This window comes from Mesorhizobium sp. B2-8-5 (assembly GCF_006440675.2).
Lineage (GTDB): Bacteria > Pseudomonadota > Alphaproteobacteria > Rhizobiales > Rhizobiaceae > Mesorhizobium.
The window spans coordinates 5,290,778-5,745,458 of record NZ_CP083951.1 but is presented as its reverse complement, the minus strand read 5'-3'; the positions used below and the strand labels follow the sequence as shown (position 1 = coordinate 5,745,458).

Sequence of the window (454,681 nt, the reverse complement as noted above, 5' to 3'; positions counted from 1 at the left end):
ACGCCTTCTCGGCGGCCCTCAAGCTCGCCAATGACGGCAAGAACGACGAGGCGATCGCTGCGCTCGACCAGTTGGAGAAGGACGGCTACGGCGCCTATCCGCTGCTCGCCCGCATGCGCGCCGCGACCGTCAAGGCCGACAAGGGCGACGTCGACGGCGCGGTCAAGGATTTCGACGAGGTCGCCGCCGACAACGCCATTCCGGCCGGCATTCGCGACATCGCGCGGCTGAGGGCGGCGCTGCTGCTCGTCGACCATGGTTCCTACGCCGACGTCTCCAGCCGCATCGAGGCGCTCACCGCCGACACCAATCCGCTGCGCCACTCGGCGCGCGAGGCGCTTGGCCTTGCCGCCTGGAAGGACGGCAAGTCGGCGGACGCACTCAAACTGTTCGACCAGATCTCTTCGGATGAAGCCGCCCCGCGCAATGTGCGCCAGCGGGCGCAGCTGATGTCCGAGCTGATCCGCGGGTCGGGCAACGCGTCGTGATCCTGGATGGGCTTCAAAGTCGCCATCATCGGCCGGCCTAACGTCGGCAAATCGACTCTTTTCAATCGGCTGGTCGGAAAGAAGCTGGCGCTTGTCGACGACACGCCGGGCGTCACGCGCGACCGCCGCGTCCACGCCGCCAAGCTCTACGACCTTCACTTCGACGTCATCGATACCGCCGGCTTCGAGGATGCCGCCGCATCGACGCTGCCCGGCCGCATGCGCCAGCAGACCGAAATCGCCATCCGCGAAGCCGACCTCATCTTCTTCACCATCGATGCCAAGTCCGGCCTGCTGCCCGACGACCGCACCTTCGCCGACGTCGTGCGCAAATCCGGCAAGCCGGTCGTGCTCGTCGCCAACAAGGCCGAGGCGCGCGGCGCTCAAGGAGGCATGCTGGAGGCCTGGGAACTCGGCCTCGGCGAGCCGATCCCGGTTTCGGCCGAGCACGGCCAGGGCATGCCCGACCTGCGCGACGCGGTGATTGCGGCGCTTGGCGAGGAGCGCGCCTTCGGCGACGATGAGGAAGACGGCAGCGACGAGATCGCCGCGAGCGAAGTGCTGATCGGCGAGGACATCGCCGACCCGGACGCTGAAGCATCCTATGACGATACCAAGCCGCTGCGCATCGCCGTCGTCGGCCGCCCGAACGCCGGCAAGTCGACGCTGATCAACGCGCTGATCGGCGAGGAGCGGCTGTTGACCGGTCCGGAAGCCGGCATCACGCGGGATTCGATCTCGGTCGACTGGGACTGGCGCGGCCGCCGCATAAAGCTGTTCGACACCGCCGGCATGCGCCGCAAGTCCAGGATCCATGAAAAGCTGGAAGTGCTCTCGGTGCAGGACGGCCTGCGCGCCATCCGTTTTGCCGAGATCGTCATCATCGTCCTCGACGCCACGATTCCCTTCGAGAAGCAGGACCTGCAGATCGCGGACCTGATCACCCGCGAGGGCAGGGCGCCGGTGATCGCCTTCAACAAATGGGACCTGATCGACAATCCGCAGGAATTGCTAGCAGAACTGCGCGAGAAGACCGAGCGGCTCTTGCCGCAGGTGCGCGGCATCCAGGCGGTGACGGTCTCGGCCGAGACCGGGCGCGGCCTCGACAAGCTGATGGAAAGCGTCATCAAGACGCACAAGGTGTGGAACAGCCGCGTCTCGACCGGCAAGCTCAACCGCTGGCTGGAAGGCATCCTCGCGCATCACCCGCCGCCCGCCGTCGCCGGCCGCCGCCTGAAGATCAAGTATGTCACCCAGGCCAAGACCCGCCCGCCGGGCTTCGTCGTCTCCTGCTCGCGGCCGGACGCGATGCCGCAATCCTACGTCCGCTACCTGACCAACAGCCTGCGCGAGGCCTTCGACATGCCGGGCGTGCCGATCCGCATGGCGCTGCGCACGTCGGACAATCCGTTTGCGGGGCGCGCGAAGAAGCGGTGAGGTCTATTCTCCGTCGCGGGTAAAATCCTCACAATGCTGGCGGGACAGCACCCCCCTCTGCCCTGCCGGGCATCTCCCCCGCAAGGGGGGAGATTGGCAGCTTCGGCGCGCCGCCGATCCTGCAACGTGGGAGAGTAGCGAAAGTCTGCGTGACGTCTGATCTCCCCCCTTGCGGGGAGATGTCCGGCAGGACAGAGGGGGGTGTGACGGAACGCGACGCCGGATACTTCGATCCGCAGCACTACCTGTCCGAAAAAGCTAAGCGACCTCTCGCAACCCATCGCGGGTTCGCGCCCCCTCAGGCAACGTCTCCATCGCCGCCTGCAGCAATATCTCGGCCAGCCGCGCCGCCACCGGATCGAGCTCGGCGTCCTTCTGGTGCAGATGCAGCGCCATCGTCGGCAGGGCGGGAAGTCCCAGAATCCCTGGTGCGATCGCCCTGACATTGGCGGGCAGGCCGATATCGGTGCGGATCGTCAGGCCGAGACCCGCCGCCACCGCCGCCCAGATGCCGCCGAGACTAGGGCTGGAAAAGGCCATGCGCCAGGGCATGCCGGCGCGGTCGAGCGTTTCGGTCGCCACGGTTCTGAGCAGGCACGGCGCCTCGAACACCACCAGCGGCAGCGGCTCGCCCTTGCGCGGACCGGCCTCGATCGGCATTGCCGGACCGATCCAGCGCGCCTGCACGTCGGCGACATGGCGGCTGTAGGGCAGCGTCATGCCGTCATGCCAGGCGAGCGCGATGTCGAGATTGCCTGACAGGACGCGCTCGGCCAGGTCGTGGCTGCGCCCGATCCGCGCTTCGATGCGGACCTTGGGATGGGCGCGGGCGAAGCGGCCGAGCACGTCCGGCAGCACGGCCTCGCCGAAATCCTCCTGCAGGCCGAGTCGCACCCAGCCTTCCAGTTCGATGTCTCGGATGGCGGAGGCCGCCTCGTCGTTGAGCTCGATCAGCCGCCGCGCATAGCCAAGCATCGTCTCGCCGGCTTCGGTCAGCGCCAGGCCGCGCCCCGCCTTGCGGAAGACCGGCGTGTCCGCCTGTTCTTCGAGCTTTTTCAATTGCGCGCTGACCGCGGACGTCGAGCGTCCCAGCCGCTCGGCCGCCTTGGCGAAGCTGCCCAGCTCCATGCCGGTGACGAAGGTCCTGAGGACGTCGAGGTCGAAAGTGACGCGGCGCATGACATTGTCCTGATTTTCAGGATTGTTGATCAAAAACTTCCTGATTTTACGGATAAAGCTATGGCGCTACATCCCGTCCGTCAAGCCGTCAGCCGGCCGTCTCGGGAATGGAACCATGTCCGCCATCGCCACACGAAACGACTGCCAGCCGCCCGCGGGAGAAAGTGCCGGCAACCCTGCTCGCCGCGCCTTCGGTCCCAATCATCGCTGGAAGGTGCTGGGCATCGGCGTCGCCGCCAATGCCGGCTTCTCCGCCACCTTCTCCGGCATCCCGGCGACCGCGGTGGCGATGCGCCAGGGCTATCACCTCGACAATGCCGCGCTGGGTTTGGCGCTTGGGCTGCTCGGCCTCGGCGTGGCGCTCAGCGAGTTGCCCTGGGGCGTGCTCACCGATCGCTGGGGCGACCGCCGCGTGCTCCTGACCGGACTTGGCGCGACAGCCGCGTGGCTTCTCATCATGGCCATGCTTGTCGTGCCGACAAAAACGGCCATTCCAGGCGTCGCGCTGCTGTCGGCAAGCCTGCTCGTCGCCGGCCTGCTCGGCGGCAGCGTCAACGGCTCCAGCGGCCGCGCCATCATGGGCTGGTTCGGCGAGGGCGAGCGCGGCTTCGCCATGAGCATCCGGCAGACGGCGGTGCCGCTTGGCGGCGGGCTGGGCGCGCTCGTCCTGCCGTCCCTGGCGCTGGCCTTGGGCTTCACCGCGGTCTTCGGCCTGCTTGCGGCCGTCTCCGCTCTGTCGGCCTGGTTTGCCTGGCGCTGGCTGCACGAGCCGCCGGTGGCAAGCGGCGGCCGCGCCGCCGCCGCGACAAGCGGCCCGGCACCCTTGCGCAACATCGAGGTATGGCGCATCTCGACCGCCATCGGCCTGCTCTGCTTCCCGCAGGTCGCGGTGCTGACCTTCGCCTCGGTCTTCCTGCACGACTTCGCCGGCATGGGCACCTTTGTGACCAGCGCCAGCCTCGCCGCCGTGCAGACCGGCGCAATGGTGATGCGTATCTGGAGCGGGCGCTTCACCGACCGGCACGGCAACCGCCGGCCGTTCCTGAAACTCTGCAGCGCGTTGAGCACGCTGGCATTCCTGGTGCTTTGGCTGTTGGTGATCGGCGCCGCCGGAGCACCGTCGCTGGTGCCGCTGCTCCCGCTGATGGTCATCGTTGCCGGCATATCCGTCTCCGCCTGGCATGGCGTCGCCTATACCGAACTTGCCACGCTTGCCGGTGCCTGCCATGTCGGCACCGCGCTCAGCCTGGCCAACAGCTTTGTGTTCGTCGGTTTCTGCGTGGTGCCGATCGCCATTCCGTGGCTGTTGGTGTTCTTCGCATGGCCGGGCGTGTGGCTCGCGGCCGCGATCTGCGCGGCGGCCGCCTGGCCGATCTTCCTGCGTCCGGCCTGATTCACCAGTCTGATTCCTCGCCGGCTTGCCGCGGAAACGGCAAGCCGGCTTCGCTCAAACATGAAAAGAACACGATCGATGTCGTTAACCCCACATCAAGGTTAATGCTTCATTTTGACTCTCCGGGGTCAGTAGCGTTCTGGAGAGTTCAGTGCATCGACGCGTTTCATTGCGGCTTGCCGCCGCCGCCGTTGCGAAAAAACGTTCCTTTCTTCCTCCTTTGGTGCTCGGGCTCGGCATTTGGATCGGCTTTCCGTCGGCCGTCGCCTATCAGGATATGGCAAGCCTGATCTCCGGCCTGGAATCGTCCGACACCCGCTGGAACGCCTATATCGAGAAATCCGCCGCCGGCTCGGTGCATGCCGCCGAAATGCCGTTTGTCGATTCCCTCACCACCGGCTCGCTCTCCGGTTCCGGCGTCGATCTGCCGGGCGTCGGCACGGTGGCCTTTCGCGGCAAGGGCAATGTCGCAGGCGCCACGCCCGACGAAGACCGCGTCATGCGCGCCGACAAGAAGGGCCGTTTGGTCAAGGTGGCACCGGTCGCGCCGCCCAAGAATTTCAGCGCCGGCTCGATCTTCGAGCGCACCTCCTCGCTGCTTCGCCCGAGCATGGACAGCGGGCTGAAGCTCACCTTCGCCAAGCCCGGCATCAAGGGCAAGGAAGTCCAGATCGCCCAGGCCTTCCATCTTCGCGAGGACAAGAAGCCGGATCCGGCGCTGCCGGCGGCACTTGTCGCCCTCGTCAACAACGACAAGCCGGATATCCTCGCCACCGCCTATGCCCAGTCCGCGCCCGACTATGCCAAGGCCTCGCCCTTCGAGGCGCTGCTGCAGGACGATCCGAACGATGGCCGCTTCATCCCGCCGATGGGCAAGGGCGACCATTCGTGGATCCAGAACCCGCTGCCGGCAAGCGTCTTCTCCCAGCCAGAACAGGCGTGCCTCGCCAAGGGCATCTATTTCGAAGCGCGCAGCGAGCCCGTGCGCGGCCAGGCGGCGGTCGCCCAGGTGATCCTCAACCGCGTCCGCAATCCCGCCTATCCCAAGACGATCTGCGGCGTCGTCTACCAGAACGACAACTGGTTCAACCGCTGCCAGTTCTCCTTTGCCTGCGACGGCAGGAAGAAGACCATCACCGACCAGGCTTCCTACAAGACCGCCCAGGAGGTCGCCATGGCAGTGACCGCCGGTAAGATCTTCATTCCCGAGGTCGGCTCGTCGACGCATTACTACGCCAATTACGTCCATCCGGGCTGGGCGCGAGCCATGCACAAGATGACCAGGATCGGCCTGCATATCTTCTACCGCACCTATGGCGGCGGCTGGAGCTGAGCCGGCTGGCGGCTCGATCTGAGCCGCCTTAACCACCGCCCCGGCTATCCTTCCTTCGACGCCCGGCAATGCCTCGGCGGACGCGCCTTGTTGCGCGGATTCGCGCCGAGTCCTCACGCGGCCGTGAAGGGCACGATGTCGCACCTCGATAAATCATTGATTTAACTACAAAAAATACATCGCTTGGAAGTTCGGTCCGTGGCTTGACGGGGGCGGACCCTCTAACTATGTTGCCGGCGACTTTAGAAGCGGACGGACGGCAATCGTCTGCCCGGGCAGGGGGGTTGCGATGGCCGACAAAACCGGGCCAGACGGAACCGGAGAAACCGGCCGCGGCAGGCAGCCAGAAGCCACCATCCGCGACGACGAACTTGAGCGCCGCCGGCGTAGTCTTGAAGCATCGCTTGCGACGAGACGCACGGACCGGTTCGAGGGGAAAGACGAAGCGAGAGCTGCGACCGGTTACGGTCAGGCGCTGAAGCTGTCCAGCGAGTTCATCGCCGGAGTGGTGGTTGGTGTCGGCTTGGGCTGGATCATCGACCGCCTGGCGGGAACAGCGCCCTGGGGTCTGATCGTCGGCCTGTTGCTGGGCTTTGGCGCTGGTATACTCAATGTCCTGCGCTCGGCGGGACTTGCATCCGAATTCGGCCAGGGCGGCAAGCCGCGCGAGCCGAAAGAATGAAGTGGGGCGCCGCAGGGCGCCGAAGTGAACTTAAAAAGCCGGTTGTGGCTTTGACGGGGATTTAAAGTGGCTGCTGCTGACAAGGTCGATCCGATCCACCAGTTCCAGATCCATCCGATCATCCCGCTGCATATCGGCGGCTACGACGTCTCTTTCACCAACTCCTCCCTGTTCATGGTCGTGACGATCGTGCTGGCGTCGGCCTTCCTCTACATGAGCACGGCCAGCCGCGCGCTCATTCCGGGCCGCCTGCAGTCGGTGTCCGAGATGGCTTACGAATTCGTCGGCAACATGCTGCGCGACGCCGCCGGCAAGCAGGGCATGCAGTTCTTCCCGCTGGTGTTCTCGCTGTTCATGTTCGTGCTGGTCGCCAACCTGATCGGTCTGTTTCCTTATTTCTTCACCGTCACCAGCCACATCATCGTCACCTTCACGCTGGCAATCCTGGTCATCGGCACGGTCCTCGTCTACGGCTTCGCCAAGCACGGCTTCGGCTTCCTCAAGCTGTTCGTGCCGCAGGGCGTGCCGGGCTACCTTCTGCCGCTGGTGGTGGCGATCGAAATCATCTCCTTCGTCTCGCGCCCGGTCAGCCTCTCGGTTCGTCTTTTCGCCAACATGCTGGCCGGCCACATCACGCTCAAAGTGTTCTCGGGCTTCGTCGTCAGCCTGAGCGCGTTCGGCGCCGTCGGTATCGCCGGCTCGGTGCTGCCGCTTGCCATGGCCGTTGCACTCTCCGCGCTCGAACTGCTGGTCGCCTTCCTGCAGGCCTATGTGTTCGCGGTGCTGACCTGCATGTATCTGAACGACGCGCTGCATCCGAGCCACTGATTTTCACCGGCGCCCCGGCGCCAGCTTACCCAACGTACCAACTGCAACGAATAGAGAAACCACAGGAGTTTTGAAATGGACGCAACTGCAGCAGCTGCTATCGGCGCTGGTATCGCCTGCATCGGCATGGGCGGCGCGGGCATCGGCCTCGGCAACATATTCGGCAGCTACCTCTCGGGTGCGCTCCGCAACCCGTCGGCTGCCGACGGCCAGTTCGGCCGCCTGATCTTCGGCTTCGCCGTGACCGAAGCTCTGGGCATCTTCTCGCTCCTGATCGCTCTGCTCCTGGTCTTCAAGTAAGAGCCAGAGCTGACGAAAGGGGCCGCATGGTGCGGCCCCGTTCTAGGGACAGGGGAATGAGATGTTCGTGACATCTGCCTATGCGCAAGAAGCAGCGCCGGCCGCGGCCGAGGGCGATACGCATGCAGGCACCGCCGTGCCTGCCGCGGAGCATGAAACGTTCCCGCCGTTCGATGCCAAGACCTTCCCGTCGCAGATCCTGTGGCTGGTCATCACCTTCGGGGTCTTCTACCTGTTCCTGAAGCGGGTTGTGATGCCGCGTCTTGGCGGCATCATCGATGTCCGCAACGACCGCATCACCCAGGATCTCGACCATGCCGCAAGGCTGAAGGGTGAGGCGGACGCCGCGGTTGCCGCCTATGAGCAGGAACTGGCGGAGGCCAAGGCCAATGCCAACAAGATCGGCCAGCAGGCGAACGACGCCGCCAAGGCGCAAGCCGACGGTACGCGCAAGAAGCTCGAGGCCGAGCTCGAGAAGAAGCTTGGCGAGGCCGAGGCGAGCATCGCCTCGATCAAGGCCAAGGCGATGAAGGAAGTCGGCACGATCGCCGAGGACACCACGTCGGCCATCGTCGAGGCGCTTGTCGGCGGCAAGACCGACAAATCCGAGATCGCGGCCGCGGTCAAATCCGCGAGCCGGTGAGGAGCGAGGATCATGGACGCCACATCACTCGCCACGCTTTGGGCAACCATTGCGATGCTCATCTTCTTGGGCGCTGTCGTCTACCTGAGGGTGCCGGGCATGCTCGCCAAGTCGCTCGACGCCCGCGCGGCCAAGATCAGCGGCGAGCTCGAGGAAGCGCGCAAGCTTCGTGAAGAGGCCCAGCAACTGCTCGGCCAGTATCAGCAGAAGCGCAGGGAAGCCGAGAAGGAGGCCGCCGACATCGTCGCCGCCGCCAAGCGCGAGGCTGAGCTGCTTGCTTCCGAAGCGGCCAAGAAGACCGAGGACTATGTCGCCCGGCGTACCGCGCTTGCCGAGCAGAAGATCAGCCAGGCCGAGCGCGAGGCCGTCAGCGAAGTGCGCGCCTCGGCCGTCGACATCGCCGTCGAGGCCGCCCGCGCGCTGCTCGCCGCCAAGGTTGACGTCAAGGCAGGCGCGGACCTGTTCAAGTCGGCGCTGGATGACGTCAAGGCCAAGCTGAACTAAGCTTGCGTCGAAGCTTCGAAATCAAAAGCCGCCTGGCCAACCCGGCGGCTTTTTTGTTGTTTGAAAGGGAGCGTGGCGCCGAAGCTGCCAATCTCCCCCACAAGCGGCTACGGCATGCACACATTTCCGAGCAGCTGGTCTGTGGCGATAGCGTGCATGGCAGCTTGGCGCATGCATTGTTTAATGTAGCGCTGGTCGACCCCCACTCCGTCTCGGCTTCGCCGAGCCACCTCTCCCCCGATCGACGGGGTAGAGGAAGGCGCCAGCTTTTTGCCGTCAACGCCCGTCCAGCAAGGCACCCTTCCTTTCCTTGCGGAGGGGGGAAAGGTGGCGCTGCGAAGCAGCGACGGATTGGGGAACCACGTGGCAATCAAGCCTGCGCCGATCAGTCACGCCAGTGACAGAGGATGTCCGCAAGCCGCAACCACATTGAGGGAGATTAGCCAACTACTCCAGCCCGGCCAAGCTCTCTTCCTCAACCACCTCCGCCCCGCCCAGCCTGAACGGCGCGAACGAGGCCCGGTGCAGCCTTGCCACTGGCCCATGCATCTCGATCGCGGTCCGGTGCCGGACCGTCGCGTAGCCCATATGCACCTCGAAGCCGTAATGTTCGTGGTGTCCGCCGCAGCCGCACATCATGCGGTCGCGCATCACCTTGGCGACGATCGAGGCTGCGGCGATCGATTGCGAGCGCTGGTCGCCCTTGATGAGCGCCCGGCCTTCGCAGGCGAGACCCGGCGGAATGTCGCGGCCGTCGGCCAAAGCGAGCTTCGGCTGCAACGACAGGCCGGCGGCGGCGCGGCGCATCGCTTCGAGGCTGGCTTTCAGGATGTTGCTGTTGTCGATGCCTTCGGCGCTGATCGAGGCCATCGAGACGCTGAGCGCCGACCCCAGAATCTTCAGGAACAGCGCCTCGCGCTGCAAATGGGTGAGGCGTTTGGAATCGTCGAGGCCTTCCGGGATATTGGCGGGGTTGAGCACCACCGCGGCGGCCACCACCGGTCCGGCCAGCGGACCGCGCCCTGCCTCGTCCATGCCGGCGACTGGCCACAGCCCGTCGGCCATCGCCTTCGTCTCGATCGAGAAGTCGGGCTTCTCGACCATTTCAAAGAGAAGCGGAGAATCGGAACGCGCGCGAGCCATGGTGCGGCGAGGTTCGCATCGGCTCCGATTCTCCGCAAGTCCTTCCGGGTCGGATGGGGCGTCGGACCGGGAAGGCACCGTCTCGCGGCCGGGGGACAGTGGCCGGACGGGATTCTTGAAAAGGATGACAATTCCAGACGGAAAATCGCTTTGCCTGGAATTGCTTAGCGCCGGCCCGTCATGGCCGGCGCTGAGGTTAAAGCAGCATCAGCTGTTCGCCGGCGCCCGAACCTGCGACGAATTGGTCGGTGCGAAGCTGCCGCCGCTCGACATTGAGGCCGAGCCGCTTGGCGGCGATCTCGAAACGCCGGCCGATCTGCCAGGCATAGGGACCGGCGCCCTTCATGCGCTTGCCCCATTCGGAATCGTAATCCTTGCCGTCGCGCATCGAGCGGATCAGCGACATCACATGCCGGTAGCGGTCGGGATAGTGGCGCAGCAGCCAATCCTTGAAGATCGGCGCCACTTCGAGCGGCAGGCGCAGGATGACGTATCCCGCCTCCCTTGCACCGGCGGCTCTGGCCGAATCGAGGATGCGTTCCATCTCCGGATCGTTGAGGCCCGGAACGATCGGCGCCACCATCACCGATGCCGGAATGCGGGCATCAGAAAGCTGCCTGATCGCCTCCAGCCGTTTCGTCGGCGTCGACGCGCGGGGTTCCATGGTTCTCGCTAGCATGCGGTCAAGCGTCGTCACCGACAGCGCCACCTTGGCAAGGCCGCGCTCGGCCATGCGCGACAGAATGTCGATGTCGCGCGTCACCAGCGCCGACTTGGTGACGATGCCGACCGGATGGCCGCGCGCCTCCAGCACTTCCAGGATCTCGCGCATGATGCGGTATTGCTTCTCGATCGGCTGGTAGGGATCGGTGTTGGTGCCGATGGCGATCGTGCGCGGCTGGTAGCCGGGCTTGGACAATTCCCTGTCCAGCATGCGCGCGGCATCCGGCTTGGCGAAAAGCTTCGATTCGAAATCGAGCCCCGGCGACAGGCCCATGAAGGCATGCGTCGGCCTGGCGAAGCAGTAGACGCAGCCATGCTCGCAGCCGCGATAGGGATTGATCGAACGGTCGAAGGAGATGTCCGGCGACTCGTTGCGGGTGATGATCGTGCGCGGCTTCTCGACCTGCACTTCCGTCTTGAACGGCGGCAGTTCCTCCAGCGAGTTCCAGCCGTCGTCGAACACATGGCGGCTGACCGGCTCGAACCGGCCGGACGGGTTGATGCCGGCCGAGCGGCCGCGATTGCGGTCGGGCCGCACGCGCATGCCGCTCTGTTCGATCATCGCGTTTGCCATCTCGGCCCTGCCTGCTCCGAAAGCAGCAATGTCGGCGCGGACGATCTGTTCCATTTTCGCCCTCTCCCAGGGACTGTCGGCAGGCTGTCGAATCGCTCTGTTCATGAAACTATTCCTATTTTACCGAAGAGAACAAAGCAAGAACTTTTTCGGCGGAAAGCCGTAACTGGCGCAAGCCGCGGCTTTCCGCTATTCGGCTAAGGATGCTCAGCGTTCTCATCGAAACCCGCAACGACGAAGAGGGTCTTGCCCGTACGCTCGCCTCACTGGTCGGCGGCGCGGTCGAGGGCGTGGTGCGCGACGTGATCGTCTGCGATCAGGGCTCGACCGACCAGACGCATCGGGTGGCCGAACATGCCGGCTGCCATTATGTGGCCGGCGGCATCGGCGCCGGCATCGGCCAGGCCAAGGGCGATTGGCTGCTTTTTCTGGAACCCGGCGCGCGGCTTGCCGACGGATGGATCGACGAGGTGGTGGCGCACGCGGCGAAGCAAACCATGCCGGCGCGGTTTTCACGCGCCCGGGCCGGCCGAGCGCCTTTCCTGGCCCGCGTCTTTTCGGGCAACCGCGCGCTGGCCGAGGGTCTTGTCATCAGCAAGCGTCAGGCCTCGGCCTTGGCAAAGAGCGCGCGAGGCGCCGAGGCCCTGGCGCGCGGCCTTGCCGCCAGAAGGCTGAACGCCGAAATCTGGGTGGCTCCGCCGAAGTGATGCAGGCTCCCCCTTGTGGGAGAAGGAAGAAGCGCTGTCCCTGCCCAGTCAGGTCCCTCTGATTTCGACGGGCATCCAGGCCCTGCGGCGCCTGGCGACACGTTGCTCGCGCGTTTCGGCATCGAACCGAACGGCGACCGGCTGGCGGGAGAACAACTCGTGATCGTCAAGCGCGTTGACAATGACGACCGCCGTGGCGTCGTCACCGTCTCCGGCGATTGCCGCGACATAGACGCCGCACTCGCGGCAGACGAGATAGTCGGCGGTGCGCAGGCCGAAGCGGTAGACCTGCAGCCGTGCCCTGTCTTCGACTGAGATGCTCAGGCGTCCGTTCGGATCGGCGGCCGCGCGCGAGCCATGCCGGGTGCAGAACGAGCACTGGCAGGCGCGAATTTCCAGTCCGGCCGGATCGAGCGCGGTGGAGAAGCTCAGGCGGATGTTGCCGCAATGGCATCCGCCGCTGTGAACGGTCATGGCAGATTGTCCCTTGTTCGCAGCACAAGGTACTTTGCCGGTCGCGGCTTCGGAATGGCTGCTCGTAGGCGAGAGCGCCACTCCACCTGCAAACCGGATGCCGGTCGGGATGCTTTGCCTTTAGTTATGCACCAGTCTTGCCGCCGCGCCTGAGATGCTCGTCCAGCCGCGGCATGATCTCGACGAAGTTGCAGGGCATGTGCCGGTAGTCGAGCTGCGCCTTGATGATGCCGTCCCAGGCGTCCTTGCAGGCGCCGGGCGAGCCCGGCAGCACGAAGACGAAGGTGGCGTTGACGACGCCGCCTGTCGCCCGGCTCTGGATCGTCGAAGTGCCGATCTTGTCATAGGAGATGCGGTGGAAGACTTCCGAAAAGCCGTCCATGCGCTTTTCGAAAATCGGCTCCAGCGCTTCCGGCGTCACGTCGCGGCCGGTGAAGCCGGTGCCGCCGGTGGTGATGACGACATCGATGTTTTCGTCCTTCGACCAGCCGAGAACCTTGTCGCGGATCTTTTCGCGGTCGTCGGTGACGATGTCGCGGGCGGCAAGCGTATGGCCGGCTTCCGTGATGCGGTCGGCCAGCGTCTGGCCGGACTTGTCGTCGGCAAGGCTACGCGTATCGGACACGGTCAGCACGGCGATGCGCACCGGGATGAAGGGCCGGCTCTCGTCAAGCTTCGCCATCGGTCACCTCCATGCTGCGCGTCGCGGCGACGAACCAATCGGGATGGCGCGCGCGGATCTCGATCGCCGCGCGCTTGGCGACATTGCCGGTCTCGAACAGGCCGAAACACGTGGCGCCCGAGCCGGACATGCGCACGAAAGCTGCGTCGGCGCGCTTGAGCGCCTTGAGCGCCTCGCCGATCGCCGGCTGGATCGAGCGGGCGGCAGGTTCGAGGTCGTTGCGCGTCGTCTCGAGCCAGTTGCGGACGGCGTGGAAGTCGAGGCGCTTCGGCAGCGGCGGCAGCGCCTCGTTGTCGCGGCTGGACAGCGCCTTGAACACGTCCGGCGTCAAGACGGCGACGCCCGGATTGACCAGGACCAGGCCAAGCGCCGGAAATGCAAGCAGCGGCGACAGGTCGTCGCCGATGCCGCGCGCGACCAGCGGTTTTGACGTCAGGCACATCGGCAGGTCGGCGCCGAGCGAAAGCCCGATCCGCGCCAGCGAAATGTCGTCGATATCGAGCTTCCAGAGCCGCGCAAGGCCGTTGAGCGCCGCCGCCGCGTCGCTCGAGCCGCCGCCGACGCCGGAAGCGATCGGCAGGTTCTTCTCCAGTCGGATGGCGACGGGTGATCCCTGTTGCATGCCCGCTTCCCGGCGCAAGGCATCGCGCGCTCTGACCACCAGATTGTCGCCGTCGAGCGGCAGGCCGGCGGCATAACGGCCGGATACCGAGAACTCGTCGTGCTCCGCCGGCTCGATCTCGAGCCGGTCGCCGAAGCGGGTGAAGACGGCAAGGCTGTCGATGAGATGGTAGCCGTCGGCGCGCCGTCCGGTGACATGCAGCGCCAGGTTGATCTTGGCCGGCGCAAGCCATGTCCGGACCTCTGCGCCGGGCTCGAGAATGTTGGCTGCTGGCGAGATGGGATCAGTCCTTGGCGAGACGGTATTCGCCGGTCTTGGGATCCTTGACCAGTGTGCCCATCGTGCCGTTCGCCGCCTGTTTCTCGGTCCGCCGGATTTTTGCCGTCACGCGCTCGGCCTCGCGCACGAAAGCGCGGTAACCAAAGTAAGCGGCGGCGCCGACAACGGCGAAGAAAATGATCTGCGGCATCTCTAAAACTCCTCCCGCGTCCTCGCGGCAAGGCCGGTCGAATGGGTCGGTCAAGCCGCCATGCTAGCCGCATTCATGGCTTTTTCAAAGCCCGAAGCGCGCCCATAGCGCGCGCTCTTCCGCCGCATCGAGGACGCCGCTGGCGGCGGCCGCCGCGATATCCGGCGCCGAAACACGCGAGCCAAACAGGCCAAATCGGCCGAAAAGCCCGCGCGGCGCGGTGATCAGCTTGAGCTGCGTCTTGTCGCCGAAACGCGTCCTGAGCACACCGCGCATATCGCCCAGCGCATCGACAAGGCCGAGCTCGAGGCCTCGCTTGGCGGTCCAGAACAGGCCGGTGAACAGGTCCGGGTCGTCCTTCAGCTTGCTGCCGCGCCGCTCCTTGACGAGGTCGATGAAGGTCTCGTGCACGTCGAGCTGCAGTGCCTTCAGCCGCTCGACGTCTTCCTTCTTTTCCGGTTTGAACGGATCGAGCACGGCCTTGTTCTGCCCGGCGGTGTGGACACGCCGCTCGACGCCGATCTTCTTCATCAACTCGGGGAAACCGAACGAGGCCGAGACCACGCCGATCGAGCCGACGATCGACGACGGGTCGGCGAAGATCTCGTCGCCGGCAATCGCGATCATGTAGCCGCCGGAAGCCGCCACGTCCTCGACGAAGACCAGCACCTTCTTGTCCTTTTCCACCGCCAGGTCGCGGATGCGCTTGAAGATCAGCCGCGACTGCACCGGTGAGCCGCCCGGCGAATTGATCGAGATGGCAACCGCCGGCGCATCGAAGCTGAATGCCTTTTCGATGACGCCGGCCGTCGAGGCGAGGGACAGGCTCGGCCGGAATTGGCCGCCGCCCGCCATGATGGCGCCTTGCAGCCGGATGACCGGAATGGTGACGGCTGTCGAGCGCCAGGATTTCGGCAGCAGGCGGTTGAAGAGGCGTTTCACGAAGGAATGTCTCCGGTCGATTTGCAAAGCAGCAAGATGAGATCAGGTCGGTTGGTCTGTTTCACGGGCGTCAGCTTGCTTTGGGCATGTAGGAATTCGCTGGCCAACGGCAATGCCGCATCGCCAGCCAGTGCATGTCGCGCAAAAGTGTGCAGCGGTTTTGCGAAAAAGACATGCATAAAACAAAACCTGAAGCGCGTCGCTAGAATCCATTTCAACGCGACGCGCTTCAAGGATCAATCGCCGAACAGCGATGCCAGGCCGTTATTGATCATTTCCGTCCGCTCCGCCGGCGCGTTGCCCGATGGTCCGTGCAAGGTGAGCGGCGGGCGGATCGACAGTTTTCCACGCGCGCCGAGCACCGCCCTGACGACGATGCGAATCGCCGCCGCGTCCGGCCGCGGATGCACGCACAGCATCTCGGCGTCGCCGAAGCGCCCCTCGATCGCATCGAGGATGGCGACCAATTGCTCGGGCCGGGCGATGACGGCCAGGCCGCCGCGCGGCCTGGCGACGGCGGCGGCGCTCCTGATCCAGCGCTCGAACAGCCCGTCCTCCACAACATGCGCCTCCCTGCGCAGCGCGTTGGGGGTGGCGCGATCCTCGGCGGCGTTGAACGGCGGGTTCATGATAACGAAATCGAACTGGTTGTCGGCAAGGCCGGCTTCAGCACGCGCCCGGCCGGCCAGCGTGACGTCGGCCGCCAGCACCGAAGCGCGGTCGCCGAGATGCGCATTGCCGGGATGCGAAAGCGTGGCGGCGGCGAACCCGGCCATTTCGGCCGAGCGTTCGACAAGCACTGCCTGCGCCGCCGGGCAGCGCGACAGCACGGCAAGGGCCGCCGCGCCGGCGCCCGCGCCGAAATCGGCGAGCCGGCCGGAAAAGCCGGACGGCACGGCCGCCGCCAGCATCATGGCGTCCATGCCGGCGCGATGACCGCCCCGGCTTGGCTGCACCAGCCAGAAGCGCCCGCGGTGGAAGGCATCGACCGTGTGCGCCGGCGTATCCGGGACGGGGGCGGTGTTGGCTGCCATTATTTTTTGCGGATCTCGTTCTCGATGCCGGCATCCTTGAGGATGCGGCGCGCCGCATCGACCTTCTCGGCATCGACCATCACCCGCCGCGGCAGGATGCCGAGCGAGCCGTCGAGCACGCTCATATTCTGGTCGGCGACGAAACAGGCGATGCCGGCGTCGCGCATCAGCGATTCGACAAAGGAGATCACGACGGCATCGTTGGTGCGGACAAGCTCGATCATGGAACGAAAGTCGCAGGTTGCGGCGTTCCTGTAAACGTGCGGATAGACACACCGTCGGCGAAGCCGCGCCAATTCGCCTCTTGCCGTGCCCGGTTGTGCCGCCCTAGAGTCGGAGCGGGATTAAGGGTGCCGTCGTGCGCGTTAACTCGTGCGCGTTGAAGAGACGGGAGTTGTCGTGGTGGGTGTCGTTCTCAACATCGAAGGCAAGCGGGAACCCGCTTCCATCAAGGATTTGATCGATCTGACGGCGGCCGACATGGGGCGGGTCAACGAGCTGATCCTGTCCAAGGCCGGCTCCGACGTCGAGATGATCCCGGAGATCGCCAACCACCTGATCTCGTCCGGCGGCAAGCGGCTGCGGCCCATGCTCACGCTCGCCGCCGCGCAGATGTTCGGCTATTCCGGCGAAGGCCATGTCAAGCTCGCCACGGCGGTCGAGTTCATGCACACCGCGACGCTTCTGCATGACGACGTGGTCGACGAGAGCGCGCTGCGCCGCGGCAAGAAGACGGCGCGCATGATCTGGGGCAACCAGGCGAGCGTGCTCGTCGGCGATTTCCTGCTCGGCCAGGCGTTTCGCATGATGGTCGATGTCGGTTCGCTGGAGGCGCTGGACATCCTGTCGGCCGCGGCCTCCATCATCGCCGAAGGCGAGGTCATGCAGCTCGCCGCCGCGAAAAACCTCGAGACCACCGAGGATGAGCATTTCGCCGTCATCAAGGCCAAGACAGCGGCGCTGTTTTCGGCTGCGGCGGAAGTCGGGCCGGTCATCGCCCAGGCCTCGCGCACCGATCGCGCCGCACTTCGCTCATACGGCATGAATCTCGGCCTGGCCTTCCAGCTCATCGACGACGCGCTGGATTATGGCGGCTCGAGCAAGGATCTCGGCAAGAATGTCGGCGACGATTTCCGCGAGGGCAAGGTGACGCTGCCGGTGATCCTCGCCTACCGGCGCGGCACCAAGGCCGAGCGCACCTTCTGGAAGCGCGCCATCGAGGACAATGTCGCCGACGATGCCGGGCTCGAAAAGGCGATCGGCCTGATGACCCGCCACGGCGCCATCGCCGACACGATCGGCCGCGCCCGCCATTTCGGCGAGATCGCCCGCGACGCGCTGGCGCCGCTGGAAGCGACGCCGCAGAAGTCGGCGCTGATCGACGTCATCGATTTCTGCATCAGCCGCGTCAACTGAGCCGGTCTGTCTTCTCGGGACTTGCCTGGCATCCGCCGGGCAGGGCGCCTGTGAATCGCGCGCCGGCCGTCTCGACAAAGGGCGGTCCGGCAAATTATCTATAAAATATGGCCAGCACAGAAGACACAATCGCCGTCCGCATCAGCAAGGAACTGGCGGACCGCATCATTTCGGGCGCCATCGAGCCCGGCTCGCGGCTGCGCCAGGATCATGTCGCGGAGGAATTCGGCACCAGCCATGTCCCGGTGCGCGAGGCTTTTCGCCGCCTTGAGGCGCAAGGCTTGGCGATCAGCGAGCCGCGCCGCGGCGTGCGCGTCGCTTCTTTCGATCTCGGCGAGGTCAGGGAAGTGGCCGAGATGCGGGCCGCGCTCGAAGTGCTGGCGCTGCGCCATGCCGCGCCGCATCTGACGGCGTCGATCCTCGACCTGGCCGAGGAGGCGACCAAGGCCGGCGACAAGTCCGGCGACGTGCGCTCCTGGGAAGAGGCCAATCGCACCTTCCACCGGCTGATCCTGGCGCCCTGCAACATGCCGCGCCTGCTCTCCACCATCGACGACCTGCATGCGGCGAGCGCGCGCTTCCTGTTCGCGGCCTGGCGCTCGGAATGGGAAATCCGCACCGACCAGGATCACCGCGCGATCCTGAGCGCGCTGAGACAAGGCAACACCGAATCGGCCGCAGCGACCCTCGGGCGGCACGTGCAATGGATCGGCCAAAAGCCGGTCAAGACCGCCTCCGGCAGAACGCGAGACGCCTTCGCCATCGTGGGGTAGGTTCGGTGATTGGCGATGGGCCGAGGCCGCTCAGCTTCGTCATTCCGGGGTCTGCGCGCGTCGCTTCGCTCCCTTGCTCCGCCCTGGAATGACGAGTTCGAGGGCAGGCGCTTGCCATTCGTTTCAAAATATGGATTCAATAATAGATGAAGTTCAAAAATTATCTATAATTTCACACAAGCCAAGGAAGACATCGTGACCAACGCAGCCGTTTCGGCCCAAAAACCCTCCTTCAGCCCACTGCGGCTGCACAGCCGTTCGCTCGCCTGGCAGATCGGCGCCGTCATTCTCGGTTCGCTGTTCCTGGCGCTGTCCTCCTATATCGAGGTGCCGATGGTGCCGGTGCCGGTGACCATGCAGACTTTCGCCGTCACGCTGGTCGGCGCGCTTTATGGCTGGCGCTTCGGTGCGCTCACCATTGCCGCCTGGCTGGTCGAAGGCGCGGCAGGGTTTCCGGTGCTGGCGGGCGGAGCGGCCGGGATACAACATTTCGTCGGCCCGACCGGCGGCTATCTCTTCGCCTTCCCGGTCGTCGGCGCCGTTGTCGGCTGGCTGGCCGAACGCGGCTGGAACGGCAATCGCGTCGTGCTCGCCTTCGCCGCCATGCTCATCGGCAACCTGCTTTGCCTGATTCTCGGCACCGCCTGGCTCGCCGTCATGATCGGCGCAGAGAAGGCCATCACCTTCGGCTTCCTGCCCTTCATCGTCGGCGGCTTGCTCAAGTCGGCGCTGGGCGCGGCGACGCTGAAGCTCTTTTCCACCTATCGGGCGGAACAGCGCGACCGCTCGTCCGGGACGCGATGACCGTCAGGCTGCGCGCCCATCACCTGCTCTGCCTGCTGACCTATGTCGGCAAGGGCTATTCGCCCGCCTTCACCGCCAACTACGACAAGGTGGTGAAGCGGCTAGGCGAGGGCGAGGGGGTGGTGATCGTTTCCGGTCCGGACGACATCTGCTCACCGCTGCTCGGCGAGCCGGAGCCGCATTGCCTGCGCCAAAGCGCCGCTGAGCGGGACGGGCTCGCCGCGCGCGACGTGGGGGCTTTCCTCGGCCGGCCGATCGAAGACGGCGACCGTTTCATGCTGGACGCCTCCAGTCTGGCAGGGATGCGCAAGGCTTTTTCCGCCGGCCTGACGCGCCAGGCGTGCTCCGGCTGCGAATGGTCCGGCCTGTGCGACGCGGTTGCCGCCGGCGGATTCAGCGACACGCGTCTTTAGAGCATGATCCCGAAAAGTGAGCCGCGGTTTTTCGGAAAAGATCATGCTCCAACAAAAGAACTGGATCAGGATGGCGATTCAACGCAACGTCATCCTGATCCAGGCAGCCCGATGCCGGCATATGGTCGTCCCGGGCCTCCGCGCGGGATTTTCGGTGGCGCGGCATCGTTTTTTAAGCCGGATGATTGCATTGTGATTCGCTTGGCGATTGAAGCCCGACCCCAAAAAGGCCATGCTTTGACCCGAAAAGATCGAGTCTGTGGGCGGTCCTCCAAGGGCGGGATCGCATCTGGCTGAAAGGGATACGATGCGGCAAGGACGTGCGCGCTGGCTGACGAGGCTGGCATTTTTGACCGGTGTGGCGCTTTGGGTGCTGCCGGTCCAAGCCAAGCAAGATGCCCAACCGCTCCAGATCACGTCCTTCTCGGGCGCGTATCTCGCGGCTCATATCGCTGAAAGCGACAACGACCTCGATGATGCGATCGCTTATTACAAGCAGGCGCTGGCCTTCGCGCCGGATGACAAGGATCTGCAGCAGAGCCTGATGCTGGCTCTGGTCGCGCAAGGCCGCTTCGAGGAATCGCTGGTCTACGCAGACAAGCTGAAGGAAGTGCCGGATGTCGAGCGCTTCTCGCGCCTCGCGTTGGCCATCGATTCCTTCCACAAGAAGGACTACGCCAAGGCGCAGTACTGGTTGAAGCTCTCGCTCGAATCCGATCTCGACCGGCTGCTTTCCGGCGTGATGGACGGCTGGGCCAAGGAAGGCGCCGGCAACGCGTCCGAGGCCATGGATTCCGTTGACAAGCTCAAGGGCCCGGACTGGTTCGGCCTGTTCAAATCGTTCCACCGCGCGCTGATCGCCGACGCCGCCGGCCTGAACGACAAGGCCGATGAACTCTACGCCGCCACCCTGGCCGACACCACGGCCGGCGGCTCCGCGCCCGAAACCTGGATGCGCAATGCGCAGGCCTATGCCTCCTTCCTCGTCCGCAAGGGCGACAAGTCGAAGGCGCTGGCGGTGTTGAACCAGGCCGAGGCCTTCGCGCCGGGCAAGCTCGAAATCACCACGCTGCGCGACCGCATCGCCAAGGGCGACAAGATCGAGCCGCTGGTGGCCGGCCCGGCCGACGGCGCGTCCGAAATCCTGCTCGACCTTGCCACCGCGCTCAACCGCGGCGGCGGCGAGCCTTTCGTGCGCCTCTATTTGCAATATGCGCTGGCGCTGAAGCCCGACAGCGACGCGGCCCTGGTGCAGCTTGCCGCCGTTGCCGAGCAGCTCAAGGACGGCGAAGGCGCGGTCGCGCTATACCGCCGTATTCCGGCGTCCTCGCCGCTCAAAGAGCTCTCCGACCTGCAGATCGGCCTCAACCTTGCCGATCTCGACAAGCACGACGAAGCGATTTCCCACCTCAAGGCCTATCTCGACAAGCATCCGGAGGACATGCGCGCCTATCTGGCGCTTGGCGGCGTCTATGGCTCGAAGGAAGATTTCCGCTCGGCCGCCAATCTCTACGACAAGGCCGTCGAGCAGCTGAAGACGCCGACCGCCGCCAACTGGAACATCTTCTACCAGCGCGGCATCGCTTATGAGCGGCTGAAGGAATGGCCGAAGGCGGAACCGAACTTCCGCAAGGCGCTGGAACTGCAGCCCGACCAGCCGCAGGTCATGAACTATCTCGGCTATTCCTGGGTCGACATGAACATGAACCTCAAGGATGGCCTGGCGATGATCCAGAAGGCCGTGGATCTGCGGCCCAACGACGGCTACATCGTCGATTCGCTTGGTTGGGCCTATTTCCGCATGGGTCGCTTCGACGACGCCGTGCGCGAGATGGAGCGCGCCGTCTCGCTGAAGCCCGAGGATCCGGTCCTCAACGACCATCTCGGCGACGCCTACTGGCGCGTCGGCCGCAAGCTCGAGGCCACCTATCAGTGGACCCAGGCGCGTGACCTGAAGCCGGATCCGGATGTGCTCGCCACCCTGCAACAGAAGCTGCTCAAGGGCCTGCCGCCGATCGAATCCAACACCGCGCAGGAAACCCCGAAGGTGAAGCCGGAGCCGACGCCCGCGCCGAAAGGCTAGCCCGCTCGCCAGCGTTCAAGAAAACGGGGCCCGTCGAGCCCCGTTTTCGTTTAGCTCGGCGTCTGCCGAGCTTAGGCGTTGGCAGGTGGCATGCTTTGGAGATTGGCCGAAACGGCCACTCTGTCGTCATCCACTGGCGGAGCAAGGAGCGAAGCGACGCGCGCAGACCCGAGGATCCATTCCGTGACTTCTGAGCGCTCCTGCGGTGCAGAATTCTGCTCCGCTGCATGGCGAAACCTTTGTCGTTGAACCAACGGAGCAAACAGTGGCCGCTGCTCGACAGCAATGGGCCAGCCCGCCGCAATGCTTTCCACTTGCGGGACGCGAGCCGCCGCCTTGACGCTTGCCGGCCCGGCAACTAGGGAAGCGTCATCCTGCGCTTTCCGAGGCCGCCGTGACCATCGAGATCCCCGCCCATATGCATCCCAGCCGCTCCTTCCAGGGGCTGATCCTGACCTTGCACAATTACTGGGCGGACTATGGTTGCCTCATCCTGCAGCCCTACGACATGGAAGTCGGCGCCGGCACCTTCCATCCGGCCACCACCTTGCGCGCGCTGGGTCCCTTGCGCTGGAACGCCGCTTACGTGCAACCCTCGCGCCGGCCGAAGGACGGCCGCTATGGCGAAAACCCGAACCGCCTGCAGCATTATTACCAGTATCAGGTGATCCTGAAACCCAATCCACCGAACCTGCAGGAACTCTATCTCGGCTCGCTCGAGGCGATCGGCGTCGATCCGCTGCTGCATGACATCCGCTTCGTCGAGGACGACTGGGAAAGCCCGACGCTGGGCGCCTGGGGGCTCGGCTGGGAATGCTGGTGCGACGGCATGGAAGTCTCGCAGTTCACCTATTTCCAGCAGGTCTGCGGCATCGAATGCGCGCCGGTGGCGGGCGAGTTGACTTACGGCCTGGAGCGGCTCGCCATGTATGTCCAGGGCGTCGACAATGTCTACGACCTGAACTTCAACGGCCGCGAAGGCGCCGAGAAGGTCACTTACGGCGACGTCTTCCTGCAGGCCGAGCAGGAGTATTCGCGCCACAATTTCGAATTCGCCAACACCGCGATGCTGCTGAGACACTTCGAGGACGCCGAGGCCGAGTGCAAGGCGCTGCTCGATGCCGGCACGCCCAAGCCGAGCGACAATCTGGCGATGCACCGCATGGTCTTTCCGGCCTACGACCAATGCATCAAGGCGAGCCACGTCTTCAACCTGCTCGACGCGCGCGGCGTGATCTCGGTCACTGAGCGGCAAAGCTACATCCTGCGCGTGCGCAATCTGGCCAAGGCGTGCGGCGAGGCGTTCCTGAAGACGCGGGCGGGCGGGCTGGCGGCGGCTTAAGCCGACACGGCTTTCACGGTCTCGGCGGCGGCGGCGCTCGGCAATGCGATCTGCGCCGTTGCGCCGTCGATCGTACGCATGGCCTGCCTGACCCCCGGCATCGTGATCGTGCCATGCGCCTGGGCGGCGAAGCAGGCGCTGAGCGCCAGGATCTGCAGGGTTCTCGATGCCGTCTTCATCGTCGTTCAGCCAATAGGTCTCTGCCTGAGCGTTTGTCGCTTCAGCGCAGCGTTCGGTTCATGGGAAGTTCTGCTCCAAGGACGGGTGGGCCGGCGCCAACCCGACAGTGGGTAGCAAAATTCCGCGAAATCGATCGAGGAGGCGGTCTGCTTGCGGGGTGACAGCGGCCGGCCGAGTTGCTATGCGCTCTTACCTCCCCCTTGATGGGGGAGGTCGCCGCGAAGCGGCGGGTGGGGGTGACTGGCGCTTCCCTATGCCAAAACTTGACCGTTTCAAGTTGCAGTCAGCACGAAGGCTCCGCGCCTCGATGACCGACGAAGAACGGCTGCTCTGGCGGCACCTGTGGCGCATCCCGGTCGAAGGGACACACTTCCGCCGACAGGCGTCAGTCGGCGCCTACTATCCAGATTTCATCTCGCATCGGCTGAAGCTGATTGTCGAAGTGGACGGCGCCCACCACAGCGCTGACGATCAGCTGCGCCGTGATGAAGTTCGAACACGATGGTTTGAAAGCCAGGGCTATCGCGTCGTCCGCTTCTGGAACCATGAGATAAAAAACGAACTGGATTCTGTGCTCGATACAATTTATGCGGCGGTGGAAGAACGGAAATCACACCTGCATCTGCGCGATGGTGCCGAAGGTATTGGCGGCTGAGAGGCCGCCACCCCGCCCCGGCGCTACGCGCCGACCCTCCCCATCAAGGGGAGGGTGGGGAGCTTAACTATGCCCGATCTGCTCTTGGAACTTCGCTCCGAGGAAATCCCCGCTCGCATGCAGCGCAAGGCGGCCGGCGACCTCAGGAAGATGCTGGCCGACGGTCTGGTCGAGGCGGGTCTGACCTATGAGGCGGCGCGTGAATATTGGACGCCGCGGCGCCTGACGCTCGACATAAGGGGCCTGACCGCGCGTTCGAAGGACATCCGCGAGGAGATCAAGGGGCCGTCGACCACGGCGCCCGAGCAGGCGGTGCAGGGCTTCCTGCGCAAGGCCGGCCTGTCATCGATTGCCGAGGCGCATGTCCATTCCGACCCGAAGAAGGGCGACTTCTACGTCGCCCATATCGCGAAGCCGGGCAGGGCGGCGGAAGAAATCATCGCCGAGCTGGTGCCGGGCATCATCAGGAACTTCCCCTGGCCCAAATCGATGCGCTGGGGGCCGGCCTCGGCCAAGCCCGGCTCGCTACGCTGGGTGCGCCCGCTGCAGTCGATCGTCTGCACCTTCGGCCCGGAGACCGAGGAGCCGGTGGTGGTCGATTTCGAGATCGACGGCATTCGCGCCGGCAACGTCACCTTTGGCCATCGCTTCCACGCGCCGGGCCCGATCACCGTGCGCCGCTTCGACGACTATGTGGCGAAGTTGGAGGCGGCCAAGGTGGTGCTCGACGCCGACCGGCGCAAGGAGATCATTCTGGCAGACGCCCGCAACATCGCCTTCGCCAACGGCCTCGATCTGGTCGAGGACGAGGGCCTGCTGGAAGAAGTCTCCGGCCTGGTCGAATGGCCGGTCGTGCTGATGGGCGAGTTCGAGCAGGATTTCCTCGCCATTCCGGGCGAAGTCATCCGCCTCACCATCCGCGCCAACCAGAAGTGTTTTGTCACCCGGCCGCAGGGCGCGGCCGACGATCTGTCCAACCGCTTCATTCTTGTCGCCAACATCGAGGCGAAGGATGGCGGCAAGGAGATCGCCTACGGCAACGGCAAGGTGGTGCGCGCGCGTCTGTCCGACGCGCTCTATTTCTGGAAGACCGATCAGGGCGACCTGCCGGACCTCGATCAACTCGGGGAATCGGCGGCGAAATTCGACCTGGATTTGAAGAAGCCGCTCGACCAGCGCATGGCGCGGCTCGATCATCTGAACGTGACCTTCCATGCCAAGCTCGGCACGCAAGGGGAGAGGGTCGCGCGCATCAAGCGGCTGGCTGAGGAGCTTGCCTTGGTCGTCGGCGCCGACAGCGCGCTCGTCGCCCGCGCGTCGGTGCTCGCCAAAGCCGATCTGCAGACCGAAGTGGTCGGCGAGTTTCCCGAACTGCAAGGCGCCATGGGCCGCAAATATGCGCTGCTGCAGGGCGAGCATGCATCCGTGGCCGCGGCCGCCGAGGAGCACTACAAACCGCAGGGCCCGTCCGATCGCGTGCCCACCGATCCGGTCTCGGTTGCGGTGGCGCTCGCCGATAAGCTCGACACGCTGACCGGCTTCTGGGCGATCGATGAAAAGCCCACGGGCTCGAAGGATCCGTTTGCCCTCAGAAGGGCAGCGCTTGGTGTGGTCAGGATCCTCATCGAGAACCGTATCCGGCTGGCGCTGGCGTCTGTTTTCGCCAAGGCCTTTGCAAACTTCAAAGGCGGCGCGGATCAGTCGTCCGACCTCCTCGCCTTCTTCCATGACCGCCTGAAAGTCTACCTCCGAGACCAGGGCGCCAGGCACGACCTCATCGATGCCGTCATCACGCCTGCGTCCGACGATCTGCTCCAGATCGTCCGCCGCGTCGAGGCGCTCGGCTCCTTCCTCGACAGCGAGGACGGCAGAAACCTGCTGGCCGGCACCAAGCGTGCGGCCAACATCCTGGCTGCCGAGGAGAAGAAGAAAACCGTGGTGGCCGAGACTGTTGAGCCGGCGCTGTTTCGCGAGGATGCGGAAAAGAAGTTGTTTGCGGCGGTGAATCAGGCCGAGAAGGAAGCCGGCCAAGCAATTCAAAACGAAGATTTTTCCGCCGCCATGCTGGCGCTTAGCGTGTTGCGCGAACCGGTTGATTCATTCTTTGAGGGCGTTCTCGTGAATGATGAGGACCAGGCCGTGCGCGCCAACCGGCTGGCGCTGCTTGCCCGCATCCGCGCCGCCACCGACCAGGTCGCCGACTTCTCCAAAATCGTCGGCTGACGGTTCGAAAAATCGTAGGCTCGCTACCGGTCGCATCCGCTAGGATGCGGGCAGGCTTGAACAATTCGGCGCTCGAAATTTAATGCGCCGGAGCCGGCTTACAGTCATACGGCGATGACCTCCGCATGGGAGAACTGGTCCATGTCGCCCAGAAGCGCTGAGCGGTTCTGGGGCAACGACATGCATCAACCAAAGACTTAAGGCGCGTTCCCCGAGATCGTTTCCCGCGGCGCGCCGTAAGACGTTCCCAAACACGGAGGCATGCCATGAATTCCGTTGACGATATCGACCTGATTGAAGAGACCCCGGCCGCCGCCGAGGCCATCGAATCCGCTTCCGAAAACCTCCTCGACCACGCCGCTGCCGCGGCGGTCGAATCTGCCGATCCGTCCGAGGACGATGAGGAAGATGACGAAGACGGCGAGGGGGCCACTGCCTCGGCCGACGACGAGTCGGAAGACGAGGATGAAGACGACGACGAAGACGGCGACGACGAAGACGATGACGCCGACGAAGAAGCCAAAGCCTCGGGCGACGATCAGTCCGACGACGAGGATGAAGATGGCGAGGACGATGAAGACGACGCCGACGAGTCCGACGATGACGACAAGGAAGAAGCGGCCTGAGCCGTCTCCTGTCGTGTGAAGCATGAGGGGCGGCGCGTTACGCGTCGCCCTTTTTCGTCAGGCTCGTCAATCTTCCAGGAAGATTGACCCGTCAATCGTCAGAAGCTGACCTAGTCAGTCTTCCACGATGCTGATCCGCACGCTGTCCGGATAGACGTCGACCTCGATCAGCGGCTCGCCATTGACGATCGCGCGCCAGGTCGAGTTGCTCATGGCGCCGCCGCGTCCCAGCATGCGCTGCAGGTCGGCGCGCGAGCCGTCGCTGCGGAACCAGGGATCGCCCTGGTCGTCGCCGTCACGCCGGTGGAACTTGTGCCAGTTGGCGCGGTCCTGCCGCACCATCTGCGCCGCGCTGCCGAGCGGATAGCCGTCGCTGGCGCGGTGATCGCGGTCGGAAATCCGCGCCGTGTAAGAGCCAAGCATATCATCGGCACTCGCCGTGCCCGCGCCCAGCGCGGTTGCCGCCATCAGGCCGGCGACGGCGATTGCTTTCGAAACAGTCATGAAATCCCCCTTTTTGAAACGCCAGCGCCATCGTGCCCGATCCGCATGACGGGGATCGGACAAAGTTCAAGCGCTAGCATATCGAGGTGGTATCCAGTGTGATCTACATCGCCTTGCCGACGCGCGGCAGTGGCTGGGCAGTTTGCGGTTGCGCCTGTGGCTGCGCATCGGCTGTCGCGCCTGGCTGGGCGGCGGTCTTGCCGCTGCCGTTCGAAGCGGACGCGGTGCCGTTCGCGGGCGTTGCCGGCGAAGTGCCGTTTGCCGGCGCGGTGGCGGCGGGTGTGGTTGTGGCTGTTGCGGGCTTGGCCGACGCGGTCGCCGCCGGCGCTGCGAAAGCGCCGCCGACAATACCGCCCCGGATGATCATCGGGGCCTGCTGGTGCCCGGATTTCTCGGGGATTGCCGCGACCTTTTCATCGGTGACGGCGGGCATAGGGTCGCCAAGCGCGATCATCGACGGCGTCGAGGCGGCGGACAGCTTGGTCGGCTCGATCGCATTCAGCCTGACGACGGAAGGTGTCGAGGTCGAGGGTCCGACCACGACGATCGACGAGGCATGTGCCGCGCCGTTCATCGCCAGAAGGCCGATACCGAATGCTCCAAGCAAACGCATCACAAGAACTCCCCAGCCCGCAACCGCATCAAACCCGCACCTTAGGACCGGCACATTGAAGCCGGCTTGCTTGAAAACTTAACATTTTAGGGATTGATAAATCGCCAATGCCCGCACTTGCCCGATGCAAGCGGCCGTATTACGGGACCGGCATGTTCAGGACTGGTGGCGAATTTGGCTGAGATACTGGCGATCGGCGAGGCTCTGGAGCGGGCTTTGGCGCTGCTCGAAGGCGGCGACGTCGTCGCCATTCCGACCGAGACGGTTTACGGCCTGGCCGGCGACGCCACCAATGGCGTTGCCGTGGCGCGCATTTTCGAGGCCAAGGGCCGGCCGCGCTTCAACCCGCTGATCGCCCATGTCGCGGATCGCGCCATGGCGGACCGTATCGCCGGCTTCGATCCTCTGTCGGCAAGATTGGCCGAAGCCTTCTGGCCCGGCCCGCTGACGCTGGTGCTGCCGCACAGGGCTGACAGCGGCATCCATCCGCTGGTCACCGCGGGGCTGGACACGATCGCGCTGCGCATGCCGCGCGGGTTCGGCGGCGGGCTGATCGCGCGGCTCGGCCGGCCGCTCGCGGCCCCCAGCGCCAATTCCTCCGGAAAGATCAGCGGCACGACGGCAGGCGCGGTCGCCGCCGATCTCGGTGACAGGATCAGGCTGGTCGTCGATGGTGGCGCGACGCCTGTCGGACTGGAATCGACTATTCTCAAGGTCGAGGACGGCAGGCTGCGGCTGCTGCGGCCCGGCGGCATCGGCGCCGAGGAGATCGAGGCGGTGGCCGGCGCGAAACTATCGCGCGGCGCGAGCGGCATCGAGGCGCCGGGCATGCTTGCCTCGCATTACGCGCCGGGCGCCGTGATGCGGCTTAATGTCGGGGACGTTGCCGAAGGCGAGGCTTTGCTTGCGTTCGGCCGCAATCGCGCCGAGGGCTGGGAACGGGCCGCTGCGTTGCGCAACCTCTCCGAAACGGGCGACCTGCGCGAGGCAGCCAGCAATCTGTTCGCCTTCATGCAGGCGCTCGATCGTGTCGGCGCCGCGACCATCGCCGTCGAGCCGATCCCGTTGGAGGGCCTGGGCGAGGCGATCAACGACCGGCTTGCCCGCGCCGCCGCGCCGCGTGACAAGCTCGCCTGAGCGCCCTAGGGTTTGTTTCATGAACGACCAGCCCTTCGATCTCGATCCCGCCGTCATCGACCGCTTCACGGCCATCGTCGGCGACAAATATGCCTTGCGCGACCAGGCCGACATCGCGCCTTACATCACCGAGCGGCGTGGCCTTTGGCATGGCCGGACATCGCTGGTGCTGCGCCCCGGCTGCGTCGAGGAAGTGAGCCGCATCATGCGGCTTGCGACCGAGACCGGAACGCCGATCGTGCCGCAGAGCGGCAACACCGGGCTGGTCGGCGCCCAGGTGCCGGACAAATCCGGACACGACATCGTGCTGTCGCTGTCCAGGCTGAACCGCATCCGCGAGATCGATGTCCTGTCGAATACGGTGACCGCCGAGGCCGGCGTCATCCTGCAGACGCTGCAGGAAGCGGCTGACGCCGCTGGCCGGCTGTTTCCGCTGTCGCTCGCCGCCCAAGGGTCCTGCCAGATCGGCGGCAATCTGTCCTCCAATGCCGGCGGCACCGGCGTGCTTGCTTACGGCAATGCGCGCGAGCTCTGCCTCGGCGTCGAGGTCGTGCTGCCGACCGGCGAGGTGTTCGACGATCTGCGCAAATTGAAGAAGGACAACACCGGCTACGATCTGAAGAACTTGTTCGTCGGCGCCGAAGGCACGCTCGGCATCATCACCGCCGCCGTGCTGAAGCTTTTCCCGAAGCCGAAAGGCAGGGAGGTCGCCTTTGCCGGCCTGCCGTCGTCCCCGCACGACGCGCTTTCGCTGTTCACACTGGCGATGGATCGAGCCGGCGCCTCGCTCACCGCTTTCGAGCTGATCGGCAAAAGACCCTACGACTTCACGCTCAAGCACGGGCAAGGCATCACCCGGCCGCTGGCCGACGACTGGCCATGGTATGTGCTGATGCAGGTCTCTTCCGGCCGTTCCGAAGAAGACGGCAGGGCGCTGATCGAAGAGATTCTTTCAGCCGGCCTTGAGCAAGGCATCGTCGGCGACGCGGTGGTCTCGGCAAGCCTTGCCCAGGGCGACGCTTTCTGGAATTTCCGCGAGACGCTCCCCGAGTGCCAGAAGCCCGAGGGCGCCTCGATCAAGCACGACATCTCCGTGCCGATCGCCTCGATCCCCGAGTTCATCGAAAAGGCGGCCGGTGTGGTGGAAGGGGTTTGCCCCGGCGCGCGTGTCGTCTGCTTCGGCCACATGGGCGACGGCAATCTTCACTACAACATCTCGCGTCCGGTGGATTGGGCGGACGAGGCGTTCCTCGAGCTCTACCATCCCATGAACAAGGCGGTGCACGATGTCGTGCGCTCCTTCCATGGCTCGATCTCGGCCGAGCACGGCATCGGCCAACTGAAGCGCGACGAGCTGATCGCCACGGCGCCGCCGATGGCGATCGACCTGATGCGGCGGGTAAAGGCGGCCTTCGATCCGGCCGGCATCATGAATCCCGGTAAGGTTATCTGATCCTTCCCCGATCAGGTGGCCGGTCGCATTCCGATAACCATCGGCTCAGATCAGCAAAATTTAACCGACTTTCTTAAGCGCGCCGGTAAGAAGCGAGCGCTAATGTTTCTTCCCATAACGAGGCCGGAAAAACCGGCCCTGAGAGAACCGGAAAACGGCCCTCAGGAATAACAGGGAAGACACCGATGAACACTGGGCTGAAGCCAGTCTGGGCCGGACGCAACATGCGTCTCGACCCGTTTCGCCTGCCGCAAATGGTGAGCTATGCCACGCGCGACGACTATGGCGATGTTACCTTCACCATCGACCAGCGCGGCGCGGTCATCCGCCGTGTGCTGGAGATGAGCGGCGTGCCGGCGATCATCGCACTGCCCCCCAATGCGTTCCGCGGCGTCGCCGCCCGCGCCATGGAGGATCCGGACGGCAACGTCACGGTGACGCTGGAACTGCTGCACAATGATCCGATGCTGTCGGTGCCGCTTCTGGTCGCCGACGACCTCGACGACGTCGCCGCCGACTGGCGCGCCTGGGCCGATGCCTATCGCCTGCCGATGCTTCTGATCGAGGCCGACGGCATAGCCCGCACGCTGGAAGAGTCGCTCGGCGCCGCCATCAAGGCGCTGCCGCCGCAGGAGCGCCGCAAGGGCCGCGTCTCCAACATGCGCCGCCCGCGCTTCCTTGCCCGCCGCAAGTCCGGCAACCTTGGCCTGAGACTGGTCATCGACGGCCAGGAGATTATCGCAAGGGAGTAGCCTTCTCCCCGTCACTATACGGAGAGAAGTGCCCGGCAGGGCGATGAGGGGCAGCGCCGACCTAGGTGTTTGGCGACCTCAAAACCCGATCACTCGCGACAGCGCCGCCGCATATTTCATTTAACCTCCAAGGTCGGCGCCGCCCCTCATCCGGCTGCCGCCACCTTCTCCCCGTGGAACGGGGAGAAGGAAGACTACACCAGTGGCTTCAGCCATATCCACACCGAACCGCCGATCAGGCCGAGGAACATCAGCCAGCCGACCTGGTTGTTCGACTTGAACAGCTTCAGGCACTGGTCCGGATTGTCGATGTCGAGCCGGATGATCTGGCGCGCCATATGCGCGCCGGCGGCGATCAGCCCGGCCAGCGCCACCACCGGCACTTGCGCCGAGGCGAAGGCGATGGCGAAGCAGACCAGCGCGCCGCCATAGAGCCCGACCAGCCAGGTCTTGGTGTTGTCGCCGAACAGCCGCGCCGTCGAGCGCACGCCGACGATGGCGTCGTCTTCCTTGTCCTGATGCGCATAGATCGTGTCGTAGCCGATCACCCACAGGATCGAGCCGATATAGAGCATGATGGCCGGATCATCGATGTCGCCGAACTCGACCGCCCAGCCCATCAGCGCGCCCCAGGAGAAGGCGAGCCCCAGCACGAATTGCGGCCAGTTGGTGATGCGCTTCATGAAGGGATAGACGGCCACGATCGCCAGCGAGGCGATGCCGAGCGGAATGGCGAAGCTGTTGAACTGCAACAGCACGGCAAGCCCGATAAGCGCCTGGATGATGACGAAAGCCCAGGCCTGGCGGCGCGTGACCTTGCCGGCCGGCAACGGCCGCGAGCGGGTGCGCTCGACCTGGTTGTCGATGTCCACGTCGGCGAGGTCGTTGTAGGCGCAGCCGGCGCCGCGCATGGCCACGGCGCCGACGAAAAACAGGAACAGGTACCAGGGCGCCGGAAGCAGCGTCAGCAGCGGGTCGGTCGGGCGCGGATAGGCGCCCGCGGCAAGTGCCGCCGACCACCAGCACGGCCACAACAAGAGCTGCCAGCCGATAGGCCGGTCCCAGCGCGCTAGCTGCGCGTAGGGCCAGAGCCAGCGCGGCAGCACCCGGTAGACCCAATGGCCGCTCGGCGCGTCGGCGACCCGGCCCTGTGCTGCTTTCGACTGGACGGTTTCCATCACGGTGGAGTGGCAGCAGCAAGAGGCGCCGTCAAGCGGCCGCGTTGTCGCTCAAGCGTTGAAAACTTGTGCGTTGAAGCCCTAGGCGGTGAAAACATCGTGACTGGCAAACCATGCCTTGGCGACGTCGATGAAGGTCACGGCCGCCTTCGACAGGCGCTGGCGCGTGTCATGGGTCAGGATGATGCGCTGCATGGGCAGCGGGTCGGAAAGCGGCTTGCAGACCAGCGGCAGCCCGTCATAGCTGCGGTCGCCATACGGCCTCGTATAGCTGACCGCGACGCCAAACCCGTTGGCCACCATGGAGCGCTGCAATTCGAACGAGCTCGTCGCCGCCCGGGCTATCGGCGACAGGCCGCGGGTAAGGAAAAGGTCCAGCATGTGCTGCCAGCTGTGCGGCTGGTCAGTGGTGATCAGCGGATGCTGCGCCAGTTCCGCCAGGCTGACGGCATGCTTGTCCGCAAGCTCATGGCCGGCCGGCAAAAGCGCGTGCGGCCGCAGCTCATGCAGCAGAATGCGCTTGAAATACCCGGGCAGGCCGAGATCGTAGGTGAGGCCGAGATCGACGGCGCTGTCGGCCAGCCGCCGCCCCAGCGTGTCGAAGGTTTCGTCGCCGATGACGACCGTGACGGCTGGGCAGCGCTCGGCGAAGGCGCGCATCAGCGCCGGCGCGAAATAGGGCGCCAGGTCCTCGAAGCAGCCGAGCACCAATTCGCCGCCGACATCGGCATCGCGCGATCCGAGCGCCGCGAGCTCGTCCGCTTCGCCCAGCACCTGCCTTGCCTTGGCGACGGCCCTGCGGCCGAAGGATGTCAGCGCAACGCCGCTTCCCCGCTGGCGCACGAACAGCTTCTGGCCAAGCGCGTCCTCGACATTGTCGATCGCCACCGAAATCGAAGGCTGCGAAACATTGAGCGCCGAGGCGGCCGCGGTCACGCTGCCATAGCGGGCCACGGCAACGACATAGCGCAACTGGGCGAGGGTCGGTCTCATAGGTAAAAACTATAAACTAGATGACAAGTTATTATTTTACACGATGTCCAGCGCTTGCGATAGTCGCTCGCCTAATCAAGGAGAGCGCCATGGCCAGCCCAAAGATCGATGCTTCGACGATTGCCGACTATCAGCGCGACGGCGCTGTCTGCATCCGCGGTGCCTTCAAGGACTGGGTCGATGTCATCGCCGACGGCATCGAGCGCAACATTGAGAACCGCAGCGCCACGGCTTCCGACATTGCCGGCGGCAAGGGCAGCTTCTTCGACGACTACTGCAACTGGGAGCGCATCCCGGAATTCGTCAGGATCGTCAGGGAATCGCCGGCCGCCGAGCTCGCGGCCGCGGTCATGCAGTCGCGCACCGCCCAGTTCTTCCACGATCACGTCCTGGTCAAGGAACCCGGCACGCAGAAGCCGACGCCGTGGCACCAGGACATTCCTTATTACTTCGTCGACGGCAGCCAGACGGTGAGCTTCTGGATCCCGATCGATCCGGTGAAGGAAGCGACGCTGAGGCTGATCGCCGGCTCGCACAAATGGGAAAAGATGGTGCTGCCGGTGCGTTGGCTGAACGACGACAACTTCTATGCCGGCGAGGGCGACTACCGGCCGGTGCCGGATCCCGACAACGACCCCTCGATGAAGGTGCTGGAATGGGAGATGGAACCTGGCGACGCCATCCTGTTCGACTTCCGCACGGCGCACGGCGCGCGCGGCAACCTGACCTCGGCGCGCCGCCGGGCGCTGTCGCTGCGCTGGGTCGGCGACGACGCGCGTTATGTCGAGCGTCCCGGCCGCACCTCGCCGCCCTATACCGGCCACGACATGAAGCCCGGCCAGAAATTGCGCGAGGACTGGTTCCCGGTCGTTTTCCAGAGCTAGAGTCGTCTTCCGGGCTTGAGTCGTTTTTCCGGCCCGGCCGGCGACGGGACTTGCCTCATTCCCCACGATGCGGGCCATGTTCCCGTGCGCAATTGCCGCCAAAATGCCAAGATGCCTTGACCCATCGCCCGCGGACCAATAGCGGGTTCTCTCGACGAGGACGATCGGCAGCAAGAGGTGGCCATGAATGTTCTTCTTCTCGGCTCGGGTGGCCGCGAACATGCGCTCGCCTGGAAGATGGCCGCCTCGCCGCTGCTGACGAAGCTCTACGCCTCGCCAGGCAATCCGGGCATCGGCCGTGTCGCCGAGCTGGTCAAGCTCGACGTCGCCGACCACTCCGCCGTCGCCTCCTTCTGCCAGGAGAAGAAGATCGACCTGGTCGTGGTCGGTCCGGAAGGTCCGCTGGTGGCCGGCATCGCCGACGACCTGCGCGCCTGGGGCATCCGCGTCTTCGGTCCCTCCAAGGCGGCTGCGCGGCTCGAGGGTTCGAAGGGCTTCACCAAGGATCTTTGCGCGAAGTTCAACATCCCGACCGCCGCCTATGGCCGCTTCAGCGACCTTGCCTCGGCAAAGGCCTATGTCGAGGAGACCGGCGCGCCGATCGTCATCAAGGCCGACGGCCTTGCCGCCGGCAAGGGCGTCACGATCGCCATGACGCTGGAGGAGGCGAACGCCGCGCTCGAAGCCTGTTTCGACGGCGCTTTCGGTGCCGCTGGAGCCGAGGTGGTGGTCGAGGAGTATCTGACCGGCGAGGAGGCGAGCTTCTTCTGCCTGTGCGACGGCGCCACGGCGCTGCCCTTCGGCACCGCGCAGGACCATAAGCGCGTCGGCGACGGCGATACCGGGCCGAACACCGGCGGCATGGGCGCCTATTCGCCGGCGCCGGTGATGACGCCGGAAATGACTGAGCGCACCATGCGCGAGATCATCGAGCCGACCATGCGCGGCATGGCCAATATCGGCGCGCCCTTCGCCGGCATCCTCTTCGCCGGCCTGATGATCACCGACAGCGGGCCGAAGCTTATCGAGTACAACACCCGCTTCGGCGATCCCGAATGCCAGGTGCTGATGATGCGGCTGAAGGACGACCTGCTCGTCCTGCTCAACGCCGCCGTCGACGGCCAGCTCGCGCATATGTCGGTGCGCTGGAGCGACGAGACGGCGTTGACCGTGGTGATGGCGGCAAGGGGCTATCCGGGCATGCCGGAAAAGGGCTCCGTCATCCGCGGTCTCGACAAGGTGGAAGGCGTCCAGGTCTTCCATGCCGGCACTGCCATCAATGGCGGCGCGCTGGTCGCCAATGGCGGGCGTGTGCTCAACGTCACCGCTTTGGGCGCCACCGTCGGCGAGGCGCAGGCAAAGGCCTACGCGGCGATCGATCGCATCGACTGGCCGCAAGGCTTTTATCGCCATGACATCGGCTGGCGCGCCGTCGAGCGCGAGAAGGGCGGCGGCTGATCAGGCGGCCTGGCTCCTGCTGCCGTTGCGTGCCCAGGCCGGCAGCCAGTCGCCGTGAGCGGCAAGCAGCTCGTCGACCAGTGACCAGATCTGGTCGAGGTCGAGCTCGGCCGCGGTATGCGGGTCCATCATCGCCGCATGGTAGATGTGCTCGCGGTTCTCGCTCATCAGCGCCCGCACCGTCAGTTCCTGGACGTTGATGTTGGTGCGGATCAGCGCCGTGAGCTGCGGCGGCAATTCGCCAATGTAAGTGGGCTGGATTCCGGAAGCATCGACCAAGCACGGCACTTCCGCCGCGCAATCGAAAGGCAGCGAGGTGATGCAGCCATTGTTGCGGACATTGCCGTAGATCACCGACGGCTCGCCGGTCCACACCGAATTCATGATCGAGGAGGCATATTCCCTGGACTGCTCGACCTCGATCCGGTCCGCCGAGCGGTAGGCTTCCGCCTGGCCCTTCCAGCGCTCGATCTGCTCGATGCAGCGTTTTGGATATTCGTCGAGCGGGATGCCATATTTCTCGATCAGGTCGGGGCGGCCGTCCTTGATGAAATAGGGCGTGTACTCGGCGAAATGCTCGGAGCTTTCGGTGACGAAATAGCCGAGCCGGGTCAGCATCTCGTAGCGCACCTTGTTCGGGCAGCGCGGGTTCCAGCCGGGCTTCGGCGCGCGGCCCTCGCGATAGGCGCGGAGAAGGTCGGGATAAAGGTCGCGGTAGGAACCGTCCGGTTGGCGATGCTCGAACTTGAGATAAAACGCCATGTGGTTGATGCCGGCCGAGCGGTAGCGGATCTCGTCATAGGGAAGGTCGAGGTCGTGCGCCAGTTCCATCGCCGTGCCCTGCACCGAATGGCAAAGCCCGACCTGTTTGATCGCGGGATATTTCTCCGCGATCGCCCAGGTGTTGATCGCCATCGGGTTGACATATTGCAGCATGATCGCCTCCGGGCAGACGGCGAGCATGTCCTCGCAGATCTTCCATAGATGCGGCACCGTCCTTAAGCCCCGCATGATGCCGCCGACGCCGAGCGTGTCGGCGATCGTCTGGCGGAGGCCGTATTTCTTCGGCACCTCGAAGTCGGTGACGGTGCAGGGCTCGTAGCCGCCGATCTGGAAGGCGACGACGACGAAGTCGGCGCCGGAGAGCGCCTTGCGCTGGTCCGAATAGGTCTCGGCCTTCGCCTTGACGCCGAGCGTCGCGATCAGCTTGTTGACGACAACAGCGCTCTCTTCCAGCCGCTGCGGATTGATGTCCATCAATGCGATGGTGGCGCCCGATAGCGCCGGCCGCTGCAGCACGTCGCCGACGATGTTCTTCATGAACACCGTCGAGCCGGCGCCGATGAACGTGATCCTGGGATTTCTTGCCACTTTAAAGCCTCCGGCACTTCTCTAAGCCACGTCGAAAGCGGCCCTGACGAGCCGTTCGGTGTAGGCGGTCTTGGGATTGGAAAGGACCTCGTCGACGGGCCCCTGCTCGACGATCTTGCCATGCTGCATGACGATGACGCGGTGGCACAGCGCCCGCACCACCTTGAGGTCGTGCGAGATGAACAGATAGCTCAGGCCGCGCTCGTCCTGCAGCTTTCGCAACAGGTCGATGATCTGCGCCTGCACCGAAAGGTCCAGCGCCGAAGTCGGCTCGTCGAGCAGGATGAATTCGGGCTCCAGCGCAATCGCCCGCGCGATCGCGATGCGCTGCCGCTGGCCGCCGGAGAATTCATGCGGGAAGCGCGACAGGATGTTGCCGGGCATGCCGGCGCTGGCCAGCGCCTCGCGCACCCGTTCGTTCCGCTCGCGCCGCGTCGCGCCCAACCGGTTGACGACCAGCCCTTCCTCGATGATCTGGCCGATCGTCATGCGCGGATTGAGCGAGGAGAAAGGATCCTGGAACACGATCTGCATGCGCGAGCGCAACGGCCGCATTCCGGCGCGTGACAGCTTCTCGATCGGCTGTCCGTCGAAGCGGATCTCGCCGCGCTTGGCGTCGATCAGCCTGAGCAGCGCCTGGCCGAATGTGGTCTTGCCGGAACCGGATTCGCCGACCAGTCCCAGCGTCTCGTGACGGCAAAGTTTCAGGTCGAGATCGTCGACGGCGACCAGTTCGCGCCAGTCCGGCTTCATGAAAGAGCCGTGGCGCAGCATGAAACAGACGCGCACGCCATTTGCCTCGAGGATCGTGCGGGACTTGTCGGGCAGCACCTTCGGCCGTCCGCGCGGCTCGGAGGCGAGCAGCCGCTGCGTGTAGGGATGCTGGGGATTGGCGAAGAGCCGCTCGGTGACGTTGTGCTCGCGCATCTCGCCATGCTGCATGACATAGACGTAGTCGGAAAACTTACGCACCACGGTGAGGTCGTGGGTGATCAGGATCACCGCCATCCGCAGTTCCTTCTGCAGGTTGCGGATCAGGTTCAGGATCTGCGCCTGCACGGTGACGTCGAGCGCCGTGGTGGGCTCGTCGGCGATCAGCACGTCGGGGTCGTTGGCCAAGGCCATGGCGATCATGACGCGCTGGCGCTGGCCGCCGGAGAGCTGGTGCGGATATTGCTTGAGCCGCGCCTCCGGCTCGGGGATCTGGACATGCCGCAGGAGTTCGAGCGCGCGCGCCCAGGCTTGCCTGCGGCCCACCTTGCGGTGCACCCGGATCGCTTCGACGATCTGGCCGCCGACCGTGTAGATCGGGTTGAGCGAGCTCATCGGCTCCTGGAAGATCATCGAGATGCGGTTGCCGCGCAGCTTGCGCCGGGCGCTCTCGGGGAACTTCAGGATGTTCTGCCCGAGATAGTCGACGCTCGATCTCGGCGACACCGTCGCGCGGCGCGACAACAGCCCCATGACGGTGCGCGCCGTCACCGACTTGCCGGAACCGGACTCGCCGACGATCGCGATCGTCTCGCCGCGATAGAGCTGGAAGGAGACGTCCTTCACCGCCTCGACGGTGCCGTGCTCGACCTTGAAGGCGACCTCGATGTTGCGGGCGTCGATCACAGGCTGATCACGGCGACCGCCATGATCATGCCGGACGGCCGGTGCGAAATTGTCTGCGAGCGCGATCGTCGTCATCCGGTCACCTCAATAGGGATCGACGGCATCGCGCAGGCCGTCGCCCAGCGCGTTGAAGGCAAAGACGGTGATCAGCACGAAGCCGACCGGCGATAGGATCCATGGATAGGTGCCGATGACCGAATAGGTCGCGGTGTCCTGCAGCATCAGGCCCCAGGAGATCAGCGGCGGCTTGACCGCGAAGCCGAGGAAGCCGAGGAAGGATTCGAGCAGCACCACCGTAGGGATCGCCAGCGTCACGGCGACGATCACATGGCTCATCACATTGGGGAAGATATGCTGCATGATGATGCGCCGGTCGGTGGCGCCGACCGCCATGGCGGCGCGCACATAGTCGATGCGCGCGAGCGCCAGCGTCTTGCCGCGCACCTCGCGCGACATCTGCGCCCAGCCCAGCGCCGACATGACGATGATGACGAAGGCGAGGAAGACATTCGTCGGCGCGGTGACCGGGATCAGCGTCGTCAGGGCCAGATAGAGCGGCAGTTGCGGGAAGGCGAGCACAAGCTCGACGAAGCGCTGCATCCAGACGTCGAACCGGCCGCCGAAATAGCCGGAGATCATGCCGACGCTGGTGCCGATGACCGTGATGATGAAGACCACCGTCAGCGCGATCATCAGCGACACGCGCGAGCCGTGGATGGCGCGCGACAGCACGTCGCGGCCGAACTTGTCGGTGCCGAGGAAATGCACCGGCTGGCCGTCCATCGAGGCGAAGAAATGCCGGTTCGCCGGAATGAGGCCGAGAAGCTTGTAGGGCGCGCCTTCGACGAAAAAGCCGAGCAGCCGCGGATGATCGTAGTCGGGGCCGACGATCGGCTGGAAGGTGACCGGATCGAGATCGGCCGAATCGGCCAGCGCATAGACTCGCGGCCGCGCGACGAAATTGCCGTCCTTGTCGTGGAAAGCGGGCAGTTGCGGCGGCGCGAAGGCGACGTCGGTCGCCTTGGGGTCCATCGGCGCCAGGAATTCGGCGAACACCGCCATGACCAGCAGCAGGACGACCAGCCAAAGCCCGGCCATGCCGGTCCAGGAGCGCTTCAGCCGGCGCCAGACGAGCGCGATGTAGCTCTCATTGCCATGCGCGGCTTCGGCTTTGGTTATGCCTTCGGCCGGCAAGGGCGTAAGGGGCGGGGGTGAGGGATCGCGGGCCAGCATCTAGCGCTCCCCGAATTGGCGGATGCGCGGGTCGAGCAGGACGAGCAGCATGTCGGCGATGATGTTGCCGACGATCAGCGTCGCCGACAGCACCATCATGAAGGTGGCCGTGACATAGACGTCGCCGACCGCCATGGAACCGACGATCGCCGGGCCGACGGTGGGCAGCGCGAAGATGATCGCCGTCTCGATCTCGCCGGTGAGCATATAGGGCAGCACCACGCCCTGATACATCACCAAAGGATGCAGCGCGTTGGGCACGGCATGCCGCATCACCACGGCGCCGCCGGTCAGGCCCTTGGCCTTGGCCGTCTCGACATATTGCGCGTTGAGCGTGTCGAGCAGATTGCCGCGCATGACGCGCATATTGTAGGCGAGGCCGCCGAAGGTCGCGATCGCCACGACCGGCCAGACATGCTTGATGAGGTCGACGAGCTTCGCCCACGACCATGGCGCGCCGCCATATTGCGCCGAGAAGAACGAGCCGATCTCGGAGACGTTGAACTGGAAGACCAGCAGATAGACGATGATCAGCGCCATCAGGAAGCGCGGCACCGTCATGCCGAGGAACGAGATCGCCGAAAGCGTCGAGTCGATCCAGGAATACTGCCGCGTCGCCGCCCATATGCCGAAGGTGATGCCGAGAACCGAGGCGAGCAGATGGCAGACCAGCGCCAGAAGGAGCGTTCGCGGCAGGCGCTCGCCGACCACGTCGGCCACCGGCTTGTTGTAATAGAGGCTGTAGCCGAAATCGCCGCGGGTGACGATGCCGCCGATCCAGTTGAGGTACTGGACGGGCAGCGGCTTATCGAGGCCATGCTCGACGCGGTAGGCCTGGGCCTGCGCTTCAGCCTCGGCGTAGGACGCGCCGCCCTGGTTGATCAGCTGCGAGCGGATGTAATCGGCATAGTCGCCGGGCGGCGCCTGGATGATGGCGAAGGTGACGAGGCTCAAAATGGCGAGGACGGGAAGCGCCGACGCTATGCGCATAAGCAGGAATCGCAGCATGGACGGTCAGCTTCCTTTCTGGCCGGTCGCTCCCTGAGGTGCGTTCGGAGATTCTGTTTGTCCGGCCGCGCCGCGGCGCGGCCGGACGTCTTTTCGTCAGGGGAGGTAAACCTTACATCGGACCCTTGTCACCCGGTTTGCCGGGAAGCTCCTCCGGATACAATTCGTGCTTCGCCTGCTTGTCGGCGGCGACGAAGACACGTTCGCGGACGATCGAATCCTCGGCCCAGTTGAACATGTAGATCGGTGTGCCTTGCGGGATGTTGGAGAAGCGCTTGTTGATGATGAGCGCGCCCGGATACTCGGTCAGCCCGACATTGTAGACATGCTCGGTCGATATCCTCTGGAACTTTCGCATCAGGTCGGCACGCTGGTCGTTGTCCTGCGTCGTCACGAACTTGTTGACGATATCGACGAGGTCCTTCTCGAAGGGCATCAGGTCGACCTCGCCGCTTTCCGGCGCGCGATGATTCCAACTGGTCTTCGGGCCGACGGGAGCAAGTTGTTCGGTGTTTTGAACCACTGAGGTCAGCTCGGTCTCGTTGCGCCGGATCAGCCAGTCGAAACGGCCGGAATATTGGATGGCGTCGCGCTGCGTTCCGTTGACCCCGTTGAGGACGACTCTCAGCCCGAGCTTTTCCATCTGCGCGACCACGCCTTCGGCAAGGCTCTTGTCGGTCGTGTAATCGTTGTTGACCAGCATCACGATCTCGACATTCTTGCCCCCGGCGGTGCCGGCCGGGAAGTTGACTATGCCGTCGCCGTCGGTGTCCTTGAGCCCGGCCTTGGCAAGCTCGGCCTTGGCGCCTTCGAGATCGAACGGATAGTAGACCGTCGACTTGCGGTCGTAGAAGCTGGTGCCCGACGAGAAGCCGCCGGGATAGATGGCGGTGAACGGACCCTTGACAAGCGAGTCGCCCAGCGCCTTGCGGTCGAGCGCCATGGTCACCGCCTTGCGGAAGTCCTCGTTGCGGTTCAACTCGCGCACTGCCTGACTGCGCTCGTCCGGGTTGCCCCAGCCATTGGCGGAAAAATTCATGCGCAGATTGTAGCCGATGAGGCGCGGGCCGAAGGCAAGCCGGGCCGGCGCGTTCGAGTCGGCCGCGCGCTTCAGCGAGGCGACGAAATTTTCCGGCTGCTCGAGGTTCGAGAAGTCGCCGGAGCCCGCCACCGCCTGGACGTCGCGGTCGGCCCAGGTCGACAGCTTGTATTGCAGCTCGTTGAGATAGGGCAGCTGGTTGCCCTTTTCGTCGACCTTCCAATAGTAGGGGTTGCGCCGCATGACGATGATATCGTCCGGCCGGTATTCGACCGGCACCCAGGCGCCCATCACCGGCATGTTCATATAGTCCGGTGGGAAGGCATTCTTGAACTGGTCGTAGGTGTTCTTCGAATATTTCGGATGCTGCGGCTTGAGGATATGCGAAGGGCCGGGACAGAAGGTGCCGTAGGCCATCGCGTAGAGATATTGCCGCGGGAACGCCTCCTTGAACGTCCACTCGACGGTGTAGTCGTCGATCTTCTTCAGCGTCGTGCCGACGCCGAAGGTTTCGGGCGTGGCGCCGTTCAGCGGCGAGACGTTGGGATCGACGACCTCGTCATCCCAGTAGAACATGACGTCGTCGGCGTTGAAGGGCGCGCCGTCGGACCACTTGGCGCCTTCGATCAGATGCATGGTGAGCTTGTGGCCGTCGCTCGACCAGTCCCAGCTCTTGGCGAGGTTCGGCAGCGGCTCGGTGTCCTTGGCCTCGACCTGGAACAGCGGCGCCGTGCGCGTCAGGCATTCGGACAGGCCGATATCGATCCCGCCCCAACCCTGCGTCTGGCCTGCGCCGTAGTTCCAGCCCTCCGGCCTGCCGCCGATGACGTGACGCATCGTGTCGCCGTAGACGCCGATGCCGTCCGGCATGTTGCCCGTCTTGAAGACCAGCGGCTCCTTGGGCAACCGGTCCTTGACCGGCGGCAGTTTGCCGGTCTTGACGTATCTCTCCGTCACCCAGTCCGGCTCGTGATATTCGGGCAGCGCCTTGAACTCCAGGATGGAGTCGCGCGCCACATAGTGGATCTTGCCCTCGGCCGGGAACGTCGCCGGCTCGGGCGGGATCGTCGGCTCGGATGCCAAGGCGTATGCCGGAACGGCAACGTTCATCGCCAGTCCGGCGGCAAAGCCAATTCTGCGTAAGGTCCTCATCGTCTCCTCCCAGTTGTTTGGACGCCTGCTGCTGCCCGCCTCTTGTTTCTGGACGGCTGATCCGCCGGACGCGCCTCCTGCGCGTCCGCCTGCTTGCCGGGATCTCAGCCGGCCTGTTTCAGCGCCGCCTTTTCGGCGCGCAATTCCTCGATCGAGCGGACGCTGCGGCGCGCCGCGCCCGCCCATTCGCGGGTCTTGACCTTGGATTTCGAAAGCCGCTCCTTTGCCGCCGGAACGGCATGCGCATATTGCGGCAGCCATTGGGACTGAGCGACGACCATCTCGTCCACCATCTGCCAGACCTCTTCCGGCGTCGACACGGCTCCAACCAGCGGATCGTGCAGCACGGCGAGCTTGAGCAGGTCGATGTCGCCAGCGATCGCCGCGTGCACCGACATGCGCTGGACGTTGATCGAGGCCATGCAAGTCGCCGCGCAGGCCTCCGGCAGCGTGATGCCGGCGGCCATGTTGATGCCGAAGCGGTCGACGAAGCCGGGCGACTCGATGATGGCGTCCTGTGGCAGGTTGGTGATCACGCCGTCGTTCTTGACGTTGAAATGGCCGCGATAGACGCGATTGGTCTCAAGCGCTTCCAGAATGTGGCTGGCGTGTTCGTTGGAGCGGTTGGCCGGATCGATCGGCTTCGACGCCGCTTCGAGGAATTGCGGATACTCCGTTTCGAACCAGTTGCGGGTCTCGGTAGAGTAGCGCAGATAGCCGCCGGTCTCGCCATGGATCCAGTCGGACATGTCGATCCAGCGCGTGATCTCCTCGGGGCGCTTGCGGTACCAGGGCAGATATTCCGACAGATGCCCGTTGCTTTCGGTCGAGTAGACGCCGAAGCGCTTCAGCACATCGATGCGCAGCTTTTCCTGCTTCGAATAGACCGGATGCGCCTCGAAGGCGTCGACCAGCTCGTCCTTGCTGATCGGCCGGCCGTTCAGCCTGAGCTCGATGAACCAGGTCTGGTGGTTGATGCCGGAGCAGACATAGTCGAGCTCCTTGGGCGATTTCGCGCCGAGCACCTCGGCGATCTGCTCGGCGCCGTGCTGGACGCCGTGGCAGAGCCCGACCGTGTCGACCTTGCCGTACTCGATCGCCGCCCATGTGTTCATGGCCATGGGGTTGGCATAGTTGAGGAACTTGGCGTTGGTATCGGCGACCTCGCGAATATCCCGGCAGAAGTCGAGGATCACCGGAATGTTGCGCTGACCGTAGAGAATGCCGCCGGCGCAGATCGTGTCGCCGACGCATTGGTCGATGCCATATTTGAGCGGGATGCGAATGTCGTCGGCATAGGCTTCGAGCCCGCCGACGCGCACGCAGCTGATGATGTAGCGCGCGCCCTCCAGCGCCTCGCGGCGGTTCGTGGTCGCCGTCACCCTGGTCGGCAATCTGTTCGCCTCGACGATCCGGTCGAGGATCGCCTTGATCATCGCCAGATTGTGCTCGCTGACATCGGTCAGCGCGAATTCGATGTCCTTGAATTCCGGCACGCACAGGATGTCGGTGAACAGCTTCTTGGTGAATCCGACGCTGCCGGCGCCGATAATAGCGATTTTGAAACTCATCACCTTCACCTCGATCCAATCGAATGCTAGGCAAGGAGCAGCAAGGGAGGATATGGCCGCACGCAACAGCGCGCCCGCCACTCAAAGCCGGAAATCCGGCTCTTTTCTCCTCCCGCCCGCTCCTCGACCGCGGGTCTTTCGCGTCTTGAGGGCCGGATTATGCGCTTATTCGTCGGCGCGGCCAGAGAAGGATTATGCTTTCGAGGGTAATTTTGTGCTGCAGGACCTGATCGCCAACGGAAAGCTGATGCGCACGATCTCGCTGCCGCGCGGCCGCCAGCGCCTGCATGCCATGCCGACCAGCACGGGCTACGAGCTGCGCGAGGGCGAGACCTACGACTGGGACGGCAGGAAGCGTGGCCAGACCCCGTTCACGGTCCTCCAGCATACGATCAGCGGCACCGGCCAATTGCGCTACGAGAGCCGCAACTACCGTCTGCAGGCGAACGACACGCTGCTGGTTCTGGTGCCGCACAACCATCGCTACTGGTTGGCCAAGGGCGACCGCTGGGAATATTTCTGGATCTCGATGAATGGCGAGGAGGCGCTGCGCATCCACAAGTCCATCCTCAGCGTCTCAGGCCCGGTGCTCCGGCTGCAGCAGGCGACCATTGATCACCTTGCCGATTGCAGCCTGCGCCTGATCAAGGGTGCGGCTTCGCCCGGCGCCGCCTCGGCGATCGCCTATGAGGCGGCGATGGCGCTCTACGACGATGTCTTCGGCTCGCACGCCTTCGCCGAAAAACAAAGCGCCATGCAGCCGGTCATCGACCACATCAACGCCAATCTCGACAAGCCGCTGCCGGTGGCGGAGCTGGTCGAAATCAGCGGCCTCAGCCGCGCCCATTTCTCGCGCTGCTTCGCCGAGAGCGAAGGACTGCCCCCGGCTGAATTCGTCCTGCAGCAGCGACTGCAGCGGGCGGCGAAACTCCTGACCAAGGCGGATTTCCTGCCGGTCAAGGAAGTCGCGGTGCTGTGCGGCTTCGAGGACGCGAACTACTTCTCCAAGGTCTTTCGCCGCTGTTACGGCATCAATCCGACGCAGTTCCGCACCACCGGCATGTATGCCAGCCTGGGCAACCACCGCTGAAGCATATCAGCGCTTGGCCTCAAGCGTTGTCGAGGCGGTGCTCACCGGGTCGGCCGCCGCGGCAAACGCTGCGGCGATCTGCTCGGGCGTGCGCTGCCCGGACCGTTTCCAGGCAACATATTGCACGATGCCGAAACCCGGCCGCGTCGGCACCGTCTTCACCACCGGCATGCGGAACCCGCCGCGGAATTTCTCCCAGCGCGCGCCGAGCACCGCGACCATCTCCTCGACGGTCGGCGGCGTCGCCACATCGGCATAGGTGATGGTGGCTTTCCCGGCGAGCGCCGCCTGGCGCGACAGCGGCACCGGGATCGAAGCCAGGTAATCGGACGGCACGTCGATCAGGCCGCCGAAGGCCCACTGCTGGCGCAATTCGTCGGCGCTCATCGGCGCGACGTTGACGTCGATGTCGTGGGGCGTGCCCGGCACGCGGTAAGGGCAGGAGAAACGGCCGCAATTGGCCTGCGCCGAGAATTGCCACAGCGCGTAGCCCTGCCAGTTGCCCATCGGGAAATGCACGTCGATGTCGGGCTTGTAGCGCGCGTACCACAGCGGCAGCCGTGACAGGAGCCGATACTGGTAGCGATTTTCGGCGATGTACTGGGCGGTCTTGCCGTTGACATAGAGCACCGGGAAGCGGCCGAGGCGGCGATGCACCTGGCGCACGAATTCCTCGGCGTCCTCCAGCGACATCCATTGCGTGGCATCGATGCCTTCGATGTCGAGGGCCATCAGCTCATCCGGCGCCGGCTCGGCGAAATCGATGAAATTGTTGGCCTGCTCGACCGGGTTGCCGGGGCGGGCGAGGTGATAGGCGCCCCATTTCAGGCCAAGCGCCTTGGCCACCACCTTGCGCGTCTGGAACAATTCGCGCGTCACCGCATAGCGTTTCCATTGCGCCTTGCAGAGTTTGACATCGGCCTCGGCGCCGAAGCAGAAATAGGGCGGCGGCAGCCCGTCGGACGCCTTGTTGATGAAGCCGGCGATGCGCTTGTCGGTGACGAGTTGCTGCCAGTCGATCGAATTGTATTCGTAGGCGTCGATCACCAGCGGGCGGTCGGCATTCTTCCACGGCTCGGAGAAATCCGAGGCCTGTGCCACCGTGCCCAGCGCAACCGCCGCCGCGAGAAGCGCCAGGCGGCGAAGAGGGCGCGCCGGCTTTTTCAATCAGGGTGTCCCCACTGACCAGGGATCGATCCTGAACCGCTATGGTTAAGGAAGTGCTTCGATCGCCTGTGTCGTCGGCGGGCCGAAAAGATCGAGGTCGAAGAGATCGGCCATCGCCTTGTAGCCGGCATCGGACGGGTGCAGGCCGTCACCGCAGTCGAATTCCGGACGAATGCGGGAGCTGTCTTTCGGGTCGGCCAGCGCCCGGTCGAAATCGATGACGGCATCGGCGGGACTGGAGGCTCTTATCCAATCGTTGACGGAGCGGCGCACCCGTTCTTTCTCGGGCGAGTGGAACGTGCGCAGGGCCTCGCCCGCGAACGCGCCGGCACAGGGCGTGAGCGTGCCCTGGATGACTTTGATGCGGCGCATGTGGGCGCGCGCGATCAGTTGCCGGTAGCTGCCGACCAGATCCTCCAGCGAGACGGCCTCGGCCGGCCCTGCCAGCATCGTTCCCGGCCAGCCGATGTCGTTGATGCCTTCCAGTAGCACCATCTGGCCGACATTGGGCAGGCCGAGCACATCGCGGTCGAAACGAGCGAGCGCGCTCGCGCCGCGTGCCCGGCTCGCGGTCACCCGGTTGCCGCCGATGCCATGGTTGAGAACGCCGAGACGGCCAAGCAATCCGGCCGCCGAAAGCCGCTCGGCCAGGCGATCCGGCCATCTGGCGTTCGCATCCACCGTCGATCCGAAGCCGTCGGTTATGGAATCGCCGAAGCAGACGATCGAGCGGCTGTCGGCCTCGCATTCGACAAGAACGGCCGTCAGGAAATAGCGGCTGGTGGAGGTCTGCTGCAAGGGCATGCGCTCGGCGTGAACGAACTCGCCGTAATCGGAAATATAGGCGGTCTGCTGGGCCTCGTAGTGATAGGTCTGGATCGGCGCGAAACCGCTGAAATATAGGCTGACGGCGACGTCACAGAGGTCGCCGGCCGCGAGCTCGACCGGGTCGCTCAAAAGCGGCGCGCCGGGCAAGATCCTGGCTGCGCGCGAGCCGCCGAAGGTCAACCGGCGCAAACTCCCGCCCTCGATGCTGCCGCCGTCGGCGGCCCTGGCGATGGATGCCGCGCCGATGTCGATCGGGTCGCTGCCATGCTCGTTCGAAAGCCGCACACAAAAGCGCGTGCCACCCTTGCTGATGCGCACAACCTGCCTGACCGTCTGGTTGTGGAAGCCGTAAAGAACGGCATCGCCCGGCCAGACATTCATCGGGCTGGCGGCCCACGTTCCCATCCAATGTCCGGTCATCCCGTCGCCTCCTCGTGGATCGAGCAGCGGCAACGCTAGCAACGCGCGGTTGGCTTCACCACCAGAAATCCGATGCCTGCCTGGTACTTTCTTGCTCTCGGCTTGCCTCTGCATCCAGCGCAGGACCGCCGCCATCACGGTCGCGCTCGAAGCACAAGAAAGTATCGGTCACGCGTCAGGGGCGTGGTGGCATCGCCATTTTCGCTTGGTTAGCTTTTCCGTCGTAGCAGCCGGCAGTGGAGGAGCCTTTGCCGGCCAGCGAGCGGTTTCGCGGGCTGGTGCGTGTCGCACCCGCGACCGGTCAATTGCCTTTGGGAAGGGAGGATAACCATGTCGAACATCATGAATTTCAGACTGAGCCGCCGAGCTTTGCTCGCAAGCGCCGCGGCGGGCGCCGCCGCTGGCGTAATGGCCCGAAGCGGTTCCGCCGGCGCGCAGGAGCTCTCGAAAGTGGTGGCCTGGGAAACGCCCTATCTCGGCTTTTTCTTTTTCGTCGTCCTGCAGGAGGCGTTGAAGCGCAAGGCCGAAAGCCTGGGACTGCAATTCGTCGGCAAGGATGCCAACGGCGATTCCAACGCGCAGGTGAACGACTGGAACAGCCTGCTGCTGCAGAAGCCGCGCTACCTCATCTCGGACGCGCTCGATTCCGAACTGCTCATCCCGCTTACGAAGAAGGCCAAGTCGCTTGGCGTTCCGGTCGGCATGGTCGACACGCCGCTCACCGGCGGCACCGTCGCCGCTTCGGTCACCTTCGACAATCGTCAGTCGGGCGTCATGGCGGCCGAAAAGACGGCCGAACTGCTGACCAAGAAATATGGTTCGCCCAAGGGCAGCGTGCTGAACAATTACGGCTCGCTGACGGCGGTCGCCCTGCGCAACCGCAAGGAGGGTTTCGAGGAGACCTTGCAGTCCAAATACAAGGACATCGAGATCATCTCGCGGCCGCAGAACAACCAGCATGAAGAGGCTTTGGCCGTCGTCTCCGCCACACTGCGCGAGCGCCCCGACCTCGACGCCATCCACATGCCCACCGACATCTTCGTCGTCGATGCCCGCAAGGCCATGGAGACGCAGAAGCGGCTCTTCCCGGTCGGTCATGAGAAGCACATCATCCTGACCAGCATCGACGCCTCGCCCAACGCGCTCGAATGGGTCAAGGCCGGCGAGATCGATGCCGACATCGCCCAGGATCCGATCGCCTATGTCGAGATCGTCGTGGATCTGCTGGAGCAGTACACGCTCAAGGGTCAGCGGGTGCCGACCGGACCGTATGAGAACAAGAAGTACTTCTGGGAGAAGGGAACGATCGCCGACAGCCCGTCCGGGCCGCTCCTGACCATACCACCCTACTTCCTGACCAAGGAGAACGCCGACGATCCGCGCCACTGGGCCAACGTCGTCACCAAGGTCTGGAAGATGGAACAGAACGCCGGTTGAGAACCGGCGGGCGAGGGCGCGCGGTATCGGCCGCGCCCTCCTTGACCTGGAATGGGGAGGCGGCCGATGACGCAGTCAGATCGCGAGCCGGCAGACGGCGCACGCGGGACACGCGAAGGGCCGTTTGCTGCGGCGACGCCGTCCGGCCGGCCCGTGCTGGTCGTCGACAATGTCTTCAAGGCATACGGGCCGGTTTCGGCGCTCGACGGCGTGTCGCTGTCTGTACGCAAGGGCGCGATCCACGGCCTGCTCGGCAAGAACGGCGCCGGCAAATCGACGCTGTCCAATGTCATCGCCGGCTTCGTGCGCGCCGACGCGGGCAATATCCTGCTCGACGGCGAGGATGTCTCGTCGCTGTCGCTCACCGCGCGCAACAAGCGTGGGTTGTATCTGCTGTCGCAGCACTCCGAGATTTTCGAGGACCTGTCGATCGGCGAGAACCTGCTTTTGCCGAACCTACCGCGCCGCCGCGGCCTGGTCGACTGGGGCAAACTGCACCGGCAGGCCGCCCTTCTCCTGGAAAGTCACGCCATGCACGTCCCCTCGCGGCGGCGCGCGGGGGATCTCAATGCCAGCGACCGCAGGCGGCTCGCCATCATCAAGGCCGTGGCCGGCGATGCCAGGCTGATCATCCTCGACGAACCGACGGCGGGGCTTGCGGCGCGCGAGCGCCAGCATCTCATGGGATGGGTCGAGGCGCTGACCGCCCAAGGCACGTCCTTCGTCTATATCTCGCATCACAATGACGAAGTCCGCCAGCTTTGCAGCGAATACACCGTGCTGCGCGACGGCAAGGTCGCAGCAGGCGGCGTCGCAGGATCGCTGTCCGCCGACGGCATGGCGCGGCTGATCACCGGAAGCGATGTGAAGGAATTCCGGCGCGACAGGTCGGCGGCACCAAAGCCCCCGGTCGTCAAGATAGACGATCTGTGCTTCCCCGGCGGCGGCCCGGTCGATCTCACCATCGGTCGCGGTGAAATCGTCGGGCTTGTCGGGCTGCTTGGCGAGGGCCCGCAAGAGCTGCTGCGCACGCTCGGCGGGCTCCTCCCGGTCATGTCCGGCCGCGTTCTGGTCGACGGCCGCCCGGTCCGGCTCGGTTCGCCGGCCCACAGCCTTGCCGCCGGCATCGCCTATCTGACGCATGACCGTATCGGCGAAGGGCATGTCGCTTCGATGTCCATCGCGGAAAACCTCAGCCTCGGCAACTGGCCTCGCCAGGCCGGATGGGCGATCAGCCGCTCCGGCATGCTCGGCCGCGTGCGCCGGGCGCGCGCGGCAATGGACGTCGTGATGGACGGGCCGGATCAGGAAATCCGCAAGCTCAGTGGCGGCAACCAACAGAAAATCCTGCTTGGCCGCCTGCTGGAGCGAAATCCGGCGATCCTGCTGCTCGACGAACCGACGATCGGCGTCGACGTGGCGGCGAAGGAACACATCCATCGCCTCATCGATGACGCCACCAAACGCGGCGTCGCGGTCCTGCTGATCGCGCAGGATCCCGACGAGATGCAGCGGCTGGTCGACCGCGTGGTCGTCTTTTCCAAGGGCCGCATCGAACGCTCGCTTTCGGCCGAGGGCCTGACGGTCGGCGCCATCGCCGACGCCAGGTCCCTGAGGGAAAAACCATGACAGGACGCAGGACGACATGAACGGCAGGAAATTCCTTCTCGACAATGTGGTGTGGATACTGATCATCGTCTTCAGCCTCCTTGCCGGCGTCCTCAATCCGTTCTTCCTGTCGGAAGGCAACCTGCAGAACGTGCTGGTGCAGGCCACCACGCTGGGCGTGCTGGTGCTGGCCGTGTCCTTCACGCTGCTGATCGGCGAAATCGATCTGTCGGTCGTCGGCAATCTCGTCTTTTCCGGCATGATCGGCGCCTATGCCATGCAGGAATACGGCGCGCACTGGACCGTCGCCGTCGCGGTGACCGTGCTGACGGGCACGTTTATTGGCGCCGTCAACGGCTATTTCGTCTCCTACATGCGGATGAACTCGCTCATCGCCTCGCTGGCCATGGGGCTGTTCCTGCAGGGCGCGGTGCTCGGCGCCACGCAGGCCCGCACGCTGGTCATAGCCGATGAAGGATACGCCTATATCGGCAGCGCGACGATCGGCACATGGCCGATCATGCCGGTCGCGCTGTTCGTTATCTATCTGGCGGCGCATATCGTGCTTGCCTATTCGGCCTGGGGCCGCAATCTCTACGCCACCGGCGGCAACCGGCGGGCCGCGCATGCGGCCGGCATCAACGTGCGGCGCGCTCGGCTCGGCGCTTTCGCCGCGTCAGGCTTCCTTGCCGGTCTCGCCGGCTTCCTCTACGCGTCCTATCTCGGCGGCGTGAGCGTCACCGTGGGCAGCACGACCCTGCTCTACGCGGTCGCGGCTCCTGTCATCGGCGGCGTATCCCTGCTTGGCGGGCGCGGACGGGTGCTCGGTATTCTCGGCGGCACGCTCCTCATCACGGTCATCCAGACCGGGCTGCAGCTGATCAACGTGTCCGCCTATTACATTCAGATGATTGGCGGCGCGATGATCCTGCTGGCGATTGCCGTCGACGCTTTCCGGGTGCGTGGCGAGGAGCAGGGATCGGTCTGAGTGCGGGGTGTTTCTCGGTGCGCGCCGCACACCGCATCCGTTGCTGTTTATGTTCGTGAGCCGTTCTCCATCTGCTCCGAAACGTCAAAAAAGTATCGGTCGGGTGGACAAGCCGTGGTGGCAGGCGCTTCAATTGCCGCCTAAGCTTTCAATCGCGGCGGCCAGTGGGAATACACGGGTTGCCCAACGAAGCGCAGCAACCGGTCACAAGACCGGACCCGCGCGGGGAGGAAATGAAGATGAATCCGGACCTGGAAGTCGTCCAGATCAGACAGGGAGAGTCGTTCAAGGCCTGGGCCCACGGCTATCCTTTCCGCACCGTGCGCTGGCACTTCCATCCTGAATACGAGCTGCATCTGGTCGTCGCCACCACCGGCCGCTATTTCGTCGGCGACTTCATCGGCGAGTTCGAGCCGGGCAATCTGGTGCTCACCGGGCCCAACCTGCCGCACAACTGGGTCAGCGACGTGCCGCCGGGCGAGACCGTGCCGCTGCGCGGCCGCGTCGTGCAGTTCTCCGAAGAATTCATCGCCGAGGCTTCCGCCGCGCTGCCCGAACTTGCCGCCTGCGCCGGCATCCTCGAAACCAGCCGACGCGGCGCGCTGTTCTCGGCGGCGACGGCTGAGCTCGCGGCGCCCTTGCTGGCGGAGCTTACCGAGGCGCAGGGCGTGCGCCGCCTGTCGCTGTTCATGGCCGTGCTCGATATCTTGAACCGCGCCGGCGACGTCCGCACGCTGGCCAGCGCCGGCTATCTGCCCGACCCGTCCGGCTTCATGTCGGCCGGCATCAACCAGGCGCTCGCCTATATCAACTGCCACCTGACCGAGCCCTTCAGCGAAGGCACTCTGGCCGAGATCGCCGGGCGCAGTCCGAGCGCCTTCTCGCGCAGCTTCCGCCGGCACACCGGAATGGCGCTGGTGCAGTATGTCAACCGGCTGCGCATCAACCTCGCCTGCCAGCTGCTGATGAGCGAGGCGCAGATGTCGATCACCGAAATCTGCTACGCCGCCGGCTACAACAACATCTCGAATTTCAACCGCCAGTTCCTGGCGCAGAAAGGCATGTCGCCTTCGCGCTTCAGGGCCTTGCTGGCTGAGAACATCAACGCGGAGATTGCCGCCTAACAGGGAGGAAGCGGGAGGAGCTTAGAGCAATTACGAAGCGGTTGAACGCGGCGACCTTGCCGTAGCCTCCGTCCGGAATTGCGTCAAACAAAGAGACATTCAGGGAAGGAAGGACGCGGGGTGCAGGTCACCCTGTGCTGGGAATCGCTTGTCCCGAGATCCAGCACGTTCAGGAGGATGTTTGCGCGGCTTATGGGGATCGGATCGATCCTTGGCCGCCGCTGATCATACTCCTTCCAACAGTTCGACATGCAGTTAAGGCCTGACGCGCCAGCCATCGCGCAGGTCCTCGTGAAACCATTGCTTGAAAACGGAGACATTCGAATGACCAGATATGCATGGAAATCGCCGTTTGCCTTGAAATCGACAATCGCGGCCGCGTTCGCGCTCTCGCTGCTCGGCACCACGGCGGCATTCGCCGACACGGTCACCGACGCCACGATTGCCTTCCTGATGCCCGACCAGGCATCGACCCGCTACGAGCAGCACGACTATCCGGGCTTCGTCGCCGAGATGAAGAAGCTCTGCCCGGGCTGCAAGGTGATCTACCAGAACGCTGATGCCGATGCGGCGCGCCAGCAGCAGCAGTTCAATTCTGTGATCTCGCAGGGCGCCAAGGCGATCGTCCTCGATCCCGTGGATTCGACCGCCGCCGCCTCGCTGGTGAAGCTCGCCCAGAGCCAGGGCGTCAAGGTCATCGCCTATGACCGGCCGATCCCGACCGCGCCCGCCGATTTCTACGTGTCCTTCAACAATGAAGGCATCGGCAAGGCCATCGCGGATTCGCTGGTCGAGCACCTCAAGGCTCTGAAGGTCGACCCGGCCGGCGGCGGCCTGCTGCAGATCAACGGCTCGCCGACCGACGCCGCCGCCGGCCTGATCAAGAAGGGCATTCACGAGGGCCTCGACAATAGCGGCTATCCGATCCTGGCCGAGTTCGACACGCCGGAATGGGCGCCGCCGAAGGCACAGCAGTGGGCGAGCGGCCAGATCACGCGCTTTGGCGCCAAGATCCTCGGCGTCGTCGCCGCCAATGACGGCACCGGCGGCGGCGCGATCGCGGCCTTCAAGGCGGCCGGCGTCGATCCGGTTCCGCCGGTGACGGGCAACGACGCGACCATCGCCGCCCTGCAGCTGATCATCGCCGGCGACCAGTACAACACCATCTCCAAGCCGAGCGAGATCGTCGCCGCGGCTGCGGCCAACGTTGCCGTCAAGCTGTTGTCGGGCGAGACGCCGAAGGCCGAGATGACGCTTTACGACACGCCCTCGCAGCTCTTCACGCCGGCGGTGGTGACCCAGGAGAACCTCAAGGCCGAGATCATCGACAAGAAGATCAACACGGCCGCCGAGCTCTGCGTCGACCGCTATGCCGAGGGTTGCAAGAAGCTCGGCATCACCAACTGATCATAGGGCATCCGGCCGCCCGTCGGCGGCCGGATGTCCAGGGAACGATTGTCACGAAAGGCGGCGCATGAGTGAGAGTTCCGAAAGATCGGCTTCCGTCGGCGAGCTGGTGCTCAGCCTGCGCGGCATATCGAAGAATTTCGGCGCCGTCTCGGCGCTGACCGATATCGATTTCGACGTCCATGCCGGCGAGGTCGTCGCGCTGGTCGGCGACAACGGCGCCGGAAAGTCGACGCTGGTCAAGATCCTCGCGGGCGTGCATCAGCCGAGCTCGGGAACGATCAATTTCCGCGGCAGGGCAGTGACGCTGCCCGACCCGCGCGCGGCGCTGACGCTCGGCATCGCCACGGTGTTCCAGGATCTCGCGCTCTGCGAGAACCTCGACGTCGTCGCCAACATTTTCCTTGGCAACGAGCTCAGCCCGCTGCGGCTGGACGAGGTGGCGATGGAGATGCACGCCTGGACGCTGCTCAACGAATTGTCGGCGCGCATTCCGAGCGTGCGCGAGGCGGTCGCCTCGCTGTCCGGCGGCCAGCGCCAGACCGTCGCCATCGCGCGCTCCTTGCTGCTCGAACCGAAACTCATCCTGCTCGACGAGCCGACCGCCGCACTTGGCGTCGCCCAGACGGCGGAGGTGCTCAACCTTATCGACCGCGTCCGCGCGCGCGGCCTCGGCGTCGTGATGATCAGCCACAACATGGAGGATGTCCGCGCCGTCGCCGACCGTATCGTGGTGCTCAGGCTGGGGCGCAACAACGGCGTCTTCGAACCGGATGCCTCGAACCAGGACCTGGTGAGCGCCATCACCGGCGCGTCCAACAACGCGGTGTCGCGGCGCGCCGAGCGCCTGCGCATGGAGCGCGATCACAGCGGCAACGCACAGGCTGGGGAGCAGCGCCCATGACGGCAGAGAAAAGCACCTCCGCCCCGCTGGCGCTCGACCGCGCCGATGCGCGCGTGAAGCATGAGGCAGGCCTCAGTGGGGCGGTCCGCGCCTTCCTCGACCGCGTGCGCAGCGGCGATCTCGGCTCGCTGCCGGTCATCGTCGGCCTCGTCGTCATCTGGACCGTGTTCACCAGTCTCAATCCGGTCTTCGTTTCCAGCAGCAACCTGGTCAATCTGCTGTTCGACTGCTCGACGGTCGGCGTCATCGCGCTCGGCATCGTCTGCGTGCTGATGGTCGGCGAGATCGACCTCTCGGTCGGCTCGATCAGCGGCTTCGCTTCAGCGATGGTCGGCACGCTCTGGGTCAACCAGGGCTGGCCGGTCGCGCTGGCGATCCTAGCGGCGCTGGCCTTCGGCGCCCTGATCGGCTCGCTCTATGCCCTTTTGTTCAACCGGCTCGGCATGCCGAGCTTCGTCTCGACGCTCGCCGGCCTGCTCGCGGTGCTGGGCATGCAGCTCTACATCCTCGGCTCCACCGGCTCGATCAACCTGCCCTATGGCTCCGCTTTGGTGGATTTCGGCCAGCTGATGGTGATGCCGAAATGGGTCTCCCACTTGCTGGCGGCGATCCCGGGCTTGGCGATGTTGGTCAGCGGGCTTCGCACCTTCGCGCGCCGCCGCGCGGCAAACCTGTCGACGCCGTCCGCCGCCGGGCTCATCCTGCGCGTCGCCGTCATAACCATCGGCCTCGAGCTGATCGTCGCCTACCTAAACCAGTCGCGCGGCATCCCATGGATGTTCGGCCTGTTCGTCGGCCTCGTCGTGGCGACGAACTATGCGCTCACCCGGACCAAGTGGGGGCGATCGATGACCGCCGTCGGCGGCAACCGCGAGGCGGCGCGGCGCGCCGGCATCAAGGTGCGCGCCATCTATCTCAGCGCCTTCGCGCTGTGCTCGCTTTTCGCCGCGCTGGGCGGCGTGCTGGCCGCCGCGCGGCTCGCTTCCGCCAGCCAGCAGGCCGGCACCGGCGACGTCAACCTGAACGCCATCGCGGCCGCGGTCATCGGCGGAACCAGCCTGTTCGGCGGCCGCGGCAGCGCCTATTCCGCGCTGCTCGGCATCATCGTCATCCAGTCGATCGCCAGCGGGCTGACGCTGCTCGATCTGTCCTCGTCGCTTCGCTACATGATCACCGGTGCCGTTCTGGCCATCGCCGTGATCGTCGACTCCCTCGCGCGCCGTTCCCGTGCTTCGCACGGCCGCGCCTGAACAGTTCAAACGAGAAGGGTACACATGGCTCAAGATCTTTCGGGAAAAGTCGCCGCGGTCACCGGCGCGGCATCGGGCATCGGCCTCGAATGCGCCAGAGCGATGCTTGCCGCCGGCGCCCGCGTCGTGCTGGTCGACCGGGCGGAGGACAGGATGAAGGAGGTCGTCGGCGAGCTCGGCGCCGGCGCGATCCCGCTGGTGGTCGACCTCACCAGCCCGGCCAGCGTGGCGACCATGATGCCCGGTATCCTCGAAAAGACCGGCCAGCTCGACATTTTCCACGCCAATGCCGGCTCCTATGTCGGCGGCGAGATACTCAACGGCGATCCGGATGCCTGGGACCGCATGCTGAACCTCAACATCAACTCGGTGTTCCGCTCGGTGCACGCGGTGCTGCCGCACATGGTCGGGCGCAAGACCGGCGACATCATCGTCACCAGTTCGATCGCGGGTCTTGTGCCTGTCGTCTGGGAGCCGGTCTACACGGCCTCCAAGCATGCCATACAGGCCTTCGTCCACACGCTGCGCCGGCAGGTGGCCAAGCACGGCCTGCGCGTCGGCGCAGTCGCGCCAGGGCCGGTCGTGACGGCGCTGATCAGCGACTGGCCAAAGCAGAAGCTAGAGGACGAGCTGGCGGCCGGTGGCCTGATGCAGCCCACCGAGGTCGCGGACGCCGTCCTGTTCATGCTCACGCGCCCGAGAAACATCACCATTCGCGATCTGGTGATCCTGCCGCAGAGCAACGATCTGTAGGCAGTAGGAATTAGGCAGTAGGGAATAGGGAAAGAGGCCCTTGCGTCCGGCCATTCAACACTGACCATCTCCTACTGCCTACTGCCTACTGCCTACTGCCTACTGCCTACTGCCTACTGCCTACTGCCTAATTTCTGAGGTCCCCAAATGCCTTCCCATTTCCTCGGCATCGATGTCGGCACCGGCAGCGCGCGCGCCGGCGTCTTTGACGAGCGCGGCGAACTCCTCGCCTCCGCCAAGCGCGACATTGCTCTCTTCACCGAGCCCGGCGAGATCGCCGAGCAATCCAGCCGCGACATCTGGCAGGCGGTGTGCGCCAGCGTGCGCGAGGCGGTCGGGAAGGCGGGCGTCGATCCCCGGGAAATCGGCGGCATCGGCTTCGACGCGACCTGTTCCCTGGTGGTGGTCGGCGACGATGGCGAGACCTTGCCGGTCGGCCGTTCGGGAGACAGCGATCGAAACATCATCGTCTGGATGGACCATCGCGCCCTCGACCAGACCAGGCGCATCAACGCCCCGCGGCATCCGGTCCTCGACTATGTCGGCGGCGTCATTTCGCCGGAGATGGAGACTCCGAAGCTTTTGTGGCTCAAGGAGAACCTGCCCGATACCTTTGCGAAAGCGCGGCATTTCTTCGACCTTGCCGATTACATGACCTGGCGCGCCACGGGCAGCCTTGCCCGCTCGGTCTGCACGCTGGCCTGCAAATGGACCTATCTCGGCCATGAGCGGCGCTGGGACGACAGTTATTTCCATGCCGTCGGGCTCGGCGAGCTTGCCGACGAGGGCTTTGCCCGCATCGGCACCGAAGTGGTCGATCCCGGCACGGCGGTGGGTGGCGGCCTGACGCAGGCGGCCGCGGCCGAACTGGGACTGGTTGCGGGCACAATCGTGGCCGCCGGGCTGATCGATGCCCATGCCGGTGGTGTCGGCACGGTGGGCGCTGCCGGCGATGCCGGTACCATCGCCTCACGCATGGCCTATGTGCTCGGCACCTCGGCCTGCACCATGGCAAGCAGCGAAGGTCCGGCCTTCGTGCCGGGCGTATGGGGACCCTATTATTCCGCCATGGTGCCGGGATTCTGGCTGAGCGAGGGCGGTCAGTCGGCGGCCGGCGCGGCGATCGATCTCCTGGTGCGTTTCCATCCGGCCGCAGCGGAGGCTTCCGCGCGTGCCGTTGCCGAAGGCAAATCGCTGGTCGATTGGCTGGCCGCTGCCGCCACGGCGGCTTCGCCCGACCTGTCGGCTGCCGCCACGCTCGCGGGAAGCATCCATGTCGTACCCGAATTCCTCGGCAATCGTTCGCCCTTGGCCGATCCGGATGCGCGCGGCCTGATCGCCGGGCTCGGCACCGACCGTTCCGTCGAAAGTCTCGTCGGCCTTTATGTCGCCGGGGTTTGCGGCCTCGGCTATGGCGTGCGTCAGATCGTGGCGGCGATGGCCTCATCCGGTCTTGCCGTCGACACCATCGTCATCAGCGGTGGCGCCGGGCAGTCGCCGCTTGTGCGCCAGCTGCTTGCCGACGCTGCCGGCTTGCCGGTCGCCGCCTCGCAGTCGCCCGAGCCGGTGCTGCTGGGTGCCGCGATGCTCGGAGCGGTGGCATCCGGCCGGTATGCGGACCTTTCGACCGCCATGCCTGCCATGTCCCGGCTTGGTGATGTTTTCAGGCCGGCGGCCGACGCCATGCGGACGTGGCACGATCGCCGCTACGCGGCCTTTCTGGCGCTGCAGGCGGTGGGCCGCAGCATACGCTGAGGAATCGATCAGCGCCTAAACAGCGACGGGACTTCGAACGGATCGGGCGCCGGCTCCTGCGGCAGCGTGCCTTCCGCCTTGCGCTTCTTGTGATGCGCGAGCGAGCATTGCGGCGAGCACAATATGCCGCGATCGGTCCAGTAGGCGGGGCCTTCCTCGATCATGCCGTGATAGTACGAGAACCCGGGCGCCCGGTAAGGCAGGCCGCATTCGATGCAGCGATAGGCGTCGGGTCTGGCAAGCATGGATGGTTGTCCGGTTCGCTTTGGTCTGCAATCGCCGATAATACCAGCCGGATGCAGTTCGTCGTAGAAATTTTCAGCGGCAATTGCAGCCTTGAAAATTGGCCTTGGCCGTCGCGATTTCGTCATTCTATGGCGAAGCAAGGAGCGAAGCGACGGGGCGCAGATCATAGAATCCATTCCGTGACATTGAGGCGTTTCTACGGTCCAGAATTCTGCTCCGCTGCATCCCTCGCGCGAGGTCACGGAATGGATCCTCGGGTCTGCGCGCGTCGCTTCGCTCCTTGCTCTGCCCGTGGATGACGAAGTTCGGGCGCTTCGGCTAATCTCTGAGGTCCGCGATCCGCTTCGTTGGGCAAAAGTGTCCATCACGTTCGTGATTAGCCGGAACGCTCGTCAGGTTGTCATTCTATGGCGTCGCTCGCTCGTGGTTGACGAAGTCCACCCTTGCAAAATCCGCGTGACAAAGTTTGACGTTTACGTAAAAAGAAGGTGCGAGATCGACGGATGGTTTCGCTTCGGCCATGCACTAGGATTGGCTGGAACGCAGGAGGAACAGATATGTATCGCGCGCCGGTCGAGGACATCGCCTTCACGCTGAAGCAGGTGGCCGGGCTGAAGCCGGCACTGGATGCCGGCACCTTCGGCGATCTTGGCGAGGACTTGGTCGATGCGATCCTGGCCGAGGCCGGGCGCTTCGCCAGCGAGGAGGTCGCTCCCCTCTACAAGATCGGCGACGAGCATGGCGCGGTGCTGAAGGACACCGCCGTCACCACGCCGCCCGGCTGGAAGGAACTCTACCGGCGCTGGATCGACGGCGGCTGGAACGCGCTGTCCGGGCCGGAAGAATTCGGCGGCCAGGGCCTGCCGACGATGCTCGGCGTCGCCGCGCTCGAAATGTGGAATTCCGGCGCCATGGCCTTCGGCATCGGCCCGACGCTCACCATGGGCGCGGTCGAGGCGCTCGACAAGCACGCTTCGCAGGAACTCAAGGCCAAATACCTCGCAAAACTCGTCTCCGGCGAGTGGATGGGCACGATGAACCTGACCGAGCCGCAGGCGGGCTCGGATCTCGCGGCCTTGCGCAGCCGTGCCGAGTCGGTCGGCGACGGCACCTACCGCATCTTCGGCCAGAAGATCTTCATCACCTATGGCGAGCACGATTTCACCGACAACATCGTGCATCTGGTGCTGGCCAGGTTGCCCGACGCGCCGGCCGGAACGCGCGGCATATCGCTGTTTTTGGTGCCGAAGTTCGTCGTCAACGACGACGGCTCGCTCGGCGCCCGCAACGACGTCTTCTGTTCCGGCCTCGAGCATAAGCTAGGCATCCATGCCTCGCCGACCTGCACCATGATCTATGGCGACGGTTTCCAGGGTGCCAAGCCCGGCGCCATCGGCTGGCTGATCGGCGAGGAGAACAAGGGCCTGGCCTGCATGTTCACGATGATGAACAACGCCCGCCTTGCCGTCGGCATGCAGGGCGTGGCGGTGGCCGAGACCGCCACGCAGAAGGCGATCGCCTATGCCAATGAGCGCCGCCAGGGCAAGGCCTCGAACTATTCCGGCTCCGGCATGGCGCCGATCGTCCATCATCCCGATGTGCAGCGCAGTTTGCTCACCATGCGGGCGCTGACCCAGATCGCCCGCTCGATCAGCTATTCCTGCGCGCATGCCATCGACCGAGCGCGCGTCGGCGAGGGCGAGGCCGCCGCCAATTGGCGCGACCGCGCCAACCTGCTGACGCCGCTTGCCAAAGCCTTCTCGACCGATGTCGGCGTCGAGGTCGCCTCGCTTGGCGTCCAGGTGCATGGCGGCATGGGCTTCATCGAGGAGACGGGTGCCGCGGCGCTTTATCGCGACGCCCGCATCGCGCCGATCTATGAAGGCACCAACGGCATCCAGGCGATCGATCTTGTGGCGCGAAAGCTGCCGCTCGGCGGCGGTGAGCACGTCCATTCTTACATCGGCGAATTGAAAGCGGTGGCCGACGCCGTGCGCACCTCCAACATCGATGGTTTCGGCCGCACCGCAGACAATCTCGACCGTGCGCTTGCCGATCTCGACGAAGCGACCCGCTTCTTGCAGAAACTGCTTGCCGGCGGCAAGGCGGACGCCGCCATGGCCGGCGCCACGCCCTATCTGCGCCTGATCTCGCTCGCCGCCGGCGGCGCCTATCTGGCGCAAGGCGGGTTGGCCGACCGTGGCCGCATCGCGCTCTGCCGCTTCTTCGCCGAAAACCTGCTTGGCGAGACGCGCGCGCTGAAGGAGCGCGTCATCGACGGCGCCGAAAGCCTCGCTGCAGCCGGCAAGGCGCTAATCTCCGCCTGAATAGCCCGATACTCGAAGGAACCGATAGTGACCGACCATATTCTCGTCGAGCGCCAGGGCGCCGTGCAGATCATCCGCATCAACCGCCCGGACAAGAAGAACGCGCTGACGCGCGCCATGTATGCGAAGATGTCGACCGCGCTTGCCGAAGGCGATGCCGATCCGGCGGTCCGCGTGCATGTGTTCCTCGGCGTTCCGGGCGCCTTTTCCGCCGGCAACGACCTCGCCGATTTCCTGGTCATCGCCACTGGCGGCGAGGGCGGCAACGAGGTCTGGGATTTCCTGATGGCGCTGGCCAAGGCCGAGAAGCCGATGGTGTCGGGCGTCGACGGCATTGCGGTGGGCATCGGCACCACGCTCAACCTGCATTGCGATCTGACCTTCGCTACGCCGCGCACGCTGTTCCGCACGCCCTTCGTCGATCTCGGCCTTGTGCCTGAGGCCGGCTCCAGCCTGATCGCGCCACAACTCCTCGGCCGGCAGGGCGCCTTCGCGCTGCTCGGCCTCGGCGAAGGCTTTTCGGCCGAGCGCGCCAAGGCGGCCGGTCTGATCTACGACGTCGTCGCGGAAGACGCGCTGGAAGGCGCGGTGCTGGCCGCCGCCGGCGACATCGCCGCCAAGCCGCCGCAGGCGCTGAAGATCGCGCGCGACCTGATGCGCGAGCCGCGCGAGGAATTGATCGCCCGCATCAAGGTCGAGAGCGAGCATTTCCGCGAGCGGCTGACATCCGAGGAGGCGCGCGCCGCGCTGACTGCCTTCATGACCCGCAAGAAGGGATAGGCGCGAAGCCCATCCGGAAAGGGGCGCCCTCTGTGGCGGACGCCCGCGGACTTGTCACGTTAGCTTCTTGGCCGCCTGTTCGTCCAGCGCCTTGCCGAAAGCCTCCGGTGTCCAGCCGGCCTCGAGCGCGCGGTGAAGCAGCGCCTGCTGCGTTTCCGGCGCCAGCCCGCCGATCGGCGGATCGCGATCGAGATTGGTCGGGAAGGAATAGCCCTCCGCCGTCGAGGCGATGGCGTTGGCGGCCGCTGCCTTCGAGATCGCGCCTTCTGCCAGCATCGTCTGGATCGCGGGATAGAGCGCGCGGCTCATCCTGGTGCGGTCCACGCTCTCCATCGCGCGGCCGTAACCCGAAGACACCTGGAGCAGATTGGCCATGCGCCGGATGTCGGCGGAGCGGTTGTTGCCGGCGGCATGGAACAGCGCCGGGTTGAAGAAAGCGGCATCGCCCTTTTCCAACGCAAGCTGCACGTGATGCTCGGCGAAATACGCCTTGAACTCCGGCAGGCCGGTGGCGAGATATCCGGGCAGATAGGCCTGCGAGTACGGGAGGTAGAGCGTCGGGCCGCTCTCCAGCGGCATATCGCAATGGGCGACGGCCCCCTGCAGCGTCAGCACCGGCGAGATGGAGTGCACATGCACCGGATAGCGCTCGATCACTTCGGGGGTCTGGAAGCCCAGATGATAGTCTCGATGCGCCGATTGCGCGGCGCCTCCGGGATTAACGCAGTTGATCTGCGAGGTCATCTGATAGGCCGGCCCGAGCCAGGCTTCCGAGATCAATGCGATGATGTCGTTGCCGTAATAGGCGGCGAAGGCTTGCGGATCGCGCAGGCAGAATTTCTCCAGCGCATTCCAGATGCGATCATTGGCGCCCGGCTTGGCGAAATGGTCGCCGCCGCCGGTCCCGATGGCGTGCTGCTCGGCGATCATCTCGTTGAAAAGCCTGGTCGCCCTATTGATCGGCGCCGTGTCGGCGAACGCTTTCTTGAAGGCCACGACGCCAGGCCCGCTGGTCATCGCCTCGACCCACTCCGCCAGCAGCGCCTTGCGTGTCTCGGGCTCGGCCGCCGCCTTGCGGACAGCATCGCCGTCATAGACGAGCACGTTCTTTTCGACGCCGGCGGCGAAGGGGTAGTCGGCGAGCTTGGTCGCTTGCTCGACGATCGCCCGGAAGCCTTCGATGTCGCACTGGTCCTTGGTCAGCCAGACCCGTTCGGACCTGGCCTTGGCTGGGTTGTCGGCCTTCATGACGTATCCTCCTGTTGCGATCCCGGTTGTCGTTGCCGTATACCGCAATCTGCGGCGCCGGTTGCCTCCAAAACACCTCAAAAACACCTCAGAAGATGTCTCGCCCCTTTCTCGTCAAGGATATCGCTCTCCAGGCCGGGCTCAGCCTGGCGACGGTCGACCGCGTCCTCAACGAGAGGCCGGGCGTGCGCGAGCACACCGTACGGCGGGTCAGGCAGGCTATCGGCGAGCTTGAAAAGCAGCGCGCCCAGATCGGCCTTTCCGGCCGCAAGCTTGTCCTCGACGTCGTCATGGAAGCGCCGTCGCGCTTCAGCGAGGCGGTGCGGCAGGGGCTGGAGCAGGCGATGCCGTCGCTGCAGCCGGTGATCTTTCGCGCGCGCTACCATGTCGCCGAGACGCGCGGCGTCGGCGACACGGTCGCGATCATCGAGGCCTTGCGGCGGCGCGGCAGCAACGGCGTGTTCCTCAAGGCGCCCGATGTCGCGGAGGTGAGGGGCGCGACGGCCGGGCTGGTCACCGCCGGCATCCCCGTCGTCACGCTGGTAACGGATCTTCCCGACACGGGTCGGCAGGCCTATGTCGGCATGGACAACCGGGCGGCCGGCGAGACCGCGGCCTATCTTCTCGGCGAGTGGCTTGGCGGCGGACCGGCGCGCATCCTCGTCACCATCAGCAGCAACCGGTTTCGCGGCGAGGAGGAGCGCGAGATAGGCTTCCGGCAAGCGCTTCGCGAGCGCTATCCGGCGCTCGGCATCATCGAGGTCAGCGAGGGCCATGGCCTCGACCGCAACACCGGCATGCTCGCGCTCGCGGCCTTGCGGGCTAACCCCGACATTGCCGGCGTCTATTCGATCGGCGGCGGCAACCGTGCCATCGTCGAAGCCTTCGCCGCGCTCGGCCGCACGTGCCGCGCCTTTGTCGGCCATGACCTCGACGCCGACAATCTCGCGCTCCTACGCGCCGGACGTGTCAGCGCCGTGCTGCATCACGATCTCGGCCACGACATGCGAAACGCCTGCCTGCATGTCATGCGCGCGCATGGTTTGCTGCCGAAATCGCCGGTCTCGGGCATGGCCAACATCCAGATCATCACGCCCTTCAATGTGCCGCAGGCGGCTGGCAACACATAGGGGCAATGCCACAGTGCTTCAGGGATAAAGCCTGACCTTGTCCCAACCGCCTTGCGCGTTGCGCGAAAAGACGACCCGGTCATGCAGGCGGAACGGGCGGTCGTGCCAGAACTCGATCGTTTGCGGCAGGATGCGGAAGCCCGACCAGTGTTTCGGCCGCGGGATCTCGCCGATGGCGTAGCGCGCCGTGTATTCGGCCACCGCCTTCTCCAGCGCGAAGCGGCCCTCCAGCGGCCGCGACTGTTTCGAGGCCCAGGCGCCGATGCGGCTGCCGCGCGGCCTGGTCGCATAATAGGCGTCGGCCTCGGCGTCGCTGACGATCTCCACCCGCCCGCGTATACGCACCTGGCGGCGCAGCGATTTCCAGTGGAAGCACATCGCCGCCTTCATGCTGCCAAGAATCTCGCGGCCCTTGGCGCTCTCGAAATTCGTGTAGAAGACAAACCCCTTTTCGTCGAACCCCTTGAGCAGCACCATCCGCACATCCGGCATGCCGTCGGCATCGACGGTTGCCAGGGCGACGCCGTTGGCGTCGTTGATCTCGCTTTTGGTTGCGTCCTCCAGCCATGCGGCAAAGAGCCGGAACGGCTCCGCAGCCTCTGTGAAGTCACTGCTTGTTAACTCGGTTTCGTTCATAGTTTTCCAAATTTTTAATATTGCGGGAGGAGTTCGCCGATTGTCGCGTATCGCGCAAGCTTTTGACAGCGGGCAATGGAGCGTTATCGCTTCGGCCAGTGCCAAGGCTGCGCTGTTGACGTTGGCGCTTCCTCTTGCCGCCTGCGGCGCCGGCGGGTTCAGCCTGGAAAAGGCGGAGGTCGATCGCTCGATCATCACCTCCAGCGCGCCGTCCTCGCCCGCGGCTCCTGCGGCGGCCGACAAGGACTCCGACCAGACCACCATCGGCAACGCCGTTTCCTCCGCCGACATCAAGGAACTGGGCGGCCAGTCCGTGCCATGGGCCAATGCCGACACCGGCTCGCGCGGCGCCATCACCGAATTGCTGGAACTGAAGGATGGCGGCCTGACCTGTCGCCGTTTCAGCGCCACGCGCGAGAGTTTCGACGGCGTTGCCCTCTACAAGGGCGAACTGTGCCTGGCCGGCGCCGGCGGCTGGCGCATGCAGGAGTTCAAGGCGCTCTGATTTTCGGGCGCTCTGATTTTCGGGCGCCAATTCCCCTTGCGGCACTGGAATTTCTTCCTATGCGAGCGCATATAGGGGGCGACCCGTGAATTCAATCTCTCTTGCAGGCAGGAAGCATGCGCGACCCCTATGAGGTGCTGGGCGTTGCCAAGAACGCATCGGCCAAGGACATAAAATCGGCTTATCGCAAGCTCGCCAAGAAGCATCATCCGGACCAGAATCCGAATGATCCCAAGGCGAAGGACCGTTTTGCGGCCGCCAACCAGGCTTACGAGATCGTCGGCGACGAGAAGACGCGCGCCGCCTACGATCGCGGCGAGATCGACGCCGACGGCAAGCCGAAATTCCAGGGTTTTGAAGGCGCGGCCGGCGGCGACCCGTTCGCCGGTTTCCGCCGTCAGCAGGGCCCGGGCGGCGCGCATTTCGAATTCCGCACCGGGCGCCCGGGCGGCGATCCGTTCGACGGCAACAGCGACATCTTCAGCCAGATATTCGGCGATGCCTTTTCCGGCGCCCGCGGCGCCGGCCGGGGCGATCGCCGCCAGCCGGTCCAGGCGGCCGACCTCAACGTCACCATGGACATCAGCATCGAGGAGGCAGCCAGCGCCGATAAGGTGACGGCGATGTTTCCGGACGGCCGCAAGGTGGCGGTCAAGCTGCCAGCCTATGTCGAGGACGGCCAGACGATTCGTCTGAAGGGCCAGGGCGAGCAGGGCCCGGGCCAGCCGGGCGACGCGCTGGTCAAGATCCACATCCGCCGCCACGCCCGCTACCGCATCGAAGGGCGCGACCTGCATGTCGATCTGCCTGTCGATCTGGCCGACGCCGTGCTCGGCGCCAAGGTGGCGGTCGAGACGCCGACCGGCAAGCTCGCGGTCAACGTTCCGGCATGGTCGAGTTCCGACAAGGTGCTGCGCCTCAAGGGCAGGGGCCTGCCGGAAAAGGCCGGCGGCCATGGCGATCTTTATGCCCATGTGCGGCTGATGCTGCCGGAAGGCGGCGATGCCGAGCTTGAGGCCCTTATGCGCCGTCAAAAAGGCTGATCGGCGGAATTTTGTTCCTGTTGCAGTGTCTTTTGGGCGCTTGAAGGGGCCTTGTGCCTGTGCGATAGGGCTCTCCACAAAGCAGATATTCTTGCGGAGAGCTTGCACATGGCAGGTGGACAGGGCCTGATGGCCGGTAAGCGGGGCCTTATCCTGGGCGTCGCCAACAATCGGTCGATCGCTTTCGGCATCGCCAAGGCGTGCGTCGATCATGGCGCCGAGATTGCGCTGACCTATCAGGGCGAGGCCTTCAAGAAGCGCGTCGAGCCGCTCGCGGCCGAGCTCAACGCGCATGTCGCGGGCCATTGCGACGTGACCGACCCGGAAAGCCTTGACGCCGTCTTTGCCGACATCGCCGGGCATTGGGGCAAGCTCGACTTCCTCGTCCATGCCATCGCCTTCTCCGACAAGGACGAGCTGACCGGCCGCTATGTCGAGACGACGCGCGACAATTTCCTGCGCACCATGGACATTTCGGTCTATTCCTTCACCACCATCGCCAAGCGCGCCGAGCCGCTGATGACCGATGGCGGTTCGCTGCTGACGCTGACCTATTACGGCGCCGAGAAGGTGATGCCGCACTACAACGTCATGGGCGTCGCCAAGGCGGCGCTCGAAGCGAGCGTACGCTATCTAGCCGTCGACCTCGGCGCCAAGAAGATCCGCGTCAACGCGATCTCGGCCGGTCCGATCAAGACGCTGGCCGCCTCCGGCATCGGCGACTTCCGCTATATCCTGAAGTGGAACGAGTACAATTCGCCGCTCAAGCAGACGGTGACGCAGGAAGAGGTCGGCGATTCCGGCGTCTACTTCCTGTCGGATCTGTCGCGCGGCGTGACCGGCGAGGTCCATCATGTCGATTCCGGCTACCATGTCGTCGGCATGAAGGCGGTCGACGCGCCGGATATCTCGACCGTCAAGGACTGATCGCCTCCGCTTATCATCCGTCCAGGCCCTGGCCCGACCTACGGAAGACCTGATGTATCCGCTCGTCTACATCGCGCGCCACGGCCAGACCGAGTGGAATGCCGAACACCGCCTGCAGGGCCAGGCCGACACCGACATCAACGACTTTGGCCGCGAGCAGGCGAGGCTCAACGGCCAGCGGCTGGCGGAGCTCGTCAGAAATCCTGCGGATTTCGACTTCGTCGCCAGCCCGATGCGGCGCACCCGCGAGACGATGGAGCTGATGCGCGAAGTGATGGGGCTCGATCCTTCCGCCTACCGCACCGATGCGCGCCTGGTGGAGATAAGCTTCGGCGACTGGCAGAGTTTTACCTTCGCCGAGCTCGAGGAACGCGCCCCCGGTTCAACCGACGGCCGCCGCCACGCCAAGTGGGACTTCCAGCCGCCCGGCGAGGGCGCCGAAAGTTACGAAATGCTGCTGGAGCGGATAAAGCCATGGTTCGCCGAACTTCGGCAGCCCACCGTCTGCGTCACCCACGGCGGCGTCATCCGCTGCTTCTTCCGCTTCGTCGCCGGCCTTTCCAAGCAAGAAGCCGCCGGCCTCGAGGTGCCGCAGGACCGACTGCTGCGACTGGAAGGCCGGAGCTTGGAGTGGTTGTGAGGAAGACGCCTCTGCTCGTCATTCTAGGGCGAAGCAGGAGCGAAGCTCCGTCGCGGAGACCCTGGAATCCATGCCGCGACCTAGGTCAAATGGGAAAAACGGTGCAGAAGAAAACTCGTTCTGCACCGCTGCAAAGCGTCGACGTAACGGAATGGATTCTAGGGTCTGCGCGCGTCGCTACGCTCCTTGCTTCGCCCTAGAATGACGAAACACGGACGCTTCAGCCTCCAACTCGAAAGCTAATTCTGGTCGCTGTCCGGCAACTGCATGTCCGTCACGACATTCTCGCCATTGGTCACGTCATAGGCGATGACGATGTCCATGCCGGGCTTCAGCGAGTCGATATCGGTCTCGGCGTTGAGCTTGTAGGCCTTGCCGTCGTCAAGCGTCAGCGTCAGCGTGTCCTTGTCGACCTTCTTGATCAGGCCTTCGGTCTGGCCGGCGAACGCGACGGCGGTGGAAATCAGCAACATGGCGCAGGCGGCGCCAATCAGGGTACGCATCGTCGTCCTCTTTGGTCATTGCGCCGGCTGGTCAGCGGCGGATCCTCAACGGCGGATGGGAAGAGAGCAGAAACCAACCGAATGTGTCAAAACTAAATCCGCCAGATCACAGTTTGATGCAGCCGTTTGACCACTGTGGAAAACGCCAATAGAAGGCAAGCCGGCAGCGCCGCGCGTGCTTTTAGATGCGCAGGGGATGCTGCACCACTTCAGGTTGCCGGCTCCGCCGCCGGGCAGGGCGTTTTCCATGTCTCATAACACATTCGGCCATCTCTTCCGCGTCACCACCTGGGGTGAAAGCCACGGCGCCGCGCTCGGCTGCGTTGTCGATGGCTGCCCGCCTGGCATTCGCTTCAAGCGCGAGGATATCCAGGCCGAGCTCGACCGCCGCCGCCCTGGACAGTCGCGCTTCGTCACCCAGCGCCGCGAGCCGGACGAGGTCAAGATCCTGTCCGGCTTCATCCTCGACGAGGACGGCGAGACGATGATCACCACAGGCACGCCGGTTTCGATGCTGATCGAGAATGTCGACCAGCGTTCCAAGGACTATGGCGAGATCGCCCGCCAGTACCGGCCGGGCCATGCCGACTACACCTACGACGTCAAATACGGTCTGCGCGATCACCGCGGCGGCGGCCGTTCCTCGGCGCGCGAGACGGCGGCCAGAGTGGCGGCGGGCGCCTTGGCGCGCAGGATAGTTCCCGGCATGATGGTGCGCGGCGCGCTGGTCTCGATGGGCGAGAAATCGATCGACCGCGCCAACTGGAACTGGAATTTCGTAGGCGATGCCGAAAACCCGTTCTTCACACCCGATCCTGCTTCGGTGCCTGTCTTCACCCGGTATCTCGACGGCATCCGCAAGGCCGGCTCCTCGGTCGGCGCGGTGATCGAGATCGTCGCCGATGGCGTGCCGCCGGGCCTCGGCGCGCCGATCTACGCCAAGCTCGACCAGGACATCGCGTCGGGCCTGATGTCGATCAACGCCGTCAAGGGCGTCGAGATCGGCAACGGCTTCGAGGCGGCCCGCATCACCGGCGAACAGAACGCCGACGAGATGCGCATGGGCAATGACGGCAAGCCGGTGTTTTTATCCAACAATGCTGGCGGCATCCTGGGCGGCATTTCGACCGGACAGGCGATCGTCGCCCGCTTCGCCGTCAAGCCGACCTCGTCGATCCTGACCCCGCGCCAGTCGATCGACAAGGACGGCAAGGATGTCGAGGTGATGACCAAGGGCCGCCACGACCCTTGCGTCGGCATCCGCGCCGTGCCGATCGGCGAGGCCATGGTTGCCTGCGCGGTCGCCGATCATTATCTGCGGCACAGAGGACAGACAGGGAAGGCAGTAGGCAGTAGGGATTAGGCAGTAGACCGCCCGACACAGCCGTTTTCTACTGCCTACTGCCTAATTCCTGCGAGCGAAGCGAGCACTTATGCCATACGACCAGAAGAAGATCGTCGAAGCGATCCGCGCCTTCGAGCGCGGCGAGATCGTCGTCGTCATGGACGATGACGGGCGCGAGAACGAAGGCGATCTGATCGTCGCCGCCGTCCACTGCACGCCGGAGAAGATGGCCTTCATCGTCCGCAACACCTCCGGCATCGTCTGCACGCCGATGCTGCGTGACGATGCCAGGCGGCTGAACCTCGCGCCGATGGTGGCGGACAACGACTCCGCCCACACCACCGCATTCACGGTCAGCGTCGATTTCAAGCACGGCACCACGACCGGCATTTCCGCCGACGACCGCACGTTGACCGTGCGCAACCTTGCCAACGGCAATGTCGGCCCGTCCGATTTCGTGCGTCCCGGCCACATCTTCCCGCTGATCGCGCGCGAAGGCGGTGTCTTGATGCGCTCCGGCCACACCGAGGCCGCGGTCGACCTCTGCAAGCTTGCCGGCCTGCCCCCCGTCGGTGTCATCTCCGAACTGGTCAACGACGACGGCACGGTCAAGCGCGGCCCTGAGGTGCAGGCCTTCGCGGAACAGCATGGCCTGAAGCAGGTCTCGGTCGCAGACCTCATCGCCTACCGCCAGCGCAAGGAAACGCTGGTCGAGCGCGTCGCCTGCTCCGACATCGACACGCCCGGCGGCAAGGCGCAGGTCTTCACCTACACGCTGCCCTGGGATTCCATGCACCATGTCGCGGTCGTCTTCGGCGACATCCGCGACGGCGAGGATGTGCCGGTGCGCCTGCATTCGGAAGATGTCGTCACCGACGTCTTCGGCACCAGCCATCGCCTCGACGACATCATGAAGGCGATGGGCGAGCGCAGGCGCGGCGTCATCGTCTATCTGCGCGAGGGCTCGGTCGGCGTCGCCCATCAGGAGCGCAAGCGTCCCGCGAGCGGCGAGCGCGAAGATCATGAAGAAGCGCGCCGCCGCGAGAACGAATGGCGCGAGATCGGCCTCGGCGCCCAGATCCTCAAGGACCTCGGCATCTCCTCGATCAACCTGATCGCCTCTCGCGAGCGCCACTATGTCGGCCTCGAAGGCTTTGGCATCCACATCGCCAAGACCGAGATTCTTTAGGCTGCCGGGGGCGCCGAAGGTCCTGGCGGCAGCCCCGCCGGCGTTGCTGATTGACCGAAGCCTCCGCGGCGGAGGCGATTGGCCGGGGCCTCCGCGACGTCGTCATCTCGGGTCTATCCCGCTTCGAGTCGCTCCGACCGTGGATGACGAAGTCGCGTAGGTCTCGGCTAACTTCCAACGTCTGCGATGATGATCGGACGGCCGAATAATCGTCACTCCGCAGGCACCGCCGCTTCGCCCCTGTCCGCATCGCAATCGCCCGTCGCCAGCCGGCACTGCCCGGCAAGCACCGTGGCCAGCGCGATCGCCCCGGCCGCCACCGACACCCAGAACCCGTTCTGCGGACCGAAATTGTCGACCATCCAGCCGGCGGCGAAGGAGCCCAGCGCCATGCCGATGCCGATGCCGGTGGTTATCCAGGTGACGCCTTCGGTGAGCATTGCCGGCGGCACGTGGCGCTCGATCAGGCCGAAGGCTGTGATGAAGGTCGGCGAGATCGCGACGCCGCTGACGAAGACCGCCAGCGCCAACGTCGGCACCGTGTCGGCGAAAAGCAATGGCAGCGTGGTGAGCGCGATCACCGTGACCGCGACCACGAGTTGCCGCTGCAGCGGCGCCTTCAGGCTGAGCGCGCCGACGATGATGCCGAGCACGAAGGATCCAAGCGCATAGACGCCGATGACGAGGCTTGCAGCCTCGGGCTGGCCGAGCGCCTTGGTGATGGCGACGGTGGTGACTTCCGTGGTGGCGAAGGTCGCGCCGACGAAGATCAGCGCGAAGGTGATGATCTGCACCGGCCGCAGGCGGATCGCCGAACCGGCCGCGCCATGTTCCGCCGGACGTACCGGTGGCTCGGACGAGCGCTGCAGCAGGAATGCCGCCGAACCGAGCGCGAGCAGCAACGTGCTGACCACCATGCCGGCTTCGGGAAACAGCGCTGCGCTCAAGCCCACTGACAGCGAGGCTCCGGCGACATAGACCAATTCGTCCGCAGCCGATTCGAACGCGAAGGCGGTGCTCAACTCGGGACGATCGCGAAAAATCTCGGTCCAGCGAGCCCTGACCAGCGCCGGGATGTTGGGCATGGCGGCGGCAAGCAGCGCCGACCCGAACAGGGTCCAGGCCGGCCAGTGCTGGTTGGCCGCCACGATCAATGTCGTGAAGGCAAGCACCGAGACAAGCGTGGTCGGCAGGGCAATCGCGGTTTGGCCAAGCTGATCCACCCATCGCGAGATCTGCGGTGACAAAACAGCATTCACAAGGGCGTAGGTCGCCGAGACCGCCCCGGCCAGCCAGTATTCGCCATGCGTCTGCGAGAGCATCGCCACGATGCCGATCGGCGCCATGGCGATCGGCAGCCGCGCGATGAAGGCGGCCGCGGCAAAGCCTTTCGTGCCGGGAGCCCGAAAGATGTCCGCATAGGGGTTTCGCATGATCCTGCTCCTCGACAAGAGCGCATACTAAAACTACATGCGCTGCGTATGAATGTGAGATAGTTCATACGCTGCGTATGTCAATTGGCATACGAGGCGTATGTTAGTAGGGCCAGAGCCATGTACAGACCGCGCAAGGAGATGATCGCCGAAACGCGCGCCAAGCTGATCGCGGCCGCCCGCCACGCCTTCGGCACGGTCGGCTACGCCGAGGCCTCGATGGACGATTTCACCGCGTCGGCCGGCCTGACGCGCGGCGCGCTCTACCATCATTTCGGCGACAAGAAGGGGCTGCTGCAGGCGGTGATCGCCGAGATCGACGGCGAAATGGCCGAGCGGGTGAACGAGGCGGCTTCGAAGGCGCCGACCCGCTGGCAGCATTTCGTCGATGAATGCACCAGCTATATCGAAATGGCGCTGGAGCCGGAAATCCAGCGCATCATGTTCCGCGACGGTCCGGCGGTGCTCGGCGACCCGGCGCAGTGGCCGAATGCCAGCGCTTGCATCGCCTCGATGACCGACCATCTGACGAAGCTGCAGGACGAGGGGGTGGTCGTTCCAGAGCTTGATCCCGAGACGACCTCACGGCTGATCAATGGCGCCAGCAGCCAGGCCGCGCAGCGCATCGCCAATTCGAAGGATCCCGAAGCGACGTCGAAGAAGGCGATCGCGGCGTTCAAGCAACTGCTCGAAGGCTTGCGCAAGAGGGTTGACGGCACGCTTGGGTAACCAAGCCACCGGGTTGTGCACCGCTTTCCGGCCGACGCAACCCCGCCGCGATTGACAATCAATGGGGCGAGCGCATCCTCCACCGCCAACTCTTACAGCGCCGCGCGTTCTTTGAACGCGCAAAGGACGCTGTAAAAACTTTGATTCAGCGCATGACTCTTCTCCGAAAATCCATTCCGATTTTCGGGATCATGCGCGGGGGTGTGGAGAGTCGGGGCATGTGGGACTTCAGCATCGCCAGGTCGGTGTCCATCATGATGCGGACATGGCCGTTCATCGTCTTTCGCATGATCGTCTATTTCGGCATCACGGTTGCCTACATCATGGCGACTGGGACGGGGGCCAGCGTCGGCTACGGCGTCGGCCACATCTCGACCGATCCCGACGGGCCGATGTCCTTCGCGCTCTGGGGCGGCGTGGTCGGCTTCGGCGTCGTGTCGATCGCCGTCTACTGGATCCGCGAATACATCCTCTACGTGCTGAAGGCGGGCCATATCGCCGTCATGGTGCATCTGATCGACGGCCACGATGTCCCTGACGGCCAGAACCAGATCGCCTATGCCAAGGAAGTGGTCACCCAGCGTTTCGCCGAGGCCAACATCCTTTTCGTCGTCGACCAACTGGTCAAGGGCGCCATCCGCGCCATCACCGGCCTGATCGGCGGCATAGCCGCCTTCCTGCCGATCCCGGGCCTGAGCGGCATCGTCAGCTTCATCAACACCATCATCCGTATCTCGCTGACCTATGTCGACGAGATCATCCTCGGCTACAACATCCGCATCAATTCGAACTCGCCCTTCGAGACGGCCAGGCAAGGCGTCGTCCTCTACGCCCAGAACGGCAAGCACATGGTCAAGAACGCCGTCTGGCTGGCGGCGATCATGTGGGGCGTGTCCTTCGTCATCTTCCTGTTGATGCTGGCGCCCGCCGCGGCGATCCTCTGGGTCATGCCGGGTCAGCTTGCCGGCTGGGCTTTCGTGCTGGCCATCGTCTTTGCCTGGGCCTTCAAGGCGGCCTTCATCGAGCCCTTCGCCATTGCATCGCTGATGCAGGTCTATTTCGAAGCCATCGAGGGCCAGGTGCCCAATCCCGAATGGGACCACCGGCTGGCCGAGGCCTCGTCCAAGTTCAGGGAACTGCGCGACAAGGCGCTGGGCTCCTTCGGCGGCGGCTCGCGCTGGGATACGCCCCGGGCCGCTTGATCAGGATTTCGAAGGACCGCCTAAAGCGCGTCGCGTCGAAACGGATTCACGCGACGCGCTTTTAGGTCGTTGCTTGATGCATGTCGTTGTCGCAAAACCGAGGTCACTTTTGCGCGACATGCATTAGCCTTGCGATCGCCGATTTGAGCGGCGCCTCGCCGGCGCCGCGGAAAGTCTCGCTCATCACCAACTCCGGCAGCGGCAGGCGCTTGCCCCAGCCATGGGCCTCGAGATCGGGCTTCGGCGCGAAGGCTGAGACGCGGCCCACGCAGAGATAGGCGATCGGCGTGACATGTTCGGGGATTGCGAGAAGCCGCCTCAGCGCTTCGATCTCGATGATGCTTACCCAGCCGACGCCGACACCTTCGGCACGCGCCGCCAGCCAGAAATTCTGCACCGCGCAGACGGTGCTGTAGAGATCCATCTCCGGATTATGCCAACGCCCGAGCGGCGAGTCCTTCGACCGCTGCCGGTCGCAGGTGATGCACAGATTGAGCGCGCTTTCGCAGATGCCCTCGAGCTTCAGCTTGCGGTAAAGCGCCTGCCGTTCCGCCTCGATCGCCGGCAGCTCCTGCTCGCGCGCGGCGAGGAACAGGTCGCGCACCTGCTGACGCCTGCCTGGATCGCGGATGACGATGAAGTTCCACGGCTGCATGTAGCCGACCGACGGCGCATGATGCGCGGCGGTGATGAGCCGCGCCAACACGCTGTCATCGAGGTCGTCGGGGACAAAATGGCTGCGCACGTCACGCCTGGTGAACATCGCCCGATAGACCGCGTCGCGCGCCAATTGGTCAAAGTCGTCGCCGCTCGCGGCGATCGCTGCTGCCGTCATCGCTTTTCCCCTTGCGACAAGCAGTCCCCCGCCTGACCAAGCGGAAAACCATGTCTGCCGGGCCGGTCTTCTGGCTCGGGATCCTCCCGCATCCGGCGCCTTCCCGTCATCGACAGTGGCTTTGCCGGCGCGGTCCCCCTCACAGCGTTGGGCACGCCACGGAGTTCAACCGTGTTCCCGATTCTCCCGCGTCGCGGGCACCAGGCAGCGAAGAACCTTACCGCGAAGCTTGCGCCGCGCCAATGGCGCCAGCGACACGGGCTGGCGCAATTTTCCCCAGCCATTCGGCTTTCAAACATGGTCATCCGCGCCGCCGGTGCCTAGATTAGGCGCCATGGCCACCCGTCTCTACACGCACCCGATCTTTCTGGAACACCTCACGCCGCCCGGCCATCCCGAGCGGCCCGACCGCCTGCGCGCCATCGAACGCGTGCTCGACGACGAGGCTTTTTCGGCGCTCGACCGCGTCAAGGCGCCCGAAGGCGATGAGAAAACGATCCTCTATGCGCATCCCGAGGATTTCGTCGAGCGCGTGCGCGCGGCGATCCCTGAGAACGGCATCGTCTCGATCGACGCCGATACCAGCGCCAGCCCGAAAAGCTGGCAGGCCGTGGTGACGGCGATCGGCGGCGCCAACGCGGCGGTAGACGACGTCTTCGAGGGCCGTGCCGCCAACGTCTTCGTCGCCGCCCGTCCGCCGGGTCACCACGCCGAAAAGACCACCGCGATGGGCTTCTGCCTGTTCAACACGGCCGCGATCGCCGCCCGCTACGCGCAGAAGAAGCATCAGGCCGAGCGCGTCGCCATCGTCGACTGGGACGTCCACCACGGCAACGGCACACAGGACATTTTTTGGGACGACCCGTCGGTTCTCTATTGCTCGACGCACCAGATGCCGCTTTATCCCGGTACCGGAGCGAAAAGTGAAACCGGCGCCGGCAATATCATCAACGCGCCGCTCGCGCCGCAGACCGGCAGCGACCTGTTCCGCGACGCCTTCCTGTCGCGCGTGCTGCCCTCCATCGATGCGTTTGCGCCGGACCTGATCATCATTTCAGCCGGCTTCGACGCGCACCACCGCGATCCGCTGGCCGAGATCAACCTGACCGAGGACGATTTCGACTGGGCGACCGGGCAATTGATGGAGCGCGCCGGACGCCACAGCTCCAACAGGCTCGTCAGCTTGCTGGAAGGCGGCTACGATCTGCAGGGACTGGCATTTTCAGTCGCCGCCCATGTCGGGCGGCTGATGAAGGGATAGGGTATGGCATTGGAAGACAATGAGGACGTCAAGGCGATGAGCTTCGAACAGGCGCTAGACGCTCTGGAGAAGATCGTCGATGATCTTGAGCGCGGCGACGTCCCGCTCGACCAGTCGATCAAGATCTATGAGCGCGGCGAAGCGCTGAAGGCGCATTGTGACCGGCTGCTGAAAGCGGCCGAGGACAAGGTCGAGAAGATCAGGCTGTCGCGCGACGGCAAGCCGGTAGGAACGGAGCCGCTCGACGCAGAGTAACGACGCAGAGTAATTTGGACGACGGTGGGCAAAGAAAGCAGGTAAGGAGTTCAAGCTATGTGCCGCAACATCAAGACCCTGGCCAATTTCGAGCCGCCGGCGACCAATGACGAAGTGCATGACGCAGCGCTGCAATTCGTGCGCAAGCTGAGCGGCTCGACCAAGCCCTCCAAGCGCAACGAACATGCCTTCCACCATGCGGTCGAGGCGATCACAGCTGTCGCGCGCGAATTGATCGATTCGCTCGAAACCAACCAGGAACCGCGCAACCGCGAGGAAGAAGCTGCCAAGGCGAAGGCCAGGTCGGCGCTGCGTTTCGCCTGAGGATCCGACATGAGCTTCTTTCCGGGAAACGATCCTGAACCGGGCGATGCCTTCGCCTGCGACCAGATCGAGCTGATGGTCGTCCCCAACGCCAAGGACATTGGCGGCTTCGAGGTGCGCCGCGCCCTGCCGACGGCGAAGCGCCGTCTGGTCGGGCCGTTCATCTTCTTCGACCGCATGGGGCCAGCGATCCTGCGCGCCGGCCATGCGCTCGACGTGCGTCCGCATCCGCATATCGGCCTCTCCACCGTCACCTACCTGTTCGACGGCAAGATCAGGCATCGCGATTCGCTCGGCACCGAAATGGTGATCGCGCCGGGCGACGTGAATTTGATGACAGCCGGGCGCGGTATCGTCCATTCCGAGCGCACGCCGGAGGAGTTGCGCGGCGCGCCGATGTCGGTCTCCGGCCTGCAGACCTGGCTGGCGCTGCCCGACGGCAAGGAGGAGATTGCCCCGGTGTTCGCGAACACGTCGGTGGCCCGCTTGCCGCAGATCGATGCCGAGGGCGTCAGCGGCCGCGTCGTCATCGGCGAATTCTCAGGCCTGCGCTCGCCCGTGGCGACCGCTTCGGACACGCTTTACGCCGATCTCAGGCTGGCGGCGGGCGCGAGCGTGAAGATCCCGGCCGATGCCGAGGAGCGCGCCATCTACACGTTGGAAGGCGACGTCTCGATCGCCGGCGATATTTTCCCGGCCGAGCGGCTCCTCGTGTTCAAGCCGGGCGAGGAGATCATCGTTTCCTCCGAGCGCGGCGCGCATTTCATGCTGTTCGGCGGCGCTTCGCTGGGCTCCAAGCGCTACATCTGGTGGAATTTCGTCTCGTCCTCGAAGGAACGCATCGAGCAGGCCAAGCAGGAATGGAAGACAGGCCGCTTCGATATCGTTCCCGGCGATGAGGAAGAGTTCATCCCGTTGCCCGAAGGTTAGGATAGGCGTCGTCGGCGCGTCACTGACGCGCATTTACATTCGCCCGCCGGCGGCCTATTCCGCGCATGATTATGGCGCAATCTGCTGATAGCGCCGTGTTCGATCGATAAGGCAGGACGCGCCCGAGTGAAGCCAGACACGCCGCTGCTCGACAAGGTCCGCATTCCGGCGGATTTGCGGACGCTCGATGAGGCCGCGCTGCCGCAATTTGCCGCGGAACTGCGCGCCGAGCTCATCGACGCCGTCTCGCAGACGGGCGGCCACCTCGGCGCCGGGCTCGGCGTCGTCGAGCTGACGGTCGCCCTGCATTATGTCTTCAACACCCCGGCAGACCGGCTGATCTGGGACGTCGGCCACCAGGCCTATCCGCACAAGATCCTGACCGGCCGCCGCGACCGCATCCGCACGCTGCGCCAGGAGGGCGGCCTCTCCGGTTTCACCCGGCGCGCCGAGAGCGAATACGACCCGTTCGGCGCCGCGCATTCCTCGACCTCGATCTCGGCCGGCCTCGGCATGGCCATGGCGCGCGACCTGTCGGGCGGCCGCAACAATGTGATTTCCGTCATCGGCGACGGCTCGATGTCGGCCGGCATGGCCTTCGAGGCCCTGAACAATGCCGGCGCGCTCGATGCCCGGCTGATCGTCATTCTCAACGACAACGACATGTCGATCGCGCCGCCGACCGGCGCCATGAGCGCCTATCTGGCCAGGCTCGCCTCCGGCAAGGCCTATCTCGGCCTGCGCGATTTCGGCAAGAAGCTGACATCCTATCTCGGCAAGCGCGCCGACCGCGCCATCACCCGGGCGGTCGAGCATGCGCGCGGCTACGTCACCGGCGGCACCCTGTTCGAAGAACTCGGCTTCTATCACATCGGCCCCATCGACGGGCACAATCTCGAACATCTGATCCCGGTGCTGAAGAACGTGCGCGACAACGGCAAAGGCCCGGTTCTGGTCCATGTCGTGACCCAGAAGGGCAAGGGCTACGCGCCGGCGGAGGCCGCGGCCGACAAATATCACGGCGTCAACAAGTTCGACGTCATCACCGGCGCGCAGGCCAAGGCGCCGGCCAACGCCCCCGCCTACACCAAGGTGTTCGCCGAAAGCCTGATCCAGGAAGCGCGTGAGGACGACCGTATCGTCGCCATCACCGCCGCCATGCCGAGCGGCACCGGCCTCGACCTGTTCGGCGAGATATTTCCGCTGCGGACCTTCGATGTCGGCATCGCCGAGCAGCATGCGGTGACCTTCGCCGCCGGGCTGGCCACCGAAGGCTACAAGCCCTTCGCCGCCATCTATTCCACCTTCCTGCAGCGCGCCTACGACCAGGTCGTCCACGACGTTGCGATCCAGAAATTGCCGGTGCGCTTTCCCATCGACCGCGCCGGTTTCGTCGGCGCCGACGGCGCCACCCATTGCGGCGCTTTCGACACCACCTTCCTCGCTGCGCTGCCGGGCTTCGTCGTCATGGCCGCCGCCGATGAGGCGGAACTGCGCCATATGGTGCGCACCGCGGCGTCCTATGATGACGGCCCGATCGCCTTCCGCTATCCGCGCGGCAACGGCGTCGGCGTCGACATGCCGGAGCGCGGCTCGCTGCTCGAAATCGGCAAGGGTCGTATTCTCAAGGAAGGGACCAAGGTCGCCCTGCTTTCCTTCGGCACGCGGCTGCAGGATTGCCTTCTGGCCGCTGAGGAGCTCGGCGCGGCTGGTCTCTCCACCACGGTTGCCGACGCCCGCTTCGCCAAGCCGCTGGACGAGGATCTCATCCGGCGGCTCGCCCGTTCGCATGAGGTGCTGGTGACTGTCGAAGAGGGCGCCATCGGCGGCTTCGCCAGCCAGGTGCTGCACTTCCTTGCCCACGAAGGCCTGCTGGAAAGCGGCCTCAAGGTGCGCCCGCTGGTACTGCCGGACGCGTTCACCGACCACGCGAAACCCGAAAAGATGTATGCCGATGCCGGCCTGGATTCGGTGGGTATCGTGCGCACGGTCTTCGCGACGCTCGGCCGTGGCGTTCAGGCGCAGCGTGCCTGAATCAGGACTTCAAGACCCTGAATCGTTTTGCCGGCTTCCGGATGTAACCATCTGTTAACGCTCCCGTTTGGCGGTTCGCTTACCCTGTCTATTGGCCGATTTTCAACGGCGCCCTGCTAGAAGCTCGAGCCAGGCAGGGAGATAACAAAAATGAAAACGCTTCTGTGCGGCATGGCGCTTTTGGCGGGCATGGCCGCGCCGGCGACAGCCGAAACGCGTTACGACCGCAACCTTGAAAAGGCGGTGCTGGATATCGTCGCCGGCAAGATGGGCAACATCCGCGGCGCCTTCTCCTACAGGCAGGTTCCTCAACTCGTCATGGTGCCGGAAGCGACGACGCCGGCTGTGCCGGCGCCGGTCGAGCCGTCGCGCAGGGAAGCTTCCGGCAATGATGGCCTGACGCCGGCCGTCGAGCGCCGGGTTTCGCGAACCGTATTTTAGAACCACATATCGCGCACGCAGCGGCCGTCGCGCGGCAGGTCGTCATAGGTATCGAGGCCGTCGAAATGGTCGATCGGCAGGTCGGCGACGTCCTCGGGCGGCGCCAGCCTGACATTGACGGCGATGCGCGTGCGGCCGCTCTTGCCGGAACGCAGGCCGCGCCAGGCGACGACGCAGGCGCAGGTCGGACAGAACAGGATCTCCAGCGAAGGTTCGGCCACCCCGGCGCGCGTATAGGATTTCACCGGCCCGGCGACGCGAATGCGCTCGTCGACATAGTCATAGGCCCAGAGCGTGCCGTAGCGGCGGCAAAGCGTGCAGTTGCAGGCGGTGATTCCGCCGGGATCTCCTTCCAGCGTCCAATGGACCGCGCCGCAATGACAGGTACCCTTCAGCATCGCCACCTCCACCGACTGACGAACGGCCCGTTCCTGTCCACATTCTGCAGCCTGTCGCCCGATATTCAAACCCATTGCGTTCGCGCCCGGCTTTCGCCAATGAAGGCCGATGAGTTCCCCTTTGCCAGCCAGCCAGCGCCAGCGGCTCGACGAATTGCTCGTCGAGCGCGGCCTGTTCGCCAGCCGCTCGCGTGCCCGCGACGCGATCGAGCGCGGCACGGTAACGGTTGACGGCATCGTTGCCCGCAAGCCCGGCCAGCCTGTCGCGCCGGACTGCCTGATAGCCATCGATGATCCGGCGCAGGCCTATGTGTCGCGCGCCGCGCTGAAGCTGATCGCCGGCCTCGATCGTTTCGGCCTCGATCCTTCCGGCAGCGAGGCGCTCGATATCGGCGCCTCGACCGGCGGCTTCACCCAGGTGCTGCTCGAGCGCGGCGCGGCGCATGTCACGGCGATCGATGTCGGCCACGGCCAGATGCATCCCGACATTGTCGGTAACCCGCGTGTGACGGTGATCGAAGGGCTGAACGCCCGCGACCTGACGGCGGCCGATCTCGGCGGCCGCGTTCCCGCTTTCCTGGTCTGCGACGTCAGCTTCATTTCGCTGAAGCTGGCGCTGCCGCCGGCGCTGCAATTGGCGGGCGAGGGCGCCAGGGCAATTCTTCTGGTCAAGCCGCAATTCGAGGCCGGGCGCGAGGCCATCGGCAAGGGCGGCCTGCTCAGGCAGCCAGAAGACGCTGAGCGCATTGCTGTCAGCTTGGCTGATTGGCTTGCCGGCATTCCCGGCTGGCGGGTGCTCGGGCTGCACCCGTCGCCGATCGAAGGCGGCGACGGCAACCGCGAGTTCCTGCTCGCCGCCATAAAGGATGCGGGGTCGCGATGAGCACACGCTTCACCATCGCCAGGCTGGGGTCGCAAGGCGACGGCATCGCCAACGCCGAGGGCGGCGAGGTCTTCATCCCCTTCACGCTGCCAGGCGAAACCGTCACGGCCGCGCGCCAGAGGGATCGCGCTACGTTGATGTCGGTGTTGGAAGCCTCGCCGCTCAGGATCGATCCCGCCTGCCGTCATTTCACCGAATGCGGCGGCTGCGCGCTGCAGCATTTCGAAGCCGAAGCCTACCGGCAATGGAAGCGCGAGAAGGTCGTGCAGGCGCTGAAGGCCAAGGGCATAGCTTGCGAGATCGCTGCGCTGGTGCCGTGCGCGCCGCACACCCGCCGCCGCGTCACCTTCAGCGCCAGGCGCACCGATGCCGGCATGCTGCTCGGCTTCGTGCGCGCCCTGTCCTCCGAGATCATCCCGATCGACGAATGCCCGATCTCGCTGCCGGCGATTGTTTCGGCGCTCGATAAATTGCGTGCTCTGGCCGGATTGGTCTGCGCCACGCCGAAAGCGTTCCATATGACGGTGACCGTCACGGCTTCGGGCCTCGACATTGCCGTCCATGATGCCGGCAAGCTCGGCGACCACCAGCGCCGCATCGCGTCGAATTTCGTCATGGCCGAGGGCCTGGCGCGGCTTTCCGTCGACGGCGAGATCGTCGTCGAACCGAAGAAGCCGGTGGTGCAGTTCGGATCCGTCGCCGTCGCCCTGCCGCCCGGCGCCTTCCTGCAGGCGACGGAAGCCGCCGAGCAGGCGATGGCGGACCTTGTCGGCCAGCACCTGTCGCGCGCCAGGAAAGTCGCGGACCTGTTTGCCGGTTGCGGCAGCTTCGCGCTGCGGCTTGGCGTGAAGTCGGAGGTCCATGCCGTCGAAGGCGATGCGCCGGCGCTCGCCGCACTCGACCGCGCCTTTCGTTTCGCCGGTGGCCTGAAGCGGGTGACCAGCGAACGCCGCGACCTTTTCCGCCGGCCGCTGACCTTCAAGGAACTGAACGCTTTCGACGGAGTGGTCTTCGATCCGCCGCGCGCCGGCGCCGAGGACCAGTCGAAGCAGATCGCCCGTTCCGACGTGCCGCTGGTCGCCGCCGTCTCCTGCAATCCGGTGACGCTGGCGCGGGATTTGCGGATTCTTCTCGATGGCGGCTACACGCTGAAGAGTGTCAGCCCAATCGACCAGTTTCTGTGGTCGCCGCATGTCGAGGCCGTGGCGCTTTTGGAGAAGCCGAAGCGGCGTAGATAGCCTTGCCGGTTGCAGCTGACTTCACTCAAATGGCGACTTGCCTTACGAGCTCGGAAAACGTTTCGCCGTGCCGCCGCGCTGGTTGATCGAAACCCAGCTGTTCGGGTTCTGCTGCGACTGCCGTTTCAGGAAATAATAGCCGGTGGCGTTCCAGGGGCGGATCTCGTCGACCAGATTGTCCAGGACGAGATCGCCCTTGTCGGTCTTCACCGTCAGGATGGTGTGGCCCTCATCGTGAAGGTCGCGCACCACCGTCATCAGCAGCGCCTGCCGGGGAAATCCCGCTTCCTGGAGAAGCTTGCGCTTGTAGAGCGCGTAGATCTTGCAATCGCCCTTGCCGTCCACCGGATAGTCCCAGTGGTCCATCATCGTGCCCCAGTGGTCGTAATTGCTGACGGGCTTGATGGAGCGGTTCGCCTTCTGGTTGATCTGCTTGAGGATGCTCATGTTCTGCGCGGTCAGCTTGACGCTCGTGGCAGGCAAAGCGCGCACCTTGCACTCTTTCGGCCGGCGATGGCAGAAATCGAGCCAGCCGTAGGGGACGCTGGTGCTTGCGCCGACCGTGGCGTAGCTCGCAGCAGGTCGTGTCGTCGTTAGCTTGAACAGCGACGACTGCGCCGCTGCAGGGCCTATTTGCAGCGAAGTCGCACCTATCAACGAAACAAAACCAAGGAGGAGGGAAGAGGTCAGGACACCAGGGGAACGCTGCATTGCCGACACCACCGCAACGAGAAGACTGGCGAGAAGCTAATGCGCAAACGCCCGCCCCGCCAATTAAACAATTAATAATGTCCTAACACGATTGTGTCTGGCGTAAGGCAGAGGCTGCCCCTCTTCCGGAGTTGGCATCAATCCGAGCGTGGCACTGCCGCGCTTCGGCGAGTACGCTCGCGTCCATATCTTCAAGTGTTTTTGGCCCGCCAGCACGCTGTAGGATTCCAAACACGTCCTGCGGCCGCATCGGTGCAAAGGCCGGCACCGGTTTCAAATCAACGCCCTCTGGCGCGTTCTCGGATTTGGATATGATGGCTACACGCTCGAGTGAAATGTCTTTGGCAGACGATTCTACCGGAACGGCGCCAACCCCTCAAACCCTCGTCCCGCCCACCGTCATCTGGTTCATCCGCAGATGCGGCTGGCCGACCCCGACCGGCACGCCCTGTCCGGCCTTGCCGCACATGCCGATGCCGCTGTCGAGCTTCAGGTCGTTGCCGATCATGCTGACGCGGTGCATGGCGTCCGGCCCGTTGCCGATCAGCATCGCGCCCTTGATCGGCTGCGTCACCTTGCCGTTCTCGATCATGTAGGCCTCGGTGCAGCCGAACACGAACTTGCCCGACGTGATGTCGACCTGGCCGCCGCCGAAGGAGACGGCGTAAATGCCGTTCTTGACCGAGGCGATGATCTCCTCCGGCTGCATGTCGCCCGCGGTCATGTAGGTGTTGGTCATGCGCGGCATCGGCTGGTGCGCATAGCCCTCGCGTCGGCCGTTGCCCGTCGCCTTCATGCCCATCAGCCGCGCGTTCTGGCGGTCCTGCATATAGCCGACCAGTTTGCCGTCCTCGATCAAGACGTTGCGCGCCGACGGCGTTCCTTCGTCGTCGACGGTGAGCGAGCCGCGCCGCTCGGGGATGGTGCCGTCATCGACCACCGTGACGCCTTTCGCCGCCACTTGGCTACCCATCAGGCCGGCGAAGGCCGATGTCTTCTTGCGGTTGAAGTCGCCTTCGAGCCCGTGGCCGACCGCCTCGTGCAGCATCACCCCCGGCCAGCCGCTGGAGAGCACGATGTCGAAGGTGCCCGCCGGCGCTGGGACCGCTTCCAGATTGACCAGTGCCTGCCGCAGCGCCTCGTTTGCCGCATGCTTCCAGCTCTCCTCGCTGACGAACTCGCCGAAACTCTTGCGGCCGCCCATGCCGTAGGAGCCGCTCTCCTGCCGGTCGCCATCGCCGACCACGACGGAAACATTGATCCGGACCAGCGGGCGGATGTCGCGCACGATCTGTCCGTCGCCGCGCACGATCTCGACATGCTGCCACGAGGCGGCGAGCGAGGCCGTCACCTGGCGCACGCGCGCATCCTTTGCGCGTAGCCAGCCGTCGATCTCCTGCAACAGCTTGGCCTTGGCCTCGAAGGAAGGCGAGGGGATCGGGTTCTCGTCGCCATAGAGGTGGCGGTTGGTGCGGGCGGGCGCTCCGGCCAATGTGCCGGAATAGCCGCCCTTGACCGCCGAGACGGCGTCGGCCGCGCGCAGCAGCGAGGCTTCGGAGAGATCGCTGGAATGCGCATAGCCGCTGGCCTCGCCTGCCACGGCGCGCAGGCCGAATCCCTGGTCGGTGTTGAAATTGGCCGTCTTCAGCCGGCCGTTGTCGAACATCAGCGCTTCGCTTTCGCTGTATTCGAGGAACAACTCGCCGTCGTCGGCGCCCTTGACGGTCTCGGCGACGATCTCCTTGACGCGATCGTCGGAAATGTCGAATTGGCCGATCAGGCTGTTCATGGCAAATCCATTCTTGGAAACAAATCGTTCCTCGGCATGTAGGCGCGAAGCCGCCGTCGCACAATCGTCAACAAGGCCAAGTCGGCGATTACCCCGCCATCACTTGCCGTTGACGAAGTCCTTGATGTTGGCGGCCATCGCGTTCCAGTTGGAAAACTGCTCCTCGAGATTGGCCCTGGTGATGCCGCCGGCGAAGCTGACATCCATCCTGAAATTCGAACCGTCGCCGGCATAGGCCTTTACCCAGCGGTATTTCGCGTTCCAGACATTGGCCTGGTCGGCGGTCAGCGGGTCGGTGTAGCCGGTCGAGAATTGCAGCGACTTGCAGTTCTCGTGATCCTCGCAGCCATAGAAATAGATCACGTATTTGACGCCCTCGATCCGGCCGGAAAGCATCGGATCGCCATTGTCGTCCTTGTCCATCCTGGCCGAGCCGAAGCCCTTGGCGATGTCGAGGATCGCCGCAGGGTCGGGCGTCTGAAGGATTTCGGCATCCTCGGCCCGTACGGCCGAAACCGTGCCAATCAGCGCCAGACCGGCAATGAAAGCGGATAAATTCGCGCGCATTGAGCCTCCTGCCGCCAAATGCGCATTCGCCACCGACCTCAGCGTCAGGAGCGGCGCACGGGCAAGAAGATCAAGGTAGGGCGGCGAAGCCTTCCGCAAAGCCCTTGAGGTCGACGGGAATGCCGATGCCTTCCTCGGGCGTCTGGAAGACGATGAAGGTGGCCGAGGTGCCGCTCTTCAGCGTGTCGAGCAGCGGCTTTTCGAGGATCACCTCGGCATAGCAGCCATCCTGGAAGCAGCGCACGAAATAGGCGCGGCCGATATCCTTGCCATCGACATTGAGACCGAGGCCGTTGGGAAGCAGCACGCCGAGCGGCGCCAGCACGCGCAGGATCTCGGCCTTGTTATCGGCGGTGCGCAGCACCACGACCGAAAGCCCCATTTCAGGGCGGTCCTCGGCGACGACGTTCTGCATCATCACGCATTGCTCGGAGGTAGCGCCTGCAGGCGTATCGCAGATGATCGACCACGCGCCATGCGTCGACTTCACCGTGCCGCTCGGCGGCGTGGCGTTGTTCGGCGAGGCAGCGGCGCCAACGGCTACGCCGACACCGAGCAAGGCGAGGGCAAGGACGACCTTCGCCAGGGTTCTCGAAAGCCAGGAAGTCATAACGGCTCCATTGCGAATCACGGCACTTTAAGCCGCGCCGGGGCCAAGTAAAGGACGAGACCGCCGCCGGTCCGCCCCGATACCGGCAATTCCATGCTTTTCCAAAGCAAATTCGCCCGAATTGCGACCGTGGCGCATATAGCGCGGCGAGCGCCGAACACGGCCTTCGGCTTGCGCGCAAAAATGCCGCACGGTTTCCTCCGCTCCTTCCTTGCGGAGGGAAATAGAGTATGGTTTGAACCACCCTAGGGACAGACCGGGATTCCCAATCCCGGCATCGTCGATTATTGGTGCGATCGGATCGCGGGAAGTGGGAGACGAGAGGGCGATGAGGAAATTCCTGGCAAGCGCTGAATTCTTGGCAGGTGCGGCAGCTTCGGCCGTGCTCTTCTCCAGCGCGGCGGCCCGTGCCGACCAGCCGCGGCCATGGGAGATGACCTTCCAGGCTCCGGCCACCGACATGATGCGGCAGATCGAGCGGTTCGGGAACTACACCATGTGGTTCATCGTCCCGATCACCATCCTCGTTCTGCTGCTGTTGCTGGTTTGCATCGTCAAGTTCCGCGCCAGCGTCAATCCGGTGCCGTCCAAGACCAGCCACAACACGCTGATCGAAGTGATCTGGACGGTCGGGCCGGTGATCGTGCTTCTGCTTATCGCCATTCCCTCCTTCCAACTGCTCACCGCGCAATACACCCCGCCGGAAGAAGCCAAGCTCACCGTCAAGGCGACCGGCAACCAGTGGAACTGGGATTATGAATACCAGGTCGACAAGACCTTCTCCTTCAACTCGGCGGTTCTCCAGGATGCCGACCGCGCCAAGGCCGGCAAGGAAGATCGCGGCCTCTATCCGCGCCTGCTCGCGGTCGACAACGAGCTTGTCGTACCGGTCAACACCTTGACCCGCGTGCTGATCACCGCCACCGACGTCATCCACTCCTTCGCCGTGCCGTCCTTCGGCATCAAGATGGACGCCGTGCCCGGCCGCACCAACGAGACCTGGTTCAAGGCGGAGAAGGAAGGCCTCTACTACGGCCAGTGCTCGCAGCTCTGCGGTAAGGACCATGCCTTCATGCCGATCGCCGTCCGCGTCGTGTCCGACGCGCAGTTCAAGACCTGGCTTGATACGGCCAAGACCGACGTGCCGGCTGCCAACAAGGCGCTGATGGCCGAGATCGATGGTACCAACAAGGTAGCGGCCGCCGGCAACTGATGCCGCGGGTTAGCAAGATTTAGGGAACGGAGCGGAACATGGCAGAGGCTGCAGCTCACGATCACGGCGACCACAGGCCGCATGGCTGGGTCCGCTGGGTCTACTCGACCAACCACAAGGACATCGGCACGCTCTACCTGATCTTCGCGATCATTGCCGGCATCATCGGCGGCGCGCTCTCGGTCGCCATCCGCATGGAGCTGCAGGAGCCGGGCATCCAGATCTTCAGCGGCCTGGCGCAGATGGTCTATGGCATGCAGGGCGACGCCGCCATCGACGGCGGCAAGAGCATGTACAACGCCTTCGGCGCCGCGCACGGCCTGATCATGATCTTCTTCATGGTCATGCCCGCGCTGATAGGCGGCTTCGCCAACTGGATGGTGCCGATCATGATCGGCGCGCCGGACATGGCCTTCCCGCGCATGAACAACATTTCCTTCTGGCTGCTGCCGCCGGCCTTCATCCTCTTGCTCTCCTCGATGTTCGTGCCGAGCGCGCCGGGCGCCTTCGGTGTCGGCGGCGGCTGGACGATCTATCCGCCGCTCTCGACCTCCGGCCAGCCCGGCCCCGCGATGGACCTCGCGATCCTGTCGATCCACATCGCCGGCGCGTCGTCGATCCTCGGCGCGATCAACTTCATCACCACCATCTTCAACATGCGCGCTCCCGGCATGACGCTGCACAAGATGCCGCTGTTCGCCTGGGCGGTGCTGATCACCGCCTTCCTGCTGCTGCTCTCGCTGCCGGTCCTGGCGGGCGCCATCACCATGCTGCTCACCGACCGTAATTTCGGCACCTCCTTCTTCGTGCCGGACAATGGCGGTGACCCGATCCTCTTCCAGCACCTGTTCTGGTTCTTCGGCCATCCCGAGGTGTACATCCTGATCCTGCCGGGCTTCGGCATCGTCAGCCATATCGTCTCGACCTTCTCGAAGAAGCCGGTGTTCGGTTATCTCGGCATGGCCTACGCCATGGTCGCGATCGGCGCCGTCGGCTTCATCGTGTGGGCGCACCACATGTATACGACCGGACTGTCGCTCGACACGCAGCGTTACTTCGTGTTCGCCACCATGGTCATCGCGGTGCCGACCGGCGTGAAGATCTTCTCCTGGATCGCCACCATGTGGGGCGGCTCGATCTCCTTCAAGCCGCCGATGCTGTGGGCGCTGGGCTTCATCTTCCTTTTCACCATCGGTGGCGTCACCGGCGTTCAACTGGCCAATGCCGGCCTCGACCGCTCGCTGCACGACACCTATTTCGTGATCGCCCACTTCCACTACGTGCTGTCGCTGGGCGCGGTGTTCGCGATCTTCGCCGGCTGGTACTACTGGTTCCCGAAGATGACCGGCTACATGTACTCGCCGGTGATCGCCAACACCCACTTCTGGGTGACCTTCGTCGGCGTCAACCTGATCTTCTTCCCGCAGCACTTCCTCGGCCTCGCCGGCATGCCGCGCCGTACCGTCGACTATCCGGATGCCTTCGCCGGCTGGAACATGGTCTCGTCCTACGGCTCCTACATCTCGGCCGTCGGTGTTGCGATCTTCCTCTACGGCGTGTTCGAGGCCTTCCAGAAGAAGCGCGTCGCCGGCGCCAATCCGTGGGGCGAGGGTGCCACCACGCTCGAATGGCAGCTGCCTTCGCCGCCGCCGTTCCACCAGTGGGAACAGCTGCCGAAGATCAAGTAAGCAGCGTCCCGACGCACACGAGGCCGCCGGCTTGTCCGGCGGTCTTGGCCAACGGAATGATGGACTTTAAGTACGCATGGCCCTTGCCGAAGACAGATTGATGGAGGAAGCGGGTTTTCGCATGTCGGAAGCGACCGCAGCCGATTTCTTCGCCCTGTTGAAGCCGCGCGTGATGTCGCTGGTCGTCTTCACGGCCTTTGTCGGCTTGGTCGCGGCGCCCGTCGCCATCAACCCGCTGCTGGCGATGATCGCCATCCTGGCCATTGCTATCGGCGCCGGCGCCTCCGGCGCGCTCAATATGTGGTACGACGCCGACATCGACGCGGTGATGACCAGAACCGCCGGCCGCCCGGTGCCGGCCGGCCGCGTCACGCCGGGAGAGGCGTTGAGCTTCGGCCTGGTCCTGTCGGTGCTGTCGGTGATGACGCTGGGCGTGCTGGTCAACTGGCTGTCGGCCGCGCTTCTCGCCTTCACCATCTTCTTCTATGCCGTCGTCTACACCATGTGGCTGAAGCGCCGGACGCCGCAGAACATCGTCATCGGCGGTGCCGCCGGCGCCATCCCGCCGGTGATCGGCTGGGCCGCGGTGACCGGCTCGGTCAGCCTCGAAAGCGTGATCCTGTTCCTGATCATCTTCCTGTGGACGCCGCCGCATTTCTGGGCGCTGGCGCTGTTCAAGTCCGACGACTATGCCCGCGCGGGCATCCCGATGATGCCGAATGTCGCTGGCCAGGCCTCGACCCGTCGGCAGATCTTTGCCTATGCGCTGATCCTGGCGCCGGTCGGCGTGCTGCCCTGGGCGCTCGGCTACACCACGGCCGGCTATGGGGTCGTCTCGGCGGTCCTCGGCGCGGGCTTCGTCTGGTATGCCTGGAAAGTGCTTGCCATGGCCGACGACGACCGCGCGATGAAGCCGGCCAAGGCCCTGTTCGGCTACTCTCTGCTCTATCTCTTCGCGATCTTTGCCGCCTATCTCGTCGACTGCGTGGTCGGGCGCGCCCTTATGATGGGGGGAGTATGATCGTGGCCGACAAGAAACTCGAACTGGTCACGCTGACCGAACGCCAGCAGAAGGCGCGCCGCAACCGCTCGATCGCCATCGGCGTCGCGCTGGCGGCATTGGTCGTCATCTTCTATGCCGCCACCATCGTGCGCTTCGGCCACACCGGGGCCAGCATCACCGGCTCCGGCCTGTTGGGAGGCGGCTGATGGGCGGCGAGACCGGCAGCAAGCCCCGCAAGGTGAACAACGGCATCGTCGCCGCCGTCTGCCTCGCCTTCTTCACCGGCATGGTCGGCATGGCCTACGCGGCGGTGCCGCTCTACAAGATGTTCTGCCAGGTCACCGGCTATGGCGGCACCACGCAGCGCGCCGAAAAGCAATATGCCGGCCGCGTGCTCGACCGCGACATAACCATCCGCTTCGACGCCAACACCAACGGCATTCCGTGGCGGTTCGAGCCTGTCGCCCGCTCGGTGACGATCAAGATCGGCGCGACGGCGCAGGCGCATTACAGCGCCACCAACAAATTCGACCGCACCATCACCGGCCGCGCCTCGTTTAACGTGCAGCCGGAAATGGCCGGTGCCTATTTCAACAAGGTGGAGTGCTTCTGCTTCACCGACACGACGCTGAAGCCCGGCGAGACGCTGGACATGCCGGTCGTGTTCTATGTCGATCCAGACATCGTCAACGTGCCGGAACTCAAGGACTTGAAGACGATCACCCTGTCCTACACGATGTTCCCGGTCGAAAAGAAACAGCCGGTCGCCTCGTCGGCGCCGGCCGCTGGCAGCAGCAACAAAGTTCCAGATTCCGACGCAAGCCTCGGGGGTTGATATGGCAGACGCGCACGCAAAACCACAACACGACTACCATCTCGTCAACCCGAGCCCGTGGCCTTTCCTGGGATCCATCGGCGCGCTGGTCACCGCCATCGGCGGCGTCTGCCTGATGCAGTATCTGAAGGCCGGCAACTTCCCGGTCTTCGGCCACAACATCGCCAATCCATGGCTGTTCTTCATCGGCCTGATCATCGTGCTCTACACGATGTTCGCCTGGTGGTCGGACACCATCAAGGAAGCGCATGAGGGTCATCACACGCGCGTCGTGTCTCTGCACCTGCGCTACGGCATGATCATGTTCATCGCCTCGGAGGTGATGTTCTTCGTCGCTTGGTTCTGGGCCTTTTTCGACGCCAGCCTGTTCCCGGGCGAAGCCTCGCAATATGCCCGCGCCGCCTTCACCGGCGGCGTCTGGCCGCCGAAGGGGTTGGAGGTTCTCGATCCCTTCCACCTGCCGCTCTACAACACCATCATCCTGCTTCTGTCGGGCACGACGGTGACCTGGGCGCATCACGCGCTGCTCCATGGCGACCGCAAGGGTCTGATCAACGGCCTGGTGCTGACCGTCGGCCTCGGCATGCTGTTCACCATGGTGCAGGCCTACGAGTACATGCACGCCCCGTTCGCGTTCAAGGATTCGATCTACGGCGCCACCTTCTTCATGGCGACCGGCTTCCACGGCTTCCATGTCATCATCGGCACCATCTTCCTGCTCGTCTGCCTGGTGCGTGCGATGCGCGGCGACTTCACGCCGAAGCAGCATTTCGGCTTCGAGGCGGCCGCCTGGTACTGGCACTTCGTCGACGTGGTCTGGCTGTTCCTGTTCAGCGCGATCTATGTCTGGGCCTCGAACGGCGCGCTGATCGAAGGCCACTGATAAAAAGCAATCCGGGAAAGCGCGTAGCGATTTTTCCGGAATTTGTTTTCAGGAGTTTTGAAGGCGGCCGCGGCGACGTGGCCGCCTTCTTCTTTTCGGCGCAATGGCCGGCCATCGGTAGGTCATGTGGGCGAAAATTCCCTTGGCCATCTGCGCGTATCTGATCATCACAGGCTCACTGCTCGACAGGGGTATGTGGCCCGGACAGACGGTCGATCTGGTGCGTGTCGAGAAATCGCAACGGCAGTTGCAACTGATCGGCGGCGGCCAAATCCTGCGCCGCTACAGCATCGCGCTCGGCGGCGATCCGGTCGGCCACAAGCACCGCGAGGGTGACGGGCGAACGCCGGAGGGGCGCTATGTGCTCGACTGGCGCAATCCCAACAGCGTCGCGCACAGGTCGATCCATATCTCCTATCCAAATGCCGACGATAAGGTGGCGGCGAAAGCGCTGGGCGTCGATCCAGGCGGCCTCATCATGATCCACGGCCAGCCGAACGGTTTCGGCTGGCTGGGCAGGCTGCTTCAAATGGTCGACTGGACCGACGGCTGTATTGCAGTTACGAACCCCGATATGGATGAAATCTGGACAAGGGTGGCCGACGGCACACCGATCGAGATCATGAAATGAGCGAAGATCTCCAAAATGAGTGAAGACAAGGCGATCTGGCCACCCATAGATCCGATCTCGGCCGGCCTGCATGGCCGCTGCCCGCGCTGCGGCGAAGGCAAGCTGTTCTCGAGTTTCCTCACCGTCGGCAAGCGCTGCTACAATTGCGGGCTCGACTATTCCTTCGCCGATGCGGGCGACGGACCGGCGGTGTTCGTCATCCTGATCATCGGCTTCGTCGTCGTCGGCCTCGCATTGTGGATGGAGGTGACGTTCAGTCCGCCGCTCTGGCTGCACTTCATGTTGTGGATACCGCTGGCGCTGGTGCTGTGCCTGACGGCGCTGCGCCTGATCAAGGGCGTGCTGATCACCTTGCAGTATTCGAAGAGAGCCTCCGAGGGCAGGCTGGATTCCAACGAATGAGCGAGACGATCAGTTTGGTTGCCGGCCGTTCACGGCCCCGCACGGCGTTGCTGCTTGGCCTCGGCCTTGTCCTGTTCGCCGTCCTGATCGGGCTCGGCACCTGGCAGGTCCAGCGCCTGCATTGGAAGGAAGGCCTGCTCGCAACCATCGATAAGCGCACGCATTCCGCACCGCTGGCTCTAGCGGACGTCGAGAAGGAATTCGCCACTTCCCATGATGTCGATTACACGCCGGTGACGGTGACCGGCACTTTCCTGCACCAGGGCGAGCGGCACTTCTTTTCCACCTGGCAAGGCGACAGCGGCTTCAACGTCTACACGCCCCTGCAGCTCGAGGATGGCCGCTTCGTGCTCGTCAACCGCGGCTTCGTTCCCTACGATCTCAAGGATCCTTCCAAGCGCCGACAGGGCGAAATTGCCGGCAAGGTGACCCTGACCGGGCTTGCCCGCAATCCGCTGCCCGGAAAACCGTCGATGATGCTTCCCGACAATGACGTCGCCAAGAACATCTTCTACTGGAAGGACCGCGACGTCATGGCGGCGACCGCCGGCCTGCCGGCGGGGTTCGTGCTGGTGCCGTTCTTCATCGATGCCGACAAGACGCCGAACCCTGGCGGCCTGCCGGTCGGAGGCGTCACCATCATCGACCTGCCGAACAACCACCTGCAATACGCGGTCACCTGGTATGGCTTGGCCGCCGCCCTTGCGGCGGTGCTGATCCTCAGGCTTCGCCGCCCAGCGAATGAAGCGTGAAGCCTCCTGCTCTTGACAGGACAGGGATGTGCACCTCATTTCGCCTTGAGCAATTCCAGGAAAAGTGTGAGCGGCTTTCCGTCCGGAATCGCGTCAAAACAAAGAGATCGATTCCGACCAAACCGGCCCGTTTTAATGACTGAGAAAAAGCCACCGCTGACGATCAGGCTCTGCCAGCCACGCGGCTTTTGCGCCGGCGTCGACCGTGCCATCCAGATCGTCGTGCTGGCGCTGAAGAAATACGGCGCGCCGGTCTATGTCCGCCACGAGATCGTGCACAACCGTTACGTCGTCGAAGGGCTGCAGAGCCTGGGCGCGGTCTTCATCGAGGAACTGTCCGAGATTCCGCCGGAGCATCGCCAGTCGCCGGTGGTCTTTTCCGCGCATGGCGTGCCGAAATCGGTGCCGGCGGATGCCGAGGCGCGCAACCTTTTCTATCTCGATGCCACGTGCCCGCTCGTCTCCAAGGTGCACAAGCAGGCGATGCGCCACCAGCGGCTCGGTCGCCATGTGCTTTTGATCGGCCACGCCGGGCACCCCGAAGTGATCGGCACGATGGGCCAGTTGCCGGAAGGCGCCGTGACGCTGATCGAGACCGAGGCCGATGCGGCGCGCTTCGTTCCGATCGACGCTTCGGCCCTTGGCTTCGTCACCCAGACAACCTTGTCGGTCGAGGACACCGCCGGCATCATCCGGGCGCTCCAGGAGCGGTTTCCCGAATTGCACGCGGCCGCGGCCGAATCGATCTGCTACGCCACCACCAACCGCCAGGAAGCGGTGAAGAAGACGGCGGCGGGAGCCGATCTTTTCCTTATCGTCGGCGCTCCCAATTCGTCCAATTCGCGTCGCCTTGTCGAAGTGGCGGAGCGCGCGGGTGCCACGATGTCGCTTCTCGTGCAGCGCGCCGCCGAAATTCCGTGGGATGAGATCGCCGGGATCAGGACGCTCGGCCTGTCGGCCGGTGCCTCGGCGCCGGAGATCATCGTCGATGAGATCATCGACGCGTTCCGCCAGCGTTTCGACGTCACCATCGATCTGGCCATCACGGCCACGGAAACGGAGGATTTTCCGGTGATGCGGGTTTTGCGCGATGTCGAACTGACGGCGGCCGACATGGCCTTCGTCAATGGAGCGGCGTGAAACCGGATGGCCGTCTACACCGACGTCAACGAGAACGAACTCAGCGCGTTCCTCAAAGCCTATCCGGTGGGCGAATTGCTCTCCTACAAGGGCATCGCCGAAGGCACCGAGAATTCCAATTTCCTGGTCCACGCCTCGACCGGCTCCTACATCCTGACCCTCTACGAAAAGCGCGTCGACAAGGCCGACCTGCCGTTCTTTCTCGGCCTGATGGGCCATCTCGCCAGGAAGGGCATTTCCTGCCCGCTGCCGGTCACCGCCGATGACGGCACCGTCATCGGCACGCTCGCCGGCCGGCCCGCCGTCATCATCACCTTCCTCGAAGGCCTGTCGTTGCGGCGGCCGACGGCCGCGCATTGCGCGGAAGTCGGCAAGGCGCTCGCCAGCCTCCATCTTGCCGGCCAGGATTTTCAGATGAGACGGCCGAACGCGCTGGCGATCGACGGCTGGCGCAAGCTCTGGACGGCCTCGCGCGACCGCGCCGACGAGGTCGAGCCGGGCCTGGCGGCCGAGGTCGATGCCGACTTTGGCGATTTCGAGCGCAACTGGCCGACCGGCCTGCCGCGGGGCATCATCCACGCCGATCTGTTCCCGGACAATGTCTTCTTTCTCGGCGAGAAGCTGTCCGGGCTGATCGACTTCTATTTCGCCTGCGACGACCTCTACGCCTATGATGTCGCCACCTGCCTCAACGCCTGGTGCTTCGAGAAGGATTTTTCCTTCAACCTGACCAAGGGGACGGCGCTGCTGGCCGGCTACCAGTCGGTGCGGCCGCTTCAGGGTGACGAGCAGGCGGCGCTGCCGATGCTGGCGCGCGGCTCGGCGCTGCGCTTCATGCTGACCCGCCTCTATGACTGGCTGACCATTCCGGATGGCGGGCTGGTGATGAAGCGCGATCCGACCGAATATATCCGCCGCATGCGCTTTCACCGCGCGATCCGATCTCCTTCCGAATACGGGCTGACATGAGCAAGCACGTTGAAATCTTCACCGACGGTGCCTGCTCCGGCAACCCGGGGCCGGGCGGCTGGGGCGCGATCCTGCGCTTCAATGGCGTTACCAGGGAATTGTCGGGCGGCGAAGCCGAGACCACCAACAACCGCATGGAGCTGCTTGCCGCCATCACCGCGCTCGATGCGCTGAAGGAGCCTTGCACAGTCGATCTCTACACCGACAGCAAATACGTCATGGACGGTATTTCCAAATGGATCCATGGCTGGAAGAAAAACGGCTGGAGGACCGCCGACAAGAAGCCGGTGAAGAACGGCGAACTATGGCAAGCGCTCGACGCAGCCAACCGCCGCCACAAGGTGACCTGGAACTGGGTCAGGGGCCATGCCGGCCATTCCGAAAACGAACGCGCCGACGAACTCGCGCGCGAAGGCATGGCGCCGTTCAAGAAGGGCTCGTCAGTGTCTGCAACGCCGAAGCCGGCAGCGGCGCCGAAACCGGCCACACCGGCAAGGCAGCCGGCAACCCCAAGGGCACGTCGTTCCACACAGAGCTATTGATTTCGGCGGGCTAGCTTGCACTCTGACCGGAGAAGCATGTCGTGCCGATAGCCTATTACATCACACACCCGCAGGTGCGCATCGACGCCGACGTTCCGGTGCCTGGATGGAGATTGTCCGACGTCGGCCGAGCGAGGGCGGTCGCCATGCTCGACCAGCCCTGGGTCGGCTCGATCGGCCGCATCGTGTCGTCCGCCGAACGCAAGGCGATCGAAACCGCGGAAATCCTGGCGGAACGTCTTCATCTTGCGGTCGAGGTGCGCGAGCGGATGCACGAGAACGACCGGTCGGCAACCGGCTTCCTGCCGCCGCCGGAATTCGAAGCGGTCGCCGATCGGTTCTTCGCTAGGCCGCACGAGAGCATCCGAGGCTGGGAACGGGCTATCGATGCGCAGGGCCGGATCGTCAGCGAGGTCGAAGCGGCGCTTACGACCGGTGAAGCCGACATCGCCTTCGTCGGCCATGGCGGCGTCGGAACGCTGTTGCTCCTCCATCTCAGTGGACAAGAAATCAGCCGCGAGGCGGATCAGCCGGCAGGCGGCGGCAATTACTTCGCCTGGGATATCAGCTCACGCCGCTTGATCCATGGTTGGCTGCCGATCGACTGGCCAGCAGCGCGGAGCCTCTGATTGTCGGCTGAACTCAGAGAAGCAGCAGCACCATTGATTGCATCTCCGAAAAGGGAGTATTATTTACTACCATAGAGCAAGGATAGCACCCCATGCCAAACGTGGAAAAGTTAAGCGTAGCCGTCACGACGCAACAGGCGGCCGTCATGCGCGAAGCTGTGGAAGCTGGCGAATACGCGACAGCCAGCGAAATCGTGCGCGAAGCGATGCGGGACTGGTTGGCCAAGCGCGAACTTCGGAAAGAGGATGTGCGGCGGCTTCAGCGCTTGTGGGACGAAGGGAAGGCAAGCGGAAAACCGGAGACTTTGGACTTCGATACCTTGCGAAGGGAAGCGCGGCAGAAGCTGAAGGACGCTTCACCAAATGGTCGTTAGGATAGTCTGGTCGCCAACGGCAAAAGCCGACCTGATCGATCTATACCACTATAGGCGCCGAGAACTTAAAGGCAGCGGACCACTACTACGAATGGATCGAGGATCGAGTTGCACAACTCGTGGATCAGCCACGCATGGGCGTCAGACGCCCCGACATTCGCCCTTCGGCGCGAATGCTTGTCGCGGCTCCGTTTTTGCTCCTTTACGAAACGGTCCCAGATACGGACAGCGGTCCGGTCGATTTGGTGGAGATCGTACGCGTTGTCGACGGTCGCAGGGATTTGAACCGTCTCTTCTGACCAATCACCGTATCAGCAGCGCCGTCGAGAACATGCCGAGCGCGAACACCGTGTGCGCCACGAGGTTGAGCGCGCGCACCTTCGTCGGATTGGGGAGCTTGGATGCCGCCCAGCCGGCGCCCATGCCGGGCGCCAGCAGGAACCAGCCGGCCCCGACGGTGACGATGCCGAGGATGAAGGCCGGCAGGAAGGTCGGCGTCGCCAGCCAGCCCGCGCCCGCCAACGCCACAAGGATTACGCCGTAAAGGATGCCGACCAGGTAGTGAAAAACCCAGCCCAGCGCCTTTTCACGCGCATAGGGCGCGGCCTTGCCGATATCGTCATGGAAAACCTTTTCGGGCAGATGCCGAACCCAGCGCCCGACCATGCCCCAATTGGGCAAAGGCTGGCCGATCGCCTTGTTGAGGATGATCGCCCAGATATCCATGAATACCGTGGCGCCGATGCCGATCGCCACCGCGCGCCAGATTGTGTCGAGCATCAGAGCATGATCCCGAACCGGAGGTCAGCGCACGCAAAAAGTGGGAACCGGTTTTCGGACAAGATCATGCTCCAACAAAGAGTGAGATCAGGATGGCGGGTCAACGAAACGTCACCCTGATCTAGAGCTGCTCGAGGATTTTTGCCGCGCCGCTCTCGTCGACGCCCGGCTTGGTTTCGACGTTGATCGCGGCGACCTTGCCGTCGTCGACGATCATCGAAAACCGCTTGGAGCGCAGACCCATGCCGGCTGCGGAAAGGTCGTTGTCGAGCCCTACCGACTTGGCGAAATCGCCGCTGCCGTCGGCGAGGTAGAGGATCTTGCCTTCGCCGCCGGTGAAACGCGCCCAGGCGCCCATGACATGCACGTCGTTGACCGAGACGACGGCGATCGTGTCGACGCCGCGCGCAAGAATGGCGTCATGGTTTTCCAGATAGCCCGGCAAATGGTTGTTGCTGCAGGTCGGCGTGAAAGCGCCGGGGACGCCGAACAGCACGACCTTCTTGCCGGCGAAGATCTCTTTGCCCTTTATATCCTTCGCGCCATCAGCGGTCATCGTCTTGAAGGTCACGTCGGGCAGTTTTTCGCCAACCGAAATGGTCATGGGGAGCCTCGCTTGGGGGAGATGGGAAGGACTGACGCCTTCGATATCGGACTGCGCGGCGGCCAGCAACCTCTCACAGCAAGTCCAGGAAAAGTGTGTAGCGGTTTTCCGTCCGGAATTGCGGCTCAAAGAGCAAGTCCAGGAAAAGTGTGTAGCGGTTTTCCGTCGGGAATTGCTGCTTAAAGAGGCGCTGGATCAAGGGAAAGGCAGCAGCCCGTCCACCGAACCCTCGGCACTGGTCAGCGTGTAATAGAGCCCACCATCGGTCGGCGTCGCCGACGGCCGGTCGAGGATCGGCACGGTGAAGACGAGCTTGCCGTCCTTCTCGCTGCGCACCGGCGCGCCGAACATGTAGTCCCGCTCGCCGGCGATGAAGAAGTCGACGGATTCCGGATTGCCTGGCGACTGCGCCTGGACGACAAGGGTTTCGTGGTCGCCGGGCAGCACGCTGACGCCGAAATCGGACCGGGCCGGAGAGGGCAACGTCGCGAGCGCGGTTTTCACCAATGCGGCGTCGGTGGCGTTGTCGGGATCGGCCCCAGGATCGACGCTGAGCCGGGTCTGCACCGGAATGCAGATCGTCTCGCAGATGCCCAGGAAGACATGGGCGTCGATGGTCGCCGGCTGGTCGGGCGAAGACAGCGTGAAGGTCACCGGCAGCGACACCGGACGGTCGTAGCCGGCCCATTTGCCGTAGCCGTCGTCATGCCGCTGCGGCGGCGGGAACGACAATTGGGCGTCTGAGATGTTGGTGCTGCCGGATATGTCGAGCTGCGGCGGCACGCCGGCGTCGCCCGGATCGCGCCAATAAGTCTTCCAGCCGGGCTTCAGCGCGATGTCGAGCACCCCGTGGATCTTGCCGGCCTCGTCGGGCTTGCCGGTGGTCACCAGCCGAACCTTGCCGCCTTCACTGTTGTACCAGATTGAGGAGGAGGCCTCTGCCGGGAGGCTTGCAGCCCACCCGAAAACGACGCCGAGAACCAGTATTTTCACGTATCGCATGGCGGTGATTTGACCGTCCGTTCTTGGCCGCGCAATGACTTCATCGCTCTCCCGGTATCATATTTGCGTTACATCGGGGACTGGCACCATCTTTTCGGCGCAGCCGAAACGCGTTACGCTCAAGCCATGGACTTGCTGCGCCACAAGAAGTCGACCGCCGGACGCGGTTTTCTCGACGACCAGTTCCTGATTGCCATGCCTGGCATGAAGGACGACCGTTTCGCGCGCTCCGTCATCTACATCTGCGCCCACAGCGACGAGGGCGCGATGGGCCTGATCATCAACCAGACGCAGCAGATGCTGTTTCCGGACCTGCTTGTGCAGCTCGGCATCATGAACGAGCAGGAAGCGATCCGCCTGCCGGCGCATACGCGCGATTTCGTCGTGCGCAACGGCGGACCCGTCGACCGCAGCCGCGGCTTCGTGCTGCATTCGGGCGACTATCGCGTGGAATCCTCGCTCAACGTCTCCGACGACGTCTGCCTGACGGCAACCGTCGATATCCTGCGTGCCATCTCGACCGGCCGTGGCCCGCGCCATGCGCTGATGGCGCTCGGCTATTCCGGCTGGGGCGCCGGCCAGCTCGAAACGGAGATCGCCGAGAACGGCTGGCTCACCTGTCCGGCGACGCCCGAGCTTCTCTTCGACACCGACATCGAGCGCAAATACGGCCGTATCCTTGCCTCGATCGGTATCGACCTTGCCCATCTCAGCGCCGCCGCGGGACACGCCTGAAGCCCAACGCTCGCGGTTGGCAGGAACGCTCGCGACTTCGTCATCCTCGGGTCAAGCCCGAGGATGACGAGCGATGGGCCTCTAATGCATGTCGCGCAAAAGTGTGTAGCGGTTTTGCGATAACGACATGCATGAAAACAAGCCTTAAAGCGCGTCGCCTGAATCCGCTTCAGCGCGACGCGCTTTTAAGCCTGCGTCAGCGGATACTGCTCCTTCAGCGTCTTCAGCACCTGGTCGCCGGGCATCGGCGCGCCGAACATGAAGCTCTGGACATATTCGCAGCCCATCTGGCGCAGCTCCAGCGCGTCGCTTTCGTCCGAAATGCCTTCCGCCACGACCGAAAGCCCGAGCTCATGCGCCATGTTGACCATGGATTTGAGCAGCACCGCGCGCTTCGGCGTGGCGTCGTCGACGAAGCTCTTGTCGATCTTGATCGTGTCGAAGGGGAAGCGTGTCAGATAGGAAAGCGAGGAATAGCCGGTGCCGAAATCGTCGAGCGACAGCCCGATGCCGAGCTGCTTCAGCTTGCTCAGCACATGCGCCGTCTGCTCGGGATTGTCCATCACCAGCGATTCGGTGAGTTCCAGCCGGAAGCAGCGCGGCTTCAGATTGGCACGCGCGATGACGGAGCGGACGTCGCTGACGAGGTCGCGGCGGATGAGCTGGCGGCTCGACAAATTGACCGAGACCGAGAGCGGCGCGTCGCCGATCTGCTTCTGCCAGGAGGCCAGGTCTTCGGCCGCCTGCTGCATGGCGAACAGGCCGAGCTGCACGATCAGCCCGCAATTCTCGGCCACCGGGATGAAGTCCCCCGGCGGGATCATGCCGCGGCGCGGGTGGTCCCACCGAAGCAGCGCCTCGAAGCCGGCAACGCTGCCGTCCTCCAGCCGCACGATCGGCTGGTAGGCAAGCGTGAACTCGCGCCGCTCGATGGCGCGGCGAAGGTCGGATTCGAATTGCAGCCGGTCGGTCCCGACGGTGCGGAAGGCGGGCCGGAACGGTTCGATCCTGTCGCCGCCGAAGCGCTTGGCCTGGTGCATGGCAAGCTCGGCGTCCTTGACCATGTCCTCGGCCGAGGTCTGCGCCGTCGTCCAGGTGATCAGGCCGATCGAGGCGGTCAGCACGATCTCGCGCTTGGCGAAGGTGATCGGGTTGTTGATTGCGTGTTTGATGGCGTCGGCGATTGCCGCGATGCGGGCAGGGTCCTGCTCCGAAAGCAGCATCAGCGCGAACTGGTCGCCGGCAAAGCGCGACAGCGAATCCTTCGGCTTCAAGAGCCGGTGCAGCCGGCGCGCGACGGTGAGCAGAATGGTGTCGCCGGCCGAAATTCCGAGACCGTCATTGACTTGCTTAAAGCGGTCGATGTCGATGATGAAGACCGTGGGGCGCACCTTCTCCTCGGTGCGGGCGATCGAGATGATCGCCTCCAGCCGGTTCATGAACAGTTCGCGGTTCGGTAGGCCGGTCAGGTTGTCGTGCACGGCATCGTGCAACAGCCTTTCCTCGGATTTCTTCTGTTCGGTGACGTCGACCATGGTGCCGACGCAGCGGATCACCTCGCCGTCGGAGCCGATAACCGGTCGGGCGCGCAGCGAGAACCAGTGGTAGTGGCCGTCGGCGCCGCGCAGGCGGAAGTTCTGCGCCACCTTGCCGCGGCGATGCTCCAGCACCACGTCGAGCGTGGTGCGGAACGTGTCGCGGTCGTCGGCATGCAGCACCGGCAGCCAGTTGCGCGCCGCACCCCCAAGGCTGTTGGGCGCAAGGCCGAGCTGCAGGCTGATGTCCGGCTTGGTCACCACCCGGTCGCGCAGCACATCCCAGTCCCAGACGATGTCGCCCGAGCCGGCGACGGCGAGCGCCTGCCGCTCGAGGTCGGAGAACAGGCCCTGGTGCAGCGCGCCGCCGGCAAAGGCGTGCTGCATGACGGTGAAGCCGATCAAGAGGATGATCAGGATCAGCCCGCCGCCCAGCGCCGGCTGGGCGATGTCGTTGTCCAGCATGCCGGTGATCGCCATCCACGACCCGCATAGCCATAGGAGCACCATCACCCAGCTCGGCACCAGCATGATCGCGCGGTCATAGCCGCGAATGCCGAGGAAGATGATGAGGCCGAGACCCGTGAGCGCGGTGGCGGCGAACGAGATGCGGGCAATGCCGGCGGCGACCGCCGGATCGACTATGGCCACGCCCGCGATTAACAGCAGTCCGAAGATCCAGACCAGCGCGCCATAGCTGAAATGGCCGTGCCAGCGGTTGAGGTTGAGATAGGCGAACAGGAACACCACGAAGGTTGCGGCCAGCGCCACCTCCGTGCCGGCCCGCCATATCTGCTCGTTGCCGGGCGATATCTCGATGATCTTGTTGAGGAAGCCGAAGTCGACGCAGATATAGGCCAGCACCGCCCAGGCGAGCGCCGCGGTCGCCGGGAACATCGAGGTTCCCTTGACCACGAACAGGATCGTCAGGAACAGCGCAAGAAGCCCCGAAATGCCGATGACGATGCCGCGGAACAGCGTGTAGGAATTGACCGAGTCCTTGTAGGAGTCCGGTTCCCAGAGATAGACCTGCGGCAGTTTCGGCGAGGCGAGCTCGGCGATGAAGGTCACCACCGTTCCGGGGTTCAGCGTCACCCGGAACACGTCGGCGTCCGGGCTTGTCTGGCGGTCGAGCGCGAAACCCTCGCTGGGCGTGATCGCGGCGATGCGGGTCGAGCCGAGGTCGGGCCAGAAGATGCCGGAATTCACCAGGCGGAAGTGCGGCGCGACGATCAGCCGGTCGAGCTGCTGGTCGGTGGTGTTGGCGAGCGCGAACACGGCCCAGTCGCCGCTCGAGCGCGCGTCATTGGCCTCCACCTCGATGCGCCGCACGATGCCGTCGGGGCCGGGCGCGGTCGAGACCTGGAAATTCTCACCCTGGTTCCGGTAGATCTCGACGGCGCCGGACAGGTCCAGCGCCTTGTCGTCGCGCGCGATCTTGATCGGTTCGACGGCGAAAGCCGGCATGGCCGAAAAAAGCGTGACGACGACCGTCATGAGGAGGGCGAACAGCGACGCTAATCGCGGAAAATTCGTCACAGTCAGCCCTTCGTTCCATCGCCCGGCGGATCGTCCGCGATCCGGGCGTAGAGGTAGTGATCCTGCCAGATGCCGTTGATCCTGAGATAGGATCGCAGAAGTCCTTCGCGCCGGAATCCGGCTTTTTCAAGCACGCGGATCGACCGGGCGTTTTCGGGAATACAGGCAGCTTCGATCCGGTGCAACCGCAGCGTATCGAAGGCGAAGCGCGAGACGAGCTTGACCGCATCGGTCATCAGGCCGCGGCCGCCGAATCGTTCGCCGATCCAGTAGCCGATATGGCCGCTCTGGGCGACGCCATGGCGGATGTTGCCGAGCGTGATGCCGCCGGCAAGCTTGCCGCTCGATTTCTCGAAGATGAAGAAGGCGATCGCCGTGCCTTGCGCGTAATCCTCACGGTAGCGGCTGATGCGCAGGCGCCACGCGGTGCGGTCGAGCTCGTCCGGCTGCCAGCGCGGCTCCCAGGGTTCGAGGAAGGCGCGGCTTTCGCCGCGCACCGCCGCCCATTCGCGGTAGTCGTTGGTCAAGGGCACGCGCAGCGTGACCTTGTCGCCCTTCAGTGCCGGCAGGTCACGGCGAAAGAAAGGGAGCGCGAACACGGCGCTTGTTCTAAGCAGATATTCGTGGGATGCCCCACGAATATCTGCTTAGATTCCCTGGTTTTTCGCAGGCTCTGATCGCAAAATGGGACACTTTTGCGGAACCTGCTTAGGGTCAGACGGCGAGCCGGCGGGCCGTCGTCTGCGGGCCCGCAAGCGATTCGAGGATCGCCTCGTAGGGCGCAAGCGTGCCCACAGGGCCGACTGCGGTAAGCGTCGGCTTGGTCGAGAACAGCCGCGAGGAGAGGTCGGTCAGCCGCTCGACGGTCAGCGCCGAAAGCCGTTCCATCAATTCCTCCTTGGCGATCGGCCGTCCGAACAACAGCAATTGCCTTGCGATCTGCGAGGCCCGGCTGGCCGGGCTTTCGGCCGACATGATGAGGCCGGCGCGGTATTGCGCCCGGGCCCGGTCGAGTTCTTCCTGCAGGATGCTTTCGCCGGCCTTCTGCAACTCGCCGATGATCACCGGCACCAGCTTGGCGATGTCGCTCTGGCCGGTCGCGGCATGCACGCCGAAGATGCCGGTGTCGGAAAAACCCCAGTGGAAGGCATAGACCGAGTAGCAGAGGCCGCGCTTTTCGCGCACCTCCTGGAACAGCCTCGACGACATGCCGCCGCCCAGGATCATCGACAGCACCTGCGAGGCGTAGAAATCGCGTACATGATAGGCGCGGCCCTCGAAGCCGAGCACGATCTGCGCATCCATCAGGTCGCGATCCTCGCGGAAGTCGCCGCCGACATATTGCGCGTATTGCGGGATGTTGCCGGCCGCCTTGGCGCGGAAGCCGCCGAGCCGCTTCTCGACCTCGCGCACGAAATTGTCGTGCTTGACGTCGCCGGCGGCCACAATGACCATCCGCTCGGCGTCATATTGCCGTTCGATGAAGTCGTGCAGTTGCTTGGAAGTGAAGGATTTGACCGTCTCAGGCGTGCCCAGGATCGAGCGGCCGATGGTCTGGTGGCGGAAGGCCGTTTCGGTGAAGCGGTCGAAGACGATGTCGTCGGGCGTGTCGTGCGCGGCGCCGATCTCCTGCAGGATCACATGCTGCTCGCGCTCCAGTTCTTCCGGATCGAATTCGGACTCCTGCAGGATGTCGGCCAGGATATCGACCGCCAGCGGCACGTCGCCGGACAACACTCTTGCATAGTAGGACGTCGTCTCGACGCTGGTGGCGGCGTTGATCTCGCCGCCGACATTCTCGATTTCCGAGGCGATCTCGAAGGCGCTGCGGCGCTTGGTGCCCTTGAACGCCATGTGCTCGAGCAGATGGGCCATGCCATGCTCTTCGTCGCGCTCGTTGCGGGCGCCTGACTTGACCCAGGCCCCGAGGGCAACCGATTCGATGCTTGGAAGGGTTTCGGTGGCGACTGTCAGGCCGTTCGACAGACGGCTTACCTCAACACCCATATGGCAAGTACTCCCTAACGCGCCGCCCGCGAGTGGCGGTTCACATAATCTTCCACCATTTTCAAGTCGGATGGAAGTATCGTGTATTTTTCGTCGGCTGTCATCAAGCCGCCTAGCCATGCGGGCAGGGCAGGGGTGACGCCGCTCGCTGCCTCGACCGCTGCCGGGAATTTCGCCGGATGCGCGGTGCCGAGCACCACCATGGGCACCGGACCGGAGGCGTGGGCGGCCGCGACATGAACGGCGGCGGCCGTGTGCGGATCGAGCAGGTAGTTGCTCGCCTCCAGCGTCGCGCGGATAGTGGCGGCGACCTCGTCGACGCTGGCGCGGCCGGCGTCGAATTCGGCGCGGATGCGCTTGAGTTGGCCTTCCTCGATGGTGAAGGCGCCCGACTGCTTCAGGCCGTTCATGTAGCGCCTGACCGTCTCGGCGTCGCGACCGGCCGCCTCGAACAGCAGCCGCTCGAAATTCGAAGACACCTGGATGTCCATCGACGGCGAGGTCGTGGCGAACACGCCCTTGGTGCGGTATTCGCCGCTCGCCAATGTACGCGCCAGGATGTCGTTGTCGTTGGTGGCGATGATCAGCCGCTCGATCGGCAAGCCCATGCGCTTGGCGGCGTAACCGGCGAAAATATCGCCAAAATTGCCGGTCGGCACGGTGAAGGAAACCGGCCGGTCCGGCGCGCCAAGCGACAGGGCCGACGAGAAATAATAGACGATCTGGGCCATGATGCGGGCCCAGTTGATCGAATTGACGCCCGACAGCGACACCCGGTCGCGAAAGGCGTGGTCGTTGAACATGTCCTTCACCAGGCCCTGGCAATCGTCGAAATTGCCTTCGACCGACAGCGCATGGACGTTTGCCGCGCTCGACGTCGTCATCTGCCGCTGCTGCACCGGCGAGACCTTGCCGTGCGGGAAAAGGATGAAGATGTCGGTGCGGTCTCGGCCGGCAAAGGCGTCGATCGCGGCACCCCCGGTGTCGCCAGAGGTCGCGCCGACGATGGTGGCGCGCTGGCCGCGTTCGGCAAGCGCATGGTCCATCAGTCGCGCCAGCAACTGCATCGCCACGTCCTTGAAGGCCAGCGTCGGGCCGTGGAACAGCTCGAGGATGAAGGTGTTTTTCCCGGTCTGCACCAGCGGGCAGACGGCCTCATGCCGGAAGGTCGCATAAGCCTCCCGCACCAGCCGCTCGAAGACGGGCGTCGCGATCTCGCCGCCGAGGAACGGCGTCAGCACGCGAATGGCAAGGTCGGGATAGGCAAGCCCGCGCATGGCGCGGATCTCGGCGGCCGAAAATTGCGGCCACTCGCGCGGCACGTAAAGCCCGCCGTCGCGCGCCAGGCCGGCCAGCACCGCGTCGGAAAATCCAAGCGCGGGCGCATCCCCGCGGGTACTCACATATTGCATCTTCAAAGGCCCATTGTTGCCGGTCGCGTCATCCACGGCAATTGGTTAATTTTCCGAGCCGGCTCAGTCGCATTTTTGCCGCGCGGTTGCTATACGTCACCGGCTTTGTGAGAGGGAAGTGCAGTTTCATGGCGTTTTATTCGGTCAACCGTCGTTTTGTCGCGGGTCTGGCGCTCACCGGCTTTATGCTTGCCGCCGCCGGCTGCCAATCGAGCGACAATGGCATCCTGGACCTCGGTTTCGGCAAGAAAACGGATCCGACCGCGCCGCCACCGCCGCCGGATCCCAAGATCCTCGCCAGCCAGCTGCGCGCCTATTGCCCGAAAGTGACGCTGCGCGACGGCACCGCCTATTTCAACACCTACGCCAAGGGCACCGCGGCGAAGCCGAAGAAAAAAAAGCTTGATCCCGCGGCGGAAGCCGAGGCCGAGGCAGCCGCCGCGGCCGCCCAGACCGGACCAAACGGCCAGCCGATCGACCCCAATCACGATCCGTCGAAGGTCATCTACCAGGCCTCGATCACCGACGTGACACGCGATTGCACCCATGCCAACGGCCAGATGTCGATGAAGATCGCCGTCGCCGGCAAGGTCGTGCCGGGGCCAGTCTTCACACCCGGCACCGTCACCATGCCGATCCGCATCGCGGTTCAGCGGGGCGACGAGGTGCTTTATTCGCAGCTGCATCAGTACCAGGTGCAGGTCACCGACCCTTCGGCCGCTACCCAGTTCGTCTTCGTCGACAGCAATGTCGTGGTGCCGGAGCCTTCCGCGCGCGACTATCAGGCCTATGCCGGCTATGACGAGAACACGCCGGCTACGGCCGCCGAAAAGTCCAAGGGCAAGAGGAAGAAGCGCGCTCCGGCCACGAACTAGCCTAGGCGTCCTCGGACCACTCCGACAGCGCGGCGATGGTGCCGTTCAGTTCCGCCCAGCGCCGGATGACCGTCTCGGCGCCGGCCTCGGTCAGCGCATCGGCATGGCCCGGATAGCTGTGTCCCGCGCCGGTGAAGCCGATGACGCGCATGCCCGCCGCCCTGGCGCCGGCGATGCCATGCACGGAATCCTCGATGACGAAAGTGTTCTTCGGGTTGGCGCCGAGTTGCTCGGCGGCGTAGAGGAACACGTCCGGCGCCGGCTTGGTCTTCTTGCTGGGAATGTCCAGCCCCGAAAAGATGCGGCCGGCGAAGAACGGCAGCAGCCGCACCTTCTCCAGCATGAATTCGACCCGTTCGGTGCGCGAATTGGAGCAGACGGCGCGCGGCGCGGTGACTGCGGCTACCGCCTCGCGGGCACCCTCGATGATGCGCACGTCTGCGCGCAGCTTGCGGTCGACCAGTTCCTCGGCGCGGTCGATCAGCGAGGCCTGGAACGGAATCTGCGACTTCTCCTCGACCCGCAGCATGATGTCCTTGAAGGTGAGACCGGCATAGGTCTCGGCAAGCTCCTCGGCCGAAATCTCGAATCCGGCCGACGTCAGAAGCTCGGCCTCGACCCGCGCGGCGATGATTTCGGAATCGACGAGCACCCCGTCGCAATCGAAAATGACAAGATCTGGCTGGGGCATGGCAATCCGGGAAACGTTGGGGAAAAGGCCTATTGGCTTAGAGCGTGACGCCGAAAAGTGTGGAGCGGTTTTCGGACGACATCATGCTCTATTTCTTTGATCTAGGCGGCGCGGCATACACCAATGCGCCGGCCTGCGCAAACCGCGTGGGCCGGGCGGCGAGCCTTCACCGAATGTTTACGCTGATCGGTAACCATAACAGCCAGTAAACCGTAACGCGTTCTTTTGGGTGTTTTGATGTCTGCCGTGCGTCTTATCGACGAGCTTTCCCAAGCTCCCCAGCAGTCCGAATGGCTGGACACGATCCTGAAGGGCGACTGCGTCGCCGCGCTGGACAAGTTGCCGGAAAAGTCGGTCGACATCATCTTCGCCGACCCACCCTACAATCTGCAGCTCGACGGCGACCTGCGCCGGCCCGACCAGTCCAAGGTCGACGCCGTCGACGACGACTGGGACCAATTCGAGAGTTTCGAGGCCTATGACGCCTTCACCCGCGCCTGGCTGCTCGCGGCGCGCCGCGTGCTGAAGCCCAGCGGCACCATCTGGGTCATCGGCTCCTATCACAACATCTTCCGCGTCGGCGCCCGCATGCAGGATCTCGGCTTCTGGATTCTCAACGACATCGTCTGGCGCAAGACCAACCCGATGCCGAATTTTCGCGGCCGCCGCTTCCAGAACGCGCATGAGACGATGATTTGGGCCTCGCGCGACCAGAAGGCCAAGGGCTACACCTTCAATTACGAAGCGCTGAAGGCCTCGAACGACGATTTGCAGATGCGCTCCGACTGGCTGTTCCCGATCTGCACCGGCGGCGAGCGGCTGAAGGACGAGAACGGCAACAAGCTGCATCCGACGCAGAAGCCGGAAGCGCTGCTTGCCCGTATCATGATGGCCTCGACCAAGCCGGGCGACGTCGTGCTCGATCCCTTCTTCGGCTCCGGCACCACTGGCGCCGTCGCCAAGCGCCTTGGCCGCCACTTTGTCGGCATCGAGCGCGAGCAGGCCTATATCGACGCCGCCAATGAGCGCATCGCCGCGGTGCGTCCGCTGGAAAACGCCGATCTCACCGTGCTTTCGGGCAAGCGTGCCGAGCCGCGCGTCGCCTTCATCAGCCTGATCGACAACGGCCTGGTGACGCCGGGCGCCACGCTTTACGACGCCAAGAAGCGCTGGGCGGCGAAAGTGCGCGCCGACGGCACGCTGGCGATTGGCGACAGCGCCGGCTCGATCCACAAGATCGGCGCCGAAGTGCAGGGGCTGGATGCCTGCAACGGCTGGACCTTCTGGCACTATGAGCGCAGCGGCGGCCTGACCCCGATCGACGAATTGCGCCGCATCGCCCGCCTCGGCATGGAGCGGGCAGGGGCCTGAGCCGCCGGCCCCTCTTGAATCAACACCTCAACGGATCGCCGCAAGCGATTCAGTTCAGGCCGCAATCCCGAACCGCTGAAGGTCTGCTTTAAGCGTCCTGGCGTCGATGAACAGCACCGAATGCCAGCCGGCGGCCCTGGCGCCGTCGACATTCTTCTGGCTGTCGTCGATGAACAATGTGGCGGATGGCTCGAGACCGAACGCGGTCACGTGATGATCATAGATGGCGCGGTCCGGCTTGATCTGGCGGATGTCGGCCGACACGGTCACGCCGCGCGGCCGGTTGAGAAAGTCGAAACGCTGCCGTGCTTCGGCAAGCGTGTCGGCGGCGAAGTTGGTCAGCATGGTCACATCGTGGCCGCGCTCGATCAGGCCGAGCATGATGGCGACGCTGTCGTCATAGGCATGCGGCACCATCTCGTGCCAATGGCGGCGGAAGTTACGGATGTTCTCGGCGTGATCGGGATGCTCGGCGATCAGCAACGCCTCTGCATCTTCCCATGTGCGGCCGCGATCCTGCTCGATGTTCCACTCGCTGGTGCAGACATTGTCGAAGAACCATTTGCGCTCTTCGGCATCCGGTATCAGCCGGCTGAACGCAAGATCCGGATCGTAATGGATCAGCACCTTGCCGATGTCGAACACGATATGGCGGATTTCGGTCATGCAGGCCTCTTTGCACTGTGCGGCGACGGTTTCTTCGTCGCGCCCGGTATCGCCGCCTCGATTGCCTTTTTCATGACAGTCGGCAGCGCTTCCCCGGAAATTTCATGAGCCAGCGACCAGAAATGCCCGTCCGGTGCGTCGCCTTTGACGCGGGCATGGAAGATTTCGAGCTCGAGCGCGAAATGGGTGAAGACATGCCCGATCTGCCCGGCGCGGCGCCAATCGGCGACAAAAGGCGCGGCCTCGGCCGTCGTGGCGCCGTCGACTCGCGCCGTCCAACCCGTGGTCGGCACTTCTGTCATGCCGCCGAGCAAGCCTTTCTCGGGCCGCTTGCGGAGCAGGATGGCGCCGTCCTCGCGCTCGGCGACGAATGCGGCACCCTTGCGCAGCGGCTTGTCGTCTTTCGGCAGCCGGACCGGGAAACGTTCAGGATCGCCGGTGAGAATGGCGCTGCAATCCTCGCGGATCGGGCAGAGCATGCAGCGCGGCCGCTTCGGCGTGCAGATCGTCGCGCCGAGATCCATCATCGCCTGGGCAAAGTCCCCGGGCCGCGTCTGCGGCACCAGTTTTTCGACCAGCGCGCGGATATGCGGCTTGGCCTCGCTGAGCGGCGTTTCGATCGAATGGAGACGGGTCACGACCCGCTCGACATTGCCGTCGACGACCGCCGCCGGCCGGTCGAAGGCGATCGCGGCGATCGCCGCTGCGGTATAGGCGCCGATTCCGGGCAATTCGCGCAGGCCCGCCTCGGTGTCCGGAAAGCGGCCGCCTCGGAGCGCCACGAGGTCGGCGCAGGCTTTGAGGTTGCGCGCCCTGGAATAATAGCCGAGACCGGCCCAGGCCTTCATCACATCCTCGGCGGGCGCCGCCGCCAGTGCTTCGACCGTCGGCCATTTCTCGACGAAATTGCGGAAATAGGCTTTCACCGCCTCGACCGTGGTCTGCTGCAGCATCACCTCGGACATCCACACGCGATAGGGATCGGCCCTTACACCGCGCTCAAACGCAGCGGGCGTGACGCGCCAGGGCAGGTCGCGGTGATGCGCGTCATACCAGGCAAGCAGGCGGGAGGCGATATCCGGGGATCCAGCTTTGCTGGTATCGCCGGATCCGATATCGCCGGATGCGGTCTTCTGTGATGCCTTGCGGGTCTGATCGAGCGGTGCCATTGATCGGATGAGCTGGGGAACTGGAGAACGCACATGGCAGGGAAAAGGCCCTTCGGCAATCCCGTTCCGGTGAGCGATCTCGCCACCGAGATCCTCGACCCGGTGCTGAAGAAGCGCGCCGGTATCTCGATCGGGCTGGTGCAGTCCTGGGAAGAGATCGCCGGGCCGCGCCTGGCCGCCCACTCGCGGCCGGAGAAGATTCAGTGGCCGCGCCGCTTGCACGAGGACGATCCGTTCGAGCCGGCGACGCTGATCATCGCCTGCGAAGGCATGGCGGCGTTGCATCTGCAGCACGAGGCCGGCGAGGTGATCAACCGCGTCAATGCCTTCCTGGGCTTCAACGCGGTCGGCCGCATCAAGATTCTGCAAAAACCGGTGCTTTCGCAAAAGGCGCGGCCGAAGCCGGCGCCGCGCCCTCTGAGCGAGGCGGAGAAGTCGAAGCTTTCGCATCTGGTCGGCCAGATCGAGGATGACGGCCTGCGCGCTTCATTGGAGCGGCTCGGCGCCACGATTATGGGTGAAAGGAAGCTCAAAGGGTCGTAAGAAGCGTCATGAATGCGTCACCAATCTCGCGCATTCGTGATGCTTATGATCAAGTTTCGCGATTGGATTGGGGATCGCGATGCCTTAATTCGCGCCAACTCTCGCCTTTTCTAGCCCTTGCATTGCAAAATCCAACCGATATCAGGTGATTCGCATGAACCGTGCCCCGTCTGGCAAAAGCTTGTCTCGCAGAAACCTTCTGACCGCGCTGGCTGCTGTTCCTGCGGTGGCGCTGCTTGCCGCATGCAGCGACTCCGGCGAGGAGGCGAAGGCAGCCGACGTGAAGCCGGCCAACCCGTCGACGCCTGCCAAGCCGGCCGCCACGCCGGCGGCGGTCCAGGTGCCCGAGGCGCAGGGCACCGTGGACATGACGGAACTGCTCAAGCCGGGCGCGCTGCCCGACAAGCAGCTCGGCAAGGACGACGCCAAGGTCACCATCGTCGAATACGCATCGATGACCTGCCCGCATTGCGCGCATTTCAATGACACCACCTTCCCACAGCTGAAGTCGAAATACATCGACACCGGCAAGGTCCGTTATATTCTGCGCGAATTCCCGTTCGACCCGAGCGCCGAGGCCGGCTTCATGCTGGCGCGCTGCTCGAAGGACAACTACTTCGCCATGGTCGACGTGCTGTTCAAGCAGCAGCCGAGCTGGGTCGGCGTCAACAACACCAAGGAAGCGCTGCTGCAGATCTCCAAGCTGGCCGGTTTTACACAGGAGTCCTTTGAGTCCTGCTTGACGGACCAGAAACTTCTGGACGATGTGAGAGCAGTCCAGAAACGCGGAGCGGACGAGTTCAAGGTCGACTCGACGCCGACCTTCTTCATCAACGGAAAGACCTACAAAGGGGCGATGTCGATTGAGGAAATGTCGGCCATCATCGACCCTCTGCTCTGACATCCAGGCCGCGCCGAAGCGGTCCGGCTTCGGCGCGCACGCCTGTAGTGTTGGGCGGCGCGAATGAAATTTTCGCGCCTTCGCCTCCTCGGTTTCAAATCGTTCGTCGAGCCCGGCGAGTTCGTCATCGAACGCGGGCTGACCGGCATTGTCGGGCCGAACGGCTGCGGCAAGTCGAATCTCGTCGAAGCTTTGCGCTGGGTGATGGGCGAAAGCTCTTACAAGAACATGCGCGCGTCCGGCATGGACGACGTGATCTTCTCTGGCTCCGGTGCGCGGCCGGCGCGCAATACCGCCGAAGTCACGCTTTTCCTCGACAATACCGACCGCACCGCGCCTTCAGCCTTCAACGACGCCGATGAACTGCAGGTGTCGCGCCGCATCGAGCGCGAGGCGGGCTCGCTCTACCGCATCAACGGCAAGGAAGCGCGCGCCAAGGACGTGCAGCTTCTGTTCGCCGACCAGTCGACCGGCGCCCGCTCGCCCTCCATGGTCGGCCAGGGCCGCATCGGCGAGCTGATCCAGGCAAAGCCGCAGGCGCGCCGCGCGCTGCTTGAAGAAGCCGCCGGCATCTCCGGCCTGCACACGCGCCGGCATGAGGCCGAGCTTCGGCTCAAGGCGGCCGAGCAGAACCTCGAGCGGCTGGACGACGTCGTCGGCGAGCTGGAAGGCCAGATCGAGAGTCTGAAGCGCCAGGCCCGCCAGGCGTCGCGCTTCAAGAACCTGTCGGCCGATATCCGCAAGGCCGAAGCGACGCTGCTGCATCTGCGCTGGACGCTGGCAAAAACCCAGGAAGGGGAGGCGCGTTCCGCGCTTGCCGTCGCCACCACGCTGGTCGGCGACCGCGCCGCCGCCCAGATGGCGGCGGCCAGGGAGCAGGGCATCGCAGCGCACCGGCTGCCGGACCTGCGCGACGCGGAAGCCGCCGCTGCTGCCGCCTTCCAGCGCCTGTCGATCGCCAAGACCCAGATCGAGGAAGAGGCCGGCCGCATCCGCGCCCGCCAGACCGAGCTCGAACGCCGCCTGCAGCAGCTCGACGCCGACATCGCCCGCGAGGAGCGGATGGTGCGCGACAATGCCGACATCCTGGAGCGCCTGCGCACCGAGGAAGCCGAGCTCAATTCGGAAAACGCCGGTGCCGCCGAGCGCGAGGCGACCACGCGCGCCGCCTTCGAGCAGGCCGGCGCGACGCTCTCGCAGAGCGAAGCAAAACTTGCCGCGCTGACCGCCGAGCGCGCCGAGGCGGCCGCCTCGCGCCACCAGATCGAGCGCTCGCTGCGCGAGACCGCCGAGCGCCGTGATCGCTTCGCCCGTCAGCTCGCCGAGGTCGACCGCGAGCTTTCCGACATCGTCGCGCGCATTTCCGGCCTGCCCGATCCGGCCGAGAAGCGGCTTCTGGTCGAGGATGCGCTTGCCCGGCTGGAAGAGGGCGAGGCCGGCGCCATTGCCGCCGAGCAGGCCGTCGCCGAGGCCCGCACTGCTGAAAGCGCCGCAAGGCCTCCGCTGCAGGATGCAAGGGCCGAACTGGCGCGCATCGAGACGGAAGCGCGCACGCTGGCGAAGATCCTCAATGCCACCAGCGGGGGCGATCTTTTCCCTTCGGTGCTGGACCAGATCAGTGTCGAGCGCGGCTACGAAACCGCGCTTGGCGCGGCCCTTGGCGAGGACCTCGACGTTCCGCTCGACCGCAGCGCTCCGGTGCATTGGGGCGAAAGCTCGGTCCAGCCCGGCGATGCGTCGCTGCCCGAAGGTGTGAAGAGCCTGGCCAGCGTCGTTCGCGCGCCGGCGCAGCTTGCCCGCCGCCTCGCGCAGATCGGCATCGTCGACACCGTCGATGGCCGCCGGTTGCAGGCGCTTCTGGCCCCCGGCCAGCGGCTGGTCAGCCGCGATGGCGCGCTCTGGCGCTGGGACGGCTTGACGGCGAGCGCCGACGCTCCGACCGCCGCCGCGCTGCGGCTGGCGCAGAAGAACCGCCTGGCGGAGCTCGATGCCGAAGCCGTGCAGGCGACGCTTGTCGTACGCGAGGCCGAGGAGGCGTTGACGCATGCCGAGCAGGCGATGCGCCAGGCAAGCGATGCCGAGCGCAATGCGCGCCAGGCCGGCCGCGACGCCCAGCATGCTCTGGATGCCGCCCGCAACGCGCTGGCCGAGGCCGAGAAGGCCGGCGGCGAGCTGTTGAGCCGGCGCGCCGCGCTTGAAGAGGCACGCGCTCGCATTGTTGACAGCCATGAGGAGACGCAGGCCGCTTTCCTCGAAGCCGAGGCGATGTTGCAGGACGCGCCCGATCTTGGCGACCTGCAATTGCAGCTCGAACAGGCCTCCGCCAATGTCTCGCGCGACCGCGCCACGCTCGCCGATGCGCGCGCCGTGCACGAAGGGCTGCGGCGCGAAGCCGAGGCGCGCATGCGCCGGCTGGACGCCATCGGTGCCGAACGCAAGAACTGGCTGGAGCGCGCCGAGAACGCCTCGACGCAAATCGCCGCCCTCGGCGAGCGCAAGGCCGAAGCCGAGGCCGAGCGCGAAAGGCTGGCCGACGCGCCGGACGAGATCGACGCCAAGCGCCGCGCCCTGCTGACGCAGCTTTCCGAGGCCGAAGCTTTGCGCCAGGCGGCGAGCGACCGCCTGCAGGAGGCGGAGAGCAAGCAGGCCGAGCTCGACAAGGCGGCCACCGCCGCCATCCAGTCGCTCGCCGAATCGCGCGAAACCCGCGTCCGCGCCGAGGAGCGGCTCACCGCGGCCGATGAACGCCGCGCCGAGGTCGAGGCGCGCATCCAGGAAGCGCTCAACACGCCGCCGCATCTGGTCATCAAGCATACCGGCCTCGAAGCCGACGACCCGATGCCCGACATGGCCGAGATCGAGCGCCAGCTCGACCGGCTGAAGATCGAGCGCGAGCGCCTCGGCGCCGTCAACCTGCGCGCCGAGGAAGAGCAGAAGGAATTGTCGGAGCGGCTGGAGACCATCGTTTCCGAGCGCGAGGACATCATCGAGGCGATCAGAAAACTGCGCCAGGCGATCCAGAGCCTCAACCGCGAGGGCCGCGAGCGGCTGCTGTCGGCCTTCGAGGTGGTCAACGGCCATTTCCAGCGGCTGTTCTCGCATCTGTTCGGCGGCGGCACGGCCGAGTTGCAGTTGATCGAGTCCGAGGATCCGCTGGAGGCGGGGCTGGAAATCCTCGCCCGTCCGCCCGGCAAGAAGCCGCAGACCATGACGCTGCTTTCCGGCGGCGAGCAGGCGCTGACGGCGATGTCGCTGATCTTCGCCGTGTTCCTCACCAACCCCGCGCCGATCTGCGTGCTCGACGAGGTCGACGCGCCGCTCGACGACCACAATGTCGAGCGCTTCTGCAATTTGATGGACGAGATGTCGAAGACCACCGAAACCCGCTTCGTTATCATCACCCACAACCCCATCACCATGGCGCGCATGGACCGGCTGTTCGGTGTCACCATGGCCGAGCAAGGCGTCAGCCAGCTGGTCTCGGTCGACCTGCAAGCGGCCGAGGCGATGCGCGAGGCGAGCTGAGCTCGCCTTTCTCACGTTCAACGACCAATCCTAGTTCTCCGGCGCCGTCGCCGGCGCCGTATAGCGGCGGCGCACGGCGTCGATCACCAGCTTGCGGCTCTCGTCGGCCGACAACGCCTTGTTCTTCTCCGCGTCTGCTGTTTCGTTGGCGAGTTCCTTGTCCCTGATCTGCTGGCGGAACCATTTGGAATAATCGCCGGCGCGCAAATGGTATTCCCATGTCTTGTCGTCGATACCTTCCGCCATCTGGGCGAAGATGATGAGATTGTGAGCTCGCAGATTCATCGCCTTCTTCGGCCCTGTGAAATAGAAGCTGCCCGCCTCGTCGAGCTCGCCTTCGGCATATTTGCGGCTGTGCCGCTTCAGCGACTGGTCGGGCTCGATCGCCTTGACCGTGAACGGCTTCTTGCCGTCATGCGGCCGCCAGAACAGCACGCGGTCGCCCTTGGGCAGAGGAATGTCCTTCGGCGCCTTGAGCCCGGTTTCCTTGCAGAAGGTCCTGATCACGTCCTTTGCGTTGGGCCCGAGTGCGATCACTGCCGTCACTAGCCGCAACGCATCGGTGGAGATTGCTTCGGGGTGGACGGTGATCAGCACGGTACCAGGCAGCTCGATCGAAAGCACCGCCCGCGTATCTCCGCGTCGCTTGGGCATCAAATGATGCGCCTCGTCGATGATCAGCCAGTGCGGCCTTGCCGTGCGATAGCGGACATTGCCGAGGCCGGGCAGCAATTCGGCGAAGAAATCGGGACGCTCATCGACCTTCAGCGCCAGGCCATTGACCACGACATTGTTCTGCGGTTTCTCGATCAATTCCAGCAATTGTTCCTTGTTCGGCGCGGTCGAGCCGTTGCCGAGCGGCACCGCGCCTTTCAGTCCGTCATAGTCGCCCTCGGGGTCGAAAATGCAGAATTGCAGACCTTTTTCGACCAGCCGCTCGGTGAGCGCCGTGGCCAAGGTCGATTTGCCGATGCCCGAGCTGCCGGCGATCAGCACTGTTTCCATCGGCGACAAGTAGATGTCTTTGCCGCGTGAGGTCCCGAGCAGCACGCCGCGCGAGCGCTTTTTGGCCAGCGGATAATCGCGCTTGGTCAGCCTGCGGATCAGTTCCTCGACGCCTTTGCCGCGCGGCGCCTTGGTGACGAGGTCGGCGGTTTCCTTGACCGCGGGCAGCGCGTTGGCCACAGCGACGCTGCAGCCCGAGGCCCTGAGGAAAGCGTGGTCGTTCTCGGCGTCGCCGACGGCCACGACATTATGCGGCGACAGCTTCAGGTCCTCGAGCGCAGCCGCCAGTCCGGTTGCCTTGTTGATGCCCGAGGGCAGGATCATCACCGCGCCCTTGTTGAAGATGATCTCCAGCTCCAGCCCGAGCTTCTTGATGACGTCGAGCACCGTCACCTGGTGCGGCTCCCAGGTGGCGACGATCGAGCGCCCAACCGACAGCGGCTTCACGCCGCGCTTCTTGAGCCCGTCGATGAGATCGACGGAAGGCGAGGGCGAGATCGTGCGCTCTTCCTCGCTGGCCGGCGTGTAGATCAGCGCGCCGTTTTCGGCGACGACCTTGTCGAACAGGAAAAGTTCGGGAAAAACCTCCTTGAGGTCGGGCAGTTCGCGGCCGGTGACCAGGATGAGCTTGCGCCCTGATTTCTTCAGCTTTTCCAGCGCCGAGATCGTGCTGGCCGTGACCAGGCCATCATGCGCCAGCGTGCCGTCATAGTCGGTGGCCAATGCCATGAAATACATCGGTTTAACCTCTCCGCCGGCTGTTTTTCGCGCCCGCCGGCAGTATCCGGCTCGGCGGACAACAACGCCTGGAGGCGGAAAAGGTTTAGGTCGAGCACTGGATTTCTCGGGCCGGCATTAGGCCGTCGCGCATCGCAGCGACTCGCCCATGCGAACGAAACGATCGGCCAGGAAGAGCTCAATCCGCCCACTTGCCGTACCTCGACGCCTTCGTTACTGCGATCTAATGGCGACGCACAAACTTACCAACACCACTTGGCACAATGTCCTTGGTACGATCGCGCCGGCGCTCACAATTGCATCCGGCGATGTCGTGACGACGGAAACGCTCGACGCTCAGGGCTTCGACAAGAACGGTGTGCAGCGGTCACGAGGGCCGAACCCTATGAACGGCCCGGTCTTCGTGACAGGAGCCGCACCTGGTGATGCGCTGCGTGTGGAGATCCTGCGCATGGACCCGATCCGCTCTTCCGGCTGGACGATCTCGTCACTGGCTGCAAACGTTGTCGATCCGGAGGCTGCTCGTGGGCTGCCTGCCAGGGACAAAGTCACTTGGCAGATCGACCTGGAAGCGCGAACTGTGGTGTTGCAGGAGCCGCCGCCAGGCCTCGAGCACTTCATTTTGCCGGTCGAGCCGATGATCGGCTGCTTCGGCGTGGCGCCATCGATGGGCCAGGCTTTCTCCACCGCGACCAGTGCAGAAAATGGCGGGAACATGGATTACCGCGGGTTTCGGCCCGGCGCGACCGTTTGGTTCCCCGTTGCGGCAGAGGGTGCGCTCTTCTTCGCGGGCGATTGCCATGCGGCGCAGGGCGATGGGGAGATCGTTGGAACCGGGATCGAAACCTGCTTTGAAGTTGAGCTTCGCTTGACCGTGGAAAAAAACAGACGGTTGACATGGCCTCGTGGCGAGAACGAGACCCACATTTTCTCTGTTGGTAATGCTCGTCCGCTTGATCAGGCTCTCCAGCACGCGACCACGGATATGTTCAACTGGTTGACCAGTGACCACGGCTTGTCCGCCGCTGCCGCATCGCATCTGATGGGACAGGTTGTCCGGTATCACGTCGGAAACGTTTTTGACCCTGCCTATACGATGGTTTGCCTGATCGAAAAGCGATGGCTTCCGAAACCGGCCTCCACCGGCTGACGAGAGCAATTCCAGGAAAGCGTGAGCGGTTTTCCGTTCGGAATTGCGTCAAAACAAAGAGGTAGGGCGGTTCGTTGGTTCCGTGAAACGGTGAAACGCACGAGTACAAGCCACGGCGCCAACAACCATACCATCCGTTTGACTGGCCGATGGCAGTGGCTGGGGCGCCAGGATTCGAACCTGGGAATGTCGGTACCAAAAACCGATGCCTTACCACTTGGCGACGCCCCAGCAGGCGGGGCATGCCCGCTGCGCGGCCTTATAGGACGAGGCGGAGCAAAGCTCAATGCCGGCTGTGCATGAAACACGACGGCAATTTCGTCCCGGCTGCTCAGGCGCGGCGATTGATTAGCCGAAGATAGAGCTCGGCATAGGCTCGTCCCATCTTGTCGGCGGTGAAGAGGTTGGAAAACCGCTCGCGCGCCGCCCGTCCCCATTTTTCCGCTTCCTCGGGCGAATCGAGCAGGCGGTCGATCGCTTCGGCAAGGCGGGCGGGGTCGGAAGGCGGGACGATAAGGCCGGTGACGCCGGCCTTGTTCACATAGGAGGTTCCGGTTCCGATCTCGCATGAGATCATCGGCTTGCCGCACATCGCCGCTTCCGCCAGCGAGACGCCATAGGCCTCGGAACGCTGGTTTGAGGGGAAGACGAAACCGCTGCAGGTGTGAAGCAGGGCCATCTTCTGTGGTTCGGAAATTTCACCGAGGAAGATAACGTTGTCGCGGCCGAGTCTTTCGGCCTGGCGTTTCAACTGCTGCCCGATCGGTCCCGACCCGGCGATGACGATCTTGCACCGCACCCGGTCCGCGGCCTCGACAAGGATATCCAGCCCCTTATAATAACGCAGCACACCGACGAAGAGCACGAAAGGCTCCGACACCATCGATTGGCACCAGGCGTTGTCTGCAGCCGTCGGCACGGGATAGGCGCTCTGGTCTATGCCGATCGGGATGACCTGCGATTTGGCCTTGAATTTTCTCAGCGTCGCGCTCGAGCCCAGATAATCGGGCGATGTCGCCACGATCGCGTCGACATCGCCAAGGAAGCGCTGCATCAGCGGATTGTAGAACGGCAGCAGCAGGCGCTGCTTGACGATATCGGAATGGTAGGTGACGACGGCCGGCTTGCCGTGGCGCGATCTGAGATGCGCTATGTCCATGACCGGCCACGGAAAATGGTAGTGCACCAGGTCGGATTGCCGTGCGAGCCTGTCGAATTTACGAAAAACCTCGCGCGAAAACCCTGTCGATGCCAGCTCGAAATCGAGCTTCGCTTTGACGGCTATATGGCCGTCGATCCGCCCGGTGTTTTCCTCAGGCGCGCTGCTCAGTGACAGCACCTGCGTTTCGATGCCATAGCCGGCCGTGCTTTCGGCGATGGCATGGATGGTCCGCTCGACGCCGCCGAAGCTGTCCGGCCAATATGTCTTGAAGAAATGCAGGACTTTCAAACAGGCGTCTTTCGTCTTAACCGGATGGCCTGCTCGAAGATATGCTGCATGCCCTCGGCGTGATTCTTCCAGGTGAAACGCTCCACGTTGCGGCGCGCGCCGGAAGCAAGCTTTTGGCGCGATTGCGCATCGAGGCAAAGATGACGAAAGCCACTGGCGATCGCCGCAGCATCGCTGGGGTCGACCAGAACGGCGCCTTCGCCGGCCACTTCCGGCATCGACGACGTGTTCGACGTCAGCACCGGTTTGCCGTAGGATTGCGCCTCGACGATCGGGAAGCCGAAGCCCTCGTAGAGCGATGGCATGGCCAGAAAGAGGCAGTTCGCATAAAGCGTCGACAGCACGCTGTCGTCGACGAAGCCGGTGAAGAAGATCTGTTCCTCGAGGCTGCCGCGGCGTACCTCGTCCGCCAGGCCGGTTTGCTTCCAGCCGGTGCCGCCGACGATGACGAGATCGCAGCCCGAGCGGACGCTTTCAGGCAGCAATCCGTAGGCCTTGATGAGGTTGCCGAGGTTCTTCCGGGGCTCCAGCGTGCCGACGAAAAGCGCGTAGGGTCTCGCGATGCCGAGAGGCGCTAGGCTGGAAAAGCCGCCCGGCGCGGGCAGGGGCGTGGTGCCGGGAGCGATCGTGCGGATCGGCGTCTGCAGCCACGGAACCGCTGTTTTTAACGCGCTTGCCGTGGCGTCGGAATCGGTCACCACGACATCGGCCCGGCGTAGCGCGGGTTTCATCAGCAGGCGCTCGCCGAGCAAAGTCCGCATACGCATGGTTTCCGGCGCATGCAGCCAGACTAGATCGTGGATGGTCACCACCCGCGCGATCCGGCTGTCCAGCACCAGCGGCAGCCGGTGGGACGGCCCCCAGAAAACCTCAACCGCGTCGCGCGCGGCCCAGGCCGGCAGGATCGCTTGCCCCCACAAGGCCCGGCCTGAAAGCGACCGGTATCGATCCGTCCGCAAGGTAACGGCGCGCGGCAACTCGTAATCGGCATTGATCGGGGCCGGAGCGTAGACGCAAACCTTCGCGCCGAGTCCCGACAGCGCCTTGATCGACTTATGGACGAACCGGCCGATACCATCCGTGGCCGATAAGAGGTTCCTGCCGTCGACGCCGATTCTCAATGGGTTCTCCGGGAGCAGAACTCTAAAAGATGCCAGCTATTTCGCGATACGAAAAAAACCGCACTCCGTATGACGAAGTACGCCGATGCAACCTGCTGTGAATCGCTCCTCGGGCTCAGAGGAGTGAACTAGAATTAATAGCCCACCCATAAGAGTCGAAGGCCACGCCGCGCCTCCTGTCTTCTCCAATTGCCGTATCTGCGACAGTTTCGTCCACTAGCATCGCTATTTTCAAGAATGCTCGCTTCGAGCGCGCTTGTATCGTCGCCGTTTCCAACCAACCTTCTGCATGTTGGAAAGAATGCGTGCGCGCCACATCGTCAATCTCGAAACGAAGTTGCCGTCGCAAGTGCGCAGCCGCATAGCCGCGTATCCATACTCTAATAGACAGGTCGACGTCGGCTGGACATGGAAGATACAAAACTGTTCTTGTGTGCGGCCCGGTCCATACGCAACATTGAGCCGTGCCCGCAGCATCTCGTCCCCAATGGCCCGAGCCGAGGATTGTGTCCTTGACAGAAACGACAGAGAAGCCGTCACGTGCGAAGGGCCGCAAGCGCTTCGTTGCAAGTGGGGAATGGTAAGTCTCGAATTCGGTCTCGTTGTATCTGGCTGCAGTAATGCTGTGGCGCTCTTCGAACAACTCATTGGCTCGGTTGTAGAGAACCTGATCGTGAGCGGTGAAACGTTCGAGAAGACGGTTGGCATCCTCGTCTACCTCGTAGGCGAAAAGGCGGCTCGACTCCGTAACATTCAACGCGACCTCCTGGCCTACGTCGTGAACTAATCCAAGCGACGATGCAATGGCTGCCTTCGTTTCGGACAGTCGTGAACTAAGTCCAACCACGTGATAGCGCCGTTCGAGCGCCCTTAGGGCGATTGGTAACAATGAGGCGACGTCCTCCATTTCTTCAACAATTTCGGCTGTATAACCAGCTGCAAGCGCTCTGGTCATATAATTGTCGAGCAGGAAGCGCACCCCAGATCGGGAGTGCTTCTTTAGAAATGAAGTCAATGAAAGCTGGACAGAGTCGCGGAGGGCGTCATCCTCGGGTGATCCGATATAATGCGATGTCACCCGCGCCTCGCGGCGCCAATCGGCAATTTGCGAAAGGATACGTTGCCTCGGATCTCTCAAAACTGTGCAGCAGAAAACGTCATCCGCGGCGAACGCGCGAATCGGCAGATGGGTGCCGAATGCATACGATGTGGAGAATGCGGTTAGGGCCGCGCTCTTTATGGGTTGATTGAACAGTTCGACCCGCCTCAGTAGCTTCAGCACTTCGGCTTCATCCCAGAGGCGGTCGTCTGGCTGTTGCCAGTTTAGCCAACTGTTGAGCGACGTGCCGCTGCATTTCTTTAGATGAAAATGAAAGATTTTTGTGAAACCACCAGCGAACAACTGCAAGGCCCCATGCTCAACGCTGGCGCTTGTACGGCAAACCCGTAGCGCACAGATCCATCTAAATCTCCCCTGTCTACGCGGTGGTTTGTCGGTAGACTCTCCCGTCAATCCGGGTAACCATTTGACCCTAACGCGTCAAAATCCAATCGTGAAGACTGTTGCGTAGGAAGGTGGTGGATTAGTACCTGAGGTGCGAATAGCGTTCGTGCGCGGCTGTCGACGGAAAACGGGAACAATCATTCGTATGCATAGTCGGAAGGCATTAGAGACTGACACTGAAGTCCTGGCGGCGTTGTCGTCTTGGGGTGCGAGATCGATCTCTGGTCTTGCGGCCTTCATTCTTGAGAGAATGTACAGGGCAGAGACGTTGCTTGACGAGTCCTTGTTTTTAGAGCTCAAAAAGCACGTAGATTATTTTTCAGAAAGAGCAGGTGTAAATCTTCCCATTATAATAAATGGATCAGATTTTAGCGTAAACAAAAGAGTTTTTCTGGATTTTTCTGAAAATTGTGCCAAAGTATGCTTGGAAATAGATAAATACGATAGTATTTTACCTAGCGCATACAGTATAAATAGCAAAATATTATCCATCGAGGATGGTATTAATAGAATACAATCTCAGCTGATGATAGGATCTTTGGTGATTAATTCATCGAATGATAAGCTAAGAGAAAGGGTAATTGGCATAGGATCATTGTTGTCTCCTGTCGCCGTATCAGGGGTGCTTAAGAGGAGAATAGGTGGTCGGACTGACGGTGGGTATGTGATGCTTGACGATTTTAAGGAGGTCGAAGGTGCGTTGTCGCTGGGCATCAACGACGACGACAGTTGGGATGCGGACATTTCCAATCTTGGAATCGAAGTTCACCAGTATGACCATACTATAGATGGATCGCCTACCATCAAAGAGAAATTAAAATTTTTTAAAGAGAAAATAACTTCTCCATATGATTCAAGCGGGGTGTCGTTAAGAGATGCCGTATTGCGGCAGCGGGGTAAAAAACTGGTCTTGAAATGCGATATAGAAGGATCAGAGTGGGATGTTTTTAGTACTGCAGATAATGAAACTTTAGAGAGGTTCTCTCAGATAGTCTGTGAGTTTCACGGGTTTGGATCGATAGTCAATGACGAATTACATATAAATATGGAAAGAGCTTTGAAGAATTTACAATTACTATTTTCCGTGGTTCACGTTCACGCCAATAATAGTGCGCCGTGGTTGATTATTGGCGGTGTGCCGTTTCCAAGTGTTATTGAGGTTACTTTCGCGAGAAAGTCGCTATATCACTTCAATGAATCAACCGAAATATTTCCAACCGCCCTCGATTTCCCCAATGCCCCCAGCTTGCCAGATTTCTATTTGGGCAGCTTCAAATATAAAAGGGACGGATAAGTTGCGAGATTCGTTTCTCGGCTTTTTATCGCCGAAATGGCCACCACCATTTCGGTGACGATCGTTCAAAATAGTAGCCGGTCGGTTGAACTTCGGCCCCCATCGCCCACGGCCTTACACCAGGCCCGTGCGAGGCAACTGCATAATTGGCCGCCAACAATTGCTCCAAAAGCAAGGCCGAACTGCCTCCAGCTGCCTCAATCATAGGCGGATGCATTTCAACATATCCACGCCGCACGCCGCTCTGGACGATTGAATGGCCTAATTCATGCTCGGCGCCTTCAATATCGATCTTCGCGAAAGTCGGCCTAGCGCCAGCGAAGGCAGCGAGTGGCTCAATCCTCAGGTCGACCTTCGGACTTTCGCCTGTGACCTGGACATTGACAGTCATCGACGACAGGACAGGGGCTCTTATCGTCTTGCGTTCTGGGCCGATGCCAACCGCATGGACAGTGACATTCGAGAGGCCGTTCAGCTTTGCTTGAGCGTGTGTGGCTGCGGCATTCCATGGATAGGGATCGAAAGCGTGCACGTGGCCGTGCCGCGCGCGAAGTGCGAACCAAGTGGTTAGGTAACCTGCGTTGCACCCCAGATCGAACACTACATCGCGATCGCGAACAAAATTCGTCGCGTCCATCCGAATCAGGGACCATTCCTGAAATCCCGGTGGATACCAATTTCTCGATTCTTGATGGAAAGTCACGAAACGAAAGCGGTGCCCAGCCTGTTCATGTTCTATGACTTCGGGGTCTAGGCGAGAATACGAACCAAGCATCGGTGCAAATTTCTCAATTGCATCCAGCTCCCTCATGAAGTCATCAACAATTTTCTGGTCTACCGAACGCACATAATTTCTCCATTCTAATTGTGTTCTTATCACCCATTCGCCATTACCTGCAACATGTGAAATATCGAACCATCGCTAAACTGTTATTCGCCTTACGGTGCTGCGCCCGATTCATGCCAGATTCTGCGGCGATAAGCGGGCTCGACTCATGATCTGGCTGTGGCTATAGGTACGGCCGCCAACGGCGCGGGGCTGGAATACAAATTGGATATAGGAATGCCTCAGGCCGGTGGGCGAACAAAATCGTTTCCTAAAGCGGTATCGAGCGGTGCAAGCGATCTCCACGGGGCTTGGTCGCGAAGGCGTACCGCGCTCTATTTCGCATGGACGGACACTGTTGCGCGGTACCGGCGAAGCGTGCTTGGACCGTTGTGGCTCGTTTTGGGCACAGCTGTTGGTGTTGTTGGTTTGGGCCTAGTCTGGAGCGTCCTTTTGGAGATGCCGATCCAGCGCTTCGTGCCGATGCTTACCGTAAGTCTGATCACTTGGCAGTTTATATCTGGAACGATCACTGAAGCCAGTGGAGTATTTCAGCGGAATTCCGGGACGCTGACCAGTATCTATGCGCCTCGATTTTCGTTCTCAAGCGAGCTCTTGCTGCGGCAGCTTGTGACGCTTGGCCATAACGCAATTGTTATAGCCGTTGTGTGGATCGTGATCCCATATCACTGGAGTTGGACGATGCTACTTGCATTGCCGGCGCTGCTGCTCGTGGTTGGCAACTTATTGGCACTGGCGCAGGTGATCGGCTTTGTTGGAGCCAGATATCGAGACGTCGAACCATTGGTAGTCGCTGTCATGCCGATGTTGTTCTTTCTGACGCCTGTTCTTTATGAATCGAAGCAGTTAGGTCCACTAAGGGAAGTAATGCTTTTCAACCCGTTGGCTCACTGGATATCAGTGGTGCGAGACCCGATGATGGGCGACGTTCCAAGCGTTTTGAGTTATTCGGTGGTCATTAGCACTGGTATCGTACTGTGGATCTTCGCTCTTTGGATAACCGGAGCAAAAGGGGCGCGTTTGCCGTATTGGGTCTGATGGCTGAAGTTTTGCTTGAGAATGTGACCGTCAGGTACCCCATCTACGGTGTGGGTGCTAACTCTCTTCGAAACCAGTTAATCACCGTCAGCACCGGGGGACTGCTCTCACGAGAGGGAAGAACGACCGTCGAGGTGACTGCGCTAAGTGACGTGTCCCTTGAGTTGCGAAACGGAGCCCGTCTTGGGCTCGTCGGACACAACGGGTCCGGTAAGACGACGCTGCTAAAAACAATCGCGGGGATCTTCGAGCCGACCGCTGGGAAAATTGCGGTTAGAGGGCGAATTGCAACCGTTTTCGGCTTGGGAACTGGCGCGCTGCCGGAATTGAGCGGCTACGAAAACATCCGACGGATTTCCATGCTACTTGGCGCCACCTTTGACGAGGCGGAGGCATCGATACCCGACATTGAAGCTTTCACGCAACTCGGCGGTTTTTTGAATGTCCCGATAAGGACTTATTCCGCAGGCATGACGACGCGGCTGCTTTTTGCCGTTGCCACCGCCGTTCACCCCGAGATCCTGGTTATCGACGAAGTGTTTGGGGCGGGGGATGCCGAGTTCCAAGCCAAGGCGCGGAAGAGAATGGCCGAATTTGTCGAGCGCGCCAGCATTGTTGTGCTGGCCTCCCACTCAAGCGAAATCCTTGACCAGTTTTGCAATCGCAGAATAATGCTCGAGCACGGCCGAATAGTTGCGTGAATGATGAGCGCTCATGAGCCGTCAGATTTTAGCGTGGATTTGGCTGCAGTTACATACATTTCCGCCCGAACTTCGACCGTTACGGTATTTGCATAGCGCTCCCGAGCTTGCGCGCGCATAGGCAACATTGCGTCACCACGACTTATCTTCTGGGCGAGTTCGAGGTGATTGCCTATTTCGAAGAAGCTCAGGGCGTCTTTGGCATATTTGCCTAGCTCACGAAAGGCACCAGTTCTCGTACAATAGATGGGGCGCTGTAGATCGAGTGCCTGTGAGGCTGGGCCTGATGACGTCTGGCCGACTTCCTCGTAGGGCAACAGAATAGCGTCGCAGCCTGCCATAAGCTCTGCGAATGTTCGATTATCCACCGCGCCGGCAAAATGAACCCGCTTTAGCAAGTCGGCGCGCCTCGTGTCCGCTCCATCTCGCTCTCCGGCATCGAACGTTGGTTCGAGAAGCTTGGCTATATCTCTTATAGCCGGCTGCTCGCTAGACGCGTGCACCACAGCTTCAGGGTGGAGACCTCCGACTATAAGGATATGATGCTCTGATGGTAGATGATCGAGCGCGCGCAAGGCGACTTTGGTGCCCTTGATTCCGCCCAGAAAACCGAAGACGCCGAATACTTTCTGTCCCGCGGTTCCGTATACGTCGTCCAATTTCTGACGATAACGTTGGTGATCGAACTCTGCCTTCTCCTCGCGAGTAAAATAGGAGAGGGGCATGTCGAAAATGCGTTTTGGATCTACGCCCAATAATGTCAACCGAGTCTTTTCGCGACGAGTTTGGACGATGTGAGCGAACTTGTTCTGTGACGACCGAACCAGCCTCAGCAGTCGGCGGAAAACTGTTTGGCCGTAGCTGTGCCTGGCCAAATGCACCAAAGCTCGAAGGCTTTTCGGGAGTGCTGGCGGAAGCGTAGGCACCGTATGATAGGTGATCACCACCCGCTTGCTTGCTTCAAATATTGACTTCAAAGTCGACCATATCTGCCTCTGCGACCGACCGAAAAGACCAGGCTCGAGCTCTACCACTACAACGTCAGCGTCAGCTATCACTACCAATGATTGGGCGAGTGCCTTTTGAGCCATGGAGTGGGCCATCGGTCCCGACGCGCGCAATAGGTCGACAGGTAGGGGAGCGATCGAAAGATTGCCGTCGAGCAATTCACGCAGAGGCCCCTCGAGATGTTCGACATACTGTGCGATGCCGCAATCGCGATGGTAACTCGAAATAATCGCAAGCTTCACGTGGATAGGTTCCTTAGAGATAGCTTTACCGGAGTCAGTCCATTATACATCACTGTCAATGCGCGCTGCATACCCGACGCCAATAGTCCAAAACATCGGCTAATGTTTGCTCAAACGGGATCAGAGGCGTCCAGCCTAGCCTGGCGCGCGCCTTTGACGCATCGCCGCAAGCAACGGGTATCTCGTTTGGACGAAGCTTCTCCCGATCAGTGCGCACGTCGATATTGGCACCCGACTGTGAGATAAGCGCGTCTAGAACATCTCGAATTCTGCGAGGCTGTCCGGACGCGATGTTGTAGACACAATCAGCCCCGGTTTCCGAGTCCTGGACCGCGACGGTCGCATAGGCGCGCACGACATCGCGGACGTCAAGGAAATCACGCGCGGCCTCCAGATTCCCTACGTGAATGACTGGCTCGGCCTTACCTGACAAGATGTCCGCGACCTGATGCGCGAAATCGGAAACCACGTAAGTGTCGGACTGACCCGGGCCGGTATGATTGAATGGGCGAAAGCGGATAGCGCGCAGGCCATCGTAGGACATCTGCCCAATCATAAGGTCTGCGGCTGCTTTGGTTGCTCCGTACACATTTACCGGCCGCAGCGGTGCATTCTCAGTGATAGGACCAGCTGCGTTCTGGAACGATGCTCCATAAGCTTCTGAACTGCCAACATAGACGAACCGGGCTTGAGGTGCGTGACGCATCACGGCTTCCGCCAGATTCATCGTTCCCATCACGTTGACGTCCCAGGCATGGCGGGGCGCCTCACGTGCATCGGACGGCGCGGCGACTGCTGCTAGGTGGATAAGTGCGGTTGGCTGGATTTCGGAAACGGCGCCATCGACTGCCTCCTTGTCTCGCAGGTCGATTGGGTTCCGCCACCCTGGGCCTTGCCCGAGCGGGAAAACCTTGCTTCCAGCGTGCTCGCGCCCCAGCAGTTGCAACAGCGCCGTGCCGACAAACCCACTGGCGCCGGTTACAAGGATGCGATGAGACGGCTCGATCATGTCGATAAGAATGCTTTTCTGATCACTCAGTATCTCGATGGATGCGAATGCCGCACGAGATCGGCGTCCACCATTTCGCGGATCATCTCTTCCAGGGAGATTGTCGCTTCCCATCCGAGCTTCGCCTTGGCCTTGCCAGGATTGCCGAGCAGGATTTCGACTTCCGCCGGCCTGAACAAGTCGGAATCGATCACAAGATGGTCATCCATCTTCAGCCCCACATGCTCGAAGGCGATACGGCACATGTCGCGAACCGTCGTCGTCCTGCCCGTGGCTACCACATAGTCGTCGGGCTGGTCCTGCTGCAGCATCAGCCACATGGCGCGGACATAGTCTTTCGAATGGCCCCAGTCGCGCTTGGCGTCGATGTTGCCCAGGCGCAGTTCCTTTGCCAGGCCCTTCTTGATGCGCGCGACGGCGTCCGTGACCTTGCGGGTCACGAATTCGATGCCCCGAAGCGGCGATTCGTGGTTGAACAGGATGCCGCTCGAAGCGTGCAGGCCGAAGCTCTCGCGATAATTGATCGTGATCCAGTGACCGTAGAGCTTCGCCACCGCATAGGGGGAGCGGGGATGGAAAGGCGTCGTCTCCGACTGCATCGGCTCTTGGATAAGGCCGTACATCTCTGACGACGAAGCCTGATAGAAGCGCGCTTCGGGGATTTCGAGGCGCAGCGCCTCGAGCACATTGGTGACGCCGATGCCGGTGACGTTGCCCGTCAGTATCGGCTGCTGCCACGAGGATTTGACGAAGGATTGTGCGGCAAGGTTGTAGACCTCGTCCGGCCTTATGTCGCGCATGGTTCGGGCAAGGCCCGACAGGTCCGTCAGGTTGCCGTCCACGATCCGCACGTCTTTCTCGATGCCCAGCCATTTCAGGCGTGTGGTGTTGACGTCCGCCGTGCTCGAACGCCGCGCAAGTCCGTGGACCTCATAGCCCTTCGCGAGCAGGAGCTCAGCCAGATAGGCGCCGTCCTGCCCGGTAATGCCGGTTATCAATGCTGTCTTTGTCATCAATGCTCTCAGTATGTTTTGGTGATTCTCTCCCAAGCCCTGTTGCGTCGCGGCCCGCCCCAGCCCTGCGGGCACCAATGAATCGCTATGCGCGACCGTATACGTCGTCGAAGCGCACTATGTCATCCTCGCCAAGATAATCGCCGCTCTGAACTTCGATGATCACCAGATCGATCTTGCCCGGATTTTCCAGCCGGTGCTTGTGGCCGCAAGGGATGTAGGTCGACTGGTTCGTCGCCAGGAACAGTTCCTGATCGCCGTTGACCACTTTCGCCGAGCCGCTGACCACGACCCAATGCTCCGAACGATGGTTGTGCATCTGCAGGCTTAGGCGCCGTCCGGGCTTCACTTCGATGCGCTTGATCTTGAACCGGTCGCCTTCCTCCAGAACCGTGTAGGTACCCCATGGCCGGTGCACCGTCGAGTGCAGCAGGTGCGCCTCATGTCCTGAAGCCTTGAGTCCTTCGAACAGTTTCTTGACATCCTGGACGCGGTCGCGGGATGCCACCAGCAATGCGTCCGGGGAATCCACGATGACCAGATCGTTCACGCCGACAGTGCCGATGACGCGCTTGTCCGAGCTGATGTAGCTGCCGGCCGTGTCCACCGTGTGGACATCCCCCCGTATCCTGTTCCCGCGATCGTCCGCCGGGGTCAGTTCCGCCATGGCGTTCCACGATCCGATGTCGTTCCACTCCATCTCGCAGGGAACCACCGCAAGATTGCGCGTCTTCTCCATTACCGCGTGATCGAGAGAGATGCGGGGCGCAAGCGCGAAATGCTCGGACGAAAGTTCGATCTTGTCGGACTGCCCGTTGTTGAATTGTCCCTGCTCATAGCTCGCGGCAACCGCCTTGAGGACGGCAGGGCAGTGTGCGGCCATAGCATCGAGCATGGTTTGCGCCTTGAAGCAGAAGATGCCGGCGTTCCAGAAAAAACTCCCTGACGCTAGGTAGGTCTTAGCCGTGTCGAGGTCCGGTTTCTCTACGAAACGGATGACCTTCTCGCCGTCGGCCTCGATATAGCCGAAGGCGGTGTCTGGACGGCTTGGCCATATGCCAAGCGTGGCGATCAGCCCTTGCCGCGCATGCTCGATGGCCCGGCCCATGACATTTGTAAATGCGGGCAGGTCGCCGATCATGTGGTCCGCCGGGAAGACGCACAAAATTGCGTCCGGACCCTGCGTTGTATTGGCGTGAACAACAGCCGCAGCAACCGCGGCGGCCGTGTCACGCGCTTCCGGCTCAAGAAGGAAAGTATGCGGCGGTATTGCCGGAGAAAGTTCGTCGAAATCGTCTTTTGTCAAGAAAAGATGATCCCTTGACGTTACCGCGACAAGCTCCGCGACATCCTTCAGCGAAGCGGCACGCAGCACGGTGTGCTGAATCAGCGAGTGCCCATCCGCAACCTTGAGAAAAGGCTTTGGATGCGACTGCCGCGACGCCGGCCAGAGCCGCGATCCGGCGCCGCCGCTGATGATGACGGGGACCACTTTCATTCGATAGCCTCTCGCTCGTCTGATACTGTGCTGTCCCGCGCCCGTTCCAGCGCCATTGCCACAATTTTGGTCGCCCTGTCATGGCTGGCGGCCTCGGCATAGCAACGAAATTCGGGGGCGTTGCCGGAAGGCCGCAGATGGATGATCTCGCCGCTGCTCATCCGTGCCCTGAGGCCGTCGGTCTCATCGACGTCCGTGACGGTGCCGAAGGGGGCAAGGAATTGCCGCAACGCATCGCGGTCGGCGAGCTTGCGCATCAAGCCGCGCGATGCCTCGACAGGGAAGTTCTCGAGCCGCTCGCTGGCACAGACCGGAAGGTTCCAACTTTCGCGCAGGCCCGACAGCGATTTGCCGGTCGATGCCGCCGTGCCCAGAACCGCCAGGATGGGCAAGAACGAATCCCGCGTCGGCAGCGCGGACAAGACCCTGCCGTTCACCAGGCAGTCCGACCCCAGAAGAACCCCGCCATTGGCTTCGAAGCCGACGACGGTGCCGCGGGCCGATTGCGCGCCCTCCATGCCCGCTATGACGAAGGGGGACCCGACCTTGGTTCTCCTGACGTTGAACCCGAAAGCCTCGGAGATGCCTGAATTGGAGGTGACCGGCGTCACCACGATGTCGGCCTTGAGGAACAGCGCCGTCGCCAGCCCGATCAGATCGCCGCGGAACAACTCGCCTTTGTCGTCGATGACGAGAGGGCGATCGGCATCGGCATCGGCCGAGAGCACGGCGTCGAATTTGAATTCGCGCACCCAGGCTTTCATCTTCGCCATCGTTTCCGGGCTGACGGCCTCGGTATCGACCGGCACGAACGTTTCCGTTTTGCCCAAGGGGATCACATCGGCGCCGCAGGATCGCAGAACCTCGACCAGCAGCGCCGCCGCAACGGTGCTGTGCTGGTAGACGCCGAGCCTCATTCCGGAAAGGGCGCCAGGGGGGAGAATGCCGCCGACCCGGTCTCGGAAGGCCACACGCGCCTGTTCGTGGGCGGTCTGCCAGTCGGCGGGAGCCGGCGGCCACGGATACTGGTCCGACAGTTCAGCGACATGATGGGTGATCGCTGCCTCGTCCGCCTTGTCGATCTCGCCCTTCGGCCCGTAGAACTTGATGCCGTTGCGGTCGGCGGGGATATGCGATCCGGTCACCATCAGCGCCGCGCCGCCGTGCAGGCGGGCATAAAAGGCAAGCGCGGGTGTAGGGATGGGGCCGCAATCGACCGGTTGGAAGCCGGCTGCCGCCAGGGCCGCCATGCAGTCCTCTGCAATTGCCGGACTGCTGTCGCGCAGATCGCGTCCGACGAAGACCTTGCCTTGCTGAAACCCGGTCGACCGCAAGCGCCGGGCGAAACCCTCGGTATAAAGCCCGCTTGGCCTCCCAACCAATTCGGAAGCCAAACCCCGAACGCCGCTTGAGCCGAATTTCATCAGTCTGCTTTTGCCGTTGGAAGATCGCCGCTACTTATTGGAGTGAGCAAGACTGTCAACAGCAAAAGATATCTTGAAATCCGCGTCTTTCCTAATATCCCCATACAGCCAGTTCGTTACCGGCCGGATCTGTGAAATGAAACCGTCTACCACCGGGAAAGGCGAAAATTGGCTTGATGATGGTGCCGCCGGCACTCTCGACAGCGTCCAGCGCTTCCTCGAGGTTTTCGCAGTAGATGACCGGAAGCGGCTTGGCCGGCGCTTCGCCGCCATCGGCCTGGAAGCCGCCGTCGAGCCCTTCGGCAAAGGCGGCATAGGTCGGGCCGTAGTCGGTGAACGACCACGAAAAGGCGGCGCTGTAGAAGGACTTGACGCTGTCCAGCCTGCCGCCTGTCGCCGGCAGTTCGAGATAGTCGAGTTTTCCGTTGAGTTTCATCACGCTACTCCACTATGTTCCCTTTATGTTCTATATCGCGCTGCCCCCTCCCGCAAGTCTTTTTGACGCAGCTTTTGCTTAATCGATTGTAGTTGCGATGCCCGCTGGCCGGTGCCTTGCCTTTCGCACTGCAGCATCCTATCGCTCGGATCGGGGAAGGCGGGGAACCGGGCAATCATCCGGATGTTCTATCTTCCACGAACTGGAGGGCAAGCATGACCAAGTGGGTTTACACCTTCGGCGACGGCGTTGCCGAAGGCCGTGCCGGCGACCGCAACCTTCTCGGTGGCAAGGGTGCCAATCTGGCCGAGATGTGCAGCCTCGGGCTGCCGGTGCCGCCCGGTTTCACCATCACCACCGAAGTCTGCAACGCCTATTACGCCAACGGCCGCACCTATCCCGACGCACTCGAGGCGGACGTCGTCTCCGCTCTCGATCATATCGGCCGCATCACTGGCCGCCGCTTCGGCGACCCGTCGAAGCTGCTCCTGGTTTCCGTGCGCTCCGGCGCCCGGGCCTCCATGCCCGGCATGATGGATACGGTGCTCAATCTCGGCCTCAACGACGAGACGGTCGAGGCCCTGGCCGCCGATTCCGGCGATGCGCGTTTTGCCTATGACAGCTACCGCCGCTTCATCCAGATGTATTCCGACGTCGTGATGGGCCTGGACCACGAAGTGTTCGAGGAAATCCTCGAGGACGAGAAGGCGAGCCTCGGTCACGAGCTCGACACCGGGCTCTCGGCCCAGGAGTGGCAAGGCGTGATCGGCCTCTACAAGGCCAAGGTAGAGGAAGAGCTCGGCAAGCCGTTCCCGCAGGATCCGCGGGAGCAGCTCTGGGGCGCGATCGGCGCAGTGTTCTCGAGCTGGATGAACAACCGTGCCATCACCTACCGGCGCCTGCACGACATCCCGGAAAGCTGGGGCACGGCCGTCAACGTCCAGGCCATGGTGTTCGGCAATATGGGCGACACATCCGCGACCGGCGTCGCTTTCACCCGCAATCCCTCGACCGGCGACCGGCAGCTCTACGGCGAGTTCCTGGTCAATGCCCAGGGCGAGGATGTGGTGGCCGGCATCCGCACGCCGCAGAACATCACCGAAGCGGCGCGCATCGCCGCCGGCTCCGACAAGCCGTCGCTGCAGAAGCTGATGCCCGACGCCTTCCAGGCTTTCGTCGACATCTCCGACCGGCTGGAAAAGCATTACCGCGACATGCAGGACCTCGAATTCACCATCGAGCGCGGTAAATTGTGGATGTTGCAGACCCGCTCCGGCAAGCGCACCGCCAAGGCGGCGCTGAAGATCGCCGTCGAGATGGCCAGGGACGGGCTGATCACCAAGGAGGAGGCTGTCGCCCGCATCGATCCGGCTTCGCTCGACCAGCTGCTCCATCCGACCATCGACCCGAAGGCCGCGCGTGACGTCATCGGCATGGGCCTGCCGGCCTCGCCGGGTGCGGCCACCGGTGAGATCGTTTTTTCCTCCAGCGATGCCGAGGATGCCAAGGCGCAAGGCCGCAAGGTAATCCTGGTGCGCATCGAGACCAGCCCCGAGGACATCCACGGCATGCATGCGGCGGAGGGCATCCTCACCACGCGCGGCGGCATGACCAGCCACGCCGCAGTGGTGGCGCGCGGCATGGGCAAGCCCTGCGTGTCGGGCGCAGGCTCGCTGCGTGTCGACTACAAGGCAGGCACGCTGCTCTCGATGGGCCAGACCTTCCGCAAGGGCGACATCATCACCATCGATGGCGCCAACGGCCAGGTGCTGAAAGGGGCGGTCGCCATGCTGCAGCCGGAGCTGTCGGGCGATTTCGCCGCCATCATGGAATGGGCGGACGCGGCGCGCCGCATGAAGGTGCGCACCAATGCCGAAACGCCGCTCGACGCGCGCATGGCGCGCTCTTTCGGCGCCGAGGGCATCGGGCTGTGCCGCACCGAGCACATGTTCTTCGATGGCGACCGCATCGTCGCCATGCGCGAGATGATCCTGGCCGATACCGAGAAGGACAGGCGTGCGGCACTGGACAAGCTGCTGCCCATGCAGCGCTCGGACTTCCTCGAACTGTTCGAGATCATGGCCGGCCTGCCGGTGACGATCCGCCTGCTCGATCCGCCGTTGCACGAATTCCTGCCCAAGACCGAGGCCGAGCTCGCCGAGGTCGCCGCGGCCATGAACGTGTCGGCGGACAAACTCAGGCAGCGCACGGAGGCGCTGCACGAATTCAACCCGATGCTCGGCCATCGCGGCTGCCGGCTCGCGGTCTCCTATCCGGAGATCGCCGAGATGCAGGCGCGCGCCATCTTCGAGGCGGCGGTCGAGGCCGGCCACAAGGCCGGCGCGCTTGTCGTGCCGGAAATCATGGTGCCACTGGTCGGCCTCGTGAGGGAGCTGGAATATGTCAAGGCGCGCATCGACGCGGTCGCGCAAAGCGTGATGCAGGAGAGCGGCACCAAGATCGATTATCTGACCGGCACGATGATCGAATTGCCGCGGGCGGCGATCCGCGCCCATGTCATCGCCGAGGCGGCCGAATTCTTCTCCTTCGGCACCAATGATCTTACGCAGACCACCTTCGGCATCTCGCGCGACGATGCGGCATCCTTCCTCGAAACATACCGGCAGAAGGGCATCATCGAGCAGGATCCGTTCGTGTCGCTCGATGTCGACGGCGTCGGCGAGTTGGTGCGGATCGCGGCCGAAAAAGGCAAGGCGACGCGGCCGGGTATCAAGCTCGGCATCTGCGGCGAGCATGGCGGCGATCCGGCCTCGATCCGTTTCTGCGAGGAGGTCGGCCTCGATTACGTCTCGTGCTCGCCCTACCGGGTGCCGATCGCCCGGCTGGCGGCCGCGCAGGCGGCCGTGGCGGCGGCGAAGGGCGCTGCAAAACGCGCTTCCTGATGCATGTCGCCCAGAAGTGCGCAGCGGTTCTGGGACAACGACATGCATCGAAGCAAAGAATCATGTCGCCCAGAAGTGCGCAGCGGTTCTGGGAAAATGACATGCATCGAAGCAAAGACCATGTCGCCCAGAAGTGCGCAGCGGTTCTGGGACAACGACATGCATCGAAGCAAAGAACCATGTCGCCCAGAAGTGCGCAGCGGTTCTGGGACAACGACATGCATCGAAGCAAAGAACCATGTCGCCCAGAAGTGCGCAGCGGTTCTGGGACAACGACATGCATCAAGACAAAGACTTGAAGCGCGCTGCCTGAATTCGTTTCAGCGCGGCGCGCTCAAGGGGCATTCGGATACCTTACGGTTTTGTATGCAATGTCACGCGAACGTGCGCGTGACGGCCCTGAATCTCGACACCGTTTCAAGCGACCTTCCGACACCGAATTTATTGGTGTCGGAAAATCCATGTTGCAGATTTCCCCATCCGCTTACCGCTCGATCCTGATCCTGCAGACCAAGTTCATCGGCGACATCGTGCTTGCCTCCGCGCTGGCGAAGAACCTGCGGCTTCAATATCCGGGCGTCCGGATCGTGTTTCTTTGCGAAGCGCATTTCGCCGGCTTCCTGACTGCCCATGGCATAGCTTCCGAGGTCGTCCCCTTCAGCCGTGCCAAGATGCGTGGCTCGCCGCTCGAGCGGGGTCGCGAGCTCTTCCGCATGGTGCGCACATTGCGGCAGCACCGTTTCGACATGACCATCGACATCACCGATTCCAAGACCTCGCGGATCATTTCCGAACTGGTCAACGCTCCGGTCAGGGTCGGCTATTTTCCGACGGAGCGGCCTTTGCGCTGGCACGAGCGTCAACCCGCCAACGTCAGGATGAAGCCCTTCGGATTTGGCAAGACGCATTATCTCTACCGCTATCTGTCTCCGTTGGAGGCGCTGGGCGTCGATCTGCGCGTCAGGGCGCCGGCCATTCGCCCGCTGCCCTTCGAGACGACGCGCGCCCTGGCCTTGCTCGCCAGGCACCAGATCCGGCCAAACGCTTTTGTTGCGGTCCATGCCGGAGCAAGCTTCGTGGGCCGCCGGTGGCAGCCGGAGCGGTTTGCCGAGACAATCGACAGGATCGTCCGCGAAACCGGCCTGCGCGTGGTTCTGGTCGGCGGCCCGGACGAGAACGAGGCAACCGACAGGATCATGGCCGCGGCCAAGACGCCAGTCGTCAACCTGGCGGGCACGCTGCGGTTGGAAACGCTGCTGGCGCTGCTCAGGGAGGCTCGGCTGTTTCTCGGCAACGAAAGCGGGCCGATGCATATGGCGGCCGCGGCCGGCACGCCGGTCGTCGGCCTGTTCGGCCTGACCAGCCCGGTTCGCTGGGCGCCGATCGGGGTGCCCAGCATTTCGTTGCGGCCATCCATGCCTTGCGACTGCGTCGGCGGCGACCTTTGCCGCCGGACCGACCCGCGTAAGGCATGCTGCGTCTGGCGCCTGGAGGTCGATCCGGTCGTCGACGCTACGCTCGAACTGCTGGCGCGCACCGAGATGCTCCTGGAGGCCGCGGTCTGACATTCGCCGGAAAGTTGCCCGTCGGCGGCGCGCCCTTTTGGACCAATCCCAGGAAGGTATGAAACGTTGGGCGCGGCCCCTTCGCCTTTCCGTGAAACGGTGGAAGGCGCCTGTCGGCGCGCGAGTCACTCTGGTCCACGATCTTGCCATCTTGTATATGAGAGCCACGTGAAACAAGCGCATGACGGCTCCACATGTCGACGTCTCAGCCCAGCTTCGTGGACTCCGATCCATCCGGCGCCCGGACACGGGTGTCGCAGCTTCTCTCCGGCCCTCTCCGGTCGATCCTGATCCTGCAAACGAAGCACATTGGCGATCTCGTTCTTTCCTCCGCGTTGGCGAGGAATCTGCAGCTCGAATATCCCGGCGTGCGCATCGTCTTCCTCTGCGATGGCCGCTTCGCCGGCCTCCTCACGGCCAACGACATCGCCTCGGAGGTCGTGACATTCCGCCGTTCCCATATGCGCGGCACGCCGCTGCGGCGCACGCAGGAGCTCATTCTCACGCTCCTTAAGTTACGCCGCGGCCATTTCGATATGGTCGTCGACATCACCGATACGAAGACGTCGCGATTCATCTCAGGACTGGTTGGTGCACGGGTTCGCGTCGGATATCACCCGTCGGAAAGGCCCCCGCGTTGGCTCGAGCGCCAACCTGCCAATGTCAAGGCAAAGCCGTTCGGCTATGGCGAGCAGCATTTTCTCTATCGTTACCTTTCGCCACTGGAGGCGCTTGGCATAGAGTTGCGTGTGCGGGATCCCGACATTCGGCCGCTGCCGTTCGAGACGACGAAAGCCTTGGCCCTGCTGGACAAGTTCCACCTTCGGCCGAACGCCTTCGTCGCGGTGCATGCCGGTGCAAGCTTCCCCGGGCGCCGCTGGCAGCCGGAGCGCTTTGCCGCCGCGATCGACCGGATATCGGCTGAGACAGGTCTGGACGTCGCCCTGGTCGGCAGCCCGGACGAGAACGAGGTGGTCGAAAAGATCCTGGCGGCTGCGGAGACGCCGATCGTCAATCTGGTCGGAGCGCTCCCGCTCGACACGCTGCCGGCGCTGTTCAAGCAGGCGCGGCTGTTTCTCGGCAACGACAGCGGCCCCATGCACATGGCCGCCGCGGTCGGCACTCCGGTCGTCGGCCTGTTCGGCCTGCAGAGCCCGGTCCACTGGGGACCGGTCGGCGTGCCGAGCATCGCGGTGCGCCCGGCCATGCCTTGCGATTGCGTCGGCGGTGACCTGTGCGAACGGCCTGACCCCAACAAAGCGTGTTGCGCCTGGCGCCTGGAGGTCGACACGGTCGTCGATGCCGTGCTCCAGCTGCTGGCGCGAACGAAGTTGGCGCTGGAGGCCGCGGTCTAAGCGAAAGCAAATTTTCGCGACTGCTGCTTTTTGCGCTGTTTGCCGTCCCGATTTTCGCCTAGATGCGGGCTTTGTAGAGGCGAGTTTTGTTGGCGCGGCGCGGAGAATGCCCGAACGTGCCGGTTTGGAACGAATGATGGGCGTGCTTCCGAAATCCCTTTGCGCGATGGCGCTGTCGCTGTTCGCGGCGTCGGCGGGCAATGCCGCGACGCTGCTCGAGCCGACGCTGCATGTGAAGCCGCAGGGCCTCGAGGTCGGCGGCGGGCGCGTCGCGCTGACGCTCGATGCCTGCGGCGGCAAGACCGACACGAGGATACTTTCGGCGCTCGTCGACAACAGGATACCGGCGACGATCTTCGTTACCGGCATCTGGCTGAAGCGCAATGCCGAAGCCGTCGAGATCATGCGGGCGCATCCCGATCTGTTCGAACTCGAAAACCACGGCGGCCGCCACATTCCGGCGGTCGATACGCCGCAGAAGATCTACGGCATCCGCAGCGCCGGCAGCCCGGACGCCGTGCAGGCCGAGGTCGAATCCGGCGCCGCCGCGCTAGCCGGCGCAGGCGGGCCCGCGCCAAAATGGTTTCGCGGCGCAACCGCCGAATACAGCCCCTCGGCGATCGCCATGATCCGCAGGCTGGGCTTCAAGATCGCCGGCTTCTCGGTCAATGGCGACGGCGGCTCGCTGCTCGGCGCGAAGGAAACCGCGCGCCGCATCGCCGCCGCCAAGGACGGCGACGTCATCATCGCCCACATCAACCAGCCGACCCATGCGGCCGGCGAGGGCGTGGTTCAGGGGCTGCTCGCCTTGAAGCAGAAGGGCATGACCTTCGTGCGCCTCGACGATGCCGAGGGCATAGGCAACGACGGCACGACGGACTGAGTTGCCATGATATTCAGGTGAAGCCGGCCTGCGAACAGCGAGTTCCTGCGCTTCCGGCCTTCGCCAGCCGAAGCACTCATGAATGTCACGTCAGTTAAGGTTACGGCCGGCGTAGGCCGGTTCTCGGAACTCGCTTTTGTCGGCTCGGCCTGACCTGAATCTTAAGGCACCTCTGGCGGGCCAACAAAGGCTCAGCCCGGCTCAGCTTCGACCGTTACCTTGCTCGTATAGAATGCGCCGTGATTGCGGATTTCGGCCATCTCGTCGAATGGCGTCTCATAAGCCCACATTGCATTTTCGCCGACCTCGCCGGCTTCGCGGACGCTCCAGTAGCTGGCATCCCCTTTGTACGGGCAATGCGTCGAGTGCTCGGTGGCGGCCAGCTTGCTGAAATCGATGTCGTCGAACGGGATGTAAAAAGCATCCGCGTAGGGCGGCTCCGACAGCACCTTGGCCCGGGTCGACCGGGCGATGACGGTGTCGCCCGCGCGCACGATGACGCTGCCGCGATAGGGTTCGACGGTGATCGCCTTGTCCGGGTTGCGCTGGAAGCCGGGGGCGGGGTTGGCGAGCTTGTCCATGAATGGTCTCCTTGGGGGAAATTTACATGTGTCGGACAAGCGCGTCGCGCAAGCCCGCGCGGTGCGAGGTGTCATCACCATTCATTGAATGTCTGTCACGCAGCCGTCAGGCGGCCGTCTTGAAGGCATCCATGAGGCTGGCATAGGCGGCGGCAATGCCCGCAACCGGATTGGTGCTTCTCGCCGCGGTTTCGACCTTCAGCGCGCCGCCGCTGGTCGGCAGCGTCAGCAGCAGGAACTGACGATTGTCGGCGTTGCCGACACAGGCCGCGGCGACATGTTCACCCTCGGTCCCGTTTTCGACGCGCATCTTGAACAGCAACGTTCCGCCGACGGCCTCCAGCGCGCCGCCGACGACTTCGGCAAATTCATCTTCGGAAACTGTTTTGGTGTCCGGCGTCAGAACGTCCAGACTTTCGGCAAGCGTGCTTTCGAGGGCCTTATCGTCGAGCTGCGCGTCCATGCGAACCACTCCATTCGCCAATCTCACCCAGCCCGTTAATGAAGCTTAACGGCGACGATGGCCGGATTATGGCGGTTTTTCAGGTTCTTCGATCCATCCACGGGCTTCGACTTATGGCGGCTGGACAAACCGCCGGTTCGTTCCACAATGCGTGAAACAAACGACGCGAATGCGCAAAGGGGAGGAACAGATGCTTGGATTGATGCAGGAATGGCCGCTGCTTTGCCACAAGCTGCTCGACCATGCCGAACGCCAGCACGGCGGCAGGGAGGTCGTGTCGCGTTCGATCGAAGGCCCGATCGTGCGCACCACCTTCGCCGAAATCCATCACCGGGCGCTCAAGGTGGCGCAGCGGCTGGAGCGTGACGGCTTCAGGCTCGGCGACCGCATCGCAACCCTTGCCTGGAACACGGCCCGCCATATCGAGGCCTGGTACGGCATCATGGGCATCGGCGCGATCTATCACACGCTCAACCCGAGGCTTTTTCCCGAGCAGATCGCCTGGATCATGAACAATGCGGAGGACAAGGCGATCTTCGTCGATTTGACCTTCGTGCCGCTCCTGGAAAAGATCGCCGGCGCGATCCCGTCGCTGAGAAAGGTGATCGTGCTGACCGACCGGGCGCATATGCCGCAAACGTCGCTGGCGAATGCCGTCGCCTATGAGGAATGGCTGGTCGAGGCCGATGGCGCCTTCACCTGGAAGGCGTTCGACGAGAACACCGCCGCCGGCATGTGCTACACCTCGGGCACGACGGGCGACCCGAAGGGCGTGCTCTACAGCCACCGCTCCAATGTCCTGCACGCCATGATGGCCGCCATGCCCGACGCCATGGGCATATCCACCCGGGATGTGATCCTGCCTGTCGTGCCGATGTTCCACGCCAATGCCTGGGGTCTTGGCCAGAGCGGACCGATGATCGGCGCCAAGCTGGTGATGCCCGGCTGCAGGATGGACGGAGCCTCGATCTATGATCTGCTCGACACCGAGAAGGTGACGTTCAGCGCGGCCGTACCGACCGTGTGGATGATGCTGCTGCAATATCTTGAGGAGACCGGCAAGAAGCTGCCTCACCTGAAGAAGGTCGTCATCGGCGGCGCGTCCTGTCCGCGCGCCATCACCGCCAAGTTCCAGGACAACTACGATGTGCAGGTGGTGCATGCCTGGGGCATGACCGAGATGTCGCCGCTGGGCACGCTCTGCACCCTGAAGCCGCAATATGAGACGCTGACTGGCGAGGCGCGGCTCGATGTCCAGGGCAAGCAGGGTTTTTCGCCCTTCGGCGTCGAAATGAAAGTGACCGATGACGACGACAACGCGCTGCCCTGGGACGGCAAGACCTTCGGGCATCTCAAGGTGCGCGGCCCCGCGGTGGCCCGCGCCTATTATGGCGGCGCCGGCGCCGAGCAGTTCGATGCCGATGGCTGGTTCGACACCGGCGATGTCGCCCATATAGACGCCAGCGGCTACATGCAGATCACCGATCGCGCCAAGGACGTCATCAAGTCCGGCGGCGAATGGATATCGACCATCGATCTCGAGAATCTCGCCGTTGGCCATCCCGACGTGGCGGAGGCGGCGGCTATCGGCATCCCGCATTCGAAATGGGGCGAGCGGCCCTTGCTGGTCGTCGTGAGCAAGCCCGGCAGGGAGCCGAGCAAGGGCGACATCCTCACCTTCATGAGCGGCAAGGTGGCGAAGTGGTGGATGCCCGACGACGTGGCCTTCGTCGGCGAAATTCCGCACACCGCCACCGGCAAGATCCAGAAGACCAGTTTGCGCGACCAGTTCAAGGATTACCGCTTGCCGTCGGATTGACCAAAAATGTTTGATCTTTCGGCTTCAAGCCGGCGTCAAAAACCGCTAACTCTCGGCGCGGGTTGGGACGACACGGCACAGAATGGCATCTATTCCTGAACGGCAGACGTCGAGGGCGGCCGGCTGGTCGCGGCGGATCGGGGCATTTTCCCTCGTCCTTTTGCTTACCGTCATTGCCGCCTACAGGCTGGGTCTCGTCGACACACCGCCTTTCCTGTGGGTGCTGGCGGTCGTGGCGCTGCTGGCGGCGCTTGCCCTGTTGCTGGCCGGTCTCGGTCTGTCCAGGGTCTGGAGTTTCGGCGATCGCGGTGGCCGCGATCTCTCCATCGGCGCGCTGCTGGCGCTTCTGGTGCTGGCGCCATACGGCGTCGCCGTCTACTGGGCGACGATCTATCCGCCGCTGCGCGACATCTCGACCGATCTCGACGATCCGCCGGTGCTGGACACCAGCGAACGCACCGCCGACATGAACGAGCTGTCGCCGCCCACCCCGGGCGAACAGAGCCTGCAGGCCGCCGCCTATCCGTTAGTTAGCGGGCGCAGCTACAACCTGCCTTTCGAAACCGTCGTCGACGCTGTCGAAACCGTGCTCGACCGCCGCGACTGGCAGCTGACGGCACCTTATCCCGACATCAACGGCCAGAGCGAGGCGACCATCAATGCGCTGGCCAAGGGCTTCGTGCTCGGACTGCCGGCCGACGTCGCCATCCGCGTCACAGACGACGGCGAGCAGGTCGTCGTCGACATGCGCTCGGCCTCGCGCTACGGCCGCTACGACCTTGGCGACAACGCCGCCCGCATCACGGATTTCCTCGGCGAGCTCGACCAGGAAGTCGCCGGGCAGGTCGGCGCGGCGCCGGTCGAATAGAGCAATTCCCCGGAAAAGTGTGAAGCGGTTTTCCGTCCGGAATTGCGCCAAGAAGGAAGAAGGAGCGCTTCGCCGTTTCCGTGAAACGGTGACGCGCTCCGGACCTACGCAGCGGGCGCGAAAACGCCGTCTATGGCCGGATCGCCGTCCGTGACGACCAGGCCGCGCGCGATCAGATCCTCGAGATGGGCAAGCACCGAAAGCCCCGCGGCGCCGTGCAGCCGCGGATCGGTGTCGCGATAGATCGCAGCGACCATTTCCGCGATCGTCCGGTCTCCGGCGCGGATGCGTTCCAGGATCGCCCTTTCGCGCATCTTGCGATGCGTCTTGAGGCCGCGCATGAACCTTTGCGGCGCGGTCACTGGCCCGCCATGGCCCGGCAAAAGCAAGCGATCGTCGCGCGCCAGCAGCCTGTCGAGGGAGCTCATATAGTCGGCCATGGCGCCGTCCGGCGGCGCGACGATCGAGGTCGACCACGCCATGACATGGTCGGCTGAAAACAGGGTTCCGGTTCCCTCGAGGGCAAACACGGCGTGGTTGGCGGTGTGGCCGGGCGTCAGCACGGTGCGGATGGCCCAGCCGTCGCCCTGGGTCAGCGCATTGTCGGCCAGCACGACATCGGGAACGAAGCCAAGGTCGGCGCTGGCGTCGAGCGGATTGACCTCGCCGATGCGTAAAGGCCGTGCCGGTCGATGCTGGCCTTCGGCAAGCGTTGGCGCGCCGGTCAGCTCTTTCAATCGCGACGCGAGTGGCGAATGGTCGCGATGGGTGTGGCTGACGAAGATGTGGCTGACCGGGCGGCCATCGATCGCCGTAAGCAGCGTCTCGAGATGGGCGTCGTCTTCCGGGCCTGGGTCGATCACCGCCAGCGTCTCGCGGCCGACGAGATAGCTGTTGGTGCCGTGGAAGGTGAAAGGGCTCGGATTTCTGGCGGTGATGCGCAGCACATCCGGCGCAACCGCAACCGCCCGGCCATAGGCGGGATCGAAACTGGTGTCGAATTCAAGGGCCATGCCGGCGGGCTCCGTTGCAATGCGGCAAAGTGATTGCCGCCCGATACGGAAGCCAATATAGGAAAATTAGTGCATGTCGCCCAAAAGTGCGCAGCGGTTTTGGGAGAACGACATGCAGCGACACAAAGTTTGAAGCGCGTTGCCTGAAATCCGTTTCTGCGCGGCGCGCTTCAAGCCAGCAAATCAGCCACCCAATAGATTAGCCAGAATGGGGAAGACCATGGCAACTGCAACCACGATGCGCCCGCTTGTTTCTCTCACTCTGCCGGATCGGGGCGCTGCCCGGCTCGCGACTCAGCTCTTCCTGGCACTCGCCGGAACCCTGCTGCTGACGCTTTCGGCCAAGACCAAAGTGGTGCTCGGCCCGGTCGACATTTCGCTGCAGACGCTGGCCGTGCTGTTGATCGCCTCGGCGTTCGGCCTGCGGCTGGCCGTCGCCACGCTCCTTCTCTACCTCGCCGAAGGCGCTTTTGGCTTGCCGGTTTTCCAGGGTACGCCGGAAAAGGGCATCGGCATCGCCTATATGCTGGGTTCGACGGGCGGCTATCTTGCCGGCTTCGTGGTCATGGCGGCGATCGCCGGCTGGGCCGCGGATCGCGGCTGGGACCGCAATCCGTTCAAGCTGTTCGGCGCCATGCTGACGGCGGAGGTCGTCATGATGGCCATCGGCTTTGCCTGGCTGGGGATCCTCATCGGGCCGGAAAAGTCCTGGCAGTTCGGCGTCCTGCCTTTCATCGTCGGCGATCTGATCAAGGTGGCTCTGGCCGCCAGCCTGGTGCCGGCCGTGTGGACATTGCTCAAGCGCGGCTGAGAACAATCGACGAGAAAAGGGCCGGCGGGCGACAAGCGCCCGCCGGCCCTTTTTCATGGCGCTGTCGGATTTCGCTCGAAACCGCCTTATGCCAGATGATAGAAAGCGATGAAGTAACGTTGGGAAGCAGTCGAAGCCGACATTGACAAGCCAGCGCCCGAAAACTAAGCACGGGCAACTTGGCGTCGAGGCGGGGCCGCGGTAGTTCAAGGAGAGCTTGTTGAAAGGAATTATCCTTGCGGGCGGCAGCGGAACACGTCTCTATCCGCTTACATTAGCGATTTCTAAGCAGATACTGCCGATCTACGACAAGCCGATGATCTATTACCCGCTGAGCGTGCTGATGCTCGCGGGAATTCGCCAGATTCTCATCATCTCGACTCCGCGCGACTTGCCGGTCTTTCAGGCATTGCTGGGCGACGGTTCCGAATTCGGGCTGGAATTGTCCTATGCCGAGCAACCGCAGCCCAACGGTCTCGCGGAAGCCTTCATCATTGGCCGCGAGTTCATTGGCAAGGACAGCGTGTCGATGATCCTTGGCGACAACATCTATTTTGGCGGCGGCCTGTCGCAACTCTGCCGCGAGGCGGCGACCCGCGAGGGCGGCGCCTCGGTCTTTGCCTACTATGTCGACGATCCTGAGCGCTATGGCGTGGTTTCCTTCGACAAGGCCTCCGGCAAGGCTCTGACGATCGAGGAGAAGCCGCAAAAGCCGAAGTCCAACTGGGCCGTGACCGGTCTTTATTTCTACGACAACAACGTGGTCGACATTGCCTCGACGATCCGCCCTTCGGCGCGCGGCGAGCTCGAGATCACGGCGGTCAACAACGTCTACCTCGAGCGTGGCGAACTGCATGTCCACCGTCTCGGCCGCGGCTATGCCTGGCTCGACACCGGCACGCATGACAGCCTGCTCGAGGCATCGTCTTTCGTGCGCACGATCGAGCATCGCCAAGGCATCAAGATTGCGTGCCCCGAGGAGATTGCGCTGGAGCAGCACTGGATCAGCGCCGACAAGGTTCTGGATCGCGCCTTTCGGCTCGGCAAGAACGAATATGCCGCCTATTTGCGCCGGCGGGTGGCCGATCTGATGGAGGAACGCGGTGCTTGAGGTCAGGCCGCTCGGCCTCGATGGCGTGCTGGAGATCGTGCCCAAGCGGCATGGCGATGCACGCGGTTTTTTCAGCGAGACCTGGAATGCCGAACGCTTCGCCGAAGCCGGCATCGATCTCGCCTTCGTGCAGGACAACCATTCCTATTCCGCCGCGGCCGGTGTGCTGCGGGGCCTGCATTACCAGTTGCCGCCGCGCGCGCAAGCCAAGCTGCTGCGCGTCATCCGGGGCAGCGTGCTCGATGTCGCGGTCGACATCCGCCGTTCTTCGCCCACTTTCGGCAAATGGGAAGCGCTGGAGATATCGGCCGACAAGGGCAACCAGGTTCTGGTGCCGAAAGGCTTCGCGCATGGTTTCGTCACGCTCGTGCCGGATACCGAGGTGCTCTACAAGGTGACCGACACCTACTCGCCCGGGCACGACCGCTCGATCCGCTTCGACGACCCGGCGATCGGCATAAAATGGCCGGCGATCGCGGGCGGCTTCCAGCTTTCGGACAAGGACCGCAACGCGCCCTTGCTCGGCCTGGCGGAGGTGTTCGCGTGAGGAGGGATGGCGGCATGAATTTTCTGGTCACCGGAGGCGCCGGCTTCATCGGCTCGGCCGTGTGCCGGCATCTGTGCGCCAATCCGGCCTATCGCGTCACCAATCTCGACAAGCTGACCTATGCCGGCAACCTCGCATCGCTGAGGCCGATCGAGAACGCGCACAACTACCGCTTCGAGCAGGCTGATATCTGCGACGAGCGCGCGGTGCTGGAGATCTTGCGCCGCGACGACATCGACATCGTCATGAACCTCGCCGCCGAGAGCCATGTCGACCGCTCTATCGACGGCCCCGGCGCCTTCATCGAGACCAACATCGTCGGCACCTACCGCATCCTGAATGCCGCGCTGGAATACTGGCGCGGACTGTCCGAGACTCGCCAAGGCGGCTTCCGTTTCCATCATGTCTCGACCGACGAGGTCTTTGGCGACCTGCCTTTCGACGGCGGCATGTTCGTGGAGGAGACGCCTTACGCGCCGTCCTCGCCCTATTCGGCCTCGAAGGCGGCATCCGACCATCTGGTGCGGGCCTGGCACGAGACCTATGGCCTGCCGGTGGTGCTTTCCAACTGCTCGAACAATTATGGCCCCTATCATTTCCCGGAAAAGCTGATCCCGCTGGTCATCCTCAACGCGCTCGACGAGAAGCCGCTGCCCGTCTACGGCGCCGGCGCCAATGTGCGCGACTGGCTGTTCGTCGAGGACCACGCGCGGGCCCTTGAACTGGTGGCCACCAGGGGGCAGCCGGGCGAGAGCTACAATGTCGGCGGCAATTCCGAGCGCACCAATCTCGGCGTCGTCGAGGCGATCTGCGATCTTCTCGACCTGAGGCGGCCGCGCGCCGGCGGCAAGCGCTATCGCGAGCTGATCGCCTTCGTCACCGACCGCCCCGGCCATGACCGGCGCTATGCGATCGACGCCTCCAAGATCGCGCGCGACCTCGGCTGGGCGCCGCGGGAGGACTTCGACAGCGGCCTGGCAAGGACCGTCGACTGGTATCTCGACAACAAATGGTGGTGGGGGCCGATCCGCGAGCAGCGCTACGACGGCGCGCGGCTGGGCCGAGCTACGGCGCAAAAGCGCCCGATCGAAAACGCCCCGGTCGAGAACGCCCAGATCGAAAATGCAAGGGTCGAAAGCAGCTCGGCCGGGAACGCGGCCGAGAGCAGGAAGGTGACCACGTGAGGCTTGCCGTCACCGGACGCGAGGGCCAAGTCGCCGCAAGCCTGGTCGAGGCGGCGCGGGGCCGCGACGATGTCGAGGTCGTCGCCGTCGGCCGGCCGGTGCTCGACCTGGCGCGGCCAGACACGGTGTTCGCAGCCCTCGAAGCGGCGAGGCCCGACATCGTCGTTTCCGCCGCCGCCTACACTGCCGTGGACCAGGCCGAGGACGAGAAGGATCTGGCCTTCGCCGTGAACGCCACCGGCGCCGGCAAGGTGGCCGAAGCCGCGGCAAGGCTCGGCGTTCCCGTCATCCATCTGTCGACCGACTATGTGTTCGACGGCACCAAGAACGGCGCCTATGTCGAAACCGACCCGACCGCGCCGCTCGGCGTCTACGGCGCCTCCAAGCTCGCCGGCGAGGAGGCTGTGGCGGCCGCTAACTCCCGCCACCTCATCCTGCGCACCGCCTGGGTCTACAGCCCCTTCGGCAGAAACTTCGTCAAGACGATGCTGCGGCTGGCGTCCGAGCGCGACGAGATCGCGGTTGTCGCCGATCAATGGGGCAATCCGACATCCGCGCATGATATTGCCGAGGCGATCCTGCATGCGGCGGCGAAACTGGTCGACGACAGCAATTTCGCCGCCTTCGGCGTCTACCATCTGGCGGGCACCGGTGAGATCAACTGGAGCGGCTTTGCCCGTCACATCCTGGATACGAGCCAGGCCCTTGGCGGTCCGCATGCCCGTATCCTCGACATCGCAACCGCCGATTATCCGACAAAGGCAAGGCGGCCGGCCAATTCGCGGCTATCGAGCGCGAAATCGGCGGCTGCATTCAGGTGGACCGCTCCGGATTGGCGGGAATCGACCGGAGCTGCCGTAGGTCGTATCGTCGCCGACCGTTCGGCCTCGGGACGTTGATCGACAGCCCGTGCCATGGAATAGGTCCGAAGCGATCTGGCGCGCCGTATAGAGACAGTCCGATGCGATGAACGAGGCGTCGTAGAAGGATGCTCTGAGATGACCGCGGGGGAGCAAATGGCCATGCCCTGCCCCTTCGTCAACACTACAGCGCAATGCAAACAAAAAACCTCTGGCTCTCCCGCTCGCTCCGCGCTAAGGCGATAACCGGGTTACGGGGGTAGGGGATTTGCAATCCAGGGTGGTGCCGGACGCTGGTCGGGCCGGCGCCGTTCTGGTAGGCATATCCCGCGCCTGGAGCCAGTACTGCCCAATGACCGCATACGTAGAAGCCGTATCGGAACTCCGACCGAGGATGCGGCGCGCCATCATCATGGTCCAGGACCTCGTCATGGTCCTGGTCGCGGTTGCGCTTAGCCTCATCCTGTCGCAGTCGCGGCTTTCCTTCGACGCGTTCTCTTCCGGCGGGCTGGCCTGCTGGGCGCTCATCGTGCTCATCGCCCATCTGCTGTTCCGATCCAGCGGCCTCTACAACACCGTCTGGCGCTTTGCCTCCACGCCCGACTTCTTCAACATCCTGAAGGGCTGCGGCAGCCTGACGGTGATTCTCTATCTGGCCTCGCTTGCCTTCCGCTTCTTCTTCCAGCCGGTCGCCGGCCTCAACGAGCGCCAGTTCATCGTCTTCTTCCTGGTCTCCTTCACCATCATTTCGGCGCCCAGGCTCTATTATCGCTTCCTGCGCGACGGCGCGAGCTGGCGCATCCTGCGCCGCGCCGCCGGCGATGCCTCGACCAAGCAGGCGCTGTTCATCGGCCGGCTGAGCGAGGCGGACCTGATCGTCCGCTTCACCCGCACGGCCATGCCTGCCGAATACGCCATCGCCGGCATCATGGCCACCGAGAGCGACGCGCCGCTCGGCACGCGGATCCAGGGCGTTCCGGTCGTGGCGCTGCGGCCGCGCCTGGTCGAGGTGCTGGAGGAATATGTCAAGGGCACGGAAAACCTCGACCTCCTGATCTTCGGCCAGGGGGTTGAGCGCGAGATCGAGGACTATGCCGAGCTGGTGCGCGTCGCCCGCCACAGCGGCATCGCCGTCGTCCAGTTTTCCGGCCTGTCGGAACTGGGGCAGGGCGGCAAGCTGGTTCTCGATGCCGTCGAAATGGCGACCATCATGCGCCGTTCGGCGGTCGCCACCGACATCACGCGCATCGGCGCCTTCGTCGGCGGCAAGCGCGTGATGGTCACCGGCGGCGCCGGCTCCATCGGCCGCGTGCTGGTCAAGCGCGCGCTGGAACTGGGCGCCGAGGCGGTGCTGGTGGCCGACAATTCCGAGTTCGGCATCTTCCAGCTCGATCAGCAGACCGACGACGGCGAACGCGACCGGCTGACCAGCCGCATCGTCGACGTCACCGACCGGCCTCACATGACGCGCCTCGTCAGCGAGTTCAAACCCGCGATCATCTTTCACGCCGCGGCGCTGAAGCACGTGCCGCTGCTCGAGGAGAACTGGGAAGCGGCGATCGAGACGAATGTCTTCGGGACGCTCGCCTGCGCCGAGATCGCCGCCGAATGCGGGGTGCCGCAGTTCCTGCTGATTTCCAGCGACAAGGCCGTCGACCCGACTTCGGTGCTGGGCGTCACCAAACGGGCGGCCGAACAGGTCGTCTCCTCGCTGCATGAAGCCCAGGCGGCCTCACCGCCGCCGCGTGCCCGCGCGGCAAATGGCCACCATGCCGGCGCCCCCGATCTGCATCATTCGGGCACGAAATTCATCGCCGTGCGCTTCGGCAACGTCTTCGGCTCCAACGGCTCGGTGGCGACCATCTTCCAGGCGCAGATCGAGGCCGGCGGGCCGGTCACCATCACCGACCGGCGCATGACCCGCTATTTCATGACCGTGGCCGAGGCCGTCGACCTCGTCATCATGTCGGCCGCCGATGCCGAGCAGCGCCGGGGCGCGGATGACTACGCCATCTACATGCTCGACATGGGCAAGCCCGTGCCGATCCTCGAAGTCGCCGAAACCATGATCCGCATGGCCGGCAAAAGCCCCTATACCGATATTCCGATCCGCTTCACCGGCATCAGGCCCGGCGAGAAGCTGCACGAGACGCTGCATGCCGAGAACGAGGAGGTGGTCAAGCTCGACACCGCCAAGATCTTCGGCCTCAGGACCGGCGTCATCGAATGGCCGAAGATCGAGGCGGCCCTGCCGGCGTTGGTGGCCGCGATGCACGATCGCGACAAGACCGCCGCGCTTACGGTGCTGGCGGGGCTACATCAGGACCAGAACATTCCAGATCGCGACATGCCGAAAGCGGCAGGGCAAACAGCTTAGCCTGACTTGTTCATGCGCAGCCACCCAAGTGTACCCGAACACAGGCTGGATGTGCCGCTCTTGTTCCCCCTTTGGCGACGGATCTGAGCGATGACCGCGAAGCGCGCGCTCGACCTCGCGGTCGCCGTTCCGATGCTGGTGGTGGCGGCTCCCGTCCTGCTTGTCGCGATGCTGGCAATCCGGGCAACATCGCCCGGCCCGGCCATCTTCTCGCAAATCCGCGTCGGCCGGGGAGGAGCCCTCTTTGCCTGCCGCAAATTGCGTACGATGTATCGCGCAACGCCTTCCTTGCCCACGCACGAAGCGCCGGCCGGTTCGGTCACCGCGGTCGGCAAGGTGCTGCGGGCAACCAAGATCGACGAATTGCCGCAGCTCTGGAACGTGCTCAAGGGCGAGATGAGCCTTGTCGGCCCTCGTCCATGCCTGCCGACGCAGGCGGAACTGATCGAACGGCGCAGGGAACTGGGCGTGCTCACCGCACTTCCAGGCATTACAGGGCTCGCGCAGATCAAGGGGATCGACATGTCCGATCCAAAACTTTGCGCGGAAACCGACGCGGCCTACATCAAGGCCGCCTCGACCAGCCTGGACCTCAAGATATTGCTGGCTACGTTCTTTTGAGGCGCTTCCGCAGGGAAAGCTACGGCGAAGGCGCCGAACCTGGCCGCTTTCCGGAATCGTTCTGACCGGCCTGCCGCGCCAGTTCCTCAAGCCGGCCGAGCGTATCGGTTTCCGGCATCCAGCCTTCCGAGGCCAGCAGAGACGGGTCACAGATCTGCGTCGCCATGAAGGCTTGCCATGACGCCTGCCGGCCAAGCAGCGTGGCCAGCAGGCGCAGCGGCAAGGCCGGCATGGGGAAAAGCCGGGCCGGCCGGCCGTATCCGCGCCGGAACGCGGTGATGATTTCGGACATCGCAACCGGCGAAGCATCGCTGAGCACATAGATCGGGTGCGGCGGCGTGGGACGGGTCAGAAGATGCATCACGGCGCCGGCCACGGCGTCTTGCGAGACGAGCGAGCGAACCGCCGTCAGGGCGGCTTCTGGCAGCGGCAGGCCATTGGCAGCGAGGCGCGTCAGCCCGCGCAGATTTCCCTTCATGCCTTCGCCATAGACGGGCGGCAGCCGCAGCGCCGTCGCCCCGGCGCGCCCTGCCGCTGCGAAAGCCTCCAGCGTTTTGATCTCACCTTCGCGCTTGGAACGCCCATAGGCGTCTTGCGGGGCAGGGGGCGTGGCCTCGTCGATGGTGCCGCTGAAACCGGCGCCCACCACGGCGCGGATCGAGGAAAGATAGATGAAGCGCCCGGCGGTGCGCATGGCCGCCGCCTGGGCGAGCCGTCCGGTCAGCATCGCATTGACGGCCTGGAAGTCGGCCTCGCCGGCGCGGCGGTCATTGTTGAGCGCCGCACAGTGGACGACATGCGTCACCTCGCGCATCAGCTCCAGGAAGGCTTCGTCCGGCGCATCGGCGCTGGGCAGCGCTACGGCATCGTCCGCGCCCGCCAGTTGCTGCGGCTGGCGAGAGGCGATCCGTATGCCGAATCCGGCCTCACGCAACCGGCTGACGACCCGGCGTCCAATGAAGCCTGTCGCGCCGGTGACCAGGACCTTCATGGTTGCAGGCTGGCGTCCGGCGCCGCCGCAGGCGCGCTTCTCCCGGTTGGCGCTGCCGTCCGCCCGGATGCAAGGTAGGTCCCCGAGATCAGGAACACCATCAGCGTCGCGTCGAGGATGTCGTGGCCGACCAGGATGCCGGCCATTCCGCCGGTGAGATAGGTGATGACCGCGACAAGGACGATCGTCGCGCCGAACCGCTCCACCGGATCGACGCTGAGGCGCAGCGTCCGTGCCGCGTTCCAGGCGGCGACGACGAAAATCGACGCCAGGGCCAGCGCCCCCAGCAGACCGGCCTCGACCAGCGCGGTCAGGAAGCCATTGTGAAAATGGCTGAAACCCGCGCTTAGGCCGAACTGCTCGTGAAAACCCTGCTTCATCAGCGCCCGGCTCGCCGAGATGCCATGGCCGAAAATCGGCATGTCGCGAAACGCGGCAAAGCCGATTTCCCACATCGCCACGCGCAGGCCGAGCGCCGTCGAATGGTCACCATTGGCGTTCAGCGCATCCCAGTCGCTGACCAGGAAGTCGGTTCTATCCAGCACGGCGCGGGAGCCGATGGCGGCGATCACAAGGGCGACCACGACGCCGATCGCCACGAAGCGTGCCAGGCTGGCGCCGGTGAACCGGCGACGGTTGATGAGAAGCACGACGATGCTGGCGATCGGCACGGCCACCCAGATCATGCGCGATCCCGAATAGACAATCGCAATGGCTCCGGCGATCGCCGCCAGGACCAGCAGCTTCCAGCGTTTCTCGATGCCCGACAGCGCGCCGGCAAGGCATGTCATGACGGCAAGGCAGGTAACGGTTGCGAAAACGATCGGATTGCCGGCGCCGCCCTCCGCCCTCACGCCGAGCCGATGATACTGGAACACGGCCATCGCCAGCGCGCCGAAGCAGGCCGCGGTGCTGGCCAGAATGGCGATGCGTGCCAGCGCGCTCTTCTCGGTGATGCTCCAGGTCGAATAGGAGATGGGGAACAGCAGGAAGGTGATCAACGGCAGGAAAAACCGCAAATCGGCGGCCAGCGTGCCGTTGACGATCGAAGCCAGAACCATGGCCGCGCAATAGGCGTAGATCGCCACCGTGACGGCGAGCATCGGCCGGTCGATGTTGAAGCGCCGGCGTTTCGCGGCCAGAAGCATCGCGGACCACACACCACCGGCATTGAAGGCGATGCTGACCAGCGATCCAAGCACCGGCGGCGAGAAAAAGCAGACGATCGAGAAATAGATGTTGATCTGTGCGGGCGTGAGGTGGCGCCGGAGCGTTGTAAACGGGTTCAAATGCTTGCTTCGCAATTTTCCAGGTTGCGCCCGGATCCATGGAGCCAGCCAGAGGCCGCCTCGCCGATCTCCGTTTGCCGCGCCTTGCCCGTTCCCCGAGCCCGTATAGCGGCTGGCGCCGCTCCGCGATAGTGCGGTCGACGATGTTGCGGCAGAAATCCCCGATCCAGGCCACGATCGGACGGCCTCGGAATTCCCCGGACGCCACGGGCTTTCTCCGCTTCCGCGTTTTCGATGGCTCCGGCACGATTTTCCGCTTTGCCGGCCGCGCTTGGAAAATTCGTTCTCTAATCACCTCGCGCCGCGCGGGTCTTGCATTGTTATCGGCGGCGCCGATCTGTTAGAACGCCCGCACGAAACAGTTTGTCTGAAGTGAAATCTGCGCCCGGGGGCATGGAATTGCGCCTGCGATGCAAGATTTCCGCTCCACGGCACGAAAGAACGCTCGACGCTCCATGAATATCGCGCTCACGCATCTGCAGCGGCTCGAGGCCGAATCCATCCACATCTTCCGCGAGGTCGCGGCATCTTTCTCCAAGCCGGTGATGCTCTATTCGGTCGGCAAGGATTCGTCCGTGCTGATGCATCTGGCGATGAAGGCCTTCTATCCGGCCAAGCCGCCTTTCCCGTTCCTGCATGTCGACACCACCTGGAAGTTCCGCGAGATGATCGCCTTTCGCGATCAGATGGCGCAGAAGCTTGGCTTCGACCTCCTGGTTCACGTCAATGAGGATGGTGTTCGCGAGGGCATCAACCCCTTCGATCATGGCTCCAACACCCACACCCATGTGATGAAGACGGTGGCGTTGCGCCAGGCGCTCGACAAATACGGCTTCGACGCCGCATTCGGCGGCGCCCGCCGCGACGAGGAGAAGTCGCGCGCCAAGGAGCGCATCTTTTCCTTCCGCAACGCCCAGCACGCCTGGGACCCGAAGAACCAGCGGCCGGAAATGTGGAAGATCTTCAACACCCGCATCGCGCCGGGCGAATCGATCCGCGTCTTCCCGCTGTCCAACTGGACCGAGCTCGACATCTGGCAGTACATTCTGCAGGAAAACATCCCGATCGTGCCACTCTATTTCGCCAAGGAGCGGCCGGTGGTCGAGCGCGACGGCATGCTGATCATGAAGGACGATGACCGCATGCAGCTGCGCCCCGGCGAGGCGGTCGATAACCGGCTCGTGCGCTTCCGCACGCTGGGCTGCTACCCGCTGACCGGCGCGATCGAGTCCGACGCCGACACGCTGGAGGCCATTGTCGGCGAGATGCTGACCGCCCGCACCTCCGAGCGCCAGGGCCGCCTCATCGACCGCGACGAGGCCGGCTCGATGGAAAAGAAGAAGCGCGAGGGTTATTTCTGATAATGCGCCACATCATGGCAAAAAGCCTCGCCCCGACCGATTCGATCCGCGACTACATGGCCGCGCAGGAGAAGAAGTCGCTGCTGCGCTTTCTCACCTGCGGCTCGGTCGACGACGGCAAGTCGACGCTGATCGGGCGGCTGCTCTCCGACACCAAGCAGATCTTCGAGGACCAGCTTGCGGCGCTCGAGAAGGATTCGCGCAAGCACGGCACCACCGGCGACGACATCGATTTCGCGCTGCTGGTCGACGGGCTGGAGGCGGAGCGCGAGCAGGGCATCACCATCGACGTCGCCTATCGCTTCTTCGCCACGCCGAAGCGCAAGTTCATCGTTGCCGACACGCCCGGCCATGAGCAGTATACGCGCAATATGGCTACGGGTGCCTCGACCGCCGATCTCGCCATCGTGCTGATCGACGCGCGCCAGGGTGTGCTTCGCCAGACCAGGCGTCATTCGATCATCGCCTCGCTGCTCGGCATCCGGCACATCGTGCTTGCCGTCAACAAGATCGACCTCGTTGGCTTCGACGAGACCGTGTTCGACCGGATCGTCACCGACTATGGCGAGTTCGCGAAGGAGCTCGGCTTCGTCAGCATCGCGCCGATCCCGATGTCGGCGCGCTTCGGCGACAACGTCACCAGCCGATCGGAGCGCACGCCCTGGTATTCTGGGCCATCGCTGATCGAGCATCTCGAAACCGTGTCGGTCGACGAGGCCGCCGTCGAGTTGCCTTTCCGCTTCCCCGTCCAGTATGTGAACCGCCCGAACCTCGATTTCCGCGGCTTCGCCGGTACCATCGCCTCGGGTGTGGTCTCTGAAGGAGACGAGGTCGTCGTGGCCAAGTCGGGCAAGGCGTCGCGGGTCAAGCGCATCGTCGCGCAGGGCGGCGATCTCGAGCAGGCGGTTGCCGGCCAGGCGGTCACGCTCGTCCTCGAGGACGAAGTGGAGGTGTCGCGCGGCAACCTGCTGGTGTCGCCGGCCGCACGGCCGCAGGTCGCCGATCAGTTTGCCGCCAACATCGTCTGGTTCGACGAGCAGGCGCTGCTGCCCGGCCGCTCCTACGTCCTGCGCACCGAGACCGATCAGGTCAGCGCCACCGTCACCGAGCTCAAATACCGGGTCAACGTCAACGATTTCGCGCATGAGGCGGCGAAGTCGCTCGACATCAACGAGGTCGGCGTCTGCAACCTCTCTACCCGCGCGCCGATCGCCTTCGATCCCTTCGCCGAGAACCGCACCACCGGCGCCTTCATCCTGATCGACCGCATCACCAACGCCACCGTTGGCGCCGGAATGATCCTGCATTCGCTGCGCCGCGCCGAAAACATCCATTGGCAGTCGCTCGACGTCGGCAAGCGCGGCCGCTCCGACCTGAAGAACCAGCGCCCGGCGGTGTTCTGGTTCACCGGCCTTTCCGGCTCCGGCAAGTCGACCATCGCCAATTTGTTCGAGAAGAAGCTGTTCGCGTCCGGCCGCCACACCTACATCCTCGACGGCGACAATGTCCGCCACGGCCTCAACCGCGATCTCGGCTTCACCGACGCCGACCGCGTGGAAAACATCCGTCGCGTCGCCGAGGTGGCCAAGCTGATGGCCGATGCTGGCTTGATCGTCATCGTCTCCTTCATCTCGCCCTTCGCCGCCGAACGGCGCGTGGCGCGCGAGCTGATGGCCGAGGGCGAGTTCGTCGAGGTCTTCGTCGACACGCCGTTCGAGGAATGCGCGAGGCGGGATCCGAAGGGCCTTTACGCGCGCGCCTTGAGCGGCGAGATCAAGAATTTCACCGGCGTGGATTCTCCTTATGAGGCGCCGCAGAATCCGGAAATTCACCTGAAGACTCTCGGCAGGAGCCCGCAGGAGATGGCGGAAGCCCTGGAACATTGGCTGACCGAACGCGACATTGCCGAGGAGCAGTACGACAATGGCGGCGGTATCTGACGACGAGGCGATGTTGGGCGTCTTCGAGCGCCTGGCGCTCGAAGCCGGGCGCGAGGTGATGCGCGTCTTCCACGAGGGCTGCGCCGTCGACAGCAAGGCCGACTCTTCGCCGGTGACGGAAGCCGATCGCGAAAGCGAGAAGATCATCCTCGCCGGCCTGCGCGCCGCCTATCCGGAAATCCCTTGCGTGGCCGAGGAGGAGGTTGCGGCAGGCATCGCAACGCCTGATCTTGACGGCGCGTTCTTCCTGATCGATCCGCTCGACGGCACCAAGGAATTCGTCAACCGCCGCACCGATTTCACCGTCAACATCGCGCTGGTCCGCCATGGCGTGCCGGAAGTCGGCGTCGTTTTCGCGCCGTGCACGGGGCGCTTTTTCTCCGGACGACCCGGCAAGGCCGAGGCGCTCGAGGTCGATCCCGACTATCGCGTGGCCGGCCGCCGGCCGATCACGGTGCGGGCAGGCGGCTCGCCGCTCGCCGTCGTCGCCAGCCGCTCGCACAACACGCCGGAGACCGATGCCTTCATCCGCGACCTTGGCGCCGCCGAGATCGTCTCGGTCGGCTCATCGCTGAAATTCTGCCTGCTCGCCGCGGCGGAAGCCGACGTCTATCCGCGCTTCGGCCGCACCATGGAATGGGATACGGCGGCGGGCGACGCGGTGTTGCGCGCCGCCGGCGGCATGACCCGCACCCTGGACGGCGAGCCGCTCGTCTACGGCAAGCGCAACCAGGCGAGCGACAGCGATTTCGCCAACCCGCATTTCATCGCGACGGGGAAGAGCGCGGCTTAGGGCAGCGTTGCCAATTGTCGATGCCGGCGGGACAGAGGGGCGTCCGGCGCCGACCTTTCAGGCTTTAAGCCGCCGCCACATGCGCCGAGTTCGACCCGATATAATTGCGGATCGTCTCGATGATGCGGTCCTGGTCGGCCTCGCTCAAATAGGCGTGCATCGGCAGGCAGAGGATCTGCTTGGGCAGCGCTTCCGAGACGGCAAGGCCGGTCGGCGTGCGCGGATAATCCTTGTAGGCCACCTGCTCGTGCAGCGGCTTCACATAATAGATCACCGACGGAATGCCCTTTTCGCCGAGATGCGCCTTGAGCCCGTCGCGTTTCGGCGTCTCGATCGCATACTGCGCCCAGGCCGAGCGGCCATGGCCAAGATTGCGCGACGCCTTGACGATGTCGCCGAGGCCCTTGGCATAGCGGTCGGCGACGATCTGGCGCGCCACCATCTCATCCTCGAGAATGGCGAGCTTTTCGATCAGGATCGCCGCCTGCAGCGTGTCGAGGCGCGAATTGATGCCGACGCGGACATTGTCATATTGCGTCTCGCCCTTGCCGTGGAAGGCGAAGGAGCGGAGCTTGTCGGCCAGCGCGCCGTCATTGGTGAACATGGCGCCGCCGTCGCCATAGCAGCCAAGCGGCTTGGCAGGGTAAAAACTGGTCGAGCCGACATGGCCAAAAGCGCCGCACATTTTGACGTCGGCGGAACCGCCCATCGACTGCGCGGCATCCTCGATCACCAGAAGGTTGTCGCGCTTGGCGATCGCCATGATCGCCTCGTAGTCCGCGGAGAGCCCGAACAGGTCGACGGGGATGATCGCCCTCGGCTTCAGCCTTCCTTCCTTCTTGATCATCTCGATCGCCGCCTCGAGGCTGGCGATGTCGATGTTGTAGGTGTCGCGGTCGACGTCGACGAAGACCGGCTCGGCCTTGGCTAGCGCCACCACTTCGGCGGTGGCGGCAAAAGTGAAGCTCGGCACGAACACCGCATCGCCCGGGCCGATGCCGGCGGCAAACAGCGGCAGAAGCAGCGCGTCGGTGCCGTTGGCGCAGGCGACCACATGCTTGACGCCGATATAGGCCGCCAGCTTGTCCTCGAATTCGGCGACCTGCGGGCCGAGGATATAGCGGCCGTCCTCGACGACTTTGTCGATAGCGACCTTCAGCCGGTCGCGGATACGTTCGCGCTGCGCGCCAAGATCGATGAACTGCATGTCGGCCTCAATGCCTGTAAAACCGGCCCGCTGGTAACAGACTTGAACCGGCTGAGAAAGCCGGCGGCGGCCGGCGCAAATTGCTTATGTGTCGCGGCGTGTTACCGACTTTGCCGGCGCAATGCCTGAAAAAGCCGGAAATCCGAGCTTTGAGAGGCGTTTTCCGGCCTCTCTTATCGCGTCGTTCCACCGATGGGAAACATAAAGTGATCGGCCGCGAAGGGCGGGCTCACGGCCGTCCCCGCGCCGGATCAGGCGATCTCGTGCCGCCATGGTGGGTTGGCGCCGGCTCGCGAAACCGTTACCGCCGCCGCGCTGGCGCCAAGTTCCAGCGCCTTGCGGATCGCTTCTTCCGGAAGGTTACCGATCGCCGCCTTGGTGAGCAGGCCCTGCTCGTGCAGGGAGGCCAGGATGCCGGCATTGAACGTGTCGCCGGCGCCGACCGTATCGATGACCTTCACCTTCTGCGGCATGACGGTGACCTTGTGCGCCTTGCTGTAGCCGACGGCGCCTTCGCTGCCATGAGTGACGACGATCAGCTGCGGCCCACGCTCCAGCCAGTTGCGCACCACATCCTCGTGCGAGCCGGCCTCGTCGAACCATTTCAGGTCCTCGTCCGACAATTTCACGATGTCGGCCATCGCCATCATCTCGCGGATGCGTCTGAGATGCTTGGCCTTGTCCGGAATGAAGTTCGGCCGGATGTTGGGGTCGAGCATCATGACGCGGGTTTGGTGCTCGCGTCGCATGAATTCCTCATAGGCCGAGCCCGCCGGCTCAGAGATCAGGCTGATGGCGCCGAACAGCATCGCCTCGATCTCGGCCCCGAGCTTCGGCAGGTCCTCGATGGTCAGCATGCGCCCGGCGGTGTTCTCGTCATAGAAAGTGTAGGTCGCCTGGCCGTTGGTGAGCCGTACGAAGGCGAGCGTGGTTGGACGCGGCGAGGTGTGCGCATAGGTGGAGCTCACCTTGCTGGCGCCGAGCGCCTCGCGGAATTGGCCGCCGAACAGGTCGGAGGAGAGGCCGGAAAAGAAGCCTGCCGGGGCGCCGAGCCGGCCGAGCGCGATCGCCGAGTTGAACACCGCGCCGCCGACATAGGGCGCGAAGGCCGCTTCGCCTTCCGTTGTGGTGCGCGGCAGCATGTCGATCAGGGCTTCGCCACAGCAAAGGATCATGTCGTCTCGGTCTCCGGCGGATGGATCACGCCCTTGCGGATGATGATGTTGGCAAAGAGCCTGGGTTCGCTGGTCGCCACGATGGCGTGCGCGGCCTTGACGCGTGCATAGAAGTCGGGCCCGGCCAGCGCAACCACCTTGTGGCCCGGCGCGCGCGTGGCGCAAACCGCTTCCATCTCGCGATGCACGGGGTCGGCGAGCGCCGGGTCGCCCTGCACCGAGGCACGGAACAAAGCCTCCGGCACCGCCTCGTCCACCGGCAGCACGCTGAGCACGGCGTCGAGGACGGCTATGACGTGGTGGCCGTCCGCGCGGATCAGCCGCCGCGCCTGTTCCTCGGCCGGATAATTGCCGTCGACGATCGCGATCTCGTCGCCATGGCCCATTGCCCTGAGCGTCGCCAGGAACTGGGGCCCGAGCAGCGACGGGATGCCGATCAGCATGTCAGGCGCCCCCGGACGTGTTCGGTCCGATCAGGAAGCGCTCGGAGAGCGGCAGGCTGGCACCGCCCATGGCGCGTGCGTGGATGCCGACCGTTCCCTCGCTCACGACAGGCAGTTTCAGTCCTTCGGCATCGATGCGGGCAATCGCTTCCGTCACGGTATCGACCAGCCGGCGCCGCACGTCGAGCGGCATCCAGCCATCGATGACCGCCGCTTCGAAATCGATGACCGACGAGGCAGCGACAATGGCATAGGCGAGCGCCCGCGAGGCGCTGGCGATCCACTCGTCGAGATCGGCGCCGATCTCGCCCCATTCCTGAGGCGAGGTCCAAAGATAGGAGCCGTCGATGCCCTTGGCGGAGAGCGCCCTTTCCAGCATCGCGATCGAGGCGACGTCGATGAGCTGCGTCGGCTTGCCGTCCGGCCCCGGCACCGGCATCGAGCCCAGCGCGCCGGCGTTGCCTTTCGGCCCGCTGTAGAGGCGGCCGTTGAGCACGATGCCGCCGCCGGCGAAGGCGCCGATATAGAAATAGACGAAATCGCGCGCCGCGCCGGCCCGCCCGAAGACGAGCTCCGCGCCACAGGCCGACGTCGCGTCGTTCTGCAGGTAGACGGGAAACTCGCACTGCCCCTGGATGTCGGCGCGGATGTCGCGATGGCGCCATTCGTCCATGATCTCGCGCGGCGCGCCGGCCGTGTCGACCCAGTTCCATAGCTCGAACGGCATGGCGATGCCGAGCCCGGCGATGCGCTTGTCCTGAGCTGGCGTCAGCGCGCCGCGCATCGTCTTGATGCCGGCGGTGACGAACTCGACGGTCTCGCGCGGTGCGGGATAGCGGTAGGAATGCTGCAGCATGGCGCGCACATTGCCGAGGAAGTCGATCAGCACGAGCTCGGCGCTGCGGCGGCCGATCTTGAGGCCGATGAAAAAGGCGCCTTCCGGATTGAGCGCCATCGGGATCGAAGGTTGGCCGATCTTGCCGCGCAACGGCGCCTGGCGCACGAGCAACTTGTCTTCCTCGAGCTCGCGCATGATCACCGACACTGTCTGGGCAGACAGCCCGGTCATGCGCGCAATGTCGGATTTGGCCAGGCTGCCATGCTGGCGCACCAGGGACAGCACGAGCCGCTCATTGTGGTCGCGCATGCCGCTCTGGTTGGTGCCGCGATGCAGCCGGCTTTCCAAAGCCTCGGGCGAACCGTGCCTCGCAATGCCGGTCTCCACCCTGTTCCTCCCGTCTGTTTCCCCTCGATGCTTTTCGTTCAGAATGAGTGAACAGCGCAAGAGTGTCAATAATAAATAAGAGTGATTTAATTATTGACAGCCGTTACGGACTGGTGTCTCTTTGACATCGCGCCCACACTGGGAGAACTTCGGTGGGCGCTCCGCAGGCGCCGGTTGGCCGGCGCCGGAGTGGTTCACTGGGAGGAAATCATGCGTAAATGGACTATCCTGAAGGCGGCCGTTGCCGGTCTTGCCTTTTACGGCGCGATGGCCACGGCCTCGTATGCCGCCGACATCGTCGGCCTGATCACCAAGACCGAGGGCAACCCGTTCTTCGTCAAGATGCGCGAAGGCGCGCAGGCCAAAGCCAAGGAGCTCGGCCTCACGCTGCAGACCTTTGCCGGTAAGTTCGACGGCGACAATGACAGTCAGGTCGCGGCCATCGAGAACCTGATCTCGGCCGGCGCCAAGGGCTTCGCCATCGTGCCGAGCGATTCCAGCGCCATCGTGCCGACCATCAAGAAGGCGCGCGATGCCGGCCTGCTGGTCATCGTGCTCGACACGCCGCTCGATCCGATCGACGCGGCGGACGCCACTTTCGCAACCGACAATTTCAAGGCCGGCGAGCTGATCGGCGAGTGGGCCAAGGGCACGCTGGGCGACAAGGCCTCCAGCGCCAAGATCGCCTTCCTCGATCTCGCCACCAACCAGCCGACCGTCGACTATCTGCGCGACCAGGGCTTCATGAAGGGCTTCGGCATCGACATCAAGGATCCGAAGAAATACGGCGACGAGGACGACGCGCGCATCTGCGGCCATGAGATGACCGGCGGCGCCGAGGATGGCGGCCGCACCGCCATGGAAACGCTGCTGCAGAAGTGCCCGGACGTGAGCGTGATGTACACGATCAACGAGCCGGCGGCGGCCGGTGGTTACCAGGCGCTCAAGGCGGCCGGCAAGGATGACGGCTCGGTCCTTGTGGTTTCGATCGACGGCGGTTGCCCGGGCGTCAAGAACGTCGCGGCCGGCGTCATCGGCGCGACCTCGCAGCAGTACCCGCTGAAGATGGCCGCCATGGCCATGGAAGCGATCGAGAAGTTCGCCAAGACCGGCGAAAAGCCGAAGCCGACCCCCGGCAAGGAGTTCTTCGATACGGGCGCCACGCTGATCACCGACAAGCCCGTCAACGGCGTCGAGTCGATCGACAGCAAGAAGGGCGCGGAACTTTGCTGGGGCTGATGCCCTTCCTAATACCCGCAACAACGGACTAAACTCACCGAAAGGGCGGCTCCGGCCGCCCTTTCCCGAAACACGGGATCCTGGGAGGGGATAAAGATGAGCGACGACGCAACCGGCTCGGTCTCGGCCGAGCGCGGCCTTCACGGCAGCGATCAGTCCGTGGCGAGCTTCGACGAAGACCGGGGCTCGGTGCTGAAGAGCATCCAGCGCTTCCTGCACGAATACCCTACGGCCATCCCGTTCATCGTGCTGGTCATCGGCATTCTGATCTTTTCGGTTGCGGCGGGCGGACGGTTCTTTGCGCCGTTCAATCTTTCGCTTGTCCTGCAACAGGTCACCATCATCGCCTTTCTGGGCATTGCCCAGACGCTGGTCATCCTGACCGCCGGCATCGATCTTTCGGTCGGCGCCATGATGGTGCTGTCGTCCATCGTCATGGGCAGGCTGACCGTCACCTACGGCGTGCCGGTCGAATTGAGTTTCGTGCTGGGCCTGCTCACGGGTCTTGTCTGCGGCCTGATCAACGGCGTGCTGGTGGCGGTGATCAAGCTGCCGCCCTTCATCGTCACGCTCGGCACCTGGAGCGTCTACGGCGCGATGGTCATCTACGTCTCGCATTCCGAGACCGTGCGCGCCCAGGACATCGAGGCGGCGGGACCGCTGCTGCAGTGGCTGGGCCACACGATCAGGTTGGGAGGCGGCGCGGTGCTGACCTACGGCGCCATCGCCATGATCCTGACGGCTCTGATCATCTGGTATGTGTTGAACCGCACCGCCTTCGGCCGCCATGTCTACGCCACCGGTGACGACGACGAAGCCGCACGCCTCGCCGGCATCAACACCCGCGGCGTGTTCATTGCCGTCTACACGCTGGCCGGCTTCATCTGCGCCGTCGCCGCCTGGGCGCTTATCGGCCGCATCGGCGCCGCAAGCCCGCTCGGCAACCAGACCGCCAATCTCGATGCCATCACCGCCGTGGTGATCGGCGGCACCTCGCTGTTCGGCGGGCGCGGCTCGATCGTCGGGACATTGTTCGGCGCGTTGATCGTCGGCGTCTTCCGCAATGGCCTGGCGCTCGCCGGCGTCGACTCGCTCTGGCAGGAGTTCACCGTCGGCATCCTCATCATCCTCGCCGTCACCATCGATCAGTGGATCAGGAAGATTTCGGCATGAGCACGCAGTCGATTCATCAGGTCCCCATTCTTCAGGCCAAAGGCCTCAACAAGCGCTACGGCAGGGTGGTCGCTCTCGACAATGCCGATTTCGACCTGATGCCGGGCGAGATCCTTGCCGTCATCGGCGACAACGGCGCCGGCAAGTCGACGCTGGTGAAGGCGCTGTGCGGCGCGGTTATCCCGGACTCCGGCGCGATCGAGCTCAACGGCCAGCCGGTGCATTTCCGCTCGCCGATCGAGGCGCGCATGGCCGGCATCGAGACCGTCTACCAGAACCTGGCTCTGTCGCCGGCGCTGTCGATCGCCGACAACATGTTCCTCGGCCGCGAGCTGCGCAAGCCGGGTTTTGCCGGGCAATGGCTGAGGAGGCTCGACCGCTCGGCCATGGCGCGCATCGCCCGCGAGAAATTGTCCGAGCTTGGGCTGATGACCATCCAGAACATCAACCAGTCGGTCGAAACGCTGTCTGGCGGCCAGCGCCAGGGTGTTGCTGTCGCCCGCGCGGCAGCCTTCGGCAGCCGCGTCGTTATCATGGACGAGCCGACCGCGGCGCTCGGCGTCAAGGAAAGCCGCCGCGTGCTGGAGCTGATGCTGGACGTCAAGAAGCGCGGCCTGCCGATCGTGCTCATCTCGCACAACATGCCGCATGTCTTCGAGGTGGCCGACCGCATCCATATACATCGCTTGGGCCGTCGCCTCGCCGTCATCGATCCGAAGCAATATACAATGTCCGACGCTGTCGCTTTCATGACCGGCGCCAAGGCCCCGCCGGAAGTTTTGGAGACGGCCTGATTGGGCCGTCTTGTTCCGGCACACGACCATTGGCCAGCCGTCTAAATCGATTGAGTATATGTTGCAATGCACTAGGATGGGCTGGGAGGAACGATACAAGCCGTTATGATCACGCCAGTTGAACGAGAGGCGAAATGACATCCGCCATGACGATCGAAGCCCCTGTTCTCGACAATCCCGATCCCAAGACCCTCGCTGAGGAGGTCTTGATGTCGCTCAAGTATCGGGTCGGCAAGGACACAACCGTCGCCACGCCCTATGACTGGTTGACGGCTTCGATCAAGGTCGTCCGCGACCGCATCGTCGACCACTGGATGCAGGCAACCAAGGAAGCCTACGACCAGCAGGAAAAACGCGTCTATTACCTTTCGCTGGAATTCCTGATCGGGCGCCTGATGCGTGACGCCTTTTCCAATCTCGGCCTGATGGAGAACATGCGCGAGGCGCTGTCCTCCCTCGGCGTCGACCTCGACCTCATCGCGGGGCTCGAACCGGACGCCGCGCTCGGCAATGGCGGCCTCGGCCGTCTCGCCGCCTGCTTCATGGAAAGCATGGCGACCGTCGATATCCCCGCCCATGGCTACGGCATCCGCTACGCCAACGGTATGTTCCGCCAGGAAATCCACGGCGGCTGGCAGGTCGAGCTGCCGGAGACCTGGCTCGATCACGGCAATCCCTGGGAGTTCGAACGGCGCGAGCGCTCCTTCGAGGTCGGCTTCGGCGGCTCGGTGGAATCGATCACCTCCAAGGACGGCCGGCTCGAACGCCACGTCTGGAAGCCGACCGAGCATGTGCTGGCAGTTGCCTACGACACGCCCGTCGCCGGCTGGCATGCCAGGCGCGTCAACACGCTGAGACTTTGGTCCGGCATGCCGATCGATCCGATCCTGCTCGACAAGTTCAACGCCGGCGACCACATCGGTGCGCTGGCCGAAAGCAACAAGGCCGACGCGCTGTCGCGCGTGCTCTATCCGGCAGATTCCCACATGGCCGGACAGGAGTTGAGACTGCGGCAGGAGTATTTCTTCTCTACCGCCTCGCTGCAGGACATCGTGCAGCGTCATCTCAGCCAGTATGGCGACCTGAAATCGTTGCCCGACAAGGCGGCGATCCACTTGAACGACACCCATCCCGCGGTCGCCGTGGCGGAGCTGATGCGGCTCCTGATGGATGTCCACGGCATGGACTTCGACCAGGCCTGGGACATCACCAAGCGCACCTTCGGCTACACCAACCACACGCTGTTGCCCGAGGCGCTGGAAAGCTGGCCGGTGCCGCTGTTCGAACGTCTGCTGCCGCGCCACATGCAGATCGTCTATGCCATCAATGCGCAGGTGCTGCTCGAGGCCCGCGCCACCAACCAGTTCTCGGGCGATCAGATCGCCCGCATCTCGCTGATCCAGGAAAATGGCGACCGCCGCGTGCGCATGGGCAATCTGGCCTTCGTCGGCTCGCATTCGATCAACGGCGTCTCGGCCCTGCACACCGAGCTGATGAAGGAGACGGTGTTCGCCGATCTCCACAAGCTCTATCCCGACCGCATCAATAACAAGACCAACGGCATCACGCCTAGGCGCTGGCTGATCCAATGCAATCCGGGCCTGACCTCGCTTGCGCGCGAGGCGATCGGCGACCGCTTCATGGACGACATCGAGGCGATCAAGGATCTCGATCCGCTCGCCGACGACGCGGCGTTCCGTGAGAAATTCGCCGCCGTGAAGCGGCAGAACAAGGTGAAGCTCGCCAACCTGATCGCCGATCGGCTCGGCGTTCGGCTCGACCCGTCGGCGTTGTTCGACATCCAGGTCAAGCGCATCCACGAATACAAGCGCCAGCTCCTCAACATCATCGAGGCGATCGCGCTCTACGACCAGATACGCTCGCATCCCGAGCGGGACTGGATGCCGCGCGTCAAGATCTTCGGCGGCAAGGCGGCGCCGAGCTACCACAACGCCAAGCTGATCATCAAACTGGCCAACGACGTCGCGAAAGTCATCAACGGCGATCCGTCGGTGCGCGGGCTGCTCAAGGTGGTGTTCGTGCCGAACTACAATGTCAGCCTGGCCGAGGTGCTGATGCCCGCCGCCGACCTCTCCGAGCAGATCTCGACCGCCGGCATGGAAGCATCCGGCACCGGCAACATGAAGTTCGGCATGAACGGCGCGCTCACCATCGGCACGCTCGACGGCGCCAATGTCGAGATGAAGGAACATGTCGGCGACGACAACATCTTCATCTTCGGCCTCACCACCGCCGAGGTCGCCGATCGGCGCAACAATGGCTACAACCCGCGCGGCATCATCGAGGCGTCCCCTGAATTGTCGCAGGCCGTCGCGGCGATCTCGTCCGGCGTCTTCTCGCCCGATGACCCCAATCGCTACCGCGACCTCATGAACGGGCTCTACAGCAGCGACTGGTTCATGGTGGCGGCCGACTTCGATTCCTACGCCGCCTGCCAGCGCGACGTGGACCGCGTCTGGCGCGACAGCCCCGATTGGAACGCGCGCGCCATCCGAAACGTTGCCCGCATGGGCTGGTTCTCGTCCGATCGCACGATCCGCCAATATGCGAAAGAAATCTGGAACGTACCCGTCTGATATGATTGCATGAGATCACGAACAATGTGGTGTCGTGCATGTCGCCCAAAAGTGCGGAGCGGTTTTGGGGCAGCGACATGCACAAAACAAAATAACTCCCGGGGAGGGAACACCGCCTGATGAGGAAGCCGCGCGCGACCGCTGCGACAAGCGGGCCGGACGGACTGGCGCCAGCCGGCGATGTCGCGGCGATTGTCGCCGGAACGCATGGCGATCCTTTCTCGGTCCTGGGCGTGCAGGAAGCCGGCAAAGGCTTCGTCGCCCGCTGCTTCGTGCCCAACGCCGAATTCGTCACCGCCTATACGCTGACCGGCAAGGAGGTCGGCGAGCTCTCCCGCCGCGACGATGCCGGCTTCTTCGAGGGCAAGGTCTCGATCCGCAAGCGCCAGCCGCTGCGCTATCACGCCAGCAATGCCGGCGGCGACTGGTGGCTGACCGATCCCTATTCCTTCGGTCCGGTGCTCGGTCCGATGGACGACTATTACATGGCCGAAGGCTCGCATCTCAGGCTCTTCGACAAGCTCGGCGCCCACATCGTCGAACACGAGGGCGCCACCGGCGTGCATTTCGCCGTCTGGGCGCCCAATGCCAGGCGCGTCTCCGTGGTCGGCGCCTTCAACGATTGGGACGGCCGCCGGCACACCATGCGCGACCGCAAGGACACCGGCATCTGGGAATTGTTCATTCCCGATCTCGGCGCGGGCCAGCCCTACAAGTTCGAGATCATCGCGCCCGACGGCGTGCGCCTGCCGCTCAAGGCCGATCCGTTCGCCTTCGAGTCGGAGCTGCGCCCGGCGACCGCCTCGGTGACGGCGCCGCCGATCGCGCATCAGTGGGGCGACGAGGCGCATCGCGGCTACTGGCGCAAGGCCGATCCCAGGCGCGAGGCGATCTCGATCTACGAGGTCCATGCCGGTTCCTGGCAGCGCCGCGACGACGGCACGTTCCTGTCCTGGGACGAGCTGGCCGCGCGGCTCATCCCATACGTGGTCGACACCGGCTTCACCCATATCGAGTTCCTGCCGATCTCGGAGCACCCTTACGACCCGTCCTGGGGCTACCAGACCACCGGCCTTTACGCGCCGTCGGCTCGCTTCGGCGACCCCGACGGCTTCGCCCGCTTCGTCGACGGCGCGCACCGCGCCGGCATCGGCGTCATCCTCGACTGGGTGCCGGCGCATTTCCCTGTCGACGAGCACGGGCTGGTGAAGTTCGACGGCACCGCGCTCTACGAGCATGCCGATCCGCGCCAAGGTTTCCATCCCGACTGGAACACGGCCATCTACAATTTCGGCCGCCGCGAGGTGGTGTCGTTCCTCGTCAACAACGCGCTGTTCTGGGCCGAGAAGTACCATGTCGACGGCCTGCGCGTCGACGCGGTCGCCTCGATGCTCTACCTCGATTATTCGCGCAAGGCCGGCGAGTGGATCCCCAACGAGAAGGGCGGGCGCGAGAACCTGCAGGCCGTCTCGTTCCTGCAGAAGATGAACAAGGAGCTTTACGGCCACCACCCCGGCGTGATGACGATCGCCGAGGAATCGACCTCATGGCCGAAAGTGTCGCGTCCCGTGCATGAAGGCGGCCTGGGCTTCGGCTTCAAATGGAACATGGGCTTCATGCACGACACGCTGGAGTATCTCTCCAAGGAGCCGATCTTCCGCAAGCACCATCACAACGACATCACCTTCGGCCTGGTCTACGCTTTCTCGGAAAACTTCGTCCTGCCGCTGTCGCATGACGAGGTCGTGCACGGCAAAGGCACGCTGCTCAACAAGATGGCCGGCGACGACTGGCAGAAGTTCGCCACGCTGCGCGCCTACTACGCCTTCATGTGGGGCTATCCCGGCAAGAAGCTCCTGTTCATGGGCCAGGAATTCGCCCAGCGCCGCGAGTGGAGCGAGGAACGCGCGCTCGACTGGGACCTGCTCGAATTCGCGCCGCATCGCGGCGTCTGGCAGGCGGTGCGGGATTTGAACTACCTCTACCGTTCGCGCCCGGCGCTGCATGCGCGCGATTGCGAGCCGGAGGGCTTCTCCTGGCTGATCGTCGACGACCGCGACAATTCGGTCTTCGCCTGGCTGCGCAGCGCGCCGGATGGCAATTCGATCGCCGTCATCTCCAATTTCACGCCGGTGCCGCGCGAGAACTATCGCGTGCCGCTGCCGAAGGCGGGAAAATGGCGCGAAATCATCAATACCGACGCCGAGGTCTATGGCGGCTCCGGCATGGGCAATCGCGGCGTGGTCGAGGCGAGCGGGGAAGGGGGAGGCATATCGGCGACGATGCTCTTGCCGCCGCTGTCGACGATCATGCTGGAATTCGTCGCGGATTGAAGCAGATGATGTCTCATCCTGCTCTTGCAACGGTCCGGGCAGCTTGTTTGGGAGGGTAACAAAATGGCAGAGATCAAAAGAACCCAGCCGCTGGCGCGCGATGCCATGGCCTATGTGCTGGCCGGCGGCCGCGGCAGCCGCCTCAGGGAGCTGACCGACCGGCGCGCCAAGCCCGCCGTCTATTTCGGCGGCAAGACGCGCATCATCGATTTCGCCCTCTCAAATGCGCTCAACTCCGGCATCCGCCGCCTCGGCGTCGCCACCCAGTACAAGGCGCATTCGCTGATCCGCCACCTGCAGCGCGGCTGGAACTTCCTGCGGCCCGAGCGAAACGAAAGCTTCGACATCCTGCCGGCATCGCAGCGCGTGTCCGAAACGCAGTGGTATGAAGGCACGGCCGACGCCGTCTACCAGAACATCGACATCATCGAGGCCTACGGACCCGAATACATGGTGATCCTCGCCGGCGACCACATCTACAAGATGGATTACGAGCTGATGCTGCGCCAGCATGTCGACGCCGGCGCCGACGTCACCGTCGGCTGCCTCGAAGTGCCGCGCATGGAGGCGACCGGCTTCGGCGTCATGCATGTCGACAAGAAGGACAACATCATCGCTTTCGTCGAAAAGCCGGCCGATCCGCCGGGCATTCCGGACAAGCCGGAATTCGCCCTGGCCTCGATGGGCATCTATGTCTTCAAGACCAAGTTCCTGATGGAACAGCTCCGCCGCGACGCGGCCGAGCCCGGCTCCAGCCGCGACTTTGGCAAGGACATCATCCCTTACATCGTCCAGCATGGTAAGGCGATCGCCCACCGTTTCGCCAAATCCTGCGTGCGTTCCTCGCACGAGTCCGAGCCCTACTGGCGCGACGTCGGCACGGTGGACGCCTATTGGGAGGCCAATATCGACCTCACCGACGTCACGCCCGAGCTCGACCTCTACGATCGCGACTGGCCGATCTGGACCTATGCCGAATTGAAGCCGCCGGCAAAGTTTGTGCATGACGAGGACGGGCGCCGCGGCGAGGCGATCTCCTCGCTGGTGTCGGGCGACTGCATCGTCTCCGGCGCATCGCTGCGCCGCAGCCTTATCTTCACCGGCGCCCGCATCAATTCCTATTCCAAGCTCGAGGAAGTGGTGATGCTGCCCGACGTTACTGTTGGGCGTAAGGCGCGCCTCAAGCGCGTCGTCATCGACCATGGCGTGCAGATCCCCGAGGGGCTGGTGGTCGGCGAGGATCCGGCGCTGGACGCCAAGCGTTTTCGCGTGTCGGAGAAGGGCATCTGCCTGATCACCCAGGACATGATCAACAAGTTGTCGACCCCGTAGGGTCGATCAACAAGCTGTCAACCTGATAAGGTTGATCAGCTGTCGACCTGATAGGGTCGATCAGCAAGCTGTCGGGTCGATCAGCAAGCTGATGACTTGATCAACAGATTGTCACTTTGACCTGTCACGTTGAGATCGGAATGTGGAGCGCATGCAGGTTCTGTCGGTTACGCCCGAAATCTTTCCGCTGGTCAAAACCGGCGGGCTTGCCGACGTGACCGGCGCCCTGCCGATCGCGCTGGTCGGGAAGGGCGTGGCGATGCGCACGCTGGTCCCCGGCTATCCTGTCGTGATGGCGGCCTTCGCCAAGAAGAAGGCCGTTTACCAGTACCCGCTGCTGCAAGGCGGCAAGGCTTCGGTCCATGCCGTCAAGATCGGCGAGCTCGATCTCTTCGTGCTCGACGCGCCGCATCTCTTCGATCGCCAGGGCGGCCCCTACGGCACCGCCTCCGGCGCCGACTGGCCGGACAATTGGCGCCGCTTCGCGGCCTTGAGCCAGGTCGGCGGCGACATTGCCGGCGGCGCGATCTCCGGCTACCAGCCGGACATCGTTCATGCCCACGACTGGCAGTCGGCGATGACGCTTGCCTATATGCGATACGGCAAGGCGGTCGGCGTGCCGTCGCTGATCACCGTGCACAATCTTGCTTTCCAGGGCCAGTTCGGCGCCGGCATCTTCGGCGAGCTCGGCCTGCCGGCCGTGGCTATGCAACTCGACGGCGTCGAATATTATGGCGGCGTCGGATTTCTCAAGGCCGGCCTGCAAGCCGCCTGGGCGATCACCACGGTAAGCCCGACCTATGCGCAGGAAATCCGCTCGCCGGAATTCGGCATGGGTCTCGACGGGCTGATCAACATGCGCTCCACCGATCTCTACGGCATCGTCAACGGCATCGACGTCGACATCTGGAATCCCGAGACCGACAAGCATCTGGTGGCCAATTATTCGGCCGAGACGCTTGCTGCGCGGGCCAAGAACCGCAAGGCGGTCGAAGAGCGCTTCAACCTAGAGGCGGACGGCAGCCCGATCGTCTGCGTCGTCAGCCGGCTGACGTGGCAGAAGGGCATGGACATCCTGGCCGCGGTCGTCGACGGCATCGTCGCCGCCGGCGCGCGCCTCGCCATCCTGGGCTCTGGTGACGCCGGTCTCGAAGGCACGCTGCTTGCCGCCGCCGCCCGTCATCGCGGCCGCGTCGGCGTCGTCGTCGGTTACGATGAAGGCCTTTCGCACGTCATGCAGGGCGGCTGCGATGCCATCATCATTCCGTCCCGCTTCGAGCCCTGCGGCCTGACCCAGCTCTATGGCCTGCGCTATGGCTGCGTGCCGGTCGTCGCCCGTACCGGCGGTTTGGCCGACACCATCATCGACGCCAATGAAGCCGCCTTGTCGGCAGGCGTCGCCACCGGCTTCCAGTTCGCGCCCAACAATGGCGGCGCGATGGTGCATGCCATCCAGCGGCTGGTCGAGCAGCATGCGCGGCCGGCGACCTGGGCCTCGATCCAGCGCCAGGGCATGAAGGCCGATGTCTCCTGGGACAAGAGCGCCGAAAAATACGTCGAACTCTATCGCTTGCTGCTTTCGAAAAGGGCTGCCTGAGGCATGATCAGAACCGTCCCCACCAAACCCTATACCGACCAGAAGCCCGGCACCTCCGGCCTGCGCAAGAAAGTGCCGGTGTTCCAGCAGGAGCACTATGCCGAGAACTTCATCCAGGCGATCTTCGACGCGCTGGACGGTTTCGAGGGCAAGACGCTGGTGATCGGCGGCGACGGCCGCTTCTACAACCGCGAGGTCATCCAGAAAGCCATCGCGATCGCCGCCGGCAACGGCTTCGGCAAGGTGATGGTCGGGCAGGGCGGTATCCTGTCGACCCCCGCCGCCTCCAACATCATCCGCAAATACAAGACCTTCGGCGGCATCATCCTGTCGGCCAGCCACAATCCCGGCGGCCCGCACGAGGATTTCGGCATCAAGTACAATGCCGGCAATGGCGGCCCGGCGCCCGAAAAGATCACCGACGCGATCTTCGCCAAGTCGAAGGAGATCAAGAGCTTCAAGATCGCCGATATAGGCGCCATCGACATCGACACCATCGGCACCGTCAAGGCGGGCGACATGACGGTCGAGATATTCGATCCGGTCAAGGACTATGCCGAATTGATGGAAAGCCTGTTCGACTTCGATGCGCTGAAGAAGCTCTTCAAGTCGGGCTTCCGCATGCGCTTCGACGCCATGCACGCGGTGACCGGCCCCTATGCCAAGGAGATTCTCGAACATCGCCTCGGCGCGTCCGAAGGCACCTGCCGCAACTTCAAGCCGCTTCCCGACTTCGGCGGCCATCACCCGGATCCGAACCTGGTGCATGCAAAACACCTCTATGACGAGATGATGGGGCCGGACGGGCCGGACTTCGGCGCGGCCTCCGACGGCGACGGCGACCGCAACCTGATCATCGGCAGAGGCATCTTCGTCACGCCGTCGGACTCGGTGGCGATGCTTGCCGCCAATGCCAAACTGGCGCCGGGCTACAAGGACGGCCTGAAAGGCATCGCCCGGTCCATGCCGACCAGCGGCGCGGCCGACCGCGTCGCCGAAAAGCTCGGCATCGGCATCTACGAAACGCCGACCGGCTGGAAGTTCTTCGGCAACCTGCTCGACGCAGGCATGGCGACCATCTGCGGCGAGGAGAGCGCCGGCACCGGCTCCAACCATGTGCGCGAGAAGGACGGTCTGTGGGCCGTGCTTTTGTGGCTCAACATCCTCGCCGCGCGCGGCGAGAGCTGCAAGCAGATCGTCACCGAGCATTGGGCGACGTACGGCCGCAATTACTATTCGCGCCACGATTACGAGGAGGTCGAGAGCGACCGCGCCAACGCGCTGGTCGACGAACTGCGCGCCAAGCTTGGTTCGCTCCCCGGCACCGGCGTGCGCGGCCTCAAGATCGCCAAGGCCGACGATTTTGCCTATCACGATCCGGTCGACGGCTCCGTGAGCGAGCATCAGGGCATACGAATCCTGTTCGAGGGCGGCTCGCGCGTAGTCCTGCGCCTCTCCGGCACCGGCACATCAGGGGCGACGCTGCGCGTCTATATCGAGCGTTACGAGCCGGACAAGGCCAGGCACGATCTCGACACCCAGGAAGCGCTCGCCGATCTCATCGCCGCCGCCGACGACATCGCCGGCATCAAGAGCCACACCGGCCGCAACAAGCCGAGCGTGATTACTTGAGGGTGGCGGCGCAGCGCGGCTCCCCCTTCTCCCCTTGTGGGAGAAGGTGTCGCCGAAGGCGACGGATGAGGGGTGCTCCAGCTTGGCGCAAACCGGCGTTGGCACCGCCGGCACCTCATTTCTTCCAACACCCCTCATCCGTCTCGGCGCCGCGCGCCGGTCCACCTTCTCCTCCAAGGGCAGAAGGGGAGGCGCTCGCATGACCCAGCTCGGCGCTACCATCACCTCCGAAGGCATACGTTTTGCCGTCTGGTCTTCATCGGCGCGGCGTCTCTGGGTCTCGATCTTCGACGACACCGGCGCGCGCGAACTCGACCGGCTGGAGCTCAATCCGGAAGGCGAGGGCGTGCACGCGCTCCTCGTCCCCGGCCTTGGCGAGGGCACGCGTTACGGCTTTCGCGCCGACGGCGACTATGCGCCGGAGCGTGGCCTGTGGTTCGACCCGAACAAGCTTCTCACTGACCCCTACGCCGTCGAGTTGGACCGTCCATACCAATACCATTGGCGGCTCGCAGCCAAGCGCAACGAAAGCGCCGACACCGCCTCGCTGATGCCGAAGGCGATTGCGCGCCCGCTGCCCAAGCCGCAGCCGGCCAAGCCGCCGCTGTTCCAGCCCGGCGGGCTGATCTACGAGCTCAACGTCCGCTCCTTCACCAAGCTGCATCCGGACGTGCCGGAGGCTGAGCGCGGCACCATCGCGGCGCTTGCCCATCCGGCTGTCGTCGCGCACCTGCAGCGTCTCGGCGTCTCGGCCGTCGAACTGATGCCGGTCACCGCGTCGATCGACGAGCGGCACCTGCCGCCATTGGGGCTGAGCAACGCCTGGGGCTACAATCCCGTCACCTTCATGGCGCTCGATCCGCGTCTCGCGCCCGCCGGCCTCGAGGAACTGCGCGATACCGTCGCCGCGTTGCGCAAGGCGGGCATTGGCACCATCCTCGACCTCGTCTTCAATCACACCGGCGAAAGCGACCGGCTCGGGCCGACACTGTCGCTGCGCGGACTGGATGCGATAAGCTACTACCGGCATCAGCCGGACGGCAGGCTGGTCAACGACACCGGCACCGGCAACACCGTCGCCTGCGACCGTCCGGTGGTGCGCGAGATGGTGCTCGACACGCTCCGCCACTTCGTTCGCCTCGCCGGTGTCGATGGCTTCCGTTTCGATCTGGCGCCCGTGCTCGGGCGCGTCGACGGCGCCTTCGATCCCGAGGCACCGCTGCTTCAGGCCATCGCCGGCGATCCTGCGCTCGCCGATCGCGTGCTGATCGCCGAGCCCTGGGATATCGGTCCGAACGGTTACCAGCTCGGCAGTTTCCGTCCGCCATATCTGGAATGGAACGACCGCTACCGCGACGATGTCAGGCGCTTCTGGCGCGGCGATACCGGCGCGATCGGCGCTTTGGCCACCCGGCTTGCCGGTTCCTCCGATGTCTTCGGCAGGGACGGCCAACCGGCGAGCCGCAGCGTTAATTTCATCGCCGCGCATGACGGCATGACGCTGACCGACATCGTCGCCTATGAGCGCAAGCACAACGAGGCCAATGGCGAGCAGAATCGCGACGGCCATAACGACAATTTGTCCTGGAACAACGGCGCCGAGGGCGAGACGGACGACGAGGCGATCGCCATGGCCCGCTTCAACGACCAGCGCGCGCTGCTCGCCACGCTCTTTGCCTCGCGCGGCACCATCATGCTGACCGCCGGCGACGAGTTCGGCCGCACGCAGAAAGGCAACAACAACGCCTATGCGCAGGACAATGCCATCACCTGGCTCGACTGGGCCGGCCGCGATCGAGCGCTCGAGCAATACGCATCGTCGCTCGCTGCGCTGCGCCGGGCCTTTCCTGCGCTGGCGGATACGCGCTTCCTGACCGGCGAGCCTGCCGACGGATCGGAAATCCCCGACGTGGCCTGGCTGACCGAGACCGGCGCGCCGCTCGGCGATACGGACTGGAACGATCCCGGCCGACATCGCCTCGTCATGCTGCTCGGCGATGCCGAGGGCAGGCGCCTGGCAGTGGTGATCAACGGCGACCGCCGCCAATGTGTCTTCAGCCTGCCCGCGCGGGACGGATTTGAATGGCGCCCGGCAATCGAGACGCAGCCGGTCGATTTGGCGCGGCCGTTGCCCGGCCGCAGCGTCGGTTTCATGATCGAGCGGCGAGCCGCTAAATCGCGCAGCAGGAAGGGGTCGTGATGGCTGGCGACAATCCAGAGCAAGGCGCCGAATGGTGGCGCGGCTGCGCCATCTATCAGGTTTATCCGCGCTCCTTCCAGGATACGAGCGGCGACGGCAGCGGCGACCTGAAGGGCATCGCCGCGCGGCTCGCCCATATCGCTTCGCTCGGGGTCGACGCGGTCTGGCTGTCACCCTTCTTCAAGTCGCCGATGGCCGACATGGGCTATGACGTGTCCGACTACCGCGACGTCGATCCGATGTTCGGGACGCTGGGGGATTTCGACGCGCTGGTCGCCGAGGCGCATCGGCTCGGCCTGAAGCTCATCATCGACCAGGTGATCTCGCATTCGTCGGACAAGCACGAATGGTTCGTCGAAAGCCGGGCCAGCCGCGACAATGCCAAGGCCGACTGGTATGTCTGGGCCGACGCCAGGCCGGACGGCAATGCCCCCAACAACTGGCTGTCCGTCTTCGGTGGCCCGTCCTGGGAATGGGACGCCACCCGCCGGCAATATTACATGCACAATTTTCTGGCCGCGCAGCCGGATCTGAACTTCCACAATCCTGACGTTCAGGACGCGCTGCTCGACACCGTGCGCTTCTGGCTGGAGCGCGGCGTCGACGGCTTTCGGCTGGATACGGTCAACTACTATGTCCATGACCGCTGGCTGCGCGACAACCCGCCCTTGGCATCAAGCGTCGCCGGCACCAACGGTTCGACCAGCACCTATGGCTTCCAGGAGCATCTCTTCGACAAGACGCGGCCCGAAAACCTCGACTTCCTGAAACGCTTCCGCGCGCTGCTCGACGAATATCCCGACCGCGCCGCGGTCGGCGAGGTGGGTGACGAGGAGCGTTCCTTGCAGACGCTCGCCGCCTATGTATCCGGCGGCGATAAATTGCAGATGTGCTACACGTTCGACCTGCTCAGCCCGCAATTTTCCACCGCCCATGTGCGCGGCTGCGTGGAGGCGTTCGAGACGACCGCCCCGGACGGCTGGGTCTGCTGGGCCTTCTCCAACCATGACGTCGTGCGCCACGTCAGCCGCTGGACACGGCCCGGCGAGAGCCCGGACGCGGTGGCGAAGTTCTCGATCGCGCTATTGTCATGCCTGCGCGGATCGATCTGCCTCTATCAGGGTGAGGAACTGGGGCTGGAGGAAGCCGAGCTTGCCTATGAGGATCTGCGCGATCCGGTCGGCATCCGCTTCTGGCCGGGCGTGAAGGGCAGGGACGGCTGCCGCACGCCGATGGTGTGGCAGGCGGAGGCGGACAATGCCGGCTTCTCCACCGGCAAGCCTTGGCTGCCGGTGCCGCAAGCACATCGTGTGCGTGCGGTCGATGTCCAGCATGGCGAAGGCGGTTCCGTGCTGGCGACTTATCGCTCGATCCTTGCCCTGCGCAGGCGCCATTCGGCGCTGATCCAAGGCTCTATCCGTTTCCTCGAGGCCGAGGGCGATGTGCTGGCTTTCATCCGCCAGCACGAAGACGAGAAATTGCTGTGCGTCTTCAACTTCGCCGCGGAGCCGGCGAACTGGTCGCTGCCGGCCGAGATCAGGGATACCGAGATAACGGCTCTTGCCGTTGAGGTCGCCGGCGTTCTTGGCGGTGTTCTCGAGGAGGTTGCCCTGGCACTGCCGCCCGTGGGGTGCTTCGTCGGGAGAATTGCCTGAAAGGCGGCTTACTGGACGAGGACCGAGCGCCCGCAGGTCGCGCCGGTCACCCGGACGTCGGCCTCGCCGACGCGGACGCCAAGCGCCCCAAGAACGTTGTAGACCAGGCTGTCGACCGGCGCGGTCACGCCGTTGAGCAGCGTCGTCACCGCCGGCTTCACTGTGCCGAGCACGGCGGTCACGTCGAGGCCTAGCCCCAGCGCATTGACCGAAAGCGACAGGTTGTTGATCAGCGATGTCGTCAGCGACTGCGTCAGGTTCTTCGTCGACACCGTCTTGATCGCCTTGTTGGCGATGTCGGTGGCGTTGTAGGTCAGGGTGGTCGGCGTCATGTTGGTGACCGAGAAGGCCGACGAGCCTGTCACCTGCAGCACCGGGATGAGCAACAGCTTCAGGTCCGCGATATCGGCGTCGGAGAAGGACTGCGGCTTGGTGAAATCCGCGAAGCCGCTTGCGCTGCTGCTGGCGAGATGGGCTGAGACCACGCCCGGCTGCGCGGCGATCGAAACCTTGATGCTGGAGGGACCCGTCGGGCAACTGATATCGGTCAGCTTCGCTTCGGCATAGGCCACTTCGACATTGAGCGGCAGGTGGACGGCGACAAGACTGGCGCCGCCGCCGAGATTGGAATTGCCAAGTGTCACGCTGGCGTTGAGCTTGATGCGAGTCTGCGCCGTGCGCACCACGGTGCCTGCTTCTCCGACCGCGAGCCAGGGCGAGTTCTGCATCGGCTCGCCGATGGCGATGGCAAGCGTCGTCGATGCCAGCCCCGGTATCGTGGCGCCGAGATTGACCGGGACCTGGTTCGTGCCGTTGGCAAGCGCCGCCGCCGCCGTCAGCATGCTGAGCGCGCTGGCGTCGACCGACAGCCCGGCGGGTTTCTGCCCGAGGCCGAGGCTGCCCACCGAGCCCAGGTCGACGAGGCTGCCGAGCGGAATCTTGACCGTATTGGTGGCGCTGGAGGCCATGGTCTGCAGGGCGATCTTGGCTGTGCGGTCCAGCCCCGGCACATTGGCCATGGCGGTGGCGATCTGGCCGATCGTTGCCTTGGAGGCGAGCACGTCGGAATAGCTGACGCCAGTCAGATGCAATTGCGTGGCCAGCGCATCGGTGAACGAAAGAACATCGACATCGGCCGACACCAGTGAATTATAATCCATCACGCTGAGCGAGATGTTGCCGCCGAGAAGGCCGCCGAGAAGCGCGTTGAGAATGCCGCCATTGAGGCTGGCAAGCCGCGAGCCGACCGAAAAGGCCGCTTGCGGCTGCGCGCTGGCGATAGCGGTCGTGCCAAGAGTGGGCGGCGACATGATCGAGCCGGCGAAATAGAGCGTGCCCTGCTTCTTCAGCGACACCTGCACGGCATTGTAGGGCAGCTTGCCCGCCTCGAACCGGTTGCCGGCGGCAATGGTGCTGACGCCCGTGTAGCGCCCCGGCACGATCTGGACGACCGCCTTGCTGGCGGTTGGCGCCACGGTGGTGCCTTGCTGCTGCACGGCGACCGAGGTGATGCCGTTGTCGCTGAGCGTCGTCAGCACCGCCTGCTCGGCATTGGTGATGTTCGAGGCCGCGGTGATGGCGGCAAGGTCGACGATCGACTGCGCGGCGCGGCGCTCGTTGTAGAGCGAGCCTTCGTCGATCGCGAAGGCGGTCAGCGCCAGCGCCACCGGCGTGCATAGCGCCGTCATGACGGCGAAATTCGCGTTACGGTCGGCGAGCAGTCTCCGCGTCGCCGCCATCAATCCCCCCTTGACGGGCATCATATGCCTCCGACGCGGATCGTCGATTGACTCTGGATCGTCGTGCCCGGCAGCGGCAGTGTCCGGAACAGGTTCCAGATCGGCAGGTTGCGCGCATCGTAGCTGACCGAGACGACGAACTGGCTGCCGTCGGCGACGCTGTCCTGTGCGTTGATGGTCAGCTTGTTGGGATCGACGAAGGGGTACCCCGCGACGTCGTGGGCGATGAAATCGGTGACCAGTGCCTGCCGCTCGGTCTGATTGAGGCCGGCAATGGCCGTGCGCGCCGCATCGGCGGCGATCTGCTGCACGGAGTGGCTGGCACCGAAATAGATTCCATATGCAACCATGCCGAGCAGAAGCAGGATGAAGATCGGCGCAAGCATGGCGAATTCGATTGCCGACGTGCCCGAGGCGTCCGCCCGGAAACGAGACCAAGAAACAGGGAATTTTCGGTTTTTCAGCATGTTGCGGAGAATGCCAACACCTGCCTGCAAAAACAGAAAACACATCGAACAACCGGCAGGTGTGCCAAGTTGAAGGCAAGCTATAAGCTTTAGGTTTCGCTGTTTTAGCGTGATGACGCTCACTCTGCGTCAAGCAGGCAATGGTTGAAATAAGATTTCGCTCTGTCTAGTCTCCTGCCACCAGCCGCCGGAACGGACCGGCGGCACGCCTGAAACGGGCCGTTTCAACGGTTCCGGGGTGTCAAAACTTAAAAAGGCGCGGCTGAGGGGCTGCGCCGACAGGGAGAGACTTCATGCTGAAAAACATGCTGAAGGCGACGGTGTTCGCCACCACCATGGCTCTGGCCGCCGGCACCTTGTACACGCCGGCCTTCGCCGAGACCATCTACAACCGCGGCGCCGCCGCCGAGGCGGAGACGGTCGATCCGCACAAGACATCGACAGTCTATGAAGCCGATATCATACGCGACCTGTTCCAGGGCCTGGCCATGCATGACCAGAAGACGAACCTCATTCCGGGCGCCGCCGAAAGTTGGACGGTATCGGATGACGGCACCGTATACACCTTCAAGCTGCGCAAGGACGGCCTCTGGTCGGACGGCACCCCGGTGACGGCGGACGACTTTGTCTATTCGTTCCGTCGGCTGGAAGATCCGGCCACCGCTGCGGAATACGCCTCGATGCTCTATCCGGTGAAGGGCGCGGAGGACTTCAACACCAAAAAAGGCAAGGCCGAGGATATGGGCGTGAAGGCGATCGACGCCAACACGCTTGAAGTCACGCTGAAGGCTCCGACACCCTACTTCCTGGAGATGCTGACCCACCAGGCGACCTATCCGGTCAACAAGGCTTCCATCGACAAGCTCGGCGCCGACTGGATCAAGCCGGGCAAGCTGGTCTCCAACGGCGCCTATACGCTGGCGGAGTGGGTTCCCAACGACCATATGAAATTGGTCAAAAACCCGAAGTTCTGGGACGCCGCGAGCGTCAAGCTCGACGTGGTCAACTACATCCCGACCGAGGATCGCTCGTCGGCGATGAAGCGTTTCGAGGCCGGTGAACTCGACAGCTATGGCGACCTGCCAACTGAGCAACTCGCCGATCTCAAGACCAAATTCGGTGACCAGGTCCGTGTCGGGCCATATCTCGGCACTTATTATTACGCGATCAAGACAGACAAGGCGCCGTGGGACAATGTCGAGTTGCGCAACGCAATCTCGATGGCGATCGACCGCGACTTCCTCGCCGAGAAGGTCTGGCAGAACTCGATGCTGCCCGGATATTCGATGGTGCCTCCGGGCATCGAGGGCTACACGCCGGCACTGGCCAAATACGCCGACATGCCGCAGATCGACCGCGAGGACGAGGCCAAGAAGATCCTGGAAAAACTAGGCTATACACCCGAGCATCCGTTGAAGATGGAGATCCGCTACAACACCTCGGAGAACCATAAGAACACGGCGGTCGCCATCCAGGAACAGCTGAAGCCGCTCGGCGTCGAGGTGACTCTGCTCAACACCGACACCAAGACCCACTACGGCTTCCTCGAGCAGAAGGGCAATTACGACGTCGCCCGCGCCGCCTGGATCGCCGACTACAAGGATCCGGAGACCTTCCTCGGCATCTCGCGCAAGGCAAGCGGCAACAACTACTCGAACTACAACAGCCCTGCCTATGAAGCCGCCATGGACAAGGCGGCCGCCGCGGGCGGCAAGCCCGAGGAGCGCATGAAGGACCTCGCCGCAGCCGAGCGCATCCTCGTCGACGATGTCGGCGAGATCCCGCTTCTCTACTACAGCTACCACGACATCGTTTCCTCGAAGCTGCATGGCTTCGACGACAATGTGATGGACATTCATCCGTCCCGCTTCATCTCCAAGGACTGACAAGAAACCTTGGCCGTGCCGCCGCTCTCTTTTTGGGAGCGGCGGCCTCGGTCTGTCATCGTGCCGGGCCGAAAGTCGGATTGGATTTTCGGGCATGCCGGTGCGAAGATCAGAGATGCCAGCGCGCCACGGTCTCGTCTGGAGAGCTGTCGCCCTGGCTGAAGCGGGGCGCCGATGCTGCGTTATGTCTTCCGGCGGCTGTTGACCGCCATCCCCACGCTATTCGTCATCGTGACGGTGGCGTTTTTCCTGATCCGCGTCGCCCCTGGCGGCCCGTTCAACCAGGAGCGGGGCCTGAGCCCCGAGATCAGGGCCAATCTCGAAGCCCAGTTCGGCCTCAACGATCCGCTCTGGCTGCAATATGTTCACTATCTCGGCAATCTTTTGCGCGGCAGTTTCGGCCCGAGCTACAACCTGCCGGATTTCACCGTCACCGAACTCTTCGCCAAGGGCCTGCCGATCTCCATCCAGATCGGCACCTCGGCGCTGGTGCTGGCGCTGCTGCTGGGCTCCATCCTGGGCACCATCGCCGCGCTCAACCAGAACAAAATAGGCGATTATTCGGTGATCGCCTTGGCCACCGCCGGCAGCACCATCCCGACCTTCGTCATTGCGCCGGTGATCCAGCTCGTCTTCGGGCTGTCCTGGAAGCTCTTGCCGATCGGTGGCTGGAGCGACGGCGCCTTCATCAACAAGGTCGGCCCGGTGCTGACGCTGGCCTTGCCGCAGATCGCCATCGTCGCCCGCCTGATGCGCGGCTCCATGATCGAGAGCCTGCGTTCGCACCATATCCGCACGGCGCGCGCCCTCGGTCTCTCCGACTGGTCGGTGGTGGTCAAGCACGCGCTGCGCGGCGCCGTGCTGCCGATCGTCTCCTTCAGCGGCCCGGCGGCCGCCGCGCTGTTGACCGGTTCGATCATCGTCGAGACGATCTTCTCCATCCCCGGCGTCGGCCGCTACTTCGTCGATGCAGCCCTCAACCGCGACTATACGCTGGTCATGGGAACCGTGGTGGTGATCGCGCTTTTCACCATCGTCTTCAACCTGATCGTCGACCTGCTCTATGCGGTCGTCGACCCGAGGGTGCGCTATGACTGACCTCGCCGTCGCCGTACCCGAGCCGATCGTCGGCCGCTCGCTCTGGGGCAATGCCTGGGCTCGGCTCAAGCGCAACCGCGCCGCGATGCTCAGCCTCTATTACCTGGCCTTCATCGCCGTCACCAGCATTTGCGGTCCGTGGGTCGTGCCGCATGAATACACCACCATCTATGGCGACTATGTGCGCATGCCGCCGAGCCTTTCGGCCTATCCGAAACCCGACATGATCCAGGGTGCGCTGGGCGACGCCATCAAGCGCATGCGCGCCGACATCAAGGAATGGCACCAGGACGGCAATCGCATCGTCGTCACCGTCACCTCGACCAAGCCGATCGACGACCGCAACATCCGCTATCTCGACCGCTCCGACGCCTTCGACGACACCAGGATCGAGAACAAGTCGCCCGACGGTCTCGAAGTGACGATGAGCTCGGCCGTGAAGCAGCAATATTTCTTCTTCGGCACCGACAACACCGGCCGCGACCTGCTTTCGCGCACGCTGATGGCCGGACGCATCTCTTTGGCCATCGGCCTGCTCGCCGGCGTCGTCGCCGGCGTCATCGGCGTCATCTATGGCGCGACCGCGGGCTTCTCCGGTGGCAAGGTCGACGAGGTGATGATGCGCATTGTCGACGTGCTCTATTCGCTGCCCTTCATCTTCTTCGTCATCATGTTGGTGGTGTTTTTCGGCCGCAACTTCGTGCTGATGTTCCTGGCCGTCGGCGCTGTGTTGTGGCTCGACATGGCGCGCATCGTGCGCGGCCAGGCGCTGTCGATCCGCAGGCAGGAATATGTCCAGGCGGCGGAGGCCATGGGCGTCGGCCAGCGCGGCATCCTGTTGCGCCATGTCATCCCCAACCTGCTTGGCCCGGTGGTCATCTACATGACGCTCTTGGTGCCGCAGGTCATCATCCTGGAGAGCTTCCTGTCCTTCCTCGGTCTAGGCGTGCAGGAGCCGATGACCAGCTGGGGCGTGCTGATCTCGGTCGGCGCCAAGAACATCGGCTACGCCAACTGGCTGCTTTTGTTCCCGGCCTTCTTCCTCGTCTCGACGCTGTTTGCCCTGAACTTCGTCGGCGACGGCCTGCGCGACGCGCTCGATCCCAAGGACCGCTGAGATGACCGCTTCCGAAACGATCCTCAGCGTCAAGGACCTGCGCGTCCGCTTCCAGACCCTCGACGGCACGGTCGAGGCCGTGAAGGGCATCAACATCAAGGTCAACGCCGGCGAGACGGTCGCCGTCGTCGGCGAATCCGGCTCCGGCAAAAGCCAGACGATGATGGCGGCGATGAGCCTGCTTTCCTCCAATGGCGAGGCGACCGGCCAGGTCGACTACCGTGGCCGCAATCTCCTGACGATGTCAAAGAGCGAGCTGAACCAGGTGCGCGGCCGCAAGATCAGCATGATCTTCCAGGAGCCGATGACCTCGCTCGACCCGCTCTACACAATCGGCAACCAGCTGATGGAACCGATCAGTCGACACCGCGGGCTGAACGCGGCCGCGGCGCGGGAAGAGGCGCTGAAATTGCTCAGGCTGGTGCATATTCCCGATCCCGAACGGCGGATGAAATCCTATCCGCACGAGATGTCGGGCGGCCAGCGCCAGCGCGTCATGATCGCCATGGCCTTGGCCAACGATCCGGACATCCTGATCGCCGACGAACCGACGACGGCTCTCGACGTCACCATCCAGGCGCAGATTCTGATGCTGCTTGCCGAACTGCAGCGCAAGCTCGGCATGGCCATCGTCTTCATCACCCACGACCTCGGCATCGTGCGCCGTTTCGCCGACCGCGTCTATGTCATGCGCCTGGGCGAGGTGGTGGAGGAGGGCGATGCGGAAGCGCTCTTCGCCAATCCGCAGCATGCCTACACCAAGATGCTGCTCGCGGCCGAGCCGACGGGCGCCAAGGCGGCGCCGCCCGCCAATTCGCCGGTGCTGCTCGAAGGCCGCAATGTCGAAGTCGTCTTCAAGATCGGCGGCGGCTTTCTTGGCGGCGAGCCGCTGATGCTGCGCGCGGTGGACAGGATCTCGATCCGGCTGAAGCGCAACCAGACGATCGGCATCGTCGGCGAGTCCGGCTCGGGCAAGTCGACGCTCGGCCGCGCGCTGCTCAGGCTCTTGCCCAGCGACGGCGTCATCCGCTTCGGCGACCGCGATATTTCCGAGGCCGACCGCCAGGCGATGCGGCCACTCAGGCGCGAATTGCAGCTCGTCTTCCAGGATCCGTTCGGTTCGCTGTCGCCGCGCATGACCGTCGGACAGATCGTTACCGAGGGCCTTTTGGTGCACGAGCCCTCGCTCACGGGCAAGCAGCGCGACCAGCGCGCCACCGAGGCGCTGCGCGAGGTCGGCCTCGATCCAAACGCGCGCAACCGCTACCCGCACGAATTCTCCGGCGGCCAGCGCCAGCGCATCGCCATTGCCCGCGCCATGATCCTGAAGCCGAAAGTGGTGGTGCTGGACGAGCCGACTTCGGCGCTCGACCGCTCGGTGCAGAAGCAGATCGTCGAGCTGTTGCGCAAGCTGCAGGCCAACCACGAACTGTCCTATCTCTTCATCAGCCACGACCTCGCGGTGGTGCGCGCCATGGCCGACTACATCATCGTCATGAAGCAGGGAAAGATCGTCGAGGAAGGGCCGACGCAAGAGATCTTCGACAATCCGCGCGAAGCCTATACGCAGACGCTGATGAACGCGGCGATCGATTCGACAAAGTTCCGCATGAGCGCTTGAGGCGGGGCGAGCCCAGCCAGGCTAATGCATGTCGCCCAAAAGTGTGCGGCGGCATCGCCTGAATCCGTTCGGCGCGACGCGCTTCAGGTTCACTGCGAGGATGGGCACCTCTGCCTCCGCGTGGCGACGATCGCCTGCTGCTGTTGCTGCAGCCTGTCGATCCGGGCGGTTTCGCGATTGGCCACCACCGTCTTCACGCGCTCGCCGCCGAGCAGCCACGTCGGCACGCTCGTGTTGGCGACCTTGCCGCGGGCGATTGCGGTGCGTGAAATATCGGTGGCGGTGTCGCCGACCGCATTATTGAGCTCGGGGCAGTTCATTTTGTCGTACTTCGCCGGGCTGATCGACGCCGTGGTCGATGAACAGCCGGCCGCGAACAGGAAAAACACGAGTGTCGGTGCAATGGCCGTCGGCGTGAACTTCATACCCTCAACCCTGGTTCGCCGTCTTACAGTCCCGCGCATCTCGAAAGCATAGCGGGTTGCCATTAGGCCAAACTGAGAAACTGTTGTCGAGCGTTGCCGCGCGATTCTGTTTTCGAAGGTCAGGCCATCCTTCGACGGCGCTGACCGCAATAACCATTGGCATAATATGCCATGTCCTTGTATCGTGCCTGTTGAATTGGAGCTGATATCGCGATGCCGACACGCAATGTTGTCCTGACGGAACACCTCGAAGAGGTGATCGACCGACTGGTGAAAACCGGGCGTTATCAGAACGCCAGCGAGGTGTTGCGTGACGGCTTGCGGCTGGTCGAGCAGCGCGAGGCGAGGGAGAAGGCAAAGCTCGCTGCGCTCAGGGAGGCCGCCAACATCGGCTTCCACGACATCGAACAAGGCCGTTTCGAGGATGTTACTGAAGACGGCGTCGAAAAATTTATGGATGGCCTGGGGCAACAGGCAAGCTTACGCGCGAAAAAAACCGGCTTGTAAGGCCATGGTCCTATACCGGCTTTCCGCGGCCGCGAAGGAAGACATCGTTCAAATACTCGCCTACACGGAAGTCAATTTCGGCGAGATTGCGCGTATTCGCTACCAACGGCTGCTGATGGTGACCCTGCGCGACATTGTCGCCGATCCCCAACGGGCCGGCAGCATCGCCCGCGCGGAACTGGGCAACAAGATCCGCAGCTACCACCTGCGCCATAGTCGGGACCGCGCGCGGACCGAACATGGCATTGTGCTACGACCGCGCCATTTCCTGCTCTATCGGATGACGCTCCAGGTCATCGGAATTGGCCGCGTTCTCCACGACGCGATGGAACTACAGCGTCATCTGCCGGAGAGCCACGGCGACGATTGACGCCAGTCCTGATTTCAGGCGGGTAGCAATTTCGGGAAAAGCCAAGTGCTTGTTTTTTCTGGTCGGAGTGGCAGGATTTGAACCTGCGACCCCCTCGTCCCGAACGAGGTGCGCTACCAGACTGCGCTACACTCCGTGACCAGACCGCGGGCTTATAGCTGCCGCTTTCCGATCCTGCAAGCGGCAATGGCAGCACTTGTGTCGCATTTCCTTTCTTTCGCGAAGCTTGCCCGAATGGCATAGGATTGGCTGTCAGCTAAAGGGGGGCTTAAAGGCTTTTGTCGTAAGGCCGTCCCATCGGAGCCAGACTTTTGACAGGGTCGTTCATGAGCCAGCGCATCGTCAGTTTCGTCATGAGCGGCGGCGTCGGCTCGCGGCTGTGGCCGCTGTCGCGCGAGGACAACCCCAAGCAGTTCCACGATTTCTCGGGCGACGGCTCGATGCTGGCTAAGACCTTGCGCCGGCTGGCGGCGCGCCCGCAAGGCGAGACACCGATTTTCCTGATCGCCGCGGAACGTCACGCCGACCGCGTCCATGCCGACCTTGCCGGTCTCGATCTGGCCGGCGGCGGACCGCTGTTCGAGCCGACAGGTCGCAACACGGCAGCCGCGGCGGCGCTTGCCAGCTTGCGCACGCTCTCCGAATATGGCGACGAGCTGGTGCTGGTGGTGCCGTCCGACCACGAAATATCGACGCCTCGTCAGTTCTGGCAAAGCATCGAGGCGGGCGCCGGCGCGGCAAATGCCGGCCGGCTCGTTGTGTTCGGCCTGAAACCGACACAGCCCGAGACCGGCTATGGCTATATCGAGGTCGGGGCCGGCAAGGACGGCGTCTTCGACGTCTCGCGCTTCGTCGAAAAGCCCGATCTCGCCACCGCGCAGGCCTATCTGGACGCCGGCAGCTTCTACTGGAACACCGGTATCTTCCTGTTCCGCGCCGGCGCCATGCGCGACGCCTTCGCGGCCCATGAACCGAAAATCTGGCGGGCGACGGAGGCCGCCTACAAGGCTGCGACCAGCGATCTGTCCGGCCTCTACATGCCGCTGGAACTCTATTCCGCGATCCCGTCGACCTCGATCGACTACGCCATCATGGAACGCGCGAAAGACATCGCCATGGTGCCGGCCGGCTTCCGCTGGAACGATCTCGGTTCATGGCAGTCGCTGCTCAATGTCGGCCCGTCCGATGGGCAGGGCAATGTCATCGTCGGAGACGTCGTCGCCATCGATTGCGAGAACTCCTATATCCGCAGCGAGGGGCGCCTGCTGTCGGCGATCGGCATGAAGGACGTGGCGATCGTCTCCACCGCCGACGCCACTTTCGTCGCGCCGGTCAGCCACAGCCAGCACGTCAAGAAGGTCGTCGAGCAGTTGGAGAAATCCGGCCGGCTCGAAACCAGGTTCACGCCGGCGCATGACCGCGTCATCGAGAGCGGCGCCTGGCGGCGGCGCGTGCGCCACTGGCTGTTCGAGGAGACGCTGCCGCTATGGTCTACCATTGGCGTCGACGAGCGCCATGGCGGCTTCCACGAGGCGCTGGGCTTCGACGCCTCGCCGCTGATGAAACCCAAGCGCATGCGCACGCAGGCGCGTCAGGTCTATGCTTTCGCGGTCGCCAAGGAGCGCGGCTGGGATGGCCCGGCGGACACGCTGATTGCGCACGGCATCGACTTCATGGCAGGTCAGGGCCGCACCGACAAAGGCGGCTGGGTACGCACGCTCAACATCGACGGCTCGGTCGCCGATCCGGTCGAGGATGCCTACGACCATTCCTGCGTGCTTCTGGCGCTGGCCCACGCCCATATGTCAGGCCATCCCGATGCGTTGCGGCTCGGCGAGGAGACGTTCGCCTTCCTCGATGCGCATCTGGAAGATGCCCGCATGACCGGCTTTCTGGAAACCTCCGACGGCGAGGGCGAGCGCCGCTCCAACCCGCACATGCATCTGCTCGAAGCCTTCCTTGCCTGGCACCGGGCGACCGGAGACCGCGCCTATCTGCGCCGCGCCGCGCGCATCATCGATCTTTTCCGCAGCCATTTCTTCGACCCGGAAAGCTGGACGTTGGGCGAATATTTCGACGCCGGCTGGAAGCCCGCCGCCGGCGACAAGGGCGCCTGGACCGAGCCCGGCCACCATTTCGAATGGGCCTCGCTGCTCATCGATTTCGCCGCCCGCAGCGGCCAGACGGAGCTCGGCGGCTTCGCCAGGAAACTCTATGCCTCGGCGATCGCCAACGGCCTCAACCGCGCCACCGGCCTTGCCTATGGCGCCGTCTCGCGCCAGGGCGTGCCGCTCGACACGGTCTCGCGCAGCTGGCCACAGGCCGAAGCGGTGAAGGCGGCGATCGCGCTCGACGGGTCTGGCGGCCCGGATCTCAAGCCGGAGATCGAGGCGCGCGTCGGCCGGCTGTTCCGCTGGCACATCGACCCGGCGCCGCTGGGCTTGTGGATCGACTGCATCGACGAACGCGGCCGCTCACTGGCGAGCGACGTGCCGGCCAGTATCTTCTACCATCTGGTCTATGCGCTGACGCAGTATCTGGATGGCACCAGCGATAAGTCGTAGGCCGTTTGCCCCATGCTCGGACCTTGACGTCATTGCACGGTGGCGGGTGCGCTTTCCTGCATGACAAGGGGCACGATCGCAACGATCGGCGGCAGCGCAAAACACCACATTCCGACTTGTGAATAGAGCAAAGCGGCTGTCCCACATCCCAGCGCGAAGACGAACACGGCGACCGACATTCGCGCCAGGCGCGATCGGGACGCGGCCATGCTCTCGGGCAGTGCGCCGTGGATGAGATCGGCGAGGTCGAGCATGATCTGGGTCGTGGTGCCCGTCATCAGCGTCGACGGCGGCGCACTGGGAAGATGGACGCGATGCGCGGCATTCTGCACCGCCATGGCCGAAACCAGCACCATGCCGGTGACGATGGCGGCCCAGCTGTTTCCGTCGGGGAACGGGCCAAGGCGGATTGCCAGGATCGCACCTGCCGTCAGCAGCAACAGTTTGATTGCCAACAATGACCGGAAGACCGGCAGCTTCCGGCTTTGTAACGGATACGATAGAAGTCGGCTAAGGATAACCATGAAGCAGAAGACCGGCAAAGCCAGAAGTTTTGCAAAGGCGCCTGACGTGCCAAGCGCCAGCGAAGCGCCGAGCGTGACGAAATTGCCGGTGACATGCGCCGTGAACAGTCCCTGCAGCGCCAGGAAGCCCGCGGTATCGACATAGCCTCCATTGAAGCTAAGCAGCAGCGGCAGCGTGGCCGCCTTGTTGTCCTCGGCTTCGCCCGCCATTTTCGCCTCCTCGATTGCCCCGTCAGAAAACCTACGGCAAGCCGGCAGCAAGGAGAACTGCCTTCTCGGCAAATCGCGCCCTTCAGCAGAGGCTCAGTAGGGGGCCACTACATCCCCCGTCTCGACATAGACAGACTTCAATTGCGAATAATGCGCCAGCGCGGCCAGCGAATTCTCCCGCCCTATGCCGGATTGCTTGACGCCGCCGAACGGCATTTCCACGGGCGTCAGATTATAGGCGTTGATCCAGCAAGTGCCGGCCTGCAACTCGGCGATCACCCGATGCGCGCGCGGCAGGTCGCGCGTGAACACGCCGGCGGCCAGCCCGAATTCGGTGTCGTTGGCGCGCTCGATCACCTCGTCCTCGCCGTGGAATTTGAGCACGCTCATCACCGGCCCGAATATCTCCTCGCGCGCGATGCGCATGGTGTCGGTGACGCCTGAAAACACCGTCGGCTCGATGAAGAAGCCGCCGTCGAAACCCTGCAGTGACGGCACGTTGCCGCCGCAGGCGAGGCTGGCCCCTTCCTGCTTGCCGGCTTCGATATAGGACACGACCTTGTCCTGCTGCGCCTTGTTGACCAGCGGCCCCATCTGCGTTTCGAGATCGAGCGGATCGCCGATGCGGATCTTTTTCGTCCGCTCGACCAGCCGTTCGACGAAGCGATCATGCAGGCCGCTCTGCACGAAGACGCGTGTGCCGTTGGAGCAGATCTGCCCGGTCGAGTAAAAATTGCCGAGCATGGCGCCGCCGATGGCGTTTTCGAGATCGGCGTCGTCGAAGACGATCAGCGGCGACTTGCCGCCGAGCTCCATCGTCGCGTGCTTCATCTTCGAGCCGGCAAGCGACAGCACCTTGCGGCCGGTCGGCACCGAGCCGGTCACCGAGACCTTTGCCACGACATCATGATCGACGAGGCCGGCGCCGACATCGCGGTAACCCTGTACGACATTGAACAGCCCATCCGGCAGTCCAGCCTCCGAGTAGATTTCGGCCAGCGCCAGCGCCGAAAGCGGGGTGTTTTCCGACGGCTTGAACACCATGGCATTGCCCATGGCCAAAGCCGGCGCCGATTTCCAGCCGGCGATCTGGATCGGATAATTCCAGGCGCCGATGCCGACGCACACGCCGAGCGGCTCGCGCCGCGTGTAGGCGAAGGGTCCGCCGAGATCGATCATCTCGCCGTTGAAGGCGGCGACCGCGCCGGCGAAATATTCCAGGCAGTCGGCGGCCGAAGGGGCGTCGGCCACCAGCGTCTCCTGGATCGCCTTGCCGGTGTCGAGCGTCTCGATACGGGCCAGATCGGCATTGCGCGCCCGCAGGATGTCGGCTGCGCGGCGCAGGATGCGGCCGCGTTCGACCGGCTTCAGCCGCGCCCAGGCCGGCTGCGCGGCGCGTGCCGCCTCGATGGCGAGTTCCAGCACGTTGGGCGTCGCTGAATGCAGCGTGGCGATGGTCTCGCCCGTCGCCGGATAGATCACGGGCAGTGGCGCGCCGCCTTCGTCCTCGATGTAGCGGCCGTTGACGTAATGCGATGCCGTGGGTTGGGCGCGCATGGCTTTCTCCAAGTCTGTTCGCCGAGCGGGCGGTCTGCCCGACAATGCCCTATCGGTCCGCCACCTGCCAGCGTGGATTGATCCACGGTTCCTGGTTGGATGGCGCCAGCGGCGTGCGGCCGAGGATGTGGTCGGAGGCCTTTTCGCCGGTCATGATCGATGGCGCGTTGAGATTGCCGTTTGTCACCCGCGGAAAAATCGAGGAGTCGGCGACGCGCAGCCCCTCGACGCCGATCACCCGGCATTCCGGATCGACGACGGCGGTCAGATCGTCGGCGCGGCCCATCCTGCAGGTGCCGCAGGGATGATAGGCGCTCTCGGCATGGTCGCGGATGAAGGCGTCGAGCTCGTCGTCCGATTGCACATGGCTGCCCGGCGAAATCTCCTTGCCGCGAAAGCCGTCGAAGGCTTTCTGGCCGAAAATCTCGCGCGTCAGCCGGACGCAGTGGCGGAACTCGCTCCAGTCGTCCGGATGCGACATATAGTTGAAGCGGATCACCGGCTTCGTCTTCGGATCGGGCGAGCGCAGGCTCACCGAACCGCGCGATTTCGAGCGCATCGGCCCGACATGCGCCTGGAAGCCATGCGACTTCGCCGCCGATTTGCCGTCATAGCGCACCGCCGCCGGGATGAAGTGGTACTGGATATCGGGATAGTCGATGCCGGCCTGCGAACGCACGAAGGCTGCCGCCTCGAAATGATTGGTGGCGCCAAGGCCGGTCTTGAAGAACAGCCATTGCGCGCCGATCAGCGCCTTGGAGAAAGGATTGAGCACCGAGTTCAGCGTGATCGGCTTGGTCGATTCCTGCTGGATGTAGAGTTCCAGATGATCCTGCAGATTTGCGCCGACGCCCGGCCGGTCGGCAATCACCTGGATGCCGTTTTCCTTGAGATGCACGCCCGGGCCGATGCCGGACAGCATCAGGATCTTCGGCGAATTGACCGACGACGCCGCGACGATCACCTCACGCCGCGCCTTAACGACCTGAATCTGTTTGTTAGCTTCGATCTCGACGCCGATCGCGCGTTGATTCTCGATCACCACGCGTCGGGCGAAGCCTTTGATCAGACTCACATTCCTGCGTTTGAGAGCCGGCTTCAGATAGGCGTTCGCCGCCGACCAGCGGCGGCCGCCAAGAATGGTCTGCTCCATCGGTCCGAAGCCTTCCTGCTTCGAGCCGTTATAGTCATCGGTGAGCTCGAAACCGGCTTGGCGGCCGGCCTCGACGAAGGCGCCGTAGAGCGGATTTTTCCGCGTGCCGCGCTGCACATGCAGCGGTCCGCTTTTGCCCCGCCAGCCATCCTCGCCGCCGTCGGAATCCTCCATGCGCTTGAAATAGGGGAGCACGTCGGCGAAGGCCCAGCCGGCAGCACCCTGTTCGGCCCAGTGGTCGAAGTCATGCGCATGTCCACGCACATAGACCATGCCGTTGATCGAGGAGGAACCGCCGAGCACCTTGCCGCGCGGCGTGGCGAGCACGCGCCCGCCGAGATGCGGCTCGGGCTCGCTGGCGAAACCCCAATCGTACAGGCTCATATTGAGAGGGATCGACAGCGCCGACGGCATCTGGATCAGCGGCCCCATATCGGTGCCGCCGAACTCGATGACGATCACCGAGTGCTTGCCGTCTTCCGACAGCCGGTAGGCCATGGCCGAGCCGGCGGAGCCGGAGCCGATGATGACGAAATCCGCTTCAAGCATTGTTCATATGCGCCATAAAGTCGGCGAGCGAGACATTGCCGCCGGTTGCAACCACGAGGACGGTTTTGCCCTTCACATCCACCTTGCCGCCGAGCAGCGCCGCCAGCGATGCCGCGCCCGACGGCTCCAGCACCAGCTTCATCCGCTCGAACGCGATCTTCATCGCGCGCCGCACCGAGGCATCGTCGACAGTGACGCCGCGCACCCCGGCGGCGCTCACCGCCGCGAAGGGCGCGTCGCCTGGCTTGCGCGCCATCAGCCCGTCGCAGATCGATTTCGGTCCGATCGGCATCGTTTCGATAGCGCCATGCGCAAGTGAAGAGCCCATGCCGTTGAAACCCTCCGGCTCGACCGCGATGATCTCGGTACCGGGCGACACATAGTGGAAGGCGAGCGAAACGCCGCCGATCAGGCCGCCGCCGCCGACCGAGCAGAACACCAGGTCTGCTTGCGTCCTCTTCGCTGTCAACTGGTCGAGCGCTTCCAGCCCGGCGCCGGCCTGACCCGCGACGATCTCCGGATCGTCGAAGGGATGCAGCAAGGTGAGGTGCTCGGTCTCGGCGATCTCGCGCGCCTTGGCGGCCGCGACCTCCTCGCGGGCGCGGTCGCCATGATCGGTCAGCACCACGCGCGCGCCATAACCGGCTGTCGCGTCACGCTTGGCGGCCGGCGCGTCGATCGGCATGACGATGGTGACCGGAATGCCCAGCGCCTGGCCGGCGGCCGCCAGCCCCTGCGCGAAATTGCCGGAGGAATACGCCACCACGCCCTTCCTCGCTTCATCCGGTGAAAGCCGGTTCAGCCGCCAATAGGCGCCGCGCACCTTGAACGAGCCGGCCCATTGCAGCGACTCCGGCTTGACGAAAACGCGCGCGGCGCCGGTCTCCTTGGCCAAAGCCGCCGACTCCAACAGCGGCGTCACCTGCGTGGCCGCCGAGGTGACGGCATAGGCCTGCTTGAGATGATCGAGGGTAGGGACGAGAACGTCTGCCATCATTCGCCTCTCGGATACCGTTTGCTCTCTTCGAGATTGTCGAGGTTCATGTGATTGCGCATGTAGCGCTCGGACGCCTTCTGCAGCGGCTGGAAGTCCCACGGGTAGTAGGCCCCGTTGCGCAATGCCGGATAGACAACCCAGCGGCGCGCCTGGCTTTCGCGTACCGCGGCATCGAAGCCGGCCATATCCCAGCGCGCCCGGACCTTGCCCACGAACGCCGCCACCAGGGCAGCGTTGGCCGGATCGTCGGCGAGGTTGTCGCGCTCGAGCGGATCGGCATCGAGATCGAACAATTGCGGCGGGTCGAGCTCGCAATGGACGAATTTGTACTTGCCCTCGCGGATTGCCACCAGCGGCGCATAGGAGCCCTCCGCCGCATATTCGATCGGTACCGGCGCGCTACGCGCCTTGCCATCGAGCAGTGGCAGCAGCGACTGCCCATCGGTCCATGGCGCGATCGACCCGATGTCAATGCCGGCGAGATCGCACAGCGTCGGCGTCACATCGAGATTGGAGACCGGAGCCTCGACCAGCCCGGCCGGCACGCCCTTGCCGGCTATCATCAGCGGCACACGCGCCGAACCCTCGAAGAAGCTCATCTTGAACCACAGGCCGCGCTCGCCAAGCATGTCGCCATGGTCCGAGCAGAACAGGATGATCGTATCGTCGGCCATGCGCGTGCGCCTCAGCACGTCCAGGAGTTCGCCGAGCTTGTCGTCGACATAGGAGATGTTGGCGAAGTAGCCGCGCCGCGAACGGCGCACCTGTTCACCTGTGATTTCGAAAGACGCATAATCGCTGGCGCGATAGAGCCGCTGTGAATGCGGATCCTGCTCCTCATATGGGGTGAACGGCGTTTCCGGATCGAGCGCCTGGCAGTTCTCATAGAGATCCCAATACTGCTTGCGCGCGACATAGGGATCGTGCGGGTGCGACAGCGAAACGGTGAGGCACCACGGCCGGTGGCCAGCGTCGTCCTGCTCCCGTGACAGTTGGTAGAGCTTTTGCGAGGCAAGGAACACGACCTCGTCGTCATATTCCATCTGGTTGGTGGTTTCGGCGACGCCGGCGCCGGTCACCGAGCCCAGATTGTGATACCACCAGTCGATGCGCTCGCCGGGCTTTCGGTAGTCCGGCGTCCAGCCGAAATCGGCCGGATAGATGTCGGTGGTGAGCCGCTCCTCGAAACCGTGCAACTGGTCGGGCCCGACGAAATGCATCTTGCCCGACAGGCAGGTGTAGTAGCCGGCGGCCCGCAGATGATGCGCGAAGGTCGGGATCGAGGAGATAAACTCGGCCGCGTTGTCGTAGACCCCGGTGCGCGACGGCAGTTGCCCGCTCATGAACGAGGCGCGGCCCGGGGCGCAGAGCGGCGATGCGGTGTAGTTGTTGGCGAAGCGCGCCGAGCGCGCGGCCAGCGCCTTCAGATGCGGCGCATGCAGGAAATCCGCGGGGCCGTCCGGGAAGAGCGTGCCGTTGAGCTGATCGACCATGACGATCAGGAAATTGGGTCGCCGGGTGGTCAAGGCAGGCTCCGTCCGTTGAGCTTGGTTTCGAGATAGTCTTCCACGAGCGCGATCGCGGTCTGCGCATCCGGCACGCCGTCCTTCAGCGCGCGGCGGATGTAGAGCCCGTCGATCAGCGCTGCGATCGCTTCCGCCACGCGGTCGGCCTCGGCCCGAGGCAGGATGCCGGTCAGCCCGCTCATCAGGTTCGAATGCAGCCGCCGCGCATAGATGCGCAGCAGCCGCCGCAGGTCGGAGGACTTCTGCGCCTCGACATAGAAGGCGAGCCAGGCGGCTATGATCTGAGGCTGGAACTGGTCGTCGGAAAAGCTGACGGCGACGACGGCCGAGACGCGCTGGCGCGGCGTCACCGCAAGGCCGAACGCGCGCCTTGTGTCGGCGTTGAGTTCGGCAAGGATGTGCCGCATCGTCGCGAACAGCAGCTCGTCCTTGGCGCCGAAATAGTGATGCGCCAGCGCCGACGACACGCCGGCGCGGCCGGCGATCTCCGACATCGTCACGTCCAGCGATCCGCGCTCGCCGATCGCCGAGATCGTCGCGTCGATCAGCGCCTTGCGGCGCACGGGCTCCATTCCGATTTTCGGCATTTTGGGGATCCGGTTCGAGCCGAGATTATTTTTTATTGACGCATCAATCAATAAAAAACTGGCGCCGGGATCAACCGATCGTGTCATTCTGGACCATGGCATGGGCTGGAAAACGGTTCATTGTTGAACAATATTGAATCACGTGCCGCGCGCGATCGTGCTAGGTTGCGGCGCAAATGGAGGTTGCCATGACGGCATGCATCGTCGGCTGGGCGCATTCGCGCTTCGGCAAGCTCGAAGGCGAGACGCTGGAGGGCCTGATCACCAAGGTTGCCGTCGAGGCCCTCGACCATGCCGGCATCGGTCCGGACGATGTCGACGAGATCGTCCTTGGCCACTTCAACGCCGGCTTCTCGCCGCAGGATTTTACCGCGAGCCTCGTGCTGCAGGCCGATGACCGCCTGCGCTTCAAGCCGGCGACGCGCGTCGAGAACGCCTGCGCCACAGGCTCGGCCGCCGTCCGGCAAGGCATCCGCGCCATCGACGCGAACGCCGCCCGCATCGTGCTGGTGGTCGGCGCCGAGCAGATGACGACCACGCCCGGTCCCGAAATAGGCAAGAATCTGCTCAAGGCATCCTATCTGCCTGAAGACGGCGAGACGCCTGCCAGCTTCGCCGGCGTCTTCGGCAAGATCGCGCAGGCCTATTTCCAGCGCTACGGCGATCAGTCGGATGCGCTGGCCATGATCGCCGCCAAGAACCACAAAAACGGCGTCGAAAACCCTTACGCCCAGATGCGCAAGGATTTCGGCTATGAGTTCTGCCGCCAGGAAAGCGAGAAGAACCCCTTCGTCGCCGGTCCGCTGAAGCGTACCGATTGCTCGCTGGTTTCGGACGGCGCGGCCGCACTTGTGCTCACCGACACCGCGACGGCGCTGAAGATGCGCCGCGCCGTGACCTTCCGCGCCAACGAGCATGTCCAGGACTTCCTGCCGATGTCCAAGCGCGACATTCTCTCCTTCGAGGGCTGCGAGCGTGCCTGGGAGCAGGCACTGAAAAAGGCCGGCGTCACGCTCGACGACCTCTCCTTCGTCGAGACGCATGACTGCTTCACCATCGCCGAATTGATCGAATACGAGGCGATGGGCCTGGCAAAGCCAGGCGAGGGCGCCAGACTGGCGCTGGACGGCTCGACGGCGAAGGACGGCCGCCTTCCGGTCAATCCCTCCGGCGGCCTGAAAGCCAAGGGCCATCCGATCGGCGCCACCGGTGTGTCGATGCATGTGCTGACCGCCATGCAACTGATGGGCGAGGCCGGGGGCATCCAGGTGCCGGGCGCCAAGCTCGGCGGCATCTTCAACATGGGCGGCGCGGCGGTCGCCAACTACGTTTCCATTCTCGACAGGATTCGCTAGAAGCGGCCCGCATTGAAGCGGCGCACCCTTGGGTGCGCGTGCGGGAGGCAACATGACAAATCCGGTTCTGGTCGAAGTCACGCGCGGCGCGGTGGTCGAAAGCAGGCACCGCGGCGCGGTTTCGATCTTCGACGCCGACGGCAAGCCCGTCTGGGAGATCGGCGACACGGACCGTCCGGTGTTCCCGCGCTCCGCGGTGAAGGCGATTCAGGCATTGCCGCTGGTCGAATCGGGCGCTGCCGACGCCTATGGCTTCGGCGATCGCGAACTGGCGCTGGCCTGCGCCTCGCATTCGGGCGAGCCGGCCCATGTCGAGTTGGCAACGGCGATGCTCGCCAGGGCCGGGCTCGACAGGACGGCGCTGGAATGCGGCGCGCATTGGCCCTCGAGCCACGACGCCACCATCGCGCTCGCCCGCGCCGGCGGCGTGCCCAACGCTTTGCACAACAATTGCTCCGGCAAGCATTCCGGCTTCCTCTGCACCTGCGTCCATTCCGGCATTGCGCATGGCGGCTACGTCAAGGCCGGCCATGCGCTGCAGGAGATGGTGCGCGACGCCATGCAATCCGTGACGGGCGCGGCGCATGACGTCGACCATTGCGGCACCGACGGCTGCTCGATCCCGACCTACGCCGTACCGTTGAAGAGTTTTGCGCTGGGCTTTGCCCGCATGGCGACGGGCAGGGGCTTTTCGCCCGAACGCGCCAAGGCGGCGAAGCGGCTGATCTCGGCTTGCATGGCCGAGCCGTTCCTCGTCGCCGGCACCGGCAAGGCCGATGTCGCGCTGATGCAGGCAACACCGGGCCGCATCTTCGTCAAGACCGGCGCCGAAGGCGTTTATTGCGCGGCACTGCCCGAACTGGGCCTCGGTATCGCCTTAAAATGCGATGACGGCGCGGGCAGGGGGGCGGAGGCCATGATCGCCGCGGCGCTGGCGAAGCTGCTGCGCGACGATGAAGCGGCTGCGGCAAGGCTCATCGAGCTCGCCCATCCTCCGGTCGAAAGCCGTATCGGCGCCAAGGTCGGCATGCTGCGGCCGACGGCGGCGCTCAACTAGCCGTCCTCAGCGACAGCACCAAAGTCATCGGATTTTTTGGCGAAGCCTGGAAGCCATAGTGCTCATAAAACGCCTTGGCTTCATCCGATATGGCATGAACCAAGAGACCGCGAATGCCAAGAATGGCTGCCGCTTGACCGGTCCGCAACACCGCGTCCTGCAGCAGAGCGACACCCAGACCTTTTCCCTGCCGACCTGCGTCGACAGCCAAACGGCCGAGCACAGCCATAGGCACGGGATCGGGCATATTGCGCCGGATCGAACCGGGCGCATCCACAAGGTCAAGTCCGCCTGATGAAAGGCAATAGTAGCCGACGACGCGCGTGCCTTCTGCAATCACATAGGTTCTGGACGCACCGCTGACTTGATTGGCACGCGCCCGCCGTCGGAGCCATTGATCCAGGCTGTCGGTTCCGCTTTGAAAGAAGTCGAGTTCGTGACTATCGGCAAGAAGGACCGGTGCCGAAAGCATCAGTCCCGCCAGGGCTTGGGCGCATTCATCAGGCGGGCAAATCCCTCGCCGCTCGGTGGCTGGTCGAGGATATCGAGATAATGCTGATAGCTCTCGGCATCGACCTTGACGAGCGTCTGGTCGAGCAGCGTGTCTTCTGCGGCGCGGTAAGCGGCGTCGATCATGAAGTCGGAGCGGGTCTTCCCGCGTATCTTCGCGGCACGGTCGATCAAGATACGAACATCCTCGCGGATGCGCAGATTGACGGGCTTGGCGTGCCTGTCCTGGTTTTTGGTGGCCATGACGATGGATCCTTACCTTTACCGATATAGCAATTTGCATACACAATGTGTATCTAAATTTATGGGTTACCCGGATTTAGGTCGCTGACGAGCCGGAAAAACGCTGGTCTGCGACAAAACGAACAGCACCAAGTTCGTTTTTTGCTAGTCTCCCTCCATCATTGAACGGGCGCTGGGTGATGAGCATGCTGGAAGCGGACAAGGTATTTGCCGGCTCGATCCCGGAAAACTACGATCGCCATATGGTGCCGCTGATTTTCGAGGCCTATGCCGCCGAGACCGCACGACGGGCCGTGTCCTTCTCACCCTTGGCCGTTTTGGAGACCGCCGCGGGAACCGGGGCCGTCACCCGCGCGCTGGCGCCACAGCTTTCTCCAGGCGCCAGCTACACCGTAACAGACCTCAACCAGCCGATGCTCGACTACGCCGCTTCGCGCCAGGGGCCCGACAGCCGCATCACATGGCGCCAGGCGGATGCCCTGAAGCTGCCTTTCGACGACGCTGCTTTCGACCTCGTCTGTTGTCAGTTTGGCGCGATGTTCTTTCCCGACCGCGCCGCCGCCTATCGTGAGGCGAAGCGGGTTCTGAAGCCGGGCGGGCATTTCCTCTTCAGCGTCTGGGATCGCATCGAGGAGAATGTATTCGCGGACGACGTGACGAATGCTCTCGCCCGGATTTTTCCGCACGATCCGCCGCGTTTCCTGGCGCGCACGCCGCATGGTTACCACGACAAGGCGCTGATCCGCAGCGATCTGGAGGCCGCCGGCTTCTCCGATGTGGCGATCGACACGAGGGCCGAGCAGAGCCGCGCATCCTCGCCGCGCGTTCCCGCCGTCGCCTATTGCCAGGGAACGCTGCTTCGCAACGAGATCGAGGCCAGGGAGCCCGGAAGACTGGCATCCGCGACCGACTACGCCGAAGCCACGATCGCCGACAGGCATGGCAGCGGCGAAATTGCCGCCAAGATCCAGGCCCACATTATCGTGGCCGTGGCCTAGCTCACCTTGTTGCGTTCGACGGTGAGATGCGCATAGCCGGTATCGGTTGACTGGGATAGATCGCCGGTCACCGGATCGGCCCAGCGCTGGCCGATGATGGCGCCGTTTTTCGCGCCGTCGATGACATTGTCCGAGATGACAGCGCTGCCGGAACCTTCGACGACGGAAACGACGATGCCGGTGCCGGCCTGGCGGATGATGTTTCCGCTTGCCACCACATTGCGCAGATAGGGGCCCCAGCCGAGCTGCATGCCGTAGAGCGGCGCGTTCTCGACGACATTGCCGGAGACCGTGGTATCGGCCTCGGCGCTGATGCCGACGCCGAAGCCGGGCGGGTCGGCGGTGTATGGACCGGTGGTTGAGAGGTTGCGCACGATGTTGTTCGAGCAGACCGCCATCCGCCCGCCTTCGTTGAAATTGACGATCGAGATGCCGTTGGCGGCGCCGTCGACCAGATTGTTGCTGAGGATCGCGCCTTCGAAGGAGAATTCCGAATAGATCCCGGTCTCGCCCGAGCGCGAGCAGGTGTTGCCGGTGATCTGCAGATTGCTCGAACTGTTGGCGCGCACTGCAGTGAAGGCGCAATCGGAGACGACGTTGCCCGAGATGATCACATTGCCGGCGCGGAAAGTGTTGATGCCGTTGCCATTCTGGCCGGTGCCGCCGCTGCGCGCGCCGATCCGCTGGACACGATTGCCGCTGACGATGGTGCCGTCCTCTGCCGCTTGCCAGCGATGCACGAGGATGCCGCCATTGGCGCAGTCGGACACCGTGTTGCCCGAAATCTCCAGACCCCCGGCCTCGACCGAATAGATGCCGGCGTCCGCGGCGCCAGAAATATCGCAGCGGCCGACACGGCCGACGGCATGCTCGAGCGCCAGCCCGTTCTTGCCGCTGCCGGTCACCTGGCAATTGTCGATGACGAGATGGCCGACGCGGCGCAAATCGAGCAGCCCCTGCGTGTAGTCGGCCAGCCAGCGGTTGGCGCCGTCCAGCATCAGCCCGCTGAACTCGATATGCTCGGCTTGTTCGGCCATCATCAGATGGCCGTTGCCGCCATAGACGATGCGCGTCGCGCCGGGCACGCCCGACAGTCGCACGCGCGCAGGCAGCTTGAGATTCGAGACGAGATAGGTGCCGCCCGGCAGGAACACCGGCTGGTCGCGATCGCTGGCCTCGGCCAGCATCTTGGCGAAGACCTTGCTCTGGTCGTCGACCGCGCCGGGCTGCACGCCGATCTCCGTGGCGTTGATCGAGCCGCGCATAGCGGCCATTTCGATGCCGGGCAGCGATTTCGCCAATGCTTTGCCGGCGAAGACGCCGGCGACGGCGAAGCCGGCGGTCCGGGCAAGCAGCGTTCGTCTGTTCAACATCGGCACAGGTCCTGGCGTTTCGCCTCTAGTCGCAGGAATCGTGCCAAGGCGGGCCCATCGGCAAACCGCTTGTGCAGTCGCCTCGCCAAGCCTAAGTTCATTGTATGAGCAGAGCTTTCACGCGCGAAGAAGACAGCGAGAACGCCATCGCCGGCGTCGGCGAACGGCCGGTCAGCACGCACCGCAATCTGGTGACGGAGCGCGGCCTTGCGATGATCGAGGACAACCTCGCCGAGCTGCGGGACATACTGGGCAAGGCGGAGAGGAAGGGCGACCGCGAGCGCATCGCGGTGGTTTCCCGCGACCTGCGCTATTGGACCGCGCGGCGCGAGAACGCCGAGCTTTCGGTGCCGGAGCCCGGCAGCAACGTCGTGCGCTTCGGCATGGGCGTCACGCTGGAAGGCGACGACGGCAGGAAGGTGCATTGGCGCATCGTCGGCGAAGACGAAGCCGACCCGTCGAAGGGCAGCATTTCCCATGTCTCGCCGATGGCCGTGGCCCTGTTCGGCAAGAAGACCGGCGAGGTCGTCACTGTCAACGGCAAGGAATGGGAGATCGTCAAGCTCTCGGATAAGGCCGAGAACTAACCGCAGCCCTTTACTTTGCCAGCTTCCGCAGTGCGGCTTCGTATTTGTCCATGACATCGCGAGCGGCGTTGATCTGTCGTTCGTGATTGTCGTCGCGGACTGGCCTTAGAACGAAGCCGTCGTCGGTTTCGATGACCTGAAGCTGGTCGCCGACTTGGAGGTTCAGACTGTCAAGCATTTCGCGTGGCAAGAATACGGCTCCTGATCCGTCCTCAAGTCCGTAGATGGTCGTTTTGATCATGATCGCGCCGCCCTGGTTGTATCTGTCGTTATAGAACAACCTTCAGCCAATTCGGCAAGCCTTCACTGATCGGCCAGCAACCGATCCATCAGCCGGTTTGCCGCCTCCGGGATGACGGTTCCCGGCGGGAAGATCTCCGCCGCTCCCGCCGCCAGCACCGCGTCATAATCCTGCGGCGGGATGACGCCGCCGGCGACGATCAGCATGTCGGCATGGCCGAGCTTCCTCAGCGCTTCCTTGAGCTCGGGGATCAGCGTCAGGTGCCCGGCCGCGAGCGACGACGCGCCGATGATGTCGACATCGTGCCGCACCGCCAGCTTGGCGATCTCATCCGGCGTCTGGAACATCGGCCCGACGGTGACGTCGAAGCCCAGATCGGCGAAGGCGCTGGCGATCACCTTTTGGCCGCGGTCGTGGCCGTCCTGGCCCATCTTGGCGACGAGGATGCGGGGCTTGCCGCCGGATTTCTTCTCGAACGCCTCGATCTTTTCCTGCAGCCGCGCGAGCGCCGGGTTGTCGCCGAGCGCCTCGCGATAGACGCCGGAGATCGTCTGCACCGCCGCCGTGTGGCGGCCGAAAACCTTTTCCAGCGCCAGCGAGATCTCACCCACGGTGGCGTTGGCGCGCGCTGCGCGGACCGCGAATTCCAGCAGGTTCTCATTGCCCTCGGCGGCACGGGTCAGCGCTGCCAGCGCATCCTCCAGCGCCGCGACGTCGCGTGTGCCTTTGAGCCGCTGCAGCTTCGCCAATTGCCTGGCTTTCACCTCGGCATTGTCGATCTTCAGCACATCGACTTCGATGTCGGTCTGGGGCCGGTGTGCGTTGACGCCGACCAGAATTTGCTCGCCGGAATCGATGCGCGCCTGGGTGCGGGCGGCCGCTTCCTCGATGCGCAGCTTGGGAATGCCTTGCTCGATCGCCGCCGCCATGCCGCCGAGGCTTTCGACCTCCTCGATATGGGCCAGCGCGCGCGCCGCCAGATCATGCGTCAGCCGCTCGACATAGGCCGAGCCGCCCCATGGATCGATCATGCGCGTGGTGCCGGATTCCTTCTGCAGGATGAGCTGCGTGTTGCGGGCGATCCGCGCCGAATGGTCGGTCGGCAGCGCCATCGCCTCGTCGAAGGAATTGGTGTGCAGTGACTGGGTATGCCCCTGCGTCGCCGCCATCGCCTCGATCATGGTGCGGGTGATATTGTTGTAAGGATCCTGCGCCGTCAGCGACCAGCCCGAGGTCTGGCAATGGGCGCGCAACGACAGCGAACGCTCGTCCTTCGGCGCAAAATTCTTCTTCATCAGGCTCGACCACAGCAGCCGCGCGGCCCTGAGCTTGGCGACCTCCATGAAGAAGTTCATGCCGATCGCCCAGAAGAAGGAGAGGCGCGGCGCGAAACGGTCGATGTCGAGACCGCCCGCAACGCCGGCGCGCGCATACTCGATGCCGTCGGCGATCGTATAGGCAAGCTCGAGGTCGGCCGTCGCGCCGGCCTCCTGCATGTGATAGCCGGAGATCGAGATCGAGTTGAATTTCGGCATATGCCTGGAGGTGTAGGCAAAAATGTCCGACACGATCCGCATCGAAGGTTTCGGCGGATAGATGTAGGTGTTGCGGACCATGAACTCCTTCAGAATGTCGTTCTGAATGGTTCCGGCGAGATCCTTCTGCGCGACGCCTTGTTCCTCCGCCGCCACGATGTACAGCGCCATGATCGGCAGCACCGCGCCGTTCATGGTCATCGACACCGTCATTTCGTTGAGCGGAATGCCGTCGAAGAGTTGGCGCATGTCGAGGATGGAATCGATCGCCACACCCGCCATGCCGACATCGCCGGCGACGCGCGGATGGTCGCTGTCATAACCACGATGCGTGGCGAGATCGAAGGCCACCGACAGGCCTTTCTGGCCCGCGGCGAGGTTGCGCCGGTAGAAGGCGTTGGATTCCTCCGCCGTCGAGAACCCGGCATACTGCCGGATCGTCCAGGGCTGCTGGACATACATGGTGGGGTAGGGGCCGCGCACGAAGGGCAGCATGCCCGGATACGTGTCTAGATTGGCGAGCCCCTTGAGGTCGCCTTGCCCGTAAAGATGCTTCACGGCGATGCCTTCCGGCGTCATCCGCTGGCCTTTGAGCTCGACCGGCGCGCGACGCGGCGCCGACCAGCCGATCTGGCTGAAATCCGGGATCATGACCCGGCTCCGATCGACTGATCGATGCGCACCGGAAACAGCGGCTCGCAGGTCGCGACGCCCTCCGTCAGCGCTGGACGCCGCTCTTGCGGCAGCGTCTCGACCGGGCGCTCCGTGCCGACGCGGTAAAGCGTCGTGCCGACAATGCCGCGTTCGCCCGACCGGTAGGCGCCGTTGCGCTTGGCCGCGGCCGTCTGCACGCGATTTTGGATATAGCCCTGCTGCAGGCTGGCAAGCACGCCGCCCTCGGCCTCGATGCGCTGGAATTCTTCCCAGGCCGCGGCGCAGAGATCGTCGGTCAGCGCTTCGACCGCGCCCGAGCCGCTGGCCGGATCGACGACGTGGCCGATATGGCTCTCCTCGGCCATGATCAGTTGGGCGTTGCGGGCAACGCGGCGGCCAAAGCCGGCCGGCAGCCCATGCGCGATCGTGTGCGGCAGGATCGAGATCGAATCGGCGCCGCCGGTTGCCGCCGCGAAGGCCGCGATCGCCGTGCGCAAAATATTGGTTTCCGGGTCGGCCATCGTCATCATGCGATAGGAGGTCTCGGCATGGATGCTGGCGGTCGCGGCCGGGATCGAGCAGGCTTCCTGGATGCGCGCCCAGAGCGTGCGCAACGCCCGCACCTTGGCCATCGACAGGAACTGGTCCTGGTCGACGCTGAGCGCGAAGCCGATATAGGGCGCCGCATAGACCAGTGGCTGGCGCGCCTTCTCGAACATCCTGAGATAGGACACCACGGAAGCCATCATCGTGCCGAGCTCCTGCGCCTCGGTGGCGCCGGCATTGTGGAAGACACGGCCGTCGGCCTCGAGCAGCACGCCCGGCACGCCCATCGAGAAGAAATGCGCCAGCGACTGCGGCATCGATTCCTGCAGCGCCTCGATCGAGGTGCGCAGCCGCCCGGTGCCGGCGAAGATCGCCGCCGGGTCGATGCCGAAGGAAAGGTTGAGCTTGGTCGGATCGGAACGGCGTTTGCTCAAGAAGGCGAGAAGCCAGTCGGCCACGGCGCGGCTCCAGGGATGCGCGTCGATGCGCACCTGCACGCGGTTGAGCGGCACGCCGTCGAGCACCCGTTCCAACGCTTCCGCGGTGCGCGGCAGGCCGTAGCCGAAGGCGTTCGGCGCGCCCTCGAAGACCAGCGACAGACCGCTGGCGCCTTGGGCGATGTCTTCCAGGGCTTGCGCGCTGGCCCGGGCAATATCCGGGTCGTCGACCCGCTGGCTGACGATCCAGCGCGCGGTCGGATTTGTGCGCGGCAACGGCTCGGCGGTCGTCGAGCGTTGTCTGAGCGGCTCGATGCGGATGCCGTCATCGGTGCGGGAGACGAGCTTTTCCTCGAAGGAACCGCCGGCAAGCGCCTTTTCCGCCAGCGCCTGCCAACGCTTGGCGTCCGGGTTCGGAAGGTCGACATCCCTGGTCAAGGCGCCGGCGCCCATCGCTCTCCTCGCTTCTCGGCCGCATCAGCCGGGTCCAGCCAATCTAAGGTCAGGAACCGGATATCACAATGCGTCATCCAGCCAATCGATTGCCAAACATGCGCCGAATCCGCAAGCGCCAAAGGCCGAATTCGCTGCGCCCCAAAATCGATGCTGGGCATTGCCGCATGTGACGAGCGTTACTATACCTCCGAATGAGGCCTTTGAGCGGAACAGATTGCGGAGACAGGATATGGTTGACGAGACCAGCATCTTCATCGGCGCCAGCCGCAAGCCCGACGATTCCTATCAGCGCGCGGAGGAGCTGCTGCTGCGCTACGGCAACCGCCACGGCCTTGTCACCGGGGCCACGGGCACCGGCAAGACGGTCAGCCTGCAGATCCTGGCCGAGGGCTTTTCCAATGCCGGCGTGCCTGTCTTCTGCGCCGACATCAAGGGCGACCTTTCCGGCATATCCATGATGGGCGAGGCCAAGGATTTCCTGGTCAAGCGCGCCGAGCAGGTGAAGCTCGATCCCTACCAGTTCCAGGAATTCCCGGTCATCTTCTGGGATCTGTTCGGCGAGCAGGGCCACCCGATCCGCGCCACCATTTCCGAGATGGGGCCGCTGCTTTTGTCGCGGCTCATGAACCTCACGGAGGCGCAGGAAGGCGTCATGAACATCGCCTTCCGCATCGCCGACGAGGAAGGCTTGCTGCTGCTCGATCTCAAGGACCTGCAGGCGCTGCTCGCCAACATGGCCGACCGCGCCGACCAGCTCAGCGCCCGATACGGCAATGTCACCAAACCCTCCGTCGGCGCCATCCAGCGCACGCTGCTGGTGCTGGAACAGCAGGGTGCGGCTAACTTCTTCGGCGAGCCGGCGCTGCGCATCGCCGACATCATGCGCACGACGCGCGACGGCCGCGGCGCGATCAGCGTTCTGGCCGCCGACAAGCTGATGATGAACCCAAGACTCTACGCCACCTTCCTGCTGTGGCTGATGTCGGAACTGTTCGAGGAACTGCCCGAGGTCGGCGATCTCGACCGGCCGAAGCTGGTGTTCTTCTTCGACGAGGCGCATCTTTTGTTCGAGGACGCGCCGAAGGTGCTGATCGACCGTGTCGAGCAGGTGGTGCGGCTGATCCGCTCCAAGGGCGTCGGCGTCTATTTCGTCACCCAGAACCCGCTGGATATTCCCGAAAAAGTGCTGGCCCAGCTCGGCAACCGCGTCCAGCATGCGCTGCGAGCCTATACGCCGCGCGAGCAACAGGCGGTGCGCACGGCCGCCGAGACCTTCCGGCCCAACCCCGATTTCGATTGCGCCACCGCCATCACCCAGCTCGCCACCGGCGAGGCGCTGGTCTCGATGCTGGAGGACAAGGGCGTGCCGGCCATGGTCCAGCGCACGCTGATCCGGCCGCCGTCATCCCGGCTTGGACCGATCACGCCCGACGAGCGCCGCAAGATCATCGCCGAGAGCCCGGTCGCCGGCCAGTACGACGAGACCGTCGATCGCGAATCGGCTTTCGAAATCCTGCAGAAGAAGACCAAGGAGGCGCAGGACGCCGAGGCGGCAAAGCAGCGGAACAGCGGCGGCTCGCGCTGGACCATTCCCGGTTTCGACGATGTTTTGGGAACAGGCAACCGGCGGTCCTCCAGCCGCCAGACCGTGGCCGAAGCCGCCATCAAGTCGGTGGTGCGCTCGGTCGGCTCCTCCGTCGGCCGCGCCATCGTACGCGGGATTTTGGGAAGCCTTGCGCGAGGCCGCTGAAGCGAAGAGCCGGCACCGAGCGGAGCGCGACGCGAATCACGCCCCGCAACCTTTGATGTCAGGCGAGGACCCGCTTGCCGTCGGGCGAATCCGTCACGGAAATGCGCCACCCCGGAAGGCTGTCCGCGTTACCTCCCGACGATCAAATCTTACCCGTCGACGGGTGAGCCGCGTCAGTGGCAGCTGAAACTTTCCGCCAGGGAATTTTTCCCGGCGGAACCGCAATTTCATGAAATACCAGACGCGCCAAATCATGGCCTTTGACGTGCTGTTGCCGGGGGGCAAACTCGATAGCGCCGACAGCACGTGCGATCACGAATTATTGTGGCAACGGAACCGAAAGCGCCCTCTAAGGTTGGGCAAAGGCTGCGGAGGGCTGAGCATCAGGAGTCCGAGTTGCGGCGCGATGACGATCTGCCAGCTTGGTATTCGGAAATTCCTGCTGAAAGGCGGCCACTGCTAAACGCGAAAGGCGGGCTGTCGTTCGGCCACACTCGCCTCATGCAGCAATTCTTGAGCGAGAACTTTTCGCGCAAGCTTTCGCTCGCCGAGATGGCGGCTGTGTGTGGGCTGTCCCCCTACCACTTCGCCCGTGCTTTCTCCAAGACGTTCGGCATGACGCCGCATCAATATGTTCTTACCCTTCGCCTTGACTTTGCCGAGAAGCTGCTGGCCGACAGGCGCGTCTCGATCACGGACATCGCCTATCTGAGCGGCTTCTCGAGCCAGAGCCACCTCACCACCACGATGAAGAAATATCGCGACGCCACCCCACAGCAGGTGCGGGCAAGGCATGTTCGGTCGCGGTCCGGATAGGGAAACTAATTTAGCAGTATGGAAATTAAGCGGATCTCTTATAAAGATTCGGCTAAAGTAATTTACTGTTAACCTCCAGAAAACCTGCGGTATATTTTCAGATAAACAGCAATTTATTGGAATACGAAGCCCCTGAAAACGTGTCTTTCTGCAGCAAATCCGGTATTCGGATTCTAAGCTGGCCGAGGGGACATGAGCGACGACACGGCGATTCGCCGGAGCCTTTCCGAGGAGATCGGTTACTGGCTGGAGTCGGCATCGCGGACGCTTGAGAAGCGCTATGGAAATGGCGTGCCCCTCGCCAAGCAGGACATGCTGCTGGCCCATTATCTCTATGGCCTCACGGCTGTCGTTCACGCGCATGACGCGCCTGCCGTCCATCTGGCGGCGGTGCGGTCCTATCTCGAGCGGCTGATCCCAACGGAGCGGGTTGCGGCGGCGCTCAAGGCTGTGCCCGAGGCGGGTGACGCCTGGCTTGAAAACACGCTCGATCGCGTCGAGGCGATCGGTGAAAAACAGGGCCACGCGCTGCTGGCGCGCGGCGCCGATATCGTCATCCCATTTTCGAGCAGACACGCTTTGGCGGCAGGATCGGCGGAACCTGCCGTGATCGAGCGCGACCCACCAAAGGAGGCATTCTCGCAATGAACTTCAGGCAGGAAGGTATCAGTCAGCGCGGATCGGCTCGATTTGCTGGAAATTGGGTCTCCGGCGCCACCGACAGCCGCTCGCTCCGGCGCCGCCTGATGGCGGCGCTGCGCAACGCGCATAGGGTGCTCGGCATGCAGCGCAGGGGGCTAGGGCTTGGCACGCTCGGCGGTGGCAGGATTCTGGCGGCGGCGCTGGGTGCAATTGCATTCGGTGGCATCGCCACGCCGGCATCGGCACAGGTTTTCGGCGGCGGCGGCACGGCAAACGGTGTGCGCGGTATCGCGTTTGGATCTGGAGCCGTGCAAAACGGAGCCGATTCCATCGCCGAGGGTACCAATGCCAGCGCGGGCAGCCAGAATGCCGTCGCGATCGGCTTCCAGTCGATCGCCTCGCAGATCAACTCCATCTATCTCGGCTCGCGGACTGCTGCGGGAACGGGTGCCACTGCCACGAGCGCCATCGGCATCGGCACGGATGTCACGGCATCTCAGGCCGACGCAATTGCCATGGGACGTTCGTCCGTGTCGTCGGCGCAATATGCGATCGCCATCGGTCTGAATGCGCGAGCTACGGGTACCGGCGGCGCGATCGCGTTGGGTCAAGGCACTGTCTCGAGCGGCGTCAATTCGGTCGCGCTCGGTGTAACCGCCAATGCCACTGGGGCTGGCGCAAACGCCTTGGGCACCTTCTCCCTTGCTTCTGGGGGGAACTCCACTGCCCTCGGCACCAGTTCCACGGCCAGCAACAACTATGCGACAGCCGCGGGCTGGGGATCTGTCGCCAGCGGCGCCAACTCCACTGCCGTCGGGCGTGAGGCCGCTGCCAGCGGCATAAACGCTTCTGCATTCGGGGAAGGGGCAAAAGCAGTAGCAGACAATTCTCTCGCTGCCGGCGTCAGCGCCAACGCAGGCGGAGTCGGCAGTACCGCGCTCGGCATCGGCACCTCGGCCGGCGGCGCCAGTTCGGCAGCCGTGGGCTTCCAGGCCCAGGCAGCCGGCACCAATGCAATCGCCGTTGGCCCCCAGGCAAATGCATCGGCGTCAAACTCGGCAGCGTTCGGCAACGTTGCCACGGCTTCCGGTCAGTTCGCGCTGGCTCTGGGCAATTCGGCCGTGTCGAGCGGCGTCGGCTCGGTCGCGGCTGGTTCTGGAGCCCAGGCGACGGACGTCTCCACCACCGCGATCGGCAACAACGCCGCGGCGATAGCCGCCAACGCAAGTGCGCTGGGATTGGGCGCCACTGCGAGCGGTGTAGACGGCACGGCGGTCGGCAGGCAAGCCACTGCGAGCGCTCAATCGGCCATCGCCATAGGCACCAGCTCCGCTGCGAGCGCCGCCGCCAGCACGGCAGTTGGCAACACCGCCGTTGCCAGTGGCATAAACTCCTCCTCATTCGGGTCTGGAGCGAAGGCGACAGGCGACAATTCCCTTGCCGCCGGCGTCAGCGCCAGCGCCGGCGGGCTAGCCAGCACCGCGCTCGGCATCGGTTCCAATGCATCGGCGCAGAGCGCCATCGCCGTCGGCAACAATGCCAAGGCCGATTCCGCCGAGGCGGTCGCCATGGGCACCAATGCGGTCGCGACCGGTGGCAAGGCTGTCTCGATCGGCTCTGGCAACACCGCCTTTGGCGACGGCGCGGTCTCCATCGGCGATCCGAGCTATGCCAGCGGCACCGGCGCCTTCACCGGCGGTGCCAACAACATCGCCAACAGCGACGGCACGGCGAGCGCCACCGCCGCCAACCAGGCCGCCGGCGCAGTGGCGATCGGCAACAACAACAAGGCGATCGGGCAAGGCTCCGTGGCGCTGGGCAACGGCTCTACCGCGGGCGCCGCCGGCCTCGCCGGCAATATCGCCCTGGGCGACGGCGCGACCGCGGCGGCGAAGTCAGGCGATGTCGCCCTGGGCTCCGGCTCGGTGACCGTCACGGCGGTCGGCACGAGCGGCACGACGATCGGCGGGACGGCCTACAGTTTCGCCGGAACGGTTCCGACATCAACCGTCAGCATCGGCGCTCCGGGCGCGGAGCGGACCCTCACCAATCTCGCGGCGGGCCGGCTCAGCAACGCCTCGACCGACGCGATCAATGGTTCGCAGCTTTTCGCGACCAATCAGCAGGTGACGCAGAACACGACCGATATCGCCAACATCGGAAATACGGTCACCGACATCAACACCGGCGCCGGCATCAAATATTTCCACGCCAATTCGACGCTGCCCGATTCCCAGGCTCTGGGGACGGATTCGGTTGCGATCGGCCCGAATGCCGTCGCCAACAATGCGGGCGACGTGGCAATCGGCCTGAACTCCGTATCCGGCACCACGACCGTGGTCGGCGGCACGACGATCGGCGGTGTGAACTATACCTTCGCCGGCGGAACGCCGGCCGGCGCGTTCTCGGTCGGCTCGGTTGGTGCTGAACGCCAGATCCAGAACGTTGCGGCCGGGCGGTTGAGCAACTCCTCGACCGACGCGGTCAACGGCTCGCAGCTGTTCGCGACAAACCAGCAGGTGACGCAGAACACAACTGATATCGCGGCCAACACCGCCGACATCACCAATCTCGGCAACACGATCACCAACATCAACACCGGTGCCGGCATCAAGTATTTCCACGCCAATTCGACGCTGCCCGATTCCCAGGCGCTGGGGACGGATTCGGTCGCGATCGGCCCGAATGCCGTCGCGAACAACGCCGGCGACGTGGCTATCGGCTTGAATTCGGTATCGGGCGCCACGACCAATGTCGGAGGCACGACGATCGGCGGCGTCAACTACACCTTCGCCGGCGGAACGCCGGCCGGCGCATTCTCGGTCGGCTCGGTTGGCGCGGAGCGCCAGATCCAGAACGTCGCGGCCGGGCGGTTGAGCAACTCCTCGACCGACGCGGTCAACGGCTCCCAGCTCTTCGCGACAAACCAGCAGGTGACGCAGAACACGACCGATATCGCGGCCAACACTGCCGACATCGCCGCCAACACTGCCGACATCACCACGCTCGGCAACACCATCAACAATTTTGCCGGCGACACCTCGACTGCCTACACGGACGCCAACGGCGAAGGCATCCGCTACGTGCGCACCAACGACACGACGCTTCCGGTCACCGATGCCTTCGCGCAAGGGATCGGCTCCTCGGCGCTCGGCTACCAGGCAACGGCGTCCGCCGCCAATTCGCTGGCTCTCGGCCGCGGCACCGCGGTCACCATAACCGACGGCGTGGCGCTCGGCTCCGGCTCGGTTTCCGACCGTGCGGTCGCGCCCGTGTCGGGGTCGATCCTTTCCGGCACCGGCCTCATTCCCTACAACACCGCGGACATGACCCTGCTCGGCGCCGTCTCGGTGGGCACCTCCACCGCTTATCGCCAGATCATCAATGTGGCCGACGGCACCGAGGACCAGGACGCCGTCACGCTTCGCCAGTTGAAGGGCGCGCTGAGCTCCTTCGCGGTGACCGGAAGCATGTACTTCCACGCCAACTCGACCGCGTCGGACTCGCTGGCGGTCGGCGCCGATTCGGTGGCGATCGGCCCGCGCACGACCGTCAATGGCGACAACGGCATCGGCATGGGCAACGGCGCCATCGTCCAGCAGACGGCGCCAGGCGGCATCGCGATCGGCCAGACCTCGACTGTCAATGCGGCAGACAGCATCGCGCTAGGCACGAACTCGACCGCCAACGGCGCCCAGTCAATGGCGCTCGGTGCCGGCGCCACGGCCAACGAGCCGGGCAGCGTCGCTCTCGGCGCCGGCTCGACGACGGCGGCTGCCGTCGCCACCACCGGCACGACGATCAACGGCGTCGCCTACACCTTCGCCGGAACCAATCCGACGAGCACGGTGAGCGTCGGCAGCGTCGGCAACGAACGCACCGTAACCAATGTGGCCGCGGGCAGGATCAGCGACACTTCCACCGATGCCATCAATGGCAGCCAGCTCTACGCGACCAATCAGGCTGTCGAAGCGGTGCAGGGGAGCGTCGGCAACCTGAATGAGTTCGCCGTTCAATATGACAAGAACCCGGACGGCACCAAGTCGAACTCGCTGACGCTCGTCGGCGGTGACGTGAATGCGCCCGTTGTCATCCACAATGTCGGCGCCGGCACCGCTGACACCGATGCAGTCAACGTGCTGCAGTTCAACAACGGGCTGGCGACAACGTTCGACAACTCCAAGACCTACACCAATCAGGTGGCGGCCACCACGCTGCAGCAGGCCAATGCCTATACCGACTCCAAGCTCAGCCAGCTCAACATGGACATGGGCGAGGCGCGCGGCGAGGCGCGGCAGGCCGCCGCGATCGGCCTTGCGGCCGCCTCGCTGCGTTACGACGACCGCCCAGGCAAGCTGAGCGTCGCGGCCGGCGGCGGCTATTGGCGCGGCGAAGGCGCGGTCGCGTTCGGCGCCGGTTACACCAGCGAGGACGGCCGAGCCCGGGCGAACCTCTCCGGCACGACGGCGGGCGGGCACTGGGGTGTCGGCGCGGGCGTCAGCTTTACCCTGAACTGAGTCTGCTGATGACCAGGCAAACAGTCCTTGCCGTAATATCGGTGGTTTGCCTCCTTCTGTCCGGCCCGCACGCGGCCGGGCAAGGGGCGGCCCCTGCCTACAGGATAAAACCTTCCGACGTCGCGGTACCTCCGGACGTGAAGCTTGGCGAATATCAACGCATCACGCGTCCGTTCGAGAACTGGACGCTGATCTGCGACGAGAACCTGCAGGCCAGGAAGAAAGTATGCAACATCAGCCAGTCCTTCATCGACCAGGGCCAGGCAATAATCTTCAGCTGGTCGCTTGCGGCCGACGAGAAGGGCAAGCCGTTCATGATATTGCGCGCGCCCAGCGCGGCAGGGGCAGGCAGCAAGCTTTCGCTCAGATTTGCCGGCCGCAAACAGCCGGTCGACGTTCAACTGCAAGGCTGCGACGCGTCGGTTTGCGTCGGTTATCTACCCGTCGGCCCGGTGCTTCGCGAGCAGATCGGCAAGGAGACGATGGTCCAGGTTTCCTATTCCCTGCCGTCGGGAGCGACCGTCAGCCTCGATGCCCCGTTCAAGGGGCTCAAGACCGCGCTGTCGGCCATCAACTAGAAAGACTTTGAGATGACACGCCAATCCATCGAGGACAGAATCCTGACGCACTCCCAGCCGGTCGCGCTGCCGGAGCCGCCGGCAAGTGCGCCGCCACAGCGTTCGCCAGGCTGGCGCCTGGTGCGAAACACGGCGCTGCTCGGCGCGTTCGCGGTCTTGGTCGCGGCGGCGGTGATCCTGTCGCTCCGTCTCTATCCCGCGCTCGGTACATTCGTCGCCGGCACGGCCTCCGCGCAAGCACAGGCGCCCATGCAGGGCGAGCCGGCGCAAGCCGCGCCTGCGCCGGCGGATATCGCGGCGAACAAGAATCCGTTTCAGGCGCATGTCGCTCAGGCGGGCGTGCGCACCTGCGCCAATCTCTTTACCACGCTCGGACAGGCTCTGACGGCAGGATCGACCTATGCGGTCCAGACGCAATGGGACAAAACTTCGCCGGATGCCCATGCGGTGCAGGCCGTGGCCGGGATGAGCTACGATCTGCCGGACTACAAGACGCAGGCCGCGGGCGTCGTCTTTGCTTCGCCCGTCGGCCAGACCTGCGAGGGCGGCTTCGTGCGCGTGGCGCCGTTCCAGCGCTCTTGCCAGGAAGTTGCCGGAACGCTCCCGAAAGGCAGCCTGCTGGCGGACAATCTTTCGAAAACGATGCTTTTCAACCTGGCCAACAATGGCGGCCAGGCGCTGCTGGTCCCCACCGGCAATACCTGTGTCGTCGTCTCGGTGGCCCGCATGGGCGGCTAGCGGCCAGCCGTGATTGTCGATTCCTGGACAGCTGCAATTGGGAGCTACGAAAATGCTGATCAACCGTCGCCTCTCATTCCCGCTGCTGGCGGCTTTTGTCGGACTGACAATGGCGAGCCGGGCCGCTGACCTGGTGGCGCCGCCGCCGGCGCAGACCGGCGAGGAGAGGGGAATCTGGGGCGCGATCGCCTACTCGCCGGGCGACGGCAGGCACGGCTTCTTCTGGGGCGCCGACAAGCGGCAGGAAGCCGAAGACATCGCGCTCAAGCACTGCGAGAATGCGGACGGCGCGGGCTGCAGGGTGGTCGAGGTGTTTCGCAACCATCGCCATTGGGACGATGATGACGGCACCGGCTTTCCCTATGAGCATTGCGCGGCGCTTTCAGTCGGCAAGAGCCGTGGCCCGGCGACCCCGTTCTGGGGTGTCGCGTCCGCCACGACGCGTCGCGAAGCCGAGGACAAGGCCAAGGCCGAATGCGGCGGTAAGGAGAAGCAGTGCAAGATCCGCGAATGGGTCTGCACCTGAGCGTCGACAACGCTGCAGCCTGCATTAGATGTTCTGCCGCGTGAAGTGGAAGGCAGCGGCCCGCTGACTCAGATATTCTCCGGTGTGACTATTTCGAAAGGTATCGACCGCTGAAGGGTCGCGAATGGTGCTTGTGGTCCAATGACATCGATCATGGTCTGCACGAGAAGGGCGGAGGTCGCTTCAAGGGGGTGGCAGAGAGCTGCCGTGATCAATCCTTCGGACAATCCTCTGCGGGTCTCGGGCCCAATGTCGCGGCATACCACCTTGATCCCCGATCGCCTCTCGGAAGATACTTCCCTCAAGGCGCGAAGCACGCCTGTGATGCCGCCGCCAACAATTAGAATCCCCACCAGATCGTCCGTCGTCTTCAGCAACTCGGCCACCATGCGGTAGGCCTCGCTCGATTCCTCGTGAGTGGGGCGGCTCTCCTCCACTGTGAGCCGAGGCGCGTGCTCGCGCAAATAGGAGCGGAAGCTGGCGTCCGAGACATCCTGGCATTGGTAGCGATGATTGCCGATGAAAACAGCGATTCGACCAGCCCCTTGGGTCGTTTGCGTGATCAGGAATGCTGCGGTGCGCCCCAGCTTCCAGTTGTTGGTGCCTACATAGGCCGCCCTTTCCGGTGCGGATTGATCTGTGATGTAGGAGACAACCGGCTTACCCATCTCCTTCAGGGAACGGATGGCCTGGCCAATGATCGGGTGATCCGCCGCGACCACCGCCACAGCGTCGCATGCATCGCCAAGCGCGATGAGCCGGCTCGATATCGTCTCCGGCGTCAAAATATCCACGAAGTCGACGACAGGGTCGATGACCTCGTCCCGCCGCTCGCGGCAGGCAGCGACAATCTTCTTCCCGAATAGCTGGTAGAGGTCGCGGGTCGACTGCTGGAGCAGGAAACCCAGCCGGTAATGCGGCGAGATTTTTCGCGCCCGGTCATCGATCGCGCCGATGCCGTAAAAGCCAATTTCTTCCGCGGCGCTTTGCACGCGCTGGACGGTTTTCGGCCGCACGGCAACGGTGCCGCCCAGAATTCTGTTCACCGTCGCCACCGACACGCCTGCCGCGGTAGCAAGATCGTGGATTGTCGGCCGCTTCATGAACGCCCACCCTTCTCTGTATCATCATGATTGAAACTAAATGATACAAATGCAATTTTGATATTATTTCTGCCTTCTCCGAATATCAACCCTCCGATATGAATTGCGCCGAGTGAGGCCTCGATCGGATGTCGAGAGCCCACAGACCCCAGACCGATCCGGGCAGGGAGGCGCTTTCACGATGGATGATCTTCAGTATGGAACGCGCGACAAGCGCGGTAACTGGGCACCACATCGCCGTGCCGAGCCGGCGCCGATCTGGCACCGTCCGTTCAATGTGAAGAAGGTGGTAGCCTGGATTCCAGAATTCTTCTGGCCATGGAATACCTTCCACCTCGCCACGTCGCTCATTTGGGTCAACCTGCTGATCCCGAGCTGGCAGAGTCTCGCGAGCCTCTCGCTGCTCAACTACCTTTGGCTGTACGGCCTCAACGCCGCCGGGATTTTTCTTTTCTACGGCTTCTTCGAGCTGCGCTACTACGTCCGGCGCAAGCAACAGAACCGCTTCAAGTACAATCCAAAGTTTCCCTCGGACGCGCCGTCCGACGTGTTCTGGTTTCAAAGCCAGAACGTCGACAATTTCACCCGCTCGTTTTTCGTCACCATACCGCTGTGGACAGTGGTCGAGATCGTGATGCTGTGGGTCTACGCGAACAGCTGGGCTGTCTGGCTGCCCTGGACGACGAACTGGCTATACCTGTCGTTCCTGGTGCTTATCGCGCCTGCGGTGCATGAGGTCTATTTCTTCTTCCTGCACCGGGCGATCCATTGGCCGCCGCTCTACAAATGGGTGCACTCGGTCCACCACAATTCGATCAATCCGAGCCCGTGGTCGTCGCTGTCGATGCATCCGGTCGAGGGCTTCCTCTATCATGCCGAAGCCTGGCTGCACCTGTTGATCCCGTCCAACCCGGTCTGCGCTTATTTCACGCTGCATGGAGCCGGTTTCGGCGCCGTCAACGGCCATCTCGGCTTCGAGACCTTCGAGATCACCGACAAGGTCAATCTCGATAGCCACTCCTACGTGCACTACCTGCACCACAAGTACTTCGAGGTGAATTACGGCGGCGACGGGCTGGTGCCACTCGATAAGCTGTTCGGCACCTGGCACGACGGCAGCAAGGAAGCCGACGAGGTCATGAAGGCCCGCTTCCGCAAGAAAAAGGAAAAGGTGCGGAGCCGGCAGGAAGGCCGCGGCGATCCGGCATCCGGAATGCCTGCGGAATAACGAACCAGGCGCCGTTTCGGCTGGGTCCGTGAGGAGTGGGCCCGGAACAGGAAGACTTTTGTTGAAACCCTATGGGGTAATCTGGGAGGAATACCATGAAGCTTTTCAAGACACTCGTCTCGACGGCGGTGCTGATCGGGTTCAGCACCGGCGCGACGCTCGCCGCAAACATCTTCGTCGTCGGCGGTAAGCCGGACGATCCGTTCTGGTCGATCGTCAAGCGCGGTGCCGAAGACGCCGGCAAGGTCGTCGAGGCTCAAGGCGGCAAGGTCACCTGGCTCGGGCCGCAGAACTACGACAATCTGGGTGTGGACGCCGCAGAGCTGATCCGTCAGGCCATCGACCAGAAGGCCGATGCCATCGTCGGCCCGGACTGGGTGCCGGAAGCGATGGATCCTGCGTTCAAGGCGGTAAGGGACGCTGGCATTCCGCTGCTTATCTACAATGCCGGCGGGTTGAAAGCAGCCGATCGTCTCGGCGCCATGAACTATGTCGGCTCCGATGATTACAAGGGCGGCGTCGCGGCCGGCGAGTACCTTACCAAGGCCGGCAACAAGAAGGGCGTCTGCATCAACACGCTGCCGGGCGCCGCCAACATCGAGGCGTTTTGCGGTGGCTTCAAGGAGGGTATGAAGAACGGTGGTGGTGAAGCCGACGTGCTGCCATTGCCCGCCACATCCTTCGGCTCGGCAACCGCCGTAGCCCAGGCGGTGAAGGCCTATCTGTTGCAGCACCAGGACGTGAACGCTGTCTTTACGATCGGCAACGTCGACGCCAACTCGGCCATGAACGGCATCACCCAGGCCGGGAAGGTCGGAAAGGTGCACCTGTGCGGCATGAATTTTGACGAGACGATCCTGAACAACATCAAGGGTGGCCAGCAGGACTGCGCCATCGACCAGCAGGGTTACCTGCAGGGATATCTCGCCGTGGCGATCCTCAATGGTCACGTCAATTACGGCCTGTCGGTGCCCACCCGCGAGATCCTTACGGGACCAGGCATCATCGACAAGACGAACGTCGACGCCACCATCGCTGGCGTGAAAGCAGGGACACGATAATCCTCCCGCCTGGGCCGCCCGCGTTTTGCGGCGGGCGGCCCTTTTCCCTTTCTCTGCGGCGGCACATTACGGCCAGCCGCGTGCTCGCGGATTACCCTAATGGCACATCCCGTCGCATCCACATCAACGCCTGCGCTCGAACGCTCGCAGTCCGGACTGGCGCTCGGCCGGTTGGCACGTCGACCGGAGTCGGGCTCGTTCCTTGGCATGGTCGCAGTCCTGCTTTTCTTCGGCCTATTCGGCGGCAGCAGTTTCATGTCGGCAGCCGGTGCGGCAAGCTGGCTGAACATCGCTTCCGAGATCGGGATCATTGCGCTGCCGATAGGGTTGCTGATGATCGCCGGGGAACTGGACATCTCGGTCGGCGCGGTGATCCCCGCGGCGTCGCTCACCGCTGCCATCGTCTCGGGTCACTACGGGCTGCCCGATTGGCTTGGCATAACGGCAGCGCTTGGCCTCGGCCTCGCCGTCGGCCTCGTCAACGGCCTGTTTGTGACGAGGACAACCATCCCGTCGCTTATCATCACCATCGGCACCATGTTCGGCACGATGGGTCTGACGCTGGGCCTCACCGTCAAGATCGCCGGCAGCACCGGCGTCTCGCTCGTGCCGGACCCGCTTACCAAGCAAATCTTGGGTGACTATCTCGGCGGCATGTTCCAGGTCACGATCCTGTGGTGGGTCGTGTTCGTGGTTGGCCTGTTCTGGCTGTTGCACATCTCGCCGATGGGCAATTGGATCTATGCGCTCGGCGGCGACAAGGAGAGTGCGCGCAACGTCGGCATCCCAACCAAGCGCCTGACCATCGGCCTGTTCATGCTGTCCGGCTTCAGCGCCGCGTTCGTCGGGGTCAGCGAGGTGATGGTCTACCAAAGCGCGCAGGTTCTGGCCGGCCAGTCCTTCATCTTCAATTCCATCATGTGCGTGGTCATCGGCGGCGTCTTGCTCACGGGCGGTTTCGGCTCGATCGTCGGCATCGTGTTCGGCACGCTCACCTTCTCGATCGTGAACCAGGGCATCTATTTCACCAGTCTCGATCCCAATGTCGGCAGCGTCATCATCGGTGCGCTTCTCCTGATTGCGGTGTTGACCAACGACACGTTCCGGCAGTTGGCGCTCAGCTATTCGTCGAAGAAGGGAGGACAGTCATGATGGACGCAATCAAATCATCACTGCGCCGTCCCGAAGCCGGATCGGTCCTCAGCCTCATTGGCGTGGTGCTGTTCTTCGTTCTGTTCGGCGGCGCCAATCTGGGCACGCTGGTTGGCGCGGCGAGTTGGGTCAATTTCGCGGCCAATCTCGGCATCGTCGCCATTCCCGTCGGCCTGCTGATGATCGCGGGCGAACTCGACATTTCCATCGGCGCCTTGATCCCCGCCGGTTCGATGACCACGGCCGTCCTGACCGGCTACTACGGACTGCCCATAGCCGTAGGGATCGCCGGCGCACTGGCGGTCGGCGTGGCGGTTGGCCTGATCAACGGCCTGCTGACGATACGAACCTCCGTGCCCTCGCTGATCATTACCCTGGCCACGCTGGTCGCCATGCAAGGGGTAGTGCTCAGCGGGTCTGTGCTTCTGACCGGCAACGCCAGCGTTGCCCTCACTGCGCCGGACTGGGCCAAATTCCTGTTCGGCCAGCTGATCGGCGGCAGTCACCAGGTCATCATCGTCTGGTGGGTCGCCTTCGCCGCCATCATGGGTTTCGTTCTGCACAAGACCCGCTATGGCAATTGGCTTTTTGCAATGGGCGGCGACAAGGTCAGCGCCCGCAATGCCGGCATTCCGACGAACCGGATGACCATTGCGCTGTTTGTGTTGTCCGCGGTCAGCGCCACATTCGTTGGCATCTGCCAGGCGATCCTGTTCAACTCCGCCCAGGTCTCCGGCGGCATGAGCTTCATCTTCAACGCGATCGTGTCCGTGGTGGTGGGCGGTGTGCTGCTGACCGGCGGTTTCGGGTCGGTCGTTGGTATCTTCGTGGGAACCGTCACCTTCGCCATCGTCAGCCAGGGCATCTACTTCACCCAGATCGACCGAAACTGGTCGAACCTGATCATCGGCGTGATGCTCCTGCTGGCCGTGCTGATGAACCAGTCATTCCGCGACCTGGCGCTGTACTTCAGACCGCGGCGCAAGCGAAGCCTGCCGCGGGAGCCAGCCAACCCATGAGAGATGAGTTTGAGATCACTTCCCGCTTCGGTGAATGCCACCCCGGCGCAGTCGAATTGCAGATGAAGAGATGACGCCATGAACGACAAACCTGCCATTCTCGAACTGAGAAACGTCAACAAATCCTTTGGACCGATCGACGTCTTGCACGATATTTCGCTCAGGGTGCGCGCCGGCGAAGTGCTCTGCCTGCTCGGTGACAACGGCGCCGGCAAGTCCACGCTCATCAAGACCCTGGCCGGGGTCCACAAGCCAACCAGCGGCCAGATATTGATGGATGGTCAGTCCGTTACGTTCACCGGACCAAGCGATGCGCAGGGGCGCGGAATTGCCACCGTGCATCAGTTCGGCGGCACGTTTCCGCTGATGAGCATCGGGCGGTCTTTCTTCGTCGGCGTCGAGCCGACCAAAGGTTGGGGGCCGTTCAGGATCTACGACCGCAAGCGCGCCAACGAGATAGCGGTGAAAGCGGTCCGGGATTTTGGCATCACCCGTATCGACGACGGCGACCGCCTGGTGGGCGGCCTGTCGGGCGGCGAGCGCCAGTCGCTCGCCATTGCCCGCGCCGTGCATTTTGGAGCGCGCGTGCTGATCCTGGATGAGCCGACCGCGGCACTCGGCGTCAAGCAGGCCTCGCATGTGCTGCGTATCGTCAACGAGGCCAAGAAGCGTGGCCTGGCGGTGGTCTTCATCACCCACCAGGTCATGCACGCCATGACCGTCGGCGACCATTTCGCGGTACTGATCCGCGGCGCCATCGCCGCCGATTTCCGCAAGGGCGAAAAGTCACGCGAGGAGATTACGGATCTGATGGCCGGCGGCGAGACCATGGCCGACCTCGAAGCCCAGGTCGAAGGCTACATGGAAACCCATGCGGGCCATCCGCCGTCCCTGATCCCAGCCGCTCACTAGACTTTCCTTGGGAGGTTATCCAGTCCGGCGCGGCTTCATCTCGCCGCTCACCGCGATCCCGTAAACCCGAAAGCAAAAACAGGACAGAAATGACAATTCGCATTGCAGTGATCGGCGCCGGCCTCATGGGCGCGGATCATGCCAGGATAGTCGCCGAGGAACTGCCCGGCGCAACCCTCCAATTGGTTTGCGACATGGATGAGCAGCGCGCTCGTTTCGTCGCTGATGCATGCGGCGCCAACGACGTTGCCACCGATCCCGAGGGCGCCATCGCGCGGCAGGATGTGGACGCCGTTATCATCGCCAGCCCCGATTTCACGCACGCGCCGCTGTCGATGGCCTGCATTGGCGCCGGCAAGCGGGTACTGTGCGAAAAGCCCCTGTCACAAGCCCCGGCTGACTGCATTGCGGTGATGGCAGCCGAACAGAAAGCCGGGGCGAAATTCGTCCAGCTCGGCTTCATGCGCCGGTACGACCGCTCCTACCAGGAGATGAAGCGGGCGCTGGAAGACGGCCGTCTCGGCCGGGCGTTGATGGTGCACAATTTCCACCGCAACGTCGAAACGCCGGCCGCCGATTTCACCGGCGCGATGGCCATCACCAATTCCGCCCCGCACGAATTCGACGTCGTGCGTTATGTGCTCGGCACTGAATACACCGCCATCTCCGCATTCCAGCCGAGACGCTCGGACGCGCGTGTCGCCCCCGTCGTCATGGTGTTGGAAACCGTGGATGGCCAGCTGGTCAACATCGAGATCAACAACAACGCCGCCTATGGCTATGACGTGCGTGCCGAACTGGTCGGCGAACGGGGCACTGTTGCGACCAACCATGTTGCCTATACCCGCACTGAGTCCGCGCTTACCCAAAGCACCAGCTACGACGCCGACTGGCGGACCCGTTACTACGATGCCTACCGCCGCCAGAACCGAGACTTCCTGCGCTTCGTCGTGACTGGCGATTTCCCTGTGACAGCGTCGGATTGCTGGGACGGCTATTGCGCCGCCGTCGTTGCCGAGGCTGGCGTGAAGGCGCTGAAGGAAGGCCGTCGAACGCCTGTCCAGATGATTGCAAAGCCGGAGTTCTACGCGTGAAGCTCGGTTTCGTTTCAGACAGTCTCGGCTACCTGCCGTTCGAGGCGGTGCTTAATCATGCCCAGCGCATGGGCGTATCCGGCATCGAGGTGAACACGTGCGGCTGGTCGACCGCCCCCCATTTCCGTCTCGCGTCGATGCTGGGCAACAGGGAAGCACAGAGACGCTTTATGGGAGCGTTCGAGGAACGCGGGCTGGAGATCATCAGCCTGAATGCGAATGGCAATCCGTTGCATCCGACCGATCGGGCCCAGGGCGAGGGGCTGAGAGATACCATCCGCGTCGCCGGCGAGATGGGCATCCGCACGGTCTGCACCATGAGCGGTCTGCCGGCTGGTAGTGCCGGCGACAGCATGCCGAACTGGGTTGTCTCGTCCTGGCCGCCGGAAACGCAGACCATCCTCAAATATCAATGGGAAGAAAAGCTGATCCCGTTCTGGACCGAGATCGCTGCGCTGGCAAAGGCAAACGGGGTCGAGCGCATCGCGCTCGAGCTGCATGGCAATCAATGCGTCTACAACGTGCCCTCGCTGTTGAAACTGCGACAAGCGGTCGGGCCGGTCGTGGGCGCCAATCTCGACCCCTCGCACCTGTTCTGGATGGGCGCCGATCCGCTCGCGGCCGCCGAAGCGTTGGGCGCGGCCATCTATCACGTGCATGCCAAGGATACGATGCTGAACCGGCCCGTTCAGGCAACGACCTCGCTGCTCGAGAATGGCAGCCTGATGGACATCCCGGCCCGCTCCTGGAGCTACATCACGCTCGGCTTCGGTCATGGCGAGGAGTGGTGGCGGCGGTTCTGCTATCGGCTGAAGATGGCCGGCTATGATGGCTGGCTCTCCATCGAGCACGAGGACGTGCTTCTGAATTCGCTGGAGGGGCTCGAAAAGTCGGTCGCGCTGCTCCAGGGCGTGATGCCGTCGGCTCCCGCAGACTTCAAACCGCAAGATATCTGAGGAGACGTATATGCCCTGGGTCGACGCTTGTGCCGCTGACGAAATCGAAGCCGAGGAAGCCAAGCGTTTCGAGAATGGCGGCCGCACCTTCGCGATCTTCCGTAACGACGCGGACGAATACTACTGTACGGACGGATTGTGCACACACGAGGCGATCCACCTTGCCGACGGTCTTGTCATGGGCAATACGGTGGAGTGTCCCAAGCACGCGTCCGTTTTCGACTTCACCACCGGCGAAGTCGAGACGCCACCGGCCTGCGAGAACCTCAGGACATACAAGACCAGGGTCGAGAACGGCCGCGTGCATATCGAGATCTGACATGTCCGACAGCTTCGTTCTAGCCGCCTGCGCCGAAATGCTGTGGCGCGACCGGCCGATGGAATTCCGCGTCAAGCGCCTGACCGAACTGGGTTTCCAGGTCGGCCTCTGGAATTGGCCGGACCATGACCTTGCAATGCTCGAAAAATCCGGCGCCACCTTCTCGATCATGAACGGCTATCTGCGCGGCCGGCTCGCCGACGATGAAGGCGCGGAAGAACTCCTGAAGACAGCTAAGGAGACGGCCGCCGTCGGCAAGCGCCTTGGCGTGGCGCGCCTCAACCTGCATGGCACCGGACTAAGGTTTGTTGATATTCAGGATTCCCATCTTGGCTTGGTCGTGATTCAAGCTTTTGATGGAACGATTCGTGCTGACGGACGCCCAGTGGGCGAGGATGGAACCGCATTGTCTGGGTAAGGCGATAGACCCTGGACGAAGCGGAGGTGACAATCGCCTGTTTGTTGAAGCGGTTCTTTGGATCGTGCGCACTGGAAGCCCATGGCGCGATCTGCCAGCCTTCTTCGGCAAGTGGAACAGCGTCTTCACGCGATACCGCGGTTGGGTCAAAGCCGATGTTTTCATTCGGCTTTTCGAGGCCTGCTCGGACGAACCGGACATGGAATACGCCATGGTCGACGCAACCATCGTCAAAGTCCATCGCCACGGCCAGGGCGCAAAAGGGGGACTCAGAGCCAGGCCATTGGTCGCTCCAAAGGCGGCATGACGACCAAGATCTTGGCGCTTACCGACGCGCTTGGCAATCTCGTGCGCTTTGTCCTGCTGCCGGGCCAGCGGTTCGATACGGTCGGTGTTGAACCGCTCATCGCGGGCCTCTGCTTCGACGCTCTGATCGCCGATAAGGCCTTCGACAGCAACGTCATCATCACCGATCTGAACGAGCGCGGCGCCAAGGTCGTCATTTCTCAGCACCCGCGCCGTGCAAAGCCGCTGCCGCTCGATGCCGAGATGTACAAATGGCGTCATCTGATCGAAAACTTCTTCTGCAAACTCAAGGAATTCAAACGTATCGCCATGCGCGCCGACAAAACCGACCAGAGTTTCAGTGCCATCATCCATCTCGCTGCCGCCGTCATAAACTCACGATGAATCTCAACAAGCCCTAGGCGAGGGTGGTCTGCCGGTCAGCCCGTGCGAGACGGTCACCGGCGCGATGTGGCTCAAGGCGCGCGATACGCTTAACCGCGTCGCCGATCTTGCCGAAGCGGAAGGCGTTACCTTCACGCTGGAGAACCTCAACCTGCCGGTCGATCATCCCGGCGTGCCCTTCGCGCGCGCCGAGGACACGCTGGCGCTGGTGTCGAGCGTCAACCGGCCGGGCCTGCGCCTCAACCTCGACCTCTACCACGCGCAGATCGGCGAGGGGAATTTGATCGAGCTCTGCCGCGCCTGCCTGCCATGGATCGGCGAGGTCCAGGTGGCGGACGTGCCGGGGCGCATGGAGCCCGGCACCGGCGAGATCAACTATCGCGGCATCGCCGGCGCGCTGAAGGATATGGGCTATCGCGGGCCGGTCGGCATGGAAGCGTTCGCTTCCGGCGATCCCGAAGCGGCGCTCGAGGCCTTCCGCAACGCTTTCACTATCTGAGGGAACGAAAATGGTCACCAAGAACAACCGTCCGACCGTCGCCGACATCCGCGCCATGAAGGCGCGCGGACAAAAGATTTCGATGCTCTACGTCACCTCGCTCGAAGAGGCGGCGGCGGCGAACGCGGCCGGCGTCGACATGCTGTCGATCGAAGGACGCTTCTTCTCGCCTGAGATGCGCGAGGCCGCGGGCCGCTGCTTCGTCCAGGTCGGGCTTCCCTATGGCCCCGCCGGCGATCTGGTCTCGGCGCATGACTATCTCGGCGCCGCCTATCACTTTACGCGCATGGGCGGCGACTGCTTCTACTGCGCCGCCTCGCTCGATATCCAGAAAACGCTCTGCGACAACGCCGTGCCGATCATCGCCCATGTCGGCCTGATCCCCTCGCAATGCACCTGGACCGGCGGCTTCAAGGCCGTCGGCAGGACGGCCGAGAGTGCGCGCCGGGTGGGACCACGTGAAACGCCTCGAAGCCATCGGCTGCTTCGGCGCCGAATTGGAAGTGGTGCCGGACCGCATCGCCGAACTGATCACCAGGAACACGCCGATGATCATGCTCGGCATGGGCGCCGGCCCCCATGCCGACGCGCAATATCTTTTCAGTGAGGACGTGCTTGGCCACACCGCCGGGCACAAGCCGCGCCACGCCAAGACCTATCGCAACTTCGCCGCCGAATTCGAGCGGCTGCAGCGCGAGCGCATCGCCGCCTATCGCGAGTTCATCGCCGACGTGCGCACCGGCTCCTATCCCGAGCCGCAGCACGTCGTGCCGATCGCCGACGAGGAGCTTGCCGCTTTCAAGGCCGCGGTGGATCTCTAGCGTTGAAGTGCGATCAGCCGATCTCGATGTCCATTTTGGCGATCAACCGCTCGCGCGCCCTTCAGGCGGCGTCCCACTGGCCTCTAAGCGTGTCCGCATTGGCGAGGGTGAGCCCGCAGGCTTCGACTGATCGCTTGGTGGCCGCGACAAGGTCCTGATTTCCCGAAGCCGGTGTTCCATCGGGCAGGAAAAGATTGTTCTCGAACCCGACGCGCGCGTTCCCGCCAAGCAGCGCGGCTGCCGTCACGCACGCCGTCTCCTGGTTGCCGAAGGCGCAGACCATCCAATGGCTTGCAGCGGCAGTGCCCGGGGCCAAGAAAGGCAGCAGGTCGGCCGGGCGGGACGTCTGTCCAACCGCGTAGCGGCCGAGCACATAGAGAACCGGCAGATTGTCGAAGGGGATCAGGCCGCGGCCCGCGAGCATCGCGAGATAGGTTGCCTCCTCGGGAGTGTAGAGGATGATCTGCGGTGTGATCTTCTCCCTGCGCAGCGTTTCAAGGAATGCGGCGAAACCCGCTTCGTAAGTTTGGTCGGGCAACAACTCGCGCAGGGCCAGTGAAACCGCCTCGGGCCGCGCTTCCAGCACCACCCGCATCTGCTGTTCGGGCCGATAGATGCCCAGTGCCTCGCTGGTGATCTGGACGACGAGCCGTTCGTCGACACTGGCCCTGATCGCCGCGGTTGCGGTCCGGTAGGCTTCGGCGTCGAGCAGGTGATGTCCGTCGCGGTCGCGGACATGGACATGGATCATGGCGGCGCCCGAGTCGAGCGAAGCCGCGGCCACATGCGCCAACTCATCTGGTGTGATCGGCAAGGCGGGATGATCGGCCTTCGTGCGCCGGCCACCATTTGGCGCCACGGCGATCGCGACCGGATCGGGGCGGCTGGCAACCGGTTGCATGGAATTCCTTTCGGCCCGAATGGCTGCTTCATCTGTCGCATAGGCATGCGTTGTGCAACACATGCGACGTCATGGCCATCGACGCGATCGTCGAGGCCTCGTCGACCGTCCGCTGAACGTCGCCGGGCAATCAAAGGGCGGGGCGCTTGGCTATGGCCAGGCCCATGCCGAGCGCGATCATAGCGCCGCCGGAGGCCTCCCGCAGCCGGCGTATGGTGCTGGCGCGCCCGGCCGCGCCTTGCCGGATGCGGCTCGCCGCAAAAGCGACCACGACATCGGCCACTGTATTGAGCGTCACCGATATGAAGCCAAGGACCATGAATTGCAGGGCGACGTGGCCGGCGCCCAGGTTCACGAATTGCGGAATGAAGGCCAGGAAGAAGGCGGCCGTCTTTGGGTTCAAGGCCTCGACCAGCACGCCTTCGCGAAACGCTCGGCCAGTGCCGACGGCAGGCGACAGCGTCCCGCCTTCCAGCATCGTCTTTGCCTCGCGGCGCGCGGACTGGAAGGTGCGGAAGCCCAGCCAGACGAGGTAGAGGGCACCGATCAGCTTCAGCGCCGTGAACAGCTCCGCGCTGGCGAGCACGATAGCTGAAACACCCAGGCTGCCGGCAAGCACATGGACCATGCCGCCGAGGCCCGTCCCGACACTCGAGGCAATGCCTTCCGCGCGTCCTCCAGCCAGCGTGCGTGCGGCGACATAGAAGATGCCCGGCCCCGGTGTAATGGCAAGCAGGAATGCCGCGGCGAAGTACAAGGCGAATTGGGTCAAATCCGGCATGATGGACTCTCTTGAAAGCGCAGGGCCGGTCTTCACACCGGCCAGTCTTCACACCGGAATGAGCGGAGCGACCGCGCGGTCGGACGGCCGCTCGCTCGATGACAGGCCGGACACGACGCCGGCGCGATCGGCCGCGTTGCGGTTCTGGCTCATCTTGCGCTTGCCTTCGAGCTTCGTAATCGGCATGCGCAGGCCGACAATGCCCTTCAGCTGCGACTTGATGAAATCCGCCGGTGCGTCCGACACGGCCCAGGGTGCTGCGCGCTCGCCCTCATGCAGGTTGGTCAGGCGGGTCACCACCTCGAGCAGCCTGTCGGCATCCTCGAAGAACTCGATCGGCCCATGGGCGTGGACGGCGACATAGTTCCAGGTCGGCACCACCTTCCCGGTCTCCTGCTTGGTCTGATACCAGGCCGGCGTCACATAGGCGTCCGGGCCCATGAACATCGCCAGGCCGTCGCCCAGTGGTGGCATGCGCCATTGCGGGTTTGCCTTTGCGACATGGCCGTAGATCACGCCGTGCTCGCCCTCGTTCTCATCGAGGAAAAGCGGCAGAGGCGTCGCCAGCGGGCCATCGGCCGTGGCGGTGACCAGGATTGCCAGCCGCGCGGCGCGGATCGTGGCGGTGAGGCTCTCATGATCGTCGTCGCGAAAGGCGGGCGGTGTGTACATGGCAAAACTCCTTGCGTTCCAAGAAAAGATGCCGGATGTCTGGCTTGCTTGGAATATCCAGTTTTGAAGGTTTTTGGTGGTCCAGTCGGAGCAGGACGGCGTCGCGCGGCGGATCATCGCGGCGATCAAGGAGCAGATCCACAGCGGCGCCTATCGGCCAGGCGATCGCCTTCCGTCGACGCGGGCTTTTGCGACCGAGTGGGGCGCCTCGCGAACCACGGTGACGGCCGCTTACAATCAGCTCGACGCCGAAGGCTATCTGATCATCCGGCATGGTGCGCGCGCCATCGTTGCTCCGGGGTTGGAGAGGGCGTCGGGAGAGGCGCCCATCGCAGCCGCTTCGCCACGCAACCTCTCGGCATTCGCACGACGGTTGCTGGCCTTGCCTGCGCCTACGGAAGGGCAACCAGCCAAGCTCGCGGATTTCCGCTATGGCGAGTTGTCCGGTGCGGACTTCCCGGTGCTGGCCTGGCGGCGCGCGTCGAACAAGGCGATCCTGCGGCGCGCCGCGCGGCTGCGCTATGGCGATCCTCAGGGGTCTTCCGTTCTGCGCAACGCGCTTCAGGCCTATCTCTGGCGGGCTCGCGGCATCAGTTGCACGCCGGACCAGATCGTCATCGTCAACGGCTCGCAGCAGGGGTTGGACCTCTGCGCGCGGCTGCTGCTCGACCCCGGTGACCCCTTTGTGATCGAGAACCCCGGCTATCCGCTGGCACGCCACGCCTTCGTGGCGGCCGGAGGCGTCGCCGTGCCCGTTGCCGTCGACGCGGAAGGGCTAAGGACGGATACGCTGCCGCCGGCCCGTCTCGCCTATGTGACGCCTTCGCACCAGTTTCCGCTCGGTGGCGTGCTTTCGGCGACGCGGCGGCGTTCGCTGCTGGCCTGGGCCGCCGGCACAGGGGCCTATATTGTGGAAGACGATTATGACGGCGAATACCGTCACGACATCAGCCCGATCCCGCCTCTGCAGGCCCTCGACGCGGATAGCGTCATCTATGTCGGAACGCTGTCCAAGACGCTCTCGCCGACCTTGAGGCTCGGCTATCTCGTCGTCCCCGCCAGCCTGCGCCGGGCGTTCGGCGAGGCCAAGCGCCTGACCGACCGGCATGCTCCGATGCTGGAACAGGACGTGCTGGCCGAGTTGCTGGCGAGCGGCGCCTACGAGCGCCACGTGCGCAGCATTCGCAGGAAGAACGCCGAGCGCAGGGGCATCCTGCTGCAGGCTTTGACTGAACATCTGGGGTCGCGGGTTACCGTCGCCGGGGCCGAGACTGGCCTGCATGTCGTTGCTTGGATGAACGGTATCGATGCTGGACGCGAAGCGGCGATCATCGCTGCGGCGCGCACCGCCGGTATCGGCGTTTATGCGGTGTCGCCACTCTATGATCCGGGCGGGCCGCGTCCGGAAACGGCCGGCTTCATTCTTGGCTATGCCGGGCTCGATGCGGATGCGTTGCGGCGCGGCGTTGCCGTGCTGGCCACCATATTGGCCGAGCACCGCTGACGAACCAACCGCTTAGAAAATCTCGTTGGTAAGTTTCTTCACCGGACCGAGCAGGATCGAGCCCGTCGGCACCCCGTTGTCGATCGGGATCGCCTTGCGCTCCGGCATGTCCTCTTCCGGCGCGCCGATATTGGCCGTCACGATGACCGGCGTCTTGGTCGGCACGCGGTCGTAGAGGTCGATGATGTCCTGGTTGATCAGGCGCACGCAGCCTGACGATACCGACTTGCCGATCGACCACCATTCGGGCGAGCCGTGCAGGCGGTAGAGCGTGTCCTGGTTGCCTTGGAACAGATAAAGCGCACGCGCCCCGAGCGGGTTCTTCAGGCCGCCCAGCATGCCGCCATTCTTGGCGCTGTATTGGGTCAGTTCCGGCTGGCGGGCGACCATCTCGTCCGGCGGCGTCCATTTCGGCCACTTCTGCTTCCACTGCACGACGGCGTCGCCCGACCATTCGAAGCCGGCGCGGCCGAGGCCGACGCCGTAGCGGATCGCCTGACCGCCCTCGCGCACCAGATAGAGAAAGTGGCCGGTGGTATCGACGACGATGGTGCCCGGGCGCTGTCCGGTCGGATCGGGGACGATCTGGCGCAAGAATTTGTGATCGATCTTGTTGACCGGGATGGCCGGCAGGTCGAAGCCATTGTCCGACATCGCGCCATACATCGTCTCGTAATCGCCGAGGGGCGGCTCGACATAGGCCGGCGGTGGCGGCTGGATGGGAGCGGGGCCCGGACCGGTGGTGGTGCACGCGGACACGGCGGCCGAAGCAGCGCCAAGGGCTGTGAAATTGAGGAAGCCACGGCGGCTGAGGCGGAAGGAAGCGTCTGACATGGTTGCCTTTTCTAGGTCTTAATTCGCAAGAAAGCATGAATCCGCGGGCACGTCGCCGACGGCATTCATAACAGTCGGCGGCGATAGGCGGTTCCAATTCTGGCCTGAGGGTGGACAGAAAAAGGCGAAGCTGTGACCGCGCCACAGCTGTTGCGCTGCAGCAACAGAGGTCTCAGGCGCCTGCCAGGAGACCTTCGAGCGAAGGCAGGATCAAGCCCGGCTGAAAGTCGCGGTATTCATCCGGCTGGTCGGTCCGGTTGATCCAGACCGTACGGAAACCGAACTTGGTCGCGCCGGCGATGTCCCAGCGGTTCGACGACTGGAACGACACCGCGCCCGGATAGAGCCGCCAGCCAGTGACCACCAGGTCGTAGACCGACGGGTCGGTCTTGAAGCGTTTGACCTGGTCGACCGAAAACACGTCGTCGAGGATCTGGTCGAGCGCCGCGGACTTGACCGCCGCGTCGAGCATTTCGGGCGAGCCGTTGGAGAGGATCGCGAGCTTCGCGCCCGAGGCCTTGAGCGCTTTCAGCACGGCGGGCACTTCCGGATAGCAGTCGAGCCGCCAATAAGCTTCGAGCAGTTTCGTCCGCAGCGCCGGATCGGCCGAGGGCACCTTGCGCAAAGCGAAATCCAGCGCCTGCTCGGTCAGCTGCCAGAAGTCGGCGTATGAGCCCATCAGCGTCCTGACCCAGGAATATTCGAGCTGCTTGGCGCGCCAGATTTCGGAGAGAAGCTGGCCGTTCGGCCCGATCTCGCCAGCATGCCGGCGCACGGCGGCGTGCACGTCGAACAACGTGCCATAGGCGTCGAAGACATAGGCCGCATGATGCATAACGAGAGTTTTGAGGCGAGGATGCGCCCCGTGCAAGCGCTGATTGCGCTTTTAATGCATGTCGCCCAAAAGTGTGTCGCGGTTTTGGGAAACCGACATGCATCAAACAAATAATGCATGTCGCCCAAAAGTGTGTCGCGGTTGGGAAACCGACATGCATCAAACAAAAGAACTTACCGGGCGTTGTCCGATCCGCTTCGGGCGACGCTCTGTAAGTATGGCTGGCCTCAACGATTTTTGGCCATGTCGGTTGACGCCAACCGTCAAAGCATCGTCCTATGGCGGCCTGAAATCACTCATTTGGACGGCGAACATGACATTGGCGGCGGCGGCGCAAACCGCGACTTGGACCTATGTGGACGGCGACTGGTACGAGGGCAACGTCGCCATTCTCGGGCCGCGCAGCCACGCCATGTGGCTGGGCACCAGCGTCTTCGACGGCGGCCGCTGGTTCGAGGGCGTGGCGCCCGACCTCGAGCTTCATTCCGCCCGCGTCAACGCCTCGGCGACGGCGCTTGGCCTGAAACCCTCCATGACCGCCGAGGAGATCGTCGGCCTGACCTGGGATGGCCTGAAGAAATTCGACGGCAAGACGGCGGTCTATATCAGGCCGATGTATTGGGCCGAGCATGGCGGCTATATGGGCGTGCCGGCCGATCCGGCCTCGACCCGCTTCTGTCTTTGCCTCTACGAATCGCCGATGATCCCGCCATCCGGCTTTTCGGTCGGTGTCTCGCCGTTCCGGCGCCCGACCATCGAGACCATGCCGACCAACGCCAAGGCCGGCTGCCTTTACCCCAACAACGGTCGCGCCATCCTGGAGGCCAAGAACCGCGGCTTCGACAACGCGCTGGTGCTCGATATGCTGGGCAATGTCGCCGAGACCGGAACCTCCAACATCTTCCTGGTCAAGGATGGCCACGTGATGACGCCGGCCCCGAACGGCACGTTCCTCTCCGGCATCACCCGCTCGCGCACCATCAACCTGCTCGGCGACTACGGTTTCACGACCACCGAAAAGACGCTGTCGGTTCGCGATTTCCTTGAGGCCGACGAGATCTTCTCGACCGGCAACCACTCGAAAGTGGTGCCCATCACCCGCATCGAAAACCGCGACCTGCAGCCCGGACCGGTCGCCAAGAAGGCGCGCGAGCTCTATTGGGAATGGGCGCATTCGACGTCCGCCGTCTGAGCCGCCGGAGCGTTTCACCGTTTCCCCCAAACGGCGAACAGCTCCGCCTCGTCATTTTTGCGCAATTCCGGGCGGAAAACCGTTTCGCACTTTTCCCGGAATTGCTCTAAAAAGTCGCTCGGCGCTCCATTCTGGAGTTGCCCCAACCCATTCCAGACCTATCTTAGCTCGGTAATATCACCGGACTTTTTCCTCGAGGGAGTACCATCCATGGCTTTTGAGTTGCCCGCTTTGCCTTACGACTACGAGGCCCTGCAGCCTTACATGTCGAAGGAGACGCTGGAGTATCACCACGACAAGCACCACAAGGCCTATGTCGACAACGGCAACAAGCTGGCGGCCGAGGCCGGAATGGGCGACCTGTCGGTCGAAGAGGCCGTGAAGCAGTCCTTCGGCAAGAATGCCGGGCTCTTCAACAACGCGGCCCAGCATTACAACCACATCCATTTCTGGAAGTGGATGAAGAAGGGCGGCGGCGGCAACAAGCTGCCGGGCGCGCTGCAGAAGGCGGTCGACAGCGATCTCGGCGGCTACGACAAGTTCAAGGCGGATTTCATCGCCGCCGGCACCACCCAGTTCGGCTCCGGCTGGGCCTGGGTTTCGGTCAAGAACGGCAAGCTGGAAATCTCCAAGACCCCGAACGGCGAGAACCCGCTGGTCCATGGCGGCTCGCCGATCCTCGGCGTCGACGTGTGGGAGCACTCCTACTACATCGACTACCGCAACGCGCGGCCGAAATATCTCGAAGCCTTCGTCGACAGTCTGATCAACTGGGACCACGTCCTGGAGCTTTATGAAAAGGCCAAAGGCTAAAAGATTTTGATGAGAAGCCCCGGTTCGCCGGGGCTTTTCTTTTTCGGTAGAGAAATCCGGCAAAATCGTCACGGCGACGGGGAATAATCCCACCGCCACGCCCGTTAACGTCCAGAGCAATTCCAGGAGAAGTGTGGAACGATTTTCCGTCCGGAATTGCCCCAACCAGGAGATAGAGCATTTCACCTTGAACGGTGAAATGCCTCAGTCGCGTACCCTCTTCCTTCACCGTGGAGCCAATTGAATGAGAAAGCTTGTCATCGCCATCTCTTTGCTCGCCTTCGCCGGTTCGGCCGCTTATGCCGATCCGATCAAGGATCGCCAGGCCCTGATGAAGGAACGCGGCAAGCTCGCCGGGCAGATCTCGAAGGTCGTCAAGGGCGAGGAGCCTTTTGACGCCGCCGCGGTGCTGACGGCATTGCAGGCCCTGGAGGCCAATGCCGAGAAGTTCGACGCCGACAAGCTGTTCCCGGCCGGCTCCGACAAGGGCGACACCACGGCCGCGCCGAAGATCTGGGAAGACATGGCGGGCTTCAAGGCGGCCGGGGACAAGTTCCTGGCCGACGCCAAGGCCGCGGTCGCTTCCCCGCCGGCCGATGTCGACGCGCTGAAGGCGCAACTCAACACGCTGGGCGGCGATTGCGGCACCTGCCACCAGACCTACCGGATCAAGAAGAGCTGATCGCCTAAATGGCCTGGCTGAAGAAGCTTGTCGGCGCCGTCATCGTGCTTGGCGGCGCCGCGGCTGCCGCCGGCTGGGTCCTGTCGGCGCCGGCCAGGCTTGACGCCGCGACCGTCGCTGAGCTCGGCCCCGGCGACGCCGCCAAGGGCAAGCGCATCTTCTACGCGGGGGGCTGCACCTCCTGCCACGCCAAGCCGGGCGCCCAGGGCGACGCCCGTCTCGAACTCGTCGGCGGTCTGGAACTCAAGACGCCGTTCGGCACCTTCGTTCCGCCCAACATCTCGCAGGACCAGAAGGACGGCATCGGTGCCTGGAGCGAGGAGGACTTCGCCAACGCCATGCTGAAGGGCGTCTCGCCCTCGGGCGAGCATTTCTACCCGGCCTTTCCCTACGCCTCCTACGCGCGCATGAAGCCGGCCGACATCGCCGACCTCTACGCCTTCATGAAGACGCTGCCGGCGGTTGCCGGCAAGGCGCCCGATCACAGGCTTTCCTTCCCCTTCACCATCCGTCGCGGCATTGGCCTGTGGAAGCTTGTCTATCTCAGCCCCGAACCGGTGATCGTGCTGCCAGAGGGCACGCCGGACAAGGTGCTGGCCGGTCGCTACCTGGTCGAGGGACCCGGCCATTGCGGCGAATGCCACACGCCGCGCGATTTTGCCGGCGGCGTCAGGAAAGGCGAGTGGCTGGCAGGCGCCGTGGCGGCCGAAGGCTCGGGCGTCGTGCCCAACATCACGCCCGACGGGAAGAGCATCAAGGACTGGTCCGAGGCCGACATCGCCAATTACCTCGAGACCGGCTTCACGCCCGATTTCGATTCCGTCGGCGGCGCCATGGTCGATGTGCAGCGCAACATGGCGCAACTGACCGCCGACGACCGCGCGGCGATCGCCGCCTATCTCAAGGCCGTCCCGCCGCATCCCAACGGCTATCCGGCGCGCAAGCCGGCGAGCTAACCTTTACAGGTGGCGGTCGCCCAGAAAATCGAAGCCGCCTTCGAAGAAGTGGTTGTAGTTGCAGGTCAGTTCTTCGCCTGGCGCGATGTCGCGTAGCGCGTAGGTCTCCTCGGGCGAGGAGACGTCGCAGTTCGGGTCGTCGTCGTGGTTCATGTAGCGTGCGTCGTCAGCCTCGAAGACGATGAAGCTCGGATCGTGCCGGTCCGGATAGGAATAGCGGTCGAGATAGGATTTCACCGGGCCGATCTGGGCCTCGTAGGTGTCGACCGGGATCCGGCGGTCGAACCTTGGGTCGAGCTTCCAGACCAGCGTGCCCTTGGCGATGTGGCCCCTGGCGAAGACGCCGATGCCCTGAATGGCGGATTTGTCGAGATACGTGTCGACGAGGAGCATGAGGATCCTTGCGGGTGAATGGTCGCGGCCGGGAGAGGCTAGGTCGAAAAAGGGCGGCACTGGGTAGCGCGCGCCCTTGCCAATTGCGAGCGGAAAATCAGGTCTTGCCGGTCACTTTCAAGGCATAGGCGTAAATGTATGCGATCTCCTCCAGCCGCGAGAAGCGGCCCGACGCGCCGGCATGGCCGGACTCCATGTTGATCTTGAACAGCACCGGATTGCCGCCTGCCTTGCGGTCGCGCAGCCGCGCCACCCATTTCGCCGGCTCCCAATAGGTGACGCGCGGATCGGTCAGGCCCGCCAGCGCCAGGATCGGCGGGTAGTCGTGCGCCGCCACATTGTCGTAGGGCGAATAGGCCGCGATCGTAGCGTAGTCGGCGGCTGACGCGATCGGGTTGCCCCATTCCGGCCATTCCGGCGGCGTCAGCGGCAGGCTGGCGTCGAGCATGGTGGTGAGCACGTCGACGAACGGCACCTCGGCGACGATGCCGCCGAAATCCTCCGGCGCCATGTTGGCGATCGCCCCCATCAGCATGCCGCCGGCCGAGCCGCCCTGGGCGACGATGCGGTCGTGCTTTGTGTAACGCTCGGCGACGAGATGGCGGCCGCAGGCGATGAAATCGGTGAAGGTGTTCATCTTCTTCGCCCGCTTGCCGTCATCGTACCAGCCATAGCCCTTGTCCTTGCCGCCGCGCACATGCGCGATGGCATAGACGAAGCCGCGGTCGACCAGCGACAGGCAGTTGGTGTTGAAGGCCGAAGGAACGGTGATGCCGTAGGAGCCGTAGCCGTAAAGCAGGCAGGGCGCCGAACCGTCGAGCGGCGTGTCGCGATGGTAGAGCAGCGAGATCGGCACCAGCTCGCCATCGGCGGCGGGCGCCATCAGCCGGCGCGTGACATAGTGCTCTGGATCGTGGCCGGAGGGCACTTCCTGCGTCTTCAAGAGCACGCGCTCGCGGCTGCGCATATTGTAGTCGAACACCTGCGCCGGCGTCGTCATCGACGAATAGGTGAAACGCATCGTCTCCGTGTCGTACTCGTAGGAGCCGGACAGTCCGAGCGAGAAGGCCTCCTCGTCGAAGGAGATGAAATGCTCCTCGCCGCTGGCGCGCTCGCGCACCACGATGCGCGGCAGTCCGTCCTTGCGCTCGAGCCTGACCATATGATGCTTGAAGCCGAGCACCGAGAGGATCAGCCGGCCGGGCTCGTGCGGCACCAGTTCCTGCCAGTTGGCGCGCACCGGATTGTCGACCGGCGCGGTCATGATCTTGAAGTCCTTGGCGCCGTCGGCATTGGTGAGGATGAAGAAGACGTCGCCGCCTTCTTCCAGGTCGTATTGCAGGCCGGTCTCGCGCACCGCCACCAGCTTGGGCTCGGCCGCTGGATCATTGGCGGGCAGCAGGTGGTATTCCGAAGTCTCATGGTCGTTGATGCCGATCATGATCCAGTCATTGGCGCGCGTGCCGCCGACATCCATGAAGAAGCCTGGATCGGTCTCTTCGTAGATCAGCCGGTCATTCTCCGATTTGTCGCCGAGCGCGTGGAAGAACACTTTTGACGGGCGATGATTGTCGTCGAGACGGGTGTAGAAGAAGCCGCCATCGCCGGCATTCCACATCCCGCCGCCGCCCGTATCCGGGATATGGTCGGCAAGTTCTTTGCCGCTCGCAAGGTCGCGCACGCGCAGCGTGAAGAACTCCGAACCCTTGTCGTCGAAGGCCCACAGCAGCTTCCCGTGATCGGCCGAATGGTCGACGCCGCCGAGCCTGAAATAGGCCTTGCCCTCGGCTTCCTTATCGCCGTCGAGCAGGATCTCCTCGGCGCCGCCGCCGCACGGCGTGCGGAAATAGCGCGGCTGCTCGCCGCCCAGCCGGAAGGAAGAGCCATAAGCATAGGCCCCGTCCTTCATGGGCACCGTCGAGTCATCCTCCTTGATGCGCCCCTTCATCTCGGCAAACAGCTTGCCGCGCAGGTCCGCGGTGCCGGCCATCAGCGCCGCCTGATAGGCGTTCTCGGCATCGAGATGGGCGCGGATGCGGCCGTCGAGGAGGGAAGGGTCCCGGAACACGGCCTGCCAGTTGTCGGCCCGCATCCAGGCATAGTCGTCGCCGCGGGTGATGCCGTGATGCGTTTCGGAAACCGGGTGTTTCTCGGGCGTCGGCGGGTTGGCGGCCGGGAAGGCGGAAGTCAAGGCGGAAGCTCTGGTCATTACGTCTCGCTGCGGAATTTGCTTGAATGACGAATGAACACGCCGCTCAGCGGCGGTTCAAGGGGCGCGGTTCAAGGTGGTCTATAGAAGCTAAGTCGAAGGGGGAAAGATGAAATCCTGTGTTTCTACCGCAATGTCTGTCGCCATCCTCGCGGCAGGTCTGGCTTTTTCCAGTCAGTCTCATGCAACCGTCTTTGCCGCCTGGCAAGTGGCGGGCGTGCCGTTCGGCGACACGCTCAATGCACGAAAGTATCCGTCCAACGCATCGCAAAAACAGGCCGCCTATCCGAACGGCACCGTGCTGCAGATGACCGGCCGCTGCACCGGCGGCGTGAACCTGCTCGATATCGCCCGCCAGCCGCAATGGAAGCAGCGCCAGGCGATCCGCTATCGCTGGTGCGAGATATGGCACGACCCGGCGCAAAATGGCCATTTCGTCACCGGCTGGGTCTACGGCAAATATATCGCGCCTTACTAGGGGGTATCGTTCACCCAGGATCCGGATCGGCAGGGCGGCGTCCTTGCGCTTTGTTGCGCCGCAGGATTTGTCGCGCCGGTGCGACAGGCATCCAAGCATTGGCCAAGCATTGAACGCCGTGTCGAGCGGCGATCGGATGTCTAACACACGGATGACGTGACGTCACGGCATGCTGGTCTGACCAGAAAAATCTCGCGAAGTTACACGGCGCACGAATTTTTGAAGCTGAATCAGCAATATTTGATGAATATCGGTGAATATAAGTCAATATGCGAATTGACTTACTTGCAACGCGGCGTCATTAAGATAAGGCGATGCGAATCGCAGGCTTTCCTGCACGAAATTCGCGCGATGCCCGATCCCACAAAAAGGGCGCAGTTTTAGAAACAAACTCTCGTTGGGGCCTTAGCACTATGGAAATCGTCGAAACACCTTCGAAAAACGGTGATGCGCTGATCGAGCTGACCGCCGATGTCGTCGCCGCCTATGTCAGCAACAACCCGGTGCCGGTTGGGGAACTGCCGAACCTTATCGCCGACGTCCATGCCGCGTTGGGTCGCGTCGGTGGCTCGCCGGAGCAGCCGTCGGCCGAGAAGCAGAAGCCGGCTGTGAACCCGAAGCGCTCCGTCCATGACGACTACATCGTCTGTCTCGAGGACGGCAAGAAGTTCAAGTCGCTGAAGCGGCACCTGATGACCCACTACAATCTCACGCCGGAAGAGTACCGTGAGAAGTGGAGCCTGGATGCCAACTATCCGATGGTCGCCCCCAATTACGCGGCCGCCCGCTCGCAGCTCGCCAAGAAGATGGGTCTGGGCCGCAAGCGCAAGGGCCGTTGATTGGTCTCAGCTCGTCAAGCAGTTCGACGGCGCCCTTGCGGCGCCGTTTTGCTTTCTTGATGGGAGCGATATCGGCCGGATCAGGCCGTCTGCTTCAGCGCTGCTTCGGCGTCGCGCTTGATGCGCTTGACCATCGAACGCAGGCCGTTGGCGCGCTGCGGCGACAGATGCTCGTCGAGGCCGAGTTCCTTCAGGGTCGCTTCGGCGTCCGTGTTCTGGATTTCGCTTGCATGCCTGCCCGAAAACAGCGCCAGCATGATGGCGACGAGGCCGCGCACGATATGGGCATCCGAATCGCCCTGGAAGCTGATCACCGGATCGGCGCCCGCTCCTTGCTCGGTGGTGAGCCACACCTGGCTCACACAGCCAGGCACCTTGTTCGCGGCCGTGCGCTCCGCCTCGGGAAAGGCCGGCAGGCCCTCGCCTAGCTCGATCACATAGCGATAGCGGTCCTCCCACTCGTCGAGCAGGGAAAAGTCGTCGCGGATGGTCTGGATCGGGGTGGCCATTGACCCGCATATAGTGGCCCGGCCCGGCCGCGTCACGGAAAAAGAAAGACGCCGCGGGCGTCGAGAGGTCGGACGGGCCCGCGGCGTTAGAGCAATTCCAGGAAAAGTGCGTAGCGGTTTTCCGTCCGGAATTGCGCCGAAACTGAAGAGCCGAGCGAACGGCTGGAAAGAATTCAGTTCTTGGCGGTCAGCATCACCGGAATGTTGACCTTGGCGGGCAGCACGATGTCCTCGGCGACGCTGCCGGTGGTCGTGACGGAACCATCCGCGACCTTCGTCTCGGGCGCGCCTGCCTGCCCGGGCTGTTGCTGGTCGTCGATCATGGCCGCGGCGATCTTGGCCGTTTCCTTGGCGCGAACGGTGATGGTGTACATGGCCGATTTGCCGGTTTCGCAGACATCGGGCTTACGCTCGCACAGCCCGGCAATGTCGCCGACCGCCTCGCGCGCCGCAAACAGCGCCTGGATCGGTCCGACGCTCTGCTGGCCGTCTTCACCCGGGCCGACGCCGAGCGGCAGCGCCAGCAGCACCAGCGAAAACCAGAAAGCCATCCTGATCAGAAAGCCCATCTTACTTGCCTCTCATCCGCGATGGACGATGCATCCATCCGTGACGGATCATGCATCCATCGGCATGACCTCTTTATGGGCACGAGAGTGGCACGGTCACGCAAAGGACGGCTTGCATCGAAGCCGCGAATTTTCCTCAAATTTTAGGCAAATTCGAAAGGAATTGGTTTTGAAACGGACTTGCCTCGAATCTCATCGACCACATTAACTTTACGATAACCATATATCATATTGTAATTACTCGATTTTATTCCCGACAGAGATTAGTCGTGTCAAGTTTCGGCTCGTTTTGGCACAGGCCTCGCGGCTAACCCGCCGTTTACCATGGCGGCAACTCGGCGTGCTTTGCGGGGTCGGCATCACAATATTTGTCCTGGGGCGGGCGCCGGCTTCGCCAGCCTTATCCATTCCTTAAACGCTGGATGCGAGTTTCAAGCCAATTGATGAGTCACCTGCCAGGCAGGCGTTTTTTACGACCGGGTACGCGTGCGTTGAGTTCGATTTCAGCCAGATACGTTCAATTGCCTGGCGCGGTTGCCGCCGGCTGCGAGCGCATGGTTCACCCGAACGTGACGGGTGAGGCGGAACGCCTGCGCCAGCGTCGCTTCATCGGCGTCATGCTCGCCGCGCCCTTCCTTGCCGCGGGTGCGGCGGTCACGCTCGTCACCGCGAGTCTCGGCGCGGCCGTCACGGTAGCGGCGATCTTTGCCGCTTTTGGCCTGTGTTGGTTCGCGGCGCTTCTGGTGGCGGCCACCGGCCACATGGCGCTTGCCGGCCGCATGGCGGTCGCGCTCGGCGGCCTCGCCCTTGCCGGCGCCATCGCGGCGGCGGGCGGATTGGCCTCGCCGGCGGCACTCCTTGCCGTCGCATTGCCGGTCGAAACCTGGTGGGTCTCGGGGTCGCGGCGCGCTGCGCTGTGGGGCGCGCTGGCGGCGCTTGCCGCCATCGTGCTGCAGCCCTTTGCCGGGCAGGTCTTGCCGCTCGGCGAAATCGCCACCTGGCATTGGCTGCTGCCGCTCGCCTGGGCGCTGACGCTGGTGCCGCGGGCCGCCGCCATCGCCAATCCGGCCGGCTTGCGGCTGGCGGAGGCTGCCGGCGATCGTCTCGAGGACGTCATCGACGCCGTCGTGCTGCGCGTCGGTCGCCAGGGCGAAGTGCTTGACGCGTCCGCCCGGGCGCGTTCGACCCTCAAATTGGCGCCGGAGCTCCTGCTCGGCACCGGCCTTTTCGATCGCGTCCATCTTTCCGACCGCGTCGCCTATCTCACCGCTTTGGCCGACATGCGCGAGGGCGCGCCGAAGCGCCGGCTTGATCTGCGCATCCGCTTGCCGCGCGAGGGTTCCGGCGCGACCGACAATTTCCGCCCGTTCAGCCTCGATCTGCTGCGCGGCGAAGTCGACCGCGACGTCTTCACCCTGGTCCTGCGCGAAAACGACGACGTGGCGGCGCTTCGCGACGAGCTTGCGGAAGCCAGGGAGGCCGCTGCGGCCGCCGAAGTGGCCAAGGGCCGCTTCCTGGCGGTGGTCAGCCACGAGCTGCGCACGCCGCTCAACGCCATCATCGGCTTTTCCGACATGCTGCTGCATGAGATGTTCGGCGCCTTCAGGGATCCGCGCCAGAAGGAATATGTCGGCCTGGTCAGGGAATCCGGCCAGCATCTCTTGTCCGTCGTCACCTCGATCCTCGATGTCTCGCGCATCGAGGCGGGTGCCTACGCGACCGAGCTGGAGCCGTTCCGCTTCGTCGAGGCCGTCGACATGTGTCGCTCGATGATGCGGCCGCTGGCCGACGCCAAGAGCATAGTTCTTGCCACGCAGATCGCCCCGGATGCGGGCGAGATCAATGCCGACCGCCGAGCGGTCCAGCAGATCCTGATCAATCTCGCGTCGAACGCCGTGAAGTTCACGCCCGATGGCGGCAGCGTGGTGATCGGCGCCAAGCGTGTCGGCTCACACCTGCATTTCTGGGTGAGCGACACCGGCATCGGCATCGCCGAGGAGGACATGGCCAATCTCGGCAAGCCGTTCATGCAGATCCAGAACGACTACACGCGCCGTTTCGAGGGAACCGGGCTCGGCCTGTCGCTGGTCAAGGGCCTGGTGGCGCTGCACGAGGGCACCATGTCGATCGAGAGCGCGCCAGGTGAGGGCACCACGGTGACGATCGGCCTGCCGGTGAACGGGCCGAAGCGGCGTTCCGGTGCGCCATCCGGCGTGCTGGCCATGCCGGCGGTCAAGCCGAAGGGGGATGCAGATGGGGACAGCAATGGCTCGCTCCGCAAAACGGCCTAAGGTGGTCGAACCAGAGCGCGGCGCCCTTGCCGAGGGCGCGGTTGCCGTCGGTCAGCTGATCGCCAGCAATCCGGTCCTGGTCGGCGGCTCGACCGCTTTCCTGGTGACGCTGTTCTACGTCTCGGCCAACGCGCTCTGGTATCAGCCCTTTCCGCATACCGGCGCCTTCTTCGCCACCCGCACCATCGTGAATTTCCCGCACACCGTCTCCGACGAACCGGAAACCACCATCAACATCGTGCGCCAGCCGCCGGCGCAGCCGGTGGCCAAGCCGGATCCGGTCGTCCAGCAGGTGCAGGGCATTTTGAAGGACCTCAACTTCTACGACGGCACGGTCGATGGTCTCACCGGACCGGCCACGCGCAAGGCCATCCAGGCCTATCAGTTGAAAGTTGGGCTACCCGGCTCGGGCGAGATCGACACGGCGCTGCTCGACCAGCTTGGCGCTCGCCAGACCACGGCGGCCATCCCGCACCCGGCGCCGCGGCCGGCCGACGCGGCAGCCGCGACGCCGTCGGCCAAGCCATCGGCAATTCCGGTCTCGGCCCCGGCCAGTGACCCTACATTGTCTCCCGACGCCCGCATCGTCAGGATCCAGGCCGGCCTGAAGGCGTTCGGCAATAGCGACATGCAGCTCGACGGCAAGGTTGGCGCCCGCACCAAGTCCGCGATCAAGGAATTCCAGGCGCTCTTCGGGCTGCCCGAAACCGGCGAGCCGGACGAGGCGGTCTACGTCAAGATGCGCGAGATCGGCCTGACGAACTGAGCGGCGGCGTCCGAAAGCTGTCTATTCAAGCCAATGGTCGGGGTCTCTCATCCCGTGAACAATGGCCACAGCCAGGATGCCGTAGTCCATTGGCTCGTAGATAACGATATATCGACCCTCCACGAGAATACGTGCCGTGGCGCTCAACTCTGGCCGGGCAACCCCCATATTGGGATGACTGCAAGCGAGCTCCAGTCTGTCGAAAATGCGCTCTACGAGGCCATCCGCCGCCCGTTCGCTGTCGGCCGCAATATGGCGCCAAATGTTCTTGAGGTCTTGTTCCGCGCGAGGTGTAAGTCGATAGCTAGCCACGTTCCGTGCGCTCGGCTTTCAGAGCGCGGAGAAAGGCCCGGCGATCGACGTCCTGACCTTCGCCACTCGCCATCCCTTCGTCGTAAGCCTGCTTCAACTGTGCGAGTTCGCGCACGCGAAGCTCCTCGCGGTGCTCCCACAGCCTGAGGGCCTCCCTGACGATTTCGCTGTTCGAGGCATAGTTGCCGCTCTCGACCGCATCCTGCAGACGGGCGGCCTGTTTCGGCGTAAGCGATATGGTGAGGGTGCGCATTGCTTGGCTTTTCATCGCTGTTTATATAGCGGTCTTCACAAACTCTAACAAGATTTGTTAGATGCTTGAGTGGTATCCGGAAACCTCTCATGCGCGTAACCGCCGATCTCTGGGTCTCGGCCCTTGTGCGCCGCGTCTTCAGCGCCGGCGGCTTTGCCGCAATCGTCAAGCGCGGCGCGACCGAGGCCGGCGCTGTCTTCGTGCTTTCGCGAGGTCGGATGGGAGAGGTGGCCCTTTATGGGCCGGCGCCGCAGACGAGCTACGATTCGGCCAAGCCCGATGAGCGCTTCTTCGCCATGCTCGGTGCGAGCGACGATGGCTCGGCTTTCGATGCGCGGCTGGAGCGGGAGAAGAAATTCGATCCCGACATCTGGGTGGTCGAGATCGAGGGCGGGACCATTCCCGTCGAAGAGCTTCTTTCCGTGAAGGCGGATTAACCGCGTCAGGACGCCTTGAGGCCGGCGCTCGCCTCGTCGCTGTTCGAGGCTTCGCGGCTTTCGGTGTCTACCGCAGCGGCAGCATTGCCGCGGATCGCCCGTGAAAGAGTCTCGGCCTTCCAGGCGCGTACCTTGTCCAGCGCCGCCTCGCGATGCAGCAGCCGGTAGCGGTCGAGGAACAGGCGGATCGCCTGCGGATGCGGGAACTCGCCGGGATAGACCGCGACCGCGATCAGGAATGCCATGTCTTCGCTGAGATCGAGGGCCCGCAGCGCCGCAAGCAGCGCAGCATAGCTCGACTGCCCGGTCACCGAACGGGCCGTCGCGAAGTCGATATCCAGCGCGTCGGCAAGCGCGGTCTGGAAGAAGGCCGCGTTCCCCGTCAGCGCCGTCTCGCGCAGTTTCACATAGGCCGGCTGGCCGAGGAAGGTGTTGACGTCGGCGCTGTCACCGGTCGGGCGCATCATCGACCGCAGGCGGCGCCGCGCGTTCTCTGCTGCTTCGCCGTGCGCGGGGCGGTCGTCCGCCTTGGTCACGGGCTCCGGCTTCGGCGTGAGCTTCGTGACCGTTTCCGGCGGCCGCGTCTTGACCAGCGTCGGCCTTTCCAGCGCGCGGATCAGGTCGGCGATCGTCGGATTGAGCTCCTTGCGGCGCGCGATGGCGCGCGCGTGCGGCAGCCCGTGCCGGCCGATCAGCGCGATGAGGTCGATGTCGCTCAGCGCGTTGGAGCGGGTGAGCAGGGGTGCTGCGGTCTCGACCGGCTCTTCGGCCAGCCGCCTGACCAGCGCGGCCGGCGCATATTCGCATTCGGAAAGGGCAGCGGCGACATAGCGGCGCGACTCGACAGAAACCTCGTCGAACAGCGGCAGCGTCAGGTCTTCGAGCTGGGCGATCTCGCGGCGCGACGGGCGCGTCAGCGAGCAAAACGCCGACACCGCGGCGCGGAACAGCCTTTCGGCCTTTCCAGCTTCGGTCCGGATAGCGATTTGCCTGAAATCCGAAGATGACACGGAGGATACGCCCGACACTCGACACACTCCCGAACCGCACGATCCGGCCGGGCCGGTTTCGCACCTTCAGGAAAACAAACATCAAATTAGCCGCGATCCGTTAGCGCTCCGTTAACCCTCTACGCCCCTTAATCAACTTTGGAGGCGTTGCGTTGTGCTCCGGGGAAACCGAGAGGGAATGCGCGAACCATGGGCATGGTCCTGTCTTTTGTGCCGCGAGCGGCACCTGTAAATCGAGCAAGTCACGACACCACGACGGCGGCGGCGGTCATCATATTCCCCGGCGTCCGTTATGAGTTGCATCCGCAGGTCGGTGAGGCACGGCCCGGCGAGAGCGGCCCCGACAGGCCGCGCTCCCCGCCACCTGCCAAGCCGCATCACTGATCGGGCGCCTTTCTCAGTAATCCTGCAATTCGCAGGCGCTCTGCTCGAGGAAGCGCGACACGATCGGCTTCCAGCTCTCGTCCGGCACGAAGGCGCGGACGACGAAGATGCCTTCATCGATCGGCGCCTCGACGAAGATCGCGCCCTGCAGATCCTCCGGAAGGTCGCGCCGCACGTCGATCATCTGCGCCGGCGTCAGCACGATGGCATCGAGTTTTTCGCCATTGGCGTTGTGATCGTTGAAGGAATAGATGTTGTGGCCGCTGCGGTCATAGACCGAGGCCGACCAGAACGGCACGTCGCCGGGCGCCTTGATCCTGACCAGCCCGTCCGTGAGATCGAATCGGCAGGCGGCGGCATAAAACAGCGGATCGACCGATTTCACCACCGGCGCGCCGCCGGCCTCGGCGTCGAGCCGCGTCATCTTGTAGAGGTCCGAAGCCATCGCCAGCCGCGACCAGGCATCGCGTTCGGAAAATTCCGGCACCAGGAACAGCACCACGATGTGCACGATGCCGGCGCCGAGCAGGCCGAGGATGAGGGCGTGCAGCAGGCTACGCATTGCAGCCCGCCTTCAGGATGCGCGGCAGCGTGACGTCCGAGAGGCCGGTGCTCGAGGCGATCGGCGTGTCGTAGAAGGTCAGCACGAAATACATCTTGCCGGAGCCGCCGGTCAGCAGCCAGTTGCCGGGAGCCGGGCGATTGCCGACGGAAATGACGACGGAATTGTCGGGCTGGCGCAGCACTTCGTAGGATTGCAGCGCCGACTGCCTCGGCTTGCCTGTGTCGATCACGCCAAGCGACTGGTCGGCGGCATAGAGCGTCCAGAAGCGGGCGGTGGGGTAACCGCCTTCGATCGTGTAGGCGCATTCGCGTTTCAGCGGCTCGCCCGCATCGTCGCGCTCGGCTACGAAGGCAAGCCCCTCGGCCTGGCCGAGCGCCAGCACGCCCTCGCGTGCCACGCGCGCCTTGGAATAGGGGTCGGCCGCCAGCGTCCCGACTTCGGGGAAGGCGGTCCATTGGCCGATGCGGATCGCGCCGACGCCGTCCTGCGCGTTGAGCGCATACCAGACGCTGTAGCCGCCAAGCCCGATGGCCATGGCAAGCGAAAGCAGCGTCAGGATGGCGTTCTTGAGCATGAGAGCCGCAAACAGAGGAGGTTGCCCGGGATATCGCGGCGCGGGGTGCCGTGGCAAGCCGGCTTCACGCCAGCGCGATCCTAAAGCGCCGAAAGTGTCTCCGGCAGGGTGGGGGCGCCCAGCACGGGCGCGGTCTGGAACGCCTTGCTCATTTCCCTCAGCGTCTGGCTGGTGCGTCCGGAAAGCACCGGCGGGCGTTCGGCCTCGGCCTGCGCCGCCGCCGCGTCGGCTTCCTTTTTCGCCGCTTCCTCGGCCTTGGCCGCGACCTCCGGGTCGACCCACGGATGATCGATGCCCGGGATCGGCTTCAGGTCGATGTTCTGATGCGCGTAGACCATAAGCCGCTGCCAGACCATCGCCGGCAGCGAACCGCCGGTCATTTTATTGGTCGGCGTGAAGTCGTCATTGCCGAGCCAGACGGCGGCGGTGTAGTTGCCGGTGAAGCCGACAAACCAGGCATCGCGGTAGGATTGTGTCGTCCCGGTCTTGCCGGCAACGACAATGTTCGGAAGCTGGGCGCGCCTCGCGGTGCCTATGACCGGCACCGCCGCCAGCATGGTGTTCATGTATTTCAGCGCCTTTTCCGACAGCACCCGATGTGGTGGCGGCGCGTCCTTGGCCCAGTCATAGACCACGTCGCCGGTGCGGGTGACGAGCTGGGTGATGCCGTGGCGCGAGCCGACGAAACCGTTCTGCGCAAAGACGCTGTAGCCGGTCGCCTGGTCCATCACCGTCATACCCGATGTGCCGAGCACCATGGTCTTGTGCGATTCCAGCGGCGATTCGACACCCATCGATTCGGCCATCGCCTTGATCGGACCGATGCCGAGGTAGTCCTTGGCGAGCCGCACCGGCACGGTGTTGATCGACTTGGCGATCGCCGTAAGCAGCGTGACGTTGCCGGCCGAGCCGCCATTGTAATTGTGCGGCGACCAACTGCCCCAGCTGATAGGGCCACCGGAAACCACCGAGTCCGGCGTGAAGCCATGTTCCATGGCGGTGGCATAGACATAGGGCTTGAAGGATGAACCGGTCTGACGCAGCGCCTTGGTGGCGCGGTTGAACTGGCTGGTGCCATAGTCGCGGCCACCGACGATGGCACGCACTGCGCCGTTGGTCTCGATCACCACCACCGCGCCTTCGGTGACGTTGTATTCCTTGCCGAACTGGCGAAGATGGAACTCGACCGACTCCTCGGCCGCCTTCTGGATGTTGGCGTCGAAAGTGGTGTGGGCGACCAGCGAGTGCTGGCCGGGCTTGGCGATCTTCTTCACCTCGTCGAAGGCCCAGTCGAGGAAATAATCCGGGCTCTTCTGCTCGCCGCGGTCGACGACGTCGGCAGGATGCAGCCGCGCCTGTAGCACCTGACCCTCGGTCATGAAACCGGCATCGACCAGGTTGGACAGCACCACATTGGCGCGGGCGCGGGCCGCCGGCAGGTTGATGTGTGGGGCGTATTTGGTCGGCGCCTTGAACAGCCCGGCCAGCATCGCCGCCTCGGCCAGGCTCAGGTCCTTGACGCTCTTGCCGAAATAGAAATCCGCCGCCGCCTCGATGCCGAACGTGCCGCCGCCCATATAGGCGCGATCGAGATAGAGTTGCAGGATCTCTTTCTTGGAAAGGTTCGCTTCCAGCCATAGCGACAGGAAGGCTTCCTTGATCTTGCGCTCGAGGGTGCGCTCGTTGGACAGGAACAGGTTCTTGGCGAGCTGCTGGGTGATGCTGGAGCCGCCCTGGACCACGGAATTGGCGCGCACATTCTCGAAGACCGCGCGCGACAGGCCCAGCACGTCGATGCCGTAATGGTCAAAGAAACGCCGGTCCTCGGTCGCCAGCACCGCCTTGATGACGATGTCCGGCATCTCGTCGACCGGCACGGAATCGCGCTGGATGATGCCGCGCTGGCCGATCTCGTTGCCGTAGCGGTCGAGGAAGGTGACGGCGAAGTCGCCCTGGTTGCGCCAGTCGCCGGTGGTGATGTCGAAAGCAGGCATGGCAAGCGCGAGCAGCACCACGAAGCCGCCGGCGCCCATGGTGAAACCTTCGCTCAGCACCTCGATGATGGCGCGGCGCCAGCCATGCACACGGAACCGCCGGGAAAAGATGGTCGCCGCTTCCCAGAATTCGCGTGCCTTGAAACCGATCTCGTAGAGCGAGGAATCGAGCCAGGCGTCCACAGCGAGCAGCGCCGAAGCGATACGGCCTCTTCTCTTGCTTGGTTTCGAAGGACTTGCCATTCCAGACTTCCGCCCCAACGCACTTTCGCCCGGAAACTGTATGGCAATTTCGGGCGCCTCCCCCGCAAGACTAATCGACCATTTTAGCATCGCTCACAAGGGCAGCGAAGCAACAGCGCAAGCTTTGTTGATTGGTTGCGCCCTGGCCGTGGACGGCAGACCATATCACCGCGCCGCGATGAAGCGCATGAAATGCGCCACATCCGCCTCGGTCGGCTCCTGGCCGGTGAAGGAACGCAGATAGGCGGCGAGATGGCTGACGCGCGCCTCGACCGGTTCCTTGAGGTCGAGCACATAATAGCCGATCTGCATGTAATAGAGGACGCGGGCGCGGATGAAGGCGTCCTCGCCGTCATAGCCGTGCCGGCGGTACATGTCGCGGATGGCGCTGAGGCGCTCGTCGTCGGCCTGGTCGATCATGCGCCGCACGTCGGCCGCGCGCCTGGCCCATTCGCGAACGGCGAAATCGAGCCTGGGGTCGAACAGGCGCTCGTCGGCCCAGCATTCGAAGACGTTCATCACGCCCATGATGATGGTCTCCGCCGGCCGGCGGGCACGCTCGACGATCGCCGTGGTGTTGGTGTCGTGCCAATGCGCAAGCAACTGGTCGAGCAGGTCCTGCCGGCTGTTGAAATACCAGTAGAAGCTCGAGCGCGACACGCCGAGCTTCTGGCCGAGCGTCAGCACGCGCACGCTCTCGATACCGTCTGAAATCAGCATATCGAGCGCCAGTTTAATCCAGTCGGAGCGCGTCACCTTGACGTTGCCGGGCGGCGGTTCGGCCTGGGGAGCGGTCATGATCATGGCCGCACAATAGGCATGGCGCGAAACGCAACGCAAGCTCTGGACAGAAGTGTCTAGACATATATGTCCAGAAGGTATATTGGTGGGGCCTCCAACGAGAGGGAGAGGCTCGTGAAATCCCATTACCGGGCAGTCGTCATCGGGGGAGGCGTGGTCGGCGCCTCGGTGCTCTACCATCTTACGCGGTTTGGCTGGAGCGACGTCGCGCTGATCGAGCGCGCCGAGCTGACGGCTGGCTCGACCTGGCATGCGGCCGCCGGCTTCCACGCGCTCAACGCCGATCCCAATGTCGCGGCGCTGCAGGACTACACGATCAAACTCTACCGCGAGATCGAGGCCGAGTCGGGCCAGAATGCCGGCCTGCACATGACCGGCGGCGTCAACATGGCGAGCGACCCGCAGCGCTGGGAATGGCTGAAATCGGCCTGGGCGGTGTTTCAGTCCGTCGGCATCGAGACGGCCCGACTGGTAACGCCCGAGGAGATCAAGGAGATCTGCCCGATCGTCGATGTCAGCGACGTGCTCGGCGGCCTCTATGATTCCAACGAGGGCCATCTCGATCCTTATGGCACCACGCACGCCTATGCCGGCGCCGCCAGGAAGCGCGGCGCCGATGTGATCCTGCGCAACCGCGTCATCGAGCTGAAACAGCGCGCCGATGGCGGCTGGGACGTGGTCACCGAAAAGGGCACGATCGTCACCGAGCATGTCGTCAATGCCGGCGGCCTGTGGGCCAAGCAGGTCGGGCTGATGGCCGGCGTCGACCTTCCGGTGACGCCGATGGAACACCATTATTTCGTCACCGAGGACATTCCCGAAGTCGCAGCCCTCGACAAGGAGCTCGGCCTGGCCGTCGATCTCGACGGCTTCTCCTACCTGCGTCAGGAGCGCAAAGGCGTGCTGCTCGGCGTCTACGAGCAGAACCCGAAACACTGGAACATGGACGGCGCGCCCTGGGATTACGGCATCGAGCTGATCCCCGAGGACATCGACCGCATCAGCCCGGAGCTCTCCAAGGCCTATCAGCGCTTCCCCTGCCTGGCGAAGGCCGGCATCCGCAAATGGGTGAACGGCGCCTTCACCTTCACGCCGGACGGCAATCCGCTAGTCGGCCCGGTCAGGGGGCTGAAGAACTACTGGGTCGCCTGCGGCGTCATGGCCGGCTTCAGCCAGGGCGGCGGCGTCGGCAAGTCGCTGGCCGAGTGGATGATCTACGGCGAGCCGCAAGCCGACATCTTCGGCATGGACATCGCCCGCTATGGCGCCTTCGCCGCCAACCGCGAGTATCTGCGGCAAACCACGGGCCAGTTCTATGCCCGCCGCTTCGTCATGACCTTCCCCAACGAGCGCCTGCCTGCCGGCCGACCGCTGAAGCGTCCGGGCGCCTATGACGGCATGAGCGCCGCCGGCGCCGAATGGACGGCGTCCTGGGGCCTGGAGATCCCGGCCTACTTCGCGCCGATGGGATTCCGCGAGGAGACGACGCTGAAGCGCTCCAACGCTTTCGAGATCGTCGGCGACGAGGTGCTGCAGGTCCGCCGCGCCGCCGGCCTCGTCGATACGACGGCCTTCTCGCGCTATGCCGTGTCAGGCCCGGGCGCCGAGGCCTGGCTCGACCGGCTGCTCGCCTGCCGGCTGCCGAAGCCCGGCCGCGCGAAGCTGGCGCCGATGCTTGGGTCCGACGGCCGGCTGAAGGGGGATCTCACCGTGCTCAACTGGGCCGGCGGCGAATACTGGATCATGGGCTCCTACTATTTGCGCGAATTCCACATGCGCTGGTTCGAGGCGCACATCGCCGAAGGCGTCTCCATCACCGACATCTCGGACGCCATGTCCGGCTTCCTCGTCACCGGTCCGAACGCACGCCGGATCGTCGAACGCACTACCCATCAGGACATCTCCGCCAAAACCCTGCCGTTCATGGCTTGCGGCGTGTTCGACATCGGCATGGCGCGGGCCCGGGTGGCGCGGCTGTCCATTGCCGGCGAGCTCGGCTTCGAGATCAACTGCCCGACCACCCTGCATTCGAGCCTGCGTGAGACGCTGCTTGCCGCCGGCGAGGACCTCGGCCTCGCCGAGATCGGCTATTACGCGCTGAATTCGCTCAGGCTGGAAAAGAGTTTCGGCATCTGGTCGCGCGAATTCACGCAAGGCTACACGCCCGGCCAGACCGGGCTCGACCGCTTCATCGCCTTCGACAAGGGCGATTTCATCGGCCGCCAGGCCGCGCTCAAGGAGCGCGAGGTGGGCGTCTCGCGACGGATCGTGACGCTTGAGGTCGACGCTGTCGACGCCGATGCCAGCGGCTTCGAGCCGGTCTGGTCCAAGGGCCGGCGCGTCGGCTTCGTCACCTCCGGCGGCTACGGCTACACGATCGGCAAGAGCGTCGCCCTGGCGTTGCTCGATGACGATTTCGCCGGTGAGGGGACGGAACTTTCCGTACACATTGTCGGGGTCGAACGGCCGGCGCGCGTCATCGCGGGCTCGCCCTACGACGCTGAAGGCAAGGCGATGCGGCAATGAGGAGGAACCGCCATGATTGACGAGGCCGCACGTGATCTCAGGCGCGAGCGCCGGCGGGGACGCACCGGCGAGGCAGGCAGCGAGTCTAGCCGGCATCCGAATTATCGGTCGCTGAAGAACCCCTTCCTGCCGCAGCCGATCTTTTCCGACGACCAGGTCGCCGCGATCCACGCTACCGCGCTGCGCGTGCTGGAGGAGCTCGGCATCAAGGTGCTGCTGCCCGAGGCCCGCGCCATCTACGCCAGGGCCGGCGCATTGGTCGACGAAGACAGCCAGATGGTCAGGATCGGCCGCGACATGGTCGAGGCAGCACTTGCCGCGGCGCCGCGCGCGATTCCCGCCCTTGGCGGCGACCGCTCGCGGGATCTGATGCTCGAGCTCGGCTCGATGACCTTCCTGGCCGGCTCCGGCGCCCCGAACGTCACCGATCTTGAGCGCGGCCGACGGCCGGGCACGCTCCAGGCCTTCGAGGAATTCATCAAGCTGATCCAGCATTTCGACGTGCTGCATATGCTCGGCCCCTGCGTCGAGCCGCAGGACGTCGACACGCGCTTTCGCCACTATGCCACCGGCCGGGCGCAACTGACGCTGTCCGACAAGGTGCCCTTCGTCTTTGCCCGCGGCACGCCGCAGGCCGAGGACAGTTTCGAGATGATCCGGCTGGCGCGCGGCCTGTCCGAAGACGAGTTTGCCGGCAGCGCCCATAGCTACACGGTCATCAACACCAACTCGCCGCGCCAGCTCGACATTCCGATGGCGCAGGGCATCATCGACTTCGCCCGCGCCGGCCAGATATCGATCATCACGCCCTTTTGCCTGGCGGGCGCCATGGCGCCGATCACGGTCGCGGGCGCGCTGGCGCTGCAGCATGCCGAGGCGCTGGCGGGCCTGACGCTCGCCCAGATCGCGCGCCCAGGCGCGCCTGTGGTCTATGGTTCCTTCTCCTCCAATGTCGACATGAAGTCGGGCGCGCCGGCCTTCGGCACGCCGGAGCATGTCAAGGCTACGCTCGGCGCGGGCCAGCTTGCGCGTTTCACCGGCCTGCCATGGCGATCCGGCGGCGGCAGCGCCGCCAATATCTCCGACGCGCAGGCAGCGCACGAGACGCAGTTCGCGCTGTGGGGCTCGGTGCTGGCCGGCGCGACCGTCTGCATCCATGCCGCCGGCTGGCTGGAAGGCGGTTTGAGCGTTTCCCTCGAGAAGCTGATCACCGACATCGAAGCCTTGCAGACGGTCGCAGAGCTTTGCGCGAAGACCCCGGGCGACGAGGATGCGATCGGCTTCGAGGCCATCGCCGAAGTGCAGCCCGGCGGGCATTTCTTCTCGGCGGCGCATACCATGACGCGCTACCGCACCGCCTTCTATGAGCCGCTGGTGGCCGACTGGTCGAATTTCGGCAATTGGACGCAAGCCGGCGGCAAGACCGCCACGGAGCGCGCGACCGGCATCTGGAAGCGGATTCTTTCCGATTTCCAGCCGCCGGCCTCCGCTGCCGCCACCGCGGGCGTGCTCGACGAGTTCATTGCCAAGCGCACCGAGGAAGGCGGCGCGGCTCCGGTCTCATGATTTGACGAAAACGTAATAAATTCGAGACCTTCGCCCTTCACGCTATAGTCAAACCGATTCGCGATCTGGCATCGGATCGCGAGCGCGGCTACGTTGCCGGAATTGGCTGCGGCGCGGAGACATGTGTTGGCGATGGACGGTAGATGACGGCGCCTGGCGATCTGATGCAGGCCTTGTTCCTGAGGCTTAAGACCGATGCGTCGCTATCGGCGCTTCTCGGCGGCGCTGGCCTGCTCGAACAGGCGAACGACAAGGCCGCCTTTCCACACGTGACCTACGGCCGTACCAGTGCCTTCGACCTGGACACCGGCGCCGACAACGATGGCGACCAACTCATCACCTTGCACGTCTGGTCGAAGGCTCAAGGCGAGGCCGAGACGCGCCTCATCATGGACAGCATCAAGGCGCGCCTCGATGGCGCAGCACTTTCCATCGGCTCGCGCGGTCAGACGCGCCTGTCGCTGGAATTCGCCGAGGCGCGCTATGACGAGGACCTTGCGGTCCATCATGGATTGCTGCGCTTCCACGCCTTGACGCAGGAAGACGCCTGAGAGGCTGGCGGACCTCAGAGCTGCGCCTGGATGGCGGCCTTGTCGATGACCGACCAGACCTCGCGAATCCGTCGGTCGTGGAATTCGTAGAAGACGTTCTCGGCGAAGGAAACCCGCCTGCCGTGCACCGGCAGGCCGAACAGCACGCCCTTGGGCCGGCAGTCGAAATGCAGTCGCGCCGCCACGCGCGGCGGCTCCGAAATCAGGAGTTCGATGTTGAAGCGCAGGTCGGGAATGGCCTCGAAATCGCCTTCCAGCATACGGCGATAACCCGAAAGCCCGATCGTCTCGCCATTGTACTGCACCTCGTCGCCGACGAAGCGGCCGAGATTGTCCCACTCCTGGTCGTTCAGGCAGGCGATGTAGCCCCGATAGAGATCGGCAATATCCTCGCGCGTCATCGCGTGCTCCCATGGTCGTGCGGCGTTCCTACACCGGAGCAATTCCAGGAAAAGTGTGATCGGTTTTCCGTCCGGAATTGCGTTAAATTAGAGAGATAGGGCGGTTCGCCGTTTCCATGAAACGGTGAAACGCTAGGGCTGGATGGAGAATCCGCACCCGAAAAGCGTAGCGGGCCGACTGATTTTCCGGCTATGAATTTGCACCCGGGGCCTGAGGGAGCCCCTGGCGACTGCACTGGCGTCACAGGGTGCATTCATTTGTCTCGCGCAGGGGAATGGCGGGCATGGATTTTCGATTGTTCACCGTTCATTTCACGTTCAGCCCATATGCGTTAGAACCGTGATCATGACCAACCTTGGCTCCCATCTCCGCAAAGCAGTGCTGGCGCTTGCCGCAGCCGGCCTCTTTGCGTCGCAGACGACGGCAATGCCGGTCATCGTCCCGTCGGTCGACCAGCCGGTCGTGCTTGTCGCCGGCGATTGCTACGCCATCGGCCAGCAGGTCGCCGCGCAGAATGGCGGCACGCTGGCCAAGGCCTCGCAGGCGACGCGGGGCGGCCAGCAGGTCTGCGTCATCGTCGTGCTGGTCCCCGGCAAGGACGGACAGCGTCCGCGCCGCTCGGAAATCGTCGTCCCGATGAGCTGACCTCACTCGTTTCCCAGGCCGGCGGAATCGGCCTATACGTCTAACCAGCAACAGGCTTCAACCCATGCGCGTGCTCGTCGTCGAGGATGACAAGGATCTCAACCGGCAGCTGGCCGACGCGCTGGTCGACGCCGGCTATGTGGTCGACCGCGCCTATGACGGCGAGGAGGGGCACTTCCTTGGCGAGACCGAGCCTTACGATGCCGTGGTCCTCGATATCGGCCTGCCGCAGATGGACGGCATCAGCGTCGTCGAGCGCTGGCGCCGCGGCGACCGCAAGATGCCGGTGCTGATCCTGACCGCGCGCGACCGCTGGAGCGACAAGGTGGCCGGCATCGACGCCGGCGCCGACGACTATGTGACCAAACCCTTCCACATCGAGGAAGTGCTGGCGCGGGTGCGGGCGCTGATCCGCCGCGCGGCCGGCCATGCATCGTCGGAGCTCACTTGCGGGCCGCTGCGCCTCGACACCAAGGCGTCCAAGGCCGACGTCAACGGCGTGCCGCTCAAACTCACCTCGCACGAGTTCCGGCTGCTCGCCTACTTGATGCATCATATGGGCGAGGTGGTGTCGCGCACCGAACTGGTCGAGCATCTCTACGACCAGGATTTCGACCGCGATTCCAACACTATCGAGGTGTTTGTCGGCCGACTTCGCAAGAAGATGGGCATCGACATGATCGAAACCGTGCGGGGCATGGGCTATCGCATGCGTGAGCCGGAGGCGTGACGCGGAACCGCTGAAGCCAACCATAGGCGCGGGGCTGTCGAAGCTGCGGCTCTGGCCGCGCTCGCTGACCTTCCGCGTCATCGCCTTTTCCACCATCTGGGCGATCCTGACGCTGGTCGTCATCTTCACCCTCATCACCACGCTTTACCGCCAGGCCAGCGAACGCGGCTTCGACAGCCTGCTTTCGGCGCATCTGTTCAACCTGATCGGTTCCGTCGGCATTTCCGACAACGGCGCGCTGACCGGCTCGCCCGACCTCGGCGACCTGCGCTTTTCCGAGCCGAATTCCGGCTGGTACTGGTCGGTCGAGCCTGCTTCCGAAGGCGTGCATGGCGAAATCCATTCGTCCTCGATGACGACTTCACTCCTGTCGCCGAGCGTCGCGGAAGTGCCCTTCAACTCGAACTTCCAGCGCAGCTATTCGATGGAGGGCATAAAGGGCGAGCAGCTCGAAGTTTTCGAGAGCGAGTTCGTGCTGGACGCGAAGAACCGCGCCGCTCGTTTCCGCGTCATGGGCAATCACAGCGAGCTCGAGCAGGAGATCGCCAGCTTCCAGCGCCGCCTGCTCACCTATCTGTCGCTGTTCGGCGTCGGCATGATCGCCATCAACGCCATCGCCATCCTCTTGGGTCTCCAGCCTTTGCGCCGGGTCCGCAATGCGCTGGCCATGGTGCGCGAAGGCACCGCCCAGCGGCTCGACGGCAGCTTCCCGGCCGAGATCGAGCCGCTCGCCAACGAGACCAATGCGTTGATCGAGAACAACCGGCGCATCGTCGAGCGCTCGCGCACCCAGGTCGGCAACCTTGCCCATTCGCTGAAGACGCCGCTCGCCGTGCTGATCAATGAGGGCCGGGCGCTTGGCGGCGCCAAGGGTCAGTTGATCGCCGAGCAGGCCGCCTCCATGCAGAAACAGGTCGACCACTATCTGCAGCGCGCCCGCGTCGCCGCGCAGCGCGACAGCGTCGTCTTCCGCACGCCGGTTTCGCCGCTGGTCGAGCGCATGGTGCGCGTGCTGCGGAAACTCAACCCGCAATCCAAGCTGATCCTGTCGCTGCCGTCGGCGGAGATCGTCTTTGCCGGCGAGCGCGAGGATCTGGAGGAACTGCTCGGCAATCTGCTCGACAATGCGATGAAATGGGCTAAAGGCGCCGTCGCCGTGACGATCGCCACTATTTCGGGAAGCGGCAACCTGTTTGAGATCGTTATAGAGGATGACGGCCCGGGCATTCCCGAGGACAGTGCGCGGGAGGTGTTGAAGCGTGGCAAGAGACTCGATGAGACGAAGCCGGGAACAGGGCTCGGGCTCGCCATTGTCGCCGACCTCGTCAACGAGTATGGAGGCTCGCTGGCGCTGGAACGGTCCGGCATGGGCGGCTTGAGGGCGGTGGTGAGATTGCGGAGCCTTCAATGATGTTTTTTATCGATTTGCGAGCAAGGGCTGGCGGCCAAATTTCCGACAAATGTCAACACTATGGGCTCGATATCCTCCCCGATGACGCAGCCCCCAGCTCATCCTGCTCAAGAGAACCGGTTGTTGGCATGAAGATCCGCGTCGCGCTCGTTTCCGCCCTGCTCGCCGTTTCCGGCTGCACGACGCTCGGCAGGGGCGGTCCAACCTCTCCGGTCACGCCTGTTTCCACGCCGCCCGCCGGCGGCAAGGTCTCGACCAGCATCGTTTCGGCCATGAATGGCGGGCTTATCGGCGGATCGGTCGGCTCGGGCCTCAGCGATGCCGAAAAGCGCAAAGGCCTGGAAGCGGAGTACAAGGCGCTGGAATACAACACCAGTGGCCAGAAAGTGACGTGGAAGAGCGACAACTCCTCGCATTATGGCGAGGTCGTCGCCGCCCAGCCCTACCGGGTCGGCTCGCAGGATTGCCGCCAGTACACCCACACCGTCTATACCAGCGGCGCGGGCGTCACCGCGCGCGGCACCGCCTGCCGCAACGCCGATGGCAGCTGGACGCCGCTGACCTGACGGCTTTGGAACGGAATTAGGCCTGCGGCCGACGGCGTCCGCCGTCAAAGCGTCGCACGATGGTCGTGTTGGCAGGGCAAGGCTCTGCCGCTATTGGAATAGGCATGCTGTTCTGGGTCATAGCCGCAATCCTCACGCTGGGCGCCAGCCTGGCGGTGCTGTTGCCGCTCACCGGCGGCATGAAGGGCGCGTCGCCGGCCGGCGATCATGATCTCGAAGTCTATCGCGACCAGCTTTCCGAGCTCGACCGCGACATGGCGCGCGGCCTGATCCAGCCGGGCGAGGCCGAGGAGGCGCGTGCCGAGATCGGCCGCCGCATCCTGCGTCTGGGCGCGGCTTTGCAGCCGGGCGCGGCGACGCCCAGGCCCGCGCGCGGCGCCAGATGGGTCGCCAGCGTGGCCGTGCTTGCGGTTCCCCTGTTGAGTTGGGGGCTCTACGGTATGCTCGGTTCTCCCGATCTGCCCTCGCAGCCGCTGGCCGAACGTTTGGCCAAGAACCCGGCCGATTCCTCGGTCGACGAACTGGTCGCCCGCGCCGAAGCCCATCTCGCCGCCAATCCGTCGGACGGCAAGGGCTGGGATGTGCTGGCGCCGATCTATCTTCGGCTGCAGCGCTTTCCTGACGCCGTGACCGCTTATCGCAACGCCATCCGCCTCGACGGCGACAGCGCCGTGCGCCAGTCGGGTCTCGGCGAGGCGATCGCCAATGCTGCCGGCGGCATCGTTTCGGCCGATGCCCAAAGCGCCTTCGAGGCAGCCCTGAAGCTCGATCCGGCCAACGCCAAGGCGAATTTCTACTTGGGCGTTGGCCTCGCCCAGGAAGGCAGGAAGGCCGAGGCCGTCACCGCCTGGCAAAAGATGCTCGGCCAGCTCGCGCCGGATTCGCCCTGGCGCAACGCCGTTCAGCAGGCGCTTGCCGAGGCGGGCGAGCCGGCTGTCGCCAAGGCCGCGCCGGCCAACGGCCCGGATGCGCAGCAGGTGGAAGCCGCGCAACAGATGTCGCCGCAGGACCGGCAGGCGATGATCGAGACCATGGTCGCCGGGTTGGACGACAAATTGAAGCAGAATCCCCGTGACGAGGAAGGATGGATGCGGCTCATCCGTTCCTATGTCGTGCTTGGCAAGGCCGATCAGGCGCGGGCCGCGCTCGGCCGCGCTGTCGCCGCCTTCGGGGCGGACAGTGAACAGGCCAGGAAATTCACCGCCTTCGCCGCCTCGCTCGGCGTAACGGCGACGGAGTAAGGCAATGACGCGCAAGCAGAAGCGATTGTCGGTGATCGTGGCGGGGCTGGCTTTCCTCGGCGCCGCTGCCGGCCTCACCTTCTATGCGCTTGGACAGAAGGCCTCCTATTTCTACATGCCGGCCGATCTCGCCACGGCGAGTTTGCCGCCCGGGCAACGCATCCGGCTCGGCGGTCTCGTCGAGAAGGGCACCGTCGTGCGCGGCCAGGGCGCCACCGTCGCCTTCTCGGTCACCGACAAGCAGAAATCGGTCAAGGTCACCTATACCGGCATCCTGCCCGACCTGTTCCGCGAGGATCAGGGCGTGATAACCGAGGGCGCTTTCGGCCCGGATGGCGTGTTCGTCGCCGACAGCGTTTTGGCCAAGCATGACGAGCGTTACATGCCCAAGGAAGTCGCCGACGGTCTGAAGGCCAAGGGCGTCTGGCAAGAAAGCACAAATTGATGGTTGAGACCGGACATTTCGCGCTCGTGCTGGCCTTCGCTCTGTCGCTGGTGCAGATGCTGGTGCCGCTCGTCGGCGCCCGCACCGGTAATCAGCGCTTGATGGCGGTCGGCGGTCCGGTCACGGTCACCGGCTTCGCGTTGACCGCGCTGTCCTTCGCTGCCCTCGCCAGCGCCTATGCCGGCTCCGACTTCTCGGTGGCGAGCGTGTGGGAGAACTCCCATTCGCTGCAGCCGATGATCTACAAGATCACCGGCACCTGGGGGAACCACGAAGGCTCGATGCTGCTGTGGGTGCTGATTCTGACCTTCTTCGGCGCGCTGGTCGCGGTCTTCGGCAACAACCTGCCGTCAACGCTCAAGGCCAATGTACTGGCCGTGCAGGGCATGATCGGCGCTGCCTTCTTCCTGTTCATCCTGGCGACATCCAACCCTTTCATCCGCCTCAACCCGGCGCCGATCGAGGGCCGCGACCTTAATCCGATCCTGCAGGATCTCGGCCTCGCTATCCATCCGCCGATGCTCTATCTCGGCTATGTCGGCTTCTCGATCTGCTTCTCTTTTTCGGTTGCCGCACTGATCGAGGGGCGCATCGACGCCTCCTGGGCACGCTGGGTGCGACCCTGGACACTGGTCGCCTGGATGTTCCTTACCGGCGGCATCGCCATGGGTTCCTACTGGGCCTATTACGAGCTCGGCTGGGGTGGCTTCTGGTTCTGGGATCCGGTCGAGAACGCCTCCTTCATGCCCTGGCTCGCCGGTACCGCGCTGCTTCATTCGGCGATCGTCATGGAGAAGCGTTCGGCGCTGAAGATCTGGACGCTGCTGCTCGCCATCCTGACCTTCTCGCTGTCGCTGCTCGGCACTTTCCTAGTGCGTTCCGGCGTGCTGACCTCGGTGCACGCCTTCGCCACCGATCCGGCGCGCGGCGTCTTCATCCTGTGCATCCTGACGCTGTTCATCGGCGGCTCGCTGGCGCTGTTTGCGCTGCGCGCCTCACGGCTGACGGCGGGCGGCCTGTTCCATCCGATCTCGCGCGAGGGCGCGCTGGTGCTGAACAACCTCTTTCTCACCACCGCCACGGCGACGGTGCTGGTCGGCACGCTCTACCCGTTGGCGCTGGAGGCGCTCACCGGCGGCAAGATCTCGGTCGGCGCGCCGTTCTTCGATCTGACCTTCGGCCCGCTGATGCTGCCGCTGCTCGCGATCGTGCCGTTCGGCCCCTTGCTCGCCTGGAAGCGCGGCGACGTCATCGCCGCCTCGCAGCGGCTGATGGCCGCCTTCGCCCTGGCGATCGCCGCAATGCTGGTCACTGGCCTGTTCATCGACGGCGCCTCGGTCTTCGCGGCACTCGGCGTCGGCCTCGCCGTCTGGCTGGTCGCCGGCGCACTGACCGATCTTGCGGTCAAATCCGGTTTCGGCTCGGTGGCGCCGGGCATCATGCTGCGCCGCTTCGCCGGCCTGCCGCGCTCCGTCTTCGGCACGGCGCTGGCGCATCTCGGCCTCGGGCTGACCTTGCTCGGCATTGTCGGCACGCTCTGCTTCGGCACGGAGAAAATCCTCTCGATGCATCCCGGCGAGACGCTGGAGCTCTCCGGCCACACGCTGCGCTTCGAAGGGCTCTCCCCGCAGAAAGGCCCGAATTTCACCGAGGATCGCGGCCGCTTCCTGCTGGTAGGCGCCGACGGCAACGCCGATGGCGCAATCACCTCCGCGAAACGCTTCTATCCGGTGCGCCAGACGGTGACGACGGAGTCCGGCATCAGGACGATTGGGTTGAGCCAGCTTTATCTGTCGCTCGGCGACGAGAACAACGACGGCTCCGTCGTCGTGCGCCTCTGGTGGAAGCCGCTGGTGACGCTGATCTGGGGCGGCGGACTGGTGATGATGGCGGGCGCCGCCATGTCGCTGCTCGACCGTCGCCTGCGCGTCGGCGCGCCGGCAAAGCGGCGCAAGCTGGTCGCAGCCGTGGCTAACCCGACATGAAGGCGAAGTTTTCGCTCGTTCCGCTGGTCCTGTTGCTGGCGCTGTTTTTCGCCGGCGCGGCCCAGGCGGTGAAGCCGGATGAAGTGCTGCAGGACCCCGCATTGGAGGCGAGGGCGCGCGCGCTGTCGGAAGGCCTGCGCTGCATGGTCTGCCAGAACCAGTCGATCGACGAGTCCGACGCCGATCTTGCCCGGGACCTGCGCGTCCTCGTGCGCCAGCGCCTCGTTGCCGGCGACACCGACCAGCAGGTGATGGACTATATCGTTTCGCGCTATGGCGAGTTCGTGCTGCTCAAGCCGCGCTTCAGCCTGCGCACCGCGCTTTTGTGGGGTACGCCGGTGCTTCTGCTTCTGGCCGGCGGCCTGTTCATTGTGCTCAACGCCCGCTCGCGCCGCCCGGCATCGGGTAGCACCCTGAGTGCCGAGGAACAGGCGGCGCTGGACAAGATGCTAAGTGATTAGCGCCATCGCTGACGTCGATAAGTGGCCACGGCTGCTCGCGGGTCGTCATTCTATGGCGGAGCAAGGAGCGAAGCGACGCGCGCAGACCATAGAATCCATTCCGTGACTTCCAAGCGCCGCTGCGGTCCAGAATTCTGCTCCGCTGCCCTCTTCGGCGAATGTAACGGTATGGATTTCCAGGGTCTGCGCGACGGAGCTCCGCCCTGCTATGACGAACTCGGCCAACATTACAAAACTTTCATGTACCGGAAATGGCGCCGTAATGTGCGGCTCTCTAATCCTCTTGCCCGAGGATGCTTCGCCTGAGCGCATCCCTTCGAAAGAGGAAACGAAATCCCATGAATATCGCCCCCAATTCATATTCCCGCATCCGAAAGCGCCTGATGGCCGCCGTCGCATCCCTGGCCGTCATCGGTGCGGTCGGCGCAGGCGCGCTTGCCACCGGCACCGCCCCCGTGCTGGCCGATGCCGTGCGCGTCGAAGCGCCGCAAATGCCGAGCTTCGCCGATGTCGTCGAGCACGTCTCGCCGGCGGTCGTCAGCGTCAAGGTCAAGGCCAAGATCCAACCGACGGCCGACAACGGCTCGGACGATCAGGACGGTTTCGATAACCTGCCCGACAATCCGCAGCTGCGCCGCTTCTTCAAGGAATTCCGCGGCTTCGGCGACCAGGGTCAGGGCGGCCAGTTCGGCATGCGCCGCTTCAACCATCGCGACCATGGCAATGGCGAGCCGCGTCCGGTCGCTCAGGGCTCGGGCTTCTTCATCTCAGAAGACGGTTATCTCGTCACCAACAACCATGTGGTTTCGGAAGGCTCGGATTTCAGCGTCGTCACTAATGACGGCAAGGAACTCGACGCCAAGCTGATCGGCACCGATCCGCGCACCGATCTCGCCGTGCTCAAGGTCGATGGCGGTGGCAACAAGTTCACCTATGTCGACTTTGCCGACGACTCCAAGGTTCGCATCGGTGACTGGGTGGTTGCGGTCGGCAATCCCTTCGGTCTCGGCGGCACTGTCACCGCCGGCATCGTCTCGGCTCGCGGCCGCGACATCGGCGCCGGCCCCTATGACGACTTCATCCAGATCGATGCTTCGGTCAACCGCGGCAATTCGGGCGGTCCGACCTTCAACCTCAACGGCCAGGTGATCGGCATCAACACCGCCATCTTCTCGCCGTCGGGGGGCAGCGTCGGCATTGCCTTCGACATCCCGGCCTCGACCGCCAAGCAGGTCGTCCAGGACCTGATGAAGAGCGGCTCCGTCCAGCGCGGCTGGCTCGGCGTCGAGATCCAGCCGGTCACCTCCGACATCGCGGAGTCGCTCGGCCTGAAGTCGGACAAGGGCGCGCTGGTCTCGAGCGCCCAGGATTCCGGTCCGGGCAAGAAGGCGGGCATCGCCGCCGGCGACGTCATCACCCAGGTCGACGGCAAGGATGTCGCTTCGCCGAAGGAACTCGCCCGCATGATCGGCGCATTCGCGCCGGGCAAATCGGTCGACGTCACCGTCTGGCGCAGCGGCAAGAACGAGACGGTCAAGGTCGATCTCGGCACGTTGCCGGCAAGCGACAAGCAGGCCTCGAACGACGACAACAACAAGCAGTCGGCGCCCGCCGCCAAGGCCGACACGCTGGCCGATCTCGGCCTGACCGTCACCAAGGCGGAAAACGGCAAGGGCCTCGTGGTCACCGACGTCGATCCCGACAGCGACGCGGCCGACCGTGGCATCCAGCCCGGCGACGTCATCACCTCGATCAATTCGAACGACGTGAACACCACCGACGACGTCTCCAAGGCCATGGCCGATGCAGCCAAGGCCGGCCGCAAGGCGGTGCTGATGCAGATCACCCGCGACGACTCGAACCGTTTTGTGGCGCTGCCAGTCGGCAAGGGCTGAGATTTCAGGTTCAGATTTTCCCTGCGGCGGTATCAACACCCCCGAGCCGCCGCCGGGAAAACATGGGGCCGAGCACGTAAGTCAGTCACCGTGTTTCGCTCCTGGCGGCAGCGGGTTTCCCATCACCCGCTGCCGCTTATCGCATGTCGCCCAAAAGTGGGCACCGGTTTTGGGATCACGACATGCGGAACGAAATGCATGTCGCCCAAAAGTGGTTGCCGGTTTTGGGAAGAAGACATGCGACCAATGAAGGCAAGGCCCGAAGAATGACTGCCTCTCAAACTTCCGATGAAATCGCGTATAACGGTCCCATGAAGATTCTCGTCATGGAAGACGATCGCGAGGCGGCGGATTATTTGCAGAAAGCCTTCGCCGAGGCGGGCCACACCGCCCATGTCGCCGGCGACGGCGAGACCGGCTTCGCGCTCGCCGATGCCGGCGACTATGACGTGATGGTGGTCGACCGCCTGATGCCGCGCCGTGACGGCCTGTCGGTGATCGCCGCACTTCGCTCGCGCGGCAACACCACGCCGGTGCTGATCCTTTCGGCGCTGGGCGAGGTCGACGACCGCGTCACGGGCTTGCGCGCCGGCGGCGACGACTACCTCACCAAACCCTATGCCTTTTCCGAATTGCTTGCCCGCGTCGAGGTGCTGAACCGCCGCGCCAGCGCGCGCGAATCCGAGACCGTCTATCGTGTCGGCGATCTCGAGCTCGACCGGCTGTCGCATTCGGTCAAGCGCGCCGGCCGCGAGATCACGCTGCAGCCGCGCGAGTTCCGCCTGCTCGAATATCTGATGCGCCATGCCGGGCAGGTGGTGACGCGCACCATGCTTCTGGAAAATGTCTGGGATTATCACTTCGATCCGCAGACCAATGTCATCGACGTCCACGTCTCGCGTCTGCGCGGCAAGATCGAAAAAGGCTTCGACAAGCCGATCCTGCACACGATCCGCGGCGCCGGCTACATGCTGAAGGGCGGGTGAAGCCACAGATGGCTCTCTCACTGCCGGCCATCATGAAGACGACGGCGGCCCGGCTCTCGGCGCTCTATCTGCTGCTTTTCGCGCTCTGCGCCGTGCTGCTCGTCTTCTACATGACGTCGCTGTCGGCGCGCATGCTGACCGCGCAGACGCAGGAGACCATCAACGACGAGGTGCTGGGCCTGGCCCGCGCCTATCAGCGCGGCGGCCTGCCGGTGCTGGTGCGCGTCGTCGAGGCCCGCTCGCGCCAGCCCGGCGCCAATCTTTACCTGATCGCCGACGCCAATGGCCAGATCCTGACCGGCAATGTGCAGAGCCTGGAGCCAGGGGTCATAGAGACCGAGGGCTGGACGACGGAACCGTTTTCCTACCAGCGCTTCGGCGAGGGCGAGCTCGATCGGCTGCGCAGCGGCGGTTCGGACCAGTCCACGCCTCCGGCCAACGAGGGCAGCAACAGCCCCCAGTCCACGGGGGAAAAGGGCCACAACGCCATCGCGCTGGTGTTGAGACTGCCCAACCAGATGATCATGCTGGTCGGCCGCGACCTCGGCGAGCCCGAGCGCTTCCGCGCCGTCATCAGCCGCGCGCTGACTCTGGCGCTCGGTATGATGGGGCTTGGCGGCATCCTGATCTGGTTCTTTGTCGGGCGCGCCGCGCTCAAGCGCATCGACAGCGTCTCGGACGCCAGCCGCCGCATCATGGGCGGCGATTTGTCCGGACGGCTGCCGGTCACCGGCGCCGGCGACGAATTCGACCGCCTGTCCGAAAACCTCAATTCGATGCTGGCCAGGATCGCCATGCTGAACGAGGGGCTGAAGCAGGTCTCCGACAACATCGCCCATGATCTGAAGACGCCGCTGACCAGGCTGCGCAACCGCGCCGAGGCGACGCTCGCCGGCAGGCACAAGACGGAAGATTACCGTCAGGCGCTGGAAGGCACGATCGCAGAGTCCGACCAGCTCATCAAGACATTCAACGCCATCCTGATGATCTCGCGCCTGGAGGCTGGCTATTCCTCGGAACAGACCGGTCCCGTCGATCTCGCCGCGACGGTGAGCGACGTCGTCGAACTCTACGAGCCGGTGGCGGAAGAGGCGGGCGTCGCGCTGGAAACGACCGTGCCCGAGGCCTTTACGATCAACGGCAACCGCGAACTGATCGGCCAGGCGCTGTCCAACATCGTCGACAACGCCATCAAATATTCGACCGACGCCGCCGAGACGCCGAAAGTGCGTGTGGCGCTGGAGCGCCTCGGCAACGAGATCAAGCTTGCCGTCAGCGACAACGGCCACGGCATTCCGGACGACGCCGATCGTGCCCGCGCCACGGAGCGGTTCGTGCGCCTGGAAAAGAGCCGCTCGCAGCCGGGCTCGGGCCTGGGTCTCAGCCTGGCCAAGGCAATCATGACTTTCCACAACGGAAGGCTTGATCTTTTGCCCGCCAATCCCGGATTGTCCGTGGTCATGAGTTTCCCATTGCGGGAGACGCATTGATGGCGCGGATAAATGGCGAAGAAGAAAATCGAATCCGAATTCCGGCTTAGCCCGACACTGGCGCTCCGCCCCCTGGACGCGAAACATGCCCGGCGCGAATTGTCGGAAATCGCCGACGCCGCCGAGGATGAGGGGTGTTCCCGACTCGCTGCGTTCCTGGCGGGCGAGGGGCCGCTGCAGGACCTGCTGGCGGCCGTCTTCGACCTCTCGCCCTTCCTGCGCGACGTGGCGCGCCGGCGGCCGGCGATCCTCGATACGCTGTTCGACCTGACGATCGAAGCGCGGCTCGATGCCATCGGCGAAGCGATCGGCGGCGCGGCCAAGGCGGAAGACGCCTCGGAAGCGAGCCTGATGATGGCGCTCAGGCAATGGAAGACCGAAGCGCATTTCCTGATCGCGCTGGCCGATCTTTCAGGCGAGGCGGAAACCTCCGTGACGGTGCGCCGGCTCAGCGATCTTGCCGACGCCTGCACATGCGCCGCCGTCGATTTCCTGCTGTTCGACGCGCATCGGCAAGGCAAGCTCAAGCTACCGCATCCGGCCGAGCCTGCCAGGGATTCAGGCTGGATCCTGCTCGGCATGGGCAAGCTCGGCGCGCATGAGCTGAACTTTTCCTCCGACATCGATCTCGTCGTCTTCTTCGAGCCGGAGGCGCCGGCCGTCATCGATCCGCTCGACGCGACCGAGCTGTTCTCCAGGCTTACCCGTCGTCTCGTGCGCATCCTGCAGGATCGCACCGAGCATGGCTATGTCTTCCGCACCGATCTGAGGCTCCGCCCCGATCCGGGCTCGACGCCGCTGGCGATCCCCGTCGAGGCCGCGCTTCGCTATTACGAGGCGCGCGGGCAGAACTGGGAGCGCGCCGCCATGATCAAGGCGCGGCCGGTTGCCGGCGATCTTGCTGCCGGCGCCGCCTTCCTCAAGGAATTGCAGCCCTATGTCTGGCGCAAATACATGGACTATGCGGCGATCGCCGATGTCCATTCGATCAAGCGCCAGATCCATGCCCACAAGGGCCATGGCGAGATCGCGGTGAAGGGCCATAACGTCAAGCTTGGCCGCGGCGGCATCCGCGAGATCGAGTTCTTCGTCCAGACCCAGCAGCTCATCGCCGGCGGCCGCTTTCCGGAGCTGCGCGGCCGCGAGACCGTGCCGATGCTCGCAGCGCTTGCCGCGCGCGGCTGGATTACCGCCGACGCGCGCGATGCGCTCACCCGTCAGTACTGGTTCCTGCGCCGTGTCGAGCACGCCATCCAGATGGTCGCTGACGAGCAGACGCACGTCCTGCCGGAAGAAGACGAGGAGCTCAAACGCATCGCGCTGATGCTGGGATTTGCCGGCGAGGCGGAATTCACGCAGGCCTTCCGCGCCTCGCTGCAGCAGGTCGAGCGCCACTACGCGGCGCTGTTCGAGACAGCACCCGAGCTCTCGGCCGGCGTCGGCAATCTGGTCTTCACCGGCGATGTCGACGATCCCGATACGCTGCAGACGCTGCATGGCCTCGGCTTCCAGCGGCCGAGCGACATCTGCCGCGTCATCCGCGGCTGGCATTTCGGGCGCTACCGCGTCACCCAGTCGGCGGAGGCGCGCGAGAGGCTGACCGAACTGACCCCGGCCTTGCTGAAAGCCTTCGGCCAGACGCGTCGCGCCGACGAGGCGCTGATGCGCTTCGACGAGTTCCTCGCCGGCCTGCCAGCGGGCATCCAGCTTTTCTCGCTGCTGCAATCGAACCCGGCGCTCTTGAAGCTGATGGCGACCATCATGGGCGCGGCACCGAGGCTGGCTGCCATCATCACCCGCCGCCCGCATGTCTTCGACGGCCTGCTCGACCCGGCCCTGCTTACCGAACTGCCGGACCGCGCCTATCTCTCGGCGCGGCTTGCCGCCTTCATCGAGGGCGATCGCGCCTATGAGGATGTGCTCGACCGCCTGCGCATCTTCGCCTCCGAGCAGAAATTCCTGATCGGCGTGCGCCTGCTTGCCGGCTCGATCGATCCCGCGCGCGCCGGCCGCGCCTTCTCCGATCTCGCCGATCTCACCATCGAGGCGGCGCTGAACGCGGTGATCGCCGAATTCGCGCTGCGCCACGGCAGGATCGCCGGCGGCAGGGTGGCCCTGCTCGGCATGGGCAAGCTCGGCAGCCGCGAACTCACGGCCGGTTCGGATGTCGATCTCATCCTGCTCTACGACCACGACGCGGATGCCGAGGACTCCGACGGCGAAAAGCCGCTGGCGCCTTCGCATTACTATACCCGCATGACGCAGCGCCTGATCGCCGCCGTCTCGGCGCCGACGGCCGAAGGCGTGCTCTATGAGTTGGACCTGCGCCTGCGCCCCTCGGGCAACAAGGGGCCGGTCGCCACCCATATCGATGCGTTCAAGAAATATCAGCGCCGGGATGCCTGGACCTGGGAGCACATGGCGCTGGCACGGGCCCGCGCCGTCGGCGGCGATGCCGAACTCTGCGCCGAGCTCGACGATGAGGTGGCGGCGGTGCTGGCGCAGCCGCGCAATGCCGCCAAGGTGAAAGCCGAGGCCTCGGATATGCGGGCGCTGATCGAGAAGGAGAAGCCGCCGCGCGACCTCTGGGACATCAAGCTGATCCCGGGCGGGCTCATCGATCTCGAATTCATCGCCCAGGTCGCGGTCATCGCCGGCGCTATCGAGCCTGGCCGCCGGGTCACGGCGACCGCCGACATTTTGGCCCGGCTTTCTCCGGATTTCGCCTCAGCCGATGTGCGTGAAGAGCTTGGCGAGGCCTATCGGCTCTATCTGGCGCTGACCCAGATGATCAGGCTTTGCCTCATCGGCGAGTTCCAGCGCGACGATGTCCCGCCTGGACTCTCGGATCTGCTTCTGGCGGTCACTGACCTGCCGGATTTCGGTGTCCTGGAAGCACATCTCAAGGAGACTTCGCGAAAGGTCAGGCAGGACTTCGACCATTTGCTGCGCGCGGGCGCGCCGCAACGAGGGATGAATTAGGCCGCTGCCTTCACCGTCGGCGGAGCCTTCTTCAGCGGAATGCGCACCGACACGATGGTGCCTACACCCTCGGTCGAGCGGATCTTCAGCGCGCCGCCCTGCAATTCGGCCAGCGAGCGCGAGATGGCGAGCCCGAGGCCCGAGCCGGTATGGTTCTTGGAGAACTGGTTCTGCACCTGCTCGAACGGCCGGCCGAGCTTGCTCAGCGCCTGCTTGGGGATGCCGCAGCCATTGTCCTCGATGGTGAGCAGCAGCGCCCCGGACGTGTTGCGCGCCCTGACCGTGATCTTGCCGCCCTGTCCAGTGAATTTCACCGCGTTGGAGAGCAGGTTGATGGCGATCTGCTTGATCGCGCGGCGGTCGGCATAAAGCCGCATCGCATCGGCGATGCGCGTCTCGACATTGATCGACTTTTCCGCCGCCTGCAGCGAGATCACCCGCACCGTCTCCTTGATCAGCGGGCAGAGGTCGATCTCCTCGCGGTCGAGCGAGAACTGGCCGGCTTCGATCTTCGACATGTCGAGGATATCGTTGATGACGCCGAGCAGATATTTGCCGCTGCCGTTGATGTCGGTCGCGTATTCCTCGTAGCGCTCGGAGCCGAGCGGCCCGAACAGGCCCTGCTGCATCAGCTCGGAGAAGCCGATGATGGCGTTGAGCGGCGTGCGCAATTCATGCGACATGTTGGCGAGGAATTCCGACTTGGCGCGATTGGCCGCCTCGGCGCGCTCGGTTTCCTTCATGTATTTGCGGTTGAGCTCGACCAGTTCGCTGGCGCGTTCCTCCTCGGCGCGGCGGGCCAGGCTGAGATCGTGGATCGTCGCCATCAGCCGGCGCTCGCTGTCGACCAGCTTTTCCTGGTGCAGCTTGATCTGCGTGATGTCGGAGCCCACGGAAACGACGCCGCCGTCGCGGGTCCTGAGCTCGTTGACCTGCAGCCAGCGGCCGTCGGCAAGCTGGCGCTCCAAGCTGACGCCGCCCTGCGGCCCATTGGCATTGGCGAGCCTGCGCTCCGACGCGAAGGCCAGCATGCGCTCCTCCAGCATATCGCGGGTCGCGCCTGGTACCACGTCGCGGTCCGACAGCCCGTTGTCCTTCTGGAACTTCGAATTGCACATGATCAGCCGTTCGGCGGCATCCCACAGCACGAAGGATTCGTTGATATTCTCGATCGCGGTCCTGAGCCGCATGTCGGCCGCTTCCGAGCGCAGCGCCAAGTGCCGCTGCTCGGTGACGTCGACGGCGATGCCGATCAGCTGGATCTCCGGTGCCTCCGGGTCGATCACCTGGGCGCGGGCTCGCATCCACACCCATTGCCCGTCGGCGTGGCGCATGCGGAAAACCTGGTCGATATGGTCGATCTCGCGTTCGATGATCCGGTTTGCGAGATCGAACAGGTCGCCGTCTTCCGGGTGGATGATCTCGTCGACCTCGCCGAAGGAGAGCATCGTATCGCAGGGCTCATAGCCCAGCATGTCGTACATCGAGCGCGACCAGTACATCTTGCCGCGCACCATGTCCCAGTCCCACAACCCGCAGCGGCCGCGCACCAGCGCCATGTCGATGCGCTGATGCGCTTCGAGATAGATGCGGTCCGCCGCCTGGGCGCGCGCCGCCTGGCCGAAATAGGCGTAGAGGATGACGATCAGCACGCCCGCCGTCAGCACGAACAGCGTGACGTTGAGCGACATCGACTTGCGCCAGCTGTCGAACACCGCTTCCTGCGGCACCAGCACGGCGGCCGCATGTTTGCGGTCGCCGCCGAGGCTGACGGCGGCGAACCAGTCCTGTCCCGAGATGCTGACATCCATCACGCCGGCGCGGTCGCCGAACATGAACAGCGGCTGGCCGCCCAGCACGAGGCTGTCGAGCGTGCGGCCTTGCCAGCCCGTCGACAGCGGCGAAACGGCGATGACCTTGAAGTTGGCGTCGGTGATGGCGAGCACATGGGCGCGGCTCATGGCGCCTTGGCGGCTGGTGTTTTCCAGAAGGCTTATGGCATTGGCGCCGGCCGCGCTGGGGTCCGCGGTGACGGCCTGCGCCATCTGTCCGGCGGCCAGCGCCAGCACCGCCTTGGCGTCGCGCTCGATCTCGTCATGCTCGTTCATGAGCGACAGGAAGCGCAGCGCGGCAATGACGATGAGAAAAACGACGATCAGCGCCGGGATCGACCGGCGCAGCAGCGGCTCGGCGGCCAGGAGCCGCTGATAAGTGGGTTCGGCGATCAGGCGCGTATTGCCGGCAAGTCCATCGCTCCTTGCCTTGCGATGCGCAAAAGCCTTCCCTCCGGGCGCGCCCCACGCGTCCGCCTTGGCCATAAATGGCACTCCCCGATCTGCCGTATGGATGATCCGGCTACGCCGCACGCCCGAATCGTCAGTAAAGAATCAAAGCTGATTCGCCTTGTCCAGTGGCGCGGACGAAAAAGATTAAAAGTTGATTGAAATTCGTCCGAACAGCCGATCTCCGGGTCCCACAAGGGGGGAGATGGCCGGCAGGCCAGAGGGGGCGCTGTCGCGCCAACCTCTCAACTGCTCAATTGCCGGCACTCGTCAGATCTGGCTTTCGGGCGAGAAGCAAACGTCGCGATCCTTCATGCCCCGCTCTGCCCTGCCGGCATCTCCCCCACGAGGACCCACCAGGGGAAGATCGCTAATTACGCCAGTGTCCGCTCCACGATATCGCGCAGATCCGCCGAAAGATTCTCGGTCTTCGCCATGTCGAGCAGCGCCTGCCTGGCCTTGGTCTGCCGTCCAGGCTCCAGCGAGCGCCAGGACCTGAGCGCCGTCGCCAGCCGCGCGGCTACCTGCGGATTGCGCTTCTCCACCGCCAGTACCGTCTCGGCAAACAGGCGGTAACCTTCGCCGTCGGGGCGGTGGAAGCCGGTCTGGTTGGCGCTGGAGAAGGTGCCGATCAGCGAACGCACCCGGTTCGGGTTGGCGATCGAGAAGGCTGGGTGCCGCATGAGATCACGCACTTTCTCGACGGTCTTTGCGCCCGGCACACCGGCCTGGATCTGGAACCATTTGTCGAGTACCAGCGCGTCGCCGCGATAGCGGGCCTCGAAGGCGGCCAGCGCCTCTTCGGCCTCGGCCGTGCCTGGATGGCGATGCGCCAGCACGGCGAGCGCTGCCGCACGGTCGGTCATGTTGGTGGCGGCATTGAAGTGCCCTGCGGCGAGGCCCGCGCCGCCCGGCAGCAGCGAAAGATAGTCGAGCAGGATGTTGCGCAGCGCCCTGCGCCCGGCGCTCGCCGCGTCCGGGCTGAACGGACCCTTGTCGGCAAGGCTCTCATAAAGCGCCAGAAAGGCCTCGCGGTTTGCCTCGGCGATCATCCGCGCCATCGCCTCGCGCGCGGCAAAGATGGCGTCTGGGTCGATGCCCTTGCCGATGTCGCGGGCAATATCGGCTTCGCCGGGAAGCGACAGCGCGAGCGCCCGGTAGGCCGGCTCCAGCGTCTCGTCGCCGGCAATCCTGCCGGCAAGCTCGGCAAGCCGCGCCGCAAACACCGGCTCCTTGCCGCCGAGGATCTGGCGGAAGGCGGCGATCAGCGCATCGGTCAAGAGCGTGTTGAACGCCTGCCAGCGCGCGAAGGCGTCGCTGTCATGCGCCGCGAGGAAGAACTGGTCGTCGGCCTTCTGCTGCACCGAAAGCGTGATCGGCGCCGAGAAGCCGCGGTTGAGCGACACCGAAGGCCGTTGCGAAATACCCGAGAAGCGCACCGTGTGCCGACGTTTGCGGATATGGATGACACCGTCATCCACCATTGCGCCCTCGACGGCAGTCCAGGCGACGGGCTTGCCGTTGGCGCCGACCAGGCCGAAGGCGAGCGGGATATGCATCAGCCGCTTGCGGCTTTCCGACGGCGTCGGCGGCACCGACTGCTCGATCTCCAGGATGAACTCCTTTGCCGCCGCATTGTGCGCGGAACTTACCGTCAGGTTCGGTGTGCCGGCCTGGTGATACCAGAGCGCGAATTGCGCGAGGTCTTTGCCGGAAACGTCCTCGAAGACTTTGAGGAAATCCTCGATGGTCGCCGCCTCGCCGTCATGCCGCTCGAAATAGAGGTCCATGCCGGCACGGAAGGTTTCCGGCCCAAGGATGGTGCGGATCATACGCACCACTTCCGAACCCTTCTCGTAGACGGTCGCGGTGTAGAAGTTGTTGATCTCGCGGTAGCGTCGCGGCCTGACCGGATGCGCCAGCGGCCCCTGGTCTTCCGGGAACTGGTGCGCGCGCAGCGTGCGCACCTCGGCGATGCGCTTCACCGACCGCGAGCGCTGGTCGGCGGAGAATTCGTGGTCGCGGTAAACCGTCAGCCCTTCCTTCAGGCAGAGCTGGAACCAGTCGCGGCAAGTGATTCTGTTGCCAGTCCAATTGTGGAAGTATTCATGCGCGATGATCGCCTCGATGTTGGCGAAGTCGGCATCGGTCGCGGTCTCCTCGTCGGCCAGCACATATTTGTCGTTGAAGACGTTGAGGCCCTTGTTCTCCATGGCGCCCATGTTGAAGTCGGAGACGGCGACGATATTGAAGACGTCGAGGTCGTATTCGCGGCCGAAGGCTTCCTCGTCCCATTTCATCGAGCGTTTCAGCGCGTCCATCGCATAGCCGGCAAGCTGCTCCTTGCCGGGCTCCACATAGATACCGAGCTCGACCTCGCGGCCGGACATGGTGGTGAAGCTGCCCGCCACCTTGCCAAGCGCGCCCGCCACCAGCGCGAAAAGGTAGGAGGGTTTGGGGAACGGGTCGTGCCAGACCGCATAATGCCGGCCGCTGCCCAGCGTGCCACTCTCCACAGGATTGCCGTTCGAAAGCAGCAGCGGCGCCTCGTTGTGCGGCGCTTCGATGCGCACCGTGTAGACCGACAGGATATCGGGACGGTCGAGGAAATAGGTGATGCGGCGAAAGCCCTCGGCCTCGCATTGCGTGCAATAGACGTTGTTGGAGCGATAAAGGCCCATCAGCGCCTCGTTGCGCGAAGGCGCGATCTCCGTCTCCAGGCGCAGCTCGAAACGCTGCGCCGCCGGCGGTTTCAGGATCGTCAGCCGGTCAGGCGTCGCCTCATAGTCGCTGGCCGGAAGCGTATGCCCGTCGACGGCAACGCCGAGCAACGTCAGCCCGTCGCCGTCGAGCACCAGCGGCGCCGAGGCGGCGACGCCCGCGCGCCGCTCGATCGTAAGCAGCGCGGTCACCTGGGTCGCGTCCGGCGACAGGCGGAAGTCGAGGCTGGTCCTCGGGATGAGATAGTCGCAGGGGCGATAGTCTTCGAGCTTGAAGACATGGCCGGTATCTGTGCGCATTCCTTAGGCTTTTCCTGTTGATTTCGGCCGGCCAGCCAGCTTGGCTGGTCCAAGAATTTTGAGGTGCGCGCTCTTTACACGAAACGGCCACTCGACAAAACTGCGGCATAGGTCGTGTTTCGCAATTCCGGACGGAAAACCGTTACACACTTTTCCTGGAATTGCTCTTGGCCTATTTCGCGGCTTCGTTTCCCGACTATCCTTACGAGGCAAGATGACCGTCGATCATGCCGTCGGCCACAATACGCTGCGCGGCATTACGCTGAAGATCGTCTCGGTGGCGGTCTTCGTCGGCATGCAAACCTGCATCAAGGCGGCCGGCGACGTGCCCGCAGGGCAGATCGTCTTCTTCCGCTCCTTCTTCGCCATCTTCCCGATCATCGCCTTCCTGGCCTTCAAGGGTGAATTGGCCACGGCATTCACGACGAGACGGCCGTTCAACCACGTCGCGCGCGGTGTGGTCGGCGTCGGCGCCATGGGACTCGGCTTCTTCGCGCTGACCAGGCTGCCGCTGCCGGAAGCGATCACGCTGAACTACGCCCAGCCGCTGCTGGTCGTCGTGTTCTCCTCGCTCTTCCTCGGCGAGACGATCCGCGTCTACCGCTGGAGCGCGGTCGCGGTCGGCCTTGCCGGCGTGCTGATCATCTCCTGGCCCGAACTGACGCTGCTCAATTCCGATGAAGGCCTCGACGACCAGGAGGTGCTGGGCGTCATGGCCGCGCTGATCGCTGCCGCGATCTCGGCGGTCGCCATGCTTCTGGTGCGCAATCTCGTGCAGACGGAGAAGACGGCGACCATCGTGCTGTGGTTCTCCTCGACCGCTTCAGTGCTGTCGCTCTTCACGCTGCCCTTCGGCTGGCAGGCGCTGACGCCGATGCAGGCCGCGCTCCTCGTTGTCGCGGGCTTCTGCGGAGGGCTCGGCCAGATCCTGATGACGGCGGCCTACCGCCATGCCGAAGCCTCGGTCGTGGCGCCCTTCGAATACACCTCGATGATCCTCGGCGTCGTCGTCGGCTATTTCGTCTTCGGCGACGTGACCTCGCTGAACACCCTTGCGGGCGGCGTGATCGTGGTCGCCGCCGGTATCTTCATCATCTGGCGCGAGCGGCAACTGGGCCTCGAGCGCACGCGCATCAGGACGGCCACGCCGCCGCAGGGGTGAAGGCCTACGAAGCGGTCGCCCGCTCTTTCGCCAATCGCACCAGCACCGTCCTTGTCTGCTCATCCGCGGGGAAAAAAGATTCGATTGCCAGCTCCGACAGCGTGACGTCGAGCGGCGTACCGAAGACCGTGATCGTGCTGATGAACGACAGCACCTGATCGCCATGCGCGAGCCGCAGCGGATGCACGATGCCGCTCGGTTCGACCGGCGCCGGCCGGCTGCTCCTCAGGCCGGACGGATAGGTGCGCAATTCGCGCTCCAGCTCGATCAGCACCGGGTCGCCGGTGGCGTCGTTCTGGTGCTTCAGCCGCTCGATGAGATGCGCGCGCCACTCCGCCAGATTGACGATGCGCGGCGCCACACCGCCCGGATGCAGGCTGAGCCTCAGCACATTGACCGGCGGCGCGAGAAGCGATGCTTCGGAGATGTCGGCGAGGAACGGAGCAATCGCGGTGTTTGCCGAAACGAGGTTCCAGTGCCGGTCCACCGCCAGCGCCGGGAAGGGTTCGTGGCCCTTGAGCACAGTCTCGACGGCGGCAAGCGCCGGCGCCAGCGTCGCATCGGTCAGCGGCTTTTCGCTGAAGCTCGGCGCGAAGCCGGCGGCAAGCAACAGTTGATTGCGTTGGCGCAGTGGAATCGACAGCTGCTCGGCCAGATGCAGCACCATGTCGCGCGAAGGCTGGGCTCGGCCGCTTTCGACGAAGGAGAGATGCCGTTGCGAGATATCGGCCTCCATGGCGAGGTCGAGCTGGCTCATGCGCCGCCGCGTGCGCCACTCGCGGATGAGGCTTCCGGCAGAAGGGTCGGATGTGGTCATGGGAGAATGAGTAGGGCGGCGGGCGGAGCGTTTCAATTACCGGGGAGGTTATGGTTGCCGTCTTGGAGATTGGCGAAGCCCGAGGCGACGTCCGATCTCCCCCACAAGGGGAGATTAGCCAATCGCCAACCCCCGCAACTTCGCCTTGACCTCGAGAAAATCCCGCCAGGCCAGCTTCTTGTGCGCCGGCGTTCTCAACAGATACGCCGGATGCAGCGTCGGCATCGCCGGAATGGCTATGCCCGACGCCGTCGTGTGCACCCGCCAGTTGCCGCGCAGGCGCAGGATGCCCTCGGTCGTATTGAGCAGCGTCTTGGCCGACGGACCGCCGAGATTGACCAGCACCTTGGGATTGACCAGTTCTATCTGCCTTTCGATGAACGGCCGGCAGATTTCGGTCTCGTGCGGTGTCGGCGTGCGGTTGCCCGGCGGCCGCCACGGAATGACGTTGGCGATATATGCCGAGTTGCGGTCGAGGCCGATAGCGGCGAGCATACGGTCGAGCAGCCGGCCGGAGCGGCCGACAAAGGGCAGACCTTCGAGGTCCTCATCTCGGCCCGGCGCCTCGCCGACCAGCATCAGCTCGGCTTTCGGATTGCCGTCGGCGAAGACGAGGTTCTTGGCGGTGAATTTGAGATTACAGCCGTCGAAGCCGGCCATGTGCTGGCGCAGTTCCTCGAGCGTCGAGGCGCTTGCGGCCAGTTGCCGGGCAAGCAGCGCCTGCGCCTCGTCGGGAACGGTGGCGGCCGGCATGCGCGCCGGAGCGTTCGGAATATTGCGCGCGTCGAGGCCGGATGATGGCGTTGGTGGCTCGGGCGCCTGGGGCCGCTCCGGACCCTTCCCGGATGCCGTTCGGGTCTCGGGCGCGGCCTCGCGACGCGGCGCGGCTGGCGTCCGCTCGGCAGCCCTGCGTTCGACCGACTTCGCCGCCGCTTCGGCAAACCGATTGACCGGCGCGTCTTCAAGCGCCTCGTCAACGCCGGCGCTGGCATAAAAGGCGAGCAGTTCGGCGATCTCGGCTGGTGTGCTGGGGGAGGCGGCAGTCATGGCGCCACCATCGTCCGCGCGGCGCCGATTTGCAAGGTTAAGCCACGCTCGCCTGTATTGGAGCATGTCGAGATTCAGGTCAGGCCGAGTCGAAAATGGTGGTTTCCGAGAACCGGAGCGGAGCGTACTTTTCGTACGTGAGCACCGGAAGCGCAGGAAACCGCCATTTGCAGGCCGGCCTGACCTGAATATCGATATGCTTTCACCCAGTCGGTATCCGCGGATCCTGCACGATGTAAAACGTCCAGCGCGGCGTGTAGTCGGTGATCAGGAAGTCGAAGGTCGCCGCCTTCAGCGGGTCGACCTTGCCGTTCTTGAACAGCAGCTGGTCATAGGGTTCGAACCGGCGGTCGAAATCGGCGAAATTGCTCGACCAGATGTTGTCGGGCGTCTTGTTGCGCTGGTCGAAGGAAAGGCCGTCGCCGAACACGCTTGGCTGGTCGAGGATTTCCTGCAGCTCGAACTGGAATTCCACCCAGGGCAGGGCGCTGTTGTTGAGCACGTCGATGCGCATATACATCACGCCGTTGGCGACCTGGCCTGCCTTGCCGAATGGCTCGATCGGCTTGGTCGCGCGGATCGTCAGCGTCACCGGCGTCGCCGTGTTCAGTTCCTCCCTGATGATCAGCGGGTCTTCCTTGGTGCCGATGCCGGAAGCACCCGTGATGCGGAAGCCGCCCAGTTCGTCGGAGAAGGAATAGGCGCCGGTGGCCCAGACCTTCACCGGATCGGCCTCCGCCGGCACGGACAAAAAGAGGAGTGGAAGAACCGCGCGCCAGGCCATGCCTGGCGTGAAGAGTAAGCGCTTCGATGGAAAGCCGGCTGGCTCTGGACTGCGCATGGTGCGAAGTATTGCCGATAACCAAGCCGTCGAACAATTAAAAACATGCGGACGCGGCCTGGCCTTCCATCCGATTGGCGCTGGCCTATGCTTGGCCATGGCCTGCGCGGCGACCGTTTCGTAGGCAAAACCGCGACTTTTTGTCGAAATCGGCGTTGTCACGTCAGCGCCGGTTTCGCGTCGCGAATTGATGCGCTATGCAGCGCGTGAGCCAGCACAATGCGAAAACATGGCGAGCCAGTGAGGGGCCGATGAGCGAAATCGAACGCGAGAGCATGGAATTCGACGTGGTGATCGTCGGTGCGGGTCCCGCCGGCCTTGCCGCCGCGATCCGTCTGAAGCAGCTCAATCCGGACCTTTCCGTCGTCGTCCTGGAGAAGGGCGGCGAGGTCGGCGCCCATATCCTGTCGGGTGCGGTCGTCGATCCGATCGGCATCGACCGCCTGCTGCCCGGCTGGCGCGAGGAGGGCGATCATCCGTTCAAGACGCCTGTGACCGCGGACCATTTCCTGGTGCTTGGCCCTGCCGGCTCGTTCCGCCTGCCCAACTTCCTGATGCCGCCGCTGATGAACAACCACGGCAATTACATCGTCTCGCTGGGCAATGTCTGTCGCTGGCTGGCGACCAAGGCCGAGGCGCTGGGCGTCGAGATCTATCCGGGCTTCGCCGCGGCAAGCCTCGTCTACAACGACGCCGGCGCCGTCACCGGCGTCATCACCGGCGACATGGGCGTCGAGAAGGACGGCACGCACGGCCCGGCTTACGCGCCCGGCATGGCGCTGATAGGCAAATACGTGCTGATCGGCGAAGGCGCGCGCGGCTCGCTGTCCAAGCAGCTTATCGCCAAATACCGGCTTGCCGACGGCCGCGAGCCGGGCAAGTTCGGCATCGGCCTCAAGGAGCTCTGGCAGGTCAAGCCCGAGAACCACAAGCCGGGTCTTGTGCAGCATTCCTTCGGCTGGCCGCTCGACATGAAGACCGGCGGTGGGTCCTTCCTCTACCATCTCGAGGACAACCAGGTGGCGGTCGGCTTCGTCGTCCACCTGAACTACAAGAACCCCTATCTCTCACCCTTCGACGAGTTCCAGCGCTTCAAGACACATCCGGCGATCGCCGGCACCTTCCAGGGCGCCAAGCGCATCGGCTATGGCGCGCGCGCCATCACCGAGGGCGGCTGGCAGTCCGTGCCGAAGCTGTCCTTCCCGGGCGGCGTGCTGATGGGCTGTGCTGCCGGCTTCGTCAACGTGCCGCGCATCAAGGGTTCGCACAACGCGGTGCTCTCGGGCATGCTGGCGGCCGAGCATGTGGCCGAGGCGATTGCCGGAGGCCGTGCCAATGACGAGCTCGCTTCCTATGAGGAAGCCTGGCGCGGCACCGATATCGGCAAGGACCTGAAGAAGGTCCGCAACGTCAAGCCGCTCTGGTCGCGCTTCGGCACCATTGTCGGCGTCGGCATCGGCGGTCTCGACATGTGGCTGAACACGCTGTTCGGCTTTTCGCCCTTCGGAACCATGAAGCATGGCAAGGCCGACTATGCGACGCTCGAGCCGGCCTCCAAGCATCAGAAGATCGCCTATCCGAAGCCGGATGGCGTGCTGACCTTCGACCGGCTCTCCTCGGTGTTTCTTTCCAACACCAACCACGAGGAGAACGAGCCGACCCATCTGATCGTCGCCGACATGGCGCTGCAGCAGCGTTCAGAGCACGATGTCTTCGCCGGTCCCTCGACCCGCTACTGCCCGGCCGGCGTCTATGAATGGGTGGACAAGGACGGCAACGCCGCCGCCGATCCGGCGGCCAAGGACGTGCTCTTCGTCATCAACGGGCAGAACTGCGTGCACTGCAAGACCTGCGACATCAAGGATCCGAACCAGAACATCAACTGGGTGCCGCCACAAGGCGGCGAGGGCCCGGTTTATCAGGGGATGTGATCGCCCCGACCGGGCCGTCTCGACCGCCGCCAAAGAGAAAGCCGGCGAGGGCCCGGTCTACCGGCGCATGTGTGATCCGCGCCTTATCGGCCAAGGCCGTTGAAGCCGCGCGCCGAGTGTGGTCTGCTTCGCCCCGAACAAGGAGGCGGACATGCGGCGCATCAGCCTGGCGATATTAGCTGCTGCCGGCGTGCTTTTGTCCGGGGCCGCCTCCGCCGGCACCAGGCTGACCGTGCATGTGCGCACCTACGACGTCGCCGGCAAGACCGGCGCGGAACTGATCGAGGCGATGGACGGCCTCGGGCCGAGGCACGGCCATGCCACGCGCGCCATCGCCGAGACCGGCTACGCTGTGCATTGGAAGCTCGATGTGACGCGCGACAATGGCATCTGCCGGCTGCGGCAGGCCAACGGCACGATCGACATCACCTACACGTTTCCGCGCCGCATGTCCCCGTCCGGTCCGGTCCTGCGCAGGCGCTGGGATCGCTTCATGGCCGGCGTGCGCCAGCACGAGCATACCCATGGCCGCATCGCCAAGCAGATGATGCGGGCGACCGAGACGGCGCTCGCCGGGCTCGAGCGGCAAGACAACTGGTTCTGCACCGGTCTTCGCTGGGACGCCAGGCGCCGCATCGACACGATCTATGCCGACTACGAGGCCAGGCAGAATGCCTTCGACGCGCGCGAGCACCGCGACGGCGGCCATGTCGAGCAACTGGTCGACGCGTTGATGGGGAAGAACTGAACTTCAGTCCGTTCGCGTATCAGGAGGGCGTCAGCTGCGCGGCTCGTCCGGTGCGCCATTCGCCGCCAGCGCCGACTTGTGCTCGTCCTCGGGCGCGTTGCTGTCGGACCGCAGGGTGAATTCGACCAGCACAGGCAGATGGTCGGAGCCGGTGTCCTCCATTCGGACCGACGACAGGATCGTCACCCCGCCCTTGCTGAAAACCTGGTCGATCGGCAGGCCCGCATAGCGGCGCAGGACGTCGGGCAACGTCCGGTGGATCCAGGTCGGTCCGGCCGACGGCATCAGCGTCATGCCGCTAAGCCGCGCCACCCGCCGCACCGCCGCGCTCCACGGCACGGCGTTGCAGTCGCCGGCCATGATGGCGGTCTCGCCGAGCCTGGCCAGCGGTTCCGCCAGTTCGCCGATCTGCCAGTATTGCTCCTTCGGCCACGGCCAGCTGAGATGGATCGCGGCGACGTTGACCGGAATGCCGCCGAAATCGATCGTGGCGGTCGCCATCGCGCCGCGCGGCTCGCAACGCGGCGCGGTGCCGGCGGCGAAGGGACGGCGCGAAAGCAACGCGACGCCGAATATGCCGTTGGGATAGTCGCAAAGGATCCGATAGGGATAGGCGCTGGCAATATAGCCGATCTCCGTGGCCCACATCCCGGACACTTCGTCGAGCGTGATGACGTCCGGATTGGTCCGGCCGATCAGCGACAACACCTTCTTCGGCGTCGGATTGTTGAAGCGCAGGTTTATCTGCAGCAGGCTATAGACGATCCCGTCGGCCGGCTTTGCGACCGCCTGCTGCGTCGACAATCTTGGCAGCGCGTTCGTCGTCGTGGCGAAGCAGGCGATGGCGAAGACCAGCGCCGCGACCGCCTGCAGCCGGTAGGGGCCGGCAAGCAGCGCCAGCGCGAGCAAGGCCGTCAGCACGCTCAGATGCATGCGGAAATGCGAGAAGGAATCGAAGGCCGGATGCAGCGCGCCGAAGAATCCGGCCAGCAGCGCGGCCGAGCATGCCATAATCGCCAGGAATGTCAGCTGAGCCATCATGCTCAAGCGCGCGCCGCCCGTTGTCATTTGCTCCAACCGCTCCGGCTATCCGTTCGGACCGCTTATCGGCCAAATTGCGGCCCGGGCAAGACGACGAATTGCCTCGCGGGTCAAAAGTTGGCGATTACTGGAACGCCGTCTCGGAAAAGCTTCTCAGCTTGCGCGAATGCAACCGCTCCATCGGCATCTCGGCCAGTTTCTCCATCGCCTTGATGCCGATGGTGAGATGCTGCGCCACCTGCCGCTTGTAGAACTCGGTCGCCATGCCGGGCAGCTTCAGTTCGCCATGCAGCGGCTTGTCGGAGACGCACAGCAGCGTCCCGTAAGGCACGCGGAAGCGGAAGCCGTTGGCGGCGATGGTGGCCGATTCCATGTCGAGCGCGATGGCGCGCGACTGCGACAGGCGCTGCACCGGCCCGCGCTGGTCCCGCAGCTCCCAGTTGCGGTTGTCGATGGTGGCGACGGTGCCGGTGCGCATGATGCGCTTGAGGTCGTAGCCCGACAAACCGGTCACCTCGGCGACCGCTTCCTGCAGCGCCACCTGGATTTCGGCCAAGGGCGGGATCGGCACCCAGACCGGCAGGTCGTCGTCGAGCACATGGTCCTCGCGCACATAGGCATGCGCCAGCACATAGTCGCCCAGCGCCTGCGTGTTGCGCAGGCCGGCGCAATGGCCGAGCATGACCCACGCATGCGGCCTCAGCACCGCGATATGGTCGGTGATGGTCTTGGCGTTGGATGGGCCGACGCCGATATTGACCATGGTGATGCCGCCATGGCCGGGCTTCTTCAGATGGTAGGCCGGCATCTGCGGCAGGCGCTGCGGCGGTGTGCCTTCCGATTCTGTTGCTCCGTTCCGGGTCACGACATTGCCGGGTTCGATGAATTCGACATAGCCGCTGTCGCCACTGGCCATCAACTCGCGGGCCCGCGCCACGAATTCGTCGATGTAGAACTGGTAATTGGTGAACAGCACGAAATTCTGGAAATGTTGCGGGCTGGTCGCCGTGTAATGCGTCATGCGGTGCAGCGAATAATCGATGCGCTGCGCGGTGAACGGCGCCAGCGGCCGCGGCTCGCCGAACGCCACCTCGAATGTGCCGTTGGCGATCTGGTCATCGGTGCCGTCGAGGTCCGGCACGTCGAACAGGTCGCGGATCGGCCGTTTGATGCGCTCGGCGGCCGCGCCGTCGACATAGGTGCCTTCCAGGAAGGCGAAATGCAGCGGGATTGGCGTGGTCGATTCCGACACCGTGACCGTCACGCCGTGATTGCGCATAATGAGCCTCAATTGCTCGATGAGATAGTTCTCGAACAGTTGCGGCTGGGTGATCGTGGTGGCGAAATGCCCGGGCGTCGGCATATGGCCATAGGCCTGGCGCGAGTCGACCTGGCTGAACGAGGTCGTGGTGACGCCGATCTGCGGATAGAAGGCCCGGTAGCGCCTGCTCTCGTCGCCGCCCGCCGCCAGTGCGGCGAAGGAATCGCGCAGGAATTTGGTGTTGCGGTCGTAGAGCGTCTGCAGCGCCGCGACGGCCTTTTTTGCGTCGTGGAAACTCTGCTTGCCGAAAGGCTCCGGCATGACGACCGATTCGATGGCTTGGGGGTAGATTCGCTTTTCCATGGCTCAATATAGAGATTTGGAAGAGCGGTTGGGAGGGGTGAGCGGACAGGAACCGCGACCCAGCTGGAGATTTTTTGTTGTCGCTCCGATTCAAGGTGTGACGAGATTCAGGTCAGGCCCGAGTCGAGAACGGTGGATTCCGAGAACCGGCCTACGCCGGCCGTAGCCTTCATAGGACGGAGACATTTATGAGGGCTTCGGCCGGCGAAGGCCGGAGCGGAGCGTACTTAAGGTATGTGAGCACCGGAAGCCGCCTTTCGCAGGCCGGCCTCACCTGAATATCGACACACCTTATCCGCGCTGCAGGCTGATCAGCAGCACGAAGCCTACGCTGGTGTTCTTGTGCAGCGGTGCCTCGATCCTGTTGCCGGTGTCGGCGCGCATCATCGGCACGGCCAGCACCGGGGCGGCGAGCAGCATCAGGATGAGCGTCGCCCGTGGCAGCAGCCGAAGGATCTTCATTGCATTATCGGCGATGCGGTTCATTTTGGTGGTCCCCGGTTTTCAGCTTGGTCGATTTCCAGCTTGGTCGTTTCAGCGCTTGAATTGGTTCACGAAGCCGACAATGCAGGCACCGGCCGTTCCCACGAGCGAATAGGGTGGCCAGCCTCCGCCACCAGGATGGCGAAGAACATGCCGAACAGGCTCATCAGCAGGCAGACGATGGTGAAGCGACGGGCAAGCATTTCTCTCTCCTTCGATGCGGGAGAGAATGCGGGAATGCCTCTGAACCGGTTCTGAGACCGGTATTCATCTGCGGTTCAAATTGATTGACGAGGTCTTGAATAGGTGCCGGTGGCGCAGCGCCGGTCCGGCGGAGCGCTGCCGCTCCAAAAGAAAACGGGGCCGTTCGGCCCCATTTCGGATGATCTGGAATCTGGCGATCAGAGCTTATGCCAGGTCTGGCTCTTGCAGATCAGGCCGCCGAGTACGCAGCCGCTCATCTTGAGCGTCGTGCCCGTGAGCGTCGCCTTGCCGGAATAGGTCTTGTCGTTCGCCGGGTCGGTGATGTTGCCGGCATATTTGTTGTCGCCAGTCGCCTTCATCGAGCCGATCGTCTTGCCGGCATATTTGCCGGTCTTGAGCGTGATGGAGAACGAGCCGCCGCCGCCGATCGTCGCCGTCTCGCCGGATTGCGTCTTCCAACTGCCTTCGATCGGGTCGGCCCATGCGGCGCCCGCCATGATCAAGGTGGCCGCCAGGGCCAGGCTCATCTTTCGAAACATCTTGTCCTCCTCCCTATGGGGTTGCGGCGGGCTCCGGTCCGCCTTCCTGCCCCTTACGCAAAGGTAAAGCTAATCCAGCTCCCGCCAAAACAAAAGCGGTGCCGCCACGGAAGGTTGCAAGGATTTTCGCCGCGCGGATGGCTGAAAATAAACGGGACCGGAAAAACGCTTCGGTTTCCGTGGTTAGCGAAGTCTTGATTCCACTCGCGGCAATTTTCATCGAATTTGACGCAAAATGGCTGAAACGCTGGATTCCCATGCTTAACAGTTTTTCGCGTTTACCTCTTGTTTTAGCTTTGTTTTCCTCAAATTAAGCAAGCCGTTTAACGACGGATTCAAGGCCAGCCGTCATCCTCGAAAGCATCGAAAGAGCGCCCCGCCCCAAAGGGATACCAAGGGAAAAGGAGGCAGCTCTCGGGAGCCAGACAGGGGATTGAAATGGCACGCTTTGAAATGCTTGAAGACGGCTTCGGCGCCATGGGGGCAACTGCCCAGGCCGACATTCTTTTCGAACTGGGAATGATGTATGCGACCGGCCGCGATTGCGAGACCGATGTCGTCGCCGCCCACAAATGGTTCAACATCGCCGCGATCAAGGGCTCGGCCCGCGCCGCCGAGCTGCGCTCGGAGCTGTCGGCCACCATGTCGAAAGTCGAGATCGCCACGGCGCTGCGCGAAGCGCGCGAATGGATGACGATGCACTGATCCTGAGCGCGCGCAGCGCTCGGAAATTCATTGGGACAAGGCCGCGAAAAGACGGCCGGTCAAGAAGAACGAGAACGCGGCAGGTTGAGACAACCGAAGCCACGCAAAAACAGGGAAGCGAGCGGGGTTCAGGCGCGGGGGCGCCGGGGAAGCTCGATTGCAAAAAAGCCGCGACCGGCCGGGACAAGGCCGGCGCGGCTTTTTGCATTACGTTTGGTAATCGGCCGCGTGGCCCAAGAAATCCACGCCTAAATGAACCAAAACCTTCCGCATTGTGCTCTCGACAGTTTCGGCGAAGGGTGAAATTGTCCCGGCTCTGTGGAAGAAGCGCGGCCGGAGCGGCGCGCGCAAGTGGAGGAGTTCTTATAGTCATGAAAAAATTGGGTATTTTGAGCGCGGCCGCATTTGGCCTGATGATGAGCGCCTCGGTTGCCTTCGCCGACGACATCACCATTTCGGTGGTCGGCCCGATGACCGGCCAACTCGCCACCATCGGTGACCAGTTCAAGCAGGGCGCGCAGGCTGCCGCCGACGCGATCAATGCCGCTGGCGGCGTCAACGGCTCCCAGATCAAGCTCGACATCGAGGACGACCAGTGCGATCCGAAGCAGGCGGTCTCGGTCGCCAACCGCATCGTCGCCAACGGCGTCAAGTTCGTCGACGGTCATGCTTGCTCGGGCTCGAGCATTCCGGCCTCGGCCGTCTATGCCGAAGCCGGCACGCTGATGATGAGCCCCGCCTCGTCCAACCCGGTGCTGACCGATGCCGCGGCCAAGGCCGGCTGGCCGACCATCATGCGCCTCTACACGCGTGACGACGCGCAGGGCGCCTTCATCGGCCCTTGGATCGCCAAGAAATACGCCGGCAAGAACGTTGTCGTCCTGCACGACAAGAGCGCCTACGGCCAGGGTGTTGCCGATGCCGTGAAGGCGACGATGAATGCCGGCGGCCTCAAGGAAGTCGACTATGAAGGCATCAATGCCGGCGAGAAGGACTATTCGGCTCTCGTCACCAAGCTGAAGGAACTCAAGGCCGACGTCGTCTATTTCGGCGGCTATCACCCGGAGGCGGGTCTGATCCTGCGTCAGGCGGCCGAGCAGAACGTCAAGTTCCAGCTGATCATGCCGGACTCGATCGCCTCGCCGGAATTCTGGCAGGTCGCCGGCCCGGCCGGTGAAGGCACCATGTTCGTCTTCCCGTCGGACCCGCAGTCGAAGCCCGAAGCCAAGGACGCCGTCGCCAAGATTAAGGCCGGCGGCTTCACGCCCGAAGGCTTCACGCTGTTCTCCTATGCGGTGATCCAGGCCGTGGCTGAAGGCGTCAAGCGCGCCGGCACTGACGATCCGGGCAAGGTGGCCGAGGCGCTCAAGGACGGCAAGCCGATCAGCACCGTCGTCGGCGACGTCGTCTTCGACGAGAAGGGCGACCTGAAGAACGCGAGCTACGACATCAACCAGTGGCACGACGGCAAATACGCGCCGATCCAGCCGTAATTTGGTTCCGCAATCGAGGAAATGGCCGGGCTCGTCCCGGCCATTTTTCGTTTGTGCCGTGGCATTGACGTACAGGCGAGGCCGGGGCTCCCGCCGACATAGCTATTTACCATTCAGCACTTCAGCTCTGGCCGTCCTCCGCGAACCGGACCAGCACCGTGCCGTCGCTGACCTGTGCGCCCTCGGCCGCGATCTCGGCGATCACGCCGTCATGCGGGGCGGCGATCATATGCTCCATCTTCATGGCTTCGAGGATCAAGAGCGGCTGGCCCTTGATCACGGCATCGCCCGCAGCGGCGCGCACCAGCTTGACCAGGCCCGGCATCGGCGCGCGCAGGTTGGCTGTGGCGGCACCCGCCTCGTCGGCCTTGGCAAGCGGATCGGGAACCGTGAACGTATAGCCGACCGCGCCCTCGAAGACGGTGACGTGGCCGGGCCAGCGGGCGGCATGCGGCATGGTCCGCAAGTCGTGCGTGTTCACCGCATCATGCGGTGCCTCCAGCGCCACCTGGAAGCGGCCGTCCGGCCGTGCCGAAACCCTGGCCAGGATGTTCTCCTCGCCATGGCGCAGGCGAATGCGGCGCGACAGCGTGTGGAAATGCGCATAGCCGGAAAGCGTGGACCAGGGATCAGCGGCGGGACCCGGCGTGCCGGCATCCATCGCGGCCAGCGCCGCCGCGGCGATCGTCTCGTCGCCCGGCCCGGGAATGGTGGTGAGCGCCTCCTGATGCCGGCCGATCAGCCCGGTATCGACGTCGCCGGCCGCGAAATCGGCGTCGGCCGCGAGCGCCGCCAGGAAGGCGGTGTTGACGGTCGAGCCGGCGACTTCGGTCCGGGCGAGGGCATCGCGAAGCGCGCCGAGCGCCGTGGCCCGGTCCTCGCCGTGCGCAACCAGCTTGGCGATCATCGGGTCGTAGAAGGGCGAGATCGCATCGCCGGCGCGCACGCCGGTCTCGATGCGCATCGCGGCGCCTTCCGGGGCAGCGTCGGGGAACTTGAGATGATGCAGCGTGCCCGTCGCCGGCAAAAACCCTTTCGCGGCGTCCTCGGCATAGAGGCGCGCCTCGAAAGCGTGGCCGGCAAGCGCGATCTCGCCCTGCGTTTTCGGCAGTTTTTCGCCGGACGCGACGCGAAGCTGCCATTCGACGAGATCGATGCCGGTGACCATCTCGGTGACGGGGTGTTCGACTTGCAGCCGCGTGTTCATCTCCATGAACCAGAAGCGGTCGGCCTTGAGCCCCTGAGAGGCGTCGACGATGAACTCGATCGTGCCGGCGCCCGAATAATTGATCGCCTTGGCGGCCTTCACGGCCGCCTCCGTCATCGCCTTGCGCAGCGCCGGCGTCATGCCGGGGGCGGGCGCCTCCTCGATCACCTTCTGGTGGCGGCGCTGCGCCGAGCAGTCGCGTTCGAAAAGATGCACGGCATTGCCGAAATTGTCGCCGAACACCTGCACTTCGATGTGACGCGGCTTGTCGACATATTTTTCCACCAGCACGCGATCGTCGCCGAACGCCGCTTTCGCTTCGCGCCGCGCGCCGGAAAGCGCCTCCGAGAAATCGTCGGGGTGGTCGACGCGCCGCATGCCCTTGCCGCCGCCGCCGGCCCGCGCCTTGATCAGAACGGGATAGCCGATCTCGCTCGCTTTGGAGGCAAGCAGCACGATTTCCTGCGCCTCGCCGTGATAGCCGGGCACCACCGGCACGCCGGCTGTTTCCATCAGCCGCTTGGCGGCGTCCTTCAAGCCCATGGCGCGGATCGAGGCGGCGGAAGGGCCGATGAAGACAAGGCCTGCCGCCGTCACCCGGTCGACGAAATCGGGGTTTTCCGACAGGAAGCCGTAGCCGGGGTGGATGGCCTCGGCGCCGGTGGCGAGCGCCGCCGCCACGATCCTGTCGCCGCGCAGGTAGCTCTCGCCGACGGGCGAGGGGCCGATATGCACCGCCTCGTCGGCCATCTCGACGTGCAGGGCCTTGGCGTCCGCATCGGAATAGACGGCAACGGTGCGCACGCCGAGCTTGCGGGCGGTGCGGATGACGCGGCAGGCGATCTCGCCGCGGTTGGCGATCAGGATCTTGCCGAACATGGAGCCTCCGCAGCCAGGGTGTGTCTCGGGCGACGACGGCATACCTTCGCGCCCCCCTCTGTCCTGCCGGACATCTCCCCCACTAGGGGGGAGATTGGCAGCTTTGGCGCAGCCGCTCTCTTTTCAACGATAGCGATTGGCGAAAGCCGTCGTGACGTCCGATCTCCCCCCAAGAGGGGGAGATGTCCGGCAGGACAGAGGGGGGCGCTGTCCCGCCAGCCTCTCCAGCTGATCATCTGAATTTGCCTGTACTGAGCCTTTTGCTCCAAGATCAGCTCTCCCCAATGGCCGCAACGGCCTGCCGATATAACTCCGCCGTCTGCTCGTCGAAGCAGCAGAAAGTAACCGTATCCGGCAGCGCATTTTGCCCCAGGAAGGCGCTTACGGCACCAACAGCGATCCCGGTCGCTTCGTCCTTGGGAAAGCGGTAAATGCCGGTCGAGATCGCCGGGAAGGCGATGGTGCGACAGTCATGGTCGCGGGCGATTTCGAGCGAACGCCTATAGCAGGAGGCGAGCAGCTCCGCCTCGCCTTTGCCGCCGCCTTGCCAGACCGGCCCCACCGTGTGGATGACATAGCGCGCCGGCAGCCGGTAACCCTTGGTCAGCTTGGCGTCACCGGTCTTGCAACCATGCAGCATGCGGCATTCGGCGACCAACTCCGGCCCTGCCGCGCGATGGATGGCCCCGTCGACGCCGCCGCCACCCAGCAGCGATGAATTGGCGGCGTTGACGATGGCATCGACCGCGAGCCTGGTGATGTCGCCGGTGTGGATGCGGATCCTGTCGCCGAGAGCGCCCATGAAACTTGCTATCTTTCTGGAATAAGGCCGTGGAGGGGACGGCAGCCCCCACGGTGATGAATCATCGCGTGGCAATTCGCACACACAATCGCTAGGTCATCCAACCTAACCGACATCCCTCCGGGCGGCGCCGAGGAGATGGGTATCTTATGATGCACTTGGGCATAACCCTGGCCGATCGCGCCATAGACTTCAAAGAAGTCAAAGCCGCAATTAGGAACCTCGCAAATAAGCCGGCCTTTGTTGGCTTTCATCGCGGCATCGATTTTGTTAGCTCTCAACTCTCTCTCACGGTGCCGATGACGGACGAAAGCTCTCTTTATCGCCCCTTCAAATCCTTCGAGTTCCGCATCCGGAAGTGAAGTCACATGAAGTCTCGGGGTGGCGCCGCGCGCTATAGTGCATTGGCCGGTTGATGGATCGTAGGCAGTAACTGCCCAAGCCACGGGATCAAGCAGCCGTTTTTTCACCTTGGACGCATCAGCGTCTGGGGTTTCCCTAGTCCGCATGCTGCCACTGCAGATGATAACTCTAATGGGTAGCCCATCGTCGTAGGCAGTTCGGATCGCCTCGTCCATGCGAGCTGCGCGAGCCTTCCAGATGCGTTCTTTGTTTGATGAAGAAGGGCCTTGGGATCGAGCGCGTTGATTATGCTCTTGAAGTGTGAGTCCGTTCCTCACAAGCATGTGGTCGAACCAAAGGTTTAAGACAACGACCTTTCCGACCTCTACAAAAGACCATTCGTAACAATATTTCGGATTAGCTGCGGCTTTCTCGACCCCCCCTTTAAAATTTGCCCAGTCGTCAACGTTGACGCCAGCTCTTGCGACAAGATCAATTGTTCTGTGGTGCTCCTTTGGCTCCAGCTCCAATAAGTCAGTCAAGCGTTCCTCCCATTTGTCTCTCACATCCTGAACACGCCGAATTTCGTCGCCTCGATGCCGGCATTGAGCGCCGCCGAAAGGCTGAGCGCCAGCACTTCACGGGTCCTGGCCGGATCGATGATGCCGTCGTCCCAGAGCCGCGCCGAGGAGTAGAGCGGGTGGCCCTCATGCTCGTATTTCATCAGGATCGGCTTCCTGAACTTCGCTTCCTCGTCGGCGCTCCATTCACCGCCCTTGCGCTCGATGCCCTCGCGCTTGACCATGGCGAGCACCGTCGCCGCCTGCTCGCCGCCCATCACCGAGATACGCGCGTTGGGCCACATCCACAGGAAGCGGGGCGAATAGGCGCGGCCGCACATGCCGTAATTGCCGGCGCCGAAGGAACCGCCGATGATCACGGTGAGCTTCGGCACCTTCGCGGTGGCGACCGCCATCACCAGCTTGGCGCCGTCCTTGGCGATGCCGCCGGCCTCGTATTTTCGCCCGACCATGAAGCCGGTGATGTTCTGCAGGAAGACCAGCGGGATGCCGCGCTGGCAGCAGAGCTCGATGAAATGCGCGCCCTTCAGCGCGCTTTCCGAGAAGAGCACGCCATTGTTGCCGATGATGCCGACCGGCATGCCGTGCAGATGGGCAAAGCCGGTGACCAACGTCGTGCCGTAGTTTTGCTTGAACTCGTCGAACTCCGAACCGTCGACGAGACGCGCGATCACCTCGCGCACGTCATAGGGCTGACGCAGATCCGTCGGCACGATGCCGTAGAGTTCCTGCGGATCGTAAAGCGGTAGAATCGGCTTCTGCAAATTCAGGCTTAGGGCCTTGTTCCGATTCAGGTTCCGGACGATGCGCCGGCAAATGGCCAAGGCGTGCTCGTCGTCCATGGCGTAGTGGTCGGCGACGCCGGAAAGCCTGGTGTGGACATCGGCGCCGCCGAGCTCCTCGGCGCTGACATCCTCGCCGGTCGCGGCCTTCACCAGCGGCGGGCCGCCGAGAAAAATGGTCGCCTGGTTGCGCACCATGATCGTCTCGTCCGACATCGCCGGCACATAGGCGCCGCCCGCCGTGCACGAACCCATGACGCAGGCGATCTGCGGGATGCCCGCCGCCGACATGTTGGCCTGGTTGTAGAAGATGCGGCCGAAATGCTCGCGGTCGGGGAAGACCTCGTCCTGGTTGGGCAGATTGGCGCCGCCGCTGTCGACCAGATAGACGCAAGGCAAATTGTTCTGCAGCGCGATCTCCTGCGCGCGCAGGTGCTTCTTCACCGTCAGCGGATAATAGGTGCCCCCCTTCACCGTGGCGTCGTTGACGACGACCATCACTTCCCGGCCTTCGACGCGGCCGACGCCGGTGATGATGCCCGCAGACGGAATGTCCTCGCCATACATCGACCATGCCGCGAACTGGCCGACCTCGAGGAAGGGCGAGCCGGTGTCGAGCAGTTGCGCCAGCCGCTCGCGCGGCAAGAGTTTGCCGCGACCCTGGTGGCGCTCACGCGCCTCGTCGGAGCCGCCGCGCTCGACGCCTGCCGCCTTCTCGGCGATGTCGGCGACCAGCGCGCGCATACGCTCGGCGTTGGCGCGGAATGTGTCGGAGGCGGGGGAGATCTGGGTTTGAAGCGTCGTCACTGTCACACCCCCTCCGCCATGATCTCGCGCCCGATCAGCCAGCGGCGGATCTCGCTGGTGCCGGCGCCGATCTCGTAGAGCTTGGCGTCGCGCAGCAGCCGTCCCGTCGGATAGTCGTTGATGTAGCCATTGCCGCCGAGCAACTGGATGGCGTCGAGCGCCATCTGCGTCGCTTTCTCGGCCGCGAAGAGTACGCAGCCTGCGGCGTCCTTGCGCGAGGTCTCGCCGCGGTCGCAGGCGGCGGCCACCGCATAGACGTAGGCCCGCGCGGCATTCATCGTCGAGTACATGTCGGCGAGCTTGCCCTGCACCAGCTGGAACGTACCGATCGGCTGGCCGAACTGTTTGCGCTCATGCACGTAAGGCACAGCGACGTCGAGGCAGGCCGCCATCAGCCCGATCGGCCCGCCGGAGAGCACTGCGCGCTCATAGTCGAGCCCCGACATCAGCACCTCGACACCGCGCCCTTCCTCATGCAGCACATTCTCGAACGGCACCTCGACATTTTCGAACACCAGCTCGCCGGTGTTGGAGCCGCGCATGCCGAGCTTGTCCAGCTTCTGCGCGACTGAGAAGCCGGCCATCGTCTTTTCGACGATGAAGGCCGTGATGCCGCGCGAATGGCGGTCCGGATCGGTCTTGGCATAGACCACCATCGTTCCGGCGTCGGGGCCGTTCGTGATCCACATTTTCGAGCCGTTGAGCACATAGCGGTCGTTGCGCTTTTCGGCGCGCAGCCTGAGCGACACCACGTCCGAGCCGGCGCCTGGTTCCGACATCGCCAGCGCGCCGACCGTCTCGCCCGAGCAAAGGGCAGGCAGGTACTTCTCCTTCTGCGCCGGGGTGGCCCAGCGGTTGATCTGGTTGACGCAGAGGTTCGAATGCGCGCCGTAGGAGAGGCCGACCGAGGCCGATGCGCGCGAAATCTCCTCCATCGCCACGACATGCGCGAGATAATTCATGCCGGTCCCGCCGAAATCGGGGTCGGCGGTGATACCGAGCAGGCCGAGCGCGCCGAGCTCGACCCACAGATGCGCGGGAAACTCGTTGGAGCGGTCGATCTCGGCCGCGATCGGTGCGATCCTGTCCTGGGCGAAGCGCCGCACGGTATCGCGCAGCGCCTCGATGTCGGGATCAAGTCCGAAGTTCAGCGTATTCGTGTACATGCCGTTCCTCCCTGCGCACGCCCGGTCTTCGCGGAGATCATGCCTGTATCAGAGTGCCACGGCGTCCCTGGCGCGCCCGGAAGGACGCGCGGTGCCATGGCTGATTGTCGCGCCGACCAGGCGCATTGTCATCGAAAGATATGATGCCGTGACTTCAGCGATCGACAGCCGCTCGCCCGGCCGGAACCAGACGATGACGCCGGTCATCATCTGGATCAGCGCCATGGCGGTGAGCCCGGTATCGTCGACCTGAAAGACACCGGCCTCGGCGCCGTCGCGCAGGATCGTGCGCAGCTCCTTCTCATAGGTCGTGCGCATCTTGAGGATCTGCGTCAGCCTTTCATGCGAGAGGCTGCGCAATTCCATATTGGAGAGATGGGTGGCGTGACGCCGCTCTATGTGGAAGGCGATGTGGTTCTCGACATAGGCGGCAAGGCGGGTGACCGGATCAGCGCTCGCCGGCCGCGCGGCTTCCCAAGCCTTGAGCAGGCCTTCCATATGCTCACGCATCAATGTGAACAGAAGGTCCTCCTTGGTCGGGAAATACCGATAGAGCGCGGCCGCCTGCACGCCGACCTCCGCCGCCAGCTGCCGCATCGACATCGCCTCGTAGCCGAGGCGCGCGATCAGGCTGACCGCCGCCTCACGGACGGCCGCTTCGGTTTTTTCCCCGTCGGAACCTGTGGTGCGCGCCATGTTCGCCTCCAGCAGAATTAATAAAACGAACGTTCAATTAATTCAAGACACCTCATGCGCTCGCCGCCCGCCCCTGGCTTGCGGAGGCGAAATGAGACTAGACGATGATCCTGAAATCCACAGGCGCGGCGTCGGACGCTTCCTCGATCTCGACCTTCGAGACGAGCGCGCCCCGCGGCCCTTGCCACAGGCGTTCGATCATCGCCGTGACATCGGCATCGGCGCCGGCAATCAGCGCGGCGACCGAGCCGTCGCGCTCGTTGCGCACCCAACCCGTCAGTCCGAGGCGCATGGCTTCGCCGCGCGTCCAGACACGGTAGCTCACACCTTGAACCTTGCCGGAAATGCGCACCCGAACGGCCCGCTGCTCGCCCAGCATCGCTTACGCTCCATGCATCTTGCCGGAATCTGGCACAGGACCAGCCAAAGGCAACAGGCTGGACGCCGTCAGATGCGATGGAATTTAATTACCCCGCGCCGCTGCCAGGGCGCCGGGCAGTTCCTCGGCGAAGATGTCGAGTTCGTGGTCAAGCCCGACGCTGACTCTTATGCAGCGGTCGAGCACCGGCACCATCGGCTTGCGGATGAACACGTCGCGCGACAAAAGGTTCTGCATCACCTTCAGCGCGAAGGCGCCGTCGCGGCCGCAGTCGATGGTGACGAAATTGGTCGCAGACAGCAACGGCTTCAGGCCGTTCTGCCTGGCAATGGCTGAAATACGCTCACGGCCTGCCGCCACCCGCGCCACGACCGAGCGCAGGTAATCCTGGTCGGCAAGCGCCTCGAGGCCTGCGACCTGCGCCATGCGGCTGACGCCATAATGGTTGCGGATCTTTTCGAAGTCGCGGATCACCTCCGCCTCCGCGACGGCGTAGCCGCAGCGTATGCCGGCCAGGCCGTAAGCCTTGGAGAAGGTGCGCATGCGGATGACGTTCGGCCGCGCAACATCGATCGCCGGCAGCGCCGAGGCCGGTCCCAGCTCGCCATAGGCCTCGTCGAGCACCAGCATGGTGGTTTCCGGCAGCGCTGCGATGAAGCGGACGACATCCGGCGCCTCCCACCAGCTTCCCATCGGATTATCGGGATTGGAGAGATAGACCAGCGGCGCCTTTTCGCTGGCGACCTTGGCGAGGAGCCCGTCCAGGTCTTCCTTGTCGTTAGCATAGGGCACTGTCACCAGGCGGCCGCCGACGCCGGCGATATGGAAATTGAAGGTGGGGTAGGCGCCAAGCGAGGTGACCACGGCTTCGCCGGGCCCGACATACATGCGCGCCACCAGGCCAAGCAGGCCGTCGATGCCTTCGCCCACGACCACGTTTTCGACGGCCACCTTGTGATGCGCGGCGGCCGCCACCTTCAGCTCGTAATTGTCTGGATCGCAATACATCCACTGGTCGCGGGCGACGCTTTCCATGCGGGCGATGACGCGCGGCGAAGGCCCGAAACTGCTTTCATTAGCGCCGATGCGGGCGCGGAAAGGCCGGCCGCGCTCGCGCTCCTGTGCCTCCGGGCCGACGAACGGAACCGTGGTGGGAAGCGCGCCGATGATCGGCGTGAGGGACGGGCGCTGGCGCATGGCAAAAGCTCGCGTGGAAGGGGCGTTCTTGCTAGCGTGATCCCCCGGCCGGTGCAAGCAGGGCAGGGGACCCGTCGGCGGGGCATGGTCTCGCGCGGGCTGGATTCCGGCGGCTTCTTTTGCTAGCGAAGCGCTATGAACAACCGTCTGCCGCCCGCCTGGGCCAAGCATATCAAGTCCGGTCCGGTACCCAAGCCATCCGCTCCGGCGCTCAGGCCCGGATCGCCGCAGGCGAATCCATCGAAACCGGACGCGCGCGCGCAGTCCGACGACCTGCTGCTGAAGCAGGCTTATGAGCATAAGCAGGCCAAGCGTCCGAAGCAGGCTCAGGATCTGTGCCTGCAGGTTCTGGCGCGCACGCCGAATTACCCGCGCGCCCTTTTTATGATGGGAACCATATGCCTGGGTTATGACGACGAGACGGCGTTGCAATATTTCGCCCGCGCCATCGCGGAGGAGCCGCGCAACGCCTACTATCACCTCAGCTTGGGAGAGGCCTATCTTAAGGTCGGCGAACACTCGCCGGCGATCGAGCATATGCGATACGCCATGGAGCTGCAGCCTGATCTTGTCGCGGCGCTCTGTGCCTTGGGACGCACTTATGTGGAATCCGATAAGCCAGATCTGGCTTTGCCGCTTTACGAGAAAGCGCTGAAAATCGACCCCGATCATCCCGAGATCAGAGTGGGGCTAGCCAATGCCCTGAGCAGCGTGGGCCGCATGGATGAAGCCGCCGCCTGTCTGAACCAGGCAATAGAGCGGCGCATCGACCTGCCGGGCGCCTATTACCGTCTTGCGCAGACGCGAAAGTTCACCAACGAGCCTCCAGAACTCCGCTCCATTCTTCATGAACTTGGCAATGCGAAACTCGGACCGGACGGCGCTCGGCTGCTCCACCATGCCGCCGGCAAGGTGCTGAATGATCTCAAACGCTATGGTGAAGCCTTCGATCATTTCCGGAAGGGGAAACAGGCCTCTCAACCATTCGACATCGACCGATATCGTCGGTGGGTCGACGCGCTGATCGAGCTCTTCACACCGGGTTTGTTTGCCGCCGCCGAGCGCAGCTTTGGTAATCCTTCCGAAGTGCCGGTTTTCGTGGTTGGCATGCCCCGCTCTGGAACGACGCTGACAGAACAGATCCTGGGCAGTCATCCCGATGTCTATGGCGCGGGGGAGCTTGCCAAATTGGGGCGGGTTGCGAATGCCATCGGGCTCAAGCCCTCATTTGCTGGAAAGTTGAACGGCCTTGTCGATTCGATCACGCCGGAGCTGTCGAAAACGCTGGCCAGGGAGCATTTGTCCTATCTCGCGGAACGTTCCGCCACCGCGCTGCGTATCGTCGACAAGATGCCGCACAATTTTGAGCTGATCGGCCTTATCGGCTTGCTCTTTCCCAAGGCGCGCATCATTCACTGCCGTCGCGATGCCATCGACAATTGCGTTTCCTGTTTCGTTCTGCCCTTCAACGGTTATCACAGTTATAGCGATGATCTGAGAACCCTCGGCCTCTACTATCGCGAATATGACCGCTTGATGCGACATTGGAACGAGGTGCTTCCGGGCCGCATCTTCGAGAGTCGCTATGAGATGCTCGTCGACGACCAGGAGGCACAATCGCGACGCCTCATTGATTACATTGGATTGCCGTGGGACGATGCCTGCCTGCGCTTTTTTGACAGGGAGGGCTCTGTGACCACGGCGAGCCGCTGGCAGGTCAGGCAACCGATCTACAAAACGTCGGTCAAGCGCTGGAAGAACTACGAAAACGAAATTCAGCCGCTGATCGAGGCGCTTGGCGATCTCGCGGATATTTGAACGACGGGCCCGCTGCTCACCGAGCTTTGACTGGATTCCATCGGTACTTATTGCTAGCAGATGCGATGAACAATCGTCTGCCGCCCGCTTGGTCCAAACACCTCAAATCCGGCGCCACGCCGAAGTCCAGATGGCTCCAGGCAAGTCCGCCGCGGCCGGCTCCACCGAAGACAAATTCGTTCGCACGTGCACAGGCCGATGACGCGCTGCTGAAGAAAGCCTATGAGCATCAACAAGCCAAACGGCTTGGTGAAGCACAGGACTTATGCCTTGAAGTGCTGGCGCGGACGCCAAACCATCCGTTGGCCCTGTACATCATGGGCACGCTTTGTCTGGGCTATGACGATGAGGCGGCTCTGCGCTATTTCGCGCGCGCGGTCGCAGAGGAGCCTGGAAACCCATACTACCACCTTAGCTTCGGCGAGACCTATGCGAAGCTGAGTGAATTCTCGGCCGCGATCAAATACATCCAGCATGCCTTGGTAATACAGCCCGATCTTGTGGAGGCCCTGTGCGCCTTGGGGCGTGTTTATACCCAGTTCGACAAGCCCGACCTGGCATTGGCGCTTTATGAGAAGGCGCTGAAGATCAACCGTGATCACCCCAAGGCGCGGACCGGAATGGCTGCTGCGCTCACTGGTCTTGGGCGTATGGACGAGGCCGGCGCCTATCTCAAAGAGGCGATCGAACGCCGCGTCGACGCAGCGGCTGCTTACTACGAGCTCGTGCAGAGCCGGAGGTTTACCGAAGAGCCTCCGGAACTTCGATCGATCGTTCGCGAACTCGACAGTCCGGGGCTTAACGCGGAGGCGGCGCAGAGCCTTCATTACGCCGCCGGCAAAGTGCAGAACGACCTCAAGCGCTATGCGGAAGCATTCGACCATTTCAACAAGGCCAAGCAGGTCGCCGGCTACAGGTTCGACATCGATCAGTATCGTCGTTTCGTGGACTCGATGATTGAAATCTTCACGCCTGGCCTGTTTGCCGCGGCGTCCGGCCTTGGCGATCCTTCCGATCTCCCTGTGTTCGTGGTTGGCATGCCCCGTTCCGGAACGACTCTGACGGAACAGATCCTGGCCAGTCATCCCGGAGTTCATGGCGCGGGAGAACTTGAAAAACTAAGACGGGTAGCAAACGCAATCGACCTCAAATCGTCGGCAGAAGATTTGAGCAAGCCCGTCAATTCCCTTACGCCGGAACTGACCAGGACGCTGGCCGAAGAGCATCTGTCCTACCTCAGAGAACGGGCGCCTGCTGCGCTCCGCGTCGTCGACAAGGAGCCGCACAATTTTGAGCTGATCGGTCTTATCGCCCTTCTGTTTCCCAATGCGCGCATCATTCACTGCCGCCGCGACGCCATCGACAATTGCGTGTCATGCTATGTCCTCCCCTTCAACTCGGCACACAGCTACAATGCAGACCTGCGGGCACTCGGCCTGTACTATCGGGAATATGACCGCTTGATGCGTCACTGGAACGAGGTTTTCCCAGGCCGTATCTTTGAAAATCGCTATGAGACGCTCGTCGAGGATCAAGAGGCACAGTCGCGCCGGCTCATCGATCATCTCGGCCTGCCTTGGGATGACGCGTGCCTGCGCTTCTTCGACAGGGAAGGGGCGGTCACCACGCCCAGCCGCTGGCAGGTTCGTCAGCCGATCTACAAATCGTCGGTGAAGCGCTGGAAGAATTACGAAAGTCAGATCCAGCCTTTGATCGAAGCGTTGAGCGACCTCGCCGACGTTTGACTTCGATCACGGGGTGCGGCTGCCCCGCCGTCTCCCCGGAATTTTTAAAGCTTTCCACCGCGCTGCGGCGCAATCAGGTCGAACGCCAAACGGCGCCTCGGATACACGGCTGGTGCAACATCCGAACTGCGCAGCGGTTCTTGGATCTCGATACCCATCAAACAAAAAAAGAGAACCCGGCGGTTGCCCGCCGGGTTCTCTTGTCTCCCCGAAATATCTGGTCTTAGAAATCGCGCTGGAAGCGGATGATCGCGCCGACGGCGTTCTTCTTCGTGGCGCCAGCCCAAACGTTGCCGTGGTCGAAAGCATCCGAACCAACGTGCTGGTAGTCAACTTCGGGCGTGACCGTCAGGCCAGGGACGACGGTGTAGGCAATATTGGCCGCGATCGCGTAATCCTTCCACTGATCACCAGACACCTGAAGGTTGAACGAGGCCTTGTCGCTGAACTTGTAGGTGCCGCCAGCCCAGAAGGCCCAGTTGCCGCCCCACGGCTTGTAGAAGCCACGACCGTTCGCGAATGCGACTGCCGATGTGTCGTTGAGCTTGCCCTCGCTGGCATAGCCGAACATGCCGAACAGCGACAGTTCGTTGGTCACGTTCACGTCCAGGCGGACCTTGCCCGAGACGTATTCGTAGTTGCTGTCATAGGCGACGACGCCGACGATATCACCCCAGCCCTGCGTGTACTTCAAGCCACCGACGATGTGCGGAACGTAGCTGTCGATCGTGCCGACGCCATAGCCATAACCTCCCGTAACATTGGGGGTCTGTGCACCGCCGCCCGAACCTTCTTCGAGAGAGGCCATCGCCGAGAAACCGTTGCCGGCGTCGAAGTAGTACTGAACGACACCGGTCTTGAACCCGCCATAGGGAACGATGGTGTCGTTGACGACGTTACCGGCGTAGCCGACGAACGTATCGAATGCCGATTCGTCCAAGCCTACACGCAAGCCGCCAAGCTGAATCCAGGCGAAGTGCATGTCGAAGCTGTTTTCAGCAGCATTATCCCCGTAGTTGTTGAACGGGTGATTTTGGAAATTCATCCGCGTTTCGGTGTAGGTCTTCAACGTGCCGAGTTCCGTTTCCTGGCCGGTCCAGGTCTTCAGCGTGAAGCGGGCGTCTTTGTACCAGGTGCCCTGGTTCTTGCCGGTGACGACATCGTCGGCGCGTGCGCCGGTGAACGTGCCAACGTCGCCGAAGCCGGCGTCATAACGGACATAGCCGCCGATGCGCAGGCAGGTCTCGGTGCCCGGGATGTAGAAGTAGCCGGAGCCGTACACGTCGCAGATCTTGACGTATTCGGCCGGTTCCGGCTCGGCGACGGTCACCGCGTCGGCGGCGCGAGCACCGGAAACTGCGACCAGAGCCGCAGCTGAGCCGAGAAGAAGGCTCTTGATGTTCATTTTCTGACCTCCAGTCAGAATCGGACGGAAGCGATAGGCGCCCTCGGCTGAAATCACCGTCAAGATTTTGTTATTGCTATATTTTTCACCTTAAACAGAGAAGCCAGAGGTATTTGCCCGAGCGATTGCGGGTCCGGTTGCCGGACATGCGACGGAATTGGAATGAAGTCGTCGGGCCCGCTCGAAAGGCTACGCAAGCCCCGATCCGCCGCTCATGATTCGATGTCATGCCGGGACGGCGCCCTCCGTCCGCAGCTGCCGGCCAAAGGATTTTTCGGCGAATATGGCGCCGGCTTGTTGATTGTGCCCGCGCTTTTCTTTATCCAGCGGCGCGACGGAGAGGTGGCCGAGTGGTCGAAGGCGCTCCCCTGCTAAGGGAGTAGAGGTCAAAAGCTTCTCGTGGGTTCGAATCCCATCCTCTCCGCCATCTTCCCTCGCGCAGCGCGCGACAAACCTTCCCTCGCAAGGCGATTCTGCGGCAACAACCCGGCATGGCGACTCGCCAGGCCGCCGTAATGCAGCCAGCTGATCGCCGAAATCGGCGGGATTCGAAGGCCGCGCGGACCGCAATGGTTAACGAGAGCTTTCGGAGTGAGGCCAAATCGTGTCATTTGTGCAACAACCCTGGGGGATAGCGTCCGGACAGCGCTTGCGGCGGTACGATCCTGGTTGAACGGCGCCGGCTCATGGGTAATGTCAGCTTCGAAGGAGCGGCGCGGTGCGCATCTTTTTCGGTAGTGGGGATGGGGCAGGGAACGCTGTCCTTCAGCAAAAAATACCCAGACCCGTTTTTTAACTTTTGACTGGAGGTCAGAAAATGAACATCAAGAGCCTTCTTCTCGGCTCAGCTGCGGCTCTGGTCGCAGTTTCCGGTGCTCGCGCCGCCGACGCGGTGACCGTCGCCGAGCCGGAACCGGCTGAATACGTCAAGATCTGCGACGTGTACGGCGCCGGCTACTTCTACATCCCGGGCACCGAGACCTGCCTGCGCATCGGCGGCTATGTCCGCTACGACGCCTCGGCTGGCGAGCGGGGCTCGTTCACGGGTCGCGGCACCACCGACGTCATGGATGGCGACTCGCAGCGTTCGTGGCATAAGAACGCCCGCTTCGCTCTGAAGACCTGGACTGGTCAGGAAACCGAACTCGGCACCTTGAAGACCTACACCGAGACGCGTTTCGACTTCAGCGACGGCGCTTCGTCGGTCAATACCCACTTTGCTTGGGTTCAGCTCGGTGGTCTGCGCATCGGCGCTGACGAATCGGCCTTCGACACCTTCCAGGGTTATGCCGGCTCGGTTATCAACGATACGATCGTTCCTTACGGCGGCTTCGACACCAACCTGATCAGCTACACCTTTGATGCTGGCAACGGCTTCTCGGCCATTGTCTCGTTTGAAGAGGGCAATTCCTACGGTGGCTATCACGACGCAAGCCCTCGTACCACTGACGGCGCCCAGACGTTCGAGGGCAGCGAGCTCATCGACAGCTACGTGCCGCATATCGTCGGCGGCGTGAAGTGGACGCAGGGCTGGGGCGGCATCAGCGGTGTCGTCGCTTACAACAGCAACTGGGAAGAGTGGGCCGGCAAGGTTCGCTTGGACGTGAACGTCAACGACGCCTTCTCGCTGTTCGTCATCGGCGGCTACGGCACCGACGACAACGCTCCGCGCAACTTCTACAAGCCGTGGGGCGGTAACTGGGCTGTGTGGGGCGGTGGCACCTACAAGTTCAACGAGAAGACCTCGTTCAACCTCCAGGTTTCGTATGACGAAGCCAAGGAATTCGGTCTCGCGGCGAACGTTGCCTACACGATCGTTCCCGGCTTCTCGGTCATCACCGAACTCGACTGGGCTCACAACGACCACGACAACAACGGTTACAACTGGACGAACATCGCTCCCGGCAAGAAGAACGCTCTCGGCGGCTTCGTCCGCTTCCAGCGCGACTTCTAAGGGCTGGAACCCTACAGGTGAAATCCGGCCCGGGCGCTTCCTCGCCCGGGCCGTTTTTGTTTTCCGCGGTTGCGGCAATTCAAACGAAAGGATGGGGGTGAAACGGTAAGCTGATCGGGTCTGTTGATCGATCTTGTGGGTTCCGCGCTGGCGGATGAGATCGTCGATGAGATTCGAAAACTCTTGAAAGGACACTCTCAAGCGGTTAGGGCTGGTCCCTTAACCACAGGGGGTGTGGCTAAAATGTCGAACGAAGCGGTTCAAGAGGGTGAGCCCTCTGGTCATTTTGCGGTATTTTCTTCTCAGAATTCGAACTTTCGATACACCTACAACAAGATCCGAGAAGTAAAGTCGTATAGGATCGGAGAGCTTTTCGCAGCTTATCGAGATATACTCTGGGATGATGGGCGGCATAAATACAATGTTAGCTCGTTCATCGGTGAAATAGACGAGATCCTTCTGGGAGAGCGTTTCAGCACCTTCGACCAGAACACCCTGGACAATCTTATCGGTACATTGCGCCAGCGCGGCAACAGCAACGCAACCATCAATCGCAAGATGGCTGCCCTCAGCAAATTGCTGCGTAAGGCGCATAAGATGGGAGATATCCACAGCCTGCCCGAATTCCGCCGCCAGAAGGAGCGGGCGGGACGGATTCGCTTCCTCGAAAGGGACGAAGAAGCGAGGCTGTTCGCGGCGATCAGGAGCCGCAGCGAGGATGCCTACAGGCTTTCCATCTTCCTGGTCGATACCGGCTGCCGCCTCGGCGAGGCGCTCGGCCTGATCTGGAACGACATCCAGGAACACCGGGTCTCCTTCTGGATCACCAAGTCCGGCCGCAGTCGCACCATTCCGATGACCGAGCGCGTCAAGGAAGTCATCAAGCTGCCGCCGAACACGGAAGGACGCCGGCCGAAAGGCCCGTTCACCAAGCTCACACAGGCGCAGTACCGGGCCATCTGGAACGAGGCGAAGACGGAAGTCGGTCTCGGCGCCGACGAACAGGTGGTGCCGCATATCCTGCGTCACACTTGCGCTTCACGTCTGGTCCAGGGCGGTATCGACATAAGGCGCGTCCAGATGTGGCTGGGCCATCAGACCTTGTCGATGACCATGCGGTACGCGCATCTGGCCACCAACGATCTCGATGGCTGTGTCGTCGTTCTCGAGAAACCGCGCGGCGACGAATCGTCGTCCCGCTCGGCCGAAGCCTCCGTCTTCGCTTCGCCCCTCACGACGCCGACCTCTGCCTCGCCGTCTCGGAAAGCGAAACGGCCGGAACCGGCCAAGGCGCCCCGCAAGCGCTCGAAAGGCGAGTAGACCGAGCGGATCGCTCCCGCCGGCATGCGCAAATCTATATTTGGATGGTAAGCCCGGGACTGACATAGTCTCGGGCTTTATTTCATTTCTACTCGACATTCGATCCGATAGAGGAATGCGGCAATCTTTCCAGGCAAGTCACCGGTTTCGAGGAAGGGCGCGTGGCCCTGGCCTTCGACGGTGATCTGTTCCATGCCGGGGTGCCGCTCCTGCATCGCTTGAAGCGTCGCCGTGGAAAGCAGTTTCGAGTTTGCGCCGCGAATGGCGAGCAGTGGAATGGCGGCGAGCGCGTCGAACTGCGGCCACAGATCCGGCAACGGCTTGCTGAAATCGATGCCGGCCAGCGTGTCGACCAGGGCCGGATCGAAATCCGGCACCCAGCCGGCATCCGTTTCGCGGCAGATCGCCCGGACCATCCGCGCCCAGTCGGCGTCGGTGAGCGCCGGGAAATCGGCGCCGTGCACGCGCCGCTGGGCCGCGACCGCCTCGGCGAAGGTCTTCGGTTTCGGCGCACGGTCGAGATAGGAGCGGATATGGGCGAGGCCTTCCGCCTCGATCACCGGGCCGATGTCGTTCAGGACGACGGCCCTTAGTACGGCCGGCTTCAACGCGCCGAGCACATGGATGATCAGGCCGCCACGCGACGTGCCGACGAAGGCGGCCTGTTCGATGCCGAGCGCAGACAGCCCGGCAAGCACGTCGCCGGCTTCGACCCCGACATTATAGTGGCCGATATCGGGATCGTGGCCGGATTGCCCGCGGCCGCGGTAGTCGAAGGCAATGACTTTCCGGGGGCTCTCCGTTTTCCTGGAAAGATGGATCGCGAGTTCATGAAAGTCGCGCGCATTGCGGGTGAGGCCGGGCAGGCAGACTACCGGGCAGCCCTTGGCATTCGGTTCGCCATAGATCCGCGCATGAAGCTTTAGGCCGTCGGGCGCGGGATAAAAGAAGTCGGAGAAACCTTCGTCGCTCGCCATCGCAATGCCGCTCCTCGCTGGGTGATCGACAGCTACAGGCGAGGGCAGGGATCGTCAAATAGGGAGTTCTTCCCTTCTCCCCTTGCGGGCCCTTTGCGGGAGAAGGTGGATCGGCGCGTCAGCGCCGAGACGGATGAGGGTGTTCCAGCGGAGTGAGACGTCGGCGTTTCCTGGAACGCAACAGGCCCACAAGGGGAGAAGGAAAGACTTCAGCTGCGCCCGTTCACGAGGTCGCCCACGATGTCGTATTTCCCTGAAATACGCATCTTATAAACCTCATAATTCTCCATCACGCGCTGCACGTAACTTCTTGTTTCCGTGTAGGGAATCCGCTCGATCCAGTCGACGACCGCATCGATGCCCTTGCCGCGCGGATCGCCGTATTTCACCGCCCATTGGGCGGCGCGGTTCGGGCCGGCATTGTAGCCGGCGAAGGTGAGCACATAGGAGCCACCGAAGCGGTCGAGCTGTTCGCCGAGGAAGGCCGAGCCCAGCGTCGCGTTGTAGCCGGCATCGGTCGTCAGCCGCGCCTGCGAAAAGGTCATGCCGGCCTTCTTCGCCAACTGCTTGGCGGTGCCCGGCATCAGCTGCAGCAGGCCGCGCGCGCCGGCGCTGGAAACGGCGCCGATATTGAACTCGCTTTCCTGGCGGGCGATGGCGTAGGCGAGCGCCTTGCCGGACCCCGAAATGTTGGCCGAATCGGGAATGACACCCAGCGGATGCGACAGCGCGCCGACATCGATGCCGCGCTGGGCGGCGATCTTGCCGACCTTCAGCGCCATGAAATGGTTGCCCTGCTTTTCGGCCAGCACCGCAAGCAGCGCCAGTTCGCCCGGACTGGTCAGCTGCCCGGCAAGGTCGCGGTAGAGCGTCTCGGCGTAGCGGTCGTAGCCTGCTTCCTGCAGCCGCTTGATCGCGCCGACTGCTTCTCGGTTGTCAAAGCTCTGTCGGTCGGCGGCACTCGGTTTCGGATAGACGATGTTGAGCGTTCTCAAGCCCACGCGCTCGCCCGCGAGCTGGCCGTAGAAGGTCGTGCCGTAGCCGGCCGCACGCGTGAAATAATCCTTGGCGTTGCCTGGGCCGCCGACTTCCGCCGCGCGGCCGAGCCAGTAATAGGCGCGCGACAGCGACACCGGTCCCTGGGCGAATTCGGTGATGCGCGTGAAATGCCCGGCGGCGGTCGCTGGGTCGTTGAGGCCGCGCAATGCATACCAGCCGGCGTGGAATTCGGCTTCGGCGGCGTTCAGCGGGCTCTCGGCGGCGTGCATGGAGACGATCTTGTAGGCGGTCTTCATGTCGCCCTGGTCGACCAGTTCACGCGACAGCACGCGGCGTTCGACCCACCAGGCGTCGGGGTCGACCAGCGAATCGCGATCGGTCGGCGCCTTCATCACGACAGCAGCGGCATCGGCGAATTTCTGCTGCTTGCGCAGATATTCCGCCTCGGCGAAGAAATAGCCGGCCGAGCGCTGCGCCGCGGGCACCGCCTTCAACAGCTTGGCGGCGTTCTTGTCGCCCTTGTCGGCAGCCGCCCAGGCATCCGCCAGGGGCTGTGCGCCGGCGAGGCCAGCGACCCTCAGCGCCGAGGACGGCCGGTCGGCATAGAACATGCGCTCCATGCGGTAGCGATGGTCGGCCGCCGGGATCAGCGCGCCGAACTCCTTGATGACGGTCGCCTCGTCCTTTGCTTCCAGCTTCTCGGTGCGCCAGAACGGCACCAGCACCGCGCGCGCCGCGGCCTGGTTGCCCAGCGCCATCTGCGAGCGGGCAAGAATGATCACACCCTCGGGCGTCAGCGGCTGGCTGCGGCCGAAGGCCTGCACCACCACTTGCGGCGGCGGGTTCTCGCGATAGAGCGCGCGCTCGCTGTTCTTGCGCAACGCGATCGTGCCGGGCCATCCCGGCAGCATCTTGGCCGCGTCGGCGATCTCGCCGCTCGGCACCTGATCGCCGCCGTAAAGCGCGATCGCCCAGGCAAGGATGTGCCGGTCGAGCGAGGTGGCGGGCAGCGTGTCGCGCGCATTGCGCGCGCCGGCGATGTTGTTGGCGGCGAGCGCATCGAGCCCGCTCTTCAGTTGCGCTATGTCGGGGGCGGTCGACATCTGGCCCGGCGCCTGCGGCGCATCGGGCACCGGAATCGAGGCCGTCGCGCGCACATCGACGCTGCCGCCGATCGCCACGGTGGGCATCAGCGCGACGATCGCGCCCAAAAGCGCGAAAAGATGGGGCCGCCTCGTCGGCATTTTACGATCCTAGCACATCGTCAGCAGGCGCGGGCATTTGAGAACCCGATGCGAAGCCTAAACTTAGGTCGTGAAGGGCTCGTAAACAAAAGGTTATCGAGGCCGTTCGAATTGCGCTTGCTGGTGTCCCGATTCTGAAATTCGCATGACCTTGATATCGGGCGCGGCGCGAATTTCAGAATCGCAGGGACACCAGCCAACTGTCGAATCCAGTGTCGTTTTGGTTTTCGATGTTCGCCCCGAGCCTGATATCAACGTCTGGCGAACATCGAAAACCACGACACTGGCACTACGCCGATGCTTGCCGCTGAACCATGTCGAGACTATGGTGCGCGGCTTCGCTTTCGGGTAGAAGGCGCGCAACCAACCGATCTAATGAACACCGATGCATGTCGCCCAAAAGTGGGAACCGGTTTTGGGACGACGACACGCATAAACCGACAAAGTTCCAAGGAGTTTGGACGACATGCTGAGAGGCTCGCTGACTGCGCTTGTGACACCGTTCGAAAAGAGCGGGCGCTTCGACGAGAAAGCCTTTCGCTCGTTTGTCGAATGGCAGATCGCCGAAGGCACCAAGGGTCTCGTTCCCGTCGGCACGACCGGCGAGTCGCCGACGCTGTCGCATGAGGAGCACCGTCAGGTCGTCAAGGTCTGCATCGAGGTGGCCAAGGGCAGGGTGCCCGTCGTGGCCGGCGCGGGCTCCAACAACACCGAGGAAGCGGTCGGGCTGGTTCAATACGCCGAAAAGGCCGGCGCCGATGCAGCGCTGGTGGTCACGCCCTATTACAACAAGCCCACGCAGCGCGGACTCTATGAGCATTTCGCCGCCGTAGCCAGGGCGACCAGGCTGCCGATCATCATCTACAACATCCCACCGCGTTCGGTGATCGACATGACGCCGGAGACGATGGGCAGGCTGCGCCACGACTTCAAGAACATCGCCGGCGTCAAGGACGCGACCGGCAAGGTCGAGCGCGTCTCCTATCAGCGCATGCACTGCGGCGAGGATTTCATCCAGCTCTCCGGCGAGGATGCATCCGCCCTCGGCTTCAACGCCCATGGCGGTGTCGGCTGCATTTCGGTCACCTCGAATGTCGCGCCACGGCTCTGTGCCGAATTCCAGGAAGCGACACTCTCCGGCGACAGCGCCAAGGCGCTCGACCTGCAGGATCGGCTACTGCCGCTCCACGAGGCGATCTTCATGGAGCCCGGTGTTTCCGGGTCGAAATACGCGTTGTCGAAGCTGGGCAGGATCGAGAACGTGGTGCGCTCGCCGCTGGTGACGGTCGAGGTTTCGACCGCGCAAAAGATCGACGCGGCGCTCAAGCACGCCGGCTTGATTAATTAGGAATGAGGCGCCACCTCTCCGCATTATGAATCAAGTCAAGAAAGCCGACCCCAACAACAGGACGGTCGCCGAAAACCGCAAGGCGCGCTTTTCCTATGAGGTGCTCGACACGATCGAGACCGGCTTGGTGCTGACCGGCACCGAGGTCAAGTCGCTGCGCCAGGGCCAGGCCAACATCCAGGAGAGCTATGCCTCGGCCGAAGGCGGCGAGATCTGGCTGATCAACTCCTATCTGCCGGAATATCTGCAGGCCAACCGCTTCAACCACGAGCCGCGCCGCCGCCGCAAACTGCTGGTCTCGAAGCGCGAGATGGCCAAGCTCTCGCAAAGCGTCGAGCGCGAAGGCATGACGCTGGTGCCGCTGAAAATCTATTTCAACGACCGCGGCCGTGCCAAGCTGCTGCTGGCGATCGCCCGGGGCAAGAAATTGCACGACAAGCGCGAGACCGAAAAGCAGCGCGACTGGTCGCGCGAAAAGGGCCGGCTGCTGAAAGAACGCGGCTAAAGCAATTCCAGGAAAAGTGCATAGCGGTTTTCCGTTCGGAATTGCGTCAAAACAAAAGAGCTTTCGCCGCCGGTGGAAACAGGCCACCTGAAAAAAGCCACCGGCCGGCTCTCTGGTCCGGCGCAATTCTCACCTTCCGACGGGGACAGGTCTTGGGGAAGCGGATTGTTTTCTGGGGCCTTGCCGGCGTGGTTGTCGCCTGCGCCGTCGTGGCAGGCGCCTATTTGTGGTTCCGTGGCTTTTCGCCGGACCGCGCGGAGTTCCCGATCCGAGGCATCGACGTCTCCCACCATCAGGGCAAGATCGACTGGCAACGCGTCGCGGCAGACGATGTCGCCTTCGCGATCATCAAGGCAACCGAAGGCGGCACCCATGTCGATACCCAATTCGCAACCAACCTGCGCGAGGCCCGCGCGGCCGGCCTGGCGGTCGGCGCCTATCATTTCTTCACCTTCTGCCGCCCTGGCGCCGACCAGGCGAGGAACTTCATTGCGGTGGTGCCGCGCGGCGAGCCGCTTCTGCCGCCGGTGGTCGACATCGAGTTCGGCGGCAACTGCCCGCAGCGTCCGTCTCCCGAACAGTTGAACGCCGAGCTCGCCGCCTTCCTCGGCCCGGTCGAGACGGCGTTCGGCAAGCAGGCGATTTTCTATCTGACCGACGAGGCGGCCGACGCCTATTCCGGCAGCATCATCGCGCGCCAGCACTGGCTGCGGTCACTGGCGATCAGGCCACGCGGGAACGACTGGATCTACTGGCAATATCACAATATGGGCCACGTCGACGGCATCGAAGGCGATGTCGATCTCAACGTTTTGAAGGGCAGCCGCGGGACGCTGGCGGAGTTGTTTGCGCCGACGCCGTGAGTGCCCGGCGGCAGCCTCGAATCTGTTTCTGCGGCGTTTTGCGTATATCGCTGAAAAGTCTCACGATCAGCCTGACGCCGGTACATTCAGGCTTGCGCTGGCACTGGGTCTTCCGGTCGCCGAGAAGGCCATTCCCGCTGCCATGATCGCGATGGCTGCGAACTGGATCGTCATCGGCGTTTCGCCGAGCACTGCCATGCCGACAATCACCGTCGCGATCGGTATGCCGGGCAGGAACAGGGACGCCGCCTGCGGCCCCATTTGCCGGACGATGTAGGTGTAGAGGAACATGGCCGCCGCGCCGGCCAGAATCCCTTGGATCACGATCTGGCTGACGATCTCCGTAGCCGACGCGGCATGGATATGGCTTGGCGCCAAGAGATGGAGAACCGGCAACGGCAGGCACGACAGGGTTACTACCGCGGCCGTCGCCGTGACCGGATCGGCACGCCATAGCCTCACGAGAACGGCATAAGTCGAAAACATGAGGCCCGATCCGATGAACAGCACGTCGCCGATCAGGGCGCCGCCGGTGCCGCCACGCGCCGCGGCGATGAACAGCAACAGCCCGGCGATGATCGCGCCGACGCCGATTGTCCGTCGTTGAGAACCGCCGTCGTCGAAGAAGACGCGCGACAGCAGGGACGAAAAGAAGACGATCGACGCAGGACAGAGCGCGGCCGCGTGGGCGGCAGGCGCATAGGTCAGGCCCCAATTGATGATCAGCGGATAAGGCAAACCTGCCAATGCCGCCAACGCCAGAGCCCGTCGCCAGCCCAGCGCCCTCATGGGGGCGAAGCCGCTGCGCCAGACGATCGGCAGAAAGACCACCCCCGCGCCGCCAAAGCGCAAAACGGCCAAATCTGTCGCCGTCAGGTGTTCTCGCAGGCTGAAGCGAGCAGCGACGAATTGGATAGCGTAGATGCCGATCATGGTGAGGCCGGCGATAATCGCCAGTCTCGTGTTCCCTGCGTCATCTGCGTCTGCCACGACTTGCCACCCATAAGGTCGTCGGAGGTGAAGACTGTCTCCACCGCTGCGGCGAAAGCGCAGACTATTGTTCAGCTCTCTGCGTTGAAATACACTTATTTTGGAAAACGGTAGTGGAATTCACATTGGAAAGGCAGTTCTGAAGTGAATCCTGAAGCAAGCGACCTCGACGCGATCGACCGCAATCTTCTTCGGCTGCTGCAGGAGGATGGGCGTCGCACCACGCTTGATCTGGCGGCGCGTGTCGGCCTGTCGCCGACCGGCACGAGCCAGCGGGTGAAGCGGCTGTTTCGGGAAGGCTACATCATCGCGGTCAGGGCCGTGCTCGATCCCGCCAAGATCGGCCGCGGCACACTCGTCTTCATCGAGGTACGCCTCGATCACACGGCGCCTCATATCTTCGAACGCTTCGCCGAAGCGGTGATCAAGGCGCCTGAGGTGCTGGAATGCCATATGGTCGTGGGCGGCTTCGACTATCTGGTAAAGGCGCGTATCTCGGAAATGGCCGCCTATCAGGATTTTCTGACCCGGGTCATCCTACCGTTGCCCGGAGTGAAGGAGACGCACACTTACGCCTCGATCGGCGAGGTGAAGCCGGATGCGCTGCTGCCGGTATGAATGGGCGCGGGATTACTCCAGGGCGCCTGAATCTAGGTCTTCAGGAACGCCGCAATCTCCTTGAACACATTGACGAACATCTCCTGTGTCAGCACGCCCGTATTGGTGTTGTAGCGCGAGCAGTGATAGCTGGAAAACAGCGCGATGCCGCCGGCCTGCTGCCGGCCGCCATGGCGGAACGGAACGGCCGCCACGCGCTCGCCCAATGCCCGCACCGTCGACTGATGCGCGATCGAGCCCAGCGTCAGTATGGCGCTGAGATTGGGAAAGCGCGCGATGGTCGGCTTCAGAAAGGTCCGGCAGGTGGCGATCTCGGCGCCAACCGGCTTGTTCTCCGGCGGCACGCAGCGCACCGCATTGGTGATGGCCGTGCCGATAAGCTGGAGCCCATCATCCGGCCGCGCCTTGAACTCGCCGCGCGCCAGGCCATGCGCGATCATCGTGCCGTAGAGCAGATCGCCGGCATAGTCGCCGGTGAAGGGGCGTCCCGTGCGGTTGGCGCCGCGCAGGCCGGGCGCCAGCCCGACAATCAGCAGGCGGACTGAATCTTCGCCTTCCGGCGGCAGGAATGTCGGCACGGGCGCGTTGAACCAGCTGGGCTCGCGCTCGCGCCAGGCCGCGATGAAATCATGCAGCCGCGGGCAAAGCGGGCAGTCACGGCCGGGTTCGGGGGAGGGCGCGGCGCTCAACGCCACCGCCCGTCAATAATCGTCCTCGTCGACTTCGGCAGGTTCCGGCCGGCGCGCGGGCCGCTCGGACGGGTCGCGGCCGACTTCGCTCTTCAGCGACATCAGGTCGATGAAATGATCGGCCTGGCGGCGCAGGTCGTCGGAGATCATCGGCGGCTGGGAAGCCATGGTCGAGATGATCGACACCTTGCGGCCGCGCCGCTGTAGCGCTTCGACCAGTGTGCGGAAGTCGCCGTCGCCGGAGAAGATCACATAATGATCGACGACATCGGCGAGCTCCAGCGCATCGACGGTCAGCTCGATGTCCATGTTGCCCTTGATCTTGCGGCGGCCGGTTGAGTCGGTGAATTCCTTGGCGGGCTTCGTCACCACCTTGAAGCCGTTATAGTCGAGCCAGTCGATCAGCGGCCGGATCGATGAATATTCCTGATCCTCGACCAGCGCGGTGTAATAGTAGGCGCGCAACAGATAGCCGCGCTTCTGGAAGCTCGACAGGAGCTTGCGGTAGTCGATGTCGAAGCCCAGCGCCCGGGATGTGGCATAGAGATTGGCGCCGTCGATGAAAAGAGCGATCTTTTCACGGGGATCGAACATTGAAAAACATTCCTTTCGAAAATTTCTGTCGTCTAAAAGCGTTTGACGAACAGGTCCGACAAATGGGCCTCGGTGCCGTCACAACCGAGATAACGCGCAATTTGTGGATATCCAAGGGCGGGCCCCTGCATTGCAAGCAATTGTGATCGCCACTATATGGGCGGCTTCATGGCGTAGAGCGTTGATGAGCCAGGCAACGACCCGCAAAGCTGACGTCGACGCCATGAAGCTTGTATTTCGGCCGCGCCCGCGTTATGGAGCGCGCCAGCTTTCCATCAAATCCATCGCATGAAAGGGGCAGTCCATGGCCCGCGTAACCGTTGAAGATTGCATCGACAAGGTCGACAACCGTTTTGAACTCGTGCTGCTCGCCGGCCACCGCGCCCGCCAGATCAGCCAGGGCGCGCAGATCACCGTTCCGCGCGACAATGACAAGAACCCTGTCATCGCGCTGCGCGAGATCGCCGACGAGACGCTGTCGCCCGACGACCTCAAGGAAGACCTGATCCACTCGCTGCAGAAGCATGTCGAGGTCGACGAGCCGGAAGCCGAGGGCGAGGCGATCACCGACGAGACCGGCGCGACCGTTGCTGCTGCCGACACCGACGACGCCGAGGAGAACGTTACGTTCGACCGCATGAGCGAGGAAGATCTGCTCGCCGGCATCGAAGGTCTGGTGCCGCCGGAAAAGAGCGACGACTACTAAGAGCTTTTGTCCGGGTTGGATCAACCATCCAGGACTTCCGTATCTTAGGTTTCGTGGCTATCTATGAGGTGCGTCGCACGCCAGTGCGGCGCATCAATCATTTCAGCACCGCGAGATCCCGCCCATGATGCGTCAGTATGAGCTTGTCGAGCGCGTCCAGCGCTACAAGCCTGACGTCAACGAGGCGCTGCTCAACAAGGCCTATGTCTATGCCATGCAGAAGCATGGCCACCAGAAGCGCGCCTCGGGCGATCCCTATTTCTCGCATCCGCTCGAAGTCGCCGCCATCCTCACCGACATGCATATGGACGAGGCGACGATCGCCGTTGCCTTGCTGCACGACACGATCGAGGACACGACGGCGACAAGAGCCGAGATCGACGAGCTGTTCGGTCCGGAAATGGGCAAGCTGGTCGAAGGCCTCACCAAGCTGAAGAAGCTCGACCTGGTCTCGAAGAAGGCCGAGCAGGCGGAGAATTTGCGCAAGCTCCTGCTCGCGATCTCCGAGGATATTCGCGTTCTTCTGGTCAAGCTCGCCGACCGCCTGCACAACATGCGCACGCTCGACCATATGCCCGAGTCCAAGCGCCTGCGCATCGCCGAGGAGACGATGGACATCTATGCGCCTTTGGCCGGGCGCATGGGCATGCAGGGCATGCGCGAGGAACTGGAAGAAATCGCCTTCCGCTACATCAATCCGGAGGCCTATCGCGCCGTCACCGCAAGGCTCGCCGAGATTTTCGAGCGCAACAAGGGCGTTCTGCAGGAGATCGAGACGGCGCTTTCCGGCCTGTTCGACAAACACGCCATCAAGGCGAGCGTGAAGAGCCGGCAGAAGAAGCCGTGGTCGGTGTTCCGCAAGATGGAGGCCAAGGCACTTTCCTTCGAGCAGCTCTCCGACATTTTCGGTTTCCGCGTCGTGGTCGATTCCGTCGATGACTGCTACCGCGCGCTTGGCGCCATCCACACCACCTGGTCGATGGTGCCCGGCCGCTTCAAGGACTACATCTCGACGCCGAAGCAGAACGACTACCGTTCCATCCACACCACCATCGTCGGCCCGTCGCGCCAGCGCGTCGAATTGCAGATCCGCACCAAGGAGATGAACAAGATCGCCGAATATGGCGTTGCCGCGCATTCGATCTACAAGGACAGCGGCGGCAAGACGAACGGCGCCGGCCACGCGATCTCCAGGGAGACCAACGCCTATGCCTGGCTGCGGCGCACCATCGAGCAACTGGCCGAAGGCGACAATCCCGAGGATTTCCTCGAAAACACCAAGCTGGAACTATTCCAGGACCAGGTGTTCTGCTTCACGCCCAAGGGCATGCTGATCGCGCTGCCGCGCGGCGCCACCCCGATCGACTTCGCCTACGCCGTCCACACCGATGTCGGCGACACCTGCGTCGGCGCCAAGGTCAATGGCCGTATCATGCCCTTGATGACGGAGCTCAAGAACGGCGACGAGGTCGAGATCATCCGCTCCAAGGCGCAGGTGCCGCCCGCCGCCTGGGAATCGGTCGTGGTCACCGGCAAGGCGCGGGCCGCCATCCGCCGCGCCACCAAGAATGCGATACGCAAGCAATATTCCGGCCTCGGCGCCCGCATCCTCGAGCGCGCCTTCGAGCGCGCCGGCAAGACTTTCACCAAGGAGAGCCTGAAGCCGGTTCTGCACCGGCTGGCGCGCAAGGACATCGAGGACGTGCTGGCCTCGGTCGGCCGCGGCGAGCTGAGCTCCACCGATGTCATGAAAGCGGTCTTCCCCGACTATAAGGACGAGCGCGTCACCGTCGCGCCGCCCAAGCAGCGCGAGGAAGGTTGGTCGAAGATCCGCAACGCCGCCGGCATGCTGTTCCAGATGCCCGGCACCCGCGCCGCGAAGAAGGACAAGGACCAGCCGCGCGATGGCGCGGTGCCGATCCGTGGCGTGCGCGGCGACCTGCCGGTGCGCTTCGCCCCGGAAGGGGCGGTGCCCGGCGACCGCATCGTCGGCATCATCCAGCCCGGAACCGGCATCACCATCTATCCGATCCAGTCGCCGGCGCTGCAGGCCTTCGACGACCAGCCCGAGCGCTGGATCGACGTGCGCTGGGACATCGACGAACGCACCAAGGAACGTTTCCCGGCGCGCATCTCGGTCACTGCCATCAATGCGCCGGGTTCGCTGGCCGACATCGCCCAGGTGGTGGCGTCCAACGACGCCAACATCCACACGCTGTCGATGATACGCACGGCGCCCGATTTCACCGAGATGCTGATCGATCTCGAGGTCTGGGACCTCAAGCACCTCAACCGGCTGCTGTCGCAGCTGAAGGACAATTCGAGCGTCAGCGATGCGCGGCGTGTTAACGGCTAAATGACTGGACCCTGACCGCGAAAAGTGGAACGGGTCAGGGATTGAATAGGGGATAAAAATGAACACCGACGAAGTGCTGGGCATTTTCCGTGAGGCCGGCGCCGTTCTCGAAGGTCATTTCATCCTGACGTCCGGCCTGCGCAGTCCGGTCTTCCTGCAGAAGGCGCGGGTCTTCATGCATGCCGACAAGACCGAGCGCCTGTGCAAGGCGCTGGCCGAGAAAATCCGGAAAGCGGTGCCGGGCAGGATCGACTATGTCGTCGGCCCGGCGATCGGCGGCCTGATTCCGGCCTATGAGACCTCGCGTCATCTCGGCGCGCCGGCGATCTGGGTCGAGCGGGAAGGGGGCGAATTCAGGCTCCGCCGCTTCGAGATTGCCGAAGGCTCGCGCGTCGTCATCGTCGAGGACATCGTCACCACGGGCCTGTCGATCCGCGAGACCATCGATTGCCTGCGCGAGATCGGCGCGGAAGTGGTGGCGGCCGCCTGTATCATCGACCGCTCGGCCGGTAAGACCGATGTCGGCGTGCCGCTGATCGCGCTTGCCGAATATGAGGTGCCGGCCTATCCCGCCGACCGCCTGCCGCCGGAACTCGCCGCCATTCCCGCCGTTAAGCCGGGAAGCCGCAACATCTGACTCCCCAATGTATGAAACCAAGCACTTGAGCGCATCGCTTGAATCTCTTTCGCAGCGACGCGCGCCGAGGCGGCAATGATCGCGGGCATCGACCATTTCGTGCTGACGGTCCACTCGGTGAAAGCGAGCTGCGAGTTCTACGAGCGTGTGCTCGGCATGCGGCGGCTCGATGAATCGAACCGGCCGACCGCGCTTCTGTTCGGCGCGCAGAAGATCAACCTGCATGAGGTCGGCCGCACGTTCGAGCCGAAGGCCAAGACGCCGACGCCCGGTTCCGGCGATTTCTGCCTCGTGGCGGCGGTGCCGCTTGCCGAAGTCCAGGCCAGCCTCGAAGCCAATGGCGTGGCGATCGAAGTCGGCCCGGTCGGGCGCACCGGCGCGCGCGGCCCGATGATGTCGGTCTATTTCCGCGATCCGGACGGCAATCTGGTCGAGGTCAGCGAGTACCAGCTCGACTGAGATCGAGCCGCATGGCGCAGCGCTGGTCCAAAGCCATACCATGATCGGCCTCGTCGCTGAGCAGATCGGCCAGCCGTCTGTCGACCTCAGCGCCTTCCAGGATGCGAAATCCGCACCGCTGATAGAAGGGCGCATTCCAGGCGACGTCGCGAAACGTGGTCAGGGTCATCGCGGCCAGGCCGCGCTGCCTGGCGTCCCCAAGCGCCCTTTCAAGCAAAGCCCGGCCGATGCCCTGGCCCTGCCGGTCGAGGCGCACGTCCAGCTCCCAGATATGCAGCGCATCGCCCTCCATCCCGGCGCTCAGGAAGCCGACCGGCCGGTCCTTCTCGTCTGCGGCCACCCAGCATGCGCCACCGGCGATCAGCGCGCGGTGCCGCTCCGGGCTGACATTGTCTCCGTCGGCAAGCCACGCCAGTTCCGGAATGGCGCGGAACGCTTCCCCGGCCGATTGTTCGATAGGCGGCAATGCCTCGGCGTCCTCGGCCCGCGCCGGTCGAATGGTGGTCATCGGCTCCGCATCCTGGTTCTTCTCCTCAGTTTCGCCAGAATGAAGCCGTTGTTACAGCCTGCGGCAGACCATCGCGGCGGCGTTTCGTTGTTACGCGGCCTGGCCGTCGCTATATCAAAGACTTGTTGCCTTTCTGCGCCATCGAAGCGCAAGATATGTTTGGCGCGACCCGGTGGTGGCAGGGGCAGCGCATGTTGGACCGGGAACTGGAACAGAGTGCTTTTTCGACGCCGAGAGCCTGATGGCCTCCTGGAGCGGGTGCGTACTTATCTTTGGCCGCGCCGCTCGTTCTCGCGTTCCGTGCAATATTTCTCCAAACGCATCCTGCGGCTGAAGGCGACGCCGCATTCCGTCGCTGCCGGCGTTGCCGCGGGCGTTTTCGCTTCCTTCTTCCCGCTTGGCTTCCACTTCATCGTCGCTGCCGTTTTGTGCTGGATCATCGCCGGCAATCTGGTCGCGGCGGCGCTCGGCGCCGTGTTCTTCGGCAATCCGTTGACCTTCCCGCTTTTGTGGGGCGCGTCCTGGGAAACCGGCAAACTGCTCCTGCATGAGCACCTGCCGAAGCACGGCCCGCCCGAGCATCTGGGCGAAATGATGCACAAGCTCTCCTTCGCGAAGCTCTGGCACCCCGTTCTGGAGCCGATGCTCATTGGCGCGGTGCCGCTTGGCCTCGTCTTCGGGCTCGTGTTCTACGCCATCACGCGCTGGGGCATGACCGTGTTTCGCGAGCAGCGCAGGAAGCGCATGGTCGAGCGCGCCGAGAAGAAAGCGCGGCAGGGCGGACGGGAAGTGCCGGCGGAATGATCATCGGCATCGGCAGCGACCTGATCGACATCAGACGCATCGAAAAATCGCTGGAACGGCACGGCCGGCGCTTCGTCCAGCGCATCTATACCGAGGTCGAACAGGCCAAGTCGGAAAAGCGCGCCGCCCGCGCTGCCTCCTACGCCAAGCGCTTCGCCGCCAAGGAGGCCTGCGCCAAGGCGTTGGGCACCGGCATGGCCGAGGGCGTGTTCTGGCGCGACATGGGCGTGGTCAACCTGCCGAGCGGCGCGCCGACCATGGCGCTGACCGGCGGCGCCGCGGCCAGGCTGGAGAAAATCCTGCCGAAAGGCCACTGTGCGCTGATTCATCTCACCATCACCGACGATTTCCCGCTTGCTCAAGCCTTTGTGATCATCGAGGCAGTGCCCGCCGAACAAGCGCCACATTGATTCCATTTGACCACGAGCGGCATGACGTTGCTCAGCGCCCGCCGAGACTCTATACCAACATCGCACAATCGAGGACGACATGAGCGTGGCTGAAAAATCGCAGAAGAAATCCGGCGGGCTTGGTGAAACCTTCTCCGTCATCATCCAGGCTCTGCTGCTCGCGCTCGTCATCCGCACGCTGCTCTTCCAGCCTTTCTCCATTCCGTCGGGCTCGATGCGCCCGACGCTGCTCGAAGGCGACTATCTCTTTGTCACCAAATGGGCCTATGGCTATTCGCGTTACTCGCTGCCTTTCGGCCCAGATCTCTTCTCGGGTCGTATCTGGGGCGCCGAGCCCAAGCGTGGCGACGTGGTGGTGTTCAAGTTCCCGCCGGATCCGTCGGTCGACTACATCAAGCGCGTCGTCGGCCTGCCCGGCGACAAGATCCAGGTGAAGGACGGCCAGCTTTTCATCAATGACGTCGGCGTGCCGCGCGTAAAGACCGGCCAGATCGACAATCCCGATGTCACCGAGGAAAACCGGCCGATCGATGTCTATCGTGAGACGCTGCCGAACGGCGTCAGCTACGACACGCTCGACATCAATTCCGATTCGATCGGCGACAACACGCGCGAATTCGTCGTGCCGGCCGGGCACTATTTCATGATGGGCGACAATCGCGACAACTCCTCCGACAGCCGCTTTGCCGTCGGCTATGTGCCGGCCGAGAACCTTGTCGGCCGCGCCAACGTCATCTTCTTTTCGATCGCCGGCAAGGCGAGCCCGCTCGAGATCTGGAAGTGGCCGTCGCTGATGCGCGCCGGGCGCCTGTTCCATTTCGTCCACTAGAGCGATGGCGGCCAGCAAGCGTTTGACCGCCGATGCCCTCGCCGAAGCGCTTGTCGAGCGCACCGGCCATGTCTTCGCCGACCCTCAGCGCCTGCAGCGGGCGCTGACCCATGCCAGCGCCCGTTCGACCCATGCCGGCGTCGACTACGAGCGTTTCGAATTCCTGGGTGACCGCGTTCTCGGCCTTGTCGTGGCCGACATGCTGCTCGCGGCCTTTCCCGATGCCGCCGAGGGCGAGCTTTCGCTGCGTCTCAACGCGCTGGTCAATGCCGAGGCGCTCTCGGAAATCTCCGAACAGATCGGCCTGCCGGAACTCGTGCGCGCCGGTTCCGATGTGCGCAATCTCGAGGGACGCAAGCGCACCAATCTACGCGCCGATGCTCTGGAATCGCTGATAGCCGTGCTCTACCTCGACGGCGGGCTGGACGCGGCGCGTGCGTTCATCCACCGCTACTGGCGGCCGCGCTCGCAAGCGACAGGGGCTGCGCGGCGCGACGCCAAGACCGAATTGCAGGAGTGGGCGCACCAGGCGGCCGCCGGCGCCGTGCCGGCCTACCGCATCGACGGCCGCGAGGGACCGGACCACGATCCGCTGTTCACGGTCAGCGTCGAGGTCGGCTCTTTTGCTCCCGCGACCGGCAGCGGCCGCTCCAAGCGCGAGGCCGAGCAGGCAGCGGCGGCTACTCTTTTGCTGCGCGAGGGCGTATGGAGCGCGGCATGACCGCAAACCAATCCCCCGAGCCCCCCAACACCCGCTCCGGCTTCGTCGCGCTGATCGGCGCGCCCAATGCCGGCAAGTCGACGCTGGTCAACCAGCTTGTCGGCGCCAAGGTGTCGATCGTCACCCACAAGGTGCAGACCACCCGCGCCATCGTGCGCGGCATCGCCACGCATGACAACGCGCAGATCGTCTTCGTCGACACGCCCGGCATCTTCAAGCCGAAGCGGCGGCTGGACACCGCGATGGTGACCACCGCCTGGGGCGGCGCCAAGGACGCGGATGTCGTGGTGCTGCTGATCGACGCCGAGCGCGGCATCAAGGGTGACGCCGATGCCATCCTCGACCGGCTGAAGGACGTCCGGCAGCCGATGCTTCTGGTCCTCAACAAGGTCGACCGCGTCAAGCCGGAAACGCTTCTTGCGCTGGCCGCGACAGCGAACGAACGCGTTCCGTTCAAGCGCACCTTCATGGTCTCCGCGCTCACCGGCTCCGGCTGCAAGGACCTGCTCGACTATCTCGCCGAGACGCTTCCCTTGGGGCCCTGGTACTATCCGGAAGACCAGATCTCGGACCTGCCGATGCGCCAGCTCGCGGCCGAGATCACCCGAGAAAAGCTTTATCTCAGGCTCCATCAGGAGCTTCCCTATTCCTCCCATATCGAAACCGAGAAATGGGAAGAGAAGAAGGACGGCTCGGTGCGCATCGAGCAGGTCATCTATGTCGAGCGCGACAGCCAGAAGAAGATCGTGCTCGGCCACAAGGGCGAGACGATCCGCGCCATCGGGCAGGCCGCGCGGATGGAGATTGCTGCCATTCTGGAGCAGAAGGTGCATCTCTTCCTGTTCGTGAAGGTGCGCGAGAATTGGGGCGACGACCCCGAGCGCTACCGCGAGATGGGGCTGGAGTTTCCGGGGTAAGCCGGTTTGCGTCGCTCCAACTTGATTTCGCCGCGCAACAGGTGAAAAGCTCCGCCCATGGAATGGCGCGACGAGGGAATAGTTCTCGGCACTCGCAAGCATGGCGAAACCAGCGCCATCCTCGAGGTGATGACGCGCGCGCATGGCCGCCATCTCGGACTGGTGCGGGGAGGGCGCTCGCGCAAGCAGCAGCCGGTACTGCAGCCCGGCAACCGCGTCGACCTTCTGTGGCGGGCTCGGCTCGACGAGCATCTGGGTATCTTCCAGGCCGAGGCGATCGAGATGAACGCCGCGCGGCTGATGGACAGTGCGGTCGCCGTCTACGGCCTGCTGACCATGGCCGCGCATCTCAGGCTCCTGCCCGAGCGCGATGCCCATGGCGGCCTTTACGAGGCGCTTGCCGTGATGATCTCCCATCTGGGCGATGCCGACGCGGCGGGCGAGCTGGTGGCGCGCTTCGAGTTGCTCATCCTCGATGAATTGGGCTTCGGCCTCGACCTCAGCCAGTGCGCGGCGACCGGCTCCAGGCAGGATCTCGCCTATGTCTCGCCGAGATCCGGACGCGCCGTGTCGCGCGAAGCCGGTGCGGCCTGGCATGACAAGATGCTGGCGCTGCCCGCCTTCCTGCAACGCGGTTCCGGCCTGCGCGCCGATGCTGCAGCACTGGAAGATGCCTTCCGGCTGACCGGCTTCTTCTTCACCCGCCATGTCTACGAGCCGCGGGGCCTCGAGCCGCCCGACTCCCGCGCCGGCTTCCTGGCCGCGCTGCGCCGGCATCATACGGCGGTGAAGGCGATTGCGGGCGAAGCAGGATAGCAAGGCACTTAGTCCGCGCCGCGTTTCTCCAGGAAATCGTCGAGCATGGCGCGCTGGCCCTTCAGGATCTTGAGCCCGGCTTCGGGCAATGGAAACCAGCCGGCTCGATCCACTTCCGGGAATTCCTTCATGCGTCCCGATTTTGGCGGCCATTCCAGGGTGAACATGTTGCTCCTGATGGCATCAGTATCGATGTCGGCCTCGACGCTCCACGCGATGACGATCTTGCCGCCCGGCTGCTTGTAGCCGCCGAGCGGCCGGAAATCGCCGGCGACGGCGACGCCGAGCTCCTCTTCGGCCTCGCGTTTGGCGGCCTCCAGCTCATCCTCATTGTCGCCGATTAGTCCTTTCGGGATGGACCACGCGCCTTCATCCTTTCTTGCCCAGAACGGCCCGCCCGGGTGGACGAGCAGGAATTCGAACACACCGGCAATGCGCCTGTGGATCAGCAGGCCCGCGCTTTTCTGCGGCATCGGTCACCTCGCGGCATCTTCTCGCCCGCGCGAGAATAGCACGAGTATTTCGCGGCTGAGGTCACGCAGTCCCGTCGGCAATGCCGTCAGCCCGGCGGCCCGGCATGGGATGAACCGGCAAGTTGCTGGCAATCGGCGACGAAACATGCTCGATCTTGTCAGTCGGCCCGATCTTGTTAGCCAGCAAGACGCTGATTTCGACCAGCCGTCTCATCGCCGCATTTGTTGGCCACGACTGGTTTGGTTTTGAGGGAAACCGCCATGTTTTTCAGCCTGATCGCCATTGCCGCCGTCATAGCTCTTTTCGTCATCGTTTCACGCCAGCAGAACCGCATCGCGCTGGTCGAGCGCGAGCTCGGCGTCCTGCGCCGCCTGGTGCAGTCGGGCGCTTCGCTGTCCGCGCCCAAGGCGGCGGACGCCACGCAGGAGGGTCTTCCCGAGGAGGCCAAGGCAGCCGCGGCGCCTGCCGCGCGGTCGGCGAACGGCGCGGCCGAAGAGATCGCTGCGAAGCCCGAGGCGGCCGAAGAGGCGGCAGCGGCAGGACCTTGGACGAAAGCCCAGGCGGCCGCGGCGCAATCCGCCGGGCCGTCCGAACCGGCGCAACCTGTCTCAGCCACCGAGACGCCCGGAGCAGAACCGCCCGCGCCCGCGAAGGCGGCGCGCCAGAGCGATGTCGAGACGGCGCTGGGCACGCGTTGGGCGGTCTGGGTCGGCGGCATCGCACTGGCGCTGGGCGGCCTGTTCCTGATCCGCTACACAATCGAAGCCGGCATCTTCGGCCCCGGCGTGCGCCTGACGATGGCCGGCATCCTCGGCCTGGTGCTGATTGGCGGCGCCGAATTCATCCGTCGCACCGGCTTCAAGGTGCCGGTGCAAGGCGCCGCCGGCGCCTACATCCCCGCGATCCTGACCGGGGCGGGCGCCTTCATCCTGTTCGGCACGGTCTACGCCGCGCACGGCATCTATGGCTTCATCGGTCCGGCGACGGCCTTCCTGCTGCTTGGCGCCGTCGGCGTCGCGACCATTGGCGCATCGCTCCTGCATGGCCTGGCGCTGGCCGGCATCGGCCTCGTCGGCGCCATGGTCACGCCGGCGCTGGTCGCCTCGCAGGCGCCCAATCCCTGGGCGCTGTTCGTCTATCTGGCGATCGTGCTCGCCGCCACGGCGGCAATCGCCCGCATCCGCGACTGGAGGGCATTGGTTGCCGCCGCTTTCGCCGGCACCGGCATCTGGACCATTCTTTACATGGTCGACGCGCCGGACGTGAATCTTGCCGCCGTCCTGTTCATCAGCCTGGCGACGCTCGCCGTGCTGGCTTTCGTCTGGCTCGGCCTTTTCTTGGTTACTGGCCGCGACGATGCGGCGCGCGGCTTCGACTGGCCGTCGATCGTGCCCGGCTTCTTCATCGCCTTGAGCGCGCTTGGCCTGTCCGTCGATCCGGCCTTTGCCAGCGCCGGCGATGCCTTGCACGGCGCGGTCCTTTTGGCCGCGCTGGTCGCGGTGGCGCTCTGCCGGCCGCGCGCGCTGCCGCTGGTCTTCGCCGCCGGCATCGCGACAGTGCTGATCTATCTCGGCATCATCCCGCCCGCCACGATCGCCGCAAATGCGCTCGATATCGGGCTGGACGCTCAGCCCCTGGCGTCGTCCGACACGCTTACTTTCCGCATCGGCATCGCGCTTGGCCTGATCTTCCTCGCGGCCGGTTTCTGGGCGGCGCGCCGCTTTGCCGCCACCGCTTCGCCGCGCGCGGCCTGCTGGGCCGCCTGGGGCGTCATTGCTCCGCTGACGGTGCTCACCGCGCTGTGGCTTACCTTCGGCGATATCGACCGCGACCTCGGCTACGCGTTGCCGGCGCTGTTGCTGGTGCTCGCATTTGCCGCCGGCGGTGAATGGATCGCGCGCGCCGAGGAGCCGCCGTTGACCGGCGGCCCGGCTGTGTCCTTCGCGCTTGGCGGCGCCGGCTTCGCCGGCCTGTCGATGCTGCACATGGCCTTCGGTTCCGGCTGGACGACAGTGCTCCTGGGCGCCGCCGCTGTCGTGCCGGCGCTGGCCACGCGCTGGCGGTCCTACCCCGTGCTGGGCTGGGTCGCGGTGGGCGCGGCGGTCGCCGTTCTCGCCCGTGTCGCCTTCGATCCGACCATCGTCGGCGCGGCGTTTCTGTCCAGGGCGCCGGTCTTCAACTGGCTGCTGCCTGGCTACGGCGTGCCGGCGCTCGCCTTCGGCTTCGCCGCCTGGCAACTCGCCCGCACCACCAATGGCCGGCCGCGCCTTGCCATGGAGGCAGCCTCGGCGCTGTTCGCGCTGCTCACCATCGCCATGCTGGTGCGCCACGCCATGCATGGTGGCGTCATCGACACCGGCACCGTGACCCTTGCCGAACAGGCGATCTACACGCTGATCGCGCTCGGCGCCGGCGCCATGCTGGTCGCCATCGACATGCGCTCGCCAAGCTCGGTGCTGCGCTATGGCTCGATGGCCGCCGGCGTGATCTCGGCGGGCCTGATCGCCGTGCAGCATTTCGTGGTGCTGAACCCGCTGCTGACGGACGAGTCGACCGGCACGATTCCTGTCTTCAACCTTTTGTTCCTCGCCTATCTGCTGCCGGCGATCGCGGCGGGCGCGCTGGCGCTCTATGTCCGCGACAAGCGTCCGAGATGGTATGCGGCGATGCTGGCGCTGATCGCCTCGCTGCTTGCCTTCGCCTATGCCACGCTTTCGGTGCGCCGCCTGTTCAAAGGCGAGTTCATCGCCTTGTGGAGCGGGCTTGGCCAGCTCGAGACCTACACTTACTCGGCGCTCTGGCTGGTCATCGGCGTTGCGTTGCTTACCGCCGGCGTCTGGCTGAAGTCGCAAGTGCTGCGCATCGGCTCCGCGGTGCTGATCGCGGTCGCGGTGCTGAAAGTCTTCCTGTTCGATATGTCGGAGCTGGAAGGCGTGCTGCGCGCGCTCTCCTTCATCGGCCTCGGCGCCGTGCTGATCGGCATCGGCCTGTTCTACCAGCGGCTGCTGACGCGGGGGGCGAGGAAAGGGTGAAAGTCTGGGGTTTCCTGGACTGCTGCCACTATTTCCGGACAACGCCGCGCAGGCGGCGCTCTTCGGCTGCCTCTTTGATGAGGCCAGCAATCTTGCGGACGAATGCCGGACTGAAGGAACCGATCGGCTTCGTCGTCACGAGGTCGTAAGCTTCGTCAACACGCGCACGGTTGTACTCGTCGAGGATCAGCCATGACGGAAAATCGAGGCCGCCCCTACGACACTCGATCTCACTGATGGCAATATAAGTGCGGGTCGCGTGGGGTTGCTGCGAGGTGAGCGGGAACAGGAACAGCGCTGCCGGCGTAGTCGGCGTTCTGACCACGATGCAGACAGGGCGCGCTTTGCGGCCGGACTCCTCACCAGCGTCAGCCTGCCGTGCCCACAAATAGTAATATCGAAGCAGATCGCCGGGCTTAAACATCCGGCTCATCGCCACGTATGATGGCTTCCAACCCCGACATCAGTTCGTTGTGGATCTCGTCAGGCGCATTCTCGAGCGTGTAAGCCGCGGCATGAGACGAACCAACGAGTTGCCGGTATTGCCTGGCCGACAGGATGATCAGCTTTTCCTTGCCGCGTTTTGTCAGCGCGACAGGCTCGATCATTGCTGTTTCGAGGATTTCGCCCGATACGCGGTTCATGTCTGAAAAGGTGAATTGTTTCATCGATTGCCTCATACGCGATATACGCAATATACGTATCTTACGTAATTAAACAATGAGTCGGTTTGGGACTCGAACGGGAATAAGCCGGCCCACGCCTTCGTTATTCATTTGCTTGGGTAATCGCAGCGGTTCGGCCGCTTCGCGCTGACTGCTTGCACCGCGCCTGGAAGGCGCGTTCTATCGGGATGGAAAGCGACCTCGAAACAAGCGGTCATGGACGACAAGAAGGCAGCGATCCTGAGCGAAATACCGCGGTTGCGGCGCTATGCGCGCTCGCTGCTGCGCGACCGCGATTCCGCCGACGATCTCGTCCAGGATTGCCTGGAGCGGGCGCTTGTGCGGCTCGACAACTGGCAGACTGGAGAGAGCCCCCGGAGGTGGCTGTTTACGATCATGCATCACTTGTTCATCGACCAGATGCGCAAGGTCAACCGGCGCGGCGAGGCGGCGATATTGCCTCTCGAAGCCGGTGAGGCCCAGTCCGCGCCCGCCGATCAGGTCGAGACCATCGCTTCGCGCGAGATCATGGATGCCTTGCAGGCGATCAGCCCCGATCGCCGCGCGGCCTTGGTGATGGTCGCCATCGAGGGCTTTTCCTATGCCGAGGCAGCCAACATCCTTGGCGTGCCGGCCGGCACGCTGATGTCGCGCATCGCGCGCGGCCGCGAGGAATTGCGAGGATTGCTCGACGACACATTGCGCCGCCGCTCGCTGAGGATCGTCGAGAAATGACCCGTCGTGATTTTTCCGAACGCGATATCCACATGGCCCTCGACGGCGAGCTGCCGGGCGACGAACGCATGGCCTATGACGCCTGGCTCGAGGCCAATCCCGAGATGAAGGCGAAGTCCGCGCGCTACATCGCCGATCGCGCCGCCATGCGCGCTGCTTTCGCTGGCGTGATGGACGAGCCGGTGCCGGCGAGGCTGCGGCAGGCATTGCTCGGCCAGGTCCCTGCAAAGGCATCGGCCTGGCGCTCGCGCTGGTGGCTCTCGGCCGCGGCTGCCGTGGTGCTCGCCGTCGGCGGCTTTGGCGGCTATATCGCCGGCATCGACGGCATCGCCCGTGGCGGCGACGGCGACGACCAGCTCGCCGAGCAGGCGATCGCGGCCCATGTCGTCTACGCGGCCGAGAAGCGTCATGCCGTCGAGGTTCCGGCGAGCGACAAGGATCATCTCCAGACCTGGCTGTCGAACCGCGTCGGGCTGAAGCTGGTTGCGCCCGACCTGACGGCCGAGGGCTTCGAATTGATCGGCGGCCGGCTGCTGCCGGCCGGTGAGCAAGGCAAGGCGGCAATGCTGCTCTACGAGGACGCCAAGGGCGAGCGCATCTCGCTCTTCGTCACCGCCGAATCGGCTCAAACATCGAAGGGCACCTATACGGCCGAGGCGGGCGGTCCGGAGGCGGTCTACTGGCTGGACAAGGGCTATGCCTGCGCCGTCGTCGGCTCGTTGCCGCCTGAGCGATTGTCGGATGTCGCAAAGAGCGCCTATGGCCAGCTCGTGGCCGGCATATCGAGCTGAACCGGCTGCGTTTTTCGGCGGCCGGCAACCCGTCGAACGGCAATTCCGTTCAAGCGCCTGGCCCTTTCCTGCCGTGGCGGAAACTGTCACAATTCGGCCCTAATCAAGGAGCGATAGCGCTTGATGAATGCTGGCGCTTCGGCCAGTGTTCGCGACGCATCCACCGGGGCCGTTTTCTTAAACCCAATCGAGGTTCTCCCAAGCCCGAATGCCTGCCGAGATCCGCAAGGCCCGCGCGTCAGACGTCGATGACCTCGCCGCCATCGAGAAGGCCGTTTTTCCGGGCGACAGGCTCTCGCGCCGCTCTTTCCGCCAGTTCATCGAACGTGAAACCGCCGAGATGCTGGTGGCCGAGAACGAGGGCCGAGTCGCCGGCTATGCCGTGGTGCTGTTTCGCAAGGGCAGCGGAGTCGCGCGGCTCTATTCCATCGCCGTCGGCCCCTTCTTCGGCCGGCTCGGCATCGGTCGCCTTCTGTTGGCGGCCGCCGAGGAAGCGGCCTTCGAGCACGACCGGCTGCTGCTTCGTCTCGAAGTGCGCGAGGACAACGACCGCGCCATCCGTATCTACGAGCAGGCCGGCTATCGAAGACTGGGCCGCGAGCCCGACTATTACGAGGATGGCGCGACGGCGCTGCGCTATGAAAAGACGCTGCGCGGCGACACCCCGACCGCGACCAGGGTGCCGTTCTACCAACAGACCTGCGAGTTCAGCTGCGGCCCGTGCTGCCTGATGATGGCGATGGCCAATTTCGACCGTGGCTTCGTGCCCGACCCGGTCATGGAAATCCGCCTGTGGCGCGAGGCGACCACGGTCTTCATGATGTCCGGCCCTGGCGGCTGCGAGCCTTTCGGCCTGGCGGTCGCCGGCTACGAGAGCGGGCTCGCGGCCGAGATATTCGTCTCCTTCTACGGCGCGTTGTTCCTGCAGTCGGTGAGGAGCGAGGACAAGCGCCGGGTGATGGAGCTCGCCCAGGTCGATTTCCGCCGCCGCGCCGAACTCTACGGCATTCCCGTCAATTACCGTCCGTTCGGCATCGGCGACATCCGCGACGCCCTGGCCGAGGGCAAGCTGGTGGTGGTGCTGGTCAGCGGTTTCCTGATGTTCGGCAAGAAGGTGCCGCATTGGGTGCTGGCCATCGGCGACGACGGCGATCATATCTTGATCCACGACCCATGGGTGGAGGATGAAAGGCAGGAAACGATCCTCGACGCCGCGAACATTCCGGTGCCCTACGACATTTTCATGAACATGGCGCAGTTCGGCCGCGACGGTTTGCGGGCCGCCATCACTCTGGGAAAACGCTGAGACAATGACCTGGGTTATCCTCACAGGCAGGCAGAACGACATCGATCAGGTGGCCACACCCCACAAGATCATCACCAACCGCGACTATCTCGCGCATCCGGCGCTGTTCCGCGGCCAACGGCCGAAGGTGATCAACCTGTCGAACAACTACGGCTACCAGAGCCGCGGCTACTACGCCTCGCTGCTGGCCGGCTCTCGCGGCCACCGGGTGATCCCGACCGTCGAGACCATGATCGACCTGTCGGAGCGCAAGCTTTACGAGCACGCGTTGCCGGAACTAGAGCTTGCCTTGAACAAATGCAGGAAGGACCTCGGCGGGTTCCCGGCCAAGGTCGCGATCTTCTTCGGCATCGGTCCGTCGAAAGTCTGGGACCGTTTCGCCAAGCTTTTGTTCGACTGGTTCCGCGCGCCGGCGCTCGAGGTCCACATCAAGGACAGCGCCGAATGGGCCTCGATCCGCAAGATCGGCTTCCTGCCGCTCGCCCGCATGACCGAGGATGAGGAAGAATTCTTCCTGCAATGCCTGGACACCTACACCAACCGCGAGTGGCGCGACACCAAGGGCCGCACGCCGGCGCGCTATACTTTCGCCACGCTGGTCGATCCGCATGAGGAACTGCCGCCATCGGAAATCTCCTCGCTGCGCTATTGGGCGAGGATTGCCGAGAAGATGGGCGTCGAAGTCGAGCCGATCACCAGGAAGGACTTGGCCAAGCTCGCCAACTACGACGCGCTGTTCATCCGCGAGACCACCTCGATCTCCAACCACACCTACCGCTTCGCGCGCCGCGCCCAGCAGGAAGGCATGCCGGTGATCGACGATCCGCTGTCGATGATCCGCTGCACCAACAAGGTCTATCTCAACGAACTGATGACCTACAACAAGGTGCCGGTGCCGCCGACGGTGATGATCGCCGGCACGTCCGACTTCGAAGTGGCGGCGCAGACGCTCGGCTTCCCTCTTGTGCTGAAGATCCCGGATTCGTCTTTCTCGCGCGGCGTCAAGAAATGCGAGAACATGGCCGAGTTGACCAAGCTCGCGACCGAATGGCTGGACGATTCCGATCTCTTGATCGCGCAGAAATTCATTCCGACCGAATATGACTGGCGCGTCGGCGTGCTCGGCGGCCAGCCGCTCTTTGCCGTGCACTATCTGATGGCGAAGAAGCACTGGCAGATCGTCAACCACAAGGCCAGCGGCAAGCCCGACCAGGGTGGGATCAAGACGTTCACGCTGAAGCAGACGCCGCCTCATGTCGTCGAGACGGCGGTCAAGGCCGCAAAATGCATCGGCGACGGGCTCTACGGCGTCGACCTCAAGGAGACCAAGGACGGCGTCTTCGTCATAGAGGTCAACGACAATCCCAATCTCGACCATGGCTGGGAGGATTCGGGCGAGAAGGACGAGCTGTGGGTGCGGCTGACGCAATGGTTCCTGGAGCGCCTGGAGCGGCCGGATAAGTAGCGGCCGGACAAATAGCGGGCAGGGAACCAACCGCCTGATTTGAGGGAACAAAATGCTGTTTTTCGTGATCGAGGATTTCCACGGCTCGGACCGCAAGGGGATCTACCGCCGCTTCCGCGACAAGGGCCGGCTGAAGCCCGACGAGCTCGTCGTGCATCACAGCTGGATCGCGGGCGACATGAGCCGCTGCTTCATGCTGGTGGAAGCCGACGATGCGACGGTGCTGCAGCGCTGGGTCATCGAATGGGCGGATTTGGTCGAATTCGAGATCGTTCCGGTGGCCAACAGCAAGGACATGGTAGCGGCATTGGCCGGGCATCTGTGAACGCATGTTTCGCGGGCCGTCAGATTGACGGCGTGACCAGCGCCGGGGAGCCGACCGCGCGCACGCATTCCCCGATCAGCCATTCCCGGAACGCCGCCACGGCATCGCGCCTCGCGCTGCGTTCGGGGATCGTCAGGCAATAGGGCTGGCGCAGTTCCAGGGATTGCGCGGCGGCCCGCACCAGCTTGCCATCCTCCAGCGCCTGGGCGCAATAGATGCCTTGCGCCAGCGCCACGCCCAGTCCTGAAATGGCGAGATCGAGCGCTGCCCGAGACGAGTTGGCCGAAAGCCCGCGCTGTGCCGCGCGGGACTCGCTTCCCGCCGCGTCGAACCAGTTGCGCCAGGATGGAAAGGCTGCCCCCGTCGGTCCCCAGTCGGTGTGAATGAGCGGCAGACCGGCAAGGCCGTCGGATCCGGTCGCGCCGGCCAGCGTCGGCGCGCAGACGGGATAGACGGCATCCCTGACGATCTCCTCGGTCGGATGCTCGCGATAGTGCGGACCGTAGGAGAGACGGATGTCGATCAGTTCATGATCGAACGGCACCGGATCGTCGTCGCCTCTCAGCGATATGTCGGCGGCGCCATGCGATGCGACAAAGCCGGCGATGCGCTCGGAAAGCCAGCCCATCGCCATGGAGGGCGGCACCGAAACGACGAGCCTCGGCCGGAACGCATCGCCGCCGACGTCGCGTGCGACACTGCCGATTTCCCGGAAGGCCATGCTGAGCCGCGGCAGCATCTCCACCCCGGCCTCGGTCAGCACCGCGCGCCGGTTGACCCGATGGAACAGCTTTCGTCCCATCTGCTCCTCGACGGTGCGGATAAGCTGGCTGACGGCCGCCGCCGAAATCGACAGTTCCTCCGCCGCGGCCGCGAAGCTGCCTGTGCGCGCCGCCGCTTCGAAGGCCTGAAGTCCGCGCAAGGAGGGAAGAGCGACCATGGCGATCCAAAAGATAAGCCTACCTTATCTATTTCGCAGAAATCCTCGTTTTTCGAAAGGTTTATTTCTGGGTATCGTGGCCTCATGAACGCAATCGACCACGACGCATCCATCGACCACCGCTCCGTGATAGCCTCGCTGACGAATGAGGAGCGCAGCCGGCTGACCGGAAAATCGGACGGGCCGGGCCTTGCCCAGTTCGCGCTCCATCTCGGCGCGATCATCCTCCTCGGCGCGCTGATCGCGGCCAAGGTGCCGTTCTGGCCGGTCCTGATGCTGCCGCAGGGCGTCCTGATCGTGTTCCTGTTCACGCTGCTGCATGAAACGGTCCACAGGACGGCATTCGAAACACAGTGGCTGAACGATATGGTCGCGCGCTTCTGCAGCCTGGCGATCGCGCTGCCGGCCGACTGGTTCCGCTATTTCCACTTCGCTCATCACCGCTTCACCCAGGACCCCGAGAACGATCCGGAACTGGCCTTTCCGAAGCCCGAGACGATGCGGCAATACATCGTTCACGTCTCCGGCCTTCCGGTATGGTGGGGCCATTTCAAGACGCTCTACACCAATGCAATGGGGCGCTGCCGCGACAGCTACGTGCCGCCAAAGGGCTTGCCGAAGGTGAAGGCCGAGGCGCGGGCGATGATCGCCTTCTATGTCGTCTTGCTGGCGCTTGCGGTCTGGTTCGAGGCATCGGTGCTGCTTTATGTCTGGATCGTGCCGGCGCTGCTCGGCCAGCCGTTCCTCAGGCTCTATCTGCTGGCCGAGCACGGCCGCTGTCCCTTCGTCGCCAACATGCTGGAAAACACCCGTACGACGCTGACCAACTGGTTCGTGCGCAAGCTCGCCTGGAACATGCCTTACCATGCCGAACACCACGCCTATCCCGGCGTGCCGTTCCACCAGTTGCCGCAATTCCACCGGCTGATCGAGCGGCACCTCAAGGTGGTCGAGCCCGGCTATGTGAGCTTCCATGAGAAATATATCGAGACGCTGCGCTAGCGCGTATTGATATTCAGGTGATGCCGGCCTGCAAATGCCGGCTTCCTGCGCTTCCGGTACTCACGTACTTCAAGTACGCTCCGCTCCGGTTCTCGGAATCCGCCATTTTCGGCGCGGCCTAACCCGAATCTCAACACGTGCTCGGGAAATCAGCCCGATTGGCGCAGCAGCGCCTGCGCACGCAGCAGCCGGTTCACCTCGGCGGCCTTGGCCGGCACGCCGATCAGATAGCCTTGCGCCTCGCCGCAGCCGGCCTTGCGAAGCATGTCCAGCTGCGCCTCGGTCTCCACACCTTCGGCGGTGACAGTGATGCCGAGCTCGGCGCCGAGCCCGATCACCGTGCGCACGATAGCCGCCGTGTCGCGCTTGTCGAGATCGCTGGTGAAGGAGCGGTCGATCTTGATCTTGTCGACGGGGAAACGCCGGAGGTAGCCGAGCGAGGAATAGCCGGTGCCGAAATCGTCGAGCGCGATGCGCACGCCGAGACCGCGCAACTGGCTCAGCGTCTTCAGCACGGCGTCGCTCTCGTCCATCATCACCGTTTCGGTGATTTCGAGCTCCAGTCGGTTGGCCGGCAGGCCGGAGAAGGCAAGCGCCGCGATCACGCTGCGGGCGAAGCCGCCGCTCTTGATCTGCGCGGCCGAGACGTTGACGGCCATGCGCATGTCCGGCGGCCAGTTCGCCGCCACGTTGCACGCCTTGCGCAGCGCCCAGTCGCCGAGCTGCACGATCAATCCGGTTTCCTCGGCGACGGGGATGAAGTTCTCCGGCGACACCAGGCCGCGCGACGGCGAGCGCCAACGCATCAGGGCTTCCGCGCCAACAATCCTGCCGGAGCCGATGTCGAGGATCGGCTGGAAATCGAGTTCGAATTCGCGCCTGGAGAGCGCCGCCTCGAGATCGGCCTCGAGCGCCCGGCGCTCGCGCATCAGCGCATCCATGCCCGGCTCGAAGAAGCGATAGACATTGCGTCCTTCGCTCTTGCCCCGGTAGAGCGCCATGTCGGCGTTGGTGAGCAGTGTGTCGGCGTCGTGCCCGTCGCCGGGATAGAGCGCGATGCCGAGGCTCACGCCCACATGCATTTCGCGCCCCTTGTCGCGATAAGGCTTGCCGACGATCTCGACGATGCGCTTGGCGAGCTTTTCGGCATCGGCGACGCTCCTGATGCCGAACTGGATGATGGCGAACTCGTCGCCGCCGAAGCGCGCCACCACGTCCTTGCTGCTGCGCACCGAATGCTGCAGCCGCTTGGCGACGCATTGCAGCAGCCAGTCTCCGGCCGGGTGGCCGAACGTGTCGTTGACCGCCTTGAAGCGATCGAGGTCGAGCGAGAGGATCGCCAGCGGCTTGGCCTCGCCAAGCGCCTGGTCCAGCCGATCGCGAAACATCGAGCGGTTGGGCAGGTTGGTCAGTGTGTCGTGATGCGCAAGATGCGTCATGCGCTCTTCGGTGCGCCGGCGCTCGGTGACGTCCTCGAAAGTCGCCACCCAGCCGCCGCCGGCCAGCGGCCGTCGCAAGACGAAGAGCGTTCGGCCGTCGACCAGTTCGCGATAGCTCGAGCGCGACTGGCCGGCATCCAGGCTGGCCTTCGTCTTGTCGACCTCGACGTCGATTTCCAGCGGCGCGAAGATGCCGAGTCGAATGAGCTTATCCAGCATCTGGCGATGCGTCATGCCCAGCGCGAAATCCGACGCCTTGGCGTTGCACAGGTCCAGAAAGCGCTGGTTGCGCACGATGAGCCGGCCCTTGGCGCTGTACATCAGCAGGCCTTGCGACATGTTGGCAAGCGCCGCGTCGAAGCGGCGGTGCTGCTCCTTCAACTCCGCCTCGGCGCGCCGCTCCTCGGTCACATCCTCGTAGATCGACACCCAGCCGCCGACGGCGATCGGCCGGTGCGAAATGACGACGATGCGCCCGTCCGACAAGACTTCCTCATAGGTCGAGGCCTTGGCGCCGTCGATGTAAGGCTTGCGGATGGCATAAAGCTCGTTCGCGCTCTGCGAGGCGATGCCGATGTCGACGCTGTGCTGCAGTATGTCGAAGAAAGGAATGCCGGGCTTCACCACCTTGGCGTCCAGGCTGAAGATGTCGAGATAGTTGTGGTTGCAGATGATCATCCGCTCATCGGCGTCGAACATGCACAGGCCATGCGACATGTTCTCGACAGCCGCCGCGAAGCGCTCGTTCTGAGCCCGCAATTCTTCCGCGATCTGCCGCGCCGGACCAATGGCGGCCGTTCTTCGCTTGCCGGCGGTGGAAGCAGTCTTGACATGTGCGCCGGGCATGAGCACGCCTTCGGACCGTGACCGAACGCAATACTGTCGCGGTCGCCGGTTAATTTAGCGTTCTTTTATGGGGTTGTATTCACGGCAAGCGAAGACTGGCGCTTGGCTTCCAGCGTCTTGAAACGCTTGAGAAAAGCCGTTTGCGCCCAGGTCACGGATTTTGGCGTGAAGTCGAAGCGGTCGGCGGAGAAGCCGCGCGGCCGCCCGAAATACTCGGTCGCCTCAGCGGTCGAAAAGCCGGCCAGCAGCGTCGCTTCGTAATAGGCGGCGATCTGGTCGGCGCGTTTGATGTCGTTGCGCAACGAGGCGGCGAGCTCCGCCGGCAGCGAGAAACGCAGATGGATGGCGCGCTGCAGGCGCAATTCGCAATCCTTGTAGGAACCGCCCATCACCGATTTGAACGGTGAGATCATGTCGCCGATGACGTATTCGGGCGCGTCGTGCAGCAGCGCCGCAAGCCGCGCCTCGGCCGGAGCGGCAGGCACCAGTTCACCGTAGAGAGCTTCGACCAGCAGCGAATGCTGCGCCACCGAGAAGGCATGGTCGCCGCTGGTCTGGCCGTTCCAGCGGGCGACCCGGGCAAGGCCGTGCGCGATATCGGCGATCTCGATGTCGAGCGGCGACGGATCGAGCAGATCGAGCCGCCGGCCGGACAGCATGCGTTGCCAGGCGCGCGGCGGCGCGCCGGCCCGGTCGGCCGCCATCAGGCCTCCTCCGCGCTAACCGCACCTTCGGGGAAGGTGAACTTCGCCCAGGCGGGAATGGCGAGCGCTACCGGAACCTCATCCGCCATGATCGCCTCGCCGGCGTCGACCGCCGCCTTGACACGGTCGATGCGGGCAACGGCAAGACCGGTCCGGCCGTCGACAGACCCGAGCGTGCCCACCGGCCGCCCGGCGACCGTGAGTTCGGTCCCGGCAGCGGGCAGGGGACCATCGGCCGACGCGATCAGCACACGGCGCCGCGCGGTGCCGCGATGCTGCATGCGCGAGACCACTTCCTGGCCGATATAGCAGCCCTTCTTGAAGCCCACGCCGCCAGTTTCGTCGAGCAGCACGTCATGCGGAAAGGCATCGCCGAGCTGGTAGTCGGAACCGCTCTCCGCGATGCCGTTGCCGATGCGCAGCACCAGCCAGGCATTTGAGTCGCCGCCGTCCTTTACCTCGCCTTCGTAAGCGCGCCTCACCGACACATCGCGGAAGCGCGTGTCGGCAAGCGCCATTGAATCGGAAGGTGAGGCGGTTGAATCATCGCCCCACGCGACCGTGACAAGCGCCTGATCCTGTTTGGCAATATCGGCCTTCGCCCTTAGCCGGTAAAGCATCAGCCGGCGCACGAAATCGTCCGCGATATCGGTGCGGCATTCGAGGCGAAAACCATTCTCGCCGGCGCGCGAGATCAGAAAATCGAACAGGATCTTGCCCTGCGGCGAAAGCAACGCGCCGGGTTTGGCTTCCCCGGGCCGAAGCGCGTCGAGGTCGGTGGTGAGGATGTTCTGCAGGAAATGCTCGGCATCGGGGCCTGACACGGAAATGAGCGCGCGGTCTTTGAGCTGGGCAAAGGGCATGGGCGTAAAATCGGCCTGATCTTGCAAAACGTTCGGCCATTACGTAAGCCGGCCACACTCCCCCCGCAAGAGATTGGACCTGCCATGGCAACCACCTTCGACCTCATCCTGACAGGCGGCACGGTGGTCAATCATGACGGCGAGGGCCGGCGCGACATCGGCGTGAAGGCCGGACGCATCGCGCGGATAGGCGATCTCGGCCAGGCTTCTGCCGGCGAAACCATCGACTGCACGGGCCTGCACATCCTGCCGGGCGTCGTCGACAGCCAGGTGCATTTCCGCGAACCGGGGCTGGAACACAAGGAGGATCTGGAGACCGGCTCCCGCGCCGCGGTGCTGGGCGGCGTCACCGCCGTCTTCGAAATGCCCAACACCAATCCGCTGACCACCAGCGAGGCAGCACTTGCCGACAAGGTGCGCCGCGCCACAGGGCGCATGCATTGCGACTTCGCCTTCTGGGTCGGCGGCACGCGCGACAATGCCGGCGATGTCGGCGAACTGGAACGGCTGCCGGGAGCGGCCGGCATAAAAGTGTTCATGGGTTCGTCCACCGGCGACCTGCTGGTCGAGGACGATGAAGGCGTCGCCTCGATCCTGCGCAACACCCGCCGCCGCTCCGCCTTCCATTCCGAGGACGAATTCCGCCTGCGCGAGCGGCTCGGCGAGCGCGTCGAGGGCGATCCGTCGTCCCATCCCGTCTGGCGCGACGAGATCGCGGCGCTGCGCTGCACCGAGCGGCTGGTGCGCATCGCCAGGCAGACGCGCGCGCGCATCCATGTGCTGCACATCTCGACAGCCGAGGAGATCGTCTTCCTCGAACAGCACAAGGATGTCGCGACCTGCGAGGCGACGCCCCACCATCTGACGCTGAGCGCCGACGACTATGCGCGGCTGGGTGCGCTGATCCAGATGAACCCGCCGGTGCGCGCCGCTCGCCACCGCGACGGCGTCTGGCATGGCATTTCGCAAGGCATCGTCGATGTGCTGGGCTCCGACCACGCGCCGCACACGCTTGCAGAAAAGGCAAAGCCCTATCCAGCCTCGCCGTCGGGCATGACCGGCGTGCAGACCCTGGTGCCGATCATGCTCGACCACGTCAACGCCGGCCGGCTCACTTTGCAGCGTTTCGTCGACCTTTCCAGCCATGGTCCGCAGCGCATATTCGGCATGGCCAGGAAAGGCCGCATCGCCGCCGGCTACGATGCCGATTTTACGGTCGTCGACCTGAAGCGCCGCGAGACCATCACCAACGCCCAGGCCGGCTCCAAGGCCGGCTGGACGCCCTATGACGGCAGGGAGGTCACCGGCTGGCCGGTCGGCACGGTCGTGCGCGGCAGGCGCGTCATGTGGGAAGGCGAGATCGTCACGCCCGGCCAGGGCGCGGCGGTGGAGTTCTCCGAGGCGCTGCCGGCCTAGCCCTTGCCAAGAATTGGATTTGTTAAGCGCTCTGCATTATCTTGGATGGACCATGACCGCGAATATTGCGGCGATCATTCCTGCGGAGTTTCCTGAACTCCAGGCGCTCGCCTGGAACCGCGATGTCATGTGTCCTATCCCGCTAAAGAGGCCTTTGCGCCTTACGAACGCAACTGGCGCTTTGTCGACCAAAAGCGCCTTACGGCGCGTGAGAAGCTGCTTATCATGAAATTGGCCGACGAATTTGGCCACGGTATCCTTCTGACCACGGCTTGAGCCGTAGCGACAATCCCAGCCGCTGTCGTTGCGCTGTCCCGCCAACATTGCCGTACCCGTTGCGTCTCAATCCCCGGCGACGAAGAACAGCCACTGTCCGGTCGGCGTGATGCCGACGCGGTAGAAGATGTAGGCGCCGAACTGCTTCATGTCGTCATAATCGCTGGCCGTGACCAGCTTGAACAACTCGACACGCTGCCTGGGATCGAGCTTGTCGAGCGGCAGCGCGAAGAAATACGGCCAGACATAGAGTTCCTGCGGCGTGCCGGTGTCGATATGGACGTAGCCGGCCGAAAGCACCTCTTCCAGGATGGCGAGGATTTCCTGGCCGTCGCCGTCGCCCGAGAGGCTCTTCAGGAAGGTGATCGGGTCGCCGTCGATGTCGCCAAGCGACAATTGCGTCATGGAATCGCCCTTGCCGATCAGCGATCTCAGCTTCTCGATGTCACCGGTCCGGCAGGCTTCGATGATCAGCCCATGCATGCGCTTGACCGGTTCGGGAAGCGTGTTGAGGTCGTAGACGACCGCAGGCGGCGGAGCGTCCGGATGGGTGTGCGGGCTGGTGATGCCGCCATTGGCGGGCGGCGTCTCCGGCTCCGACTTGTCCGTATCGTCGGCAGGTTGGTCCGAGGGCTTGGTAGCGGGCGCCTCCGGCATCGGCACGGTGGCGCCGGGCGCGGCGCTGTCGCCAGTTGCGGGCGGGGTGCCCGGCGAAGGCAGGTCCTCGCGCTGGATTTCGCTCAGCGCGTAGGAAGGCGTGCTCGTGAGGCACAGGGGCAGCGTCAGGCAGGAAGCGGCGATCAGGATGCTGAGGGCCAGCCCGCGCGGCCGGCCTGACATCGAAAATCTCACCGCTTGCCTCTCCATGGTTCCCGGGTTCGGCCCCGGCCGGCGCTCCGAGCGTCCAGGCGCATAGGCATGATGCCCAAATGGCGTGTCGCCGTCAAAAACTCGTGGTCAAAAAGTCGCTGTCAAAACAGGTGGCTAATGCTTCAGCCGTTCGGGCTCGAACGCGCCGGCGATCACCTTTTCCCGCATGCGGTCGAGGAGCGCGAGCGCAGAGGTCTCGCCATTGGCGCGCAACATCTCGCCGAAAGCGGTCTCCAGCGCTGCCTCGGCGATGATTTCCGGCTCGATGCCGGCCGATAGGCCTTCGGCCCACGCTTCGCTGTGGCTCTCAACGGCAGTCAGCCGCTTTTCTTCCCTGACCAACGCGTCGATGTCGCTGACGCCATGTTCCATTGCGATGTCCACTTCTGCAAGCATCGATCCGACGAGAGATCAGGCTTGGTCTGTCAGTTCGTCCGCAGCCTCATTTAAGTCTTTGTAAATACGACATTTTTACGGTCGTAATCTACATTGCGATCGAGACTGCGCTCAATCGATGCCGAGCTTAGCCGATTAGACCGGCTTGGGGCATCAAAACCTTCAGTTTGAGTTAATTCCACAATCGCGCGCTAACGTTTCATTAACGCTGTTGCGCAAGTGCAACACATGATTGCACCAGAGCGGGACAGGACACAATAAGGCACGTCACATTGGCGCCGATTGCCCGCAAAAAATCTGCGCAAAACGCGCAGCGGCCGAGCCGGCCTCAATTCCCGTAGCGGGAAGCGATGTCGCGCGACAACGTCTCGCCTTCCTTCATGTAGCGGGCGATGGCCTCGGTCGCCGACGGCGTGCATTGGGTGTAGGTGCCGCTGAAGGAGCGGTAGCCGCGGTTGAACGATGCGATGAAGCGGGCGCGCCGGTCGGGATCGGGATTTTCCGATTCGAGCAGCTTTTCCATCTCGGCCCGCCACTGGTCGCCCTTCTCGCCGCACAGGTTGCGCAGGAAATGCAGCGATCCGAGCACTTCCGCCAGCCGCATCAGGCCGGGCTCGAACGGCGCTTCGGCGGCGGGGGCCGGGGATGCCGCGACGATCATGCTGACAGCGAGGCACGCGGCGAGAAGAGCAGAAGCGCGGGTCATCAAAGCCTTGGCGTGAGGGAGTTAAAGCTTTGTGGCGAAACATTTCGTCGCCCGCAAGGCGATTTTTATGGGTGTCTAATCGCCCGCAGCGGCCCCTAGCAATTCCTCGGCGACCGAGAACACGTCGCCCGCCAGCGGCATCTGCGTCATTTGCGCCAGCGTGTAGAACGCCGCCGTCTCGGCATCGTCGCTGGCCACGGGCTCGCCGCCGGCATAGGCCGCGCCGAACACCGTCAGCAGATAGTCGACCGCGTGGTTTTCACTGCTGCCGTCGATATGGATGTCGCGCAGCGGCCGGTAACCTGCCGCTTCGAGCCCGGTCTCTTCCTGCAACTCGCGCGCCGCGGCTTGGGCCAGCGTCTCGCCCGCCTCGACCTTGCCGCCGGGATAGGCGTAGAGCCCCTGCGATGGCGCCCGCGCGCGCTTGACCAGAAGCACCGTCTCGCCGCGCACGACGGCGACGGAAACGGCCGGTAAGAGCTTGCGCTGTTCCATGCGTGTCGATCTCTCCGCAGCCTTTTGTGGACCGATTGGGCGAAACAAGCTTTAGCCGTTGCGGCGTGGCGGTTCCATCGCCACTTTCATTGCACGTCAATCGAAGAGCCAGATCCATGTGCGGACGCTTTGCCCTGACCGCCACGCCGGACCAGACCGCCGCCTTCCTCGGCCTGGCCGAGCTGGAGGAATTTCCGGCGCGCTACAACATCGCGCCGACGCAGCCGGTGCTGATGGCGCTTGCCGGGCCGCAGCGGGAGCCGGGCTCGAACCTGCCGGACCGCCAGGCGATGCTGGTGCGCTGGGGCCTGATTCCGGCCTGGGTCGAGGACACCAAGGCGTTTCCGCTGCTCATCAACGCCCGCTCCGAGGGTGTGCTGCAAAAGGCTTCGTTCAAGACCGCGATGCGCCACAGGCGCGCTCTTGTGCCGGCATCGGGTTTCTACGAGTGGCAGCAGTCGGGCAGCGGCAAGGGGCAACCCTACTGGATCCGCCCGCGACGCGGCGGCATGGTCGCCTTCGCCGGCCTGATCGAGACCTATGCCGAGCCGGGCGGTTCGGAGATGGATACCGGAGCGATCGTCACGACTGAGGCCAATGCCGGCATCGCCCATATCCACGACCGCATGCCGGTGGTGATCGAGGAACGCGACTTCGCCCGCTGGCTGGATTGCCGCACGCAGGAGCCGCGCGACGTGCTCGATCTGCTGAAGCCCGCCGAACCCGATTTCTTCGAGGCGATTCCGGTTTCCGACCTGGTCAACAAGGTCGCCAACACCGGGCCGGAGATTCAGGAGCGCGGCATCGTTTCGCCGCAGGCCGAAAAACCCGGGCGCCAGAAGCATGGCCCGGACGAAAACCAGATGAGCTTGTTCTAGCGAAGGTTATCAGCCTTGCGAGGCTGCTTCCGGAGGCCTTCATCTCCAGGGCGCTCTTTGGCGCCCTCATCGCCGGCGTCCCCATTGTCGGGGACCGTGCCGGTCGTGCCCTTTCAGGCAACGCGCGGCGACACGATCTTCTGCGCGGGCTTCTTCTTCTTTGCGGTGTGGAGGAGGGCCGCGACGATTGCCGCCGGGCCGATCGCGCGGTAGTGGCTGGCCAGTGCGGGCTGCGTTTGTCGGTTCTGTTCCTGCTTGGTGCGAGCCATGATTCTCTTCCCTGGTAACGGTTTCGTGTCCAGCGTTTGGCGGCCGATTCCGACCAAATCGTGACATCTGACGGTCTAGCCGGCGAATGTTTCATCACTGTGCCGACATGTTTAATAAAATGTTTCGTCCTGTCTTTACCTGTGATTCAGCCACATCTTTCCTGAGCGGAGCGACTTGACGGCAACACCTGCCAGCGCGATAAAGCCGCCCATGAAAACGTCTTTCGCCATTTGTGGCATTTGCATTATTGGCTAGCCTCGCGCTGGTCCGGACGTTTTCGCCTCATCTTTCCCCAGATCGGAAAAACGCCCCGGCCAGCAGGCTGGAGCCTGATTTGTGCCTTCGGCGCGAAGTTGGTTCCGGCAAACACAAACTAAGGACCGGGACCGCATGTCTGACGCATCGAAGGGCCTCAACCTCTACAACACGCTAACGCGGACGAAGGAGCGATTCATCCCGATCGATCCGTTGAACGTGCGCATGTATGTCTGCGGCCCGACCGTCTACGACTTTGCCCATATCGGCAATGCGCGTCCGGCGATCGTCTTCGACGTGCTTTTCCGTCTGTTGCGCCAAGTCTATGGCGAAACGCATGTCACGTATGTGCGCAACATCACGGATGTCGATGACAAGATAAATGCCAGGGCGCTGCGCGACTTCGGCGAGGCGATCGCGGCCGGCAAGCTCTCGCTCAACGATGCGATCCGCAAGGTCACCGAAAAGACCGCCGATCAGTATCACAAGGATGTCGCCGCACTTGGCTGCCTGCAGCCGACCTACGAGCCGCGAGCGACCGAATTCGTCGCGCCCCGGGCCGACGGCAAGGCCGACATGCTGTCGCTGATCCGGCAGTTGATCGAGCGCGGCCACGCCTATGTCGCCGGCGGCGAGGTGCTGTTCGACACCGCTTCGATGCCCGACTATGGCGAATTGTCGAAGCGCAATCTCGACGAGCAGCAGGCCGGCGCGCGCATCGCCGTCGACGCGCACAAGAAGAACCCCGGCGATTTCGTGCTGTGGAAGCTGTCTTCGCCTGAGGAGCCCGGCTGGGAGAGCCCGTGGGGCAGGGGCCGGCCCGGCTGGCACATCGAATGCTCGGCGATGTCCGCCGCCTATCTCGGCGAGGTCTTCGACATTCATGGCGGCGGGCTGGACCTGATCTTCCCGCACCACGAGAACGAGATCGCCCAGTCGCGCTGCGCCCACGGAACCAAGGTCATGGCCAATGTCTGGATGCATAACGGCTTCCTGCAGGTCGAAGGCCAGAAGATGTCGAAGAGCCTCGGCAACTTCTATTCGATCCACGAGCTCCTGGAGACGGACACTTTCGGCGGCCGCACCTGGCCTGGCGAGGTGCTCAGGCTGGCGATGCTGATGACGCACTATCGCGAACCGATCGACTTTTCCGTGCGCAAGCTGGAGGAGGCGGAAAACACATTGCGCAAATGGAAGCGCGCGGCGGACCTTGCACCAGTGGCCGCGAAGGACCTGCCGGCCGAGGTGGTGGATGCGCTGTCGGACGACCTCGCCACCTACACAGCCTTCCAGCGGCTTACGCAGCTCGCCGGCGAGGCGGGCGATGCCGGAGGCGAGAAAGCCGCCGGGTCCTTGAAGGCGGCGCTGGCTTTCCTGGGCTTCGATGTCGCCGCGGCCAAGGTGGACGAGGAAGCGATCGCCAAGGCGATAGCCAAGCGCCTGGAATTCATCGCCGCGAAGAACTGGGCCGAAGCCGACCGCCTGCGTGATGAGTTGCTGGCGCAAGGCGTGCAGTTGAAGGACGGCAAGGACCCCGCCACCGGCGAGCGCGTGACGACGTGGGAGATCAAGCGGTGAGACAACTTCGGCGATTGGCGAAACCATCGGCGACGGCCAATCTCCCCCCTTGCGGGGGAGATGTCCGGCAGGACAGAGGGGGGTGTGAAGGAACGCCAGCGTTCAAACTTCCCCATTCTCATGCCAGCCATTTCCTGAGAGTGCAGCGCTCCCTAGTTGCTACGCTGGCGGGACAGCACCCCCCTCTGTCCTGCCGGACATCTCCCCCGCAAGGGGGGAGATCAGATGTCGCGTGCGGTTTCGCTAATCTCCAGCGTAGGGCGGCCTGAGCATGGGTCACGACCGCGTTCCCTCTCATCAGCGCAAAAACGCCAAATCGATGCGGCGCGCGATGACCGATGCCGAGCTGAAGCTCTGGAACGAATTGCGTGCGCACAGGCTCATGGGCATGAGCTTTCGGCGGCAGGTGCCGATTGGACCTTACATTGTTGACTTCGCTTGTTCTGCGCATCGCCTCATAGTTAAGGTCGATGGCAGCCAGCATGGCGATGGGGAACACTCCCGCCGCGACGAGGAGAGAACTGCCTATCTAGCCGCCACTGGCTGGACCATCCTGCGCTTCTGGAACGACGACGTGATCCGCGATATCGACAACGTCTGCCAGCACATCGTCATCGTGGCCGGCCTGGCCGTCGCGCCCGCGCCACCAACGGAGGAGCTTGTCTCGTGATCGACCATCTTGGCATCAACGTATCCGATTTCGACGCATCCAAGACCTTCTACGACAAGGCGATGGCGCCGCTGGGGGCATCGCTGCTCTACATGGTGCCTCAGGAATATACCGGCGGCGCCAAGGTCGGCGGCTATGGCCGTGACCGGCCGGTGTTCTGGCTGAGCGACAGCACGGACAAGCCGAAATCCGCCCAGCATGTCGCCTTCACCGCGCGCAGCCGCGCCGAGGTCGACGCTTTCCACGCGGCGGCACTTGCCGCCGGCGGCAAGGACAATGGCGGACCGGGTCTGCGGCCGCATTACCACCCCAACTATTACGGCGCCTTCGTCTTCGATCCCGACGGCAACAATGTCGAGGCGGTCTGCCATGATCCGGAGTGAGCCCCAAAAGCAGCCCATGAGCGGGAGTGTGTCATGAGCCTCGACAACCGGCCTGTCTACACCGGCGGCTGCCAGTGCGGCGCCGTGCGTTTCCGCGTCGAAGGGGCGCTGGGCGACGCCTCTGTCTGCCATTGCCGCATGTGCCAGAAGGCGAGCGGGAACTTCTATCTGCCGCTGGTCTCGGTGCGCGGCGCCATGCTCGACTGGACGCGCGGCGAGCCCAAACGCTTCCGCTCGTCCAATGCCGCCTGGCGCGGCTTCTGCGCCGAATGCGGCACGCCGCTGACCTTCGAGGCCCCCGACGGCGTGGCGCTTGCGATCGCCGCCTTCGATGACCCGACCGGCATCGCGCCCACCATCCAGTGGGGGACGGAGGCAAAACTTCCCTATGTCGACGGCATCCCCAAGCTGCCGTCCGAGGACACGATGGCCGATATCGCCTCGGCGCCTTACCTCGCCGAGCTCGTCTCCTACCAGCATCCCGATCACGACACCGACCAATGGCCACCGGAGGAAAGATGATGACCGAAAACGTTCGAACCGGAGGCTGCCAGTGTGGCGCCGTGCGCTTCCGCATCAAGGGCAAGCTCGGGCGCCCCTCCATCTGCCATTGCCGCATGTGCCAGAAACAGTTCGGCAATTTCTTCGGCGCGCTGGTGACGGTGCCGAAGGACGGCGTCGAATGGACCCATGAGGAGCCGAGCTATTTCCAGTCCTCGGTCAACATCGACCGCGGTTTCTGCGCCCGCTGCGGCACGCCGCTGACCTATCGCCAGCCTGGCGCGCTGGAGATCGCGATCGGCGCCTTCGACGACCGCTCCGACCTCGCGCCGCAGATCCAGGTCAACTACGCGGTTCGGCTGCCCTGGGTGGAGAAGATCTTCGAGGCGCCGATCCTCGACGATCCCGACTTCTATCGACGGCAGGAGCAGATCATCTCCTTCCAGCATCCCGACCACGAGACGGCCAACTGGCCGCAGCAGGGCTTGAAACTATGACGATCCACGGCAGTTCGTTGCGTATGCTCTATCCGGAGATCGAGCCGTTCGAGTCAGGCATGCTCGATATCGGCGACGGCCACACCATCTATTGGGAACGCTGCGGCACCAAGGGCGCCAAGCCCGCCGTGTTCCTGCATGGCGGCCCGGGCGGCGCCATCTCGCCGAAACACCGGCGTCTGTTCGACCCGAGGCTCTACGACGTTATCCTGTTCGACCAGCGCGGTTGCGGCAAGTCGACGCCCAACGCTTCGCTCGAGGCCAACACCACCTGGCATCTCGTCGCCGATATCGAGCGCCTGCGCGAAATGGCGGGCTTCGACAAATGGCTTGTCTTCGGCGGCTCCTGGGGCTCGACGCTGGCGCTCGCCTACGCCGAGACGCATCCGGACCGCGTCAGCGAATTGGTCGTGCGCGGCATCTATACGCTGACCCGCGCCGAACTCGAATGGTATTATCAGTTCGGCGTCTCGGAAATGTTTCCCGACAAATGGGAGCGTTTTCTGGCGCCGATCCCCGAGGGCGAGCGCGGCGACATGATGGCCGCCTATCGCAAGCGGCTGGTCGGGTCCGACCGCAAGGCTCAAGTTCAGGCAGCCCTTGCCTGGAGCCTCTGGGAAGGCGAGACGATCACGCTGCTGCCAGAGCCGGAAACCAGCACGCCGTTCGGCCAGGACGACTACGCGGTGGCCTTTGCCCGCATCGAGAACCATTACTTCGTCCATGCCGGCTGGCTGGAGGAAGGGCAGTTGCTGCGCGACGCCTGGAAGCTGAAGGACATACCCGGCACCATCGTCCACGGCCGCTACGACATGCCGTGTCCGGCGAAATATGCATGGGCGCTGCACAAGGCCTGGCCGAAGGCGGATTTCCACCTGGTCGAAGGCGCCGGCCATGCCTATTCGGAGCCGGGGATACTGGATCGGCTGATCCGGGCGACGGATGGGTTCGCCGGCAAGAAATGATATTACCGGCCGCAAGGCCAGAGGAGGGTGCTGAAGCACCCACGCAGCCATGACAAAGCAACGCCTTTATCTCTTCGACACGACGCTTCGCGATGGCCAGCAGACGCCGGGCATCGACTTTTCCGTCGAGGACAAGATCGCCATCGCCAAAATGCTGGACGACTTCGGCATCGACTATGTCGAGGGCGGTTATCCGGGCGCCAATCCGACCGACACAGCTTTCTTCCAGAAGAAGCGGACTGAGCGCGCGAAATTCGTCGCCTTCGGCATGACCAAGCGGGCAGGGATCTCGGCTTCCAACGACCCGGGGTTGGCGGCGCTGGTGCAGTCGAGGTCCGACGCCATCTGCTTCGTCGCCAAGAGCTGGGACTATCACGTGCGCGTCGCGCTCGGCTGCACCAACGAGGAGAACCTGGAGTCGACCAAGACCTCGGTGGAAACCGCTGTCGCGGCCGGCAAGGAGACGATGGTCGACTGCGAGCATTTCTTCGACGGCTTCAAGGCCAATCCGGACTATGCGCTGGCCTGCGCCAGGACGGCCTATGAAGCCGGCGCGCGCTGGGTGGTGCTGTGCGACACCAATGGCGGCACGCAGCCTTCGGAAGTGCGCGAAATCGTCGGCAAGGTCATCGCGCACGGCATTCCTGGCGATCATCTCGGCATCCATGCCCATGATGATACCGGCCAGGCGGTGGCGAATTCCCTTGCCGCGGTCGAGGCCGGCGTGCGCCAGATCCAGGGCACGCTGAACGGCATCGGTGAGCGCTGCGGCAACGCCAATCTCATCTCCATCATCCCGACGCTGGCGCTGAAGCCCGCCTTCGCCGATCGTTTTGAGACCGGCATTTCGGCCGAGGCGCTGACCGGAATATCGAGGCTTTCCCGTGCGTTCGATGAATTGCTCAACCGCGCGCCGGAAGCGCAGGCGCCCTATGTCGGCTCATCGGCATTTGCCACCAAGGCCGGCATCCATGCCTCGGCTTTGGCCAAGGAGCCGGCGACCTATGAGCATGTCCCGCCGGAAGCCGTGGGCAACCGCCGCCGCGTCATGGTCTCCGACCAGGGCGGCAAGGCCAATTTCCTCGCTGAGCTGAAGCGGCGCGGCATCGACGTGCCGAAGGACGATCACCGGCTCGACGCGCTGATCGCCGTGGTCAAGGAGCGCGAGGCCGAAGGCTATGCCTATGAAGGCGCCGACGCCTCGTTCGAATTGTTGGCCCGCAAGATGCTGCACGGCCTGCCGGAGTTCTTCAACGTCACCTCGTTCCGCTGCATGGTCGAGCGCCGCTTCGACGCCAACGGCAATCTGAAGACCGTCTCCGAGGCGATCGTGAAGGTCGAGGTCGACGGCGAGGAGAAGATGTCGGTCGCCGAAGGCCACGGCCCGGTCAACGCGCTCGACATCGCGCTGCGCAAGGACCTCGGCAAATATCAGAGCGAGATCGTCGACCTCGAGCTCGCGGACTTCAAGGTGCGTATCCTCAACGGCGGCACCGAGGCGATCACCCGCGTTCTGATCGAATCGCACGATTCCACCGGTGCCCGCTGGTGGACCGTCGGCGTGTCGGAAAACATCATCGACGCCTCCTTCCAGGCGTTGATGGATTCGATCGTCTACAAGCTGATGAAGAACCGCGACATGGCGGGGCTGGTGGCGGCGGAGTAGACGCGTGGGCTTTTCGATAAGCTGGTTTGGCCTTCGGGGTTACGGGATCAAGGAAGCCGCTGCCTTGTTTGGCAGGGAAGTCGGCGACACATCGGAGGATTTCGATGCGCCGGTGAATGCTTATCGCAGCGAGAAGAACTGGGCGATCGTCATCCTCGGCTACTGCAGCTATCCCAATCCTCCCGACAGTTACTTGTCTGCGTTTTCGCAAGGCAGGGAAATGGTCATCGTGCACATAGAAGAACACACGATGTTTGCTCGCGCCGAGCTATGGAGCGCCGGAAAGAATATCTGGAGGGTCTGGCATAGCGGCGACAAACACGTCAGGGATCTCCATACCACGGGCGATCTTCCAGCCTCCTTTGAATCCTTGAGGCAGCAGGCATTTTCAAAGCAGGACAACGAAAGTGATGTCGATTATGCCTTCGACATTCCCCTCGATTTGGCGGCGGAGTTGACTGGCTTCAGGCATGATGAGGGAGTACCCGATAGGGTCTTCTTCGAGCTTGTCGAAAAACCCGCCCAGCAATGAGCAGCCTTCGCTGTTTAGGCGTCTTGGAGCGTAGTCAACTGTTTGAACCATCACGAAAAGTCCGTTGATCCATCATAATTTTGTGATGGTCTTGGGCGATCCGCTGGGCCATAGCGTCAGGCCATGGTCACCGCTACAGCCGATCTCGATCAGGATGCCAAGGCCCGCCGCGGTTTCCTCCTGGCGCTCGGCGCCTATTTCCTCTGGGGACTGCTGCCCTTCTACATGAAGGCGGTGGCGCATCTGCCGCTTGCCGAGGTGATCGCCAACCGCGTCGTCTGGTCGGTGCCGATCGCGGCGGCGGTGCTCATCTGGGCTGGCCGCACCGCCGACTTCAAGGCGGCGATCCGCTCGCCGAAGAGCCTTGCCATGGCGGCGCTGACGGCGGTGCTGATCTCGATCAACTGGGGCATCTATGTCTGGGCGATCGCGGTCGACCGCACCGTCGAGACCGCGCTCGGCTACTACATCAACCCGCTGGTGGTCGTCGTTGTCGGTGCGGTGCTGCTCGGCGAGCGGCTCGACCGGTTGCAGATCGCCGCGGTGGCGCTGGCCGCGGTCGCGGTGATGGTGCTCACAATCGAGGCCGGCAAATTGCCCTGGGTGTCGCTGGCGCTCGCCTTCTCCTTCGCCGCCTACGGCTTCTTCCGCAAGACACTGCCGATCGGCCCGAGCCAGGGGTTCCTGCTCGAAGTGCTTTTGCTGTCGGTGCCGGCGCTCTGCTACATCGTCTACCTGATCGCCACCGGCCAGGATCATCTGATTTCCGGCACAGGCGCCGACACCGCATTGCTGATCGGCTGCGGCCCGGTCACCGCGGTGCCGCTGCTGCTCTTTGCCTTCGGCGCCAGGCTGCTGCGCCTGTCCACCATCGGCATCATGCAATATATCGCGCCGACCATGGTATTCCTGATCGCCGTGCTGATCTTCGACGAGCCGTTCGGCGGCACCCAGGCTGTCGCCTTTGCGCTGATCTGGGCAGCTCTGGCCATGTATAGCTGGTCGATGTTCAGGGGGCGCGAGGTCCGCCCGCCGGCTGCCGCGACGAGATAAGCAAAGTGCGAGACGGTTTTCCGTCCGGAATTGCGTAAACAAGAAGCAGAGGGCACCCGATGTACGTTCTGCATATCGGCAACAAGAACTATTCGTCCTGGTCGCTGCGCCCGTGGCTGCTGATGCGTGTCCTCGGTATTCCCTTCGAGGAGCGGCTGACGCCGTTCCCGACCGGATCGAGTTTCGGCCTCTACCGGCAGTTCTCGCCAAATGGACGCGTGCCCTGTCTTGTCGATGATGGCTGGGCCGTCTGGGATACGCTCTCGATCGTCGAATACCTTGCCGAACGCCATCAGGGCGTCTGGCCGTCGGAGACGAAGGCGCGCGCCTGGGCGCGCTCGGCCGCCGCCGAGATGCATTCGAGCTTCACCGCGCTGCGCAATGACTGCCCGATGAGCTGCGGCGTGCGGGTAAAGCTTTCGCCCATGTCCGGCGCGCTGAAGCACGACATCTTCCGCATGGGAGACTTGTGGAACGATGGCTTTGCGCGTTTCGGCGGACCTTTCCTGGCCGGCGACCGTTTTGGTGCCGTCGATGCCTTCTTCGCCCCCATCGCGTTCAGGGCGCAGTCCTATGGCCTGGCATTCGAAGGCGCAGCCGCCGCCTATCCGTCGCGGCTGCTCGACCTGCCGGCCATGCGCGAATGGTACGCGGCCGGACTTGCCGAGACGTGGCGCGAACCCGGCCACGAAGCCGAAGTCGCCGCCGCCGGCGCCATCGTCGAGGATCTGCGGGCAACCGCTTGACGCGATTGCTTCAGACCCGCCCCAGCCGCCGCACGATCGTATAGACGATGCCGGCGATGACGACCGAGATCGCCGTCACCACCCAGAAACCCAGCGGCGTGTCGACCAGCGGCAACCCGCCGACGTTCATGCCGAACAGGCCGGAGATGATGGTCATCGGCAACAGCACCGCCGTCATGACGGACAGGATATAGAGCAACTGGTTCGACCGTTCGGTGAGCTTGGCCATCAGCTCGTCCTGCAACAGGCGCGTGCGCGCCTGCAACTGCTCGCCGTCGTGATGCAGCGTGTGCGCTCGGTGCGATAGCCGCGTCGCCATGTCGTTGATCGGGTCCGGCAGCTCGTTGCGATGCGAATGGTCGAGGTGGCGGAAGAGGTTGGTGAGCGTCGCCATCTGCCGGTGGATCAGAACCAGCTGCCGGCGCGCATCGACCAGCGCCTGGCGCTCGCTGTGCCATGCATCGACGACGATCCGGTCCTCGATGCCGTCCAGCGTATCGCCCATCTTGTCAAGCTCGGCCGCCATGCCGTCGAGCGACTGGCCCATCACCGCCTCGATCAGCTCGGCCGGCGTGCGGAATTTTCGCGTGCCGCCCTCCACCAGCTTGCGGATCTTATCGACCGATTCCAGCGGCTGCTTGCGGGCGCCGACCAGCATCTTGTCGTTGAAGGCGAAACGGAAATGCGTGAGCCCGCGCGCCTCGGCGAAGTCATGCCTGAGGTCGGGCAGGTCGCCATAGAGGAAGTCGTCCTCGAAATCGATCTGGCAGCCATGGCTGGGCGACAGGAAGGCATCGCGCACCGGCTGCGGCAGGGCCTGCTCGGCGCCGATCTCCTGGCGGGCGCGCATGTCGGTGATCTGGTAGCTGCGCCAACTCCAATGCGCCTCGGCGGGATCCTTGGTGCGGGAGCCATCGGCCTTGAAATGATAGATGAAGAACAGCCCGTGCTCGTCCGGCAGATAGGGCGAGAGGTCGGTGCCTTCGGCGGGGAGGGCGATGTTCATGGCGGCTTCGCCGGCTCTTGGTGCGGTCAGGGGTCGCGGGGGGCGGCCAGTGCAAACCTACCATGGCGATTGCCGCCCAGTGTGACAGTTTGGTGACCGTCTTTACGGCTGCAGCCACTCTCGACAGAGCCGTCCTATCGTTGGCCGAACTGGCTGCGCAGCCGTGGCGTTGCGATCAAACGGCAGCTCGCTTCGCCTGCCTATCCAGTCGCCAGCCATTTGCGCGACATCGCGAAGGTCCTGAAAGATTTTGGGTCCATCGGACGCCCGAAAGCGTAGCCTTGCAGGATGTCGCAGCCAAGCTCTTTCAGGATGCGCGCGTGTTCCATCGTCTCGACGCCTTCCGCCACGACCCCGATGCCGAGCGATTTGCCGATCTCGATGATTGACGACACCAGCCGCCGCTGCGCCGCCGAGCCCGTTATCGGCGTGACGAGTTGCCGGTCGATTTTGAGACGGCGCGGTTGCAGTTTGAGCAGGCTGACGACGGATGCATGGCCCGTGCCGAAATCGTCGATCTCGATGTCGATCCCGAACTCCTTGATGTGCTCGATGTTCCAGGCGACAAGCTCGTCATTTTCGTCCAGGAAAATGGATTCCACGAGCTCGAACGAGACGGTTCCCTCCTTGATCGCCAGCATGCGCAGGCCGTTGATCAGGTCTTTGTCCTCCAGCCTTCGTGCTGAGACGTTGACGGAAAAGCGCGGAATGTTGAGGCCGTCGCGCGACCAGCGCTGGAAATTCTCCAGCGTTTGTTCGAGGATCGTGCGGTCGATCAGCGAGACCACATTCAATTCCTCGGCCACTTTGAGGAAGATGTCGGGGGCGAGGATGCCGCGCCGTGGATGGCGCCAGCGCGACAGCGCCTCGACGCCGACGATCTCGAGCGTCTTGGCATCGAACTGTGGTTGATAGTAGGCGATAAACTCGTTGCGCTCCAGCCCGCTGAGGATCTCGTCAGCGGTCTGCTTGGTCCTGACGATCTCGCTCTGCAGCTCTTCGTTGAAGAACTCATAGCGGTTGCGACCGCGGCTCTTGGCTCGATAGAGCGCGAGATCGGCGTTGACCAGCAACTGCTTCGCATCGACGCCGCTAAGCGCCGCAATCCCGATGCTGACCCCAAACCGGCATTGGTGGCCTTTATAGTCGACGGGCTGGCGCATTTCTTCGATGATACGATCCGCTAGCGCGGCGAGTTCATTGTCATCGCGCCCTTGGCAAACCACAACGAACTCGTCCCCGCCGATGCGCGCCACGAAGTCGCCTGCCCGGGCGTTGGCTTTGATGACCTTCGAGGCATGCATGAGCATGGCGTCGCCCGCCGCATGGCCGAGCGTGTCGTTGATGTGCTTGAAGCGGTCGAGGTCGAGATGCAGCAGCGCAGTGCGATCCTCGGGCGAATTAGCCAGCATCTCATCGAGGTAACGGCGATTGGGCAGCCCGGTAAGTGAATCGTGCAGCGCAACATGCTCGATGCGCGCCTTGGCGGTCTTGAGTTCGGCATTCTTCGATTCCGACAATTGCCGTTCACGCACCAGATTCTCGTTGAGCAGAACGTCGCTGGTCACGTCCCATTCGGCCCCGACCATCTTCGGCGTGCCGTCGCTGTCCTGGAAGTAGCTTGCGCGCGCGCGCACATGGCGGACGGTGCCGTCTGGGCGAAGCAGTCGATACTGCGACGAGTAGGGACCTTTTGCACCCACGGCAAGGTCGAACTCGCGCCGTGCCCGCGCGACATCCTCGGGGTGGATCGCCAGTGCCCAGTCGTCATAGCCGCGCGGCTTCCCGTCGGCGGGCTTGTTGTAGATCTCATTGACGCGATCGTCCCACAGCAGCTCGTCGGTGAAGAGGTCTTGCTCCCACACGCCGATGCCTGAAGCCTCCAGCGCCAGTTCCAGCCTCCCGGACAGGCGCCTCAATTCAGCATAGTTTTTCTGCCTTTCGCCGAACAGCCGTCCGGCCACCAGGATGGGCAGCACCACCAGCACAGCGGCGAGCGCCATGAGCGCCTGCAAGCCCCGCTCGTTCTTCGGCACGGTCGGCCAACCGCCCTTGGGGATTGCTGATATGTGCCAGGAACCGAACGGCAGCTGCACGTCTGCCGTCACCGGATTGTTCTTGACGATGTCGGCGCTGCCGAAGAAGCGCTGGCCGCCACCGCCAAGCGCATCCTTTCCGATAAGCGCCACATCTATGTCGAGATCAGGGTCGGTGAGGCCGCTTGCGGCGTAGAGCCGATCGATATCGATAGCCGCCGAGACAAGGCCCCAGAAGCGATCGCCGCCCCCCGCTGTCGGCACGAAGACAGGGATCCGGCCGATGAAGGCGCGCCCGCCCTGCCTGAGGTCGACGGGACCGGCAAGGACCGATATGCGCTGGTCGCGGGCCCTGAGCGCCGCCAAGCGTTGCGCCTCGTTCTTGCGGTAGTCGAGCCCGATCGCCTTCTCGTTGCCCTCCATCGGATACATCAGCGAAATGACGAGATCCGGCGCGCCGCCAACGTTGCGCAACTGCGATTTCTGCTTGAAGAGATTGGCAGCGAGGGAGGCAAATCTCTGCTGCCCCATATAGGGCTCGGTGACGATGGCCGAGACGAGGCCCTGAACCAGCTGGAGATTGCCGTTGATGTTTCCTTCCAGCTTGGCGCGGATGATATTGACCTTGTAGAGGACGTCCGCGCGCGTGAGTTGATCGGAAACCGTTTTGTTCTGCTGGTCGACGAAGATCGCGCAGATCAAGAGCACGACGAAAGCAATCGCCGCCGGCACGTTGGCGGAAGAGAAAACGGCCTGCCTGATGCGGCCGATATTGAAAATTTTCCCGGTCAATTCAACCCGAATAGCTTTTCTAGACGACGCTCCATCGATCGGAGGACGACGCCCCATCGATCGGAGTTAAAGGAAAGTGCTTAAATTAGAACTTCCATGCCAGCCTCAAATTGCGCCGTTCGCGGCCTGGAGGCTTGCCTTGAGCCAACAAACTCAAGCCATGATTAACGCCGGCCAACTGGGCCGTTCATCCCGCAAAAATCGCGATTTTCCGTTGCTCCCAAAAAATCTTCCGCGTCCGGGAATAAAGCCCGGGCCTTCCGGGTCTTGGCTGTAGCGAGGCCGTCCTCCCAAGGCACGCATCAACCAACCCGGAAGGACTACGCGTATGAACAAAACCGTCTTCACCGCTCTCGCCATCCTCGTTGCCACCGGCAGCGCCTTTGCCGGCAGCGACCGCTTCCCCGGACGAATGGCGGCCAGCAGGCCGCGTCCGTCGACTCCACCACCACTGCCTCCATCGCGAAGCCCGATATGAAGCCGGCGGCCAGGATTGCTGCGGAAGAGCCCGGCCAGGGCACCTGGGGTCGCTGAGCCGGCGGGACCGAAAGGTCCTCGCCCAGGAGGCGGGATCGAAGGACCTGATGCCGGTGTGAGGAAGGCACGCCTCGCCCTGGGTCAACGACCAGACGTCCCGATCTCCCCGGAGCCGGCCGGTCTTCAGTCGGACCGGCCGGCTCCGGTTCCGCAGCCGGCGGAGGGTCGCACCGGGCCCTCCGCCATTCTCTCATACCGCCTGAAACCTGAAGCAAACGCCCAAGCCACAAGAGGAGATTTCTGATGTTCAACATGACACGCCGCATGGTGCTCGGTTCCGCCGCCGCCGCGGCCGCCTTCGGCATTGCCGGCAAGCTGGAATTCGCGCCCGCGGCTTACGCCGAAACCCCGGTCGAGCCGCTGGTCGGCTTCTACAAATACAAGGTCGGCTCGCTCGAGGTCACCGCCGTCTATGACGGCATCTGGCGCAAGCCGCACGACCCGGCCTTCATCAAGGATGTGTCGATCGACGACACCAAGGCGGCACTCGCCAAGGCCGGACTGACCACCGAATTCATGCCGATCCCGCTCACCGTCGTGGTGCTTCAGATGAACGGCCGCACCATCATGATGGACGCCGGTTCAGGCGTCGGCCAGTGGCAGGCCAACGCCACGCATCTTCCGGCCAACATGAAGGCCGCCGGCATCGACTACAAGGCGATCGACACCATCATGATCTCGCATTTCCATCCTGACCATGTCTGGGGCCTGATGGAAAAAGGCACCAACAATCCGGTGTTCCCGAATGCCGAGCTGATCGTCAATGCCACCGAATACAATTGGTGGACGGATCCGAGCCGCCTCGCCAAGCTGCCCGAGGGCCGCAAGCCGGCGGGCAAGCGCATCGCCGAGAACTTCCCGAAATGGAAGAACTGGAAGCTGGTCGACGATGGCGCGGAAGTGGTGCCCGGCATCCGCCTCATGGCGGCGCCCGGCCACACGCCCGGCCATTCCGTCTACCATGTCGATGCCGGCTCCGAGCAGTTCCTCGTCTCGGCCGACACCATGTACGTGCCGGCGCTGCTTGCCCCGCATCCCGAATGGCAGGGCGCTTATGACCAGGATGGGCCGATGGCGATCACCACGCGCCACCGGATCATCGACCAGGTGATCGCCGACAATGTCCGCATCTGCGGTTCGCACTTCCCGTTCCCCGGCACAGGCAGCTTCGTCAGGGACGGCAACGCCTACGCCTTCACCCCAACCCAGATCTGATCTGAATCGGATCCTGAACAGAAAGCGACAACTCCAATGAAACACGCACTTTTCGAGGTGCTCGGCGCCATTGCGGTGCTGACCGCGGCCCCCATCGCCATCGCCGTTCCGGCCTATGCGGTGGACGATATCGAAGGCGCCGACGCGCCGGACCTGACGGCCGTCAAGGCCAAGATCGAGGCCAAGGACTATAAGGGCGCGCTGGCCGACCTGCGTGACCTTGCGCAGGACACCCAGCAGGCCGACGTCTACAACCTGCTCGGCTTCACGCTGCGCAAGACCGGCGACTACCAGACCTCGCTCACCTACTATACCAAGGCGCTGGAACTTCAGCCCGACCACAAGGCCGCGCATGAATATCTGGGCGAGCTCTATGTCGAGACCGGCGACATGGCCAAGGCGAACGAGCAGCTCGCCTCGCTGCAGAAGCTCTGCCCGTCGGGTTGCGAGGAGTTCTCCGACCTCAAGCAGGCGATCGACACCAAGGTGACCAAGTAGGCGGCCCATAAGAGCTCGTCATCCTTTTGGGCGCCACGGCAGTAGCGCCCGAAAACCGGAGCCGGCGTTCCTCTCCCTCGCGCCGGCTCCGACCTTTCAACCTCGGGCGCGCGGCGCCAACCCCTTTTCCAAAGATTGGAGCCGACCATGACACCGATCGAACTTGCCGAAAAACTTCACGCCAGGGACGCGGTCCTGCTGGTCGGCCGGCTGCTCCTGTCCTTGATCTTCGTGCATGAGGGACTGGAACTGGCGACCCATTTCGAAGGCGCTCAGAAGGCGATGGCCGCGCTCGGCGTCGGCACGCCGCTGCTTTTGGCCACCATCGCGCTGCAGCTCGGCGCCGGCCTCTCCGTGGCGCTCGGCATCCTGGCGCGGCTCGGCGCGATCGGCCTCGGCCTGTTCTGCCTGATGACGGCCGGCCTCTTCCACACCAATTTCGCCAGCCAGAACGAACTGCTGCATTTCGAGAAGGATCTCGCCATCGCCGGCGGCATGTTCATCCTGGCGCTCTCCGGTTCCGGCAGGCTGTCGGTGGACAGGGTGCTGGCCAGGCTCGCGAAGGACACCAAGATTGATCCGCCCGTCGAGCAGCATCCGTCGGTGGGGGAGACGAGCCTGCCGGTTTGAGGCGGCACGGAAACCTCTTTGGATTGCTGGCGCCGGATGCTATTTGCTCGGGTCCCAAACTGAAGACGTCGCCTTGAATACGACAAGCCTACTGCGCCATATCAACGCCAGGCGTTGCCTGAGACTGCTGCAAAACGGCCGGCAGCTCTCCCGCGCCGACATGGCCCGCCAGCTCGGCCTGACAAGGGCCACGATCGGCAACGCCATGCGCGTCCTGCTCGATGCCGGCCTTGTCGTCGAGAGCGCCGAAATGTCCCCTGAAACGCGCAAGGGTCGTCCGGGCGTGGGCGTGTCGCTCAACCCTTCGGGGGCGTATTTTGTCGGCGCCGATGTCGGCACGCGTTCCTTGACCGGGGTGCTGCTCGACCTGCAGATGAATGTCGTCAGCCGCATCGTCGAGCCGACCGGTCCGCGCTACCGCGACGCCGGGCATATATCGGCAAGGCTGCTCTCCCTGATCGAGAGGCTGCTCAACGAAAATCCCGCTCTGCAGGACAAGGTGGAGGGCATCGGCATTTCGGTGCCGGGCCTCGTCGGCCGCGACGGCAGCGTGGTGCATGCGCCGTTCCTGGAATGGCGCAACTATCCCCTGCAAGCGGAACTGACGGCCAAGTCGCCGGCCGACTGGTCGGTCATGGTCTGCAACGACGCTTTCGCCTTCGCCAATGCCGAGCTTGCCGCCTCCGCCACGGCGAAGGCCGGCAGCATGCTGGTCGTTCTCCTGGCCGAGGGCATCGGCGGCGCCATCATCGATGACGGCCGTGTCGTGATGGGCGGGCACGGCTACTCCGGCGAAATCGGCCACACCATCGTTTCCGCCGGCGGCCGCGTCGATACATTCGAGATGCTGGCCGGCGCCAAGCTTTTCACGCGGCTGTTCGAAGAGGGGCAGCCAGTGGCCGACGGCGTCCAGATGCTGCTTGCAAGCGTCGGCAGCAAGGACGTGGACGCCGTGCTCGACGCCTGGGTCAGCGGCCTTTCCGCGGGCCTCGTCAACGCCATCCATCTGCTCGACCCCGGGCGCATCGTGCTCGGCGGCCCGCTGGCAGGCCTCTATCCCAAGCTCGGCCGGCGCATCCAGGCCGATATCAAGCGGCGGCTTCTGGCGGGCTTCGCGATGCCCGAGATCAGGGTGGCGCAGTTCGGCGCCGACGGCGCCGCGATCGGCGCGGCGGCGACCATCCGCGACACGCTTTTCGCTCTCCCGGACCTCGAGGCCAGCACGCGGTAGTTTCCCAGTCGGCTATGTCTGCGTTGGCAGGTGGTATGCCTTGGAGATTGGCCGAACCGGTCCGGCCTCGTCATCCACGGGCGGAGCAAGGAGCGTAGCGACGCGCGCAGACCCGAGGATCCATTCCGTGACTCATGAGCGCTGCTGCGGTCCAGAATTCTGCTCCGCTACGTTCTTCGATCAAAGTAACCGAATGGATCCCAGGGTCCCCACGACGCCGCTTCGCGGCTGCTCCGCCCAGGGATGACGACGTTGGGGAGGCTTCCACCAATCTCCAGCGTTTGCGCTGATTCCACGGAAATAGACGGTGAAAATCCAGTCCCTGTGCTGAGGAACTGGCTGTCATTTCCAAGGTTTTTTCTTGCACGCACTGGCGAACAGCGGGGCGCTGCGACAGTCCATTTTGGTGAGCCAACTCAAAGCACTAGCGCCGACCGCGGCCATGCGAAGTCGATCTATTGTCGCATCCCGCAAAACAGCCATCGCAGAAATCCTAATCAAGCGCCTTGACGCGGGGCGGTTTGTGATATTTGTTTTTGTATAAGACAAAAACAAATATCAGGGGAGCGAGCCTGTGCCCGTCAAGAAAGACGCCCGTTGTCTGCGCATCGGTATCCTCGGCTGCGGCCCGATCTCGCAATTCGCGCATCTGGAATCGGCGCAGAAGGGCAGGAACGTCGTCCTCCAGGCCGTCTGTGATGCCGATGCCGATCTGGCGCGGCGGTTCGGCTCCTTCTACGACGCGACAAGCATCTATAACGACTATGACCGCATGCTCGCCGATCCCGAGGTCGAGGCGATCGTCATCGGCATTTCAGATGCCTTCCACGTTCCGGCGGCGATCAAGGCTCTCTCGGCCGGCAAGCACGTTCTTTGCGAAAAGCCGATCGCAATGTCGGTCGAGGAGGCGGAGGAGCTGAGAGGCCATGTCGAGCGCACCGGCCTGGTGCTGCAGATCGGCCATATGCTGCGTTTCGATCCAGGCATCCAGGCAGCGCACGAATTCGCCACCAAGGAGATGGGCTCGCTGCTGGCGCTGAAGGCCTGGTACTGCGATTCCACCCATCGCTACACCATGACCGATGCGGTGCAGCCGGTGCCAAGGACCGGCGCCAAGGCGCTAAAGCCGGCCGGCGACCAGAAGGCCGATCGCCAGCGCTATTTCATGCTGGCGCATGGCAGCCATCTCGTCGATCTCGCGCGCTATCTGGCGGGGCCGATCAAGTCGGTGCAGGCACGTCTGCTCGAACGCTTCGGCGCCCATTGCTGGTTCGTGGACACGGAATTCGAAAATGGCGCGCTCGGCCATCTCGATCTGACGCTGCCGGTCCGGATGGACTGGCACGAAGGCTTCCAGCTCTATGGCGAGAACGGCAGCGCCATCGGCAAGATCTTCAACCCCTGGTACTACAAGTCGAGCGAGGTCGACATCTTCCGCGAGAGCAGCGCTTCCTCCGAGCGCGTGCTCGGCGCCGACGGGCATTTCTATCGCCGCCAGCTCGAAGGCTTCGCCGACGTCGTGCTCACCGGCGTGCCGATGAACGGCGCCTCGGTCGCGGACGGCGTCGCTTCCATCCGCGCCATGGTGGCGATCGGCCAGTCGGTCCGCAGCGGCAAGCCCGTCGATCTGGCGGACGCCTCGGGGCCGGTCTGATGTATCCCGCAATCTTTGCCCGGACCTATCCGCTCGGCCCCGTCGACCAGCTGCTCTGGGCGATCGGGCAAGACGGCTATGAGGGCATGCAGTTCAACCTGTCATGCCTGGGATTGGCCAGCCTTCCGGACACTGTCCCCGCCGCCGAGCTCACGGCCTTCGCCGAAGCTGCCCGCGCGCAGGACCTGGCAATTGCCGGCCTCTCCGGCACCTACAACATGGCTCACCCCGATACGGCGGTGCGCCGTGCCGCCCGCGCCCGCTTCGCCAATGTCGTCGCCGCCGCGCCGCTGCTTGGCGCGCCGATCGTGACGCTGTGCACCGGCTCGCGCAACGCCGACGACATGTGGGCAGCCCATCCCGACAACGCCTCGCCGGCCGCTTGGGCCGATCTGCGCGCCGAGCTCGATGCGGCGCTCGAGCTTGCCGACAAGCACGATGTGCGGCTCGGCATCGAGCCCGAGCCCGGCAATGTCGTTGCCGACGCCGTTCTCGCGCGGCGGATCCTCGACGAGGTCAGGAGCCCGCGCCTCGGCATCATCCTCGACGCCGCCAATCTCGTCGGCGACAGATTGAGCGATCAGGCCCGCGTCATGGAAGAGGCGGTGGACCTGCTCGGCGAGCACATTGTCCTGGCGCATGCCAAGGACATCGACCGGGCCGGCACGGTTGTCGCCACCGGCGCCGGCGCCGTCGACCTCCACCGGTTCCTGCGGCTGCTGCGCTCCCGCGGCTACGGCCAGGCGGTCGTCGCGCATGGCTTTGGGCATAAGGATGCGGCCGCGTCGGGCGCGGCTCTGCGCACGCTTCTTGAGGACGTGTCGTGACCGCCGGAACCTTCACCACCGCTGACGGCTGTGCGCTTGCCTTCGATGTCGCGGGCAAAGGATACCCGGTGCTTTGGCAGCACGGGCTCGGCGCGCCTCTCGACCAGCCGGTCGAGGTGTTTCCCGAAGACACCGGTCTGCAACGCGTCACGCTGATGTGCCGGGGCCACGGCGCCTCCGCGCTTGGCGATCCGTCGCGCCTCTCGATCGCGCAGTTCGCCGACGATGCCTTGGCGCTGCTCGACCATCTCGGCATCGAACAGGCTGCGGTCGGCGGCATCTCGCTGGGCGCGGCGATTGCGCTGCGGCTGGCAGGCTTTCATGCCCCGCGCGTGGCAAAGCTGGCGCTGGCGCGGCCGGCCTGGGTGGACGCACCTTCCATCGAGCGCCAGCACGGCTATCACGTCGCGGCGCGGTATCTCGAAAAATACGGCGCCGAAGAAGGCGCGGAGCGTTTTCGCGTATCGCCGGAGTTCATTGAGGTCCTTGCGGCCTCGCCGGACAACGCGGCCTCGCTCATCGGCTTCTTCAAGCGGCCGCGGCCCGATACCACGATCGCGCTTCTGACGCGCATTCCGCTCGACTGGCCGGGCGTGAGCCGCGCCCGGATCGAGGCCATCCGGCAGCCGGTGCTGATCATCGGCAACGACCAGGATTACGTCCACCCGCTTTCCTATGCGCGCGAGCTGGCCGGTCTCATCCCGGGCGCCCGGCTGGCCGAGATCACGTCGAAGACGGTCGATCGCGCGGCCTATATCGCCGAGTTCCGGAGCGCCTTGGCAGACTTCCTTCCGGACAGGGGAGGCGACCGATGACACGCGCCTCGATCCGCTCGATCCTGGTCGTCGATGTCGGCGGCACCTCGGTCAAATGCGGCATGGTCGTCGACCGTGTCGCGCAGGCCGGCGAGCGGCTCTTCCCGTCCGCCTTGATGCGCAACGCCGATCCCGTCGGCAGCTTCGCCAGGCTGGTCAGGGAGTTCTGCGCCGAGGCGGGCCTAACCCCCGACCTGATGGTCTCGACCGTTCCCGGCTTCATCGATACCGACGGCGACCGCGTTCTGTTCGCCGGCAATGTGCCCGAGCTCAACGGCCACCACCTGGCGAGCGAGCTCGGCGCGCTGCTTGGCTTCCCCGTCATCATCGAACGCGACTCTGTCCTTGTGCTGGCGGGTGAGGTGATCGCGGGTGCAGCGAAAGGCGCCGACAGCGTGCTTGGCCTGTTCTTCGGCACCGGTGTCGGCGGCGCCTTCCTGCAGGGCGGCGAAGCCTTTCGCGGCGGCGGCTGGGCGCTGGAGATCGGCCATATGCCTTTCGGCAATGAGGGCAGGACGCTGGAAGGACTGCGCACGGACTGCCTGGAAACCTACGTCTCCGGCCGCGCTCTGGAAGTCATCGCCGCCAGGCACGGCGTTCCCGTCACCGAGGTTTTTGTCCAGTCCCGGCGCATCCCCGGGCTTGGTGCGGACGTCGATCGGTTCGTGCGCGATCAGGCGCTCGCCATCGGCACGGCGGTGGCGCTGTTTTCCCCGGCCACGGTCGTGCTCGGGGGAGGGGTCTGCGCGATCGAGGCATTTCCGCGCCGGCAATTGGAGGAACTGGTGGCGCTCCGGGCGCCCTTCGCCGAGACGGGCCGCCCGATGGACCTACGCTGGGCCGGGCTCGGCTGGCGCGCCGTCCTCTATGGCGGCCTCAAGGCCGCCGACGACTATGCCGCGGCTCGATCGATGCCTGCATCCGAAGCGAAGCAAGAACGGGAGTCCCCGCCATGAGCCTGTTGGAGCTGAAGAGCATCTCGCGCCAGTTCGGCGCTATCCACGCCGTCGAGGACGTGTCGTTCAAGATCGAGCCCGGCGAGATCGTCGGCCTGATGGGCGACAACGGCGCCGGCAAGTCGACGCTGGTCAAGATGATCGCCGGCAACTTCCCGGTCTCGTCCGGCAAGATGGTGTTCGACGGCAAGGAGGTGCAGTTCAACCAGCCGTCCGACGCCCGCCGCGCCGGCATCGAGATCGTCTACCAGGACCTGGCGCTTTGCGACAATCTGAGCGCCGCCGCCAACGTCTTCCTCGGCCGCGAGATCATGCGCTCGGTCGGTCCATTCAAATTCCTCGACCATCGCAAGATGCGCGAGCGCGCCGCCGAGCTGTTCCGCGAGCTGCAGTCGGAGACGCGGCCGCGCGACGTGGTCAAGCGCATGTCGGGCGGCCAGCGCCAGGCGGTCGCCATCGCCCGCACCCGCCTGGCCGACGCCAAGCTGGTGCTGATGGACGAGCCGACCGCCGCGATCTCGGTGCGCCAGGTCGCCGAGGTGCTGGCGCTGATCAAGCGCCTCAAGGAGCGCGGCGTCGCCGTCATCCTGATCTCGCACCGCATGCCCGACGTGTTCGGCGTGTGCGAGCGCATCATGGTGCTGCGGCGCGGCCACCTGGTCGCCAACAAGCTCGCTTCGACCAGCTCGCCCGAGGAAATCACCGCCTTGATCGTCGGCGCCAAGGCCGCGGCCTAAAGGCAACAGGGGAGGATGGAATGAACAAGTCTCCGGACGCCAGCAACTTGGATTCGGTCTTCAACCTGTCGGAACGCAGCAAGCTCGGCGAGATGCTGCGCAGCCAGGAATTCTGGATCGTCATCGCGGTGCTGATCATCGGCGCCGTGGTGGGCATGATCGCGCCGCGCTTCCTCACCGGCGCCAACATGGCCAACATCCTGCAGAATTTCTGCTTCACCGCGCTGATGGCGATCGGCATGACGCCGGTGATCATGACCGGCGGCATCGACATCTCCGTCGGCTCCACGCTGGGCCTGACCGGCGTGCTGCTCGGCCTGTTCTGCGCCAGCGGCTACCCTTTCGCCGTCGTCGTGTTGTTCGTGCTTCTCGTCGGCGCCTTCGTGGGCATCGTCAATGGGGCGCTGGTTTCGTACCTGAAGCTGCCGCCCTTCATCGTCACGCTCGGCATGATGAGCCTCGTGCGTTCGCAGACGCTGGTCGTCACCAACAACCAGGTCGTCTACGATTTCGGCCGCGCCGGCGACACGCTGCTGGCGCTTGGCAGCGGCTCCTTCCTCGGCGTGCCGAACGTGCTGTGGGCGGTGATCGTTTCGGCCGTCGTCATGCAGTGGCTGCTGTCGATGACCAGATGGGGCCGCTACGTGCGCGCCATCGGCGGCAATGAAAATGCCGCGCGTCTTTCCGGCATCCCGGTCGATCGCGTCAAGGTTTCGACCTACGCGCTGCTCGGCGCCATGACCGGCATGACGGCGATCTTCCTCGTCGGCTGGATGGGCGCCGCCACCAACGCGCTCGGCCAGGGCCAGGAGCTGCAGGTCATCGCCGCGACCGTCATCGGCGGCGCCAACCTGCTCGGCGGCTTCGGCACGTCCTTCGGCGCCGTCATCGGCTCGGTGCTGATCGAGGTGATCCGCAACGCCCTGCTGCTCGCCGGCGTGAACCCGTTCTGGCAGGGCACCTTCGTCGGCCTCTTCATCCTGTTCGCGGTACTGCTTGAACGGTTCCGCTCCAGCCGCGCCTAGAACCTGTCCGGACGGGTGGCCTGTCCGGAAGGTTCGCGCACTTTCGTGCACATAACATCAGAGAGGAGAAAACCATGAGAAGCATCGACAGACTGACCGCCCGAATGGGCGCGACCGTGATCGCGGCGGCATTCGCCGCGGGCATCAACGCGGCGCCGGCTTCGGCCGAGACCTATGCGGTGATCGTCAAGACGGTGAACGACGTCTTCAGCGCCCCGGTCAAGGAGGGCTGCGAGAAGGCCGCCAAGGACCTCGGCGTCGAGTGCTACTATATCGGTCCGTCGGAGGTGAACGAGGCCCAGCAGCTTCAGGTCATCAACGACGTGCTGACCAAGGGCGTCGACGGCATCGCGGTCTCCGCGACCAATCCGAAATCCGTGGCCCGGCTGCTGGAAAAGGCAAAGGCGGCCGGCATCCCGATCGTGACCTTCGACGGCGATCTGCTGCAGGAAGACGCCGGCCTGCGCTCGACCTTCATCGGCACCGACAATTACAATTTCGGCGTCGAGCTGGCCAAGAAGGTCGTCGAATACAAGCCGAAGGGCGGCACGGTCTGCATCCAGACCGGCACGGCCGGCTCGCTCAATCTCGACCTGCGCGTCCAGGGCATTCGCGACACGCTGGCCAACGTCTCCAAGGACAAGCCGGTGAAGCGTCTTGCCGGCGAGAATGGCTGGACCGAGGTCGACGGCTGCCCGATCTACAACAATGACAACATCAGCCTCGCCGCCCAGCAGATGAACGACGTGCTGGTCGCCAATCCCAAGCTCGACGCTTTCGTCGCCGTCGGCGGCTGGGCGCAATACGCGCCGTCGGCCTACCGGCAGGCGGTCGGGCGGGTGAAGGACCGCGTCGATTCCAAGGACCTCGTCATCTCCTTCGGCGACGCTTTCGCGCCGCAACTGCCGCTGCTCAAGGATGGGCTTGCCCACTACCTTGTCGGCCAGAGCCCGTACAATATGGGCTACAAGTCGATCGAGGCCCTGCATGACCTGAAGCAGGGCAAGACGGTACCGCCCTATATCGACACCGGCTTCGTCAAGTGCACGCCCGACATGGCCGACACCTGCGGCAAGAACTGATCTTTAGACGGGCCGGCGGGAATCCCGCCGGCCCTTTCCAGGATAGCGCGGTGAAGCTCAGGCTTGCCGTCCTCGGCACCGGAATGATCGCGCGGCGTGCCCATCTGCCCGCATTGCTCGGCGATGCCAGGGTCGAGGTGGCGGCGATCGCCGCGCGCCGAGTTTGAACAAGGCTGCTGAAGCGCTGGACGGACCTGAACTGCCCGGATGAATATGCGGTGGCCAAGGTTCGCGGCAACGACATGCCCAATGTCGACCTCGTGCTGGAGCACAGCATGCCGGCGAATGTGACGTGGGAGTAGGGGTGAGGGGCCCTACAACACGCTCGTGATCCCGCCATCCACCAGCAGCGTCTGTCCCGTCACGAAGCTTGCTGCGTCCGACGCCAGGAACACCGCCGCGCCCGCCAGTTCCCCGACATCGCCCCAGCGCCGCATCGGCGTGCGGCCGGTGAGCCAGGTGGAGAATTTCTCGTCGGCGACGAGTGCGGCATTCAGCTCGGTCTTGAAATAGCCCGGCGCGATGGCGTTGACGCGCACGCCGTGCTGGCCCCATTCGCCGGCCATCGACTTGGTCAGCATGGTGATCGCACCCTTGCTCGCCGCATAGGGCGCGATCGAGGGGCGGGCGAGCGCGCTCTGCACCGAGGAGACGTTGATGATCACGCCCCTGCGGCGTTGGATCATACCCTTCACCGCGGCGCGGCTCACCTTGAAGACGCCGTCGAGATTGGTCGCCATCAGCGCGTCCCAGTCGGCATCGGAAAAAGTCTCGAGCGGCGCGCGGCGCTGGATGCCGGCATTGTTGACCAGGATGTCGATCGGCCCGGTGCCGGCTTCGCTCGCCGCAATCGCCGCATCGACCGACTGCGTGTCGGTGACGTCGATCAATGACTCCGCGACCGTGTAGCCGTTGCCGCGTAGCCTGTCGCCGGCGGCTTCGAGCTCGTCGGCCTTGCGGCCGCCTATGGTGACGCGCGCGCCGGCGGCGGCCAGCGCCTCCGCGAAGGCGAGGCCCAGCCCACGGCTGGCGCCGGTGATGAAGGCATGCCTGCCTTCGAGGCCGAAGAGACGGCCGAGATAGTCGGTCGAACGCATTTGCACCTTCATCGATCTGTCGACGGGCATTGTCACCCTGCCCAACAGCTCAAGCAAGCGCAAGGCGTCGGCCAGCATGGTCACGCCTTTGCGGCCTGCCTCAAGCGGCGAGCCACACGTCGGTGAAGTCCAATTCGTATGTCGGATGTGCGTGGCGGTTCATCACCTGCTTGGCCGAGTGGCAATAAAGCTTCATCCAATAGGGCTGGATGATCACGCCGGACTGCTGCAGGATCGTCTCCACGTCCTTCATCACCGCCCTGCGCTTCTCGACATCGGCGGTCTTCAGCGCCTCGTCGAGCTTGGCGTCGAATTCCTTCGAGGCGAAGCCGCTCTCGTTCCACGCCTCGCCCGTGCGGTAGGCGAGGGCCAGCACCTGCACGCCCAGCGGGCGCATCGCCCAGTTGGTGGTCGAATAGGCGAATTTCGCCCAGCCGTTCCAGTAGGTCGAGGCCGGCAGCACCGTGCGCTTCACCTTGAAGCCGGCTTCGCGCAACTGCGAAGCGATCGCGTCGGCGGTGTTCTTGCGGTAGTCGTCGTCGATCGAGAACAGCTCGTGCTCGTAGCCCATCTGGCCGGCCTCGGTCATCAGGCGCTTGGCCTCGTCGAGATCGCGCTTGATCGGCGGCAGCTCCGCATATTCGGGATGGATGCGGCAGACATGGTGGTTCTCGCCCACTTCGCCGGCGCCGGCGAGGCCGAGCTTCAGCACCACCGAATTGTCGACCGCAAGCTGCAGCGCGCGCCGCACGCGTTCATCGCTATAGGGCGCGGTCGTCGCATTGGCGCGGGCGACCACCGTCGAGGCCGACAGGATCTCGCTCTTGGTCAGGCCCATGCCGTCGAACACCGAGATGAAGTCGCCATTGCTGTCGAGATTGGTGTGGACCTCGCCGGCCTCGAAGGCGCTGACCAGCGCGTTGGGATCGACGCCGTAATCGATCATCTCGATGCCGTCGAGCAGCGCTTCGCCGCCCCACCATTTGCCGTTGGCGCGGCGCTTGAACACCGCGCGCTGGCCGACATCGAGCGAAACCAATTCGAAGGCGCCGGTGCCGATCGGATGCTTGGCGAGATCGCCGCCGCTGGCCTCGAAATCGCGATGCACGAGCAGCGCCGGATAATCGGCGAGATTGGGGATCACCGTCACGTCCGGCGCCGAGAGGTTGAGCACGACCGTGTGGTCGTCGACCTTCTCGATGGCGCCGGCGCGCAGCCTGCCGCTGTCGCCCTCGGTGAGGCCGGCAAAGCGCCGCGCCATCGAATTGCCGGCGGCCGCGGTATCGCACCAGCGGGTGAAGTTGAAGATCACGTCGTCGGCGCTGAAGGCATCGCCATTGTTCCAGGTCGCGTCCTTGCGCAGATAGAGCGTGTAGCGGGTGGCGTCGTCATTCACCTCCCAGCGCTCGGCAAGCATCGGCTTGAAGGTGAAGGTTTCCGTGTAGCGCACCAGCGGCTCGAGGAACTGCCGGCCGATATTGCCGAGATCGGAGGAATCGAACGTGCGCGGATCCTTCAGCCCCGGCACCAGCATCGCCACTTTCAGCACGCCGCCGCGCTTCGGCTCGTCGGCTCGTGCCTCGGTCGGAGCGGCGAGGCCCGCCATCGCATAGGCCGCCGAGGTGGAGGCGCCGAGCGCGCTGGCCACCGCCAGGAACTCGCGACGATCGACCCTGCCTTGTCTCACCGCAGCCTCCCATACGCCGAGGATGGATGGCAATTTGCGCGTTTCGGTACTCATTGTTTGGTCCCCTGTTGGTTGGTGCGCTCAGGCGGCCGCCGCCCGCCTTGGCTTCCGCAAAGTCTTGACGCCGGACATCTCGACGAAGTTGGTCGCCGACTCCCACAGATAGTCGCCATAGAGGAATGGCGCGAAATCGCTGGCGCCCTTGATCGGCAGCGGCGCGATCTCGGCGTCGACGCGCGGCTCGTAGAAGAAGGGGATGGAGTAGCGCGCCGTCTTCGGCGCGATCACCCGGTGGCGCGTCGCCTGCACCACACCGCCCGTCCAGCGCTCCAGCAACTGCCCGAAATTCACCGCCAGCGTGCCGTCTGCGGGCGGCACGTCGATCCACTCGCCGGCATGGTTCTTGGCCTGCAGGCCTTCGACGCCGTCCTGCGCCAGCAGCGTCACGAAGCCGGAATCGGCATGCTCGCGGCCGATGACCAGCCGCCGCTCGCCCTTGTGCATGACCGAATATTCAGGCTTCGACAGGTCGACCGCGCCATCCTCGGTGCGCAGCGGATAACGGATCAGCCTGAGCGTCGAGATGCCGCCCTGGAAATGGCCGTCGAAAATATCGTCCTCGAGCCCGAGGCTGCGCGCGATCGAGGCCATCAGCGCCGCGCCGACCTTTTCCATCGAGCGGTAGTAATGCGCTGCCGCCGCCTTCCATCCTGGAGCGTCGTTCTCGGCCGGCAGCGGCGTGCGTTCGAGCAGCGGATCGTCGGCCGCGAATTCGGCGTCGGCATGCGCGATGTCCGGCCCCATGTCGATGCCTTCCTTGCAGGACACCGCGGTCGGCTGCAGCGGGAACCAGCCGCGATAATAGTTCGATTTCGACGGATCGAAATTCCAGCGCAGCAGCTTCTGCTTTTCCGCGTCCGGCAAGTCGAAGATCTTCAGCAACTCGCCGCGCCGCTCGCGCGTCAAAAGCTCCGCGCCCGGAAAGCCGCGCGCGGTCATGAAGCCGATGCCGGAGGCAGCAGTGAAGATCTGGCGGTCTGCCTCGTCGCGGGCAGGCGACGGCGGGCCGAACAGCGGCGCGATGTCGATGGCGGGGATGCCCCCGGTGGTGTCGTCGCTCATCTCATGATCCTTGCGATGCTTGGGACCGGGCGTGCCGCAGTCGAATCCGCCGACAGGCGCGAGCACGCCATGAGGCGCGGCCCTTGCTCATTGTCTGGAAGGATTTCTGGATTGCCTGGCATCGCGATCCGTTTCGTTCCGACGCCTTGCCGGTCGGAGAAAAGCGGCTCGAACCCGGTGCCATGGTGGGAAGAAACGTCCAACAGGCAGGCAGCTTTGTCAAGCGTGGGCTGGCGGTTGACAGACCGTCCGGCCTGAACGACAGTCGCGCCACCCCATGGCACAGGGCTTTCAAGGGAACGAGCCGCAATTCGACAGGTCGCAGCGCGACCGGCGGAGAAGCGAGATGCTCGACGAAAGCCGTATCGATCCAACCAACTGTGATTTTCGCGGACGCCCATTGGCACGTGTTCGTTTCGCTGCGAACCAACGTTAGGCGAGGGCGTTCATGTCCATCTCAGGCAAGAACGACATCGACTGGCAGGCCTTCGCCAAGGCGCTCGATGGCATCGAAACCTTCGACACGCCGTCGATCGTGAAGAAGCGCTCGCGCGATTTCTTCTGGTACAGCCCGATCCTCAGCCGTGAATTGTCGTCCTGTTTCGGCGATCTCGTCGCCGCGCCGATTACGCTGGACGAGCTGGCGCGCTGCCTGGCTGTGGCCGCCGAATGGCGGGTGCCTATCGTGATCCGGGGCGGAGGCACCGGCAATTACGGCCAGGCGGTGCCGGTGGATGGCGGGCTGATCGTCGACATGACCGGCATCTCGCGCGTGCTGGAAATCGGTGCCGACACGGTGCGCGCCGAGGCCGGCGCCCGCATCGGCGATATCAACGCCGCACTCGGGCGCCACGGTCGCGAGCTGCCGATCGTGCCCTCGACCGAAGCGGTCGCCACCATTGGCGGTTTCATCGCAGGCGGCTCCGGCGGCATCGGTTCGATCCGCCACGGCATGCTGCGCGATGGCAAGAACATCCAGGCGATCACGGTGCTGTCGATGGAGAGGCAACCGGAACGCCACGTCTTCACCGGCCCCGAAATCCTCGCCATCCATCATGCTTGGGGGCTGAACGGCGTCATCACCGAGGTGACGCTCGGCACCATCGCGTCGCCGCGCTGGCGCAACATCATCGCCTCGTTCGACACCTATCGGCAGGCCTTCGAGGCCGGCATCGCGCTCGGCAACGCGCGCTCGCTGAACCTCAAGCTGCTGACAACGATAGACGGCCGCATCGCGGCTTCGATAACCAAGCTCGGGGAACTCGCAAGGCGCCGGCGCGACCTCGCCATCGTCATCGTGGCCGAGCCGGATGCGACAGCGGTTCGCGATGTGCTGCGCGACCATGGCGGCACGGTCGAGATCGACCTCGACGCGGACGGCATCGCGGCCTCCGGCCTGCCGGCGCTCTCCGAATTTTCCTACAACCACACCACGCTGCAGGTGCTGAAGCAGGACCGCACTGTCACCAACCTGCAGGTGACTTGTCCTGCGCCGCTCGATAGCGGCCTGATAGAGCCGCTGCAGGAAATCTTCGGCGACGAGGTGCTGATGCATCACGAATTCGCGCTGCTCGACGACCGGCTGGTCGCCTTCGACTTGCCGATCCTGCGCTACACCGACGACGCGCGCCTGACGGAAATCACAGCCATCTATGAAGCGCATGGACTGGGCACTTCAAACCCGCATGTTCCCTATGTCGAAGGCGGCAGCATGAAGCCGGATTTCAAACATCTGGCGTGGAAGAAGCGGCTCGACCCGGACGGCCTGCTCAACTCGGCGAAATCGCGTTTCTGGAACGAGGTGAAGCATTTGTCGGCCGAAGAGATCGAGGCCTTGCCTCGCCGGCGGATGAAGGATCGCAGATAGACTGGTTTTGGCGCCTGCGCGACTTGTGCCGCGCAGGCAGGTTCCGCTGCTAGTGCAAGTAACCGAGCAGCCAAAGAATAAGGATGACGGGCAAAGGTATCCCGATAAGCCAAAGCAATCCGCCTCGCAGCATGACGATCTCCAAAATGTTGCTATGTGAGGCAACGCTAATGCGCGATCTTGGTTCCTCGCCCGCGTTTCGTACGCTCGCGGCTGGCAGATATTCACACCTTCGCGAGAATCGTCTCGGCGGATCCGGAGTTGGTCGTGAAGCCGCTACGCCGCAGCAGCGCGCCGCCGTTAGCCGTTTGTGCTGACCCCCTAAGACCTTGTGGCCATTTGTCTAAAGGCGATGAGAAGCCCCCAATTTCGTCCTTGAAAATTGCCGCTTTTTCTCGCGGAGACGAAGCTGATTTACGGCTCTAACCCATTCAATTTCTTACAGGAATTTAATGTCTGCTGGAATTGCACGATAAAATCCGCGCGCCTATGCTTCGAATAGTATCGCGCCATTGTACCTGCCTTGGGCATGTCTGACGGCGCGATCGGCGACGGTTCGACGGCGGCTCTGCACGGCGGACCTTCCTGGATGCGGCTCGAAGGACAGGTGAGAGAAGTGGACGACGAAGTCGTCAGCAGGCGCAAGCGCCGCAATGTGCCCGCGCCCCCGAGCGAGCCGCTGGCCGAGGTCCGGCCGCCAGTCGTGCGCCGCTCGCGGCGCGGCTGGATTGTCGCGCTGCTCTTGGTCGTTGCGGCGGCCGGGGTCGCGTTCTGGCTGCATCCTGTTCAGGTTCAGCAGCAAGGCGGCCACCGTGGCGGCCGTTTCCGCGGCGGCGATCTTGCGCAGCCGGTTGCCGTTGCGCCCGTGGCGCAGGCCGATATTCCGATCGTGCTCGAGGCGCTGGGCACCGTCACCCCGCTCTCGACCGTGACGGTTCGCGCGCAGGTCAGCGGCCAGATCACCCAGATCGGCTTCACCGAGGGCCAGAACGTGAAGAGGGGCGATTTCCTCGCTCAGATCGACGACCGCACGCTGAACGCCTCGCTGCATCAATGGCAGGGCCAGCTGGAGCATGACCAGGCGCTGCTTGCCGATGCCAAGCTCGACCTCGACCGCGACCTGAAGCTCACCTCCAGCGCCATAACCCAGCAGGCGGTCGACCTGCAGCGCGCGACGGTGCAGTCCGACGAGGGCACGGTGATGTCCGACCAGGCGCAGATCGAGGCCGTGCAGGTCAACATCGCCAACAGCCATATCACCGCGCCCGCCGACGGCCGCATCGGACTGCGCCTCATCGACCAGGGCAATTACGTCACGCCGGGCGACGCCACTGGCATCGCGGTGATCGCTCAGATGCAGCCGATCTCGGTTCTGTTCTCGCTGCCAGAGGACAGCCTGGCGCAAGTGCTGGAACAGACGCATGGCAATGCCGGGCTCAAAGCCACCTTGTTCGACCGCAACGGCACCAAAGAGATCGCCGAAGGCACGCTACAGACGATCGACAACCAGATCGATCCGACCACCGGCACGGTGAAGCTGCGCGCCGTCTTCCCCAACACCGATGGCGTGCTCTATCCCAACCAGTTCGTCAACGTGCATCTGCTTGTGCGCACTTTGACCGGCGTCAGCGTGCTGCCCAACGCCGCCATCCAGCACGGCGCGCCAGGCACTTTCGTCTACCAGCTCAACGACGACAGCACCGTCTCGGTGAAGACAGTTACGCTCGGCCCGGGCAACGCCACCGTCACGCAGCTGCTCTCCGGTTTGGCGCCAGGTGCCAAGGTCGTGGTCGACGGCGTCGACCGGCTCAAGGACGGCGCCAAGGTCACCGTGCCCGACAACGCCGTGCCAGCCTCGAGAACAGCGCCGGCCGCCGCCGCGCCCGCGCAGTCGCAAGCAGCTGGGGCGAGCAGCCCGGCTGCCGGCACGCCGCCGGCCAGCTCCGGCAACACGCCCGCCAATTCCGGCAACGCCCCCGCGGCCACCAGTGGCCAGGGCGGCCAGGCAGGAGAGGGCGCGGACGCATCGGGCGATGCTTCCGGCCGTAAGCATCACCGCCACCATCGCCGCGACGGCGGCGCCAATGCCGGCAGCGGCGGCAATGGCGGCGACAGCGGCCAGGGCCAATGAGCACGCCGAGCGGCCTCGTCTCCGGCTGGTTGAACCCGTCGCGGCCGTTCATCCTGCGGCCGGTGGCCACCACGCTTATCATGGCGACCATCCTGATCGTCGGCATGATCGCATACATGTTCCTGCCGCTCTCGGCTTTGCCCGAGGTCGACTATCCGACGATCCAGGTTCAGACCTTCTATCCCGGCGCCAGCCCCGAGGTGATGACGACATCGGTCACGGCACCGCTGGAGCGCCAGTTCGGCCAGATGCCTGGGCTGGAGCAGATGTCGTCGGGCTCCTCCGCCGGCGCCTCGGTCATCACGCTGCGCTTCAGCCTCGACCTCAGCCTCGACATCGCCGAGCAGGAGGTGCAGGCAGCGATCAACGCGTCGGGCAATCTTCTGCCCGCCGACCTGCCGGCGCCGCCGATCTACGCCAAGGTCAACCCGGCCGACGCGCCGATCCTGACGCTGGCGATCACCTCGAAGACGCTGCCGCTGACGCAAGTCGAGAACTATGCCGAGACCCGGCTGGCGCAGAAGATCTCGCAGCTTCCCGGCGTCGGCCTGGTGAGCATCTCCGGCGGCGAGCGGCCGGCCGTGCGCGTGCAGGTGAAGCTCAAGGCGCTGGCCGCCATGGGCCTCAATATCGACGATCTGCGCACCACCATCGGCACGCTCAACGTCAACACGCCGAAGGGCAGCTTCGACGGGCCGGCGCGCTCCTACACCATCAACGCCAACGACCAGGTCGCCGATCCCAAGACCTATGCCGACATGGTGGTCGCCTATCGCAACGGCGCGCCGGTGCGGCTGGGCGAGGTGGCCGACATCATCGAAGGCCCCGAGAATTCCAGGCTGGGCGCCTGGGAAAACCGCACGCCGGCGATCATCCTCAACATCCAGCGCCAGCCGGGCGCCAATGTCATCCGCGTCGTCGACGGCGTGAAGGCGCTGCTGCCGCAATTGCGCGCCGGCCTGCCGGCGGCGCTCAGCGTCGAGCCGCTGACCGACCGCACCACCACCATCCGCGCCTCGGTCGACGACGTCCAGTTCGAGCTGGCGATGGCGGCGCTCTTGGTCGTCCTCGTCACCTTCCTGTTCCTGCGCAACATCCCGGCGACGATCATCCCCAGCCTGTCGGTGCCGCTCTCCTTGGTCGGCACTTTCGCGGTCATGTATCTGTGGGGCTTCAGTCTCGACAATCTGTCCTTGATGGCGCTCACCATCGCGTCCGGATTCGTCATCGACGACGCCATCGTCATGATCGAGAACATCTCGCGCTTCATCGAGCATGGCGACGATCCGGTGACCGCCGCGCTCGAAGGCTCGGCCCAGATCGGCTTCACCATCATCTCGCTCACCGTCTCGCTGATCGCGGTGCTGATCCCGCTTCTGTTCATGGGCGACGTCGTCGGCCGCCTGTTCCACGAATTCGCCATCACTCTAGCCATCGCCATCGTGATTTCGGCCATCGTTTCGCTGACCTTGGTGCCGATGCTCTGCGCCAGGCTGTTGAAGCCGCCGGCCGAGCGCAGGCCGGGCGCGCTGTCGCGCTGGAGCGAGGGCGCCTTCGACGCGGTCGCCAATGGCTATGGCGCTGCGCTGCGCTGGGTGCTCGACCGCCAGGCGCTGACGCTGCTGGTCGCGGTCGCAACGCTGGCGCTCACCGTCTATCTCTACATCGCCATCCCGAAGGGCTTCTTCCCGGTGCAGGACACCGGCGCCATCTCGGCCATCACCGAAGCGGCGGGCTCGGCTTCCTATGCCGACATGGCGGCGCACCAGCAGGCGCTGGCCGACGCGATCCTGAAGGATCCCGATGTCGCCAGCCTGTCGTCCTTCATCGGCGTCGACGGCCAGAACATGACCGCCAACAGCGGCCACATGCTGATCAATCTGAAGCCGCGCGACGAGCGCACTGACGACGCCGGCGCCATCATCCGCCGGCTGATGCAGGAGACGGCCCAAATCACCGGGATAGCGCTGCACATGCAGCCGGTGCAGGACCTGACGGTCGATTCCACGATCAGCGCTTCGCAATACCAGTATGTGCTGCAGGATTCCGATCCGGTCGAGCTGGCGGCATGGACGACCAAGCTAACCGACAGGCTCACGGCGCTTCCCGAACTCGCCGATGTCGCCAGCGACAGCCAGCAGAGCGGGCTTGCCGTCGACGTCACCATCGACCGCGCCACGGCGGCGCGCTTCGGCATCACGCCGGCAACGGTCGACAATGCGCTTTACGACGCCTTCGGCCAGCGCATCATCTCCACCATCTTCACCCAGTCGAACGAATACCGCGTCATCCTCGAAGCCGATCCGTCGGTCGGTCAGACGCCGGCCTCGCTGGGCTCGATCTATTTGCCGTCCTCGGGCGCCGGCCAGGTGCCGCTGTCGGCGATCGCCAGCATCAATGTCCGGCAGGCGCCGCTGCTGGTGAACCACCTGGCGCAATTCCCGGCCGCGACCATTTCGTTCAACCTTGCCCCCGGCGTCTCGCTCGGTGATGCCACCGCGGCGATCACCGCCGCCGAGAAGGACATGCGGCCGCCCGCCGGCCTGACGACCGGCTTCCAGGGCGCCGCCCTTGCGCTGCAGAGCTCGCTGTCCAACGAATTGCTTCTGGTGCTGGCGGCGGTCGCCACGGTCTATGTCGTGCTCGGCGTGCTCTACGAAAGCTTCATCCATCCGCTGACCATTCTGTCCACGCTGCCCTCGGCAACCGTCGGCGCGCTGGTCGCGCTGATGCTCGCCGGCCATGACCTCGATGTCATCGGCATCATCGGCATCGTGCTGCTCGTCGGCATCGTCAAGAAGAACGCCATCATGATGATCGACTTCGCGCTGCAGGCAGAGCGGCTGCAGGGGCTCGATCCGCGCGAGGCGATCTACGAGGCGTGCCTGCTCAGGCTCCGCCCGATCCTGATGACGACGTTCGCCGCCCTCTTCGGCGCGCTGCCGCTTCTGGTCGGCGGCCTGGCCGGCTCGGAATTGCACCAGCCGCTCGGCATCACCATCGTCGGCGGCCTGATCGTCAGCCAGGTGCTGACGCTGTTCACCACGCCGGTCATCTATCTTGCCTTCGACCGGCTGACGCGGCGCGGCGCCGGCGTCGTCGAAGCCTCCGCCGGCGGGTCCGCGCCGTGAATCTCTCGGCCCCGTTCATCGCGCGGCCGGTCGCTACGACGCTGCTCGCGATCGGCCTCGCCGCCGCCGGCCTGATCGCCCATTTCAATTTGCCCGTGGCACCTTTGCCCAAGGTCGATTTCCCCACCATCTCGGTGCAGGCCTCGATGGCGGGCGCCAGCCCCGACACGATGGCGACCGATGTCGCGGCGCCGCTGGAGCGCCATCTCGGCCAGACCGCCGGCGTCTCCGAGATGACCTCGCGCTCGGGCACAGGCTCGACGAATGTCGTGCTGCAATTCGACCTCGACCGCGACATCAACGGGGCCGCGCGCGACGTCCAGGCCGCCATCAACGCCGCGCGCGCCGACCTGCCGTCGGACCTGCGCAGCAACCCGACCTATCGCAAATACAATCCCGCCGACTCGCCCGTGATGATCCTGGCGCTGACCTCGCGCACGTTGACGCCCGGCCAGCTCTACGATGCCGCCGCGACCGTGCTGCAGCAGCGTCTGTCGCAGGTCGAGGGCATCGGCAATGTCGACCTCGGCGGCTCGTCGCTGCCGGCGGTGCGCGTCGAGCTCAATCCCGGCGCGCTGTTCCACTACGGCATCGGCCTGGAGGATGTGCGCGCCGCCCTTGCCTCGGCCAACGCGCGCAGCCCGAAAGGTTTCGAGGAAGACGGCGCGCTGCGCTACCAGCTCTACACCAACGACCAAGCGAGCCACGCCGCCGACTTTCGCGATCTGGTGATTGCCTGGCGCAACAATGCGGCGGTCAGGCTGCGCGACATCGCCGATGTCGAGGATTCCGTCGAGGACGTGCGCAATCTCGGTCTGGCCAATGGCGAGCCGGCGGTGCTCCTGGTGCTCTACCGCGAGCCCAACGCCAACATCATCGAGACCGTCGACCGCGTCCGCGCCCTGATCCCGACGCTGCAGGCCTCGGTGCCGGCCGACGCGCGGCTCGGCATCGCGACCGACGGCTCGACCACCATTCGCGGCTCGCTGCACGACACCGAGCTGACACTGGTGCTGGCGGTGCTGCTCGTCATCCTCGTGGTGTTCTGCTTCCTGCGCGACTGGCGCGCGGCGCTGATCCCGAGCGTCGCGCTGGTCGTCTCGATCCTCGGCACTTTCGGCGCCATGTACCTGCTCGGCTTCACGCTCGACAATCTGTCGCTGATGGCGCTCACCATCGCCACCGGCTTTGTCGTCGACGATGCCATCGTGGTGCTGGAAAACATCACGCGCCACATCGAGGACGGCATGCCGCGCGGCAGGGCGGCGCTGGTCGGCGCCAGGGAAGTCGGCTTCACGGTGCTGTCGATGAGCGCCTCGCTGGTCGCCGTCTTCCTGCCGATCCTGTTGATGGGCGGCATACTCGGCCGCCTGTTCCAGGAATTCGCCCTGACGCTGTCGCTCTCGATCGCGATTTCGCTCGTCCTGTCGCTGACGGTGACGCCGATGATGTGCGCGCACTTTCTGCGTCCGGGCGCGAGCCCGTCGACCGGACGCTCGATCCTTGCCCGCTTCGGCGAAGGCGTCTTCGAACGCGTCCGCGCCTTCTATGGCCGTTCGCTGGCCTGGTCGCTCGACAATTCGGAAATCATGCTGGTGGTGCTTCTCGCGGCCATCGTCTTCAACGTCTATCTCTATACTGTGGTGCCGAAGGGCTTCTTCCCGCAGCAGGACACCGGCGAGCTGATGGGCGGCCTGCGCGCCGACCAGGCTATCTCCTTCCAGCTGATGCGCCAGAAATTCGAGCGGCTGGAATCGATCCTCAAGAGCGACCCGGCGGTCGAGAGCGTGGTCGGATATATCGGCGGCCGGCAGACCAATTCCGGCTTCGTCCAGGTCGCGCTGAAGCCGAAGGGCGAGCGGGCGCCGCTGCAGGTGGTGCTGACCCGGCTGCGCGCGCAGCTCGGGCAATTGCCCGGCGCGCAGCTCTTCCTCAATCCGCGCCAGGAGATCAGGGTCGGCGGGCGCCAGAGCCTTGCGACCTACCAGTACACGCTGCAGGCCGACACCACTGCCGATCTCGACGAATGGACGCCGAAGCTGGTCAATCTCCTCAAGCAGTCGCCGGAACTCACCGACGTCAACTCCGACCGCAACGAGGCCGGGCTCGAAACCAACATCAAGGTCGATCGCGAGAGCGCTGCGCGTCTCGGCCTGACCCCGGCCAGTATCGACGCCACGCTCTACGACGCCTTCGGCCAGCGCCAGGTGTCGACCATCTTCAACGCCCGCAACCAATACCATGTCGTCATGGAGGTGGCGCCGCGCTATCTGCAGGATCCGAGCGCGCTGAACGGCATCTATGTCAGCACCTCGGGCGCCGCGGCCAGCGGCACGCAGCAGACCAACGCGCTGGCCGGCAGCCTGACGGGCTCGCTGCGGAACCAGGCGACCAACGCCATTGCCGTCACCGGCCATGGCAGCGCCTCGAGCGGCGCGGCGGTCAGCACCTCGGCCGAAAAAATGGTGCCATTGGCCGCCTTCAGCACCTATGGACCGGCGACCATGCCTTTATCGGTCAACCACCAAGGCCATTTCGTCGCCACGACCATTTCGTTCAATCTCGCCGACGGCGCGACGCTCGGCGACGCCTCGGCCGCGATCGACCGCGCCATGGCCGAGCTGAAGATGCCGGTCGCAATCCATGGCTCCTTGGCCGGCACCGCGCTCGCCTTCCGCGCCAACCTGCTCAACGAATTGCTTTTGATCGCAGCCGCACTTGCCACGATCTATGTCGTGCTCGGCGTGCTCTATGAAAGCTACGTCCACCCGATCACCATCCTGTCGACGCTGCCCTCGGCGGGCATCGGCGCGCTGCTCGCGCTCATCGTCACCGGCATGGAGTTCGACGTGATCTCGCTGATCGGCATCATCCTGTTGATCGGCATCGTCAAGAAGAACGCCATCATGATGATCGACATGGCCCTGCAGGCCGAGCGGCTGGAAGGGCTCTCGTCCCGCGAGGCCATCCACAAGGCCAGCGTCCAGCGCTTCCGGCCGATCATGATGACGACCTTCGCGGCGCTGCTCGGCGCGCTGCCGCTGGCGATCGAGACCGGCACGGGCGCGGAACTGCGCCAGCCGCTCGGCGCGGCGATCGTCGGCGGCCTCATCGTCTCGCAGTTGCTGACGCTCTACACGACGCCGGTCGTCTATCTCTATCTCGACCGTCTCAGCGCGAGGAAGCCATCGCTGCGACTCGCTCCGGCGGAGTGATCCCGATCACTCGCCGGTGATGCGCTGGTGCACGCGGTTAAGACTCTCCGCGAAGGCCTCGAACGTGCCCCGCTCGGTCAGTTCGCGCAGCACCTGCTCGTTGATGCCGCCGCGCGTCGCATAGTCCTGCGCAAGATGCATGAAATCTTCGTCCGGCGCCGTATCCGGCGCGTTGGCCAGCGCCTTGTAGATGCTGGTAATGTAGTCGCGGGCCTTCTCGCCCGGCACACTCTGGCCGCGCACCCAGGTGTGGATCGTATCGAGATATTTAAAATAGCTGGCATAGGTCGCGGTGACGACGCTCAGCGCATCGAATTCGCTTTGGTCCTCGACTTCGATCACGCCGCCCAGCCGGCCGAAGAACGCCGCCATGATCGGGTCCGGCGGACAGACGATCGTCGCGCCCTGCAGGCGGGCGATCATCGGCATCGGCAGCGCCTTGCCGACATGCGCGGCCGGCGCCACCAGCGCGGCGATCTCATCGCGCGATATCGTGGCGATCAGGCTGACGACATGATGGTCCGGGCCGGAACCGCAGTTCCTTCAGCACCTCGCGCGCGATCTGCGGCCGCACCGCCAGCATGACGGTGTCGCACTGGTCGAGCACGGCCTGGTTGTCGGCGGCGATGCGTACATCCGGGAAGCGCTGGGCAAGCTCCGCCGCGATCGCTTCGTTGCGCGGCGAAACCACCACCGGCGTCGTCTCCCCCGGCAGCGATTTCAGCCCGGTGACGATGGCCGAGCTCAACGCGCCCGTGCCGACAAAGCCAAGTCTCATGGAAGTTTTCGTCCTGTTTCGGATTGCCGCCGACAATAGCGACGGTTCCGTTGCCGGCAAGGGGAGGCGACGGTTCCGGCCATGCCCGCGGCCGGACCGCGCCTTGAAGATGGGCCTGAGCTGTTACCCGCGATTAAGGCCGGACTGATACATTCCGCCGCGTTCGATCGGGGAATGTGGCCGTGAGCCAGCGCGCGTTTATCACTCTGCTCATCCTGATGGCGGTGCTCGTGGCACTGTCGGCGACATCGTTCCCGGGCGCCCTGATCGGCTTCCTGTTCGGCATCGCCATTGCCTTCTTCGTCGCCGGGCCGGTCATGCTGATCGGCAAGGTGCTCGATAACAACGGCATTGCGATATCCGGTCAGACAGCCCTGTGGGTGCTCGCCGGCTTTTATGCGCTGCTCGTTCTCGCCGCGGCATTCCAGATCTGGCGCCGGCTTCAGCGTCAGGAACCCGATCAGGCGCGATCCGCGGGGCTGCGGCTGGGGCTGTTCGTCGCACTCCCCGCGATGGCGTGGCTGTCGGTGAACGCGATGAAGGACGCCTGGCCTTGAGGCTGCCGCAACTGCGGCAACCTCATTGACGGGCTCGGCTCACCGCTTCGGTCCAAAGCCCGGATAGGGGTTGAGCGGCACAACGGCCGCGATGTCCATCATGCCGGCCTCGATCAGCGGCAGCGTGGCAAGGTGGCCGCGCACTTCGGCGTCGTCGGCCGCCTCGAACATGATGCCGGTGCCGGGAATGTCGCCGCGGTTCCAGATCTGGCGCACGGCGCCTTGCGCGTAGAGTGTCTTGCGTTGCTCGGATTCGGGCGGCAGCAGCGGCGCGAAATCGGCGTCGCTGAACTTTTCGGTGTTGCGGGTGAGCAGGGCAAAGAACTGCATGGCGGTCTCCTTTGTGGCAAGTGATGCCGGCAGGTATCGCGCTGGCTGGCCAGACTGTCCAAGACTGATTAGGCTATAGTTGAGACTGAAAAGGTCTTGACCGTTGAAGGCGAAAAATGCTCGACCTGCGCCAGATCAGATACTTCGTCGCCGTCGCCGAGGCTGGCAATGTCGGCCGCGCCGCCGCGCAATTGCACATTTCGCAATCGCCCTTGAGCCGGCAGATCATCCAGCTCGAGGAGCAGCTCGGCGTCACCCTGTTCGAGCGGGCGAAGCAGCGCGTCCATCTCAACGCCGAGGGCAGGGCCTTCCTTGCCGAGGCCCGCGCCTTGCTTGCCAATGCGGCGCGGCTGGAAGAACTCGGCCGCAACCTCGCCAGTGGCGCGACCGGCAGCCTCGCCATCGGCTATGTCGAGGGCGCGGTGCATTCCGGGCTGGTCGCCGCGATGCTGCGGGATTTCCGCCGCGCGCGGCCGGATTTCCATCTGCAATTGCGCAGCCGGCGGACAGCGGCGCAGTTCGAGGATCTGCGCCAGCGCGCGCTCGACCTCGGCTTCGTCTATTCGCCAGCGCCGGAAGGCGACCCCGATCTTGAAAGCATGCTGGTGCGGCGCGAGCCGCTGGTGCTGGCAATGCCGGAGGGTGATCCGCTCGCCGATGTCGTCGGCATCCAACCTAGCCAGCTCGACGGCCGCGTCTGGATCACTGTCGTGCGCCAGCCTGGCGACACCAACCGCGCGCAGTTCCTGGCGGCCTGCGCCGAATCCGGCTTCATGCCCGATATCGCCTATGAGACGGCCGACCCCTTGACCTCGCTCGGCCTGGTCAGCGCCGGCCTCGGCCTCGCCACGGTCCAGCAAAGCCTGCGAAGCGCGACACCCCAGGGCGTCGTCTTCCGCGACCTGCCGTGGTTCAAACGCAGCGTTTCGATCCACCTCGCCTGGCGGCGGAATGACCGGCGGGCGGTGATTGGGGATTTGAGGAGAGCAGTAGGCAGTAGGCAATAGGCCTGCTTTCCTATTGTCTATTCCCTACTGCCTACATCTTGTCTATCAACGACCGCACGCCTTCCGTCGGCGCGTCGACCGACGATCCGGCCACCATGATGGCGGCGACGATCGCCTCCGGGTCGTCGACGACCAGCGGTTTTACCCGCTGCGCGGTGTGGATGAAACCTTCGGCCGCCATGTGCTCGATCAGCGCCAGCATAGGATCCCAGAAACCCTTGACGTTGGCAAAGACGATCGGCTTGCGGTGATGGCCGAGTTGCGCCCAGGTCATGATCTCGACGATCTCCTCCACCGTGCCTATGCCACCGGGCAGTGCCACAAAGGCGTCGGATTTTTCGAACATGCTGTGCTTGCGCTCGTGCATGTTGTCGGTGATCAAGAGTTCGTCGAGCTTGTCGAGCGCGGTCTCGGTCGCCTCCTTGTTGATCAGGAAGCGCGGGATGATGCCGGTGACCTTGCCGCCGGCCTTGAGCGCGCCGTCGGCGACAGCGCCCATGATGCCCTTGGTGCCGCCGCCATAGATGAGGCGCAACCCGGATTTGGCAAGCGAGCGGCCGAGCGTGTGGCCGGCCTTGATATAGGCCTCGTCGCGGCCCGGAGACGAGCCGCAATAGACGCAGACGGATCGAATCGTGTTCATGGCGATGATTGGTGATGTGGACGGTTGGCCGGGTCAAGCCCGCGGACGGGCTTTTTCTTGTCGGACTCGGGAAAACAGGCTAGACCGGGCGTTAGGTGGCTAAGGGGGCAATACGGAATTATGGCTATCAATCCTTCTAAGGCGTTTTTGTTCGCGGCGGGCGGCGTTGTCGCCGTCGCGGCGGTCGCCTACGGCTCGGGCGCGCTCGACCCTTATATCAACAACCAGAAGCCGGCGCAGGTCGCGACGCTGCCGCAGACCGCTGCGAAACCGGCTGAATCCTCGAGCACGAGCACAGAGGCGCGTGTGCCCCAGGCTCCTTCAAACACAATGGCTCCGGCGAACACGATGGCGCCCGCCAATAAGATGGCGCCGGCCAACAACGCCATGGCGTCGGCCGCCCAGGCGCCCGCCGCCGCCGGTCCGACGCTGCCGACCTTCGATGTCGTGCGCGTCGAGGGCAATGGCTCGATCGTCGTCGCCGGCAGCGCAGCGCCCAACGCCAAGGTCGAGATCTTGAACGGGGGCACGGTGCTCGGCTCGACCGAGTCCGGGCCCGACGGCGCCTTCGCCATCGTGCTCGACGATCCGCTGAAGCCCGGCGACTATACGATCACCCTGCGCCAGACGGTTGGCGGCATTGCCGTTGCCTCGGCCCAGACCGCCGTCGTCTCAGTGCCGCAGAGCCCGACCGGCCAGGTGCTGGCCATGGTCGAGGAGCCGGGCAAGGCCTCGCAGTTGATCACCGTTCCTGAGGCCGAGACCAAGCCGGCGGCGCCGGCCGCTAGCGATCAGGCGGCGGCGCCCACGGAGCAGGCTCCGGCACCGACCGCGTCCAGCACGGCGCCGACCGCGCCCGCCGCCACCGACCAGGCTCCGGCGACCGCGCCGGCTGTGGCCGCCGCGGCGGAGCCCAAGATCGCCGTCGAAGCGGTCGAGATCGACGGCAGCAAGATCTTCGTCGCCGGCACGGCCGATCCCGGCCGCAAGGTGCGCGCCTATGCCGACGCCATCCTGCTCGGCGACGCCAAGACTTCGGCCGACGGGCATTTCCTGATCGAAGCGACGCGCGACATTCCGGTCGGCAGCTACACCATCCATGTCGATGGCCTGGACAATGATGGCGTCAAGGTCGTCGCCCGCGCTGCCGTCCCGTTCGAGCGCGAGCCCGGCGAGTCGGTCGCCGCCGTCGCCCCAAGCGAGACAAAGCCGGCACAGACCAAGCCGGCCGAGACCAAGACCGCCGAAACCACGACCGAGACAGCAACGGCCGAAGCGGCCAAGCCCGCCCCGGCCGCCGGGGCTGCTGCCAAGGTTGCCGAGGCGACGCCCTCGACCGACGTGCCCGAAACGGTCGCGCCGAAGCTCGAACATGCCGACGGCTCCGTCATCATCCGCCGCAACGACACGCTCTGGCGCATCTCGCGCCGCGTCTACGGCCATGGCACTCGCTTCTCGACGATCTATCTGGCCAACAAGGACCAGATCCGCGATCCCGATCGCATCTGGCCGGGCCAGGTGTTCAAGGTGCCTTCCACTTCGAAGGAAGGCGAGGCCGCCGACATGAAGGCCATGGGCGAGCAGATGACAGCCGCGCCGGCGAAGACGGAGTAGGCGATTAGCCGGTATTAGACAGCAAACTCAAATAATTTCCACTACCCCAACGAAAAGCGTTGACGTAATATGGGGCATGGGAGAGCCTCACGTCATATCCGCATTGGTCGCCAAACGGGCGGAACTGTCGGGCCAGGTTATCGACTTGGACAGGCAGAGAGCGTCCTGATAGACCAGCTAGCCTACATAGACCACACGCTGGCGATTTTTACCTACGAAGGTAACCCGAAGGACATCAGACCTAAGCGTAAGCACGTCTACCGCTTCAAGCGGCGTGAATTGCCTAGGCTAATGCGGGAGATCGAAGCCGGTGGGGACAAGCTCACCTACCGGGAAACCGGCTTTGCGAATTGTCGAGGCAAAGGGATGGGATGCGGCAAACGGCGCGCTGGTGGCCAAAATCATTGAATGCGTCAAAAGCCAGTGCTTTTGAGGCTAAGCGTGCGAGCTTCTTTGCTAAGGAGGAAGTGCTGCGCCATTTCGATAACCTCAACGCTTTTCGTTGAGGTAAGTGATATCCACTAATATACGTTACGTCAACGAAAAACGTTGGCGTTGACAAATTAGCTTGACGTCGATAGAAATGCGTCATGTTGTCACCTGAGCAAAGCCGGGCAGCGCGTGGTTGGTTGGATTGGTCGCAAGACGATCTGGCTAAGCGCGCGCAAGTTTCGCTCAGCACGATACGGGACTTCGAAAAAGCGAGACGCATCCCAATTGCGAACAATCTACAGGCAATCCAGCGCGCGCTTGAAGCCGCTGGAGTGTCGCTAGACAACGCAAGCGGGATAGTGGTCAACCCGAACCATGGTTGAGGTTCGCTCTCGACCATGATATAAAATGCACAACGGCGCTCCCGGATTGGACCCGGAAAGCGCCGTTGCTCTTACCCCTTATGGAAGGGGGCAGCACAACCGCCCCGCCTAAGCGGGACGGATAGTCAACAAGAGGAGGTGGAACGGGACTACCAGCCCGAACCACACCGGATACGAAAGCATCCGGGCAACCTCCTTCCCGGCGACTACAGCGCCGGGTCTGCCGTGGGTAACGGTACGGTTTGAGTTCAGGGGCACCCTAGTCATTCCCTGAACCCATATTTGGCAGCGAGCTCTCACCCTCGCCGCCGGTGATCTGCGAAGCGCTTTCCGATTGCTCGGGGAGCGCTTCATTCTTTACGGGGAGATAGAGCTTCCCCTCGCGCCGAACTCGCCCCTTTAGGGCGATCTTCGAAAGTGTGTTGTAAACGGAGCCGGCGGACATTCCGCGCTTACTCATCATTTCCACTATTTCGCCAGCCTCTAGGCCGTCGCTCTCAGAGATAACCCTGACCAGAACGTCGGAGTTAGTTTCGTCCCCGCTGCCGTGGTAGTCGACGATCTCTCCACTGTGAACGCGCTCCATGAATTGATCTAGGCGGTTAGGGAGAAAGAGCCGCCCGTTATGCCTCTTAATCTCGCCGGCCTTCTCCAGCCGGCTTACCGCATTATAAATGCCGTTCGGGTTATTGAGAGCGTTTTCCCTCATCGGTCCCTGTCGCACGACCTCCAGCAGCTCACTGGGGGTTGCCCCGTCCGGGTAGTTCTCAAGGCCCCTCAGCACTTCACCTGCCCACGTTGGACCATTGCGGGCAGTGAGACCCTCTGTCTTATGGGATGCCTTTGGCCCAGCAACCTCTGGCACAACGTAGGACGCCGGTACCCAGTCCTCCTTGCCGACGACCAATAGATATTCAATCAGCTTGTCATAAGCGCGCTTCCTCGCCTCCCACTCCTTAAAGGCGAGTGCGATTTGCTCGCCTTCGTGGCGAACGCTCTCTTCCGAGATGGTGATGATGGAATCGCTCATGGTTAACCGCCGCTCTCTGTCTCCCGTCCTATACTCACAAGCCTGCGAATGCAAGAGGGTGTTGAGAGATGATGGGGATAACTGGCGGGCGATAAGCGGGGCGGGTTCCGGTACAAATGCGGAACCGCTTTTAAAACCGTTTAAATTGAGAGTTTGAGTTTGCTACCTAATACCGCGATTAGCTGATCTCCCCCTTGCGGGGGATGCCCGGCAGGGCAGAGGGGGGTGCTGTCCCGCCAGCACCTCAAATCTACCCATCCGTCCAGCTTGCCCCATTCCCCTTCATCGTCTATCGCCGATGGACGATGGCCGAATCCTCCGAAATCCGCTGCAGCGACAGCCACGCCATGGCGCTCCGCCTGGCAGCGCTCTCGCATCCGGCGCGCATCGAGATCCTGAAGCGCCTTTCGGCCAGCCGCTGCTGCTCGTGCCGTGAGGTGGTCGACCATCTCGACCTCGCGCAGTCGACCGTCTCGCAGCATCTTAAGATCCTGGTCGAGGCCGGGCTGGTCAGTTTCGAGGCCGACCGCCAGCGCTCGCGCTATGCCGTCGACCACGCCGCGCTTGAGGGCGTCTCGGCCTCGCTCACCCGACTCGTCAACTTCTGCTGCCCCAGCGGTTTACCCAAAAGGCAAGACTAGTGGCCGAAAAGACCGTATCCGCCGAAGCCGGCACCCTCACCACGCTGCGTAATCTGTGGCCCTATATGTGGCCGGCCGAGCGCGCCGACCTCCGAGCCCGCGTCACCTGGGCGACGCTGCTTCTGGTCGTCGCCAAGCTGACGCTGGTCGCCGGCCCCTATTTCTTCAAATGGGCGACCGACGCGCTGGCCCACGCCTCGAAGACGCCGCCGCCGCTGCCGTCCTTTTTGCTGGCGCCGGTGGCGCTGGTCATTGCGTACAACGTCCTGCGCCTGATCCAGCTCGGCTTCAACCAGCTGCGCGACGCGCTCTTTGCCCGGGTCGGCCAGTATGCGGTGCGCCAGCTCGCCTTCCGCACCTTCGTCCACATGCACCAGCTGTCGCTGCGCTTCCATCTCGAGCGCCGCACCGGCGGCCTGTCGCGCATCATCGAGCGCGGCACCAAGGGCATCGAGACGATCGTGCGCTTCATCATGCTGAACACGGCGCCGACGATCCTCGAATTCGCGCTGACCGCCGGCATCTTCGCCTTCACCTACGGCTGGAAATATGTGGTCGTGGTGGCGCTCACCGTCAGCCTCTATGTCTGGTTCACCGTCAAGGCCAGCGACTGGCGCATCTCGATCCGCCGCGACATGAACGACAGCGACACCGACGCCAACACCAAGGCGATCGACTCGCTTCTTAACTTCGAGACGGTCAAATATTTCACCAATGAACGCATGGAGGCCGAGCGTTTCGACCGCTCGATGGCGCGCTACGAGATCGCCGCGACGAAAACCTGGACCTCGCTCGGCTGGCTGAACTTCGGCCAGGGCGTCATCTTCGGTCTGGGCACCGTCATCGTCATGTGCATGTCGGCGCTGGAGGTGCAGGCCGGCAGGCAGACGGTCGGCGATTTCGTCTTCATCAACGCCATGCTGATCCAGCTTTCGGTGCCGCTCAACTTCATCGGCTTCATCTACCGCGAGATCCGGCAAGGGTTGACCGACATCGAGCACATGTTCGACCTGCTCGACGTGCCGCAGGAGATCGTCGACAAGCCGGATGCGAAGCCTTTGAAGGTCGGGCCCGGCAAGGTCGAGTTCCGCGACGTGCATTTCTCCTATGATCCCAACCGCAAGATCCTGAAGGGCGTCTCCTTCGACGTGCCGGCCGGCAAGACGGTGGCGATCGTCGGCCCGTCCGGGGCCGGCAAGTCGACCATTTCCAGGCTTTTGTTCCGCTTCTACGACGTGCAGGGCGGCCAGGTGCTGATCGACGGCCAGGACATCCGCGACGTCACGCAGGAGAGCCTGCGCGCCGTGCTCGGCATGGTGCCGCAGGACACGGTGCTCTTCAACGACACCATCGCCTACAACATCCGCTACGGTCGCGTCGGCGCCAGCGAGGAGGAAGTGCGCAAGGCGGCCGAGCTCGCCCAGATCGGGCCGTTCATCGACAAGCTGCCCGAAGGCTACCGCGCGATGGTCGGCGAGCGTGGGCTTAAACTGTCGGGCGGCGAGAAGCAGCGCGTCGCGATCGCCCGCACCATCCTCAAGGCGCCGCTGATCCTGATGCTGGACGAGGCGACCTCGGCGCTGGACAGTCACACCGAGCAGGAAATCCAGGCAGCGTTGGACCAGGTCAGCAAGGGCCGCACCACCATCGTCATTGCCCACCGGCTGTCGACGGTGGTCTCGGCCGACGAGATCATCGTGCTCAAGGACGGCCAGATCGCCGAGCGCGGCACGCATGTGGCGCTGCTGGCCAGGCACGGCCTCTACGCCTCGATGTGGGACCGCCAGCGCGAAGCGACCGAAGCCGAGGAGCGCCTGCGCATCGCCCGCGAGAGCGACGAGCTTGGGGTGATTGTGCGCAGGAGGACTTCGGAGGTTGGCTGAAGCCTCTTCCTTCTCCAGCAAGGGGAGAAGGAAGGGCCAAATTCCCCTTGACCTCAACTTACCTTGAGCTTGCAAACCGTCTCCGAGCCTCCTGCCAAGCAACCCTTCCAAACGGAGATGGATCGAAATGAGCACCAGAAATCACCGCACCGGCAGCGTGTTCCGGGTCGACAAATTCGTCGTGCCGGCGGAGGCACGCGAGGAAATCCTCGGCAAGGTCTTCATGACGCACGAACTGCTGCGCCAGCAGGATGGCTTCGTGCAGGATTTCCTGCTCGAACAGTTCTCCGGCCCCGGCGAGTTCAACATCGTCACCATGGTCGAGTGGGAAAGCCAGGATGCCGTCGACAAGGTGGTGCCGATCGTCAAGGCCGCGCATGAGCGCATCGCCTTCAGCGCGCAGGAAACCATCGCGCGCCTCGGCGTAAAGGCCGACATCGCCAACTACCAGCGCGTACCGGAGCTGTAAGGCCATCCGGCTCCGGACACGGAGACAGCGGCGCTCAGCACCTGGCCGGTGCGGGCGTCGCTGACCATATGCTCGAAGCCGCGCCATTCGGCGGCGGTGATGAACAACGTCCTGCCATCGGCGCCGCCCAGCATGCAGGCAAAGCAGCCGCGATCGGTCGCGATCCCGTCGAGCTTCACGCCGCCCTCGCGCACACGCACGCAGTGCCGGTTGGGCACATCGGCGTACCAGACACAGCCTTCCGCATCGATGCAAATGCCGTCGGGACAATCGTTCCCGAGGCGCGCCCAGACGCGGCGGTTGAAAAGGCCGCCATCGGTGGCGATGTCGAAGGCGGTCAATCGGTTAGCGTGGGATTCGGCGACGATCAGTGTCTTGTTGTCCGGCGTCACCGCCATGCCGTTGGCGAAGGCGATGTCCTCGGCGACCTGCCGCACGCTGCCGTCCGCTGCGACCAGCACGATCGTGCCCGGCCCGAAATGCTCACCCGGCGCCGGCGCCGGACCGCCTCCATTGACATAGATGTTGCGGCGTCCGTCGACGACGATTTCGTTCCAGGGGTTCTTCGACAGATGTCTGAGATCGGCATGGGTGACGAGCGTCCCGTCTGCTTCCCGCCTGAGCAGCAGGCCTTCCCGGCCCGAGACGATAAGCAGCCGGCCATCCGGCAACCAGTCGATCGAATAGGGCAGGATGGCCGGCACGGTGAGCATGACTTCGCTCTGGCTATCCTCGTCGACAGCGACGATCTCGCCGGTGCCCCAGTTGCAGAGCCAGAGCCGGCCATCATGCCAGCGCGGCGACTCGCCGAAGGCGAGGCCTGTTGTGACGACCTTGGCACTCATTGCAGACGATTTCGGCGAAGGCATTGGCGGGATCCTTGGGTGTCCTCTCGCCAAGGACGCGTGACGGAGCCGAGTTCCGACAACAGGAGCAAAAGTCAGGCTTGCGCGCCGGCGCTGCCGTCCAGGCTTGTCCTCCCCCCATTGTTGCGTTGCGGGGAGGGGGGCTTTCCGCTATTGAGGCGCAACCTGAAACAGGGACCGCCCCAAGCCCTATGACGCTTCTCGACTCGGTCAAGAATACGTTCGTTCCCATCCATCGCGAAGGCTATCCCTTCATCGCCGCCTTCGCCGCGGCGACGCTGTTTCTCGGCTATTTCTCCTCGATCCTGTTCTGGATCGGGCTGATCCTCACCGCTTGGTGCGTCTATTTCTACCGCGATCCCGAGCGCGTCACGCCGGTCGACGACCGGCTGGTGGTGAGCCCGGCCGATGGCGTGATCTCGGCGGTAGGGCCCGCCGTGCCGCCGAGCGAGCTTGGCCTCGGCTCCGGCGAAATGACCCGCATTTCGGTGTTCATGAACGTGTTTTCCTGCCACATCAACCGCGCTCCGGTGCGCGGCCGGATCACGCGCATCGAGCACAAGCCCGGAAAATTCCTCAATGCCGAGCTCGACAAGGCAAGCGCCGAGAACGAGCGCAACGGCCTGGTCATCGACAGCCCGAACGGCACCATCGCCGCCGTCCAGATCGCCGGCCTTGTGGCGCGGCGCATCGTCTGCTGGGCCGAGACCGGCGGTACGATCGCGATCGGCGAGCGTTTCGGCCTGATCCGCTTCGGCTCGCGCGTCGACGTCTTCCTGCCGTCGAGCGCCGTGCCGCGCGTCGCGGTCGGCCAGACGGCTGTCGGCGGCGAGACCGTGCTTGCCGAATTCGGCGGCACCGCGGTCACGCCCTTGGTCAGGGTTTCCTGAGCGTTGGGCGCGCCGTTCAAGAAATTCGAGGCGCATGCCAGCGGCGGTCCGCGCATCCGCGAGATCCCGATGCGCATGGTGCTGCCCAACCTGGTCACCGTGCTCGCCATCTGCGCCGGCCTTTCCGGCATCCGCTTCGCCTTCGAGAACCGCTTCGAGATCGCGGTGGTCATGGTGCTGCTTGCCGCCTTCCTCGACGGTATCGACGGGCGGCTGGCGCGCATGCTGAAGGCGACCTCGAAATTCGGCGCGCAGATGGATTCGCTGGCCGACATCGTCAATTTCGGCGTGGCGCCGGCGCTGGTGCTCTACGCCTTCCTGCTCGATCGCGCCGGCTCGCCCGGGTGGATCGCGGCACTTCTCTTCACCATCGCCTGCGGCATGCGGCTTGCCCGCTTCAACGTGCTGGCCGACGACACCGACCAGCCGGCCTGGCAGACCGAATATTTCGTCGGTGTGCCGGCCCCGGCGGGTGCTGTGCTGGTCATGCTGCCGCTCTATCTCTATTTCCTGCGGCTCGGGCTGGAGCCCAGCCGGCCGGCGGCCTTCGTCGCCTCGGGCTTTACCGTATTGGTGGCGTTCCTGCTGGTCAGCCGCCTGCCGGTCTATTCGGGCAAGAGCGTCAAGATACCCGGCGATCGGGTGCTGCCGGTGATCCTCGGCGTCGTGCTCTACATCCTCTTGTTGATGGCCTATCCCTGGTACACGCTGACGGCTTCCGTCGCCGGCTATCTGCTTTTCCTGCCACTCTCGGTGCGCGCCTATTCCAAGCGGGCCATGCGCGAAGGCGAGAAGGTGCCGCCGTCGGATATCGGGTAGCTGGTATCTTCCCCCTTGAGGGGGAGATCAGGCCGCCGCGCTCAGCCCCAGCCGGTCGATCGCCAGCTTGCGCGCCGAGATGTAATCCGTCTTGCCCGAGCCCAGCACCGGGATCTCTTCCACCTTGATGATGTCGTTGGGCACCATCAGCTCGGCCGCGCCGGCCTTCTTACCGAACTGGCGCAGCTCCTCGGCATTGGCTGCGTCAGCGGTGGTGACCAGCACGATGCGCTCGCCGCGCCTCTTGTCGGGCACCGCCACCGCTGCGTGGCGCTCTTCCGGCCATAGCGACTGCACCAGCATCTCGACCGCGCCCAGCGACACCATCTCGCCGGCGATCTTGGCGAAGCGCTTGGCCCGCCCGCGTATGGTGATGAAGCCCTCGCGGTCGACCGAGACGATATCGCCGGTGTCGTGCCAGCCTTCCAGCCGCTGCAATTCGCCGGGACGGTCGGCGGTCATATAGCCCATCATCATGTTCGGCCCGTCGAGCCACAGCCGGCCGCCCTCGGCGATGCCTTCGACCGGCTCCAGCTTCATGCGGATCGCCGGCAGCGGCCGCCCGACTGTGCCGTCGCGGCCGTGGATGGCGGTGTTCACCGCCACCACGGGCGCGGCCTCGGTCAGCCCGAAGCCTTCGACGATCGAAGCCTGGAAACGGTCGTGATAGGTGCGCCGCGTTTCCGGCTTCACCGCTTCGGCGCCGGCCACGACAAAGCGCAGGCTGGAGAAGTCGCCGTCCTTGGCGGTTCGGGCATAGTTGGCGAGGAAAGTGTCGGTGCCGAACATCACGGTCGGCTTCACTTTGCGGGCGATCTCGGGGATGATCTTGTAGTGCAGCGGCGAGGGGTAGAGGAACAGCTTTATCCCCAGCACTAGCGGCAGGATGGTGCCGCCGGTCAACCCGAAGGAATGGAACACCGGCAGCACGTTGAGCAGGATGTCGGCCGGCGAGACGGAGACGCGTGCCTCGGCCTGCATGACATTGGCAAGCAGGTTGTGGTTCGACAGCACCACTGCCTTCGGCGTGCCCTCCGAGCCGGAGGTGAACAGGATCACAGCTGGTTTGCCCGCCTGCTGCCGCTGCAAAGGCAGGCGCCACAAAAGCGCGGCCGCGACCTTGTCCAGGGCCGTCACGCCGGCGCGCACATCCTCCAGCCACAGCATCTTGGCGCCGCCCGCTTCGACCGCGGCGACGATATCGTCGATGGCGGCCTTTTCGATGAAGGCGCGGGATGAGACCACGGTGCGGATCACCGCGGTGCGGACCGCCGCGGTCACGCTCGCCGGGCCGGCGGTGTAGTTGATCATCGCCGCGACGCGGCCCGCTGAGATCAGGCCGACGAAGGTGAGCACCACGCCATTGGCGTTGGGTAGGAGCACGCCGACCGCTTCGCCGGGCGCTGTCACCACCTCGAAATGGCGGCCGAGGACGCGCGCGCCGATGAACAGCTTGCGATAGCTGAGCGAGCCGGAAATCACGTCCTCGATGATCGGATGCGAGGGGCCGACGCGATCGGCGGCATCGCGCATGGCAAGGAACAACCCGCGGTCGAGATTGGTGCCGTAGAGCCGCGCTTCGGCGAAACGGTCGAACAGCGCGTTGGTGTTGGAAGCCATGTCCGGGTTGCGTGCCACCAGCTCGGCGATGGTCATCGGCTCCAGCACGCTCACCCAAAGCCGCGGGAACCAGTGGCGCGGCGCTTTCTCCTTCGGCGTCAGCGACACCGGCAGGTCGCGCGTGCCGGCGACGAAGATCGGCACGATGCGTGCGTCGGCCTGCATGGCTATGCGGGTGATGGCGCGAAACAGCCGGAAGGATTTGACGTCCGGCTCGACATCGTCGGGCAGGTAGACGGCGAGCCGCCCCTTGCCCTTCAGCACGCGCACCAGCCGCCGGCTGACGAAGAGATGCTCGGCGTTGAAGGCGATGGTGCGGGCAAGCTCGCGCCAAGGCTCCAGCCAGGGCGAGCGCGCCGAGGCCTCGTCCAGGATATGCAGCGTGTCGTCGGGAAGCAGCGACAGCATCAGCGTCGGCTCGATGCGCGACTGGTGCGAGACCACATAGATCACCGGCGTCTTGGCGCTGCGGGCAATGCGGATGCGGTTGTCGGCGACGCGATAGGCGAGCTTGAACGGCACATAGAGCAGCGCCTGGGTGAAGCGCAGATCGAGCCGGAACCGTTCGATCACCGCGATCAGCAGCCAGGCAAGGACAAGGCCCGCCAGCAGCGCCAGGGTCAGGATCATGCCGCTCTCTCCCAGTCTCCTCGGGGCGGCTCTTGAGCGGCCGCTTCGGTGGCAGAGGGTAGCGGAAGTGGGGGCAAGGTCAATGTGGGCTGAAGCAGTGCCTCGATCTCCACTTGAAAGGCTCTGACACATGTCGTAAATAAAATGACACGTGACGGAGAGGTAAAGATGGCCAGTTTCCCGACGGGGTTTGCCGAAGCACCACACATGGAGCCGGAGTTCGAACGGCTGATCGACCTGTTCGGCGGGCCGAAGGTTCTTGGATCCTCGGTATCCAGCCCGCTCGAGGCGCATGAAATGATCCTGCATGGAATTCCAAGCCAGGCTCTGGAAAGCCTCGTCAGGCAACTGACCGTCATCGAAGCAGATGCCTTCGAGGCGGCATTCGGCATGAGCGAGCGGACATATCAGCGGCACAAATCGGATCATTCCCGGACGCTCAATCGGGAGCAAGGTTCAAGGACCTGGAATTTCGCCAGGGTCCTCACCAAGGCCACGTTTGTTTTCGGAAACCAGGAAGCGGCCGAGAAATGGATGATTGAGCCCGCCATGGGGTTGGACAACAGGCGACCGATCGATCTCTTGGCCACAGCGGCGGGTACCATACTTGTGCAGGAATTTCTCGAACGGCTCGACTACGGTGTCTACGCGTGACGCCTTTGCCAGGTTCTCTCGGAACGGGCGATGTCCTCGGCTGGAGACTTGATCACAAACGCTTCCAGGCAAGCTGGGACAGCGGCGAGGGAGCCTTCAAACTCGGGGGAAGGTGGAACAGCAAAGGCGTCAGGGCCGTATATGCGTCCGTTGACCCTTCGACCGCCATTCTCGAGGTGGCGGTCCACAAGGGATTTCGCACGCTCGATACAGTCCGCCACGTGCTGACGGCATTCGAGATCGCCGATCCTTCGAAAATTCATGTGGTGGAAATCGGCGATATTCCAAACGCAAACTGGCTTCGGCCAGGCATTCCAAGCGCAGGGCAGCAACAGTTTGGCGACGGTCTCTTAGCGGAGCACCCCTTATTTCTGATTCCGAGCGCCGTGTCCCAGCATAGCTGGAACCTGGTGTTCGATCCCGGCCGCGCGAGCGGCCTCTACAAGCCGCGCCTGCAGGAGGATTTCGCGCTGGATACCAGGCTTCATCCTCCCGCGAGATAGCGTACCGTCCAGACAGGCGGCGGAGCGAAACACCCTATACTGCCTTCAGCCTCCCGCTGATGAACCGGAACTCCTGGCTCTTGCCGCCATAGCCATAGGCCGCCGCCGGCACCTCATGCACGAAGGCATAGCTTTCCTCATGCACACCGCCAAGCAGCCGGCCGAAAGCCTCGAAGATCGCCTTCAGATAGGCTTCGAGCTCGAGCTTGGTGTTGGTGCCGTCGACGACCTTGATGTCCAGCCAGAACGTGTTGGCGCCGTGCTCGGCCAGCGACTTGCCGCCGGCGAACCAGTGCTGCGGGTCGATGTAGTTGACCGCGACCGCGGTGATCGTCGGATCCTTGCGCAGCTCCCTGGTGGTGATGTCGGTGGCCTCCTTGGCGAGTGCCGCGGACAGCTTGGCGTCGGGCTTGCCGGTGACGCTGATGTTGATGATCGGCATGTCTTTTCTCCTTCGGTTTCGCGCGTCGCGCCTTCGATGAGAGAGATATGGCGTATCCATTCGTTAATAAAATCGAATTGTTTTTGATAATTACTTCGATATTGTCGAAGTATGGAAACGCTCGATCCCGATCTTCTGAAAACCTTCCTCGCTTTCGTCGACGGTGGCTCGCTGGCCAGGGCTGCGTCCACTGTCGGGCGCACGCCGTCGGCGGTGACCGCACAGATGCAGCGGCTCGAAGAGATCGTCGGCGAGCCGCTGCTCACCCCGCAGGGCAGGGGACGCGGGCTGACCCCGGCCGGCGAGGACCTCGTCGGCCATGCGCGGCGCATCCTTGCCGTACACACCGATGCCTGGCTGGCGCTGAAGGGCGCGCGTGCCGGCGGCCGCATCGCCATCGGCACGACGCAGGATTTCGCCGATCAGGGCCTGCCGGACCTGCTCAGGGCCTTCGCCGTCAGCCATCCGCGCGTCAGGATCGAGCTGCGCGTCGGCCGCTCGCTGGAACTCGGATCGGCGCTGCAGGCGGGCCAGTTGGACCTCGCTATCACCATGCGCCATGCCCCATCGCCGGATGAAACGGCCGTGATCAGCGAGCCGATGCTGTGGCTCTGCTCGGAAAGAGGCTTGGCGACGCGGCCCGAAGCCGTGCCGCTGGCGCTGCTCGATCCCTATTGCGGCTTTCGCGAAGCCGCGCTCAATGCGCTCGACGCGGCCGGCCGCCGTTATCGCATCGCCGCCGGCAGCGCCAGCCTTGCCGGCCTGCGCAGCGCGGTCAATGCCGGCATCGCGCTGACGCCGCGCACCCGGCGTTTCGCCCATTCCGGCATCGTCGAGGCATCCGCCGATCTCGACCTCCCGCCGCTGCCGGTTGCCGATTTCGCCATCCGGCTCGGCCGCGAGGCTCCTCGCCCGGCGCGGGATTTGGCGCAGCTTCTCGGCGGCGGCCTGGCCTTGTCCTGAATGGAAACCGTGCCGCCATGTCCCGGGAGTTCCCCGAAGCAATTCCCAAAGAAAAAGCCGACCTTTTTGCGGGTCGGCTTCTAGTCGGACGGGTCGAGGGGTTTGGGGGGACTTGGGGGGTGACCCGTCGAACCAACAATGCCTGAGTCGGATGATGGTTCCATGACTGCGAAAATAATTTACGAGCGCGCCGATTTCGCCTTCAACCAGTCGCGGCCGGCATGCGCGAAGACCGCGCAAAGCACGATAGCGCCGCCGATGATGCTGGCCATCGGCGGGATTTCGCCGAGGAACAGCAGGGCAAAAAGGATGGCGAACGGCACCTCGGCCGAGCCCAGCAGCCCGGCTTCCGCCGACGGGATGAGCCGCGACCCTTCCGTCCACAGGATCGAAGCCAGCGCGAAGGAGCAGCCGAAAGTGGCGAGCAGCGCCATGTCGCGGGTGGACACGGCCAGCGGATCGGTGACGAACCAGCCGAGCACGAAAAGCAGGAAGGCCGAGACAGCGCCCGCCCAGACGACCGGCGAATCGCGAAAAGCGCGCACCATGATCATGTAAAGCGCGCTGCCGGCGGTCATCAAAAGCGCCAGCCCATCGCCGAACAGGTGCCCGTTGCCGAGGCCGGCGCCCACCATGATGGCGACGCCGCAAAGCGACACCGCCGCCGCAACCATCGTCTGCAGCCGGAATTTTTCCCGCACCAACAGGAAGGCGAGCAGCGCCGCGATGAAGGGCGAGGTCGCGTAGATGACCGCGACATTGGCGACATAGGTGAATTTGAAGGCCGAGATGAAGGCGATGCTGGCCGCTGCCCCTTCGACCGCCAGCAGCCAGCCGCGCCAGCCGAGTTTCAGGCTTTCGCGCCTGCCCGAGCGGCGCCGGCGCCACAGCACGTAGAAGCTGATCAGGATCGAGCCGAAAAAACCGCGCCAGCAGGTGATGGTGAGCGGATCGGCATGGATTGACTTGGTCAGCACGCCGGTCAGCGCGAAGGCGATTGCCGAGGCCGACACCAGGATGATGCCGAGCGTGCGCTCGGCGGCCACGTCGGCGGCAGGCGCAAGCTTTTCCGGCATGTCGAGCGTGTCTGTCATGGCGCCAGCTTACCCAGTTGCTCCTGACAGCCTTCTGTCATCAGGCCTGCTCCCGTTTGCGGAAACGCTCGTTGCCGACGATGAGCAGGCCGGCGCCGATGATCAGCGCCGCGCCCATGAACACTTCCGTGCGCGGCAGGTCGCCCCAGATGGCGTAGCCCAGCGCGAAGGCCCAGACCAGCGACGTGTACTCGAACGGCGCCACGATCGACACCGGCGCGCGCTTCATGCCCTCGAACAGCATGTATTGCGCAACGCCGCCGAGCGCGCCGACGCTGATGAGCAAAAGGAACTGCGTTCCGTCCGGCATATGCCACCAGATCAGCGCCGGCACGGCCGAAAAGAGCAGGAAATAGAAATTGTTGAGCACGAGCTGGATCATGGTGCGCTCCTGCATGGCGGTCTTGCGCAGCAGCACCACGGCGATCCCCCAAAGGACGGCCGCCGCCAGCACCAGGAGCACCGGCAGCGAGAGGCCGAGCCGGGTTGGATCGCAGGCGATGAAGACGCCGACGAAACCGATGAACACCGCCAGCCAGCGCAGCAGTGGCACCGTCTCGCCCAGGATCAGCACCGACAGCACGGTGACGATGATGGGTGCTGCGTAATAGATGGTGGTGAGCTCGGCGAGCTGCAGCGAGCGCGCGGCGTTGTAATAGCAAAGCCAGGCGGCCAGCGTGAAGGCGCTTCGCACCAGCATCGGCTTCACGATCGGCGAGTCGATCGTTTCGGCGAACAGCCGCCTGCCGCCGATCGCGCCGCAGGCGACGAGCACCGTGATCGAGCGGACGAACATGATCTGCCAGACCGTCATGCCGACGACCAGGAGCTTGATCGAGGCATCCTGCGCCGAAAACAGGAAATAGGCGGCGGCCGTGAACAGGATGCCGGCCAGCACCCTTTCGCGGCTTTCGAGGACGACGATATTGGCCATGCGGTTTTCAGCGTGGTTGCGTGGAAAGCGGTTCCGCCCCAGTCGGGACCGCTGCTCCAGCTATACGGGCGAAAGCTTGCACGGCGCTGCTCCACCGCGGCACTTGCGTTGGCGCAGGTCGTCCGCCGAAGGCCGGTCGGGGGACTACTGCGTCGCCTGATAGAGCTCCGATGCCGCGTCCTTCAGCGCGCGTCGCCCATCCGGCCGCAGATACATCATGTGGCCGCCCTCGACGACGTCGAGGCGGATCGGCTTGGCGTCGGCGAGCGAGGGAACCTGGTTCACCAGGTAGCGCGAGGCGAGATAGGGTGTGACGAGGTCGGTGTAGCCGTTGACGATGACGACGCCGAGGGCAGGGTTGAGCGAACGCGCCCGCTGCAGGTCGTTCATCACGCCGGCATAACCCTGGCCCGATGTGCCGTAATCCCAACTGCGGCTGATCTCGCCGTTGAGCAGCCGGTAGCTGACATCGGTGCGGTAGTTGAGCTCGTCGCGGGCATAGGCGACGAAGGCGGATGTCAGCGCTGGAATGCTGCGGTCGAGCACCGGGTCGGGGCCGGCGTCACGCGCGCTTTGCGGCGCGATGTCGGCGGTGCCGATGGTGGCGTCGTAAGGGCTGAGCACCTTGCCCGTGGCGCGCTGGAATTCCTTGGCGAAAAGCCCGATGGGGATGCGGGCGAAATTGCGTTGGACGAGCTCGAGCGGCAGGCCGGTGATCTCCGAAACGCGACCGCTGGCGAGCTTGCCGCCTTGCTCCAGCCCGCTGTTCAGCGCCGTCAGGTAATCGCCGAGCGCGTAGTGCTCGACCTCGGCCAGCCTGTCGCGCAACGCATCACCGCTGACGCCGTCGCCCTTCAGGCGTGTCGCCGCCAGCGAAGGCAATTCCAGCGCCCAATGCAACTGGTCGAATTGGTCGGGGCGCACCAGCATGAATTCCAGCGCCGGCGAGATCAGCACGACGCCGCTGGGGCTCAACCCAACATCCTCCTGGAGTGTGCGGGCGAGCAGCGCCGCGCGAAAACCGCCATAGCTCTCGCCGGCGAGGAACAGCGGCGATCCGGTGCGGCCGTTCTGCGCCAGATAGAGGCGGATGAAGGCGCCGACCGAGCTGGCGTCGGCGTCGACGCTCCAGAATTCCTTCGGCTCATGCCCCGGCGCCTCGCGGCTGTAGCCGGTGCCGACCGGATCGACGAAGACGAGATCGCTCATGTCGAGCCAACTGTCGGGATTGTCGATGAGCTTTTGCGGCGGCCGCAGGAACTCGCCGTCGGCGGCGGTCTCGACGATGCGCGGCCCGATCGCGCCGAGATGCAGGTAAGCCGATGCCGCGCCCGGTCCGCCGTTGAAGACGAAGGTGATCGGCCGGTCCTTCGCCGGCGCAGGCGACTGCTGCGTGTAGGCGACATAAAAGATCTCGGCGGTGACCTCGCCCTTGCCGGACAAGAGCGACAGCGTGCCGGCCTTGGCCTGGTAATCCAGCTTGCGCCCGCCAAGCGTGATCGAATGCTCGGTCACCTGGGGCGGCGGCAGGAGAGAAAGCACACCACCCTCGGGCGCCGGGCGCTCGGGTGCTTCGGCGGCGAAGCCCGGCTGTGAGAAGGCGGCGAACGCCAGCAGGATGAAGGGGAGGAGTCTCAGCTTGGACCTCATGATGCCTCCGCAAAGGGGTTTCGCAATAGGTATGGCCTGGGTCTGTGAAGTCAAAGCAACTACTCGCTCTCGCGATCCGTCACGGTGCCTGAGGCAGCCATACCGGTCCCCGCCTTGCCGCCATTTCGCCAGGTTGAACTTGCGGCGGCATGCGCTAGGCTAGGCGCGAATGCTCGCGAATTTTTCCCTCGACCGATTTGCAAGCTGGAGCGGCGGCGTCGCCGCCGCGGCCGGCGCTGCAACGCCCGAGGAATTGTCGGCTCGCTTCACCGCGGCGGCGGGCGTGTTGCTCGGCTCCGATCGCGTGTATGTCGGCTTCTATCGCCGTGACATCACCTCCCTGACGATCGACGACGCCGGCCCCGATCGCTGGAACCGCGACTACGACGCCCGCGTCTACCGGCTGGACCCCTTCTTCCAGCGGTTCGCCAGCAGCCGGCAGGATTTTCTGTTGCCGTTATCGGCTCTCCGCAGCGGCGATTTTCAGCGCTCGCCCTATTACCGCGAATTCTATGGCCCCTCCGACAGCTTCGACGAGATAACCGGCGTGTTCAATCTCGACAGGCTGACCGCTGGTTATGTCACCTTTCTGCGACGCAACGGCGCGCCGCCCTTTGGCGAGCAGGACCTGGCGCTCGCCTGCGCCGCGGGCGGCGCAACGAAGCTGGTTCTGGAAAGATTGTTTCACTTGTGCCGCCTCAGGGACAAGGGCGGGGCAGTTGAGGCCGCGCGGTCCCTGCTCAGCGCGCGCGAGAGCGAGATCGCGCGGCACCTGATCGACGGCGGCAACGCCAAGACCATCGCGCGGAGCCTTTCCATTTCGCCGGGCACGGCCCGCAACCACATCAAGCAGGTCTACCGCAAGCTCGGTGTGCACTCCCAGGTGGAGTTGCTGGCAGCCGTTCGCGAGGCCGCGCGCAACTGATGTTGCGCGCCGGCCCTACTGCCCCGTCACCACACGCGTCCACATACGATTTTGAGACCGCAGCAGCTTCGCGTCGCTGTTGTCGACCACGAACAGCTTGGCCTTCACGTCGTCGGGAGGAAAGACACCGGGGTCGCTGGCGATCGCCTTGTCCATCAGCGGCAGGGAGTCCGGTATCGCGTTGGCATAGGAGACATAGCTGGAGTTGGTCGCGGCGATATCGGGCCGCAGGTTGAAGTTGATCCAGGCCATGGCGTTATCGGGGTGCGGCGCATCCTTCGGCACCGCCATCGTATCGAAGTTGATGAGCGTGCCTTCCTTCGGAATGGAATAGGCGATCTCCAGCTTCTTGGTGGATTCGGCGGCACGCGTCCTTGCTTGAAGTATGTCGCCCGACCAGCCAAGCACGACGCAGATGTCGCCGTTCGCCAGGTCGTTTATGTATTTCGAGGAGTGGAAATAGCGGATGTAGGGCCGCACCTTGGCCATCAGTTCCTCGACCTTGGCAAGGTCGTCGGGACTGGTCGACCGCGGGTCGACATGAAGATAATTCAGGGCCATTGGAATGACTTCAGCCGGCGCGTCGATCATCGCCACGCCGCAATCGGAGAGCTTCTTGACGACGTCGACGTCGAAGACCATGGCGAAGGAATTTGTCGGCGCGTCCGGCAGCCGCTGCTTCACCGCGACGACGTTGTAGCCGATGCCGTCGGTGACGGCCATATAGGGCACGGCATGCTTGTTTTGCGGGTCCGCGCCGGCGATCAGCGAAAGAGCCTGCGGATCGATCTTCGCGTGGTTTGCAAGCTTGGACGTGTCGAGCTCCAGGAAGGCCCCCGCCTTCACCTGGTTCTTCAGGAACGGATAGGCCGAAGGATAGACCACGTCATATCCGGAGCCGCCGGTGAGCAGCTTTGTCTCGAGCACCTCGTTGCCGTCATAGACATCGTAGCGAACCTTGATGCCCGTCTCCTTCTCGAACTTCTCGGCGGTGTCCGGCGCGATGTAGTCCGACCAGTTGTAGACGTTGACGACTTTTTCCTCGTCCGCCGAAGCCGTGCTGGCGATGCCGCAGGCGAGCCCGGCAAGCAGCGTTGACAGGATCAGGATGCGCATGAATCTCCTCCTTTTCGCCTGGGCTGGCACCGATGGATCGCTCAGCCCTCAGTTCCGTTTCGCGGCCGGTTAGCCGGCGTTCGCCTTCGCTCAACGTCGTTGTGGGGCATAGACCGGCAAGGTGATGCAGGCGACATTGCCGCCACCCAGCAAAATCTCGCGGGAGTTCTCGATGCCGACTATTCTGTGGTTGGGGAACAGCTCGGCCAGCTTCGCCTTTGCCTTCACATCGAGGCCGGAGCCGAACTCTGGCACGACCACGACGCTGTTGCCCGGATAGTAGTTGATGTAGCTCGCCGCGATCCGGTTGCCAGCCGGTCGCGCCCAGGTCGAATCGAGCCGGTCCAGGCTCTCGCTTTCTTCCGGCGTCATCTCGATCGGCATGGGATGAGGCAGACGATGCACCTCGAGGGCATGGCCACGCGCGTCGCGGGCCGAGCGCAGCACTTCCTCGGCTTCCCGCACGATCTCATATTGCGGATCGTCGCGATTGTCGGTCCAGCTCAACGCGACCACGCCGGGGCGCACGAAGCAGCAGACATCGTCGACATGGCCGTCCGTCTCGTCGAAGGCAAAGCCGCGGGGCAGCCAGATGATGGTGTCGACGCCGAGATAGTCGCCCAGTTGCCGTTCCACCTCGGCCTTGCCGAGATGGGCGTTGCGATTTCGATTGAGCAGGCATTGCTCCGTCGTGATGAGCGTGCCCTGTCCGTCGCATTGCAGGCCTCCGCCCTCGGCGATCAGCGGCGCGCGATAACGATCCATCCTCTCGATTTCGAGCACCTTTTGCGCCGCCAGGTCGTCCAGGTCCCATGGCGCGTAGAGCCCGCCATCGAAACCGCCATAGGCGTTGAAGGTCCAATCGACGCCACGCACGGAGCCTTGATCGTTGACGACGAAATTCGGGCCGCTGTCGCGCAGCCAGGAATCGTTGGTGGACATCTCCACCACGCGCACATGCTCAGGCAACCGGGTCCTGGCGTTCTGCCACTGCCGGCTGGATGCCGCCACCGTCACCGGCTCGCTTTGCGCGATCGCCGCGGCGACATTGGCAAACAGCTTCTGTGCCGGCTTGGCGCCGAGGCGCCAGGTGTCCGGCCGCTCCGGCCAGATCAGCCAACACCCCGATTTGGGCTCGAACTCGCCGGGCGCGCGAAATCCGTCCTGTTTCGGCTTCGTCGAAAGGGTACGTGGCATGTGGGGGCACCGGAAAATGGCGGACGACACTCGCCCGGATCAGACTTTTTCGGGGCGTCGTCCGTCAATGTCCCATTTGGGATAGCCGGGTGCCGGCTGGAACAAGTCAAGCAGAGGGAATGGGGGGTGTTTTCGCGGATTGCCACGGACCAAGGAAGCAGGGCCGCCCGCCGTTCCCTTCAATGGCGAAGACCTGGGCCGGAACGGCGGCAGGGATAAATGCATTGCCTTGCCGATCGATCGGGGCAAATCTCGATCGGACGGCGAACGCCGATGCAGCAACAAGTCGACGAAAAGGACAGGCAATGGACGCGACCGCACTCAAGGCCATGCAGGCTCCGCTGAAGGAAGCCTATCGCGACGACGCCGCCAGGGCGCTGATCACGCTCAAGGCGCGCGGAACGCTCGACGACCAGTCGATTGCCTGCAAGGTGGAGACGGGCAGGGCGCACGCTGTCGCCGGGCTTCATCCGGCCACCGGCGGCTCGGGCCTCGAGCTATGCTCGGGCGACATGCTTCTGGAAGCGCTGGTCGCGTGCGCCGGCGTGACGCTGAAAGCTGTGGCGACAGCGCTGGAGTTCAAGCTCGGCAACGCCACGGTCGAGGCCGAGGGCGACCTCGATTTCCGCGGCACGCTCGGCGTCGCCCGCGACGCGCCGGTCGGTTTTCGCGAGATAAGGCTGAAGTTCAACCTCGACACCGACGAGCCGCAGGAGCGCATCGATTCGCTCATGAAGCTCACCGAGCGCTATTGCGTGGTGTTCCAGACGATCAACAACAAGCCGGCGTTGGCTGTGAGCGCAGGGCGTTGACACTGCTGATTTCCCCCAAGGGAGGAGATCAGCAGCGCCGACGCCTCGCGCTACTGAGCCGACGGCGTCTCCGCATCCCCTTCATCGGTGAAAGGCGAGGCGCTCGGCACGCATTGCACGGCCCAGCCCTGAGGCGTCGGCTGCTTCTGATATTCGGTGATGGCGTTGGTGCACTGTTCGCGGGTGTCGAAGGTGCTGGGCAGCACCACCATGCCGCCTTGCGGGCCGGCAATCACCAGATACCAGACCAACGCTACGCTGGGAGTAGCAGCCATGGGAATTCCTCGCTTTGCTGAAATGTCGGAGTCGGACCGATCCTAGCAACTCCCTTGGGGCGGCGAAAGCGGGGCGGCGGCACACGCTTTCGCCGCCCCGGTCACAGACCCGTGAATAGAGGGTCGCGACCCGGCTCACTCGACCGCGAAGCAGTAGAACAGCCCGTCGCCACCGGTGCCCTTGAGCGCCTCCTGGCTGCAGCCGCCGCGCGAGGCGTGCGAGGAATTCCACGACTTCGCCGCCGCCGAATCGTCGAGCCCGGTGCGATCGTGATGGCCCATCATGGCGGCGCCTGGCGCCGCTCATCGTCCAGTCGCCGCAGGTCTGGTCGGCGATCCTGGCGCCGTCTGGCTTGGAGCCGGTCAGCATGTCGTGGCGGTTCGGCGTGTCGCCGCGGCCGTTGATCGTCTCGCCCTATTCAGTCAGCGCCGTCTGCTTGGTGATGCCGGCGGTGGCGGCAACGAGAAGAAGTCTGCGCATGTCGGCACTCCGGCTTCGAATGTCCTACATTCGAAGAACGTAGCCGCAGCGCTATTTCATCCGCCTAACACTCAAGGTTATTCCGGCTGCCGGTAGGCGACGAAGCGGTTGTGCTTGGCCTGGAAGATCAGCCCGGTTTCCTTCAGTTCCGGGCTGGCCAGCGGCACGATGCGCCTGGCGATCTCGGACGGATGCGGCAGTGTCTCCGGATCCTCGCCGGGCATGGCCTGGGCACGCATCGCGGTCCGGGTCGCGCCCGGATCGGCGGCGTTCACCCGCAGCGCCAGGGTCTCGGTCTCATGCGCCCACGAACGCATCATCGTCTCGACCGCCGCCTTGGAAGCCGCATAGGGCGCCCAGAAGGCGCGCGCCGAATGCGCCGTGTTGGAGGAGAGAATGATGGCGCGGCCGGCATCGGAGAGCCTGAGCAGCGGGTCGACCGAACGGATCAGCCGCCAGGTCGAGGTGACGTTGATGGTCATCACCTTCTCGAAGGTCTTGGCTTCGACATGGCCGATCGGCGAGATCACGCCAAGCACGCCGGCATTGGCAACCAGGATATCCAGCTTGCCCCAGCGCTCGTGGATGGCGCCGCCCAGACGGTCGATGCCGGCCATGTCGGCAAGATCGAGCGGCACCAGCGTCGCCTGGCCGCGGCCATCGGCCTTGATCTGGTCGTCCAGCTCTTCCAGCCCGCCGACCGTGCGCGCCACCGCGATCACATGTGCGCCGGCTGCCGCCAGTTCCCTGGCGATGAAATAGCCGATGCCGCGCGAGGCGCCGGTTACGACCGCGACGCGGCCGGAAAGGTCGAGGGTCATGCAGGCAATTCCGTAAGGTGATGCGGCCTACGCCCCGCTATTCGCCAGCAGCGACAGCGTGCGCACATTGTCGTGGCCTTCGAAGTCGAGCAGGCGGGTGGGGTATTGTCCGGTGAAGCAGGCGTCGCAGAATTGCGGCTGCTCATTGTCGCGGCCGGCCTCGCCGACGGCGCGGTAGAGCCCGTCGATTGACAGGAAGCCGAGCGAATCGACGCGGATGAACTCGGCCATCTCCTCGACCGACATGCGCGATGCCAAGAGCTTCGACTTCTCCGGCGTGTCGACGCCATAAAAGCAGGACGCGCTGGTCGGCGGCGAGGCGATGCGCATATGCACTTCCCTGGCGCCGGCATCGCGCACCATCTGCACGATCTTCTGGCTGGTGGTGCCGCGCACGATGGAATCGTCGACGAGCACCACCCGCTTGCCCTCGATCATGCGGCGGTTGGCGTTGTGTTTCAGCTTCACGCCCATGTGGCGGATGGAATCGCCCGGCTGGATGAAAGTGCGCCCGACATAATGGTTGCGGATGATGCCGAGCTCGAAGGGAATGCCCGCGGCCTGGGAAAAGCCGATCGCGGCCGGCGTGCCGGAATCCGGCACCGGCACGACGATGTCGGCCTCGACCGGGTTTTCCTGCGCGAGTTCCGCGCCGATGCGCTTGCGCACTTCGTAGACATTGCGGCCTTCGACCGAGGAGTCCGGCCGCGCGAAATAGACATATTCGAAGATGCAGAAGCGGGTCTTCTGCGGCTCGAACGGGAACAGGCTCTCGATGCCCTTGGCGGTGATGACCACCATTTCGCCCGGCTTGATGTCGCGCACGAAGCGGGCGCCGATGATGTCGAGCGCGCAGGTTTCGGAGGCGAGGATCCAGGCGCCGTCGAGGTCGCCCAGCACCAGCGGCCGGATGCCGAGCGGATCGCGGCAGCCGATCATCTTCTTGGCGGTCATCGCCACCAGCGAGAAGGCGCCTTCGACCTGCCGCACCGCGTCGATGAAGCGCGAGTTGAGGTCGCGCTCCTTGCTGGTAGCGACCAGATGCAGCAGCGTCTCGGTGTCGGAGGTCGAGGAGAAGATAGCGCCTTGCTTCTGCAGCGCGCGCTGCACGGTCATGGCGTTGGTCAGATTGCCGTTATGGGCGACGGCAAAGCCGCCATCGGCAAGCTCGGCGAAGAAGGGCTGGATGTTGCGCAGGCCGGCGCCGCCCGTGGTGGCGTAGCGCGTGTGGCCGATGGCGCGGTTGCCTTGCAGGCTGTCGATGACGCGCTGTTTGGTGAAGGTATCGCCGATCAGGCCGACATGGCGTTCGACATGGAACTGCGTGCCGTCATAGGAGACGATGCCGGCGGCTTCCTGGCCGCGGTGCTGCAGGGCGTGCAGCCCGAGTGTGACAATGGCTGCCGCGTCCTGCCGGCCGAAGATGCCGAACACGCCGCATTCGTCGTGGAAATGGTCGTCAGCCTCGGCGGAAAGGACTTTGCCTCTATCTGCCGTTGAGTCTGCCATCTGGTGCTCAAGCTCCGCTAAAGCCGCCATATAAGGCGATCGCTCGCCGAACGCAACGCACGCTTTCTAGCATTCACAACCGGCGCAGGCCGGCTTGCAATCAGTTTGCCGGCGCTGGAGCCGGGGCAGGGGCTGGCGCGGGGCTGGCCGGCTCGTTGTCGGCCGGGGCATCCCCTTCGCTGTCGTCGGGCGCCGGCGCGTTGTCGTCACCGGCCGCCGGCGGCTCTGCCGCGGGCTGGTCGCCAGTGGCCGGCGCGCCGGCCTGCGGCGTGCCCTTATGCGTGTATTTGTTGACCAGTTCCTCGGTGTTTTCCGGCAGCACGCTTTCGAGCTTGGCGCCGATCGTCTCCAGCAGCGGCCGCGACTTGGCGTTGGCGATCCAGGCAGGCGCCTTGGCGCCGGCCAGCCAGTTGAAGAACAGCAGCGCCACCGCGACCACCAGGATGCCGCGCGCCGCGCCGTAGAGGAAGCCGAGGGTGCGGTCGAGCGCGCCGATGCGCGAATCGATGATCCAGTCGGCGAGCTTCATGGTGATGACGGAGACGACGATCAGCGCGATGAGGAAGACGACGCCCGCCGAAGCCGCCATCGCGATCTTGTCGTTGTCGACATAGGGCTGAACATAGGGCAGGACAGGCTTGTAGAAGAAGAACGCCGCGGCCGCCGCCGCCGCCCAGGAAACCACGGAGAGCACTTCGCGGGAGAAGCCGCGCACCATGGCGAGCATTGCTGAGACCAGGGTGAAGCCGACGAGGATTCCGTCAAGCAGCGTAATCGGCATGGTTCTCGCCCCACTTCCTGTCTTACGGCCCGACGAGCCGCATCACTCCGCGTCGTCGGCACGGCCGCGCCGTGAGCCGGCTATGCGCGCCACAAGGTCGGCAAGCTCGGTGGGCTGAAACGCGCCGGCCCCGATCCCCCCGGCAAGTTCCTCGCTGCCGAGCGGCAGCACCGCGCTTCCAAAACCCAGCTTTTCGGCTTCCTTGAGGCGCTGCTGCGCATGCGCAACCGGCCTCACCGCGCCCGATAGGCTGATTTCGCCGAAATAGACGCAATCGGCGGGAAGGGCAAGACCGGTGAGCGATGAAACCAGTGCGGCGGCGACCGCGAGATCGGCGGCCGGTTCCGAGATCCGGTAGCCGCCGGCGACATTGAGATAGACGTCGTGCTGGCCGAAGCGGACGCCGCAATGCGCCTCGAGCACGGCGAGCACCATCGACAGCCGCGCGCCGTCCCAGCCGACGACGGCGCGGCGCGGCGTGCCGAGCGAGGAGGGCGCGACCAGCGCCTGGATCTCGACCAGCACCGGCCTGGTGCCTTCCATGCCGGCAAAGACAGCGGCGCCTGGCGATTTCGAGTGCCGTTCGCCTAGAAACAGCTCGGATGGATTGGAGACCTCGCGCAGGCCCTTGTCCGACATTTCGAACACGCCGATCTCGTCGGTCGGCCCAAAGCGGTTCTTCACCGTGCGCAGGATGCGGAAGTGATGATTGCCCTCGCCCTCGAAATAGAGCACGCCGTCGACCATGTGCTCGACGACACGAGGGCCCGCGATCTGGCCTTCCTTGGTGACATGGCCGACGAGCACGATCGCCGCGCCTGTGGATTTCGCGTAGCGGATCATCGCCTGGGCGGCGGCGCGCACCTGGGTGACGGTGCCCGGTGCCGAATCGGCAAGGTCCGTCCACAGCGTCTGGATCGAATCGAGGATGACGAGGTCCGGCCGCTTGCCGTCGGCGATGGTCGCGAGGATGTCCTCGACATTGGTTTCGGCGGCAAGCTCGACCGGCGTCGAGGCGACGCCGAGGCGTTGCGCTCTCAGCCTGATCTGCGCCACCGCTTCCTCGCCCGAGACATAGACGATGCGATGGCCCTTCGAGGCAAGTGCCGCGGCCGCCTGCGTCAAGAGCGTCGACTTGCCGATGCCGGGATCGCCGCCGACCAGAAGCGCCGAGCCGCGCACGAAGCCGCCGCCGGTCGCGCGGTCGAGCTCGCCGATGCCGGAAACAATGCGCGGCGCGTCCTCGATGTCGCCCGACAGGCTGGTCAGCACCACGGCGCGGCCCTTGCGGGCGTTGCGCGCGTTGGTCGGCCCCGAGCCGATGCCGCCGGACGTGCCTTCCTCGACGAGCGTGTTCCACTCGCCGCAGGCATCGCATTTACCCGCCCAGCGCTGATGCACCGATCCGCAATTCTGGCAGATGAACTGGACGCGGGACTTGGCCATTAGGGGCGCCAACCGCCGAAGGTCGGCGTTCCTTCACACCCCCCTCTGGCCTGCCGGCCATCTCCCCCGCAAGGGGGGAGATCAGCAGTTTGGCCGACGGCGCCCATCTTGCAGCGTCGGCGATTGGCGAAAGCCGACGCGACGGTCAATCTCCCCCCTTGCGGGGGAGATGTCCGGCAGGACAGAGGGGGGTGTGACAGAGCGCGACGGTGGGTCAAAAACCTACTCAAACCTCTCCGGCAGATGGTGCTCCTCGGCCAAATCCGAGAACCGCGTGAACTCGCCGTGGAAGGCGAGGCTGACGGTGCCGGTCGGTCCGTGGCGCTGCTTGGCAACGATGCATTCGGCCTTGCCGCGCGCCTCGTTCATCTCGTTTTCCCACTTGACGTATTCCTCGGTGCCGATCTTCGGTTCGCGGTTCTTGAGGTAATATTCCTCGCGATAGACGAACAGCACCACGTCGGCGTCCTGCTCGATGGAGCCGGATTCGCGCAGGTCCGACAGCTGCGGGCGCTTGTCGTCGCGGCTTTCCACCTGGCGCGACAGCTGCGACAGCGCGATGATCGGCACGCCGAGCTCTTTGGCCAAAGCCTTCAGGCCCGTGGTGATCTCGGTGATTTCCTGCACGCGGTTCTGCGAGGCGCGGGCGGAGGAACCCTGCATCAGCTGGATATAATCGATGACGATGAGGTCGAGGCCGCGCTGGCGCTTCAGGCGCCGTGCGCGGGCGGAAAGCTGCGCGATCGAGATACCGCCGGTCTGGTCGATGAACAGCGGGATCTTCTGCATCGTCTGCGAGCAGGCGACGAGCTTCTCGAAATCCATCTCGGTGATCTCGCCGCGGCGGATTTTTGACGACGAGATCTCGGTCTGCTCGGAGATGATGCGGGTGGCGAGCTGCTCCGACGACATTTCGAGCGAGAAGAAGCCGACGACGCCGCCATTGGCGGCCTTGAAGCTGCCATCGGCCTGCTGCGCCGGAACGTAAGCCTCGGCGATGTTGAAGGCGATGTTGGTGGCCAGGGAGGTCTTGCCCATGCCCGGACGTCCGGCGAGCACGATCAGGTCGGAGGGCTGCAGGCCGCCCATGCGGCGGTCAAGATCGCGCAGCCCGGTGGCGATGCCCGACAGATGGCCGTCGCGCATATAGGCGGCGTTGGCCATGTCGACGGCGGTCTTGACCGCGTCGTTGAAGCTTTCGAAGCCGCCGTCATAGCGGCCGGTCTCGGCGAGCTCGAACAGCCGCCGCTCGGCGTCCTCGATCTGGTCGGAGGGCGACATGTCGACCGGCGCGTCATAGGCGATGTTGACCATGTCCTCGCCGACGGTGATCAGCGCGCGGCGCGTCGCGAGGTCGTAGATCGCGCGGCCATAGTCGGTGGCGTTGACGACGGTGACGGCCTCGACAGCAAGCCGCACGACATATTGCGCCACCGTCATGTCGCCGACCTTCTCGTCGGCCGGCAGGAAGGTCTTCAACGTGATCGGCGTCGCGATCTTGCCCATGCGGATGAGCTCGGCCGCGACCTCAAAGATGCGGCGGTGCAACGGCTCGTGGAAATGCGCCGGCTTCAGGAAATCCGAGACGCGGTAGAACGCGTCGTTGTTGACGAGGATGGCGCCGAGCAGCGCCTGCTCGGCCTCGATGTTGTTCGGTGCCTCGCGATAAAGCGGCGTTTCCGCCGCGCCGAATTTCAGTGCCGCCTCTGCCATGATATCCCCGATTTCGATCCCGCTTTCCTCGATACCAGAACGGGAAGATTCGGTGCTGACCTTTCTGCAACACTCCTCGGTCCAACCAGCTTGATGCCCCAATGTTCACAGGATCAGCAAACCATCCACAGGACAGTATTCCGGTGGCCCGATTCCATTTGACTCGGCAAGCCGTGATTCCTATCGGCGGTTGCCGAACAAAGCAAGAACAATTTCATCGAGCAAGGTCGCGTGGGGCGCGCCTGCCAGGCGTTCAGTGGTTCGACGACGCGGTGCCGTCGGCCTACGCAGCTCAGTCGAGCGTGTCGCCCCAGTCAGCCCGCCGCGCCGCCTTGAAGGCTTCGCCGTCGCGCTTGCTGAACAGGCGCTCGCCGGCGCTGCCGTCAGGCCGGCACAGTTTCAGCACCACCTTGCCGGAGCCGCCTTTAGGCGGCGCGATCACCCGTGCGGCGCGCGCGGGCGCCGGCTGCCGGGAAGCGGCGAGGTAAATGAACTTCTCGTCTTCCCACGGCACCTCGGCTTCCTTGACGAGACGATGCAGGCGCGAACGCGCGACGCGGCGTGCGAAATGGCACCAGTCGGGCGGCGTGAGCGGGCAGGGCACCGCATGCGGGCAGGGCGCCAGCAGGTGCGCTCCCGCCTCGATCAGCTGTTGCCGTGCCGCAAGGATGCGCCGCCAGCCGGCGGGCGTGCCGGGCTCGACGAGGACGAGCGTGTCGGCCGTGAGCCGCCAGAGGCGGTCGATGAGCTTCGGCAGCGACAGAGGCACGATCTCGTCCAGCACATAGGCGGCGCTGACGAGGTCGGCGGGCATGATGCCGTCAAGATCGATGGTAACGTCGCCGGCGATCCATTCGGTGCGGGCGGTAATTGCGCCTTCCGCGAGCGACTGGCCGACCTTGCGCACGGCAGCGCTTGCCTCGACCAGCACCGCCCGTTCCAGTTCAGGCCAGACGTCAGTCGTGGCCCAAAGCATGGTGCCAGGTCCGGCGCCAATGTCGAGCAGGCTCGCCGGCCGAAAGTCGGGGCGGGCCTCGCTCAACGCCTCGAGGCTGGCGCGCACGGCGGCATAGGTGGCGGGCAGCCGAGTCGCCAGATAGGCCTTGACCGCCATCTCCTCGCCCATATGCAGGCGGCCGTCGCGCAACTCGGCGCGGTAGCGATCCGACAGCGTCTTGGCGGCCTGCTTCAGCGCCGGCAGCGGCACCTTCTCGAGCAAGCCGTCGACGCCTTGGCGGAGCGGGGCGGGCAGTTCCATCTCAGGCTCCCCGCGGCGCGAGCAGAATGACCGAGGCGCCGACGATGCAGAGCGCAGCGCCGGCCAGATCCCAGCGGTCGGGGCGCACGCCCTCGACCAGCCACAGCCAGCCGAGCGAGGCGGCGATGTAGATGCCGCCATAGGCGGCATAGGCGCGGCCCGCCGCATCCGTGTCGGCCAGCGACAGCAGCAAGGCGAACAGCGCCAGCGAGGCGAGACCGGGGAGAAGCCAGAGCGCCGACTTTTCCAGCCGCCACCACGCCCAGAAGGAAAAGCAGCCGGCGATTTCGGTAAGCGCGGCTGCGATGTAGATGAGATAGGTCATGAAAAAGGTCTCGCGAACGAGACCTTTTTCGTGGCGTCAGGCCGCAATGGCAAGCGGCAATGCGTGTCTATTCCACCTTCTTGCGGCGGGTCGGCTTGGAGGGGGCCGGCGCCGCCGGCTCCTTGTGCCCGATATCGCGCAGCTCCAGGGCTTTCTCGCATTTGGCCATGTAGTCGCGTGTCACCGGCAGTGTGTCGTTCACCTTGGCGAGCTGGAACTGGAAGATCACCAAGTCCTGCCAGCGGAAGGCGGCCTCCGAGGCGGCGAGATAGAACTCCCACATGCGGCAGAAGCGCTCGTCATAGATCGCCTTGGCCTTGTCGCGGTTGGCGGCGAAGCGCTCGCCCCAGTGCTTGAGCGTGTCGGCGTAATGCAGCCGCAGGATTTCGATGTCGGTGACGACGAGGCCCGACTTCTCGATCGCCGGCATCACCTCCGACATCGCCGGGATGTAGCCGCCTGGGAAGATGTATTTGCGGACGAAGGCGCTGGTCGCCCACGGCACGCCGGAACGGCCGATCGTGTGCAGCAGCATCACCCCGTCCGGCTTGAGCAGAGTTGAGGCCTTGTCGAAGAAGGTGCGGTAGTGGTTGACGCCGACATGCTCGAACATGCCGACCGAGACGATGCGGTCGAAGCGTTCGTTCAGCGCGCGGTAGTCTTTGAGCTCGAAATGCACCCGGTCCTGGAGACCCAGCGCGTGGGCGCGGTCGGTGGCGACACCATGCTGTTCGGTGGACAGCGTGACGCCCTGCACGTCGACGTCGAAAGCTTTGGCGAGATAGAGGCCGAGGCCGCCCCAGCCGGAGCCGATGTCGAGCACGGTCTGGCCTGCCTTGAGTCGGAGCTTGGCGGCGATATGGCGTTTCTTGGCGGCCTGCGCTTCGTCCAGCGTCATGTCCGGCTGCTCGAAATAGGCGCAGGAATATTGCATGTCCTCGTCGAGGAAGAGCTTGTAGAGCTCGCCGGAGAGATCGTAATGGCGCTGCACGTTGCGGCGCGAGCGTGTTGCCGTATTGATCTGCTGCAGCCGCCGGAAGGCGTGGCGCAGCCCCTCGATCGCCTTCGACCACGACACGTCGATGCCGCTCGAGCCCATATTCTGGAAAGCGATGCGCATCAGCCCGAGAACGCCGCCCTCGGGAACATCCAGCTCGCCGTCCATATAGGCTTCGGGCACCGCCAGCATCGGATCGAAGGTGATGGCGCGCTCGGCATGCATGGTCTTGATATGGATATGCACCGGCTCGCCGCTGCCGTCGCCGAATTTGTGCGTCGTGCCCTTTGGGCCGGTCACCTTGAGATCGCCGACCCGAACCAGGCGTTCGAGAACGTGTTTCAACAGGATATTCATGACCAAATGTCCCCTCAGTCGGATCACCCGGTAATCGGACTGGAATGCCAGATCGAATGCCTCAGCGCGTCGCCCGCGTCCAATCGACGCGCCACGCTGTAATGTGCACAAGATATAGGGTGTCGAAAAGTTCCTTTTGGCACAAAAAAGCCCGGGTCGGAGACCCGGGCGTTGGTCCAGAAATCCTGGACGCCTGCGAACCGAAGCGACGCTTCGGAGGATGTGCCGGTCAGACCCCGAAAATCAGGCGTTCTCTTCGCCGCCTTCGAATTCGGCGTTCGGGTCGAAGAAATTCTCCGGCCGGGCGTTGTCGTTGATGTCGTCGCCATAGATGGCTTCGGCCGTGGTCAGCATCTCGCCCTTGGACTGGCGCTCCGCCTCGTCGGCCGAACGGGCGACGTTGAGGGTCACCGTGACCTCGACTTCCGGATGCAGCGCGATCGCCACATTGGAGAGGCCGATGGTCTTGATCGGCTGGTTGAGCTCGATCTGGTTGCGGTTGACGGTGAAGCCTTCGGCGATCAGCAGATCGGCGATGTCGCGCGTCGACACCGAGCCGTAGAGCTGGCCGGTCTCGCCGGCCGAGCGCACGACGATGAAGCTCTTGCCGTCGAGCTTCTCGGCGACCTGCGTGGCTTCCGACTTACGCTCCAGGTTGCGGGCTTCGAGCTGGGCGCGCTGGCCCTCGAACTTCTTCTTGTTGGCTTCGTTGGCGCGCAGCGCCTTGCCCTGCGGCAGCAGGAAATTGCGGGCGAACCCGTCCTTGACCTTGACGGTCTCGCCCATCTGGCCGAGGCGGGAAATGCGCTCGAGGAGAATGACTTCCATGGTTTCGTTCCTTCGGTTGGCGCCGGCCGAAAGACTGGCGCAATGATCTGGAACAGGTCAGGAAGCTTGGTGCGGCATAGCCGCTCTTGTCGCTGTCCTGCCTGTCTGGGCAGTTAGAGGCAATTGGCCCCAACTCGGGATTTGATGCTCAATCCGACACGCCCGTCGCGCCGGTGAAAAGAGCGGGCGGCTAACCGCCCGCTCGAAATATCAGCGAACCACGTAGGGCAGCAGGCCGAGGAAGCGGGCGCGCTTGATCGCCTTGGCGAGCTCGCGCTGCTTCTTCTGGCTGACGGCGGTGATGCGCGAGGGCACGATCTTGCCGCGCTCGGAAATGTAGCGCTGCAGGAGACGCACGTCCTTGTAGTCGATCTTCGGAGCGTTGGCGCCGGAGAACGGGCAGGTCTTGCGGCGGCGATGGAACGGACGCCGGGTCGGGATCTGGTTGATGTCGACCATTATTCTGCAGCTCCTTCAAAGCCTTCGCGCGGACGGCGCGGACCACGATCGCCACCGCCATCGCGGTCGCCGAACGAACGCGGACCACGGTCGCCGCGGTCGCGGTCGCCGAAGGAACGCGGGCCGCGATCGCCACGGTCGCGGTCGCCGAAGCCGCCGCGCTCGGAGCGCTCTTCGCGCTTCTGCATCATCGCCGAGACGCCTTCCTCATGCGCTTCCACCTTGATGGTGAGGAAGCGAAGGACGTCTTCCGACAGGCCCATCTGGCGCTCCATTTCGTTGAGCGCGGCCGGCGGGCAGGTGATGTCCATCAGCGTGTAGTAAGCCTTCCGGTTCTTCTTGACCCGGTAGGTGAGGGACTTCAGTCCCCAGTTCTCGATCCGGCCGACCGATCCGCCATTCGCCGTGATGACGCCCTTGTACTGTTCGACAAGCGCGTCAACCTGCTGCTGCGACAGGTCCTGCCGGGCAAGAAACACATGTTCGTAAAGAGCCATTATGTTTTAGTGCCTTTCTTCGTTTCTCTCACACCGGCCCTAGCGGCTAAGCCTCTGCAACTTGTCTGACCCGGTCGCGAAAGAGCGGGGAAGAAAGGAGCATCACGAGACGGTCGAGAGCGGAGACACGGGAGGCTGGAAGCCCTTCTGGCTTCGTGTCGCGACCTTCGAAGGCCACGGCCCTCCGTTCAGCCCCCAGCAAGGACCGGCAGATTGCGGGGGTCTATACAGCAATTTCCAGCGAAGGCAAGGCCACGTAGTGCCTCAACCTTAAGCGGGGGCCGTTGCCGAAGCCGGGAACGCGCGGTCCTGCAAAAGCGAGTTGCCGAGTGACGGCAGCCGATCGGACCTATGCGCCTATCGATGCGACCTCAGTACAAATATTAGCCATCCATAATATGCTATAGGCAAAATGTGAGGGTCTGAAATCCATGGGGCGGCTGCAACGGCGTATCGCCTTTATATGTCTTATCTTGGTGGGCGACGCCAACGCCCATAGCTGGTATTCGGGCAAGACTGATCCTGTTCTTAATCTCAAATGCTGCGACGATCATGATTGCCGTCCTATCGCATCAAGCGATGTCAGATCTGCCAGACAGGGCTATTACGTCAAGCAACCCGAGCCTTACTCTCGGAACGATCCGCCTACAGGCGAGTGGTTCATTCCATGGAACCGCGTGCAGGCAGCGCCTGATGACCAGTATTATATCTGCGAAAATCTCTACCCGACATTTCGCGTAGGCAGATATCGAATGAGATGGACGTGCTTCTTTGCACCGCGAGCGACGGGTTGAATTTCAGACTGAGGCACTGGCCAAAGTCGGGAGTTCCCTGCATGGCTGGAGAAGGTGCCGCAGTTTCGGAAGACGCCGGCCGTTGCCCGATTTTATCGATTTTCCAGTAATCGAACTTTAACCACCCCCATAAGGTTGTAACGGGTTGTAACCACCCGTTTATCATGAAAGGCGCATGAGAGGCACGCGGGCCGCAAGGCGGCGGAAAATCGAGCAATTCCAGGGGTAGGGAATGCTTCTCAGGCAGTTTTGGCGCTCAAGGCGCGGCAATTTCTCGTTGATGCTGGCAGTGGGCGTGCCGGCCATGCTGGGCGCGGTGGCGTTTGCCACCGATGTCTCCACCCTGATGCGGGCAAAAAGCAATCTGCAGAACGCGCTGGACGCCGCGAACCTCGCCTCTTCGCATCTCGGCGACGCCGAGACGACACGCAATGATGCCTTCAACAGCTATTTCCAGGCCAATGTCGCCAGCCACGGTGAACTCTCCAACGCCAAGGCCACGCTCACCGTCGACAGGGGCGTCAACTTCGTCAAGACCAGGGCCACGGCCTCGGCCGACGTCAATCTCAACTTCGCGTTCCTGTTTGGCGCCGAAAAGCATATCAGCGTCGACGCTTCGGCGGTCGAATCGAACAATCAGCTCGAAGTGGTGCTGGTGCTCGACAACACCGGCTCGATGGCCGGCGCGCGTATCGCCGCGCTCCGGACGGCGACCAAGTCGCTGCTCGATTATCTCGAGGCGGTCAAGTCGCCGACCCGGTCCGTGCGGGCCTCGCTGGTGCCCTTCGTCACCGCCGTCGACGTCAACGGCCCCGAATTCGATCCGTCCTGGATCGATATGGACGGCAGGTCGTCCACCAACGGCGTCAACTTTCCGGTCATCGACGGCAAGCGGCCGAACCACATGGCGCTGTTCAAGCAGCTCGGCCAGACGGGCGGCTGGAACAATACGGGCTGGAAGGGTTGCGTCGAGGCGCGGCCCGGCGCCTTGAACATTTCCGATACGCCGCCGGACCCGTCGAAGCCCGATACGTTGTTCGTGCCCTATTTCGCGCCGGACGACCCGGACGTCGCCAGGAAGCCCTCGGCCTCGTATGGCAATTCGTCGACCGGCTACAACAATTCCTATCTCAACGACACTATCGATAAGACCAAGCTGAACCAGAACATACTGGGCATAGATCTGAGCGGGCTGCTGACGGGCGTGCTCAACGCGCTGCTCAGCGCGGATTTGACGACGATCGCCAAATACGTCGCCTCGACCGGCAAGGAAATCACCGAGGCCGGCAATCCGATCACCATCGGCCCGAACCGCGCCTGCCCGACGCCGATCATTCCGCTGACCGACGACTTCGACAAGCTTCGCCAGGCAGCGAGCCAGATGAGCGAATGGAACGGCTCCGGCACCAACGTGTCGGAGGGCTTGAGCTGGGGCCAGCGGGTGCTGTCGCCGCAGCCACCCTACACCGACGCCGCCCCCTATAAGACGGCGGGCGTCACAAAGGTGGTGATGCTTTTGACCGATGGCGAGAACGTCGTCTACGGCGCATCAAACACGCCGCAGAAATCGGACTACACTTCCTATGGCTACCTCGCCAGCGGCCGTTTCGGTTCGAGCAACCAGACGGCGGCGGCGCGCAATGTCGACGGCTGGACCAAGGATGTCTGCACACAGCTGAAGAACCAGGGCGTGCAGATCTACACCATGGTGCTGCAGGCCGACACGGCGGCCAATCGTTCGCTCTACAGCGCCTGCGCTTCCGACCCGAGCGACTATTACGCCGTCGAGGACCCGGCCAAGCTGCCCAACGTCTTCCAGACCATCGCCAACAAGTTCTCCAGGCTGCAGCTCACCAACTGACGAGGGTGGGCGGCGCGGCACGGGAACGGTCGTATACCGATCGCTTCTGTGCGCCCGTCCGGCGAACAGAGCCAGACCTCCGCCGGACAGGTCGATGCTTTTGCCGGCGCCATCGGCACCGGAACGCCCTCCCGGCCGACAAGGCAAGTCGCGTCAGAGCCTGCGGAGCGCTTCAGCGGGGAGAAGGCGCGTGGCACGCCAGGCAGGGTAGAGCGCGCCGAGCGGCCCGGCGATGAAGACGAAGATCAGCGCCTGCGCGATCGACCAGCCTGAAAAATAAGGGACGATCAGGCCCGCCGCGAACTTTGTCTTCGCCGCCAATTCCATGGCAAGGGCGCCGAGAATAATGCCGATGACGCCGCCGGCTGCGCTCATGAAAACGCCTTCGATGAGAATGAGCCGAAGAATCCGCCCCGGTGACCAGCCCAGTGCTGCGAGAACCCCAATCTCGAACGTCCGTTCGTTCACGGCCATCAGAAGTGTGTTGGCAACGGCGACAGAGGCCATCATCATGACAACCAGCGAAATTGTCCGGGCAATCGCCTGAAGCAGATCGAAGACGCGAATGCTGTTGGCAAACTGCTCGGTGTCGCCCACCTCGAACCCCGGTGCGGCTGCGATAAGCCGGGTGCGGGCAACAGCGATGTCGTTGTTGTCGAGCGGGCGCTTCAATCTCACCTCGAACAGAGTGAACACATCCTCCCGCGACAGGAGTTGCTGCAGCCCTTCGAGCGGAACGATGGCGCTGTTCTGGTTCAGCATGGACGAGAATGACGCGATGCCGACGATCTGATAGGGCTGGAACTGCAGCTCGACGGTTTCGCCGACCCGCTTGCCCAATGCGCTGGCAATGGATTGGCCAAGGACCACCGGCCACTGGTCCCCCGGCGCGGGGATTCGCCCCGCCACGAGGGGTACGCCTTTCCATAGGAAGCTGCCGCTCGGCCAGCCGGCCATCACGATATTCGCGTCCTCGTCGGCGGTGGTGATGTTGAGGAGAACGCCCGACACGGCCTCGACTTCAGGCACAGCGGAAAGCGCCGGGCCTAGCGACCTGGGCACGGTGCTGCTCACCAGGTTGAACGAGCTGCGCTGGCTTACCACCAGGTCCGCACCGTTCTCGTCGATTCCCGACGCAAACGATCGCTGGACGCCGGCGGTCAGGCCGGTAAGTGCGACAAACCCGGCGACCGCCAAAGCGATGCCGAGCACCGTGAGCAGGGTGCGAAGCGGACGCGCAATAAGACCGCGCAGGGGAAGTGTCAGCTCTGTCATGGCTTAGCGGATCCGCGAAGCCGGCGCAGGCGCCGACATCGCCGCCATTCGGCTGTCCGAACGGATGCGTCCATCCGAGATCTCGACGCGCCGGCCGCACAATGCGGCCACGTCCTCGTCATGGGTCACCACGATCACTGCGGTCCCGAATTCGCGATGCGCATCGCCGATGATGCCCATGACCGATTGGCCCGTCTGCACGTCGAGGCTTCCTGTCGGCTCGTCCGCAAGGAGAAGCTTCGGACGGTTGCCAAGCGCCCGCGCAATTGCAAGCCGCTGGCGTTCGCCGCCGGAAAGCTCGGCCGGCCGTAGCGTAGCGCGATCGGCAAGACCGAAATGCGCCAGCAGTTCCAGCGCGCGAACGCTGCGCTGCCGCGCTCCGCCGAGGTTTCCCAACAGCGCCACCTCGATGTTCTCGCGGGCCGACAAGGACTGGAGCAGGGAGAAATTCTGGAAAACGATACCGATCCTGCTGGCCCGGACGGCTGCCCAGGCAGCCCTTCCATTGACGGCCCGTCCTTCGAACCGGACTTCGCCGCGGGTCGGCCGGTCGAGCCCGCAGATAAGGTTCAGGATTGTGGACTTGCCGCTGCCACTGCGGCCGACAATGGCGACGGTCTCGTTGGTCCCGATGGCCAGCGACACATCCTCAACGGCGACAATGCGGCCGCCGTCGAAGTCGCGGCCGACGTTGCTCAATTCGACGAGGGCGGACATGAGCACCGGCGAGGAGTCATACTCGGCCTTTCCTGAGATCGGCGACAAGCGCGGGGATCGAGCCGCCATTGCCGGCGAGCAACTGGCCAATGCGATCCCGCTGCTGCACAGTCACCGAGCCGCCGTCGACAAAGACATCGCCGATGCACAATTGTCCGCGGCAGTGGCGCACACGCCAGTCCACGGAGGTCGGGCCGTGGAGCGGCCGGCGGAATTCGCTACGCACGAGGATGTCGCCGTTGGCCAGGGCCTTTGTGCCGAGCACGGTGAAACTCTTGTCCTGCGTCCGCTCGAGCTTGTCGGCCAGCCTGTGGGCGATGGCATAAAGCAGCGCATCGACCACGGCGGCGCGGTCGTCCGCACTGGCGCTGCGCCAATGCGCCCCGAGCACGGCTTGGGCGATCCCCTTTCCGTCGAAGGCAGCGGAGATCGAACGCAACTGCGCCTTGGCGGGTCCACCGTGCCCAAGCACAATCGCCGCCTGGCGCACGGTCTCAACCAGCTTGGCAGCATCGCTCTGCTCATCGGCAGATGCCGAAAGCGGTGGGGCGCAGATGGCGAGCAACAAAGGGACAACCAGCAGCCGCGCCAAAGCTGCCCAGCTTGTCTGCGACCATAGGCCTGCTGTCATCATCCCATGTCACCCAATGCGCGGTTGACTGTCAATATTGAGCGCGCATCCCCGAAGCTGGAAGCGAGCGGTTCGAGGCGGGCTACGCGCGCTTTCTGCCCTTCCGTCAGGTCGGGATGGCGGTTGCGCAGCTGTTTGCCAAACGTCGCGGCGACTTGCAGCATGCGCTCCTCGCAGCCGCGGGAAAATGGCAGGTCCAGTTCGCGGTAGATCCGCTTCATCTCGCCCATCGGGTCGGCAATGAGATCCTGTAGCCGCACCTCTGCGAAGTCGGCGGCTGGAATCCGGGCTCTATCTGCCAGATAGTGCATCTCCGTCGCGAGATAATCGCGCGTGATGATCTCCTCCTGCTCGTCCTCGGGCAGCGGCGACTGAAGGGCGAATGCCCGTTGCAATTCTCGCACCAGAAAGATGTTGGACCGGAATACCGCTTCCGGCGAACGGGAGATGTGGACAAACTTGGCGCCCGGGAACAGTTCCAGCAGGGTGCGGACGCGGGCCGTATGGCTCGGCGACTTGAGCAGAAGTCGCCGCCCGCCTGCGACGAGAGTGAGCTTTTGGACGAATGCGAATTGATGTGAGCGCCAGCGGCTCAGCTCGTCCGCCGAAAGCGCGTCGAGATTGTGATATCGATTGAAGAAGGCTTGCCGGCGGGGAAGCACGGCGCGTCCAGCCAGGATCGACATCCCACCCAGATTGTTCAATGCGAAGTCGTCCTCCGCCGGCAGCCTGGCGCCCACCGGCACGACCGCGTCGAGGCGCGTCAACGGCAGCAAGGGCACGAAAAGAGTGCGCAGGAGAGCCCAGCCAAGGACGAATGTCTGAGGCGCCAGGACCTGCGGCCAGCTCGGCGATCTCAAACTTGGGTCTGCTGCCAGCAGGTTCTGCAAAAACGTCGTCCCGGATCGGAAGTAACCAAGGACGAACACGGGCGCGTTGTCCCGCTCCATCCGGGGAGGCCGCAGCCGCAGCCATGCTGCAAGGATCAGGCGCTCCGGCAGGGAGGCGATCGTGTTGATGCCGGAAAGCAGAAGCAGGAGCACCAGGCGGGGCCAGTAAGCGGGAGGGAACTGGCCTTCCGCGCGCCACAAGACCCGCAATACGGCGTCAAGCGGCGCTACGCACATGAAGTGCGGATACGGCAAGTAGGGCACCAGCCAGCGGGCTGCGGAAGCACGGACGCGGTGCCGGATAGTGTTCGACTTCATCAGGCAGTCCGGAACATCATGGTCTCTGTCGTCAATCCGGGCCCGAACGCCATGCCGCAGCCGAGCAAGCCCGACGGCTCCTTCAGCATTTCGGCCATCACGAACATCACGGTTGCTGACGACATGTTGCCGTATCGCCGGAGCACTTCGCGCGATGCTGCTAGCGCGGTCGGCTCCAGTTTGAGTGCCCGCTCGACTGCGTCGAGCACCGAGCGGCCGCCAGGATGCACCGCCCACAAATCGATCTCCTTGGCGGGCCTGCCGCCGAGGATGGCCGGATGCTCGTTGCGCAGCGTCTCCCGGACGGCGCCGGGAACCTGGCCGGACAGCACCATGTCGAACCCGTCGTCGCGGATGTGCCAGCTCATCAGCTCCTTGCGCTCCGCCGCCACGATGGCGTGGAAGCTTTCGAGCAGGATGCCATGCGGTTCGGCCGTCACCAGCGAGGCCGCGCAACCGTCGCCCCATAGGCAGAACGAGATCAGCTTCTCGAGCTTCGTGGCTTCCTTGAAATGCAGCGTGCACAATTCGATGTTGACGACCAGCACGCGTGCGCTCGGATCCGAGCGCACGATGTGGCGTGAAAGCTTCAAGGCATTGATGGCGGCATGGCATCCCATGAAGCCGACGATGGTACGCTCGACCGACGTCGACAGGCCGCATCGCTGCACCAGCTCCAGGTCGATGCCAGGCGCCGAAAAGCCAGTGCAACTTGTCACGATCAAATGCGTGATCAGCGAGCGGTCGTCGTTGGCCAGAAGTTTGTCGACGGCCTTTTGCGCGAGTTCCGGCGCGGCGGCTTCGTACATCCGCATACGGATTGCGGTGCTGGCGAACGAGCCTTTGACCGAGGTGCCGTCGCGGTCTATTGCCCCGCCGTGCGGATCGTCGGCAGGCGCAAAGCAGGAATAGCGATGTTCGATCCCGGCCAAAGCGACCATCCGCTCGAAGAGCGCAAGGCCTTGCGCATCGTTTTCAAGCAGCGAGGCTCCATAGCCGAGGAAGAATTGATGCACGTCGTGTTCGGGGACACACGTGGCAATGCCATTCAGATACGCTTGAGGGGACAAGATAGCTCCGAGAATGAGCCCAATCGGGTCTCATAAGAGGTCTGCGTATTGGGGAAGCGTTCATAAGGTAAACGCCTGCATAGGGCATTTTATTGCGCGGCGCCGATATTTCTCATTAGCAAACTGTGATATCAGCCTCCGATCTTGCATGAAGGGACCGACCTTCGCTTCGCCATCCGGGTTGAGTTCACATGCGAGTTCCGCGATGAACAGTGCGCGCGGCCATGAAGGTACGACCGAATTCTATTGCCGGATTGCCCCGCCGAGGCCCTAGATTTCCGATCCAGCGCATGACCGACATAAACATCCGGCATCTAGAGCCAGAACTCCTTGACGGCCTTCCCGCCGATGATCCCCGTGCGATTGCATCCCGTCGCGACCTCGTTCGCATCAATGCATTGATGTTCCAGGCCAGGATCATGGCATCGCTGATGCGAGCGAACGTGCAAAAGCCACCGCTGCGCATCCTCGAAATAGGCGCCGGCGATGGAAAGTTCATGCTGACGGTGGCGCGGCTGATGGCGCGCTATTGGCCCGACGTCGAGATCGTCATGGTCGACAGGATCGGCCTGATAGGCGAGGACTTGCGCAACTCTTTCGCTGAATTGGGTTGGCGGGCGCAACCCGTAACTGCAGATCTGTTCGATTGGACACAGGACAGGCCCTTCGACCTTGTTTGCGCCAACCTTGTCCTCCATCACTTCGATGACATGCGCCTGCTGGAGCTATTTTCTCGGATCATGACGATGGCCCCAATACTCGTCGCGACGGAGCCATTGAGAGCCAAGGTGCCACTTGTGGCGACACGGTTCCTGCGATTGATCGGCGCTTGCGCAGTAACGCTGAACGATGCGGCGCAAAGTGTCCGCGCCGGTTTTCGCGGCACGGAACTTTCACAATTGTGGCAACTGTCAGGTGGAACGCCTGTGATGGAGGGCCGCAGAGGCCTGTTCACGCAAGGTTTTGTCGGTGGCAGCATGCACGACACGAAATGATGCATGACGCAATTGTCATCGGCGCCGGCCCTGCCGGCAGCTCCACCGCCATTGCGCTCGCCCAACGGGGTTGGTCGGTGGCAATGGTGGAGAAGGTGGTATTTCCTCGCCGAAAGGTCTGCGGCGAGTTTATGTCAGGCACCAGCCTTGCCTTGCTCGATCAGTTGGGCGTTGGCGAGAGCTGGCGCGCGGAAGCCGGCCCCGAAATACGTCGGGTCGGGTTCTTTTCGGGCGATGTCTCTGCGCAGGCCCGAATGCCGACCGCCAGGACGGGTCTTGGCCGCGCGCTCGGCCGCGATCGTCTGGACACCATCCTGCTGCAGGCCGCCGAACGTGCGGGCGTCGAAATTCTCCAACCTTGCAAGGCGGTCGCGGTTCGTCGGCGCGATGACTTGCAATTTGTGACTGTGGAGTCGGGCCAGCAACAGAAGGTCCTCAGCGCAGCTGTCATCATTGCCGCGCACGGATCCTGGGAAAGCGGGAAACTCCCGAGCCAGCTTGAAAGAACGAGCCAACCTTCCGACCTTTTCGGGTTCAAGGCGCATTTTACCGGCGCCGCGCTGGCGCCCGACCTGATGCCGCTGCTCGTATTCCCAGGCGGATATGGTGGGATGGTGACGGCGGACCATGGCCGGGTTTCAATCTCCTGCTGCATCCGCCGCGATGTTCTATCCGGGCTTCGCCAGCGCTTTGGAAATATTGCGGCGGCGGATGCGGTATCGCGCCATGTCCTGGCCTCATGCCGAGGCGTAGCAACTGTGCTGGCCGGTGCCGAATTGGATGGCCCCTGGCTGGCTGCGGGACCGATTCATCCCGGTATCCGGGCCGGCTACGATCAGGGCATCTTCCGCGTCGGCAACATCGCAGGTGAGTCGCATCCCGTCATCGCCGAGGGGATTTCGATGGCGCTGCAATCGGGCTGGCTGCTTGCGCGAGAGCTGATCGCATCGGGCAAAGGTCACGAGGACCGCGACGCCGCCGGTCATCGCTACGAACGCGAATGGCGGCGGCAATTCTCGACGCGTCTGCGTGCCGCGGACTTGATTGCCCGGATAGCGCTTGGGCCAGGTGGCGCGACGGCCATGCGCGCCGTGATCAAGAGTTTTCCGGCGGCTTTGACGATTGGCGCGCGACTGAGTGGAAAGACCCAGCCCGTTCCAGGCTTTTGACGTCCAGATTGCGGCGGCGAAACCTTCCGAGGCTCCGGAATTGGAGCATCGCTTCCCGCCAATGGCCGGGATGGCTGTGATCAGCTTTGACCGCCTTCGCCTCAGCTCGTATGCGCGACCAGCTTGTCCACCGTCTCGGGGAAGAAGTCGGGCGCCGAGCGGCGCTTGCCGAACATCATGTCGTATTGGATGAGCCGGAAATCGTTGATCTTCGGGTCGATCTGCTTCTGCCTCGCCCAGTCCGGGGTGGCTTCGCCCGAGGGCGACAGGAGCAGGTTGCGGTCGACCACCCGGTAGTGTTCGCGCAGCGCGCCGAGGAAACCGGTGTAATAGGGGTGGGTGATGCCCGCGGTGGTCAGGATATGGTAGGGCAGGAAGGCCGGGCTTACCGAGCCCAGGTTCTGCACCGGACCGGAGCGGTTCGACCAGATGACCAGCGGCGTGTCGTGATGCTCGATCGCGGCGCCGGCGTTAGGTTCCCTGCGCGGCGCGACATTGTCTTTGAGATAGCCCGTCTCGACATAGACCGGTCCCAGCGGCGGCAGATGGTCGCCGAAGAAGGCGATGATCGTCGGCCGCTGGCGCGCCTTCGCCCAGTCGATCAGGCGCTTAAGGCCATGGTCGGCGTCGGCCGAGCCTTCGGCATAGGAGAGCAGCGATTCCCGCGCCCAGGAGCTGATCGGCGCATCGACCGAATGCGTCGGGTTGCTGTAGCGGTAAGGCTCGTAAGGCCCATGGTTCTGCAGGCTGACCGCAAAAAAGAACACCGGGTCGTCGCTGGCATCGGCCTCGCGGATGATCTCGTCGGTCATTGCCGCGTCGGAGGCAAGCGGGCCGCGCTTTTCCATCGGCGGCAGCGTCTCTTCAGACTTGAAGTCCTTGAAGCCGAAATCGGCATAGACCGCGCCGCGGTTCCAGAACCAGTTGGTGCCAGGATGGATGGCACGCGCATAGTAACCTTCGCTCTTCAGGAAGGTGGCCAGCGACGGGGTCGGGGTGCGCACATATTGCTGATAGGGGATCGAGCCGGCCGGCAGGAAGGCGTTGGAAAAGCCGGTCAGCGCCTCGAACTCGATATTGGCGGTCATGCCGCCGAACTCAGGCGAGAACATCGAGCCGGAGCGCAAGGCGCGCACTGTCGGGATCGGGTCGGGCTTGATGGTGACGCCGGGCAACTGCGTCGGATCCCAGAAGGATTCGCTCATCACCACCACGATATCCGGCTTCTCGTCCGGCACCGAAGCGGCGACGTCGGGGCGCTGGATCGCGGCCATCGCCTTTTCGGTGTAGCCGGGCGGCGCCGAGACATGCGCCATCGGCACATTCATCGCGAAAGCCAGCGCAAAACCGTTGGAGGCGTAGTTTTCCTTCTGGTCCCACATGATCGGGATGATCTGCAGCCGGTCGCGCGTCCACGAGAAGGTGGCATAGTCCATGATCGAGACGAAGAAGGCGAGCAGCGGCACGGCAAGCGCCAGCCGCGCCAGGCGGCCTTTGCGGCTGAGGATCGGCACCCGCCTGCGCCAGGTCCGCCAGCCGTAGACGAGCAGCGTCAGCCCGCCGACGATGCCGACCGCCAGCATGACGGCCGTCCACGGCCGCTCGCGCACCAGAAGCGGCATCAGCGCCACGATCTGGCGGGCGAACAGGAAATCCGTCGGATAGAGCGGATCGCCGAGATAATGCGATTTCTGGTGGCCGACAAAAGCCAGCGCCAGCGTCAGCGGCGCCACGATCATCAGGCTCTGGTGACTGCGCCCGAGTATGGCGTCCAGCCCGACCAGCACCAGGGCGAAGACGATGATGGTGGTCCAGCCCGGCTTGAACGGCTGCAGGAAGAAATCGACCGTGCCGAAGAAATCGCCGCGCACGATCAACTCGATCGCGAATACGAGCAGGGCGGAGACGAGAAGCGTCGTCAGGCCGTAGCGTACAGTCGGCCAGGCCCGTCCCGGCAGGTAGCCGGTGGACGGATCGTCTTCCAAAAACTGCGGCACGGGCTTGGCCGCGCCTTTTCTGATCCTTGCCACTCTACTTCCCCCGGCCAACGCGACACGCCTTCCACGCCCGTCACGCTTCTGTCATCGAAATGTCACGCAAAGCTAGCGCCTGTGGCGGAAATAAGAAGAGCCAGCAAACTAAACGTGAGCGGTTTTCATCAGGTGTGATCGCCAAAAAGCCTTTCGGAACAGGGAGTCAGCTGGGTTTTCCGGCTGAAATGCTGGCTGAAGAGGCGCCGGCGGGCTTGACTTGGCTGTGCGCCTTGCGCCAGAGGCAGGGAAAAACCAGCCTCTGGAGAGACCCAAAATGGCCGTCGCATTCACCTTTCCGGGACAGGGCAGCCAGGCCGTCGGCATGGGCAGGGACCTCGCCGATCAATTCCTCGAAGCGCGCCGCGTCTTCGAGGAAGTGGACGCCGCGCTCGGCGAAAACCTGTCGAAACTCATCTGGGAAGGACCGGAAGAGACGCTGACGCTGACCGCCAACGCCCAGCCGGCGCTGATGGCGGTGTCGCTGGCGGCGATGCGGGCGCTTGAAGCGCGGGGCTTCTCGCTGAAGGACAAGGTGGCCTATGTGGCCGGTCATTCGCTGGGCGAATATTCCGCGCTTGCGGCGGCCGGCTTCGTTTCGGTCGGCGACGCCGCCAAGCTTTTGCGCACCCGCGGTAACGCCATGCAGGCTGCGGTGCCGGCCGGGGAGGGCGCCATGGCCGCCATCATCGGGCTGGAGCAGGCCGATGTCGAAGCGGCTTGCGCGGAAGCGGCCAAAGGCTCCGTCTGCCAGGTCGCCAACGACAATGGCGGCGGCCAGCTGGTGATTTCGGGCGCCAGGGCGGCGGTCGAACTGGCGGCGAAGCTGTGCACCGAAAAGGGCGCCAAGCGGGCGCTGATGCTGCAGGTTTCCGCGCCTTTCCACTCGGCGCTGATGGCGCCGGCGGCCGATATCATGCGCGAGGCGCTGGCGGGTGTCGCGAAATCCGCGCCGATGGTCCCCGTCGTCTCCAACGTGACGGTGACGCCGACCAGCGACCCGGACGAGATCGCCCGCCGGCTGGTCGAGCAGGTGACCGGCCGCGTGCGCTGGCGCGAGACGGTGGAATGGTTCGGCGCCAATGGGGTGTCGAGCCTTTACGAAGTCGGCGCCGGCAAGGTGCTGACGGGCCTGGCGCGCCGCATCAACCGCGACATCGCCACCGGCGCCATCGGCACGGCGGCGGAAGTCGAGGCGGCACTGGCGGCGCTTGGCTAAGGATCGCTCGAACGTTACCGGAGGTGTCGAATGTCTCCTTCGAAGATTGGTCGAAGCAAAACCGAGCACATGGAGGAGGACTATCGCATTGCAGCTGAGGTTGTGGAACGCATTCGGCGCGGTGACGAGGATGTCCTGACGACCGAAGATTTCTGGCATGGCCTGGATGATTTGACGTATACGGAACCGGGATCGCCCGCGGCGCATTCGGAAAAATGAGGTTGAGAAAATGTTCGAACTGACTGGCCGCAAGGCGCTCGTCACCGGCGCAACAGGGGGCATCGGCGAAGCGATCGCCAGAGTGCTGCACAGCCAGGGCGCTATCGTCGGCCTGCACGGCACCCGTGTGGAGAAGCTGGAAGCCCTGGCGGGCGAATTGGGCGACCGCGTAAAACTGTTTCCGGCGGACCTGGCCAACCGCGACGCGGTCAAGGCGCTCGGACAGAAGGCTGAAGCCGACCTCGAGGGCGTCGATATCCTGGTCAACAATGCCGGCATCACCAAGGACGGCCTGTTCGTGCGCATGTCGGACGCCGACTGGGATTCTGTGATCGAGGTCAACCTCACCGCCGTGTTCCGGCTCACCCGCGAGCTGACCCATCCCATGATGCGCCGCCGCCATGGCCGCATCATCAACATCACTTCGGTGGTCGGTGTCACCGGCAATCCCGGGCAGACCAATTACTGCGCATCCAAGGCCGGCATGATCGGCTTTTCCAAGTCGCTGGCGCAGGAAATCGCCACCCGCAACATCACCGTCAACTGCGTCGCCCCGGGCTTCATCGAATCGGCCATGACCGACAAGCTCAACGACAAGCAGAAAGAGACGATCATGGCCGCGATCCCGACAAGACGCATGGGCACCAGCGTTGAAGTGGCGTCGGCCGTCGCCTATCTCGCCTCCAACGAGGCGGCCTACGTGACCGGCCAGACCATTCACGTCAACGGCGGCATGGCGATGATCTGAGGCATGGGCGGGCGCCTGTGAAAACAGCCATTTCGGCTTGGACGCCTGCCATTTTTCGTGTAATGCGGCCCGCAACCCGGCGGTTCGGGCAAAAACCGGTCCTGTGGCGTGCGTTGCCCGCAAGACCATCTTTCAGCTTGATTAGCGGCATTCCGCCCGCTAACGAAGATAGACAACTTAAGACGAGGATTGCCCCAAATGAGTGACACCGCAGAGCGCGTCAAGAAGATCGTCATCGAGCATCTCGGCGTCGACGCCGACAAGGTGACGGAGCAGGCGAGCTTCATCGACGACCTGGGCGCGGACAGCCTCGACACGGTCGAACTCGTCATGGCGTTCGAAGAAGAGTTCGGCGTCGAGATTCCGGACGATGCGGCCGAGACCATCCTGACCGTCGGCGATGCCGTGAAGTATATCGACAAGGCCTCGGCCTGAGTTCTTTCGCAGGCATTATCGGGGAGGACCTGCGATGAGGCGTGTCGTCGTCACGGGCCTTGGCCTGCTTTCGCCATTTGGCATGGGCGTCGAGCACAGCTGGCGGGAATTGCTCTCCGGCCGCAGCGCTTGCCGCCGCGTCACCGAATTCGAGGTGGACGATCTTGCCTGCAAGATCGCCCACGTCATCCCGCGTGGCGACGGCTTGAACGGCACCTTCAATCCGGAGGCCGTGCTCGAGCCGAAGGAACTGCGCAAGATCGGCGAGTTCATCCTCTATGGCATCGCCGCCGCCGACGAGGCGCTGGCCGATTCCGGCTGGAAGCCCCAGACGCATGAGGACCAGTGCGCCACCGGCGTGCTGATCGGCTCCGGCATCGGCGGTATCGACGGCATCGCCGAAAACGCGATGATCCTGAAGGAACGCGGCCCGCGCCGCATCAGCCCCTTCTTCATCCCCGGGCAGATCATCAATCTGGTCTCGGGCCAGGTCTCCATTCGCCACGGCCTGAAAGGCCCGAACCATGCGGTGGTCACCGCCTGCTCGACCGGCGCGCACGCCATTGGCGACGCCGCCCGGCTGATCATGTGGGGCGATGCCGATGTGATGCTGGCCGGCGGTGCCGAGGCGCCGATCACCCGGCTGTCGATTGCCGGCTTCGCCGCCTGCCGGGCGCTCTCCACCGAGCGCAATGACAGCCCCGAAACAGCTTCGCGTCCCTATGATCGCGACCGCGACGGCTTCGTCATGGGCGAGGGCGCCGGCGTTGTCGTCCTGGAAGAGCTGGAGCATGCCAAGGCGCGCGGCGCCAAGATCTATGCGGAAGTCACCGGCTATGGCCTGACGGGCGACGCCCATCACATCACCGCGCCGGCCGAAGACGGCGATGGCGCCTTCCGCTGCATGACGGCGGCGCTTAACCGGGCGAAGCTCTCGCCGGCCGACATCGACTACATCAACGCGCACGGCACCTCGACCATGGCCGACACGATCGAGCTCGGCGCGGTCGAGCGCCTGGTCGGCAATGCCGCCTCGAAGATCTCGATGTCGTCGACCAAGTCGTCGATCGGCCATCTGCTGGGCGCCGCGGGTGCCGCGGAAGCGATCTTCTCGATCCTGGCCATCCGCGACAACATCGCGCCGGCGACCATCAATCTCGACAATCCGGAACGCGAGACGGCGATCGATCTTGTGCCGAACAAGCCACGCCAGCGCCAGATTGACGTCGCGCTGTCGAATTCCTTCGGCTTCGGCGGCACCAACGCCTCGCTCGTGTTCCAGCGTTACAATGGCTGAAGGGCCAGCCGGAGCAATCCTAGGAAAAGTGCGCAGCGGTTTTCTACCCGGGATTGCTCAGAGACAGACAACCAGCCGGCAGTTCCGCCACCTGCCGTCATTTTTGCCAAATTCTCCCCTAGCTTTTTGCCGGGGGATTCGTTGCAAGATCAGACGGTAGGGCGCGCCATGAGCACAAATCCGGGCAGCACAAATCCGGGCGGCGACGGGGAATTCGGACGGCAAGGCACAAAGGGGCCGATCAGGCCGAAGACCGCGGCCGAGGCGTTGCGCCCGGAAGCCGGCACGCCGCCGCCGTCGAAGCGCTCGCGCGCCTCGCGCAGCCAGGTCGTCGTCTTCCTCAATTTCTTCCTCTCCATGGTCATCCTGGTCGTGCTCGCCTCGGGTGTCGCGCTCTATTTCGGCATGCAGGCTTTCGTCGAGCCCGGCCCATCCGCCAATGGCGACACCTTCCTGATCAAGCCGAGCACCGGCGTGCAGGAGATCGCCGACCAGTTGGAACGCCGCAACCTGATCAGCGATGCCCGCGTCTTCCGGCTAGGCGTGCGCGCCACGGGCAATGAATCGGCGCTGAAGGCTGGCGAGTACGCCATCAAGCCGCGCGCCTCGATGCGCGACATCATGGAACTCTTCAAGAGCGGCAAGTCGGTCATGTACTCGCTCACCATTCCCGAAGGGCTGACGGTCGAGCAGGCGCTGCAGCGGGTCGCCGATCAGGAGGCGCTGACCGGCGATATGCCGCCGGCCTTGCCGCCGGAGGGCAGCATCGCCACCGACACGCTGCGCTTTACCCGCGGCGCCACAAGGCAGCAGATGGTCGATAAGCTGATCGCCGACCAGAAGAAGCTGGTCGACGACGTCTGGTCGCACCGCGCGCCCGACCTGCCGATCGCCAACATCGACGACTTCGTCACGCTCGCCTCGATCGTCGAAAAGGAGACGGGCAGGAGCGACGAGCGCTCGCGCGTCGCCGCGGTGTTCCTCAACCGTCTGGCCAAGGGCATGCGGCTGCAGTCCGACCCGACCATCATCTACGGCCTCTTCGGCGGCAAGGGAAAGCCGGCGGACCGGCCGATCTACCAGTCGGACCTCGACAAGCAGACGCCCTACAACACCTACATGATCAAGGGCCTGCCGCCGACGCCGATCGCCAATCCGGGTCGCGCGGCGCTCGAAGCGGTCGCCAATCCGTCGAAGACCGACGACCTCTATTTCGTCGCCGACGGCAATGGCGGCCATGTCTTCGCGGCGACGCTGGAAGAGCATAACCAGAACGTTGCCCGCTATCGGGCGCTGCAGAAGAAGCAGGCGGACGCCGCCGCCAAGGCGTCCGGCCAGACGACGGCGCCGGCGGCTCCCGATGGCAACGGCGACAGCGGCGATGCCGGTGCCAATGGCGGCAGCGGCGAGAACGGCGACGGCGGCGGCGGCGACGCGCAATAGGCGCAATGCATGTCGCCCAAAAGTGCGCAGCGGTTTTGGGAAAACGACATGCATCAAACGCACTGCATGTCGCCCAAAAGTGCGCAGCGGTTTTGGGAAGACGACATGCATCAAACGGAAGTACGCGTCCTTTGACGCGAGGCCGTATTCATGTTTTGAGGGGGCGCCGGCCTTTCGTCCGGCGATGTTTGGGGCGCGCAGCGCTGGGCCACGCATGCCTTGGCTGCGACAGGGGGACGACAGGGCAATGAGCCTGCAAAGCATGACCGGTTTTGCGCGGTCCGCCGCCGAAAGTGATGGCACCTCGATCGCCTGGGAGGTGAAATCGGTGAACGGCAAGAGCGCCGAGGTGAGGCTGAGGTTGCCGCAGGGTTTCGACCGGCTGGAGACGGCGGTCCGGCAGACTATTCAGAAGGGCTTTGCGCGCGGCAACTTCCAGGCGACGTTGACCGTCGGCCGCGCCGCCGCCAGGCAAGTCCAGCCGGTGGTCAACGAGGCGTTCCTCAAGGATTTGGCGGGGCTGGCCAAGCGTTTGCAGGATCAGTTCGGCACCGAGCCCGCCACCGCGGATGGCCTGCTTTCCCTGCGCGGGGTGCTCGACATCCCCGAGGCCGTGGAGACCGAGGAGGAGCGGGCTACCCTCGATGCCACGATCCTGTCGGCGCTCGAGGCGGCGCTCGCCGGCCTTGAACAGGCGCGCCTCGGTGAGGGCGCGGCACTTGGCGCGCTTCTTTCCGGCCATGTCGACACCATCGAGACGCTGACGCTGAAGGCGGAGGCCGACCCCTCGCGCGAACCCGCCGCGATCCGCGCGCGCATCGCCGAGCAGATGCGTCTGTTGATAGATGCCTCGGCCAATCTCGATGCCGTCCGGCTGCACCAGGAAGCGGCCTTCCTCGCCACCAAGGCCGATATCCGCGAGGAGATCGACCGGCTGAAGACACATGTCGCTTCGGCGCGGGCGCTGCTCAAAAGCGGTGGCGCCGTTGGCCGCAAGCTCGATTTTCTCGCGCAGGAATTCAACCGCGAATCGAATACGTTGTGCTCGAAGTCGAACGCCGCCGCGGTCACCGCGATCGGGCTGGAGCTCAAGGCGGTGGTCGACCAGTTTCGCGAACAGGTCCAGAATCTGGAGTGACGGGATGGTTGCCAAGGAACCGACGGCCGCCAGGGATCTGGGGTCCCGCATCCGCCGTCGTGGATTGATGCTGGTGCTGTCGTCGCCGTCGGGCGCCGGCAAGTCGACGATCGCGCGCAATCTTCTGGAAAGCGATGGAAGTCTCGAGCTTTCGGTCTCCGTTACGACAAGGCCGCGCCGCGGCTCGGAAATCGAGGGCGTCCACTACCATTTCCGTACCATGCGCGAGTTCGAGCGGCTGCGCGACTCCGACGCGTTGCTCGAATGGGCCGAGGTGCACGGCAATTGCTATGCGACGCCGCGTGAGCCCGCGGAAATCGCGCTGGCCGAAGGCCGCGACATGCTCTTCGACATCGACTGGCAGGGCGCCCAGCAGCTCAAGGAGAAGATGCGCGCCGATATCGTTTCGATCTTCATCCTGCCGCCGTCGATGAAGGAATTGAAGGCGCGCCTAAAGCGTCGCGCCGAGGACCAGGAATCCGTCATCGAGACCAGGCTGAAGAACGCCCGCCTCGAAATCGAGCATTGGAAGGAATACGACTTCGTCATCGTCAACGACGATCTCGACCGCGCCTTCGCCGAGGTCCGCGCCATCGTGACGGCGGAGCGGCTTCGGCGCGACAGGCGCCCTGGCCTGTTCGATTTCATTTCGGGGTTGCTGGACGAGAAGACGGGGTAAATCGCCCGTCATTTCAGCATGGCGATATCCATGATGAGGCGCGACAACGGTACTTCCTCACCGGCAAAGCTCTCGATCATTGCGTCCAGAACGCGTTCGCGCTCGAGCATGTCGGCATTAAACGAGAATCCTGCATTCTCTATCAACATTGCCAGGAAAGTGAGCTGTGTACGGCCATTGCCTTCACGGAATGGATGCACGGCGTTGATCTCGGCCAAAACATGCGCAGCCCCAACCGCAAAGTCTTCGATGGCAAGCCCGCGAAAATGGTCGGCTTCAGTCAATCCCTCGAATATCCTGCTCATCTCCTGATCGATGTATTCGGGATAACAGAACCAGTTGCCGCCTTTGCCGATGCGAATGGTGCGAACCTCGCCAGCCCATTCGTAAATGTCCTGGAATAGGTGATGATGAACGACTTTATAGTGCTCATAGTCCAGCCTACCGACCGGCATATTCTCATCGGCTCTCGTCAGAAAAAGCGCTAACTCGAATTCGTCGAGTTCGGCCTGGTCCTCGATATTCAGCTTGTTACGAAGAACAGTCGTGCCCGGATAGCATAGCGGATCGTCTTCAGCGGCGTATACCACCTGCTGATCCTATTTTTTTCGGGATACTTGTTCCTTGATCAAGGCCCTGCGTTCGTCCCCAGTAAGGCCCCGCGCGCGGCTTTCCGTTAGGATTGTCGCCATGCGGCGTGACAATCTGAGACCTTCAACAGCGCTGATCTTCTCGCCTCTGTCACTGGTCAGGATGAATTGACCATTTTGCCCGGAGCGAATGAGGGTGTGGCTCTTCTTCATTCAGCGACACTACCATGTTCCACGATTTCCGGGCAATCGCGCCGCCGATTATGGCGGGCCGACGCCGGATACTACACCGCGTTCGTCAACCTGACGAACTCCTCGACACTCAGCGTTTCCGCCCGACGCGTCGGGTCGATGCTGGCGCGGGTCAGCAGCGCCTCGCCACCCAGGCTCTTCACGCTTTGCCTGAGCATCTTGCGGCGCTGGCCGAAGGCGGCTTCGGTGACGCGGCCGAGCTTTTTGGCGTCGGCGGGGAGGGGGGACTGTCGCGGCACCAGATGCACCACCGATGAGGTGACCTTCGGCGACGGCGTGAACGCCTGCGGCGGCACGTCGAAGGCGATCCTCGCCTCGGTGCGCCAGCCGGCCAGGACGCCCAGCCGGCCATAGGCGTCACTGCTAGGAGCCGCGGTGATGCGCTCCGCCACCTCGCGCTGGAACATCAGCGTCATCGATTGGTAGAAGGGCGGCCAGTCGGCCACCGTCAGCCAGCGGATCAGAAGCTCCGTGCCGATATTGTAGGGAAGGTTGGCGACGATCTTCACAGGCGCGCCGCTCGCCGCGCCGCCGAGTGCGGCAAAATCCGTCTTCAGCGCATCGCCGGGAATGACCTCGAGCCGGCCGGGATAATGGTTGGAAACCTCGGCCAGCGCTTCGAGGCAGCGCTCGTCGCGCTCGATGGCGATCACGCGCCGCGCGCCGTTGAAGAGCAGTGCCCGCGTCAGTCCGCCCGGACCCGGACCGACCTCGATCACTGTCGTCTCGCCGAGATCCCCGGCGGCGCGCGCGATCTTGCCTGTCAGGTTGAGGTCGAGCAGAAAATTCTGCCCGAGCGCCTTCTTGGCCTGCAGGCCGTGCCGCTCGATCACCTCGCGCAGCGGCGGCAACCCGTCGATTGTGGTGCGTCCGCTCAATGCATCCTCACGCGGCGGCCTGCCGTCCGCTGTCGGCCAGCCGGCGCGCCAGCCTCAACGCGGCGATCAGGCTGTCGGGGCGCGCGATGCCCTTGCCGGCGATGTCGAAAGCGGTGCCGTGGTCGGGCGAAGTGCGGATGAAGGGCAGGCCGAGCGTAACGTTGACGGCCTCGTCGAAGGCTAAGGTCTTGGCCGGGATCAGCGCCTGGTCGTGATACATGCAGAGCGCTGCGTCATAGGCGGCGCGCGCGCGTGGATGAAACATCGTGTCGGCCGGCAGCGGTCCGATCGCGTCGATGCCTTCCGCCTGCAACATCTCGACGGCGGGAGCGACGATCGCTGCATCCTCCAGCCCCATGGCGCCGCCCTCGCCGGCATGCGGGTTGAGCCCGGCGATCGCAAGCTTCGGCCGCGCGATGCCGAAGCGGCTCTTGAGATTGGCGGCGGTGATGCGCGCGGTTGCGACGATCAACTCCGTCGTGAGCATTTTCGGCACTTCGGCCAACGCGATGTGGATGGTCACCGGAACGGTGCGCAGGTCCGGTCCGGCCAGCATCATCACCGGCGTCACGTCCCTGCCGGTGTGGCGCGAGGCCAGATGCGCCAGATACTCTGTGTGGCCCGGAAAGCCAAATCCGGCATCATAGAGCGGCTTCTTGGCGATCGGGCAGGTGACTATCGCCGCGGCGCGGCCGGCGAGGCAGTCCGCGACGGCGCGGTCGATGGCTTCGATCGTGCCTGCGGCATTGGCCGGGTCCGGCTCTCCCGGGCTGTCGACATGGCGCGCATAGAGCGGCACGACGGGCAGCGCGCGGGAAAAATGATGCGCTGCCTGTCCTGGCAGCGTCTCGGCAATCGCAACATTTGCGCCGACCAGGCGGGCGCGGGCTTCGATCAAAGCGGGGTCTGCAAGCAGGTAGAAGGGTGGCACGCCGGCGCTGTCGCCGGCCTGCCAGGCGGCGATGGCGATTTCGGGCCCGATGCCCGAGGGATCGCCGACGCTGAGCGCCAGCGGTGCATCGGTCTTCTGCGCGCTCATGCGGTGGGCCGGCTGCGGTATTGCACGCTTGTCGCTCTAGCGTTCGACGATCTTGGCCTTCTGGCGCAGCTCGGCGACATATTTCTTGCTGAGTTCGTCGGCGTCCTTGTCGTTGCTGCCTTCTGCCTGGAACACCATCTGCGCGGCCTTGTCGTCGGAAACATCGCGCGAGGAGCAGACGCCGATGAATTCGATGCCGCGCTCGGTCTCGCGGGTCGGCGTCGCGGCGCCGACCTTGGTCGCCTTGATCTGCTCGGCCCAATCGGACGGCAATTGTGGCGCCAGAAAGCGGCCGAGATCACGCACGGTGACGTCGAGCAGGCCCTTGGCGAAGTCGCGCGTGGTGTTGCAGCCGCTGAAGCGGGCGCGCATGGCGTCTGCCTCGCGCTTGCGTTTGGCGAGCGTGGCGGCGCGCTCCGACGCGGGCACCACGAAGATCACCTGCTGCAGCATGTATTCCGTCGCGGTCGGCTTGGCGCCGCCCTTGTCCAGCATGCGCCGCACGGCATCCTGCTCGGTCACCGAGCCGCCTTCGCCGGAGCGGTAGCGCGCGCTGAGCGCCTGGTTCCAGGCCATCTGGGCACGGATGAATTCCTTGAAGTGTTCCTTGGTGACGCCCGATTGCGCCATGATCGCGTCGAGTTTCGCCAGCGGCATCTTGTTGCCCGAAGCGAAGCGCTGGTAGGCGGCGTCGACCTGCTGGTCGCTGATGCGGATGCCGAGCCGCTTGGCTTCGGCCAGCCGCAGCGTCTGGTCGATCATCTCCTGTGCGGCATCGCCCTTCTTGTGCTGCAGCTTGAAGAAGGCTGCGCGGTGCGCGATGTCGCCGGTGGTGATCGCTATGTTGTTGACGACATACTTGATCTCAGCGGCGAAAGCAGGCTGCACGACAGCCGTGACCGAAACCGAGGCCGCCACCAGAAGCGCGAATCCCGCTGAAAACAGGTATTTCCTCATCTTACCTTCCCAATCTTCCCCACCATGACGGCGCCGCGCGTCCTCCGAACGCCTGCGCGATGCGGTCGACCCCATTGCCCGTCTTATGCGGCGAAACGATGTCGCCGGCTCATGACGCCTAGAATCGAGCCTATACTCAGGGGATCAGGCGCCAAATCAAGACCAAACCACCATCAGCGCCGAGCGACGCACGGCTCCGTACGCCCACCCTTGGTCACTGGATGGTATCGACCGCGCTTGTTGACGAACCGAAATCGCCGAGCGTGCGGAACGACAGGTTGAAACCGATGTTCTGCGACACTTCCTTGGTGACGGTGTCACGCGTCTGCGAATACGTCATGATGTAAGTGAAGCAGGAATCGTTGTAGGCGAAGCCGACACCGTCCTTGACCAGCACATTTGTCTGGATGTCGTAAGTGCCGGTGCCGAACAGCCGCCAGTTCTGCGCCACATGGGTCGAGGCGCCGAGCGTGAGCTCATGGCGGTCGGTGGTGAAGCCATAGAGCGGCTGCGCCTCGATGAAGGCATATTTGGCGCTGAGCGATATCGGCAGGCTGGAATAGGCGGCCTTCACTTCGGCGCGCCTGACCTCGAAGGTCTGCTCGTCGAAACGCCCGCTCAGCGAGCCGGAGAAACCGCTCGGGCTGTTGAAGCCGACAAGGCCGACATAATCCGAGGTCGGCTTGTCCAGACCGGACTCGGCCCCGACATTGACGAGATCGGGCGCGGCAAAAGAGTTTTCGCCCGCGAGCTGATAGGACTGGCCGAAGATGGCGTTCGTGCCCCAGCCATTGTCATAGGCGCCCGAATACCGGAAGCCGACATTGGCGCGCGTGCCGCCTTCTATGCGGTCGTAGCCCGAGAATTTGTCGCGCTCGAACAGGGTGGTCGCGTCGAAGACGAAGCTCTGCGCGTCTTCGTTGGGGATCGCCAGTCCGCCGACATATTGCTCGTTCGGACGCACGAAGACCTGCGCGGTCGGTTCCAGGATGTGGCTGGAACTGGGCATCGAGAACAACAGCGGCCAGCGCGCCTCGAGCCCGAGCGTGGCCATGTAGCGGGCAAGCGACGAGCGCATGTCCACGTCCTGGCCGAGATTCGTCGCCATCTGGTTGACGGCATCGAGCGAAGCCGAATTGGCGTTGACATAGCCGGCGTCGCCGCGCAACGCGAGCAAAGGCGTCAGTTGCAGGCCGTTATCGGTGGTGAAGGTGCGCTTCCACTCAGCTTCCGCCGTCAGCCGGCTCGACTCGCCTTCGATGCCGCGCACGTTGTTGATCGAATTCGGATCGCTGGCATCGGCGAGCACGGCGTCCAGCCGGTTGCGGCTGATCACGCGTGCGTTGACGTTGAACGACAGCTGGCCACCGGCCACCGAAGTGTCGGGGATATAGGCGTAATCGAGCGACGGCAGCACCCAGGGTTGCTTGGCAGCGCGCGCTGTCGGGTCGCTGGAGAGCGTGTCTTCCTGCACCTCGAAGCGCATGGCACGGACGTCGAAATAATTGCGGTCGCTCAAGCCCGTCAGATAGATCGACGACTGGTGGACGAGGTCGCTGTAGCCGTCAATGTTGTAGGTGCGCGAGAATTCCTTGTCGGTCTGGAGCAGCACGTCCCAGCCGAAATTCCAGCGCTCGTTGATGGCGAACTGGCCCTTGGTGCCCATCATGCCGCGGAACTTGTTCGGATCGTTGGCAGGCCCGGAATTCACATTATGGCCGGCCGAATCTACAAACGCATCGGGATCCTGCTGGTTGATGCCGGCGATCTTCAGCGTGTACTGGCCGTTGTTGAAGCGCTGGCGCCACTCGGCCTCGCCGAGGAAACCCTGCTTTGTATAGCCGCTGCCGGTGACGGTCAGGTCATAGGTCGGAGACAGCGCGAAGTAATAGGGGACTTTGACGCCGACGCCGAGATGGTTGTTGTAGACGATGCCGGGGATCAGGAAGCCGCTCTTGCGCTTCACCGTCGGGTCGGCGATCTCGAAGGCCGGCAGGTAGGCGAGCGGGAAGCCGAAGAACTCGAAATTCGAGTTCTCGAAGCGGACCGTCTTCTTCTCGCCGTTCCAGATGATCTTGCGCGCCTTGACGCGCCAGGTCGGCGCTTTGTCCGGCTTGTCCTCGCAAGGTTCGCAGGCGGTGTAGACACCGTTGTGGAAGGTGGTGAGCACGCCACCCATGCGCTCGGCGCTCTCGGCGGCGAAATAAGCCTTGTCGATCGTCTCGACACGCAGCGCGTTGAGAAAACCGTCGGCAAAATCGTCGGTGATGTCGATATGGTCGGAATTGACCTTGGTGCCGTCGCTGTTGATCAACTCGACGGCGCCGCTGGCGACGAGGCGCTTGGTGTCGCGATTGTAGACCACGCGCTGGGCGACCAGCTTGTTGCCGCCATAGTCGATCTGCACGCCGCCGACGGCCGTCACCGTATGCTTGTCGTTGTCATAGACAAGCGTATCGGCGGCCAGCAGCATCTGCGTGCCGGAAGGGACGGACTTGGCAGCGATCGTCTGCGCCAGCGCGGGCGCCGTCGGCACCGCACAGGCGAACAGACACGCCAAGGCGGTCGCCCCATAGAGGCGTGCCAGACCGGCCTGCCTATGGCTGCGCAAAACCGCCTCCCTCACTAGCCGTCTTCCTTATATAGCAGAAACGTCACCCCAAAGAACATAGCCACGACAACCGGAACCCATGCAGCCACCACAGTAGGCACGAATCCGGCGACACCGAATGCCTTGACCAGTACCGAAACGACATAAAGCAGAAAGCCGGCCACGACGCCACCCAGAATCATCGTTGCCGACTGCCCCATTCGCGCAAATCTCATTGAAACCGTTGCAGCAATCAGCGTCATGGCCACGAGAAGGAACGGCAATGCCACAAGCGAATTAAATTGCATGGCGAAGGCGTTTGCCTTGAGTCCGAAGGAACGGGCGACCTCGATCTTGCGCGGCAGCTCGTAGAAGGGGATGGTTTCCGGACGCGCCAGCCGCTCCTGCACGAATTCCGGCTTCAGATTCGTCGGCACCTTGTCGGACGCCAGCGTCTGGATATTGCCGCCCTTGAAGACCTTGACGTCCTGCAATTCCCAATAGCCGTCGCGCAGGAAGGCCTTGGCGGCATCCTTGCGCTCGGTGATGTTGCCCTCATGGTCGAGGACGAAAAACACCGCATCCGCCATCTCCAGCCCCTGGTTGAGGATGGCGCGGGCGCCGATGATGGTGTCGCCCGATTCGGTCTTTTGCCGAAGCCACGGCGTGACATTGGTGGTGACGGCATTCGATTTGCCGGCCCGCAGGTCGTTCTCCATCTGCTCGGACCAGGAAAAGCCATGCGCGGCGATCGGGTTGATGATGGCGACCGACAGCACGCCGAACATCAGCGCGCCGACGCAGCAGGGGAACAGGAACTGCCAGGCCGAGACACCGGCCGAGCGCGCAATCACCAGCTCGTAGCGGCGATTGAGCGACACCAGCGTCGCCATCGCCGAGAACAGCCCGACGAACGGCACCGTCTGCAGCATGATCATCGGCATCCTGAGCGCCGAAATGGCGAAGGCAATGCCGTAGGTGAAGCCGGGCAACCCGGTCGTGCGGCCGGAAAGCTCGGTAAAATCGATCAGGAACACCAGCGCCAGCAGTCCCAGGAAGAACCAGAAGGTGATCGAGACGTAGCGGAAGAAGAAATAGCGGCCCAGCGTCCAGCCCATGGTCAGGCTCCCTGGCCGGAAGTGCGCCGGGCGAGCCAGAGCTTGAATGCCGTCCAATTGTCACCGGCGCGCTTGGCAAAACCTGTCAGCCAGTCGGCCCAACTGACCGGCAGTTCCATGCTGCGCGAGGAAACGATGAACCAGATCGAAACCGCTGAGGCGATGATGGGTATGCCGTAGAGCAGGTAGACGTAATACCAGACCTTGTCGGCCTTGCCGGCGGCGAAGAAGCCAAGCCATCGCACGAAAAGCGCGATTGCGATCGCCGTGATCAGCGGATTGATGCGCGACTCGCGATGCGAGCGCGCATCGCCCGCGACCGCAAGCGCGATCAGCGCGAACACAAGCGAATAGGACCATTCGGCGAAGCGCTGGTTGAGTTCCGCCCGGTAGCTGCCGGGTTCGCGCTGGAACATCTTGTCGTTGGGATCCGGGTTGAGCAGATACGCCGTCGTCCGGTCCTTGGGCAAAAGCGTGATGTCGTTCGCCGCCGACATGAAGGCCGACATGTCGAAGGCGTAAGAGGTGAAGCGGATGACGGAGAGGTCGCCGGTCACCGACTTGCGGTTGATGACGCCGTCATTCATCATCAGCACCTTCTCGTCGCCCTTTTCGACGATGCTGCCGGTCTTGGCGTAGTAGGTGAGGCTGGCGCCTTCCTCGCGCGAATCGGCGACGAAGATGCCGCCGAGCCGGTTGCCGGGAAGCCGTTCGCCGACCTGCAGGTAAAGGCCTTCGTCGATCTTGCGGAACGTGCCTTCCTGGATGATCAGCGACACGAGGTCGGCGCGCGAGGCCGCCACCAGCTGGCGGTTTTTCTGCCTGGCATACGGGTCGGCGGCGTTGTCGACGATGAAGGAAAACGCGCAGGCAAAGGCCGCGAGCAGAAGGATCGGCCGCGCGATCGTCCAGCGCGAGGCGCCCGCGGCGCCGAGCACCGCCAGCTCCGAATCTGTGTTCATCGCGCTCAGCGTCTGCGCCACCGCCACCACCAAGGCGAACGGCACGACGATCGGAATGATGGAGGGGATGATGAGCGCCGCGACCTCGAAGAAGGTCAGCGCCGACTGGCCGTTGTCGGTGACGAGATCGATCTTGGCCAGCACCTGCGTCGTCCACACGATCGCCAGCGTCCACACCAGCGATGCGAGGAACATCGTCAGCGCGCGGCGCATGATGTAGCGTTCAACGACCTTCATGAAGGCTTTTCTCGATTTTGCCGAACGGCATCATGCCCGCCGACAAGGTAGTGATCCGGCAACGCCCGCACAACTGGGTCATAGGCGGCTCGCTCCGGTTCGTCGCCCCACGCCGCGTGCCCCCGCGCGGCGGAGTCTCCGCGTCAATGGATAAGAAATGCAAAACATCGATGGTTAACAGCACGTTACGGCAGCAAGCTAAGGTCGTGCCGGGGCGAATCCTTTGTCTATGGTAGCGCTGATATAGACAGCGATTTCGGCCAAAGTCTTGCCAAATGGCTGAAAACGACCAAATGTCGCGCACGCTTGCCAAACGCGTTGCTCGCCAAGAAATACCCTTTGCCGGCACCTTCCGGCCATCCCCGAAAGCAGGACCTGATGACGTCGAGACCTTCCATTTCTTTCGCCAAGTTTGCCACGCCGAAAAAGGGCAGCGTCTTCGTGTTCGCGGCCGACGGCGGCGGGCTCGGCGAGGCGGCGAAGGCCTGCGATCCGGCCGGCGCGCTGGCACGCGCCTTTCCGGTCGCGGATTTTTCCGGCAAGTTCGCAAGCTCGGCCGAGGTGCTGGCGCCGGAAGGAACTTCGGTCGACCGGCTGGTGGCGATCGGCGCCGGCAAGGTCTCGAGCCTCGACGACAATGCCTGGCTGAAGCTCGGCGGGGCCATTGCCGCTTCGCTGCGCAAGGCGGCCGAGGTGGCCGTCATCCTCGATCTGCCCGAACTGCAGCCCGACGGCCGCCAGGCGGCCAACCTTGCCGCCGGCATGCTGTTGCGCAGCTATTCCTTCGACAAATACAAGACCAGGAAAGACAAGGAAGACGGGCAATCTGACGCGAAGGGCGCCAAGAAGGCCGAGGCGGCGAAGCCCGCGAGGATAACCATCCAGTGCGCCGACCCCGCGGCCGCGAAGAAGGCGTTTGCGGGCGAGGAAGCCGTGACCGACGGCGTGCTGCTTGCGCGCGATCTCGTCAACGAGCCGGCCAATGCGCTCGGGCCTGTCGAATTCGCCGAACGCGTCAAGGCGCTGGAGCAGCTCGGCGTCGAGGTCGAGATCCTGGCTGAAAAAGAGATGAAGAAGCTCGGCATGGGTTCTCTGCTCGGCGTAGCGCAAGGCTCGCCGCGCGGCGCGCGCTTGGCGGTGATGCGCTGGAACGGCGGCAAGGCCAAGGATGCGCCGCTTGCCTTCATCGGCAAGGGCGTCACCTTCGACACCGGCGGCAATTCGATGAAGCCTGCCTCCGGAATGGAGGACATGAAGGGCGACATGGGCGGCGCGGCCGCCGTCACCGGCCTGATGCACGCGCTCGCCGCGCGCAAGGCCAAGGCCAATGTGGTCGGCATCATCGGCCTGGTCGAGAACGCCGTCGACGGCCATGCCCAGCGCCCCGGCGACATCGTCACATCGATGTCTGGCCAGACCATCGAAGTGCTCAACACCGACGCGGAAGGCCGCCTGGTCCTGGCCGACGCGCTCTGGTACGCCAACGACCGTTTCAAGCCGAAATTCATGATCAATCTGGCGACGCTCACCGGCGCTGTCATGGTGGCGCTCGGCCAGCACTATGCCGGCCTGTTCTCAAACAATGACGAGCTTGCCGGCCGGCTTTTCGGCGCCGGCCAAGCCAGCCAGGAGCGGCTGTGGCGCATGCCGCTCGGGCCCGAATACGACAAGCTGATCGATTCCAAGAACGCCGACATGAAGAATATCGGCGGCCGCTATGGCGGCGCCATCATCGCCGCGCAGTTCCTGCAGCGCTTCGTCAAGGACACGCCCTGGGCGCATCTCGACATCGCCGGCACCGCGATGGGCGCGCCGTCGAGCGAGATCAACCAGTCCTGGGGCTCGGGCTTCGGCGTGAGGCTGCTCGACAGGCTGGTGCGCGATCACTACGAAGGGTAGGGATGGCCGAAATCCTGTTCTACCATTTGACCGAATCGACACTCGAGGAGGCGCTGCCCGGCCTGCTCGAGCGCAGTGTCGAGCGCGGCTGGCGCGCGGTGGTGCAGACCGGCACCGAGGAGCGTCGCGACGCGCTCGACCAGCATCTGTGGATTTTCCGCGACGATTCCTTTCTGGCGCATGCCACCGACCGCGAGGCCTATCCGGCCGAACAGCCGGTCCTGCTCACCACGGGCCAGGGCAACCAGAACGCCGCGCAGATCCGCTTCCTGGTCGACGGCGCAAGCCCGCCCGAACTATCGGGCTACGAGCGCGCCGTCTTCCTTTTCGATGGCCATGACGCCGCGCAGCTCGAAGGCGCGCGGACGCATTGGAAGACGCTGAAGGAAGCCGGCCACGCCGTGACCTACTGGCAGCAGACGCCCGACCGTCGCTGGGAGCGCAAGGCTTAGAGCCGTCAGCGATCGCCGATCGTTACCTTGTTGATTTTCGTACCGTGCGGAAGGTCTTTTACTTGCCGGTGAATCTGGCCGGCTATGTGCACTTTGACCACGAAGAAAGTCTTGTTGATTTGCTTAACGGACATTTCGCCACCGAGCACGGGCGGCTTTTCGAAGTCGTAACATTCGTCGACCCCCAAGACCAATCCCTTCTTTCGTGCCGTCGTCACTAATCCAGCCAGCAACAGTTCCTCGCGACGATCAGGATCATTGAACTGGGTTGTAAGTTCCGGCCACGTTTCCGACACTTGGGTCAATCGGCCTCCGACCATGTCCAGCAATTTGACGGAACCATCGGGAGCGCGGAAGAAAATGTCACCGAACGCAGAGACTGCGCCGGGCTCCAAGCCATCAAGCCCAATCCACTTCCAGCCGTCCAGCGCTTCCCAGATATCCTTCTTTGATGGCTCGATAAACAGATGCTGGAGACCGCTCGGCCACGGGCTTCTGACAGCGTCTGCATTTGGCTTAGAAACAGAATTCCCAAAGACAAAAGAAATAAAGCGAGAAAAAGAATTAGCCATACCTCACCCCCTGGAAGCATCGCATACTTACAGCAGAATGATCGACGATCAAACATGGTCGCGCAGACGCCGATGATGGCCGTCGCCTCGAACCGCTTTTTGCGTTAGATAGGGCCAAGCTCACGCGGCGGGGGGAGAATGCGGATCAGGATCGTCGGAACCGGCAGGGCGGTACCGGCTGAGCGCCTCACCACACGCGCCCTGGAGGCGAAGCTGAGCCTTGGCGAGGGCGCGCTTGAAACCGTCACCGGTGTCGTCGAGCGCTATGTCTGCAATGCCGAATCGCAGATCGATCTCGCCTGTGCCGCCGCGCGCCTTGCGCTTGAGGATGCCGGCCTAGAGGCCGGCGCCGTGGACCTGATCGTCGGCGGCTGCGGTGTGCCCTACCAGCCGTTGCCGGCGACCGCGCCGCTGGTCATGCAGCGCCTCGGGCTGGCAGACGGCTCGGCCGCCGCCTTCGACGTCAACAGCACATGCCTTGGCTTCCTCACCGCCTTCGAGACCGCGGGCCGCATGATCGAGGCGGGGCAGTGCGAGACGGCTCTGGTCTTCTCGTCCGAAGTCGCCTCGCGCGCTTTGCCATGGCAGGACGCGCCGGAGATCGCCGCGCTCTTCGGCGACGGCGCGGCGGCGGCCGTGCTGCGCAAGGCCAAGCCAAGCGAGGGAAAGGTGGCGGCGAGCCTGATGCGCACTTATCCGTCGGGCTGGGAAGCCTGCGGCATTGGTTCGGGCGGCACGCGCTTCGATTTCCGCAAGGAGCGGGAAGCGTTCGCGGCGCACAGCCTGTTCCACATGGACGGCAAGGAACTGTTCCGGCTTACCTCGCGCCACTTCAACGGCTTCGTCGATGCTCTGCTCGGGCGCGCCGGCTGGCGGCATGACGATGTCGATCTCGTCGTGCCGCATCAGGCGAGCCCCTTCGCGCTTGCCCATATGGCGCGCCAGACCGGTTTTGCGCCGCAAAAGCTCGTCGACATCTCCACCCGCTTCGGCAACCAGATCGCGGCTTCCATTCCCTTCGCGCTCGACGTCGCGCGCCGCGAGGGGCGCGTCGCGCCAGGCATGAAGCTGCTCTTCCTCGGCACGTCGGCCGGCGTCTCCTTCGGCGGCATGGCGCTGGAGACCTAGGGATGGCTGTGCTCGTCACCGGCGCCAGCGGCTTCCTCGGTGCTCATGTGCTCGAGCGGCTTGCCGCGTCCGGCACGCTGGCGCTCGGGCTCGGCCGCGATGAAGCGCGCTGCGCCGCGCTGGAGGCCGCCGGCCATCGCATCGTCCGCCACGATCTCGCGCAGCCGCTCGATGGCGCGCTCGATCCGAGACTTGGCAGGGTCGAGCGGATCATCCATTGCGCGGCGCTCTCTTCGCCCTTCGGCCGCCTTGCGGATTTCGAGGCGGCCAATGTCACGGCGACACGGAACCTGCTCGACTTCGCCGAGCGGCAAGGCGTCAGCCGCTTCGTCCACATCTCCAGCCCGTCCGTCTGCTTTGCCTTCCGCGACCAGCTTGGCCTCGCCGAGGATATGGCCTTGCCGGAGCCCGTCAATCACTATGCCCGCACCAAGCGCGAGGCCGAAAAGGTCGTGCTCGGCCGCCCCGCCATCCATCCGGTGGTGCTGCGGCCGCGCGGCATTTACGGCGCCGGCGATCGGGCGCTGCTGCCGCGGCTGATCAAGGCCGCGAGGAGCCGGCCTTTGCCACTGTTTCGCGATGGCCGGGCGGCCATCGACCTCACCCATATCGACGATGTCGTCGACGCGGTGATGGCGGCGCTTGCCGC

424 protein-coding genes, 3 tRNA genes, 5 pseudogenes and 1 riboswitch (2 of these 433 cut by a window edge) are annotated in these 454,681 nt (G+C 64.1%); of the genes and pseudogenes, 248 read left to right on the top strand and 184 right to left on the bottom strand.

Translation table 11 applies throughout. From position 1 onward, the window contains the following. Both FJ430_RS28455 and der read left to right on the top strand, forming a co-directional pair. Positions 1–488: the 3' portion of a tetratricopeptide repeat protein gene (locus tag FJ430_RS28455; protein ID WP_140645070.1), read on the top strand. The gene continues 178 nt to the left of window position 1, outside the view; the window shows 488 of its 666 coding nt (coding positions 179–666); the start codon falls outside the window, past its left edge; it ends in the stop codon at positions 486–488. A 6-nt stretch (positions 489–494) separates the two neighbouring features. Further along, on the top strand, positions 495–1,925 hold the full coding sequence (gene der / locus FJ430_RS28450; protein WP_140705195.1) for a ribosome biogenesis GTPase Der: 1,431 nt from the start codon (positions 495–497) through the stop codon (positions 1,923–1,925). A gap of 258 nt (positions 1,926–2,183) precedes the next feature. On the opposite strand, the gene FJ430_RS28445 is transcribed toward der, so the two are convergent. Further along, positions 2,184–3,104: a LysR substrate-binding domain-containing protein gene (locus FJ430_RS28445; RefSeq protein WP_140705198.1), complete on the bottom strand. Its 921-nt coding sequence runs from the start codon at positions 3,102–3,104 to the stop codon at positions 2,184–2,186. A 115-nt stretch (positions 3,105–3,219) separates the two neighbouring features. Here FJ430_RS28445 and FJ430_RS28440 point away from each other — a divergent pair, with 115 nt between their 5' ends. The 7 genes from FJ430_RS28440 (at position 3,220) to FJ430_RS28410 (ending at position 8,787) form a co-directional block, all read left to right on the top strand. Then, positions 3,220–4,497 carry an MFS transporter gene (locus tag FJ430_RS28440; protein ID WP_140705200.1) on the top strand — a complete coding sequence of 426 codons (1,278 nt, stop codon included), beginning with the start codon at positions 3,220–3,222 and terminating at the stop codon, positions 4,495–4,497. 151 nt (positions 4,498–4,648) lie between these two features. Further along, on the top strand, positions 4,649–5,830 hold the full coding sequence (locus FJ430_RS28435; protein ID WP_140705202.1) for a cell wall hydrolase: 1,182 nt from the start codon (positions 4,649–4,651) through the stop codon (positions 5,828–5,830). Between the two features lie 289 nt (positions 5,831–6,119). Continuing rightward, positions 6,120–6,512 (top strand): AtpZ/AtpI family protein, encoded by a 393-nt coding sequence (locus FJ430_RS28430; protein ID WP_140645065.1) that lies wholly within the window; start codon positions 6,120–6,122, stop codon positions 6,510–6,512. 66 nt (positions 6,513–6,578) lie between these two features. Next, entirely contained in the window at positions 6,579–7,340 is a 762-nt protein-coding gene (locus tag FJ430_RS28425; protein ID WP_140645064.1) for a F0F1 ATP synthase subunit A, read from the top strand. A 75-nt stretch (positions 7,341–7,415) separates the two neighbouring features. Next, positions 7,416–7,640 (top strand): F0F1 ATP synthase subunit C, encoded by a 225-nt coding sequence (locus FJ430_RS28420; RefSeq protein WP_027164582.1) that lies wholly within the window; start codon positions 7,416–7,418, stop codon positions 7,638–7,640. 61 nt (positions 7,641–7,701) lie between these two features. Beyond that, complete coding sequence (locus tag FJ430_RS28415) at positions 7,702–8,283, top strand: F0F1 ATP synthase subunit B (RefSeq protein ID WP_140705204.1); 582 nt, start codon at positions 7,702–7,704, stop codon at positions 8,281–8,283. Between the two features lie 12 nt (positions 8,284–8,295). After that, positions 8,296–8,787, top strand: a complete 492-nt coding sequence (locus tag FJ430_RS28410) for a F0F1 ATP synthase subunit B (protein ID WP_140659467.1) — start codon at positions 8,296–8,298, stop codon at positions 8,785–8,787. A gap of 447 nt (positions 8,788–9,234) precedes the next feature. Here the strand turns inward: FJ430_RS28410 and FJ430_RS28405 are convergent, their stop codons facing one another. Beyond that, entirely contained in the window at positions 9,235–9,930 is a 696-nt protein-coding gene (locus FJ430_RS28405) for a ribonuclease HII (RefSeq protein WP_140705206.1), read from the bottom strand. Between the two features lie 196 nt (positions 9,931–10,126). Beyond that, positions 10,127–11,281: a PA0069 family radical SAM protein gene (locus FJ430_RS28400; protein ID WP_140705208.1), complete on the bottom strand. Its 1,155-nt coding sequence runs from the start codon at positions 11,279–11,281 to the stop codon at positions 10,127–10,129. A gap of 149 nt (positions 11,282–11,430) precedes the next feature. Between FJ430_RS28400 and FJ430_RS28395 the strand changes: the two genes are divergently transcribed. Further along, the gene (locus FJ430_RS28395; RefSeq protein WP_140705210.1) at positions 11,431–11,934 is read left to right on the top strand and encodes a glycosyltransferase; all 504 of its coding nucleotides are present in this window, start codon (positions 11,431–11,433) and stop codon (positions 11,932–11,934) included. Between the two features lie 48 nt (positions 11,935–11,982). Here the strand turns inward: FJ430_RS28395 and FJ430_RS28390 are convergent, their stop codons facing one another. The 8 genes from FJ430_RS28390 to FJ430_RS28355 all read right to left on the bottom strand — a co-directional run bounded on the left by FJ430_RS28390 (position 11,983) and on the right by FJ430_RS28355 (position 16,381). After that, positions 11,983–12,408, bottom strand: coding sequence for a GFA family protein (locus tag FJ430_RS28390; protein WP_140705212.1), 426 nt, complete (start codon positions 12,406–12,408; stop codon positions 11,983–11,985). A 124-nt stretch (positions 12,409–12,532) separates the two neighbouring features. After that, positions 12,533–13,090 carry a molybdenum cofactor biosynthesis protein B gene (gene moaB, locus FJ430_RS28385; protein WP_140705214.1) on the bottom strand — a complete coding sequence of 186 codons (558 nt, stop codon included), beginning with the start codon at positions 13,088–13,090 and terminating at the stop codon, positions 12,533–12,535. Further along, positions 13,077–13,973: a 4-(cytidine 5'-diphospho)-2-C-methyl-D-erythritol kinase gene (locus FJ430_RS28380; protein ID WP_140705216.1), complete on the bottom strand. Its 897-nt coding sequence runs from the start codon at positions 13,971–13,973 to the stop codon at positions 13,077–13,079. Before FJ430_RS28380 ends, moaB begins: the two co-directional genes overlap by 14 nt. A gap of 22 nt (positions 13,974–13,995) precedes the next feature. Further along, positions 13,996–14,181, bottom strand: coding sequence for a membrane protein (locus FJ430_RS28375; RefSeq protein ID WP_027164591.1), 186 nt, complete (start codon positions 14,179–14,181; stop codon positions 13,996–13,998). 84 nt (positions 14,182–14,265) lie between these two features. After that, positions 14,266–15,123 (bottom strand): S49 family peptidase, encoded by an 858-nt coding sequence (locus FJ430_RS28370; protein ID WP_140659461.1) that lies wholly within the window; start codon positions 15,121–15,123, stop codon positions 14,266–14,268. Then, positions 15,120–15,356, bottom strand: coding sequence for a hypothetical protein (locus FJ430_RS28365; RefSeq protein ID WP_140659460.1), 237 nt, complete (start codon positions 15,354–15,356; stop codon positions 15,120–15,122). Before FJ430_RS28365 ends, FJ430_RS28370 begins: the two co-directional genes overlap by 4 nt. A gap of 3 nt (positions 15,357–15,359) precedes the next feature. After that, positions 15,360–16,157, bottom strand: coding sequence for a tRNA1(Val) (adenine(37)-N6)-methyltransferase (locus tag FJ430_RS28360; protein WP_181175342.1), 798 nt, complete (start codon positions 16,155–16,157; stop codon positions 15,360–15,362). Beyond that, complete coding sequence (locus tag FJ430_RS28355; RefSeq protein ID WP_027164594.1) at positions 16,157–16,381, bottom strand: DUF2007 domain-containing protein; 225 nt, start codon at positions 16,379–16,381, stop codon at positions 16,157–16,159. The genes FJ430_RS28360 and FJ430_RS28355 overlap by 1 nt, the downstream gene beginning before the upstream one ends. Before the next feature lie 178 nt (positions 16,382–16,559). Between FJ430_RS28355 and FJ430_RS28350 the strand changes: the two genes are divergently transcribed. From FJ430_RS28350 to FJ430_RS28320, 7 genes are all read left to right on the top strand, one after another. Next, positions 16,560–17,573 carry a polyprenyl synthetase family protein gene (locus tag FJ430_RS28350; RefSeq protein ID WP_140705218.1) on the top strand — a complete coding sequence of 338 codons (1,014 nt, stop codon included), beginning with the start codon at positions 16,560–16,562 and terminating at the stop codon, positions 17,571–17,573. 107 nt (positions 17,574–17,680) lie between these two features. Next, positions 17,681–18,346 (top strand): GntR family transcriptional regulator, encoded by a 666-nt coding sequence (locus FJ430_RS28345; protein ID WP_140705220.1) that lies wholly within the window; start codon positions 17,681–17,683, stop codon positions 18,344–18,346. Positions 18,347–18,541: 195 nt separating this feature from the next. Beyond that, entirely contained in the window at positions 18,542–19,150 is a 609-nt protein-coding gene (locus FJ430_RS28340; RefSeq protein WP_140705222.1) for a biotin transporter BioY, read from the top strand. Then, positions 19,147–19,563: a DUF1284 domain-containing protein gene (locus FJ430_RS28335; RefSeq protein ID WP_140705224.1), complete on the top strand. Its 417-nt coding sequence runs from the start codon at positions 19,147–19,149 to the stop codon at positions 19,561–19,563. Before FJ430_RS28340 ends, FJ430_RS28335 begins: the two co-directional genes overlap by 4 nt. Positions 19,564–19,606: 43 nt before the next feature. Then, positions 19,607–19,759: a hypothetical protein gene (locus FJ430_RS28330; protein WP_181175343.1), complete on the top strand. Its 153-nt coding sequence runs from the start codon at positions 19,607–19,609 to the stop codon at positions 19,757–19,759. A 111-nt stretch (positions 19,760–19,870) separates the two neighbouring features. Beyond that, positions 19,871–21,646 (top strand): tetratricopeptide repeat protein, encoded by a 1,776-nt coding sequence (locus tag FJ430_RS28325; protein WP_140705226.1) that lies wholly within the window; start codon positions 19,871–19,873, stop codon positions 21,644–21,646. Between the two features lie 418 nt (positions 21,647–22,064). Continuing rightward, on the top strand, positions 22,065–22,988 hold the full coding sequence (locus tag FJ430_RS28320) for a glycine--tRNA ligase subunit alpha (protein WP_176480037.1): 924 nt from the start codon (positions 22,065–22,067) through the stop codon (positions 22,986–22,988). On the opposite strand, the gene FJ430_RS28315 is transcribed toward FJ430_RS28320, so the two are convergent. Beyond that, positions 22,985–23,167, bottom strand: a complete 183-nt coding sequence (locus tag FJ430_RS28315) for a hypothetical protein (RefSeq protein WP_140645047.1) — start codon at positions 23,165–23,167, stop codon at positions 22,985–22,987. The genes FJ430_RS28320 and FJ430_RS28315 overlap by 4 nt on opposite strands. Positions 23,168–23,475: 308 nt before the next feature. Here FJ430_RS28315 and FJ430_RS28310 point away from each other — a divergent pair, with 308 nt between their 5' ends. The 3 genes from FJ430_RS28310 to FJ430_RS28300 all read left to right on the top strand — a co-directional run bounded on the left by FJ430_RS28310 (position 23,476) and on the right by FJ430_RS28300 (position 26,672). Then, positions 23,476–23,823 carry a DUF559 domain-containing protein gene (locus tag FJ430_RS28310; protein WP_246677400.1) on the top strand — a complete coding sequence of 116 codons (348 nt, stop codon included), beginning with the start codon at positions 23,476–23,478 and terminating at the stop codon, positions 23,821–23,823. Positions 23,824–23,892: 69 nt separating this feature from the next. After that, positions 23,893–26,046, top strand: coding sequence for a glycine--tRNA ligase subunit beta (gene glyS, locus FJ430_RS28305; protein ID WP_140705228.1), 2,154 nt, complete (start codon positions 23,893–23,895; stop codon positions 26,044–26,046). 266 nt (positions 26,047–26,312) lie between these two features. Then, positions 26,313–26,672, top strand: coding sequence for an ATPase (locus tag FJ430_RS28300; protein WP_181175345.1), 360 nt, complete (start codon positions 26,313–26,315; stop codon positions 26,670–26,672). Between the two features lie 114 nt (positions 26,673–26,786). Here FJ430_RS28300 and FJ430_RS28295 read toward each other — a convergent pair whose 3' ends face one another. After that, the gene (locus FJ430_RS28295; protein WP_140705232.1) at positions 26,787–27,176 is read right to left on the bottom strand and encodes a hypothetical protein; all 390 of its coding nucleotides are present in this window, start codon (positions 27,174–27,176) and stop codon (positions 26,787–26,789) included. A 103-nt stretch (positions 27,177–27,279) separates the two neighbouring features. Beyond that, positions 27,280–27,789, bottom strand: coding sequence for a hypothetical protein (locus FJ430_RS28290; protein ID WP_181175347.1), 510 nt, complete (start codon positions 27,787–27,789; stop codon positions 27,280–27,282). 174 nt (positions 27,790–27,963) lie between these two features. On the opposite strand from FJ430_RS28290, the gene FJ430_RS28285 reads away from it, so the two are divergent. The 3 genes from FJ430_RS28285 (at position 27,964) to FJ430_RS28275 (ending at position 31,131) form a co-directional block, all read left to right on the top strand. Continuing rightward, positions 27,964–28,926 (top strand): L-threonylcarbamoyladenylate synthase, encoded by a 963-nt coding sequence (locus FJ430_RS28285; protein WP_181175349.1) that lies wholly within the window; start codon positions 27,964–27,966, stop codon positions 28,924–28,926. Between the two features lie 19 nt (positions 28,927–28,945). Continuing rightward, on the top strand, positions 28,946–30,379 hold the full coding sequence (locus tag FJ430_RS28280; protein WP_140705236.1) for an FAD-binding oxidoreductase: 1,434 nt from the start codon (positions 28,946–28,948) through the stop codon (positions 30,377–30,379). 185 nt (positions 30,380–30,564) lie between these two features. Then, complete coding sequence (locus tag FJ430_RS28275) at positions 30,565–31,131, top strand: DUF6101 family protein (RefSeq protein WP_140659537.1); 567 nt, start codon at positions 30,565–30,567, stop codon at positions 31,129–31,131. A gap of 194 nt (positions 31,132–31,325) precedes the next feature. On the opposite strand, the gene ubiA is transcribed toward FJ430_RS28275, so the two are convergent. Both ubiA and FJ430_RS28265 read right to left on the bottom strand, forming a co-directional pair. Further along, on the bottom strand, positions 31,326–32,309 hold the full coding sequence (ubiA, locus tag FJ430_RS28270) for a 4-hydroxybenzoate octaprenyltransferase (RefSeq protein ID WP_140705524.1): 984 nt from the start codon (positions 32,307–32,309) through the stop codon (positions 31,326–31,328). 81 nt (positions 32,310–32,390) lie between these two features. Then, a complete protein-coding gene (locus FJ430_RS28265) occupies positions 32,391–33,302 on the bottom strand; it encodes a LysR family transcriptional regulator (RefSeq protein ID WP_140705238.1) in 912 nt (303 codons plus the stop codon). An 89-nt stretch (positions 33,303–33,391) separates the two neighbouring features. Between FJ430_RS28265 and FJ430_RS28260 the strand changes: the two genes are divergently transcribed. Next, positions 33,392–34,186: a phytanoyl-CoA dioxygenase family protein gene (locus tag FJ430_RS28260; RefSeq protein ID WP_140705240.1), complete on the top strand. Its 795-nt coding sequence runs from the start codon at positions 33,392–33,394 to the stop codon at positions 34,184–34,186. A gap of 183 nt (positions 34,187–34,369) precedes the next feature. Then, a complete protein-coding gene (gene purD, locus FJ430_RS28255; protein WP_140705242.1) occupies positions 34,370–35,644 on the top strand; it encodes a phosphoribosylamine--glycine ligase in 1,275 nt (424 codons plus the stop codon). Here the strand turns inward: purD and FJ430_RS28250 are convergent, their stop codons facing one another. The 6 genes from FJ430_RS28250 to FJ430_RS28225 all read right to left on the bottom strand — a co-directional run bounded on the left by FJ430_RS28250 (position 35,645) and on the right by FJ430_RS28225 (position 44,635). Then, entirely contained in the window at positions 35,645–37,015 is a 1,371-nt protein-coding gene (locus tag FJ430_RS28250; protein WP_140705244.1) for an alpha-glucosidase/alpha-galactosidase, read from the bottom strand. It lies immediately after the preceding gene. A 21-nt stretch (positions 37,016–37,036) separates the two neighbouring features. Next, positions 37,037–38,707: an ABC transporter ATP-binding protein gene (locus FJ430_RS28245; protein ID WP_140705246.1), complete on the bottom strand. Its 1,671-nt coding sequence runs from the start codon at positions 38,705–38,707 to the stop codon at positions 37,037–37,039. A 9-nt stretch (positions 38,708–38,716) separates the two neighbouring features. Next, positions 38,717–39,865: an ABC transporter permease gene (locus tag FJ430_RS28240; RefSeq protein WP_140705248.1), complete on the bottom strand. Its 1,149-nt coding sequence runs from the start codon at positions 39,863–39,865 to the stop codon at positions 38,717–38,719. Further along, positions 39,866–40,873: an ABC transporter permease gene (locus FJ430_RS28235; protein WP_140705250.1), complete on the bottom strand. Its 1,008-nt coding sequence runs from the start codon at positions 40,871–40,873 to the stop codon at positions 39,866–39,868. Positions 40,874–40,985: 112 nt separating this feature from the next. After that, the gene (locus tag FJ430_RS28230; protein WP_140705252.1) at positions 40,986–43,064 is read right to left on the bottom strand and encodes an ABC transporter substrate-binding protein; all 2,079 of its coding nucleotides are present in this window, start codon (positions 43,062–43,064) and stop codon (positions 40,986–40,988) included. A 104-nt stretch (positions 43,065–43,168) separates the two neighbouring features. Continuing rightward, positions 43,169–44,635, bottom strand: coding sequence for an alpha-glucosidase/alpha-galactosidase (locus FJ430_RS28225; protein WP_140705254.1), 1,467 nt, complete (start codon positions 44,633–44,635; stop codon positions 43,169–43,171). Positions 44,636–44,687: 52 nt separating this feature from the next. On the opposite strand from FJ430_RS28225, the gene FJ430_RS28220 reads away from it, so the two are divergent. Next, complete coding sequence (locus tag FJ430_RS28220) at positions 44,688–45,725, top strand: AraC family ligand binding domain-containing protein (protein WP_413467807.1); 1,038 nt, start codon at positions 44,688–44,690, stop codon at positions 45,723–45,725. A gap of 6 nt (positions 45,726–45,731) precedes the next feature. Here the strand turns inward: FJ430_RS28220 and FJ430_RS28215 are convergent, their stop codons facing one another. Both FJ430_RS28215 and FJ430_RS28210 read right to left on the bottom strand, forming a co-directional pair. Continuing rightward, a complete protein-coding gene (locus FJ430_RS28215; protein ID WP_140705256.1) occupies positions 45,732–46,892 on the bottom strand; it encodes a glycoside hydrolase family 25 protein in 1,161 nt (386 codons plus the stop codon). A 45-nt stretch (positions 46,893–46,937) separates the two neighbouring features. Further along, the gene (locus FJ430_RS28210; RefSeq protein WP_181175352.1) at positions 46,938–48,140 is read right to left on the bottom strand and encodes an SGNH/GDSL hydrolase family protein; all 1,203 of its coding nucleotides are present in this window, start codon (positions 48,138–48,140) and stop codon (positions 46,938–46,940) included. 330 nt (positions 48,141–48,470) lie between these two features. Between FJ430_RS28210 and FJ430_RS28205 the strand changes: the two genes are divergently transcribed. The 9 genes from FJ430_RS28205 (at position 48,471) to FJ430_RS28165 (ending at position 59,366) form a co-directional block, all read left to right on the top strand. Next, complete coding sequence (locus FJ430_RS28205; protein ID WP_140705261.1) at positions 48,471–49,577, top strand: sugar ABC transporter substrate-binding protein; 1,107 nt, start codon at positions 48,471–48,473, stop codon at positions 49,575–49,577. 66 nt (positions 49,578–49,643) lie between these two features. Then, positions 49,644–51,206, top strand: a complete 1,563-nt coding sequence (locus FJ430_RS28200; protein ID WP_181175354.1) for a sugar ABC transporter ATP-binding protein — start codon at positions 49,644–49,646, stop codon at positions 51,204–51,206. A 16-nt stretch (positions 51,207–51,222) separates the two neighbouring features. Continuing rightward, complete coding sequence (locus tag FJ430_RS28195; protein WP_140705265.1) at positions 51,223–52,173, top strand: ABC transporter permease; 951 nt, start codon at positions 51,223–51,225, stop codon at positions 52,171–52,173. Positions 52,174–52,412: 239 nt separating this feature from the next. Further along, on the top strand, positions 52,413–53,297 hold the full coding sequence (locus FJ430_RS28190; RefSeq protein ID WP_140705267.1) for an AraC family transcriptional regulator: 885 nt from the start codon (positions 52,413–52,415) through the stop codon (positions 53,295–53,297). 324 nt (positions 53,298–53,621) lie between these two features. Then, a complete protein-coding gene (locus tag FJ430_RS28185; protein WP_140659552.1) occupies positions 53,622–54,704 on the top strand; it encodes a sugar ABC transporter substrate-binding protein in 1,083 nt (360 codons plus the stop codon). Between the two features lie 67 nt (positions 54,705–54,771). Then, complete coding sequence (locus FJ430_RS28180; RefSeq protein WP_140705269.1) at positions 54,772–55,608, top strand: ATP-binding cassette domain-containing protein; 837 nt, start codon at positions 54,772–54,774, stop codon at positions 55,606–55,608. Further along, positions 55,605–56,858 carry a sugar ABC transporter permease gene (locus tag FJ430_RS28175; RefSeq protein WP_140705271.1) on the top strand — a complete coding sequence of 418 codons (1,254 nt, stop codon included), beginning with the start codon at positions 55,605–55,607 and terminating at the stop codon, positions 56,856–56,858. Before FJ430_RS28180 ends, FJ430_RS28175 begins: the two co-directional genes overlap by 4 nt. 24 nt (positions 56,859–56,882) lie before the next feature. After that, complete coding sequence (locus FJ430_RS28170) at positions 56,883–57,611, top strand: SDR family oxidoreductase (protein ID WP_140705273.1); 729 nt, start codon at positions 56,883–56,885, stop codon at positions 57,609–57,611. Positions 57,612–57,758: 147 nt separating this feature from the next. After that, positions 57,759–59,366 (top strand): FGGY-family carbohydrate kinase, encoded by a 1,608-nt coding sequence (locus FJ430_RS28165; protein ID WP_140705276.1) that lies wholly within the window; start codon positions 57,759–57,761, stop codon positions 59,364–59,366. A gap of 8 nt (positions 59,367–59,374) precedes the next feature. Here FJ430_RS28165 and FJ430_RS28160 read toward each other — a convergent pair whose 3' ends face one another. Continuing rightward, the gene (locus tag FJ430_RS28160; RefSeq protein ID WP_140705278.1) at positions 59,375–59,611 is read right to left on the bottom strand and encodes a hypothetical protein; all 237 of its coding nucleotides are present in this window, start codon (positions 59,609–59,611) and stop codon (positions 59,375–59,377) included. 558 nt (positions 59,612–60,169) lie between these two features. Here FJ430_RS28160 and FJ430_RS28155 point away from each other — a divergent pair. Together FJ430_RS28155 and FJ430_RS28150 are read left to right on the top strand one after the other, a co-directional pair. Continuing rightward, the gene (locus FJ430_RS28155) at positions 60,170–61,939 is read left to right on the top strand and encodes an acyl-CoA dehydrogenase family protein (RefSeq protein WP_140705280.1); all 1,770 of its coding nucleotides are present in this window, start codon (positions 60,170–60,172) and stop codon (positions 61,937–61,939) included. Between the two features lie 27 nt (positions 61,940–61,966). Continuing rightward, positions 61,967–62,719: a crotonase/enoyl-CoA hydratase family protein gene (locus tag FJ430_RS28150; protein ID WP_140705282.1), complete on the top strand. Its 753-nt coding sequence runs from the start codon at positions 61,967–61,969 to the stop codon at positions 62,717–62,719. 54 nt (positions 62,720–62,773) lie between these two features. Here the strand turns inward: FJ430_RS28150 and FJ430_RS28145 are convergent, their stop codons facing one another. Next, a complete protein-coding gene (locus tag FJ430_RS28145; RefSeq protein ID WP_140705285.1) occupies positions 62,774–63,967 on the bottom strand; it encodes a phytanoyl-CoA dioxygenase family protein in 1,194 nt (397 codons plus the stop codon). A gap of 95 nt (positions 63,968–64,062) precedes the next feature. Here FJ430_RS28145 and FJ430_RS28140 point away from each other — a divergent pair, with 95 nt between their 5' ends. Further along, positions 64,063–65,097, top strand: a complete 1,035-nt coding sequence (locus FJ430_RS28140) for a LacI family DNA-binding transcriptional regulator (protein WP_140705287.1) — start codon at positions 64,063–64,065, stop codon at positions 65,095–65,097. 18 nt (positions 65,098–65,115) lie between these two features. Here the strand turns inward: FJ430_RS28140 and pdxH are convergent, their stop codons facing one another. Then, positions 65,116–65,733: a pyridoxamine 5'-phosphate oxidase gene (gene pdxH / locus FJ430_RS28135; RefSeq protein ID WP_140705289.1), complete on the bottom strand. Its 618-nt coding sequence runs from the start codon at positions 65,731–65,733 to the stop codon at positions 65,116–65,118. Positions 65,734–65,773: 40 nt separating this feature from the next. Between pdxH and FJ430_RS28130 the strand changes: the two genes are divergently transcribed. The 4 genes from FJ430_RS28130 (at position 65,774) to FJ430_RS28115 (ending at position 68,848) form a co-directional block, all read left to right on the top strand. Then, positions 65,774–66,238, top strand: a complete 465-nt coding sequence (locus FJ430_RS28130; protein ID WP_140705291.1) for an RT0821/Lpp0805 family surface protein — start codon at positions 65,774–65,776, stop codon at positions 66,236–66,238. Between the two features lie 116 nt (positions 66,239–66,354). Then, entirely contained in the window at positions 66,355–67,281 is a 927-nt protein-coding gene (locus tag FJ430_RS28125) for a DnaJ C-terminal domain-containing protein (RefSeq protein ID WP_140705293.1), read from the top strand. A 108-nt stretch (positions 67,282–67,389) separates the two neighbouring features. After that, a complete protein-coding gene (gene fabI, locus FJ430_RS28120; protein ID WP_140647257.1) occupies positions 67,390–68,208 on the top strand; it encodes an enoyl-ACP reductase FabI in 819 nt (272 codons plus the stop codon). A gap of 52 nt (positions 68,209–68,260) precedes the next feature. After that, positions 68,261–68,848: a histidine phosphatase family protein gene (locus FJ430_RS28115; protein ID WP_140705295.1), complete on the top strand. Its 588-nt coding sequence runs from the start codon at positions 68,261–68,263 to the stop codon at positions 68,846–68,848. A 239-nt stretch (positions 68,849–69,087) separates the two neighbouring features. On the opposite strand, the gene FJ430_RS28110 is transcribed toward FJ430_RS28115, so the two are convergent. After that, positions 69,088–69,351 carry a DUF1344 domain-containing protein gene (locus FJ430_RS28110; protein ID WP_140705297.1) on the bottom strand — a complete coding sequence of 88 codons (264 nt, stop codon included), beginning with the start codon at positions 69,349–69,351 and terminating at the stop codon, positions 69,088–69,090. A gap of 247 nt (positions 69,352–69,598) precedes the next feature. Here FJ430_RS28110 and aroC point away from each other — a divergent pair, with 247 nt between their 5' ends. Further along, the gene (aroC, locus tag FJ430_RS28105) at positions 69,599–70,714 is read left to right on the top strand and encodes a chorismate synthase (RefSeq protein ID WP_140705299.1); all 1,116 of its coding nucleotides are present in this window, start codon (positions 69,599–69,601) and stop codon (positions 70,712–70,714) included. Positions 70,715–70,784: 70 nt separating this feature from the next. After that, a complete protein-coding gene (gene ribB / locus FJ430_RS28100) occupies positions 70,785–71,885 on the top strand; it encodes a 3,4-dihydroxy-2-butanone-4-phosphate synthase (RefSeq protein WP_140705301.1) in 1,101 nt (366 codons plus the stop codon). Between the two features lie 212 nt (positions 71,886–72,097). On the opposite strand, the gene FJ430_RS28095 is transcribed toward ribB, so the two are convergent. After that, positions 72,098–73,318 carry an MFS transporter gene (locus FJ430_RS28095; protein ID WP_140705303.1) on the bottom strand — a complete coding sequence of 407 codons (1,221 nt, stop codon included), beginning with the start codon at positions 73,316–73,318 and terminating at the stop codon, positions 72,098–72,100. A gap of 120 nt (positions 73,319–73,438) precedes the next feature. Between FJ430_RS28095 and FJ430_RS28090 the strand changes: the two genes are divergently transcribed. Both FJ430_RS28090 and FJ430_RS28085 read left to right on the top strand, forming a co-directional pair. Then, positions 73,439–74,047 carry a TetR/AcrR family transcriptional regulator gene (locus tag FJ430_RS28090; RefSeq protein WP_140705306.1) on the top strand — a complete coding sequence of 203 codons (609 nt, stop codon included), beginning with the start codon at positions 73,439–73,441 and terminating at the stop codon, positions 74,045–74,047. Between the two features lie 218 nt (positions 74,048–74,265). Continuing rightward, positions 74,266–75,249, top strand: a complete 984-nt coding sequence (locus FJ430_RS28085; protein WP_140705308.1) for a hypothetical protein — start codon at positions 74,266–74,268, stop codon at positions 75,247–75,249. A gap of 103 nt (positions 75,250–75,352) precedes the next feature. Here the strand turns inward: FJ430_RS28085 and bluB are convergent, their stop codons facing one another. Continuing rightward, the gene (bluB, locus tag FJ430_RS28080; RefSeq protein ID WP_140705310.1) at positions 75,353–76,084 is read right to left on the bottom strand and encodes a 5,6-dimethylbenzimidazole synthase; all 732 of its coding nucleotides are present in this window, start codon (positions 76,082–76,084) and stop codon (positions 75,353–75,355) included. Between the two features lie 42 nt (positions 76,085–76,126). Further along, positions 76,127–76,304, bottom strand: a riboswitch (cobalamin riboswitch). Between the two features lie 114 nt (positions 76,305–76,418). Between bluB and FJ430_RS28075 the strand changes: the two genes are divergently transcribed. The 6 genes from FJ430_RS28075 (at position 76,419) to FJ430_RS28050 (ending at position 81,329) form a co-directional block, all read left to right on the top strand. Continuing rightward, complete coding sequence (locus FJ430_RS28075; protein WP_140705312.1) at positions 76,419–77,345, top strand: histone deacetylase family protein; 927 nt, start codon at positions 76,419–76,421, stop codon at positions 77,343–77,345. A gap of 3 nt (positions 77,346–77,348) precedes the next feature. Then, positions 77,349–77,600: an exodeoxyribonuclease VII small subunit gene (locus FJ430_RS28070; protein ID WP_140705314.1), complete on the top strand. Its 252-nt coding sequence runs from the start codon at positions 77,349–77,351 to the stop codon at positions 77,598–77,600. A gap of 57 nt (positions 77,601–77,657) precedes the next feature. Next, entirely contained in the window at positions 77,658–77,924 is a 267-nt protein-coding gene (locus tag FJ430_RS28065; protein ID WP_140647268.1) for a DUF2277 domain-containing protein, read from the top strand. A 9-nt stretch (positions 77,925–77,933) separates the two neighbouring features. After that, the gene (locus FJ430_RS28060; RefSeq protein WP_140659142.1) at positions 77,934–78,854 is read left to right on the top strand and encodes a pirin family protein; all 921 of its coding nucleotides are present in this window, start codon (positions 77,934–77,936) and stop codon (positions 78,852–78,854) included. 126 nt (positions 78,855–78,980) lie between these two features. Then, positions 78,981–80,888 (top strand): 1-deoxy-D-xylulose-5-phosphate synthase, encoded by a 1,908-nt coding sequence (gene dxs, locus FJ430_RS28055; protein WP_140705316.1) that lies wholly within the window; start codon positions 78,981–78,983, stop codon positions 80,886–80,888. Positions 80,889–81,038: 150 nt separating this feature from the next. Continuing rightward, complete coding sequence (locus FJ430_RS28050) at positions 81,039–81,329, top strand: hypothetical protein (RefSeq protein ID WP_140659144.1); 291 nt, start codon at positions 81,039–81,041, stop codon at positions 81,327–81,329. Here FJ430_RS28050 and FJ430_RS28045 read toward each other — a convergent pair. Further along, positions 81,326–81,727, bottom strand: coding sequence for a GFA family protein (locus FJ430_RS28045; protein ID WP_140659145.1), 402 nt, complete (start codon positions 81,725–81,727; stop codon positions 81,326–81,328). The genes FJ430_RS28050 and FJ430_RS28045 overlap by 4 nt on opposite strands. A 109-nt stretch (positions 81,728–81,836) precedes the next feature. On the opposite strand from FJ430_RS28045, the gene FJ430_RS28040 reads away from it, so the two are divergent. Then, positions 81,837–82,610 (top strand): TlyA family RNA methyltransferase, encoded by a 774-nt coding sequence (locus FJ430_RS28040; RefSeq protein ID WP_140705318.1) that lies wholly within the window; start codon positions 81,837–81,839, stop codon positions 82,608–82,610. Beyond that, positions 82,607–83,848 carry a class I SAM-dependent RNA methyltransferase gene (locus tag FJ430_RS28035; protein WP_140705320.1) on the top strand — a complete coding sequence of 414 codons (1,242 nt, stop codon included), beginning with the start codon at positions 82,607–82,609 and terminating at the stop codon, positions 83,846–83,848. The genes FJ430_RS28040 and FJ430_RS28035 overlap by 4 nt, the downstream gene beginning before the upstream one ends. 42 nt (positions 83,849–83,890) lie before the next feature. Here the strand turns inward: FJ430_RS28035 and FJ430_RS28030 are convergent, their stop codons facing one another. The 4 genes from FJ430_RS28030 to FJ430_RS28010 all read right to left on the bottom strand — a co-directional run bounded on the left by FJ430_RS28030 (position 83,891) and on the right by FJ430_RS28010 (position 87,525). Then, on the bottom strand, positions 83,891–84,559 hold the full coding sequence (locus FJ430_RS28030; RefSeq protein WP_181175355.1) for a transglutaminase-like cysteine peptidase: 669 nt from the start codon (positions 84,557–84,559) through the stop codon (positions 83,891–83,893). 376 nt (positions 84,560–84,935) lie between these two features. After that, entirely contained in the window at positions 84,936–86,348 is a 1,413-nt protein-coding gene (gene tldD / locus FJ430_RS28020; protein ID WP_140705324.1) for a metalloprotease TldD, read from the bottom strand. 99 nt (positions 86,349–86,447) lie between these two features. After that, positions 86,448–86,915 carry a YbjN domain-containing protein gene (locus FJ430_RS28015; RefSeq protein ID WP_140705326.1) on the bottom strand — a complete coding sequence of 156 codons (468 nt, stop codon included), beginning with the start codon at positions 86,913–86,915 and terminating at the stop codon, positions 86,448–86,450. 70 nt (positions 86,916–86,985) lie between these two features. Next, complete coding sequence (locus tag FJ430_RS28010; protein WP_140705328.1) at positions 86,986–87,525, bottom strand: invasion associated locus B family protein; 540 nt, start codon at positions 87,523–87,525, stop codon at positions 86,986–86,988. A 328-nt stretch (positions 87,526–87,853) separates the two neighbouring features. Between FJ430_RS28010 and coxB the strand changes: the two genes are divergently transcribed. From coxB to FJ430_RS27935, 15 genes are all read left to right on the top strand, one after another. Then, the gene (gene coxB, locus FJ430_RS28005) at positions 87,854–88,738 is read left to right on the top strand and encodes a cytochrome c oxidase subunit II (RefSeq protein WP_140659151.1); all 885 of its coding nucleotides are present in this window, start codon (positions 87,854–87,856) and stop codon (positions 88,736–88,738) included. 38 nt (positions 88,739–88,776) lie between these two features. After that, the gene (gene ctaD, locus FJ430_RS28000; RefSeq protein ID WP_140647280.1) at positions 88,777–90,426 is read left to right on the top strand and encodes a cytochrome c oxidase subunit I; all 1,650 of its coding nucleotides are present in this window, start codon (positions 88,777–88,779) and stop codon (positions 90,424–90,426) included. Positions 90,427–90,502: 76 nt separating this feature from the next. Then, entirely contained in the window at positions 90,503–91,447 is a 945-nt protein-coding gene (locus FJ430_RS27995) for a heme o synthase (RefSeq protein ID WP_140705330.1), read from the top strand. Next, entirely contained in the window at positions 91,444–91,635 is a 192-nt protein-coding gene (locus FJ430_RS27990; RefSeq protein WP_140647282.1) for a hypothetical protein, read from the top strand. The genes FJ430_RS27995 and FJ430_RS27990 overlap by 4 nt, the downstream gene beginning before the upstream one ends. Beyond that, on the top strand, positions 91,635–92,264 hold the full coding sequence (locus tag FJ430_RS27985) for a cytochrome c oxidase assembly protein (RefSeq protein ID WP_140705332.1): 630 nt from the start codon (positions 91,635–91,637) through the stop codon (positions 92,262–92,264). The genes FJ430_RS27990 and FJ430_RS27985 overlap by 1 nt, the downstream gene beginning before the upstream one ends. A gap of 1 nt (position 92,265) precedes the next feature. Beyond that, entirely contained in the window at positions 92,266–93,147 is an 882-nt protein-coding gene (locus FJ430_RS27980) for a cytochrome c oxidase subunit 3 (RefSeq protein WP_140647284.1), read from the top strand. 193 nt (positions 93,148–93,340) lie between these two features. Further along, entirely contained in the window at positions 93,341–93,778 is a 438-nt protein-coding gene (locus FJ430_RS27975; RefSeq protein WP_226892262.1) for a L,D-transpeptidase family protein, read from the top strand. Positions 93,779–93,793: 15 nt separating this feature from the next. Then, entirely contained in the window at positions 93,794–94,180 is a 387-nt protein-coding gene (locus tag FJ430_RS27970) for a DUF983 domain-containing protein (RefSeq protein ID WP_140647286.1), read from the top strand. After that, entirely contained in the window at positions 94,177–94,932 is a 756-nt protein-coding gene (locus FJ430_RS27965; protein ID WP_181175357.1) for an SURF1 family protein, read from the top strand. The genes FJ430_RS27970 and FJ430_RS27965 overlap by 4 nt, the downstream gene beginning before the upstream one ends. Before the next feature lie 135 nt (positions 94,933–95,067). Further along, complete coding sequence (gene ispH / locus FJ430_RS27960; protein WP_140705336.1) at positions 95,068–96,072, top strand: 4-hydroxy-3-methylbut-2-enyl diphosphate reductase; 1,005 nt, start codon at positions 95,068–95,070, stop codon at positions 96,070–96,072. Positions 96,073–96,078: 6 nt separating this feature from the next. Then, positions 96,079–97,041, top strand: coding sequence for a homoserine kinase (locus tag FJ430_RS27955; RefSeq protein WP_140647288.1), 963 nt, complete (start codon positions 96,079–96,081; stop codon positions 97,039–97,041). Then, positions 97,038–97,583, top strand: a complete 546-nt coding sequence (gene rnhA, locus FJ430_RS27950) for a ribonuclease HI (protein WP_140705338.1) — start codon at positions 97,038–97,040, stop codon at positions 97,581–97,583. Before FJ430_RS27955 ends, rnhA begins: the two co-directional genes overlap by 4 nt. 41 nt (positions 97,584–97,624) lie before the next feature. Next, positions 97,625–98,212: a histidine phosphatase family protein gene (locus tag FJ430_RS27945; RefSeq protein WP_140705340.1), complete on the top strand. Its 588-nt coding sequence runs from the start codon at positions 97,625–97,627 to the stop codon at positions 98,210–98,212. Positions 98,213–98,304: 92 nt separating this feature from the next. Beyond that, positions 98,305–98,586, top strand: coding sequence for a type II toxin-antitoxin system ParD family antitoxin (locus FJ430_RS27940; protein ID WP_140647291.1), 282 nt, complete (start codon positions 98,305–98,307; stop codon positions 98,584–98,586). A gap of 38 nt (positions 98,587–98,624) precedes the next feature. Next, positions 98,625–98,885: a type II toxin-antitoxin system RelE/ParE family toxin gene (locus FJ430_RS27935; RefSeq protein WP_319023016.1), complete on the top strand. Its 261-nt coding sequence runs from the start codon at positions 98,625–98,627 to the stop codon at positions 98,883–98,885. Between the two features lie 4 nt (positions 98,886–98,889). Here the strand turns inward: FJ430_RS27935 and FJ430_RS27930 are convergent, their stop codons facing one another. From FJ430_RS27930 to FJ430_RS27920, 3 genes are all read right to left on the bottom strand, one after another. Further along, positions 98,890–99,366 (bottom strand): DUF2938 domain-containing protein, encoded by a 477-nt coding sequence (locus FJ430_RS27930; protein ID WP_140705342.1) that lies wholly within the window; start codon positions 99,364–99,366, stop codon positions 98,890–98,892. A 121-nt stretch (positions 99,367–99,487) separates the two neighbouring features. Further along, positions 99,488–99,970 (bottom strand): peroxiredoxin, encoded by a 483-nt coding sequence (locus FJ430_RS27925; protein ID WP_140705344.1) that lies wholly within the window; start codon positions 99,968–99,970, stop codon positions 99,488–99,490. A gap of 195 nt (positions 99,971–100,165) precedes the next feature. Beyond that, entirely contained in the window at positions 100,166–100,972 is an 807-nt protein-coding gene (locus FJ430_RS27920) for a protein-disulfide reductase DsbD domain-containing protein (RefSeq protein WP_140705346.1), read from the bottom strand. 126 nt (positions 100,973–101,098) lie between these two features. Between FJ430_RS27920 and FJ430_RS27915 the strand changes: the two genes are divergently transcribed. Next, the gene (locus FJ430_RS27915) at positions 101,099–101,707 is read left to right on the top strand and encodes a YqgE/AlgH family protein (RefSeq protein ID WP_140647296.1); all 609 of its coding nucleotides are present in this window, start codon (positions 101,099–101,101) and stop codon (positions 101,705–101,707) included. A 185-nt stretch (positions 101,708–101,892) separates the two neighbouring features. Here FJ430_RS27915 and FJ430_RS27910 read toward each other — a convergent pair whose 3' ends face one another. The 4 genes from FJ430_RS27910 to thrC form a co-directional block, all read right to left on the bottom strand. Further along, positions 101,893–104,739 (bottom strand): EAL domain-containing protein, encoded by a 2,847-nt coding sequence (locus FJ430_RS27910; protein WP_140705348.1) that lies wholly within the window; start codon positions 104,737–104,739, stop codon positions 101,893–101,895. Positions 104,740–104,783: 44 nt separating this feature from the next. Beyond that, the gene (locus tag FJ430_RS27905; protein ID WP_140647297.1) at positions 104,784–105,380 is read right to left on the bottom strand and encodes a GNAT family N-acetyltransferase; all 597 of its coding nucleotides are present in this window, start codon (positions 105,378–105,380) and stop codon (positions 104,784–104,786) included. A gap of 115 nt (positions 105,381–105,495) precedes the next feature. Beyond that, complete coding sequence (locus tag FJ430_RS27900; RefSeq protein ID WP_140705350.1) at positions 105,496–106,788, bottom strand: M16 family metallopeptidase; 1,293 nt, start codon at positions 106,786–106,788, stop codon at positions 105,496–105,498. A 14-nt stretch (positions 106,789–106,802) separates the two neighbouring features. Beyond that, on the bottom strand, positions 106,803–108,200 hold the full coding sequence (thrC, locus tag FJ430_RS27895; RefSeq protein WP_140705530.1) for a threonine synthase: 1,398 nt from the start codon (positions 108,198–108,200) through the stop codon (positions 106,803–106,805). Between the two features lie 128 nt (positions 108,201–108,328). Here thrC and FJ430_RS27890 point away from each other — a divergent pair, with 128 nt between their 5' ends. Next, positions 108,329–109,075, top strand: coding sequence for a hypothetical protein (locus tag FJ430_RS27890; protein WP_140705352.1), 747 nt, complete (start codon positions 108,329–108,331; stop codon positions 109,073–109,075). Between the two features lies 1 nt (position 109,076). On the opposite strand, the gene FJ430_RS27885 is transcribed toward FJ430_RS27890, so the two are convergent. Then, entirely contained in the window at positions 109,077–109,766 is a 690-nt protein-coding gene (locus FJ430_RS27885) for an HAD family hydrolase (protein WP_140659162.1), read from the bottom strand. 237 nt (positions 109,767–110,003) lie between these two features. On the opposite strand from FJ430_RS27885, the gene FJ430_RS27880 reads away from it, so the two are divergent. Continuing rightward, the gene (locus tag FJ430_RS27880; protein WP_140657142.1) at positions 110,004–111,137 is read left to right on the top strand and encodes a site-specific DNA-methyltransferase; all 1,134 of its coding nucleotides are present in this window, start codon (positions 110,004–110,006) and stop codon (positions 111,135–111,137) included. Positions 111,138–111,191: 54 nt separating this feature from the next. On the opposite strand, the gene FJ430_RS27875 is transcribed toward FJ430_RS27880, so the two are convergent. Further along, positions 111,192–111,803 carry an HAD family hydrolase gene (locus FJ430_RS27875; RefSeq protein WP_140705354.1) on the bottom strand — a complete coding sequence of 204 codons (612 nt, stop codon included), beginning with the start codon at positions 111,801–111,803 and terminating at the stop codon, positions 111,192–111,194. After that, complete coding sequence (gene mutY / locus FJ430_RS27870; RefSeq protein ID WP_140705356.1) at positions 111,800–112,972, bottom strand: A/G-specific adenine glycosylase; 1,173 nt, start codon at positions 112,970–112,972, stop codon at positions 111,800–111,802. Before mutY ends, FJ430_RS27875 begins: the two co-directional genes overlap by 4 nt. 33 nt (positions 112,973–113,005) lie before the next feature. On the opposite strand from mutY, the gene FJ430_RS27865 reads away from it, so the two are divergent. The 3 genes from FJ430_RS27865 to smc all read left to right on the top strand — a co-directional run bounded on the left by FJ430_RS27865 (position 113,006) and on the right by smc (position 117,941). After that, entirely contained in the window at positions 113,006–113,515 is a 510-nt protein-coding gene (locus FJ430_RS27865; RefSeq protein ID WP_140705358.1) for a DUF721 domain-containing protein, read from the top strand. A gap of 154 nt (positions 113,516–113,669) precedes the next feature. After that, positions 113,670–114,416 carry a DsbA family protein gene (locus FJ430_RS27860; protein ID WP_140647305.1) on the top strand — a complete coding sequence of 249 codons (747 nt, stop codon included), beginning with the start codon at positions 113,670–113,672 and terminating at the stop codon, positions 114,414–114,416. Positions 114,417–114,479: 63 nt separating this feature from the next. Next, positions 114,480–117,941: a chromosome segregation protein SMC gene (smc, locus tag FJ430_RS27855; RefSeq protein WP_140705360.1), complete on the top strand. Its 3,462-nt coding sequence runs from the start codon at positions 114,480–114,482 to the stop codon at positions 117,939–117,941. 30 nt (positions 117,942–117,971) lie between these two features. Here smc and FJ430_RS27850 read toward each other — a convergent pair whose 3' ends face one another. Next, positions 117,972–119,684 carry an HAD family hydrolase gene (locus tag FJ430_RS27850; RefSeq protein ID WP_140705362.1) on the bottom strand — a complete coding sequence of 571 codons (1,713 nt, stop codon included), beginning with the start codon at positions 119,682–119,684 and terminating at the stop codon, positions 117,972–117,974. A gap of 226 nt (positions 119,685–119,910) precedes the next feature. On the opposite strand from FJ430_RS27850, the gene FJ430_RS27845 reads away from it, so the two are divergent. Continuing rightward, on the top strand, positions 119,911–120,834 hold the full coding sequence (locus FJ430_RS27845; RefSeq protein WP_140705364.1) for an acetamidase/formamidase family protein: 924 nt from the start codon (positions 119,911–119,913) through the stop codon (positions 120,832–120,834). A gap of 156 nt (positions 120,835–120,990) precedes the next feature. Here FJ430_RS27845 and FJ430_RS27840 read toward each other — a convergent pair. From FJ430_RS27840 to FJ430_RS27825, 4 genes are all read right to left on the bottom strand, one after another. After that, positions 120,991–121,065, bottom strand: a tRNA-Gln gene (locus FJ430_RS27840). A 100-nt stretch (positions 121,066–121,165) separates the two neighbouring features. Then, a complete protein-coding gene (locus FJ430_RS27835) occupies positions 121,166–122,284 on the bottom strand; it encodes a glycosyltransferase (protein ID WP_140705366.1) in 1,119 nt (372 codons plus the stop codon). Next, complete coding sequence (locus tag FJ430_RS27830; protein WP_140705368.1) at positions 122,281–123,405, bottom strand: glycosyltransferase family 4 protein; 1,125 nt, start codon at positions 123,403–123,405, stop codon at positions 122,281–122,283. Before FJ430_RS27830 ends, FJ430_RS27835 begins: the two co-directional genes overlap by 4 nt. Before the next feature lie 115 nt (positions 123,406–123,520). After that, positions 123,521–124,813, bottom strand: coding sequence for a hypothetical protein (locus FJ430_RS27825; RefSeq protein WP_140705371.1), 1,293 nt, complete (start codon positions 124,811–124,813; stop codon positions 123,521–123,523). A gap of 364 nt (positions 124,814–125,177) precedes the next feature. Here FJ430_RS27825 and FJ430_RS27820 point away from each other — a divergent pair, with 364 nt between their 5' ends. Then, on the top strand, positions 125,178–126,203 hold the full coding sequence (locus tag FJ430_RS27820) for an FkbM family methyltransferase (protein ID WP_181175359.1): 1,026 nt from the start codon (positions 125,178–125,180) through the stop codon (positions 126,201–126,203). A 25-nt stretch (positions 126,204–126,228) separates the two neighbouring features. On the opposite strand, the gene FJ430_RS27815 is transcribed toward FJ430_RS27820, so the two are convergent. Beyond that, the gene (locus FJ430_RS27815; RefSeq protein WP_140657122.1) at positions 126,229–127,050 is read right to left on the bottom strand and encodes an FkbM family methyltransferase; all 822 of its coding nucleotides are present in this window, start codon (positions 127,048–127,050) and stop codon (positions 126,229–126,231) included. Between the two features lie 216 nt (positions 127,051–127,266). Between FJ430_RS27815 and FJ430_RS27810 the strand changes: the two genes are divergently transcribed. After that, the gene (locus tag FJ430_RS27810; protein WP_140657120.1) at positions 127,267–128,088 is read left to right on the top strand and encodes an ABC transporter permease; all 822 of its coding nucleotides are present in this window, start codon (positions 127,267–127,269) and stop codon (positions 128,086–128,088) included. Beyond that, positions 128,088–128,789 carry an ABC transporter ATP-binding protein gene (locus FJ430_RS27805; RefSeq protein ID WP_140657118.1) on the top strand — a complete coding sequence of 234 codons (702 nt, stop codon included), beginning with the start codon at positions 128,088–128,090 and terminating at the stop codon, positions 128,787–128,789. The genes FJ430_RS27810 and FJ430_RS27805 overlap by 1 nt, the downstream gene beginning before the upstream one ends. A gap of 11 nt (positions 128,790–128,800) precedes the next feature. Here the strand turns inward: FJ430_RS27805 and FJ430_RS27800 are convergent, their stop codons facing one another. The 6 genes from FJ430_RS27800 to FJ430_RS27775 form a co-directional block, all read right to left on the bottom strand. Further along, on the bottom strand, positions 128,801–130,039 hold the full coding sequence (locus FJ430_RS27800; RefSeq protein ID WP_140657116.1) for a hypothetical protein: 1,239 nt from the start codon (positions 130,037–130,039) through the stop codon (positions 128,801–128,803). 55 nt (positions 130,040–130,094) lie between these two features. Then, positions 130,095–131,162 carry a GDP-mannose 4,6-dehydratase gene (locus tag FJ430_RS27795; protein WP_226891938.1) on the bottom strand — a complete coding sequence of 356 codons (1,068 nt, stop codon included), beginning with the start codon at positions 131,160–131,162 and terminating at the stop codon, positions 130,095–130,097. Beyond that, positions 131,075–132,061: a GDP-mannose 4,6-dehydratase gene (gene gmd, locus FJ430_RS27790; RefSeq protein WP_140705375.1), complete on the bottom strand. Its 987-nt coding sequence runs from the start codon at positions 132,059–132,061 to the stop codon at positions 131,075–131,077. The genes FJ430_RS27795 and gmd overlap by 88 nt, the downstream gene beginning before the upstream one ends. An 85-nt stretch (positions 132,062–132,146) precedes the next feature. Next, positions 132,147–133,559 carry a mannose-1-phosphate guanylyltransferase/mannose-6-phosphate isomerase gene (locus FJ430_RS27785; protein ID WP_140657112.1) on the bottom strand — a complete coding sequence of 471 codons (1,413 nt, stop codon included), beginning with the start codon at positions 133,557–133,559 and terminating at the stop codon, positions 132,147–132,149. After that, positions 133,556–134,983: a phosphomannomutase gene (locus FJ430_RS27780; protein WP_140705377.1), complete on the bottom strand. Its 1,428-nt coding sequence runs from the start codon at positions 134,981–134,983 to the stop codon at positions 133,556–133,558. Before FJ430_RS27780 ends, FJ430_RS27785 begins: the two co-directional genes overlap by 4 nt. Before the next feature lie 91 nt (positions 134,984–135,074). Further along, positions 135,075–135,419, bottom strand: coding sequence for a VOC family protein (locus FJ430_RS27775; RefSeq protein WP_140643336.1), 345 nt, complete (start codon positions 135,417–135,419; stop codon positions 135,075–135,077). A 215-nt stretch (positions 135,420–135,634) separates the two neighbouring features. On the opposite strand from FJ430_RS27775, the gene ppdK reads away from it, so the two are divergent. The 4 genes from ppdK (at position 135,635) to FJ430_RS27755 (ending at position 142,125) form a co-directional block, all read left to right on the top strand. Continuing rightward, complete coding sequence (ppdK, locus tag FJ430_RS27770; protein WP_140705379.1) at positions 135,635–138,322, top strand: pyruvate, phosphate dikinase; 2,688 nt, start codon at positions 135,635–135,637, stop codon at positions 138,320–138,322. 461 nt (positions 138,323–138,783) lie between these two features. Further along, complete coding sequence (locus FJ430_RS27765) at positions 138,784–139,887, top strand: glycosyltransferase family 9 protein (RefSeq protein ID WP_140705381.1); 1,104 nt, start codon at positions 138,784–138,786, stop codon at positions 139,885–139,887. A 194-nt stretch (positions 139,888–140,081) separates the two neighbouring features. Continuing rightward, the gene (locus FJ430_RS27760; RefSeq protein ID WP_140705383.1) at positions 140,082–141,242 is read left to right on the top strand and encodes a glycosyltransferase family 9 protein; all 1,161 of its coding nucleotides are present in this window, start codon (positions 140,082–140,084) and stop codon (positions 141,240–141,242) included. Between the two features lie 136 nt (positions 141,243–141,378). Next, positions 141,379–142,125, top strand: coding sequence for a polysaccharide deacetylase family protein (locus FJ430_RS27755; protein ID WP_140705385.1), 747 nt, complete (start codon positions 141,379–141,381; stop codon positions 142,123–142,125). A gap of 191 nt (positions 142,126–142,316) precedes the next feature. Here the strand turns inward: FJ430_RS27755 and FJ430_RS27750 are convergent, their stop codons facing one another. Both FJ430_RS27750 and FJ430_RS27745 read right to left on the bottom strand, forming a co-directional pair. Next, on the bottom strand, positions 142,317–142,706 hold the full coding sequence (locus FJ430_RS27750) for a DUF427 domain-containing protein (protein ID WP_140705387.1): 390 nt from the start codon (positions 142,704–142,706) through the stop codon (positions 142,317–142,319). 106 nt (positions 142,707–142,812) lie between these two features. Then, entirely contained in the window at positions 142,813–143,169 is a 357-nt protein-coding gene (locus tag FJ430_RS27745) for a hypothetical protein (RefSeq protein ID WP_140643350.1), read from the bottom strand. A gap of 190 nt (positions 143,170–143,359) precedes the next feature. Here FJ430_RS27745 and FJ430_RS27740 point away from each other — a divergent pair, with 190 nt between their 5' ends. Further along, positions 143,360–144,988: a fatty-acid--CoA ligase gene (locus tag FJ430_RS27740; protein WP_140705389.1), complete on the top strand. Its 1,629-nt coding sequence runs from the start codon at positions 143,360–143,362 to the stop codon at positions 144,986–144,988. 82 nt (positions 144,989–145,070) lie between these two features. Then, a complete protein-coding gene (locus tag FJ430_RS27735) occupies positions 145,071–145,856 on the top strand; it encodes a DUF1499 domain-containing protein (RefSeq protein ID WP_140705391.1) in 786 nt (261 codons plus the stop codon). Positions 145,857–145,960: 104 nt separating this feature from the next. Here FJ430_RS27735 and FJ430_RS27730 read toward each other — a convergent pair whose 3' ends face one another. Continuing rightward, positions 145,961–146,869: an MBL fold metallo-hydrolase gene (locus FJ430_RS27730; RefSeq protein WP_140705393.1), complete on the bottom strand. Its 909-nt coding sequence runs from the start codon at positions 146,867–146,869 to the stop codon at positions 145,961–145,963. Positions 146,870–147,089: 220 nt separating this feature from the next. Here FJ430_RS27730 and FJ430_RS27725 point away from each other — a divergent pair, with 220 nt between their 5' ends. The 7 genes from FJ430_RS27725 (at position 147,090) to FJ430_RS27695 (ending at position 154,380) form a co-directional block, all read left to right on the top strand. After that, positions 147,090–147,680, top strand: a complete 591-nt coding sequence (locus FJ430_RS27725) for a biotin transporter BioY (protein WP_140705395.1) — start codon at positions 147,090–147,092, stop codon at positions 147,678–147,680. Positions 147,681–147,900: 220 nt separating this feature from the next. Beyond that, positions 147,901–148,791, top strand: coding sequence for a glucose-1-phosphate thymidylyltransferase RfbA (rfbA, locus tag FJ430_RS27720; protein WP_140643360.1), 891 nt, complete (start codon positions 147,901–147,903; stop codon positions 148,789–148,791). Further along, positions 148,784–149,338 (top strand): dTDP-4-dehydrorhamnose 3,5-epimerase, encoded by a 555-nt coding sequence (gene rfbC, locus FJ430_RS27715; RefSeq protein WP_140657090.1) that lies wholly within the window; start codon positions 148,784–148,786, stop codon positions 149,336–149,338. Before rfbA ends, rfbC begins: the two co-directional genes overlap by 8 nt. 14 nt (positions 149,339–149,352) lie before the next feature. Then, positions 149,353–150,522 (top strand): dTDP-glucose 4,6-dehydratase, encoded by a 1,170-nt coding sequence (gene rfbB, locus FJ430_RS27710; protein WP_226891937.1) that lies wholly within the window; start codon positions 149,353–149,355, stop codon positions 150,520–150,522. Then, positions 150,519–151,421 carry a dTDP-4-dehydrorhamnose reductase gene (gene rfbD, locus FJ430_RS27705; RefSeq protein WP_140705397.1) on the top strand — a complete coding sequence of 301 codons (903 nt, stop codon included), beginning with the start codon at positions 150,519–150,521 and terminating at the stop codon, positions 151,419–151,421. Before rfbB ends, rfbD begins: the two co-directional genes overlap by 4 nt. A 313-nt stretch (positions 151,422–151,734) precedes the next feature. Further along, positions 151,735–153,759 (top strand): UDP-N-acetylglucosamine 4,6-dehydratase, encoded by a 2,025-nt coding sequence (locus tag FJ430_RS27700; protein ID WP_181175361.1) that lies wholly within the window; start codon positions 151,735–151,737, stop codon positions 153,757–153,759. A gap of 90 nt (positions 153,760–153,849) precedes the next feature. Then, positions 153,850–154,380 (top strand): sugar transferase, encoded by a 531-nt coding sequence (locus FJ430_RS27695; RefSeq protein ID WP_140705400.1) that lies wholly within the window; start codon positions 153,850–153,852, stop codon positions 154,378–154,380. Positions 154,381–154,399: 19 nt separating this feature from the next. On the opposite strand, the gene FJ430_RS27690 is transcribed toward FJ430_RS27695, so the two are convergent. Both FJ430_RS27690 and FJ430_RS27685 read right to left on the bottom strand, forming a co-directional pair. Next, positions 154,400–155,371 carry an NAD-dependent epimerase/dehydratase family protein gene (locus FJ430_RS27690; protein WP_140705402.1) on the bottom strand — a complete coding sequence of 324 codons (972 nt, stop codon included), beginning with the start codon at positions 155,369–155,371 and terminating at the stop codon, positions 154,400–154,402. Further along, positions 155,368–156,660, bottom strand: a complete 1,293-nt coding sequence (locus tag FJ430_RS27685) for an O-antigen ligase family protein (RefSeq protein WP_140705404.1) — start codon at positions 156,658–156,660, stop codon at positions 155,368–155,370. The genes FJ430_RS27690 and FJ430_RS27685 overlap by 4 nt, the downstream gene beginning before the upstream one ends. Positions 156,661–157,115: 455 nt before the next feature. On the opposite strand from FJ430_RS27685, the gene cysD reads away from it, so the two are divergent. The 3 genes from cysD to cysQ are packed head-to-tail and all read left to right on the top strand — an operon-like array spanning position 157,116 to position 160,754. Beyond that, positions 157,116–158,021: a sulfate adenylyltransferase subunit CysD gene (cysD, locus tag FJ430_RS27680; RefSeq protein ID WP_264296033.1), complete on the top strand. Its 906-nt coding sequence runs from the start codon at positions 157,116–157,118 to the stop codon at positions 158,019–158,021. A 2-nt stretch (positions 158,022–158,023) separates the two neighbouring features. After that, positions 158,024–159,961 (top strand): sulfate adenylyltransferase subunit CysN, encoded by a 1,938-nt coding sequence (gene cysN, locus FJ430_RS27675; RefSeq protein WP_181175363.1) that lies wholly within the window; start codon positions 158,024–158,026, stop codon positions 159,959–159,961. Between the two features lie 10 nt (positions 159,962–159,971). Continuing rightward, positions 159,972–160,754, top strand: coding sequence for a 3'(2'),5'-bisphosphate nucleotidase CysQ (gene cysQ, locus FJ430_RS27670; protein ID WP_181175374.1), 783 nt, complete (start codon positions 159,972–159,974; stop codon positions 160,752–160,754). A gap of 64 nt (positions 160,755–160,818) precedes the next feature. On the opposite strand, the gene FJ430_RS27665 is transcribed toward cysQ, so the two are convergent. From FJ430_RS27665 to FJ430_RS27650, 4 genes are all read right to left on the bottom strand, one after another. Further along, the gene (locus tag FJ430_RS27665) at positions 160,819–161,961 is read right to left on the bottom strand and encodes a DegT/DnrJ/EryC1/StrS family aminotransferase (protein ID WP_140705412.1); all 1,143 of its coding nucleotides are present in this window, start codon (positions 161,959–161,961) and stop codon (positions 160,819–160,821) included. Between the two features lie 251 nt (positions 161,962–162,212). Next, positions 162,213–163,136: a carbohydrate kinase family protein gene (locus tag FJ430_RS27660; RefSeq protein WP_140705414.1), complete on the bottom strand. Its 924-nt coding sequence runs from the start codon at positions 163,134–163,136 to the stop codon at positions 162,213–162,215. Further along, positions 163,133–163,579: an RbsD/FucU family protein gene (locus tag FJ430_RS27655; protein WP_140705416.1), complete on the bottom strand. Its 447-nt coding sequence runs from the start codon at positions 163,577–163,579 to the stop codon at positions 163,133–163,135. Before FJ430_RS27655 ends, FJ430_RS27660 begins: the two co-directional genes overlap by 4 nt. Position 163,580: 1 nt before the next feature. Continuing rightward, positions 163,581–164,804, bottom strand: a complete 1,224-nt coding sequence (locus FJ430_RS27650; protein WP_140705418.1) for an ROK family transcriptional regulator — start codon at positions 164,802–164,804, stop codon at positions 163,581–163,583. 210 nt (positions 164,805–165,014) lie between these two features. Between FJ430_RS27650 and FJ430_RS27645 the strand changes: the two genes are divergently transcribed. From FJ430_RS27645 to FJ430_RS27600, 10 genes are all read left to right on the top strand, one after another. Next, complete coding sequence (locus FJ430_RS27645; RefSeq protein ID WP_140643399.1) at positions 165,015–166,043, top strand: sugar ABC transporter substrate-binding protein; 1,029 nt, start codon at positions 165,015–165,017, stop codon at positions 166,041–166,043. 96 nt (positions 166,044–166,139) lie between these two features. Then, a complete protein-coding gene (locus FJ430_RS27640) occupies positions 166,140–167,216 on the top strand; it encodes an ABC transporter permease (protein WP_140705420.1) in 1,077 nt (358 codons plus the stop codon). Then, positions 167,213–168,010 carry an ATP-binding cassette domain-containing protein gene (locus FJ430_RS27635; RefSeq protein ID WP_140643403.1) on the top strand — a complete coding sequence of 266 codons (798 nt, stop codon included), beginning with the start codon at positions 167,213–167,215 and terminating at the stop codon, positions 168,008–168,010. The genes FJ430_RS27640 and FJ430_RS27635 overlap by 4 nt, the downstream gene beginning before the upstream one ends. Before the next feature lie 134 nt (positions 168,011–168,144). Then, entirely contained in the window at positions 168,145–170,607 is a 2,463-nt protein-coding gene (locus FJ430_RS27630; RefSeq protein WP_140643405.1) for a glycogen/starch/alpha-glucan phosphorylase, read from the top strand. Positions 170,608–170,726: 119 nt separating this feature from the next. Next, positions 170,727–172,940, top strand: a complete 2,214-nt coding sequence (gene glgB, locus FJ430_RS27625; RefSeq protein WP_140705422.1) for a 1,4-alpha-glucan branching protein GlgB — start codon at positions 170,727–170,729, stop codon at positions 172,938–172,940. A gap of 63 nt (positions 172,941–173,003) precedes the next feature. Beyond that, on the top strand, positions 173,004–174,272 hold the full coding sequence (glgC, locus tag FJ430_RS27620) for a glucose-1-phosphate adenylyltransferase (protein WP_140643409.1): 1,269 nt from the start codon (positions 173,004–173,006) through the stop codon (positions 174,270–174,272). Between the two features lie 151 nt (positions 174,273–174,423). Next, the gene (gene glgA / locus FJ430_RS27615) at positions 174,424–175,869 is read left to right on the top strand and encodes a glycogen synthase GlgA (RefSeq protein ID WP_140705425.1); all 1,446 of its coding nucleotides are present in this window, start codon (positions 174,424–174,426) and stop codon (positions 175,867–175,869) included. A gap of 3 nt (positions 175,870–175,872) precedes the next feature. Next, on the top strand, positions 175,873–177,501 hold the full coding sequence (locus tag FJ430_RS27610) for an alpha-D-glucose phosphate-specific phosphoglucomutase (protein WP_140705427.1): 1,629 nt from the start codon (positions 175,873–175,875) through the stop codon (positions 177,499–177,501). A 199-nt stretch (positions 177,502–177,700) separates the two neighbouring features. Then, positions 177,701–179,701: a glycogen debranching protein GlgX gene (glgX, locus tag FJ430_RS27605; protein ID WP_140705429.1), complete on the top strand. Its 2,001-nt coding sequence runs from the start codon at positions 177,701–177,703 to the stop codon at positions 179,699–179,701. Continuing rightward, positions 179,701–181,356, top strand: coding sequence for an alpha-glucosidase family protein (locus tag FJ430_RS27600; RefSeq protein WP_140705431.1), 1,656 nt, complete (start codon positions 179,701–179,703; stop codon positions 181,354–181,356). The genes glgX and FJ430_RS27600 overlap by 1 nt, the downstream gene beginning before the upstream one ends. An 8-nt stretch (positions 181,357–181,364) precedes the next feature. Here FJ430_RS27600 and FJ430_RS27595 read toward each other — a convergent pair whose 3' ends face one another. Both FJ430_RS27595 and FJ430_RS27590 read right to left on the bottom strand, forming a co-directional pair. Further along, positions 181,365–183,095 (bottom strand): TadG family pilus assembly protein, encoded by a 1,731-nt coding sequence (locus tag FJ430_RS27595; RefSeq protein WP_226891936.1) that lies wholly within the window; start codon positions 183,093–183,095, stop codon positions 181,365–181,367. A 20-nt stretch (positions 183,096–183,115) separates the two neighbouring features. After that, positions 183,116–183,685: a TadE/TadG family type IV pilus assembly protein gene (locus tag FJ430_RS27590; RefSeq protein WP_226891935.1), complete on the bottom strand. Its 570-nt coding sequence runs from the start codon at positions 183,683–183,685 to the stop codon at positions 183,116–183,118. 170 nt (positions 183,686–183,855) lie between these two features. Here FJ430_RS27590 and FJ430_RS27585 point away from each other — a divergent pair, with 170 nt between their 5' ends. From FJ430_RS27585 to FJ430_RS27570, 4 genes are all read left to right on the top strand, one after another. Further along, positions 183,856–185,448 carry a peptide ABC transporter substrate-binding protein gene (locus tag FJ430_RS27585; protein ID WP_140705437.1) on the top strand — a complete coding sequence of 531 codons (1,593 nt, stop codon included), beginning with the start codon at positions 183,856–183,858 and terminating at the stop codon, positions 185,446–185,448. Positions 185,449–185,622: 174 nt separating this feature from the next. Further along, on the top strand, positions 185,623–186,546 hold the full coding sequence (locus FJ430_RS27580; protein WP_140705439.1) for an ABC transporter permease subunit: 924 nt from the start codon (positions 185,623–185,625) through the stop codon (positions 186,544–186,546). Then, positions 186,539–187,663, top strand: coding sequence for an ABC transporter permease (locus tag FJ430_RS27575; RefSeq protein WP_140705441.1), 1,125 nt, complete (start codon positions 186,539–186,541; stop codon positions 187,661–187,663). Before FJ430_RS27580 ends, FJ430_RS27575 begins: the two co-directional genes overlap by 8 nt. Position 187,664: 1 nt before the next feature. Further along, the gene (locus FJ430_RS27570) at positions 187,665–189,284 is read left to right on the top strand and encodes an ABC transporter ATP-binding protein (RefSeq protein ID WP_140705443.1); all 1,620 of its coding nucleotides are present in this window, start codon (positions 187,665–187,667) and stop codon (positions 189,282–189,284) included. 89 nt (positions 189,285–189,373) lie between these two features. Here the strand turns inward: FJ430_RS27570 and FJ430_RS27565 are convergent, their stop codons facing one another. Further along, positions 189,374–189,709 (bottom strand): hypothetical protein, encoded by a 336-nt coding sequence (locus tag FJ430_RS27565; RefSeq protein WP_140705445.1) that lies wholly within the window; start codon positions 189,707–189,709, stop codon positions 189,374–189,376. 213 nt (positions 189,710–189,922) lie between these two features. Here FJ430_RS27565 and FJ430_RS27560 point away from each other — a divergent pair, with 213 nt between their 5' ends. Together FJ430_RS27560 and FJ430_RS27555 are read left to right on the top strand one after the other, a co-directional pair. Further along, positions 189,923–190,216 (top strand): type II toxin-antitoxin system ParD family antitoxin, encoded by a 294-nt coding sequence (locus FJ430_RS27560; RefSeq protein ID WP_140643434.1) that lies wholly within the window; start codon positions 189,923–189,925, stop codon positions 190,214–190,216. Next, entirely contained in the window at positions 190,167–190,586 is a 420-nt protein-coding gene (locus FJ430_RS27555; RefSeq protein ID WP_319022996.1) for a type II toxin-antitoxin system RelE/ParE family toxin, read from the top strand. Before FJ430_RS27560 ends, FJ430_RS27555 begins: the two co-directional genes overlap by 50 nt. 59 nt (positions 190,587–190,645) lie before the next feature. Here the strand turns inward: FJ430_RS27555 and FJ430_RS27550 are convergent. Continuing rightward, positions 190,646–190,722 (bottom strand) — tRNA-Pro (locus FJ430_RS27550). A 190-nt stretch (positions 190,723–190,912) separates the two neighbouring features. Between FJ430_RS27550 and FJ430_RS27545 the strand changes: the two genes are divergently transcribed. After that, a complete protein-coding gene (locus FJ430_RS27545; protein WP_140705447.1) occupies positions 190,913–193,150 on the top strand; it encodes an AGE family epimerase/isomerase in 2,238 nt (745 codons plus the stop codon). Between the two features lie 29 nt (positions 193,151–193,179). Here the strand turns inward: FJ430_RS27545 and FJ430_RS27540 are convergent, their stop codons facing one another. The 6 genes from FJ430_RS27540 to betI form a co-directional block, all read right to left on the bottom strand. Continuing rightward, complete coding sequence (locus tag FJ430_RS27540; RefSeq protein WP_140705449.1) at positions 193,180–193,884, bottom strand: YoaK family protein; 705 nt, start codon at positions 193,882–193,884, stop codon at positions 193,180–193,182. A 93-nt stretch (positions 193,885–193,977) separates the two neighbouring features. Then, positions 193,978–195,441 carry a betaine-aldehyde dehydrogenase gene (gene betB, locus FJ430_RS27535; RefSeq protein WP_140705451.1) on the bottom strand — a complete coding sequence of 488 codons (1,464 nt, stop codon included), beginning with the start codon at positions 195,439–195,441 and terminating at the stop codon, positions 193,978–193,980. 49 nt (positions 195,442–195,490) lie between these two features. Beyond that, positions 195,491–197,143, bottom strand: coding sequence for a choline dehydrogenase (betA, locus tag FJ430_RS27530; protein WP_140705453.1), 1,653 nt, complete (start codon positions 197,141–197,143; stop codon positions 195,491–195,493). Beyond that, positions 197,136–198,140 carry a threonine/serine dehydratase gene (locus tag FJ430_RS27525; RefSeq protein WP_181175365.1) on the bottom strand — a complete coding sequence of 335 codons (1,005 nt, stop codon included), beginning with the start codon at positions 198,138–198,140 and terminating at the stop codon, positions 197,136–197,138. Before FJ430_RS27525 ends, betA begins: the two co-directional genes overlap by 8 nt. Continuing rightward, on the bottom strand, positions 198,137–199,666 hold the full coding sequence (gene betC, locus FJ430_RS27520; protein ID WP_140705455.1) for a choline-sulfatase: 1,530 nt from the start codon (positions 199,664–199,666) through the stop codon (positions 198,137–198,139). The genes FJ430_RS27525 and betC overlap by 4 nt, the downstream gene beginning before the upstream one ends. Then, positions 199,663–200,253, bottom strand: coding sequence for a choline-responsive transcriptional repressor BetI (betI, locus tag FJ430_RS27515; protein WP_140705457.1), 591 nt, complete (start codon positions 200,251–200,253; stop codon positions 199,663–199,665). The genes betC and betI overlap by 4 nt, the downstream gene beginning before the upstream one ends. Before the next feature lie 188 nt (positions 200,254–200,441). Between betI and FJ430_RS27510 the strand changes: the two genes are divergently transcribed. Both FJ430_RS27510 and FJ430_RS27505 read left to right on the top strand, forming a co-directional pair. Then, the gene (locus FJ430_RS27510) at positions 200,442–201,608 is read left to right on the top strand and encodes an acetyl-CoA acetyltransferase (protein ID WP_140705459.1); all 1,167 of its coding nucleotides are present in this window, start codon (positions 200,442–200,444) and stop codon (positions 201,606–201,608) included. Positions 201,609–201,660: 52 nt separating this feature from the next. Beyond that, positions 201,661–202,665 carry an asparaginase gene (locus tag FJ430_RS27505; protein ID WP_140705461.1) on the top strand — a complete coding sequence of 335 codons (1,005 nt, stop codon included), beginning with the start codon at positions 201,661–201,663 and terminating at the stop codon, positions 202,663–202,665. On the opposite strand, the gene FJ430_RS27500 is transcribed toward FJ430_RS27505, so the two are convergent. Both FJ430_RS27500 and FJ430_RS27495 read right to left on the bottom strand, forming a co-directional pair. Then, entirely contained in the window at positions 202,658–203,137 is a 480-nt protein-coding gene (locus FJ430_RS27500; protein WP_140705463.1) for a GNAT family N-acetyltransferase, read from the bottom strand. The genes FJ430_RS27505 and FJ430_RS27500 overlap by 8 nt on opposite strands. Next, positions 203,137–203,418 carry a DUF1778 domain-containing protein gene (locus FJ430_RS27495; protein WP_140705465.1) on the bottom strand — a complete coding sequence of 94 codons (282 nt, stop codon included), beginning with the start codon at positions 203,416–203,418 and terminating at the stop codon, positions 203,137–203,139. The genes FJ430_RS27500 and FJ430_RS27495 overlap by 1 nt, the downstream gene beginning before the upstream one ends. A gap of 185 nt (positions 203,419–203,603) precedes the next feature. Here FJ430_RS27495 and FJ430_RS27490 point away from each other — a divergent pair, with 185 nt between their 5' ends. Next, the gene (locus tag FJ430_RS27490; RefSeq protein WP_140705538.1) at positions 203,604–204,416 is read left to right on the top strand and encodes a class I SAM-dependent methyltransferase; all 813 of its coding nucleotides are present in this window, start codon (positions 203,604–203,606) and stop codon (positions 204,414–204,416) included. Here FJ430_RS27490 and FJ430_RS27485 read toward each other — a convergent pair. Next, positions 204,413–205,789 (bottom strand): TIGR03808 family TAT-translocated repetitive protein, encoded by a 1,377-nt coding sequence (locus FJ430_RS27485; protein WP_140705467.1) that lies wholly within the window; start codon positions 205,787–205,789, stop codon positions 204,413–204,415. The genes FJ430_RS27490 and FJ430_RS27485 overlap by 4 nt on opposite strands. A gap of 104 nt (positions 205,790–205,893) precedes the next feature. On the opposite strand from FJ430_RS27485, the gene greA reads away from it, so the two are divergent. Continuing rightward, positions 205,894–206,376, top strand: coding sequence for a transcription elongation factor GreA (gene greA, locus FJ430_RS27480; protein ID WP_140705469.1), 483 nt, complete (start codon positions 205,894–205,896; stop codon positions 206,374–206,376). Between the two features lie 10 nt (positions 206,377–206,386). On the opposite strand, the gene FJ430_RS27475 is transcribed toward greA, so the two are convergent. The 3 genes from FJ430_RS27475 to FJ430_RS27465 form a co-directional block, all read right to left on the bottom strand. After that, the gene (locus FJ430_RS27475) at positions 206,387–206,617 is read right to left on the bottom strand and encodes an AbrB/MazE/SpoVT family DNA-binding domain-containing protein (protein ID WP_140705470.1); all 231 of its coding nucleotides are present in this window, start codon (positions 206,615–206,617) and stop codon (positions 206,387–206,389) included. Between the two features lie 62 nt (positions 206,618–206,679). Further along, positions 206,680–208,803: a methylmalonyl-CoA mutase gene (scpA, locus tag FJ430_RS27470; RefSeq protein WP_140705472.1), complete on the bottom strand. Its 2,124-nt coding sequence runs from the start codon at positions 208,801–208,803 to the stop codon at positions 206,680–206,682. Continuing rightward, entirely contained in the window at positions 208,800–210,242 is a 1,443-nt protein-coding gene (locus FJ430_RS27465) for a methylmalonyl-CoA mutase subunit beta (RefSeq protein WP_140705474.1), read from the bottom strand. The genes scpA and FJ430_RS27465 overlap by 4 nt, the downstream gene beginning before the upstream one ends. A gap of 232 nt (positions 210,243–210,474) precedes the next feature. Between FJ430_RS27465 and FJ430_RS27460 the strand changes: the two genes are divergently transcribed. The 7 genes from FJ430_RS27460 to FJ430_RS27430 all read left to right on the top strand — a co-directional run bounded on the left by FJ430_RS27460 (position 210,475) and on the right by FJ430_RS27430 (position 219,812). After that, on the top strand, positions 210,475–211,995 hold the full coding sequence (locus FJ430_RS27460) for a helicase HerA-like C-terminal domain-containing protein (RefSeq protein ID WP_140705476.1): 1,521 nt from the start codon (positions 210,475–210,477) through the stop codon (positions 211,993–211,995). Positions 211,996–212,391: 396 nt separating this feature from the next. Then, positions 212,392–212,811 carry an AraC family transcriptional regulator gene (locus FJ430_RS27455; RefSeq protein WP_226891934.1) on the top strand — a complete coding sequence of 140 codons (420 nt, stop codon included), beginning with the start codon at positions 212,392–212,394 and terminating at the stop codon, positions 212,809–212,811. Between the two features lie 192 nt (positions 212,812–213,003). Next, positions 213,004–213,459 carry a hypothetical protein gene (locus FJ430_RS27450; protein WP_140705478.1) on the top strand — a complete coding sequence of 152 codons (456 nt, stop codon included), beginning with the start codon at positions 213,004–213,006 and terminating at the stop codon, positions 213,457–213,459. Next, positions 213,456–217,970 carry a YadA-like family protein gene (locus FJ430_RS27445; RefSeq protein WP_140705480.1) on the top strand — a complete coding sequence of 1,505 codons (4,515 nt, stop codon included), beginning with the start codon at positions 213,456–213,458 and terminating at the stop codon, positions 217,968–217,970. Before FJ430_RS27450 ends, FJ430_RS27445 begins: the two co-directional genes overlap by 4 nt. A gap of 8 nt (positions 217,971–217,978) precedes the next feature. Continuing rightward, positions 217,979–218,548, top strand: coding sequence for an invasion associated locus B family protein (locus tag FJ430_RS27440; RefSeq protein WP_140643479.1), 570 nt, complete (start codon positions 217,979–217,981; stop codon positions 218,546–218,548). A gap of 12 nt (positions 218,549–218,560) precedes the next feature. Next, entirely contained in the window at positions 218,561–219,286 is a 726-nt protein-coding gene (locus FJ430_RS27435; protein ID WP_140643481.1) for a hypothetical protein, read from the top strand. 52 nt (positions 219,287–219,338) lie between these two features. Beyond that, positions 219,339–219,812: a DUF4189 domain-containing protein gene (locus FJ430_RS27430; RefSeq protein WP_140705482.1), complete on the top strand. Its 474-nt coding sequence runs from the start codon at positions 219,339–219,341 to the stop codon at positions 219,810–219,812. Positions 219,813–219,880: 68 nt separating this feature from the next. Here FJ430_RS27430 and FJ430_RS27425 read toward each other — a convergent pair whose 3' ends face one another. After that, a complete protein-coding gene (locus FJ430_RS27425) occupies positions 219,881–220,915 on the bottom strand; it encodes a LacI family DNA-binding transcriptional regulator (protein ID WP_140705484.1) in 1,035 nt (344 codons plus the stop codon). A gap of 181 nt (positions 220,916–221,096) precedes the next feature. Here FJ430_RS27425 and FJ430_RS27420 point away from each other — a divergent pair, with 181 nt between their 5' ends. The 12 genes and pseudogenes from FJ430_RS27420 (at position 221,097) to FJ430_RS27365 (ending at position 231,084) form a co-directional block, all read left to right on the top strand. After that, on the top strand, positions 221,097–222,143 hold the full coding sequence (locus tag FJ430_RS27420) for a sterol desaturase family protein (RefSeq protein ID WP_140705486.1): 1,047 nt from the start codon (positions 221,097–221,099) through the stop codon (positions 222,141–222,143). 95 nt (positions 222,144–222,238) lie between these two features. Further along, on the top strand, positions 222,239–223,204 hold the full coding sequence (locus FJ430_RS27415) for a sugar ABC transporter substrate-binding protein (RefSeq protein ID WP_140705488.1): 966 nt from the start codon (positions 222,239–222,241) through the stop codon (positions 223,202–223,204). A gap of 207 nt (positions 223,205–223,411) precedes the next feature. Continuing rightward, positions 223,412–224,356, top strand: a complete 945-nt coding sequence (locus tag FJ430_RS27410) for an ABC transporter permease (protein WP_246683221.1) — start codon at positions 223,412–223,414, stop codon at positions 224,354–224,356. Further along, positions 224,353–225,375: an ABC transporter permease gene (locus tag FJ430_RS27405; protein WP_413467805.1), complete on the top strand. Its 1,023-nt coding sequence runs from the start codon at positions 224,353–224,355 to the stop codon at positions 225,373–225,375. The genes FJ430_RS27410 and FJ430_RS27405 overlap by 4 nt, the downstream gene beginning before the upstream one ends. Before the next feature lie 78 nt (positions 225,376–225,453). Beyond that, positions 225,454–226,287 carry an ATP-binding cassette domain-containing protein gene (locus tag FJ430_RS27400; RefSeq protein WP_140643490.1) on the top strand — a complete coding sequence of 278 codons (834 nt, stop codon included), beginning with the start codon at positions 225,454–225,456 and terminating at the stop codon, positions 226,285–226,287. Between the two features lie 89 nt (positions 226,288–226,376). Then, positions 226,377–227,381, top strand: a complete 1,005-nt coding sequence (locus FJ430_RS27395; RefSeq protein ID WP_140705493.1) for a Gfo/Idh/MocA family oxidoreductase — start codon at positions 226,377–226,379, stop codon at positions 227,379–227,381. Continuing rightward, on the top strand, positions 227,378–228,337 hold the full coding sequence (locus tag FJ430_RS27390; RefSeq protein WP_140705496.1) for a sugar phosphate isomerase/epimerase family protein: 960 nt from the start codon (positions 227,378–227,380) through the stop codon (positions 228,335–228,337). Before FJ430_RS27395 ends, FJ430_RS27390 begins: the two co-directional genes overlap by 4 nt. A gap of 10 nt (positions 228,338–228,347) precedes the next feature. Continuing rightward, on the top strand, positions 228,348–228,656 hold the full coding sequence (locus FJ430_RS27385) for a MocE family 2Fe-2S type ferredoxin (protein WP_140705498.1): 309 nt from the start codon (positions 228,348–228,350) through the stop codon (positions 228,654–228,656). A gap of 1 nt (position 228,657) precedes the next feature. Continuing rightward, a pseudogene (locus FJ430_RS27380) lies at positions 228,658–228,957 on the top strand (hydroxypyruvate isomerase); the annotation flags it as partial. Between the two features lie 55 nt (positions 228,958–229,012). Further along, positions 229,013–229,764 (top strand): IS5 family transposase gene (locus FJ430_RS27375; RefSeq protein ID WP_226891807.1). Its coding sequence is split into 2 segments (ribosomal slippage): positions 229,013–229,343 and positions 229,343–229,764, totalling 753 coding nucleotides; the frame shifts between segments, so codons are not numbered across the junction. Between the two features lie 13 nt (positions 229,765–229,777). Then, a pseudogene (locus FJ430_RS27370) lies at positions 229,778–230,263 on the top strand (TIM barrel protein); the annotation flags it as partial. A 10-nt stretch (positions 230,264–230,273) separates the two neighbouring features. Further along, positions 230,274–231,084: pseudogene (locus FJ430_RS27365) on the top strand (3-methyl-2-oxobutanoate hydroxymethyltransferase). 61 nt (positions 231,085–231,145) lie between these two features. Here the strand turns inward: FJ430_RS27365 and FJ430_RS27360 are convergent. The 3 genes from FJ430_RS27360 to FJ430_RS27350 all read right to left on the bottom strand — a co-directional run bounded on the left by FJ430_RS27360 (position 231,146) and on the right by FJ430_RS27350 (position 233,438). Further along, a complete protein-coding gene (locus tag FJ430_RS27360) occupies positions 231,146–231,985 on the bottom strand; it encodes a 3-keto-5-aminohexanoate cleavage protein (protein WP_140702878.1) in 840 nt (279 codons plus the stop codon). 130 nt (positions 231,986–232,115) lie between these two features. Then, a complete protein-coding gene (locus FJ430_RS27355) occupies positions 232,116–232,766 on the bottom strand; it encodes a LysE family translocator (RefSeq protein WP_140702880.1) in 651 nt (216 codons plus the stop codon). A 48-nt stretch (positions 232,767–232,814) separates the two neighbouring features. Continuing rightward, positions 232,815–233,438 carry an FMN-binding negative transcriptional regulator gene (locus FJ430_RS27350; protein ID WP_140702884.1) on the bottom strand — a complete coding sequence of 208 codons (624 nt, stop codon included), beginning with the start codon at positions 233,436–233,438 and terminating at the stop codon, positions 232,815–232,817. Positions 233,439–233,514: 76 nt separating this feature from the next. Here FJ430_RS27350 and FJ430_RS27345 point away from each other — a divergent pair, with 76 nt between their 5' ends. Further along, entirely contained in the window at positions 233,515–234,942 is a 1,428-nt protein-coding gene (locus FJ430_RS27345; protein WP_140702886.1) for a PLP-dependent aminotransferase family protein, read from the top strand. Between the two features lie 12 nt (positions 234,943–234,954). Here FJ430_RS27345 and FJ430_RS27340 read toward each other — a convergent pair whose 3' ends face one another. Beyond that, positions 234,955–235,776: a L,D-transpeptidase gene (locus FJ430_RS27340; RefSeq protein ID WP_140702888.1), complete on the bottom strand. Its 822-nt coding sequence runs from the start codon at positions 235,774–235,776 to the stop codon at positions 234,955–234,957. A gap of 172 nt (positions 235,777–235,948) precedes the next feature. Beyond that, positions 235,949–236,611 (bottom strand): haloacid dehalogenase type II, encoded by a 663-nt coding sequence (locus FJ430_RS27335; protein ID WP_140702890.1) that lies wholly within the window; start codon positions 236,609–236,611, stop codon positions 235,949–235,951. 313 nt (positions 236,612–236,924) lie between these two features. On the opposite strand from FJ430_RS27335, the gene FJ430_RS27330 reads away from it, so the two are divergent. The 4 genes from FJ430_RS27330 (at position 236,925) to FJ430_RS27315 (ending at position 240,254) form a co-directional block, all read left to right on the top strand. Beyond that, positions 236,925–237,803 carry a branched-chain amino acid aminotransferase gene (locus FJ430_RS27330; RefSeq protein WP_140702893.1) on the top strand — a complete coding sequence of 293 codons (879 nt, stop codon included), beginning with the start codon at positions 236,925–236,927 and terminating at the stop codon, positions 237,801–237,803. Between the two features lie 210 nt (positions 237,804–238,013). Next, on the top strand, positions 238,014–238,616 hold the full coding sequence (locus tag FJ430_RS27325; RefSeq protein ID WP_140643514.1) for a superoxide dismutase: 603 nt from the start codon (positions 238,014–238,016) through the stop codon (positions 238,614–238,616). A 244-nt stretch (positions 238,617–238,860) separates the two neighbouring features. Next, entirely contained in the window at positions 238,861–239,298 is a 438-nt protein-coding gene (locus FJ430_RS27320; RefSeq protein ID WP_140643516.1) for a c-type cytochrome, read from the top strand. 8 nt (positions 239,299–239,306) lie between these two features. Beyond that, the gene (locus FJ430_RS27315) at positions 239,307–240,254 is read left to right on the top strand and encodes a cytochrome c (RefSeq protein WP_140643518.1); all 948 of its coding nucleotides are present in this window, start codon (positions 239,307–239,309) and stop codon (positions 240,252–240,254) included. A gap of 3 nt (positions 240,255–240,257) precedes the next feature. Here the strand turns inward: FJ430_RS27315 and FJ430_RS27310 are convergent, their stop codons facing one another. After that, a complete protein-coding gene (locus FJ430_RS27310; protein WP_140643521.1) occupies positions 240,258–240,647 on the bottom strand; it encodes an SET domain-containing protein in 390 nt (129 codons plus the stop codon). 97 nt (positions 240,648–240,744) lie between these two features. Continuing rightward, complete coding sequence (locus tag FJ430_RS27305) at positions 240,745–242,856, bottom strand: S9 family peptidase (protein ID WP_140702898.1); 2,112 nt, start codon at positions 242,854–242,856, stop codon at positions 240,745–240,747. Between the two features lie 133 nt (positions 242,857–242,989). Between FJ430_RS27305 and FJ430_RS27300 the strand changes: the two genes are divergently transcribed. Together FJ430_RS27300 and FJ430_RS27295 are read left to right on the top strand one after the other, a co-directional pair. Then, positions 242,990–243,334 (top strand): SH3 domain-containing protein, encoded by a 345-nt coding sequence (locus FJ430_RS27300; protein ID WP_181167099.1) that lies wholly within the window; start codon positions 242,990–242,992, stop codon positions 243,332–243,334. Between the two features lie 413 nt (positions 243,335–243,747). Continuing rightward, positions 243,748–244,173, top strand: a complete 426-nt coding sequence (locus tag FJ430_RS27295; RefSeq protein ID WP_140702902.1) for a MucR family transcriptional regulator — start codon at positions 243,748–243,750, stop codon at positions 244,171–244,173. An 80-nt stretch (positions 244,174–244,253) separates the two neighbouring features. On the opposite strand, the gene FJ430_RS27290 is transcribed toward FJ430_RS27295, so the two are convergent. Together FJ430_RS27290 and FJ430_RS27285 are read right to left on the bottom strand one after the other, a co-directional pair. Then, a complete protein-coding gene (locus FJ430_RS27290; protein WP_140643527.1) occupies positions 244,254–244,682 on the bottom strand; it encodes a SufE family protein in 429 nt (142 codons plus the stop codon). Between the two features lie 173 nt (positions 244,683–244,855). Beyond that, positions 244,856–245,251 carry a DUF5330 domain-containing protein gene (locus FJ430_RS27285; RefSeq protein WP_140643529.1) on the bottom strand — a complete coding sequence of 132 codons (396 nt, stop codon included), beginning with the start codon at positions 245,249–245,251 and terminating at the stop codon, positions 244,856–244,858. Positions 245,252–245,805: 554 nt separating this feature from the next. Between FJ430_RS27285 and FJ430_RS27280 the strand changes: the two genes are divergently transcribed. Both FJ430_RS27280 and FJ430_RS27275 read left to right on the top strand, forming a co-directional pair. Then, the gene (locus FJ430_RS27280; RefSeq protein ID WP_140703628.1) at positions 245,806–247,542 is read left to right on the top strand and encodes a sensor histidine kinase; all 1,737 of its coding nucleotides are present in this window, start codon (positions 245,806–245,808) and stop codon (positions 247,540–247,542) included. Next, entirely contained in the window at positions 247,517–248,308 is a 792-nt protein-coding gene (locus FJ430_RS27275; RefSeq protein ID WP_140702905.1) for a peptidoglycan-binding protein, read from the top strand. Before FJ430_RS27280 ends, FJ430_RS27275 begins: the two co-directional genes overlap by 26 nt. A 21-nt stretch (positions 248,309–248,329) precedes the next feature. On the opposite strand, the gene FJ430_RS27270 is transcribed toward FJ430_RS27275, so the two are convergent. Both FJ430_RS27270 and FJ430_RS27265 read right to left on the bottom strand, forming a co-directional pair. Then, on the bottom strand, positions 248,330–248,620 hold the full coding sequence (locus tag FJ430_RS27270; protein ID WP_140702907.1) for a type II toxin-antitoxin system RelE/ParE family toxin: 291 nt from the start codon (positions 248,618–248,620) through the stop codon (positions 248,330–248,332). Continuing rightward, positions 248,613–248,873, bottom strand: coding sequence for a type II toxin-antitoxin system ParD family antitoxin (locus FJ430_RS27265; RefSeq protein ID WP_181175226.1), 261 nt, complete (start codon positions 248,871–248,873; stop codon positions 248,613–248,615). Before FJ430_RS27265 ends, FJ430_RS27270 begins: the two co-directional genes overlap by 8 nt. Positions 248,874–248,962: 89 nt before the next feature. Here FJ430_RS27265 and FJ430_RS27260 point away from each other — a divergent pair, with 89 nt between their 5' ends. Then, on the top strand, positions 248,963–249,310 hold the full coding sequence (locus tag FJ430_RS27260; protein ID WP_140702909.1) for a DUF1491 family protein: 348 nt from the start codon (positions 248,963–248,965) through the stop codon (positions 249,308–249,310). Between the two features lie 5 nt (positions 249,311–249,315). Here the strand turns inward: FJ430_RS27260 and FJ430_RS27255 are convergent, their stop codons facing one another. The 5 genes from FJ430_RS27255 to FJ430_RS27235 form a co-directional block, all read right to left on the bottom strand. Next, on the bottom strand, positions 249,316–250,320 hold the full coding sequence (locus FJ430_RS27255; protein WP_140702911.1) for a DUF2336 domain-containing protein: 1,005 nt from the start codon (positions 250,318–250,320) through the stop codon (positions 249,316–249,318). Between the two features lie 397 nt (positions 250,321–250,717). Then, positions 250,718–251,266, bottom strand: a complete 549-nt coding sequence (locus FJ430_RS27250; RefSeq protein ID WP_140643543.1) for a DUF1254 domain-containing protein — start codon at positions 251,264–251,266, stop codon at positions 250,718–250,720. Beyond that, positions 251,259–251,843 (bottom strand): DUF1214 domain-containing protein, encoded by a 585-nt coding sequence (locus tag FJ430_RS27245; RefSeq protein ID WP_140643545.1) that lies wholly within the window; start codon positions 251,841–251,843, stop codon positions 251,259–251,261. Before FJ430_RS27245 ends, FJ430_RS27250 begins: the two co-directional genes overlap by 8 nt. 80 nt (positions 251,844–251,923) lie before the next feature. Further along, the gene (locus FJ430_RS27240; RefSeq protein WP_140702913.1) at positions 251,924–254,080 is read right to left on the bottom strand and encodes a transglycosylase domain-containing protein; all 2,157 of its coding nucleotides are present in this window, start codon (positions 254,078–254,080) and stop codon (positions 251,924–251,926) included. Between the two features lie 165 nt (positions 254,081–254,245). Then, positions 254,246–254,884, bottom strand: coding sequence for a TetR/AcrR family transcriptional regulator (locus FJ430_RS27235; protein ID WP_140702915.1), 639 nt, complete (start codon positions 254,882–254,884; stop codon positions 254,246–254,248). A gap of 111 nt (positions 254,885–254,995) precedes the next feature. Here FJ430_RS27235 and FJ430_RS27230 point away from each other — a divergent pair, with 111 nt between their 5' ends. From FJ430_RS27230 to FJ430_RS27220, 3 genes are all read left to right on the top strand, one after another. Next, positions 254,996–257,407 (top strand): GcvT family protein, encoded by a 2,412-nt coding sequence (locus tag FJ430_RS27230; protein ID WP_140702917.1) that lies wholly within the window; start codon positions 254,996–254,998, stop codon positions 257,405–257,407. A 12-nt stretch (positions 257,408–257,419) separates the two neighbouring features. Then, positions 257,420–258,973 (top strand): trimethylamine methyltransferase family protein, encoded by a 1,554-nt coding sequence (locus FJ430_RS27225; protein WP_140702919.1) that lies wholly within the window; start codon positions 257,420–257,422, stop codon positions 258,971–258,973. A 143-nt stretch (positions 258,974–259,116) separates the two neighbouring features. Then, a complete protein-coding gene (locus FJ430_RS27220) occupies positions 259,117–259,524 on the top strand; it encodes a DUF3168 domain-containing protein (RefSeq protein WP_140702922.1) in 408 nt (135 codons plus the stop codon). 14 nt (positions 259,525–259,538) lie between these two features. Here the strand turns inward: FJ430_RS27220 and FJ430_RS27215 are convergent, their stop codons facing one another. Then, positions 259,539–259,925: an ester cyclase gene (locus FJ430_RS27215; protein ID WP_140658805.1), complete on the bottom strand. Its 387-nt coding sequence runs from the start codon at positions 259,923–259,925 to the stop codon at positions 259,539–259,541. Positions 259,926–260,271: 346 nt separating this feature from the next. Between FJ430_RS27215 and FJ430_RS27210 the strand changes: the two genes are divergently transcribed. The 12 genes from FJ430_RS27210 (at position 260,272) to FJ430_RS27155 (ending at position 274,763) form a co-directional block, all read left to right on the top strand. Then, positions 260,272–260,571, top strand: a complete 300-nt coding sequence (locus FJ430_RS27210) for a hypothetical protein (RefSeq protein ID WP_140702924.1) — start codon at positions 260,272–260,274, stop codon at positions 260,569–260,571. Between the two features lie 64 nt (positions 260,572–260,635). Further along, on the top strand, positions 260,636–261,301 hold the full coding sequence (locus FJ430_RS27205) for a response regulator transcription factor (protein ID WP_140702926.1): 666 nt from the start codon (positions 260,636–260,638) through the stop codon (positions 261,299–261,301). Beyond that, positions 261,285–262,712 (top strand): ATP-binding protein, encoded by a 1,428-nt coding sequence (locus tag FJ430_RS27200; protein WP_140702928.1) that lies wholly within the window; start codon positions 261,285–261,287, stop codon positions 262,710–262,712. Before FJ430_RS27205 ends, FJ430_RS27200 begins: the two co-directional genes overlap by 17 nt. Before the next feature lie 128 nt (positions 262,713–262,840). Next, positions 262,841–263,278: a hypothetical protein gene (locus tag FJ430_RS27195; protein WP_140659446.1), complete on the top strand. Its 438-nt coding sequence runs from the start codon at positions 262,841–262,843 to the stop codon at positions 263,276–263,278. A gap of 104 nt (positions 263,279–263,382) precedes the next feature. Beyond that, positions 263,383–264,519 carry a c-type cytochrome biogenesis protein CcmI gene (gene ccmI / locus FJ430_RS27190; RefSeq protein WP_140702930.1) on the top strand — a complete coding sequence of 379 codons (1,137 nt, stop codon included), beginning with the start codon at positions 263,383–263,385 and terminating at the stop codon, positions 264,517–264,519. Positions 264,520–264,523: 4 nt separating this feature from the next. Next, complete coding sequence (gene ccmE, locus FJ430_RS27185) at positions 264,524–264,964, top strand: cytochrome c maturation protein CcmE (RefSeq protein ID WP_140659444.1); 441 nt, start codon at positions 264,524–264,526, stop codon at positions 264,962–264,964. After that, positions 264,964–266,949, top strand: coding sequence for a heme lyase CcmF/NrfE family subunit (locus FJ430_RS27180; RefSeq protein WP_140702932.1), 1,986 nt, complete (start codon positions 264,964–264,966; stop codon positions 266,947–266,949). Before ccmE ends, FJ430_RS27180 begins: the two co-directional genes overlap by 1 nt. Further along, positions 266,946–267,410, top strand: a complete 465-nt coding sequence (locus tag FJ430_RS27175) for a cytochrome c-type biogenesis protein (RefSeq protein ID WP_140702934.1) — start codon at positions 266,946–266,948, stop codon at positions 267,408–267,410. The genes FJ430_RS27180 and FJ430_RS27175 overlap by 4 nt, the downstream gene beginning before the upstream one ends. 338 nt (positions 267,411–267,748) lie before the next feature. After that, positions 267,749–269,305, top strand: coding sequence for a Do family serine endopeptidase (locus tag FJ430_RS27170; protein ID WP_140702936.1), 1,557 nt, complete (start codon positions 267,749–267,751; stop codon positions 269,303–269,305). Between the two features lie 311 nt (positions 269,306–269,616). Further along, positions 269,617–270,291, top strand: a complete 675-nt coding sequence (locus tag FJ430_RS27165) for a response regulator transcription factor (RefSeq protein ID WP_040991372.1) — start codon at positions 269,617–269,619, stop codon at positions 270,289–270,291. Positions 270,292–270,299: 8 nt separating this feature from the next. Next, positions 270,300–271,781 carry a sensor histidine kinase gene (locus FJ430_RS27160; protein WP_140702938.1) on the top strand — a complete coding sequence of 494 codons (1,482 nt, stop codon included), beginning with the start codon at positions 270,300–270,302 and terminating at the stop codon, positions 271,779–271,781. 12 nt (positions 271,782–271,793) lie between these two features. Beyond that, positions 271,794–274,763 carry a bifunctional [glutamine synthetase] adenylyltransferase/[glutamine synthetase]-adenylyl-L-tyrosine phosphorylase gene (locus tag FJ430_RS27155; protein WP_140702940.1) on the top strand — a complete coding sequence of 990 codons (2,970 nt, stop codon included), beginning with the start codon at positions 271,794–271,796 and terminating at the stop codon, positions 274,761–274,763. On the opposite strand, the gene FJ430_RS27150 is transcribed toward FJ430_RS27155, so the two are convergent. Together FJ430_RS27150 and pepN are read right to left on the bottom strand one after the other, a co-directional pair. Next, on the bottom strand, positions 274,760–277,081 hold the full coding sequence (locus tag FJ430_RS27150) for a PAS domain-containing sensor histidine kinase (RefSeq protein ID WP_140659437.1): 2,322 nt from the start codon (positions 277,079–277,081) through the stop codon (positions 274,760–274,762). The two genes, FJ430_RS27155 and FJ430_RS27150, sit on opposite strands and share 4 nt — an antisense overlap. 338 nt (positions 277,082–277,419) lie before the next feature. After that, entirely contained in the window at positions 277,420–280,065 is a 2,646-nt protein-coding gene (pepN, locus tag FJ430_RS27145; protein WP_140702942.1) for an aminopeptidase N, read from the bottom strand. 214 nt (positions 280,066–280,279) lie between these two features. On the opposite strand from pepN, the gene FJ430_RS27140 reads away from it, so the two are divergent. Beyond that, complete coding sequence (locus FJ430_RS27140) at positions 280,280–281,227, top strand: DMT family transporter (protein WP_140703630.1); 948 nt, start codon at positions 280,280–280,282, stop codon at positions 281,225–281,227. Positions 281,228–281,231: 4 nt separating this feature from the next. Here FJ430_RS27140 and FJ430_RS27135 read toward each other — a convergent pair whose 3' ends face one another. The 3 genes from FJ430_RS27135 to FJ430_RS27125 form a co-directional block, all read right to left on the bottom strand. Beyond that, on the bottom strand, positions 281,232–282,044 hold the full coding sequence (locus FJ430_RS27135) for a helix-turn-helix domain-containing protein (protein ID WP_140702944.1): 813 nt from the start codon (positions 282,042–282,044) through the stop codon (positions 281,232–281,234). Positions 282,045–282,158: 114 nt separating this feature from the next. Continuing rightward, positions 282,159–283,091, bottom strand: coding sequence for a uracil-DNA glycosylase family protein (locus FJ430_RS27130; protein WP_140702946.1), 933 nt, complete (start codon positions 283,089–283,091; stop codon positions 282,159–282,161). A gap of 202 nt (positions 283,092–283,293) precedes the next feature. Then, a complete protein-coding gene (locus FJ430_RS27125; protein ID WP_140702948.1) occupies positions 283,294–283,932 on the bottom strand; it encodes a hypothetical protein in 639 nt (212 codons plus the stop codon). 251 nt (positions 283,933–284,183) lie between these two features. Between FJ430_RS27125 and FJ430_RS27120 the strand changes: the two genes are divergently transcribed. Then, positions 284,184–285,863, top strand: a complete 1,680-nt coding sequence (locus tag FJ430_RS27120) for an electron transfer flavoprotein-ubiquinone oxidoreductase (protein WP_140702950.1) — start codon at positions 284,184–284,186, stop codon at positions 285,861–285,863. A 151-nt stretch (positions 285,864–286,014) separates the two neighbouring features. Next, positions 286,015–286,611 (top strand): DUF922 domain-containing protein, encoded by a 597-nt coding sequence (locus FJ430_RS27115; RefSeq protein ID WP_140702953.1) that lies wholly within the window; start codon positions 286,015–286,017, stop codon positions 286,609–286,611. 30 nt (positions 286,612–286,641) lie between these two features. On the opposite strand, the gene FJ430_RS27110 is transcribed toward FJ430_RS27115, so the two are convergent. The 6 genes from FJ430_RS27110 to FJ430_RS27090 all read right to left on the bottom strand — a co-directional run bounded on the left by FJ430_RS27110 (position 286,642) and on the right by FJ430_RS27090 (position 290,761). Next, positions 286,642–287,679 carry an endonuclease/exonuclease/phosphatase family protein gene (locus FJ430_RS27110; protein WP_140702955.1) on the bottom strand — a complete coding sequence of 346 codons (1,038 nt, stop codon included), beginning with the start codon at positions 287,677–287,679 and terminating at the stop codon, positions 286,642–286,644. Between the two features lie 97 nt (positions 287,680–287,776). Further along, positions 287,777–289,234 carry an AMP nucleosidase gene (locus FJ430_RS27105; RefSeq protein ID WP_226892259.1) on the bottom strand — a complete coding sequence of 486 codons (1,458 nt, stop codon included), beginning with the start codon at positions 289,232–289,234 and terminating at the stop codon, positions 287,777–287,779. Positions 289,235–289,567: 333 nt separating this feature from the next. Then, positions 289,568–289,762, bottom strand: a complete 195-nt coding sequence (locus tag FJ430_RS27100; RefSeq protein ID WP_140702957.1) for a hypothetical protein — start codon at positions 289,760–289,762, stop codon at positions 289,568–289,570. A 65-nt stretch (positions 289,763–289,827) separates the two neighbouring features. After that, positions 289,828–289,962, bottom strand: coding sequence for a hypothetical protein (locus FJ430_RS31655; protein WP_264296032.1), 135 nt, complete (start codon positions 289,960–289,962; stop codon positions 289,828–289,830). A 198-nt stretch (positions 289,963–290,160) separates the two neighbouring features. Next, positions 290,161–290,502, bottom strand: a complete 342-nt coding sequence (locus FJ430_RS27095; RefSeq protein WP_140643610.1) for a DUF2147 domain-containing protein — start codon at positions 290,500–290,502, stop codon at positions 290,161–290,163. 13 nt (positions 290,503–290,515) lie between these two features. Continuing rightward, complete coding sequence (locus FJ430_RS27090; RefSeq protein WP_140684689.1) at positions 290,516–290,761, bottom strand: hypothetical protein; 246 nt, start codon at positions 290,759–290,761, stop codon at positions 290,516–290,518. A gap of 179 nt (positions 290,762–290,940) precedes the next feature. Here FJ430_RS27090 and FJ430_RS27085 point away from each other — a divergent pair, with 179 nt between their 5' ends. Next, entirely contained in the window at positions 290,941–291,207 is a 267-nt protein-coding gene (locus FJ430_RS27085) for a sel1 repeat family protein (RefSeq protein ID WP_027164869.1), read from the top strand. 371 nt (positions 291,208–291,578) lie between these two features. Further along, positions 291,579–292,700, top strand: coding sequence for an ABC transporter substrate-binding protein (locus tag FJ430_RS27080; protein WP_140702959.1), 1,122 nt, complete (start codon positions 291,579–291,581; stop codon positions 292,698–292,700). A 121-nt stretch (positions 292,701–292,821) separates the two neighbouring features. Here the strand turns inward: FJ430_RS27080 and FJ430_RS27075 are convergent, their stop codons facing one another. The 8 genes from FJ430_RS27075 to FJ430_RS27040 all read right to left on the bottom strand — a co-directional run bounded on the left by FJ430_RS27075 (position 292,822) and on the right by FJ430_RS27040 (position 301,538). After that, positions 292,822–294,786, bottom strand: a complete 1,965-nt coding sequence (locus tag FJ430_RS27075; protein ID WP_140702961.1) for an acetyl/propionyl/methylcrotonyl-CoA carboxylase subunit alpha — start codon at positions 294,784–294,786, stop codon at positions 292,822–292,824. 271 nt (positions 294,787–295,057) lie between these two features. Next, the gene (locus FJ430_RS27070; RefSeq protein WP_140702963.1) at positions 295,058–295,588 is read right to left on the bottom strand and encodes an O-acetyl-ADP-ribose deacetylase; all 531 of its coding nucleotides are present in this window, start codon (positions 295,586–295,588) and stop codon (positions 295,058–295,060) included. An 8-nt stretch (positions 295,589–295,596) separates the two neighbouring features. Further along, entirely contained in the window at positions 295,597–296,472 is an 876-nt protein-coding gene (locus FJ430_RS27065) for an HNH endonuclease (protein WP_140702965.1), read from the bottom strand. Between the two features lie 20 nt (positions 296,473–296,492). Beyond that, the gene (locus FJ430_RS27060; protein ID WP_140702967.1) at positions 296,493–298,100 is read right to left on the bottom strand and encodes a carboxyl transferase domain-containing protein; all 1,608 of its coding nucleotides are present in this window, start codon (positions 298,098–298,100) and stop codon (positions 296,493–296,495) included. Positions 298,101–298,102: 2 nt separating this feature from the next. Continuing rightward, positions 298,103–299,266 carry an isovaleryl-CoA dehydrogenase gene (locus FJ430_RS27055; protein WP_140659960.1) on the bottom strand — a complete coding sequence of 388 codons (1,164 nt, stop codon included), beginning with the start codon at positions 299,264–299,266 and terminating at the stop codon, positions 298,103–298,105. Between the two features lie 48 nt (positions 299,267–299,314). Further along, complete coding sequence (locus tag FJ430_RS27050; protein WP_140702969.1) at positions 299,315–299,962, bottom strand: TetR/AcrR family transcriptional regulator; 648 nt, start codon at positions 299,960–299,962, stop codon at positions 299,315–299,317. Between the two features lie 97 nt (positions 299,963–300,059). Then, a complete protein-coding gene (locus FJ430_RS27045) occupies positions 300,060–300,341 on the bottom strand; it encodes an acylphosphatase (protein ID WP_140702971.1) in 282 nt (93 codons plus the stop codon). Positions 300,342–300,425: 84 nt separating this feature from the next. Continuing rightward, complete coding sequence (locus tag FJ430_RS27040; protein ID WP_140659957.1) at positions 300,426–301,538, bottom strand: pyridoxal phosphate-dependent aminotransferase; 1,113 nt, start codon at positions 301,536–301,538, stop codon at positions 300,426–300,428. 135 nt (positions 301,539–301,673) lie between these two features. Between FJ430_RS27040 and FJ430_RS27035 the strand changes: the two genes are divergently transcribed. Together FJ430_RS27035 and FJ430_RS27030 are read left to right on the top strand one after the other, a co-directional pair. Beyond that, entirely contained in the window at positions 301,674–303,356 is a 1,683-nt protein-coding gene (locus tag FJ430_RS27035) for a tetratricopeptide repeat-containing sulfotransferase family protein (protein WP_140702973.1), read from the top strand. A 65-nt stretch (positions 303,357–303,421) separates the two neighbouring features. Further along, positions 303,422–305,101: a tetratricopeptide repeat-containing sulfotransferase family protein gene (locus FJ430_RS27030; RefSeq protein ID WP_140702975.1), complete on the top strand. Its 1,680-nt coding sequence runs from the start codon at positions 303,422–303,424 to the stop codon at positions 305,099–305,101. A 223-nt stretch (positions 305,102–305,324) separates the two neighbouring features. Here FJ430_RS27030 and FJ430_RS27025 read toward each other — a convergent pair whose 3' ends face one another. Continuing rightward, positions 305,325–306,506, bottom strand: a complete 1,182-nt coding sequence (locus FJ430_RS27025) for a porin (protein WP_140702977.1) — start codon at positions 306,504–306,506, stop codon at positions 305,325–305,327. A 336-nt stretch (positions 306,507–306,842) separates the two neighbouring features. Between FJ430_RS27025 and FJ430_RS27020 the strand changes: the two genes are divergently transcribed. The 3 genes from FJ430_RS27020 to FJ430_RS27010 all read left to right on the top strand — a co-directional run bounded on the left by FJ430_RS27020 (position 306,843) and on the right by FJ430_RS27010 (position 309,780). Beyond that, positions 306,843–306,933: transfer RNA gene (locus FJ430_RS27020), tRNA-Ser, on the top strand. A 390-nt stretch (positions 306,934–307,323) separates the two neighbouring features. Next, positions 307,324–308,460 (top strand): porin, encoded by a 1,137-nt coding sequence (locus FJ430_RS27015; RefSeq protein WP_140702979.1) that lies wholly within the window; start codon positions 307,324–307,326, stop codon positions 308,458–308,460. Positions 308,461–308,703: 243 nt separating this feature from the next. Next, positions 308,704–309,780: a tyrosine-type recombinase/integrase gene (locus tag FJ430_RS27010; RefSeq protein ID WP_140703632.1), complete on the top strand. Its 1,077-nt coding sequence runs from the start codon at positions 308,704–308,706 to the stop codon at positions 309,778–309,780. Between the two features lie 77 nt (positions 309,781–309,857). Here the strand turns inward: FJ430_RS27010 and FJ430_RS27005 are convergent, their stop codons facing one another. Both FJ430_RS27005 and FJ430_RS27000 read right to left on the bottom strand, forming a co-directional pair. Continuing rightward, positions 309,858–310,757, bottom strand: coding sequence for an alpha/beta fold hydrolase (locus FJ430_RS27005; RefSeq protein ID WP_140702982.1), 900 nt, complete (start codon positions 310,755–310,757; stop codon positions 309,858–309,860). 209 nt (positions 310,758–310,966) lie between these two features. Further along, the gene (locus tag FJ430_RS27000) at positions 310,967–313,000 is read right to left on the bottom strand and encodes a lytic transglycosylase domain-containing protein (RefSeq protein ID WP_140702984.1); all 2,034 of its coding nucleotides are present in this window, start codon (positions 312,998–313,000) and stop codon (positions 310,967–310,969) included. Positions 313,001–313,466: 466 nt separating this feature from the next. On the opposite strand from FJ430_RS27000, the gene dapA reads away from it, so the two are divergent. The 3 genes from dapA to FJ430_RS26985 all read left to right on the top strand — a co-directional run bounded on the left by dapA (position 313,467) and on the right by FJ430_RS26985 (position 315,716). After that, positions 313,467–314,348: a 4-hydroxy-tetrahydrodipicolinate synthase gene (dapA, locus tag FJ430_RS26995; RefSeq protein ID WP_140702986.1), complete on the top strand. Its 882-nt coding sequence runs from the start codon at positions 313,467–313,469 to the stop codon at positions 314,346–314,348. 25 nt (positions 314,349–314,373) lie between these two features. Continuing rightward, complete coding sequence (smpB, locus tag FJ430_RS26990) at positions 314,374–314,853, top strand: SsrA-binding protein SmpB (RefSeq protein WP_041002108.1); 480 nt, start codon at positions 314,374–314,376, stop codon at positions 314,851–314,853. A 152-nt stretch (positions 314,854–315,005) separates the two neighbouring features. Further along, positions 315,006–315,716, top strand: a complete 711-nt coding sequence (locus FJ430_RS26985; RefSeq protein ID WP_140702988.1) for a GH25 family lysozyme — start codon at positions 315,006–315,008, stop codon at positions 315,714–315,716. A gap of 66 nt (positions 315,717–315,782) precedes the next feature. On the opposite strand, the gene FJ430_RS26980 is transcribed toward FJ430_RS26985, so the two are convergent. Beyond that, positions 315,783–316,706: a DMT family transporter gene (locus FJ430_RS26980; RefSeq protein WP_226891932.1), complete on the bottom strand. Its 924-nt coding sequence runs from the start codon at positions 316,704–316,706 to the stop codon at positions 315,783–315,785. A 144-nt stretch (positions 316,707–316,850) separates the two neighbouring features. Between FJ430_RS26980 and FJ430_RS26975 the strand changes: the two genes are divergently transcribed. After that, complete coding sequence (locus FJ430_RS26975) at positions 316,851–317,324, top strand: Lrp/AsnC ligand binding domain-containing protein (RefSeq protein WP_140702990.1); 474 nt, start codon at positions 316,851–316,853, stop codon at positions 317,322–317,324. Between the two features lie 32 nt (positions 317,325–317,356). Here FJ430_RS26975 and FJ430_RS26970 read toward each other — a convergent pair whose 3' ends face one another. Together FJ430_RS26970 and FJ430_RS26965 are read right to left on the bottom strand one after the other, a co-directional pair. Further along, complete coding sequence (locus tag FJ430_RS26970) at positions 317,357–318,013, bottom strand: uracil-DNA glycosylase (RefSeq protein WP_140702992.1); 657 nt, start codon at positions 318,011–318,013, stop codon at positions 317,357–317,359. Positions 318,014–318,025: 12 nt separating this feature from the next. Continuing rightward, positions 318,026–318,607 carry an NYN domain-containing protein gene (locus FJ430_RS26965; protein WP_140644365.1) on the bottom strand — a complete coding sequence of 194 codons (582 nt, stop codon included), beginning with the start codon at positions 318,605–318,607 and terminating at the stop codon, positions 318,026–318,028. Between the two features lie 304 nt (positions 318,608–318,911). Here FJ430_RS26965 and rpoZ point away from each other — a divergent pair, with 304 nt between their 5' ends. From rpoZ to FJ430_RS26945, 4 genes are all read left to right on the top strand, one after another. Next, the gene (rpoZ, locus tag FJ430_RS26960; protein ID WP_140644367.1) at positions 318,912–319,313 is read left to right on the top strand and encodes a DNA-directed RNA polymerase subunit omega; all 402 of its coding nucleotides are present in this window, start codon (positions 318,912–318,914) and stop codon (positions 319,311–319,313) included. A 124-nt stretch (positions 319,314–319,437) separates the two neighbouring features. Further along, entirely contained in the window at positions 319,438–321,669 is a 2,232-nt protein-coding gene (locus FJ430_RS26955; RefSeq protein WP_140702994.1) for a RelA/SpoT family protein, read from the top strand. A 58-nt stretch (positions 321,670–321,727) separates the two neighbouring features. Continuing rightward, entirely contained in the window at positions 321,728–322,306 is a 579-nt protein-coding gene (gene pyrE / locus FJ430_RS26950) for an orotate phosphoribosyltransferase (protein WP_140644371.1), read from the top strand. Between the two features lie 75 nt (positions 322,307–322,381). Further along, positions 322,382–322,765, top strand: coding sequence for a VOC family protein (locus FJ430_RS26945; protein WP_140702996.1), 384 nt, complete (start codon positions 322,382–322,384; stop codon positions 322,763–322,765). On the opposite strand, the gene FJ430_RS26940 is transcribed toward FJ430_RS26945, so the two are convergent. Next, a complete protein-coding gene (locus tag FJ430_RS26940) occupies positions 322,743–323,273 on the bottom strand; it encodes a GNAT family N-acetyltransferase (RefSeq protein ID WP_140702998.1) in 531 nt (176 codons plus the stop codon). The genes FJ430_RS26945 and FJ430_RS26940 overlap by 23 nt on opposite strands. 216 nt (positions 323,274–323,489) lie before the next feature. Between FJ430_RS26940 and FJ430_RS26935 the strand changes: the two genes are divergently transcribed. The 6 genes from FJ430_RS26935 (at position 323,490) to recO (ending at position 327,770) form a co-directional block, all read left to right on the top strand. After that, the gene (locus tag FJ430_RS26935) at positions 323,490–324,077 is read left to right on the top strand and encodes a DUF2062 domain-containing protein (RefSeq protein WP_140644378.1); all 588 of its coding nucleotides are present in this window, start codon (positions 323,490–323,492) and stop codon (positions 324,075–324,077) included. Then, positions 324,074–324,487 carry a holo-ACP synthase gene (gene acpS / locus FJ430_RS26930; RefSeq protein ID WP_140644380.1) on the top strand — a complete coding sequence of 138 codons (414 nt, stop codon included), beginning with the start codon at positions 324,074–324,076 and terminating at the stop codon, positions 324,485–324,487. The genes FJ430_RS26935 and acpS overlap by 4 nt, the downstream gene beginning before the upstream one ends. Positions 324,488–324,566: 79 nt before the next feature. Then, entirely contained in the window at positions 324,567–325,316 is a 750-nt protein-coding gene (gene lepB, locus FJ430_RS26925) for a signal peptidase I (RefSeq protein ID WP_140644382.1), read from the top strand. Continuing rightward, positions 325,303–326,037 carry a ribonuclease III gene (rnc, locus tag FJ430_RS26920; RefSeq protein ID WP_413467885.1) on the top strand — a complete coding sequence of 245 codons (735 nt, stop codon included), beginning with the start codon at positions 325,303–325,305 and terminating at the stop codon, positions 326,035–326,037. The genes lepB and rnc overlap by 14 nt, the downstream gene beginning before the upstream one ends. Beyond that, complete coding sequence (gene era / locus FJ430_RS26915; RefSeq protein ID WP_181175227.1) at positions 326,022–326,954, top strand: GTPase Era; 933 nt, start codon at positions 326,022–326,024, stop codon at positions 326,952–326,954. Before rnc ends, era begins: the two co-directional genes overlap by 16 nt. Positions 326,955–327,011: 57 nt before the next feature. Beyond that, complete coding sequence (gene recO, locus FJ430_RS26910; protein ID WP_140651653.1) at positions 327,012–327,770, top strand: DNA repair protein RecO; 759 nt, start codon at positions 327,012–327,014, stop codon at positions 327,768–327,770. An 8-nt stretch (positions 327,771–327,778) separates the two neighbouring features. Here recO and FJ430_RS26905 read toward each other — a convergent pair whose 3' ends face one another. Together FJ430_RS26905 and FJ430_RS26900 are read right to left on the bottom strand one after the other, a co-directional pair. Further along, the gene (locus FJ430_RS26905) at positions 327,779–328,243 is read right to left on the bottom strand and encodes an NUDIX domain-containing protein (RefSeq protein WP_140703002.1); all 465 of its coding nucleotides are present in this window, start codon (positions 328,241–328,243) and stop codon (positions 327,779–327,781) included. Positions 328,244–328,304: 61 nt separating this feature from the next. Further along, entirely contained in the window at positions 328,305–328,457 is a 153-nt protein-coding gene (locus FJ430_RS26900) for a hypothetical protein (protein WP_181175228.1), read from the bottom strand. A gap of 47 nt (positions 328,458–328,504) precedes the next feature. Between FJ430_RS26900 and FJ430_RS26895 the strand changes: the two genes are divergently transcribed. After that, a complete protein-coding gene (locus FJ430_RS26895; protein WP_140703004.1) occupies positions 328,505–331,276 on the top strand; it encodes a DUF2339 domain-containing protein in 2,772 nt (923 codons plus the stop codon). A gap of 28 nt (positions 331,277–331,304) precedes the next feature. Here FJ430_RS26895 and FJ430_RS26890 read toward each other — a convergent pair whose 3' ends face one another. Together FJ430_RS26890 and FJ430_RS26885 are read right to left on the bottom strand one after the other, a co-directional pair. Further along, entirely contained in the window at positions 331,305–331,700 is a 396-nt protein-coding gene (locus tag FJ430_RS26890) for a hypothetical protein (RefSeq protein WP_181175229.1), read from the bottom strand. Next, on the bottom strand, positions 331,693–331,944 hold the full coding sequence (locus FJ430_RS26885) for a type II toxin-antitoxin system Phd/YefM family antitoxin (RefSeq protein ID WP_140703006.1): 252 nt from the start codon (positions 331,942–331,944) through the stop codon (positions 331,693–331,695). Before FJ430_RS26885 ends, FJ430_RS26890 begins: the two co-directional genes overlap by 8 nt. A gap of 213 nt (positions 331,945–332,157) precedes the next feature. Here FJ430_RS26885 and FJ430_RS26880 point away from each other — a divergent pair, with 213 nt between their 5' ends. The 5 genes from FJ430_RS26880 to FJ430_RS26860 all read left to right on the top strand — a co-directional run bounded on the left by FJ430_RS26880 (position 332,158) and on the right by FJ430_RS26860 (position 336,563). Continuing rightward, on the top strand, positions 332,158–332,676 hold the full coding sequence (locus FJ430_RS26880) for an RNA polymerase sigma factor (RefSeq protein ID WP_140651661.1): 519 nt from the start codon (positions 332,158–332,160) through the stop codon (positions 332,674–332,676). Continuing rightward, positions 332,673–333,467, top strand: a complete 795-nt coding sequence (locus FJ430_RS26875) for an anti-sigma factor family protein (RefSeq protein WP_140703008.1) — start codon at positions 332,673–332,675, stop codon at positions 333,465–333,467. Before FJ430_RS26880 ends, FJ430_RS26875 begins: the two co-directional genes overlap by 4 nt. A 208-nt stretch (positions 333,468–333,675) precedes the next feature. Then, positions 333,676–334,773, top strand: a complete 1,098-nt coding sequence (locus FJ430_RS26870) for a peptidase C39 family protein (RefSeq protein WP_140703010.1) — start codon at positions 333,676–333,678, stop codon at positions 334,771–334,773. A 4-nt stretch (positions 334,774–334,777) separates the two neighbouring features. Further along, complete coding sequence (locus FJ430_RS26865; protein ID WP_140703012.1) at positions 334,778–336,238, top strand: RimK family protein; 1,461 nt, start codon at positions 334,778–334,780, stop codon at positions 336,236–336,238. Positions 336,239–336,290: 52 nt separating this feature from the next. Next, entirely contained in the window at positions 336,291–336,563 is a 273-nt protein-coding gene (locus tag FJ430_RS26860) for a DUF3303 domain-containing protein (RefSeq protein WP_140644404.1), read from the top strand. A gap of 19 nt (positions 336,564–336,582) precedes the next feature. Here FJ430_RS26860 and FJ430_RS26855 read toward each other — a convergent pair whose 3' ends face one another. Continuing rightward, entirely contained in the window at positions 336,583–337,503 is a 921-nt protein-coding gene (locus tag FJ430_RS26855; protein WP_140703014.1) for a LysR substrate-binding domain-containing protein, read from the bottom strand. 111 nt (positions 337,504–337,614) lie between these two features. Here FJ430_RS26855 and FJ430_RS26850 point away from each other — a divergent pair, with 111 nt between their 5' ends. Beyond that, positions 337,615–338,505 (top strand): fatty acid desaturase family protein, encoded by an 891-nt coding sequence (locus FJ430_RS26850; RefSeq protein WP_140703637.1) that lies wholly within the window; start codon positions 337,615–337,617, stop codon positions 338,503–338,505. 149 nt (positions 338,506–338,654) lie between these two features. Here the strand turns inward: FJ430_RS26850 and FJ430_RS26845 are convergent, their stop codons facing one another. From FJ430_RS26845 to FJ430_RS26835, 3 genes are all read right to left on the bottom strand, one after another. Further along, on the bottom strand, positions 338,655–340,790 hold the full coding sequence (locus FJ430_RS26845; protein ID WP_140703016.1) for a putative bifunctional diguanylate cyclase/phosphodiesterase: 2,136 nt from the start codon (positions 340,788–340,790) through the stop codon (positions 338,655–338,657). A 65-nt stretch (positions 340,791–340,855) separates the two neighbouring features. Next, on the bottom strand, positions 340,856–341,494 hold the full coding sequence (locus FJ430_RS26840; RefSeq protein WP_140703018.1) for a YfbR-like 5'-deoxynucleotidase: 639 nt from the start codon (positions 341,492–341,494) through the stop codon (positions 340,856–340,858). Then, a complete protein-coding gene (locus tag FJ430_RS26835; RefSeq protein WP_140703020.1) occupies positions 341,494–342,357 on the bottom strand; it encodes a YgfZ/GcvT domain-containing protein in 864 nt (287 codons plus the stop codon). Before FJ430_RS26835 ends, FJ430_RS26840 begins: the two co-directional genes overlap by 1 nt. Positions 342,358–342,441: 84 nt before the next feature. Here FJ430_RS26835 and FJ430_RS26830 point away from each other — a divergent pair, with 84 nt between their 5' ends. Both FJ430_RS26830 and FJ430_RS26825 read left to right on the top strand, forming a co-directional pair. Next, positions 342,442–343,773: a dihydroorotase gene (locus tag FJ430_RS26830; RefSeq protein WP_140703022.1), complete on the top strand. Its 1,332-nt coding sequence runs from the start codon at positions 342,442–342,444 to the stop codon at positions 343,771–343,773. 52 nt (positions 343,774–343,825) lie between these two features. Next, positions 343,826–344,049 (top strand): annotated as a pseudogene (locus FJ430_RS26825) (hypothetical protein). Positions 344,050–344,115: 66 nt separating this feature from the next. Here FJ430_RS26825 and FJ430_RS26820 read toward each other — a convergent pair. The 4 genes from FJ430_RS26820 to FJ430_RS26805 form a co-directional block, all read right to left on the bottom strand. After that, on the bottom strand, positions 344,116–344,901 hold the full coding sequence (locus tag FJ430_RS26820; protein WP_181175230.1) for a hypothetical protein: 786 nt from the start codon (positions 344,899–344,901) through the stop codon (positions 344,116–344,118). Between the two features lie 132 nt (positions 344,902–345,033). Continuing rightward, positions 345,034–345,291: a hypothetical protein gene (locus FJ430_RS26815; protein ID WP_040984202.1), complete on the bottom strand. Its 258-nt coding sequence runs from the start codon at positions 345,289–345,291 to the stop codon at positions 345,034–345,036. Between the two features lie 352 nt (positions 345,292–345,643). Beyond that, complete coding sequence (locus FJ430_RS26810) at positions 345,644–346,021, bottom strand: TIGR02301 family protein (RefSeq protein WP_140644411.1); 378 nt, start codon at positions 346,019–346,021, stop codon at positions 345,644–345,646. Between the two features lie 75 nt (positions 346,022–346,096). After that, positions 346,097–346,516 (bottom strand): NUDIX hydrolase, encoded by a 420-nt coding sequence (locus tag FJ430_RS26805; RefSeq protein ID WP_140703027.1) that lies wholly within the window; start codon positions 346,514–346,516, stop codon positions 346,097–346,099. A gap of 116 nt (positions 346,517–346,632) precedes the next feature. Here FJ430_RS26805 and FJ430_RS26800 point away from each other — a divergent pair, with 116 nt between their 5' ends. Beyond that, entirely contained in the window at positions 346,633–347,394 is a 762-nt protein-coding gene (locus FJ430_RS26800; RefSeq protein WP_140644413.1) for an SOS response-associated peptidase, read from the top strand. 113 nt (positions 347,395–347,507) lie between these two features. Here the strand turns inward: FJ430_RS26800 and FJ430_RS26795 are convergent, their stop codons facing one another. Continuing rightward, entirely contained in the window at positions 347,508–347,663 is a 156-nt protein-coding gene (locus FJ430_RS26795; protein ID WP_140644414.1) for a hypothetical protein, read from the bottom strand. A gap of 391 nt (positions 347,664–348,054) precedes the next feature. Here FJ430_RS26795 and cysS point away from each other — a divergent pair, with 391 nt between their 5' ends. The 10 genes from cysS to FJ430_RS26745 all read left to right on the top strand — a co-directional run bounded on the left by cysS (position 348,055) and on the right by FJ430_RS26745 (position 356,510). Next, the gene (gene cysS, locus FJ430_RS26790) at positions 348,055–349,497 is read left to right on the top strand and encodes a cysteine--tRNA ligase (RefSeq protein WP_140703029.1); all 1,443 of its coding nucleotides are present in this window, start codon (positions 348,055–348,057) and stop codon (positions 349,495–349,497) included. 271 nt (positions 349,498–349,768) lie between these two features. Next, complete coding sequence (locus FJ430_RS26785) at positions 349,769–350,167, top strand: endonuclease domain-containing protein (RefSeq protein WP_140703034.1); 399 nt, start codon at positions 349,769–349,771, stop codon at positions 350,165–350,167. After that, complete coding sequence (locus tag FJ430_RS26780) at positions 350,164–350,550, top strand: VOC family protein (RefSeq protein ID WP_140644418.1); 387 nt, start codon at positions 350,164–350,166, stop codon at positions 350,548–350,550. The genes FJ430_RS26785 and FJ430_RS26780 overlap by 4 nt, the downstream gene beginning before the upstream one ends. Positions 350,551–350,583: 33 nt before the next feature. Continuing rightward, the gene (locus FJ430_RS26775; RefSeq protein WP_140703036.1) at positions 350,584–351,072 is read left to right on the top strand and encodes a GFA family protein; all 489 of its coding nucleotides are present in this window, start codon (positions 350,584–350,586) and stop codon (positions 351,070–351,072) included. Beyond that, entirely contained in the window at positions 351,072–351,548 is a 477-nt protein-coding gene (locus tag FJ430_RS26770) for a GFA family protein (protein ID WP_140651939.1), read from the top strand. Before FJ430_RS26775 ends, FJ430_RS26770 begins: the two co-directional genes overlap by 1 nt. Beyond that, positions 351,545–352,513 (top strand): prolyl aminopeptidase, encoded by a 969-nt coding sequence (gene pip, locus FJ430_RS26765; RefSeq protein ID WP_140703038.1) that lies wholly within the window; start codon positions 351,545–351,547, stop codon positions 352,511–352,513. The genes FJ430_RS26770 and pip overlap by 4 nt, the downstream gene beginning before the upstream one ends. A gap of 49 nt (positions 352,514–352,562) precedes the next feature. Beyond that, positions 352,563–354,179: a citramalate synthase gene (cimA, locus tag FJ430_RS26760; protein ID WP_140703040.1), complete on the top strand. Its 1,617-nt coding sequence runs from the start codon at positions 352,563–352,565 to the stop codon at positions 354,177–354,179. A 4-nt stretch (positions 354,180–354,183) separates the two neighbouring features. Further along, positions 354,184–354,711, top strand: a complete 528-nt coding sequence (locus FJ430_RS26755; RefSeq protein WP_140703043.1) for a hypothetical protein — start codon at positions 354,184–354,186, stop codon at positions 354,709–354,711. 123 nt (positions 354,712–354,834) lie between these two features. Next, the gene (gene rarD / locus FJ430_RS26750) at positions 354,835–355,764 is read left to right on the top strand and encodes an EamA family transporter RarD (protein WP_140703045.1); all 930 of its coding nucleotides are present in this window, start codon (positions 354,835–354,837) and stop codon (positions 355,762–355,764) included. 59 nt (positions 355,765–355,823) lie between these two features. Further along, complete coding sequence (locus FJ430_RS26745; RefSeq protein ID WP_140703047.1) at positions 355,824–356,510, top strand: glutathione S-transferase; 687 nt, start codon at positions 355,824–355,826, stop codon at positions 356,508–356,510. A 10-nt stretch (positions 356,511–356,520) separates the two neighbouring features. Here FJ430_RS26745 and FJ430_RS26740 read toward each other — a convergent pair whose 3' ends face one another. Together FJ430_RS26740 and FJ430_RS26735 are read right to left on the bottom strand one after the other, a co-directional pair. Then, the gene (locus tag FJ430_RS26740; RefSeq protein WP_140651698.1) at positions 356,521–357,516 is read right to left on the bottom strand and encodes a transporter; all 996 of its coding nucleotides are present in this window, start codon (positions 357,514–357,516) and stop codon (positions 356,521–356,523) included. Between the two features lie 200 nt (positions 357,517–357,716). After that, positions 357,717–360,344, bottom strand: a complete 2,628-nt coding sequence (locus FJ430_RS26735; RefSeq protein ID WP_226891930.1) for an EAL domain-containing protein — start codon at positions 360,342–360,344, stop codon at positions 357,717–357,719. Positions 360,345–361,124: 780 nt separating this feature from the next. Here FJ430_RS26735 and FJ430_RS26725 point away from each other — a divergent pair. From FJ430_RS26725 to FJ430_RS26675, 11 genes are all read left to right on the top strand, one after another. Beyond that, the gene (locus FJ430_RS26725) at positions 361,125–362,096 is read left to right on the top strand and encodes an MBL fold metallo-hydrolase (protein WP_140703049.1); all 972 of its coding nucleotides are present in this window, start codon (positions 361,125–361,127) and stop codon (positions 362,094–362,096) included. 36 nt (positions 362,097–362,132) lie between these two features. Then, entirely contained in the window at positions 362,133–362,594 is a 462-nt protein-coding gene (locus FJ430_RS26720; RefSeq protein WP_140703051.1) for a tetratricopeptide repeat protein, read from the top strand. A gap of 147 nt (positions 362,595–362,741) precedes the next feature. Further along, on the top strand, positions 362,742–363,224 hold the full coding sequence (locus FJ430_RS26715) for a DoxX family protein (RefSeq protein ID WP_140703053.1): 483 nt from the start codon (positions 362,742–362,744) through the stop codon (positions 363,222–363,224). Positions 363,225–363,297: 73 nt separating this feature from the next. Beyond that, the gene (locus FJ430_RS26710) at positions 363,298–364,455 is read left to right on the top strand and encodes an ROK family transcriptional regulator (RefSeq protein ID WP_140703055.1); all 1,158 of its coding nucleotides are present in this window, start codon (positions 363,298–363,300) and stop codon (positions 364,453–364,455) included. A gap of 574 nt (positions 364,456–365,029) precedes the next feature. Beyond that, complete coding sequence (locus FJ430_RS26705) at positions 365,030–366,109, top strand: Gfo/Idh/MocA family protein (RefSeq protein WP_140703057.1); 1,080 nt, start codon at positions 365,030–365,032, stop codon at positions 366,107–366,109. Next, positions 366,109–366,936 carry a sugar phosphate isomerase/epimerase family protein gene (locus FJ430_RS26700; protein ID WP_140703059.1) on the top strand — a complete coding sequence of 276 codons (828 nt, stop codon included), beginning with the start codon at positions 366,109–366,111 and terminating at the stop codon, positions 366,934–366,936. The genes FJ430_RS26705 and FJ430_RS26700 overlap by 1 nt, the downstream gene beginning before the upstream one ends. Continuing rightward, positions 366,933–367,751, top strand: coding sequence for an alpha/beta fold hydrolase (locus FJ430_RS26695; RefSeq protein ID WP_140703061.1), 819 nt, complete (start codon positions 366,933–366,935; stop codon positions 367,749–367,751). Before FJ430_RS26700 ends, FJ430_RS26695 begins: the two co-directional genes overlap by 4 nt. After that, complete coding sequence (locus FJ430_RS26690; RefSeq protein ID WP_140703063.1) at positions 367,748–368,707, top strand: ROK family protein; 960 nt, start codon at positions 367,748–367,750, stop codon at positions 368,705–368,707. Before FJ430_RS26695 ends, FJ430_RS26690 begins: the two co-directional genes overlap by 4 nt. Further along, positions 368,704–369,444: an ATP-binding cassette domain-containing protein gene (locus FJ430_RS26685; RefSeq protein ID WP_140703065.1), complete on the top strand. Its 741-nt coding sequence runs from the start codon at positions 368,704–368,706 to the stop codon at positions 369,442–369,444. Before FJ430_RS26690 ends, FJ430_RS26685 begins: the two co-directional genes overlap by 4 nt. Positions 369,445–369,464: 20 nt before the next feature. Next, on the top strand, positions 369,465–370,469 hold the full coding sequence (locus FJ430_RS26680; protein ID WP_140651718.1) for an ABC transporter permease: 1,005 nt from the start codon (positions 369,465–369,467) through the stop codon (positions 370,467–370,469). Between the two features lie 74 nt (positions 370,470–370,543). Next, complete coding sequence (locus tag FJ430_RS26675) at positions 370,544–371,551, top strand: sugar-binding protein (RefSeq protein ID WP_140703067.1); 1,008 nt, start codon at positions 370,544–370,546, stop codon at positions 371,549–371,551. A gap of 314 nt (positions 371,552–371,865) precedes the next feature. Here the strand turns inward: FJ430_RS26675 and FJ430_RS26670 are convergent, their stop codons facing one another. From FJ430_RS26670 to FJ430_RS26660, 3 genes are all read right to left on the bottom strand, one after another. Beyond that, positions 371,866–372,648 carry a glucose 1-dehydrogenase gene (locus FJ430_RS26670; RefSeq protein WP_140703069.1) on the bottom strand — a complete coding sequence of 261 codons (783 nt, stop codon included), beginning with the start codon at positions 372,646–372,648 and terminating at the stop codon, positions 371,866–371,868. A gap of 100 nt (positions 372,649–372,748) precedes the next feature. Then, complete coding sequence (locus FJ430_RS26665) at positions 372,749–374,389, bottom strand: ABC transporter substrate-binding protein (RefSeq protein WP_140703071.1); 1,641 nt, start codon at positions 374,387–374,389, stop codon at positions 372,749–372,751. 27 nt (positions 374,390–374,416) lie between these two features. Continuing rightward, on the bottom strand, positions 374,417–375,457 hold the full coding sequence (locus FJ430_RS26660; RefSeq protein ID WP_140703073.1) for an isopenicillin N synthase family dioxygenase: 1,041 nt from the start codon (positions 375,455–375,457) through the stop codon (positions 374,417–374,419). Between the two features lie 448 nt (positions 375,458–375,905). Between FJ430_RS26660 and FJ430_RS26655 the strand changes: the two genes are divergently transcribed. The 4 genes from FJ430_RS26655 (at position 375,906) to FJ430_RS26640 (ending at position 385,801) form a co-directional block, all read left to right on the top strand. Next, positions 375,906–377,324, top strand: a complete 1,419-nt coding sequence (locus tag FJ430_RS26655) for an FAD-binding oxidoreductase (RefSeq protein ID WP_140703076.1) — start codon at positions 375,906–375,908, stop codon at positions 377,322–377,324. 529 nt (positions 377,325–377,853) lie between these two features. Further along, positions 377,854–379,455, top strand: a complete 1,602-nt coding sequence (locus tag FJ430_RS26650) for an efflux RND transporter periplasmic adaptor subunit (RefSeq protein WP_226891929.1) — start codon at positions 377,854–377,856, stop codon at positions 379,453–379,455. Positions 379,456–379,484: 29 nt separating this feature from the next. Further along, the gene (locus FJ430_RS26645; RefSeq protein WP_181175246.1) at positions 379,485–382,586 is read left to right on the top strand and encodes a multidrug efflux RND transporter permease subunit; all 3,102 of its coding nucleotides are present in this window, start codon (positions 379,485–379,487) and stop codon (positions 382,584–382,586) included. Next, positions 382,583–385,801 carry an efflux RND transporter permease subunit gene (locus FJ430_RS26640; protein WP_140703084.1) on the top strand — a complete coding sequence of 1,073 codons (3,219 nt, stop codon included), beginning with the start codon at positions 382,583–382,585 and terminating at the stop codon, positions 385,799–385,801. Before FJ430_RS26645 ends, FJ430_RS26640 begins: the two co-directional genes overlap by 4 nt. Before the next feature lie 6 nt (positions 385,802–385,807). On the opposite strand, the gene FJ430_RS26635 is transcribed toward FJ430_RS26640, so the two are convergent. After that, complete coding sequence (locus FJ430_RS26635) at positions 385,808–386,266, bottom strand: hypothetical protein (RefSeq protein WP_226891928.1); 459 nt, start codon at positions 386,264–386,266, stop codon at positions 385,808–385,810. A 13-nt stretch (positions 386,267–386,279) separates the two neighbouring features. Then, the gene (locus FJ430_RS26630; protein WP_226891927.1) at positions 386,280–386,579 is read right to left on the bottom strand and encodes an NAD(P)-binding domain-containing protein; all 300 of its coding nucleotides are present in this window, start codon (positions 386,577–386,579) and stop codon (positions 386,280–386,282) included. 182 nt (positions 386,580–386,761) lie between these two features. On the opposite strand from FJ430_RS26630, the gene FJ430_RS26625 reads away from it, so the two are divergent. Further along, complete coding sequence (locus tag FJ430_RS26625; RefSeq protein ID WP_140703087.1) at positions 386,762–387,136, top strand: hypothetical protein; 375 nt, start codon at positions 386,762–386,764, stop codon at positions 387,134–387,136. Between the two features lie 39 nt (positions 387,137–387,175). On the opposite strand, the gene FJ430_RS26620 is transcribed toward FJ430_RS26625, so the two are convergent. Further along, complete coding sequence (locus FJ430_RS26620) at positions 387,176–387,466, bottom strand: muconolactone Delta-isomerase family protein (protein ID WP_140703091.1); 291 nt, start codon at positions 387,464–387,466, stop codon at positions 387,176–387,178. Between the two features lie 116 nt (positions 387,467–387,582). Here FJ430_RS26620 and FJ430_RS26615 point away from each other — a divergent pair, with 116 nt between their 5' ends. Further along, entirely contained in the window at positions 387,583–388,473 is an 891-nt protein-coding gene (locus FJ430_RS26615; protein WP_140703095.1) for a LysR family transcriptional regulator, read from the top strand. Between the two features lie 31 nt (positions 388,474–388,504). Here FJ430_RS26615 and FJ430_RS26610 read toward each other — a convergent pair whose 3' ends face one another. Beyond that, positions 388,505–389,116: a TIGR00730 family Rossman fold protein gene (locus tag FJ430_RS26610; RefSeq protein WP_140644448.1), complete on the bottom strand. Its 612-nt coding sequence runs from the start codon at positions 389,114–389,116 to the stop codon at positions 388,505–388,507. A 120-nt stretch (positions 389,117–389,236) separates the two neighbouring features. Between FJ430_RS26610 and FJ430_RS26605 the strand changes: the two genes are divergently transcribed. Further along, the gene (locus tag FJ430_RS26605; RefSeq protein WP_140703098.1) at positions 389,237–390,730 is read left to right on the top strand and encodes a LysM peptidoglycan-binding domain-containing protein; all 1,494 of its coding nucleotides are present in this window, start codon (positions 389,237–389,239) and stop codon (positions 390,728–390,730) included. A gap of 590 nt (positions 390,731–391,320) precedes the next feature. Next, positions 391,321–391,545, top strand: coding sequence for a helix-turn-helix domain-containing protein (locus FJ430_RS26600; protein ID WP_140703100.1), 225 nt, complete (start codon positions 391,321–391,323; stop codon positions 391,543–391,545). 259 nt (positions 391,546–391,804) lie between these two features. Here the strand turns inward: FJ430_RS26600 and FJ430_RS26595 are convergent, their stop codons facing one another. Then, positions 391,805–392,575: a hypothetical protein gene (locus FJ430_RS26595; protein ID WP_140703107.1), complete on the bottom strand. Its 771-nt coding sequence runs from the start codon at positions 392,573–392,575 to the stop codon at positions 391,805–391,807. Positions 392,576–392,880: 305 nt separating this feature from the next. Between FJ430_RS26595 and FJ430_RS26590 the strand changes: the two genes are divergently transcribed. The 3 genes from FJ430_RS26590 (at position 392,881) to FJ430_RS26580 (ending at position 395,568) form a co-directional block, all read left to right on the top strand. After that, a complete protein-coding gene (locus FJ430_RS26590) occupies positions 392,881–393,216 on the top strand; it encodes an ArsR/SmtB family transcription factor (protein WP_140703111.1) in 336 nt (111 codons plus the stop codon). Next, positions 393,216–395,099, top strand: coding sequence for an ABCB family ABC transporter ATP-binding protein/permease (locus FJ430_RS26585; protein ID WP_140703113.1), 1,884 nt, complete (start codon positions 393,216–393,218; stop codon positions 395,097–395,099). The genes FJ430_RS26590 and FJ430_RS26585 overlap by 1 nt, the downstream gene beginning before the upstream one ends. Positions 395,100–395,226: 127 nt before the next feature. After that, complete coding sequence (locus FJ430_RS26580; RefSeq protein WP_140703115.1) at positions 395,227–395,568, top strand: antibiotic biosynthesis monooxygenase; 342 nt, start codon at positions 395,227–395,229, stop codon at positions 395,566–395,568. On the opposite strand, the gene FJ430_RS26575 is transcribed toward FJ430_RS26580, so the two are convergent. Further along, positions 395,544–396,413 (bottom strand): SMP-30/gluconolactonase/LRE family protein, encoded by an 870-nt coding sequence (locus FJ430_RS26575; protein WP_140703117.1) that lies wholly within the window; start codon positions 396,411–396,413, stop codon positions 395,544–395,546. The two genes, FJ430_RS26580 and FJ430_RS26575, sit on opposite strands and share 25 nt — an antisense overlap. 212 nt (positions 396,414–396,625) lie before the next feature. On the opposite strand from FJ430_RS26575, the gene FJ430_RS26570 reads away from it, so the two are divergent. Beyond that, positions 396,626–397,324, top strand: a complete 699-nt coding sequence (locus FJ430_RS26570) for a phosphatidylserine decarboxylase (protein WP_140703119.1) — start codon at positions 396,626–396,628, stop codon at positions 397,322–397,324. A gap of 3 nt (positions 397,325–397,327) precedes the next feature. Then, complete coding sequence (locus FJ430_RS26565) at positions 397,328–398,143, top strand: CDP-alcohol phosphatidyltransferase family protein (protein ID WP_140703121.1); 816 nt, start codon at positions 397,328–397,330, stop codon at positions 398,141–398,143. Between the two features lie 27 nt (positions 398,144–398,170). Here FJ430_RS26565 and FJ430_RS26560 read toward each other — a convergent pair whose 3' ends face one another. After that, positions 398,171–400,393, bottom strand: coding sequence for an AMP-binding protein (locus tag FJ430_RS26560; RefSeq protein ID WP_140703123.1), 2,223 nt, complete (start codon positions 400,391–400,393; stop codon positions 398,171–398,173). A 168-nt stretch (positions 400,394–400,561) separates the two neighbouring features. Between FJ430_RS26560 and FJ430_RS26555 the strand changes: the two genes are divergently transcribed. Together FJ430_RS26555 and FJ430_RS26550 are read left to right on the top strand one after the other, a co-directional pair. Further along, on the top strand, positions 400,562–401,047 hold the full coding sequence (locus tag FJ430_RS26555; protein ID WP_140703125.1) for an antitoxin Xre/MbcA/ParS toxin-binding domain-containing protein: 486 nt from the start codon (positions 400,562–400,564) through the stop codon (positions 401,045–401,047). Further along, positions 401,044–401,550: an RES family NAD+ phosphorylase gene (locus FJ430_RS26550; RefSeq protein WP_140703127.1), complete on the top strand. Its 507-nt coding sequence runs from the start codon at positions 401,044–401,046 to the stop codon at positions 401,548–401,550. Before FJ430_RS26555 ends, FJ430_RS26550 begins: the two co-directional genes overlap by 4 nt. Positions 401,551–401,584: 34 nt before the next feature. Here FJ430_RS26550 and FJ430_RS26545 read toward each other — a convergent pair whose 3' ends face one another. Beyond that, positions 401,585–401,992 (bottom strand): tautomerase family protein, encoded by a 408-nt coding sequence (locus tag FJ430_RS26545; protein WP_140703129.1) that lies wholly within the window; start codon positions 401,990–401,992, stop codon positions 401,585–401,587. A gap of 111 nt (positions 401,993–402,103) precedes the next feature. Here FJ430_RS26545 and FJ430_RS26540 point away from each other — a divergent pair, with 111 nt between their 5' ends. Further along, entirely contained in the window at positions 402,104–402,955 is an 852-nt protein-coding gene (locus FJ430_RS26540) for a LysR substrate-binding domain-containing protein (RefSeq protein WP_140703131.1), read from the top strand. A gap of 179 nt (positions 402,956–403,134) precedes the next feature. Here the strand turns inward: FJ430_RS26540 and FJ430_RS26535 are convergent, their stop codons facing one another. The 3 genes from FJ430_RS26535 to FJ430_RS26525 all read right to left on the bottom strand — a co-directional run bounded on the left by FJ430_RS26535 (position 403,135) and on the right by FJ430_RS26525 (position 406,633). Continuing rightward, entirely contained in the window at positions 403,135–404,049 is a 915-nt protein-coding gene (locus FJ430_RS26535; protein ID WP_226891926.1) for a DMT family transporter, read from the bottom strand. A 40-nt stretch (positions 404,050–404,089) separates the two neighbouring features. Beyond that, positions 404,090–404,983: a DMT family transporter gene (locus FJ430_RS26530; protein ID WP_140651762.1), complete on the bottom strand. Its 894-nt coding sequence runs from the start codon at positions 404,981–404,983 to the stop codon at positions 404,090–404,092. Between the two features lie 144 nt (positions 404,984–405,127). Beyond that, positions 405,128–406,633 carry a S10 family peptidase gene (locus FJ430_RS26525; RefSeq protein WP_140703134.1) on the bottom strand — a complete coding sequence of 502 codons (1,506 nt, stop codon included), beginning with the start codon at positions 406,631–406,633 and terminating at the stop codon, positions 405,128–405,130. Between the two features lie 169 nt (positions 406,634–406,802). Between FJ430_RS26525 and FJ430_RS26520 the strand changes: the two genes are divergently transcribed. After that, positions 406,803–407,558, top strand: coding sequence for a helix-turn-helix transcriptional regulator (locus FJ430_RS26520; protein ID WP_140651765.1), 756 nt, complete (start codon positions 406,803–406,805; stop codon positions 407,556–407,558). 15 nt (positions 407,559–407,573) lie between these two features. Here FJ430_RS26520 and FJ430_RS26515 read toward each other — a convergent pair whose 3' ends face one another. Together FJ430_RS26515 and aguA are read right to left on the bottom strand one after the other, a co-directional pair. Then, positions 407,574–408,674, bottom strand: a complete 1,101-nt coding sequence (locus FJ430_RS26515) for a polyamine ABC transporter substrate-binding protein (RefSeq protein ID WP_140703136.1) — start codon at positions 408,672–408,674, stop codon at positions 407,574–407,576. Between the two features lie 90 nt (positions 408,675–408,764). Next, positions 408,765–409,871 (bottom strand): agmatine deiminase, encoded by a 1,107-nt coding sequence (gene aguA / locus FJ430_RS26510; protein ID WP_140703138.1) that lies wholly within the window; start codon positions 409,869–409,871, stop codon positions 408,765–408,767. Positions 409,872–410,176: 305 nt separating this feature from the next. On the opposite strand from aguA, the gene FJ430_RS26505 reads away from it, so the two are divergent. After that, on the top strand, positions 410,177–410,683 hold the full coding sequence (locus FJ430_RS26505; protein WP_140703140.1) for an OsmC family protein: 507 nt from the start codon (positions 410,177–410,179) through the stop codon (positions 410,681–410,683). A 50-nt stretch (positions 410,684–410,733) separates the two neighbouring features. Here FJ430_RS26505 and FJ430_RS26500 read toward each other — a convergent pair whose 3' ends face one another. The 13 genes and pseudogenes from FJ430_RS26500 to rpsF form a co-directional block, all read right to left on the bottom strand. Next, positions 410,734–410,958 carry a hypothetical protein gene (locus tag FJ430_RS26500; RefSeq protein ID WP_041008353.1) on the bottom strand — a complete coding sequence of 75 codons (225 nt, stop codon included), beginning with the start codon at positions 410,956–410,958 and terminating at the stop codon, positions 410,734–410,736. Between the two features lie 135 nt (positions 410,959–411,093). Further along, positions 411,094–411,406 (bottom strand): annotated as a pseudogene (locus tag FJ430_RS26495) (hypothetical protein); the annotation flags it as partial. A gap of 110 nt (positions 411,407–411,516) precedes the next feature. Then, positions 411,517–412,260: an SDR family NAD(P)-dependent oxidoreductase gene (locus FJ430_RS26490; RefSeq protein WP_140703142.1), complete on the bottom strand. Its 744-nt coding sequence runs from the start codon at positions 412,258–412,260 to the stop codon at positions 411,517–411,519. 27 nt (positions 412,261–412,287) lie between these two features. Continuing rightward, positions 412,288–413,769, bottom strand: coding sequence for an amidophosphoribosyltransferase (gene purF, locus FJ430_RS26485; RefSeq protein WP_140644466.1), 1,482 nt, complete (start codon positions 413,767–413,769; stop codon positions 412,288–412,290). A 100-nt stretch (positions 413,770–413,869) separates the two neighbouring features. Beyond that, the gene (locus tag FJ430_RS26480) at positions 413,870–414,550 is read right to left on the bottom strand and encodes a CvpA family protein (RefSeq protein ID WP_140644467.1); all 681 of its coding nucleotides are present in this window, start codon (positions 414,548–414,550) and stop codon (positions 413,870–413,872) included. A gap of 42 nt (positions 414,551–414,592) precedes the next feature. Further along, positions 414,593–415,996 (bottom strand): DNA repair protein RadA, encoded by a 1,404-nt coding sequence (gene radA, locus FJ430_RS26475; protein WP_140703144.1) that lies wholly within the window; start codon positions 415,994–415,996, stop codon positions 414,593–414,595. A 222-nt stretch (positions 415,997–416,218) separates the two neighbouring features. Further along, positions 416,219–417,709 carry a replicative DNA helicase gene (locus tag FJ430_RS26470; protein ID WP_140644469.1) on the bottom strand — a complete coding sequence of 497 codons (1,491 nt, stop codon included), beginning with the start codon at positions 417,707–417,709 and terminating at the stop codon, positions 416,219–416,221. 292 nt (positions 417,710–418,001) lie between these two features. Continuing rightward, complete coding sequence (locus tag FJ430_RS26465; RefSeq protein ID WP_140703146.1) at positions 418,002–418,967, bottom strand: small ribosomal subunit Rsm22 family protein; 966 nt, start codon at positions 418,965–418,967, stop codon at positions 418,002–418,004. A gap of 1 nt (position 418,968) precedes the next feature. Next, complete coding sequence (locus FJ430_RS26460) at positions 418,969–419,292, bottom strand: YnfA family protein (RefSeq protein WP_140703149.1); 324 nt, start codon at positions 419,290–419,292, stop codon at positions 418,969–418,971. Positions 419,293–419,359: 67 nt separating this feature from the next. Continuing rightward, positions 419,360–420,646: an SAM-dependent methyltransferase gene (locus tag FJ430_RS26455; RefSeq protein ID WP_140651780.1), complete on the bottom strand. Its 1,287-nt coding sequence runs from the start codon at positions 420,644–420,646 to the stop codon at positions 419,360–419,362. 243 nt (positions 420,647–420,889) lie between these two features. Next, on the bottom strand, positions 420,890–421,474 hold the full coding sequence (rplI, locus tag FJ430_RS26450) for a 50S ribosomal protein L9 (RefSeq protein WP_140651782.1): 585 nt from the start codon (positions 421,472–421,474) through the stop codon (positions 420,890–420,892). Between the two features lie 210 nt (positions 421,475–421,684). Next, complete coding sequence (gene rpsR, locus FJ430_RS26445) at positions 421,685–421,933, bottom strand: 30S ribosomal protein S18 (RefSeq protein ID WP_006203718.1); 249 nt, start codon at positions 421,931–421,933, stop codon at positions 421,685–421,687. Continuing rightward, entirely contained in the window at positions 421,933–422,430 is a 498-nt protein-coding gene (gene rpsF / locus FJ430_RS26440; protein WP_140644474.1) for a 30S ribosomal protein S6, read from the bottom strand. Before rpsF ends, rpsR begins: the two co-directional genes overlap by 1 nt. Positions 422,431–423,456: 1,026 nt before the next feature. Here rpsF and FJ430_RS26435 point away from each other — a divergent pair. Next, positions 423,457–425,085, top strand: coding sequence for a pilus assembly protein (locus FJ430_RS26435; protein ID WP_140703151.1), 1,629 nt, complete (start codon positions 423,457–423,459; stop codon positions 425,083–425,085). Positions 425,086–425,238: 153 nt separating this feature from the next. Here FJ430_RS26435 and FJ430_RS26430 read toward each other — a convergent pair whose 3' ends face one another. Genes FJ430_RS26430 through FJ430_RS26410 form a run of 5 tightly spaced genes read right to left on the bottom strand, consistent with a single transcriptional unit; the run spans position 425,239 to position 429,932 of the window. Further along, positions 425,239–426,360: an ABC transporter permease gene (locus tag FJ430_RS26430; protein ID WP_140703154.1), complete on the bottom strand. Its 1,122-nt coding sequence runs from the start codon at positions 426,358–426,360 to the stop codon at positions 425,239–425,241. Positions 426,361–426,363: 3 nt separating this feature from the next. Beyond that, complete coding sequence (locus FJ430_RS26425; RefSeq protein WP_140703156.1) at positions 426,364–427,077, bottom strand: ABC transporter ATP-binding protein; 714 nt, start codon at positions 427,075–427,077, stop codon at positions 426,364–426,366. Positions 427,078–427,093: 16 nt separating this feature from the next. Continuing rightward, complete coding sequence (locus FJ430_RS26420; RefSeq protein ID WP_181175231.1) at positions 427,094–427,669, bottom strand: ABC transporter substrate-binding protein; 576 nt, start codon at positions 427,667–427,669, stop codon at positions 427,094–427,096. A 38-nt stretch (positions 427,670–427,707) separates the two neighbouring features. Continuing rightward, on the bottom strand, positions 427,708–428,916 hold the full coding sequence (locus FJ430_RS26415; protein ID WP_140703158.1) for a sulfotransferase family protein: 1,209 nt from the start codon (positions 428,914–428,916) through the stop codon (positions 427,708–427,710). Continuing rightward, complete coding sequence (locus FJ430_RS26410) at positions 428,916–429,932, bottom strand: type III polyketide synthase (protein WP_226891925.1); 1,017 nt, start codon at positions 429,930–429,932, stop codon at positions 428,916–428,918. Before FJ430_RS26410 ends, FJ430_RS26415 begins: the two co-directional genes overlap by 1 nt. Positions 429,933–430,276: 344 nt before the next feature. On the opposite strand from FJ430_RS26410, the gene FJ430_RS26405 reads away from it, so the two are divergent. Beyond that, on the top strand, positions 430,277–430,981 hold the full coding sequence (locus FJ430_RS26405; RefSeq protein WP_140703163.1) for a class I SAM-dependent methyltransferase: 705 nt from the start codon (positions 430,277–430,279) through the stop codon (positions 430,979–430,981). Next, positions 430,978–432,150, top strand: a complete 1,173-nt coding sequence (locus tag FJ430_RS26400; protein WP_140703165.1) for an NAD(P)/FAD-dependent oxidoreductase — start codon at positions 430,978–430,980, stop codon at positions 432,148–432,150. The genes FJ430_RS26405 and FJ430_RS26400 overlap by 4 nt, the downstream gene beginning before the upstream one ends. Positions 432,151–432,251: 101 nt before the next feature. On the opposite strand, the gene FJ430_RS26395 is transcribed toward FJ430_RS26400, so the two are convergent. Next, entirely contained in the window at positions 432,252–434,180 is a 1,929-nt protein-coding gene (locus tag FJ430_RS26395; RefSeq protein ID WP_140703167.1) for an LTA synthase family protein, read from the bottom strand. Between the two features lie 277 nt (positions 434,181–434,457). Here FJ430_RS26395 and fabD point away from each other — a divergent pair, with 277 nt between their 5' ends. From fabD to gmk, 8 genes are all read left to right on the top strand, one after another. Next, a complete protein-coding gene (fabD, locus tag FJ430_RS26390; protein ID WP_140703170.1) occupies positions 434,458–435,399 on the top strand; it encodes an ACP S-malonyltransferase in 942 nt (313 codons plus the stop codon). 30 nt (positions 435,400–435,429) lie between these two features. After that, a complete protein-coding gene (locus FJ430_RS26385) occupies positions 435,430–435,618 on the top strand; it encodes a hypothetical protein (RefSeq protein WP_140644484.1) in 189 nt (62 codons plus the stop codon). A gap of 10 nt (positions 435,619–435,628) precedes the next feature. Continuing rightward, entirely contained in the window at positions 435,629–436,366 is a 738-nt protein-coding gene (fabG, locus tag FJ430_RS26380; RefSeq protein ID WP_140703172.1) for a 3-oxoacyl-[acyl-carrier-protein] reductase, read from the top strand. Positions 436,367–436,564: 198 nt separating this feature from the next. Beyond that, the gene (locus FJ430_RS26375; protein WP_006203723.1) at positions 436,565–436,801 is read left to right on the top strand and encodes an acyl carrier protein; all 237 of its coding nucleotides are present in this window, start codon (positions 436,565–436,567) and stop codon (positions 436,799–436,801) included. A gap of 34 nt (positions 436,802–436,835) precedes the next feature. Beyond that, positions 436,836–438,098: a beta-ketoacyl-ACP synthase II gene (gene fabF / locus FJ430_RS26370; RefSeq protein WP_140644486.1), complete on the top strand. Its 1,263-nt coding sequence runs from the start codon at positions 436,836–436,838 to the stop codon at positions 438,096–438,098. Positions 438,099–438,266: 168 nt separating this feature from the next. Beyond that, positions 438,267–439,541, top strand: coding sequence for an endolytic transglycosylase MltG (mltG, locus tag FJ430_RS26365; protein ID WP_140644487.1), 1,275 nt, complete (start codon positions 438,267–438,269; stop codon positions 439,539–439,541). Between the two features lie 247 nt (positions 439,542–439,788). Next, on the top strand, positions 439,789–440,679 hold the full coding sequence (locus FJ430_RS26360; protein WP_140644488.1) for a YicC/YloC family endoribonuclease: 891 nt from the start codon (positions 439,789–439,791) through the stop codon (positions 440,677–440,679). 4 nt (positions 440,680–440,683) lie between these two features. Then, positions 440,684–441,358, top strand: coding sequence for a guanylate kinase (gene gmk, locus FJ430_RS26355; protein ID WP_095767013.1), 675 nt, complete (start codon positions 440,684–440,686; stop codon positions 441,356–441,358). A gap of 8 nt (positions 441,359–441,366) precedes the next feature. On the opposite strand, the gene FJ430_RS26350 is transcribed toward gmk, so the two are convergent. The 7 genes from FJ430_RS26350 to lptF all read right to left on the bottom strand — a co-directional run bounded on the left by FJ430_RS26350 (position 441,367) and on the right by lptF (position 449,981). Then, on the bottom strand, positions 441,367–441,948 hold the full coding sequence (locus FJ430_RS26350) for a Fic/DOC family protein (protein WP_140703174.1): 582 nt from the start codon (positions 441,946–441,948) through the stop codon (positions 441,367–441,369). Between the two features lie 284 nt (positions 441,949–442,232). Beyond that, complete coding sequence (gene rsmA, locus FJ430_RS26345; RefSeq protein WP_140703177.1) at positions 442,233–443,078, bottom strand: 16S rRNA (adenine(1518)-N(6)/adenine(1519)-N(6))-dimethyltransferase RsmA; 846 nt, start codon at positions 443,076–443,078, stop codon at positions 442,233–442,235. A 7-nt stretch (positions 443,079–443,085) separates the two neighbouring features. Then, positions 443,086–444,117 carry a 4-hydroxythreonine-4-phosphate dehydrogenase PdxA gene (pdxA, locus tag FJ430_RS26340; RefSeq protein ID WP_140703179.1) on the bottom strand — a complete coding sequence of 344 codons (1,032 nt, stop codon included), beginning with the start codon at positions 444,115–444,117 and terminating at the stop codon, positions 443,086–443,088. 36 nt (positions 444,118–444,153) lie between these two features. Further along, positions 444,154–445,074, bottom strand: coding sequence for a SurA N-terminal domain-containing protein (locus FJ430_RS26335; RefSeq protein WP_140703181.1), 921 nt, complete (start codon positions 445,072–445,074; stop codon positions 444,154–444,156). Positions 445,075–445,288: 214 nt separating this feature from the next. Beyond that, entirely contained in the window at positions 445,289–447,700 is a 2,412-nt protein-coding gene (locus tag FJ430_RS26330) for an LPS-assembly protein LptD (protein ID WP_181175232.1), read from the bottom strand. Further along, positions 447,700–448,782, bottom strand: coding sequence for an LPS export ABC transporter permease LptG (gene lptG, locus FJ430_RS26325; RefSeq protein ID WP_140644493.1), 1,083 nt, complete (start codon positions 448,780–448,782; stop codon positions 447,700–447,702). The genes FJ430_RS26330 and lptG overlap by 1 nt, the downstream gene beginning before the upstream one ends. A 2-nt stretch (positions 448,783–448,784) precedes the next feature. Next, complete coding sequence (lptF, locus tag FJ430_RS26320; protein WP_140703184.1) at positions 448,785–449,981, bottom strand: LPS export ABC transporter permease LptF; 1,197 nt, start codon at positions 449,979–449,981, stop codon at positions 448,785–448,787. Positions 449,982–450,359: 378 nt separating this feature from the next. On the opposite strand from lptF, the gene FJ430_RS26315 reads away from it, so the two are divergent. Together FJ430_RS26315 and FJ430_RS26310 are read left to right on the top strand one after the other, a co-directional pair. After that, entirely contained in the window at positions 450,360–451,880 is a 1,521-nt protein-coding gene (locus FJ430_RS26315; RefSeq protein WP_140703186.1) for a leucyl aminopeptidase, read from the top strand. A gap of 2 nt (positions 451,881–451,882) precedes the next feature. Beyond that, positions 451,883–452,332 (top strand): DNA polymerase III subunit chi, encoded by a 450-nt coding sequence (locus FJ430_RS26310; protein WP_140703190.1) that lies wholly within the window; start codon positions 451,883–451,885, stop codon positions 452,330–452,332. Positions 452,333–452,337: 5 nt separating this feature from the next. Here FJ430_RS26310 and FJ430_RS26305 read toward each other — a convergent pair whose 3' ends face one another. Further along, complete coding sequence (locus tag FJ430_RS26305) at positions 452,338–452,904, bottom strand: T6SS immunity protein Tdi1 domain-containing protein (RefSeq protein ID WP_140703192.1); 567 nt, start codon at positions 452,902–452,904, stop codon at positions 452,338–452,340. Positions 452,905–453,042: 138 nt separating this feature from the next. On the opposite strand from FJ430_RS26305, the gene FJ430_RS26300 reads away from it, so the two are divergent. Both FJ430_RS26300 and FJ430_RS26295 read left to right on the top strand, forming a co-directional pair. Continuing rightward, positions 453,043–454,032, top strand: a complete 990-nt coding sequence (locus FJ430_RS26300) for a 3-oxoacyl-[acyl-carrier-protein] synthase III C-terminal domain-containing protein (protein ID WP_140703194.1) — start codon at positions 453,043–453,045, stop codon at positions 454,030–454,032. Positions 454,033–454,034: 2 nt separating this feature from the next. Next, positions 454,035–454,681, top strand: the 5' portion of a protein-coding gene (locus FJ430_RS26295; RefSeq protein ID WP_140703196.1) for an NAD-dependent epimerase/dehydratase family protein. It continues 337 nt past the right edge of the window; 647 of the gene's 984 nt are visible here — the first part of the coding sequence; its start codon is at positions 454,035–454,037; its stop codon lies beyond the right edge, outside the window.

Excerpts from the sequence above, each read along its gene's own strand:
- der (WP_140705195.1), top strand. The coding sequence starts at position 495 with ATGGGCTTCAAAGTCGCCATCATCGGCCGGCCTAACGTCGGCAAATCG.
- FJ430_RS28445 (WP_140705198.1), bottom strand. The coding sequence starts at position 3,104 with ATGCGCCGCGTCACTTTCGACCTCGACGTCCTCAGGACCTTCGTCACC.
- FJ430_RS28440 (WP_140705200.1), top strand. The coding sequence starts at position 3,220 with ATGTCCGCCATCGCCACACGAAACGACTGCCAGCCGCCCGCGGGAGAA.
- FJ430_RS28430 (WP_140645065.1), top strand. The coding sequence starts at position 6,120 with ATGGCCGACAAAACCGGGCCAGACGGAACCGGAGAAACCGGCCGCGGC.
- FJ430_RS28420 (WP_027164582.1), top strand. The coding sequence starts at position 7,416 with ATGGACGCAACTGCAGCAGCTGCTATCGGCGCTGGTATCGCCTGCATC.
- FJ430_RS28415 (WP_140705204.1), top strand. The coding sequence starts at position 7,702 with ATGTTCGTGACATCTGCCTATGCGCAAGAAGCAGCGCCGGCCGCGGCC.
- FJ430_RS28410 (WP_140659467.1), top strand. The coding sequence starts at position 8,296 with ATGGACGCCACATCACTCGCCACGCTTTGGGCAACCATTGCGATGCTC.
- FJ430_RS28405 (WP_140705206.1), bottom strand. The coding sequence starts at position 9,930 with ATGGCTCGCGCGCGTTCCGATTCTCCGCTTCTCTTTGAAATGGTCGAG.
- FJ430_RS28400 (WP_140705208.1), bottom strand. The coding sequence starts at position 11,281 with ATGGAACAGATCGTCCGCGCCGACATTGCTGCTTTCGGAGCAGGCAGG.
- FJ430_RS28395 (WP_140705210.1), top strand. The coding sequence starts at position 11,431 with ATGCTCAGCGTTCTCATCGAAACCCGCAACGACGAAGAGGGTCTTGCC.
- FJ430_RS28390 (WP_140705212.1), bottom strand. The coding sequence starts at position 12,408 with ATGACCGTTCACAGCGGCGGATGCCATTGCGGCAACATCCGCCTGAGC.
- moaB (WP_140705214.1), bottom strand. The coding sequence starts at position 13,090 with ATGGCGAAGCTTGACGAGAGCCGGCCCTTCATCCCGGTGCGCATCGCC.
- FJ430_RS28375 (WP_027164591.1), bottom strand. The coding sequence starts at position 14,181 with ATGCCGCAGATCATTTTCTTCGCCGTTGTCGGCGCCGCCGCTTACTTT.
- FJ430_RS28360 (WP_181175342.1), bottom strand. The coding sequence starts at position 16,157 with ATGGCAGCCAACACCGCCCCCGTCCCGGATACGCCGGCGCACACGGTC.
- FJ430_RS28355 (WP_027164594.1), bottom strand. The coding sequence starts at position 16,381 with ATGATCGAGCTTGTCCGCACCAACGATGCCGTCGTGATCTCCTTTGTC.
- FJ430_RS28345 (WP_140705220.1), top strand. The coding sequence starts at position 17,681 with ATGGCCAGCACAGAAGACACAATCGCCGTCCGCATCAGCAAGGAACTG.
- FJ430_RS28335 (WP_140705224.1), top strand. The coding sequence starts at position 19,147 with ATGACCGTCAGGCTGCGCGCCCATCACCTGCTCTGCCTGCTGACCTAT.
- FJ430_RS28330 (WP_181175343.1), top strand. The coding sequence starts at position 19,607 with ATGCTCCAACAAAAGAACTGGATCAGGATGGCGATTCAACGCAACGTC.
- FJ430_RS28325 (WP_140705226.1), top strand. The coding sequence starts at position 19,871 with ATGCGGCAAGGACGTGCGCGCTGGCTGACGAGGCTGGCATTTTTGACC.
- FJ430_RS28320 (WP_176480037.1), top strand. The coding sequence starts at position 22,065 with ATGCATCCCAGCCGCTCCTTCCAGGGGCTGATCCTGACCTTGCACAAT.
- FJ430_RS28315 (WP_140645047.1), bottom strand. The coding sequence starts at position 23,167 with ATGAAGACGGCATCGAGAACCCTGCAGATCCTGGCGCTCAGCGCCTGC.
- FJ430_RS28310 (WP_246677400.1), top strand. The coding sequence starts at position 23,476 with ATGACCGACGAAGAACGGCTGCTCTGGCGGCACCTGTGGCGCATCCCG.
- glyS (WP_140705228.1), top strand. The coding sequence starts at position 23,893 with ATGCCCGATCTGCTCTTGGAACTTCGCTCCGAGGAAATCCCCGCTCGC.
- FJ430_RS28300 (WP_181175345.1), top strand. The coding sequence starts at position 26,313 with ATGAATTCCGTTGACGATATCGACCTGATTGAAGAGACCCCGGCCGCC.
- FJ430_RS28295 (WP_140705232.1), bottom strand. The coding sequence starts at position 27,176 with ATGACTGTTTCGAAAGCAATCGCCGTCGCCGGCCTGATGGCGGCAACC.
- FJ430_RS28290 (WP_181175347.1), bottom strand. The coding sequence starts at position 27,789 with ATGCGTTTGCTTGGAGCATTCGGTATCGGCCTTCTGGCGATGAACGGC.
- FJ430_RS28280 (WP_140705236.1), top strand. The coding sequence starts at position 28,946 with ATGAACGACCAGCCCTTCGATCTCGATCCCGCCGTCATCGACCGCTTC.
- FJ430_RS28275 (WP_140659537.1), top strand. The coding sequence starts at position 30,565 with ATGAACACTGGGCTGAAGCCAGTCTGGGCCGGACGCAACATGCGTCTC.
- ubiA (WP_140705524.1), bottom strand. The coding sequence starts at position 32,309 with ATGGAAACCGTCCAGTCGAAAGCAGCACAGGGCCGGGTCGCCGACGCG.
- FJ430_RS28265 (WP_140705238.1), bottom strand. The coding sequence starts at position 33,302 with ATGAGACCGACCCTCGCCCAGTTGCGCTATGTCGTTGCCGTGGCCCGC.
- FJ430_RS28260 (WP_140705240.1), top strand. The coding sequence starts at position 33,392 with ATGGCCAGCCCAAAGATCGATGCTTCGACGATTGCCGACTATCAGCGC.
- purD (WP_140705242.1), top strand. The coding sequence starts at position 34,370 with ATGAATGTTCTTCTTCTCGGCTCGGGTGGCCGCGAACATGCGCTCGCC.
- FJ430_RS28245 (WP_140705246.1), bottom strand. The coding sequence starts at position 38,707 with ATGACGACGATCGCGCTCGCAGACAATTTCGCACCGGCCGTCCGGCAT.
- FJ430_RS28240 (WP_140705248.1), bottom strand. The coding sequence starts at position 39,865 with ATGCTGGCCCGCGATCCCTCACCCCCGCCCCTTACGCCCTTGCCGGCC.
- FJ430_RS28235 (WP_140705250.1), bottom strand. The coding sequence starts at position 40,873 with ATGCTGCGATTCCTGCTTATGCGCATAGCGTCGGCGCTTCCCGTCCTC.
- FJ430_RS28230 (WP_140705252.1), bottom strand. The coding sequence starts at position 43,064 with ATGAGGACCTTACGCAGAATTGGCTTTGCCGCCGGACTGGCGATGAAC.
- FJ430_RS28225 (WP_140705254.1), bottom strand. The coding sequence starts at position 44,635 with ATGAGTTTCAAAATCGCTATTATCGGCGCCGGCAGCGTCGGATTCACC.
- FJ430_RS28220 (WP_413467807.1), top strand. The coding sequence starts at position 44,688 with ATGGCCGCACGCAACAGCGCGCCCGCCACTCAAAGCCGGAAATCCGGC.
- FJ430_RS28210 (WP_181175352.1), bottom strand. The coding sequence starts at position 48,140 with ATGACCGGACATTGGATGGGAACGTGGGCCGCCAGCCCGATGAATGTC.
- FJ430_RS28205 (WP_140705261.1), top strand. The coding sequence starts at position 48,471 with ATGTCGAACATCATGAATTTCAGACTGAGCCGCCGAGCTTTGCTCGCA.
- FJ430_RS28200 (WP_181175354.1), top strand. The coding sequence starts at position 49,644 with ATGACGCAGTCAGATCGCGAGCCGGCAGACGGCGCACGCGGGACACGC.
- FJ430_RS28195 (WP_140705265.1), top strand. The coding sequence starts at position 51,223 with ATGAACGGCAGGAAATTCCTTCTCGACAATGTGGTGTGGATACTGATC.
- FJ430_RS28190 (WP_140705267.1), top strand. The coding sequence starts at position 52,413 with ATGAATCCGGACCTGGAAGTCGTCCAGATCAGACAGGGAGAGTCGTTC.
- FJ430_RS28185 (WP_140659552.1), top strand. The coding sequence starts at position 53,622 with ATGACCAGATATGCATGGAAATCGCCGTTTGCCTTGAAATCGACAATC.
- FJ430_RS28180 (WP_140705269.1), top strand. The coding sequence starts at position 54,772 with ATGAGTGAGAGTTCCGAAAGATCGGCTTCCGTCGGCGAGCTGGTGCTC.
- FJ430_RS28175 (WP_140705271.1), top strand. The coding sequence starts at position 55,605 with ATGACGGCAGAGAAAAGCACCTCCGCCCCGCTGGCGCTCGACCGCGCC.
- FJ430_RS28170 (WP_140705273.1), top strand. The coding sequence starts at position 56,883 with ATGGCTCAAGATCTTTCGGGAAAAGTCGCCGCGGTCACCGGCGCGGCA.
- FJ430_RS28165 (WP_140705276.1), top strand. The coding sequence starts at position 57,759 with ATGCCTTCCCATTTCCTCGGCATCGATGTCGGCACCGGCAGCGCGCGC.
- FJ430_RS28160 (WP_140705278.1), bottom strand. The coding sequence starts at position 59,611 with ATGCTTGCCAGACCCGACGCCTATCGCTGCATCGAATGCGGCCTGCCT.
- FJ430_RS28155 (WP_140705280.1), top strand. The coding sequence starts at position 60,170 with ATGTATCGCGCGCCGGTCGAGGACATCGCCTTCACGCTGAAGCAGGTG.
- FJ430_RS28145 (WP_140705285.1), bottom strand. The coding sequence starts at position 63,967 with ATGAAGGCCGACAACCCAGCCAAGGCCAGGTCCGAACGGGTCTGGCTG.
- FJ430_RS28140 (WP_140705287.1), top strand. The coding sequence starts at position 64,063 with ATGTCTCGCCCCTTTCTCGTCAAGGATATCGCTCTCCAGGCCGGGCTC.
- pdxH (WP_140705289.1), bottom strand. The coding sequence starts at position 65,733 with ATGAACGAAACCGAGTTAACAAGCAGTGACTTCACAGAGGCTGCGGAG.
- FJ430_RS28125 (WP_140705293.1), top strand. The coding sequence starts at position 66,355 with ATGCGCGACCCCTATGAGGTGCTGGGCGTTGCCAAGAACGCATCGGCC.
- fabI (WP_140647257.1), top strand. The coding sequence starts at position 67,390 with ATGGCAGGTGGACAGGGCCTGATGGCCGGTAAGCGGGGCCTTATCCTG.
- FJ430_RS28115 (WP_140705295.1), top strand. The coding sequence starts at position 68,261 with ATGTATCCGCTCGTCTACATCGCGCGCCACGGCCAGACCGAGTGGAAT.
- FJ430_RS28110 (WP_140705297.1), bottom strand. The coding sequence starts at position 69,351 with ATGCGTACCCTGATTGGCGCCGCCTGCGCCATGTTGCTGATTTCCACC.
- aroC (WP_140705299.1), top strand. The coding sequence starts at position 69,599 with ATGTCTCATAACACATTCGGCCATCTCTTCCGCGTCACCACCTGGGGT.
- ribB (WP_140705301.1), top strand. The coding sequence starts at position 70,785 with ATGCCATACGACCAGAAGAAGATCGTCGAAGCGATCCGCGCCTTCGAG.
- FJ430_RS28095 (WP_140705303.1), bottom strand. The coding sequence starts at position 73,318 with ATGCGAAACCCCTATGCGGACATCTTTCGGGCTCCCGGCACGAAAGGC.
- FJ430_RS28090 (WP_140705306.1), top strand. The coding sequence starts at position 73,439 with ATGTACAGACCGCGCAAGGAGATGATCGCCGAAACGCGCGCCAAGCTG.
- FJ430_RS28085 (WP_140705308.1), top strand. The coding sequence starts at position 74,266 with ATGTGGGACTTCAGCATCGCCAGGTCGGTGTCCATCATGATGCGGACA.
- bluB (WP_140705310.1), bottom strand. The coding sequence starts at position 76,084 with ATGACGGCAGCAGCGATCGCCGCGAGCGGCGACGACTTTGACCAATTG.
- FJ430_RS28075 (WP_140705312.1), top strand. The coding sequence starts at position 76,419 with ATGGCCACCCGTCTCTACACGCACCCGATCTTTCTGGAACACCTCACG.
- FJ430_RS28070 (WP_140705314.1), top strand. The coding sequence starts at position 77,349 with ATGGCATTGGAAGACAATGAGGACGTCAAGGCGATGAGCTTCGAACAG.
- FJ430_RS28065 (WP_140647268.1), top strand. The coding sequence starts at position 77,658 with ATGTGCCGCAACATCAAGACCCTGGCCAATTTCGAGCCGCCGGCGACC.
- FJ430_RS28060 (WP_140659142.1), top strand. The coding sequence starts at position 77,934 with ATGAGCTTCTTTCCGGGAAACGATCCTGAACCGGGCGATGCCTTCGCC.
- FJ430_RS28050 (WP_140659144.1), top strand. The coding sequence starts at position 81,039 with ATGAAAACGCTTCTGTGCGGCATGGCGCTTTTGGCGGGCATGGCCGCG.
- FJ430_RS28045 (WP_140659145.1), bottom strand. The coding sequence starts at position 81,727 with ATGCTGAAGGGTACCTGTCATTGCGGCGCGGTCCATTGGACGCTGGAA.
- FJ430_RS28040 (WP_140705318.1), top strand. The coding sequence starts at position 81,837 with ATGAGTTCCCCTTTGCCAGCCAGCCAGCGCCAGCGGCTCGACGAATTG.
- FJ430_RS28035 (WP_140705320.1), top strand. The coding sequence starts at position 82,607 with ATGAGCACACGCTTCACCATCGCCAGGCTGGGGTCGCAAGGCGACGGC.
- FJ430_RS28030 (WP_181175355.1), bottom strand. The coding sequence starts at position 84,559 with ATGCAGCGTTCCCCTGGTGTCCTGACCTCTTCCCTCCTCCTTGGTTTT.
- tldD (WP_140705324.1), bottom strand. The coding sequence starts at position 86,348 with ATGAACAGCCTGATCGGCCAATTCGACATTTCCGACGATCGCGTCAAG.
- FJ430_RS28015 (WP_140705326.1), bottom strand. The coding sequence starts at position 86,915 with ATGCGCGCGAATTTATCCGCTTTCATTGCCGGTCTGGCGCTGATTGGC.
- FJ430_RS28010 (WP_140705328.1), bottom strand. The coding sequence starts at position 87,525 with ATGACTTCCTGGCTTTCGAGAACCCTGGCGAAGGTCGTCCTTGCCCTC.
- coxB (WP_140659151.1), top strand. The coding sequence starts at position 87,854 with ATGAGGAAATTCCTGGCAAGCGCTGAATTCTTGGCAGGTGCGGCAGCT.
- ctaD (WP_140647280.1), top strand. The coding sequence starts at position 88,777 with ATGGCAGAGGCTGCAGCTCACGATCACGGCGACCACAGGCCGCATGGC.
- FJ430_RS27995 (WP_140705330.1), top strand. The coding sequence starts at position 90,503 with ATGGCCCTTGCCGAAGACAGATTGATGGAGGAAGCGGGTTTTCGCATG.
- FJ430_RS27990 (WP_140647282.1), top strand. The coding sequence starts at position 91,444 with ATGATCGTGGCCGACAAGAAACTCGAACTGGTCACGCTGACCGAACGC.
- FJ430_RS27985 (WP_140705332.1), top strand. The coding sequence starts at position 91,635 with ATGGGCGGCGAGACCGGCAGCAAGCCCCGCAAGGTGAACAACGGCATC.
- FJ430_RS27980 (WP_140647284.1), top strand. The coding sequence starts at position 92,266 with ATGGCAGACGCGCACGCAAAACCACAACACGACTACCATCTCGTCAAC.
- FJ430_RS27975 (WP_226892262.1), top strand. The coding sequence starts at position 93,341 with ATGTGGCCCGGACAGACGGTCGATCTGGTGCGTGTCGAGAAATCGCAA.
- FJ430_RS27970 (WP_140647286.1), top strand. The coding sequence starts at position 93,794 with ATGAGTGAAGACAAGGCGATCTGGCCACCCATAGATCCGATCTCGGCC.
- FJ430_RS27965 (WP_181175357.1), top strand. The coding sequence starts at position 94,177 with ATGAGCGAGACGATCAGTTTGGTTGCCGGCCGTTCACGGCCCCGCACG.
- ispH (WP_140705336.1), top strand. The coding sequence starts at position 95,068 with ATGACTGAGAAAAAGCCACCGCTGACGATCAGGCTCTGCCAGCCACGC.
- FJ430_RS27955 (WP_140647288.1), top strand. The coding sequence starts at position 96,079 with ATGGCCGTCTACACCGACGTCAACGAGAACGAACTCAGCGCGTTCCTC.
- rnhA (WP_140705338.1), top strand. The coding sequence starts at position 97,038 with ATGAGCAAGCACGTTGAAATCTTCACCGACGGTGCCTGCTCCGGCAAC.
- FJ430_RS27940 (WP_140647291.1), top strand. The coding sequence starts at position 98,305 with ATGCCAAACGTGGAAAAGTTAAGCGTAGCCGTCACGACGCAACAGGCG.
- FJ430_RS27930 (WP_140705342.1), bottom strand. The coding sequence starts at position 99,366 with ATGCTCGACACAATCTGGCGCGCGGTGGCGATCGGCATCGGCGCCACG.
- FJ430_RS27925 (WP_140705344.1), bottom strand. The coding sequence starts at position 99,970 with ATGACCATTTCGGTTGGCGAAAAACTGCCCGACGTGACCTTCAAGACG.
- FJ430_RS27920 (WP_140705346.1), bottom strand. The coding sequence starts at position 100,972 with ATGCGATACGTGAAAATACTGGTTCTCGGCGTCGTTTTCGGGTGGGCT.
- FJ430_RS27915 (WP_140647296.1), top strand. The coding sequence starts at position 101,099 with ATGGACTTGCTGCGCCACAAGAAGTCGACCGCCGGACGCGGTTTTCTC.
- FJ430_RS27910 (WP_140705348.1), bottom strand. The coding sequence starts at position 104,739 with ATGACGGTCGTCGTCACGCTTTTTTCGGCCATGCCGGCTTTCGCCGTC.
- FJ430_RS27900 (WP_140705350.1), bottom strand. The coding sequence starts at position 106,788 with ATGGGTGTTGAGGTAAGCCGTCTGTCGAACGGCCTGACAGTCGCCACC.
- thrC (WP_140705530.1), bottom strand. The coding sequence starts at position 108,200 with ATGCAATATGTGAGTACCCGCGGGGATGCGCCCGCGCTTGGATTTTCC.
- FJ430_RS27890 (WP_140705352.1), top strand. The coding sequence starts at position 108,329 with ATGGCGTTTTATTCGGTCAACCGTCGTTTTGTCGCGGGTCTGGCGCTC.
- FJ430_RS27885 (WP_140659162.1), bottom strand. The coding sequence starts at position 109,766 with ATGCCCCAGCCAGATCTTGTCATTTTCGATTGCGACGGGGTGCTCGTC.
- FJ430_RS27880 (WP_140657142.1), top strand. The coding sequence starts at position 110,004 with ATGTCTGCCGTGCGTCTTATCGACGAGCTTTCCCAAGCTCCCCAGCAG.
- FJ430_RS27875 (WP_140705354.1), bottom strand. The coding sequence starts at position 111,803 with ATGACCGAAATCCGCCATATCGTGTTCGACATCGGCAAGGTGCTGATC.
- mutY (WP_140705356.1), bottom strand. The coding sequence starts at position 112,972 with ATGGCACCGCTCGATCAGACCCGCAAGGCATCACAGAAGACCGCATCC.
- FJ430_RS27865 (WP_140705358.1), top strand. The coding sequence starts at position 113,006 with ATGGCAGGGAAAAGGCCCTTCGGCAATCCCGTTCCGGTGAGCGATCTC.
- FJ430_RS27860 (WP_140647305.1), top strand. The coding sequence starts at position 113,670 with ATGAACCGTGCCCCGTCTGGCAAAAGCTTGTCTCGCAGAAACCTTCTG.
- smc (WP_140705360.1), top strand. The coding sequence starts at position 114,480 with ATGAAATTTTCGCGCCTTCGCCTCCTCGGTTTCAAATCGTTCGTCGAG.
- FJ430_RS27850 (WP_140705362.1), bottom strand. The coding sequence starts at position 119,684 with ATGTATTTCATGGCATTGGCCACCGACTATGACGGCACGCTGGCGCAT.
- FJ430_RS27845 (WP_140705364.1), top strand. The coding sequence starts at position 119,911 with ATGGCGACGCACAAACTTACCAACACCACTTGGCACAATGTCCTTGGT.
- FJ430_RS27810 (WP_140657120.1), top strand. The coding sequence starts at position 127,267 with ATGCCTCAGGCCGGTGGGCGAACAAAATCGTTTCCTAAAGCGGTATCG.
- FJ430_RS27805 (WP_140657118.1), top strand. The coding sequence starts at position 128,088 with ATGGCTGAAGTTTTGCTTGAGAATGTGACCGTCAGGTACCCCATCTAC.
- FJ430_RS27795 (WP_226891938.1), bottom strand. The coding sequence starts at position 131,162 with ATGGGAAGCGACAATCTCCCTGGAAGAGATGATCCGCGAAATGGTGGA.
- gmd (WP_140705375.1), bottom strand. The coding sequence starts at position 132,061 with ATGACAAAGACAGCATTGATAACCGGCATTACCGGGCAGGACGGCGCC.
- FJ430_RS27785 (WP_140657112.1), bottom strand. The coding sequence starts at position 133,559 with ATGAAAGTGGTCCCCGTCATCATCAGCGGCGGCGCCGGATCGCGGCTC.
- FJ430_RS27780 (WP_140705377.1), bottom strand. The coding sequence starts at position 134,983 with ATGAAATTCGGCTCAAGCGGCGTTCGGGGTTTGGCTTCCGAATTGGTT.
- FJ430_RS27775 (WP_140643336.1), bottom strand. The coding sequence starts at position 135,419 with ATGAAACTCAACGGAAAACTCGACTATCTCGAACTGCCGGCGACAGGC.
- ppdK (WP_140705379.1), top strand. The coding sequence starts at position 135,635 with ATGACCAAGTGGGTTTACACCTTCGGCGACGGCGTTGCCGAAGGCCGT.
- FJ430_RS27765 (WP_140705381.1), top strand. The coding sequence starts at position 138,784 with ATGTTGCAGATTTCCCCATCCGCTTACCGCTCGATCCTGATCCTGCAG.
- FJ430_RS27760 (WP_140705383.1), top strand. The coding sequence starts at position 140,082 with ATGTCGACGTCTCAGCCCAGCTTCGTGGACTCCGATCCATCCGGCGCC.
- FJ430_RS27755 (WP_140705385.1), top strand. The coding sequence starts at position 141,379 with ATGGGCGTGCTTCCGAAATCCCTTTGCGCGATGGCGCTGTCGCTGTTC.
- FJ430_RS27750 (WP_140705387.1), bottom strand. The coding sequence starts at position 142,706 with ATGGACAAGCTCGCCAACCCCGCCCCCGGCTTCCAGCGCAACCCGGAC.
- FJ430_RS27745 (WP_140643350.1), bottom strand. The coding sequence starts at position 143,169 with ATGGACGCGCAGCTCGACGATAAGGCCCTCGAAAGCACGCTTGCCGAA.
- FJ430_RS27740 (WP_140705389.1), top strand. The coding sequence starts at position 143,360 with ATGCTTGGATTGATGCAGGAATGGCCGCTGCTTTGCCACAAGCTGCTC.
- FJ430_RS27735 (WP_140705391.1), top strand. The coding sequence starts at position 145,071 with ATGGCATCTATTCCTGAACGGCAGACGTCGAGGGCGGCCGGCTGGTCG.
- FJ430_RS27730 (WP_140705393.1), bottom strand. The coding sequence starts at position 146,869 with ATGGCCCTTGAATTCGACACCAGTTTCGATCCCGCCTATGGCCGGGCG.
- FJ430_RS27725 (WP_140705395.1), top strand. The coding sequence starts at position 147,090 with ATGGCAACTGCAACCACGATGCGCCCGCTTGTTTCTCTCACTCTGCCG.
- rfbB (WP_226891937.1), top strand. The coding sequence starts at position 149,353 with ATGAATTTTCTGGTCACCGGAGGCGCCGGCTTCATCGGCTCGGCCGTG.
- FJ430_RS27700 (WP_181175361.1), top strand. The coding sequence starts at position 151,735 with ATGACCGCATACGTAGAAGCCGTATCGGAACTCCGACCGAGGATGCGG.
- FJ430_RS27695 (WP_140705400.1), top strand. The coding sequence starts at position 153,850 with ATGACCGCGAAGCGCGCGCTCGACCTCGCGGTCGCCGTTCCGATGCTG.
- FJ430_RS27690 (WP_140705402.1), bottom strand. The coding sequence starts at position 155,371 with ATGAAGGTCCTGGTCACCGGCGCGACAGGCTTCATTGGACGCCGGGTC.
- cysD (WP_264296033.1), top strand. The coding sequence starts at position 157,116 with ATGAATATCGCGCTCACGCATCTGCAGCGGCTCGAGGCCGAATCCATC.
- cysN (WP_181175363.1), top strand. The coding sequence starts at position 158,024 with ATGCGCCACATCATGGCAAAAAGCCTCGCCCCGACCGATTCGATCCGC.
- cysQ (WP_181175374.1), top strand. The coding sequence starts at position 159,972 with ATGTTGGGCGTCTTCGAGCGCCTGGCGCTCGAAGCCGGGCGCGAGGTG.
- FJ430_RS27665 (WP_140705412.1), bottom strand. The coding sequence starts at position 161,961 with ATGCAGTTCATCGATCTTGGCGCGCAGCGCGAACGTATCCGCGACCGG.
- FJ430_RS27660 (WP_140705414.1), bottom strand. The coding sequence starts at position 163,136 with ATGATCCTTTGCTGTGGCGAAGCCCTGATCGACATGCTGCCGCGCACC.
- FJ430_RS27655 (WP_140705416.1), bottom strand. The coding sequence starts at position 163,579 with ATGCTGATCGGCATCCCGTCGCTGCTCGGGCCCCAGTTCCTGGCGACG.
- FJ430_RS27645 (WP_140643399.1), top strand. The coding sequence starts at position 165,015 with ATGCGTAAATGGACTATCCTGAAGGCGGCCGTTGCCGGTCTTGCCTTT.
- FJ430_RS27640 (WP_140705420.1), top strand. The coding sequence starts at position 166,140 with ATGAGCGACGACGCAACCGGCTCGGTCTCGGCCGAGCGCGGCCTTCAC.
- FJ430_RS27635 (WP_140643403.1), top strand. The coding sequence starts at position 167,213 with ATGAGCACGCAGTCGATTCATCAGGTCCCCATTCTTCAGGCCAAAGGC.
- FJ430_RS27630 (WP_140643405.1), top strand. The coding sequence starts at position 168,145 with ATGACATCCGCCATGACGATCGAAGCCCCTGTTCTCGACAATCCCGAT.
- glgB (WP_140705422.1), top strand. The coding sequence starts at position 170,727 with ATGAGGAAGCCGCGCGCGACCGCTGCGACAAGCGGGCCGGACGGACTG.
- glgC (WP_140643409.1), top strand. The coding sequence starts at position 173,004 with ATGGCAGAGATCAAAAGAACCCAGCCGCTGGCGCGCGATGCCATGGCC.
- glgA (WP_140705425.1), top strand. The coding sequence starts at position 174,424 with ATGCAGGTTCTGTCGGTTACGCCCGAAATCTTTCCGCTGGTCAAAACC.
- FJ430_RS27610 (WP_140705427.1), top strand. The coding sequence starts at position 175,873 with ATGATCAGAACCGTCCCCACCAAACCCTATACCGACCAGAAGCCCGGC.
- glgX (WP_140705429.1), top strand. The coding sequence starts at position 177,701 with ATGACCCAGCTCGGCGCTACCATCACCTCCGAAGGCATACGTTTTGCC.
- FJ430_RS27600 (WP_140705431.1), top strand. The coding sequence starts at position 179,701 with ATGGCTGGCGACAATCCAGAGCAAGGCGCCGAATGGTGGCGCGGCTGC.
- FJ430_RS27595 (WP_226891936.1), bottom strand. The coding sequence starts at position 183,095 with ATGGCGGCGACGCGGAGACTGCTCGCCGACCGTAACGCGAATTTCGCC.
- FJ430_RS27585 (WP_140705437.1), top strand. The coding sequence starts at position 183,856 with ATGCTGAAAAACATGCTGAAGGCGACGGTGTTCGCCACCACCATGGCT.
- FJ430_RS27580 (WP_140705439.1), top strand. The coding sequence starts at position 185,623 with ATGCTGCGTTATGTCTTCCGGCGGCTGTTGACCGCCATCCCCACGCTA.
- FJ430_RS27575 (WP_140705441.1), top strand. The coding sequence starts at position 186,539 with ATGACTGACCTCGCCGTCGCCGTACCCGAGCCGATCGTCGGCCGCTCG.
- FJ430_RS27570 (WP_140705443.1), top strand. The coding sequence starts at position 187,665 with ATGACCGCTTCCGAAACGATCCTCAGCGTCAAGGACCTGCGCGTCCGC.
- FJ430_RS27565 (WP_140705445.1), bottom strand. The coding sequence starts at position 189,709 with ATGAAGTTCACGCCGACGGCCATTGCACCGACACTCGTGTTTTTCCTG.
- FJ430_RS27560 (WP_140643434.1), top strand. The coding sequence starts at position 189,923 with ATGCCGACACGCAATGTTGTCCTGACGGAACACCTCGAAGAGGTGATC.
- FJ430_RS27555 (WP_319022996.1), top strand. The coding sequence starts at position 190,167 with ATGGCCTGGGGCAACAGGCAAGCTTACGCGCGAAAAAAACCGGCTTGT.
- FJ430_RS27545 (WP_140705447.1), top strand. The coding sequence starts at position 190,913 with ATGAGCCAGCGCATCGTCAGTTTCGTCATGAGCGGCGGCGTCGGCTCG.
- FJ430_RS27540 (WP_140705449.1), bottom strand. The coding sequence starts at position 193,884 with ATGGCGGGCGAAGCCGAGGACAACAAGGCGGCCACGCTGCCGCTGCTG.
- betB (WP_140705451.1), bottom strand. The coding sequence starts at position 195,441 with ATGCGCGCCCAACCCACGGCATCGCATTACGTCAACGGCCGCTACATC.
- betA (WP_140705453.1), bottom strand. The coding sequence starts at position 197,143 with ATGCTTGAAGCGGATTTCGTCATCATCGGCTCCGGCTCCGCCGGCTCG.
- FJ430_RS27525 (WP_181175365.1), bottom strand. The coding sequence starts at position 198,140 with ATGATGGCAGACGTTCTCGTCCCTACCCTCGATCATCTCAAGCAGGCC.
- betI (WP_140705457.1), bottom strand. The coding sequence starts at position 200,253 with ATGCCGAAAATCGGAATGGAGCCCGTGCGCCGCAAGGCGCTGATCGAC.
- FJ430_RS27510 (WP_140705459.1), top strand. The coding sequence starts at position 200,442 with ATGACGGCATGCATCGTCGGCTGGGCGCATTCGCGCTTCGGCAAGCTC.
- FJ430_RS27505 (WP_140705461.1), top strand. The coding sequence starts at position 201,661 with ATGACAAATCCGGTTCTGGTCGAAGTCACGCGCGGCGCGGTGGTCGAA.
- FJ430_RS27500 (WP_140705463.1), bottom strand. The coding sequence starts at position 203,137 with ATGCTTTCGGCACCGGTCCTTCTTGCCGATAGTCACGAACTCGACTTC.
- FJ430_RS27495 (WP_140705465.1), bottom strand. The coding sequence starts at position 203,418 with ATGGCCACCAAAAACCAGGACAGGCACGCCAAGCCCGTCAATCTGCGC.
- FJ430_RS27490 (WP_140705538.1), top strand. The coding sequence starts at position 203,604 with ATGCTGGAAGCGGACAAGGTATTTGCCGGCTCGATCCCGGAAAACTAC.
- FJ430_RS27485 (WP_140705467.1), bottom strand. The coding sequence starts at position 205,789 with ATGTTGAACAGACGAACGCTGCTTGCCCGGACCGCCGGCTTCGCCGTC.
- greA (WP_140705469.1), top strand. The coding sequence starts at position 205,894 with ATGAGCAGAGCTTTCACGCGCGAAGAAGACAGCGAGAACGCCATCGCC.
- FJ430_RS27475 (WP_140705470.1), bottom strand. The coding sequence starts at position 206,617 with ATGATCAAAACGACCATCTACGGACTTGAGGACGGATCAGGAGCCGTA.
- scpA (WP_140705472.1), bottom strand. The coding sequence starts at position 208,803 with ATGATCCCGGATTTCAGCCAGATCGGCTGGTCGGCGCCGCGTCGCGCG.
- FJ430_RS27465 (WP_140705474.1), bottom strand. The coding sequence starts at position 210,242 with ATGGGCGCCGGCGCCTTGACCAGGGATGTCGACCTTCCGAACCCGGAC.
- FJ430_RS27460 (WP_140705476.1), top strand. The coding sequence starts at position 210,475 with ATGGTTGACGAGACCAGCATCTTCATCGGCGCCAGCCGCAAGCCCGAC.
- FJ430_RS27450 (WP_140705478.1), top strand. The coding sequence starts at position 213,004 with ATGAGCGACGACACGGCGATTCGCCGGAGCCTTTCCGAGGAGATCGGT.
- FJ430_RS27445 (WP_140705480.1), top strand. The coding sequence starts at position 213,456 with ATGAACTTCAGGCAGGAAGGTATCAGTCAGCGCGGATCGGCTCGATTT.
- FJ430_RS27440 (WP_140643479.1), top strand. The coding sequence starts at position 217,979 with ATGACCAGGCAAACAGTCCTTGCCGTAATATCGGTGGTTTGCCTCCTT.
- FJ430_RS27435 (WP_140643481.1), top strand. The coding sequence starts at position 218,561 with ATGACACGCCAATCCATCGAGGACAGAATCCTGACGCACTCCCAGCCG.
- FJ430_RS27430 (WP_140705482.1), top strand. The coding sequence starts at position 219,339 with ATGCTGATCAACCGTCGCCTCTCATTCCCGCTGCTGGCGGCTTTTGTC.
- FJ430_RS27425 (WP_140705484.1), bottom strand. The coding sequence starts at position 220,915 with ATGAAGCGGCCGACAATCCACGATCTTGCTACCGCGGCAGGCGTGTCG.
- FJ430_RS27420 (WP_140705486.1), top strand. The coding sequence starts at position 221,097 with ATGGATGATCTTCAGTATGGAACGCGCGACAAGCGCGGTAACTGGGCA.
- FJ430_RS27415 (WP_140705488.1), top strand. The coding sequence starts at position 222,239 with ATGAAGCTTTTCAAGACACTCGTCTCGACGGCGGTGCTGATCGGGTTC.
- FJ430_RS27410 (WP_246683221.1), top strand. The coding sequence starts at position 223,412 with ATGGTCGCAGTCCTGCTTTTCTTCGGCCTATTCGGCGGCAGCAGTTTC.
- FJ430_RS27405 (WP_413467805.1), top strand. The coding sequence starts at position 224,353 with ATGATGGACGCAATCAAATCATCACTGCGCCGTCCCGAAGCCGGATCG.
- FJ430_RS27400 (WP_140643490.1), top strand. The coding sequence starts at position 225,454 with ATGAACGACAAACCTGCCATTCTCGAACTGAGAAACGTCAACAAATCC.
- FJ430_RS27395 (WP_140705493.1), top strand. The coding sequence starts at position 226,377 with ATGACAATTCGCATTGCAGTGATCGGCGCCGGCCTCATGGGCGCGGAT.
- FJ430_RS27385 (WP_140705498.1), top strand. The coding sequence starts at position 228,348 with ATGCCCTGGGTCGACGCTTGTGCCGCTGACGAAATCGAAGCCGAGGAA.
- FJ430_RS27360 (WP_140702878.1), bottom strand. The coding sequence starts at position 231,985 with ATGCAACCGGTTGCCAGCCGCCCCGATCCGGTCGCGATCGCCGTGGCG.
- FJ430_RS27355 (WP_140702880.1), bottom strand. The coding sequence starts at position 232,766 with ATGCCGGATTTGACCCAATTCGCCTTGTACTTCGCCGCGGCATTCCTG.
- FJ430_RS27350 (WP_140702884.1), bottom strand. The coding sequence starts at position 233,438 with ATGTACACACCGCCCGCCTTTCGCGACGACGATCATGAGAGCCTCACC.
- FJ430_RS27340 (WP_140702888.1), bottom strand. The coding sequence starts at position 235,776 with ATGTCAGACGCTTCCTTCCGCCTCAGCCGCCGTGGCTTCCTCAATTTC.
- FJ430_RS27335 (WP_140702890.1), bottom strand. The coding sequence starts at position 236,611 with ATGCATCATGCGGCCTATGTCTTCGACGCCTATGGCACGTTGTTCGAC.
- FJ430_RS27330 (WP_140702893.1), top strand. The coding sequence starts at position 236,925 with ATGACATTGGCGGCGGCGGCGCAAACCGCGACTTGGACCTATGTGGAC.
- FJ430_RS27325 (WP_140643514.1), top strand. The coding sequence starts at position 238,014 with ATGGCTTTTGAGTTGCCCGCTTTGCCTTACGACTACGAGGCCCTGCAG.
- FJ430_RS27320 (WP_140643516.1), top strand. The coding sequence starts at position 238,861 with ATGAGAAAGCTTGTCATCGCCATCTCTTTGCTCGCCTTCGCCGGTTCG.
- FJ430_RS27315 (WP_140643518.1), top strand. The coding sequence starts at position 239,307 with ATGGCCTGGCTGAAGAAGCTTGTCGGCGCCGTCATCGTGCTTGGCGGC.
- FJ430_RS27310 (WP_140643521.1), bottom strand. The coding sequence starts at position 240,647 with ATGCTCCTCGTCGACACGTATCTCGACAAATCCGCCATTCAGGGCATC.
- FJ430_RS27305 (WP_140702898.1), bottom strand. The coding sequence starts at position 242,856 with ATGACCAGAGCTTCCGCCTTGACTTCCGCCTTCCCGGCCGCCAACCCG.
- FJ430_RS27300 (WP_181167099.1), top strand. The coding sequence starts at position 242,990 with ATGTCTGTCGCCATCCTCGCGGCAGGTCTGGCTTTTTCCAGTCAGTCT.
- FJ430_RS27295 (WP_140702902.1), top strand. The coding sequence starts at position 243,748 with ATGGAAATCGTCGAAACACCTTCGAAAAACGGTGATGCGCTGATCGAG.
- FJ430_RS27290 (WP_140643527.1), bottom strand. The coding sequence starts at position 244,682 with ATGGCCACCCCGATCCAGACCATCCGCGACGACTTTTCCCTGCTCGAC.
- FJ430_RS27285 (WP_140643529.1), bottom strand. The coding sequence starts at position 245,251 with ATGGGCTTTCTGATCAGGATGGCTTTCTGGTTTTCGCTGGTGCTGCTG.
- FJ430_RS27280 (WP_140703628.1), top strand. The coding sequence starts at position 245,806 with ATGGTTCACCCGAACGTGACGGGTGAGGCGGAACGCCTGCGCCAGCGT.
- FJ430_RS27275 (WP_140702905.1), top strand. The coding sequence starts at position 247,517 with ATGGCTCGCTCCGCAAAACGGCCTAAGGTGGTCGAACCAGAGCGCGGC.
- FJ430_RS27265 (WP_181175226.1), bottom strand. The coding sequence starts at position 248,873 with ATGCGCACCCTCACCATATCGCTTACGCCGAAACAGGCCGCCCGTCTG.
- FJ430_RS27260 (WP_140702909.1), top strand. The coding sequence starts at position 248,963 with ATGCGCGTAACCGCCGATCTCTGGGTCTCGGCCCTTGTGCGCCGCGTC.
- FJ430_RS27250 (WP_140643543.1), bottom strand. The coding sequence starts at position 251,266 with ATGCGTAGCCTGCTGCACGCCCTCATCCTCGGCCTGCTCGGCGCCGGC.
- FJ430_RS27245 (WP_140643545.1), bottom strand. The coding sequence starts at position 251,843 with ATGCTCAAGAACGCCATCCTGACGCTGCTTTCGCTTGCCATGGCCATC.
- FJ430_RS27240 (WP_140702913.1), bottom strand. The coding sequence starts at position 254,080 with ATGGCAAGTCCTTCGAAACCAAGCAAGAGAAGAGGCCGTATCGCTTCG.
- FJ430_RS27235 (WP_140702915.1), bottom strand. The coding sequence starts at position 254,884 with ATGATCATGACCGCTCCCCAGGCCGAACCGCCGCCCGGCAACGTCAAG.
- FJ430_RS27225 (WP_140702919.1), top strand. The coding sequence starts at position 257,420 with ATGATTGACGAGGCCGCACGTGATCTCAGGCGCGAGCGCCGGCGGGGA.
- FJ430_RS27220 (WP_140702922.1), top strand. The coding sequence starts at position 259,117 with ATGACGGCGCCTGGCGATCTGATGCAGGCCTTGTTCCTGAGGCTTAAG.
- FJ430_RS27215 (WP_140658805.1), bottom strand. The coding sequence starts at position 259,925 with ATGACGCGCGAGGATATTGCCGATCTCTATCGGGGCTACATCGCCTGC.
- FJ430_RS27210 (WP_140702924.1), top strand. The coding sequence starts at position 260,272 with ATGACCAACCTTGGCTCCCATCTCCGCAAAGCAGTGCTGGCGCTTGCC.
- FJ430_RS27205 (WP_140702926.1), top strand. The coding sequence starts at position 260,636 with ATGCGCGTGCTCGTCGTCGAGGATGACAAGGATCTCAACCGGCAGCTG.
- FJ430_RS27195 (WP_140659446.1), top strand. The coding sequence starts at position 262,841 with ATGAAGATCCGCGTCGCGCTCGTTTCCGCCCTGCTCGCCGTTTCCGGC.
- ccmI (WP_140702930.1), top strand. The coding sequence starts at position 263,383 with ATGCTGTTCTGGGTCATAGCCGCAATCCTCACGCTGGGCGCCAGCCTG.
- ccmE (WP_140659444.1), top strand. The coding sequence starts at position 264,524 with ATGACGCGCAAGCAGAAGCGATTGTCGGTGATCGTGGCGGGGCTGGCT.
- FJ430_RS27180 (WP_140702932.1), top strand. The coding sequence starts at position 264,964 with ATGGTTGAGACCGGACATTTCGCGCTCGTGCTGGCCTTCGCTCTGTCG.
- FJ430_RS27175 (WP_140702934.1), top strand. The coding sequence starts at position 266,946 with ATGAAGGCGAAGTTTTCGCTCGTTCCGCTGGTCCTGTTGCTGGCGCTG.
- FJ430_RS27170 (WP_140702936.1), top strand. The coding sequence starts at position 267,749 with ATGAATATCGCCCCCAATTCATATTCCCGCATCCGAAAGCGCCTGATG.
- FJ430_RS27165 (WP_040991372.1), top strand. The coding sequence starts at position 269,617 with ATGAAGATTCTCGTCATGGAAGACGATCGCGAGGCGGCGGATTATTTG.
- FJ430_RS27160 (WP_140702938.1), top strand. The coding sequence starts at position 270,300 with ATGGCTCTCTCACTGCCGGCCATCATGAAGACGACGGCGGCCCGGCTC.
- FJ430_RS27155 (WP_140702940.1), top strand. The coding sequence starts at position 271,794 with ATGGCGAAGAAGAAAATCGAATCCGAATTCCGGCTTAGCCCGACACTG.
- FJ430_RS27150 (WP_140659437.1), bottom strand. The coding sequence starts at position 277,081 with ATGGCCAAGGCGGACGCGTGGGGCGCGCCCGGAGGGAAGGCTTTTGCG.
- pepN (WP_140702942.1), bottom strand. The coding sequence starts at position 280,065 with ATGCGCACAGATACCGGCCATGTCTTCAAGCTCGAAGACTATCGCCCC.
- FJ430_RS27140 (WP_140703630.1), top strand. The coding sequence starts at position 280,280 with ATGACCGTCGATCATGCCGTCGGCCACAATACGCTGCGCGGCATTACG.
- FJ430_RS27135 (WP_140702944.1), bottom strand. The coding sequence starts at position 282,044 with ATGACCACATCCGACCCTTCTGCCGGAAGCCTCATCCGCGAGTGGCGC.
- FJ430_RS27130 (WP_140702946.1), bottom strand. The coding sequence starts at position 283,091 with ATGACTGCCGCCTCCCCCAGCACACCAGCCGAGATCGCCGAACTGCTC.
- FJ430_RS27125 (WP_140702948.1), bottom strand. The coding sequence starts at position 283,932 with ATGCGCAGTCCAGAGCCAGCCGGCTTTCCATCGAAGCGCTTACTCTTC.
- FJ430_RS27120 (WP_140702950.1), top strand. The coding sequence starts at position 284,184 with ATGAGCGAAATCGAACGCGAGAGCATGGAATTCGACGTGGTGATCGTC.
- FJ430_RS27115 (WP_140702953.1), top strand. The coding sequence starts at position 286,015 with ATGCGGCGCATCAGCCTGGCGATATTAGCTGCTGCCGGCGTGCTTTTG.
- FJ430_RS27110 (WP_140702955.1), bottom strand. The coding sequence starts at position 287,679 with ATGACAACGGGCGGCGCGCGCTTGAGCATGATGGCTCAGCTGACATTC.
- FJ430_RS27105 (WP_226892259.1), bottom strand. The coding sequence starts at position 289,234 with ATGCCGGAGCCTTTCGGCAAGCAGAGTTTCCACGACGCAAAAAAGGCC.
- FJ430_RS27100 (WP_140702957.1), bottom strand. The coding sequence starts at position 289,762 with ATGAACCGCATCGCCGATAATGCAATGAAGATCCTTCGGCTGCTGCCA.
- FJ430_RS31655 (WP_264296032.1), bottom strand. The coding sequence starts at position 289,962 with ATGCTTGCCCGTCGCTTCACCATCGTCTGCCTGCTGATGAGCCTGTTC.
- FJ430_RS27095 (WP_140643610.1), bottom strand. The coding sequence starts at position 290,502 with ATGTTTCGAAAGATGAGCCTGGCCCTGGCGGCCACCTTGATCATGGCG.
- FJ430_RS27090 (WP_140684689.1), bottom strand. The coding sequence starts at position 290,761 with ATGGGAATCCAGCGTTTCAGCCATTTTGCGTCAAATTCGATGAAAATT.
- FJ430_RS27085 (WP_027164869.1), top strand. The coding sequence starts at position 290,941 with ATGGCACGCTTTGAAATGCTTGAAGACGGCTTCGGCGCCATGGGGGCA.
- FJ430_RS27080 (WP_140702959.1), top strand. The coding sequence starts at position 291,579 with ATGAAAAAATTGGGTATTTTGAGCGCGGCCGCATTTGGCCTGATGATG.
- FJ430_RS27075 (WP_140702961.1), bottom strand. The coding sequence starts at position 294,786 with ATGTTCGGCAAGATCCTGATCGCCAACCGCGGCGAGATCGCCTGCCGC.
- FJ430_RS27070 (WP_140702963.1), bottom strand. The coding sequence starts at position 295,588 with ATGGGCGCTCTCGGCGACAGGATCCGCATCCACACCGGCGACATCACC.
- FJ430_RS27055 (WP_140659960.1), bottom strand. The coding sequence starts at position 299,266 with ATGTACACGAATACGCTGAACTTCGGACTTGATCCCGACATCGAGGCG.
- FJ430_RS27050 (WP_140702969.1), bottom strand. The coding sequence starts at position 299,962 with ATGGCGCGCACCACAGGTTCCGACGGGGAAAAAACCGAAGCGGCCGTC.
- FJ430_RS27045 (WP_140702971.1), bottom strand. The coding sequence starts at position 300,341 with ATGCTGGGCGAGCAGCGGGCCGTTCGGGTGCGCATTTCCGGCAAGGTT.
- FJ430_RS27040 (WP_140659957.1), bottom strand. The coding sequence starts at position 301,538 with ATGCGCCAGCGCCCGTCCCTCACGCCGATCATCGGCGCGCTTCCCACC.
- FJ430_RS27035 (WP_140702973.1), top strand. The coding sequence starts at position 301,674 with ATGAACAACCGTCTGCCGCCCGCCTGGGCCAAGCATATCAAGTCCGGT.
- FJ430_RS27030 (WP_140702975.1), top strand. The coding sequence starts at position 303,422 with ATGAACAATCGTCTGCCGCCCGCTTGGTCCAAACACCTCAAATCCGGC.
- FJ430_RS27025 (WP_140702977.1), bottom strand. The coding sequence starts at position 306,506 with ATGAACATCAAGAGCCTTCTTCTCGGCTCAGCTGCGGCTCTGGTCGCA.
- FJ430_RS27015 (WP_140702979.1), top strand. The coding sequence starts at position 307,324 with ATGAACATCAAGAGCCTTCTTCTCGGCTCAGCTGCGGCTCTGGTCGCA.
- FJ430_RS27010 (WP_140703632.1), top strand. The coding sequence starts at position 308,704 with ATGTCGAACGAAGCGGTTCAAGAGGGTGAGCCCTCTGGTCATTTTGCG.
- FJ430_RS27005 (WP_140702982.1), bottom strand. The coding sequence starts at position 310,757 with ATGGCGAGCGACGAAGGTTTCTCCGACTTCTTTTATCCCGCGCCCGAC.
- FJ430_RS27000 (WP_140702984.1), bottom strand. The coding sequence starts at position 313,000 with ATGCCGACGAGGCGGCCCCATCTTTTCGCGCTTTTGGGCGCGATCGTC.
- dapA (WP_140702986.1), top strand. The coding sequence starts at position 313,467 with ATGCTGAGAGGCTCGCTGACTGCGCTTGTGACACCGTTCGAAAAGAGC.
- smpB (WP_041002108.1), top strand. The coding sequence starts at position 314,374 with ATGAATCAAGTCAAGAAAGCCGACCCCAACAACAGGACGGTCGCCGAA.
- FJ430_RS26965 (WP_140644365.1), bottom strand. The coding sequence starts at position 318,607 with ATGTTCGATCCCCGTGAAAAGATCGCTCTTTTCATCGACGGCGCCAAT.
- rpoZ (WP_140644367.1), top strand. The coding sequence starts at position 318,912 with ATGGCCCGCGTAACCGTTGAAGATTGCATCGACAAGGTCGACAACCGT.
- FJ430_RS26955 (WP_140702994.1), top strand. The coding sequence starts at position 319,438 with ATGATGCGTCAGTATGAGCTTGTCGAGCGCGTCCAGCGCTACAAGCCT.
- pyrE (WP_140644371.1), top strand. The coding sequence starts at position 321,728 with ATGAACACCGACGAAGTGCTGGGCATTTTCCGTGAGGCCGGCGCCGTT.
- FJ430_RS26945 (WP_140702996.1), top strand. The coding sequence starts at position 322,382 with ATGATCGCGGGCATCGACCATTTCGTGCTGACGGTCCACTCGGTGAAA.
- FJ430_RS26940 (WP_140702998.1), bottom strand. The coding sequence starts at position 323,273 with ATGACCACCATTCGACCGGCGCGGGCCGAGGACGCCGAGGCATTGCCG.
- acpS (WP_140644380.1), top strand. The coding sequence starts at position 324,074 with ATGATCATCGGCATCGGCAGCGACCTGATCGACATCAGACGCATCGAA.
- lepB (WP_140644382.1), top strand. The coding sequence starts at position 324,567 with ATGAGCGTGGCTGAAAAATCGCAGAAGAAATCCGGCGGGCTTGGTGAA.
- era (WP_181175227.1), top strand. The coding sequence starts at position 326,022 with ATGGAGCGCGGCATGACCGCAAACCAATCCCCCGAGCCCCCCAACACC.
- recO (WP_140651653.1), top strand. The coding sequence starts at position 327,012 with ATGGAATGGCGCGACGAGGGAATAGTTCTCGGCACTCGCAAGCATGGC.
- FJ430_RS26905 (WP_140703002.1), bottom strand. The coding sequence starts at position 328,243 with ATGCCGCAGAAAAGCGCGGGCCTGCTGATCCACAGGCGCATTGCCGGT.
- FJ430_RS26900 (WP_181175228.1), bottom strand. The coding sequence starts at position 328,457 with ATGAGACGGCTGGTCGAAATCAGCGTCTTGCTGGCTAACAAGATCGGG.
- FJ430_RS26895 (WP_140703004.1), top strand. The coding sequence starts at position 328,505 with ATGTTTTTCAGCCTGATCGCCATTGCCGCCGTCATAGCTCTTTTCGTC.
- FJ430_RS26890 (WP_181175229.1), bottom strand. The coding sequence starts at position 331,700 with ATGTTTAAGCCCGGCGATCTGCTTCGATATTACTATTTGTGGGCACGG.
- FJ430_RS26885 (WP_140703006.1), bottom strand. The coding sequence starts at position 331,944 with ATGAAACAATTCACCTTTTCAGACATGAACCGCGTATCGGGCGAAATC.
- FJ430_RS26880 (WP_140651661.1), top strand. The coding sequence starts at position 332,158 with ATGGACGACAAGAAGGCAGCGATCCTGAGCGAAATACCGCGGTTGCGG.
- FJ430_RS26875 (WP_140703008.1), top strand. The coding sequence starts at position 332,673 with ATGACCCGTCGTGATTTTTCCGAACGCGATATCCACATGGCCCTCGAC.
- FJ430_RS26870 (WP_140703010.1), top strand. The coding sequence starts at position 333,676 with ATGCCTGCCGAGATCCGCAAGGCCCGCGCGTCAGACGTCGATGACCTC.
- FJ430_RS26865 (WP_140703012.1), top strand. The coding sequence starts at position 334,778 with ATGACCTGGGTTATCCTCACAGGCAGGCAGAACGACATCGATCAGGTG.
- FJ430_RS26860 (WP_140644404.1), top strand. The coding sequence starts at position 336,291 with ATGCTGTTTTTCGTGATCGAGGATTTCCACGGCTCGGACCGCAAGGGG.
- FJ430_RS26855 (WP_140703014.1), bottom strand. The coding sequence starts at position 337,503 with ATGGTCGCTCTTCCCTCCTTGCGCGGACTTCAGGCCTTCGAAGCGGCG.
- FJ430_RS26845 (WP_140703016.1), bottom strand. The coding sequence starts at position 340,790 with ATGCCCGGCGCACATGTCAAGACTGCTTCCACCGCCGGCAAGCGAAGA.
- FJ430_RS26840 (WP_140703018.1), bottom strand. The coding sequence starts at position 341,494 with ATGGCGGCCGACCGGGCCGGCGCGCCGCCGCGCGCCTGGCAACGCATG.
- FJ430_RS26835 (WP_140703020.1), bottom strand. The coding sequence starts at position 342,357 with ATGCCCTTTGCCCAGCTCAAAGACCGCGCGCTCATTTCCGTGTCAGGC.
- FJ430_RS26830 (WP_140703022.1), top strand. The coding sequence starts at position 342,442 with ATGGCAACCACCTTCGACCTCATCCTGACAGGCGGCACGGTGGTCAAT.
- FJ430_RS26815 (WP_040984202.1), bottom strand. The coding sequence starts at position 345,291 with ATGGAACATGGCGTCAGCGACATCGACGCGTTGGTCAGGGAAGAAAAG.
- FJ430_RS26810 (WP_140644411.1), bottom strand. The coding sequence starts at position 346,021 with ATGACCCGCGCTTCTGCTCTTCTCGCCGCGTGCCTCGCTGTCAGCATG.
- FJ430_RS26805 (WP_140703027.1), bottom strand. The coding sequence starts at position 346,516 with ATGGAACAGCGCAAGCTCTTACCGGCCGTTTCCGTCGCCGTCGTGCGC.
- FJ430_RS26800 (WP_140644413.1), top strand. The coding sequence starts at position 346,633 with ATGTGCGGACGCTTTGCCCTGACCGCCACGCCGGACCAGACCGCCGCC.
- FJ430_RS26795 (WP_140644414.1), bottom strand. The coding sequence starts at position 347,663 with ATGGCTCGCACCAAGCAGGAACAGAACCGACAAACGCAGCCCGCACTG.
- cysS (WP_140703029.1), top strand. The coding sequence starts at position 348,055 with ATGTCTGACGCATCGAAGGGCCTCAACCTCTACAACACGCTAACGCGG.
- FJ430_RS26785 (WP_140703034.1), top strand. The coding sequence starts at position 349,769 with ATGGGTCACGACCGCGTTCCCTCTCATCAGCGCAAAAACGCCAAATCG.
- FJ430_RS26775 (WP_140703036.1), top strand. The coding sequence starts at position 350,584 with ATGAGCCTCGACAACCGGCCTGTCTACACCGGCGGCTGCCAGTGCGGC.
- FJ430_RS26770 (WP_140651939.1), top strand. The coding sequence starts at position 351,072 with ATGACCGAAAACGTTCGAACCGGAGGCTGCCAGTGTGGCGCCGTGCGC.
- pip (WP_140703038.1), top strand. The coding sequence starts at position 351,545 with ATGACGATCCACGGCAGTTCGTTGCGTATGCTCTATCCGGAGATCGAG.
- cimA (WP_140703040.1), top strand. The coding sequence starts at position 352,563 with ATGACAAAGCAACGCCTTTATCTCTTCGACACGACGCTTCGCGATGGC.
- rarD (WP_140703045.1), top strand. The coding sequence starts at position 354,835 with ATGGTCACCGCTACAGCCGATCTCGATCAGGATGCCAAGGCCCGCCGC.
- FJ430_RS26745 (WP_140703047.1), top strand. The coding sequence starts at position 355,824 with ATGTACGTTCTGCATATCGGCAACAAGAACTATTCGTCCTGGTCGCTG.
- FJ430_RS26740 (WP_140651698.1), bottom strand. The coding sequence starts at position 357,516 with ATGAACATCGCCCTCCCCGCCGAAGGCACCGACCTCTCGCCCTATCTG.
- FJ430_RS26725 (WP_140703049.1), top strand. The coding sequence starts at position 361,125 with ATGTTCAACATGACACGCCGCATGGTGCTCGGTTCCGCCGCCGCCGCG.
- FJ430_RS26720 (WP_140703051.1), top strand. The coding sequence starts at position 362,133 with ATGAAACACGCACTTTTCGAGGTGCTCGGCGCCATTGCGGTGCTGACC.
- FJ430_RS26715 (WP_140703053.1), top strand. The coding sequence starts at position 362,742 with ATGACACCGATCGAACTTGCCGAAAAACTTCACGCCAGGGACGCGGTC.
- FJ430_RS26700 (WP_140703059.1), top strand. The coding sequence starts at position 366,109 with ATGTATCCCGCAATCTTTGCCCGGACCTATCCGCTCGGCCCCGTCGAC.
- FJ430_RS26690 (WP_140703063.1), top strand. The coding sequence starts at position 367,748 with ATGACACGCGCCTCGATCCGCTCGATCCTGGTCGTCGATGTCGGCGGC.
- FJ430_RS26685 (WP_140703065.1), top strand. The coding sequence starts at position 368,704 with ATGAGCCTGTTGGAGCTGAAGAGCATCTCGCGCCAGTTCGGCGCTATC.
- FJ430_RS26680 (WP_140651718.1), top strand. The coding sequence starts at position 369,465 with ATGAACAAGTCTCCGGACGCCAGCAACTTGGATTCGGTCTTCAACCTG.
- FJ430_RS26675 (WP_140703067.1), top strand. The coding sequence starts at position 370,544 with ATGAGAAGCATCGACAGACTGACCGCCCGAATGGGCGCGACCGTGATC.
- FJ430_RS26670 (WP_140703069.1), bottom strand. The coding sequence starts at position 372,648 with ATGCGTTCGACCGACTATCTCGGCCGTCTCTTCGGCCTCGAAGGCAGG.
- FJ430_RS26665 (WP_140703071.1), bottom strand. The coding sequence starts at position 374,389 with ATGAGTACCGAAACGCGCAAATTGCCATCCATCCTCGGCGTATGGGAG.
- FJ430_RS26660 (WP_140703073.1), bottom strand. The coding sequence starts at position 375,457 with ATGAGCGACGACACCACCGGGGGCATCCCCGCCATCGACATCGCGCCG.
- FJ430_RS26655 (WP_140703076.1), top strand. The coding sequence starts at position 375,906 with ATGTCCATCTCAGGCAAGAACGACATCGACTGGCAGGCCTTCGCCAAG.
- FJ430_RS26650 (WP_226891929.1), top strand. The coding sequence starts at position 377,854 with ATGTCTGACGGCGCGATCGGCGACGGTTCGACGGCGGCTCTGCACGGC.
- FJ430_RS26630 (WP_226891927.1), bottom strand. The coding sequence starts at position 386,579 with ATGAGACTTGGCTTTGTCGGCACGGGCGCGTTGAGCTCGGCCATCGTC.
- FJ430_RS26620 (WP_140703091.1), bottom strand. The coding sequence starts at position 387,466 with ATGCAGTTCTTTGCCCTGCTCACCCGCAACACCGAAAAGTTCAGCGAC.
- FJ430_RS26615 (WP_140703095.1), top strand. The coding sequence starts at position 387,583 with ATGCTCGACCTGCGCCAGATCAGATACTTCGTCGCCGTCGCCGAGGCT.
- FJ430_RS26610 (WP_140644448.1), bottom strand. The coding sequence starts at position 389,116 with ATGAACACGATTCGATCCGTCTGCGTCTATTGCGGCTCGTCTCCGGGC.
- FJ430_RS26605 (WP_140703098.1), top strand. The coding sequence starts at position 389,237 with ATGGCTATCAATCCTTCTAAGGCGTTTTTGTTCGCGGCGGGCGGCGTT.
- FJ430_RS26600 (WP_140703100.1), top strand. The coding sequence starts at position 391,321 with ATGTTGTCACCTGAGCAAAGCCGGGCAGCGCGTGGTTGGTTGGATTGG.
- FJ430_RS26595 (WP_140703107.1), bottom strand. The coding sequence starts at position 392,575 with ATGAGCGATTCCATCATCACCATCTCGGAAGAGAGCGTTCGCCACGAA.
- FJ430_RS26590 (WP_140703111.1), top strand. The coding sequence starts at position 392,881 with ATGGCCGAATCCTCCGAAATCCGCTGCAGCGACAGCCACGCCATGGCG.
- FJ430_RS26580 (WP_140703115.1), top strand. The coding sequence starts at position 395,227 with ATGAGCACCAGAAATCACCGCACCGGCAGCGTGTTCCGGGTCGACAAA.
- FJ430_RS26575 (WP_140703117.1), bottom strand. The coding sequence starts at position 396,413 with ATGAGTGCCAAGGTCGTCACAACAGGCCTCGCCTTCGGCGAGTCGCCG.
- FJ430_RS26570 (WP_140703119.1), top strand. The coding sequence starts at position 396,626 with ATGACGCTTCTCGACTCGGTCAAGAATACGTTCGTTCCCATCCATCGC.
- FJ430_RS26560 (WP_140703123.1), bottom strand. The coding sequence starts at position 400,393 with ATGATCCTGACCCTGGCGCTGCTGGCGGGCCTTGTCCTTGCCTGGCTG.
- FJ430_RS26555 (WP_140703125.1), top strand. The coding sequence starts at position 400,562 with ATGGCCAGTTTCCCGACGGGGTTTGCCGAAGCACCACACATGGAGCCG.
- FJ430_RS26545 (WP_140703129.1), bottom strand. The coding sequence starts at position 401,992 with ATGCCGATCATCAACATCAGCGTCACCGGCAAGCCCGACGCCAAGCTG.
- FJ430_RS26540 (WP_140703131.1), top strand. The coding sequence starts at position 402,104 with ATGGAAACGCTCGATCCCGATCTTCTGAAAACCTTCCTCGCTTTCGTC.
- FJ430_RS26535 (WP_226891926.1), bottom strand. The coding sequence starts at position 404,049 with ATGACAGACACGCTCGACATGCCGGAAAAGCTTGCGCCTGCCGCCGAC.
- FJ430_RS26530 (WP_140651762.1), bottom strand. The coding sequence starts at position 404,983 with ATGGCCAATATCGTCGTCCTCGAAAGCCGCGAAAGGGTGCTGGCCGGC.
- FJ430_RS26525 (WP_140703134.1), bottom strand. The coding sequence starts at position 406,633 with ATGAGGTCCAAGCTGAGACTCCTCCCCTTCATCCTGCTGGCGTTCGCC.
- FJ430_RS26520 (WP_140651765.1), top strand. The coding sequence starts at position 406,803 with ATGCTCGCGAATTTTTCCCTCGACCGATTTGCAAGCTGGAGCGGCGGC.
- FJ430_RS26515 (WP_140703136.1), bottom strand. The coding sequence starts at position 408,674 with ATGCGCATCCTGATCCTGTCAACGCTGCTTGCCGGGCTCGCCTGCGGC.
- aguA (WP_140703138.1), bottom strand. The coding sequence starts at position 409,871 with ATGCCACGTACCCTTTCGACGAAGCCGAAACAGGACGGATTTCGCGCG.
- FJ430_RS26505 (WP_140703140.1), top strand. The coding sequence starts at position 410,177 with ATGGACGCGACCGCACTCAAGGCCATGCAGGCTCCGCTGAAGGAAGCC.
- FJ430_RS26500 (WP_041008353.1), bottom strand. The coding sequence starts at position 410,958 with ATGGCTGCTACTCCCAGCGTAGCGTTGGTCTGGTATCTGGTGATTGCC.
- FJ430_RS26490 (WP_140703142.1), bottom strand. The coding sequence starts at position 412,260 with ATGACCCTCGACCTTTCCGGCCGCGTCGCGGTCGTAACCGGCGCCTCG.
- purF (WP_140644466.1), bottom strand. The coding sequence starts at position 413,769 with ATGGCAGACTCAACGGCAGATAGAGGCAAAGTCCTTTCCGCCGAGGCT.
- FJ430_RS26480 (WP_140644467.1), bottom strand. The coding sequence starts at position 414,550 with ATGCCGATTACGCTGCTTGACGGAATCCTCGTCGGCTTCACCCTGGTC.
- radA (WP_140703144.1), bottom strand. The coding sequence starts at position 415,996 with ATGGCCAAGTCCCGCGTCCAGTTCATCTGCCAGAATTGCGGATCGGTG.
- FJ430_RS26470 (WP_140644469.1), bottom strand. The coding sequence starts at position 417,709 with ATGGCAGAGGCGGCACTGAAATTCGGCGCGGCGGAAACGCCGCTTTAT.
- FJ430_RS26465 (WP_140703146.1), bottom strand. The coding sequence starts at position 418,967 with ATGGAACTGCCCGCCCCGCTCCGCCAAGGCGTCGACGGCTTGCTCGAG.
- FJ430_RS26460 (WP_140703149.1), bottom strand. The coding sequence starts at position 419,292 with ATGACCTATCTCATCTACATCGCAGCCGCGCTTACCGAAATCGCCGGC.
- FJ430_RS26455 (WP_140651780.1), bottom strand. The coding sequence starts at position 420,646 with ATGAATATCCTGTTGAAACACGTTCTCGAACGCCTGGTTCGGGTCGGC.
- rplI (WP_140651782.1), bottom strand. The coding sequence starts at position 421,474 with ATGGAAGTCATTCTCCTCGAGCGCATTTCCCGCCTCGGCCAGATGGGC.
- rpsR (WP_006203718.1), bottom strand. The coding sequence starts at position 421,933 with ATGGTCGACATCAACCAGATCCCGACCCGGCGTCCGTTCCATCGCCGC.
- rpsF (WP_140644474.1), bottom strand. The coding sequence starts at position 422,430 with ATGGCTCTTTACGAACATGTGTTTCTTGCCCGGCAGGACCTGTCGCAG.
- FJ430_RS26435 (WP_140703151.1), top strand. The coding sequence starts at position 423,457 with ATGCTTCTCAGGCAGTTTTGGCGCTCAAGGCGCGGCAATTTCTCGTTG.
- FJ430_RS26430 (WP_140703154.1), bottom strand. The coding sequence starts at position 426,360 with ATGACAGAGCTGACACTTCCCCTGCGCGGTCTTATTGCGCGTCCGCTT.
- FJ430_RS26425 (WP_140703156.1), bottom strand. The coding sequence starts at position 427,077 with ATGTCCGCCCTCGTCGAATTGAGCAACGTCGGCCGCGACTTCGACGGC.
- FJ430_RS26415 (WP_140703158.1), bottom strand. The coding sequence starts at position 428,916 with ATGAAGTCGAACACTATCCGGCACCGCGTCCGTGCTTCCGCAGCCCGC.
- FJ430_RS26405 (WP_140703163.1), top strand. The coding sequence starts at position 430,277 with ATGACCGACATAAACATCCGGCATCTAGAGCCAGAACTCCTTGACGGC.
- FJ430_RS26400 (WP_140703165.1), top strand. The coding sequence starts at position 430,978 with ATGATGCATGACGCAATTGTCATCGGCGCCGGCCCTGCCGGCAGCTCC.
- fabD (WP_140703170.1), top strand. The coding sequence starts at position 434,458 with ATGGCCGTCGCATTCACCTTTCCGGGACAGGGCAGCCAGGCCGTCGGC.
- FJ430_RS26385 (WP_140644484.1), top strand. The coding sequence starts at position 435,430 with ATGTCTCCTTCGAAGATTGGTCGAAGCAAAACCGAGCACATGGAGGAG.
- fabG (WP_140703172.1), top strand. The coding sequence starts at position 435,629 with ATGTTCGAACTGACTGGCCGCAAGGCGCTCGTCACCGGCGCAACAGGG.
- FJ430_RS26375 (WP_006203723.1), top strand. The coding sequence starts at position 436,565 with ATGAGTGACACCGCAGAGCGCGTCAAGAAGATCGTCATCGAGCATCTC.
- fabF (WP_140644486.1), top strand. The coding sequence starts at position 436,836 with ATGAGGCGTGTCGTCGTCACGGGCCTTGGCCTGCTTTCGCCATTTGGC.
- mltG (WP_140644487.1), top strand. The coding sequence starts at position 438,267 with ATGAGCACAAATCCGGGCAGCACAAATCCGGGCGGCGACGGGGAATTC.
- FJ430_RS26360 (WP_140644488.1), top strand. The coding sequence starts at position 439,789 with ATGAGCCTGCAAAGCATGACCGGTTTTGCGCGGTCCGCCGCCGAAAGT.
- gmk (WP_095767013.1), top strand. The coding sequence starts at position 440,684 with ATGGTTGCCAAGGAACCGACGGCCGCCAGGGATCTGGGGTCCCGCATC.
- pdxA (WP_140703179.1), bottom strand. The coding sequence starts at position 444,117 with ATGAGCGCGCAGAAGACCGATGCACCGCTGGCGCTCAGCGTCGGCGAT.
- FJ430_RS26335 (WP_140703181.1), bottom strand. The coding sequence starts at position 445,074 with ATGAGGAAATACCTGTTTTCAGCGGGATTCGCGCTTCTGGTGGCGGCC.
- lptG (WP_140644493.1), bottom strand. The coding sequence starts at position 448,782 with ATGGGCTGGACGCTGGGCCGCTATTTCTTCTTCCGCTACGTCTCGATC.
- lptF (WP_140703184.1), bottom strand. The coding sequence starts at position 449,981 with ATGAAGGTCGTTGAACGCTACATCATGCGCCGCGCGCTGACGATGTTC.
- FJ430_RS26315 (WP_140703186.1), top strand. The coding sequence starts at position 450,360 with ATGACGTCGAGACCTTCCATTTCTTTCGCCAAGTTTGCCACGCCGAAA.
- FJ430_RS26310 (WP_140703190.1), top strand. The coding sequence starts at position 451,883 with ATGGCCGAAATCCTGTTCTACCATTTGACCGAATCGACACTCGAGGAG.
- FJ430_RS26305 (WP_140703192.1), bottom strand. The coding sequence starts at position 452,904 with ATGGCTAATTCTTTTTCTCGCTTTATTTCTTTTGTCTTTGGGAATTCT.
- FJ430_RS26300 (WP_140703194.1), top strand. The coding sequence starts at position 453,043 with ATGCGGATCAGGATCGTCGGAACCGGCAGGGCGGTACCGGCTGAGCGC.